This is a genomic window from Lysinibacillus sp. A1, from assembly GCF_000801965.1.
In the GTDB taxonomy this organism is placed as follows: Bacteria; Bacillota; Bacilli; order Bacillales_A; family Planococcaceae; genus Lysinibacillus; species Lysinibacillus fusiformis.
In genome coordinates this window covers 230686-655813 of record NZ_JSZM01000012.1, presented here as the reverse complement: position 1 = coordinate 655813, position 425128 = coordinate 230686, and the positions used below count along the sequence as shown (strand labels likewise).

Sequence of the window (425128 nt, the reverse complement as noted above, 5' to 3'; positions counted from 1 at the left end):
AATTTGTGTGCAGTTCAAAAAAAGAGTGCCTTTTTCTATCTTCCAGCGTCTGTCAAAGCTTTAAAAATGTAGGCTGAGCCATCCATTCACCTCTAACCACTTTCTATTATTATTCGTTTTTTTATAGACTTAATAGTTTAAATAGCCTATAATAATCCGTGTTATTATCAATAAACGAACATTAAGGTGGTTTTTATGGCTGAATATACGCAAATTTTCAAAGGAACAGCTTTTACTAGTAAATCTGCTACTGAAGTTCAGATTTTAAAAGATTATTTATTTTTCATTAATGCAGATGGCATGATTGAAAAAACAGTCTCTCCTGAACATGCTGATTACCAACAACTATTAACTACATACCAACACCATAAACATTTTCATCCATTAGATGAAGGTCAATATTTCTTACCAGGATTTGTCGACTTGCATGTACATGCACCACAATGGGCGCAATCTGGTACAGCTTTAGACATACCACTTTATGATTGGCTGAACACATATACCTTCCCTATCGAATCAAAATTTTCGGATTTAGTATTTGCTCAAGAAGTTTACGAAGATTTAGTGAGCACACTCCTTGCTAACGGCACTACAACATCCTTATATTTCGCGACGGTTCATAAAGAGGCTAGTATTCTTTTAGCAAAAATTTGTGCTGAAAAAGGGCAACGAGGATTAGTCGGAAAAGTGGTGATGGATGATCCTGAACAAAACCCTCATTTTTACCGAGATGCTACTACACAAACAGCTCTTGCTGATACAGAAGAATTCATTTTAGCTGTTAAGGATTTAGCAAAGACAACTAAGCAAGGTGTATATCCTGTTGTCACTCCTCGCTTCATTCCAAGTTGTACCGACAATGCTTTAAAGGGCTTAGGGGAATTAGCAGCAAAATACAATACACATATCCAATCTCACTGTAGCGAAAGCGACTGGGAACATGGCTACGTCAAGGAAAGATTCCAGAAAAATGATGCTGAGGCTCTCTATGATTTTGGTTTATTAGGTGAAAAATCTGTTATGGCCCATTGTAATTTCCTGAGCGATGATGATGCACGTCTATTTGCTGAGACAGGCACAGCTATCGGTCATTGCCCAATATCTAATGCCTATTTTGCAAATAGCGTTATTCCCATTGCCCGTTTCCATGCACTCGGCGTTGATATTGGATTAGGTTCAGATATATCAGGCGGATTTTCCCCTAGCCTTTTCGATAATGCAAGACAAGCTGTCATGTCTTCGAGAATGCTTGAGGATGGTGTTGATACAGCAATCACAGCCAATAAACGCGGTGTTCCAAATTCACGTATTACGATTAATGAAGCCTTTTATCTAACGACAGCTGGCGGCGGCGAAAGCTTAAGCCTTCCAATTGGTCGGTTACAGGAAAACTATACATGGGATGTACAAATCATTGATACAAAGACACATTCTGCAAAGCTTCCGATTTTCGATAGCCAAGAAGCATTACACGATATTTTCCAAAAAATGATGTATCTTGTCCGCCCTGAAAATATCCGTGAGGTTTGGGTCCAAGGGAATAAAGTTCATTCAAGGGACTAATGGTTCACCAACTGTCTTTTAAAAATTTATCAATACGAGGTGCACATTTTCGTGGAAACGCAACAAAGTAAACTAACTAAAACAACGAGAAAAACAACCAAATTAACCGTACTACCAGATGAAAAAGTTTCAATTGGTCAATCAGCGTTACTAGGTTTACAGCATGTCATGGCAATGGACGTTTACGTTGTCCCATTTTTAATCGCCATGCTAATTGGCTTACAAACTGGTCAAGCCAGTGCATTAATCCAATCAACCTTTATTGCTGCAGGGCTTGCAACTATAATTCAAACACATTTCTGCATGAAATTACCAATGGCACAGGGCCCTTCCTATGTCCCGCTAGGAGCCATCGTTGGTATTTACGCAGCCAGTGGCAGTGGGGATTTAGGTTGGAGCACAATATTAGGCGCAAGCTTAGTTGGTGCCATTTTAGTAATTATTTTAGGCTACACAGGTATCTTCAATAAAATTGTACAAACATTTATTCCGCCAATTGTAGGGGGAACAATCATTTTTGTTGTTGGTCTATCGTTAATGCCTGTCGGTTTAAGCGATAATATTTTTAATGGAGCAGGTGCATCCATTCAACAAAATATTTATTTAGCGTTGATTTCAGCAGTAGTCCTAATGATTTGTGTGATGTTAGGTACAGTCTTCCATCAAAAGGGGCGCCTATTCCGTATTGGCTCCGTTATTATTGCTTTAATAGTCGGTAGTATTGCTGCAAATATAATGGGCGTTTTAGATCTATCAGCTGTATCACAAGCAAAATGGTTTAGTATGCCTCAAATTCCATTCGCTGATTTCAGCTTTAGCTTTAATATTTCTGCTATTATGACAATGGTCATTATATATATTGTCTTAATGGCGGAAACAACTGGAACATGGTTTGCTATTAGTAATGTCATCGACAAACCTTTAACGGATAAGCAAATTAATCGAGGTGTTGTCGGTGAAGGGATCGGCTGTTTTATTGCTTCATTACTAGGTTCTACACCAGTAACTGGTTACTCCACAAATGCAGGGGTAATTTCCATTACAGGAATTGCTAGTCGTCGCGTATTTATCGCTGCGGGTATTTGGTTCATTGTTTTTGGCTTCTCTGGTAAATTAGCCGCTCTCATTTCAGCCATTCCCTCGGCTGTCATTGGAGGAGTATTTGTCATTGTATGCGGCATCATTGCTATTAGTGGTTTACAGGTCATGAAAAATGAACATATTGGCGAAAAGGAAATGTATGTAATTGCTATTCCAGTCATTTTAACGTTAGCACTGACATTATTGCCAGATGATTTCTTGTATTCATTACCGACAACTGTTCAATATTTATTCGGTTCACCTATTGCCACAGCTGCACTTGTAGCCATTATCCTCAATAAAATATTACCACGCTCAAAATAATTAACAATTTCATGCACAACCCACTTTCACAATAAGTGAGGGAGGGTTGTGCTTTTTTAATTTTTCAAATATTTCTGTTTCATTTTCTAGCAATCTGTTATACTTGAGCAAAAAAGTAGGGATTAGTATGGTATATGATGTCATTATAGTTGGGGCAGGCTCTATGGGGATGGCGGCAGGTTATTATTTAGCGAAGGCAGGCAAAAATGTTTTAATGCTGGATTCTTTTAATCCCCCACATGAGGAAGGTAGCCATCATGGAGAGACACGAATTATTCGATTTGCCTATGGAGAGGGAGCTAGCTATGTACCTTTCGTGAAAAGAGCTGGGGAGCTGTGGCAGGAGCTCGAATCTTTAGCAGATGAAAACTTATTTTTACAAACTGGGGTAGTAAATATCGGAGAACCAACCTGCAGTTTTATTCAAAATGTAAAAGCCAGTGCAACACTTCATGAATTAGCACTCGAACACTATTCAGCAGCTGAAGCGATGAACAAGTGGTCTGGATTATCTTTACCAGCTAATTTGGTGGCATGCTTGGAGCCGACAGCCGGTGTCCTTCGAGTTGAAGCATGTATTCGAGCCTATAAAAAGCTAGCTTTGGAAGCTGGGGCACGCTTACAAACAAATGAAAAAGTTGTTAGCATCCAAGCTGGAGAAATGGTGCAAGTGCAAACGGCCAATCAAGTCTATGAAACAAAGCAATTAATTGTCACTGCTGGGGCATGGGCAACTGAGCTACTGCAAACGTTGGACATCTCCCTTCCTGTTACACCAACGCGAAAAACCTTTGCATGGTTCGAAGCGGATGAAGAGCTTTATAGTGAAGGGGTCTTTCCAGCCTATTGCTTTGAATTTGCCGACTCCTCATACTATGGCTTCCCTAGCATTGATGGTGCAGGACTAAAGCTAGGTCGACATGATGGTGGCGAAGAAATAAATCCAAATAGGCCTCTTCATCCATTCGATGACAAGGATCGTGCAGATTTACAACATTTTATTCAGCAATTTATGCCTCGGCATGGCGCATTAAAATACGGGAAAACGTGCAAATATTCCATGACGCCAGATGAAGACTTCATCATTGATTTCCTACCTACTCATCAAAATATTATAATCGCGGCAGGTTTTTCAGGTCATGGCTTTAAATTTAGCAGTGCCGTTGGAGAAGCTCTCGCAGAATTAACGTTATATGGTGAATGTCAGCAGGATCTAACACGCTTCCACCTTAGTCGATTCCTTTAATTTGGGATACATGTGGGAAACGGCATTAATTGGATGCTTCATCATAAAAGCAGATAGGAATGTAAGGCGGCAATTTAATCTTGGAGATAAGCGACGTTACTTTAGTTCATTCTACATCAATCAACTATTTCATTTTTATAGACTAAAAAGAACCCCAAATTATAGTAACTTAATGAGTCACTATAATTTGGGGTTCATCCATATAGAAAATCTTACGCTTCAATAAGTGCTAAAAAATCCTGCCAATGATGCAATCTTGGTAACTCAACATGCTGATTATAGGATTGATTTTTTAAAACTACTTTTGTCTGTATATTTTGAAGTGTCTCCAGCACTGCTGGTTTATCATCTACATAAACATCTAAAGCAAGATCTTTTATAATCGCTACCTTCTCTGCATCTTGCATACCACAGAAAAAATGGCCCTCTTTTATCGGAAATCCTTGTGCACCCATCCATTCTTTTGTTTGCGCACAAAATTGCTTCGGACGAGAGGTAATGTAGTAAATATCATGGCCATGATCTGCTAAAGCTTGCAGCATTGTTAATGACCCTTCAAAAGAAGGACAGTTCGTAAAATAAATTTCCTCTAATGAACTGTTCCACATCGCTGCTCCCTCTTCATCTGATAAGCCAAATGGCTCATGAATTTCAACTCGTTTTAGCGTATGAAAAATATCAATTGGAATATCTTTCTCCATTTTTTTATTGTAAATGGCAAAGGCATGTGCCCGTAAATCTATTAGTGTATCATCAATGTCAAAACCAAATTTCATTAGGTGTTACTTCCTTTCATGATGCTCTATTGACAAAATGAGTAGAAAAAGTTTGTTCCCTCTCTATTTGTATTGCTAAAACATCCTCAATAGCTTGCTTTCGCATATGCTGAAAATCTTGTACATTAAAATGAGTTAATGATCCCTTATCTAATAGAGATGCCAAACAATCAGCATCTTTTAACGCACTGTTTAGGCCAAATGCTCCGGTCGGTGTCATCGTATGAACCGCATCGCCTAATAGCACAAGACCTTGCGTTCCCCAACAGTTACAGTGACAGCTGAAAACATCTAACAGCACAAAATCTTTCCAAGACTGAATATGTTCCTTTACTGGCTCAGATAATGCAGGAAATTGCATCGTAAGCTGTTGGATAAAAGGGGTAAACGATTGTTTTCGGAGCTGTGGATAGCTCCCCTGTTCAATATTCCACCCAATTTGAATAAAGCCACCAACTTGCGTGAACAATGATAGTTGCTTATCTCCGATTAATGCCATTTTAATAGAGGGCTCCCAGTCTGAAGGAGCTGGGATTTTAGCCCATAATAAGTCAAAGCCATGTTTTTGTTTTTGAACATCAATATGTGCTGCCTTACGAATCGTAGAGTATCGTCCATCAGCACCTATTATTAGTTGGCTATTGATCTTTATGGTTGTTCCATCTTTTATGGCGATTACGCCTTTATAATTACCTGATGCGTCCTGGATGAGCTCCGTTACCTTTGTATGTAGCAGGCAAGTAAAGTGAGAAAATAGCAGCGTTTTTTGTAAAATTCCTTTTAATAGATTTGCTTGAGGAACATGAATTCCTAGATGCCCAACAGAGTCATTAGGAAAAATTGTTTTAAAGGCATTACCATCTGCATAATATTCTAGCTTTTCCATACGTAATAAGCCGAGCGACTCGACTGCTTCGAAAAGTTGATGACTTTTTAAAACAGCCTCGCCTTCTTCATTTAAATGTTCGCCACGAAAAGACTTACCTAGGGCCGCATTTTGCTCTAGTAGAATGACCGATAGCCCTTTTTTGACTAGTAAATAAGATAAAAGTGCACCTGCTGGTCCAGCCCCTACTATACAAACATCCGCTTCATAGTTCAATTTCCTTCACCTTGCTTTGGATAAGCGATAATACGTAAATCCTCGCCTACCTTATCAAATGAGGCAAATTCAATATCCCATGCCTCATTCATGAAAGAGGGGTTATAGCCCGCAAATGGCGTTAAGGATAAATTTCCTCCTAAAACCTTTGGCGCTATATAAATTACATACTTATCAATGGCACCTTGCTGTAAAAATGAAGCATTCACTTTACTACCACCCTCTAGCAAAATATCTGTAATGCCGTGTTCATAAAGTCTTGCAAGCATTTCATCAATATTTAGCCCATGTTCGTTCTTCTCAATAGATAAAACTGTGAGGCCTTTATTGGTAAATAAATCGACCTTTTCTTGGCTTACCTCATTGCTACAAACAAGAATTGTTGGGGCTTCTTCCGAATTGATCACATTCGCATCAAGCGGTGTACGTAATAAACTATCCATAATGATGCGTGTTGGGTTTTTCCCATAGCCATCACTTAATCTTGTTGTTAAAGATGGATTGTCAGCGATGACTGTACCAACACCAACTAGAATGCCATCTACCTCATGGCGAATATGGTGGACATCCTCACGTGCAGCATCACCCGTTACCCATTTAGAGTGCCCTGTATGCGTAGCAATTTTCCCATCTACAGTCATAGCAAATTTTGAAATAACAAACGGTCTTTTAGTAAGCATGTTATGGATAAAGCGTTCATTTAAACGGCGTGCTTGTTGCTCCAAAACACCGACCTCCACTGCTATACCTGCATCGCGTAGCAGTTGAATGCCACGACCTGCAACAGTAGGATTAGGATCTTGCATGGCAACCACCACTCGACTAACGCCAGATTCCTTCACTAAATTCGCACAAGGAGGCGTTTTACCAAAATGTGAACAAGGTTCAAGCGTGACATATAGTGTAGCATTCTTTGCATGTTCGCCAGCCATACGAAAAGCATGAACTTCTGCATGTGGTTCGCCTGCTTTTCTGTGTAAACCAGTACCTACAATAATGTCATTTTTGACAATTACCGCCCCGACAAGTGGATTAGGGTTTGTATTACCTTTTGCACTAGCTGCTAGGTCTAGAGCTAGTTGCATGTATTTTTCGTCTTTATTAGTCATGGTCGCCACCTCCACTTATTGTTTTTCTCGTAAATGTCCAGATTTCTCAACCTTCGTTTCCAAATAAAAACGATTCGTTTCCGTTAAGCCACCCCATAAAGGAACATGCCCTTCTGCCGCTAAGCCTCGAGCCTGTAAAGCAGCCAATTTTTTAGGATTATTTGTAATAAGTGTCACAGGCTTTGAACGTAGAGTAGCTAAAACTGCGAGTGCTTCTTCATATGAACGTGTATCGTCAGGGAAGCCAAGTGCATGGTTTGCCTCTACTGTATCTAGCCCTTCTTCTTGTAATAAATAAGCGAGTGATTTAGAGAATAGTCCGATGCCTCGCCCTTCATGATCAGCTAAATAAAAAATAGCTCCACAGCCGTGCTCTACAATCATTTTCATAGATTCATGCAATTGATAGCCACAATCACAGCGCTGACTGCCAAATATGTCACCAGTGTGACAAATACTATGCATGCGGATTAAAGCATCTTCTGAATGGGTAAAATCACCATATACAAGAACTGATGATTGCTGTAAAAAAGCCAAATTGGCTGCAGCTAAGCCATCAATGATTTCTTCTTTTGATACATTCACATCTACTGTAAGCCAGTTATACCACTGAAATGTAGCAGAAAAGTCACCTTGTTGAACGGGCAAATTCACAGGACCAACTAGGCAAATATTTTCTGTATTCGTGTGCTTTATAACTGTCATTTTATCTTTCACTATGTCCATAATTTTAGTAGTAATTGTCATATTAATCTCCAACCTTCTATAGGAAACAGTTGGTTAAAAACACCAACTGAGCACATGTATTTTCACAACACTTACATAACGTAACTTAGTTTATAATAATAACTAAAAAGTGTCAAACAACGGCTACTATCCTATGATTTTTAATAGTATATACAAAAATTTTAGCATTACTTTTTCATCATATACTACTAGCTTATGGAGATGCTATTTTTTCTGTGCAGGCTAGTCTATAATAAGCTGTGGTACCTGTAATGACGAAAGGAAGTTTAAAATGAACTTAGAAAAAACTGTGCAACTGAAGCAGCCAAAATATCAACAAATCGCTATCGACCTTGCCTCCAAGATCGTAGAAAGAAAATACCGCATCGGCGATAAAATATATGCTAGATCTTCTCTTGCAAGTCAATATAATGTGTCTGCTGAGACTGCGAGAAGAGCAATCGCTGTTTTACAAGACTTAGAAATTGTAGAGGCTTCGAAAGGTAGCGGTGTAATTATTAAGTCGTATGAAAAAGCAGCGCATTTTGTCCGACAATTTCATGACGTTCAATCCATTCATGAAATACAAAATGAACTTCTGACAAGTATTCAAAAGCAACAGCATGAATTAATAAATTTACAAGACAAGGCAAAGCAGCTAATTAGTCGTACGGAGCATTTCCGTTCAGTAAATCCATTTATCCCTTATCAATTAGAAATGACTGCTGAAAGCCCAGGCATTCATCAAACTGTACAAGCCTTAAATTTTTGGCAAAATACATCAAGTACCATCGTCGGTATTCGTCGTGGTAATGAATTATTACTATCACCTGGTCCTTATGTATCATTCGAAGAAGGTGACATTATTTATTTTGTTGGAAATGATGAAAGCTTCGCTAGAGTACAAAGCTTTTTATACCCAAATTAAAAACCGTTTAAGCGCTGATATCACAGCGTTTAAGCGGTTTTTTTCTTATTGGTCGGTTTGACAAAAGTAACAACCCTTTGTTACAGTAAGGTTGTTACTTGTTTATTTTTGGGTATCACTATCCTCAAATAGTAATAATCTACGAAAGGAGTGCTTCTATGGAAAAATTAAAAGTAGAACACGTATCAAAAGTGTTTGGCAAACATATTCCCCAAGCACTAGAACTCGTCAAGCAACAAAAAAGTAAGACTGATATCTTAAAAGAAACAGGTGCAACTGTTGGTGTATACGATGCAAGCTTTACAGTGAATGAAGGAGAAATCTTCGTTATCATGGGATTGTCAGGAAGCGGTAAATCAACATTAATACGGCTCTTAAACCGCCTTATTGAACCAACGAGCGGAAATATATATATCGATGGTGAAAATATTTCTAAAATGGGTAAAGAAAGTTTACGGACTGTAAGAAGAAACAAAATGAGCATGGTTTTCCAAAACTTCGGTTTATTCCCTCATCGTACATTACTTCAAAACACCGAATACGGCCTTGAAATCCGAGGCATTTCAAAGGAAGAACGCCAAGCAAAAGCAGAGCAAGCTCTTGAAAATGCTGGATTACTCGCTTATAAAGATCAATACCCAAGTCAATTATCAGGTGGTATGCAGCAACGTGTTGGATTAGCGCGTGCTCTTGCCAATGATCCTGAAATTTTATTAATGGATGAAGCTTTTTCAGCATTAGACCCATTAATTCGTAAAGAAATGCAAGATGAGCTACTCGATCTGCAACAAAAGGTCAAAAAAACAATTTTATTTATCACTCATGATCTGAATGAAGCATTACGCATAGGGGATCGAATCGCTATTATGAAGGATGGCTCTATCATTCAGATTGGTACGGGAGAAGAAATATTAACCAACCCAGCGAATGATTATGTCAAAACATTCGTGGAAGATGTGGACCGCTCTAAAGTATTGACAGCTGAAAATGTTATGGTGCGACCTGTTTATGTCAACGTAGATTTAGACGGCCCTAAAGTAGCACTAAAACGTATGCGACAAGAAGCTGTTAGTTTATTAATGGCTGTCGACAAAAACCGACATTTAAAAGGCTTTATTACAGCAGACGATGCATTAGCTTCAGCTAAGAAGCAAGAGCAAACTGTCCATTCCATTGTGCAATCAGAGGTGTTAACAGTTCCACCAGACATGCTATTACAGGATATATTAGGGATGATTTATAATTCACCTACTCCTATTGCCGTCGTAAAAGATGGTCGCTTGCTTGGTGTGCTGATTAGAGGCGTTGTCATCCAAGCACTTTCAACGAGTGACGAGGAGGCTGATGTACATGAATAATTTTTTAGATAATATTCCAACAATACCACTAGCTCCATGGGTAGAATCAGCTATGGACTGGTTGACGAGTAATTTTTCAGCGTTCTTTAACTCGATTCAGCAATTTGGAAAACTACTCATGAATCAGGTCACTGATTTGTTAAATAGTATCCCAGCCATTATTTTAATATTACTTGTCGTTGTTTTTGCCTTTTATGCAACTGGTAAAAAATTCGGGCTTGCCTCATTTTCATTAATTGGCTTGTTGTTTATTTATAATCAAGGTCTTTGGACAAATCTGATGGAAACAACCACGCTCGTCATCTTTTCAAGTATTATTTCCATCATCATCGGTATTCCACTGGGGATTCTAATGTCGAAGTCTACTATCGCTGAAAGTATTATTAAACCAATACTCGATTTCATGCAAACAATGCCTGGCTTTGTCTACCTCATCCCCGCCGTTGCCTTTTTCGGCATAGGAATTGTACCTGGTGTCTTCGCATCCGTTATCTTTGCTCTGCCACCAACTGTACGTATGACTAATCTTGGTATCCGTCAGGTACCTAAAGAATTAGTGGAAGCCGCAGACTCTTATGGTAGTACAGCTAGTCAAAAATTATTTAAAGTAGAAATCCCACTTGCTAAATCAACGATTATGGCAGGTATTAACCAAACTGTAATGCTGTCCCTTTCTATGGTAGTAATCGCCTCGATGATTGGTGCTCCAGGTTTAGGACGTGAAGTCTTAACAGCCCTACAACGTACACAGGTTGGGAATGGTTTCGTTGCAGGTTTAGGTTTAGTTATTTTTGCCATTATAATTGACCGTTTAACACAAAGCTTTAATAAAAAGAAAGCCTTATAAAATTAGTTTATTTTCTTGCCATGAAGGCAGTTTAATAGATAGACATGATGTATAGAAAGGGAGATTAGATGAAACTGAAAACACTATCGAAATTAGGAATGGCTTTAGGTTTAGGCTTCATGCTCGCTGCATGTAGCGGAGGAGACTCTGGTTCTGGAAAAAATAGTGATTCTAAGGAGGTAAACTTAGCCTATGTAGAGTGGGATACTGAAATCGCCTCTACGAATGTAGTGGGGCAAGTCCTTGAAGATTTAGGCTATGATGTGACATTAACTCCTTTGGATAATGCCATTATGTGGGAAGCAGTTTCTAAAGGCGAGGCAGACGGTATGGTCGCTGCATGGTTACCACATACACATGAATCACAATATGAAAAATATAAAGATAAATTAGATGAGCTTGGCGAAAACCTTGCTGGCGCTAAAATCGGCTTAGTTGTACCAAGCTATATGAAAGTAAACTCTATTGAAGATTTAACAGATGAGGCTGATCGTACAATTACTGGTATTGAGCCTGGCGCTGGTATAACAGCCGCAACAGAGAAAGCACTAGATGAATATGATAGTTTAGCAGATTGGAATTTTGTTACGTCTTCGTCTGGTGCAATGACTACTTCTTTAGCTAAAGCTTTGAAAGAAAAAGAAGAAATTATTGTTACTGGTTGGTCACCACACTGGAAATTTGCTAAATATGATCTTAAATATTTAGAAGATCCAAAAGGTGTATACGGTGGCGAAGAAACAATCAATACTTTTGTTCGTAAAGGTTTAAAAGAGGATTCACCTGAAGTGTATTCCGTATTAGATAACTTTCACTGGACAGCTGAAGATTTAGAAAGCGTTATGCTAGAAGTAATGGATGGTAAGGATCCAAAAGACGCTGCTAAAGAATGGATTGAAGCAAATCCAGAAAAAGTAGCTGAATGGACAAAAGATGTAAAAAAATAATGTAAAAAAATGCACTTCCTTTTTTCAACTGGAAGTGCATTTTTTATAGTCTTCTTTTATGACAATATTTTCAACATGACGGCTGCTCCTAAAACTAGCACTATACAAACAACTCTTCTCCAATCCTTTGATTCATTAAAGAAGAACATTCCTAGCAAGGCTCCTCCAGCCGCACCAATTCCAGTCCAAATTGCATAAGCAGTGCCCATTGGTAAGGTTTCCATAGCATACGCAAGACCTGCAAAGCTTAATGTAAATGCAAATATCAATAATCCCAAGTTTTTTTTATTCTTTTCGTTATTATATTTACTAATCATATAAACACCCATCATCTCACATAGGCCTGCAATTATTAATGCCATCCATGCCATTATTCAGTCACCTCTTTTTCCTTCGGCTCTCCTGTCACAAGCTTTAAGCCCACAACCCCTGCCAATAAAACAACAATACATAGTATTTTTGCTAGCTTCCATGGCTCTCCAAACAGCAAGCTATCAGCGCATACTGTGCCAGCTGTCCCTAAGCCTACAAAAATCGCATATACCGTACCAACTGGTAAGTGCTCTCCCGCTTTAATAAGCAAATAAAAACTAACATAGATTGCAATTGCAGTGCCTATCCATTCCCATACAGTTGAAGCATGCTTTAAACCAATGACCCAGCCTACTTCAAAGCAAGCAGCGATAATGACACTTAACCAATGCTTATTCATAAAAAATCCCTCCATTTTATAGGACACGATGAATGACTACCTTGATGACTATCCTTTCTCAGCTTTCGCCAAATTACCTGATTTTAGCCAAACAAAAAAGCCTAGAAGAAACTGTCCATCGACAGTATCTCCCAGGCTTTTATCCCTCCGTGTCACAAAAAAATTGTGGTTTTCTCTCGGACCAGACTAGCATCGGCTACGGAACCCTAGAAAACTTTACAATATTTTATTAACCTTAGTATAGCAAACTATTTAATAATTTTCCACTGGGACATAGCCGACTTTTTCTACTAATGCTTGACCTTCATCGGTAAGTATCCAATCCATTAGCTTTTCAACATTTTCATTTTCTGCCCCTACAGTGACTGCATAAAATTCGGATACTAAAGGATATGTTCCATTTCGAATATTCTCTTTAGTTGGAGCTACTCCATCAATAGATAGTAATTTGATTTTTTTATTTTGAACCATTTCTGTCGAATAATATCTAAACGTATAGCCCATCGCATTTTTATAATTTCGATATTGTGATACTTCATGGATAATGCCACCCATTCCTGAGGCAATATTTTCAGAAGGTGCTTTCATAATCGGCATGTTGCCCATTAATTTTTCTAGTGCCGTTTGACTTCCACTATCCGCTGGACGCTGGAAAGCACGGATGGCTTCATCATCACCGCCTACATCACGCCAATTGGTTATTTCACCAGTATATATTTTCTTCACCTGTTCCAATGTTACATTATCTACACTGTTTTTATGATGGACAAAAAAAACAAATGCCTCTCGCCCTATTGGTGTCATATCAAACGTCAGTCCTTCTTTTTCTGCTTGCCATTCTTGCGAGGCAGAAGGTGCTGCCACAAAAATAAGATCCACATTTCCCGCTATTAAATTTTGATAGGCTTCTGGCGTACGGCTCACTTGGACCCTACTGTTATATGGCTGGTAGTCTCCTTCAGGATAAGTAGCCTCTACAAAAGCTGCATATAAAGGATACATAGCCGTGGCTCCATCTAAACGCGGTAATAACTCTGTCAATTGTAAGGAGGCTTTTTCGTCAGGCTTTACTACTTGATTGCCCCGCGTAAATGGTTGATAGGCAGATACATCAATTTCTGCATCTACCGTGGGAATACTCAGCTTATAATAATGTTGAATAGGAGGTATTAAAGCAATTACTATTGCTACACCTAATACACTCATTAACCATCTCCTTTTCTTTTTTGTATGTATCCAATTAAATATTCCACCAACAAACAACACAAATAAACAAACGGGAACTGTATAAACTAGTGGTAGAAAGTGTATATGACCATTCAGAATGACAATAAGTGCTACCATTACTGTCACTACTGATAAACCAATCATAATGCTCACGATTTGTAAAAATTTAATCAAGACGCAACCCTCCAGTGTAATTTTACACTTTCAAATTAATCGTACTAGAAAAAGCAGGCATTCGCAACATTATATTCTGAAAATTATGTTAAGATTAAATTTATCTTGATTCGACATCTGTTTGAAACAAGATCATGCCTATGGTGATGGAAAAATTGCCAAGGCGTAACTGGATGATTAGGAGGAATGTACATATGGCAATAGAAAAAGTACGCAGCCATTTAGCCCAATGGCATGTGGAACACAAAATACAAGAGTTAGAGGAGAGCTCTGCAACTGTTGAATTAGCAGCTCAGGCACTTGGCTGTGAGCCTGCCCGCATAGCAAAATCTTTATCCTTTCTTGTCAATGATGGCGCTATATTAATTGTGGCAGCCGGTGATGCAAAAATCGATAATGCCAAATATAAAGCAGTGTTTGGGACAAAAGCAAAGATGCTAGGCAAAGATGATGTGGAAGCTATGATTGGTCATGATGTCGGTGGAGTGTGTCCCTTTGGCGTGAATGAAGGTGTTGTTATTTATTTAGATGAATCCCTTAAACGGTTTACAACGGTTTTTCCTGCATGTGGCAGTAGTAATTCCGCGATAGAGGTTACTATTTCTGAGCTTGAAACCTATACGCCCTATGAAGAATGGATTGATGTCTGTAAGGGCTGGCATGATTAGACGAACAAAAATCGGTGAAACTTTTCAACAGTCTCACCGATTTTTGTTCGTTATTTCTCCTATTCTCTTTCATCATTGAAAAAAATCATAGAGCTTTTATGATTGCTTTGTCACATTCTTTTTACCATATGTCATATAGCGCCAAAGCTTTTCAAATGGACCAATGGAAAAGAATTTGAACCAAATCATGCTAAAGATAATTTGGATGATAAAAATAATGCTTGCGATTACGACAATATCTGATGGTGAAACGACTTCTAAGCCCATAATCGAGATGATGGCCATACCAATAAAGCTTTGGGCTAAATAGTTGGTAAATGCCATTTGTCCCACACGTCCAATTGGCTGAAAAATTTTCGCTATTTGACGATTCTCTAGGATAGTAAATAAACAAGCTAAATAAAAATATGTTGTCGGAACTACTCCTAAACCAATAATAGATTGTAACTGTTGGTCATCAGCTTGTGAGGCAAACCATATCCATAGTGAAAAACCAATAAAGAACGGGCCTGTAACAAGAAGCAGCCATTTTATTTGTTGGATATGAGCGCCAATATGACCAATCCAACCAGCTTTCGCTACTAAGAACCCACTTAAAAACATAATAAATATAGCGATAGCATCATTCCCTAAAAGACCTAAAATAGTGGCCATTATCGAACTAGTTGGTATATACATTTGACCTAATATAGCAAGAATATGAAGTGTAATGATTGTAAAAAGCCATTTACAAATTGTTGGAATTTTCGCAGAGTAAAATGGTAGCAATAAAAAACCAATAACTGCATAGATAGCTAAGATTGAACCCCAAAACAGGAAAATGTGAATGATACCAATAATCAATAGTGCAACTAAACGTCTGGCAAATCGTCGTTTCGGTTTATCCCCACGAGCTTCAGCCCGAGATGCAAAAATATAAAAACCAACACCAAAAAGGAATGAAAAGATTGAAAAGAATTTCTTTTCAATAAAGATATCAATAAGTGAATCGATCACTCCATTGATGCCACTATAATCAGGCATAGGGCCGCCCTCTATTATGACCTGATAGGCGCCTACATTAATAAATAAAATACCAAATAACGCTAACCCTCGAATAATGTCCAAGGAAAGAATTCGTTCTTTTTGTGTAACGGATGGATTCATGTTCAAATAACTCCTTATCTTTTATGCTATAGCTAAGCATAACTCTTCATCCTTACAACTATTTTTTTTTAAGCTTACAGGAACCTTACAAATCAAAAGATTAACTTTATAGTTTTTTATCCGATTCTCCCGAAAAAAATAACATACTTTATAGTAAGAACATAGTAGAAAAGAGGTTTCTCCGATGAAAAGAAATCGCAAATTTGGTTTCTGTTATCCGGGCTATCGATACTGTGGACCTGGTTGCTCGGGACCAGGACAGCCCACAAATGCTGTGGATAGTTGCTGTAAACAACATGATGAATGTTATGATCGTTACGGTAGCATAAGATATTGTGATGAACTATTTCAGAAATGCCTCAGACCTCACATGCAGGCACCCAATAAGATGGCGAGAGATGCAAGACTATTCAATCGGGTATTCGAACTACGTAATCGATTCTTTTAACAATGAAGCTCACGTTCTGTTGAAAACAGCGTGGGCTACTTTTTTGTATAAATCGCATATTTCTGTGGACCCGTAAAGCCAAGCTTTGCCCCTAAATAAATGGATGCTGTATTGGAGATATCACAATCCCAGCATGGCTTTAGCTCATTGGCCAAACAATGATTGATAAATGTTGTTGCGATCAAACTAGCCAATCCCTGACCTCTATACTTCGAATCTGTCATAATATCAATTTCCGCATAGTCATTTGATTTAAAAATAGAGACGGCTTCACTGACGATTTGCTCCTTATGTATGAGACAAAAGCCAAAACCATTTGTCAGGAAATTAGCCGTAGAATCCCAATATTCATCATAGTAAGCAGATGTAAACTCCATTGCGTTATTTATATGATGTTGAGTAATTGGCATGACCTCAAAATTGGATACTTCTTGCTTGTCCGTCCCACCATATAAGCTTTTATCAAATGTAAAGGTATAGCGTTCTAATTTTCTAAGCTGCCCATTTAAAAGTTGTTCAATTTTAGTATTCCATTGCTCTGAATAAGAAAATAAGGTAAAGCGTTTCCCTTTCTCTACAGATTGCTCGAGGCAAATGGCAAGCTGACGGTCAATCTCAGTTGTGGTTGAATCACCATATACAAAATGAATTCCTGATTTTGTGTGTATTAGGAGCGTTTGAAAAGTTGCTGTATCTGCATAGACTGTCCCTTCTATTAATTGATCAAGAATACTATAAACAAATGTTGGAGCCTTTAGAATGTATTGTTTAATAATTGGATAATGATTCGCTGTAACTTTTATCAAGACGTTTCCCCCTTTTATTGGCATTAAGTACCTTATATTTTATAATAATATATAGATCTAGTTGAAGGGACTGAATGATGCACAGATAGCAATATTTTTCATCCAACATCATTAAAATCTTGGAGGTAAAAGTATTGATTGAATGTATGGACACGGAAAGATTATTATTAAGAAAAGTGGCTAGTGCTGATGCTAAAAGTTTATGGGGTATTTGGTCAGATCCTGCTGTGACCAAATTTATGAATATCTCAAGCTTTACACACGAAGAACAGGCGCTAGAAATGATTGACTTACTCAATCATTTAGCTAATGAACATAGGGCCATTCGCTATTCGATCATTAAAAAGATAGGCAATTGTATCATTGGCTCCTGCGGATTTAATAACATAGATTTCGATAAAGCTACCGCAGAAATTGGCTATGACTTGGCGAAGACTCATTGGGGTAAGGGCTACGCCACAGAAGCTATTATCGCTTTAATCCATGTTGCTTTTACACATTTGGAGATCACGACAATTGTAGCAAAGGTCGATGCCGCGAATAGTAATTCCATCAAAGTCTTACAGAAATTGAATTTTATTTTACAGGGCTATGATAGCACTGAAGAACATTTACAAGTATACACACTATGTAAAGGGTAATATAAAAAGCTAAGAATGGTTAGATAACCAGTCTTAGCTTTTTGCTTAGTGATACATGCCGTGATTAATTTTCCCCGTCAGCTTTTCTATTTGTACCTCGAATAACTCTATTTTAGGCATAATTGGATAGCCCTCTTTTTCAAATGTCCATTCAGGATTACCATACTTCTCTAAAAGCGCATCAAAGAACCATTCCTTCCTTGACTCCTCTTCAATTCTTACAACTTGTCCAAATAGCACTACACTTTGGTAGACAAGTGCAGATTGACAAGCGTATTTTTTCCCTGGGTGTAAATCGCCCATTTCACTTACTTCTATACTGATTTTCGGGTTTTGTTTAATATTGGACCAAAAATGGCTTTCTCGGATATTACCGATATGCAAATAAAGTTTATCATTTCCCTCATACACATAAACAAATGGAATCACATAAGGGAATCCTTCCTCATCAACCGTCGCAACATGCGCTACTTTCCCCATCTTTAAAAATCGCTGTGCTTCATCATTAGAAATTTCTACCCGTTTGTTTTGAATCATACCTCTTATCATACTTTAACCCCCTCATCAAAATATGGAACGATTAAAATAAAATCGTTTAGTCTAAAACATATATATATTTCACATCTTTATGATACCTAAAAAAAGGATATTTTTTCTTTCGATAATAAGTAAAGCCAAGAATGCATTTGTTTAGCATTCTTGGCTTTATTTTATCGTTATTTAATTGGAATCCAAATTTCTGAGTATGAATCAGGACTATATGCATCTTCCTCAGGGTACACCTCAAGCTCCGCTGTTCCTGCTGGCTCATATGGATTGGATGGGAACCATTCAGAATATATTTGTTTCCACGTATTTTGCATAGCATCTGGCATAGGGCCATGTACCTCAAATACAACCCATTTTGATGCAGGCACTTCCATTGTTAATAGATTTTCTCCTACATCCCCTTCATGATTTGTAGCAATCCAGTAATCAATGAATCCCTGTTGTCCTTGGCTTGCATTTGGTACACAAACGCCCAGTACCCCATTGATATTGCCATTATTTAATTGATATAGCTGCTGATCGAAGGCACTCTCATTGATTTCCTGCCAGAATAATGGAATTTCTCGCGTATTCTCTCCATCTTGGCAATTGTACGTTCTTTTTACCCCAACAACTTGAAACTTGTCTTTTTCTACGATTTTATACTTCATTGGTTCTGCTCCCTTCAAGCTTACCTGAATAACCAGGCGATTGTATGATTGTAATGGTCCTTGCCTCTTTCTCGCTTCACTTGGCGTTACATAATGCTGTTTACGAAACGCCTTTGTAAAGGCTTCAGGAGTTTCATAGCCATATTTGTAGGCGAGATCGATTATTTTTTGATCTGTATTCATTAATTCCTGAGCTGCTAATGTTAATCTCCTCCGTCTTAAATAGTCTGCAATTGATATATCCGTTAAAATCGCAAACGTTCGCTGAAAATGAAAGACAGATGAATTAACCTCCAGTGCAATTTGTTCAATGGTTATGTTTTCTAATAAATGATCTTCCATAAAATTAATGGCTTTTTGAATCGACTCAATCCAACTCATTGCTCTCACTCCCTGATAACATCTTAAAATAGTTCATGCTTTCCAGCCTGTCTTTTTATGCTAACTTTGGACAGGTACATTTAGAAGCAGTTTTTCATCACGATCACAATTCTTCATTTCGTATTTTACATACGCTTTTACTCTTTCTCCTCTAAATTCCATTGTACTAAATATCAAAATATATTGAAAAATAACAATAATATATTTATAATAACGGACAAGACCTTTATTGTCCTTAAATAAAAGGAGGGTAATGCTGGGATCTTTCCAAAGGAGGAGAATTATGATGAATGTTTTACATACGCAAATGAGTGCTAGTAAACGTAATTTTATCTTTTCACTACTGTTTCTGGCATGGTTAGTCGATTCATTAACATTGTTCGGCATGAACGTGGCGATTATTCCAATCAGTAAAGAATTACATTTAACACAAACACAAAGCGGCATGGTCATCAGTAGCTTTTGGCTAAGCAGCGCACTAATGACATTGGTTGCTGGATGGGTATCTGACAAGTTCGGATCAAGGAAGATCATTGTCATTGCAGTGTTCATGATTTCCCTCTTCTCCCTACTGACTGGGATGATTGGCTCTTTTATGGCTATTTTAGTTATCCGCTTTATTCTTGGTCTAGGGGATGGCGGTTTACCAACAGGTAGCGGCGTGGCCATTACGGAGATATTTAAAAAAGATGTTCGGGCACGGGCAAAGTCGATGCTACTAGCAGCTCAATTAATCGGTGGTGTCCTTGCTTTATATTTAGCTGGTTTAATTGCAGATACTTGGGGATGGCGCACTATGTTTTACCTTATTGGTGGTGTGGGTTTAATCGTCACTCTTTTACTCTTTAAGTATTACAATCCACCAAAGCTTGACAAGCAACAGGACGCAGCTGTGGGTAATTCGCCTGATCGTCCAATAAAAGAACTTTATAAAAGTTCATTTTTATGGATTCTAGTCATCATGTATTTTTGCTCAAGTACTGTCCATTGGGGCTTCTCTTCTTGGTTACCTTCCTATTTGGAGCAAACTCGACATTTAAATTTACGAGAAGTAGGATCACTTGCCATGATTCCACAAGCCTGTGGATTAATAGCTGCAATTGTCACAGGGTTCTTAATCGATAAAGCTTTGGCTGGAAAAGAAAAAATAATCGTTTTAGTTGGTGCGATAGTGTCTGGCATTTGCTTATATTTGATGTTTAATGCATCTAGTATTCAAGTAGCTATTTCCTATCAGAGCCTTTTCTCCATTGGTGATTCAGCAATTTCAATGGCCATACTAGCCATTCCTCTTAAGTATGTTGCACAACGAATTATTGGTTCGTTTTTAGGAATGATGTATTTTGCTAGTGGTATGGCAGGCTTTATTGCACCAACAGCTATGGGTGCTCTAATTGATGGTTTCGGCGGATCATTCCAAGCCGCATTCTTCTTCCTTATTGGAGCCTTGGTGATCGTTATAATTTGTGCTGCATTATATAAAATTCCGTCTAAGAATAGTAGTTTAATTGATCAAGCTTAAAATATGGAAAATAGGAGTGAGTTTCTTTGACTAGTCAAAGTAGATTATCGCAAATTATTGAGGATAAACGAGAAAAGTTAATTGAAGTCAGTAATCAAATCTGGGAATATGCTGAAACAGGTTTTGAAGAATTCAAGTCGGCCAAGCTATTATGTCAAACATTAGCAGAGGAAGGATTTGAAGTGGAACAAGGTGTGGCCAATATTGAAACCGCCTTCATTGGTTCTTTTGGTAGTGGAAAACCCGTCATTGCATTTTTAGGCGAGTTTGATGCTCTTACTGGTTTAAGCCAAAATGGTGGAATAGCGCAGCCTAATCCACAACAAATTGGCGGCAATGGGCATGGCTGTGGTCATAATTTATTAGGTACTGGCTCTCTAGCGGCAGCCATTGCACTCCGTGATTATATGCAAGAAAATAATATAACTGGAACAGTGCGCTATTATGGATGTCCTGGTGAGGAAATTGGTGGTGGCAAAACATTTATGGCCAGAGAAGGCATTTTTAATGATGTAGATATTGCCCTATCTTGGCATCCAGGTACGACGAATAATATTATGTCTGTTGCGACCCTTGCCTGTTACGAAGTGTATTTTAAATTTAAAGGGAAAAGTGCTCACGCAGCTGCTAGTCCACACTTAGGTAGAAGTGCTCTTGATGCTGTAGAGCTAATGAATATTGGAGTTAATTATTTACGCGAACATATTATTCCAGAGGCACGTGTACATTACGCCATTACAAATACAGGTGGTTCTTCTCCAAATGTCGTACAAGCAGAGGCAGAAGTATTGTATTTTGTTCGAGCTCCAAGAGTATCTCAAACAGACGATATTTATCAACGTATTTGTGATATTGCTCGTGGTGCAGCCCTTATGACGGGAACAGAGGTAGACATTGATCTTGCCTCAGCTCTCTCGAATGTAATTCCTAATACAACATTGGAACAAGTTATGTATGATAACTTTGTAAAATTAGGCACACCATCCTATACAGATGCGGAACTTCATTTTGCGGAGGCTATTCGCGAAACATTATCTGAAGAGGAAAAGAAGATGGATGTTCAAAGAAATCAAAAGCTTGCTGGGAAAGCAATAGCTGATGTCATCGATCCGTTTATGTCCGATGCATTTATGGCTGGCTCTACAGATGTCGGAGATGTCAGCTGGATTGTCCCAACTGCTCAATGTATGACGGCATGTGAACCACTAGGAACACCGCTTCATACTTGGCAAATTGTAGCTACAGGGACAACTTCATTGGCACATAAAGGCATGCTTCACGCAGGAAAAATTTTGGCTGCCACCGCACTAGATATTCTTCAGCAGCCTGAGCTGATTGAACAAGCGCAAGCGGAATTGGTTGATCGCCGGGCTGGCGAGGTGTATACAAGCCCTCTTCCATCAGATGTCAAGCAATACAAAATTCGTTCTTAAAAATAAAGAGGGTCCCTGTTACAAGGACTCTCTTTTACAATGGAAAAATTTTATAAACTTTGCGTGGACGTCCTCTTGTATGAGGTTTTTCCTCAGCAACTACTTCAGCGAACCCCTTTTCCTCAAGTGTCGTTAATATTCTACGGGCACTTCTTGCAGGAATTTGCATATAAGTAGCGAGTTCATTGGCATTCAGTTCATCACTGGCTAATTTTTTCAACGAGGACTTCAGTTTATTTAAGGTCATGACACTAAGTGTAGTTTCTTGACTAAGTGTTTCTAATTGTTCTGACGTATAGGAATAGGTAAGCTGCTCCGGCTTGCCTAATGGTCCAGCTATTTTTTTATTATCAAAACAAACCATCCATGAACCCTTTCCACATTCCTTGGCACGAAGGAGGGCATTACCCGCATTTATCTCTGCATCATAAACCGTTTGTCCAATGCCAATTCCACAAGTCATCGCCTCTTGATCCAGCAATGTGAAATCTTCCATATCAGGCATTTGGCTAAAATTCCTCGTAATGTCTTCCATTAATCCTCTAGTCGTAAATATGATATACCGCCCAAAACTCGTGGACTTAATGGAGCCATGAATACTTTTTGTATAGGTCAGTAAATGCTCCATCATCTTTAGCTCGATTCTAAATAGCTCATTCGTTGAGAAGTTATCCTTAGCCATCTCTAAAAAAGGATCAATCTCAATAATTTGAACAGCAATTTGTGTAGCCTTATACCGAAGCATTTCATATGTCCGTAGCATATTTGTGATAACCGCTTCTACTGCCATAGAGGATGGAAATAAACGATAAGTTGGTACACCAAGACGTTGTAATTCATGATGTATAGGATGACCTGTAATGGCTGCCTTTGTTTGACCACTTTCCCACAGTTTAAAATGATATTGGACAAGTTCATTTAATGAAATCGTGTCTGACTCAACAAATTTTGGTTTTTCCTCGATACCCGCCTCTACTAAAGCTTGCTCCCATGTAACACTATTACCAGCATCGAAGCTAATTTCATTGACCTCAATTTTCCGTTCATATAGTACTCTTAATACCGTTTTGTATAAGGATGAGCCTTTATAAACAACATAAAAAATGGGTGTTTCTAGCTGACTCCAGCTTTGTACAATGTTATATGTAATTAGCCCTGTACATAACCACATATCCATTTCTTCCTTAAGTAGCGGAGTTATTTTCTCCTCTAAATGCTCTTCTGTTAGACATTCTATCGATGTACATATAAATTCTGGCCAATTTTTCAGGACAGATTCAACAAATTCAATTGAGTCTGAAGGACCTATAAGACCTAATCGTATTTTCAAGAATACCCCTCCTCTGTTCAATCCACATGAAAAATTTGATAATTATATTATATCAAAACCATATAGAATGCATATAAATTTCATATAAAAGCTATTACATGATTTACAACAATACCATTTTAAGTAAAAATAGAATTGACAAGGTAGTTGGGAGGTTATTCATTTGGTTAAATGGCAAGGCTCTGCCGCTATTTGTATGAACGCAGAAAATCGTTTATTAATGGTTTTGCAAGGATCAAAGGAGGAAGAAAAAACTTGGGCTGTACCTTCAGGTGGAAAGGAGGCATTGGAAATTTCCAGTCATGCTGTATTCGCGAAGTATACGAAGAAACAGGCTATACAGTTACTATCATCAAGGAAATTTATAGAAAAAATAATGCAGTTGTAGAAGTCCATTACTTTGAAACCGTCGTCATTGGTGGACAAATGACTATTCATGATCCTGACGAATTAATTTATGATATCGCATGGCAATCTAAAGATGATGTTGCACGACTAGCATTGACATTCCCAGAAGATCGATCATTTCTCTTATCTTTATTTCCATAAAAAAAGTCACGTCTTCTCGACATGACCATCCTTTTACATATAAAATTACTGGCTGTTCTCTTCTGGATGTTGATAAATAATTAAGGCAGAATGGATGACCGTTTGTTCTCCGATATAGAGGGTATTGTATTTGATATCAAGTATGAAAAAGTAACTTAAATCTAATAAAGCCCGATTAATATCATGTTCAAATTGCACAATATCATTGTTTTGAATTGTCACAACTTGAGTCGTTTGTGTCATTACCCACACCCCTTTTCCTTAATAAAGGGTATGAAAGTCAGTATAAAAATATTGGAGCTTTTTAGCTCCAATATTTTTTAGTACATCGTTAAATATTCCTCACGCTCCCAGTTATGGACCCGTGTGCGGTATTTATCCCATTCGATTTCTTTGGCAACATTAAACTTTTCATAAATATGATCACCTAGAGCATCTCGTACAACTGAATCCATTTCTAATTCAATTAACGCATGCTCTAATGAAGATGGTAAGCTATCAATGCCATTTAATTCACGCTCTGGACCTGTCATTTTATAAATATTGCGATCTACCGCTGCTGGAGGCGTTAAATCCTTGCGTATGCCATCAAGCCCCGAAGCCAAGATCACAGCCATTGCTAAATAAGGATTCGCCGCTGGATCAACTGAACGTAATTCAACACGAGTTGATAATCCTCGAGCTGCTGGTATACGAATAAGTGGTGAACGGTTTTGAGCAGACCACGCAACATAGCATGGAGCCTCATAGCCTGGGACTAATCGTTTATAAGAATTAACAAGTGGATTCGTAATCGCCGTAAATCCGTGTACATGCTGGATGATTCCTGCCATAAAGCTACGAGCTGTTGCACTTAATTGAAGTTCTGCGTGTTCATCATAAAATGCATTTTTATCCCCTTCAAATAACGAAAGATTAAAATGCATACCAGAGCCGTTAACTCCGAATAGTGGCTTCGGCATAAATGTTGCATGTAGCCCATGCTGTGCAGCAATTGTTTTTACGACTAATTTAAATGTTTGAATATTGTCGCATGCTTCAATGGCACTAGCATATTTAAAATCAATTTCATGCTGTCCAGGTGCTACTTCATGGTGAGAAGCCTCAATTTCAAAGCCCATCCCTTCTAGCTCTAAAACAATATCCCGACGACAATTCTCCCCTAAATCTGTCGGAGCTAAGTCAAAATAACCTCCGCTGTCATTTAGCTCAAGTGTCGGATGCCCCTTTTCATCCAGCTTAAAAAGGAAAAATTCTGGCTCTGGGCCCAAGTTAAAGGAAGTGAAACCCAACTCCTCCATTTCCTTTAAAACGCGCTTTAGATTAGAGCGTGGGTCTCCTTCAAATGGTGACCCATCTGGCCTTGCAATATCGCATATAAGACGCGCGACCTTACCTTTTTCAGCTGTCCAAGGAAAAATGACAAATGTATTAAAATCTGGTCTTAAATACATATCAGATTCCTCTATACGTACAAAGCCTTCAATCGAAGAGCCATCAAACATAACCTTATTGTCTAAAGCTTTTTCTAATTGACTCACAGGTATTTCTACATTTTTAATCGTTCCTAATATATCAGTAAATTGTAGGCGAATAAACTTCACATTTTCTTCCTTTACTCGGCGTATAATACCTTCTTTTGTATAATGTTTCATTTTCCACCACTCCAATGTAAATTTAATTAACACACTTTTTTTATAACTGCTTTTAAAATACATCATTTTTTTATTTTTAGCAATATGTATGTAAGGTTTTATAACATCTTTCTTTTAGAATATATTTATCTTGATTTTCGATACATAAAAAAGGCGTACCCATTGACTAAATGGATACACCTTATATATTTTTAAAATTGTAATAGCATATTAACGAACACTACGAGAATGACAGCTGGTACTATGATTACCATTAACATCCTGTAAATCGAATAATACCCCTGCCCCATCTGGCTTCCCATTAGCAGTTCTCTTTTCACAAATTCTTTATCTACTACATATGCAATAAAAATTGCAATGGACAAGTTCCCCAATGGCAGCATTAAGTTTGATACTAAAAAGTCAGTTGCATCAAAAATATTCTTTCCAAAAACCGATACATTCGCTAGCAGGCTAGAGGAAAGAGATGCTGGGATGGCCGCAAGAAAGACAACTACACCAAGACATGAAGTCCATACCAGACGAGACTTCTGACTATTTTCCATAAATGCCGCAACAATAATTTCGTATAAACTAAACGAGGACGTTAATGTGGCAAATAAGAATAATAATAAAAACATCGCTAAAAATACTTCCCCAAATGGCATTTGGCTAAATGCTGTCGGTAGCACCATAAATAACAAGCCCGGCCCAGCTGCCGGCTCTAAATCAAAAGCAAAAACGACCGGGAAAATAGCTAGTCCAGCTAAAAATGAAACAAGTACCGTTAGCATAACGACGGAGCCTGCTGAATTCGGTAGACTCACATCTTTTTTGAGGTAGGAACTATATGTAACAAGACAAGAAAATCCAACGGCTAACCCAAAGAAGGATTGCCCTAAAGCTTCTAATAAGGCTTTTCCGGTAATATTTGAGAAATCAGGCCATAAAAAGAATTTTACCCCTTCCATGGCGCCATCTAATGTGACAGCACGAATCACTAGGACAATGAACATAATAAAGAGCAATGGCATCATCCATTTATTCGCCTTTTCAATACCATTTTGGACACCTAATGAAATAACAAGTACGTTTGCTAATGTAAACAAAGCCAAACCTACAATTGTAATCCAAGGTGTCTCAATTATTTTTCCAAATAGTTCTCCAGGATCAATAGCCGGATCAATGACAGCACCCGCTACGCCTAGCCCACTATAAATAAAAATCCAGCCACCGACAACGCTATAAAATGTTAGTAATAAAAAACATCCGAGAACACCCATGCGGCCAATCCATGCCCATCCCTTTTTCATAGGAGCAATTTTTTTATAGGCAGTGATTGCCTCTGACTGTGTACCTCGTCCTAAAATATATTCAGATAATAGCATCGGGAGCCCAATTAATAATGTAAACAATACAAAGATTAAGAAAAACGCGCCTCCTCCACTTTGTCCGGTTACATACGGGAGCTTCCAAATCGCTCCTAGTCCAATTGCAGCACCTGCTGATGCTAAAATAAATCCTAACTTACTAGACCACTGTCCTTTTTTTCCACTCATCTCTTCAAACTCCTCTAACTTTCTAAACTCTTCTCTAATTTTACATGAAAATATAGCTTTCGACTAGGTATTACTAAAAAAGAACTAGTTATATTTTGACAACCCGTTACCTTTTTCTATTTTTCTTTCTATATTCCGCCATAAAAAAACCTCGAGTTCATCCCTCGAGGCTTAGTACATTTTATTTTGTTATATACATAGAACGCTGGCGGTCAATCCATTTACGCATTGTCGTAAATAATAACGCCATAATACCCGTTAATAAAATCCCTTTGACAATATTAAATGGTAAAATACCAGCGATAATCATTTTATAAAGTGAATCACCTACAACAGGCTCCATTCCTAAGAAGTAAGTGTACATTGGTAAAAATACAGCATAGTTTAAAACACTCATTCCTACTGCCATCACAATTGTTCCCATTGCTAAACCTCCAACAAGGCCAGCGATTGTTTTAAAGCGATTAAAAATAAAGCTTACTGGCAAGATGAATAAAATACCTGTTACAAAATTAGCCATATGCCCTACAGGAACGCCTGTTGGAGTGCCTGAGAAAATCCAATCCAACACATTTTTAAACAATTCTACTAAAATACCAGCTACAGGTCCCATTGTGATTGCCGCAAGTAAGGCAGGCATATCACTGAAGTCCACTTCCAAAAATGCTGGGAATGGCGGAATCGGGAAATTAAAAAGCATTAATAAAAATGAAATACTGCTCAGCATGCCAATCGTAATAAACGATTGAAGTTTGACATTTTTCTTCATAGAAAACTCTCTCCTCTTTGCTGATTCAATCTCGCAAGAAGAAAGGTGACGATCTTTCAATTGTTTCATGAAAAAACCCTTATGCGTTTAATAAAGCATAAGGGAGAAAGGCATAACGAATAAGCGTCCTCATCAACTAATTTTTGAGCACTGTTTAATAAACCATACAAAAAAAGCGCTCGGTCATAGTTCATTTCATGACAATGAATGACGATCGTACCTCCATCTTCTCCCATCCAGACTTTAACTGTCGGCCTTGGAATTTCACCAAGTCAGCCATGCGAAAATTCGCACAGGTCGCGGGCTGAAGAGTTTAACATAAATCAAGCGAGCTAATGAATATATTCATTAGCGATTTATGACTCTATTACCGCCGGTCGGGATTTTCACCCTGCCCCGAAGATGAATCATATTATTTTATTCTACAGCTTTACTATAATGAATTACGAAGTAAAAGTAAATAGTTCTGCTCAAAAAAATCCGATTAAATTGCTATGTTTTATAAATAGAAAAGGCACTCCCGCCATGCAGGAATGCCTCTCTTGTTTTTTCTTCCTTCGACTATGGTAAAAACTGTTTATTCGGTCCCACTGGCTTTGGTAAATAACCCTTTAAATCAAAGCCTTCCCAGCTTTCTTGCACAACATTATCTAAAAGGAGCTGTTGATTAAAGCTAGCAGCTGTTAACATCATGGCCTCAATTAATTGAGTAGCTCGTATTGGTTCCATAGATGTTAAATCAAGCGGAATATCAAAAGTCACAACTACACCTTCCGCTTGTTCAGTGACTGTGTATGTTACATTTTCAGGCACTACCGATGTATAGACATCATCATTTTTATTTTTCATCAGTGTAAGTGCCTCTGTGACTGTCTCAAAAGATTGACGGAAATCTGGTGATAAATATTCTGCACCATTGGAATCATGGTACAAGTAATAATTATAGTGCTTTGCATTCGTTAAGGACATTCCTTGACTTGGCTCACCTTCTTGAGAAAACTCATACGGGGTTCCATCTTCATTTTGGATTTCCACTTCGGTGTATTCAGAGTCTGAGAATGTGTCTTCCATTGTGCCTTTATATTCATTTACTGCAGCAGAGGCAACATCATAGTCATTCCCCTTTGGCAAGACATGGATAAGCTTATCATCCTTTTCCTTCAGCTCACCTTTATAAGGATGATACTCTGTAAACCCTTTAGCCTCCTCGTCAATTTGAGGAGCATACTTTTCATATATCCGTAAGGTAGAAGGCTTCTCTTCTCCAAAATCAGTAGCCACACGTTCATTTGGAATCACATACGTCATAGGAACACTTTCCGCATCACGCCCTGCCAAACCAATACGAAATACGACAGCATCTTTTACATCCTCCTCATAGACAGATGTACGTAAAGATAAAATGCGCTCATGTTCCGCAACAATACTTTTGGAATCCAGCATTTCATCCTGCGTGGCCGCTTCCTTTGCTGCTGAATCCTCTTGCATCGTCGAAAACTGAGCCGTTTCAGGCATACTCGCTTGATCTTTTTGCTCACCTTGATTGTTCTTCAATATTGTGCCAACTAGTATTGTTAGCACAAAGACTGCGGCTACACTCATATAAATCTGCATATTACGTACTTTTGATCTCGTCGTAGGCTTTTTAATGGTAGCATCTTCCTGTTGAGATGGTTCATCTTCTATAGGTTCTTGCATAGTTTCTTGAAGGTGTATATTATCTTGCAAGCGAGCATCTGCCATTAACCGATTTAATATATCTTCTTTCGAACGGTGGTCAGAAAGCTTAGGGGCATTGTTCAGTACATGTTCAAGCTGCTCATCATCAAATGGCTTATGTGTCATTGCCGTTTCGCCTCCTGTTCTCTGATCGGCTGTAGCTGTTGCCTTAAAAATTTAATGGCTCGATGCTGGGTTGTTTTTACCTTCGCTTCTGTCCAATCAAGTATTTGCGCCGTTTCTGCAATCGATAAATCCTGGAAATAGCGCATAATAATGACCATTTTTTGATCGCCAGTACAGTTTTCTAATGCTGACTCTACTTGCATAAATTCATCACTGGCCTGTAGCATTTCCTCCGGTGATGGTGTGTTTGAATGGAGTTGTTCCGTTTCCCAGTCAAAGAAATCAAGCGAATGCTTCTGACGCACTGCTTGCTTTCTAAAATGATCAATCGCAACATTTTTGGCTATTGCAAAAAGCCATGTTTTCTCACTACTATTGCCTGCAAATTGATCGTATGAGCGCAATACTCTTACATACACTTCATGCGCTAAATCTTCAGCAAGTGTACGGTTTTTTACTAGATAGATTAGAAACTGGAACACGTCTTGATGATAGGCATCGTATAGTCGATGGAACACGGAGTCATTCAATGCACTCCACCCCCGTTCTATATTATTTGTCGTCTTACATTCGCAGAAGTTACAGTCAATTAATAACAAACCACGTTATTAATCGAACGGTAAATAAAATGTGAAGGTAGTACCTTCCTTAAGCACACTATCTACCATAATATTTCCTGAGTGTGCTTTTATAATATTTCGTGCAATGGCTAAGCCAAGTCCCGTACCACCCTTAGATCGAGTACGTGCCTTATCTGCTTTATAAAAGCGTTCAAAGACATAAGGTAAATCATCTTGAGGAATACCATGTCCTGTATCTTGAACAGAAATTTTAGCGAATGTTGGCTCCTGCTCCACTTTTACTGTGACAGATCCCTCATCCGTATGTCTTAGTGCATTGTCGACTAAATTTGTGAGTACTTGCTCGATCCGATCCTCATCTATATTAATCAGTGCATCGTCATTAAATTCACTATCAAATAGTAGACGAATATGCTTTTCTTTTGCAACCTGTGCAAATTTTTGGGTAATACGCTCGAATGTAGAATTAATTGGTAATTCATCTTTATAGAGTGTCATATGCCCCGATTCCATGCGTGCTAAATCTAATAAATCCGTGACAAGGCGACCCATTCGTTTGGATTCATCATAAATAATTTTTGTTATTTCATTACGTTCTTCCTGATCTTGAATAAAATCATCATCCATCAAAGCTTCAGAATAGCCTTGTAGCATGGCGATTGGCGTCCGCAATTCATGAGAGACGTTCGCAATAAAATCGGATCGAAGTTTTTCTAGGCGGTGTTGTTCAGTCATATCACGAATAACAGCGACTGCACCACGAATGATTTCTCCACTATAAAGAGGACTAATTGTAAACGTATAGTAATTACCATCCATTTCAATTTCCTCTTCTAGCTTATCCTCAAACATGAGTACATGATCCAGCATATGATACAGCTCTGGCGGTATTGGCTTCGCACTTTGTGAGCCTTTGTTTACAAACCATTTTTGCATCAGACGTTCCGCTGGTGGATTACTTAATAATATTGTACGGTCGCGATTAAATGTGATCACTGCATCTGTCATAGATGTCAAAATATTGGATAGCTGTTCATTCTCTTGATTGATGACCTCTAAATTATGCTTTAATTGACGACCCATTTGATTGAAGGCAACTGCCAGCTGTCCAATTTCATCATTTTGAGTCGTAGGCATTTTCGCTTCAAAATTCCCTTTTGCAATTTCAAATGCCAGCTCACGCATTTTTCTTAGTGGAGATGTAATACGTGAAGACAAGAAGAACGCAAAAAATGTAGTCAAGACAAATGCTATGAAAGCTGCCAAAAAGACAATTTTCGTCGTTTCCTTGGACGTTTTATGTAGGGCATCGGGGCTTTGATAGATGAAAACTGCTCCATGTACAGCATTTTCTACATTTAATGGGAAACCAAGCACAACGTAAGATTCCATTTTCTCTTGATCAGTAGAGGAGGGCATCATCATTTCTTTAGTAATTGGTTCATCTGATTGAAAAACCTCACGGAAAGATTTATTTGCCAAAATAGTATCTTGAATTTCCTTTTTATTGAGTCCTTCTTGCATGGCAAAGGATACCTCTACATGGCTGATTGCGATGAGTGCATTGGTGCCTTTAGGTAAAATATCTTTTAATAATTCCGAAGTCGATTCAGCGGTTTCATTGTCATCCACTATACTTGCCACAGTGGCAGCAGTTTGACGTAAAGATATTTCTGCTTGCTGCATATGGTAGTTTTGAAGAAATTCAAGCATTAATACCGTGAAAACAAATAATACAAATGAAACGAGAAGCAATATGGTTACCCATAGCTTCCCGACAACACTATTCCATATTCTATTCATTGACAACCTCAAATTTGTAACCAACGCCCCAAACCGTCACGATCATTTTAGCAGCGTTTTCAGAAACACGGTTGAGCTTTTCACGTAAACGTTTTACGTGTGTGTCAACTGTACGTAAATCACCAAAGAAATCGTAATGCCAAACCTCTTTTAGTAGTTGTTCACGGTCAAATACTTTGTCTGGCGATTTCGCTAAGAAGTAAAGTAATTCATACTCTTTTGGTGTTAAATTCACCTCAATGCCCTCTGCTGTTACACGGTGTGCATCATGATCGATCATCAAATGCTGGAACACCACTAAATCTTTTGAAGAGGATGCATTGGTCGTTGGTGAGAATGCCTGTGAACGACGTAAAATGGCCTTCACACGTAACACTACCTCACGAGGACTAAATGGTTTTACAATATAATCATCTGCTCCTAGCTCGAAGCCTTGAACTCGATTAGCTTCCTCACCTTTAGCAGTTAATAAAATAATAGGAGTTGCAGCGCGTTCACGAATTTCTGCACACACTTCTAGCCCATCTTTTTCAGGCATCATAATATCAAGTAAAATACAGTGATATTCTTTTTCTAAAGATTTTTCGATCGCTTGTTCACCATTTTCTGCCTCGTCAACAAGGTATCCTTCTCGCTCCAGATACATTTTTAATAAGCGGCGAATTCGATCCTCGTCATCTACTACTAATACTGAAATATTTTCTGACACTTTCACGATCCCTCTCTTCCAATCTTTCTCTAACTTCTATTGTACATGGTGTGACACATATTGAAAAGAAAAGAAAGCCTCTTCGCTAGAGCGAAAAGGCTTGTTGTTTCACAGGTTATGCGTAGGAGTGTAAACCTGCAAGAATTAAGTTAACAGCAATTAGGTTAAATAATATAATACCGAAACCAATTAATGCTAACCAAGCAGATTTTTGACCTTCCCAGCCTTTTGATAAACGTAAATGTAGGAATGCCGCATAGAATAACCATGTAATAAGAGCCCATACTTCCTTAGGATCCCATCCCCAGAAGCGACTCCAAGCAATTTGCGCCCAAATCATCGCAAAGATTAAAGCACCTAGGGAGAATACAGGGAAACCAATTAGCACTGAACGATAGCCAATTTCATCAAGTAATTGTAAATTAACACGCTTCACAAGTGGCTGGAAAATAGCGCTTATTCGACGACGTGCAATTAAGCGAATTAATAAATACAATACTGACCCTACTAATAATGACCAAAAGACAGTTGTTAGTTTCTTCGCATTAATTAATGCTGGCATTTCTACAATTGGTGACATGCCATGCTCTTCAACTGCCTCATACTCATTCATACCGAAAACTGGTGGTAAATTGTAAATAATTTTACGCGTAGTTCCTTCTTTGTCCACATAATTGTAGCTAGATTCATAATCCATTGCACTGAATGTAGAAGTCACAGCAACAAACCCTACAACTACTACAAGACAGTACATAACGGCTTCTAACCAAAATCGTTGTTTAGAAGGCTTCGTTAAATCTACAACCTTTAATAAGTAAATAAGTCCAGCCACAGCACTGATCGCTAAAATAGATTGCCCTAATGCCGCTGTAATCACGTGAATTGTTAACCAATGGCTTTGTAATGAGGGCACTAATGGACTTACTTCTTTCGGGAACATTGAAGCATAAGCGATAATTAAAAGTGCTACTGGTAATGCTACTAATCCAAGTGCAGATAAACGATAAATAAAGTAAATTAAAATAAACGCACCAACAATGAACATACCAAAGGCAGTTGTAAATTCAAACATATTACTTACTGGCGCATGTCCAGTATAAATCCATCGTGTAATAAAGTAGGCAAGCTGTGATACAAATCCAATAATTGTTACCACAATGGCAAGCTTACCCCATTTACCAGTGTTTTTACCTGTAGCATTCGCTTGTTTAATGGAACCACCAAATAATAACGTCGCAACTAAATAAGCAATAAAAGCTACAAATAACAGGTTTCCACTTATGTCAATCAAACTCATAAGGTGTTGTCACCTTCCTTTTCTTTAATGCCACCATTCGTGGACTCTTCGCCAGCCTCTTCTTTCTCTAACTGATCTTTGTATGGAGGCAATGCTGCAAATGCTGTAACAGCATCTAAATCCTTTTTCATGCTGAACATATTTTTATTAACATGGGCCGCCATTAAAACACGGCCATCCGGCTCAACTTGAAGCCATAAACGACGGTGATTCCAGTAAGATCCAATTACGACACCAATCATAAAGATAACGCCACCAACAAATAAGATAGGAATTGTACTATCTTTACGAACCGTAATACCAGACATATCACGCATCTCTGCTGCAGCAAATTTCATTCTGTACTGATTTTCACCCAGCGGTTCTAGTGGTGGCTGCATAATTTCCACAAAACTTACTTCGCCTTCTGGTGTTTCTGGCGTAGTCATTTTAAATAAAAATGCTGGATTATTTGGAATCGATGTTTTTGTTTGAGGTTCCCCATTTTCAAAGCCATCAAAATCTGGTGTATAGACTAGAATTTGCACGGAAGAACCATTACCTAAATCATATTCTTTTTTAGGATTTGTTAAATCAATTTCCACTTTACCAAGTGATTTTTCACTCGCCTTATTAATTAATTCAAAATTCATTTGCTTTAATTCATTCAGACGATAATCCATTTGATAAAGAGCATAGCCATCTTCTTTTAATGGGTGATTGACACGAATCGAATAATCTTTAACTTTTTCCAGATTTTCCGTATCACCCGGGATTGCATCTTTAGGCTGTTTGTAAAGCGTAATGTCAGTTTGGAAGTTTTTTGCAACCACATTAACATTTTGCTTTACTTGCTCTCCTTGGGGTTCATTATCATGAGTTTCTAAAATAAAATCTCTGTTTTCAATGAAATAACCGTCCATGCCAGTAATAGCACGTGTTTCTCCCTCGCGGACCCATATCGACTCATCCACATAGAAGCCTGGTACAAGACGTAACATAACCCCACTTATGAAGATAATGAGCCCAACATGGTTTATGTACGGACCGTAACGAGAAAAGCGACCTTTTTCAGCTAAGAGAGCGCTACCATCTCGACGGACAGAATATCTCATTTCAGTCATCTTTTGAGCCACTTTATCAAGCGTTTCCTCAGCGTCAGCCGTTATTTGACCCTCACCAAAAATGCGTTGACGCTTCATAAAGCTTTCATGTCTTTTAACACGTTGATTCTTTAGAGATTTATAGAGCGGGATTCCTCGGTCCAGACTGGCTACAATAATTGACACAGCTAACATGCCAACCAAAATTTGGAACCACCATGAACTATATAAATCTGAGAGTCCTAGCGTGTAATAAATTTTACCGAACGTACCATATACGTCAGCGTAATAAGCTCCCTTCTCTATATCAGAGGCTTTTACGTAAAACTCTTGTGGTAGTAATGTTCCGATTGAAGCAGCAATTAATGTGATAATAATTAAAGATATACCAACTTTAACACTCGAGAAGAAATTCCAAATTTTGTCGATAACCGATTTATTATAAGTCTTAGAACGAATGGCAGTACCGTCATAGCGCATATCGACAACTTTATTTTGCTTCTCTTCTTCCGTTAAAGGACGACCACATTTCTCACAGAGCTTCGTGCCGTAAGGGTTACTATGACCACAAGCACAAATGATTTTTTCCATCGTCATTTACTCCTTATTTCGGCTTTACTAATTCCATGTACGAAGCAATATTTGCATCTGTCATTTCACCAGTAATAATTTTTGCCACTTTTCCTTCTGGATCAATTAACACTGTAGCAGGTAATTGACCTACGTTATAAGCAGTCATAACACTTTTTGTTTTATCAATGACAACTGGGAAAGACAATTTATATCGATCAACAAAATTCTGAACTTCAAAATCTGTTTGAGCGATATTGACCGCTAAAGTTTGTACACCTTGATCTTTAAATATTTGATACTGTCTGTCCATCGCAGGCATTTCCTTTTCACACGGCTTACACCAAGTTCCCCAGAAATTTAAAAATACCCCTTGTCCTTTATAATCCGACAATTTATGTTTTTCACCGTTTAAATCTACTAACGTGAAGTCAGGTGCTTCTGAGCCAACTGCTACTAACTCTACTTTTTCCTTTGTTGCTGTTCCATATACCGTGTACCCGATTGCCAATGCTAATACTGCTAAAATGACAGTCCGTAGTACGAGACGCTTTTTCTTTTTCTCCAAGTTAATAAACCCCCTATCATTTACGACTTTGCGTAAACATTGTAGACATGAAGCTTTTACATTATAAAGACTTTAGCTAGAACTTTTTCATTTTATAAACGTCTTTACGTATGTACAAACATCTATGAAAATTGTACGTTAACGATGTACGAAGTTCTTCTGGCTAAAATGTAACTAGGTGTACTATTCTCACCTATTATAGCAAAATGATACAAAAACACTTAGCTATTAATTATGAATGATTTATGAACGATTTCACCAAAAAGAAAGTGAAAATAGTTTTTATTACCTTTTAAGGTACTATCACTTTCTTCTGGCAAGTTATTTAATCCAGTTTCCCTGTCTCTGCTAACACACGTAATTGCTTGACTTCGTGCTTCGACAATTCACGGAACTCACCTGGTGCAAGGCCAAATAAATCTAAAAAGGCAAATCGTTCACGTTTTAATTTGACAACAGGTGTACCAATTGCTTCAAACATACGTCGAACTTGGCGATTACGGCCTTCATGAATTGTAATTTCGCAAATTGCCTTGCCCGCTTTTTCGTCAAAGGACGTCATACTTACTTTGGCAGGTGCAGTTTTGCCATCCTCTAATTTAATACCACGTTGAAGCTTTTTTAGACCTTCAATTGTTGGAATACCTTTGACACGAGCGATATACGTTTTGTCAATTTTAAATTTCGGATGCGTCAACATATAGGAAAATTCTCCATCATTTGTTAATAGCAATAATCCAGATGTATCGTAATCAAGACGACCAACTGGGAAAATACGTTGCGGAATATGATGAAATAAATCTGTGACAGTTTTGCGTCCTTTATCATCCGTCACGGCCGAAATTGTTCCGCGTGGTTTATACAGTAAGAAATAAACTTTATCTTCTTTTTCAAGCTTTACGCCTTCCACTTCAATTGTATCTGAGTTAGACACCTTTGTTCCTAATTCACGGATAACTTTACCGTTCACTTTAACTTTACCTTCTAGTATCAATTGCTCTGCTTTTCGCCTTGAAGCAATCCCCGCATAGGCAATGACTTTCTGTAATCTTTCCATTTCTTCACCTCTAGTTTTCTTTCACATTAACAATTTCGTCGAAAATTGATTTCTCGTTCAATTGAATAGGGTTAATTTTCCCGCTAATCTGTGAAAATTATGTCATACTTTAGCGTAATATTAAAGAAAAACAAATTTCACATTCATTGTTGGAGTATTCGTAATACTTTTTCATTAGCGCATTGATCACTATTAGGTATAGAATTTTCTTTGCACCATGCTAGTAGTATACTCTTTTTACCAAAAAGCAAATCGTTTTAAAAAAATGTTTATATTTCCTGTTTGCACTCCGATATAGAGGAGATTTTTGTAGAACAAAAAAATCAGCCAATCGTTTTTCAACGATCCGCTGATTCAACTTTTACTGGTATTGCATAAATACGTTCTTCGCCTAGAAAGATGGATAAGACAGCTTCCTGACGCTTTCTTGAAACATGTAAAACTTGCCGCACTTGCGCTTTTTCCTCTTTATTTAACTGCAGGCGAACTGGCTCCTCTAATCGAATAGCCAACTTTTTATTCACGTTGTATTTACCCTTCTTCACCACTGTTTCAAGATCATAATCTGTCCACACTTGATTGGAAAAGCTACGATGAACATTCCAATCATCCGATACATTTAACGTGACAACTATGCAGGTTTGCCCGTCCTTTTGAAAGGCTGTTGCAAGCGTACGACCAGCTACCTTTGTAAAACCTGTTTTACCTGCGTAAGCAACACCAGTAGCAGATTTTAACGAACTCACAGGTTGCTCTGTCTCATCATCAATTTCTGCTGCCATTCCTGAGCCTTCTCTTAATAGTCGATGCTTATTTTCCCATAGCATGCCGTTCGCCGTATTCGCTCGATAAAGAACCGTGGAAGCGATTTTTTCAAATGTTTTGTTTTGCAAGGCAACTCTTAGCATCTCGGCTGTATCCCTTGCAGAAGATAAGTGCTCTTCATGATGTAGGCCAGAGGGGTTCATAAAAACCGTATTGGTAAGACCCGCAATAACAGCTCTTTCATTCATTAATTTAACAAAGCCTTCTACAGAACCACCTACATGCTCTGCCAAAGCAGTCGCAGCATCATTGCCTGAACGCAGCATTAAACCATATAATAACGTTTCTACGGTCACCGTTTCGCCTGCCTGCAAATAAATGGAACTCCCTTCAGCCATGGCAGCCTTAGGTGAAATGACAACTTCCTCTTGCAAATCACTATTTTCGATGGCCACAAGGGCCGTCCAAATCTTCGTTAAGCTAGCAATTGGTAGCCGTTCATTACTATTTGAACCTATTAATACGCGACCTGTATCTCCATCTAAAACCGCGTAGCCACTTCCACCTCTCGCAAAGCTTGTTTGCGGAAGTATTACCATTAACACAATGATCATCAACATTATTAATCGAAATAACCGAAGCAACGAGCCACTCCTTATTCAATATGATAGGAAAGTATAGATTTATATTTATGTTGGTCGTTATGCTTTATTCCTATACATTACTTTGCACCATTAAACGCTTCTTGGAATTTAGTCATAAATAAATCGGTTTCTTGTTCATTTTCTGCAAACTCTTCCTCAGGAAGAGGTGGCATTTCCTCTACACTGTTTAAACCAAAATAATGTAAAAATTCTTTAGTTGTTCCATATAGGATAGCACGTCCAGTTCCCTCTGAACGTCCTACCTCTTTAATCAACCCTCTAGACACTAAAGTCTGAATAGGTCTTTCGCATTTAACACCTCGTAAATCTTCTATAGCTACCCTAGTAATTGGCTGTTTATACGCTACAATTGCTAATACCTCAAGAGAGGCTTGGGATAATGATTGTGCAGTAGGGTTTTCTACTAATCTTTGAATAGTATCTGCTAAATCGGATTTTGTAATAAGCTGAAAAACGCCTGCCATTTCTTTCACAGTTATTCCTCTAGCTAAATCTTCATCATAGACTTTTCGCAAGGCATCCATTGCCTGTATAATAATCTCATCTTGTTCACCTAACAGCTGAGAAAGTTGTTTAATCGTTAAGCCATCATCTCCGACAACGAACAATAAGGCTTCAATTCTACTCTGTAACATCAATGTTTTCGTCATCTTCCCATTCCTCCTTCTGTAGGGTAACCATTAATTCTTCAAAGTTACCATCTTGCTCTACGATGACGACTTGACGTTTCATCAATTCAAGAAGGGATACAAACGTCAAAATAAGTGTCGGCTTATCTTCATAGGGAAAAAGCTCGAAAAATGATGCACGTCCACCTGTTGATCGTAAAGTATCTACAACCGAACGCATTTGATCCTTCACTGACCGTTCTTGCCTCGTTACTGTCGTTTTTAGAGGCTTCTTTAATTTCTTTCGACGCATCAATTTTTGAAATGCTCCAAGCATATCATAAATATTTACATTCAAATCAAACAAAGCCATTTGTTCATCTGATGCTAAACCTGTTAAATCAGCTGGCGGCCTTGTAAATACTTGCGCTCGATCTGTTTCAAGTTCTTGCAGATTGCTAGCAGCTTCCTTGTATTTCTTATACTCGATTAATCGCTGCACCAGCTCTTCACGCGGGTCTGGGCCATCTACTTCCAATTCGGCATCATCCATTTCACCCTCATGAATAGGTAATAGCATACGGCTTTTAATCGCCAGCAGTGTTGCGGCCATTACTAAATATTCACTTGCTTCATTTAATTCCAATACTTGCATGGCATGTATATGGTCGATATATTGTTGTGTAATTTCAGCCATTGGGATATCATAGATATCAATTTCCAACCTGTGAATTAAATGCAATAATAGATCAAGAGGCCCTGAAAAGGCATCTAATTTTACTTCATAAGACATTATTTTACCACCCTGAGATTCTATGTTCTTATAGTATAGTGGAAAGGAGTTCAAAATGCATCCACAGCATCATACTTTATTTATCGAATACTGCGCTTATTTTAATGGCAATCAGGATTTTTTTGAATGCCATGAAGTGCTTGAGGAATATTGGAAGGAAATCGCGCCTGGTGATAAAATGCACCCATTAGTTGGCTATGTACAGCTCGCAACAGGCTTATACCATTGGCGGCGTGGTAATGATACTGGCGCTATACGAATTTTAGAAAAAGCACTTCATAATTTTCAACAAAATGAAGGTCATATATTTTTCCATGAAATTAGTTATTATCAACTCCTGACAGAATTAAAAAATTGTCTCGCCGCAATCCAAGCAGGCAAGTCCTTCCATGCATTCCAGCTTCCCCTTTCACCCGAGTTGCTGGAATTAGCACTAGCGCGTATAGAAATTATGCCACCTAGTAACTCAAACTATCTTCTTCATAAGCATATGCTAAGGGATCGCTCACATATACTTGCAGAGCGACAAGAAAGCAAACAAAGAAAAAGTAAACGTTAATTTCCACTATAGGCAGACGCTTTTGGCCTGTGGAAATGAGCTGGTATCATCGCTTCCCTAGCTCCACTCTGACCAGAATCTTAATTTCTTCGATTTTTCCCGCAGGTGTCGCCGGCCTTTGTTCCATTCAACTTAACTTTGGCGATGCTAACCAATAATAGCTGAGTAGTGAATGAACGTGGTCAATTAGTAATTGACCACATATAGAACGACAAAAACCATCGATAAGAGTTCACTCTCGATGGTTTTTGTCAACAGTATGTGCAGACGATGTTACTCGTCTGCTTTTTTATCGATGCAATTGATACATTTTTGAACTAATTGACGTGTTTCATCTGTCGCACGTACATTTTCATATTGGCCTAGCTCTCCTATTTCCTGAAGCATTTCCTTCGCAACACCCTCGCCTCTATAGGAAGGCACAACAGATACATGTTGGATCGTAGCAGTGTTATTCTCATCTGTTACAAGCCCAACAATGCCAACATATTCATCATTTTTTTTCCATAAGTATAAAACCCAATTATCATCATTTTCATAGGAGTGGATGGTCTCGGTAAGCTTTTTCACGTCTTTTTCGTTCGGCATAAACGAAAGTAGCCCCATTGCTATTTTCTCTAAAGCTTTTTTATATCGAATTAACATATTTGTCTATTCCCTCTTTTTCTAGCTGTACATAATCTTTGACTATCCTACACGATTTGTACTTTTACCGCAAGCCAATTTCTGTCTTACGAACCAGGTCCGAGAATTCCTTTAGACGCCAACACCCAATAGACAATGCCCCACAACACAATAAAAGTTGAAATGGATGCTAGTAATACCCATTTATTCTTTCTCAAATTTACTCACCCTTTTTTAAAGTTAGCGGGAGATCGTTTTGCACAATATCTTCATAACTTTCGCGGCGAATAGCTAATTGATGCTGTCCATTCTCTACAAATACAACAGCAGGTCTAGGAACACGGTTATAGTTACTTGCCATAGAATAACCATATGCCCCTGTACAGAAAATGGCTAAAATATCTCCTGAAGTTGCGTCTTGTAGTTTAGCATCAATAATTAATTTATCGCCAGATTCACATAATTTGCCAGCAACCGTATACATTTCATTTTTCGGCTCATTCGCTTTACTTGCAATGATTGCCTCATACTTAGCGTCGTATAATGCTGGGCGGATATTATCACTCATCCCACCATCTACAGCAATATACTTTCGCACATCTGGTACTGTTTTTTGTGATCCGATTGTATAAAGAGAAGTTCCTGCATCACCGACAAGTGATCGACCTGGTTCAATCCAAATTTCTGGCATTTTTAGTCCAAGTACAGTTGCTTTGTTTTTCACTACTGTAATCATGTCCTCTACATATACTTGTGGTTCAAGCGGTGCATCTTCTTCAGTATAACGAATACCAAAGCCCCCACCTAAGTTTAACACAGTACATGTAAATCCGTGAGCCTTGTTCCAGTCAGAAATTTTGTCAATCAATTTTTCTCCTGCTAACCCAAAGCCAGCAGTGTCAAAAATTTGTGAGCCAATGTGACAATGTAAGCCCAATAACTCTAAGAATTCATGGTTAAATGTTTGTTGGAATGCCTCATCCGCTTGACCATTGTTTAAGTCAAAACCAAATTTAGAATCAGCTTGACCTGTTGTAATGAAATCATGCGTATGCGCTTCAACCCCTGGTGTAACACGTAATAATATACGCATTTTTTGTTGACGACGTTCAGATATTTCTTTTAAAAGCTGAATCTCATAGAAATTATCTACAACAATACAACCGATTTTGGAGTCAAAAGCTAGCTCTAATTCTGAAATGCTTTTATTATTGCCATGGAAATGAATGCGCTCAGCTGGAAAACCTGCTTTTATAGCTGTAAATAATTCTCCACCTGATACAACATCCAAAGATAAGTTTTCTTCTGCTGCTAATTGATACACAGCTACACATGCAAATGCCTTTGAAGCATAAGCTACTTCTGCTTTTACGCCTAGTTTTTTAAACGTATCGATAAAGCTGCGAGCACGCTTACGAATAAGTGCAGTATCATACACAAAAAGTGGTGTACCGTACTCTTTGGCAAGCTCTAGTGTGTCTACCTGTCCAATTGTTAAATGACCATTTTCAGAAATCGCTTGTGTTCCATATAAATGCATGTGCATCTCTCCCTTTTCACTTCGTTCCATTCTGTCACTTTTACAGAAATATGATAGGATCTACCATTGGAAATAGAGATATCCCATCAAAAATTAATTTCATCCAGCTGCAAGAGGCGTATGTATAAAACCTCCCTTTTACTGAATGAAAATAATTTTTGCAAAAATCACAAAATACTATATGTGAACTTTATCACATGAAAAAAACGAGTGCAACGGCTCCTATGATCTTTTTCGCTGTTTGGAAGCGACTACATAAGGTCTTAATGCATCTGCCGTCATCGGGAAACGAATCAGAACACGTAGCATCGCCATGGGGAAGAATGGGACAAGCGGCCAAAAATAAGGTGCCTGCATTGGTCGTAATGAACATAAATACGTAAACACTAAGAATATACCAATGAATAAACCATTAACGCCCCAAATACCTACCATAAGCAATAAAAATAACCTAAAAATTTTTATGGAGATACTTAGCTCATAGGACGGGATAATAAAGATGAGAATAGCTGCAACCGCTGTATAGAGGACAACCTCTGCTGAAAACAGTCCCACATCGATCGCAATTTGACCAATAATTACCCCCGCAACCAAGCCCATCGCAGTAGACAGTGGTGTTGGAGTATGAATGGCGGCCATCCTCAAAAATTCAATACCAATATCTGCAATAAGTATCTGCAGTAATAAGGGTACATGCGATTTCTCCTGAGTCCCTAAAAAAGAAAGAGCATCGGGAAGCAATGATTCATTTGTTGCAAATACGTACCACAAAGGTAATAAAAGTAAACCCATAATGGCTCCGAAATACCGCATAAATCGTACAAATGTACCAACTAGTGGTGCCTGTCTATATTCCTCCGCATGCTGTAGTAAATGGAAAATCGTAATTGGCACAAGAATAACAGACGGTGAAGTATCTACCATTATGGCGATATGCCCTTCCAGTAAATGCGCTGCAGCAATATCTGGCCTTTCCGTGTAACGGACAAACGGAACTGGATGGAATTTTTGCTTAAACAGCCATTCTTCTAATGATTTATCAGCCATTGTCAAACCATCGTGGTTAATCTGGTCAAGGCGCTGTCGTAATTTTTCGAGCATATCTTCATTGGCAACATCCTTCATATACGCTATGGCGACGTCGGTTTGGCCGATTTTGGATATTTTATGTAGCTCGAAACGTAAATTACTATTGCGAATCCGCCTACGAATTAAAGCTGTATTTTGAGATATTCCTTCTGTAAAACCATCCCTTGAGCCACGTATAACCTTTTCATTGTCGGGCTCCTCAGGGGAACGTCCTGGATAGTTTCTAAGCTCGGCAACGTAGCAATAGCCACTTTTAGTAATAAAGGTCACTTGCCCGCTTAAAATGGCTAATAAATAAGCTTTTCGCTCAGTTTCCTCTGAACGTCCGTGAAAGTTAAAATAAGACTCGAAATACTCCTTCTCATCCTCCACATCAATTTCATAGTCCTCATCTGGGAGCATACTTGAAAGTAATTGTGTTAGGGCTTCTCCATCCACAAGTCCACTAATATAGGCGCAAAGAACCGGCAAATCTTTGACAAATAAATGCTTAATCCCAACGTCAAATGATTCGCCGTCACCAAATTGCTCCTTAAGAAAATCTTCGGCTGCTTCTAAGTTGCTAAATAATTTATTTGTCATGCTGTCACCATTTTCTTAGATGTCTTTTTTTATTGCTTCTTGCTCTACAGTTGCGCTTGTAGCCATCCAACTTTTTAATTGAGCAAGAATTTTTTTCTCCAAACGGGATACTTGCACCTGTGAAATGCCTAACCTATTTGCAATTTCAGTTTGCGTACAATCTGAAAAATAGCGTAAATAAATGATAGACTGTTCTCTCGGTTCAAGCCTTGTAAGCACTTCTTTAAGGGGGATATAATCAAATGGCTGCTCAGATTTTTCATCCTTCATTTGATCCATCAATGTGATGGAATCTCCTTCACTTTCATACAATTGCTCATGTAGAGATGCTGGATCTCTTAATGCATCCGATGCTGTCACAATTTCCTCGGTTGTCACACCAAGTACTTGAGCCAGCTCCTGTATCGTTGGCGGATGTTCATTCTTTTTAATAAATTCGTCTGTAGCATGTCGGATTTTAAAGTTCAGCTCACGGATAGAGCGACTCACCTTCACCATGCCATCATCCCTTAAAAATCGTTGAATCTCACCAATAATCATAGGTACTGCATAGGTTGAAAATTTAACATCATACGATAAATCGAACTTATCTACTGATTTCATGAGTCCTATGCAGCCTATCTGGAATAAATCCTCGAGCTCAACACCTCTCGTTGTAAAACGTTGAACAATGGACCACACAAGCCTCGTATTACCTTCTACCATTCGTTTACGAGCCTCATGATCGCCCTGCTGTGCGCGTGCTATTAAATCACGCATTTCCTCCTGAGACAAAAGCTTTTCGGACGACTGTTCTAACGGCTTCACGATGATACCCTCACATGACCGCTGTGCGAACTGTGTAAAATTTCTTCGTAAATGTTACAGTTGTTCCTTCACGCCACTTGGACATAACTGTTAGCTGATCAGAAAAGCTGTCCATAATCGTAAAGCCCATACCTGAGCGCTCCATTACACTTTTTGTTGTAAATAACGGCTCCATTGCTTGACTAACGTCTTCAATGCCTACCCCTTTATCCATCACAGACACCGTTACAATGTCATCTTCACGTTTAGCATGAACAGTAACAACACCTCTGCCATCCTCTTCATAGCCATGAATAATGGCATTGGAAACTGCTTCTGAGACGACTGTTTTAAATTCAGATAGCTCATCAATTGTTGGGTCTAATTGAGCAATAAAGCCAGTGACTGCTACACGGGCTAAGGCTTCATTTTCACTAAGTGCTAAAAAAGTTAATGTCATTTCGTTATCCATTTACAATCCCCCTTACGCGATCAATCGCTTGTTCCTCTGTTGCATCCATCATCCAAGGCCCTAAACCTGAAAATTGAAAAACTTTCCGCATGGTTGGCGATGGATTCAATAAAATAGTTCGCCCAGCAACTGCCTCTAACTCACGCATACGACCAAGCACTAAGCCTACTCCCGAACTATCCATAAAAGATAGCCCTTCTAAGTTCCATATGATGGTCGTCACAGTGCCTTGGAAAATTGCTGCAGAAATTTTCGCTCGAATTTGCTCTACTGCATGATGATCGAGCTCCCCAAATAAACGTATAACGACTGTCTCTCTTGTGACCATTTCTAATTGAAAATGCATGAACATCGCCTCCTCCTCGTGCAATTCCACATTTAATACGCTGATTCCTTGCGGCTGACAGAACTAGTGCAAAGTCTTCTGAAATAGTGTCAAATCGACATACTTATAGCTTTTTAGGTTTAAGTGCAGTATGGGATAAGTGAACGTGTTTTAAACAAGCTGCTGTTATCTCAATATGAAATTTCTACGAAAATGTAAACATTTCATAGGTTTAATGGTGGAACGATAAAAAAAGCGAGAACCCTCGTATGTGAGAGCTCTCGCAATTAAAACGTTATGCAATTGTATAAGCTTGCTGTATTTTATGAATCGTATCTTGATCGATTTGGTTATTGGAATATAAATAAGCAATTATATCCCCATTTTTTACACGATCACCCTTTTTAGCAATCAGCTGAATGCCTGCATCGTAATCCAGCGCGGATTCCTTCGTTAAACGTCCAGCACCTAGACTCACACTAGCTTCACCAACTAAAAGGGCATTAATTGTTTCCACAGTACCCTCTGTCACTGCCGTTACTGAAACTTTATGGGCTGTTTCATTTTGTACGATATCTGATACGTCCCCACCTTGAGCAACAATAAATTCCTCAAATTTAGCAGCGGCAGAACCATCTGCCAGTACGCGCTTAACAGCGGCAGTCGCTTCCGTTTCATCAACACCTGCGGCAACTTGATACATTAAAGAAGAAATAACTACACATTCATCTAGTAAATCCTCATGTGTTTCTTCCATACGACCACTTAATAATGCATAGGCTTCCAATACTTCAAGCTTGTTGCCAATCATTTTACCTAGTGGATTATCCATATCACTAATATGAGCAACAACTCTGCGCCCAAGTTTTTCCCCAATAGCTGTCATTGTATCAGCTAATCGCTGAGCTTCTTCTTGCGTTTTCATAAACGCACCTGACCCACATTTAACATCTAGTACAATACCATCCGCACCACTAGCGATTTTTTTACTCATAATGGATGCCGCAATTAATGGAATCGAATCGACCGTTCCTGTCACATCTCTTAATGCATACAACTTTTTGTCGGCTGGTACAAGATTGCCTGTTTGCCCAGCCACTGCAATTTTATGTCGATTGACATTGTCAATGAATTCCTGTGAGGAAAGCTCTGTTTTAAAGCCTTGGATTGACTCTAATTTATCGATTGTACCACCTGTAATACCTAGACCTTTACCACTAAACTTAGCCACTGGAATTCCTAGAGATGCAATAATAGGTGTGACCACAAGTGTTACTTTATCTCCAACGCCACCTGTTGAGTGTTTATCAATTTTAAAACCATCAATAGACGTTAAATCAATGACATCACCTGATTCAATCATTGCTTTTGTTAAATAAAACGTTTCATCATCAGACATTCCTAAAAGTCGAATCGCCATCAACAGTGAGCTTGCTTGATAATCAGGAATCGAACCTGTCGTATAGCCATCTACAAAATACTGAATGTCAGCCTGTGAGAGCTCTAATCCTTGTTTTTTCTTTTCAAACAATTGCACCATATTCATTCGAAAATCCCCCTTATTTCAATTCTCGTAAGAAACTCTTGCCGAATGCTGGGGCCTCTACTTGGAAGTTCTCAGCCACTGTAGCTGCAATATCTGCAAAAGTGTCACGAAGCTCTAATTCAGCTCCACCATTAAAACGTGGAGAATAGACAATTAACGGTACATATTCACGTGTATGATCTGTGCCATGGAAGGTCGGGTCATTCCCGTGGTCTGCTGTAATAATTAATAAATCATCCTCTGACATTGCACTCGTAATTTCTGGTAGTCGTGCATCGAATTCTTCTAGGGCTTGTCCGTAGCCTAGTGGATCACGGCGGTGTCCAAAATTAGCATCAAAGTCTACTAAGTTTAAGAAGCTCATTCCATGGAAATCACGGCGGACAACTTCAGCAAATTTGTCCATTCCATCCGTATTATTTTTAGTACGTACAGCATCTGTGACACCTTCACCGTTGAAAATATCAGAGATTTTACCAATTGCAATTACATCTAAGCCTGCATCTTTCAAAACATTCATCGTTGTACGACCGAATGGCTTTAACGCATAGTCATGTCGATTTGAAGTACGAGAGAAGTCCCCTGGAGTACCTATAAATGGACGTGCGATTACGCGACCCACTAAATATTCAGGCTGTAATGTTAATTCACGTGCAATTTCACAGATTTTATATAATTCATCTAAGGGTATGATTTCCTCGTGTGCAGCAATCTGTAAAACTGGATCAGCTGATGTATAGACAATAATTGCTCCTGTTTCCATATGCTCTTTACCGAAGTCTTCTATAACCTGCGTACCACTTGCCGGTTGATTGCAAAGTACTTTACGCCCCGTACGTTTTTCTAGCTCAGCAATCAACTCTGCAGGAAATCCATCCGGATACACTTTAAAAGGCTTATCAATATTCAATCCCATAATTTCCCAATGACCTGTCATCGTATCTTTTCCGACAGAAGCTTCTTGCATTTTTCCATAGTATGCTTTCGGCTCATTTGTCGCTTGCATACCTTGCAGCGGCTCAATATTTGCTAAACCCATTGACTCCATTACTGGCATTGTAAGCCCATTCATTTTTTCAGCGATGTGTCCTAATGTATGTGATCCTACATCGCCAAAATTTGCAGCATCTGGCGCTTCACCAATTCCTACAGAGTCCATCACAACTACATGGATTTTGTTAAACGGTTTATTCATTCTTATTGCCTCCAATCTCATGACTCTATTTTACCAAAAAAATGCGAAAAATAAAGGTCAGACATCCGACCCGAAAAAAATTTTCTGAAATTTTTAAGCGCGGGGATGAAATTGCTTATATACTTCCGATAATCTTGTTTTGCTAATATGTGTGTATATTTGCGTTGTTGAAATATCTGCATGACCTAGCATCTCTTGTACGGCGCGTAAGTCAGCCCCATTTTCGACTAAATGAGTAGCAAAAGAGTGACGCAATGTATGGGGTGTTAACTCATGTTGGATGCCAGCTTTTAAAGCATGCTCCTTCATTAATTTCCAACAACCTTGTCTTGTTAAACGTTTCCCTCTTTGATTAATAAAAAACGCATCAGTTTTTGGATATTTTCCCTCTAATTGACCACGAGCATTGTTTAAATAGGTGCTTATGGCTGATAACGCGCTTTTGCCAAGAGGAATGATTCTTTCTTTTCCACCCTTCCCAAACACCCGAACAAAGCCCATTGTTAAATGAATATCAGCTAAATCTAAAGCAATAAGCTCACTGATTCGCATACCTGAGCCATATAATAATTCAAGCATCGCTAAATCACGGATACCTTGTGGCTTACTTCGATTGGGCGCTGTCAATAAGGCTTCAATTTCTTCTATAGATAAAATATTCGGTAATTTTTGCTCAATTGTCGGCATTTCTAAGTGTACTGTTGGATCTGATTCAGCACGCTTTTCTCGGAGTAAAAATTGGTGGAAACTACGAATAGATGAAATATGGCGAGCAATCGTACGGCTTGTCTTCCCTTGTGCACGTAGTTGCTCTAAATGTCGTAGTATAGTCGTTCTTTCTACACGATTAAAATCAGCCATGCCTTCTGCATTTTGCAAAAAATTCACATAGCTTTCTAAATCTCGGCGATAGGATGCTAATGTATTAACAGATAACTGCCGTTCCACTTGGATAAAATGGATATAATCCTCTACTGCATATTGAAATTCATTCATCACAACGCCCCCTTACTGTCAATTATTTTCTATTTTAGCATGGCTATTAGAAATGTGCTAAAGCCTCCTCCATTCGACATAAACCAACGGAAATAAGGATTTATTATTTCATAAAAAAACAAAAAACTGCCCGATTTAATCTATAACAGAGATTAAAACAGACAGCTTTTCGTTAATTTTCTTCATTCGATTCGTCGTTTTTATCATGACAGCGCCAGCATATACCGTGGAAAGTTAGTCGGTGATCCTTTATGATAAAGTTCCAACGCTTTTCAACAACGGCTTCCACATCTTCAAGTAAATCTTCTTGAATCTCATCAACAGCTCCACATTCAATACAAACTAGATGATGGTGGAAATGGGCAGCTCCCTCTTGGCGTAGGTCATAGCGCGACACGCCATCGCCAAAGTTGATTTTGTCGACAATTTTGAGCTCAGTTAATAATTCTAACGTTCTATAAACAGTAGCTAGACCGATCTCTGGTGCTTTTTCTTTTACTAAAAGATATACATCCTCAGCACTTAGGTGGTCTTCTTCGTGCTCAAGCAAGACAGCAACTGTTGCTTCTCGCTGCGGCGTCAGCTTGTAACTAGCACTATGCAACTGTTTTTTTATACGATCAATTCGGCTCTCCATGTGACGCCCCCCTAAACTCTTTCCATTATACCAAAGGAGTAAATCCTATTACAAGATAGTGAATAGATTTCTAACATGTTCTACTTTTTTATCTGATCACAATGTCTGTCTATTAAACCCATCATTTTAACACATAAGAAACAACAATAAACTCAGCAACTATTATGATGAAAAATGCGATAAAATTCAACAAAATTGTCCGACCAGATACTTGTTTCCCGATTTTTCGCTTTGACCAAGCAGGTACAAGTAAATTGCATAGGACTAGCAACAATATACAATAGATAAGCTGAAATGGAAACCACCAAATCGTATAAAGCCAAAAAGCTTCAAGTTTTTGTAATAAAAAAACAGAACTAAAGCCAAAAAAAGTGGCACGCATCGCTACAGTTACACGTACTAAAACTTTTAAAACACTGTGAGTTGCTAGTAATAATACAAGACCTATGGAAATGGCGACAGGAAGCACTAAACGAAAAATCGAATGCCTGTCCCCATCGGCTAAACGAGGTTCTATAAATAAAATAAACGGTTCCGCTTTCGGTCCACCAAAAATATGAAAGAAAATAACGCCACAAACAAAGCTAACGGCAATGATGGAAGCGTGATAAAATATAGACACCGTACGAGACATAAACATGCTCCTTTTCTATCAAGGTTTGTACAGCTTATGCTCGTCCGTCTCTATTATGCTAAAGATTATTTTCTAAATGGGCAGCAAGCCAAAGTACAGCAAATGCAGTTTTAGCATCAAATATACGTTGATCTGCGACCATTGATTGTGCTACTTCCAACGAAACTTCTAAAAGTTCGACAAACTCATCCTCATCTAATGCTGCTTTATTGTCGATGATATACAAATCCTTCGCTACATATAGATGAATGACCTCGTCTGCAAATCCCGGCGACGTTGCAAATGTTTGTAAATATGTAAGGCTGTGCGCGCCGTAGCCTGTCTCTTCCTCTAATTCACGGCGAGCTGTCATTGCTGGTTCTTCACCAGGTTCAAGTTTCCCTGCTGGAATTTCAACAATAGAACGGTCAAGTGCCTTACGATATTGTTCCACTAACACTAATTTACCCTCATCTGTCACAGCAATTACCGCAACCGCTCCAGGATGCTTAATAATTTCGCGCTTTGCAACCTGACCATTTGGCAACATGACATCATCAACTTGTAGTTTTACAATTCTTCCGTCATAGATTGGTGTCGTTTTTGTCGTTTTTTCCTCAAACTTTTTCATAGACGATAACCTCGCTTGTCCTTCAGATATGTTCATTGTACCATTACAAGTAAAGAAATCGAAGGAGGTCGTTTCATGAAAAAGAGGAAGCTTGGCACTAGTGAATTATTCATTTCTGAAATTAGTTTAGGAGGCATGTCACTTTCGACAGATAAAAAGCAAGGAGCTACTATTGTCGATATGGCATTAGATGCGGGCATAAATTATATAGATACTGCCGATTTATATGATTTAGGGGCTAATGAGGAGATTATTGGCGCGGCATTAGGAAAGCGTCGTCAAGAGATTATACTTGCCACGAAGGTAGGTAATCGTTGGACTGAAGGTGTGCAAGGCTGGCAATGGGATGCTTCGCCATCTTATATAAAACAAGCTTTTCATGATAGTTTGAAACGGTTAGGAACGGACTACATCGATGTTTATCAGTTACACGGTGGTACAATCGAAGATGACTGGGATGGTATTATCGACACTTTTGAGAGCCTGAAAAAAGAAGGACTTATCCGTGAATATGGCATTTCCTCGATTCGTCCAAATGTGTTACAACGTTTTTTACCTACAAGCTCTGCTAAAAGTGTCATGATGAAATATAGTGCATTAGATCGTCGCCCCGAAGAGTGGTTTGACTTTATTGCGAACGAAGGTGCTTCTGTTGTAACTCGCGGCACAGTGGCAAAGGGCTTATTAACAAATAGCTGGCAGCAACGTCTTCAACGAGTAAACGGTTTTAACACCTATTCTTCAGAAGAGTTAACAACAACGTTAACAAACTTAGCTTCACAGTATAATGACTTACATGCATTGGCACTAGCCTTTAATTTAAAAGAGTCAGCAATCGCTTCTACAGTGATTGGAGCAAGCTCACAGGAGCAACTAGCACAGACCCTCTCTGCCTATGAAAATACGGCTGCTATAACCAATTTTGAAGCAGCAAATACGTTAACGAAAAATGAACAATATGTAGAACATCGATGAAAAAGTGGTTAATCTTCATCATCTGTCTTGTTGTGCTTATCATTTCCTCGAGCATGACTTACGAACAACAAAGTATTTTACCAAAGCTTAAAGATTTATTAGCTAATAAACCTTTTGAAAAACAACTATCCGTTTTAAAAATCCCTTATTGGGACACAGTCGTATCAGTTGAAGAACGTGGTTATTTTCCATTTGTTGAATTTTTAATTCGTAAACTAACACATTTTATCGGTTTTGGATGCATTGCGCTCGGTTTGTACTTTGCATGGGGAAAACGCCGTTTTGCAGCAACTATTGCTATTGCTGGAACGGCTTTAATTGCTATGCTTGATGAATTTCGTCAAAGCTTTACACCAGGTCGCACAATGAGCGGTCAAGATGTGCTTGTTGATACAGCTGGAGCCATTGTTTTTGTTGGTGTCGTTGTGGTCTTCAGGAAATTGTTGAAAAATAAAAGACAAAAGGCACTATACTAGCCTTTTGTCTTACATATATAATCCTTATAGAAATCTCCAATAATAAAGAGACTCCGTTTCTTTATATAAGGTAGCCCCTGCTTTTTCTAAAACTCGATGCGAAGCGAAATTATCTTTTTCTGTATCTGCAATAATATACTGAACATTTGGTTGATGATGTAGCCAGTTTATCATTGTTATAATGGTTTCTGTCATATAACCACGTCCTTGAAAACTAGGAAAGGTATAATAACCAATCACCACTTCCTGCCTCTCATTTGGCATCCCTTTTAGCATAATGCCCCCAATAGCACAATTCTGTTCTTTACATACAATCATCCAATTCGTATGCCAAATATAATTTTCTTCATCTTCCAAAACTTTGGAGCGTCTATAGTTCAATGCCTGTTTTAGCTCATCATCAATAATCCCCTCTAGCTTATGTAAAGAGAATTCAACTGCTAAATCATTCTTATGCTCTATTAGCAATTGTAAATACTTAGCATTTAAAGGAATTAATCTTAATCTTTTAGAATATAATTCAAACATCATTGTTCTCCTATCATAATTTAATCTATTTACTAAACTATAATAAGGTATATGTTATTGGCAGCGTCTCCCACATCATGATTTGTTACTTATAGAATATCGACTTTTTTGGTTATCCAAAAACAGTGAACCCACATGCGCGAATTCACTGTTTCCTTATTAATATTTCGTGCCTTTATCGCCATACTCGTTTAATAATTCTTCAAACGATTTATTTTTTTCTCGTTGCTTACGTTCAAAAGCTAGTTTTGCTTGGCGCTCTTCTTCTGCCGCCTGTTCTTTCACGGTTAAATCTTGCTTTGCCGCTTTTAATTTAGCTAACACATCGCCACCTAGCTGGTCTGCTAATGTGACTGCCTCCTGCTTTGGCAAGCTCGCTGTCATGCTATTGCTTGTCTGTTGTTGTTGTTTTCGTTTCTTTCCCATTTCATTCACCTTCTTATTGACATCAAGGACGCTTCACTACTGTAGCTACCCCTTGACCACCACCGATACATAACGTGGCTAAGCCCATTTTCGCATCACGCTTTTCCATCTCATGTAAGAGTGTGACCAAAATACGAGCACCACTTGCACCGATCGGATGACCAAGAGCAATCGCGCCCCCGTTGACATTTAGTTTATCATGATTAAAGCGTAATTCACGATCAACAGCAATCGATTGTGCTGCAAATGCTTCATTTGCTTCAATTACATCTATTTCATCTAATGTTGCTGCTGCCTTTGCCAGTGCTTTTTGTACTGCTATAACTGGACCAGTTCCCATAATTGCAGGATCTACTCCTGCGCTTGCATTGGCTGAAATAATCGCCATTGGTTGAATACCAAGCTCTTGTGCCTTTTTCTTCGACATCACAACAACTGCCGCTGCCCCATCGTTAATGCCTGAAGCATTCGCCGCTGTTACGGAGCCATCTTTTTTAAATGCGGGACGTAGCTTACCTAGAGATTCCTCTGTTACACCTGCACGTGGAAATTCATCCTTGGCGAATACAATAGGCTCTCCCTTACGCTGTGGAATCTCAACAGCGACGATTTCATTTTCAAATTTGCCTGCTGCAATTGCTGCCTCTGCGCGTTGCTGAGAACGAGCTGCAAAAGCATCCTGTTCTTCTCTTGAAATTTCATACTTATCACATAAATTTTCAGCTGTAATTCCCATATGATAATCATTAAAAGCACACCATAGACCATCATGAATCATAGTATCCACTACCTTTTGATCGCCCATTCGGAAGCCTTCACGCGCATTTTTTAAAACATAAGGTGCCTGGCTCATATTTTCAAAGCCACCAGCCACGACAATATCAGCATCACCTGCTAAAATAGCCTGCGTTGCTAAATGCACAGCCTTTAAACCTGATCCACATACTTTATTAATTGTTAATGCTGATACTTCATGTGGTAAACCAGCCTGTATCGCTGCCTGACGAGCTGGATTTTGTCCAAGACCAGCCGATAACACGTTCCCCATAATGACTTCATCGACTTGTTCCCCAGCTACTCCTGCACGCGCTAAAGCGTCCTTAATAACAATGCTACCTAAAGTTACAGCTGGTACGTCTTTTAATGTCCCCTGAAATGAGCCTATAGCTGTTCGTACAGCGCTCACGATTACTACCTCATTTATCATGTCCATTCTCCCCTTTTCCCCGTTCAAAAATCAACACTGCTGCATATGCTACTAGCAGATATGTATATTTTAACAAATATTTTGACGATTTTCGATAATAGAAATAATCGCAGTTTTGCCAAAGTTATTGTAAAATGTTGACGTGTTTTAAACAATCTCAGTTGGGAACATTACAAATAAGAAACAGCATGTGGAGGTGTTTTATGATGAAAAAGAAGATGCTTTTATTCTCTGGTATTACAACAACGCTTGCCGCAGCAGCTACTGGTCTGTTCGGCTTCGCGCTTTCCAATAAATTAATGTATATTCAACAAAAAGATCCTGAATTTGTTCGTGAACGAGAAACGACAGCCAAACGCTTTGATGAGGCTTGGTACAATAAAAACTTGAAATGCGAATTAAATATTGATTCTCCTAATGGTTATACGATTCGAGGAATTATGCTTCAGCCGTTGCAAACCAATAACACGATCATCATATGTCACGGTGTTACCGAAAATAAAATAAATTCCGTTAAATACGCTCGGCTATTTGAAAGGCTTGGCTATAATTCAGTCATCTTTGACCATCGCCGTCATGGCGAATCTGGTGGCAAAACAACTAGTTATGGCCACTATGAAAAAAATGATCTTGACGCAGTAGTCAATACAGTGAAAGCCATGATTGGTGAAGATGCAATACTAGGTATTCATGGAGAATCTATGGGTGCAGCAACAATGTTACTTTATGCAGGTACGGTTGAAGATGGTGCTGATTTTTATATTTCTGATTGTGCATTCTCCGATTTTTCCATGTTGCTCAAGCAAATTGCCAAAACTGAATTTAAATATGGCTCTATTATTCCCATTCGTTTTGCCGATTTCTTTGTCCGCCTCCGGGACGGCTACTCCTTCAAAAGTGTGACCCCCGCCGAAGCAGTGACCCATATTGAAAAACCTGTACTTTTTATCCATAGTATCCCTGATTCATTTATTCCAGCGTCCATGTCACTAGATCTTTACAATAAAAAAGTAGGTCCTAAAAAATTAAAGCTATTTGATACTGGGGCACATGCCCAATCCTTTAATGAAAATATGGATGAATACGAAGATTTAATTCATGATTTTTTAGAAAGTTTTATTTACCAAAAAATAAATCGGGATTCTTCCTCCTCCAATGTCATTCCATTCCATTTTTAACGCAAATAAAAACCTTGCTTATATTATTCCTGCAAGGTTTTTTTCCATATTTATTCTTCAAAAACGATATGCCATTCCTCTCGTTTCGCTAAAAATTCCTTCGCTAATGCTTGTGCTCCTTCTAAGCTATGACTCGCAGCCCAGCCACATTGTACCTCATTACATGCAGGCACTGCTGTCGCCTTTGTCACGTCAGTAAATGTTTTTTCTAAAATAGTTAATAGGTCCTCATAATCTTCATGATTAATAAGGGATACATAGAAGCCTGTCTGGCAACCCATTGGACTGAAATCAACGATATGGTCAGAATAATTACGAATGATATCCGCAGATAAATGCTCTAAGGAATGCAAAGCTGGCATTTCCATATGCTCTTTATTAGGTTGCTTCAAGCGAATATCATATTTGTACACTTCATCGCCATTTTTCCCTGCTTTAACTCCCGCTAACCGAACATACGGGGCTTTTACTTTTGTATGATCTAGATCAAAGCTTTCTACATTTGTCTTTTCGCGTTCCATATTTAACAGCTCCTTTTCTATGAATACTATTTATTATAGCTAGTTTTTCTAAAATTAGTGGGAATATTTTAAATTGCTAGTTTTTTTATGTTTTCACAGAATATTTCAAACGAATAGAGTTAAAAATTTTTTCATTCTTGTTTCTAAAAGACTGCTACACATCTTACTAACATAAGAAATTGCGTTGTAAAAAAATTTTTTACAGCCTTTTGTTAAAGAATTTCATAGTCAGTTTCAAATTTCTAAATCGCTGAAGCCAGTTGAGACAAGGAAATCAAATATTTACAGATCATTAGAAAATCCAAGGGGTGAATCCTTTTTAGGTAGGGCTACTCAAAGGTCCCAATCCGACAGCTAACCACGCAAGCGTTATATGAGAAGGAAAATGGAGCCATATTCATTTTTTGAATTGGAAAATTTCGGAATCCATTGAGGACGAGCATCTCGTTTGATGGATGGAACGTTATGAATTGGGTCGATGACATAGTCATTAATGAAAACGAATTCTTTCTGCCTAAGTGAGAGCTTCATTCTCAGTAATTAAAGTAGAAATCGGAGGGAAACAAACTATGAACAAGCAAAAAAATAAAGGGATCTTTTATGGCTGGTGGATCGTAGCTATTTAATCGCATTCCAGAAATTATTGATGCGAGGCACATATGACCTTCACACCATTTTAACACCTTCACTTTATAATAATATAGATCTTTGTACATTAGTCGCCCCTTTTGTCAAAGAAATTGTCGGTGAGGAAAACTTACAGATAGACGAAGAACCTTTAGCTGGTACAGAAGATTTCTCTTATATTAACCAGCGTGTACCAACGATGTTTATGTGGGCTGGATCAAACGGTTTAGGAAATCAAAACTATTCACTTCATAATCCCAATATTATTTTAGATAAGGGTGTTCTACCGTTAGGTGTAGCTGTTGTTGTACATAGTGCAATTAACTGGCTGAACGCTTCTCTTCATTAAAAACAAGGGGATGTCTCAACCATTTTGAGACATCCCCTTTTATGAGTCCATGTAAAAAGCAACCAGTTACCTTAACCAGCTGCTCCTTAAAAATTCCAATTATTTTTGGAATTTATTCATTTGTGCCATCATTTGACGTACTTGCTTTTCAGACGGCGTACGACCCATTTGTGCCATCATCATACGAATCATTTGCTCATTAATAGGTGGGTTTTCTTTTAAATATTTCATCATAGCTTGACGAGCGAAATAGAAACCAAGTGCCGCTCCCGCTGCTAATGCGATAATTACGATAATAATCCAGCCCCATGTAGGCATACAACCAACCTCCTCCACTACAATATACCGAGAAAAAACTCTCCACGCTCCATTATACACCAAATGATAGCATGTTACTATATATTGTAGTGAAATTTCCTAGTGCATTGTATACTTCATAGGTTTCAACCATCCACATTCATTATCTTGTTTATTGAAAGCAATAAATCGTTCACTCATTTTGGCAAGCATTTGAAATAAATCTAAATCTAGCATTCGTGAACCCTCACAATAAACACAAATCTTACGATCCACTAAATAAATAGCCATTTTGCCTTTTATCGGATGTTCTAAAAACAAAGCATTACGAGCTCTTTCTAAATGTGCATATTTGGAATCAAGTTGATGCTCCAACATTGCTGCTATTTCATCAAAACGAACGGATTCACATATATACGCAAGCTCTTTTAAGGATTTCTCATTGGCGTCTTCACAGCCTTGCATCATCTCTAACAACTTTCGCTCTCTGCCAAAAATAAACGTTAAATGCTCTTCTTTTATCTTATATATGGAATAGGTTCTCACCAGAAATCCTCCTTCGCTCAGTTTATTTTCCATAAGTATAGCTCATCCCATCTTGTTAATTTGTCAAACGGAGGAAGGTTTCATCTTCTATTTTTGTCGAAAAGCTTCTAGTTTAGGATCTAAAAATTACTTTATGGCAGATGATAATTAGCTCTTAAAATGAACTGCTATTTTTCAATGAAAACAAGCAAGATACACTCATTGTGTACATCAAAAACCCACTTTTATTGCAGCCTAGATAGTTCTCAGCCTCAAGACCTAGTAGAAAATCAATTTCGAGTCCGTTTTAGACAATCTTGTAAATAGGTAACATAAAGGTACAAACGAAAGGAGCTAAAACAAATGAGAAAATTTCTTTTATTAACTGGAGGCGTTATCGCAGCATGTGTTGCACTAGCCTTAATCGGACCATTGGCAGGCTTACTATTCTCCGGATTATTTGTAGCACTAGGGATGCATTTTTACATGGCGAGCAAGTCTAATTTCGGTAAAATCTTTTGGTTCGCGGTTGGTCTAATCGGTATCCTATCAGCAGTATCGAACATTCCTGCAATGATTGGTCTTGCAGCAATCGCAATTGTCTATGTCATTTATAAAAAATGGAATGGCGAAGATGTAAAAATCCCAACAATTGAAAGTAAAAAAGAAGAAGATCCATTTACAAACTTCGAAAAAGAATGGTCAAATTTAACAAAATAAAAGGAGAGAATGAATATGAATTTATTTCAACGTTTTAGATATACAGTAGAGGCAGACTTACATCAGTTATTTGATAAGAAGGAACAAAAAAATCCAATTGCTATGTTAAACCAGTACATCCGTGAAGCTGAAAAACAAACAGAAGAAACAGGTAAATTATTAGAACGTCAAGGACAATTAAAAGAAAAGCTTGAGCAAGAATATCAACAAAATGCAGATTTACTCGCTAAACGTGAATCTCAACTGACATTAGCACAAACTAGTGGCGAGCAAGATTTAATTGATTTTGCAACAGATGAAGTGACAGCTTACACTGCCCGTAATCATACATTACAGGCAAGTATCGAAGCAAGTACACGTGAATATTTCGAGCTAGAGCGTAAATTTGAAACAATGAAACATAAAATTAAAGACATGAAAGTTCGTCAATTACAGTTAATGGGCAAAGAAAATGTCACTCGTGCCCATCATCAAATGGATGGTATGATAGCCAAAAACAATAAAACAAATTTTGAAGATTTGGAAGCTTATATTGATAAATTGGCTTATCAAATTGACAAAGATCATGAAGTTACAACATTTGAAGCAAGATTGGCACAATTAGAAAAAAAAGCTTCAGAGGAAAGCTCTCCACTGCTAATTGAAAATAAATAACATGTTATAATGGAAGCAATGCGCCAACTCTAACCGGCGCATTCTTTCACGTTTTAAAACAGAGGGTCCCATTCCCTCTTTTATACTAATAGTAGAAAGAAGGGTGACCCTCTTGCAAAATTTCACTACAAATAAGCTCACATTTTGGGTACTATGCTTCTTTTTACTCGTTTTTATGGAGCTTACTATTTTTAATAATGGTGGCGCTTTTTGTTTATTGATTGGGGCCGTACTGCTTTATTTAAGCTTTGCTAAAAAAGTCCGCTTTTTTAAATGGACCGGCATATTCTTCATTGCGATTGCATTATTCACAATGTGGAGCCTCCGTCTATTCATTGTCATTATGCTCTTATATATGCTTTATCAATACTTACAACGAGAAAATGAACCAAAAATAGTTGGTGCTGAGCTTTTTGAAAAACTATCTACCTCGAAAAATGACTTAATTGGCACCATACCAGCACCAACAGAAGCATACAAATGGCAAGATGTGCAAATTCAACGTTTAGCAGGAGATATCACAGTTGATACGACTCAAACGATTTTGCCTGCTGGCACAAGTCTAATTACGATTCGTCAAGGGATTGGTAAAGTTCAAATCTATATCCCATATGAAATACCTTTTCGTATACACTATACGACCCTATTTGGTGAGCTTACTTGCTTACATGTGGGTCCACAACGTATTTTAAATGAAAGTGTTAGCTTTTCTGATGGAAATCCTGAGGATGCAAAACGCATTTTAATTATTCATGTTGCAACATGGCTTGGAGATTTGGAGGTGCTGCGTAAATGATTGCCTTTATCTCAAGATTATTTACCTTATTATTCATTTTAATGAGTGCTACATTCGGATTGCTTGTTGCAGTATGGGGAAATCCTGATGAGAAAACTTGGGAACCTTTATGGCGACAAAATTATGATAATTTTCCTCTCGGCGGAATTATTGTAGTCAGCCTATTTGCTCTTAGCTTCCTTTTTACCAGTTGGATTAGTATGACTGCTCGTGCCCGAGAAGCTCAAGCAACGAAAATTATAAAGCAGTTAATCGAACCTGATTTTGTGCTTTCTAAAAAGCAAGCCCTTCCGAAACCATTAAAAAAAGCACTTGTGCAAACAAGTGAATTAATAGATACACAGCGTAAAAGTCTACAGCGCTTATCCAATGAACGTGCAGAAGCTCATGACAAAATTATACAGGAACGTATCATTGCTGAACGTCAGCGTCTGGCTAGAGAATTACATGATTCTGTGTCGCAGCAATTATTTGCGGCCTCCATGTTGCTTTCTGCTTTAACGGAAAATGACGAAAATGCGACTAGCTTAAAGCAAGTGGAAAAAATAGTTCAGCAAGCACAGCTCGAAATGCGTGCATTATTATTACACTTGCGACCTGTTGCACTTCGCAATAAAACACTCGCCCAAGGCTTAGAGGAATTAATTATCGAGCTTCAGCAAAAGGTTTACTTCCATATTGAATATGAGCTAGAAGAAATGGCATTAACGAAAGCAGAAGAAGATCACCTATTCCGAATTGCCCAGGAAGCCCTCTCTAATACACTTCGACATGCCAAAGCAAGTGAGGTTGAATTGTTGCTTGTTGCACGAGATGACTTAGCCATTTTACGCATTCAAGATAATGGTTTAGGCTTTGATGTAGAGGCAGATAAATCCACTTCTTACGGCTTGCAAAATATTGCTGAACGAGCTGTTGAAATTGGCTGCACATATAAAATTGTGTCAGTCCCTGAAGAAGGAACGATTGTCGAAGTTAAAATTCCACTACATAAAGAGGAGGTCAATGACAATGATACAAGTGCTCATAGTGGATGATCATGAAATGGTGCGTATCGGCGTTTCGGCGTACTTATCCGCACAGCCAGATATTACAGTTGTGGGAGAGGCTGAAAACGGGCAAGAAGCAGTTGAGCGTGCCCTTGCCCTAAAGCCTGATATTATTTTAATGGATAATGTTATGCCCATTATGACTGGTGCTGAGGCAACAGCAGAAATTTTAGCCGCATGGCCCGAGGCAAAAATCATGATGGTGACTAGCTTTTTAGATGATGACAAAGTCTACCCTGCTTTAGAGGCAGGGGCAGTGAGTTATATATTAAAAACATCTAATGCTAAACAAATTGCAGAAGCCATTCGTAAAACAATGGGTGGCGAAACGGTATTAGAGCCAGAAGTTACATCTAAAATGATGCACCGTATGCGCCACGGCAATAATACACCCCTTTACGACCACCTTACTGACCGTGAAATGGAAGTTTTATTGCTGATGGCACAGGGTAAAGCCAATCAGGAAATTGCTGACGAGCTATATATTGCTTTAAAAACTGTGAAAACACATGTAAGCAATATTCTAGCAAAGCTTGAGGTTCAAGATCGCACACAAGCCGTTGTCTATGCCTTTCAGAACGGGCTTGCTAAATAATTTCTACATAAAAAACTGCATAACCATATGCAGTTTTTTTAATTAAACATATTTTAGAAGACTCTTGCTACGGGATGTATTTGTTCATTCCTTTAGTGATACGGCATCCAATTGCAAAAAAAATACCGCAACACCCTGCGAATTCATACGTACGCTGAGTGTTGCGGTATTTTATTAAAAATCTTATAGTGCTTTTACTTTTGCAACTACATTCTCTACAGTGAATCCGTATTTTTCCATTACAATTTCACCTGGAGCTGATGCGCCAAATTTATCGATTGCAAGCACATCACCTTCAAAGCCAGTATATTTATGCCAGCCGAATGATGCACCCATTTCAATCGCAAGACGTTTAGTGACAGCTTTTGGTAAAACAGATTCTTTGTAAGCAGCATCTTGTTTTTCAAAGCGGTCCATAGATGGCATTGAAACGACAGCTACATCCATGCCTTCAGCTTTTAATGCTTTTTGTGCCTCAACAGCAAGTGAAACCTCTGAGCCTGTTGCAATTAAAATCGCATCCGCTATTTCTTTAGTAGCAGGAGATACTGTGTAAGCACCCTTCGTTACACCTTCACGTACTGTTTCAATAGAAGCGTTAAGAACAGGTAAGTTTTGACGAGACAATACTAATACTGTTGGCGTATTTTCTGATGCAACGGCAAGTTCCCACGCAACAGCTGATTCATTTGCATCCGCAGGGCGAACAACAGATAAATTAGGCATTGCACGTAATGATGCAAGGTGTTCAATTGGTTCATGGGTTGGACCATCTTCTCCTACCGCAATCGAGTCATGTGTAAATACATACGTTACAGGAAGACCCATTAATGCTGAAAGACGAACTGCCGGACGAACATAATCTGAGAACACGAAGAATGTTCCACCAAATACATTTAAACCACCGTGAAGAGCCATACCGTTTAAAGCAGCGCCCATTGCAAATTCACGAACACCAAACCAGATGTTGCGACCAGCATAATCGTCTGCAGAGAAATCGCCTGCTCCCTTCATCGTTGTTTTATTTGAGCCAGCAAGGTCAGCAGAGCCACCAAAGAATGATGGTGTTTTCTTAGCGATAGCGTTAATCGCATCACCAGAAGAAGAACGTGTTGCAACAGATTTACCAGCTTCATACACTGGTAATTCAGAAGCGAAGTCTGCTGGTAATTCACCATTCATAGCATGTTCAAATTGAGTAGCTAACTCTGGGAATTCTTGTTTATAAGCAGTAAATTTCGTATTCCAAGCTTCTTCAGACTGAGCTCCCTGCACTTCAGCTGCAGCATTAAACGTATCATATACTTCAGCAGGAATTTGGAAAGGCTCGTGTGCCCACTCATAAGCAGCTTTTGTTAATACCACTTCATCTGTACCAAGTGGTGCACCATGTGAATCAGCTTTACCTGATTTATTTGGAGAACCAAAACCAATCACTGTTTTCACTTCAATCAATGTTGGTTTGCCAGTTGATTTTTTAGCTTCTTCAATAGTTGCGTTAATCGCATCAACATCTGTGCCATCTGCAACTTTTAAATAATTCCAACCATAAGATTCAAAACGTTTTTGTACATTTTCTGAGAATGACTTTTCTAAGTCACCATCTAAAGAAATATCATTAGAATCGTAAAGCACGATTAATTTTTCAAGTTTTAAGTGACCAGCTAATGAAATAGCCTCTGCTGCAACGCCTTCCATTAAGTCACCATCACCACATAATGCAAATGTATAGTGGTCAACGATGTCATGACCTGGTTTATTGTAAGTAGCTGCTAAATGACGCTCAGCCATTGCCATACCTACAGTCATGGCAATACCTTGTCCTAGAGGACCAGTTGTCGCTTCCACACCTACTGTATGACCATATTCAGGATGTCCTGGTGTTAATGAATCCCATTGGCGGAAGTTTTGAATTTCTTCCATTGGTAAACCATAGCCGCCTAGGTGAAGTAGGCTGTAAAGAAGCATGGAACCATGACCAGCTGATAATACAAAACGATCGCGATTATACCATTTTGGGTTCGCTGGATTATGGCGTAATTGTTTTGTCCATAGCGTATAAGCCATTGGCGCTGCCCCCATTGGTAAACCTGGGTGACCAGAATTTGCTTTTTCAATAGCATCGATTGACAAAGTTCGGATAGCATTAATTGCTAATAAATCCGCATGTTGAGTCATTATATTGTGACATCCTTTCTCGTCCTATAATTGTTCTTCTACAGTTTAGTCAACATTGCTTTAGAAAACAATGCTTTTGTAATACTATTTGTATTTTCATACATACTTTGTTGAATTGTGTCACATTAATTTAGAAATTTATTTTTTTTCGCTTGTCTTACCTTCTCAGGCGTGACATCATTTCCTTCTGCATCAACCACTTTTACGTTTTCAATCGTATCACGCATTGTTGCTCTAAATGTATCTAAGTATTCCTTACGAAGCGCTGTTCGCTCCTTTGCCTCTTCATCCGTTAGTTGACCACTTTTCGCTTTAGCAGAAAGTTCATTTATACGGTTAATTTTTTCTTTTGATAACATCGTTACACACCTTTCAGTACATACCTTATTGAACTCAGTATGCAAAGTATAGCACGGTTTCCCATTAAATGCAGTTATACCAGCCCTTATTCAAGCTGTTGAAATAAAAAATACATGACTTCCAGATGTTTGAAGTGTATAAATATTATATGGAAGGAAAAATTTAACTATATATTGGAGGATATACATGTGAACGTGACAACTAAGCGATTACTCATTCGAACATTTCAAGAGCAGGACTGGGAAGCTGTTTATAGCTATACTTCAGATGAAAAAGTGATGCACTATATGCCTGAGGGTGTTTTCAATGAAGAACAGGCAAAGAAATTTATTGCAGAAAATAGTAACGACAAAGCAAAACATTTTGCTATTGTTTCAAATAATTGCGAGCAAGTGATTGGTCATATCGTTTTCCATCCTTGTTTCGGCGATCATACTTATGAAATCGGTTGGGTACTAAATCCAGCTTATCAAAATCAAGGCTTTGCTTCTGAAGCTGCCCGTGCTGTATTAGACTATGGATTTAATGAAAAGAAACTTCATAGAATTATTGCAACCTGTCAGCCCGAAAATATCGCTTCCTATAAAGTTATGGAAAAGATCGGAATGCGGCGTGAAGGATATTTTAAAAAGTGTATACCATATGGGAAGGAATGGTGGGACGAATACTATTACGCAGTTTTACGTGAAGATTGGAACAATTTATTAGAAGGTTAGAAGAACGTTAAACACTTGTGAAAATGCGCGCCTATAAACATTGTTGGGCTCTGGTTAATGATGTATGATCCAACCATACAATTTAGCTTGACTAACTTTTGAAGAAGAGCTATTGAGGAGGTATGTTTCGATGGCAAAATTTCATCCTGATTACATGATTACTATGAAAGATTTTGTAAAAGAACACTCAGTCCTATTACGAAAACAAACGCAAGACGTTGCCATACCAGTTCCCTTAGAGGACCGATATATATTATTATCTATGCTTCAATATTTAAAAAACAGCCAAGACCCGATTTTAATAAAAAAGTATAAACTCCGTCCTGGTAGTGGCCTCTCTGCCAATCAAATTGGCGTTGATAAAAGAATGTTTGCTGTATTTTTTGAGGATCACGACCAAAAACACGAAATGATGTTCATAAACCCAAAAGTAATGAGCCATTCTATTAATATGATCTATTTGCCTGAGGGGGAAGGGTGTCTGTCTGTTAATCGACCTGTTCATGGTTTTGTACCAAGATATGAACGAATTAAAGTAAAAGCCTATAATATTGATGGACAGGAATTTATGATGTCTTTAAAAGGCTATGAATCTATCGTTGTACAGCATGAAATCGATCATTTAAACGGCATTATGTTTTATGATCGAATTAATAAAGATAACCCTTTTGAACTACCCAAAAATGTTATTATCGAAAGCTTGTATTAAAAAAATTAGCGGGCTATATTATTTGCCTGCTAATCTTTCTTGATGCTCTTGGAATCGGCGATGTACGGTTGCCTTACTTACCTCAAAGCCTAGTCCTCTAAGCGTAATGGAAATTTCCTCAAAGGTAAAACCACGATTACGTAGCTTCACAATTTCATCAACAGGCAGTTCTTTCCGCTCCTGACCATGTGGATTGCCACGATTGGATAGATTATTTTCAGGGCGATAGCCATTTTCCACAGCACGACGCATACCTCTGCGAATTTTTGCATTATGGATTCTACGTTGATATTCTTCTACAATTGCTAAAATCTCTAGTAGCATCGTATCCATTTCGTTTAATTGGACTGGTCCTGCATCACGCATCGAATAAACATCTGTTGCTGATTTTTGTAATAGATGCAATACTGCCATTCTTGCATTTCCACGACCTAAACGAGTTTCATCTTGTACAAAAAGAGCTTTTATTTCCTTCTCTTTTATAAAATCAAGCATTTCCAGTAAGCCTTCGCGTTCAACATCATAACCGCTATGCTTATCTTTAAAAACACCCTTTACTTCATAGCCTTGCTCTTTAGCATAGCGCACTAATTCTTCTTGTTGGCGCTCTAATGAGGAGCTTTGCGTTTCTTTTTCAGTACTTACTCGGCAATAGACAACAGCCGTCATTTGATTATTTTTCATTGTTCGTTTCTCGCAATTTCAATAGTTTTGATGGGACTGGCTTGATCACTCAAAACTGGAATGACTAGAGATTTACCTGCCACGATTTTAATGTCTGCTAACTCATTTTCTGATTTGACAAGCTTAATCCAATCTTCTTTACTCATTTTACCACGGTATTGTTCTGCTAACGACCACAAGCTATCCCCATGTTCGATTTGAATTTCAGCGTAATTAACATCCCCCGGATCAGTGATGTAAAGGTAACTTGCTAAGAGTAAGCAAGCACCTAATAATATAGTGATATGTGTATTTTTCTTTAACCATGTCATCATTATAACCTCATTTCTAGAATGTTTGTTCGGAATGTATGTTCTCATAATAAAGCGAACAAACGTTTTTGTCAAACACTTTTCGAACCTATGTTTGCATACGTGTTCGCATTCTGTTATACTATCAAATAAGAAGATTGATATTAGAAAAAAGAGGTGAGCAATCATGAAAAAAGTATCGAAAAGACAAGAGGACATATTAGCGTTCATTAAAGACGAGGTACGAGCTAAAGGGTATCCGCCATCAGTCCGTGAAATCGGGGAAGCTGTTGGACTTGCTTCAAGTTCAACTGTTCATGGTCATTTGGCTCGATTAGAACAAAAGGGTTTTATTCGTCGAGATCCAACAAAGCCACGTGCTATTGAAATTCTTGAGCCTGAGGAATCTATCCAAAAGCAACATGTCATCCATGTACCACTTGTAGGGAAGGTTACAGCAGGTTCTCCTATTACAGCTATCGAAAATATTGAAGAGTATTTCCCACTGCCAGATACATATGGCACGAGTGAGGATCAGTTATTCATGCTAGAAATTATGGGTGAATCGATGATTGAAGCGGGAATTTTAGATGGTGACTTAGTGATCGTAAAGCAAAAGTCAACAGCCATTAACGGAGACATTGTTGTAGCCATGACAGCTGAGGATGAAGCTACTGTAAAACGCTTCTTTAAGGAAAAAAACCATTTCCGCTTACAGCCTGAAAATTCTTCAATGGAACCGATTATCGTCGATCAAGTATCAATTTTGGGACAAGTTGTTGGTCTTTATCGCCGTGTACATTAATTAAATGAGGGTTTGAGGATTGTGTTCCTTCACTGAGCATATATCCTCTTTTTTACGCAAAAAAAGAATCCACAAACTATTGGATTCTTTTTACAATGACCTCTCTATGCCTCTTTTTTAAATTTCAAACTTGCTTCAACAAACGCTGCAAATAACTTTTGTGCATGCTGATCTCCCGCTATAGCCAATTCCTCTGGGTGCCACTGCACAGCCAAACAGAATGGTAAATCCTCGTGCACCACTGCTTCAATAATGCCATCACTTGATTTCGCCGCTACTTTTAAATTCTCCGCTAGTACATTCACTGACTGATGATGAAAAGAATTGACGGCAATTTTCTCTTGTTCCAGAATAGTAGCTAATAAATTCTCCGCAATAATTTGTACATAATGCGTTGCTACTGACCTACCAGCTTGTTGCATATGTTTGATTAGCTTCGTACTATAATGGTCACTATCAATGTCCTGATATAACGTCCCACCTAATGCAACATTTAATATTTGGATACCCCGACAAATGCCGAAAATAGGCATTTTCCGTACAAATGCAGCCTCAATTAATGCTAATTCCACGGCATCTCTAGCTGGATGAATTTTACCTAGCTTTGGTGAAGGCTCCGCTCCAAATAGGAAAGGATGTACATCATAGCCTCCAGAGAGCAATAAGCCATCTGTAAGGGCTAAAATTTGAGCAGCATCTTCCTCCACACCTAACGGAATAATAAGGGGGATACCGCCCGCCTCAATAACACTTTTGCTGTAAGCAGCATTTAAATGAGCTGATAAATCATCTTCTACAAAAGCTGTAATTCCAATAATCGGCTTCACTTGATTCCCCTCCACAGAATTGAAGATTAAACACTTACCAATAACCTAAATACCAATTGATGAACGAATCTCCGTAGAAATAAACAATCGTAGCGGCTAATGCAATAGATGGACCAAAGGGAATAGGTGTTTGTCTTCCTTGTTTACGCTTTAATAAGACAACTATTCCGATTATCATACCAATGAAAGCGGCAAAAAATAAAGTCAACAGCGTATGAATAGTGCCGAGAACGAGACCAATTAAAAAGAAGAATTTAATATCTCCCCCTCCCATTCCACCTTTCGATAAAACCGCAATACTGTATAATATGCCAAAACCAACGAGTGCACCCACTAGGCTGTCCCACCAAGGTGTTAAAGGTGACAGTACACGTCCTATGACCAAAAAAGGCAAAAAGAATAATAGAATCTTATCTGGAATTAACAGATAGGTAAAATCTGAAACAACTATAATGACTAACAATGAGATAAACGATAAAGCTACTATAAATTCTAAGCTCCAGTTTAGCTCCAAATAAGCAAAGGCAAATAATCCCCCAGTTAACAATTCTATCGCTGGATATAGCCAAGAAATTTTAAAACCACAGCCTCGACATGTTCCTCTTAAAAACAGATAAGACAATACTGGCACTATATCAAGAGCCGTCAATTGTCTCTGACAGCTCGTACAATGGGAGGAGGGATATACAAGAGACTCCTTCCGCGGCACACGTAAGCCAACTACATTATAAAAAGAGCCAAAGACTAGACCAACTAGAAAAATGATAATTGTATAAGCCATTTCCAAATTTATGTCCTCCTAAACCAATAGGCGCCCATACACAATAAGTATGATGCGCCTATTCATATAATTATTGTAGTCTTGCTCAGCAATCCACGTATCGAATGTTATTCAACAATGGACATTGATAATGAGAGATGTATTTGAAGAATATTTCATAAAAGGTTTGAAGTCATACGGTACAAAAAAAGAAGGAGTAGAGTAAGAGTAGTATCAGTTTAGCACAATATAAAAGAGATTCCAAAAATCATTGGAATCTCTTCAATTTATTTCCTCAGCAACCTACCTGACAACAGCATGCCAATGCCACCAATTGTTATAAATAGAACAGCTCTAATTAATAAATCAAGGGCTGATAAGTCAAAGAAAATAAGCTTGATAAACGCAATGACTAAAATAACAAAACCTGTAGTACGAAGCGTTTTTAAGTGTTGCGTGGAACTAATCCATAGCGAAATGCTCGCTGTGAGGAATAATGTAATCGTTGTAAGAGCTATACTTAGCTTCCAATCAAGTAGATGACTATACGTAAATTGATGAACTAGCCCCCAGATTGAGATCATTGTGAGTACGACACCTGAGCTAACAATAGTGTCTACATATTTCCCCATTCGCTCTTCATACAGCCGATATATACGACCCTTTACTAGAACGTCTACAATAATCGCCATAATTACCGCTATATAAACTAATCTGGTCATCATATTTAAGCTATCCATCATAGAAGGCTTTGTACTGATCATCAAAGATAATACTATAAAGAATGCTCCAAGGACAGGTGTTAATGCGCGCCCTTTGAATTTCTCTGACACGAGCAGAGATCCTGCAAACAAAGCAGCTAGTGCAATACACATCAAATACTGAATACCATTTGTTGCCGCAAAATAGGCTGAATCTAGTTTACTTATATAAGCTAAGAAGTAACCTGTGGCGATTACTGCTAAAATATCTATGGCATATAAATCCTTCATGACTTTCTCAAAAGGTGACAACGTTTCTTTTGGACGTCTAGCATACAAGTAAATGACTACTAGATAAATAATTGGCATGAACAGACTTAAATGCTCAAAGCTAATAAATGGTGTCGGTTCATGGAAAATGAAGTTTAGCAACAATGTAATCACAAGGAAAAATGATGTGACTACCTTCATCATACTGGCACGTAATCGTAAGCTCATCATTACACCTGCAAATGCGATCAATGGATATAGTAAATCATCCACTTTATCAGGTATATTCATAATAAGTATCGTATTACATACGGCAATAAATGCGAGTGTTATAGCACTATCAAATACTTCCTGCCATTTTTGACGATGACTATAAAACGCTAATGCTATTAATAAAGCAATGAAAATAAGTAGCACCGCTTCTCCATATTCGAGTGAACGTATGATCAGGTTCATCAGCAATAAACTAAATGACCCTAACGAAAATTGGAGACCAATATGAAGAGGTTTCCATTTAGATTGTGCATTATATAATCGACACCAGCTTACATAAAAGATTGCCAGTATAGCAAGTAAACCCAAAGCAAAGACAACTTGCTTGTCATGATTCATAAATGCTACAACACCTATTGCCAGCACTGAGAAAAAGGTTGAAATATAAAGAGCAAGCTTTTGCTTGTGCTGTTGGACAACCAATTGCAGCATGGCAAATAAAACGATAACAAATAGTAAAATAATGATGGCACTAAAGTCCATATATTCTAATAAATAAGGTAGTAATAACGAGGTAAAAGCAACAAAAATAGTTAATGCCTCATTTTTCTTTAAGTAACTTATGGCAATACCATAGCCAATATAAAGAACTGTAATACCAAGCGCTGGTGTAAGATGGATGATTTCATACAAAATGGCACTAGCTGCAGTCGTTAATATCCCAACAATGAATGCTCCACCATATAATGAGACCGTAATAGCAGGTGAGCCTACTTTTCTACGTTCCAGAATATAAGCGATAATCGCCAAACCTACCGATAATGAATAGGCAAGGATGATTTTCACGCCATTCGATAAATAACCATAGTCACTAACAAGTTTGAGACCCCAAAGTACCCCCATAACTAAAATAACCATGAATACTTTTGGAAGTGCCCACATAACACGTTCCTCCATCGATGGCTGTGGTTGCACCTCTTTTTGTGCTGTTTTGACTGGGGTAGACTTCGGCTCCACTGTCGGTTTTGGTGTTGGAGTTGGTGTTGGTTGTATTGGAACCGATTGCTCGATCATGGACTGTCTTGCATCAAGAGTATTTATTTTTTCATTGCTTTGAATTCGCCTTAATTCACTTAACTCCTGACGTAAATCTGCCATTTCCTCCTCAAGTTTAGCCACTCTTCGTTCCATTTCAAGGGACATTCAATCATCCTCCCCACTTTATCAATTTTCTAACATTATAACATATTTATCCTTATTGTAAAATTACACTTTTCGAATACTTTATCGTGGTCTCCTATACATTAATGCCTTTTCACTATCACTTGTACCTTTTGTCGTTGGGTCCACTATGACACCCATTAATACAAGAATAGATAGCACTGTATTTAAAATAGATGCAATTTGCTCACTCATTGCAGCTGTCAAATCAAAGCCGAAAATCGCCCCTACTTGTTGTGCGAGTAAGAGTAACAATGAAAATAGCCCTAGTAAAAATGGTATATGTTGAAGACGAACCTTCCAGTTAATTCTCATAAAAGCTCACCTCCCCCCCTCTTGACCCAGTATATGCAGGGAGGTTATGTGACACATATGCAAAAATGGAGCTTTTGACAAGTTTACTAGGTGTTTTTAATAATAATTTGCGAACTAAACTATTTTCGAGTGACAAGACAGGCCGGTTTTAACCATAATGCCAAATTCATATAGTTAGTTAGGTTGCATCCTGGCAGGAGATGCCCGCCAAATTACTGAAATTGAGGGTGATTGAGATCGTATACGAGTGGAACGCATTGAGAGCTATTGCTTGTTTAAGTATTGTGCTATTGCACGCAACGACAAATATTGAAATTATTAACGGCTTTATTGATCAACCATTCTATCAATTTTTTAGACTATTATTATGTGCCGCTACACCCATTTTCATTTTATTATCTATTTTAATATTATCTAATCGCTATCAGCATCAGCTACCTTCCCATTTTTTATGGCATCGATTTCAGTTTATTGTCATGCCGTTTGTAGCTGCTGGTATTTTATATGCGGCTAATGCAGCCTTTCATTATCACGAAAATTTTGGGGATGCCTTGTACCGTCACATTATTTTAGGGGATTTTTCTGGCTGGTTTGTCATGACCATTTTTCAGCTCTATATTCTCTTTTTTATTGTGAATAAATATCAGCTATCCAGTATATGGTTTGCTCCTATTATGTTCTTACTGGGGATTTTTTATATGACACTAGCAAAATTAAATCTAGATACCTTCGTAGAAAATGATCATTTTATGCGACTGCTCTTCATAGGTTGGCTTCCATATTTTGTATTTGCCTATTTTATTGGTCGTCATTATGAAAGATTCATGTATTATATCGTTAAATATAAGTTCTTTACCGTTTTATCGGTCATACTTGCAACAGTCATGATCTATATAAATTATTATTTAGGCGACCAGCAACTTACATCACGAAGAATCGATATGATGCTATTTGTGTTAGCGATGACGATTTTTATTTTAGCGTTTGCTCAAATTTTGCCTAAGCCGCCCTTCATCCATATCATCAGTCGTTATTCCTTTGGTATCTTTTTAATTCACTGGCTTATTCAAGAATATCTAGCACCCTATAGTGCATTACTCCCTACTACTTTTCTACAAGTTATTTCACTTTTTCTAGCTAGTTTAATGGTCTGTATGCTGCTCATAAAAATTATTTCCTTTCTTCCCTTTAGTGCTTATTTGATCGGCAAATCACACCAAAAAAAGCCAATTCAAAATTGAGGAAAAAATTTGATATAATGGATAATAGTTCATTAATTATGGCGAGTACATTTATTACGTGTTGTGGATTTTAACATCATTTTAGAATGTATTTCCCTATTTTTTTCGGAAGCACTCTCTTTTTAAGTGTCTTCCTATTAATTACTGCTAGCATGATTAGGAGGAAATGAACAGAATGAAACAAAAAGTGATTGCCAAAATAATTGGCTTAGAGTTTCTTATCATACTTTTCTATGTTGGTAACGGAGCTTTTGTTTCTATTAAAGAACCAACAAGCCCTTTGTTACAGTTTGCTATGTTAGTTCCACTAGCATTGGGACTCTTCATTTATATTGCCCTGAGAAAAAACTGGCAAATGTATTTCTTTCATCCCATTCAAAAGAATCATTTATTAATGATTTTACCGCTACTTTTTGTTTTAGGAATCATCCTTGTAAGTACTAAAGGATTAAATCTCACATCGATTAGCGATCTTATTTTTATGTTTTTAATGCAAGTGCTTATTGTGGCATTTATAGAAGAGACCATATTTAGGGGCCTTATGCTGCGAATGCTTCTTGCCAAGGGTGCTTTTACAGCGGTATTCATTTCTAGTTTATTGTTTGGGATTACACATGCTTTACAATTACTTGGTGGGCAATCGCTTGAAGATACTATTATTCAAATCATCTATGCCCTTTTAGTGGGCCTTGTTCTTTCTTTACTTATTTTAGATGGGCAATCGATTATTATTACTATTCTTTTCCATGGATTCAATAATTTCTTTAACTTTATGGGAAATGTAGAGAGCCCTACGCTTAGTGGTTATCTTATTATTTTAGTGCTATTTGTCTATATGCTAGTTTTATGGAAGCGAGTAAAGAAATCCTATGCTATTCATTTCATGAAAAATGCCAAGTCCATCTAGGACTTGGCATTTTGATTAGAATAAAAGGTGGCCCACTAATGCAGCAATTGGAAGTGAGATAAGTGTACGTAATAAAAATATCACCACTAAATCGAAAAATTTCAATGGAATTTTCGTACCTAAAATAAGTCCACCCACCTCAGACATATAAATTAACTGCGTGACAGAAACCACTGCTATAACGAATCTAGTAGTATCCGATTCAATACCCGCACCTAAAATAGAAGGCAGGAACATATCTGCAAAGCCAACCACCATTGTTTGTGCAGCTTCAGCTGCTTCTGGTAAGCCAAGTACTGTTAAAATAGGCTCGAAGGGTTTGCCTAAAATCACAAAGATACTAGTAAATTCAGCCAGCATCAAAGCAACCGTACCAAAAGCCATTACAATAGGTGCAACACCTATCCATAAATCAATGACATTTCTAGATCCATCTTTTATAAATTTGCGTGGATCACGATTGGCATGGGCAACAGCTAGTGCATTTTCTAAGCCATGTGAGACTGAATTATAGCCCTCTGGTAATTGCTCACGTGAATAGTCTACAGGCGTACCATCTATATAGGTATCTTCCTTTTGAGCAAGTGGATAGATACGAGGCATAATAATCGCTAATACAATTCCACAAAAGACCACTGTTAAATAGTAAGGAATAAAATAGCGTGCCAAATGAACCGTATCCAATACTACGATACAAAATGTAATAGATACTACAGAGAAGCTTGTTGCAATAATGGCTGCTTCTTTTTTGGTGTAGTTCCCCATCTCATATTGTTTACTTGTCATTAACACACCTATCGTTCCATCACCGACCCATGAAGTAAGGGCATCAATGGAAGAACGTCCTGGACTTTTAAATAGGGGGCGCATAATTCTCACCATCATTGTACCGAAAAATTCAAGAAGTCCAAAGTTAGTTAAAAAAGGCAGAAGGAAACCAGCAAACAAGAAGATGGTAAATAAAAATGTCACAAGACCACCATTAGGGTCCATCAGTAGTCCACCAGTATTTTCGTTATTGATGGCAAAAGGACCAAAGTTAAAGACAACCATTGAAGCAAAAACTAAGCCGATACAGCGGGTAATCGTCCAAAACCAATTAACATAAAACAATGTATCTAAAATACTTGGGTTTTTCACGTTTTTACGTGGTATAAATTTAGCCATAAGTGCGCCAATTGCTGAAATAGCAAACATAAGAATTGTAAAATAACTAATAATAGGAGCAACAATAGTTGCTAAAACATTTGCTAAAATCGCAATCGGTACCTTCCAGCCTTCTTCTGTTAAGACAGGTGTCATAAATAGAAAAATACCAATTAAAGAAGGGATAATAAAATAAACATATGTAGAAACAGCATACTTTTTCATTTTTTGATTAAAACCTCATTTCTATTAAGCATGAAATTGCAATTTGATCTATTTCCCAATCTACTATTCTATGAGCTCGACATGTTGTGTCCATTCAAAATCTCCCCTCACATCTTGTTATAAGACTATTACAAAAACAATTGAATTTTGAGCTTTAAACAGAAAAACATTTACATCATTCATGTTTTTATAACATTACTTTGTTATAAAACGAGTTAAAAGCTACAATTAAATTGGTTAAAAATTACATATGGTTGAATTTTTATACAGACAAACTACTGACACTTTAATCTAGTATAACAATATTTCAACATAACAAACAGAAATTTTTCAGGAAAAAAAGTGAATAAACATGACATTTATTCACTTTGGGGAATGATATACTTTATGAGGTTAAACGAGTCTTTTGATTTTAGGACAGGAGATACAATAGTCATTTATTTCGTCAGATGTATGATAATAAAAACAACATGTTTTTCTTAAGCGTATCGGGTGCTCGGATTCCTTTATCGTCACTTTCGGTCCACAATAATTCGTCAACGGATTCTTCTTCTCGCCAAAGAGAGCACCTGGTGCCTGATTTACAATGTAGTCATAGTCCTCTTGTAGGCGAATGATTTCTTGCTCATTGGCCCCTTCTCTTATTTTCGTTTCGTATAGCCAATTGACATAAATAGCGGTATTTTCCCATAAAATTGTTTTTGGGATTTTACTTATCTTCGTTAATGACTGCCACACTTTTGCTAGATTATCCGCAAAAATCCCTTTAAGCACCTCGTCACGCCATGCGTTACGATCTGTTGTTGGTACTGACACCGTATGATCAATAAACCGAACGTTAGGCAGCCATGGTTTCGCATGACCTTCTGCTTCTACCCAAATATTTTCGATAGCAACTTGTAGCCCTTTGTCATATCTCGACATGGCATAAAATGCTGAAGCCATCGTCAAAACACTATAGCGCTTTCCAAATAACGATGCCGTCACTATTAAAGATGGCGATTGAAAAAAAGGAGCGATTGTTTGTAAATAGACTAGAGCCTGTTCAGCGTCCAATAAATTTTCAGCACTTATAGAGTAAGTAGCATCTATTGCTGGCTCAAACGTCAATCGATAATCGCTTAATAATATTGGTTTTTCTTCAGCTGACAGTTTGTTGCTCAAGTGGCCGCTACCTCCTCAAATGCTTCCATCTGAACCGTTCGTCCCTTACCATGCGGAACACATAATGGCGTTCCAAATAGTGGGTCTCTCATTATGGTACAGTCCATCCGAAAGACAGCTTGTACCATCTCAGGTGTCACCACTTCCTCTGGCTTACCTTGTACGTACACCTGTTTATTTCGCACAGCTACAATATGATGAGCGTAACGACAGGCTAAGTTTAAATCGTGCAATACCATAACAACTGTACGGCCTTCATTTTCATTTAAATCAAATAGTAAATCTAAAATTTCTACTTGATGAGCCATATCTAAATAAGTTGTAGGTTCATCAAGTAAAATAAGATCTGTTTTTTGAGCTAATGTCATAGCAATCCACACACGCTGACGCTGACCTCCGGATAATGCATCTACTGGGCGATCTGCAAATTCGGTCATCTGTGTCACCTCAAGAGCATTGTTCACAATATTTTCATCCTCTGTAGACCATTGCTTTAACCAGCTTTGATGAGGATAACGACCTTGTTTAATCAATTGTTGAACAGTTAATCCTTCTGGCGCAACAGGTCCCTGTGGGAGAATGGCTAAACGTTTTGCCACCTCTTTAGTTGAAATCCCATCTAGTGGATGCTCTTCTAAAAAAATTTCACCCGACTTTGGTTTTTGCAGTCGGGCAAACGTTCTTAGGAGCGTAGATTTTCCACAACCATTGGCACCTACTAGTACCGTAATTTTCCCTTTTGGTATTTGAAGATTCAAATCTTCCAAAATAAGATTTTCACCATAGCTAACATCTAGATTTTGTACTTCTAAGACGCTTTTCATAATCCCTTCACCTTCTTCTCTCACGCTTTTAACTCATTTATCATTAGGCACTATTGATTGCGCGTTCTAAATAGTAAATAAATAAAAAATGGTGCTCCAATAGCAGCCGTAAAGACACCTGTTGGTAAATCCTTTGGTAAAAAGGCTGTTCGTGCAACAATGTCAGCTACAATGACAATAATGCCACCAATTATAGCAGTAACGGGTATTAATCCTGCAAAAGAACGCCCTACAAGCAGTCTACTCATATGAGGGGCTACTAATCCAACAAAGGCAATTCCACCTGCAAAAGCAACCGCAGAACCAGCTAGCATGACACTAATGAGTAAAAAAAGCAAACGGTACACTTGAACTTTTACGCCCAGCCCTGTCGCAATGTCATCTCCTAATTCCTTCACATTGACTGTTCTCGCTAAAACAAATGTTAAAGGTAATAAAAGAGCCACCCATGGTAAAAGCAAATAGACATCTGTCATATTCGCCCCATACAAGCTTCCAGTTAGCCATAGATAGGCCTTCGTAGTTGCAGCTACCTCGCTGAGGACTAGCAACATGGTTACAACTGCCTTTGCTAATGCGGAAATCCCAATTCCTATAAGCACCATGCGAATAGGTGTGACACCTTTTCTCCATGACAGCAAGTAAATGATAAAGGAGATAATGGCCGCACCTGAAATAGCCGCTAACGATAAAAATTGAATGCCGACTGATCCCATAAAGTACACGATAAAAATAATCGCACCCATGGACGCTCCACTCGTTACACCAATAATATCTGGAGCAGCTAGCGGATTGCGTATGATTCCTTGTAAAATTAAACCAGCAACACCTAGCGCAGCACCAACTAATAAAGCCATCAATATACGTGGGAGCCTTAATGTATGTAAGACAAAGTCATACTCTCCGTTCCCGTAGCCTAATAACTCCTTCACTACTATGAAAGGATGAATAAAATCGCTACCTGCAGATAAGCCAATAATCGTAATGCTGACTAATAATAAGCTTAAAAGTAGTATAATCCAACAAGTTCTTTTGGCGATTTGAAAAGATATGCGATCGGATTTCGTTCGAATCGTCGTATAATTAGACATTTTTTGCTAACCCCTTTCGTGCAATATAAATAAAGAAAGGAGCACCGATTAATGCAGTCATTACACCAATTGGCATTTCTAATGGCATAATTACGTATCTTGCTGCTATATCTGCAAGCAGCAGCAAGATAGCTCCTAATACCGCACTGTACGGTATAATCCAACGATAATCCATACCAACAAGATGAATCGCAATATGAGGGACAATTAAACCAATAAAGCCAATTGAACCTGCTACAGCAACTGAGCTACCTGCAAGAATAATAATGATGATACCGAGTGTGAGTTTCGTCAGCATCGTTCGTTGGCCTAAGCCTTTTGCAATATCATCACCTGATTGTAAAATATTTATTGAACGGCCCATACCTATTGCCACGACTGTGCCCCCTAAAATAAATGGTAGGACAGGTATGAGCATGTCAATGCTTCGACCGGATACTGACCCCGCTAACCAAAAGAGTACACTTTGTAAACCTTGCTCATCAATCACTAAAAGCCCCTGCGTAAACGAGACAAATAGAGCTGTAATCGCTGCACCAGCTAACACTATTTTAATCGGTGTTAAACCATCTCTCCCTAATGATCCAAGGAAAAACACCATAGCTCCCGCTGCACCAGCACCTAAAAAGGCAATCCACATATAACTCATTAAGGAATTAACAGAAAAAAGAGTAATGGCACTGACAATAAAAAATATTGCCCCTGCATTAATACCTAAAATATCAGGAGCTGCTAAAGGGTTTCTAGTTAATGCCCGCATTAATGCTCCCGAGATAGCTAGGCTTGCGCCAACTACTGTTGCGATCACAGCTCTTGTAAATCTAGATGTTCGAATAATGACATGCTCCTTATTAGCAGCATCATAATGAAAAATGGCATCATAGATTGACGAGAAGGGAATGGATGTTTGACCAATAGTTATGCTGAACATAAACGTCAGCAAAAGGATCAAACAACTGATGAACAACCCTATTTGTTTCATCGAGGTAGTAGAAAGAAAAATTCTCATTTTGCGCCAACTTTCTTGATCCACATTTTAACTTATGAGAAAAGTTGCAGGTTTTTATAGGTTAAACACTACAAGGAGAGGGCTGTCATTTAAACAGCCCTAATCACTTTCTCTATTTATCTAATTCAAATTTGTCATAAATATCATCTAGCATTAAATTAGCACTAATATATCCACCAGCTAGATTCCAATTGATTTCATCTACTTGATAAACTTGATTTGCTTTCACAGCATCAAGCTCTTTCCATAGCGGATGATTTGTCCATTCTTCATAATTCTTTTTCACTGCCTCATCATTTTCCATGAACATATAAATAACATCGGCATTCATTTGCGTAATACTTTCTTTATCCGTTAGCTTGACGATCTCCAATGAGTCATCAGTTAAATTTTTAGGACCTTGGAAGCCAAGCTCCGACAATATAGAACCTGCATATCCAGTTACATAAATACGTGCATGGTCTGCTCTGAAATTGACAACCGAAACATGGAATGGCCATTTATCGCCAAGCTTCTCTTTAATTTTTGTTTGGAAATCTGCAACCCGCGTATCCCATTCTCCAAATAACTCTTTTACCTTTTCTTCTTGATTCATTGCTTGACCCATCATTTCAGCTGTACCTTTGAAATCAAATACCGTTTCATGAGCAACAGTTGGTGCTATTTGTGATAGCTGATCATAAATTTCCTCATGACGAACTTTCGATGCAATGATTAGATCTGGTTTAAGCTTTGCAATTTCTTCAAGATTTGGTTGTGTTTCTTGTCCAACAACCGCAACACCATCTAAATCTTTCTTCAAATAATTATAAAAAGGTGCTTCAGCCCAAGATTCTACTGCCCCTACTGGCTTAATGCCCATTGCTACTGCTACATCAGTAGCCCCTTGGTATAGAGTAACAATTTTTGTAGGTGTTCCTTCAATTGTCGTAGTGCCCATAGCGTGGGTAATTTCACGGCTTGAAGACTCGGTATTACCTTCTTCAGCTTTATCCGTTTCTTGTGAACTACTACTAGTGTTTGTTGCTTTATCTCCACATCCAACCATTATGAGAGATACTATTGATAATAAAGCAAAAAGAATAAAAATATTTTTATTGCGTAGTGATAATTTCGACATACATTTCCTCCTAAGTTTTAATCAATAACGATAATCATTATCAATTAAAGAGTATACTGTATGACTGTTTTATTGACAATATCTATTTTTTCAAAAAATATACTTTTTTATTAATTTTTTATGCTCATTTAGCTTACAGCTCGATTATCTATAGTTTAGAAGCATTAGGTTTGTTGTTTACTTGTAAAAATTTCGACACAATTATTCCAAGATGTAGGGGAATATTATTTAAACATTAGGTCGATTCAACATTATGATGACAGCGGTAAAATGTGAAAAAGCTTTTGGTAGTTCATTCTTTCACCTAATTTGTAGGCAAATCAACATTAGATTTTCTACCATTTCAGCGACTTGTTAGATTTACCTATTCAATAATAGGCAAATAAATAGTCCCTATTGACGTCTATCTCATATCTTAATAATGAACGACAACTTATCAAAACAGGAGGTTATAACATGTTTCAACGAAGACGCCATCCGGCAAAAGGTCCACACTGCTGTCCGCCACAAACGATGCCAATGCAATTTGATCCACCACAATTTTTACCACCAGAGCAATATGTCCGTACAAATTATATCCATACAGTTGTTCCACATGTACAACCAGCACATGTCACAACAGTGAATAAACATATGATTGATCATCAATACTATTTCCCATGCACAGAATCAGTTGTTAATGAATGCTGTGAAACACATACAATGTGCGGTATGCCACCTAACCCTTGTCATATGCCGCATCATCCCCATAAACATATGGGCTATTAATAGTTATGGAGGGGGCGAGTAATGCCCCTCCATATTTCAAACAAAAAAAGCCGAGTAGCCTCTCTCAGAGGTACTCGGTTTCATGCATTATTAATACATTTTTAAATATTGATCGCGTTCCCATTGATGTACAGTTGTACGATACATATCGAACTCGATTTCTTTTGCTTCTTTAAAGTTGGCGTAAATATGCTCACCTAAAGCAGCTTGTGCTACTTGATCTTTAGCCAATAATGTTAAAGCATCATCAAGTGCCGCTGGTAGATTTTCAATGCCATTTGCTTGGCGCTCTTCTTCTGACATCACGTAGATGTTGCGGTTAATAGCTGCTGGTGGCGTCAAGTTTTGACGAATACCTTCTAGACCTGCCTCTAAAATAACAGCCATTGCTAAATATGGGTTTGCAGAAGGGTCCACTGAACGTACTTCTACACGAGTTGAAAGGCCACGTGCTGATGGAATACGAATTAGTGGTGAACGGTTTTGCGCTGACCATGCTACATAACATGGTGCTTCATAACCTGGAACTAGACGTTTATAAGAGTTAACTGTTGGATTTGTAACAGCTGTGAAACCTTGTACGTGTGCAAGGACACCAGCCATAAATTGCATAGCTGTATTGGATAGTCCTAATTCTGTAGATTCATCATAAAATGCATTTTCTTTACCTTTAAATAGTGACACGTTAAAGTGCATACCAGAACCTGCTTCACCAAATAATGGCTTTGGCATAAATGTAGCGTGTAAACCGTGTTTACGAGCAATTGTTTTCACTACTAATTTAAATGTTTGGATGTTATCACAAGCTGTAACAGCGTCCGCATATTTAAAGTCAATTTCATGTTGTCCAGGAGCAACCTCATGGTGAGAAGCTTCGATTTCAAAGCCCATTTCTTCTAGCTCTAATACGATATCACGACGGCAGTTTTCACCTAGATCTGTTGGAGCTAAGTCGAAGTAACCACCATGGTCATTTACTTCTAATGTTGGTTCGCCTTTTGCATCTAATTTGAATAAGAAGAATTCTGGCTCTGGCCCTAAATTAAAGCTTGAGAAGCCCATATCTTCCATTTTTTTAAGAATACGTTTTAGGTTGTTACGTGGGTCACCAGCAAACGGTTCGCCTTTCGCAGTGTATACATCACAGATAAGACGTGCTACTTTCCCTTTTTCAGAAGTCCAAGGGAATACTACGAAAGTATCAAGATCAGGATATAAATACATATCTGATTCTTCGATTCGAACGAAGCCTTCAATAGATGAGCCATCAAACATCATTTTATTTTCCAGTGCTTTGTCTAATTGGCTTACAGGAATCTCAACGTTTTTGATTGTGCCAAGAATATCTGTAAATTGTAAACGAATAAAGCTTACGTTCTTTTCTTCGATGAGACGTTTAATGTCCTCTTTTGTGTATTTACCCACAGTTTTCCACACTCCTATAATTTGTCTAGCTTTTATGTTTACCCTACCCTATTTTTAATAGAATCGAGATAAATCCCCTCGTCGGATGGATGATTTTTGCATGCGCTGTGCTTGACGCATTTCTTCGCGCATAATTTGACGTAATTCAGAATCACTTAAATCTTGTTCTTCAATTGTAGCAACAGGATCTTTCCTTTTAGCAAATATTTTTTTAATCTTCGCCATATTCATACCCTGTTCTAAGTAGTCTTTAATTTCAAGCAATATGTCGACGTCATTTAATGAAAACATTCGACGGTTGCCTTCTGTTCGGTGCGGCTCAATTAAATGGTGTTCTTCATAATAACGAATTTGTCGTGCCGAGAGCTCAGTTAATTGCATTACAATACTCATTGATAATAACGGCATAGTTCGTCTAATTTCACGACTCATTTAAGTCCTCCTCCAATACCCGCTTATCATATAACGAAATTTTTTCACTGTCAACCAACCATGTGAGGTTTCCTAACATGGTTGGCATTATTTTTTTCAATCCGAGAGAAAATTGTAAAAAACTATTCAAATTTACGGTTTGTCCATTTCCTTCTCTCTATTTTTGAATAGCTTGTACCGCACTACAAATTGCAAATTTTACATGCTCATATGTTAGTCCACCCTGTATAAAGGCTGTAAAAGGCGGACGTATCGGACCATCTGCTGTAAGCTCTATGCTGGAGCCTTGAATAAATGTTCCCGCTGCCATAATGACATCATCTTCATAACCAGGCATATAGGCTGGTTCTGGTGCGTAATGAGCATTAATTGGCGAGTTGGCTTGTATTTCCCGACAAAAGGCGATCATTTGCTGTGCGGTTTGGAAAGAAACCGATTGTATTAAATCTGTCCGATGTGCCTGATAACTTGGAGATGTATTCATCCCGATTTCCTCCAGCATAGCTGCCGTAAAAATGGCACCCTTTAATGCTTGTGATACAACATGTGGAGCTAGGAAAAATCCTTGATAAAAATCACCTAATGTATTTAATGTCGCTCCTGCTTCTGCCCCAATTCCTGGTGATGTCATCCGGTACGCACATTTCTCCACTAAATCTGCTCTGCCTGCAATATAGCCTCCAATTTTCGCTAATCCTCCACCAGGATTTTTAATGAGGGAGCCTGCCATTAAATCAGCACCAATCTCTATAGGCTCTTGCTTTTCTACAAATTCACCATAGCAATTATCAACAAAAATAATGGCCTCCGGTGCTAACTCACGAATGTTTGCACACATATCAGCAATTTCTGCGATAGAAAAGGATGGACGTGTTGCATAGCCTTTTGATCGTTGAATGGCAATCATTTTTGTCTTCGCTGTTATGGCCCCTTTCACACCTGACCAATCGATGGTTTGATTATCCAGTAAATCAACATGTGAATAACCGATTTGATAATCTTTTAGGGACCCTGTATCTTTGTCACCACCATCGACAATGGATTGTAACGTATCATATGGCTGACCAGAAATATAAAGCAGCTCATCACCAGGACGTAGCACACCGAATAGACTAAGCGTAATTGCATGTGTCCCTGAAATAATTTGCGGTCGAACAATGGCAGCCTCTGCACCAAACACCTCAGCATAGACACGCTCTAAATTATCGCGTCCCTCATCGTCATAGCCATAGCCATTGGATGGATGTAAATGATAATCACTAACTTGATGTTTTCGAAATGCCGCTAGCACTTTTTGCTGGTTATAAAACGCCATCTCTTCCACCTTAGCATGAAAAGGTCTCACTCTCTCTTCTATTGTTGCCGCTAAAGATAGCGTCGATGCTGATAAATTAGATGTAAACGTCATTCTTTTTCTTCTCCATTTCACAATTGTCATGCATATATTCCGTAAACTTGATTCCATATTTAAATGGACCTCAATTATCCTAGAATTCCCTAATCGTCTACTTGTAATGAACGCTTATGACAGATGTTTTTCTTTATTTCATTACCATCTTATCAATTTGTATAGGTCCCTGTAAAACTTGCCTATTGTTTCTCAGCGAAATTTACGCTAAGCTAATGTGCGGACTTATTTCAAGAAGAGTATTTAATGATGAATTTTGGCTATTAAATTCATAGATTTTGTTACTTACAGGATCTTTATGCTTTAGGAATGAGATTCATTTATTTATAGAAGGGGTGAAAGGGATGGCTTGGGATGTTTTTAGTATTATTGGTACAATTGCCTTTGCTATTTCTGGGGCAATTATTGCAATGGAAGAGGAATACGATTTATTCGGTGTTTATATACTCGGTATCGTCACTGCTTTTGGTGGAGGGGCTATTCGAAATTTACTTATCGGGCTACCTGTCACGACATTATGGGGACAGGATATGATGTTTCAAATTGCACTTGCTGCCATTACCATATTTTTTATTTTTCCTCATCATTTGATTCAACACTGGCATCGTTGGGGCAATTTCACAGATGCAATTGGCTTATCAGCATTTGCTATTCAAGGCGCACTCTACGCCGTAAAGCTGGATATGCCGATCAGCGCTGTCATTGTAGCTGCGGTCTTAACTGGTTCAGGTGGTGGTATCGTGCGTGACTTATTAGCTCGACGAAAACCACTTGTTCTTCGTGACGAAGTCTATGGTGTTTGGGCTGCTCTCGCAGGACTTGTTATTGGGTTTGAAGTTTTTACAGGAGATATCTTCCTTTATATTTTATTTGCGGTAATAACAGCCTTACGTATTCTTTCCTATATGATGAAATGGCGTTTACCTTTGCGAAGGTTGAATCGGGCATAGAGTCTATCATTGATTAAATAAGCACAAATGGTTCCTTAACTATTTGCGCTTATTTTTTTTTTCAGTAACTATTTAGTCAAAAGATTCATTGCTTCTTCCAGCGTCACCATATTTTTCATCATCGAGCAAGCAGCATCTAATAGGGGAAAGGCTAGGGCTGCACCGGAACCTTCTCCTAGCCGCATATTCATGTGCAGCATGGGCTCCACTCCTAGTAATTCAGCGGCAATTTTAGCCCCTGGCTCCTCCGATGCATGAGAAGGTATAATAAAATCCTTTACTTTTGGTTCAATTTGATAAGCAATAAGCGCAGCAATAGTTGAAATAAATCCATCAATCACAACAGGTTTTCGATGACTTGCGGCTGCAAGGATGATACCAGCCATAGCCCCAATCTCTAGCCCTCCAACTTTAGCTAGAACATCAATGATATCATTAGGATTGGGTTTGTTGAGCGTAATTGCTTTTTGAATGACCGCTGCTTTATGAGCAATTCCTCCTTGACCAACACCTGCTCCAAATCCTGTTATTTCAATTGGGTCATAGCCAGTCAAAACAGCTAAAATCGCAGTACTCGGCGTTGTATTACCGATGCCCATCTCACCTGTACCAAGTAGATTGGCTCCTTTTATGATTTCATCTGTTGCCACACGAATCCCCGCTTCAATAGATTGAATGGCCTCCTCTCTAGACATAGCAGGGCCTTGTGCCATGTTATCTGTACCATATTTTACTTTTTGAACGATTACGCCCGAATTGAGTGGAAGATCATCCTTTACTCCAACATCGACCGTTACAACCTTCGTATTCGTCACACTTGCAATCGCGCAAACACCTGTACCTCCTTTTGGGAAATTTAATGTTTGAAATAAAGTAACATCTTGTGGGTTCGTCGTCACACCTTCCTTACAAACTCCATGATCTGCTGCACAGACAATCATCACCTTTTGATCAATCACAGGATATAATTGTCCTGTAATCCCAGAAAGCTGCACAGCAATGGACTCTAATTTACCTAGGCTACCTGGCGGCTTACAAAGAATATCTATTCGCTTCCTTGCTTGCTCCCTACTATTTTTATTAGCGCCTTGAATGTTTTGAATTGTGTCATGTAATAATTGCATTGTCATTTCTCCTCTCGTTCTTCATGAAGACAAAATAAAAAGCCTGTAGTTTATTGTCATGACAAATAAACTACAGACTTTTCCATCATCTATATCCTCTTCAAGCAAATAGGCAGGTCTCCTGGCTTAAGTTCAACATTTCATAGTACCTTCCCAGCAATGAGCTAGTGGTCTTCACTATTAAACTCCCTTTTACAGTGGCGGGTCCGCTAAAGCTTTTCACTTTATTCCCTATTCTCCCTTAATGGGCACCTAATGCTTGTATTAAACTACTTTTAATCTACGACAGCATATTTCTTCTGTCAATATTTGAATGTGATACTTTGTATGCCTATTCTTTTTCTAGCTCGCTTAGCAATGTTGACCCTAATAATAGTACCGCTCCTATTATTTGTAGAAGCGTCATTTTTTCTCCAATAATCATCGTTGAAATGACTAATGATGTCAGTGGATCTATATAGCTAAGAATGGCTATACTTTGCCCTTTCAGCTTTGACATGCCCCAAAAGAACAATAAAAATCCAACCCCTGCATGGACAATACCTAATGTCATTAATAATAGGACTGACTTAAAATTGAGTGTCATAACCTGAAACCCTGTTGTTCCAAGTATATAAAAACAAAGGAAAAAAGCTGCTAAAGATAGTTGAATAATTGTATTTTCCGGTTCTTTTAAGCCACATATACATTTATTTGTAAATGTTAGAGCTGTATAAAAGCATGCAGCGATAAGACCGTAGACAATACCAATAAAATGTTTACTGTCTCCAGTGCCTTGACTTTGGACAATCAAAAATAGTCCGATAATAGCCACACAGACATACAGTATTTTTCTGCCAACTAGCTTCTCTTTTAAGATTATTGGAGATAAACAGATAACTAGTATTGGTGCAAAATAATAACTGAGTGCAGCATTAGCAATTGTTGTTTCTTTATAAGCCTGAAATAAGAAAATCCAATTCCCACATAAGGCAACACTAGAAAGAATTAATTTCCACTTATTTTTGAGAATACTTCTTTTCGTTAAACTTTTCTTTTTAAAAATAAAAATCACTATCAAAAAACAAGCACCAATTAAACTCATCCAAAAAGCGATTTCACTTGAAGACAAAGGGATATACTTGGCAAAAACACCAACTGCACCAAAAATAATCATGGATAATACAAACGCTAATTTTCCGCTCATTACAATTCCTACTTTCTACGTATAAGTATTAACCTACACAGTAGAATCTATTGAAAATGAGCAAACTGTTATTGTATGCCTTAACAGTAGATTCTACTGTAAAGACATTGTTGGGGGTGCTATTGAACGAAACATACAAAATCCCTCCTTCATCGATATAATTGTAACATATTTCTGAAAATTACAGAGTACGATTTATAGATAAAGGGAAAAGGAAACGCTAATTACTTCATAGGTAAGGATAAAATTTTCTTTTTAGGAGGAGTTAGAATGAATGCAAGAGAATTAAGAAACGCGATTGCGGAGACTTGTGAAAATTATGATAGTCATTACGCTCAGTTAGTGAAACCGATTAATCAGTTATTAATGAATGTTGATGCTTCCATCAGTGAAGAAACAGCGTATGTCATTATGGAAAATTTGAAATTATTTTATAGTGGAGATAAATACATGGCGGAATGTCATTTCGATGAGAGTGAAAATTTCTTAAAGGATGGCATTGAGCTTTTACAAAAGGGAGATCTTGCGAATGGCGCTTTACAAATATACGGTGCTGGTTTAAATTTTGCCAGCTATGCTTCAAAGGTTCGCGGCCAAAAAAATGTGAACCCGTACATGAACTTTGAAAAAAACTTTAGCCTCGTCATGGACTCACTCCAAAAATAAGCATATGAAAAAAGAAAGAGTATACACTCTTTCTTTTTTCATTATGTCATTATTTAAATTCTAATTCACCATCGTAAGCTAACATGCCGCCTTCAAGGTTTGTCACATCAAATCCTTGTGCCTCTAAATAAAAACAAGCATTAGCTGAACGGCCACCAGCCTTACAAACGATAATATATGGCTTAGTTTCATCTAATTCCTCAAGACGTTCTGGGATTGTCCCAAGAGCAATATGCTGAGCACCAGGAATCATGCCATGTGCAACTTCATCCTCTTCACGTACATCAATAATATATAGGTCTTCATTTGCATCTAATAGTTCTAATAATTGTGTTGTTTCCATTGATTTCATCAAACTCGTCCTCCAAATATCTATTTCCTCTATCATTATAGCCTGTAGCAAAAAAAACAGCCAGTGTGGAGAACACTAACTGTTTAACAATCTTTTTATGCTTCTGTCTCTAAAAATTCTATTTGTTTAGCTGGAACGAATGTAGAAATGGCGTGCTTGTAAATCAGGTGCTGCTTATTTTCAGCATCCAATAATAAAACTGTAAAATTATCATATGATTTCACAGTCCCTTTTAACTGAAATCCGTTTAATAGAAATACAGTTACAAAAACACTGTTTTTACGTAGTTGGTTCAAGAACGTATCTTGCAAGTTGATTGATTTCATCAAATAGCCTCCCTACTAACTTTCTACCTCTTCATTCCTATAGTAGCACGTTCTACCAATTTATCAATTAGTAATTTTTAGAAATTTTTCTTTAATTTTATAATTGCTCATCTGTCATCACAAAATGGACATCCATTTTATTGCGGAAATAAGTAAGTTGCCTTTTTGCATAGCGGCGAGAGTTTTGTTTTAAGCTGTCAAGAGCGCCTTCTAGCGAACATTTACCATCTAAATAATCATATAATTCCTTATAACCAATGGCTTGTATAGACTGCACACCTCGGATATTTTGTTGCCATAGCCCTCTGACCTCTTCTAAAAGACCATTCTCCATCATCAAATCGACACGGCGGTTAATACGGTCATAAAGCACGTCTCGTGACATATTTTGACCTAGCCCTAAGATCAAGTGATTATAGAGAGGCACTTCACCTCGATTTTGAGCTTCAGCTGCCTTCGACACACCGTTTAATTCTAGCATCTCTAATGCGCGAATGACACGACGTGTATTATTTGGATGAATGGCCTCTGCAGTTTGAGGGTCTAGTTGTTTTAATTTATCGTGCATGGCCTCAGGACCAAGCTTCGCTAATTCATCATAATAGGCTTGACGTGCTGCCTCATCCACTTTTTCATCAGTAAATTGAAAATCAAACAGAACAGCTTGTACATATAAGCCCGAGCCACCTACTATAATCGGTAATTTATGACGAGCTTGTATGTCAGCAATTTTCGCTCTTACTAGCTTTTGATAATCGGCCACTGAAAATGATTCTGTCGGCTCCAGAAAACTTAGTAAATGATGAGGGACTCCCTCCATCTCTTCTTCCGTAATTTTCGCCGTACCTATATCTAACCCTTTATAAACTTGCATGGAATCACCGTTAATGATCTCTCCATTATACTTTTTGGCAAGTTCAATACTTAATGCTGTTTTTCCAGAAGCAGTTGGTCCCACTATTGCTACAACCTCTGCCTGCTGTAATTTATTTTCTATCATATTTTTTTAACCACCGTAATAATACTTGAAAGACCGCTTCTTGATTGTCTTCATTTAAAATTTCATGTCTCTTATCTTCAAATAAATAAACAGTGACATCCGCCACACCAGCAGTTGCTAATTGTTCTGCCACTGCGTACACGCCTAGTCCCTGTTCACCGACAGGATCTTGACTGCCACTTATCAAAAGTATTGGAAGATCCTTTCTTACTTTGGCAATCTCTTTTTTGCGATTCAATATTGAAAAGCCTGTAGTCAAATCTACAAAAAATTGATTGGTCGGAATAAAGCCACAATATGGATCATCTATATACTTTTGAACTTCTCCCTGTACGGAGCATAGCCAATCATAGGCAGTCTTCGGATTTGGAAACTGCTTATTAAAACTACCAAAACTTAATTGATTGAGGAGCCTGCTTTCTGTCTCTTTACCAAGACCTTTTGCTAAAGCCCTGGATACAATATTACCAATTGCATGTAAGGCTGTAACATTGCCAGTTCCACAGAGCACAACATTGTCTACCTGTCCCCCATACCGTTGGATATAGCGTCTCGTAATGAATGAGCCCATACTATGACCAAAAATAATGAGCGGTTTGTCGACAACTGGTGCATGTAATTGAGTAATGACTTCATGTGCATCTTCTACAACACGTTCAAAGCCGTTATTTTCAGCGAAAAAGCCTAAAGTTCCATTATAAGCAGCTGTTTCACCATGTCCACGATGATCGTGCATCGTCACTACATAGCCAGCATTTTGAAGAGTGTGAGCAAATTTTAAATAACGACCACTATGCTCTGCCATGCCGTGTAAAATATGGATATGTCCAATACAAGGGCTTTTAGATTCTAGTGTTCGTGTGAATACAAAATGTCCATCCGACATTTGAATATAACGCTCCATCGCTTATTCCCCTTCTTTCACGAAAATAGTGGCATCCATGATGGCTTGATCTAATTCAGCCATATAAGCATTTCGTTGTTCCTCCGTATAATTCAAGTGTTGTTGCATCACTTGAAGCACTTGTTGCTTATAGAGCTTGACTGCTTCAATGTCAAAATATAGCATGCCAGTACGACGAATAAAGAAGTCACTTGGAGTATAGACCATTTCAGCTTCTAAGCCATATAATAGCATCGCATGTAAAGTAAGTGGCATTGTACTACCATGCTCATGTAAGTATTTTACACGATCGAATAAAGCATCCACATTCGTGCCATATTTTTGGACAAGTTGCTTGGCTTCATCATAATTTAAACCGTACTGAACACCCTCTCGAGCTTTATAGGCAATATAATCAGGAAAATTGATGGCGTTAATACCCTTTGCTCCTGACAGTGATAATTCTCGAGTGATGGATGCACTCGCATGCTTATAACGACGGGTTTTTACGATTTTATCTACAATCGTTTCTGCCATTTGGCGGTAGCCTGTTAGCTTGCCACCTGCTATCGTCATTAAACCACTTGGAGCCGTCCAAATTTCATCTTTCCTTGAAATTTCTGAAGGATTCTTTCCTTTTTCATAAATTAATGGACGAACGCCTGCCCACGATGATTCAATTGTAGCTCTTGTAATATTGGCGGTAGGAAAAACTTTCTTTGCCGCCTCAACTAAATAGTCCACATCTTGCTGTGTTGCAACAGGATGTACTGGATTGCCCTCAAAAACAGTATCCGTTGTACCTACATAGGTTTTACCATCACGCGGGATTGCAAATGCCATACGTCCATCAGCAATATCGAAATAAACTGCTTGCTTTAATGGAAAATCTTTTTGATTCAGGACAATATGAACACCCTTCGTCAATCTTAATTGCTTATTATCAGCTACTTTATCCCTTTGTCTTACATCATCCACCCAAGGACCTGTAGCATTGACAATTTGTGCAGCATGTACATTCAACATGCGTCCTGTTACATGATCTTCTACTTTAATGCCAACAAGCTTTTTCTTATCGTAGATAAACTCCTTCATCTCCGCATAATTAAGACAAAGTGCCCCATATTCAACAGCTTTTTTTAATACTTCAATTGTAAGACGTGCATCATCTGTACGATATTCAACATAATAGCCTCCACCCACAAGTCCTTCTTGATTGAGTAAAGGTTCTAATGCTAAGGTTTCTTGCACATTTAGCATCGTTCTACGTTCCTGTTTTTTGACACCTGCTAAACGGTCATAAACTTTTAAGGCTAGAGATGTTGTCATTGGGCTAAGGGAACCCTTTTTATATAAAGGCAAAAGCATTTTTTCTGGTGTTGTCACATGCACAGCATTGTCATAGACGATTTCACGTTCACGTCCCACCTCTGCTACAACTCCTACATCAAATTGCTTTAAATATCGTAGTCCACCATGGATAAGTTTAGTCGATCGACTCGATGTTCCAGCAGAGAAATCCTGCATGTCGATACATGCGACGGACAATCCCCTTGAGGCAGCATCCAGGGCAATACCTGCTCCCGTAATGCCTCCACCGATGACTAAAACATCAAAACTATAGTGCTCTAAATAATATAAAATTTTTGGACGATGCTCATATGAAAACATACCTTTTTCCCCCAATAGCTAAGATTTAAAAATTCGTGTTGCCTCTACAGCTCTTTGCCAGCCGGCATAAAGAGCTGTCGCTTGGTCTTTTTCCATTTTCGGCTGGTAGGTTTGACCATTTACCCACAGTGCTGATAAAACCTCTTGATTTGGCCAAAAATTTGTAGCAAGTCCTGCTAAATAAGCCGCACCTAGTGCTGTTGATTCATTGAGCTTTGCCAGTTCTACATGCAACTGTAAAACATCACTTTGGAATTGCATTAATAACTCATTTTTTACAGCACCACCATCTACACGGAGTACTTCAATAGGTGCACCGGCTGCTTCCTCCATCGCATCGAGTACATCCTTCGTTTGATAGGCTAATGATTCAAGTGTCGCACGGATGAAATGTTCTTTAGACGTGCCACGCGTTAAACCAAAAATGGCACCACGAGCATCTGTATCCCAATAAGGTGTACCTAGTCCAACGAAGGCAGGTACAACATAGACACCATCCGTATTGGCTACTTTTTTAGCATAGTTTTCTGAATCCTCAGCAGTCCGAATCATACGTAGTCCGTCTCGAAGCCATTGGATCGCTGAGCCTGCTACGAAAACACTTCCCTCTAATGCATAGGTCACCTTACCATCTATTCCCCAAGCAATTGTCGTTAATAACCCATTTTCTGACTTTACTGCCTCTTGCCCTGTATTCAATAACATAAAGCAGCCAGTACCAAAAGTGTTTTTAGCCATTCCTTTTGTAAAACAAGTTTGGCCAAAAAGTGCCGCCTGCTGATCACCGGCAATACCTGCAATCGGAATTTTTTCGCCAAAGAAAATACTTGCCGCCGTTTCAGTGTAAATTTCTGATGAATTTTTCACTTCAGGAAGCATCGACATCGGAATATCTAATAGCTGACAAAGTTCCGCATCCCATCGTAATTCATGAATATTGTATAGTAACGTTCGAGCCGCATTTGAATAATCGGTAACATGGGCCTTTCCCTTTGATAATCGCCAAACAATCCAAGAATCAATCGTGCCAAATAATAAATCTCCATTGTCAGCCATTTCACGGGCGCCCTCTACATGATCTAACATCCATTTAATTTTTGTGGCTGAAAAATAAGCATCTAGTCGTAATCCCGTTTTTTCCTGAAAAAGCTCCTCATGCCCTTGTTCTTTCAGGTCATTCACAATTTCCTGCGTTTGACGCGACTGCCAGACAATGGCGTTGTAAATAGGATTTCCGGTATGTTTATCCCACACTACGGTTGTTTCTCGCTGATTCGTTATTCCAATAGCATGGACATCACTAGCATCATGCCCGCTTTCTGTTAAGACGGTTGCAATTACTGAAAGGACCGAACCCCAAATTTCATTGGCATTATGTTCTACCCAGCCAGCCTTCGGAAAAATTTGCTGAAACTCTTTTTGTGCTACATGAACAATTTCACCTTTTTTATTGAATAGGATAGCTCTTGAGCTTGTTGTGCCTTGATCAATTGCTAAAATAAATTCGCCCATTATTTTCCCCCTTTTCACTACATGACCCGTTTGAACATTTTTTCTACTTCATACGATGTAAAATGAATGAGCACTGGACGTCCATGTGGACATGTAAATGGATTATCAGCTTTGCGTAAATCTCTCAGCAATATTTCCATTTGTTCTTTCGTTAAATAATAGTTGGCCTTAATAGATTTTTTACAGCTCATCATAATCGCAGCGGCTTCACGTAATTTTTTTACATCTGCCTTTTTAGTCGTCAGCACCTGTTCAATTAAATCTTCAATGATTTCCTGTTCCTCACCTTTAGGGAACCAGCTAGGGTGCTCGCGTACAACAAAAGAAGATTGTCCAAATTCTTCTAAAAATACGCCTACTGCTTCTAATTCATGTTTGTGTTCTCGTAATAAAAGTGCCTCATCGGCCGCATAGTGGAATGTTAGTGGAAGCAGTAATGCCTGACGCTCATGTGGATTAACTTGACCGACCTTTTCCCGGAAAAATTCATATTTAATGCGCTCTTGTGCAGCATGTTGATCAATTAAATAAAAACCATCTTCCATTTGGGCGACAATGTATGTGCCATGGATTTGCCCGACTACTTCTAGCTCAGGGAACGGTTCCTTAACCGTCTCATCTACTAATTCCGCATGTTGCTCCACAACAGTTACTTCTTCTATTTCTTCAGCCTGTAATGGTGGAGTAGGATGCGCGTAATCCTCCATAATAGTAGAAACAGGCTCTGGCTCTACTGTAGTTTCTCGATTGTTTTCTTGAACAGTTTGCACATCATATAACTTCTCTACAATTGCGTTCATTTTCTCCACATCTATCTTAGGTGCAGGCTTCCAAATATTTAATTGCTCTGTAGCTGGTTTTACAATTTTTTCTTTTTTCTCCATTTGTGGTACGCGAATAACGCTACGTATTCTTTCACGGATAGTTTCTTCGATTAATTTTAAAAGCTCTGGCTCCTTACTTAAACGAATTTGATGTTTCGCAGGATGCACATTAACATCTGTCAAAAATGGATCTCCCTCTATATAAAGAACCACAATAGGAAAACGTTCAATCGGTAAATACGTATGGTAGGCATCAACAATAGCTTTCTGTACTAAATAATGCTTAACCCAGCGACCATTGACGAATAGAGACATATAATTTTTTGAAGCACGCGTCACCTCTGGTAGGGTCACATAGCCAGAAATGCGATAATCGTGTGACTCCCCTTGGAATGACACCATTTTCTTAGCATTATGTACTCCATAAATGGCAGCAAGCACTTGTTGCACATCTCCTCGTCCATTTGTTTGGAGTAATAGTTGACCATTATGCAATAATCGAAAAGCAATTTGAGGGTTACTAAGCGCAAGACGATTCATTAAGTCTATAGTGTGCCCAAGTTCAGTTTGAATAGTTTTCATATATTTTAAGCGAGCAGGAGTGTTAAAGAATAATTGTGATACCGTCAGATCTGTCCCTTTACGTAAAGGGCCGGGCTTATGCGTCAACATATGACCACCCTCAAGCTCTAAATGTGTACCGGATTCACCGTTCGATGTAATTAAAGTCATTTTTGAAACAGAAGCTATAGATGCTAATGCCTCACCACGGAAGCCCAATGTCCGAATACGAAATAAATCATGCTCCTGATGGATTTTACTTGTTGCATGGCGAGAGAATGACATGATGGCATCCTCTTCATCCATACCGCTACCATTATCAATTACTTGAATGGAAGTGAGACCCGCTTCTAGTAAAAAAACATCAATGGACGTACTTCCCGCATCAATTGCATTTTCTACTAGCTCTTTGACAACTGAAGCTGGTCTTTCAACTACTTCTCCTGCTGCAATTTTATTGGAGAGCCATTCGTCCATAATTTGTATGTTTCCCACTAACGAATCACTCCTTTATTTTTTCATGTTTAATAACTCTTGCTGCAACTCATATAAAATATTCATTGCCTGCATCGGTGAAGTTCCTAAAATATTAACTTTCTCTAATTTTTTTAACACCTCTGCCCCAGCTGGTGCAATTGGCTCTTCTTCAGTAAATAAGGACATTTGCAGTGGCGGTTCTGCTATTTTCTGTGTTTCAGCCACTACTTCGTTCCCAGCCTCAAAGTTTTCCAATAGCACACGTGCTCTTGCCAAAATTTCTTCTGGTAATTGCGCTAATTGTGCCACATGAATACCATATGATTTATCAGCAGCACCTTTTTTCACCTTATGCAGGAACACAACCATGCCATTTTTTTCGGTCGCTGCAACATGTACATTTTGTAAGCGTGGTAAATCCTTTTCAAGAGCTGTTAATTCATGATAATGCGTAGAAAACAACGTATTGGCACCAATTTTATCATGAATATATTCCATCATGGATTGAGCTAAACTCATCCCATCATAAGTAGAGGTACCACGACCTATTTCATCAAATAACATTAAACTGTTTTTTGTAGCATGCATAATGGCGTGTTGAGATTCAAGCATTTCTACCATAAATGTAGATTGCCCTGCTGCTAAATCATCAGCTGCTCCGATGCGCGTGAAAATTTGGTCAGTAATAGGTAGCTTCGCCTTTTCAGCAGGTACATAGCAGCCCATTTGTGCCATGACAACAATTAATGCTACCTGACGCATATAGGTACTTTTACCAGACATATTCGGCCCAGTAATAAGCATCATATTATTCTGTTCTTCTAGCACACAATCGTTTGGTACATACATTTGCTTATTCAACATTTTTTCTACAACAGGATGGCGACCTTCAATGATTTCAAGCGCTCGTCCATTATGGAATTGAGGTTTTGTAAAACGATATTTTTCTGAGATACTCGCAAAGCTTAGCAAAACATCTAACTCACTTATGCTCGCTGCCAGTGCTTGTACACGTGGAATAAATTCCTTTAATGCATCCCGAATTTCTACAAATAGGTTGTACTCTAGTGTTAGGCTTTCTTCTTCAGCATTTAAAATCAATGCTTCTTTTTCTTTTAATTCCTGTGTAATATAGCGCTCTGCATTAGCTAGCGTCTGTTTGCGCTCATAACGAGTTAAATCCGCTAAATGGATATTAGATTTTGTAATTTCAATATAATAACCAAAGATGCGATTATAGCCAATTTTTAAGTTTTTAATGCCTGTTTTCAAACGCTCTTCTTGCTCGAGCTGAGCAATCCAATCCTTACCATTGCGAGCGGCATATCGAAGCTCGTCTAATCGTTCATGATAGCCGTCTCGAATCACATCCCCTTCTTTAATGGTAATTGGTGGATTATCCGTTATGGCATTTGCTAAAAGCTCCTCAACAGCTGTACATGTATCGAGAGCTACCCCTAATTGTTGGAGTGTCTCCTTACCCGCACCTATTAACTGCTGCTGAATAGCTGGCACTTGGCGCAACGAATCACGTAATTGCGCTAAATCACGGCCACCTACATTGCCGAAAGCAACGCGACCAGCTAGCCGCTCTAAATCATATACCTGTTTTAAAGCAGTTTGTAACTCTGTTCGAACAAAATATTCTTCTAATAAATCAGTCACAATCGCTAGTCTAGACTCAATAGCCGAGCGTGTGGCAAGCGGCTGATGTAGCCATTGTTTTAATTTACGGCCACCCATTGCTGTGACAGTATCATCGAGCAACCATAACAGTGTCCCTTTTTGATCTCCACCGCGAATGGATTGAATGAGCTCTAAATTTCGCTTTGAGCTAGAATCAATGCGTAAATAATGTTTCATTTCATTAAACGTAAATGCTTGAATATGTGATAACGAACGCATTTGTGTTTTATCTATATAGGCCAATAATCGAAGGCATGAAATTTGTAGGGCTGGTGGAACAGCTTCTACATAGCTAGCTGCTTTATCCACCGTCATTTCATCGGCTTCCACTGATAGTACAATGGCGGCATTTGCAGCATGTTCTGCTAACAATAACTGTAAACCATCCGTTACAATAAGTTCCCGAATACCATAAGCCTGCATTTGCATTAATAATGCTTTGCCATCACCTTCAATGGACGAAGCCACGGCTTCACCTGTTGATAAATCTAGATATGCATAGCCGAATGTTGTGTCATTCAGTTGTTCGGCTGCTCCAATAAAATGATTGGATTTCCCTTCAAGTGTCTTACCTTCCATAATTGTACCGGGTGTGATGAGTTGAACCACTTCACGTTTGACCACGCCTTTTGCTTGCTTTGGATCTTCTGTTTGTTCACAAATAGCCACTTTATAGCCTTTTTGCACAAGTGTTTCAATATAATTTTTAGCCGAATGATGCGGCACACCACACATTGGAATTCGTTCTTTTGCGCCAGCATCCCGGCTCGTTAACGTAATTTCTAGAATTTGTGAGGCATTAATGGCATCCTCAAAAAACATTTCATAAAAGTCACCTAATCTAAAAAATAAAAAGGCATCCTTGTAATCTTCTTTAACCTGTAGATACTGTTGCATCATTGGTGTATATGTTGTCATATAAATATTTACCTCGCTCTTACCTATAGATAGTTTTATTATAACAAAAGATACATGCGAAACGCTTCATTCACCTTTTTTAAGATGCTAGCGTTTCGCATGTATCGAAAAATGATGGTTTCTAAAATTATCTTGGTCGTTCATCAGGAAACGATGACGACTCTAATACATACCTACCTTCTCCATCAGAGCTTGACGATGAGCTTGAGCTTGAGCTAGATGAGGACGATGATGATGAACTCTCATCATTAAGGCTCCAGTCTTCTTCATAATCTAGCGGATGTACACTAATACAAATTGTTGTTTCACCCATTACTTCCACAACCACTTCACGTTCTACTACAATTTCAAATTTCGTCCCACATGAAGAAATTACTGCTTCAATACAATTCGGTTCTTGTATTACCCGTACACGAACATCATCACCAACGCTAATTTCCCCTTCTCGATAGTGAAGCTTCACTTTGTCTTTATAGTGAATTGTTTCCGAAAACACAGCTGTCTTTGAATGATTACTATAGGCATACCATACATTGACATCAAATTTCCCTGTTACTTCTACAAATTTCCCGACTCTTTTAGCAGAGCAAGTATGGTTAATTACCCAGCACCCTAAAATACTTGTCGGTTTATTTGTTGGTGATAATGTTACACGCTCTTCCGTTCTCTTCTTCCCTTTGGCAACTACTGCTTTCGTCACGATTTGTCGTAAACGTTTCAGCGCAATTCCTCCTTCGACTCTTTTCACTCCATCATATGCAGGTAGCGCCCATTGGGTGAACATATATTTTAGAGAATTAAATGATTCCTCCACAACTCTTTTCGAAAGATGACTGCTATAGCGTGAGCATTCCTCCATAGAAATAAACATAAAAAAAGCTCGAATGCTGTCATTCGAGCTTTACTTCTATCATCTGTTAAGAACAGCTACCTGGTTGAGAATTGTCTACATATGAACCCGTTTCACCACGTAGCACATCGCCACCTGTTGAGCGGATAATTTCATTCGTTACATTATTAGCGATCGTATTTGATACTAATTGCAATAAATCATTTACATCACCTTGTGATTCTTTAAATTGTTGCACAACTGGGATGTCATTAATTTCTTCTTCGATTTTAGCAATTTTATCTTCAATCATTTTTAGCGCTTTTTCTTTTCCCAAGTGTTGGAAATTAACCGCTTGTTTTTGTAAACTTTTTAGACTAGCGATTCGTTCACGCACTTGTTGATTTTCATTGATTTGAGCTTCTGCCTTTTTGAAAAATTCAACCTCTGGTGTATTTGCAATCATATGTGCAATTTCATGTGATTTTTTAATTAAATCTTCTTTTGTGAATAAGATTTGTGTCATTTACGCTTCCACCTTTTCATTTTTTACGACTTCCAAAAACTCACCAGTAAGTGAATAAGATGTAGTCTCTATAATTTTAACTTTTACTAATTGACCAATTACTTCTGTTGGTGCTTTAAAGTTAACCAGACGATTTTTTCGCGTATAGCCTGCTAGCACATCATCTCGTCGTTTACTTGTTCCTTCAACTAATACTTCGACAATCTCACCATTTAAACGCTCTAAGGCTTTGCGAGAATACTCACCTACTACTTCATTTAACCGTTGAAGTCGTTCCTTTTTCACTTCTTCAGGTACATTATCGACCATTTTTGCAGCCGGTGTCCCTTCACGAGGAGAATAGATATACGTAAATGCTGCCTCAAAGCCAACTTCACGGTATAAGGAAAGCGTTTCCTCAAATTGTTCCTCCGTTTCGTTTGGGTAGCCAACGATAATATCTGTCGTTAATGTTACTTCAGGAATTGCAGCTTTAATTTTTTCTACTAATGTCAGGAAATGCTCACGTGTATATTTACGAGCCATAATTTTCAAAATGTCATTAGAGCCAGATTGTACTGGCAAATGAATATGTTCTACTAAATTACCACGTTTTGCAAGTACTTCGATTAGTTGATCATCGAAATCTCGAGGGTGACTCGTTGTAAAACGAATACGTGGAATATCAATTTTTCTTAAAGCATCCATTAAATCCCCAAGACGATATTCGATATCCTCAAAGTCTTTCCCGTAAGCGTTGACATTTTGACCAAGCAACATAATCTCCTGATAGCCTGCAGCCGCTAGCTCTCGGACCTCAGAAATGATCTCCTCTGGACGACGACTCCGCTCTTTTCCACGTGTATAGGGTACGATACAATACGTACAGAATTTATCGCAACCATACATAATATTAACCCATGCTTTAATGGAACCAAGACGTTTCTTCGGCAGATTTTCAATCACATCGCCTTCTTTAGACCAAACCTCTACGACCATTTCTTTCGACATATAAGCTTCTTTAAGAATGTTTGGAAGGCGGTGAATATTATGCGTTCCAAAAACCATATCGACATGTGGATAGCTTCTTAAAATTTTATTTACAACCGACTCCTCTTGCGACATACAGCCACAAACCCCGATTAGCATCTCTGGGTTTTTTCGTTTATATTTCAACAGGAAACCAAGTTCTCCAAATACTTTGTTTTCTGCATTTTCTCGAATGGCACATGTATTCAGCAAGACGACGTCAGCTTCTTCAATTATTTCAGTTGGTGTGTAACCCAACTGCATAAAAATACCAGCCATTACTTCTGTGTCATGCTCATTCATTTGGCAGCCATAAGTACGAATGTAGAAAGTACGATCTTTACCCATTCCTGCAAATTGTTCGTCAATGGTAAAATCCTTATGGTATTTTACATCTTCTTTACCACGTTTTTTAGCATCTTTTAAGGAAGGTGCCGTAAAGACCTTCTCAAAATATTTACTGTAATCCTTTTCAGGCTTGTCTTCTTTTTTTGGTTGATTGACCTGTTGATTAGCTAAGCGTTGTTCCTCATTCATCGCAATCGGGTAACTCCTTTCAAACGAAATCCATGCACTTGAATTTCCATCTTACTATTATACTGAATAGTTGATACTTCCTACAAGGCTTGCGCTTCAAATGTCGTGGTTTCGACTTAATTACAAGTAGCTGAAAGGATACATCCGTCCAATTTCAAGTTTTATCTTATCTAATAAGAGAGCTAAACGTTACGATCAATAAAATACTTCCTATGCTTTATATATAAGTATCCATTGTATAATTTCAGCTTGACCCAACGCTTCATACTCATATCCTCTTTATAAAATAAAGCATTTGTATATTGGCCTTGTTTCACTAATCGTTTTGCTTCAATTTTTAATTTTTCATTCCCCATACATTTATATAAAGTTTTTGGAGGCAGTAGTGACCACAAATGCTTAGTTTGGACATATGTTCGTTCAAGCGGGATGTGGAATAGATGATCATTCACTACATATTGCATGAAGTTATGGCCGCTCGCTGTTACATAATAGCTGGAAGAACCGGCTCGTAAATTGAGCTCAAATAACTTATACTCCCCATCACGCGGATCATATTTCATATCAAAATTGGCAAAGCCCGTATAACCGATGTCCTCTAACAGATGCCGGATTGTATCCATCAATTGCTCATCATAATCGATCATGACAGCTAAAGAGATACCTTTGTTTAGCGGGGAGGGGTCCTCAAAAAGCTTATTGCTTAAACACATCAATTTCACTTTTTTATCTCTCCCTACATACACGTCTAATACGCGAATGAACGAATCATCACCGGGGATAAACTCTTGTAAAATTAAAGTATCTTGATAGCTTGAGCGATAAATACTGCGAACAATTTGTTGCATCTCGCTGTCATTATGGACTAGATAAATTTTTTTCTTCTCAGGAAAGAAGCAGCTAGAGTACGCCACAGAATTGGAAGGTTTAATAATGATTGGGTATTGGAATGGTATGAAGCAGTTTGTCTGTTGTTCCTTTGTTACAGTCACTGTTTGAGGGTATTTTAACTTATACAAGTCACAAAGTTGATAAAATTTTTCCTTCGTTTGAACCTTCTTGAGCAAAGCTTGATCGATATAGGGTAAAATAAAATATTTTTCTAGCTGCTCTTTATTTTGAATGATCAGCTCTGCGTAGAAGCAGTCGCAAACTAATAAAATTAATCGTTGATGCTGAAACTGCTTTGCCAGCGTCAACAGCGCTTGAACAAAATGATTAGGGTCATCTAAATTCTCTACATATTGAAAGTCAAGGATACCACTATTTTGCGTGGCGATTCCCCGCGTACCACTGGAGAAAAATGATGGGAAATTCCCCCGCTTTCTAGCTGGCTCGATGACAAGGCTCTTAATAGTATAGGCCTCATAAAATGAACGTGCTACCCCGTAGGCATGCTGTCCTGATTGTATAACAATAGGCAAAAATGGTTGTACATGTAGGTATGACAATTCGATCGCCTCTCTAGTAAAAATGAATTTATTCATTTGTATGCGAACTAGATTGGACATATGTAGCACAAATAAAAGACACTAATATAAATCTTTAGTGCCTTCTCCCGTATCTATATTTCTATAAATTTTTTAATGCGTTGTTCAAAAGAGACGATGGATTGAACCCCATGGCTCTTTAGCAAGTCTGTATTGGCAAATGTATACTTTCCTAAATCATCAGGAAAATGGGCATCTGAGGAAACTGTAAAAATAACCCCATAATCAAGTAAGGTTTGTAAAAAGCGAGGGCCAGGGCACATTTCTTTTACAGGATAACGATAATACAACCCTGCATTGATCTCCGTGGCGGTTTCAGTTGACGTTAAAGCTTGTGCGATACGTTCATACCACACTTTTAGAAATGCCTGATCCTCTACCTGATAATTAAATACTTTAAAGTTGTCCAGATGGGCCACAAAATCAAATAGTTCGGACTGTATCATGTTTTCAACAGTCATAAAAAAGCGCTCATAGTTTTCTTGTAATGCTTGTGGACTCATTTGCTTAAATAGATATTCTGTTTGGGGATTATCAAAGCCCCAGCCATCTACAAAATGAACTGAACCGATTACATAATCCCACGGATGTTCGTCTAATAATGAAGTTAGCTCCATTTTCCCACCTATAAAATAATCTGCCTCTATACCTAGCTTCAAGGCAATGCCTTCTCGGTGCCATTTTTCCTTCGCCTGCTGAATGGTAGAGACAAAAGTATCGATATTTTCCGTCATGACACGATCTAGCCAAAATCGCTGTAATTGACCAATCTCACTATCGTCCAATTTCATAAAGCGCTCGAAGTAAGCACGCGTCTCCTTAAAACGATATAAGTGGTCAACAATGCCAACCTCTCGTAAACCAAGCTGCTTTGCTTGTTGAAGATATAAATCCAACCATTCCTCACTATAGCAGCCATTTTGAACTCTCTTTGTTAACCTCTGTAATTGAAAGATCATCTGCTCCTTTGAACCTTGTGCAGTAGCATCCACATGTTGAAAGAACTCAAGCGCCTGTGATGTACGCTCTAGCCAGCGCGATGAATAAGGCCCCTCTTCTAAATGTACATGATAATCAATTGTCATTAACTTTTCCCTCCATTACACACCGTCCATTTTTCTTCATAAGCTTGCCATTCTAATGGACAGGTATTTTCACAAAAAATTTCCGTGCATTCTTCAAGATGACAGATTTGAAAAAATGATTTTCCATTAATTTTCGATGCATCCGCTAATAAATAATTGACCTTACTATGCTTTTGCATTTTTTTTGAAATGAGAGATTCATCTAAATCATAATCGTAAACAACACCATCACTAATGCCACCACATGAAATAAATGCTTTATCAAAATTCATATTATCTAACATTTCCAAAGTCATTGCTCCTGCGACAGAGGATTGTCGAGGATTCGCAGTACCGCCTAGTAAAATAACCTTCCCAGTCATGCGTCTTTCCTCTATCGCTAAATTAAACTGGACAGCTGCTGCAATTGAGTTTGTAACAACTGTTATATCATCAACAGCTAGTAGAAAATCTGCAATATGAACCGTTGTCGTCCCCGTATCAATTGCTATCGTATCTCCATCGCTAATCCGTTTTGCGGCCATACGAGCAATTTGACGCTTAGCCTCTTTCTGCATTTGTAGCTTACGCAAAAAGGCAGGCTCATTGCGTACGTTCGTATATTTAATAGCTCCTCCATGCACTCTTGTTAATAAACGCTGTTGCTCTAATTCATCAAAGTCTCTTCGTATTGTTTCAGGAGCTACTTGAAGTGCGTCAGCAATATTCGCTACAATTATTTTCCCTTCCCACTCTAATTGTTTTAATATGAATTCGAATCTTTCTAGTTTTGCGTAAGTCATGATAATGCAATCACATCTTCTTTTGCGACATAACACTTATAGGTTGCTCCCATTTCAATTGAATAGCCCTGTTGATGCAGCTGCTCCATTGTAAAAAAGACCTCCCCCTCAAACATTGTTCGAATGATATTGCCACTCATTAATGATTGTTTCGCTATCCCTGTTAAACACAGATCACCATTTCTTTTATCGAAATGCAAAGCTTCAGGACGAATCGCAAATTTACGGTATGGCTCTGGTAAAGATTCTCCGAGCATTTGCTGTAAAACCTGTCGGGAAAAAACATTATAATGCCCAATAAAATTAGCAATAAATTCATTATTAGGTCTTGTATAAATCTCAGTTGGTGTCCCACTTTGTGCAATACTGCCATTATTCATTACAAATATTCTATCTGAAACAGCCATGGCCTCTTCCTGATCATGCGTTACTAAAATCATCGTCATATTGAGCTTCCGTTGAATGGTCCGTAAATCTGCCTGAAGCTTCTTACGTATTTGAGCATCTAGCGCACTAAGTGGCTCGTCTAATAACAATACTTTAGGTCGGACAATTAACGCTCGCGCTAGTGCAACACGTTGCTGTTGCCCTCCTGATAGTTCTTTCGGATAAGCGTGCTTTTTTTCGCTTAAATGAACAAGCTCCAACATGTCTTGAACGCGCTGTTCTAGCTCAACTGAATTCTCTTTTTGCATGCGCAAACCAAAGGCGACATTTTCTTGCACGGTCATATTCGGGAAAAGTGCATAGGATTGAAAAACCATCCCTACTTGACGATCCTTCGGTTGTACACCATTCATATCTTTGCCTTCAATGGAAATTTTGCCTGCCGTTGCATCCGTTAAGCCTGCAACAATACGAAGAATCGTACTCTTTCCACAGCCACTTGGTCCTAATAAAGTAATAAATTCACCTTTGTCAATTTTCATATTAATATTCGATAAAACAGTTGATGACCCATAGTTTTTATGAAGCCCTTCAATAACAAGATAACTCATAGATTTGTAGCACCTTTCGATCGTTTCGTTACTATTGCAATGACAAATGTTAATAAACCCATCAGCACGATATAAATGAAAACTACTGCACTAGCAATATGTCCACTTGCACTAAGTTTTTTCATTAAATAAATTTGAACGGTTTCAAAGCGAGAGCCCACAACAAGATTAATTAAGACAAATTCGCCAAATAAAACAGAGAAAGATAACAGCGCACCTGCAAATAAGCCGGGATAAACTGTAGGCAGTAAAATTTTTATGAATGCTTGCCTTTTAGAGGCGCCAAGCAATTGAGCTGCATCAAGAAGTTGCCTTGCATCTATATTTCGCAAACTATTTCGTGTGCCCTGATAGATATAAGGTAGAATGCCAACAACATAGGCCCCTAAAACAACGAAAATCATCGGTATCCCTATTTGACTATAAACGCGGATAAGTCCTACCGCTAAAATGATTCCTGGAAAAGAATAAACCATGACAACGGCCATCTGTATCCACTTTTCATACGTAGGAAAATACAAGACAATAACGAAGATGGCTGGCACAATAACAAGGAGTGCAATACTAACAGCACCTCCTGCTAATAATACTGAACGTCCAAATGCTTGAATAAAATCACTATCCTGAAACAATGCGGCAAACCATTTTAGTGTAAATCCTTCAGGTAATATCGTTTTATTCCATTTTGATGCAAAAGCATAGAGCATTGTTGCTAGAACGGGCAATATAAGATACCCAACTAATAGGAGGAAAAATAAATCGGCCAAGCCCCTCTTCTTCATTTAAGTTTCCTCCTTGTTTTTGAGATGCTCCACTCACTAATTAACATAGCCGTTACCATTGATACGGCTAAAATGACCGCTATCGCACTTGCTAGCTCTGGTTGGGCAAAGATATCACCCTTTATTAATGAGCCAATACGAATCGCCACTAAGTTATAATTACTGCTCGTCAGCGCATAGGCAGAGGCATACGCCCCCATAGCATTAGCAAATAACACACTAAAAGTTCCGACAATCCCTGGTAGCATAACTGGTAAACCAATTTTCATCCAAAACTGCCAACTGGATGCCCCTAAAAGTGCAGCTGCCTCCTTCCACTGCTGCTGGATTCCATCATAAATCGGATATAACAGCATAAGCGATAGCGGAAGCTGAAAGTAAATATAAATTAATAAAAGGCCACCCCAACTATAAAGTGAAAATGATGACAGTGCATCAATATCCCATTTTTCAAATAACAGTGTAAATAAACCACTGTTGCCAAGTAACACGATAAAAGCAAATGCTAATGGAATACCCGAAAAATTAGATGTTAAATTTGTTAGTATTAAAATTTTCTCCCTTACTGGCTCAGAGAACTTCATCATGGCATAGACCGCGAACAATGTAACCATTAACGCGATAATAGCTGAAATGACGGATAAGGTAATACTATTTTTAAAGCCCTGTAGAATATAGCCGTTTGTAAAGACCGCCTTGTATTGTGCCAGCGTAAAGCCATCACTATTTTGAAAGCTAGTTATGAGCATATACAATAAAGGGACAAGGAAAAATAATAATAGTAATACTAGAAAAGGAGAAAGCCAGGCAATGGATTGCCGCTTCGATATCAACACAATCACTTCTTTCTATAATTACTGCTGCTCAAGGGGATAATAGTCGCTCCAGTCTAAAAGGAGCGACTATTATTAGTTAAACCTCTTTTGCTGCATACACACCTTCAAGCAAAAGTGGCACCATCTCATCAGTAAGCTCCATATTTAATAAATGACAGCATAGTGGTGCAATTTGTAATTGTGAAACAACACCCTCATTTATCCCTGCCTTGACAGAATCGGCTATTACAAATAGTGGAACATATCGATCCTCATCCGTTGTTCCTCCATGATTGCCATCACTCGTCATGCCATGATCCGCTGTAACAATGACCTCATACCCTTGCGCCATACATTTTGGGATGAATAATGATAATAAGGCATCCATCGCTAAAACACGATTGCGATATTGTGCGGAATCCGCAGTAAATTTATGACCATCATCATCAACATTCATCGGATGAATATAAAGGAAATCAGGCTGCTTTTCATCCATTAACCACGCTGCATCTGCAAATACATGACTATCCGGATAATGATCCTCAAAATAGAACAATCCATTGTCAATTGGTAAGGATGTATCCAATTGAATTCTGTCTGCCATATGGTTAAATGGTGCTCTGTTATAAAGTTCACTTACCCAATAATAGGCTGAGGCTGCAGTAGTCAACCCGTGTTTCTTCGCAACATGAAAGACGCTTTGTTGAGTCGATAAACGGACGGTCATATTGCTTGTGACACCATGAACGATGGGGGGTGTCCCTGTTAAAATGGTTTCATACAATGGTCTGGATAACGCTGGAACCTCCGAACAAATTTTATAGCGCGCTGCTACCTTTCGCTCTACTAAATGGTGTAAAAATCCCATATGGCTACAAGCAGTATCAAAGCGTAGTGCGTCAACGACAATAAGAACTAGTTTCTTATTTTGCATGAATTAACACCTGCTCCTGATATAATTGTGGAATTTGCTTCGTTGTTTCTTCCCATTTCTTTTGATCGTTTACTGGCTGAGCATTGTTATACATATCAGCTGGTAATAATAAATCTTTAACATCCTGTGGTAGGTCTAATTTGTCTCGAATTGGTCTTGCATAGCCTTTTGCTAAATTTTCTTGTCCTGCATCAGATAAAATATATTCACGTGCTAGCATGGCCGCATGTGGGTTTTTCGCATACTTGTTAATGATCGTTGCATAGCCTGAAGTAACAGATCCCTCATTTGGTATCACTACATCAAAACGGTCCTCATCTATTTGGTGACGATAGCCTAAGGCATTGAAATCCCACAGGATCGCGACATCAATTTCTCCTTTTTCTAAATTTGCGACCGATGGATCACCCTGTAATCTACCTTGCTTCGCTAACTCAGCAAAAAAATCAAACCCGGGTTGAATATTGGATTCATCCCCACCAAATGCCATAGCAGCTGCTAAAATAGCAAACTGTGCTTGGTTAGCTGTTAACGCATCCCCAATGCTGACTGTATAATCGCCATTTTTTAAATCCTCCCATGATTTAGGGGCATCTTTTACATTATTTTTATCTGTTAAAAATGAAATAGTTCCAGTATAGCCTACGATCCAATGGCCTTCATCGTCTTTTGCCCAATCAGGTATCTCATCCCAGTAAGAAGTTTTGTATGGTAATGTTAGACCCTTGTCCTTGGCAATTGGACCAAAAGCAATCCCTACATCACCAATATCTGCTGTAGCATCATCTTTCTCCGCTTCAAACTTCGCTAGCTCTTCAGCACTCGACATATCTGTATCTTTGTGTTTAATGCTATATTCAGTTCCTAGCTCCTCCCAAGTTTCCACCCAGTTCGCCCATGTATCAGGCATTCCAACAGAATTGACAGTTCCCTCTTCCTTTGCTTTTGTAGTAATTTCTTCAAGCGTTACATCTTCATTTACCTCATTTGCACCTGATGAACTGTCTGAACAAGCTGCCAACATGGAAATAGCTAATGCACCAATTAAGCCTTTTTTCCACAACTTTTGAATTGCCATGTGTTGGACCCTCCATTTGTTTTTGTTTATTTTTATTTGCTTACACCTGTAATGGTATAAAACAAACATTAAGCAAGTATGGAGGTCGTTAAAATATTTAGTAAAAATTATTGAGAAATTATAAATACCTATGAATGAATAGAATGATGGATAGAGAGTTAAAAATTAATTGAAGAACATAGGGGGTGTTGTATGTGTACGTGTGATTGACCAGACGTACACATACTTAGATTATTTGGAGAGACCTAAAAAATCAGCATATGTATGCGGCTCATTTTCCTTTAAAATTGTTAAAAATGTAAACGCTAGTTGAACAACAGACCACCATCTCATATTGTAAGACATTTCAAAACGAGGGGGTTCTAACGTAAAGACATCCTGAAATATAGTCATCGGCTCTATTTGCTCATCCTTTAAAATGGACAGAAAGCCCAGAAATAACGAGTGGTCTTTGACTTCTATCAGTTTGCCCTCAACGAGTGCATCAATATTTTCTGGTTGTTCAAAATTGCAGTGTGTCGCCACATAACGCTCTAAATCCTGCGCACGCTGCCTTTCTTCACGTTCTTTTTTCTTTGCAATAAAATCAATGACGTTATTCACGTGCATCGCCTCTTTTTTTCTTTTATTGTAGCATTTTCGGGGTGATTTTTACCTCTACTAGCCCCCTTGTATTTGTTTTAGTTTCACAACTTGAAAATGAATTCACATACTTTTCTATCATTACCGCTGTTTTCTAACTCTACATGCAATACATTCACAACAAAAAAAGCATTTGGACTATTACCAGTCCAAATGCTTTGACTCTATCATATTACATAAATTCTTTTACTAGCTCATTGAAATCATTTTCACTCATTTTAATATCGATATCTGTTAATGGTAACTCGGAGTAGCCAGGTACTTTCTCTTGATAAGATGTTGTTTCTGTATCATGATATATAATTCCTGTTACTAAGCCCTCATTTTCCATCACTGTACGCATCGCCATACCACGATCTGAGTGATCATAACCTTCAACATCCGCTAACTTTGTTAAGTTCTCTTTAAACCAATCGTATGTGTTCACTTTATTATATGTGACACAAGGTGAAAAGACATTGATGAATGAGAAGCCTTTATGGTTGATCCCTGCTTCAATTAAAGCCGTTAATTCTTTAATATCTGTTGAGAAGCCTTGTGCCACAAATGTAGCACCACTTGTTAATGCTACTTCTAAAGGTTTTAACGATGGCTCAATTGCTCCACCTGGTGTGGATTTAGTGATGAATCCAGCAGCAGAACGTGGAGATGTTTGGCCCTTTGTTAAGCCGTAAATTTGGTTATCCATGACAATATACGTAATATCAATATTTCGACGGATGGCATGAATCGTATGCCCCATACCGATCGCAAATCCATCACCGTCACCACCAGAAGCAATAACATGTAAATCACGATTGGCCATTTTTAATCCTTGTGCAATGGGAAGTGCACGACCATGAATACCATGGAATCCATAAGAATTGATATAGCCTGAAATACGACCTGAACAACCGATTCCAGAAATTACTGCAAGTTCATTTGGTTCAATTCCAACATTGGCAGCAGCACGTTGAATGGCTGCCTGTACAGAGAAGTCTCCACAACCTGGGCACCAGTTTGGCTTTACTGCATTACGAAAATCCTTAAATGTTGCCACTAGCGAGTCAACTCCTTCACACGATTTTCTAATTCACCTGGCAAGAATGGTGTACCGTTATATTTAGTGATTGTCGCGATTTTATCGTGACCACCTACGTTCATCTTCATAATATTTGCCAATTGACCCGTATAGTTATTTTCCACAACGACTACTTTTTTCGCTTTCGCTACAAGTGGTGCCATTTCCGCAGTTGGGAATGGATGAATTAAGCGAACATGTGCATGATTCACTTTCATTCCTTGCGCATTTAGTCGTTCTTGAACTTCTTCAATTGCACCCCTAGTTGAGTTAAAGCCTACTAATAAAATATCCGCCTCTTCATGTGGAGCATTCACAAACACAGGATTATCAAATTTCAAATTCTCTAACTTACGGAAACGTTTATCCATTTGAGTTTGACGATTACCCGTAGCTTCAGATGGCTTACCTGTTTCATCATGTTCAACTCCAGTAACGTGGTGAATACCATGTAATTTCCCTGGCAATACACGCGGTGAAATACCATCTTCAGTATCTTCATAGCGTTTGAAATAAGCTTTATCTGCCGCTTCTTCTAAATCGTCCATGACAATTTTACCGCGACGAATTTCTATTTTATTGTAATCGAATGGTTCAACAGACTGTTTCCCTAGCGATAATTGTAAATCTGTCATTAAGATAACTGGTAATTGCAATTCCTCTGCAATATTAAATGCTTGGATTGTATCGAAAAATGCTTCCTCCATTGTTGAAGGAGCAATGACTACTTTAGGGATTTCCCCATGTGTACCATAAAGCATAGCCATTAAGTCTGATTGTTCCTGTTTTGTTGGTAATCCAGTTGATGGGCCTCCACGTTGTGTATCAACGACCACTAATGGTTGCTCCGTCATACCTGAAAGACCGATTGCTTCCATCATCAATGAAAGACCAGGACCAGCTGATGCTGTAAAGGATCGAACACCACCAAAGTTAGCACCAATCGCCATTGTTGCTGCGGCAATCTCATCCTCTGTTTGGATAACTGTGCCACCGAATTTTGGAAGTTTCTTAATGAGATACTCCATAATTTCAGAAGCTGGTGTAATTGGGTAGGCTGCCATAAAGCGTGTCCCAGCAGCTAATGCACCAAGCGCCACAGCATCGTTACCAATCATAAACATACGGCGTTTGCCATCTGCTGGCGCAAGCGCCCATTCGCCAATACGATCACCTAAAAGCTCATTCATGATTTGACGTCCGCGAGTAATAGCTTCCATATTTTTTTGAACGACTTCTTCACCTTTTTTACCGAAGATATCATCGACAACATTTTGGAACACTGCGTCCTCTAAATTTAGTAACGATGCTGTTGCTCCAATTGCCACCATATTTTTCATTAATGAAGTGCCTAGCTCTGCTGCCACTTCTGTAAACGGAACTACAAATAATGGTGCCTTTGAATCTTCTGGTTTAACAGGATCAAATTTGGCATCCGCTAAAATAATACCGTTTTCTGTAAGCTCTTTATAATTGACATCGATTGTTTCTTGATCGAATGCTACTAGAATATCTAAATCATCCGCAATTGCACGTACTTCTGTTGGACGAACTGTAATCTTATTATTCGTATGGCCACCTTTAATTCGAGAAGAGAAATGACGGTAACCGTATAGGAAATACCCTAAACGATTCATTGCCATTGAGAAGATTTCACCTGTACTCTCAATCCCTTCACCCTGTTGCCCACCGACTTTCCATGAAAGCTGATGTAACATGTCAACAACTCCTTAAATCCAATGTGTACTATTATTTTTCCTTCATAAGTTTAACACGAAGAAACCTTCTGCACTATTGTTTCTCAACGATTTAGGCGAAAATCAGACCTTTGACTGAAAATCGTGTTCATAAAGTTGTAATTTTCAAATCCAAGCAAAATAACGCACCTATTTCAAGTGACATCTATCATATGTAAACAGGAAAACGAAAAAATGCCCGTCACTTTATTATGTGACAAGGCATTTTACTTATTACTTTTTATCGAATACGTTTTTCCACTAGCAGCTTCAAGGCTGTACGTTCTTCACCAGCAATTAAAATATCGGCAAACGCCGGCGCGCAAATTAAATCTGTGCCACTTGGCGCTACAAATCCGCGTGCGATGGCCACTGCTTTCACGGCTTGGTTAAGTGCACCTGCCCCAACTGCTTGCATTTCTGCTTGCCCTTTTTCTCTGATTACCGCGACTAATGCACCTGCAACTGAATTTGGATTAGAGCGTGATGATACTTTTAATGAATCCACAATTATTCCTCCCCGTTTCGCGAATAGTGTTTACGCTCAACAACTCATGTCCCCCTTTTTGGACCTCAAGTTATTGTCCGTAGCACATTTTATGCTCCGCAAGACGGAAATAGACTAGTTTCACAAAGAATCCTGTTTCCTCGGTAAAAGCGCTGTAAATCAACATTCTTCGACTTTTTTAACCTTGGAATGGATAATCCTCATTTATATAAATACGTTCACAGGATTTAGCCTTCCCTGTTTGATTATCAATTTCTACAAAGAAACCACTTAATACTTCTCGGCCTTTTTTCGGTACTTCAAAACGAGACGGCATATTTGTTTGGAATTTATAAATAACACTTTCCTTCGTCATCCCTAAAATCTCATCATATGGACCTGTCATACCTACATCTGTAATATAGGCTGTTCCATTAGGATAAATGCGTGCATCAGCTGTTTGTACATGTGTATGCGTCCCAACAACTGCAGAAGCCTTTCCATCTAAGTGCCAGCCCAGAGCGATCTTTTCACTAGTTGCCTCCGCATGGAAATCTACAAATACAAGCGGTGACGTTTGACGAGCTTCTTCAATCAATTTTTCTGCCATGGCAAATGGGTCCTCATGAGGTGGTAAAAACACACGACCATGTAAATTAATGACAGATAATGTCACACCATTTTTAGAAATTTGCACCATGCCTTTACCTGGCGCTTCTTCAGAAAAATTGGCTGGACGTATTAAATAATCAGCATCATCAATAAAATCAAATATATCTTTATTATCCCATGTATGATTACCCATCGTAATAACATCTACACCCATTTGTAGCAGGTCATTATAAATATTATGTGTAATTCCGCGTCCTGCAGCAGCATTTTCACCATTGGCAATGACAACATCAACATTATATTTCTTTTTTAAGCGAGGTAAATATTTCTCTACCGCATCCCGACCAATTGAACCAACAATATCGCCAATAAATAAAACTTTCATTTTTTCAACCACTCTTTCTTTCCATTACGTCTCTAAAAAAACAGACTTTACGTACCTTGAATAACATCATTAATTGTAACGCTAGGTGGAGGATTAAGCAAAATAAAATAAATATCTGGTCATTATATCACTTTGCTCTTTTCACCTTCATGTAAATTAATGTAGAGGATAAAGTAAGCCAATTCATTTTTATGAGCTTTAAAAAAATGAATTGTTGTAGTTTACGGTTCATTAATTTCACCTTCAATACTTCTGGATACGCTTGTAAAAAGGATTGAAGGGCATTTTTAATGGCCTGTGGTTTAGCTGGACATTGATGAAGAATAACAAGGAGCCCTTCAAATTGGTAATTTAAAAAGCTATTTTTTACTTTTTCATAAACCTCTCCACTCTGTAATTCCTCAAAAAGCTTTTTATACAACAAATCATAATTATTTCTTACATGGCACATCGCTCTACATGTGAGAGAATTTTGATTGCCTACATTATAGTAATAAAGCTGTTTTGGGACATAGCAGATGGATTGATTCTTTATAACAGCTCTCGTTAGAAACACTGTGTCTTCTGCAAAATTCATCGTTTCATCAAATTTTAGTTTATGCAAATCTATAAAGGATTTTTTATATAGTTTACAGCTGACAAAGCCAAAATGCTTTTCACCTTTTTCTGTAAATAATTTATTTAAACAAACGGTTGCGCTATAAGTAAAGTATGTCTTTGAAGGATAATATAGCTGCCTACTTCCTATTTCTTCCTGCCAAAATAAATCGCATTTAGCAATATTGCTACCTGTCAGCCTACAGGCGTGAAACAGTTCTTCCAGCATAGTAAGCTCTAGCCAATCATCCGCATCAACAAAAGTAATATATTGTCCCTTGGCTTGTTCCATCCCTAAATTTCTTGCCTTGCTAACACCACCATTGTCAATATCTAAAACAGTTATACGAGCATCCATCTGTGCGAAATTTTGTAATACCATTAATGATTGATCTTCGCTACCATCATTAATCGTAATAATTTCAATGTCCTTTAAACTTTGATGACAAATACTCGTAAGACATTTGTTCAAATAGTTCTCAGCATTATAAACAGGGACAATCACACTTACTAAGACCAAAATTTTGCCCCTCCTTTACGTAATAACTCTATCCACTTTCTTCTGTGCTCTTTTGTCATGCCAATAAAGAAAAGGCTCCCACCTGCCAGAACTGTATAATAAAAAATGTAAAGAATGATAGAGACCCAAGTAATGGGAGGTTTCGTTAAATCCCATAAAAGCTGACTACAGCAAATAGCCAATATAAATGCTAGAACGAGCCTACTAATTGTCCGCCAAAAACCTAAAATATCTAAACCAATTTTTTTATAGTAATAAATATTCATGATCACTACATTTCCAATAAATAAAGAACATGCCGTAATAATTGCTGTGCCTATTTTTCCATAAAAATAGATAGCCGGTATGGATACAATGATATTTGCGACTGCCACTATTATTAACAAAATGGTTCTAAATTTAAAAAGATTCTTCGCCTTCAACACATTAATACCTAAATTTTGTATGAGATCAATACTGAATGGCACCATAATAATAAGAACAATTGCATAGATGGCCATAAAATCCTTGCCTAACCACAGTAATAAAAATTCTTTTCCAAACAGACAAAATCCACCTAGTATATAGCCAACTACTAAAAATTGAATGACGCCCACTTTAATGAATAATTGGTTAATTTCTACTAAGCCATCTTCTTTTGTGACAAGCATAGAAATACGAGGTAGAAATAAACCACTTATGGCTAACGCAAGTGACATAAATATGAGCACTATTTGCATAGCTACCGCATAAATTGCCACATCCTCAGTCCCTTTGAATATGCCTAATAGCACTTGATCCGTTTGCCAATAGATTTTATCGACAATGACTGTAAAGAAAATGAAAAAAGAATAGATAAAAATTTCCTTTATAAGCTTTATGTTTTTTAAAGTAAAGGTAAATTGGATGGATAGGACTCTCATACAATAAATGGTATCCAACACTAAAAAGAGAATATTATAAATAGCAATAATATAGATTAATGTTACCGCATCGGTTCCCTGTAACAGAAAAAACAACATTGTCAAAGGCTGTACAATCACCTGTAGTAATGTTGTTAATTTGATAAAAATAAATTTTTCATATGCTTGTAAGATGGAAGTAAATACACCGAGTGGAAATTGCACCGCTACACTAATCGTCATGATATAGCCCATTACTTTGGCTTTGGCTAATTGGTCTCCAGATAAGCTTTGTCCAAAAATAATATGTACTTGTGAAAATAGGAAAAAGCCTATCAATAATGTAAGACAGCCAATACCCATAAATAATTTCAAAAAAAATCCGTTTAATGATGCTTCTAATGCCTTATCAGCTATTGCTCTATTTCTAGCAATATAGCGTACAATCGCATTGCCCAACCCCAAATCTAAAATAGAAAGATAGCCAACAAGGACAATCATTAAGGAATATAATCCAAATTCTTTCTGTCCAAGAAGCGAAATCATAAAGGGGGTAAAAAGAAGGGAAGAAATCATCGTGCAGCCGATTGTCAGATACGAAAGAATGGCTCCAATCTTAATTTCTTTCATGAGCACACCTTTCTGTTAGTAAGGATTGTCTTTCCTATCAATAATAGCTGGATATAGAGATTGATATTGCGCCACAACATGCTTAATTTCAAAGTTTGCTAAAACATGTGCACGACCAAGACTAGCTTTTTGTTCATATTGCTTTGAATCGTAATTTAATGCCCTATTAATGGCCTGCGATAAAGCTATTGCATCTTTGGCTGGTACAACCTCCCCGTAATCCCCAACTAAATATTCACAATCCCCAACATTTGTAGTCACACAGCAAGTGCCACTGGCAAGTGCCTCCACCAACACATTCGGTAACCCCTCCCCTGAGGAGGATAAAATGAATAGATCTGCTGCTGCCATTAATTGTGGAATATCGTCTCTACTACCTAATAGGAAAGTGAATGGCTCTAATTGCGCGTTCTCAATCATTTGGCGCAATACCTCATTGGAGCCATCTATTTCATAGCCTACTAAAAACATATAAAAATCTTGTCGTTCCTGCCTTAATCGCTTCAAACTTGCTAGCAAATTTTCATAATCCTTTAAAGGGTCCCATCTACCAACATGCAATAAAATAGGTTGGTTCAGAATGTTGAATCGTTCCATATAATATTCGCGCTTTTTACTAGGCTTATAAAAATCAGTATTTACGCCATTCACAATAATTCGGTGCTGCTTATTTTTGTACCCAATCGCTTCATGGATTTCTTTCACCTTTGGACCACAAGAAATAATAGCATCCACATGTTTAGACAATTTAGCACAAAGCTTTGCAATGAAAATTGTCCTTCGTTTATTGTCATGTTTATTTAAATTACTATGATGGATGCCCCAAATTAATTTCTTTTTTAGTAATTTTGAAAGAATGTATCCAAGAAAATTAGCATGATACATCCAAGTTTGAATAATATCACTCTCTCGACATCGTTTATAACATTGAATAAAGGCACTCCCCATACTCCTTCGCATATCACATATAGTTACGTTGATGTTTAATTGTTGTTCGATAAACTCACCATAAGTTCCCATCTCTGTTAGACAAATAACCTCTATCTCATACAAGTCCCTATCGACGTTTTGTAAGAGACGATACAGCATTGCTTCTGCTCCACCAAGACCTATCGTAGTGATGATATGAGTAATTTTAATTTTCTTTTGGATAGTCTCATCCTTTGAATTAGTTTGCTTGCTAAGTGTAAAGAGCACATAATCTAGTTGCTATTTCTTGTGCATCAAATCCTTTATTTTTAAGACTCTTTCTAATAATTTGCGGATCTATCTTTTCATTATTTTCCGAAATAGCTTGCAGCCAATGATCGATCTCTCCCTGTAGATCTATATATTGTAGCAATCCAACATTCAGATCGACCTCTTTTGGCAGTGTGGAAGAAACGATGGCTGGTGTACCACAAATTTGAGCTTCTAATAATACAATGCCAAAGCCCTCAAAATGAGACGGTAAAATAAACTTATCCATAAGCTGAAGGAGCTTAATAATATCCGCACGTTGGCCTAAAAATCGAACACAATCCTCTAGGTTTCGTTGCTTGACGAGATAACGAACTTCCTGCTCTAAAGGGCCATCCCCTATCAAAAGTAATTTGAATGGTATTCCTTTTTGCTTTAATGTAGCAGCAAGCTCAATTATAAACGGATGATTTTTCACAGGTACAAAACGACCAATATGCCCTATGACTAAATCTCCATCTTGAATCCCTAGACCTTCTGCTAAATTTTTTTTCTCCGCTGACGATAAACGCTCTATCTTCTGCATATCGATTGGATTAGCGACAACCTCATAGGATTTTTTATCAAAGCAAAACTCACCCGCTTTTTGACTACACGCTACCAGTCTCGTTGCATTTCCAACACTCAGTCTTTTCAACAAGGCTAACAGAGCTTTATTGTTCCATTCTTCAGCAACATTCGTATGGCTATGTAATACACGGCATGATACGCCAGCCAAACGAGCTGCTAGCATGGTAAAAACTGCTCGGTAACCTGTATGATCATGAACGGCATCATATTGATATTGCTTGATGATCCGATAAATGTTCCGCATATATGAAAGTGGGCCTTGCTCAGTAATATACGTTTCATAAAATATTTTCGAACCTTGCTGTAAGAGAATATCATGGTAAGGACCTTTATTAAATGACACAAAATCAAAATGATACAACGATTTATTAACATTCAACCAAGTATCTACGATCATGGTCGTTATACCACCAAAATCAGTAGTGGGGATAATATGCAAAATCTTTTTCACTGTCATTCTCCATTTTATTCCTTTCCATAATACTGCTCATACGTACTACCCTTCATTTTATAATTATTCAAGATGACACCTAATATATTGGCCTTGGAAATGGTTAAGATGGATTTTGATTTCACGACAGCTGCTTTTCCTACAGTCCCCGTATTAACAACTAAAAGAGTACCATCACATTTATTCGATAAAATTTGTGCATCCGATAAAAAAAGCAATGGTGGGGCATCAATCATCACAATATCGTATTGTTCTTTCACTTCATGTAGCAAGAAGCTCATTGTTTCTGAGGCTAATAATTCGGTTGGATTAGGAGGAATAGCACCACTCGAAATAATATCCACACCTTCTACAAAGGTTTCTTGAATCACCTCTTGTAAGGTTGCTTGACGTGATAACACAGATGATAAGCCAAATATATTATCAAGATAAAATGTATGATGAAGTGTAGGCTTACGCATATCAGCATCAATAATGAGGACACGTTTCCCCTCCTGTGAAAATACAACTCCGATATTCGCGGCATTTGTCGATTTTCCTTCACCAGCGATAGAGGACGTTACTAGAATAGTTTTGACATCTTGATTGGGTTGTGAAAATTTAATATTCGCGCGAATGGTACGATATTGCTCTGAGGGAATGGACATCATATCGGAAACGGTAATCAGCTTGCGAGCCATTGGGATTCGTTTTGTTTTTCTTTTGAACAGCATTAGGAGGACCCCCTACTGGATTTTTTACTATGGAGTAATTCTATATTACTGACTACCCCAATCACTGGTAATGATAATATTTCCTCGATATCCTGCTCTGTTTTAATAGTCCTATCAAGCGTTTCTAAAAAATAGGCGAGTACAACTGCTAAACTGAAACCACTAATAGCCGCTATTAGTAGGTTCAGCAATTTATTTGGTTTCACTGGTACTGGATGTTCGCTGGATTGGGCAATAAAGAGAATATTAATATTATCCACATGCATTAAAACAGGAATTTCCTCTTTAAAAATCTCTGCAATCGTATTGGCAATCTTCACCGCCCTTGCTTCATTCTCATCTTGTACACGAATATTAACTACTTGGGAATTATTAGCACTTGAAACCTCAATTTGCTTCATTAAAGTTTCTGGAGTTGTATCTAGTGCCAGAACATCGATGACTTTTGTTAAAATAACAGGACTTTTAATAATGACATTGTACGTATTTATTAAACGAAGGTCCGTATCCACATTCTGTGCTCCAATTAGTTGCTGATTCTCGTAGCTTTTTTGATTGACCAATAATTGAGTTTCTGCCTCATAAATAGGCGTTTGAAGAAAATAGCTAATGAACACGGCAATGCCGATCGACAGCATCATCAGTATTAGGATGAAGAACCAGCGCTTTTGTAATACTTTTACTAGACTTTGGATTGTCATTTCTTCATTCACAAAATGGATCCCTCCTAATATAGGCAGATAACGGCAATGCTAATAAAGTATATTACACAAGCCTAGCGCTTATTCGGTTAATATTGTCTTTTTGCCCGTATCTCTCAAGCTACCACTGACAACAAACACAAGAATATGGAGCACATTAAAATAAAGAATTTCAAATGTGGAAACCCCTAGCATCGCAACTATAATTAACGCCATCAAAATGGCAAACTGGTCATTCATGTGACGATAGCCTTTGGCAATGGCTAGCAAAAAGCAGCAATAGCTAATCAATGCCAGTAGACCTGCCTCCTGTAAAATATTAATAAATGTATTATGAGCATGAGATACACCTATAGACCATAATGACTCCACACCATGTCCCCAAAATTGAATATGCTCAAAAACATATTGCCAAATTTCAAGTCGACCATCTGTTATGTTCGTAGATTTTTTTTCCATTTTCAATACAATACTTTGTACGGCATCTTGCATCTTATCCATTTTCATAAAGGCTATTAATACAATTAAAACGGTGGCCGCAAAAAGAGCACTAAACTTTAGGAATGGCAGAAAGGTTTTATTTAAGTTTTTAATACTAGAAACAATCACTACAATTGTCACTAGTGCTGCGGTTAACAATGAAGTACGAGCATTTGAAAGTAGTATAATATACAAGCACATTAAATAAATGGTCGTATAAAAAACAAATAATAAAATTAATTTTGGCTGTTGTTGTTCATGTAAAAATTTCGTGGTTAGCTGATATAGCCTTAAAAGTACGGCAACCATTAATCCAATCATAGAAAACCCCATTGTATTGGGATTTTCAAATACACCTGCAAACCCCCCAAACATATAGCGTGCTTGTAGGAAACATAAATAAGTAAATGGGACGTAGGCTAGTAAAACACTATTCACAACAATCTCCATAACATGCTCTTTCACAAGATCATTAAAGAAAATAGAAACGGCTAAAAACATGCAAAATAATTGAAGACTATTTTTCAATAAAATCATATCTTGATTTACCCCAGCTGCAATGACACAAAAAAACGTATACATACTAAAAAAAACACTAGCTTGTACATTTTGAATACTAATTTTTTTATGCTGAAGTATAGAGATTATAATAATGAAAAGGCTAATAATTAAAGATATTTTATGGTAAATGCCATCAACGGGCTGCATAAGGCTCATAAAAATAAGTGCGCTAAACACTAATGTGATGAATAGTTTCATATTATACTCACACTCAATTCTACTAGGAGATTAAAATATAAGCCATCGCTTCTTCACGACAAGATCCTCTAGTTCAAATCGCATGATAGGCTTGTTAGCTAAAACATTTGCATTATTCATGAGGAGCCGCTCTACCATCTCTATTTCATTCTTTTTCTCTAGATATTGGAGTGCCTCTTGGTAGCAGAATTTTCTTGTACTTACATTATGGGCGTCAGAGCCTATCGTATGAATGTAATTTGCTCTTACTAAAGCTAATGATAAACGCTGTACCTCCTTACCAAACAAACCTGTTAAACTACCTGTCGTTATTTGTGTAAACGCACCTTCTTGGATAAGGACATCGAGTCTTTTTGGATTTTCTCTAATGGCAAAATTTCGTTCAGGGTGTGCCAAAATAGGTGTATATCCAGCACATTTTAAATGTCTAATCATCTCTTTCGTATAGGCAGGAATCGTATTGGAAGGAAGTTCTAATAGAATATAGTTAGTGTGGGCTAATGTATGGAGTTGCTTCTGCTGAAGATGTGCCAAAAGCTCATCATGTAAACGAACTTCGTGTCCTGTGTGGAGGGTGATTGGAATTTGGTGTTGTAGCAGTAGCTGTTGTAAATCATGTATTAGCGCTTGAACCATGCTATATTGGACATGATATTGTGGATGCATAGCATGTGAGGTACAGACAATTTCTGTTATCCCCTCCCGTGCAGCTTGCTCCAACATGTTTAAGGATTCTGTTTTGTCTTTAGGCCCATCATCCACATCAAATAATATATGGGCATGAAGATCTATCATTTTCATCACAACTTTCCTCTTTAATCCATCTGCAGAAAATCTAGCCTTTTTCTTTTTTATGATGAATGCTCCTCAAACATGACTCTGGCTAAATTAAAAAAGAGGCTCTCTAGATATGAATCTAGAGAAACCTCTAACTTTCAATATTATTTCGCGTACTCAACGGCACGAGTTTCGCGAATGACTGTTACCTTTATATGACCTGGATAATCTAATTCTTCCTCAATACGTTTGCGGATATCACGAGCAAGACGATGAGAAGCTAAATCATCAATTTTTTCAGGTTGTACGATTATTCGGATTTCACGTCCAGCTTGAATTGCATAAGATTTCTCTACGCCATCATAGCTTTCTGAAATTTCCTCTAATTTTTCAAGTCTGCGGATATAGTTTTCAAGTGTTTCACTTCGTGCACCTGGACGAGCTGCTGACAAAGCATCAGCTGCCGCGACTAATACCGCGATCACAGACGTTGCTTCTGTATCACCATGATGCGAAGCAATACTATTAATAACGACTGGATGTTCTTTGTATTTTGTTGCTAATTCCACGCCAATCTCAACATGGCTACCTTCTACTTCATGGTCAATGGCTTTACCAATATCATGTAATAAGCCTGCGCGACGAGCTAACGCCACATCTTCACCTAATTCAGCTGCCAGTAAACCTGCCAAATGCGCGACTTCAATTGAATGTTTTAGGACGTTTTGTCCATAGCTTGTACGATATTTCATGCGGCCTAAAATTTTCATTAAATCTGGATGTAAGTTATGAATGCCAATTTCAAATGTAGTTTGCTCACCAGTTTCGCGGATTTGTTCGTCCACTTCACGGCGAGATTTTTCCACCATTTCTTCAATACGTGCTGGGTGAATGCGGCCATCCTGTACAAGTTTTTCAAGTGCAAGTCGAGCCGTTTCACGACGGATTGGATCAAAGCCTGATAAAATAACCGCTTCTGGAGTATCATCAATAATTAAATCAATGCCTGTTAACGTTTCCAATGTACGAATATTACGGCCCTCACGACCAATGATTCGACCTTTCATTTCATCATTTGGCAAGTTTACAACAGATACGGTTGTTTCAGCTACATGATCTGCTGCAAATCGTTGTAGTGCCAATGATAAGATTTCACGCGCCTTTTTATCTGAGTCTTCTTTTGCACGTGTTTCAGCTTCCTTCGTCATCACAGCAATATCAGTTGCTAGCTCTTTTTCTACTTCATTTAAGATAATTGATTTTGCTTCTTCTCTAGTTAAAGCAGAAATACGTTCTAGCTCTGTTTTTTGTGATGCAACGAGCTCGTCCACTTTGCTCTCCATCTGTTCAATATGCTGTTGTCTTTCAGCTAGAGCTTGTTCTTTACGCTCTAAGCTTGCTTCTCTCTTATTTAGAGCATCATCCTTGCGATCAAGATTCTCTTCTCTTTGCAATAAACGGTTCTCTTGTTTTTGAAGTTCTAAACGACGTTCACGAATGTCATTTTCGGCTTCAGTACGAAATTTGTGAGTTTCATCTTTGGCTTCAAGTAGTGCTTCTTTCTTTAATGCCTCCGCTTCTCGTTTTCCTTCTTCAACGATTGTTTCAGCGACATGTTTAGCACCAGTGATTTTTGAGTCATTCACTTTTTTCATGTAGATATAGCTAACAGCGGCACCAACGATGAGTCCAAGCAAAGCGGAGATGATAGTAATTCCATCCATATGAACACCTCCTCTTGCTATTTGGGTATTACAGTTTCAGTCGGCGCATACATCTATGTCGCCTTGGCAAATTGCGCAATATTTTGTTAGCTTCACACAAAACTTGTTTAATTGGCCAAAGGTATTATCTGCATTCAGTAGGCGTTTTGACATCCTTCGAAAAGGACATGTAACTATAAAACTTTTGCTAAATGAAGATAAAATGTACTGCCTATTTAAAGTCATAATTCAGAAATTATACATATTTAATTGTATAGCTAGCCATCAGCTCTGTCAAGGATAGTCGGGCACCTGTTCGCCCTTTGAGAAGAAAAAAAGTAAGTCCTATCCATTCAGCGAATTTTTTTCCTGTTACTTTTACACTAGGAAAAAATTCTCCTTTTACACCTTTTACATTAACCCAGTACATAAGAAATAATTTCTGAGGCATATAGCTTCTATCTTATTATGTGTAAAAATTTTAGATTATAGACAAAAAAAGCATTGTTCCCGTAATAAATTGGGAACAATGCAATCGTTTGATTATTCTTCATCAAGAAGTGACATTAATTCTTCATCCATCTCGTCTTCTTCATGAGCAGCAATTGTATAAGAATTAGCAGCAATACCATAAGAAGATCGAATTTTGTTTGAGATTTCTTCCAAAACAGCAGTGTTTTCTTTTAAATATTGTTTTGCATTTTCTCGTCCTTGACCTAGACGCTCATCGCCATATGCATACCAAGATCCACTTTTTTGCACGATGTCTAATTCTACACCTAAATCAACTGTTTCGCCTTCTTTAGAAATACCTTCTCCATACATAATATCAACTTCAGCTGTACGGAAAGGCGGCGCTACTTTATTTTTCACAATTTTAATTTTCGTACGGTTACCAACAATATCATTACCTTGCTTAATAGCTTCTGCACGGCGAACTTCTAAACGTACAGAGCTGTAGAATTTAAGGGCACGACCACCTGGTGTTGTTTCCGGATTTCCGAACATTACCCCAATTTTTTCACGAATTTGGTTAATGAAAATAGCAATCGTTTTTGATTTATTAATAGAACCTGAAAGTTTACGTAATGCCTGTGACATTAAACGGGCTTGTAAACCGACATGAGAATCACCCATATCCCCTTCAATTTCAGCTTTTGGCACTAAAGCAGCAACGGAGTCAATAACAATGATATCAATTGCACCACTACGAACTAGTGCTTCTGCGATTTCAAGTGCTTGTTCCCCTGTATCTGGCTGTGATAATAATAACTCATCAATGTTGACACCCAATTTTTGAGCATAGATTGGGTCCAATGCATGTTCTGCATCGATAAATGCTGCTTGTCCACCTTTTGCTTGTACTTCAGCAATAGCATGTAAAGCAACTGTTGTTTTACCTGATGATTCAGGACCATATACTTCAATAATACGCCCACGCGGATAACCACCTACGCCTAATGCCGCGTCAAGTGCTAATGATCCACTTGAGGATGTCGCAATTTCTAAGTCGGTTTTTTCACCGAGTTTCATGATTGAACCTTTACCAAAATTCTTTTCAATTTGTTTTAAAGCCTGTTCTAAGGCTGCTTTACGATCACTCATTCATTTTCCTCCTTCGAAAACTGTTCACTGTTTTTGTCTATCTCTACTATACTTGTTTTTGAGAAAACACGCAAGAAAAAAGCGAACATTTATTCGTTTTTTCTACAAAATAAAAATTTGGATAGTTTTCCTCTACCCAAATTCCTATTTTTCACTCTATATTAATATCGTTTTGTATAGCCGCGTTCTTCCAAACGCTGCATTAAATAATGGCATGTAAATTTCACTGCACGGAGTCGATTTGTATTACGCATACCAGATAAATGAAGTAAGTATGTAAGTGGCTCCTCATCGTTGATGGCAATACCAATCCAAACCGTACCTACTGGCTGATGGTCATGTGCTGTAGGCCCTGCTTCTCCTGTTAACCCAATGCCGATATTTGTCCCAAATTGTTTTCGAATTGCACTTGCCATTGCAGCAGCACATTCACCGCTTACAACACCGTGTGTATCTATTAATTCTTGTGAAATACCAAGATGCTTTACTTTTGCTTCTGCCGCATAGGTCACTACGCCTCCAATGAGTGCGTTACCTACCCCTGGAATTTCCGCAAGCTCTGATTGAAACAACCCTGCCGTTAAACTTTCCGCAGCAGAAATAGTTAGATTATTGTCAACTAGCATTTCAACTGTCTTTGAAACAAGTGAGTCATCATCCACACCATATTGATAGTCACCAACAAGGGTTTGTATCTCTGCTACTTTGGCGGCAATAAGTTGTTGGGCTTGCTGTTCGGTTTCTGCTTTAGCTGTTACGCGTAATGTTACCTCACCATCCGACGCAAGTGGAGCGACAGTTGGATTTGTTTGGGCATCTAAAATATCCTGTACCTGGACTTCAAGTTCGGCCTCACCAATCCCATAAAAACGCATCACATGAGAGGCAATGATCCCTCCATCATTAAGCATCGCGGCAAGCTTAGGTTTCGCCTCAAATTGAAACATAGGCTCAAGCTCTTTTGGTGGCCCTGGGAGTAAAATATACGTACGATTATTGTTTTTAAAAATCATACCCGGCGCCATTCCGTGATGATTGGCTAATATTTCGCTTCCAGCTAGAATTAAAGCCTGTTTCCGGTTATTCTCCGTCATAGGACGTCCTCGGTTGGCAAAAAACTGCTCAATATATGTTAATGCAACTTCATCAAATTCTAGAGAAACACCGAGATGGCGAGCAATCGTTTCTTTTGTTAAATCATCTTTCGTAGGTCCTAGTCCTCCCGAAAATATAATTAAATCTGCACGAGATTCTGCCACTTCAATAGCTTGTTCTAAACGTTTTGCGTTATCACCAACTACTGTATGGTAAAAAACATTAATGCCTAGCTCGGATAACTGGTTCGAGATAAATCTCGCATTCGTATTCGTAATTTGACCTAATAATAGCTCTGAGCCAACCGCAAGAATTTCAGCATTCATGATTCACAAGACCTTTCTTATTTAGACTCAAGTAAAACACGTCGATTAAGGTAGAAGTAATCCCACCCAGACCATAGCGTAAAGAACAATGCTACATATAGCATAATCATATCAAAAGGAATACCAATAAGTGTAAAAATTGTGTTGTGTAAAAGAGCAGCAGCGATTGCTACAATTTGTGCCCAAGTTTTAATTTTGCCAAGCTGATTGGCGGCAACGACCTCTCCGCCACCTGCCAAAATAAGGCGTAAACCCGTAACAGCGAATTCACGGCTAATAATAATGATGATCACCCAGGCTGGTGCCATATCAAGCTCTACCATTAAAATGAAAGCTGCTGACACAAGTAATTTATCAGCTAAGGGATCTAAAAATTTCCCAAATGTAGTCACAAGATTATACTTACGTGCATAATAACCATCTACCCAATCAGTTGTCGAAGCTAAAATAAAAATAAGTGCACCTATAAAATGATGGATTGGCATCTCTGCCCCAAATAGAGTCAATGTTCCCCAGCCAAAATCAAACATCATAACAATGACAAAAAATGGAATAAGTAAGATTCGTGAGATGGTAATTTTATTTGGTATGTTCATTTTTCTAACACCTTTCATGATGAAAGAAAGTAGTCATCACATGATGACTACTGTTCTTTATTGAAATTGATGACGATATTTTGAGTTACAACTTGCTGTGCATACGTGAGAAGCTCGTCATTAATATAGATTTTAGCTTGCGTAGAATTACCAAGACGGATACGAACATAATTTTCAGTCGTCGCGTCGAATTCTACCACTTCACCAGCATTATAAACACGAGTATCCGTTAATAATTCTTGTTGCTGCTGATTACGAATACCAACAAATGTAGGACCTGAAACTTCGATTTTAAGTTTCAATGTATCTGCACCTGTTAACGTGTAAGAAGTTGTTGCTCCATCTGCTTCAACAGTACCTGCGGAAATGGTTTGCTTGATCTCTTCAGTTTGATCAGTTTGATCTTCATCAGTTGGTGTTTCTTCTTTAGAGTCTGTATCTTTTTGGTCATTTTTCAGAGCATCTTTTTCTTCTTTTTCTTTCTTATCTTTGGCACTATCGATAGGCTTGGCATTTGTATCATATTCAATTTCAGGGGATGTTGTGTTGCCTTCGCTTGTCCCTGGACTGTTTTTGGATTGCCATAGCACCCATATTACCACGATGATCACAACAATAAATAACCCAACAATGATTTTTGGCATTGCCTCCATCATTTTATTGGAAGGGCCTTTTGTGACCTTTCTTCTGCTTGGACTATTCGTGATGGATTGACTTACTTGATCATTTGGAGTACTCGGTAGTTCTTTTTTATAAGTCTCTAAAATTTCTTCCGCATTTAAACCAACAGCATCTGCATATTGTTTAATAAAAGCTCGTACATAAAACGAGCCAGGCATAATGGAATAATTGCCCTCTTCAATTCCTACTAAATAACGCTTTTGAATTTTCGTTATTTCTTGTAAATCGTCTAAGCTGTAGCCTTTAGACAGTCTCGCCTCTTTCAGTCGAGTCCCTAATTCTGCCACTAATAACACCTACTTTAACATCAAATTAAAAATTAAATCCACCAAATGAATCGGATTCGGACATATGATTTTTTTCCATTATTTCATAAGTAATTTCTTCATCTGTGTGATGACGTAATTCAATAATATAATCAAAATCCTCTATTTTATATTCGGAATGCTGAACAAACATATCAGGATGCTCTACAACCTTAATGCATGGCATATTCATCATTTCACGCACTAATTGTAGATGTCGCTCATCAGAAGAGCGACGAGTCACAATACCATCTAAAATAAAAATATTATTACGACTAAATTCATCCCCCACTAGTTTATTACGAACGGTTTGTTTTATCATTGTGGACGATAAAAAAATCCACTTTTTATTAGCACAAACACTTGCTGCTACTATAGACTCCGTTTTACCAACGCGTGGCATGCCACGAATACCAATCAGCTTATGTCCCTCTTTTTTAAAGAGTTCGGCCATAAAATCGACTAAAATACCAAGTTCATCTCTTACAAAGTGGAAAGTGTTTTTTTCATCTGCATCTCGAGGAATATAACGACCGTGTCTAATAGCTAAGCGGTCTCGAAGTTTCGGTTGTCGAAATTTGGTCACGTTAATATGTTCCATTGTCGAAACAATTGTACGAAAACGTTCAATTGCCTCATCATTGTCTGTATGCACTAACATACCACGTCGATCCTCATCGACACCATTAATTGAAATAATATTGACACGTAGCATCCCTAAAAGTGAAGCAATATCTCCTAATAATCCAGGGCGATTCACCTGAATCTCATATTCAAAGTACCAATCGCTCAACACACTCGTTCCCTTCCTATTAGTTAACGTAAAAAATCCTTTATAAGTTCCATCATAGCTGATTTTTTATGTAATGGAAAGTTAGAATACATGGAATTACGGCGTTATTTTTAAAAACTTACTAATTTTTTTGAATGCAAAGAAATAAGGCTTACATACGTTCCCGTTTTCACTAAAAAATAAATTTTTTATATAGAAAAAAGAGGAGATTAGCTCTCCTCTTTTTTTATTGCACATGCTTATTTTGGACAAGCTTAACGACACAATTCGCCAAAGCATGCTTTTCATCTTCAGAGGCAACGCCCCATAAATCTGATAGCACTCGCTCTTGCTCGTTTTTAGGATCTACATTTGAAGCTAAATATTCACCAATTTGGACAGCAGCTGCTTGAATCATTTTCTTAGGCATACCACTTGATTCAGCTTGCATAACGTTTTGTCCTAAAAACGATGTCCATTTTTGCCAGTTTTCTAAAATGGTCATATGTTTCTCCTCCTTTACACATGTAGTATGTGTAAAAAAGAATATTATATGTACCAGCCTCCATTTAATCGAATGATTTGTCCAGTTACATAATCCGCTTTCCCAGATAAATAAAAGCGAACCATCTCAGCTACGTCTATTGTTTGCCCAATTGACCCTAAAGGAATATCCTCCAAAATATAATTAAGCTCCTCTTTACTTAAATGACTGTTCATGGATGTATTAATGAAGCCTGGAGCAACGGCATTTACTCGAATACGAGATAATGCCGCTTCCTTTGCATAGGATTTAACAAATGCATGTTGTGCTCCTTTTACAGTTGCGTAGAGCGCCTCACCAGCTGACCCAGCTTCGCCCCATATAGAGCCTATAAATAAAACATAGCTGACATCATGCTGACGAAGCTTTTCAGATAGTAAAGCCGTCAATCTCATCGGATTTTGAACATGAACTCGCCATAGTGCGTCCATATCTTTTACTGTTGTATCCTCTAGCAGTGAATAATGCGCTTGTCCATTTGCGAAAATAATAGCCTGCACATTAAAAATCTGTGCGGCTACCATTTCTGCTCCTGTTTCAATTGAAAAATCCCCCTGTACAAGCATAAACTCTTGCGCAGGGAAAGTTTTAGAAAGCGTATCACATAAAGTTTCTGCAGCATCTTTATTAGTTGAATAATGTAAATAGATGGACCAGCCTTCTTCAGCTAGGCTATGACAAATAGCGTGACCAATCTCACCTGAAGCACCTAGTACAAGAGCAAACTTTTTCACTAGGCATCCTGCTTACTTGGTAAAATTTTAAACACGGTTTGTTGAGATTCACCTTGTATTGAGGCAAATGCTTTGTATAAATCATCAACTGTTAATTCCTCAAGAACCGGTACAACATCAAATAAATTCATGTCATTAAAGGAGTAACGAGTAAATTGATTGGCGATAAACTCAATAGAATTCAAAGCGCGTAAGAAGAAACCAATTTTTTTACGTTTAATACGTTCTAAATCAGCACTTTCAAAGTGTGAATTCCCTTCAAATTTAGCCAACTCTTCTTTTATTGCAGATGTTAATTTATCAGGCTCTGAAGAATCCGAACCGATCATAGCAAATCCAAAACCATTTTCTAATGTAAAATCAAATGCATACGTTTCATCAATTAAACCATCCTCGTAAACACGTTCATAAAAATTAGATGTACGTCCAAAAATAAGTTCTAGTGCGATTTGAACAGATAGCTCATGCTTTAACATTTCTCGCCCTGACAAATTGGTTTCTTTTGCCTTCAATCCAACATAAACTTTAGGCTTTTGTACATCCATGTTTAATGTCCGTTCGTTTATTGCTACCTCTGTTGGTTCTTCATCAAAGAAACGTTGAATGGATACCGGTTCTGAAAACTCTTTCTTCCCTTGATTATCACGAATAAAAGTCATCATTTCCTCAGGATCCACTGCACCAATCACAAATAATAGCATATTAGATGGGTGATAAAACGTATTGTAGCATGTATATAAATGATCGGCCGTAATGCCATCAATCGATTCAATTGTACCAGCAATATCAATTTTTACTGGGTGATGATGATACATATTTTCAATCGTACCAAAATATAGGCGCCAATCTGGTTGATCATCATACATGGTAATTTCTTGCCCAATAATTCCTTTTTCTTTGTTGACAGTCGCTTCCGTAAAGTAAGGCTCTTGCACAAAATTCAATAATGTTTCGGTACTTTTGTAAATATTATCAGTTGAAGAGAATAGGTATGCCGTACGCGTAAATGATGTAAAGGCGTTAGCAGAAGCTCCATATTCACTAAACTTTTGGAAGACATCGCCATCTTCTTTTTCGAACATTTTATGCTCTAAGAAGTGAGCGATTCCATCCGGCACCGTAATGCTTTCTGTTTGACCTATGGGTACAAAAGTGCGATCAATAGAACCGTACTTCGTTGTAAATGTAACAAATGTTTTAGAAAAACCTTTTTTCGGCAAGATATATACATCTAATCCATTTTCAAGCTTTTCATAATAAAGAGTTTCATCTAATTGCTTAAATTCAATTGTTTTCATTGTGCGGCTTGCTCCTTTCCACATAAGAAATAGACCGCTTCAAGCTGCACTTGCTTCGCCATATCCATAACATCTTCCTTCGTCACAGCTTTCCACTTATTAGCCCAAGATTCCACAGAGAATTCCTCTGGTAAATCTTTATATTGATCAAAAATTTCAATTTGTCCACGGGCAGAATCCAAGGACTCTTTTAATTGATTCGTGAGCATTGCTTTTGTTTGTTCTAGCTCTAAATCAGTAATGTTACCAGACTGCATTGTCGCAAGCTGTTCTTTAATTAGTGATAACGCCTTTTCCTCATTTTTAGCCTCGATACCAGAAACTACAAATACGAGACCATAATGAGAAGCATAGGAGCTAGAAGCATAATAAGCCAAACTCTCTTTTTCACGAACATTCATAAATAATTTAGCGTGTGGATAGCCGCCGAAAATACCATTAAAAATCTGCATTTTAGCAAAGTCCGGACTACCAAATCTTACTGGCGTACTAAAGCCAATGTGAAGCTTCCCTTGCTTCATCTCATGCTGTTCTCGAACATAATCGTTTTGAGGATGTTGTTGCGGAAGAACAGCTGGTACTTCTTCAGGTGAACGATCATTAAATGGTAGCGCTTTTTTTAATTTCGCTACAATTTCTTCTTCATTAATATCCCCAGCAACATAAATATCTATTTTATCGTTAGCTAGCATTGATTGATATGCCTCAAATAAGGAGGAAGGGGTTATTTTTTGAATTTCCTCAACACTACCATTTGCCGAAATAGATGCTGGTTCGTTTGGTCTTAGGATTTGTTGTAAGCGGAATTGTGCAAAGCGAGATTTATCATCAAAAATAGATTCAATACGTTGTATAACTGTCTTCTTTTCACGTTCCACAATGGATTCCTTGAAAACTCCATTTTCTAAATTTGGCTCAAAAATAGCCGTGTGCAATAAACCAAGCATGTCATTTAACACACTTGTATTTGCTAGATAATGATCATTTACCGTCTCCACATTCATGAGCACTGTATGTTCATTACCTCGTTTAGACGTATCAAAATATAAAACAGTGCCATATAGATCATCTAAGAAGCTTCTGAAAGCAGCAGTTGTTTTATATTTAGCATTACTATGCTGCAGTACATTGGTTAACACAGTACGTTCCGATGCACTCTTAGCTGTTAATGCTCTTCTCCATTTAATTGAAAAATTTACGGTTTTAAATTGGGTCGTTTGTCGGATATGCAAATTGACACCTTTGGCAAAAGGTATAGTTTTAAACATATGAAACCCTCCTATCCTTCTTAATATAACGATGTACTACACATACTATACATGTCTACTGTCTATAATTGCAAAAAGAATCCAAAGTATGTATGGGAAAAATTATAAATTATATGAAAACAACATGGAAAAAAAGACTGAGCATATTTCACTCAGTCTTTAATCATGACTTATTTTAACGCTTACCTTTAATATATGGTTGACCACTTGCCTTAGGAGCATTCGCTTTACCAATAAAGCCTGCTAAAGCAAGGATTGTTAATACATACGGTAAGATTTGCAGATAAACGGCTGGAACATTTTCGATGAGTGGAATTTGGTTCCCTGCAATACTTAATGTTTGTGCTAAACCGAAGAATAAGGCTGCACCTAGTGCACCAATTGGATGCCATTTCCCGAAAATCATAGCAGCAATCGCCATGAAACCTTGACCAGCAATTGTCGCATGTGAGAAGTCGTGCGTAATTGTTTGTGCATAGACAGCACCACCAAGTCCACCTAGAGCTCCAGAAATCATAACAGCAATATAACGCATTTTATTGACGTTAATCCCCATTGTATCTGCCGCCATTGGGTGTTCACCTACAGCGCGAAGGCGTAAGCCAAATGGTGTTTTATAAATAATAAACCAAGCACCAAATGCTACCACAAACGCCAGAATAGATGTACTGTAAACATCATGGAACAATAAACGGCCAAAGAATGGAATGTCCTCTAAATAAGGAATACCAAAACGGCGAATCGGTTGGTCAATCATATCTGTTTGACCTTTATCATAAATCATTTTTACTAAGAATACAGTAGCAGCTAAGCCTAATAAGTTAATAGCTACCCCTGATACTGTTTGATCGGCACGGAATGAAATAGAAGCAACGGCATGGAAAAGTGAGAAAATCGCACCAATTACAACAGCCGCTAGCATTGCTACCCAAACAGTTGCTGCACCTAATGATGAAGCAAATTCTAAATTGATAAATATACCAACAAAAGCACCAACAATCATTAAGCCCTCTAGCCCGATGTTGACAACACCAGAGCGTTCAGAGAATACCCCACCGATGGCTGTAAAAATCAAAGGTGTTGCATATAGAATCGCTGAAGGGATGATGAAATATAACATTTCTAAAAAGCTCATGTTATTGTCCCTCCTTTTTCTTGCTCAGCTTCTGTAAGCCTACTCGAATAATATAGCCTGATGCTACGAAGAAGATAATTAACGCAATGATAATCGATACAATTTCTTCCGGGATACCAGCAGCATTTGGCATATTTAAAGCCCCATATTTTAATGAACCAAAGAGTGATGCCCCGAATACTACGCCAAGTGGTGTATTTGCACCAAGTAAGGCTACGGCGATACCATCGAAACCAATTCCAGTGAAGCCAGGTTTAATGGATGCGTTTTGGAACGTACCTAGAGCTTCCATCGCTCCTCCAAGACCTGCAAACATACCTGAAATAGTCATCGCTAAAATAATGTTTTTGTTAACGCTCATACCAGCATAATCTGCAGCATTTTTGTTGAACCCTACAGCTTTCAGCTCATATCCACGAGTTGTTTTTTCTAAAATGAACCACATAACAACAACCATTAATAGTGCAACAATGATCCCATAGTGAAGACTTGAGTTGTCTGTAAGCTCTCTTAAAAACGGAGAACGTAATGAAGCTGATTCATGGATACGTTCTGTTTTAAAGCTACCATCTGACAATTTTTTAATGACCGCGTTTGCAATATATAACGCAGTATAGTTAAGCATAATTGTCGCAATTACTTCATGCACTTTAAATTTCGCTTTTAAGAAACCTGCAATAAAGGCCCAAAATGCACCTGCTGCTGCTGCTGCAAGTAATGCCAATGGTAAGTGTATAACTTTAGGTAGCTCAAATGCATAACCTACCCAAGCTGCTGCTAACCAACCTAAAATAAGCTGACCTTCAACACCAATATTAAACAGCCCTGTACGGAAGGCGAATGCTACTGCAAGACCTGCTAATATATATGGTGTAATTTGACGAATTGTGTTCCCTATTGAATATGAATCTCCAAAAATACCTGTCCAAAGAGCGATATAACCTTGTACTGGGTCATAGCCACTGACTACCATGACGATAGCCCCTACAATTAAACCGATAATGATAGAGATGATAGGAACGAGTATATTAATGACACGATTTGACATTAGTCGTTCCCCTCCTTCGCATCATGCTTGTTATTTTTTTTACTTTGACCTGCCATTAATAATCCAAGCTCTTGTTCTGTTGTTTCTTTCGGATTTAATTCGTCCACAATTTGACCATCATAAATAACTGCAATGCGATCCGAAACATTCATAACTTCATCTAATTCAAAGGAAATTAACAGAACAGCCTTCCCTTTATCACGTTGCTCAATAAGACGCGAGTGAATAAATTCAATCGCCCCTACGTCAAGACCTCGTGTTGGTAGAGCGGCAATTAATAAATCTGGATTACGATCAATTTCACGACCAATAATAGCCTTTTGTTGGTTACCACCGGATAATGCACGAGCAGGTGTCATTTCACCATTACCTGTACGTACGTCGTATTCTTTAATAATTTGATTGGCTTTCTCCGACACTTTTTTATAGTCCATGACAAAGCCTTTAGCTATAGGAGATTGATAATACGTTTGTAGCGCAATATTATGACCAATCGGGAAATCTAGTACTAAACCATGCTTATGACGGTCTTGCGGAATATGCCCAACGCCTTCTTCTGTTATACTACGAGGCTTCAAATTTGTAATATTTTTACCATTTAGTTCAACAGTACCACTTTTAATTTTACGAAGACCTGTAATCGCCTCGATCAATTCTGATTGACCGTTTCCATCAATACCTGCTATACCGACGATTTCACCCTTGCGAACCTTTAAGTTCAGACCTTTTACCTTATCAATATCACGGTAATCCGTTACGACTAAGTCATGGATAGCAAGTACTTCTTCAGTTGGATTCGCATCCGTTTTTTCTGTTTTAAATTCAACTTGTCGGCCAACCATCATTTCAGCTAGCTGATCAGGATTTGTGTCAGCGGTTACAACAGTGCCAATTCCTTCACCTTTACGGATAATCGTTACGCGATCGGACACTTCCATAATTTCTTTTAGCTTGTGGGTAATCAAAATAATAGATTTCCCCTCAGCAATAAGACGACGCATAATTTGAATTAATTCCGTAATCTCTTGTGGTGTTAAAGAGGCTGTTGGTTCATCAAAAATTAAAATATCAGCACCACGGTATAATGTTTTTAATATTTCAACACGTTGTTGCATACCAACAGTGATGTCTTCAATTTTGGCATTAGGATCAACATCCAAGCCATATTTCTCAGAAAGGGCTTGTACTTTTTTAGATGCATCTTTTATATTGACAATACCCATTTTAGTTGGCTCGGAGCCTAAAATAATATTTTCTGTTACTGTAAAATTTTCTACCAACATAAAGTGCTGATGCACCATACCAATCCCTAAATCATTGGCAACATTTGGGTTTGTAATTTTTACAGCATTCCCACGAACGCGAATTTCGCCACCCTCTGGTTGATACAAACCAAAAAGGACGTTCATCAAAGTCGATTTACCTGCACCATTCTCTCCAAGCAATGCATGGATTTCGCCTTGTTTCAGTTGGAGGGTGATATTATTATTCGCCACGAAATTACCGAATTCTTTACGGATTCCTAGCATTTCAATCACATATTCCAATATTGTCACTCCCTTAATAGGCACTTTTATAAAGTAATTCCGCCTTAGCGTTTAGTATCTGCCTCTACTATGACTGATGGCACAGATTAGCAATACATCCAGTATTCGAAATGTACATAAACTAGATGACCGTTAGAGCTTTTTTGCTACAGTTCTCTAATTCTTTAGACCGCTTTCGTTACCAAAGGCTATCTTTTATTTACTGATATAATCCCACCTATAGAGGTAGGTGTTTTGCTAAATTAATACAGGAAAGGTCATCGTTAGAAACCTTTCTTCTATTAACTTGTTACCATCATTATGAAAATCTTATTACTACCTCTAAAAGGTTCATATAAATCTAGTTAAATAGAGAATTGCGAATAATCTAAATATAACGATAGATTGAAAAATCATCATAAGGTCCTTCTTAAAAGTCCCTTATGATGATCAAAAGATGAATTATTTTTCCACTTTTTCTGGAACTTCGATTTCACCCTTAGCAATTTTTTCTTTATATTCATCGATTACTTTTTGTACATCTTCTGGAATTGCACCGCGAGAATCCGCAAGTTTAACCCCATCTTCAGCTAAACCATAAACAAGTGTTTCTCCACCAGGGAAGTCACCGTTTTTCGCTCTGTTTGAAATATCTACTACTGCTGTGTTAACACCTTTTAACATAGAAGTTAAAGTTACGTTTGTTTTATCGTCTACTTTACCTTCTTCGTATTGGTCAGCATCTACACCGATTACCCATACATCTGCATTTGGATCTTTTGCTTTACGTTCTTTTGCTTCAGAGAATACACCATTACCAGTTGCACCAGCAGCGTGGAAGATAACATCTACACCTGAAGAGTACATGCTGTTAGCAGTGATTTTTCCTAGATCTGCTTTATCAAATGCACCAGTGTATTTTACTTGGATGTCGATATCTGGATTTACTGCTTTAGCGCCTTCAACAAAACCAGCGTGGAAGCGGTTAATAACTGGAATATCTACGCCACCTACGAAGCCGATTTTACCTGATTTAGACATTTTAGCTGCAGCAACACCAGCTAAGAAAGCACCTTCTTGCTCTTTGAACAGTACGTTTACTACGTTGTCTGCTTTCACTTCAGCATCAATCAACGCAAAGTGATTGTCTGGATTTTCAGCTGCTACTGCATCGATTGCATCAGCCATCATGAAACCGATACCATAAACTAAGTTAAAGTCACGACGCACTAAGTTGTTTAAGTTTGTTTCATAGTCAGCATCTGAAGCTGATTGTAGGTAGTCGAAACCACCATCACCTTTTTTAAGACCGTGTTCTTTTCCGTAAGCTTGAACACCTTCCCATGCAGATTGGTTGAATGATTTGTCATCAACGCCACCTACGTCAGTAACCATTGCTACTGAAAATGATTCTTCTGATGTTTCTCCACCCGAAGCGTTATCATTTTCTTTTGCAGGCTTTTCGTCTTTTGTACCACAAGCACCTAAAATTGCACTTGCCGCTAATACTGATGTTAATACTAAACCAAATTTACGTTTTTTCATTTAATTAACCCCCCAAAGGTATTGTAATTAGCAGGAAAAAAATTTAGAAATGTTCTACACCCGTTTACGAACTACATGGAAGCTGAATTTATCAGCTCGGAAATAATTTTTTGAATAGAGCACTACTTGATCATGGTCATCGTAATGCAACTGCTTTAACACTAAAAGAGCTGTTTCACGTCCACAGTTTAAAATCGGTGAAGCTTGTTCATGATACCCAACTGGATCAATGTACGTAACCGCATAGGCCACATGAATTTTTCCAGATTGCTCAAGAGCAGAGAACAGTGAAACTTCTTTTTTTTCGACAAAGTCAGTAGGCAGGAAGCTTGCGGGTAGCTTGTCTATACAGTAAACTACGGGCTCACCGTCCGCTGTTCTGACACGTTCAATTGTGAGTATTTTATCGTCGCCATCACATTGGAAGCGTTTTAAATCTTCCTCAGAAGGGATGTGCTCGGCCGCTTTTAAAAAACGCGAACCAGGCTCCATACCCGCTGCCTCGATCATAGAAGAAATGCTCGATAAATGCTCGATGCCTGATGTAAACAACGGCTTAGGGTTGACAAAAGTCCCAACCCCGTGTCGGCGCACAATCACATTTTCCTCTTCCAACAGTCGAAGTGCTTCTCTAAGTGTTGCTCGACTGACTCCGAGTGATTTCGATAATTCAAATTCTGAAGGCAGCTTTTCATTTTCTTTAAAAATGCCAGCCTCAATGTCAGATTTTAAACGATCGATTACTTGAAGATAGAGATGACGATGATCTGCTTTAATAGTCACATATATCACCACCAAAATCAGAGATCAGACATCTGATGTACAACATTCCTACTAATCGTTCATAAATATAACATTTTTGCAGAATGAAATAAACAGTTTTAAATAAAATCTGTTATAGAATTCATTCTTTCTTCAAATCCGTTGCAAATAAATGGACAAATATACAAAAAGAACCATCCATTTAATGTTTAATTGTCGTATTGATGAATAAGCACCTGACGAGGTTTACTGCCCTCAGGAGGCCCGACAATACCGCGTTGTTCCATCTGATCAACAATACGTGCTGCCCTTGAATAGCCTATTCGGAAGCGACGCTGAAGCATGGAGACAGATGCTGTTTGCATACTGACCACTAATTGCACTGCTTCGTCATATAATTCATCGGTTTCCTCTAAAATCGTTTCTTCTTCAGTAGGAATCATCTCCTCTTGATACTGCGCCTTTTGCTGTTCTATAACAAAATTCACAACAGCCTCAACCTCTTGATCCGATAAAAAGGCTCCTTGTACCCGTTTTGGTTTCGATGCTCCGGCTGGTAAAAATAACATATCACCGCGACCAAGTAATCGTTCTGCTCCGCCCATATCTAAAATCGTTCTCGAATCAATAGCTGAAGAAACTGCAAAAGCAATTCGCGATGGAATATTAGCTTTAATGACACCTGTTAAAACATCTACACTTGGTCTTTGCGTTGCAATAATCAAATGGATTCCCGCTGCACGTGCCATTTGGGCTAAACGTGTAATTGAATCCTCCACATCACTAGATGCGACCATCATCAAATCTGCTAACTCATCTACAATGACTACAATATAAGGTAGCTTAGGTTGCTTTTCATCTGTCTGTTCATTGACCTTTTGTACATGATTATTATAGCCTTCAATATTTCGTGTTCCAGTATGTGAAAACAGGTCATATCGACGTTCCATTTCAGAAACAACTTTTTTCAAGGCTTGAGAAGCTTTTCGTGCATCGGTCACAACAGGCGCCAATAAATGGGGAATACCGTTATAAACATTTAACTCCACCATTTTCGGGTCAATCATCATAAGCTTTACTTCATGTGGTTTTGTACGCATTAGTATGGATACTACTATGCCATTTATACAGACACTTTTCCCACTACCTGTTGAACCCGCTACGAGTAAATGCGGCATTTTATTGAGCTCTGCTAGCACTGCTTGTCCCGTAATATCTCGTCCAAATGCTACCTGCAACAATGCCTCTGGCTTAGCTCCATCCTTCGATTCTAATACCTCTCGTAAAGTAACAATGGCTACCTCACTATTTGGCACTTCAATACCAATGGCAGATTTTCCAGGGATTGGTGCCTCCATACGAATATCCTTGGCAGCCAGCGCTAATGCTAGATCATCTTGCAGATTGACAATTTTACTTACCTTGACACCAATATCAGGTAAGATTTCATATTTCGTAACGGCTGGTCCTAAATGAACTTGTGTGACTTTTGCCTTTACGCCGAAGCTTTGCAATGTTTGTTCAAGCTTTTTGGCATTCGCCTGGATGACGGAATATTCTCCACTTTGGTCATGTTGTGGTGGTAATTGTAATAGATTGTAAGAAGGAAGCTGGTAGTCTGCATTTTCTACAGTATCTGTCCCTTGAATATGGACCTCATCCATAGCTTCATCGTGTTCATTTTCCACTATTTCTGCCTGATCAAATATAGTTCTTTCCTGAGATACATTTTGGGTAAATGCAGAAATAATGGGCTCATGATGTATTTCTTCTTCTTCTTGCTCAGGCATATCCGTGGTTTGATTCACCGCTGCAATCTCGTCCACACTTTCTGCCCTAGAACGACGATTACTTGGCTTTTTAGGTGCATTTTTTTTCTTATCTCGATGTTTCTTTTTCCATTTACCAAATAAATCTGGCATTTTCTCTGCCAAATATGGCACTAATGCTTTTCCAGTAACCAAAATCAAGCCTATAAAGAAAATAACCCAAGCAACGACTCGTGCCCCTGATGCTTCAAATAGAACATGAAGACCACTAAATAAAAGAGCACCGATCATTCCACCGCCTAGTGCATTACTGCGATGAATAATCCCCTCGGTATTGATGAGAATTCGCCATGATTCACGGAGAACCGAATCAGATAATAAGCCACCTGATTTTGATAATTGTTCAAATAATATGCCATGACTAAAGATGGTTAAGCTCATAATAATGAGGAGCATACCTAGAATTAAGCGGTCTTTCATACCGACTTTTTTTCGACCAATCATCATTAATAACGCAACAAATATTAGCATAAATGGAACGGCAAAATGTAAATTTCCTAATAGAAACATTGCGAATGTTTGTAGCGTACGCCCGATCATACCGTATTCAAAAATCATGATGACCGCAAGCGCAATTAAGAGCAGCCCTAGAATTTCATACATAAGTGGAGACATTTCTTTTTTTTCTGTTGTTGCTTTGCTTTTAGTAGACTTTTTTCTTTTACTAACCGCCATTTCTATCACCTTCTTCTGCAATCCATTTTATATATGTAGCGAATCATACCATGTAGAACTCGAACATTTCAAAAAAAGGATTTTCCACCGCAATTGGGAGAAAATCCTTTTCCATTTACTTTTCCTCAAAGCCTTGACGATGAGTCATTTGTATTAATATTCCATAATAATTGGGATAATCATTGGACGACGCTTTGTTTTCTGGAATAGGTACGTATTTAAAGTATCACGAATTTCTTGCTTAATATTCGTCCATTCAAATGTTTCTTTCCCTACATATTTTTCAATAACAGTCCTTGCGATGTCCGATGCCTCAACCATTAACTCTTCTGATTCACGAACATATACAAAGCCGCGTGATAAAATTTCTGGACCAGACGCAATTTTCTTTTGTGCACGATTTAATGTCACGACCACAATGAAAATACCATCCTGTGATAATAATTTACGATCACGAAGAACAATATTCCCCACATCGCCAACACCGATCCCATCAATTAAGACGTTACCAGCTTGTACACGTCCACTCATGCGCATCTTATTATTTTTATATTCAACAATATCCCCTTTATCAGCGATAAATATTTGGGATTTTTGCATGCCTAGCTGTTGAGCTAATTTAGAGTGAGCAATTAGCATACGATATTCCCCTTGAACAGGAATAAAATACTTTGGTTGCATTAAATTTAACATAAGCTTTAAATCTTCTTGACTACCATGACCTGATACGTGCACATTTTTGCTAGAAGTTAGAATTTCAGCCCCAGCTTTAGAAATGGAATTCATCGTATTAGCCATTTGCACTTCCATACCAGGAGAAGGTGTAAATGTAATTAAAACTGTATCACCCTGCTTAATTTTAATGTCACGGTGATGCTTACGTACGATTTTTTCGAGAGCATCTAAAGGCTCCCCTTTATTGCCTGTTGTAATAATGATAATTTCATCGTCTTGATATTTTTGCATTTCTGAAATTGGAATAATTGTATCTTCTTCGACTGTTAAATAGCCAAGCTGTACACCTAAATCTACAGCCTTCTCTAATGGCTTCCCGACAATCACTACTTTACGGAATGATTTTTGAGCTTGAGCAAATACTTGTTGAATTCGGATAAAATTCGATGCATAAACAGCTACTAAAATACGACCTGGTGCTGAATGGAATGTTTTTGATAATTGTTCTTCAATGACAATTTCCGATGTTGTATAACCTGGTCGTTCAGCTTCGCAAGACTCAGATAATAGAATAAAGACGCCATCTTCCCCTAACTGGGCCATTTTCGCTAAATCAGGTTTAAATTTACCTGTCGCTGATTGATCGAATTTGAACTCTCCTGTATGAACAATCGCGCCTTCAGATGTATGGAACACTACCCCTAACGAATCGGGAATACTATGTGTTGTGTGGAAGAATGTTACATACGTTGAGTTGAAATTCATACGACTACGGTTTGTTACTTCAAAAAACTTTACCTGATGTGGTGCAGGTAATTCTTTCAAATGTTCCTTAGCTAGAGCAATTGTTAATTTTGAGCCGTACACTGGTGCCTTTATTTTTTGCAATACATAGGCAATCGAGCCAATTGCATCTTCATGTCCGTGTGTTAAGAATATACCTTTCACACGCTCTTTATTTTCTTCTAAGTACGTAATGTCAGGGATCACGATATCGATGCCTAGCATCTCGTCCTCTGGGAACATTAAGCCGCTATCTACTACAAATAGCTCTTCATCAATTTCTACTACGTACATTGCTTTTCCAATTTCGCCCACACCCCCAAGAGGGATGATTCGAATCAGTTCATTTTTCTTTTTTGTCAATTTATTTCCTCCTAAAAAATATCCCGAACAGCAACCACTTAACATTTATTATACGGTTTGCTAAGCTTTTGCACAAATTAAAAATACATGTTTCACAGCAGAAATATATTTTCTTATCTTTTCCTTATTGCTAGTAGATGGAAAGACAGATATTGGAATCCTTATGGAAATAGAGTCATTAAAGTATTTTTGAGGATGAGAAGTTATGGATTTCTTAAATAAAAAGGAAGCTGCTTTGAATAATCAGCCTCACAGACTGTTGACAAAATCCATCGAGAAGTTCACTCTCTATGCTTTTCTTCCTCTTGCATTTTCAATTTTGGTAAATCACTCACTGCGGATCTCCACATACTCTCCGAGCAAATTTGCTCTCTAAGCTAATTACCATGTCCAAGTAGCCATTTTCTTTAAATCATGGCAGCCAAAGTAAGCATCGCCTGCATGGACAATTGTTTAGTGGATATCTAAATAAAAAATCTATAGTAGCTTCCAGTTTTCACACGAAATAATCTTTGGGAATTCATGGATCAATCGTTAACATATCAAATTGTTCACGCTCATTATAACTTTAAATGAATAAGGAGTTCTTTATGTTGAAGTTAGTGTAACAAATTGCGGGAAAGTCGAGATTCTGGACTGAAAGCAAAGCGGCAGCAACAAAGCGAGGGAAGCGGGTCGACCCAGTAAAGAAAAAAAAGACTGTAGCCAACTCAAAATTCATTGAGAGTTCGTCTACAGTCCGCGAGACTGATTTGAATGATCAGCCTCGTTTTTATTTATCTAAAACTTCTCGCTTTTTCTTGATACGTATCCCATATGTTATCAAAGTTAGCCTTCTCTTCATCCGTCATTTCCATCATTGGCAAACGAACATTGAGTGTATCAAAGCCTAGCTTTGTCATTGCATATTTAATAGGTGAAGGGTTCGGTTGAGCGAACAGCGCGCGTACAAGAGGTAATAATGCTCGGTGAATTTTAGCTGCTAGCTTATGATTTCCTTCTTCAAACGCTTTAATCATTAATTGCATATCATTGCCTACTACATGAGCCGCTACGGAAATAATGCCTGCCCCGCCAATCGCCATTAGTGGCAATGTTAGGCCATCATCTCCGCTATACACTAAGAAATCATCATCTGGATCAACATTTTCAATAACATCACCCATCTGATCCAAATTGCCGCTTGCTTCTTTAATCCAAGCGATGTTAGGAATCTTACTTAATGCAACAGAAGTTTCATAGGCCACATTCACACCAGTACGCCCAGGGACATTATAGAGCATAACTGGTAGACTCGTTTGTTTAGCAATCGTTTCAAAGTGAGCAAAGATCCCACGTTGATTTGGTTTATTGTAGTAAGGAGCTACAAGCATTATGCCATCTGCTCCATTTTCTTCTGCTTTATGGGTCATGGCTATAGAATATGCTGTTTCATTGTCCCCTGTGCCAGCAATAACTGGCACACGACCAGCTACCTTTTCTACTGTAAAACGAACAACCTCTATTTTTTCTTCCGTAGACATTGTAGGATTTTCAGAAGTCGTACCACAAGCAACAATACAATCTGTACCATTGTCGATCAAATGATTAATAATACGTTCTAATTCTGGATAATTTATCGTGCCATCATCTTTAAACGGCGTAATCATAGCCGTTCCAATTCGACCTAAATTCATCCTTACACCCCTCTTATAGTAAGTTATCCTCAAGCATTGCTTCTGCAATTTGGATAGAGTTTAAAGCAGCGCCTTTTAATAGATTGTCAGAAACGATCCATAGATGGAATCCTTTTTTGTTGTCTAAATCTTGACGGATACGTCCTACAAAAGTAGCGTCTTCCCCTTCTGCATAAATAGGCATTGGGTAAGTTTGTGTTGCAATATCATCTTGTAATACTATACCTGGTGCATTGCGTAATACGTCAAAAATCTCTTGGATTGATGTTTCTTTCTCTACCTCAATATAAACAGACTCTGAGTGACCTGAAACGACCGGCACACGAACGCAAGTAGCAGCAACTTTTAGCTCTGGTGCATGCATAATTTTTTTCGTCTCATTAATCATTTTCATTTCTTCGTATGTAAATCCGTTATCTGTGAATTTATCAATTTGTGGAATGACATTACGAGCGATTGGGTAATGGCGCTTATCACTACCAGATGGTAAAATATTTGCTTCTACATCCCTACCTGCTTCCCAGTTTGCGCTTTGTGTTTTTAATTCTTCAATAGCAGAAATACCTGCACCTGAAACCGCCTGATACGTTGAAACAAGCACTTTTGTTAATCCAAATGCTTTACGAATTGGCTCAAGTGCAGCTACCATTTGAATTGTCGAGCAGTTTGGATTTGCAATAATCCCTTTATGCTTCGCCAGATCGCCTCGATTCACTTCAGGTACAACAAGTGGTACCTCTGGATCCATTCGGAAATGGCTCGTATTATCAATAACTACCGCACCACGCTTTGCTGCTTCGGGTGCAAGCACAGCTGATACTGAACCACCAGCTGAGAATAAAGCGACATTGACGCCTTCAAAAGCTTCAGGTGTCGCTTCTTCAATTGTATATGTTTGACCATTAAACTCGATTGATTTTCCTGCTGAACGTGCAGATGCTAGAAATTTAATGTTCCCTATTGGAAATTTTCGTTTGATTAATTGCTCCATCATTTTTGATCCTACTGCTCCTGTTGCTCCAACAACCGCAACTGTTAACTGCTTTGTCATCTGTCATCTCTCCTTGAATACAAGTTCCATAATGTGTGCTATTGTATCACAAAAATACTGAAAATTGTGTGTAATCTATGATTTATTTGAAATATTGTATCAACAGCGGTTGTAATTGCTTTTTCTGCGTAATTGCTGCATGAACAGTATCTACCATTTGGTCAAAATCAGCAATTAGAGAATTTGGTTTGGAGTGAGGAGAGTCCTGACCAAATGGGATAAAGTAAATATTTTTGGCATTTAACAACTTCATTATATTTATTCCATTTAAGCCGAGTGCATCATTTGTTGAAATTCCTAACACTACAGGTGATCCATTACGTAAAGTTGCCTTTGCTGCCATAAGAACAGGGCTATCTGTAGCCGCATTGGCAAACTTACTAATACTATTACCTGTCATTGGAGCGATTACCATTGCATCCAGTGGATTGGATGGACCAAATGGCTCCGCTTCTTTTATAGAAGAAATAACTTTTTCTCCAGTTAAAGCTTCTATTTTTGCAATCCATTCCTCCCCTGTACCAAAGCGTGTAGCTGCATGTAAAACGGAATGGGTAATGATTGGTATAACCGTTGCACCAACATCCATAAAATTTTGAATTTTAGGTATGACATCTTCATACGTACAATGAGAGGCTGTAATACCTAGGCCAATTCGTTTCCCCGTTAACAATTTTCTTCCTCCTCTATGGCCTTGCACAGAATTTCAGCAGCATTATGTGCAAAGTATTTCCCAGGCAATGATGGCAACAGTACATATGTTTGAAGTTGCTCAGCATCTATATCCAAACAGCCTGGCTCTGAGGCTAAATCATATAAAACTGCTGGAACATGATCTTTAAACGATTCTGTAATCCATTTAGCTGGAATTGTATTAATAAATGTACCTTCATTAATTGACCATAAACGATCATCTAAGTCCGTAGCTTTATAGCCATATGCCTTAGCCTCACTCACTTGTACAACTGAACGTGCAACAATATGAACATTTGCCCCCATTTTAACTAGTAAAGAAGCGAGCATTTTTGCGATACGTCCGAAACCTGCGATTGTAAAATTTTGTCCGTAAATACATTTTTGCTCGAGTCCGTAAAACGTGGCGATAAACCCCTCTGCTGTTAATCTAGCATTTTGCCAAATAAACGATTCTTGTTGTAAATAGCAAAGGGATTCATTTTTTTCTAGCAGATGCTTCCAGTGCATAGTTAAACGACCTGTATAGAATTTAACCTGTGATATACCATATAGCTGTTCTACTTCTATTTTTAAAGGCAGGATAGGTAGAATAATTTTATTTGGTTGAAATTCTAAAACAAGTTTATTTAACTCCTCGTTCCAAACTGTCGTTCTTTTATAAAACACTGTTCTCGATGGACTTCTTAACATTGTAGCTAGTTCTTTTAATCTGGAGTCCTCACCGATAACGAGCCATTTTTCGTTTTCCAAAAGCTCACCTCACTGTAAATATTCTGACTGTACTGTAGATGTCTTGTTAAATAAAATTCGATCTTCACCAATTAATATAATTTCGTGCCAAGGTATCATTTCACTAACCTTCATTTTCTTTTTTTGGAAAGGTAATTTATCTTTGACAATCTCAAAACCATGTATTTTTCCTGTTTGCACATCTAATAGGCATTCTGTATGAGCCAGGATGCCAAAATGTACACCACCCTCAATTTGAATTAACTCTTTATCCACCATCTCAGATAGTAGCATTCCTCATCTCCCTCCTTGAGCCGTTACCTCAATATATGCCGAGTTTTTGTAAATCGTGCCCCCTACCAAAAGTAGGAATATATTGCATTTCTGCTCCAATCTGTGTATAGTGTGTATATACAGTTATAAGAGGTGAGGATTTTGCATATCCATTTAAGCAATGCCAGTGATAAGCCCATATATGAGCAAATCACCATCCAGCTCAAAGAAGCCATTCTAGCTAATAAATTGCAAGCAGGTGATGCCCTACCATCCATTCGTGCTTTAGCTAAAGATTTAAAAATAAGCGTAATGACTACTAAACGTGCCTATGCCGATTTAGAACGGGATGGCTTTATTGAAACAGTCGCTGGGAAGGGAAGCTTTGTAACGGAACGTAACCAGGATTTCCTGCGTGAGGAGCTCTTGCGACAAGTAGAGGAGCATGTGCTGAAAGCCGTAAAATTAGCGAAAACAGCTGGTCTTTCAAATGAAGAATTACAAGATTTAGTCACTTTAATGTTAGAGGGGGATCATTAAGATGAATGCCATTGAAATTCATGACTTACATAAAGGATTTGAAGGTTTTTCACTAAAAGATGTAAGTTTTTCAGTACCTCAAGGAACAGTAATGGGCTTTGTTGGAGAAAATGGTGCTGGAAAATCCACAACGATTAAGTGCATGCTTAATTTAGTAAAAAAAGAATACGGCGATATATTACTTTTTAACAAAGATCATGTCGAACATGAACAATCGATAAAAAATGACATTGGCGTGGTTTTTGACGAATTACACGTACCCGAAACGCTGACTGCGACTCAGCTTGACAAAATTATGAAAAAGGTATTTAAAACATGGGATACAAATTACTACTTTGAACGATTAGCTCAATTTAACGTGCCAAAGAAGAAAAAAATCAAGGAACTTTCGCGAGGCATGAGAATGAAGCTATCAATTGCTTTAGCATTGTCCCATCATCCGAAACTCTTAATTTTAGATGAACCAACAAGTGGTCTGGACCCCATTATTCGCGATGAAATTTTAGATTTATTTTTAGCATTTATGCAGGATGAAACACACAGTATTCTTTTTTCCTCCCATATTACAAGTGATTTAGAAAAAATAGCCGACCATATCACCCTTATTCATAATGGAGAAATTTTATTGAGTGAAAGTAAAGATGCCCTTTTATATGAGTATGGCATTTTCAAAGGAAGTCTTGAGGAGGTAAACGAATTACCTGAGCATGCGATTATAAGAAAGCGCAATGGCGTATTTGGAATCGAGGCATTAGTACTTAAAAAGGAAGTAAATGAGATTTTCAAACTTGAAAGACCCTCTATCGAAGATATTATGCTATTTTTCGTGAAAGGGTGTGTTTAATTATGATTGGTTTACTAGTAAAAGATTTTATGACCATTCAGCGTCAAATGAAGTCACAATTATTTGTCATACTTTTTCTCCTTATTATGGCTATTCTTATGCGAGAAACTTCTATGATTTTAGCTGTTATTGTTTTTATTGTTACCATTCAAGCCATCACTGCCCTTGCGTATGATGAACAATGCAACTGGGATAAATACGCTAATACCTTTCCAATTACAAAAGCTGATATTGTGCTTAGTAAATACTTACTAAGTGTGTTATTAATGCTACTCGGTCTTGTCATTGCTCTACCAATCATTTTTCTTATTCATCAATTGAGCAATCATGAGATGACTGCTCAATTTTTCCTCACGTTTATAATGATTGTAACATCGGCCCTTTGTCTGTTAGCCGTTTTTTTACCTATTTATATTAAATATGGCTCGCTCAAAGGAAGAATGGTTCTAATTGCACTTTGTTTTATCCCTGGCTTTTTAGTGGGGATGTTTAAAGGGGCTATACCTACAATGGTTATGACATTTTTAGATTTAAAGCAATTCATCTATTTTACACCTTTCGCTGGACTTCTGTTACTGTGGCTTTCCTCACTCATTTCTACAGAAATCTATAAACGAAAAGAATTCTAGGGGGGATTCCATGCGTGCCTTATTAGTACAAAGATTTATCGTACAAAGATGGACTATCCTTTTTGCAATCACTATCTGTTTCGTTCTTTATTTCATACGCTTGCCTTATTTAGATAGCCCATTCATTTGTCTATTTGTAGTAATTGTTTCCGCTAGCCTCGTTGAAAATTTATATAAAGGGGATCGTCAAGTAAAATGGGAAGTTTATGTTAATAGCTTGCCTCTCTCAAAGAAAGTCCAATTACAGTCGGATTTCCTTTTTTGCTATGCCTTTGTTGCAAGTCTATATATATTAATTGCACCTTTGTACTTTTCACAGACTGAAGCGTCTACAAATTTTATTAGCCATTTTGCCATGTATGTTGGTTTTATCAGTAGCTCTTTTTTTCTTCTTTCTAGTCAATTTTATATTCAACAGCTCGAGGAAACGGAGAAAATGCGATCTTTACAGATGCTTACAGCTACAGTACTAATTATAGCTCTTAATTCGGTTGTTCATTTTTATTTATCGCTAGTAGCAGGGAATCTCTTCATTTTGTTAATCCCAACGCTTATAAGTATCTTTAGTAGCTGGTTAGTTTTTCAAAAATGTCTTCATTTATTGATGACACGAGAAATATTTTAACATTCAAAAAAAATAGGCTGCCCTTAAGGCAACCTATTTTTTATCTACAACTACATGAATTAATGTATCATTAGCAATATCAATCGTAAAGGCTTTCCCAAATCCAACAACATAACGCCCCTCTATTGGCGTTAGTTCGAATAAAGAAAAATCAAGTGAGCGCAACAACTCCATCATTTTTGCATTAAACAGTTGATCGAATGTCGCAAATATATCCTCATGACCTTCATTCCCTAATTTTTTTGGTACACATTGCCAACGTGCTCGCTCTGGAGCAAATGGATTGGCTGTTACGGCCTCATCTGCTACACAAATTAAATCAACCACTTCCGATTGCTCCATGAGTTGGTAATGCTCTGCTACTTGGCTAATATAAACATAAAACTTTCCGTTGAGTCGCACAAAAGGCGTAGTACTACTAAAAGGCTTACCTTCCCCATTCACGAAGCTTAACACACAGTTTTTTTTACTTTGTATAAAGCTTTCATAATTTTGTTTTACTTGTTCAATATCAATTGCTTTAGGCATATTATTTCCCCCTATACTCTAACCGTATTTTTTAATTGAATTCTCGGAGAATTATCCCAAGATACATATTGAATTTCAGCTTCCATACGATATATTTGTTGGATCATTTGTTCAGTCATCACTTCATCCGGTGTCCCTATATGTGCTCGGTTACCATCCTTTACAACGACGATTTTATCGCTGTAACTAGAGGCTTGGTTCAAATCATGAAGCACCATTACAACTGTCATACCCATATCACGGTTAAGCTCCCGTACTAATTCTAGCACTTCATGCTGATGAGCAATATCTAAAAATGTCGTGGGCTCATCCAATAATAAGACTTGTGGCCGTTGTGCCAAAGCCATCGCAATCCATGCGCGCTGAGCCTCGCCACCAGACAAAGCGGCTATTGGTTTTTCTTTATAATGGGAAAGATAGGTTTTTTCTAATGCCCAATCAATAATTGCCTCATCCTCTGCATTCAGGCGTTCAAACCACTTTTTATGCGGATATCGACCATAGGCTACTAAACTTTTGACAGAAATATCGCTCGGAGCTTGGTTTTGCTGACTCAGCATACACATTTTGCGTGCGATTTCCTTTGAGGATAGTCGACGCATATTTTCTCCTTCAAACAGGATATTCCCACCACTGTACGGCTGCATCCGTGCAATCGCCTTTAATATCGTTGATTTACCAGAGCCATTCGGTCCAATAATCGATAGAATCTCGCCTTGTTCCACTTCAAAGGAAAAATTATGGACAACTTCCTTTTGTTCATAGCTGATGGATAGCTGTTCAATTTTTAACATTAAAACGCCCTCTTTCTCATTAAGTATAAGAAGTAAGGTCCACCGATTACCGCCATTAAAATGCCTGCCGGTATATCAAGTGGTGCAAATATTGTCCGTCCGCCCGTATCCGCAACCAATAAAACAATCGCCCCCAAGGCCATACTCATAGGCAACATGTATTTATAATCAGAACCAACTAATAATCTCGCCATATGAGGTACAATTAATCCAACAAAGCTGATCATTCCCACTGCAGCAACAGATATCGCTGCTAAAAAGACAGCTAAAATTGATAGCATAATACGAATCCGTGTTACACTTTCCCCTAAATTAGTAGCGACCTGATCGCCCAAACGGATAATGTTTGCTTTGCGAATTGCAAAAATGGATAGTATCCAGCCTATAATGGCGTACAAATAAATCATATGCAGCGATGCATTTCCTTTTGCAGCGAGACTACCATTCATCCATTGTACTGCCGATGGTAGACGATCACTATATAGTATCGACAAAAATCCAATGACGCCCCCACATAAAGCATTTACTGCAACCCCTGATAAAATAATGGTGATTGGGGTAATGCCTGTCCGTCTCCAGGCGAGTGCATAGACAATTGCTGCGGCAATTAAACCACCAACAAAGGCTGCGATAGGGATCAAATGGGTTAATTCTGGATTCGCTAAAAGGATAAGCAATACAAAAGCTGCAGCACCACTTGTTACCCCTGTTAAACCTGGATCTGCTAACGGATTTCCCATGACTGCCTGCAGTAACGCCCCAGATATAGCTATACTTGCGCCAATAATTAAAGCTAGTAACACGCGGGGAAGACGGATATCCCATATAATCGTTGTATACACACCCTCTTGACCACGACCATTGATAAGGGTTGATAATATATCAGGAATTGAAATATGGACACTACCTAATCCAATTGCTATTACTGCTGCTAAAATGGTTATCACAAAGGTCGTGATAATAATCATGCGACTTCTTGCTGTATGAATCATACCTCTACCTCACGAACTTATTTATAGAAATAATCTGCAATCGTTGTTAGTGCTGTCTCAGCATTTGTAATAGATGTGACACCAAAAATACTGTAATCAAGCATATAGATTTTGTCATTTTTGTATGCTGATAATTGTTGCCAAGCACTATTTTTTTCAATTTCTTGTTTAAATTTATCTTCATTCGCTCCGTGATCGCCAGACGCTAAGACAAAGACAATATCTGGATCTGCTACAACAATATCTTCTAAATTCATTGGTGAATAAGTTGACTCTGCTTTTAATACTGATTTCGCAATATTATCTGCACCCAATCTTTCTACTAAGCTTCCTAAGTAGGATTTGTCGTTCATTACCATAAAGGAATCAGATGTTCCGATAACGAGCATAACAGATGGTAATTCTTTTCCTTGTGCTTGCTCTTCCAGCTCTTTTTCTTTTGCTACAAGATTTTGTAAGATTTCATTTACTTTTTCTTCTTTACCAAAGTATGTACCTAGCACCTTAAAACTCAATTTTAAGTCATCATACGAATCTGTTGGTAAATAAGCTGTTGGGAGATTCATTCCCTGTAGTGCTTGATCTAATGAGCTTTGTAGAGAAGAAGCGCCAAGAATCAAATCGGTTTGTAAACTCGAAATAACTTCTAAATCTGGTGACATTGGTGAACCAATTTTTGTAATCGAATCAAAGTCTGATGGTATCGGGTTTGTCGATGTTGGTACCCCCACTGGTGTGATCTCCAAAAGATGTAGCATTTCTGTTAAAGGAACTGATGTCGTCACAATTTTTTCCGGCACTGTTGTAGGAAAGTTTGCTAATGCCTTCTGAAAGGCTTCTTCATCAACACCATCTTGAAATTCATCTTTTTTGACAGCCGAAGTATCAGCAGCTTCATCTTGCTTTGCTACTTCTTCCTTTTGAATTTCTTTATCTGCGCCTTTCTCTTCTTGTTCTGCACATCCAACAAGTGCTAATGATAATGCGAGTGTACTAACATATAGCCATTTTTTCATATCTACTATTTCCTCCGTGTAAATGAAAATGATTTTCAATATCAATCATACTATCAGAGTTAATTGATAATTACAATGCCTAATTGATAATACAAATAAAAAGTAGGTGTCTCAATAATCATTTGAGACACCTACTTTTAAGACTATACAATGAGGTAGGTATTTTATTCGCTTGGTCCAATAATTGAAATAGCCGGCTCTGCTTTCAAAATTTTAGCAATCAATCGATCCACTGAGTCCATGGATACAGCATCTATAGACGCTAATACCTCGTCTACTGTACGATGTTTACGATGAACAAGCTCACTCGTACCATTCCGATTCATACGTGCGCCAGTTCCCTCTAATCCTAGAACAAAGCTACCTTTCAGCTGCTCTTTTGCATTATCAAGCTCTTCTTCTGTGACACCACCTGCGACAATATCGAGTAAAGTAGCATCAATAGTATGTTGTAGCTGTGATAATTGCTGACGGCTAGTACTGCCATAAATGGTGAACGCCCCAACATCTGCATAACAGGATTGGTAGGAGAAAATAGAATAAGCTAGACCTCTTTCTTCACGCACCTCTTGAAACAATCGTGAGCTCATATTGCCACCAATAATATTATTTAACGCAATAAAGCTATACATATCAGGGTCCTTAACACCAATAGCTGGATAGGATATAGCTAAATGCGCTTGCTCTGTATCTCGGATTTTGGAAATTTCCCCAGGATGAAATGAAGGATTTGTCAGCACAGGCGCAATCGCAACTGCGGAAGGCTGATATTGTCCAAATAACCGTTCAATCGTAGCTATGAGTTGAGGCGTAATATTGCCCGCAATGGAAATCACCACTGACTCTGGACCATAATGTTTGGCCATATAATGGCGAATCGCCTCAGCAGTAAATGTCTTTAATGTAGCTGCACTGCCCAATATCGGACGGCCCAGTGCATCATTGGGATACATGACACTCCATAGCTTTTCATGCACATCATCGTCCGGGGCATCTTCGCTCATTAAAATTTCCTCTAATACGACTTGTCGTTCTTTTTCTAATTCTTCTTCTGCAAATGTAGAATTAAAAAACATATCAGCCAAAATGGAGACTGCTAGCTCTGCATGATGATCTAAAACTTTTGCATAATAACACGTATTTTCCTTAGATGTGAAAGCATTTAATTCTCCACCTATCCGATCAAATTCTTCCGCAATTTGACGAGCTGAACGAGTTGCTGTTCCTTTAAACAACATATGCTCTATAAAATGTGTAATACCGTTCTCTTCAGGTAGTTCATAGCGTGAACCCGCGTTAACAAAAATACCTAAAGCAACAGATCTTACATGGTTAATTTGTTCTGACACAATACGAACACCGTTCTGACATGTATGTACTTGAACCAAAAAATCTCCCCCAACTATATATTTCTTTATGATGATAAACTATTTAAAAAGGCTGCGCATTAGACGCAGCCTTTTATCTTTATTATTTTTGTTGTTCAGCGCGTTCTTTTTCCTCTTGTAGTACTACTTTACGAGATAAATTCACACGACCTTGTTTGTCAATTTCAATTACTTTTACTAGTAATTGATCGCCAAGTTTTAAGACGTCTTCCACTTGCTTTGTACGTTCCTCTTGAATTTCAGAAATGTGAAGCAAGCCATCTTTACCTGGGAAGATTTCACAAAACGCACCGAATTTTTCAATACGCTTCACTGTCGATAAGTAGTATTCCCCTACTTTAGCTTCACGTACGATATCTTCAATAATTTGTTTTGCGCGTGCATTCATTTCTTCATTAGCAGAAGAAATATAGATTGTACCATCTTGTTCTGTATCAATCTTAACGCCCGTTTCTTCAATAATTTTGTTAATTTGTTTTCCGCCAGGTCCAATAACATCGCGAATTTTATCTGGGTTGATTTTAACAATCACGATTTTTGGTGCAAATTCAGATAATTGTGTACGTGGCTCTGCAAGTGTCGCAAGCATTGATTCTAAAATATGCATACGACCTACTTTAGCTTGTGTCAATGCTTCTTCTAAAATATTTCGTGATAGGCCATCGATTTTAATGTCCATTTGTAGAGCTGTTACACCTTTAGCTGTACCAGCCACTTTAAAGTCCATATCCCCTAGATGATCTTCCATGCCTTGAATATCCGTTAAAATAGAATAATGTTCACCTTTTTTAATAAGGCCCATTGCAATACCTGCAACTGGTGCTTTTAAAGGAACACCAGCATCCATCATAGCTAATGTAGATGCACAAATAGACGCTTGAGATGTTGAACCATTTGATTCAAGTACTTCCGATACACAACGAATTGTATATGGGAAAACAGACTCATCAGGAATAACTGCTTCCAGTGCACGTTCTCCTAAAGCTCCATGACCAATTTCACGACGACCTGGTCCACGAATTGGTCCTGTCTCACCAACCGAGAATTGGGGGAAATTATAGTGGTGCATGAAGCGTTTTGATTCTTCGACACCTAAACCGTCAATAATTTGTACATCCCCAAGCGCACCTAACGTACAAATAGAAAGTGCTTGAGTTTGTCCACGTGTAAATAGACCTGAACCGTGTGTACGTTGTAATATTCCGGTTTCAGAAGAAAGTTGTCGAATCTCGTCTAGTTTACGACCATCTGGACGAATTTTATCTTCAGTGATTTGTCGACGTACTTCATCTTTTACCATCTTATCAAGTATTGTATAAACCTGCTTCATCGTATCATCATCTGCTTCTTGCTCTTCATAGGAAGCAATAATACGATCTTTTACAGCTTGAATCGCTTCGTCACGAGCATGTTTCTCAGCAGTTTGAATTGCATCATGCATATCCGTCTCACAAGCAGCCTTTATATCCGCTTGGATTGCTTCATCAATTTCAAATAATGTAACTGGTTTCTTTTCTTTTCCTACCTCAGCCACAATTTGCTCTTGGAATGCGATAATTTTTTTAATTTCCTCATGCCCAAACATAATCGCTTCTAACATCACTTCTTCTGGAACTTCAAGTGCGCCAGCTTCAACCATGTTGATAGCGTCCTTGTTCCCTGCTACAGATAAATGAATTGTCGATTGGTTCGATTGTTCCACTGTTGGATTAACAATGAACTCACCGTCAATATAACCAACTTGTACACCCGCTATTGGCCCATCAAATGGAATGTCAGAAATAGCTAAGGCTAATGAAGAACCAAGCATTGCTGCCATTTCAGACGTACAGTCAGAATCATTTGACATTACCATAGAGATTACTTGAACTTCGTTACGGAAACCATCTGGGAACATCGGACGGATTGGACGGTCGATTAAACGGCTCGCCAATATAGCTTTTTCTGATGGACGCCCTTCACGCTTAATAAAGCCGCCAGGAATTTTACCCGCAGCATATAGACGTTCTTCATAGTTTACTGTTAATGGGAAGAAATCAAGTGGTTTTGGTGATTTTGACATTGTGGCTGTAGATAATACGGAAGTATCGCCATAGCGTACTAATACAGCTCCGTTTGCTTGTTTTGCTAACTGTCCTACTTCAATTACAAGTGGACGGCCAGCCCATTCGTAGGAATAGACTTTCTTTTCGTTCATTCAATGAACCCCTCTCTATTATAAAAAACACTTACTTCGTCTGTATGTACTAATTGTAAGTGTACCAAAAATGCTTGTTCTATGCTAAAAAATATTTCTTGAAATAATCATACATTTAAATTCAGTTATTGCCAATTTATTTAAGATTTATTTCTATATTTTATTGAAAAAACATTTTTATACTTTTGTTATATGGAATTGACTTAAATTGATCCTTCCTGACGAAAAGTAATGTATGTAAATAGATATAAATGCTTCTTCACATTATTATTTCAAGTGCAGGCTATACACAATAGATTTATTATACCACGGTACTTGTCATACAACATCCTACTAGTATAAAGAAAGTTAAGTATGTAGTAAAGTTTAAGTGTGTCAAGGTGGAAAAATTAAAATAAATGCCCCGTCAAACTAGCATTCACGGGGCATTTCATGTCTCTTTTATTAAATTATGTAGTTTTAGACAGCGGTCTAGCTATTTTATCTTTGTTTTTTGCTGTTTGGATCTTATTGCTGATAGCTGGAATGACGAAACGATCCAATCCAAACTTACCGGCATTGAAACCAGCTGCTGCTATAAAGATAGCGAGTAAAATATCCCATGGGTTACTTGATATAGTACCTGCCATTAAAAATGCAAAGTTCATAACCATCCCAAAAAACGCAGCATACGTTGTTAAACATCCAAGTATTAATCCTAGGCCAACTAAAAACTCTCCCCAAGGAATAAGGAAATTAATAATTTCAGCATTGGGTAAAGCAAATGTTTCAATAAACTTTACATATAGTGGATATGCTAAATCCTCGCCGCTAGTTACTGGATTTGCTGTTGCATTTGCTAAAAAACCGGATGCATCAAATCCATTCATCAATTTTCCCCAACCGGCTGTTAGCCAATGCCAACCTAGATAGATACGAATAATTGTCAAAATCCCTGCAACAATATTATTCTCTCTTAATATTTTGTTAAACATCCAACTGCACCTTCTCACCATAAAATTTTGTTTTCACATTTCACAAGCTGAAGTAAGTTGTTATAGGCCATTCATGGCTAAATAAGAACAACTACTATTCAATTAGTTCTTGATCCAACTCGATTGGACAATAAAGCTAAATTCACATAGGACTGGTTGAATTTGGTTGCGAAATGTGATTAGAATATATCACCCTTTTATTGGCTAGAACATGTTTTTTCTAGCTCGTTCACCGGAGCGTAAAAAAGTTATGGCTTATTATCGAACAAAATAAAAACGGAGACGAGAAGTGAACTATCCTAGAAGGTCATTATTTTTTTGCAATAAAAAAAGACTGTAGACAAAACATAAGTTTGTCTACAGCCCGCTGTAATTAGCGACGTAAGCCTAAACGGTTGATTAGTTCACGGTAACGTTGTACGTCAGTTTCACGAAGATATTTTAATAAGTGACGACGACGACCTACCATTTTAAGAAGACCACGCTCAGAGTGGAAATCTTTTTTGTGTGTACGTAAGTGAGTATTTAGAGCATTGATTTCTGCTGTTAATACTGCAACTTGTACTTCTGGTGAACCAGTGTCACTTTCGTGAGTACGGTACTCAGCGATAATTTCGTTTTTACGTTCTTTTGTAATAGCCATTTGTATGGACCTCCTAAGAAAAATTATTTATCCCCATTAGCACAGTAAACGTTGGAGTCTTCGATATACCGAGCTAAGGTTGAGCATTATGCACTTATGAATGTTACCATAAATGATTGGGGCAAGCAAGTAAAAACCGTTACTTCGTTGACTCTATTGTAGATCGTTAAAATATTGTATAGCTTCTTGTTTATCTTTTTCGATTTGCGTTTTTAAAGCATCAATACCGTCAAATTTTCTTTCGCTTCGAATACGTTTATACCAAGCTACATGTACTTCTTCGCCATAAATATTCTTATCAAAATTTAAAATATGAACCTCAATGGACAATTGCTTATCGTTAGGATCTTTAAAGGTTGGTTTGTACCCTACATTGCAGACACCATCATACCAAGCATTTTGGACTAGTAGACGAACAGCATAGACCCCACTTGCCGGAATAAAGGTGCCTTCTAAAGCTTGGACATTTGCAGTTGGGAAGCCAATTGTTCGACCACGTTTATCACCATGTACAACCATTCCGTTAATTTCAAATGGCCGTCCTAATAATGTTCTCGCCGCTTCCATATCACCCTCTTGTAAAAGTTGGCGAATACGGGTTGAGCTGATTTTCTCCACATCATCCGTTCTCTTCTCAACAATTGTCACACCATAATCACCATTGCTTAATGCACGCATATCTTCCATTGTCCCTTTACCGAATGCCCCAAATGAATAATCGAAGCCAGCCGTCACATGTTGAATATTTAATCCACGAATAAATGTATCAATAAATGCGGCTGGAGATAGCTTAGCAAAATCAGATGTGAAATGGACAACGAATACTGTATCCACGCCTTGTTCTTCAAAAAGCTGTAATTTCTGCTGTAAGAGTGTAATATAAAAAACCTTTTCGTTACGCCCTCCAAGGACTAATGATGGATGCGGGTCAAATGTCATTACTGCACTTGGAATTTGACGCTTTTCTCCCTCTTCCTTTGCCGCCTTGATAACAGCCTGATGCCCTCTATGTACACCATCGAAAAAGCCAAGCGCTAATGAATAGGGCTGCATGCTTTCTCTTTGCTGTAATTGATGTGGGTATTTTAAATGAATGACCTCCATTGAAAAATCCTCCTACTCTATCGTCGGAAACATCTTGTGTGGTTTCATCAAACCTGCCTTTGTAGGGTGAGCTTGATAAACCGCAACTACCTTTCCATTGATTCCAAAGACAATTTTATCATGTATCTTTAACAATGTATCTGCTGGAAGCACTTGTCCATTGAAAATTTCTTTTTCATTGGCAGAAGTAATCTCAATATATGGATAGTCTGTTAATGCATACTCGACAGGTAAAATACAAGTAGTTACCTGCTCTGCATCCATAAGCTCCGCCACCTGTGCTAGCGTAAAACAGTTATCGCGCGTAAAGGTACCTGAAGCAGTACGTACGAGCTCTTTCATATGCGCTGGATAACCAAGAGCCTCTCCAATTTGGACAGCTAATGTACGGATATAAGTGCCTTTACTACAATCGATACGAACTGGGAATGTTATCTCCTGCCCCTCGTAGGATTCATTGTCATCGAGAAGCTCTAAAGCATAAATGGTAACTTGACGAGTAGGTCTTTCAACTGTTTCACCTTTTCGAGCATATTCATAGAGACGTTTACCATTTACCTTGACCGCTGAAAACATTGGTGGAGTTTGCTCAATAACACCTGTTAATGAAGCTAAAACCTCTTGCAACTGCTCACGAGAAACCTTCTTAACTGAAGGATCCTCTGCAACCGTTTCGCCCTCTGCATCCTCCGTTGTCGTTGTACGACCAATGGAAATAATAGCTTCATAGGTTTTCCCTGCATCTGTTAAATATTCTGCAATTCGAGTGGCTTGGCCAATACAAATTGGTAGTACTCCTTCCACACCTGGATCCAAAGTCCCTGTATGTCCAACCTTTTTTGTACGTAAAATTTTACGTAGCTTAAAGACACAATCATGGCTTGTCATGCCTCTTTCTTTCCAAAGCGGTAGAATACCGTTCATATACATCCTCCCAAATTGCCTTTAAAATAAAATTTACCTAGTATTATTACTAGATCAAAAATCTTCTTTATGAAGATAAAAAGCCTGCCTGCATAAACATGCAAGTGGCAGACTTTTCTAGCTTATTCTTTGTGTAAATCTCTCAGCAATGTATCAATACGGTTTCCGTACTCAATCGATGAATCGAATTCAAAGATTAATTCTGGTGTGCGTCGTAAACGAATACGTGAACCAATTTCTGATCGAATGAAACCAGAAGCTTTTACTAAAGCTTTAATCGTTTCCTCACGTTCACGTTCATTGCCTAAAGATGTAATATAAATAGTCGCTTGCTGTAAATCACCCGTTACCTCAACACCTGTAACAGTAACAAAACCAACACGCGGATCTTTAATTTTACGGCCAAGAATATCACCAAGCTCTTTTTTCATTTGCTCAGCAACACGGTTTGAACGTAGAGACATAATTTGTCACCTCTATTTCGATGTACAGATAGTTGGTCTTTTCATGCTACTTAGCTATCTCAACTACCTACTATTTCTTATAAATAGTCTCGCCACACATTAAGCTGTTCCCATGACGGATTTGACTCTAAATAGTGGAGCGCGTGATTAATTTCCCGTTCAGCTGCCTCTTTCGATGAAGAAACAGCTACAAGTGCTAATTTGGTGCGCTGCCATACGTTTTGATGGTCAATTTCCGCAATAGAAACATTAAACTTCTGCTTAGTGCGGGTAATCATACGCTGTAAGACAGCACGTTTTTCTTTTAACGAATGGGCAGTTTGAATGATAAATTCAACTTCTGCGTATACAATCATTATACTCGTTTAACTTCTTCCATAATGTAGGCTTCAATAATGTCGCCTTCTTTAATATCGTTGAAGTTTGTAATCGTAATACCACATTCGTATCCTCTTGCTACTTCTTTTACTTCGTCTTTGAAACGCTTAAGCGTATCTAACTCACCTTCAAAAATAACTACGTTATCGCGAATTACACGAACGCCTGAATCGCGTGTTACTTTTCCTTCAGTTATATACGAACCAGCAATTGTACCAACTTTTGATACTTTAATTGTTTGGCGAACTTCTGCTTGACCAATAATTTTTTCTTCAAATTCAGGATCAAGCATACCTTTCATTGCTTGCTCAATCTCTTCAATTACTTTGTAAATGATACGGTGTAAACGAATATCTACGCCTTCTTCTTCTGCAGCACGTTTTGCATTGACATCTGGACGTACATTAAAACCAATAACAATAGCATTGGAAGCGGCAGCAAGAGAAATATCAGATTCCGTAATGGCACCTGCACCAGTGTGAATAATTTTCACATTTACGCCTTCTACATCAATTTTCATTAATGATGCAGCCATTGCTTCTACAGTACCTTGTACGTCTGCCTTAACGATTAAGTTCAGCTCTTTCATTTCGCCTTGGCTCATTTGCTCAAATAAGTTATCAAGCGTTACACGTTGTTTTTCAGAACGTTGTGCTTGGATAGCTGACATCGCACGAGTTTCACCAACTTGACGAGCTGTTTTTTCGTCTTCAAAGACAACAAAACGGTCCCCTGCTTGAGGTACATCATTTAAACCTGTAATTTCTACTGGTGTTGATGGTCCAGCTTCTTTCACACGACGGCCTTTATCATTCACCATTGCACGAACTCGACCAAATGTATGACCGACAACGATTGGGTCACCCACTTTTAATGTACCATCTTGCACTAACAGCGTAGCTACTGAACCGCGCCCTTTGTCTAGCTGCGCTTCAATTACTGTTCCAAGAGCTAAACGGTCAGGATTTGCTTTTAGTTCTCCTACTTCTGCTACAAGTAAAATCATTTCTAGTAATGTGTCAATGCCTTCACCTTTTAATGCAGAAATTGGTACGAAAATTGTTTCGCCACCCCATGCTTCAGGAACTAAGCCGTGTTCAGTTAATTCTTGCATCACACGATCTGGATTTGCAGACGGTTTATCCATTTTATTCACAGCTACAATAATTGGTACTTCTGCAGCTTTAGCGTGATTGATTGCTTCTACTGTTTGTGGCATTACACCATCATCAGCAGCTACAACTAAAATAGTTAAATCCGTTACTTTTGCACCACGTGCACGCATTGTTGTGAAAGCAGCGTGTCCTGGTGTATCAAGGAAAGTGATTTTTTTGTCACCTTCTGTTACTTGGTAGGCACCGATATGTTGCGTAATGCCCCCAGCTTCCCCAGCAGTCACTTTAGTATTACGAATTGAATCTAATAATGTTGTTTTACCGTGGTCAACGTGACCCATGATTGTCACAACTGGCGGACGTTCTGATAATGTAGCTTCATTTACTTCTTCTGTTTGTTCGAAGTGTGTTTCTAAGTCCGTAATATCTACACGGATCTCTTCTTCCACTTCTACACCATAGTCTGCGCAAATTAATTCAATTGCATCCTTATCTAATTCTTGGTTAATTGTTGCCATTACCCCAAGCATGAATAATTTTTTAATAATTTCAGATGGCTCACGGTGTAATTTTTTTGCTAATTCTGCCACTGATAATGATTCAACAAAAGTAATTTTTTCTGGTAGTTCCTTTTGTTTAACTGGTATTGATGGTTGATGCGTTTTTGGATGGCGACGTTTGCCTCCATGAATCCCTGGTTTTGGACGTTGGTTGTAACCACCGCCACCTCTACGATTATTATTATTGTTATTATTATTATTTTGTGTCATATTTCTGTTTTGATTACCTTTTGTATTCTTAGATTTTTCGTTAGACGAATTTGAGTGTTGCTGAGTGTGTTGCTGATTATTTGCTTTAGGCTTAGAAGTAGCAGATTGCTGCCTTTGACCTTCTTGCTTTTTCACCGAATGGTTTTGTTGACCGTTCGATTGAGGTTTTTGTGATATGTTTTGAGTTGCTTGTTTTCCTACATTTTTCTCAGGTGTTGCTTTAAATGTATGGTTTAACTTTGACACGATGTCTTTCTCTAACATAGACATATGATTAGTTACACTCACATTTAATTTACTAAGTGCTTCAATAACCTCTTTACTCGTTTTATTCACTTGTTTCGCATATTCATGAACTCTGATTTTGGTCATCTGCTCACCCCCGATTATTTTTCGTTGAGTAGACTAGACAATTTACTTGCAAAACCTTTATCGGTAATCGCTAAAGCCACTCGGGCCTCCTTACCTGTAGCATGTCCTAGATCGTAACGATCTCCAATTACATGATACTCAACGTTGTAGTACGTGCACTTATCTTGAATCTTCTTACTTGAGTTTTTAGAAGCATCGTTTGCAAGCAGTACTAACTTAGCATTGCCATTGCGGACTTCCTTTACTACTAACTCTTCTCCTGAAATCACTTTACGGGCTCTCGCCGCAATTCCAAGCAAATTAAATATTGCTTGATTAATCATAAAATTGACTCCCTACGAATTAGCAAAATAAGCTCCTCGTAAATTTCTTCAGGAATTTTCACATCAAGTTGGTGCCCCAATACATTTTTCTTACGAGCGATATCAATTGCCTTCTCTGATTTAGAGACATAGGCACCACGCCCAGGTTTTTTCCCGGAGATATCTACACTTACTTCGCCCTCTTTTGAACGAACAACACGTATCATTTCTTTCTTTGGTAGCATTTCTCCAGTCGCTACGCATTTACGAAGAGGTATTTTTTTGTTAACAGCCATAAGAATCACCATTCCTCTCTGAAGCTTGTCGTAAGAGGTGGACAAGTCGTGCTCTACTTGACGCTCTGACAGTATTCAGTCGGCGTAGGGGGCCCACTGAATACTGTCAGGTAACTCGTCACACGGGCTTCCTTACTTATTCTTCGTCGTCTTGATATAAATCTACTGCCACTTCGTCAAAATCACTTTCTTCATCCTCAGCAGGTACGAAAGTGCTTGTAGCAGATGGATAGATACCTAATTCACGAGCATCTGTCTCACTCTTAATATCAATTTTCCAGCCAGTAAGTTTTGCAGCTAAACGTGCATTTTGTCCACGTTTACCAATAGCTAGCGATAATTGATAGTCTGGTACAACAACTGTTGTAGATTTTTCTTCTTCGTTTACTTGAACATCTAAAACTTTCGATGGGCTAAGTGCATTGGCAACAAATACCACAGGATCTTCCGACCATTCTACGATATCGATTTTTTCGCCGTTTAATTCGTTAACAATTGTTTGTACACGAGCACCCTTAGCTCCAACACAAGAACCTACTGGATCTACTTCTTCGTTATGTGCATAGACAGAAATTTTTGAGCGATCTCCTGCTTCACGAGCAATCGATTTAATCTCTACAATTCCTTCGTAAATTTCAGGTACTTCCATCTCAAATAATCGGCGTAATAAGCCAGGATGTGTTCGAGATACAATCACTTGTGGACCGCGTGTTGTACGTTCAACCTTTGTAATATACACTTTGATGCGATCATGTGGATGATAAGTTTCGCCTTGGATTTGCTCATTAACTGGCAATGCCGCTTCTACTTTCCCTAAACCTACATAAATATTTCGCGCATCTAAACGTTCCACAACACCTGTTACGATATCATCTTCACGATCGACATATTGCTCGTAGATTAAACCACGTTCCGCTTCACGTACGCGTTGTGTTACGACCTGTTTAGCTGTTTGAGCAGCAATACGGCCGAAGTTACGTGGCGTTACTTCTTGTTCCACGATATCTTCTAATTGATAAGCTGGGTTAATAACCTTTGCGTCCTCTAAAGAAATTTGTAGACGATCGTCTTCTACTTCTTCCACAACATCTTTACGTGAAAACACGCGAATAGAGCCCTTATCTAAATTTAAGTCCACTCGAACATTTTGTGCTTGGTTGAAGTTGCGTTTGTAAGCTGTGACTAATGCCGCCTCAATTGCTTCAATTAACACATCTCTTGAAATTCCTTTTTGTTCTTCTAGCGCATTCAGCGCATCTAACAAATCACTACTCATTTTGTTTTCACTCCTAAATATGCATTATGCTTAAAAATCGATGGCTAGTCGTGCCAATGCGATCTTTTCTTGTTCTATTGTTACTGTAATTTTACGCGTTTTAACGCGCACTTCCATCACTAATGTATGTTCATCGTAGGATGTTAAGTAGCCTTGGAATTCCTTCATGTCCTTAATGGGCTTATAGGTTTTTACATAAATAAACTTACCAATTGCCTTTTCAAAATCAGCATCCTTTTTTAATGGACGCTCCGCTCCAGGTGATGAAACTTCTAAATAATAGTTTTGTGTAATTGGATCTTTTTCATCCAATAACAAACTTAGTCGTTCGCTGACTTGAGCACATTGATCAATGTCGATGCCACCCTCTGGTGTATCAACATAGACGCGTAAAAACCAGTTACGCCCTTCTTTTACGAACTCAATATCCACTAACTCCAGATTTAACTCATCTACTATTGGTTTAGCGAGCTCTTCAATTAAAGATGGTACTTTGCTCATTATTTCCTCCTGTATCTATTCTAGCGTGTCAATCATTCATTACAGTATTGGTGGTGTAATGAACCATAATAAAACAGAAATTCCACCAGTTGCTTTGGTGAAATTTTACGGTCTTACCTGCTGTTAGTCAAAATTTGTTTTGCTACGGTATAACAACAGAAAAGAGCGGGTAAGCCCCACTCTTTTGCTGGAAAAATATCAACAAATTATTACCATTAGAATAGCATAGTTCTTGGTATAATGCAAATTTCCTTCATTCAAGATAACCATATTGTGACAGGATTTTGAAATAACAATGTTTTCAAAGATTATACTTTGAATGAATCAACATCTTAAAAGAGTGATAACTGATTGGCATCAGGCATACCTTCTAAACAGCCCAGCTGATCCATGTATTCGATTAGTGTCTTCGAAACACGGCCACGTTGCTGTAAATCCTCCTTCGATAAAAACTCCCCATCTTCTCGAGCAGCCACTATCGTTTTGGCCACGTTCGTACCAAGTCCTGGGATCGCATCAAAAGGTGGAATTAGTGTATTGCCTTCAATGACAAATTCACTTGCCTGCGAACGGTACAAATCAACTTTCTGGAAGCTCATGCCTCGTTCACACATTTCCAGTGCTAGCTCCATTACTGTTAATAAGTTCTTCTCTTTTGTAGAAGCATCTAGACCCTTTAAATTGATTTCGTCAATACGTGCACGAATCATTTGTGAACCTTGAACCATAGAAATTAAATCAAAGTCATCCGCACGTACCGTGAAATATGCTGCATAGTACAGGATTGGGAAATGGACCTTAAACCAAGCAATACGAACCGCCATTAATACGTATGCGGCAGCATGGGCTTTCGGGAACATGTATTTTATCTTTTTACATGACTCGATATACCAGCCTGGTACTTTATTGGCGAGCATCTCTGCTTCAAATTCCTCTGATAAGCCTTTTCCTTTACGTACAGACTCCATGATTTTAAATGCTAACGATGGCTCTAGACCTTGGTAAATTAAATACACCATAATATCGTCACGACAACCAATTACTTCTTTCAGGACACATGTCCCGTTATGAATTAATTCTTGTGCGTTACCTAGCCAGACGTCTGTTCCATGAGATAATCCGGAAATTTGCACAAGCTCTGAGAATGTAGAAGGCTTTGTATCCTCTAACATTTGCCGTACGAAGCGAGTACCGAATTCAGGAATACCTAATGTTCCGGTCTTACAGCCAATTTGTTTTTCAGTGACACCTAACGTTTCAGGTGAACTAAAAATTTGCATGACGACAGGATCATCAGTAGGAATCGTTTTCGGATCTATTCCTGATAAATCCTGTAGCATTCTAATAACCGTCGGATCATCGTGTCCAAGTATATCTAGTTTTAAAATATTATCATGAATCGAGTGGAAGTCGAAATGGGTTGTGCGCCATTCTGCATCCTGAGCATCTGCTGGGAACTGTACTGGCGAGAAATCATAAATATCCATATAATCAGGTACTACGATAATTCCCCCTGGGTGTTGCCCACTAGTTCGCTTGACCCCTGTACATCCTTGCACTAAACGATCCACCTCAGCTCCACGGAAATGTAAGTTGTGATCATTCGCATAGCCTTTGACATAACCATATGCTGTTTTCTCCGCCACCGTACCGATTGTTCCTGCACGGTACACATAATCCTCACCAAACAATACCTTGGTATAATTATGGGCTTTCGGCTGGTATTCACCAGAAAAGTTTAAATCGATATCGGGTACCTTATCCCCTTTAAAGCCAAGGAAGGTTTCGAATGGGATATCTTGTCCATCTTTTTTATAAGGTGTTCCACATTCTGAGCAGTCTTTATTCGGTAAGTCAAAGCCTGAGCTAACCGAACCATCATCAAAAAACTCCGAATGCTTGCAATTTGGACAAACATAATGCGGAGGCAATGGGTTAACCTCCGTAATTTCCATAAAGGTTGCCACTAATGAAGAGCCTACGGAACCACGAGAACCTACTAAATAACCGTCAGCTAAAGATTTCTTCACCAGCTTCGCAGAAATTAAATAAATTACACCAAAACCATGTCCTAAAATAGATTTTAGTTCTTTTTCAATGCGAGCTTTTACAATTTCGGGTAGCTCCTCACCGTAAATATGATGAGCCATTTCATATGTTAAATTGGTTACTTCATCATCAGAGCCTTCAATTTTGGGTGTATATAAATCATCCTTAATCGGCTTAACATCTCCAATGCTATCAGCTACTTTTTGTGCATTCGTCACAACAACTTCTTTAGCCAGATCTGGTCCTAAGAAATCAAATTCTTTTAGCATTTCATCAGTTGTTCTAAAATGCACCTCAGGTAGTTTGGATCGATTTAAGATGTTTGCACCACCTTGAGAGCCAACGAGTATTTGTCTAAACATAGCATCAGTGGGGTCTAAATAATGAACATTTCCCGTTGCGACAACTGGTTTATCGAGCTTCTTCCCTAACTTAACAAGCTTTCGAATGATATCCTCTAATGTCCATTCATCACGGACGACATTCCGTTCAATTAATGGTGCATATACCGCCTTCGGTTGTACCTCAATATAATCATAGAATTTTGCCACCTGTTCGGCTTCCTCAGGTGATTTATTCATCATCGTTTCAAATAATTCACCATTACTACAACCAGAACCGACTAGTAAACCTTCTCGATATTGCTCTAAAACAGCTCTTGTCACACGAGGAACTCGATAGAATGTTTTTGTATGGGCATGTGAAACAATTTTAAACAAATTCTTTAAGCCCGCATTATCAACAGCTAAAATAGTACAATGCATAGGTCGACCTTTTTTATAAGCGTCCCCACCACCAATATGCTTATTAAAATCATCATGGTATTTAATGACTAATTCATCGGCATCTTTTAATAATTGTAATAGTAAATAGCCTGTCGCCTCTGTATCGTATATCGCTCGGTGATGTTGTGTTAATTCAATATTGAATTTTTTACAAAGTGTATTTAAACGGTGATTTTTCATTGTTGGGTACAGCAATCTAGCTAGCTCTAATGTATCGATGACTGGATGTGTTGTTCCTTCAAGACCAAATTTTTTATAGCCTGTATACAAAAAACCAATATCAAATGACGCATTATGAGCGACAACAATCCCATCTCCAATAAATGCATGAAACTCTTTTATAACTTGCTCTACTTCCGGTGCATGACGTACCATATCATCTGTAATACCTGTTAATTCAATAGTCGTTGCTGAAAGCGGATGATGTGGGTTTGCAAAGCTTTCGTATTTATCAATGACTTGGCCATCTTTAATTTTTACTGCCGCCAGCTCAATAATTGTATCGTAAGCAGTTGATAACCCGGTCGTTTCCACGTCAAAGACAACATAAGTGGCTTCTTCTAATAAGCGGTGCTCTGGTGCATAAGCTATAGGGACACCATCATCAACTAAATTAGCCTCCAGGCCATAAATTACTTTAATACCATGCTTTTTCCCTGCTGCATATGCTTCAGGGAAGGATTGGACAACAGCATGATCTGTAATAGCTATTGCTGGATGACCCCATTTTGCTGCCTGTGCAACTAGTCGATCAACGGGCGTCACAGCGTCCATTTGGCTCATTGGTGTATGCAAATGTAGCTCTACTCGCTTTTCACCCTCTGGTGCTAGATCCTGACGTGTTTCTTTTTTTATTTCATTAATATCATTAGCCATGACGATTAAATCACGAATAAATGTATCTGTTTGGACGGAGCCTCGAACTTTAACCCACATTCCCTTTTTTAGGTGCTGCATCAATTCAGCATCGTCATTATCACGTGAGAACATTTTGACGATGATAGAGTCCGTATAGTCAGTAATTTTAATTTGTAATAAAGAACGTCCACTTTTCAGTACTTTAATTTCTGCATCAAAGACAAAGCCCTCAACAATCACACGGCGCTCCTCTTCAACAATCCGTTTAATTTCCATAATTTCATCGTCTTTAATAAGCATACCAAGCTGGAATGGACGATCACCAAGGTTCGCAATAGCTGGATTGTCCTTCTTCTCTTGCTCTCGTTTTTGGAAATCCTGCATCGCTTGCTGAGATAGAGCTGCTTCTTCCATGCGCTTTTGTTCCATAAACGCTTCCTGAGCAGCAATCATTTCTTCCGTTTGTTCTTGAAGCACAAAATCTATCGCCATTTTTGGAAAACCGAATTGACAATAGCTTTCTGCTAGCTTGTCGGCATACTTCGTTTTTAACATCATAAATTCCATTTCCTGCATACAGGCTAATGTGATTTTCTGACCATTCCACATCGGCACTTGAGAGATAAGGCAATTTTTCAATGTTGGTGCCATCTCATCAATTTGCTCAACAACATTTAGCCAATAAGCTTGGACAAGTTCCTCTGTCACAGTTTTCTCTTGTGTCTCAATGGTTGTATAAACCTGTGCGATTGCTGAAAATTTATCTGTTAAATGGGTACGGAAAAGCTGGTAAAGCGGAAATGGCAGTATATCACGTAATTGAATAGTAAAATGCCATAGTCTATCCTTTTTATGGACCGTTAGCCGTGATAACTCACCTTCTTCAAAAAATGACATGTACACATCATCTGTTAACTCTAGTTGCTGTAAAAGCATTCGAAATCTCGTTCTTGCCTCTTGTTGCTGTTCCAATCTATTGACACCTACTTTCAGAAGGAGGCATTCCATATAAGCCTCATTTTCTAATTCATCTTCAACATAGGACAAGAATGCCAGAAAAAAATTCGCTCCCTCACTGCGGGTGCTCTTCAAGCTTAACAGAGAGTCTAGACTATCTGTTTTTCTTTGCTTGGCTCACTGTCCCGCAGAATTGTCGCGAATTTATTTATTCCTATTTTATCAAAATTACATGAAAGCCTCTATTAGAAGCATTCACTACCATTTAAAACCAACCATAAGAGGTTATTAATTTTTACGGAAAAATTCATTTAAGCGGTCAATCACTTCTTCTTTTTTCCATTCAAATGTTTCCCCAGTTTGTCGGAACTTCACTTCCACAATACCTTCTGTTGCTTTTTTACCTACCGTTACGCGGACAGGTAAACCAATTAAATCAGCGTCCGCAAATTTAACGCCTGCACGCTCAGCACGGTCATCTAGTAGTACATCATAGCGATATGATTTTAATAAGCCGTAAAGCTCATCTGCTAAAGCTACTTGCGCTTCATCTTTCGTATTTACAGGAACAACATGGATATCGTACGGAGCTAATTGTGTTGGCCATGTAAAGCCATTTTCATCTTGGAAATGCTCAGCTACCGCAGCTAGAATACGAGAAACACCAATACCATAGCAACCCATGATAAATGGTTGAGATTTTCCTTGCTCATCTAGGAAAGTACCATTCATTTTAGCAGAATAAGTAGTACCTAGTTTGAAAATATGACCAACCTCAATGCCTTCCGCGAATTTAATCGTACCTTGTCCATCTGGAGAAGGATCACCCTCTTGAATAAAACGAATATCTAAGTAGTCATTCACAGCAAAATCACGCTCAGGATTAACATTTACTAGATGGAATCCATCTTCATTCGCACCTGCAATACCATTACGAATAGATTTAATCGCATGATCAGCTACTACTTTTACGTCTACTGGTAACTTCACTGGCCCAATGGAGCCAACACCACAACCTAATAGCTCACGAATCGCAGCTTCACTTGCAAGCTCTACAGAACCCGCTTCAAGAGCATTTTTCAATTTAATATCATTGATTTCATGATCTCCACGTGCAAGAACAACAACAAGTTCTCCATCTACATCAAAGACAAGAGACTTTATAACATTAGCAGGCATTACTTGTAAGAATGCTGAAACTTCCTCAATTGTTTTTTGATCTGGTGTTGCTACTTTTTCAACTTCTTTTAAAGCTTCATCAGATGTCTGGTAATCTGCAATGACTTCAGCCATTTCAATATTTGCTGCATAGTCAGATGTATCTGAATAGGCAATTGTATCTTCTCCAATTTCAGAAAGAACCATGAACTCATGTGTACCTTTTCCGCCGATAGAACCTGCATCAGCGATAACAGCACGATAGTTTAAGCCAAGACGTGAGAAAATATTAGAATAAGCACGATACATATCATCATATGTTTCATCTAAGCTTTCACGAGATGCATGGAAGGAATACGCATCTTTCATAATAAATTCTCTTCCTCGTAGTAAACCAAAGCGTGGACGTTTTTCATCACGGAATTTCGTTTGAATTTGATAAAGTGTTAACGGTAATTTTTTATAAGATTTAATTTCATCACGTACTAAAGTTGTAATTACTTCTTCATGTGTTGGCCCCAATGCAAAATCACGGTCATGACGGTCTTTTAAGCGCATTAATTCTGGACCGTATTTTTCCCAGCGACCTGACTCTTGCCAAAGCTCAGCAGATTGTAGAGATGGCATTAATAGCTCAATCGAATTGATGGCCTCCATCTCTTCTCGAATAATTGTTTCAATTTTTGATAACACACGTTTTGCAAGCGGTAAATACGAGTATACCCCACTTGTATTTTGACGAATAAACCCTGCACGTAGTAATTGCTTATGTGACTTTACCTCAGCATCAGCAGGTACTTCACGTAATGTTGGGATAAATGTTTTACTTTGCTTCATTCAGTGTTCCACCTTTTTTAATAGATAAGTTTATACTCTCAATAGCATAAACAAATTTAGCTTTGAGCGCAATGTTTCGTAGAAATTGCGCCCAAAGCTATAAATAAAATTCCTTTTAATTGTAAAGCTTGAATTTGCTAGTCATTGATTAAAAGAAAAATCTCTGTATATCATTCCATGTGACAACTACCATTAAAATCATAAGTAGAACAATACCTACAAAATGAACAATTCCTTCTTTTTGACGGTCAATTGGTTTCCCACGTAAAGCTTCAAAACCAAAGAATAATAAGCGACCACCATCTAAAGCAGGTAATGGAAGTAAGTTCATAATTCCTAGATTTATACTTAACATTGCAGCCCAATTCATTAGGTTCATAATACCGTATTGAGCTACTTGCTCGGTTGCTTTATAAATACCTACAGGACCCGATAAAGCGTCTATTGTAAACTTACCAGTAATCAGCATACCTAGAAGCTCAAATATTTTGACAGTCATATTATAGGTTTCTTGTGCCCCATAGACAACAGCCTTTAGTGGATTAAATTCTCTCGGGCTATCGTAAAGCACACCAATTTGACCATACTTTTCTCCATCCTGTTGGACTTCCTTCACTGTCATATTTAAGTTGATAGATTGTCCATCTCGATCTACGGTAACCATAATCTCTTCGTTTGGATGATCCTGAATAATTGCAGCTAAATCCTGCCACTTTTCAACAGCTTGTCCATCAATGGCTGTAACTCTATCCCCTGCAAGCATCCCTGCCTCCGCAGCCGGATTATTTTCTACTACTTCAGAGATTACTGGTTCATATGTTGGAACTCCGTGAATTAATCCAATAACTAAATAAATCACGAAAGCTAGAATAAAGTTAAAAAATGGTCCTGCAAAAATAGTCATCGCTCGTTGGCCAACCGTTTTAGAATTAAATTGACGATCATGAGGTGCAATGACAAGCTCTCGTCCATTTTCCACAAGGACACAATCCCTCGCTACTTGATAACGAACTAGTCTTTCTTCTTCATCATAGCCCTCTACAAACAAATCTTTTTCTAAATCAGCACGTTCAACTTCTAAAAATAATAAATCTGGTAATTGCTTATTATTTTGATTGAAAATGATTTTCTTAACAACATTATCTTCATTGACAACAAGCCCTATTCGATATCCTGGCTGTAATTCAGTGCCATCCATATCTTCGCCAGCCATTCGTACATATCCCCCGATAGGCAATAAACGAACAGTATACATTGTTTCTCCATGTGTTCTCCCATAAATTTTGGGTCCCATTCCAATGGCAAACTCACGTACTAGAATACCTGCTCGTTTGGCGAATAAGAAGTGTCCAAGTTCATGGAAGAAGACGAGCAAACCAAATATTAAAATAAATGCAATGGCTGTTTGCATAATACCCCACCTTTAAAAGCGATTAGTTAACGATATATAGCTCTCGTTATTTTACCATGTCTAACACTATTTTTCTTGTTTCACTGTCCACCTGTAAAATCGTTTGTAAATCTGGTATTGCAATGTTTTGGTGTGCTTGCATCACACGTTCAATTGTCTCATCAATTTGAAGGAATGTTATTTTCCCCTGTAAAAAAGCTGCAACTGCTGCTTCGTTCGCTGCATTCATGGCAGTTAAAATGGTACCACCAGTACGGCCAGCCTCATAGGCTAATCGCAATGCTGGGTAACGTTCAAAGTCCATTTCTTGAAAATGTAACTGACCAATTTGCGCTAAATTCAATCGCTGACCATTATGTAACGGGATTCGATCAGGGTAACTTAAGGCATATTGGATCGGAACGCGCATATCTGGTGTACCTAATTGAGCAATCACACTAGTATCATGATACTCAACTAGAGAGTGAATAATACTTTCTCTATGCAAAAGTACATCTATTTTTTCATATGGCATATCAAATAAAACATGCGCTTCAATAACTTCTAACCCTTTATTCATCATTGTGGCAGAATCTATTGTAATTTTTGCACCCATCGACCAATTCGGATGATTCAGTGCGTCAGCGACAGTGACATGTTTTAATTGGTCCCTTGTTTTATCACGGAAGCTACCACCTGAAGCAGTAATAATTAAACGTTCAATATTTTTTGGATTTTCACCATTCATCGATTGGAAGATGGCGGAATGCTCACTATCAACAGGTAAAATAGTTGCGTTGTATTTTTTCGCTTCAGCCATTACTAAATGTCCAGCTGTCACAAGTGTTTCTTTATTAGCAATAGCAATTGTTTTGCCCATTCGAATGGCTGCTAAAGTGGATTCCAGCCCAACACTTCCGAGTACAGCATTGACAAGAACCGTCGAATCTGGATGTGTAGCAACCTCCACTAAGCCTTTTGCGCCAAATGTAAAGTGGATTGTCGGATACTCCTTAGCAAGTAGCAGCGCATCTTCTTCTAGCTGCACAGAAACTAATTCAGGCTTTAAGTGATCAATCATTTCTCGCGTTTTCTCTATATTTTTCCCTGAAGAGAAAGCTACTAATTGAAAAGCTTCACGTTGTTCTTTTAAAATATCGTAGGTTTGCCAACCGATTGAACCAGTTGCACCTAATAAACTAATCTTTTTCACAACACATTGTCCCCTTTTTCTATCTAAGCAAATGTATGAATAGATGTCCTTAAAAGTTCGGATTAATTACCAAATAAATGTAAAAAATGAAGCAAAGGCACGACGAACAATAGACTATCGAAGCGATCTAATATCCCGCCATGCCCCGGTAAAATATTACCTGAGTCCTTTACATCAAAATGACGCTTAATAGCAGACTCTACCAAGTCGCCCATCTGACCAATAATGGAAGCGAAAATTGTTACGACTACAAGTGATATATAACCATTTGCGAATGGGTAAATGAGTTGCATACCAACAGCGAAAATAACGGCAATGACAATTCCACCGATGAAGCCTTCAATCGTTTTCTTTGGTGAGATTTCAGGCCATAACTTATTCTTACCAAATTTTCTTCCGACAAAATAGGCACCTGAATCCGTTGTCCAAACGACTAATAAACAATAGACAACGTACTCTAAGCCCACATTCCTTGTTTCAATTAAGTAATGGAATCCTAAGCCTACATAAAATGCGCATAATAAAATAAAACCAACTTCATCAAAAGTTATTTTATTTTTTACTAAAACGACGTAAATCAGGAGTAACATCATTAGACCATAGACTACCATTAGATTAGACGAATAGCCTATTAAATCTACAACCTTTTCACTCCAGTCCTTCGGTATGACAAGTAAAATTAAAGTGACCAACCCCAAGAAGCCAGGCACAGAAAAAATCGAAATACCTTTCATCTTTAGTATTTCATAAAAACCGACAATAGCCATTGCTAGCACAAGTATGGCAAAAGGTACTTTTCCATAAATAACGAATGGAATGAAAAGTGCTGCTGCAATTATTGCGGTAATAATTCGTTGTTTCAAGTTGTTTCTTCTCCCTTCAACCCACCATAACGGCGATTACGCTTTTGATAGTTTTCCACCGCTTCCAGTAAGGTTTCCTCACTAAAATCTGGCCACAATGTATCTGTAAACCAAAATTCTGTATAGGCAAGCTGCCAAAGCATAAAGTTACTTAAGCGTACTTCACCACTTGTACGAATTAATAAATCCGGTTCAGGCAAATGGGCCGTCATTAAATGAGACGTTAAGCATTCTTCTGTTAGGTCTTGCATTGTTAATTGACCGTCCTGCACTTTTTGAAGCATCATTTTCATGGCATTAACCATCTCAGAACGACTTCCATAATTCAGCGCAAAATTTAAAATAAGGCCTGTATTATGCTTCGTTTCTTCCATTGCCTCATACAACGCTTTTTGTGTATGGGCAGGTAATAAAGATGGATCTCCAATCATTTCGACACGTACATTGCGTTCCATCATCTCGGGTAAAAAAGAACCTAAAAACTCGACTGGTAGCCGCATGAGAAAATCTACTTCAGGTTTTGGGCGTTTCCAGTTTTCAGTGGAAAATGCATATACGGTTAATACCTTTATGCCTAAATCAGACGCAAATCTCGTGACCTTACGTACTGTCTTCATTCCCTCATGATGACCAGCAACACGTGGCATAGCTCGTTTTTTTGCCCAACGTCCATTTCCGTCCATAATAATCGCTACATGGGCAGGAATCGGCTCGCTTTTAGTTAGGGCCACACGCTCCTCCAATGATAGTGTATCCATATTTATTTGTTTACCTAATAGCTTTTTAAACATGCTAACTCCCCCACTACAACTAATCGGACGTATACTAACCTATCATAACAAACAAAAGCGCTTTTTGTCTTTTTTTTCCCCTCTAAATTGACTATGTATGTACTAGCGTATTTTAGAACTATACACATTCTTAAAGAATAAGTTTGTTAAAAAATGTATCAATATTTATGTGATGTATAATATTGTATATTTCATCTATGCTTTTCTCTATGATTCAGCTCATATTCGAACGGTAAAGAGAAAAGACGTCCTGTAAAGTATAGGACGCCTTCATCTCATCAAAAAGTTCCATCATAGACATGTAAAACGTTTGTTTTACACCTCTAAAATTTCTTTTTCTTTATCTTTCGTTACTTGATCCACTTTGACAATGAATTCATCTGTTAATTTTTGAATATCATCACCATATCCACGTAGATCGTCTTCTGTGATTTCGCCAGCTTTTTCAAGTTTTTTCAAATCATCATTCGCATCACGACGTACATTACGTACAGCAATTTTTGCGTCTTCTGCTTCTTTTTTCACTTGCTTCACTAAATCTTTACGACGCTCTTCAGTAAGAGCAGGGATCATTAAGCGAATGATAGAGCCATCATTTGTTGGTGTAATACCGATATCAGATTTCATAATTGCTTTTTCAATTTCACCTAAAATTGTTTTATCGTAAGGTGTAATCACTAATAAACGAGCTTCTGGTACAGAAACACCCGCAAGTTGATTGATTGGTGTTGGAGCTCCATAATAATCAACCATAATACGATCTAATAATGATGCGTTTGCACGGCCTGCACGAATTGAAGATAGTTCACGTGTGAAAGCTGCAATTGTTTTGTTCATTTTATCTTTTGCTTGTTCTAATACTTGTTTTGCCATTATGCATTCCTCCTAACAACTGTTCCGATTTTTTCGCCTAGTACAGCACGTTTAATGTTGCCTTGTTCCGTAATTGAGAAAACAATTAGTGGAATATCGTTATCCATACATAGGGTAGAAGCTGTTGAATCCATTACTTGTAAGCCTTGTTGGATAACGTCTAAGTATGTGAGTGTATCATATTTAACGGCTGTTTGATCCACTTTTGGATCTGCTGAATAAACGCCATCAACATTATTTTTAGCCATTAAAATCGCATCTGCATCAATTTCTGCTGCACGTAATGCCGCCGTCGTATCAGTTGAGAAGAACGGATTACCTGTCCCTGCTGCAAAGATAACGACACGCTTTTTCTCAAGATGTCTAACTGCTTTACGACGAATGTATGGCTCCGCTACTTGAGTCATCACGATAGAAGATTGAACACGTGTTTCAATGCCTAATTTTTCAAGAGCATCTTGTAACGCTAGGGAGTTCATGACTGTTGCAAGCATGCCCATATAGTCAGCTGCAGCACGATCCATCCCCATTTCACTACCTATTTTTCCACGCCATATATTACCGCCACCTACAACAACAGCAACTTCTACATCAAGATCCACTACTTCTTTTACTTCTTCTGCAACAGACTTGATTATTTTTGGTGATAAACCGAAGCCCGCTTCTCCAGCTAACGCTTCACCACTTAGTTTAATAACTACTCGTTTATATTGCGGTACACTCATTGTAAACCTCCGTAAGACTTTATTTAAAAAATCTCTATTCCCTTTTCCATTATAGTATATCTAACAATAATTGCTAGTTGTGAATAAGGCAGAATAGAAAATTCTATTGCTATTTTCGTTCATTTCGGAAAAATAGGGAACACGCTATGTTGTGTTCCCCATTTTTTGTCTAGAAAATCTAGATATTATTTGATTAGGATCAAATGCCCGCTAAATTAGTTACCTTTAACTTGGCTCATTACTTCTTCTGCAAAGTTATCTTCACGTTTTTCGATACCTTCACCAACAGCGTAACGTACAAAGCCGTTTACTGAACCACCAGTAGAAGCTACGAAATCACGTACTTTTTGATCAGAGTTTTTAACGAATGATTGATCAAGTAGGCAAACATCTTCGAAATATTTACCAAGACGACCTTCAACCATTTTAGCAACGATGTTTTCTGGTTTACCTTCGTTAAGAGCTTGCTCAGTTAATACTTTACGCTCACGTTCAACTTCTTCAGCAGAAACTTCATCGCGAGAAACATAAGTTGGGTTGATAGCAGCAATGTGCATTGCTACATCTTTAGCTGCTGATGCATCAGTAGAACCTTCTAAAGTTACTAATACCCCAATGCGGCCGCCCATGTGTAAGTAAGCGCCGAATGAATCTGCATCAGTTTTTGTTTTGATTTCAAAACGACGAAGTGTGATTTTTTCACCAATTGTTGCTACAGCTGTAGAAATTTGATCTTCAATTTTTACGCCATCAGCATTTGTAAGCTCTAGTGCAGCTTCAACTGATGCAGGTTTAGCAGTAAGTAATTGCTCTGCTAAAGATGAAACTAATACTTGGAATTTGTCGTTTTTTGCAACGAAGTCAGTTTCAGCGTTAACTTCAATAATGATTGCTTCGTTACCTTGTTCTAAAATGTAAGTTGTACCTTCTGCAGCGATACGGTCAGCTTTTTTAGCAGCTGAAGAAAGACCTTTTTCACGTAGGAAATCGATTGCAGCTTCTAGATTACCATCAGTTTGTACTAGTGCTTTTTTACAATCCATCATACCAGCGCCAGTTTTTTCACGTAATTCTTTTACTAATTGTGCAGTAATGTTTGCCATTTAGTGTTTCCTCCTCAAATTGTTTGAACATAGTTTTAATGATAGGTTCTAAAAAAGGTGATAAGGGTTTTGAGCCACTTATCACCTTTTTGTAAACGTGAATTACTCAGCAGCAGCTTCTACAGCTGGAGCTTCTTCTTCACCTTGTTTTGACTCGATTAAAGCGTCAGCCATTTTAGCAGTTAAAAGTTTAACAGCGCGAATAGCATCATCATTAGCAGGGATTACGTAGTCGATTTCATCTGGATCACAGTTTGTATCAACAATACCTACTAGAGGGATGTTTAATTTACGAGCTTCAGCAACCGCAATACGTTCTTTACGTGGGTCAACCACGAACATTACGTCTGGAAGATCGTGCATATCACGGATACCGCCTAAGAATTTGATTAGACGTTCGTGTTCTTTTTTAAGTTGGATTACTTCTTTTTTAGGAAGAACTTCGAAAGTACCTTCTTCTTCCATTTTTTCGATTTGTTTCATACGTGCAACACGTTTTTGAATTGTACCGAAGTTAGTAAGAGTACCACCTAACCAACGTTGGTTGATGTAGTAGTTGCCTGAACGTTCAGCTTCATCTTTGATCGCTTCTTGTGCTTGTTTTTTCGTACCAACGAAAAGAACTTTACCACCGTCTTGACCAACTTGACGCATGAAGTCATAAGCTTCCTCTAATTTTTTAACTGTTTTTTGTAAGTCGATGATGTAGATCCCGTTACGTTCTACGAAGATATATTTCTTCATTTTTGGGTTCCAACGACGAGTTTGGTGACCAAAATGTACACCAGCTTCAAGTAATTGTTTCATAGAAATTACTGACATGTGAATTTCCTCCTAGTATGTTTGGTTTTTATCCTCCGCATTTATCTTTTGCAACAAGCTACCCTAATCTTAGAGCACCACTTACTACATCAAAATGCGTGTGTAGTAATAACACCATTTGCAACTATATCATAGCTTTTGCCGCTTAGCAACAATTTAGTGATGAAATTTCAGTAAAAGCTCGATTTCTGTTTTTCCCTTTTGCAGCTGTTTCGCTATTTCTTCAATTGATTTACCCTGCTTTGCTAAATTTAATGCCTGTTGCTCGATTGTAAGCTCTTTAACCTGCTCCTTTTGCTCTACTTTCAAAGGCGTTGGTGAGGATACTGCTGTCGCCGTTGTCTGTTGCTGACGCGAATAGGCATTGGCTACTATATTTTTAGGTACATAGATACGAGCATCTTTATCTAAGCTTAATGGACTGTCATTTTTCAGCACTTGCTCTGCGGGCGAAGGAGCCTGCTCCTGTTGAGACTCATTGCTTACGGTTTGTTGAACGCGAGTCGCCGCTAAGTCTGATGATGAGACATTTTGTAGCTCCTTAATAAGACGGTCGTTTTCATCTTTCATTTCTGTTAAATAGACACTAATGGTATCGTCCATTTCGCTCATTAAGCGTTCTTGCTTCTTTTCTAAATCCTTAAATTTTGCTAACTTAGTATTTAAAATAATAAGGAAGTAAAATGTAAGTAGCTGTAAAAAGAATAGCGCCGCTATTAGTATGGTTGTCATTATAAGCTCCTATCCACTAAAATCCACAAAATTGCCTTTAAACGGATGTTGTGCCTGTTTTTCTTGTTGATCCTGTTGCTTTTTCTTCTTTTTGTAAGGATCCGTTACGTATTCGCCACCTGCATCTTCATCCTCACTTATTTCATCCATACCTTCTGATGTATTTACAATTTTTTGCTTGCGCTCTATTTCTTTTTTTAACGCTTCATTAGCATGTGCTTGTTGAGCTAAAGCTTGTTGCTGTACTTGATCAGCCATTTTCCCAGCTTCAAATGTTTTAGGAATCGCAATTTGCAATTCAACCCCTTTTAAACTCATCGGAATCTCTCCCTCAAGGATTTTTACGCATTCATCATTTCGCTAGATAATAATTTACGTAATTTTAAAAGCGCTTTGGAATGGATTTGAGAAATACGTGATGTCGATAATTCAAGCATTTCACCAATTTCAGTCAGCGTCAGTTCCTCCGTGTAGAATAAACTTAGAACCAACTGTTCCTTTTCATTTAGCTTCTGAATATTTTCTGCTAAATCATCTAGTAATTCAGATTTAACCACCGATTGTTCAGGAGTTTTTGTCGTATCATCTCGAATGACAAACGACTTTCCATCTACCTCTTCTTGGTCTTGTTGTTCATTAATGGAAAGAACATTGGAAAAAAAATGCTCTTGTACTGTCTGATAAACGTCTTCCACAGGTACTTCCATATGCTTCGCAAGTTCCTCAGGTGTCACATGACGCATATATTTTTGCTCTAATTGCTCAATCTGAGCATCTAATTTTTTGGCTTTTTCTCGCGCTGAGCGTGGTAGCCAATCTTCCTTACGAAGCCCATCTATAATGGCTCCCCTTACTCTAAATGAAGCATATGTATCGAATTTCAAATCTCTATTAATATCAAATTTATTTAATGCATCAAAAAGTCCTATCATACCTAAGCTCGTTAAATCGTCTCGCGATACACTTTTTGGTAATCCCGCACTAATACGTTGAACATGGTAAGATACTAAAGAAATATATTTTTTTATGAGTAAATCACCAGCATCTGGATCACGCTCATGTATCCAGCGATTCCACAGTTTTTGCTCATCGTTCAGAATTGGTTGTGTCATGAAATCCACCTCTCTAAAAAACGCCTTTACGCGCCCGTTTGCTACTGACTACTTGCGCTCATAAAACTTTTCTTTCATCAGGATTTCTCCATAGTTTTAAAAAAAATCTATATCCGGGTTACTCTTACTATTACCGAATAGAGTAAATAAATGGATAAACTATTGCCATCTTTCCTACTATTATAACAAAAATCGACTATAATTTCATTTGTTTCTGTTCGTCTCTCTTTATTTTGTACAAACAAATTAAAACTGTACCCTAGCTATACATTAACCTAGGATACAGTTTTAAAATATGTCTAAATTATTAAGCTTTTACTTTTTATTTTTACTAGGTTTTTTTGTAGGAATTATGAATCGTATATAGCGTGCTTTTGCTCTTTCTTCACCAAGGTTACTAGGTATAAATACACCTAACAAAGTAGCATTCTCACCATTTGTCCAAAGAAATTCACAACATCTTCTTTCAACCTAAATGATACTAGTTCAACTCTGGTCTTATTTTCTCCACCTTTTTTAGCATAAAAAAGGATGGCTATTTGACCGAAGTCAAACAATACCACCCTCTTGAAAATATCGCTTTAAAAGGAACTAAAAACCATTTTACCATTAAAGATGGTTGCCTTACGTTGACCTTTGCGGGCGATTGCTTCTGCAGCGCAAGAAGCATCCACTAAAACTAGATTGGCACTATCTCCAACCTTTGGCCAGATTTGTTCACCTGCTTGATTCAGCGGTGTTTTCCCACCTGTAATAAACTGCAAGGTTTGCGCTAATGAATATTCATCTCTCCACCCTGAACTATTAGCTAAACGACCTGCTCTTTCTAAAAGATCTCCGTTCCCAAATGGTGACCAAACATCAAAAATATTATCACAACCAATTGCAACCGGTACCCCTTTGCTATGTAATAATCCAACTGGAGGAAACTTTCTGCGAATAGGTACACTAGTCACTATCGTAATCCCTGAATCTCTTAATATGTCAGCCATTTCTTCTGCTTCAGCTCGTGAAACATCTCCAAGTCCGAATGCATGGCTTATCGCCACTTTACCTTGCAAACCAGCCTCCTTTGTTAATTGAGCCAATCTTTTCATTGTAAATGTACCTAATTGATCCGGGTCATGTAAATGCAAATCAATCCCAGCATTTCCCTCCACAGCGAGCTCCACCATTTGTTGTAAGGATGCCTCAATATCGCCATCCACAGTAGCTGGATCAACACCACCTACTAAGCCTACGCCCATACGAAGGGCTTCTCTGATAATATTTGTCGCCTTCGTTCGCAATAGTCCGTGCTGCGGAAAGGCTACGATTTCATATGACAACTTTCCTTCAAAAGTTTGTAAAGCCTTTTGAACTTCCTCTAAATTTTTTAAGCCCACCTCGGGATACAAATCCACATGGGTACGAACATGGGTAACCCCAGATTGTACATAACCTGAAAGCAACTCTTCTGCACGTTGTTGTGTAGTGGTATGTAAAGTAGGAAGTACCTTTTTTTCTATTTCAAGACGTTCAAAAATATTGTTCACAGGTGTGACAGCACGCCACTGATCGCCTAAAAGTGTTTTATCCAAATGACAATGTTTTTCGATGAAAGATGGTAGCGCTAATAGTTGCTTCATATCTTTTTTAGGAAAATGATCATTCAATTGCATTTCTGCTGAAACAATATCTGCAATTTTCCCATCCTTAATGAGGAGATGTGAGCAGGCCGTTCTTGTCTGTGCAACCATACCATTTTCAACATGATAGCCTGTTTCAAGTCGTACATTGGTTAACCAAAAAGTAGCATGCATTTTAAATGTATCCTTTCTATTTTCAATTTTAAAGTTCACCAGAAACAATTTTTCCTTTAAAGAGCACTGCCACTCTTTTCGCCCTTCTAGCCACTGCTTCTGCCGAACAAGTTGCTTCAACAAAAACAATATTTGCTTCATCTCCTACATTCGGCCATATTTGATGACCATCCTTATTTAGAGGTGTAATACCACCTGTAATGTATTTTAGGCTTTGAGCAAGTGAACGCTCATCACTTAAACCAAATCGTTCTGCAAGCGTTCCTGCTTTTTCTAGACTATCCCCTTGGCCGAATGGTGACCAGTGGTCGGTAATACTATCATCGCCAAGTGATATGTTTACCCCTTTATGATCTAAGAGAGGAATAGGGATAGTGTGCTCAATAGGCACAGTAGAAGTAATAGCTATGCCAAGATGTGCAAGTAGTTCTGCTACTTCACTCGCTTCACTAGTAGGAATATCTGCAAGAGCCATGGCATGACTAATTGTCACTCTTCCTTGCCAACCAGCTGCCTCTGTTAACGCTGCTAGTCGTTTATACGTAAAAATGCCGAGATGGCCAGGATCATGAATATGAAGATCTACATCTGCATTTGCTTCTACCGCTAATTCCATCACGGTTTGTAATGATTTCTCAATATTTTCATCAATTGTTGCTGGATCAACGCCTCCTACGAGAGAAGCCCCGTTACGCAATGCTTCTCTTACTAAAGAAACCGAATCACTACGTAATAGCCCATGCTGCGGGAATGCTACAATCTCCATAGCAACTTTATCTTTGTAAGCCTCTTTTGCTCTTAAGACTGCCTCTAAATTTTTCAAACCGATAAACGGGTCAATATTACAATGTGTACGAATATGTGTGGAGCCTGCATTTAATAGTAGGTCTATTAGTTTTTTTGCTCTTTCCTCTGTCACCGGTAATAAACTAGGAAGGAGTAATTCTTCCTCTTTTAATCTAGTTATAAGACCCTCTGTTGGAATGGTAGGTGCCTTCCATGGCCCACCAAAATATGTTTTATCAAGATGAATATGCATATCCCTAAAAGATGGTAGCATGAGGTAGCCTTGTGCATCCAATTGAGGTAAATCCGTCTCTAGTGGTTGATGTCCACGTTTAATTTGCTGTATTATCCCCTTTTCAATTTGTACATTAAAAAGCTCGGTTTGTGTTCCAATTACAGTAGTATGATTGTAATGAAAGCCTGTTTCTAGTCGTACGTTAATGAGCCAATATGCTAATGGTGTCATTATATGAACCTCCTTTATTTTTCTTCAAGCTGAACCATCTGAATATCCCTCTCTATATGTGGTAGGGACAGTTGATGATAAACATAGTCTTGGCTAGTATTGCTAGCATGAAAGTAATAGACTGTTGTTAATTTGGCATAATAGATGGCACTTAAACACATCGGACAAGGTTCTGTACTTGCATACATTTCACAGCCTTCGAGATGAGTTGTTTGCAAAGTATGGCAAGCTTGGCGAATTGCTTGAATTTCTGCGTGATTCGTCAAATCATTTGTTTTGGCTACCTCATTAACACCCGAACCAATAATTTGCCCATTTTTTACTACAAGCGCTCCGAATGGCGCACCATGTCCTGATCGTGCATTTTCATTTGCTAAATCAAGCGCTTTTCTCATAAATTCATGTTGATTCATATTCTATTCCTCCTAGTAAAAGCAGATATATCACGTTAATAGCTGTAATATAAACTGAATGATGTCCAGTAGCCAAATCCATTTTACCCAACGTATTCGGAGTTGTGACTATACTAACCTTGCTCTTATTGACTAGTTATTTCAGCAATCATTACGAGCCTTCTAGACTTAGCGTTGTGGCAACACTATATCACAAACAGAATATTCAGTCTTTTTAACTAATTCTATGAGACATTAATAATGTATCTAGGTTTCCCCCTGCAATTTCACATAAAAGAGTTCCTTCATTACTTTTCCTTTATACAAATATGCTAACATGAAGACTACTATATGAATAATATAAAAAAAGTAAATTTCACTTAAGTTTTCCCTATATTAAAGTTTCTTGAATGGCAAAATAAAAAAGAGCCGCTCTTAGCGACTCTTTGTTTTAAGCATTCACTTGTTGTTCTTCTTCTCGATTCATCATCGTTCGAACCACTTGTGCAATCTCCTCTGAGTTCTCATCTTGAAATTCAACGGTTGATTGAGCCGAAGCTGCTTCTTGATTCGTGCCTTCAGGAGTAGTTTGTTCATTTTCTGCTAGTTCACCTTCAACTGCTTCCTCATCTACCTCTGGCGTATACAAAATGTATGCTATTAAAAAACGTACAATATACATTACAAGGAATACAATGATTGCTGTAACAAAAGATCCGATAATGATTCGAAGGGGCGTGTAGGGCTTTAGAAATGTACTAAAAAAATAAATAGTAAAAGCCATTAATGCTCCCCATAGATTATAAAATACGGAACCAAACATTAGATTTCGCTCACTCCTTGGTTAACTGTTCGAATATGTAATGATGATGTGGCAGGATTAAATTCTATCGTTCTACCACTGTTTCCACCAGTATCCTCGGCTACTAAAGGAATTCCATGCCTTTTCAATTCATTTTTGACAGCTTCTACATTACGAGGACCGATGCGCATCGAATCTTTGTCCGAAGTAAATTGAAACATCTGTGCGCCCCCAGCAATTTTTGCCTTTAGTTTAAACTTTTGAACGCCCTCTAATTTTAATAGATCAATCATTGCTGCTATTCCAGAATCCGCAAATTTGGCTACATTGATTGACTCAGATCTTCCCAAGCTTGAATCTGGTAACATCACATGGATTAAACCAGCAATTTTTTTTGACTCATCATATAAAATAACGCCAACACAAGAACCCAGACCAGAAGTTCGAATCGTGTTAGGTAGCTTTACTACATCCATTTGTGCAATTCCTACTTTAACCACTTGCCCACTGCTACTACTTAGCATCATTAGGAAACCCCTAATGCTTTAAAAATAGCATCAAATGAGTCGGGATCTGGTAATAGGAAGAAATGACCTCTCACAGTTTCATGGTCTTCTACACCTTCTTCAAAAATGGATGTATTTATAACAATGACATTATCACTTACATGTGATAATTCTATTAAACCAATACTTATAATTGCACCAAACATATCGACGCTTAGCCCTGGTACAGTTGGATAAATTTTCAAATTAGTGAAGTCCGATAAGGCAGATAAATAGGAACCTGATAAGATATTTCCCATTTCTTGCATAGCAGATAATCCTAGTTCAGAAACAGGTCGTTTTTTAAAATCAAATGTTTCATCATAAATGAGACGACGGATAAAACGGTTTGCCTGTTCAATAGGTAGTATAAAGAACATACTTCCTTCTGCATCACCTTCAATGCGAAGGTAAATACCAACAACGACATTTTCTGATCCGCCAGCCAATTCCATCATATCGTTAAAGGACACCATTTCTACCTTTGGGACACGCATATCAATTTTTTTCCCAAGTAAATTGGAAAGTGCTGTCGCGGCATGCGCAGCACCAATATTGCCAATTTCCTTTAATACATCTAAATGTAGCGAGGTAATCTTTTGATTAAATGTCATGATCGATCCCTACTTTAGTGGATTTAATACTTTTTCTAAATGTAATAAGATTAATAATCGTTTTTCTACTTTAGCAACACCTGAAATAAATTCTTCCTCAAGGGAGCCAACAACTTCTGGTTGTGGTTCAATCGAACTTGCAGGAATATCAATTACATCGTTTGCTGAATCAACAACAAAGCCTACTTCCATATCTTCTAGTGAGATAATGATAATGCGAGTTGTTTCCTCATGTTCTGAAATAGGTAATTCAAAGCGTTCACGTAAATCCACAATCGGCGTTACGACACCACGAAGATTAATAACACCTTTTACATATTTCGCCGTTTTTGGTACGCGCGTAATATGCATTAGCTTTTCTATACCTTGAACATGGGACACCGGAATAGCATATTCCTTATTCGCTAGTTGAAATACAATTACTTTAATACTTTCTTGTTCCACTGCGTTTGTCATCTTTTACACCTCTCTTATTCATTCACCTTATTTTATTAATGCGTTACAATCTACAATTAAGGCTACTTTACCATTTCCTAAAATAGTTGCACCTGAAATAGCAAAAATATTTGTTAAGTAATTTCCTAAAGACTTCAAGACAATTTCTTGTTGTCCGATGAAGGAATCCACCACTAAACCAGCAAGTTTTTCACCTTTACGAACAATGACTACTGAATGGAATTCTTCATCTTGCGACTCTGTACGAGGTACTTCAAAGATTTCCTCTAAGAATACCAATGGTACAACCTTGCCACGGAAGTCGATTACTTTTTGATTATGCGCATTCATAATCTCCGATGAACGGATAATAGATGTTTCAATAATAGATGATAATGGAATTGCATAAATTTCCTTTTCAATTTCCACGAGCATGACAGAAATAATCGATAATGTCAGCGGTAATTGGATAGAAAAGATGGAACCAACATCTTGTGTGGATTCAATTGAAATATTACCACCAAGTGATTCAATTGTTGTTTTAACAACATCTAACCCTACTCCACGGCCAGATACATCCGAAATGACATCTGCAGTCGAGAAGCCTGAAGCTAAAATAAGCTCATTGATTTGATTATCAGACATTGAATAAGACTGTTCTTGTGTCACAATGCCTTTTGCAATAGCTTTCGCTAGTACTTTGTCACGATTAATTCCTGCACCATCGTCTTCAATTTCAATAAAGACATAGTTTCCACTATGGTAAGCACGTAGGACAACCGTTCCTTCCTCCGGTTTGCCTTTTGCACGACGAGATGTTGGATTTTCAATGCCATGGTCCACAGAATTTCGGATTAAGTGGACAAGTGGATCACCAATTTCATCGATAACTGTACGATCTAGTTCTGTTTCAGCACCAATGATTTCAAGATTAATTTTCTTATTTAAATCTCGGGATAGCTGACGAATCATTTTTGGAAAGCGGTTGAACACTGTTTCAACTGGCACCATGCGCATTGTTAAAATAATGGTTTGCAGGTCACCCATTACACGGCTCATTCGCTCCACAGTTTCGTTTAGCTCACCATGGTTTACTTCTGTAGCAATAGATTGTAAACGACCACGGTCAATAACAAGTTCTTCAAACAAGTTCATTAAAATATCAAGACGTTCAATATTGACACGAATCGTTTTATTTCCAACAGGCGCGTGATTTTTTTCAGCCTTTGCAGGTGCGGCTGTTTTTGCAGGCTGTGCGGCTGGTTCAGGTTTAGAAGGTACAGTAGCAGGTGTAGACTCTACTTCCGCTACAGCCGATGCAGTAGCAGCTACTTCTTGCTGTGATTCATACTCTCTTTCACTAAATTTCTTTTGGTCTATTGTTGTGACAACAACTTCTTCAACCTCAGAAACTTTCATGATCTTTTTCTGCATATCTTCTGCTGATTCTTTTGTCACATAGGCTACATAAAACTGTTGATCAAATTGTTCGTCTTCTAGCTTTTCAACAGATGGGCTCGATTTAATAACTTCGCCGTCTTTTTCTAAAATTTCGAAGACCATAAATACACGTGCAGCCTTTAAAAGACAATCTTCTCGTAATTTCACTGAAATTTCATAGGCATGGAAACCTTGTTCAGATGATTGTGCAATAACTGTTTGTTCAAAGCTATCATATTCTAAAACACTTTCCACGGCTGCTGGTCCTGCAACGGTTGCTGCCACCTCAGGTACTGCTTCCTCACCTAATTCTATGCGCTTAAGTTGAGCAACTGTTGCTGAAACATCACGCTTGCCATCTCCACCATTCGCAATATCCATGACCATTTCTTCCAGATGGTCAACAGATTCAAAGACCACATCTAAAATTTCTGGTGTTACGTGGATTTTTTCATTACGAATCGCATCTAACACATTTTCCATTTTATGAGTTAAATCGGCTAAATCTTCAAAACCCATTGTGGCAGACATACCTTTTAAAGTATGGGCAGATCGGAATATTTCCCCAACAATTGCCAAATCATCTGGATTTTTTTCTAATTCTAATAAATGTTCACTACATGCTTGTAAATGCTCTTTACTTTCTTCGATAAACATCTCTAAATATTGATTGACTTCCATAAGAGGACACCCCTTTTAAGGCAAATATTTCATTATTGTTAGTGCTATATCATCTACATCGGCAACTTCATCAATTAGTTGCGTTTCTACCGCTGCTTTTGGCATACCATATACAATGCAAGTTTCTGCTGACTCAGCTATGGCCATGACATTACCGGTCTTTTTTAGTGCTTTTAGTCCATTTGAACCATCATGCCCCATACCTGTCATAATCACAGCTACTTTATCAAAATCCTTATATTGACTAACATCTTCAAACATTACATCTACAGATGGTCTATGGCCTGACCTTGGTGCTTCTTGATTATCAAGAACAATACCAAAAGTTGTCCCTACTTTCCTAAGCTTTAAGTGATAGCCACCTGGGGCAATATAGGCAACCCCATTTTGTAAAATATCGCCTTGTTCAGCCTCCTTCACAACAATTTCACTGAGCTGATCGAGACGTGTAGCGAGTGATTTCGTAAATCCAGCAGGCATATGCTGAACAATGAGGATAGGAGCTTGAATAGACTTAGGAATTTTTGTAATGACCTCCTGAAGCGCACGAGGCCCTCCTGTAGATGTACCTATTAGCACAATCTTTTTACCTACTTTATTCCATTCAGTTTGCGCCTTTGTTACAGCTACTTTAGTAGCAGTAGCATTCACGGGAATAGGCATTTGACCATGTTGTTGTAAATCCTTTATTACGGTACTCACTTTTGTCACTGAATCTTGTTGTCGTTTACTACCAGAAGGTTTTTTCAATTTGGATATTGGCACCATTGCAGCTTGCTCTACTTTATGGACAAGCTCAGTTTGGATTTTATGTAAATCAAGAGATATTGTTCCGCTTGGCTTTGCGACAAAATCTACAGCGCCACTTTCAATAGCTGCTATAGCATTTTCTGTTCCACGCTGAGTGGTACTAGAGAGCATGATTACAGGAACTGGACATTGTATCATTATTTCTTTTAATGCATCTAGCCCATTCATTTCAGGCATCTCAATATCCATTGTCACAACTGATGGCTTCAATGATTGTATCTTTTTGATTGCATCTTTTCCATTTCGTGCAGTTCCAACTACTTCCACCTTCGAGTTGCCAACAAAAAAGTCACTAATTAGCTTTCTCATAAAAGCAGAATCATCCACAACTAATAGCTTGCTTTTATGTAAAAAGTCCAATTAATCACGCCCTTTCGAAAAAATACTTCTTAGTTTCGTTAAAAATTTCTTTGCTGTCTGATCATGTGCATGTACTTCCTCCACACGATGCTCCATAAAACGAATCACTATGAGTTGTAATGTTTTAGAAATCAGTGCGTCTGGATAAGCAAGTGAAAATGGGACTTGCTCACGCACAGCCTTCCGCACAATCGAATCTTCGGGTAATGAACCGAGTATCGTGACTTCTTTGTCTAAAAAACGTTTCATGGCTAACTTTAAACGCTCGTTTGTTTCGATGCCTTCTTCTTTACTAAATGCACGGTTACAAAGGACATAAAATTGCTTATCAGCATCCCGCATATGAATATATTTCATCATCGAATAGGCATCCGTAATTGCGGTCGGCTCTGCCGTTGAAATAACGATAATTTCGTCTATTGATGTGAGTAAATCTAGCGACCAATTTGTCGCACCCGCCCCCATATCAAATAAAATATAATCATAGTTTTTCTGAAGCTGTTCAAATGCATGTATAAGCTGTTCAAACATCGTCTCTGACCAATTAAAAATATTTGTCATACCCGACCCACCTGATATATACCTTAAACCATGGGGTCCCTCAAATATTACCTCATCTAGTAGTTTATTTCCTTCTAAGTAATCTTTCAAACTATTGGAAGCATTTTTCCCAATTAAAATATGGATATTTCCCATCCCAATATCCATATCTACAATGACAACTTTTTTTCCCTTTTGGGCCAAAGACAAGGCGAAATTCATCGTGAAGTTACTTTTTCCAACCCCGCCTTTGCCACTAACCACTGCAATTGCTCGACCTAAATCGCCTTGCTGCCTCATCATTTTCAAGCGTAATGTTTCAGCTTGGTCTCTCATTTCTCTTCACCTTGAAAAAACAAATTAAGCACTGCTTCTAAATCAGCTTCTTCAATATCTTCTGGTACTTCTTGACCATTCGTATAGTAAGCAAGTCCTTTATTATATTTAATCATTAAATTGAGCATTGTGCCAATAGAATTTGTTTCATCAATTTTCGTGAAGATAAATTTTTCAATTGGTAGCTGATTAAATTGGTCGATAATGTTCGCCATATCCTTTTCTTTTGTAGTCATCGCGAGTACTAAGTAGGATTCTGCTTGATCATCAAATTTTATGAGACGTTGGAGATCATCTACATACTTGACCTCTTTATAATTTCGACCAGCTGTATCGATAAACACTAAGTCTAAATGCGATAATCTTTGGATAGCTTGTTCGAAATCTGTTGCGTTGTAAGCAATTTCAACGGGTGCCTGTAAAAGACCCGCATACGTTTTTAGCTGTTCAATTGCTGCGATTCGGTACGTATCTGTCGTAATAAATCCGATTTTCTTCTTCTTTTCTAAAACTGCTCTAGCTGCCATTTTGGCGATCGTCGTTGTTTTACCCACACCTGTAGGACCTAATACGTTGATGTATTTTCTTTCATAGGACAATCCTCCGATAGGTAGGCTTTCTAATCTCTTACGAAGTAAATTTTTCGTGACCATTTTACATTGTGAGAAATTGATTTCTGATGCTTCTTTGAAATGCATAAAAAGCTCATCACCTATCGTTGTGATGAGCTCTTCATTTAGCTCTTGCTGTCTTAAGTATTCAATGAAGGGGAAGAGTTCATCGGGATATTGAGCTTGGGTAGTCTTTTTATGCATCGATTGCATTAAAGATTTTAAATCTGCAATTTCCTTCCTCAATTCTTCAGAAATGCCAGTGTCCTCGTGTTTAACTACATCATGCGATGATTGATCTTGATGAATTTTCTCTTGAATCGCATTTGTAATATCTTGTAGTCTCGCATTTTCCTTAGTTGCGATAGGTAATTCTACAGGCGTTGGTACTGGAGCCACTTGATTTGGCTCCACTCCATCCACTCCTGCAACTACCTCAAAACTTTTCTGTTTAATCATACCGAAAAATTTCTTCGTGATGACTACTTTAGAATTCAAAATAACAGCGTCCTCGCCTAGTTCTGCACGCACTTGCTTCATAGCCTCTGGTATGGAAGATGCATAATATTTTTTCATTTTCATTAAACATTCACCACCCCAACACTTTGAATTTCAATAGAAGCATCCAATTCATTATATGAGAGAACTGGAATCTGCGGGAAATAACGCTCCGTCAGTTGTCGTAAATACATGCGCACAGCCGGAGAACATAAAATAATAGCGGATTGTTCCATAAAGGACACACGCTCTATTTCTGCTGCAATCGTCTCTAGTACCGTTTGAGAATCTTGAGGATCCATTGCTAAATAATTTCCGTGATCTGTTTGCTGTATACTATCAGCAACCATTTTTTCTACTTTACCTGAAACTGTAATAACTTTTAATGCCGAACTATCTCCCACATATTGGGCAGTAATTTGACGAGCCAATGATTGACGAACATACTCAGTTAAAATATCTGTATCACTAGTTACCTTTGCATAGTCTGCTAACGTTTCAAAAATAATGGGTAAATTACGAACAGAAACATTTTCACGTAGTAATTTACCAAGTACCTTTTGGATTTCTCCAGTTGATAAAGGTGCCGGTGTCAGCTCTTCTACTAAAATAGGATGGGTTTCACGTAAGTGATCTATTAACTGCTTCGTCTCTTGACGACCTAATAATTCATGAGCATTCGCACGGATTATTTCAGTTAAATGCGTGGATACCACGCTTGGTGGGTCTACAACGGTGTAGCCATAAATTTCAGCATCCTCTTTCACTTGCTCAGTAATCCATTTAGCTGGTAATCCAAATGATGGCTCCACTGTATCAATTCCTTCAATAGAATCATCATCACCTGGGCTCATCGCTAAATAATGATCTAGTAAAAGTTCGCCTCTTGCCATTTCGTTCCCTTTTATTTTTATTCGATACTCATTTGGTTGAAGCTGAATATTATCTCGAATACGAACAACCGGGATGACAATTCCTAATTCTAGTGCTAACTGTCGACGAATCATAATGACACGATCTAATAAGTCCCCACCTTGAGCAGCATCTACTAACGGAATTAATCCATAACCAAATTCAAATTCGATTGGGTCCACATTTAATAAATTCACAACATTTTCAGGGCTCTTCATGCCATCTGTTGCCACTTCTTCTTCAATTTCAAGTAATTCCTCTTCATCCTCTGGTTTCTTACGTTCCATCATATAAGCCCCAGCAATTAGGGAAAGACCTATTGGAAGTGTTACCCAGTTAGGGATTGGTGTAAATAGCCCTAGTAATACTATGGTACCTCCAGCTACATAGAGTAACTTTGCTTGAGCAAATAATTGTCCTGTTATATCTTGACCAAGACTTCCTTTAGAAGAGGCGCGAGTTACCACAATCCCTGTTGCTGTTGAAATAAGCAAGGCAGGAATTTGCGAAACTATACCATCCCCAACGGTTAGCTTAGAAAAATGAGTTGCTGCTTCAGCAAATGGAAGTCCCATTTGTACTACCCCGATGATGATTCCGAATAATAAGTTGATAATAACCATGACCATTGAGGCAATGGCATCCCCTTTTACGAATTTCGTGGCACCATCCATCGCTCCGTAGAAGTCCGCTTCACCCGCTACTTTTTCACGTCGTTCGCGTGCTTCCTTTTCGGAAATTACTCCTGCATTTAAATCAGCATCAATACTCATTTGTTTACCTGGCATCGCATCAAGTGTGAAACGAGCTGCTACTTCAGCTACCCGCTCTGCACCCTTTGTAATAACAATAAACTGAATTAATACTAGAATTAAAAAGACAACTAAACCTACGAGAATATTTCCCCCGACTACGAAATCACCAAACGTTTCTACGACAGAGCCCGCGTCCCCAGTTGCTAAGATCGCACGGGTTGTGGAAACACTCAGTCCTAATCGGAATAAGGTTAACAGTAAAATAACAGAAGGAAAAATAGAAAAGTCTAATGCTTCCTTCATACTCATTGCTGTTAGCAGTACAATTAATCCTAAAGTAATATTAATGACAATTAAGAAACTTAACATCCACGGAGGAAGAGGGATGATGAGCATCGCAACGATTAAAATAACCGCACCTAAAACCCCAATATCGCGAACTTTCATTTGTGTCCCTCCTACTAAAAAGCTTTAAATTTTACGTTTAATACGGTAAACATAAGCGAGTATTTCTGCTACTGCTTTGAAAAATTCTTCTGGTACGGGATCACCAATTTCAACTTGATCGTACATGGCGCGAGCTAAAGGTCTATTTTCCACCATAATGACGTCATGCTCTTTGGCAATCAGCTTTATTTTTTGAGCGATAAAGTCTGTACCCTTTGCAATTACGCGAGGTGCATCCATATTTTCCTCGTCATATTTGAGCGCAATCGCATAGTGAGTAGGGTTGGTAATTACCACATCTGCACTTGGAATCTCTGACATCATACGACGCATCGCCATTTCGCGCTGACGTTGTTTGATTTTCGATTTAATGAGCGGGTCACCCTCACTATTTTTATATTCATCTTTAATATCTTGCTTAGACATTTTAAGATTTTTTTCATAATCAAATTTTTGATACATCCAATCCAAAATGGATACACAAAGTAAAACTAAAGATGCCGCTATGCCCATAATGCCGACTAGCTTTCCGACAGTAATGAGCGTCATCCATGGACTTTTAAAGGATAAAGCTAAAACTTCTGGCAAGTTTGTCCAGATAATAATTGTCGTTACACTACCGATAAAGCCAATCTTTAACACCGATTTCAGCAACTCAACAATTGCCTTAACCGAAAAAATCCTTTTCAACCCTTTGATAGGGTCCATCTTTTTCAAATCAAACTTCATTGGCTCCAGGGTAAATAAAAAGCCAAACTGCAAAAAGTTACCTGCAAGTGCTCCAACAACAGCTATCGCCATAATCGGTACAATAATGAAAGCCATTTGTATTAATGTTTCTATAAATAAGTGCATCACACTATCAATCGTTAGTGTTTCAATGCGTATGTTATGGATAAAGGTTTGTCTAAAAAACGCTAATAGCTCATCCCGTAAAGAACCTGCAAAGAAAATTAAGAAGATAAAGACCATCAGCATAACGATGGCACTAGTTACATCTTGACTCTTAATAACTTGTCCCTTTTTTCGAGCATCTTGACGTTTCTTTGGCGTCGCCTTCTCAGTCTTTTCACCTGAAAAAAACTGGATATCTAAATTCAGTAGTAGTTTCATATTATCCACCACCTAAAATGGCCATTAAATCACGCATGCCGTAAATCATAATAGTGATCAACTTTTGAATGACTTGAATCATTACAGCCATCATTGTAAATAACACTAAAAAACTAACGGCTATTTTAATAGGAAAACCAACAACAAATATATTTAATTGTGGTACTGTTTTCGCAGTTATTCCTAAAGCTAAATCGACTAAAAATAAGGTAGCCACAACAGGTGCAGCCATCTGAAATGCAATAGCAAAAACAGCTGTAAATGTTGTGATGATAAATTGGGGAAAGCCCTCATTTGTAAAACTAGGGAATTGATCCATAGGCAAAAACTGATAACTATAGTAAATTCCATCAAGAATCATATGATGGCCATTAATTGCTAACAGTAAAAGGAATGCTAACATATTAAAAAACTGACCGATTAATGGACTTTGAGCTCCTGTTTGCGGATCAATAATATTGGCAATGGCAAAACCCATTTGAAAATCAATAAAGCTCCCTGCAATTTGAATGGCAGACATGATTATATAACCTACTAGACCGAGTAACAGCCCAACAAGTGCTTCTTTCATCACTAATAATATGTATTCATCATTGAATGCAAATGGCTCAACATCAATTGTATAATACATCATCCAAGCTAAAACCAGTGCGAGAGTAATTTTGACTTGTGGTGGTATGGTTCTATAGGAAAAAAAAGGAACCGTAACAAAAAATGCTGAAACACGCACAAGCACCAATAAGAAAACCGTTAAATGCGGAATTAATTCATTCATGGACTCACCCTATATAACGTGTTAAATTCTCAAAAATGTCTCTCGCATAGCTAGTAACTTGAGATAACATCCATGGGCCAAAGAACACAATGGCCACAAAGACGGCGATAATTTTCGGTACAAATGCTAATGTTTGCTCTTGAATCGAAGTGGTAGCTTGAAAAATACTTACAGCCAAACCAGTGATTAAAGCTACTAATAATAACGGACCGCTTGTTAGAAGGATAATCATAATGGCACGTTCTGCAACGGAAATAACCAATTCACCTGTCATACTGTATCATCCCCTAAAAACTTTGTAGTAGCGATTTCATGACGAGATACCAGCCATCGACCAGAACAAACAATAAGATTTTGAATGGCAATGAAATCATTACTGGCGGTAACATCATCATCCCCATCGACATTAATGTACTCGCAACAATCATATCGATCACTAGGAATGGAATAAAAATCATAAAACCTATTTGAAATGCTGTTTTAATTTCACTTAAAGCAAATGCTGGCACAAGCATTGTCAGTGGGATTTCTTCCACTGATGCTGGTTTTTCTGCTTGATTGTACGATAAAAACAAGTCAAGATCTTTTTGTCTTGTATGCTTACTCATAAATTCTTTAAATGGCAAGCTTGCCCGATCATAAGCTTCATCTAAACCAATTTCTTCAGAAAATAGTGGTTGCAAAGCCTCTTTATTGACCTCTTGAAAGGTTGGGGCCATGATAAAGAACGTTAAAAATAAGGCTAAACCAACAATCACCTGATTAGGTGGCATTTGTTGTGTAGCCAGTGCTGTACGCACAAAGGATAAAACAATGACAATACGAGCAAAGGATGTCATTAAAATTAAAATACTTGGTGCCAGTGATAAAACGGTTAATAGTAGTAAGAGCTTAACGGATGTTGAGACGTTGGTTGGATCGCTATTGGAAAAAATATTGACTAAATCATTCATTTATCATCCTTCTCCTTTTGCTTCCATCGCTCAATCTCTTCACTGCGCTCCTGTTTAATTTCGGATATCTTTTTTTCAAAGAGTTTGCCAAATGTCTCTTGCTTTTGTTCATTTTGCATATTCACTCTATCTTTTTTCTTAAACTTAGAAAATACTTCTGCGATATACGGTGATGTTGCTGCAAGTTCTTGCCTTTCGTTATAAAGTGCTAACAGTGCTTCTATTTCTTCAGGATCAGTAATTTCACGTAATAGCTGAACGTCTTCACCGACACCCACTAAGTACATGGTTTTACCTACTTGTAAAAGCTGTACTGATTTTTGTGCACCCAACGATAAACCGCCTAAATTTTGTATCAGTTGATTACGTTGAAAGTTTAAATTTCGTTTATTTAAAAACTTCATTAAACCATAAAACAAAGCTACAACAAAAATAAGCGCTAAAACCATTTTTATGTATTCCCATGCAGATATATCTCCAGCTGCTGATACACTTGGTTCTTGTTTAGCAGCTGGATCGGTAGTATCTCCATAACAAGCTTCTGGGTCTTTAATGCAATCTGTCACACTATTCGTATCAGAGTCTGCATAGACCGAAGTTGGTGTCGGGTACAAAAACAGGAAGGATACAAGAAATGCAAAAATCATCGTGAAACGAAATGATTTTAACATTTTCATGCAATCATCCTAGCGCTTTTTGGATCGCTTCAATTACTCGATCTGCTTGGAAAGGCTTAACAATAAAGTCTTTCGCACCAGCTTGAATTGCATCGATTACCATTGCTTGTTGTCCCATTGCTGAACACATGATTACAGTTGCACTTGGATCTGACCCCTTAATTGCTTTAAGAGCCGCAATACCATCCATTTCTGGCATTGTGATATCCATTGTTACTAAATCTGGTTTTAATTCATTGTACTTTTCAACAGCTTGTAATCCATCTGCCGCTTCTCCAACAACCTCAAATCCATTTTTCGACAAAATATCCTTGATCATCATACGCATAAATGCAGCGTCGTCTACAATCAAAATTCTTTTAGACATGGTTAACTCCTCCAATTGAAACTATCTTAAATTATTTAAACGCTCTGCTTGACTTAAAACATCTGTAATACGTACACCAAAGTTTTCATCAATAACAACGACTTCACCTTTAGCGATTAAACGACTATTAACTAATATATCAACAGGCTCCCCAGCTAATTTATCTAACTCAATAATCGAACCACTTGATAGTTCTAAAATCTCTTTAACAGAACGTTTCGTACGTCCTAACTCTACAGTAACTTGCAATGGAATATCAAGTAGCATATTTAAATTTCTAGCTTCAGATTGAGAGATTACATTTGAATCAAAGCTAGCAAATTGTGCTTGTTGAACATTCACTGGCTGTGCAGGTCTCGCTGGTTGCGCAAACTGCTGTGGTTCCTGATAAACTGGTTGCTGCATAGTTGCTTCCGGCTGCTGATAAACAGGCTGTGCAGGCGGTGGCATAACTGGCGCTTGTTGTTGAACAGGTGGTGCTGCAATTGGCGGTGCCTCAGGCGCAATCGTTGCAGCCACAGGTTCTTCTATTGATTCAGTTTCACCTAGTAGAGATTTTACGATGTTTTGACTAAATTTAAGCGGTAATAATTGCATTAAATTCGAATCAATTAAATTACCAATTCTTAATCTAAACGATACTTTGACTAGTAAATCATCTTCAGGGATATTTTCTCGACCTTCATTTTGAGAAATATTCATTAAATCTATTGTCGGTGGCGAAATATCCACTTTTTTGTTGAATACTGTCGACATAGATGTAGCTGCTGAGCCCATCATTTGATTCATGGCCTCTTGAACAGCACTTAATTGAATTTCTCCTAAGTCAGGTTTCGGATTTAATCCATCGCCACCTAACATAAGGTCTGCAATAATTGCTGCATCCGATTGTTTAATAACAAGTAAATTCATACCTGTTAAGCCAATCGTATATTCCACTTGTACAGCTACATAAGGATGTGGAAACTCCTCTTCTAATTTATTTCGATTAATCATTGATATACTTGGGGTAGTAATATCTACTTTTTGTCCTAATAATGCCGAAAGTGCAGTGGCAGAGCTACCAAAGGAAATATTGCCTACCTCACCTAGTGCATCTTGTGCAAACGAATCAAGGTAATCCTCTACTCGTATATCATTTGTTTCATCAATTGAAGAAGCTTCAGTGCCGCTGTTTTTATCTTCCAACGTCTCGCCCCTTAATAGCGCTTCAATTTCTTCTTGGGAGAGCATTTCATCACTCATCTTCGTCTCCTCCTTTCAAAGGGTCGATAATCTGGATTGCTAATTTTTTGCCTTGCTTACCTGGTTGAACAGTGAATTTTGGTAACGTTCCTACCTTTAATAGAAGTGGATCATTAATTTTTTGCTCTAGCTGTATAACATCACCAATTTGCATTGTAAGGAAATCCTCGATTGTGATATCCGTTAGCCCTAATTCAACCGAAAGCGGTAATTTTGCTTGTTTTACGCGTGTTTCAAGCATTTTTGTTTGCTCTGGAGACATTTCTTTCGTATTTGTTTGCATCCAGTAGCGAACAGAAAGATTTGGAACAATCGGCTCCAATACAACATGCGGAATACAAATATTGATCATACCGCTTGTTTCACCAATGATCGTATTTAATGAAATAACAACTACTGTTTCATTAGGTGAGATCATTTGTAAAAATTGTGGATTAACTTCAAGCTCCACTAAAATCGGATCAATTTCCGCTACATTTTCCCACGCCTCGCGTAAATTGTCGAATGAGCGTTCAAAAAGGTTTGTCATAATTTTTGTTTCAATTTCTGTTAGATTATCTACATTACTATGACTCGCCCCACTACCGCCCATTAAACGATCTAGCATGGAATAGGCAATGTTCGGATTTATTTCCATCAATATATTACCATCTAATGGTGGCACTTCAAACACATTAATGAGCGTCATATTCGGAATCGAACGAACGAACTCTTCAAATGGTATTTGGTCTACTGATGCAACCGTAATTTGCACATAGCTTCTAAGTTGTGCAGAGAAAAAGGTTGTCAATAGTCGTGCAAAATTTTCGTGTATTCGGGTCAAACTTCGGATTTGATCTTTTGAGAATCGAAGCGCTCGTTTAAAGTCATAAACTTTAACCTTACGTCCCTCATCCTCCTTTTTTATGTCATCTGCTGACATTTCCCCAGTCGATATAGCGGAAAGCAGCGCATCTATCTCGGATTGAGATAACACATCTCCTGCCATTTGCCCACCTCCATTTCAAGCAGTTTCTATTTTATTGAGTGATGAAGGAGGTAAAATATACTTCCTGGACTTCTCCCTCTTGCATCAATTCATTTACTCTGGTTTTTAATGATTTTTGGAAAATTTGCTTCCCTTGCTTACCTTCTAAATCTTTTTGCTCCATTTCAGAAAGCTCTTGTATAGCAATGTTTTGCACTTGGAAAACACGCTTTGTTAATTCTGCAGCAGCATCTTTGCTTGTCGTTTGAACTTTTAATGACAAGCGTACTACTCTTTTATCTGCAAGATTCGTTGTGATTTCCGGAATCTCCACTGTTGCCTCTACAATTTCATCAATGGTTGGTTCAATAGCTCCTGTCGGTTTATTAAATTGTGTAAGCAATACAAACAAGATAACCCCGATCAGTATGACTGCTACTAGCAAAATAATAATCATTGTTAACATTTTATTATTCTTCATCTTTTTCACCTCGTAGATGCGGGTTGGATAGTATTTGTATATTGTTATAAAAGGCAGTTACCTTTTGTCGCACCTCATCTTCACTCTCTAAAACAATTAATTTTGTTCCAGTTGTTAAAGTAATAGTCGTATCTGGAAATGATTCGACTGTTTCTATGTATAAAGCATTTAATGTAAATGCTTTGCCATTAAGACGTGTTAGTTCAATCATTGAATTAGGGCCGGGTCTAGCATGAGAGCCGGCCCGACCCTCCCTCATATGAAAATATGTTTGTTAAAACGTCCGTTATGAATGAAAGGACTATTCAATCATTAACGTTTTAAGTTTACTAGCTCTTGTAACACTTCATCTGATGTTGTAATAATACGAGTATTCGCTTGGAAACCACGTTGAGCAACAATCATCTCTGTAAACTCTTCAGATAAGTCAACATTCGACATTTCTACAGCTCCAGGCACTACTTTCCCCATCCCTGCTACAGTTGCTACTTGTCCATATGCAGCACCAGAGTTCGCTGTTTGTTGATAGTAGTTCCCACCATTTTTAGCAAGACCACCAGCGTTCGGGAATTTAGCCATAATCAGCTGACCAGCCCATTTACGCTCACCATTTAGGTCTACATATTCAATCGTACCATTAGCCCCGATGCTAATCTCTTTAGCAGTCGTAGGGATACGAATTGGACCTACAGTTCCATCATCAGGTGTTAGTACACCATCCTCATCAAATAAGTTTGCTCCTTCATCCCCTGAAGCAATTGGTGCATCATCTGGATTGATACCATCATCATCCGCTTCCATTACGATATCCTCACCAGCAGATACACCTACTAAATATTTACCGTCAGCATTTACTAAATAGCCATTGCTATCCATATAGAAAACACCATTACGAGTAAATAGAGTATTGTTGAAGCCTTCTTCGTCGATGAAACCACTATCTGGATCAGGAGCACCATTTGCATCAGCTACCATGAAAAAGCCATCACCCTCAATTGCTAAGTCAAGACCACGTCCTGTACTTTGTAAGGAACCGCCTCCATGAATCGTATCAATGGCAGCTAATTGTGTACCCAAACCAACTTGTTGTGGATTCACACCACCTCGTGTAGCTGTTGCTGCAGATGCACCGGCTTGTGTTTGAGACATTAAATCTTTAAAAAGAACACGTCCTTTTTTAAAGCCAACAGTATTAACATTTGCAATATTGTTACCAATAACATCTAGCTTTGTTTGGAAGTTTTTAAGACCTGAAATACCTGAATACATAGAACGTAACATAAGTTTTCGTTCTCCCTTCATTTTTTATTTGTGTGCTTCTATCAATCAGCATCACGAAGGCTTCCTTTCATAAGAAGGTCCAGCCTTTAAAGCACGATTGTGCCATCAATATTTGTAAATAATTGTTGTTTTGCTTCCGTGCGATCCATTGCTGTAATGACAGTAGCGTTTTTAGCACTGACAATTAAAGCTGCTTGATCCATCAAGACTAATGGCTGTTTAACACCTTTTGAGTGAGCTTCAAATACCTTATCCGAGACAACCTGCCATTCTTGTTCAGAGATGTCAATTTTACGCTCCATAATACGTTCATGCGCATGTTTGCTCACCTTCAGCTCTTGCTTTGATGCTTCCTGTAAATGGGCTTTAAAGGATTGCTGTGAATGAATGGGCGTAGGTTGAGTTGCACGAATAGATGGATGCAAGGGTACACGATGAATTGAAAATTTATCCATCACTTTTCCCCACCTTTATTCGCTAATAACTGTAAAATCTTTATCCGTAAGTTTTTTATCATTATCTAATACGTAATAAATAACGCCATCTTTATTGGAAACAGAGACGATTCTTCCTTGTAATTCCTGCTCGCCATCTTGATATGTAACTTTTTTACCTATCAATTTACTCGCCTGAACAAGTGGCGTTTCTGGCACAGGATTATTCCCATTTGCTCCAGAGCCAAGGATTCCAGAAATATTACCAGGCGTTATTTCTTTTCCATCTGCTAATTTGAAGACAACACTACCATCTACAAATTTCAAGGATTCGATCACACCTGATCCTTCATTTACAACTGGATCTCCTTTTTCATCTGTTTTATCTGTAATTTCATGCCATTTGACTTCTTTACCAACAAAGGTTGCATAATTCATCATTTGCGTTTGTTGCTGTGATGCTAATAATGATTCTACTGCCTTTGTCATGTTCTGCATTTGTTCTAAAGAAGAAAACTGTGCCATTTGAGAAATGAATTCTCGGTCATTCATCGGATTTGTTGGGTCCTGATGCTGTAATTGGGTAATTAACAGTTGAAGAAAGGCATCTTTACCAAGTTCACTATTCCCAGTTTGTTTGGTTGGTTTTCTATAATTAGAATAGTAAAGATCGTCCGTTATGGATGTATTGGTTGCTTTAGACGTTGCATCCGCCATCAATTACACCTCCTCGTTTAATAAATAGTCACTAAATGACATCTCTTCATCGTCATCCTCAGCTTTTTGTTGCTGATCTTCATCCTGTTGCTGTCTAAAGAAATTATTAAAGAAGTTTTGATCACGTTGTTGGCGATCTGCATCCTGTAATGATTGGGCAATATCAAGACGGTCTACTTGAATGTTCTGCTGCATAAACGCCTGCTTTAGCTGATGTGCTTGACTATCAAGCATTTCACGTCCATGAGCTGTAGAAGCTAGTAGACGAGCTGTCAGTACACCATCATTTTGCACAAGCTCTATACGAATTGTTCCTAAATTTTCTGGATACAACTTAATCGTTAATCGTGTAATCCCCTGTGCATTAGATATTTGAGCTCTATTGATAATGGCTTGCATTTCTTTTAATAAAGCCTCTGACTGTGCAGGTTTAGCAGTCGGTAATGTTACTTGGAACGTATCCGGTTTGGTTTGCACCGTTTGTGGTGTTACCATTTCATTAGAACTTGTCTCACTTTGCTTCGTCATTTGGACTTGCTGGAAGCCTTGTAATGACAATGTACTTGTTGATTTGGTTGTTGTTACTTGTATTGTTTCTACTTGGGTTTGTAATGTCGTTAAAAGACTTTTAACGGTTGTTAACAAATTTTCTTGTGGAGCTGTTAAGTCCGATTTCTGTCCTACTAATTGTGCTAGCTTTAACACTTGCAGTAATTGCGTTGCTTCTTTTGGTGTTACTAGACCTTCTCCTTGTAATGCAGCACCTATTTGCGCTTGAAGTATTGGCGCTTGGGCATCTACTAAGGATAATAGCTCCCAAACATCACTAGCTTCTTTTTCTTCTCCTAATAGCTGCTGGACTATTTTTTGAAGCTGTTCATCATCAATACCTAATGCATTTAATATATTGTCCAGATCCAGCATTTCGTCCATAGATACCGCTTTACCATCTTCTCCCAGTTGTAGGATTAACAAACCATCATCGTGGGGGATTCCTAATAAATCGAGTACCTCTTCCAATGAATCAGCGTTTAAAACCTGCTGTAAATCAGCTAGCTCATTATTTGGCGTAGTTTGAGCAGATTGATTTGATTGAGTTGAGGAAGATAGGACTTGTCCAAAAACAGAGCCGAATTTCGATAAATTATCCTGCTTCGAAGTTCCGTTGATCTTCCCATCAGTGCTACTAGCTGCCGTTGTTGGCTTTGCTGCCGCATTTTTAGTTGGTACTGATTGAGTGATCATTTTCATCATTGCTATATCCACTCTTTTCACCTCCTTTCATGAACTTTATTGTTTAGCCATGAGTTCCGTATATTTCGCTGCATCTTTAGCATCCATTTTCTCTAAAATTGCTGCTAGTTTATCAGGTTTTAAATTAGTTAAAATGCGTAATGCTTCTGTATCACTCATATTGATTAATACAGGTGCTGCAGATTTCGGAGACATTTTATCGAAAGTCGATAGAATATCGTTGAAATCGCGCTTCACATCATCTTGCTGTCGATTTAATTTTTCAATTTCAAATTGAAGCTGCTCTTTTTCTATCGTGAGCTTCTCTTTTTCAGTTGTTGTCGTATCTAGCTTTTTTTGCAGCTGTGTAATTTCTGCTTCTTTTTCTTGAATTTCTGCCTGTAAATTAACTATTTTCGAGTCATTGATTACGACAGCATCTTTTGCTTGCTGTTCTTCTGACGGAACAAAAGGTAAACTGCCAATTGCCTTTTTACCTAAGTCAAAAACATTTGTATTCATTAATGTAGCCACAACAAGTAAAACTGCTACGACAAACATAAGTGGCAGTACGATCCAAGTAAAAAACTTTAGAAAGCCTCCCTTTTTTTTCTTAGGCGGCTGTTCTACTAATTCCGCTTTCAATCGATTGTCTTTTCTCACCATGAAATCACCTGATTTCTCTCTTGTTATACGTTAATAATGAAATTTCATCTAAAAAAAGGCTTTCTATACGATCCTGCTCTTGTTGGAAAAGCTTAAAATCCTTTTCTCTCATTTTTTCAAATTTACGTACTTCCAAGTTTTTTTCTAATAATTTATCTTCGTGCCAATTCATTTTTGCACGAGCTTGTATCACTTTCTGCTGAACATCTGCAATTGTTTTTTCCAGACTATCAATAAAACGTGCGTAGTGATGAATTTCATCAATAGATGAACCAACCGTTAAACGGTCCTGCTGGAAGGCAATTAAATCTTCCTTCTTTTTAAGCAAGTCATATAACTTCGTAGCCACTTCCTCAAAAGATCGGACAGATTCTTTATAGGCCATTTCAGTTTCGTTTTTTTCTTGCTCACGAATTGTTAATACTTTTTCAAAACGATACACATAGCTGACCATCTAGTTCACACCACCGTTCGATAAGGATATCAGCTCATTTACACTTTCTTCCAAGGTCACTTTATCCAAATAGCCCTGTTTAAGATAAGTAGTAATAAGCGGTTCATAATGTATAGCTTCATCAATTTCTCTAGACGTCCCTCGTTTATAAGCACCTATATTGATTAAATCCTCAGATTTGTCGTATGTATAATAAAGTTCTCTTAATCGTTCTGCAGCTTTTTTATGCTCTGGCTCTGCTACATGGTTCATTAAACGACTAACACTTTTTAAGACGTTTATAGCAGGGTATTGACCTTTATTAGCTAAATTTCGATCAAGCACAATATGACCATCTAATATCCCTCGCACCGTATCAGCGATTGGTTCATTCATATCATCACCATCTACTAGGACCGTATAAAACGCAGTGATAGAGCCCTTTTCATTAGTACCTGTACGTTCTAATAATTTAGGTAAAATCGCAAATACAGATGGTGTATACCCCTTCTGTGCTGGTGGTTCACCTGTAGCAAGTCCAATTTCACGTTGAGCCATGGCAACACGTGTTACAGAGTCCATCATCAACATGACATTTAATCCACGATTTCTAAAATACTCGGCAATTGCTGTTGCAGTAAACGCCCCTTTTATCCTCATTAATGCTGGTTGGTCAGAGGTAGCAGCAACAACAATAGAGCGACTTAGACCCTCAGGACCTAAATCACGTTCAATAAATTCACGAACCTCACGCCCACGTTCTCCGATCAGCGCAATTACATTCAAATCTGCCTGCGTATTTCTCGCAATCATTCCAAGAAGCGTACTTTTTCCGACCCCTGAACCAGCGAAAATCCCGACGCGTTGGCCATTTCCAACCGTTAGCATTCCATCGATAGCTTTAACGCCGACCTCAAGTCTTTCATTAATTGGCGGACGTGTTAGTGGATTTGGCGGATCTTGCTCTGTCGGAACCGTCATTAGTCCTTTTGGTAATAAGGTGCCATCAATAGGATTTCCCATTGAATCCAACACTTTTCCTATTAGCTCTGGGCCCACTTTTACTTCTAGCGGAGCCCCCGTCCCTTCAACAAGACAGCCAATAGATATTTCTCTTAAAGAAGTGAAAGGCATTAAAACAACAATTTCATCTTTAAAGCCCACCACTTCAGCTAAAATGATTTGGTGACCATTGTTTACAGTTTCCACATGAATTTTACAAACATCACCTATGGAACTATCTGGACCTTGCGACTCAATCATCAAGCCGACAACTCTAGTGACTCTACCAAACTTTTTAAAAGTTGGCATATGAGGAATATGTTCGATTAATTGAGCCGTCTTCATCTAGATCATTCCCTACTTTCTAATATTTCATGAAGCTTTAATCTTAGTTCGTTCAATTGCTCATCGATACTCACTACTATACGTCCATGATTTGTTTCGATATAGCAATCTGTTTCATTGTTTAAATCTTCATTAACAAAAATCATAAATGGTACATCAACCGGGAACATTTCCGCTAATTCATCACGATTAGCAGTAATTAAAGCGTGGTAGGTTGGCGACACATAAATTTTAATTTCTTTCATCTCTCTAGCTTCTTTTAAGCCTCTACGAACAATCGACACAAATAGATCTGGATCACGTTCTAAAGAAATGCCCATTATTCGTTCTGCTGTCGTTAGGCCAAGCTCTAGCACCACAGCTTCTTGTTCATCAATATATTTTTTTGCGTTTTCTTTTGCTTGATTAATGACTTCATTCGCAGTTTGAAGTGACTCGGCCATTGCTTCAGTGGATTTATTCACACCGTCTTCATAGCCTTGTCCAAAGCCTTCATCATAGGCTTCTTGAACTCGATTCGGTCTTTCTTCTTCCCAACTTAACTTCAAATGCTCAATCTCTTGATAGTGCATGTGCTTTTCTTGCTCAAATGCTTCACGTTCTGCTTGTAAAGAAGCTCTAGCCTCTGCAAGCAAACGGTCTCGCTCAGCCATTATTTCTTCTATTGTTAATTGATGTTGGGATGAAGCATCATCACCATCTTCCAAATCAAATCCTTCAAACATATCGCGAATTTGTATCTCTTTTACATTATCGCTATCGGATTGAGTGTAAATTGAACGGATGATTCTAGACAATGACGTCATCTCCTCCACCACGTGCAATAATGATTTCACCAGCATCCTCTAGGCGACGAATAACAGCAACAATTCGAGATTGTGCCTCCTCTACGTCACGTAAACGTACAGGTCCCATAATTTCCATTTCTTCTTTAAATGTTTCAGCCATACGTTGAGACATATTGCGGAAAATAATATCTTTTACTTCTTCGCTTGACACTTTCATTGAAAGCAGTAAGTCTTCGTTTTCACAATCACGAATAACACGTTGAATGGAACGATTGTCGAGTGTAACGATATCTTCGAATACAAACATGCGTTTTTTGATTTCTTCTGCAAGCTCTGGATCTTGAATTTCAAGTGCATCAAGGATCGTTTTCTCAGTTTGTCGATCAACACCATTCAGTACTTCAACGACTGCATCAATACCACCAGTTTCAGTGTAATCTTGGGTAACCGTAGATGATAATTTACGCTCTAACACCGATTCAATTTCACTAATTACTTCTGGTGAAGTCGATTCCATAACAGCTATACGTTTTGCAATGTCAGCCTGTACTTCCTGTGGTAATGAAGATAAAATCACTCCCGCTTGCCCTGCTTCTAAATAAGAAAGAATGAGGGCAATTGTTTGTGGATGTTCATTTTGAATAAAGTTAAAAATTTGTGCCGGATCAGCTCTCCGTGCAAAATCAAACGGTCGCACTTGTAACGAAGATGTCAGACGATTAATGATCGTCTGAGCTTGTTCTACACCAAGCGCTTTTTCTAATACTGTTTTCGCATAACCAATACCACCTTGCGTGATATAGTCTTGAGCTAGCGCAATATTGTGGAATTCTTCTATAATCTCTTCCTTGACGTTTGATTCTACTTTTTTAACACTTGAAATTTCTAATGTTAAACGTTCTATTTCTTCCTCTGTTAAATGTTTATAGACTGAAGCTGAAACTTCAGGTCCTAATGAAATTAACAAGAGAGCGGCCTTTTGTTTTCCGGTTAATTCCTTATCTTTCTTGGACACAGCCGAACCTCCTAGTTAGTCTTCAGCAATCCAACTACGCAGTAACTTCGCAAAATCGTCTGGCTTATCTTTTGCCATTTTTTCTAGCTGCTTACGACGCATTGTAGCTTCCGTTTCAATTTCTTCATTAATATCGTCAATCATTAAATCTTCTTGTTCTTCTAGGATACTTAGCTCTTCTTCTTCCTGTGCACGTTTACGAGAACGGATAATGAAGAATGCTAACAATACAATAACAGCTAATAAGATACCGCCAATAACCCAAACCCACCAAGGGATCATTGGTTTTTCATCAGCAACCTGTGTGGCCTTACCATATAGAGGCTGTACAGATACGGCTACTTTCTCATCAATTTGCTCTTGAGTAAGCTCAGCTGCTACGTCTTTAGAAATCGTTGTACGAACGATCGTGCTTAAAATTTTCTCAATATCTTCGCGAACACCGTCTGGTAATGACGCTGCATCTGTTGCTGTTGGTGGTTCAACAATTACTTGAATTCCAATATCTTGCACCTTATAAGGAGCTTCTTGAATATCTTTACGTATACGATTCACGTCATTATTAATCGTTTCTTCTGTACGTTCATAATCACCGTTACCCGATGTACCTTCATTATAGGTAGTAAAGTTATCAGTAGTTGTTTCAGCTTCAGGTGTTCCAGTAGCTGCTGCCGCCCCTGTTCCAGAATATTGCTCAGTAATTCTTTGAGCACTAATGGCGATTCCTTCCATATTTTCTTCATCAACAGGTGTCACAAGATTTTCTTCACGATTTTCCTTCTTGAAGTCAATATCCGTAGTGACAGAAACCATTACTTTGTCTTGTCCCATCAACGTACCAAGCATATTTTGTACTTGACGTTGTAGATCACGTTCCACTAACTTTTTCATTTGTAATTGACCTTCAGCCGTTGCTGTAGATGTACCATCTGTTGTGGCTGCATTCAAGTCAAAGTACTCTGAGAATTGGTTAGAGATTACGATGTTCTCAGTTTTTAAATTCGGAATACTTTTTGACACCAAATTATACATAGTTGTAATTTGCTGCTCTGTAAATTTATATCCTGGATCTGTATTTAATACGATAGATGCAGTTGCATCCTCTTTTACATCTGTTACGAAGACCCCTTCTTCAGGGACAGTAATCATTACCTTTGCATCTTTAACGCCTTCAAGGTTTCTAAAAAGCTTAGCAATTTCAGTTTCAGTGGCTGCTTTTTTTAATAGATTAAATTCGTTATCTGTCATCCCAAACCCTGAACTGTTTGCAAATGAGTAATCAATCGTACCCGTTTGCGGATATCCTTCTGATGCTAATTGCACTAATAAGGAGTCAACTTGCTCCTCAGGCACTAAAATAGATGTTCCGCCTGGCGCAATTTGATATGTTACACCTTGTGAATCCAGTGCTTCCTTTACTTGTCCAATTTCTCTTGTTGATAAATCTTTATAAAGTGGAACATATGTAGTTTTTGAAGCGAAAAACGTTACAATTGCCGCAAGAGCGATGACGCCTACCAAGGAGCCAATCATAACTATTTTTTGCTTTTTACTTCGACTTTTCCAAAATTGACTGGTGTCGTTTTTTATTTTCGTCAATCGTTCATTCATTATGAATCCTCCGGTTATAGTGAATAACCTAGCCATCAATAATTTGCGAACTTCAAGAGCCTACCATTTAGGTAGTCATTAATCTGCATTGAGAGGGGCTCTCCCCCTCAATAAAAGATTAAACGCTCATTCGCATTATTTCTTGGTAAGCTTCAATCACCTTATTGCGAACTTCAATTGTTGCGTTTAATGTAATGCTCGCCTTTTGTGAAGCAATCATTACCTCATGCAATTCCACATTTTCACCTTTAATTAGCTTTTGAGTAAAATTATCGGATGTGATTTGCTGGTCATTAACTTTGGCTATTGCCTCTTTTAACGAGTTCGCGAAGCTTTGTTGGGCTTCATAAGGTGTCGTATTAAGTTTATTTGTTTCATTTACAACCTGAGTAGGTGTCATTAGCGAAACGGACGAAATTGTCATTATGTATCTTCCTTTCTTCTTATTTATTTACCAATCTCTAGTGCCTTTGTAAGCATAGATTTATTTGCGTTAAATACTGTTACGTTTGCCTCGTAAGAACGAGTGGCTGACATTAAATCTACCATTTCTTTTAATGGGTCGACATTCGGCAAATTGACATAACCATCTGCATTTGCATCTGGATGAGTTGGGTCATAAACAAGTTTGAAAGGTGTTTCTCGGTCTTCTGCAATACGAGTTACTTTCACACCATTACCAACACCGCTTTTGGCGTCTTTCCCAAGTGCTACATTCATAAACTTTGAAAATTGTCCTTCTTGTGCTGTAAACGTTACGGACTTCCGTCGATATGGCTCCCACTCCCCATTAACTTGACGAGCTCGAGTTGTATCCATGTTTGCCATATTAGAAGAAATAACATCCATGCGTAGGCGTTGTGCAGTTAAGGCTGAGGCAGTGGTATTCATCCCATGAAAAATAGACATCTATTACTTACCTCCTTTAATAACTGTATTTAATGTGTTTAATTTCCCGTTTACACGATCAATTAAAGCATTGTAATAAATTTGATTTTCTGCTAATTTTGCCTGTTCAGCATCCATATCTACTGCGTTGCCATTATTTCGGTATCGTAGATTTTCTATATTATTGACACCAGGTGTAGATTGTCGAATTGTGAAATCATAATGTCTATTGTCAGTTCGATAAGCAGAAATAGAGATATCCTTTTGTTCAGCCAACATATCCTTAAAACTAACATTTTTCGCCTTATAATTAGGTGTATCGACATTCGCAATATTGTTTGCGATTGTTTTATGATTCAAAGTCGCATAGGAAAGTCCATTTTCCAAGCTACTAATAGTTCCTCCAAATAAATTCAAAACTGTTCACCTCAATTTATTAAATTCTATGTACTTGTTAATATATTCAATAATACAATTGTAATTAAGATGCTACCTAGTGTCTATTGTCTTTTGTCACTTTTTAATAGTATATACGCCCTATTTTTTTAACGTCCCAACCGGGACAATACTTCCGCATCCCTTGTAGCTCTAGGCTTCATAAAAGGTTGGTTAACATCTAGTTATTTTACACTATTTCGACAGTGTTTACGATTTTAGTATTAAATTTGCCTTTTTATGAGCTTTATCGCCTTTTAAAATGAAATTAATTTAAGGTTCCATTTTACTAGTTCGACAAATGGCTGAATATTCTAATATAGACAATTAACAGTTTATTCACCATTATTCTAAAGTAACACACATTTCATTTTTATATGCTAATTGTAGTGACAATTTTATGAACGACATTAGGATAAAAGAAACAAAAAACATCAATATTCTCCAAATTTGTATTTATACAAAAAATAACAATCAATTACATCGCTAAATATCTAGTGAAATGCATACAAAAAGGCGCCTAGTTTTACGTAGACGCCTTCATTATCTTCTTTAAGAAGAATTATTTCATTTTAATTTCAGCTAATGCATTTAAGAACTTATCATTTAACACTTTAATATAAGTTCCTTTCATACCTAGAGAGCGAGACTCAATAACACCTGCTGACTCCAGTTTACGTAATGCATTGACGATCACTGAGCGTGTAATTCCCACTCGGTCTGCAATTTTAGAGGCAACAAGTAAACCTTCGTTACCATCAAGTTCTTCAAAGATATGCTCAATAGCTTCTAATTCACTGTAAGAAAGTGAGTTAATGGCCATTTGCACAACCGCTTTGCTACGAGCTTCCTCTTCGATTTCTTCAGATTTTTCACGTAAAATCTCCATGCCAACTACTGTTGCGCCATACTCTGCAAGAATCAAATCATCATCTTCAAATTGAGAAGATAGACGTGCAAGGATTAATGTTCCTAAACGTTCACCACCACCAACGATTGGTACAATTGTTGTTAATGCGTTTTGGAAAAGATCTTTGTTTTCCACAGGGAAAGCAGTATGTTCGTTATGGATATCTAAATTAGAAGATGTTTCTGAGATTGTAAATAAGCTATGTGTGTATTCTTCAGGGAATTGTCTCTCTTCAAACATTTTTTTCATACGCTCATTTTCAATTTGTTGGTGAATTGAAATACCTAATAACTTACCTTTACGGCTTAAAATATAGACATTACTATCAATAATATCTCCAAGTGTATCAGCCATTTCCTTAAAGTTTACAGGCTTACCAGCAGAAGCTTGTAGCATTGAGTTAATTTTACGTGTTTTTCCTAATAAATTCATTATATGTTCCTCCTATAAATAATCCGAAGAGTATTCACTTAATATTCTAAAGTTTTTTACTACTGAATGATACTGATCAGCTTTATCTTACAATATAAACTGTGACAAATCTTTGTTTTTTACAATCCCTGCGAGTTTTTGATCTACATAGGCTGCGTTGATCGGTATACTCGCTGGTGCAATTTCAGCTGCTTCAAACGACAGCTCTTCTAGTAACCGTTCTAAAATCGTGTGCAAACGGCGAGCTCCGATATTATCTGTTTCCTGATTAACCTCTGTGGCTATTTCCGCAATACGTTCAATGGCATCAGATGTGAAATTGATTTCCACACCTTCCGTTTCTAGCAATGCCTTATACTGCAAAATGAGCGATTGATCTGGTTCTTGTAAAATACGGACAAAATCTTGTTTTGTTAATTTTTCAAGCTCTACACGAATTGGGAAACGACCTTGCAATTCCGGAATCAAATCTGAAGGCTTCGACATATGGAACGCTCCTGCAGCTATAAATAGCATGTAATCCGTTTTCACAGCCCCATACTTCGTAGTTACAGTTGAACCTTCTACTATTGGTAAAATGTCTCGTTGTACACCCTCACGAGATACATTCGCAGAAGAATTCCCTTCTTTACTAGCTATTTTATCGATTTCATCAATAAAAATAATACCAGTTTGCTCCGCTCTAACAATTGACTCCTGTGCCACTTCATCTGCATCTATCAACTTATTTGCTTCTTCTATTGTTAAAATACGACGTGCATCCTTTACCTGCACACGGCGTTTTTTCTGTTTTTTAGGCATTAAGCTAGATAGCATATCTTGCATCCCATTATTAGCAGACATATCCATTCCCGTGCCTTGTAATGCATCAAAAATGGATGGAGTTTGTTCTGTTACCTCAACCGTAACCCATTCATTTTCCAATTTACCATTTCGTAAATCAATAGCAATTTGTGCACGTTTAGAGCGTACTTCTGTTTCCTCAGACGATGTATCATCCGTTGGAGTTTGTTCTTTCCCACCAAATAACATTTCGAATGGATTTTGCATGCTCTGTTTCTTACGCAATGACGGGACTAAAAGTTTCACAATCGCTTCATTTGCTAATTGCTCTGCTTGTTCCTTAACAGATTCCATCATTTCTTCTTTCACAAGACGGTGAGAAGCTTCTACTAAGTCACGTACCATTGATTCAACATCACGACCTACATAACCTACCTCAGTAAATTTTGTCGCTTCCACTTTTACAAAAGGTGCATTTGTAAGCTTCGCAATTCTTCTGGCAATTTCCGTTTTTCCGACACCAGTTGGCCCAATCATTAAGATATTTTTAGGAATAACCTCTGCCTTCATATCTTCATTTAACAATGAACGACGATAGCGGTTTCGCAACGCAATGGCTACAGCTCGCTTAGCTTCATTTTGCCCAACAATATAACGATCTAAATGCTCAGTAATTTGTCTTGGCGTTAAATTTTTTTGCGTCATTAGCTCAGCGCCTCCACGATAATATTATGATTCGTAAATACACAGATTTCAGCAGCTGTTTCTAATGCTGCTTCAGCAATTTCACGAGCAGTCATCGTTTCACCTGCATATTTTTTTAATGCTCTACCCGCTGATAAAGCATAATTTCCACCAGAACCAATGGCTAAAATTCCATCATCAGGTTCAATGACTTCACCAGTACCAGAAACAAGTAGTAAAGTTGTTTTATCCATGACTAATAGCATCGCTTCTAGTTGGCGTAGCATTTTATCTCCGCGCCATTGCTTGGCAACCTCTACTGCAGCACGTTGTAAATTACCGTTATATTCATTCAATTTGCCTTCGAACATCTCAAATAGTGTAAATGCATCTGCAACAGAGCCTGCAAAGCCTGCCAGAACCTGCCCATTAAACAGACGTCTGACCTTCTTCGCTGTACCTTTCATCACAACTGCATTTCCTAATGTTACTTGACCATCACCAGCCATGGCACAGCCTCCGTTATGATGAACTGCAAATATCGTAGTCGCATGAATTTGTCCCATCTGCTTTCCTCCTTAACTCTATTATGCCCTTGGATGAGCATTCATATATGTTTGACGTAGGTGCTCTTTTGTTACATGTGTGTAAACCTGTGTAGAAGATAAATGCGAGTGGCCTAATAACTCCTGCACCGTTCGCAAATCCGCGCCATTGTTTAATAAATGTGTGGCAAAAGTATGGCGAAGCATGTGTGGGTAAATTTTCGTATGGAGTGAGGCCTTGTCAATCATTTCGTTTAAAACATGACGTACCCCTCGTGGAGTAAGTTCCCCACCTCGCATATTGACAAACAATTGCTGATGATTAGTCTTTTTCATCAATCTAGGACGAGCCTGCTCTATGTAGTCCAGCATTGCTAAACTCGCAAATTGACCGAATGGGATAATTCGTTCTTTCCGACCTTTTCCCATAACTCGTATGATGGAATAATGAAAATCTACATCCTTAACTTGAATGGAAGTCAGCTCACTTACACGAATACCTGTCGCATATAACAGCTCTAATATAGCCATATTTCTCAATGATTTCAAATCATCCCCGGTATTCGCATCAAATAACTGCATCAATTCTTCTTCATAGAAGAAATTTGGTAAACGAGATTCTTTTTTTGGATGATAAAGAGAACGAAATGCCCCATCATCAAATCCATACTGTCTATTTAGAAAGCGGAAGAAGGAGCGTATTGAGGATATTTTTCTAGAAATAGAAGCCCTTGCTCTTTTTTCGTCGTACAACTTTGTTACATAAAGACGTGCATGTATATATTCAACACTCGCTAAATCATGAATTCCTTCCCCTTGTAAGAAGGCCAAAAAATCCAGCAGGTCTGATTCATATTCTCGCACTGTATGAACAGAGAAGTTCTTTTCAACTTGGATGTAAAGCATGAACTGTTCGAGTGCATCTTGGGACGAAACTAACATAGAAAGATTCACCACCAATAATTTATTAATAATTTTCTCAAATGACTGACACTTGTAATATAACGGATAAATAATTCTTTGTCATCTCTTACAAGTTTGTATCGTAAACCATCATTAATAAACATACATATTGACACTATACCTATCTTTGTAAGATAGCAAGTGTAATTAGTTATATTTCGAGAAAATCTCCATACAAAATAATAAAACATGTCTAAACAAGCATATTATCAACAAAAAGAAAAAGCCTCTAAGAGTATAACAACTTTTAGAGGCTTTTGGCAATCAAATTGTTTGTGAATTCACAAAATTATGAATTGTGCTTATTGCGCGTGTTGCATGCATTTCAGCGCGCTCTGGTTTTGAACGGCGACCTGGTGGTAATTCAGGGAAAATACCAAAGTTAACGTTCATTGGCTGGAAGTTTTTCGATTGCGCTTCTGTTATATAACGCGCCATACTTCCTAACGCCGTTTCGAATGGGAAAATAATTGGCTCTTGTCCCAATGCTAAACGAGCTGCATTTATTCCAGCTATTAATCCACTACCAGCTGATTCAACATACCCTTCAACACCTGTCATTTGACCGGCAAAGAAAATATTCTTTTGTTCACGAAGTTGGTATGTTTTTTCTAACACTTTTGGTGAATTAATAAAGGTATTTCGGTGCATAACACCATAACGTACAATTTCCACGTTCTCTAGTCCTGGAATTAGCTGCAATACTTCTTTTTGAGGACCCCATTTTAGATGCGTTTGGAAGCCAACAATATTATAAAGAGTACCAGCAGCGTCATCCTGGCGAAGTTGTACTACGGCATATGGACGTTTCCCTGTTTTCGGATCTTCAAGTCCGACTGGCTTCATTGGGCCAAATAGCATTGTTTTCTCTCCACGAGCTGCCATAACTTCGATTGGCATGCAGCCCTCAAAGTAGATTTCTTTCTCGAATTCTTTTAAAGGCACTACTTCTGCTTCGATTAATGCTTGACGGAAACGATCAAACTCCTCTTTCGTCATTGGGCAGTTTAAATAAGCTGCTTCTCCCTTATCATAACGAGATTTTAAATAAACCTTATCCATATCTATACTATCTTTTTCAATAATTGGTGCAGCAGCATCATAAAAGTATAAATAATCCAGACCTGTTAAACCTTGAATTTTTTCAGCCAAAGCTTTCGAAGTTAAAGGACCTGTAGCAATAACTGTTATACCTTCAGGAATTTCTGTCACTTCTCCGTGAATAACCTCCACCAATGGATGATTTTTCACTGCCTCTGTCACATAACCTGCAAACTCATGACGGTCTACTGCTAATGCTCCTCCAGCTGGAACAGAACATTGGTCTGCTGCCTTTAAAATGACAGAATCAAAAATACGCATTTCTTCCTTAATAACACCTACAGCATTTGTTAAGCCATTTGCACGTAGCGAGTTAGAACAAACAAGCTCTGCAAATTTATCTGTATGGTGTGCAGGCGTTTGCTTTACTGGACGCATTTCATACAGTCTTACTTTCACACCGCGTTTTGCTATTTGCCAAGCTGCTTCACTACCTGCCAGGCCCGCTCCTATTACATTTACTACTTGTTCAGTCATGATTTTACCATCTTCCTATCATTGTGTTGGTGCTTCTTCATAGTCACATTTTGTACATTGAATTTGGACACCTTTTTTAATCTTTTTCTCTACTAATAATGCACTACATTTCGGACATGGTCTACTAATTGGTTTGTCCCAAGACACAAATTCACATTCCGGATATTGATTACAACCGTAGAATAGACGCTTCGTTTTACTTTTACGCTCCACAATTTCGCCCGTTTCACATGATGGACATTTTACACCAATAGGTTTCATAATAGCTTTTGTATTTCTGCAATCTGGGAAATTCGAGCAAGCCATAAATTTACCATATCTACCTAGCTTATAGACCATTGGTGATCCACAAAGCTCACAATCTTCTCCAGCTGGCTCATCTTTTATTACTACTTTCTCCATTGCCTCATCTGCATGTTTAACATGGACTTCAAAGTCTTTATAAAACTCTTCCACAATATTCTTCCATTGACGACTACCTTCTTCAATATCATCTAAATCTTGTTCCATTTGTGCAGTGAATTCGATATTTATGATATCAGGGAAAAATTCTAGTACGAGTTGGTGTACGATTTCGCCTAGCTCTGTTGGCATAAAGCGTTTTGCATCTAACACAACATAGCCACGGCGCTGAATTGTATCGAGAGTCGGTGCATATGTGGATGGGCGACCTATACCTAATTCTTCCATCGTCTTAACAAGTCGCGCCTCTGAATAGCGTGGTGGTGGTTGTGTAAAATGCTGCTTAGGTTCAATTTCAAGCGATTTTACTTGATCACCAATTTCCATCTCAGGTAAAAGCTTTGTCGTTTCCTCTGTTTGATCGTCGGTACCTTCGATATAAAGCTTCATAAAACCTGCAAATTTAACTTGTGAGCCGTTCGCACGGAATAAAACATCACCATTTTGAAGATCTACCGCCACGGTATCAAGTATAGCCGGAGCCATTTGACTTGCAATAAAGCGCTCCCAAATCAAGCGATATAAACGCAACTGATCACGACTAAGGACTGCCTTTAATTCCTCTGGTGATCTCATCGTACTTGTTGGACGAATTGCCTCATGGGCGTCCTGCGCATTTGAAGCCTTTTTCGTCTGCTTTATTTCTGTTGCAATATACTCTTTTCCATACTTTGACTCGATGAAAGAAACCGCTTCTGTTTTTGCTGTTTCAGAAATACGTGTGGAATCGGTACGCATATAAGTGATTAACCCGACTGTTCCCTCTTTTTTACCAATATCAATACCTTCATATAATTGCTGTGCAAGCATCATCGTTTTCTTTGCTCGGAAATTTAATTTTCGCGCTGCTTCTTGTTGTAACGAAGAAGTTGTAAAGGCTGGTGCAGCATTTCGTTTACGCTCTTTTTTAGAAACATTAACAACATTAAAGTTTGTCCCTTTGACACCTTTTAAAACGGCCTTTACTTGTTCCTCATTTGTTAGCTTAATTTTTTCTTTGCCATTTCCATAGTAAAGTGCATCAAACGATTTTTTTCCTTTTTCAAAAGTACCTTCAATCGTCCAATATTCTTCTGGTTGGAAGTTTTTAATTTCATTTTCGCGATCAATAATCATGCGTAGCGCTACTGATTGTACACGGCCTGCTGATAAACCCTTCTTCACCTTTTTCCAAAGAATTGGGCTAATGTTATAGCCAACAAGTCTATCTAATATACGTCTTGTTTGCTGTGCATCTACTAAATCCATGTTAATAGGACGCGGGTTTTTAAAAGACTCAATAATCGCATCTTTCGTAATTTCGTTAAATACAACTCGACAATCCGAGTTAATATCGATATTTAATGCAGTCGCAAGGTGCCAAGCAATTGCTTCTCCCTCGCGGTCTGGATCGGCCGCTAGATAGACTTTCTTCACTTTTTTAGCCGCAGATTTTAATTCCTGTAAAACAGGTCCTTTACCACGAATCGTAATGTATTTAGGTTCAAAGTTATTTTCCGCACTCACACCCATTTGGCTACGTGGAAGATCTCGTACGTGTCCAACTGATGCTTTCACCTTATATTTTTTGCCTAAATAACGTTCAATTGTTTTTGCTTTTGCTGGTGATTCTACAATCACTAAATAATCCGCCATCTATGTCTCCCCCTTAGCGAGGTCTTTTACTAAATTTTTAAGTTACCTGTTGCAAAATGTATAACAGATTTTAAGATAATGCAACTTTTTTTCAATTTTTGTTAGAAAACAGGTCCAGTGTTTCAACGATTTGATGACCATTTATTACTGGAATTGCTCCATCCACAAGTAATTGGTTGGTCCCCTTGGACTGTGTCGCATCAATAGGTCCCGGTACTACAAATACATCCTTCCCTTGCTCTAATGCAAGTTCTGTTGTAATAAGCGTACCACTTTTTAACGCTGCTTCTGTCACAACTAAAGCTTGAGCTAAACCACTAATGATTCGATTACGCATCGGGAAATGCCATTTTTCGGGCTTCATATATGGAGGATACTCAGTTATTAATAACTGTTGAATAGCCATTTCATTCGCCAATATTTGGTTTTCGCTTGGATAGAGATAATTAAATCCATGCCCAAGAACTGCCATTGTGTGCCCCCCCATATCGATTGTTGCCCTATGTGCCATTGTATCAGCACCTCTAGCTAGCCCGCTTACGACCGTATACCCACATTGAACAAGTGATGGGACAATTAGGTCTAATGCTCTTTTAGAATACGCTGTAGCCTTCCTGGAGCCTATAATAGCTATCTGTTTCTTGTTTGTTAACAGGGAATGCTGACCTTTCACATACAATACAGTAGGAGGACTGGATATTTCAAATAATTGCGCCGGGAAATAAGGATGATAAAAAGGTATGGGGAAAATATTGGCCCGTGCATAGGCCTCTTCAAATGGGATTGTCATAATTTGTCGAAAGCTTTGAGAAATCTGCAATGCTTTATGTGCCGATATTTGTAAAACATTTGCGATTTCATCATAATGAGCTTCTTCAAAAGTGTTTAAAACGTTCACTGGGGACAATAATCGTTGAAGTTTTTGAAGAGGTAAAGGATATACATAATGCAAAGCTAGTAATCTCTGTGTATCAACTGCAAGGATCATTCTACAAACCTCCTTTATAATAGAAGAAAGTAAATGACCGCATGATGATTTGAACACAACTTTGTGATGTAATTTTCCATACAGTAAATAGGAAATTGTTTAATGAAGGAAGATAAACAGTGTATAAATAAGGAAAAAGATGTAGCCACTATGTGCTACATCTTCCATTTTAATGGGTTTTACACTTTTCGTATAGCCCTTTTTCTTTAATTACTTTAATCAGTGTTTCACCAATAACAGATGGTGTTTCTGCTACTTCAATGCCTGCCGCATTCATAGCTTTAATTTTCTCTGCAGCTGTTCCTTTACCACCAGAAATGATAGCACCTGCGTGCCCCATACGTTTGCCTGGAGGTGCAGTTTGTCCACCAATAAAGCCAACGACAGGTTTCGTCATATTCGCTTGAATCCATGCAGCTGCTTCTTCCTCAGCTGTACCACCGATTTCACCAATCATAACTACTGCATACGTTTCTGGGTCATTATTAAACGCTTCAAGAACATCGATGAAGTTAGTACCATTTACAGGGTCTCCACCGATCCCAACAGCTGTTGTTTGACCGATACCTGCTTGCGTTAATTGATGTACTGCTTCATAAGTTAATGTACCAGAACGAGATACAACTCCTACATGGCCTTTTGTATGGATATAACCAGGCATAATACCGATTTTACATTCATCAGCTGTAATAACACCAGGACAGTTTGGACCTACTAGGCGAGTCTTTTTGCCTTCCATGTAACGTTTAACCTTCACCATATCAAGAACAGGAATATGTTCTGTAATACAGATTGTTAATTCTAATTCTGCATCAACAGCTTCTAAGATTGCATCTGCTGCAAATGGAGCAGGAACGTAGATAACTGAAGTTGTCGCGCCTGTTGCAGCTACAGCTTCTGCCACTGTATTGAAAACAGGAACTCCTTCGATTTCAAGTCCACCTTTACCTGGTGTTACACCTGCTACGATTTTAGTACCATACTCAAGCATTTGCTTCGTATGGAAAAGAGCTGTTTCGCCCGTAATCCCTTGTACAATTACCTTTGTATCTTTGTTAATAAATACAGCCATTGTTCTCCCTGCCTTCCTTAGCCTACTAGTCCCACAATTTTTTGTGCACCGTCAGCCATTGAATCCGCTGCAACGATGTTTAAACCAGATGCATTTAAAATTTCTTTACCAAGTTCTACATTTGTACCTTCTAAACGTACAACTAATGGCACAGCTAAACCAATTTCTTTAGCAGCTGTCACAACGCCTTCAGCGATAATGTTACATTTCATAATTCCGCCAAAAATGTTTACAAAAATGCCTTTTACGTGTGGATCAGAAAGGATAATTTTGAAAGCTTCTGTTACTTTTTCAGCTGTTGCACCGCCCCCTACATCAAGGAAGTTGGCCGGGCTACCGCCGTAGTAGCTAATTGTGTCCATAGTCGCCATAGCAAGACCAGCACCATTAACCATACAGCCAATGTTACCTTCTAAAGATATATAGCTTAAATCATATTTTGACGCTTCAATTTCTTTTGGATCTTCTTCATCGAAATCGCGTAATTCGACAATATCTTTATGTCGGTATAATGCATTCGCATCAAAATTGAACTTAGCATCCAGTGCCACTACTTCGCCTTGTCCAGTTACAACAAGTGGATTAATTTCAACAATTGATGCATCTTTGTCGATAAATGCTTGATATAAACCTAACATTAATTTAACAGCTTTCCCTACAAGGTTTGCTGGAATATTCATATTAAACGCCATACGACGTGCTTGGAAACTTGTTAATCCAACAACTGGATCAACTACTTCTTTGAAGATTTTTTCCGGATTTGTTTCCGCTACTTCTTCAATATCCATACCGCCTTCTTCAGATCCCATCATTGTAACGCGAGAAGTTGCACGGTCTAAAACTAAACTTAAATAGTATTCTTTTTGGATATCAGAACCTTCTTCAATGTACAAGCGTTTTACTTCTTTTCCCTCAGGACCTGTTTGATGAGTCACTAAAATTTTCCCTAATAATTCTTTTGCGTACGTACGTACCTCGTCAAGGTTTTTAGCGATTTTTACACCACCTGCTTTACCGCGTCCACCTGCATGAATTTGCGCTTTGACTACAGTTACATTAGAGCCAAGTTCTTTCGCTACTTTCACTGCTTCATCAGGGGAAAAAGCAACTTTTCCGTTTGGTACAGCTACACCATATTTTCTCAGGATCTCTTTCCCTTGATATTCATGGATATTCATAATACATCCTCCCATCAAACATTTGCATAGAATTGTTTTACTAACATAGTCTATTCTAACGAAACATTCTGATAAAGTCTACACTTTGTCTTTTGTTCGAATTTTCTCTATTATTATGACGTATTCTTCTATTTTGTGTACTAAAACAGCTTGCAATAATAATCAGAATACTTCATTTTTTCTATATTTTCGCGCATGTTCTTGATCTAAACGATATATAAAAGCAAAGACCTCTGCCACAGCCTGATATAATTCCTCAGGGATGGACTCATTTAAATCTAATTGACCAAGCAGCTGCACAAGGTTAGGATCCTCATAAATCGGCACATTATGCTCATTTGCTCTTGCCAAAATGTTCTCGGCAATTTTCCCTTTTCCCTTTGCTACAACAGTGGGACTATCGAATTGACCGAGTTTATAAGTTAGCGCAATTGCCTCTTTACGGGTAAATTTTTCTTCGCTCATACGCGGATATCCACCCCACTCTGTTCCTCTTGCTGTTCTACTACAGGACCATTTTTGACTGCCAGGTCCTCGTCAAATTGTTTCATAAAAACGCCTGATAGTTGATAATTTTTTTCTGCCAACCCTTTTTTTAATGCTGCCTTTAATGGTTCTGCAAGGGATTGAATCTGTGAATTTTCATTAAAGACCGTTACTGTAACTACTCGATTTTGAACCTGCATATCAATGACCGTTTCTTGCATGGATGCCATTTGTAAATAAAATAATACCCTCGCATAGTTGGCATCAATTTTACCATCATCCTTCATGCGACCATTCCATTGCAATGTAGCATCCATTCTCTTACCGAAAAATTCAAGCGGAACTTGCATAATCAGTTGATGTTGGTGTCCATTTTCGCCTGATGATAGCTGCATCCCATTCATTCGTGTCATTAGCATTTCTGCCGCTTCCTTCAATTGCGGTGTCATATTAGTTTCCTGCAATAATGTATGAAGCTGCGGTTTTAATTGATGTGCAATCATTTGTAAATCCGCTGATTTGTTCCCTAGTGTCGCCTCGTAGCTAATCCCTAAATTTTTTAATACTGTTTTCATCGCATGCTCCATTGCCTTACTATCCATCGAATTTTGTACAAGAGCGTCTGCTTGTGTCACTATTTGTTGAATGAAGGGTTGTGAAGAAGCAATGCTATTTTTTACAAGATTACGCATTAAAGCTTCATTTTGTAAGGGAGAAGCAACCTCTTGCTTCAATAAGGACAATAAATGATCTTTTACTGACAGTCCTTTTATGTCCTGTGTAAATAAATGATTGGACGTATTTTGAGAAAAGGCTTTTAATAATTGATCTTGCATCTGTTTAGCAAAAATATCTACTGTTTGCTTTGTGACAGGTAACTGATTAAAACGATCAATTAGCTGATTAATCTGCTGCTTTTGATCATTTGTTAAAAATTGTTGATTTGTTGTCCACGATTTAAGCTGTTCGATCAATTGAGCGACATTTTCAGGCTTCGCTGTTAGGATAGTTTGAACGACTTGACCCGCTTGCTGCATTTGCTGAGAAGCTTTTCCCTCATTCATACTTGACCAATTTTGCAATGTCGCCTGATTCGGAATTATCCCTGACTCCTTTAAGATCGACAAGGCTTGGATTTTTTCACTAGTTGTAGCTGCATTATTTGTTAAATTTTCTAGAACTTTTGCAAGAACCACACTACCTGTTTCTACTTCAAATGGCTTTGCAATTGCTTGTACTTGTTGCATTAGATTTTGTTTAAGCTGTTCAGGCATTACTGTATCTTTTGCTAGAAGCTGTGCAAAGTTTTCCATAATAGTCGCCATACCAGAAGTCTTTTGTCCACTCATTAGCGCTTGAAACACTTCATTAGTCATGGGCATTTTAAGCTCTATCATTTTTTGAATCGTTTGCAAAGCATCTATTTTAGATATACCCTCTGGTAATGCCTTTAACCACATTTCAGCTTGTATAAGTTGTTCCTTTGAAATTGGTAGCTCTGCCTTCATAAAATGTCCTAATAATTGCTGCATCTCTGCTGACTTAGGTAAATTCATAGACTCTAATAGCTGATTAATTTGTTGACTTGGTGAAGCAGTTGGCGTCATCGGTCCTGACACCACTTTCAATTCTGCTTGTGGATCTGTTCCTGTTACCTGAAAAAAATGGGCATCTCCAGCTTTTAATGGAACTTCAAGTTTAGCGATAAATTTTTGATTTCCTACTTGTATCTCCGCCATTTGATCAGGGTATAATTTCTTAATCGTTCCATGAAATACTTGTCCCTGTTTTAAGGCCAGTGGCTGATTATTTGCAGTTATTGGGTTTTGTTGCATGTGGATCGGATTAAATGATGTGGCTGTCATATATATACTCCTTTCATCAATTACTCCTTCGGTAATTGGTGCTAACGTATTATTCAAACATGGATTTAATCGGCTCGAACGATTTACGATGGTGAATCGTTGGTCCGTATTCTTCTAGTGCTTTTAAATGCTGCTTTGTACCGTAGCCTGCATGTTGTGCAAAACCATACATAGGAAAATCTTTATCTAATTGTTCCATATAATCATCTCGGGCTGTTTTAGCTAGAATGGAGGCTGCTGCTATTGCTAAGCTTTTGGCATCTCCTTTAATGATGGAATCCTGAGGGATAGCCATAGATAATGTCATGGCATCTACTAAAACATAATCGGGTTTTCTTGATAACGATTCCACACTTGCCTTCATAGATTGTTTGGTCGCCTCATAAATATTAAGCTCGTCTATTTGTTGAGCCGGTTGGAAGTGAATAAAATAACTAATAGCATGTTCTTTAATTAATGCAGCAAAGGCATTTCGTTTATCCTTCGATAATTGCTTAGAATCATTCAAACCAACAAGAGCCTCACTATTTGTTGGCAAAATTACAGCCGCTGTAACGACTGGCCCCGCAAGAGGACCACGCCCCGCTTCATCGACACCTGCGATTAATGCATCTATTCCCCCATAGCTTAAATCAAATGCCACTTTTGCTTGATGTTCCTGAAGTAATTGGCGCCTTTTTTCTTGTTTCTTTTGCCAAGAAAACCAAGCCTTTTGAACACCTACTCGTTCATCTTCTGCAATTTCTGACATCCACTCTTGCCATTCTTCCGCATCTTTTAATGCTACTGTAATTTCTTTAATACTTCTCATTTCTTACTCCTTCTTGCCTCTACTTATTAAACCTATATCCATTTCAGTCATTATGTAGCTTCATATTTTTCCTCTATATAATTATTATCGGTAGGAAAATTCATTCCTAAAAGAAAAACTGTCACAAAGAGGGTGTGACAGTTTCCAATACTTTTTATTGTTCTGATTCTTTTTCTAGTTGTTCATCCACAAAATCAAATGTTAATTTGCCTAATTGCAAGCCTCGAATATCTCGAACGATTAGTTGAGCTACTTGATCATAATCAATTTCTCCACCTGCACCAAACACGCGACGAAGTTTCCCAATATGGTCAAAAGTTTCAACCAAATCTTCATGGACCAATTCAAAGCCATAACGCTCCTCCATACGCTTTGGATAATGAACGGATAAGAAACGTAAGCCGTATACTGCTAAGTCTTCCATGTTTGTGATGGTGTCTTTAATAGCTCCTGTTAAAGCTAATTTAAAGCCCACTTCTTGATCTTCAAATTTTGGCCATAATATCCCTGGCGTATCTAATAGCTCAAGTTCTTTCCCGACCTTAATCCATTGCTGTGCCTTTGTTACACCTGGGGTATTTCCCGTTTTAGCAATATTTTTTTTCGCCAAGCGATTAATCAATGTTGATTTCCCAACATTTGGAATACCAACAATCATTGCACGAATAGCTCGAGGCTTCATCCCTTTTGCTTTCATGCGATCAAACTTTTCTTTTAATATTTCCTGCGCTGCCTTTGTTACTTGCTGTAAGCCTTTACCCTCAAGGGAGTTAATGGCTACTGCTTTATGACCACGCTGTGCAAAATAATCTACCCATTTGCGTGTTTCTTGCTCGTCTGCCATATCTGCCTTATTCAAAATTAAAAGACGAGGTTTTTGATTGATGACTTCGTCGATCATTGGATTACGAGACGATAAAGGTAAACGGGCGTCTATTAACTCAAATATAATATCAACAAGCTTTAATTTTTCTGTTACTTCACGTCGGGCCTTTGCCATATGCCCGGGAAACCATTGAATTGTCACTGCTGTGCCTCCTAAATTAAAAGAAAAAGGGAGTTCATGAACGCTCCCTTTCTTGCATTACTTTACAATTTTTATGTCATTAAACGGCCAGAAAATCAAACTTGTATTGCCGATGATTTCCTTTTGATCTACAAGACCAATATGTCGACTGTCTTTACTATTTCGACGATTATCCCCCATGACAAAAACATACCCCTTTGGAATCTCATCTAATGAAACATCGATGTCTTTTAAGGTAAAGTCTTCAGTTAATGTTCCCCCTGCGATTTCAGCTTTATAAGCATCTAAATAGGGCTCATCTATTGGCTCACCGTTGATATATAATTGATCGTCTTTATATTCCAGTGAATCCCCTGGCAATCCAATTACACGTTTAATGTAATTTTTTTGTTCAGGCGCATGAAACACAACAATATCAAAGCGTTTTGGTTCACCTATTTTATAACCAATTTTATTCACTATCATGCGGTCGCCATCTTCAAGGGTTGGCATCATGGACTCACCATCAACTGCAATTGGTGTAAATAAAAAATATCGTATGATTGCAGCAATCGCAAATGCAATTAATAGCGCTTTTGTCCATTCCCATAATTCATTCTTTTCTTTCACCTGTTTTTCCATTGAGAAATGCCCCCTTGTCTAACACTATTTTAGTTGATAGGGAATTAAGATGACAAGCAAAAAGAAAAGGAGCTTGCGTACAAGCCCCTCACTTTTAAGTCATAATTATCGAATTTCTTTAATACGAGCAGCTTTACCACGTAGGTTACGTAGGTAGTAAAGTTTAGCACGACGTACTTTACCACGACGTACAACTTCTAAGTTAGCGATTTTTGGTGTGTGTACAGGGAATGTACGCTCAACACCTACACCGTAAGAAATTTTACGAACTGTGAAAGTTTCGCTAATACCGCCACCACGACGTTTAATTACTACACCTTCGAAAAGCTGGATACGTTCACGAGTACCCTCTACTACTTTCACGTGTACCTTAACAGTATCACCAGGACGGAAAGCAGGTAGATCAGTGCGAAGTTGAGATTTTGTAATTTCTGTAATAATGTTTGACATTGTTTTCTCTCCTTAGACAGATGCTCTTGCACGCAATCTATGCCACAGCGGAACACCGTAATTCAGTACTTCACATAGAAGTACATTTTAAATGTTATCATAAATATATTAGGCAATCAAGCATCTTGTTGATTGTTTTTAAGTTTTTCTAAATACAATTTTTGCTTGTCAGTTAAAGGATATTGATCGAGTAAATCAGGACGACGTTCAAAGGTTCTTTTCAACGATTGCTCCTCACGCCATTGCTCAATTTTTGCGTGATTGCCCGATAATAAAACATCTGGCACCTTCATTCCTCGAAATTCTGCTGGTCGAGTATAATGAGGATGCTCTAGGAGACCAGTTGAAAAGGAATCTTGTATATGTGAATCTTCTTGCCCTAATACACCTGGTAATAGGCGTACAACACTATCGATAACCGTCATTGCCCCTAGTTCTCCACCTGTTAAAACGAAATCTCCAATAGAAATTTCATCTGTTACAAGGTGCTGGCGTATACGTTCATCATAGCCTTCATAGTGACCACATAAAAAGACTAATTCCTTCTCCTGTGATAATTCTTCTGCTTTTTTTTGGGTAAATCTTTCTCCCTGAGGGCACATTAAAATGATGCGTGGTTGTTTTCCTGCACAAATTGCTTCTACAGCGCTAAACATCGGCTCAGGCTTTAAAACCATGCCTGCTCCACCACCATATGGATAGTCGTCAACTTGATTGTGCTTATTGCCCGAAAATGTACGGATGTCGGTTACCTCTAGCTTGACCGCATCTTTTTCTTGAGCTTTCTTTAAAATAGAAGCCCCGAAAACACCTGAGAACATATCGGGAAAAAGGCTCAGCACATGGATATTCATCATAATAAACCTTCCATTACGTGAATAACAATTTTCTTCTCAACCACATCAATATCTTTCACGATATCTTCTATATAAGGGATATAATGCTCTTTCTTTGAGCCTTTAACCACCCATACATCATTAGCACCTGTTTGTAGAATATCATTCACAACACCAATTGTTTCGCCTTCTTCAGAAACAATTGTACAACCTATAATCTCATGGAAAAAAAATTCATTTTCTTGAAGGAGATCGTCAGTCATTTGATCTTTTGTCACTTTTAACAAACCTTCTTTAAACGGCTCGACCAAATTGATGTTATTCATACCTTCAAATGTTAATAAAATAAAGTTTTTATGACGACGTACAGATTGAATCGTTACCCAAGTTGGCTTTTTATCGTCCTTTTTAAAGGCAGCAAGCTTATTCCCTACCGCAAAACGTTCTTTTTCAAAGTCTGTTGTCGATAATATACGCACCTCTCCTCGAATACCGTGTGTATTGACAATACGACCTACATTAAACCATTCCATTCAACTATCACCTCATTAAAAACGTACTACTCTCTCCCATTGCATTCATTCTCTTACTTAAATTCACTTTGGAAGAATGTAGGTTCAGCCTAGACAATCAATTGTCTCGTCCATATTAATATAATCAATTGTCTCTAGCTGTAATCTTTGTTCAAGCTATATGCCCTGTTTGTCCAAAATAAAAAGAACAACTCTAGGCGAAATAAAGAAAAAAAGGAAGGAACCTACAAGCTCCCTCCTTCTTAGTCCAGATATTACGCTTCATGCTAAAGGCCACTTCGAACTCCTAAGCGACATGTAAACACACCTATCAGGACTCAATTGTACTCATTGCAAGAGCGCGAAAATCTTTTCTATTAATCCAATATATCGACGTAGGTCTTCTTTTGATGGTGACTACCTGCCGCTGAATAAACAATTGTACGAATCGCTTTCGCTACTCGCCCTTGCTTGCCTATGACTTTCCCTCGATCCTCTGGATGAACAAAAAGTTTATAAACAATTCGATTTGCATTTTCATCCGTCTCAATACGAACTTCTTCTGGATAATCGACTAACGGTAAAACGATTGCTTCAATCAGCTGCTTCAAAGACGTCGCCCCCGATTATTTACTGAATTTTTGGTTATGGAATTTCTCCATGATACCTTGTTCTGAGAACAGGTTACGTACTGTATCTGATGGTTTTGCACCGTCAGCTAACCATTTAAGAGCTTTCTCTTCATCAATGTTTACAGTAGCTGGTTGAGTTAGTGGGTTGTAAGTACCAACTGTTTCGATTTGACGACCGTCACGTGGTGAACGAGCGTCTGCAACTACGATACGATAGAAAGGAGATTTTTTAGCTCCCATACGTTTTAAGCGAATTTTAACTGCCATTTTAATAGCACCTCCGAATAAGTTTCACACAAGATAGTATATTATCAATGTTTAGGTTGTTTGTAAAGTGTTTTTTCTTAACACCTAAAAATTATTATTTAAACAATGAATCAAAGCCTGGTAATTTCATTTTTTTCTTGCCCTTACCACTAGCCATCCCAGTCATTTGCTTCATCATTTTTTTCATTTCATCAAATTGCTTAATCAGACGATTCACCTCTTGAATAGAAGTCCCTGAACCTTTAGCAATACGCTTTTTACGGCTGCCATTAATCAATTCAGGATTCGTCTTTTCAGCAGGCGTCATCGAGTAAATAATCGCCTCTACACGCCCCATTTGCTTATCGTCAACTTTGACATTATCTAAGCCTTTGATTTTGTTTGCACCAGGGAGCATCTTTAAAATTTCATCTAGAGGTCCCATTTTTTTAACTTGCTGTAATTGCTCTACGAAATCATCAAATGTAAAGGTTTGAGTCTTGAATTTTTCTTCTAACTCTTTGGCTTTTGCTTCATCTACATTGGCTTGGGCCTTTTCGATCAGCGATAGAACGTCTCCCATACCTAAAATACGAGACGCCATACGCTCAGGATGGAAAGGTTCTAGCGCATCCATTTTCTCGCCCATACCGACAAACTTAATTGGTTTCTGCGTTACAGAACGAATAGATAAAGCCGCACCACCACGAGTATCACCATCAAGTTTCGTTAACACAACCCCTGTAATACCAATAGCCTCATTAAAGCTTTCTGCTACGTTTACAGCATCTTGACCTGTCATTGCATCGACAACAAGGAAGACCTCATCTGGCTCTTTTAATGCGCGAATATCTTTTAATTCTTGCATCAAATCCTCATCGATATGCAAACGACCAGCCGTATCGATAATTACGACATCATGATGCTCTTCTTTTGCCTTTTCAATTGCCTGACGTGCAATCTCTACAGGGGAAATATCAGTGCCTAACGAAAAAACTGGTAATGAAAGTTGTTTACCCAATGTTTCTAATTGTTGAACAGCTGCTGGACGATAAACGTCAGCTGCCACTAACAATGGTTTACGATTATATTTTTTCCGTAGTACATTTGCCAATTTACCTGTAGTTGTCGTTTTCCCTGCCCCTTGGAGGCCGACCATCATAATAACAGTTGGAGGCTTCGTATTAAATTTAATTGGGCTTTGCTCGCCACCCATTAATTCTGTTAATTCGTCTTGTACAATTTTAATAACTTGTTGACCTGGTGTTAAGCTTTGCATAACATCAACACCAACAGCGCGTTCACTAACCTTTTTTACAAATTCCTTGACTACTTTTAAGTTAACATCCGCCTCAATTAAAGCAAATCGGACTTCACGCATCATTTCTTTGACGTCTTGCTCCGATACTTTCCCTTTGCCCTTAATTTTCTGGATCGTTCCTTGGAGTCGTTCCGCTAATCCTTCAAAAGCCATTGCTTTCGCCTCCTAATCCCATTCTTTCAGCTGTTCGATAAGCGCTAACTGCTCTTCAGCTGTCATACTTTGTTCTGTTATCCCCATTGTTAGCTGTGAAAGCATTTGGGTACGTTGTTGAAATTTTTCAAGTAAACATAATTTTTCTTCATATTCCTCAAGCATTGCTTCTGTTCGACGAATATTATCGTAGACAGCTTGGCGTGATACACCATACGATTCAGCGATTTCACCTAGTGAGTGATCATCCAAATAGTATAGTTCCATATAACTTCTTTGCTTATCTGTTAATAATGCTTGATAAAAGTCGAAGAGAAAGTTCATGCGTGTTGTTTTTTCAAGTAGCATCGAATGTTTCTCCTCCCGCTATTTAGTCATTTGTATCATAACGAAAAGCGCCCGTCTGTGTCAAGGTAATCTCCTTGTCTAAAAGTCTAATTTACTTACTTTTGGGCATTTCTTTCCTGTAGCTAGTATGACTTTTTCCAACAAGTCAATTCAACTGATCACAGTCGAGCGTTTCTACTCCATTTCACTCAGTGGATTGGTATCACATTTCTTAATGTAAACATGGCAAGTCTAACCTAAAATGAAAAATCCATAAAAAACAAAACAAACATTCATCCCCTCCAATACATGAAGGAGATGAATGCTAAATCAAGATAAAATGACACTGCGCATTTCACTGTTATTCTTCATTATTTTGTAATTCTTTATCTAAACCATCAGCAAATAATCCATAGACGTATCGCTCTGCATCAAATGGCTGTAAATCGTCCATTTTCTCCCCAAGACCTACAAATTTAACAGGAATGTGTAATTTGTTACGGATTGCTAGCACAATACCGCCCTTAGCTGTACCGTCCAGCTTTGTTAAAACGATACCTGTCACATTTGTTGCCTCTTTAAATGTTTGTGCTTGAACAAGGGCATTTTGACCTGTTGTTGCATCTAACGCTAATAATACTTCATGTGGAGCACTCGGGATTTCACGGGAAATGACACGATGTACCTTTTCAAGCTCGTTCATTAAATTCACTTTATTTTGTAAGCGTCCAGCTGTATCACAAATTAACACATCTGCTTTTCTATTTTTCGCAGCACGAATTGCATCATACATAACTGCCGCTGGATCAGAGCCCTCAGATTGTTTAATAACCTCACAGCCTACACGATCTCCCCACACTTGTAATTGATCGATAGCACCTGCACGGAATGTATCACCCGCAGCTAAAACAACTGTTTTGCCTTGGGACTTGAGACGACGAGCGAGTTTACCTATTGTTGTTGTTTTCCCTACACCATTCACCCCAACAAATAGGATGACTGTCAGCTCACCATTAGGCTGCATATTTAATTCAATTAAATCTTCTTCACCTTGCTCATAAATTTCTACAAGCTTTTCAGAAATTAAAGTTTGGATTCCATTTGTATCTTTTATGTTTTTACGTTGTACCTCGAAACGTAATTTATCCATAAGTTCCATGACCGTTTCAAAACCAACATCGGCTTGTAATAAAAGATCCTCTAATTCCTCAAAGAAATCCTCATCCACTTTACGATAACGCGCAACAAGGTCGTTCACCTTCGATGTAAAGGAATTACGTGTTTTTTCAAGGCCCTCTTTAAATTTTTGCGTAATAGACCAAGCTGAAGGTTTTTTCTCCCCAGTTGGTTGTTCCTCAATAATTTGTACTTCTAGCTGTTCTTCTTCCTCTATTAGAGAAGGCGGCTCTAAATCCTGTGTACCTTCGATGTCCGACGTTTGTTCGGATTCTGTAGTATCTTCAATTGGTGAGAATTGCTCAGAAGATTCTTCAACAACAGTCTCAGTAGTGGCAGGTTCACCGCCTTCTTCTAATGCCTGTGGATGAGAATCTAAATCATGTTCAGTGACTTCTAGTTTTTCTTCGTCCGCTGGATTCCCCATCAATTTATCTTTTATACGTTTAAAAAAGCTCATCCTTATTTGCTCCTTTGCTCCGCAAGTACGGGTTCGTCTTCTAATTTTACTGATACAAGTTTCGATACGCCTGACTCCTGCATAGTTATACCATACAGGACATCTGCTCCCTCCATCGTTCCTTTACGATGTGTAATGACAATGAATTGTGTTTCACCACTAAATTTCTTCAAATATTGGCTGTAGCGCACAACATTTGCTTCATCTAAGGCAGCTTCCACTTCATCGAGAATACAGAATGGGACAGGTCTTATATTTAAGATGGAGAATAATAAAGCGATCGCCGTTAGCGCACGTTCACCACCAGAAAGCAAACTTAAGTTTTGTAATTTTTTCCCTGGAGGCTGAGCAACAATGTCAATACCTGTTTCTAGTAAATTTTCCGGATCAATTAATACTAAATCGGCTTGCCCTCCACCAAACAATTCACGGAATACTCGTCTAAATTGTTCGCGGATCGCATAGAATGTTTCGCTAAAGCGCATTGTCATTTCTTCATCCATTTCTTTAATGGCTTCATGCAATGTTTCTTGCGCTGCAAGTAAATCCTCACGCTGTTCAGTTAAGAAAGTGTGTCGTTCAAGTACTCTTTCATATTCTTCAATTGCGCCTAAATTAACAGGGCCTAGCTCTTCAATTGATTTTTTAAGCAATTTAACACGTCGACGTACAAATTCCTCATCTTCTATAGCCTGTGCTTCTTCTTCTGCCTCTTCAAATGTTAACTGATAATTTTCCTCTAGCTGAGCTGTGAAATTGTCCATTTCGAATTCGACACGATTTCTTTTCAACTCATTTGCACGAATCGCTTCAAGATACCCTTTATGGATACGTTGTAATTCCTTCAGCTGAGCCTCTAACGACGAAAGTTCATCCTGTTGCCCTACTTTTTCCTCTTTTTTCTGAGAAATCGTCTCTTGTAGCGCATCTCTTCTGGTCTTCCACGTCAACACCTGTTCATCGACCTCTTCATCACTTAAATAATTTGTCGATTCATCAGATTGGAGCCATGATATTTCCTGAGAAATATTTTCAACTTTTTGTTGAGCTTTGTTTAATTGTAGGGCTAAGTCAGCCGTAGCAATTTGAACTTGTGACATTTGTTCTTGCATAACAGCTAATTGTGAGCGTTTTTCTGCCAATTGCTCACGTAATACATCTTTTTCTGTCTCACTTTGTAGCTTAACCCTACTTAATTGCTCAACGGTTTCATTGATTTCGATTAATTCTCCTGCAAGCGCGCTTAAACGTTCCTCTGCTTCTTGCTTTTGAGCCAATAATGATTCTTCTCGTGTTTTAACATCCTGTGTTTCAGTCGAGGCAAAGGTTACTCTAGCCGATAAGCTTTTTTCAACAGCCTCTAGCTCACGTAAACGTCCTGCCTGCTGCATCTCATCTTTTCGTAATTGCTCCCCTTCAAGCTTCAATAGCTCTACTTGATCTCGAAGTGTTGCTAGCTTTTCTTTTTCCGTTGCAACAGCCTGTTCTGCACCATAAATGGAGGCTTGCAATGACTCTAGCTTAAGAATTAAACCATCTAATTCCGCTTTTCTTGTAAAGAGTGAAGATTGCTGTTTCAGGGCACCACCCGTCAATGAGCCCCCTGCATTAACAATATCTCCATCAAGTGTAACTACTCGATAACGGAACCCACATAATCTCGCAATTTGACTTGCCCCTTCAAGATTTGCTGCAACAATGACATTGCCTAGAAGATTTTCAACAATCGTTCGATTATCTTCATTAAAAGTCACTAACGCATCCGCCATCCGAATGAATGCTGGGTGCTCAGTTGCTAATTGGATAGTCGCTAAATTGATTTTACGTGATTTCATGACGGTTTTTGGTAAAAAAGTAGCACGCCCAGCTCGTTTTTGCTTTAGCCAATGAATAGCCTGTTGGGCATGGCGTTCATTAGTTGTAACAATATGCTGAGAGGCGGCTCCTAACGCCGTTTCTATCGCTTGTGAGTATTTCCCCTCAACCTGAATTAATTCAGCTACAGCACCCTCAATACCTTGTAATTCATCTTTATCTCGTGCAAGCAGCACTTCTTTAACTCCTTGGAAAAACCCTGAAAAGTCAGCTTCAAGCTCCGCTAACGTATCTTTTCTAGCTTTTAGTTGCTGCTGATGCTGATAAGCCTTATATAGCATATCTTGCTTTTCAGTAAAGGTAGAATTAACATTTTTTAACTGTATTTGTAAAGCTTCATATTGTTCTAGCTTTTCTTGTAGGTCATTTGTTGTTGAAGTATGTGCAGCTACTAGCTGTTCTTTTTCAGCAATAATTTGCATAAGCTCTTGCCCAATTTCATCAGTTTGGTCGGACATTCGTGTTGCCATAGCCTTTTGTTGAGCCAACTGCTGATCGATATTTTTCAACTCATTTTTGATAGTTGCTTCTTCATTCAACGAATCGATATATCGGTTTTTTTGCTCCTCAATTTCTTGTTCGATTTCTGTTACGGAGCGATTTAAAGATTGCTCTAACTGTTTAATGCTTTGTTTTAGCACCGACACAGCTTGTTGTTTTTCAGAGAATACGTCTTTTTTCTCCTGCTCCTGCATAAACAGTGCCTCTACTTCTGCTTTGGCCTCTTGTAATGACGTATTCAGCTGCTGTAATTGATTGGAGGCATTTTGACGCTTTTCAGCCATTAGCGCCTTTCGTCCATCCCAACGTTCTACCTCCATTGTGGCATTGACTAGGTCCGCTTGAGAAACATCCAAATATTCATCAAGTTCTTTTAATAACTTCCGAATATTTGTTGTCTGTTTATCGAAAGTAGCAATATCTTGAGCTTGCTTTTGCTCTATCTCAGATAGGTTTGTGTACTCTTCTTTAAGCGCACGCAAAGACTGTGCACAATTTTTAAAATCATGCACAAGTATGGCAATATCAAAATCTTTTAGCTCAGTAGACATTTGTACATAGTCTCTTGCACTAGATGCTTGCATTTCTAGCGGTCCAAGTCGACTGTCTAATTCATGGAGAATATCTAATACACGATACAAATTCTCATCTGTCTCAACAAGTTTATGCTCTGCTTTTTTCTTTCTTATTTTATACTTTAATACGCCAGCTGCCTCTTCAAAAATCGAACGACGGTCATCAGGTCGGCTATTTAAAATTTCATCGACACGACCTTGTGAAATGATAGAAAATGCCTCTTTTCCAAGCCCTGAATCCATAAACAAGTCCGTAATATCCTTCAGGCGACACTGCTGGTTATTTAATAAATATTCACTATCACCTGAACGGTATACGCGTCTTGTTACGCTTACTTCTGTATAGGAAAAAGCAAGTTGCTCGTCGGTATTATCTAGTATTAGTGTTACCTCTGCAAAGTTAAGTGGCTTCCGAGAGTCACTCCCTGCAAAAATTACATCTTCCATCTTTGATCCACGTAACGACTTTGCCGATTGCTCACCAAGTACCCACCGTATTGCATCTGTGACATTACTTTTTCCACTGCCATTTGGTCCCACAACTGCTGTAACACCGGGTACAAAATCAATACCAATGCGCTCCGCAAATGATTTAAAGCCAATCACTTCTAGTCGTTTTAGGAACATCTTTTAAGCCTCCTCTTTCGCAGCTTCTTCTCGCATCATTCGCATCGCACATTGTGCAGCTTGCTGCTCGGCTTCTTTTTTCGATTTTCCTCGACCTATACCAAGCTCTTGTCCGTTCAGTAAGACACTTGATACAAAGGTACGATTATGTGCAGGACCTTTTTCATCAATGATTTCATAATGAAGAAGTCCATTATTCGTTTGCTGTACCATTTCTTGCAATTGGCTTTTAAAATCCATCACATGCGAAAAAGCACCGACTTCTACTTTTGGGAACACGATACGTTCTAAAAATGACACGACCGTTTGTAAATCCTGATCTAAATATAGGGCACCTACAAATGACTCAAACACATCTGCAAGTAGTGCTGGGCGTTCCCGTCCACCTGTTAATTCTTCACCTTTTCCAAGTAAAACAAAGCGACCAAAGCCTAGTTCATTCGCAAAAATAACTAGAGATGGTTCACAAACAATGGATGCTCGTAACTTTGTTAACTCACCCTCGCTCATATTCGGGTATTTCTCAAAAAGATATTTAGAAACAGACAGTTCAAGTACTGCGTCTCCTAAAAATTCAAGACGCTCATTATCCGTAAATAACTTACGGCGATGCTCATTCACATAAGATGAATGCGTGAATGCTTGATACAATAAATTTTTATTAATAAATGTGATATTTAATTCATGCTGTAAAAGCTCGAATTGATTGCGTACTTTTTCAGGAAGTACGCCAGATTTCTGCATAGTTCCTTTTCTTTTCATAGCCATTGAACAAATCTGCCTTCCTAATAGTTTCTACCGTTTTAGTGTACCTTTTTCAAAGCGTTTATGCAAAAGTATTTCGGCATAAACACAATATTTTGGGAAATTTTTAGAAAATTCATTTCCAAATTCAATGAAGCCTTGGCACATTTGCGTCCGAATCGATCTTCGAGAGATAAATCCACTGTATAATTGACACAAAAAAGGGACGTCCATAGATCGTAAACCGATCTATTTCGCCCCCTTTGAATACATCTTGTCTATTAGATCTGCTTCACTGTAAAGAAAAGCAGTAAACTATTTCTCCTTTATTCAACCAATCATCCATACCATTTGTATAATTACGATAACCATTACACCTATAAGGGTGATAAATTTCTGCTAAATAAAGTATAAACGAAATTAGTTTATTTTACTTTCGATGTATGAAATTGCAGAACCTACTGTTGAGATTTTTTCAGCATCTTCATCAGAAATTTCCATATCGAATTCGTCTTCAAGCTCCATTACAAGCTCAACTACGTCTAATGAGTCAGCACCTAAATCATCACGGAAAGAAGCTTCAAGTGTTACTTCGCTTTCTTCAACACCTAAACGGTCCACGATTACTTTTGTTACGCGTTCTAATACTGTAGACAAATGATTCACCTCCCCTCAAATGATTATACAAAAAATTAGCGCCTATGCCTAATTCAAATTACATGACCATACCACCGTCTATATGAAGTGTTTGTCCTGTCATATAGTTAGCGTCTTCAGATGCAAGGAAAACGACTGCCTTAGCAATATCTTCCGGCTGCCCTAGTTTCGCAAGTGGGATTTGTGTTAACATCCCTTGTTTAATATCTTCTGGTAACTGATCAGTCATTTCAGTTTCAATAAAGCCAGGTGCAATAGCGTTGACTAAAATATTACGTGACGCTAATTCCTTCGCAGTTGTTTTTGTTAACCCAATAACACCTGCTTTAGCTGCAACATAGTTTGCTTGGCCCGCATTTCCGGCTACGCCAACAATCGATGAAATATTGATAATACGACCAGCACGTTGCTTCATCATTTGGCGCGTTACCGCTTTGGTACATAGGAAAACACCCTTAAGATTTGTATCTAATACATCATCCCATTCATCTTCCTTCATGCGCATAAGTAAATTATCTCTTGTAATACCAGCATTATTCACTAAAATATCAAGGGAGCCAAATGTTTTCACAGCAGTATCCATTAAGGCTGTCACTTCTTCTGTTTGAGAAACGCTAGCTTGTACAGCAATTGCCTCGCCACCGCCCTCTTGAATTATAGCAACCACTTCTTCAGCTTTTGCTTGCGAGCCGCTATAGTTCACGACAACTTTTGCACCCTCGTCAGCAAGTTTTAATGCTATAGCACGACCAATTCCTCGTGAAGCTCCTGTTACAACAACTACTTTTCCTTCAAGTTTACGCATTGATTGACCACTCCTTTGACGCTTCTAAAACCGCTTCTAGCGATGCCTCATCATAGACACAATAGGCAGTAACAGAGCGATCGATTTTTTTCAAGAGACCACTTAATACTTTACCTGGGCCACATTCAATAAAGACATCCACACCTTGTGCAATCATTTCGCGCATAGAGGCCTCCCATTGTACAGCACTATAAACCTGTTCAACAAGCTCTTGTTGAATGGCTGGAACATCCATTAACTCCTTCGCCATAACGTTCCCTACAACAGGAATTTGCGGAGCAGCTAAAGTAACATTCGCCAACGCCGCTTCCAACTTTTCTGAAGAAGGTCGCATTAGCTCAGAATGGAATGGACCACTTACAACTAATGGTATAGCACGCTTAGCCCCACCTTCTTTTGCCGCACTTGATGCCTTCTCTACACCCTCTTTTGTACCTGAAATAACAATTTGCCCCGGACAATTAACATTGGCTACCTGCACAGGTTCCCCTGCAGCTGACACTTGCTCAGTTACTTCATTTAACGCTTCTAATTCCATACCTAAAATGGCTGCCATAGCACCTTGTCCAGCAGGTACAGCTTCATTCATATATAGCCCACGTTTATGCACAGTCTTCACTGCATCTTCAAAGGACATGACACCCGCTATGACCAATGCGCCGTATTCTCCAAGAGAATGACCTGCTGCATAATGAGGTTGAATTCCTGCTGCACGTAGCTTCTCTGCTACCATTACCCCAGTAGTAAGTAGTGCTGGCTGAGCATGATATGTTAATGTTAATTCCTCTACTGGACCTTCTAACATAAGCTTAGATAGCTCCAATTCAAGAGCTTGATCTGCACGATTATAGAAGGCTCTACTTTCCGCAGCATTTTCAACAAACTCTTGCCCCATTCCTACTACTTGCGAACCTTGTCCTGGAAAAATAAATGCAATTTTCGTCATTTGAATAGTCCCCTTTGTCTAATCAATTTCTATGTGGCGTACTGTCTCTGTAATTGTCGAAATAACAGTATGTTCTACCATTGTGTTTGCTTGGCGGATAGCACTAAAAATCGCTTTCGCATTAGATGATCCATGCGCCTTTATAACGGGTGCTTGTAAGCCAAACAAGCCTGCACCACCATATTCTGTATAGTCCATTTTATGTTTTAAGTCACGTAAATTATTTTTCATAAGAACAGCTGAGATCTTCGTTTTTGTTGAAGACATAAACGCCTCTTTTAACATGGAAAATAAAGCACCTGCCGTACCTTCAATTGACTTCAGCACCATATTTCCTGTAAAGCCATCCGTAACAACAACATCAGCTACTCCTTCAAGTAAATCACGTGCCTCTACATTACCAATAAAATTCAAATCCGCTTCCTTTAATAAATCAAAGGCTGCTTTTGTTAATTCATTTCCTTTTTTATCTTCTGTACCGATATTTAATAGACCGATTCTAGGTTTTTGTAAGCCGCCAACTTTCTTCGCATAAATATCGCCCATAATAGCATATTGCACTAAATGTTCTGGTCGGGCATCTGCATTTGCACCTAAATCAAGCATTAAAAAGCCCTTCCCATCAAGTGTTGGTAATGTTGTAGCTAGAGCTGGTCGGGCAATTCCCTCAATACGACCTACTTTAAACAAACCACCTGCCATTAAAGCGCCAGTATTTCCTGCTGACAGACAAGCATCTGCTCTACCCTCATCCACTGCGTCCATCATGCGCGCCATGGAAGAATCCTTTTTTCTACGAACAGCACGTGCTGGATCGTCCGTTCCTTCAACGACTTCCTCACAATGTACGATCGTTAATCGATCATGTTGTTTTAAAAATGGCTCAAGCTTCTCTTGCTGTCCATATAATTGAATTTCTAAATTTGGAATTTGCTCTAATGCTAAAAGTGCACCTTCAATTACTGATTTTGGAGCATTGTCTCCACCCATTCCATCAAGCGCTAATTTCATTATTACTCACCTTTACCTTTCGTACGGTACATATCAAATTCACCAACAAAAACGGTTTCACCATTAACAGTAGATGTTACCTCGACTTTTGTCCGATGATTTTTATCATCTCGTCCGACAACAATCGCTTTTGTAATAACACGATTTCCAGCACGAACAGGTTTCACAAACGTAATAGTAGAATGGACTGTCAATGCTAGTTCATCGTTAATAACGGCTACCGCTAAGGAGTTTGCTTGCGCGAACAAATGATGTCCACGTGCGATGCCGTTGCGCTGGAAAACATGTTCTTCTTTCACATCAAAAATCGAAAGTGCTCGATTATCTAATTCAATATCAACAATTTCCCCGATGATTTCATCAATCGGTAGAGATTTCACTTCATTTTCATAGTTTTTTGAAGCGACGTCTTTAATACGCTCTCGTAATTCTGGTATGGATAATTCCATACGGTCTAAACGAATTGTTTGAACACTTACCTGAAACTGTGTTGCTAGCTGTTCATCTGTGACGAATGGATTTTCAGCTATCGTTTCAGATAGTAGTCGCTGTCGTTCTTTTTTTGTTCGTCTCAACATCATTCGCCACCTTTTGAGTTGTTATTAGCACTTGGTACTAATATCAGTATATAGAGGTTAAAAAAAGAATGCAAGACTTGTTTTGAAATCAAGTCCTGCATTCTCCGCATGAATCTTCGTACACTTATTAATCAAAGCGCTCCCCTTGCAAAACGCCAGAATCTTCTAACATTTCGCGCAAGTATCGATAGTCATCACCATACCAAAAGTCATCGGTTTCAAGCATCGTCGTAGCATCCTTTCGAGCGGTCTCAAGAATCCGGTAATCATGTACTAAATCAGCTACTTTGAAATCTGGTAGACCACTTTGCTTACGTCCAAAGAAATCCCCTGGTCCTCGCAACTCTAAGTCTTTCTCAGCTAAGCGGAAACCATCATTTGTTTCTGTCATAGACTGCATCCGCTCTTTCCCCTCGTCAGACTTAGGATCAGCCAGTAAAATACAATAGGATTGATGTTCACCTCGTCCTACACGTCCTCGTAGCTGGTGCAATTGTGCTAAACCAAAGCGTTCAGCGTCATAGACAATCATAAATGTAGCATTCGGTACATTCACCCCTACCTCAACGACTGTCGTAGAAACTAAAACCTGTATGGACCCATCACTAAAAGCACGCATAACAGCATCCTTCTCATCTGCGGATAAACGTCCGTGCATTAGACCAACTTGATAGCGTCCAGTAAAATATGTTGCTAGCTGCTCATAGATTTCAACTGCATTTTGAACATCCAGTTTATCTGATTCCTCAATAAGAGGGCAAATGGCATAGGCCTGCCTTCCAGCGGCTAGCTCTCCTTCTAGTTTTGATATAACCGAACCGAATTGTTCTTTTTTCATCCAATGGGTTTCAATCTGCTTACGTCCTGCCGGCATTTCATCAATCATCGACACATCCATTTCCCCAAACGCTGTAATGGCAAGTGTTCTCGGAATTGGAGTGGCTGTCATAAAGAGCACATCCGGGTTTTCCCCTTTATCTCTCAAGATGCGACGTTGTTCAACACCAAAACGATGTTGCTCATCGGTAATAACAAAACCTAGATTTTTAAAAATAACATCAGGCTGGATTAAGGCATGTGTACCGATCACAATATCGAGCTCTCCATTCGCCAAGTCTGCTAGTATAACACGGCGCTCCTTCGTTTTGGTTGAACCAGATAATAAAGCTACACGAACGCCAAATGGTTGGAACCATTCTAGCAAGTTCTCCAAGTGTTGCTCTGCTAAAATTTCTGTTGGTGCCATTAAAGCCCCTTGAAAACCTGCTGATACTGCAGCGTATAGACCTATAGCTGCCACCACTGTTTTCCCCGAACCTACATCACCTTGTAATAAGCGATTCATTCGATGTGGCTCCTTCAAATCTTTACAAATTTCATTGACAACACGTTTTTGAGCATTGGTTAATTCATACGGTAACGCTGCGATAAATTCACGTAGCAAATGCACATCATATTGAATGACAGTTCCTTGTTCATTTTCCTTCCGTACCTTACGTAACGCCTGCATACGTAATTGAAAATTTAATAGCTCTTCATAAGCAAAACGTCTTCTCGCTTGTTTAGCATGTTGTGCATCTAGCGGAAAATGAATACCCTCCAAGCCTTCCTGTATAGGCACAAGCTTATAGGAATCCTGCAAATATTGTGGAATAGCATCCGGCAAATTAGCGCCATAATCGTCCAATACTTGTCGCATATATTTCCGAAATCTTTTTTGTTGAATCAAACCTTTCAGGCTATAGACAGGTTCAAAGTCTACTTGATCGGTTTTAGGGCCAAATGTCACCGTTGTGCCATTGATGACCTGTCTCCCACGATCCCATTTCCCCGTCACAGTAATAATAGAGCCGGGTATAAGTTTTTGTTTTAAGTAGCCTTGATTAAAAAACACCACTTTCACTAAGTGGCGGCCAGCCAAAACGGTTACCTGTAAACGTGATTTATTGCGGCCTAAAAATAAGACGGTCGGCTCACGTTCTACTTTACATTCGACTGTAACACGCTCATTGTGCGGTGTTTGTGCTAAATCCTTCAAACGAAAATCTTCATGACGATGTGGAAACGTCCATAATAAATCAGCAATCGTGTCAATGCCTAGTGTTTCAAGATGCGTTGCTGTTTCTTTCCCAATACCTTTTAATTCGGTAACAGGATTATTTAAATCAGTCACTTATCTCTCAACTCCCTTCATTGATTCTTAACATTTTTTCTATGTAGCCTTCCTAGCTCTCTCTATCCAATGTATCATAAAATCCATTCGTTGCCGTAAATAAACAATCATTAGCAAAAACCCTACCACTAACTGATAGGGTTATGCATATGGACTGTTCATTACGCTTAATAATTCATAATAATTTCAATAAAAAGCTTAATCGCGTCCGGGAATACATCTTCATCTAAATCAAACCTCGGGTGATGATGTGGATATTTGCTTTTTTCTCCCCCCATGCCTACAAAGATAAACGCGCCAGGTTTATGTTTTAGATAGTAAGCAAAATCCTCTCCACCCATTACAGGATCAACAAGTTTAAATACATTCTCCCCAAAGTTTTCTCGAACAATAGATCCCACAAAGTGAGATTCCTTAGAATTATTAATAAGGGGAGGCGTCCCTAAAATAAAGTCGATTTTCCCTTGTGCACCGAAGGCACCACAAATTCCTTCTGTTAATTTCACCATCTTTGCTTGGATGGTATGGACTGTTTCAGGTGTCAATGCACGAATCGTCCCAATTAATTTTGCAGAGTCTGGAATGATGTTATAAGTCGTACCAGCTTGAATACTACCTACAGTAATAACGCCTGCCTCAATGGGATTTAAATTTCGACTGATAATACTTTGAAAAGATTGCATAACATGGCTCGCAATATAAATAGGATCCACAGTTTCATGCGGCATGGAGCCATGCCCACCATATCCTTGAATTTCTATTTCAAAATCATCGACAGAAGCCATCATAGGACCATATGTTAAGCCTATTTTCCCTTTTTCTAAGCCTTGCCATAAATGAATACCAAAAATTGCATCAACACCTTCTAGAACACCATTCTGAATTAAAAAATCTGCCCCGCTTGGTGTAATTTCCTCGGCTGATTGGAATATGAGTATGACATTCGGTTCTATCTTTTCCTTATTCATCGAAATCCACTCAGCAACTGCTAATAGGATAGCTGCATGGCCATCATGACCACACATATGTGCTATACCTGGTCGTTGAGAGATATAGGGCTTGTCACCTTCTTCTACTATTGGTAGAGCATCTATATCCGCTCGTAAGGCGATTGTTTTCCTACCTTTCGTCCCTTCAACCATAGCTACTACACTTGGAGGATTAAAATCCAAAATTTTTATTTGAAGTTGCTCTAATCTTTTGCGAATAAATTGACATGTTTCATATTCCTGGCCTGACAGCTCTGGATATTGATGAAGATAACGACGATCTTCTATTGCTTGTTCTGTCAAACATTTCAAATTAGTGATATCCATAAAAAAACTCCTTTAATATGCCCCTAAAACCCATCTAATGATTTGTATCTCGTACCCATTCATTATACTAAAAACACTCTTAATTGAACCAACGTAAAAACATGCTACCTGATAAGATAGCATGTTTTTCATGTTTTATTGGATAGCTTTAATACTTTGTAATCCACCATTTTCGAGAATGGCCTTGCTAATTGCTTTACCTGTTGGCGTTGCGGCTAAACCACCGCGTGCCGTCTCTTTCAGGTTTGGACTCATAGATTGTCCAATGCGATACATCGCTCCAATTACTTCATCACATGGAATTCGGCTTGTCACACCTGCAAGCGCCATATCTGCTGCTACAAGAGAGTTAGCAGCGCCCATAGCATTCCGTTTCACACATGGTACTTCCACTAAGCCTGCTACTGGATCACAAACAAGGCCAAGCATATTTTTTAACGTAATCGCAAATGCTTCTGAACATTGTTGCGGTGTTCCGCCAGCCATCTCAACGATAGCTGCCGCAGCCATACCTGCTGCTGAACCAACCTCTGCTTGGCAGCCACCTTCAGCACCTGAGATGGAAGCATTATTAGCCACAACAAAGCCAAATGCACCTGATGTAAATAAATAACGAATCATTTGCTCACGCGTTGGATTTAGTTTATTTTTTACCGCAAAAAGAGTTCCTGGTACAACCCCAGCTGAACCTGCTGTTGGCGTTGCACAAATTGTTCCCATTGCTGCATTGACTTCATTGGTTGCAACCGCTTTACTTACTGCATCTAATAATAAATCACCTGATAATGATTTTCCTTGTGCAATGTAATTTTGAAGTAATACGGCGTCCCCACCTGTTAAACCTGTAACAGATTGTACACCTTGTAAGCCGCGTTCTACCGCTTCTTCCATCACCGTTAGGTTTCGATCCATTTGTTGAATGATTTCTTCTCGTGTTCTGCCAGTTATCAACATTTCCTGTTCAATCATAATTTCTGATATTAATTTATCTTCCTGTTCTGCTCGTTCCACAAGCTCGCGAACATTATGAAATAAAACGTCCATCTTGGGACACCCCCTTAGTTATTAATCTTTGATACTTTTGTAATATATGGGATTAATGAAATCTGCTGTAGTACTTTGTCTTCTATATTTTGATCGACTTCAATAACCATTAAAGCCGTTAAACCTCGTTCTATACGTGATACTTCCATATGTCCAATATTAACTTCGTGCATCGCTAAGCAATTGGCTACGTTCGCTATGCAGCCAGCACGGTCATCATGTACCACAAGGATTGCTGGCATACCACCTGTTAAACGTAATTTAAAGCCATTTACTTCACTTACTTCTATTTTACCGCCACCAATAGAAATACCGACGACAGACATTTCACCTTCATCGTCTCCAATAACTAGACGTGCCGTATTTGGATGCTCCGTATTAGCTGTTTCTGGAATAAATTCATATTCCAACCCTGCATTTTCTGCCTCTTCAAATGCCGTTTTAATACGTTCATCAAATGTATCGTAGTTCAATAAGCCTCCAACGATTGCAACATCTGTCCCATGCCCTCTATACGTTTCTGCGAACGAACCATATAAATGAATTTTCGCCCACTTAGGTTGTCTACCAAATAAATCCCTTGCAACTCGTCCGATACGAGCTGCCCCTGCCGTATGAGAGGAGGAAGGCCCAATCATGACTGGCCCAATAATATCAAAAACCGAAGTAAATTTCATACAAACACCCCTCTATTCTATTCCTATAATAATATTTATATTTACTTATATCATGCTTGATAGTTACCACAAAAGTAAAGTATTTAATTTGTCAGCTTTCAGAAAATTACCACTACTATAATTTGTAGCCAATCGAGATATGTTATACATTGTCCATAACGTGTGCACACTTAATGAAAATCGTTGATATTCCAATATTTCCATTTTTTATATCCTCTACATACGTACATTTAACTATGAATAGTACGTATGTTTACGACTAAATATAGATAATACTCTCTTTGTAGCATAAACAAAAGCAGTACACATTTTGTGCACTGCTTTCTTTACGGAATAGCAAAGTAGCATGTAATTATTCTACCGAAATAATATATGGGTATAACCCTTGTTTTCCATTAAATAATTCTACTTCTACGTCTGGATAGTTCTTCTCAATGAATGCTACTAACTCTGTAGCATCTTGTTCAGTTGTATCCTCTCCATAAATGACTGTTACAATTTCAGCATCCTCATCAACTAAATCAACGACTACTTTTTCAGCTGCATCTTTTAAAGCTGGTGTAGAAAGGACAATTTTCCCTTCTGCTAACGCCATAAAATCATCTTTATGGATTTCAACACCATCAATAGATGTATCACGCACAGCATAAGTTACTTGACCCGTCTTTACATTGGCAAATGCATCCGTCATTGTCTTTTTATTTATGTCTACAGCCGCTTCAGGATTAAACGCTAAAATTGCAGCCATACCTTGCGGAATTGTCTTCGTTGGGACAACTGCTGCTTCAATTTCTAAAAGCTCAACAGCTTGCTCTGCAGCCATCACTATATTTTTATTATTAGGTAGAATTAAAACTTTTTCTGCACCAATTTCTTGTACTGCTTTAACGATATCTTCTGTTGAAGGGTTCATCGTTTGACCACCTTCAATGACATAAGATGCACCGATCGAACGCAATAATCCTGCAACACCCTCACCCATCGCAATTGTTACAATAGCATAGGGATGTTTTTCCAATTTTTTCGTTGTCGTAGGTGCCTTATGTTCTTCACCGACGATAGCTGAATGTTGTTCACGCATATTATCGACTTTTATTTTCATAAGACTACCATATTTTTGTCCAATTGATAAAACAGAGCCTGGTTGCTCAGAATGGATATGAACCTTGGCAATTTCTTCATCTGAAATAACAAGTAAAGAATCACCTAAAGGACTTAATTCTTGACGGAATTGTTCCTCATTAAATGGCTCTTTCCCATCTTCTAAACGCACCATTATTTCTGTACAATAGCCAAATTCAATATCTTCAGTATTCATAAAGTCTTGAGCTCTATGATGCTCCGCATTGATTAAATCATCTAAAGTCGCATCATTTTTCTCAGGAAGAGGCTCGCCTTTTAAAGAAGCTAAAAACCCTTCATATACAAACAATAATCCTTGGCCACCACTATCGACAACCCCTACCTCTTTTAAAACAGGTAATAAATCCGGTGTTCGATCTAGCGATGCCTTTGCCTCTACAGTAAAGGCTTCCATTATCGCAATGATATCGGTTTCAGTTTCTGCCACTTCTACGCCTTTTTTCGCCGCTTCTCGAGCAACCGTTAAAATAGTTCCTTCAACAGGTTTCATAACTGCTTTATATGCTGTATCTACCCCAGCTTGGAAGGCACCTGCAAAACCTTTCGCATCAATTGTTGCTTCTTTTTCAATGAATTTTCCAAATCCACGGAATAATTGTGATAGGATTACACCTGAATTTCCACGCGCACCCATTAATAAACCTTTTGATAAGGCCTGTGCCGTTTTACCAATATGCTCTGAAGCATAAAGCTCAGTTTCCTTTGCACCAGATGTCATCGATAAGTTCATATTTGTCCCTGTGTCACCATCCGGTACCGGGAAAACATTTAATGAATCTACATAATTTGCATTTTGGAATAGGTGATGCGCACCCATTTTTACCATTTCTGCAAACTTTATACCGTCTAAAGACTGCATTCGATTTAGTTCCTCCTCTTAATTCGCTACACGAACGCCCTGTACAAAGATATTGACAGATTTTACGCTCATACCCAATGTTTTATCTACTGTATATTTCACTTTCGACTGTACTTGGTAAGCAACTTCCGAAATTTTTGTCCCGTAACTAACAATAATGTACATATCAATATGTAAATCGTCGTCTTGTTGTCGAATCACAACACCTTTTGCGAAGTTTTCTTTACGTAAAATATCAGTTAGACCATCACGAATTTGATGTTTTGATGCCATGCCAACAATCCCGTAGCATTCTACAGCAGCACCACCAGCAATTTGTGCAAGTACATCTGTTGAAATATCAATTTGGCCGAATTCACTGTTTAATTCAATTGACATAGAAATGCCCCCTTGGCTCTTTTTGACTAAACTATATTGTAACACTTTCGTTGTAATTTAAGCAACCTAAGGGGGTAAAGAAAGGCTATGTAGCAACGTTTTGTGACTTTAAATCGACGTATTTACGAATTCATCAAAAATGGCGTTCTTACAATAAAATTTATTTCCTCCTAATTGTTTTATGACGTATAACGCTCGGTCAGCAAGCTTATAGCCTATTTATATATACCCTTACCTCAAAATCTTATTAGGACACATGCCAATATGGCTTCTCTATATTTATCTTAAACATCACAGTCCATTCTAGATATAAAAAAGTTGATACTATGAAAGCATCAACTTTATATTGCATTAAATTAAATTTTTTATAAGGGTATCGATCATAACTGGCATTTCTTTAAAGGCACTATCCACATGTAATCTTTCTGTTTTTTGGTGCGCATCCTTACCAAATGGTCCTACATTTAAGACCGGCCCTTGTAAAGCAGTCATTTCTTTAAATGGAATACTATACGTATCCCCCCATACAGGTGTATTGCGTTCGAAGGCTAACCATTCATCTGATTCATCTGTATAGTTCACATAGCTTAAATCACAAATTCCATTAAAATAATGGATTTGTTCCACCTCAACATCGAAAGTTTGCGCCGTTTTCTTCATTAACTCAATCGATTTTATAATAAGTGGATGAGTGGATGAATTAATAGCAGGGTAATAAGGTGGAGCATATAACAGGACAGTAGCTGGTGCTAATTCCTGACAACGTATCATAAGCTGATCAACGATGCGTATTGACTTTTCACGATCATCCCACGTACTATGCTGAAGCACTTGAGATTTGATAGAATCGACTTCGGCAGCTCCCAGTTTCCGGATGGCATGTTCTAAGAGAGCCTCATATCGCAATACTTTGATTGACCCAACACCTTGTACTTTTTCTCGTTTGCAAATTTGCATATACTGTTCGTTACAGGCCGTCATTGCTTCACATGCGACCTGTTCAAATATATCCATCACTTCTGCTGCTGTACGTTTTAATAAAAATACATTGTACAGAGCCGCAGCACGATATGGCGTTTGTGTAGAATATTCCATTTTCAAATCTTTTAGCTGTAAAGAGACTGGTAGTGGTGTACTCTCTCCTAAATCTGTTTCGCGGAAAAGAAGATTCCACTCCATATGCTGCGTCATATAAGATGCAATGAAATTTGCTGTCATTCCCTTTAAAGGCTCACCGACATGTGTTTCCTTCCCATAAAACAGTGCGGCGGGCATTATCTTACCAATGGTGCCTGAGTAAATATATTCATTCGTATCAGATGGTCCTTGTGAAAAAGACGGTTCACTATTTAAAAATAATTGATACGTTAAATCATACTGTTCTCGTATTCTTACAAGCTCCACTACAGCAGCTCTCATTCCTGCTGAATTTACTTCTTCATCGGGAACCGTCGTTAAAATCAGGTTGATTGGCCATTGCTCGAAGCTTGCCTTTTCAATTAGCTGCATGTGTAATGCCAATCCCATTTTCATATCCATTGTGCCACGACCAAACAAATAATTGCCTGATTCCAAATCCAATCTAGCAGTTTCTGGTAAATCCTTTTTGTACTTAGGCTCCATCAGCTTTTTAGTCAATTCCTCTGGGAAAACAGCTAGAGGCTCTAACTCTCCATATTCTTCCGTATGCACTGTATCAAAGTGACTAATTAGCACTACCGTGTCGGTTGCAGCGGGATGTTTATATAGTGCCGTTACAGCGTTTCTTCCTAAACCAGCCTCATGCAATTCAATCAACTCAGGATGCTTATTGAAATATGGAAGCGCCATCAATTTATTTTTCAATTTATAGGCAAATTCATTTTCACCCTCAGTCAATGTTCTACTGTCCCAGCTGACAATTTCGCAAAGTAGTGCTCGCAGTTTTTCTGGTGTATTCCACATATAATTATCCATAAAAATTCTCCTTTAAATCTCATTCGTTTAAGGTTCTTAACGAATATCTAATGACTCTTCATTTTCGGTATCTGTAGTAGCCATAGGTGCTTTCTTTAATTTCAATCGATAAAAAATCATACAAGCCATAAAGAAGCCAATGCCATACAATAGGCCGATTCTTTGCGTTGGATCAAATGCTAAAAAGATCAGAATAACTAAACAAAAGAAAATACAAAATATCGGTATTAATGGAAATAAAGGAGTCTTAAATTTTAAATCAGCTAAATTTCCACCCGACTTAATATAACGATAGCGGAACATTAATTGTGAAGCGCAAATCCCCATCCATGAAATCGTGACAGATATTCCTGCAATCGACATTAATAAAACAAATACCGCATCTGCTTCCATCACACTTGTTAGTAATGATAAGAGTGAGAAAACCATTGTAAAGATCAGTGCATTTAGTGGCACTTTATTTTTAGTAAGGCGACCAAATAATTTTGGTGCCATTCCCTCATGAGACATCGAGAACAATAAACGAGTTGACGCATATAAACATGAATTACCAACGGATAGAATCGCTGTTAAAATAACAAAATTCATGATACCAGCTGCATAGGGAACACCCGCCAAATTCATCAACGTGACAAATGGACTTTCCATTAGGCCAAGCTCTGATGATGGGAAAATGGCTGATAATACAATAATAGAAGCAATATAAAAAACAATAATTCTAAAAAGTATTGTCCGGATAGCTCTTGGAATATTTTTTTCGGGATTTTCGGTTTCACCAGCTGCAATTCCCACAAGCTCTGACCCTTGATATGAGAAAATAACATTCATCATCGTGACAAAAATAATGGTAATACCTGCTGGGAATAAGCCAGATGGTGCTAAATTTGTGAGATGAGGTGTTGGACGATCTGCTAACGGAATCAATCCAAAAATAGCCGCTCCACCGATTATGATAAAGGCAATAACTGCGACTACTTTAATACTCGCAAACCAAAATTCTGCTTCAGCAAACCCCTTTGTAGTTAAGGCATTTAAGACAAATAAAAGAACCATAAATACAGCACACCATATCCAAATAGGTATATCTGGAAACCAATGCTGCATTAAAATTCCGGCAGCTGTAAACTCCACTCCCGCTGTCGCTGCTGAACCGACAAAGTACATCCAGCCTAATGAAAATCCCGCTGAAGGGCTAATGAAACGAGTAGCATATGTTTGAAAGGAACCAGTAACAGGCATGTAAACAGCTAATTCCCCTAGACAGTTCATTACCATAAATAAAATTAACCCACCAAATAAATAACCAATCAGTGCTCCACCTGGACCTGCTTGATTAATGGTATAGCCTACATTTAAAAATAACCCTGTTCCGATAACCCCTCCAAGAGAAAGCATTAATAAGTGACGACTTTTCATTGAACGGTTTAATTGTTGATGGTGAACTTGATTATCCAACATTTATCCATCCCTCCCATATAATGTGAATTTATTGAATATTCTGATATATAAATAACAAAAGCACCCAACCAATTTATCATTTTTAAATTGATTGGGTTCAAGTAGTTTTACTTAAAAACGTAATGATAAGCAGCTTAAGCCACCATCATGTTTTCTAAATTCAGACATTTCAAGTTCAATCGTTTGATAACCTAGATCGAGTAATTTACGATTTGTGTCCGGGTATCCTGCTGGAATAATAATATAATCATTGACTTGAATACAGTTAGCAGAATATTCATCTTCCTTTGGAATAATAATTTTATCATAGGATTCAAATGCCGGATGATCTACGAACTCACCAGCTAGCACCATACGATTATCTCCTACATAAGCAATACCTGTTTTTAAATGGAAGAATTCTTTTAATGGGATAATCGTCGCCTCATACCCCTCTTGTTCAACGATTTCCTTAAATTGTTGTGCCCCTTCTTCATTTGTACGATCTGAAATTCCTACATAAAATTTCTTTTCAGCCTGTAATATGTCCCCTCCATCAAGCGTTCCAGATCCTTTTATATAATAAATTTTATCGTAAAATTGCTTTACAGCAGGTTCGATATCTTCAATTTCACGGTTACGGGCAGCAGCTCCTGGATTTGAGATGATAGCAAATTCTGGTGTTAAAACTGCTGTATCCTCCACAAATGTTGAGTCAGGAAATGCCTCATTCGCTGGTAATTGTGTTACTTCAACCCCACACTTTTTTAAAGCTTCTACATACTTGTCATGCTGCTCATATAATTTCTCTAAAATCGGTTTTCCTAAATCACTAGTTGTTAAACCGTTTACAAAACTATTTCCTGGATTTTTAACAATAACATTTTTAAACATATTCTTTTCTCTCCTTTTATGCTCTTATTACCGGACAAGTCAGACATGTAGGTCCGCCTGTTCCTAATACCGAAATTTGTTGACCTTTATATTCAAATACCCTTGCACCAGCTTCAATTAGTTGCTGTTTTGTGACCGTGTTTCCTTCAGGAATAACACAAACTCTAGGTGCAAGCGCTAACACATTACAGCCAAGTGTATCGTATTCATCCTTTGGTACTTCCACTAACTGAATACCTCTTTCCACCAGTAGTTGGCGGAAAAATACAGGCATTAAACGGGAATGTACAACTGCTAAATCTTTATCAACCATACTAATGAAAGACATAAGGTGTAAGCATTCAGCTTCACCTAAATCATGTGGTAGCTGTACCACTATAAATTCATCTACCATTTCAGCTGTCATTTCTTTTAGCTGACGAATGGCCTCATCATTTGTTCGATAACCTCTCCCAACAGCAAGTGTTCGATCATCTAACCAAACAATGTCTCCACCATCTGCCACTGCATCTCCAGTGAGTTCTCCGATTATGGAAATACCCTTGTCCTTTAAAAATTCTTTGTAGATGGAAGCTTCTGGCTGTCTTAATTTTTTTCCAGACTTTAATAATATGGCACCGTTCGGCGTAAATTTGACTGGATCATGGGCATAAAGCGAGTCCAACCCTACCTCATCTGAAAGTGGTAGATAATCAATTGTGTCCACGTACTTCTTAAGAATCTCAACAAATTCTGCATATTCCTTTAATGCTTCTTCAAAGTTGGGCTCAGATAGGTAGTTAAAAGTTTTCCATTCATCACTAAGATGCTTCTGACTTCGAAAGGCATCTTTTGGATGTTTTACTATTACGTGTTTTAAAGGTGTATACATCGACGAGCAATAATGCATTCCCTTCACTCCTTTTCCGTTTAGTGGAAAACGTTTCCGTTTAGAGGAAAGTTTATATGAAAAATATATGCGTTTTATGTTATACTGTCAATATATTTAGAAAACTTTTATTTTTCATATTCTTTTCAAACTACTCTCAGTAAGCCCTGTTGAATTATGTCTAAATTTTTTAAAAAGGATATTCTCTTACTTTTTGTATTTAATGAACTCATGTCTCAGTAAGATTGGAACTAGACGTAGATAGAGAATAAAAATAAAATAGGAGAAAAGGAGGTAGGACAAATGCAATTATTAGAGCGGGCTATGACTATTGCGAAGGTTTTAGCTTCTGAAGCAAATGACAGTAGCTTGTCCATTTCGGAGCTTTCAACAAAATGTGATTTACCTCTAAGTACTTTACATAGAATTTTAAAAGCGATGATTAATCAAGGAATGATTGAGCAAGATGAACAAACTAAACATTATCGACTCGGGACCATTTGGATGGAACTCGGTTTGCAAGTCTATGATACGATGGATTATATTAGCAAAATCCGACCAGAGCTAGAGCGATTAGCAAGAGATGTTGAGGAAAGTGTCTATTTAAGTAAGCCAGCAGGCTTAGACACGATTATTATTGAAAGAATAGATAGCGCTGCCAATCCAATTCGTATTTATGACCAGCTGGGTATTCGTATACCGCTACATATTGGAGCAGCCAATAAAGCCATTCTCGCCTCTATGTCTGACGCACAATCAAAAGAAATATTAGAACAACTAGTCATGCAAGATGAAATGCCTGAACTGGAGGAGCAACTTCGTCAAATTCGACAACAAGGTTATGCGATTAGTCACGGAGAACGAACGGCTGGTACTTCCTCCATTGCCGTTTCCGTTTTAGATGGTTTTGGTGAAGTATTAGGAGCAGTAAGCATCGGTTTTGTCAGCTTTAATGTTTCTCAAGAGCACATTCAAACACTCATTGAACGTTTGGTAAATACCGGAAAACACATCTCACTGAAACTTGGTTATCGAGGAAAAGATTAGAAGAACTGCTTCCTTCAAAGAAAATCTATTTTTGTTCATCAATTTTGCCTGTAAAGGTTTTTTTCTTGAAAGGTTACGTGAAAACTATTGCACTGAACGCCATCGTATGTTAAATTATTATGGTATGTGAAATACCGAACTGAAATATAATAATCTTTCAGCATCAACAGTAAGGAGGGAATACAACATGCCAAAACAATGTGTAATCACTGGACGTAAAGCTCGTACTGGTAACAACCGTTCCCACGCTATGAACGCTAACAAACGTACTTGGGGTGCTAACCTTCAAAAAGTTCGTATCTTAGTTGACGGTAAACCAAAACGTGTATGGGTTTCTGCTCGTGCATTAAAATCAGGTAAAATCGAGCGCGTTTAATCGACGCTTCTAAAAAATCGATTTCGCTTTGAGCGTAAATCGATTTTTTTCTTTGGTTATAGAATGATTACTGCAGTAAAAATCTACATATAGCAAAGAATGAAAAAATCCGACTACTATTAGTCGGATTTTTTTACTTTCTTATCTTTTTTAAATAGGTTAATACACGTGCGCGTAATACTACTAACGAATTTCGGCAATTGGAACGTATATACTTTCAGGACTCTCTCCCCCTTACGCTAATCTATGCTTCTTATCATTAAACATATGCCTCTTGAGAAAGATATAGACCCTGAAGTTCCTATTATTTCATTACTTGTAAATCGGGATGTGCCTAAAGAAATTTCTTCTTTCGTCGTTTCATATTTCACTTGCCTTAATGTCACATCTTTTATCGGCTCTTCATGAGCAAAGAAGGATAAGTAACGGTATCGTTTATCTGCATAAATAGCATGTGTACCTGGCAATAAAAATTGTAACATATTTGTATGATTAATAATCTTCAATACAATGTGTGGATGCTCTTTTTGTAAACGATATATAGAACGAACAGCTGCCTCATAATGATCTAGACGCCCTCCTGTAACACCTGTCAAAATAATTTCTTCTGGTGCATACGTAAATGCTTTAAGCAAGGCTAAATCCGTATCTGTTTCATTCTTCTCTTCTTGAAAACGTTGTTGATCATTTGTCCACGCCAACACCCGCTGATATTCTTCTTCTGACAAAGAATCAAAATCTCCAACAATTGCATGAGGCGTAATCCCCTGCTCAATTAAATATAAAGCACCACGATCTGCGCCAATAAACACTACGTCCTGTTGTTGTTGAAACGATGTGAATGAACACAGCTCTTGTTTTGGACCACCTGCACAAACAACGACTGTCGTCATCCGTTAATCGCTGCCTCACCAGCCGCTAAGATTTCTTGAAGCGCAGCTGTTCGATCCTCTTTACTATAGATGGCTGATCCTGCCACAAAAATTGTCGCCCCTGCCTGTGCACATGGAACAATCGTTTCAGCTGTAATGCCACCATCAATTTCAATGGCGATGTCCAACCCACGCTCTTTAATCAATGTAGATAAAGCCTCGATTTTAGGCACAACCGAATGAATGAATTTTTGTCCGCCGAACCCTGGATTGACAGTCATTAATAATACCATATCGATATCTTCAAGAACATGCTGGATAGATTCTATCGGTGTATGTGGATTTAAAACGACCCCCGCCTTTATACCATACGAACGGATTAATTGAATTGTACGATGTAGGTGACGACAAGCTTCAACATGTACGGTAATATAGTCTGCTCCAGCTTGAGCAAACTGTTCAATATACTGATCTGGATTTTCAATCATTAAATGCACATCTAATGGTAAATCTGTTAATGGACGGATAGCATCCAATACGATTGAGCCAAATGAAATATTCGGCACAAAATGACCATCCATCACATCTATATGAATTAGTTTTGCACCTGCTTGCTCTACTTCTTTTACTTCTTCTCCTAATTTTGCAAAATTCGCTGCTAAAATTGATGGTGCTATTTGTATCATCATTAATACCTCGGCTTTCGATCCATAATTTCTTGCATAAATTGTTCATAATGCTTGTAGCGGTAGTCACGAATTTCACCTGTCTCTACGGACGCCTTGACTGCACATTTGGGCTCTTTCATATGTAAACAGCCTCTGAACTTACAATGATCAGCCACTCTAATCATTTCAGGAAAACATGCGCCTAATTCTTCTTTCTCAATTTCGTCAAAATCAAAAGAACTGAAACCAGGCGTATCTGCCAATAAACCATCACAGACCTCAATTAACTCAACGTGACGCGTCGTATGTTTTCCACGTCCTAGGCTCTGTGAGATAATACCTGTTTTTAAATTCAATTCAGGAATTAATGTATTTAGTAATGTGGATTTTCCAACACCCGATTGGCCTGCTAGAACAGTTGTTTTTCCCTTTAAAATAGGCTGTAATCTTTCCACTAATTCTTCTTCATCTTTATAAGTTTGAAGAACGGTATAGCCTATATTTTCGTAATCAGCGATATAACGCTGTAATTCCTCATGTTCGTCATTTTCTAGTAAATCCATTTTTGTTAGACAAATAATAGGGTGTACATGGAATGATTCTAAAACAACTAAAAAGCGATCGAGTAATATCGTATTGAAATTAGGCTCTTTGACAGAAAAAACCAAGATACCCTGATCGATATTGGCAATTGGCGGCCTAACTAATTCATTTTGACGTTCTAAAATCTTTTGAATAGTGCCATCCGATCCTTCTGTTTCCAATGAATATTCTACCATATCACCGACAAGCGGGGATTCTCCACGATTGCGAAAGACCCCACGTCCTCGGCATTGAATAAGCTGATGACCATCATAAACATAATAATAACCGCTTAAAGCTTTTCTTATTTGGCCTTGCGCCATCCAATTCCTCCTTAATTGATATCGTTATAATTAACTTTTTCTTCTAAGATGATTTCTGAGTCACGGATAATTCTATAACTCGCATCTTTGCCTTCTTCAATAACAAGCTGTATATTGTAAGGCGTATCATTTAAAATTTCTAGCTCCGTAACTGGTTCTGAAAAAGTATGATTTTTATCTTGAATTTCAATGCGAACTTTTTGAGGTACACCCTCTTCTTTAGGTTTATACTCAATGACTACGGGCTTAAGCAGAAATTTCTCAGGCTTTTTAGCTGGTCCCTTACTAATTATAACCGATATAGCAGAACCTTCCTCCACCATAGTACCTGCTTTTGTCAATTGCGAAATTACACTACCAGCAGGGATCGATTCATGATAGTCTTCACGAGATACTCGCCAGCTGAGACCTACTCTATTCACATAGTTATCCATATCCGCTTTCGAATAATTCACAACATTTTCTACTCTGACCATACGAACACCTTGACTTACTTTAAAGGTAATCGTTTCCTCTTTCGCTACCACTTCCGTATCTGCCGGGATACTTTGCTCAATAATTCTACCTTCAGGTTCACGAGAAGGAACTTCCTCTTTCCTTACTTCTTTATACTTTCCTTTTATTAAAGCCTCTACTTGACTATAATTTTGACCGACATAATTATCAACGGTCGTCGTCTCCACACCTAAACTAACAATTAGGTCAATCTCTGAACCTTTTGCACGCATCGAGTTTTTCTCTGGATCGGTTTCTATAACATGACCCTTTTCAATGTCCTCATGATTTCGCTCCTGATGCTCCTCACCAACAACAAATCCCTCGGCTTCTAATTTTTTTGTAGCTTCCTCTACAGTCAAATTTATTACATCTGGGACTGCCACTTTTTTCGGGCTAAATAAATCTGCTGCAAATATGAAGAATAAGAAGATGATAATTACCGCTATTAATAATCCCGCCACAATCTTAGGCCATTTTTTCTTCTTTGCTTTAACAGGAGTAGGTTTTTTTACAGGTTTTTTAGGTAGTGCCTGAGCAGGAGATTTATATTCCACAATGGGTTCAATAACCCTTGTTTTAGTTAAATCTTCATCTTTCTTTAGAGCTTCCTCTTTAATAATTGGAATGGCCTTTGTCGCATCATTATCCACTGGAATAACAAACTTTGGTTCATTTATTCGGGAAGATGATAAGACGGTTTCCAAATCATCATACATTTCTTCCACTGTATTATAGCGATGAGATGCATCTTTTGCTGTAGCCTTGAGCACCACATTTTCCAAGCTTTGCGGAATAGTTCCATCAAAAGCGCGAACTGAAGGTGTTTCCGCTTGTAAATGCTTAAGGGCAATAGAAACAGCTGACTCCCCTGAAAAAGGTAATTCACCTGTTAATAATTCATACAATACAATACCCAGTGCATAAATGTCCGATTGACTTGTAGCCGTCCCACCCCGTGCCTGCTCTGGTGATAAGTAATGCACTGTCCCTAGCACAGAATTCGTTTGAGTAAAGGAAGTAGCGCTTAACGTCATGGCAATGCCAAAATCAGTTACTTTGACATTTCCCTCTGCATCCATCAAAATATTTTGTGGTTTAATATCACGGTGAATAATATGATTTTCATGGGCATTAGCAATAGCAGACGTTAATTGCTTCATAATATGCACACTTCTAGATGGAGAAATTGGTGCAAATTCTTGTATGTACTGCTTTAACGTTTTTCCTTGAACAAATTCCATCACAATATAGTGTAGATCCCCATCGTCACCTACATCATAAACACTAACAATATTAGGATGTGTAAGACTTGTGGCAGACAGTGCCTCACGTTGAAAACGTCGATGTAACTCATCCTCATTGGAAAAATCATAGCGTAATATTTTTATGGCTACATCACGATTTAATATCATATCATGAGCTAAATAAACATTGGACATACCTCCGCCACCAATGAGTTCTAAAATCTTATAACGGTCACTAATTCTTTTACCTACCAGCATTCTTACACCTCCTCATCCTTTTTAGTTAGTAGCACGAGGGAGATATTATCTTCTCCCCCGCTGGCATTTGCTAATTCTACAAGTTTACGTCCTTTTTCCAATATAGGATCAGGATACGTAATGATCGAAGCCATTTCATAGACAGTTAGTTTATTGCTTAATCCATCTGAACAAATGAGTAAATACGATTTTGGTGCCAACTCTACTTCATAAAAATCTGGTTCTATTGCTTCTTCTGTACCAACAGCTTTTAAGATGAAATTTTTCTTTGGATGCGTCAATGCTTCCTCTTCACTAATTTCTCCATTTTCAACCAGTACATTCACATAAGAATGATCTCTTGTGATTTGTTGTGCACCATCTTCAAAGAAATAATACACACGACTATCTCCAACATGTGCAATGAAACAATGATGTTCTTCTATTAACACTGCAATAAACGTCGTGCCCATTCCTTTACAGTCTTCGTGTGATAAAGAATAGTCATAAATATTTTTATTCAATTGCTTTACTGTTTGTAATAACCATTCTTTCTTTGATGTCGTTGATACAAAATGATGTGCGTCTGCCTGTAAAAAAAAGGTCTCCATCTGTTTTATTGCCATATCACTTGCCACATCTCCAGCATTATGACCACCCATGCCGTCCGCCACAAGTGCTAGCGCAAGCCCATCAGGACGTTTAAATAATGCAGCACGGTCTTCATTAATTGATCGTTTTAAACCAATATCACTTTCGACTGTGTATTCCAACACTGGTCACCTCGTTTCTTCAGATCTCTCTTGCGCACGTAATTGACCACACGCAGCCGCAATATCAGAACCTTGCTCTCGGCGGATCGTTACGTTTATCCCATTTTTCTTTAATGTTTTTTCAAACGCAAAAATTTGGCTACGAGACGTACGAACATAATCACGTTCTGGTACGTAGTTAACAGGAATTAAGTTAACGTGACATTTAATTCCTTTAATTAAAGCAGAAAGCTCTTCTGCAATCTCTACTGAATCATTTTCACCAGACATTAATCCATATTCAAAACTTACACGTCTGCCCGTCTTTTTAGTATAGTAACGAACGGCTTCCATTAACTCTTCTAATTTATAGGCACGCGCAATTGGCATCAGCTTTTGTCGAGCCTCTTGATTTGGTGCATGTAAAGATACCGCAAAGTTAATTTGTAGTTGTTCATCAGCAAATTGATAAATTTTTGGAACGATTCCTGATGTGGATACAGTAATGTGACGCGCTCCAATATTTAATCCTTTTTCATGATTAATCACTTTTAAGAAGTTCATCATTGCATCATAATTATCGAAAGGTTCTCCAATACCCATAATAACAATATGTGATACTCGCTCACTTACTTCATCTAACGTTTGCTGTACTTTTACCACTTGCTCTACAATTTCCCCAGCTAATAAATGTCGTTTCAAGCCACCTAAAGTTGAGGCACAAAATGTACATCCAATGCGGCAGCCCACCTGTGTTGTCACACAAACAGAGTTTCCATATTCATGGCGCATTAATACTGTTTCTATAGAGTAACCATCTTGCAATTGGAATAAAAACTTAATGGTACCGTCTTTAGACTCCTGCTTTATAATTGTTGACAAGGTAGATAATGCAAAATTTGCAGCTAACTTGTCCCGTAATCCCTTTGAAAGGTTTGACATTTCTTCAAACGTCTTCACACGTTTATTATATAACCAATCAAAAATCTGTGCTGCACGGAAAGGCTTTTCTCCGTTTTCCTTTAACCAATCTTCTAATTGATGTGGTTGGAAAGAATAAATCGATTCCTTTAAATTTGGTTTTTCCTTTTTCACACGTCGAACTGGCTTTTCTTCTGCCTCTTCAACTAAATCGTTAATACGCTCATTAAATTCCTTTTGATCCAGCATTAGTTGGATTCTCCTTTTTTACGAAAGGCGGCAACGAAGAAACCGTCACTACCAAAGTCTTGTGGAAAGACTTGAAGCATGCCATTGGCTTGCTTTTCCGCTAATTTTGTTGGTAAAGATTCTAGTTGTATTGCTTCCATTTCTGGATGCGTTGCTAAAAAGGCTTTTACTGTGCCTTCATTTTCTTGTATATCGACTGTACAAGTACTGTACACAAGCTTACCTTCTATCTTCAATACTTTTGTCGCTGCATCTAATAATGCTAGTTGGATTGTTTGAAGATTTTCTAAATCTTCTTCTCGCTTCGTATATTTAATATCCGGCTTACGTCTCATAACTCCTAGTCCACTACATGGTGCATCCACTAAAACGGCATCATAAGACTCTGCTTGTAAAAATTCAGGTGCTTTGCGACCGTCAATTGGGGCTGTTTCAATAATATCTAGCCCTAGACGTTCTGTATTATGGTCGATTAAATCTAATTTATGTGGATGAAGATCTGTTGCTAAAATAGAGCCTTCATTTTTCATGATTTCTGCTAAATGAGTTGTTTTACCACCTGGTGCTGCACACATATCCAAGACACGCATACCAGGAGATGGATTTAGAACATTGGCTGGTATCATTGAACTCTCGTCTTGAATAGTAATATGCCCCTCTTTAAATGCATGGGTGTGAGCGGGTTGACCATTTGTTAAATGTAGACATTCTGGGATGACGTCGCTTTGCTTCGCTGTTAAACCTTCCGCTTCGAGTTCCGCTATCGCTTGCTCAACAGTTACCTTTGTTGTATTGACACGAACAGTTTGCATAGGAGGTACATTATTTTCATGTAACATGCCTGTAGCGACTTCTAGACCATAATTATCAACAAAACGTTGTACTAGCCAAATCGGATGACTTGTTTCAATAGCAAGACGCTCTATTGGATTTTCGATATCAGTTATAGCAGGTACACCTTGACGCAAGACAGATCTTAAAATACCATTGACCGTCGAAGCAATACCACGATGCCCTCTGCGCTTCGCAATTTCTACTGCCTCATTAACGGCTGCATGCGCTGGGATACGCGTTAAATACTGCATTTGATACAAAGATATACGCAATAACCAACGAACCCAATGATCTATAGAACCACGGATAAAAGGCTCTAAATAATAATCAAGAGTCATTTTATGTTGTAATGTGCCATATGTTAATTCTGTTAATAAAGCACGGTCCTTCGCCTCTATTTTATGTCGTTTAATGGTTTCATTGAGAAGTAAATTGCTATAGGCTTGATTTTTATCAACTGCTAACAGAATAGACAATGCGGCATCTCGCACATTTCCATCCCAAATTACTACACTTTTTTTACTCATTTGAATTGGTCCCCAATCTGTAATTTAGAACCTGTACCACGTAAATATTCCTCAGCTGTCATGCGCTTTTTACCTGCAGGTTGTACATCAAATAATGCTAAGGTTGTCCCTTTGCCAGCCGCTACTTCAAAATGATCTTTTGCAATCGCTACAACAGTACCAGGAATCTTATCATGCTTGCTATTGCCAATAGTTGCCCACCATACTTTAAAATTACCATCCTCAAAAGTGGTATATGCTACAGGCCACGGATGAAGTCCGCGTACTTGATTGTAAAGAGTTGTCGCATCCTTTGTCCAATCAATACGTTCCTGCTCTCTCGAAATATTGCTCGCAAAAGTAACCTGCGTTTCATCTTGCACTGTACGGCTATTTGTTCCATTAATAATAGATGGAAGTGTGTCCTTTAATAAATCACGACCAACTATACTTAGCTTATCAAAAAATCCACCTGTATGATCATCTTGTTCAATTGGAATAGCTCTTTGAGAAATAATATCACCTGCATCAAGTTTTTCTGCCATATACATAATTGTGACGCCAGTTTCCTTTTCACCATCCATAATAGCTTGGTGAATAGGGGCGCCTCCACGATATTTTGGTAATAACGAAGCATGGACATTAATACAGCCGAGTGCAGGAGCATCCAATAGTTCTTTCGGTAATATTTGTCCAAATGCAGCGGTAATGACTATATCTGGTTGTAACGCAAGAATCTGTTGTAGCTCCTCTGATCCACGTAGCTTTTCTGGTTGGATAATAGGTAATCCTAGCTCTAATGCTGCTGCCTTGACAGGTGGTGGTGTCAATACACGTTTACGTCCTACTGGTCGATCAGGTTGTGTCACTACTGCTTTAATATCGTACCCTTCTTCATGTAGCATACGCAAAATGGGTGCAGAGAAGTCAGGTGTCCCCATAAAAATAATCGAAGTCATTTTATTCCTCCTCGTCTGCATACATTTCTTCAAGTTCTTCTGCAGTTATAACACGTTTAATTTTTGAATCAAATAGCACGCCATCTAAATGATCAATTTCATGTAAAATTGCTCTAGCATCAAAGCCCCCTGCTTCTAATTCATAAACACGTCCTTCACGGTCACATGCTTCAATTTTTACATAGCTAGGGCGTTCTACCTCACCATATAATCCTGGGAAACTCAAACAACCTTCAATATCTATTTCCGCCCCATCCGTTTCAATAACAGTTGGATTAACCATTTCTAAAATATCGCGTTCTTCACCTAGTTCTACAATCGCTACTCGTAAACCTATATCAATTTGTGGTGCTGCAATGCCAACACCATCATATTCCACCATTGTGTCATATAAATCATCCAGTAATGTAATGAGTTCATCGTTTATTTCTGTTACTTCAGCACATGGTGTTGAAAGTACTTGTGCTGGGTGTTCGATTACTTTTTTTATTGCCATTTTTATTTCCTCATTTCCGCTTTTAGCTTGAGCCATACCATTTTATTTATTTTATGGTCTTATGCTCGTAAAACTGTGTTTATATACTCTTATATAGTAGACGGATCTAAATCTACCGTCATTAATATTCCTTGTTTGATCCAATCTGCTCGATACATAGCGAGCAGACGCTGTAATACTGGAATAAGATTTGGTTCAATTTTATATTTTATCAAACATTGATAACGATATCTATTTTGGAGTCGAGCAATACTTGCCGTCGTTGGGCCAATAATAGCTACTTGATCCGATAAATTTCCACGGAGCCAATCCGCCATACGTCCTGCATATTCAGCAGCCATCATAACATCCTCATGAGAAATCTGAACAAGCGCTACATAATAATATGGAGGATAACTGGAACGACGGCGTAAAAACATCTCTCGCTCATAAAATGGCTCATAATCCTGCGTTTTAGCTAATTCAATAGCATAATGCTCGGGTGTATAGGTTTGAATAATTACCTCTCCGGGTTTATCATGCCTTCCTGCCCTCCCACTTACCTGTGTTAAAAGCTGAAATGTACGTTCTGCTGCACGATAATCTGGTAAATGTAAGGAAGTGTCGGCGCTCAGTACACCTACAAGTGTAATATTTGGAAAATCAAGCCCTTTTGCAATCATCTGCGTGCCCAATAAAATATCTGCATGCTCTTCACCAAAAGCAGCTAATATTTCTTCATGTGCACCTTTATGCTTTGTGGTATCTACATCCATACGTAATACCCTTGCTTCTGGGAACAGCTTATATATTTCTTCCTCGACCTTTTGTGTACCAGTACCAAAATAACGAATATGGTCACTTTGACATTGTGGACATATTTGAGGAACATGTTCCTCATAACCACAGTAATGACATTTCAATTTTTCAGTTGTACGATGATAGGTTAATGAAATATCACAGTTGGGACATTGTACAACGGTCCCACAATCCCGACAGAGCACAAAAGACGAGTAGCCACGTCGATTTAAAAACAACACCATTTGCTCTTTTTTCTCTAATCTAACACGGATTGCTTCTATAAGTGATTGAGAAAACATGGAACGATTTCCTTGTCGAAGCTCCTCACGCATATCTGAAATAAAAACGGTTGGTAATGACTGATGTAAGGCTCTCAGCTTTAATGAAAGTAAGGTATAAACACCTTTTTTTGCTCTTGCAAAAGATTCTAACCCAGGTGTAGCACTACCCAAAATAACAGGGCAGTTATAATATTCACTACGCCAGATAGCTACATCTCTTGCATGGTAACGTGGTGAGTCTTCTTGCTTATACGTTGACTCATGTTCTTCATCCAAAATAATAAGGCCAATATTTGTAAAGGGGGCAAATATTGCTGAACGAGCACCAACAACTACTCTCACTTTTCCTTGTTGGATTTTACGCCATTCATCATACTTCTCGCCAACCGACAATCCGCTATGCATAACTGCAACCATCTCTCCAAAACGACTACGGAATCGCTCCGTCATTTGAGGTGTTAAAGAGATTTCAGGTACAAGCATAATAGCTTCTTTGCCTTCGTTCAACACTTTTTGTATCGCCTGCAAATAGACCTCTGTCTTGCCACTCCCTGTTACACCATGCAATAAAAATGTTTGCGCTTGTTGCTTCTCCATAGCCACGGTAATGGCTTGTAAAGCAATTTGTTGCTCATCCGTTAATTGTAAGGCTTGCGTACGTGAAACTTCATTTGTAAACGGGTCACGGTATACTTCTTCTTGAATAAATTGCGCCGCACCTTTGTCAATAACGCTTTCTAAAACTGATGAAGAGACTCCTGCTTCCTCACAAATTTGCTGAGGTGACAAAACTTCTCCTAAATGCTGCCTCATCCATTCTAGTAATAGACGTTGCTTCACAGCTCTAGCTGATTGCTCTATCGCTTTTTCAATAATGCTTGGCTCTTCAATAATTTTCACCATTCGTATTTCTTTTACATGACCCTGTTGTTTCACAATATTATCAATAGTCACCATTTTTTGTGCAACTAATTGTTTTAATAAAGGCAGTAAACCTGCACGTTCAAATTCTTTAAAATTAGCTTTTTGTCGTTTACCAAAAATCACTTGTACTTCACTCGGGATATTGTGATCTTCATGTAGCTTTACAATTTTTTCATATTTTGCACGTAATGCTGAAGGTAACATTACTTGTAAAGCATCTATTTCATAGCAAATCGTTTGATTCTTCAACCACTTTGCCATTTGTAGCATTTCACCAGTTAGTACTGGCTCCATATCTAAAATTTGAGCAATTGATTTTAATTTATTGAGTGGCACTTCTGTTTCAGTTTTTATGCCCACGACAAAGCCTAAAACATTCCTAGGACCAAATGGCACTTTTACACGACAGCCCATTTCTATTACATTTACCCATTCAGGTGGTACTTGATAATCGAAGGGACGATCCACATGGTAGGTCGAGACATCTACAATGACTTCCGCTATTAAAAAGCTCATTGCTCCTCACCCTTTAGTATTTGAGCCCATAACGTTCGGGCAAAATGCTGTGGATTAGTTGTAGCAATGATCTGCCCATTTATTTGAGCTTCCTCACTGAAGTCAATCCAATGCTCCGATTGAATGCTTAGCAGAGGTTCGCCAAGCACTTCTTGTCCAAATGTGACAGCCTTGATACCCTCTACTGAAATAAGTGGTGTTTTCTCTATTGTCGGTACATTAGCTGCATGTATGAAGAGAACCTCTGGGTCCTGATTTTTATAGTTTTCCAGCTGTTGCATCAAATCATTCAAACTACTATCTTCTATTTGAATCACATGCGCTCCTAAGATCCTCGCCTCATTAGCCAAAGCCTGTCCAATGACACCATTTGCTTGTGGTTTAATCATATGCTTTTCATCAAACGGTACATGCAGGGCACCAACTGTCACTACTACCGTTTTATTTGTGAGAGGTTTTAGTGTCGCTGTCGTGGAAAAAAAATCCTGTACAATAGCTGTTATTTTTTCAGGTTCCTCTAAGCGCCCCTTCCCAACATAGCCACATGCTAAAAACCCTTCTGAAGGTTCGATAAATTGGTAGCCATCTGCTGCTAACCGATCTAAGTTACGCTTTACTGCTGGATGGTCATACATATGTACATTCATAGCTGGAGCTATCCACACAGGCGCAGTAGTAGCAAGTAAGGTTGTTGATACCATATCATCCGCAATTCCATTGGCCAATTTCCCAATCATATTGGCAGTTGCTGGTGCAACTAAAATCAAATCAGCCCAATCCGCTAAATCAATATGGGCAATCACATTTGAATCTTTTTCATCAAATGTGTCAAAATAAACATCATTTTTAGACATCACTTGAAAGCTTAATGGATTCACAAACTGTCTAGCAGAGGCAGTCATTATCACTTTTACGTTCGCCCCTGCTTGTGATAGCTTGCTAACTAGAGCAACAGCTTTATATACGGCAATCCCGCCTGAAACACATAGTAAAATATTTTTATTCATGCTAGGTGTCTTCCCTTCAAATGATAAGCTCCCAAAGGAGGATTCCCTGGGAGCTCTCGGCATTCTGTATAATCAAATCAACTGCTGACTAACTTGAAGTTAGATTTCGTCTTCGTACACAGTTGACTCATCCTGTGATACTTTCGTAAGTACACCTGCCGCTACTTCTTCAAGTGCTTTCCCTACGTATTTATGAGATACGTACTTGTGTAAACGTTCTGTGTTTTGCTCTTCCTGCATTTGACGAGCACGTTTTGAAGCAAGGCTCACTAGTGAATATTTTGAATCGATTTCTTTTTTTAAAGCATCTACTGATGGGTATAACATTGTTTATTCTCCTCTCAACATTGACAAATATCTTTTTTCAACACGTTCTCTACGGCAATGCTCTGCTTTAATAATCGCATTAATACGATCACAGGCATTTGTCACTTCATCATTCTCTACAACATAATCGTATAAGCTCATCATTTCAAGCTCTTCACTTGCTGTAGCAATACGTTTTGCTATGATGTCCTCTGTTTCCGTCCCACGTCCAACTAAACGATCTTTTAATTCAGTTAAACTTGGAGGGGCTAAGAAAATAAATAAGGCATCTGGGGCTTTTTTACGAATCTGCGCTGCACCCTGCACTTCGATTTCTAAAAACACATCGCGACCTGCATCCAGTGTTTCATTCACATAGGCTAATGGTGTACCATAGTAGTTTCCTACAAATTCAGCATGCTCTAATAAGCCACCCTGTTCAATTAACGTTTCAAAGTCTTCACGTTTCTTGAAAAAATAGTCTATACCATCGATTTCACCTTCGCGAGGATTTCGTGTCGTCATCGAGATGGAATACTCATAATTCGTATTCGGCTGAGAAAATAATTCTTTTCGCACTGTCCCTTTACCTACACCAGATGGGCCAGACAGAACAATTAATAATCCACGTTCTTTTATCATTTATTCTCTATATCTCCCTTAATTTATAACAGACACGTGCAAGTTATTCGATATTTTGAACTTGCTCACGCATCTTTTCTAAAATTGTTTTCGCCTGAACAACAGCAACCGCTGCTTCTGTAGATTGATTTTTCGAGCCAATCGTATTGATTTCACGATGAATTTCCTGCATTAAAAAGTCTAATTTCCGTCCAACTGAAATCGTTTCATGTAACGTTTCTTCCAATTGATTAAAATGACTATCCAATCTGTCTAATTCCTCAGAAATGTCAACGCGTTCTGCAAAAATCGCTACTTCTGCTAGTAAACGGTCATCTAACAAAGTTCCATCTGCAACCTCTGCAATCCGTTCTACTAATCGTGTACGATATTTTTCAACAGCAAGAGATGAACATGAACGTATTTGGTTCACTTGTTCTTTTAACTGTTCCTTATATTGTACAACAACTTCCTGCAATTCTTGCCCCTCACGCTCACGCATAAGTACGAGCTGTTTTAACGCCTGTGAAATCGCTTGTTCAACAGCACTAAGCAAATCCTCAGGTGTTAATTGTGGTTTTTGCTGTACGAGTGCTTGCTCTAACGATAAAAGCTCCTGCATCGTCCATTTTTCCTCTAGTGGTACTTTACTTGCTAATTGCTCTTTTGCCTTACGATACGCTTCAATTAATGACCAATTAATCTCGATAGCTTGCTCTACATTTTCTAAGTCCTTCACATATACCATCACATCAATTTTGCCGCGTGACAAAGCTTGAGAAATAAATTTCTTTGCAAAAATTTCAGCTTCAAGCCATTCTTTCGGAAATTTAGCGTTAATTTCTAAAAAGCGATGGTTGACCGAGCGCATTTCTACGGTTAATTGAAAGTCTCTAGTTGTTGTGACACCTCTGCCAAAACCAGTCATACTACGCACCAAGGTTCGTCACACCTTTCTTTGCATACTGGGAATATTATAACATAAGCTTTATCGAATATGACGAATCTCCAAAAAAAATTGGATCGAATAAGAGCTAATTCTACCACAATTGAAGCTATATTTTAATATTCGCCTAAAAAATGCTATGATAAACATACAATTAGTGCTCTGCTGAAGCTTGGAAATAGCGAATGCAAGTGCAACAAGAAAAAATACGAAAGTACCAAGATGCTTGCTATCATTGGAAAGAGGAATTCATATGGCATTTGACGGCTTATTTACTTATTCAATAACAGCCGACCTACAACAGCTTGTGACAGGTCGAATTACTAAAATACATCAACCTAACGCTCAAGAGGTTATTTTACATGTTCGTGCAAACGGGAAAAATCATAAATTGCTTTTTTCTATTCATTCTTCTTATGCACGAGTGCATCTTACGGAACAATCGATTGAAAATCCTGCAGAGCCTCCTATGTTTTGTATGCTGCTGCGCAAGCATTTAGAGGGTGGTTTTATTTCCTCCGTTAAACAGCTTGGATTTGACCGTATTATAATAGTAGAAATCGAAAGTAAAAATGAAATTGGCGATCCTATTGTTAGACAATTACATGCTGAAATTATGGGTAGACATAGTAATCTACTTTTAATTGATAAAGAGCAAGATAAAATTGTTGATAGTTTAAAGCACTTGCCTCCATCTGTAAACAGTTTTCGTACCGTATTACCTGGCCAGCCTTACTTGGCTCCACCAACACAAAATAAATGGAATCCTCTATTAGTTACAGAGGAAGAGCTGGCAACATTTTTTGTGGAAACTAAAAATGCCAAAGATATTGTGACACAATTTACTGGCTTTTCACCTCTTCATGCTGAGGAATTATTGTACCGTATGACATCAGCATCCAATCGAGTACAATGTTTTAAAGAATTTATAGCCAGCTTCGCAAATGGTGGAACGAGCCCTATGTATGTATTGGCTAATCATAAAACCTACTTCTCACCAATTGAATTAACTCACTTACATGGAGATATGACAACATATCCGAATGTTCACGAGCTTCTTGATCGAGTATTCTTTGCACGTGCCGAGCGGGACCGTGTCAAGCAGCAAGCGGGTGATTTAGAAAGATGGCTACAAAATGAAATTGATAAACTGGCTTTAAAAACGAAAAAGCTAACAAAGGACTATGAGCGTGCCTCAAAGCTCGATCAATTTCAGTTATATGGTGAATTGTTAATGGCTAATATTTACTCCTTTGAAAAGGGTGTCAAGGAAGTAACGGTCATTAATTACTACAGTGAAAATAGCGAAGAGATTACGATCCCCGTCAGTGAGCGTAAAACACCTATAGAAAATGCTCAAGGCTATTATACAAAATATACTAAGGCCAAAAATGCATTAATCATGGTGCAACAACAACTTGAAAAAACAAAAGAAGAAATTACTTACTTTGAAATGCTGGCACAACAAGTGCAGCAAGCAGCACCAGGAGATATTGAAGAAATTCGTGAAGAACTAGCCGAACAGGGCTACTTAAAGCTACGTCATTCTAAGAAAAAGAAAAAGCCTGTGAAACCTGAACCCGAGCGCTATATTTCTTCCACAGGTATAGCCATCTCTGTTGGCAAGAACAACAAGCAGAATGATATGCTGACATTTAAAATCGCAAAACGCACAGATATATGGTTACACACGAAGGATATTCCAGGCTCTCATGTTGTCATTCATTCTAGTGAACCCGATGAAACAACTCTACGGGAAGCAGCCACATTAGCTGCTTATTTTTCAAAGGCAAGAGAGTCTTCTTCTGTTCCAGTCGATTATACAGACATTCGTCAGGTCAAGAAACCAAATGGGGCTAAACCCGGTTTTGTGATTTACTTCGAACAAAAAACCTTGTATATCGATCCAGATGAGGCACTCATATTACAATTAAAAAAGCAGTCGTAAAGATAGAGACCGAGATAAATTTTCTCGGTTTTTTCTTTTTTTCAATTTATAGCACGTAATCCGTACTATAAATCAATGAAAACAGCCACATCTTGATTGATTCTTACAGACAATCTTCCTTATTATAATAACAATAAAAAAACATATGAATCATCTGAACTGTTTCTTACAACAGTTATTGACTTCTACCCTTTAGCAAAGCAAAATCAAAATATAAAAGATTGAATAGCATTTCGGAAAGGGCGTATCAATATGTCTGTAGGCAAAAAATTAAGTTTCGGTTTCTTTACCATTATTCTCACGTTAATCATTTCATTAATGATTATGTTCATGCTATTTTCAAATATAGAAAAGAAGATTGAAAATGCATTAGAAGTTCACGTAGCCCTTGTGGAATTAGCAGATGATATTCAATTTGAAATGGCCATGCAAGGTCTATTTATCCGCGCCATTATTATCGAAGACAATCCTGCGAATAAAGAAAGTTTTACAGAACATGCAAATTTACTCGATAAGCTAGTAGCTGAAATCAACGAAAAATCAAATTCCTCTGAAATGGATACATATGCAAACGAATTAAATACATTTAATGATGCTTTTAATAAATCAGCTACTGAGGCACTAGCACTTTTTGAAGCAGGCGACTTAGAAGGAGCTTTGCAAAAGGTTAATGGTGAAGTGCAGCAAGCTAATAAAGGCATCCAAGATATATCCAATAAAATTGCGAATTATCAAAAGGGTCAACTCGAAACGGTTACACAAGAATCTAAACAAGCTGTGTTCAACTCTCAAATCATTTCAATTATTGCCATTATTATTGGTGTTGTCCTTGGCATTATTCTGATGGTTTATATACAGCGAACTATTTCTCGCCCTTTAAAATCGGTAGTCCATTCGGCAAACCAAATTGCAAACGGAGAACTGTTCCATCAAGATGTCACTCACCATTCTAAAGATGAAATTGGTCAACTTTCAACGTCCTTTAATTCAATGAAAGGCAATCTAAAGAACTTATTAACCCATATTCAAGACAATGCTGAGCATTTAACAGCATCAGTAGAAGAACTTTCTGCTTCTACCGAGGAAATTACTTCCTCCGCTGATGAAATAACGGTGCGTATTAATGAAACAGCCAATGTTGCTAAAGCAGCCACAGTTGCTGCCAATGAAAGTGCTCATGCAATGGATGAAACAGCCGTAGGTGTTCAACGTATAGCAGAAGCAACGCAACAACTTCATCACAGTGCTGTAACAACGAACGAATTAGCTACAAACGGGAACAGTACCGTAGAGAATGCTCAACAACAAATGAATGTAATCCATGATTCAACACAAATCATTAATAATCTTGTTCAAAAATTAAGTAAACAATCAGAAGAGATTAGCCAAATCACTACAGTTATTACAGCCATTACCGATCAAACAAATTTATTAGCACTAAACGCTGCCATTGAAGCAGCCCGTGCTGGAGAGCATGGAAAAGGATTCGCAGTTGTCGCGGATGAGGTTCGGAAGTTAGCTGAGGAATCTAAACAATCGGCTAATCAAATTGTTGCCTTAACGCAGGAGATTCAAGAAGATACGCAAAATGTAGAGAAAGCTGTTTTAGATGGCCTCCATTCGGTTACAGACGGCGTCAAAATCATTGGACATGCAGGACAAGCATTTGAGGCAATCGTGAAAGCCATCAATGCAATGACAGATCAAATAGAAGATATATCAGCAACTTCTGAAGAAATTTCAGCTAGCGCAGAACAAGTAGCAGCTTCTGTCGCAGAAATTGCTCACGGCGCTTCAACTAGCTCAGATAGCACACAAATAGTGGCCGCCGCTAGCAAAGAACAAACAATCACGATGCAACAAATCAATCAGGTTGCCGCACATCTAAGTGAAAAGTCCTTAGATTTACAGCATCAAATTAATCAATTTAAGCTTTAATGAAGCAAATGGTGCATTCTATATACCGGAATGCACTATTTTTTTATTCATTTTATTATGTAAATTTCCCGAATCATAATGCACAACACCTCAAACAGGAGGTTTGGTAAAGGACTTGAACGTTAAAAAATCAGATTTTTAGTAATTATTTGCATAATCAATCCTTGCCAGTAAGACAATTGACATCCTCAAAAAAACACTACAAATAAAATGGATTAAATTAGCAAAGTGCGTACTGAATTCAAGGTATTTATATACTTCAACTTTAATGAATAAAACTTAACCTGATTGCATATATACATAGCTAACCTCATTCCAAGGAAATTATTTCAATAGAATATATTTAACATAATCAATCTTTCGTTAAATCCATTTTTTTCTTAGTATGGGTACATTTTTTCATAGATTAACTCTATTATTTCTTTTCACACTCCACAATTGGATAATCCTAGAAAATTACAAAATAAGTTTCTTATATATCATTAATAGATAGAAATATTCATATTTCGAGATCATAAATTACAAGAAATTACCTGCAAATGAATGTAATTCACTTAGTTTTGCTTAGATTTTCTACAAATCTATACAATATCCTCAAAGTATTACATCTATGACTTTTGTATCATTTTTCAAATATTGATATTATTATCGAAAAAATAGGAATTTTCTATATAGTAAATCATTTTTTTATTTTTATTCTATTTTTGATATTCAGAATAGGTAAATATCAAATTTTTATTACACAAGCACTCTATTTCATTAGCGTGGTAAATCGGAAAAATTTATTATTCTCTTAACTGTCAGATAATACTATATAAATTTGAATCTTTTTTATTTTGTGCACAATGATTTTTTTGGTATATTAAATAGGAGCTTCACAAAAGGCTTAAAAATTGTATAAGGGGGATTCACATGAATAAAAACAAAAAGTTTTTATTACTAACAGTTCTTGCAGTATTTTCTTTAGTACTTGCTGCATGTGGCTTCGGTGGAGATTCGTCTGAAAAATCAAAAGACGATGGAAAAGATTCTGGTTCATCAGAAACAGCTTCTTCAGGCGGCGAATTAAATGTAGTAGTAGCTTCTGAACCACCATCACTTCATCCTGCATTAGCAACAGATACAACTTCTGGAGTTATTCTTACAAATACTTTTGAAGGATTAACAACGCTTGATGCAGACGCTCGTCCAGTTGCAGCTGCGGCTGAAAGCTGGGAAGTTAGCGAAGATCTAAAAACATACACGTTCAAATTACGTGATGCGAAATGGTCAAACGGAGATCCAGTAGTTGCTGGTGACTTCGAATATGCTTGGAAATGGGCATTAAACCCAGACAATCTTTCAGAATATGCTTCAATCCTTTACTCTATTAAAGGTGCTGCAGCATACAACAATGGTGAAGGTTCTGCTGATGACGTAGGCGTTAAAGCTGAAGATGACAAAACATTAGTAGTAACTTTAGAAAACCCAACACCTTACTTCTTAGAATTAACAGCATTCAAAACATACGCACCATTAAACCAAAAAGTAGTTGAAGGTAATGATGAGTGGTACACAGATGCTGGTGAAAACTTTGTAACAAACGGTCCATTCACATTAGGTGAGTGGAGACACAACGATACAATCGTATTAAAGAAAAACCCAGAATACTGGGATGCTGATAAAGTGGCTTTAGATACTGTTAATATCGGTATGGTTGAATCTGAAGCAACAGCAGTAACAATGTTCAAAGGTGGCGAAATTGATTACCTTGGAGCACCTTTCCAATCTGTAGCACTTGATGCTATCGATGGATTTAAAGCTGACAAATCTTTAAATATCAATGACCAAGCTTCTGTATATTGGTACAAGCTAAATACAAAAGATAAAATCACTGGAAACGCTAACATCCGTAAAGCGTTAGCATTAGCAGTTGATCGACAAGGATTAATTGATAATGTTACTAAAGGTGAACAAAAACCTGCATTAGGTATGGTTCCTACTGCGGTTCACGGCTTTGAAGAAGATCGTGGTTACTACAAAGATAACGATATCGAAGGTGCAAAAGCTGCACTTGAAGCTGGTATGAAAGAACTTGGTATTACAAACCCAGCAGATGTAAAAATTAACCTTTCTTATAACACAAGTGAAGCACACGCTGCTATCGCACAATTCGTTCAAGAGAACTGGACTAAAAACCTTGGTATCACTGTAGGTCTTGATAACTCTGAATGGCAAGTTTATTTAGAAAAGCTTAACCAATTAGACTACCAAGTTGGCCGTATGGGCTGGGTTGGTGACTACAATGATGCTTATACTTTCTTAGAAATGTATGACACTGCTGCAAACGGTAACAATGATACAGGTTGGGAAAATGCAGAATACAAAAAATTATTAGATCAATCTAATACAGAAGCAGACCCAGCTAAACGTCTTGAGCTTTTAAAACAAGCTGAATCAATTGCTGTTTCTGAGTTCCCAGTTGTTCCAATTTACTACTACACGAACCTTTCTGTAGTACAAGATTATGTGAAAGACATGAAGGCAGACATCCTTGGTAACATCTCTCTTAAAGAGGTTAAAGTAGAGAAATAATCAACAACATTTCGCTTATTTAGCTCTACAGCGAAGAGCTGCCTCGTAGCCCCTACGGCGCGAGTCAGCTCTTTTTAAAATACGAAGGCATATATTTGTCAGACAATTGACAAATAGAAGGAGGAGTTTTATGTGATTAAATATATTTTGAAAAGGCTGATGTATATACTTCTCGCGCTTTTCGTCATCGTAACTGTTACGTTTTTCTTAATGCGTCTCGCTCCTGGTAGTCCTTTTGCGAGTGAACGTAATTTCCCACCTCAAATCGAGGAGAAGTTAAACGAAACGTATGGATTAAATAACCCTTGGTATATACAATATAAAGATTATTTAATCGATACGGCCACTTTCAATTTCGGTGAGTCAATGAAATATAAAGCGCGTTCTACAAATGATATGATTTCTGAAAGTTTCCCTGTTTCGTTAACATTAGGGATTGAAGCTATGCTATTAGCAATTGGATTCGGTGTTTTAATTGGCGTAGTTTCCGCGCTATATCATAATAAGTTCCCGGATTATTTGGCAACGTCCTTTGCGGTGCTCGGTATATCAGTACCTTCATTTATCTTAGCAGGTTTAATGCAGTATTTCTTAGCCTTTAAGCTAGGTTGGTTCCCAATTAGTGGATGGAAAGGCTTTGTTTATAGTATATTACCAGCCTTTGCAATCGCACTCTCTCACATGGGCTTTATTGCAAAGCTAACTCGTTCAAGTATGCTTGAACAAAACAATAGTGAATATGTAAAAATGGCTCGTGCGAAGGGGATTGGCAAATGGACAATCGTATTCCGCCATACATTACGAAATGCCCTACTACCGGTTGTAACGTACATTGGTCCTTTAACTGCTGGGGTTGTTACAGGTAGTTTCATCGTAGAGCAAATTTTCGCTATTCCTGGACTTGGTAAACACTTCGTTCAAAGTATTACAAACCGTGACTATACGGTTATTATGGGTACGACAGTGTTCTATTCCATCATCCTTTTATTTGCGGTATTAATCGTTGATATTCTATATAGCGTAATTGATCCGCGTATCAAGCTGAAAGGAGCGAAAAAATAATGACACAGCAACAAATTGAAAAAGATAAGTTTAAAATTGTTGGTGGTAATCATGAAGCAACGGAAAAATTAGCTGATAAATCAGTCTCCTTTTGGAAAGAAGTATTTCTCCGTTTCTCTCATAATAAAATGGCCATTATTGGGATAATTATTTTGATTATTGTTATTTTAATGGCTATATTCGCACCAATTTTATCTCAATATAAAGCAAGTGATCAGCTTGGTGTATACAATGCACCACCATCTGCACAATTTTGGTTTGGGACGGATGACCTTGGTCGTGACATTTTCGTTCGTATTTGGGAAGGAGCTCGTATTTCCCTATTTATCGGAATTGCAGCAGCGATTATAGATTTAATTATCGGTGTAATTTGGGGAAGTATTTCAGGTTTATCAGGCGGTCGTGTTGATAATATTATGATGCGTATTGCTGACGTTTTAACTGCTGTACCTTACCTTTTAGTAGTAATCGTACTGTTAGTTGTTATGCAACCAGGTCTATTCCCAATGATTATTGCCTTGTCTATCACTGGATGGATTAATATGGCACGTATCGTTCGTGGTGAAGTATTATCTATTAAAAATCAAGAATACGTTCTTGCTGCTCGTACATTAGGTGCAAGTACAGGACATTTAATTATTAAACACTTAGTTCCGAATGCTCTTGGTGCCATTTTAGTAACGATGACTTTAACAATTCCATCAGCTATCTTCACTGAGTCATTCCTAAGTTACCTTGGTCTTGGGGTTCCTGCTCCAACTGCTTCATGGGGTACAATGGCTTCTGACGGTAATAAGGCTATAGCTAATGCACCATGGCGCTTGATTTTCCCAGCAGTATTTATCTCACTAACAATCTTTGCGTTTAACGCTGTTGGTGACGGCTTACGTGATGCTCTAGATCCAAAACTACGTAAATAAGGAGGTGGCCGAAAATGAGTAAAACAATTCTTGAAGTAAAAGATTTAAAAATTAACTTTAAAACTTATGCAGGGCTTGTTCATGCTGTACGTGGTGTTAACTTTGATTTAAAGGAAGGTGAAACACTAGCTATAGTTGGTGAATCAGGTTCGGGTAAAAGTGTTACGAGTAATGCATTAATGAAATTAATTCCACAGCCACCTGGTATTTATGAGTCAGGACAAATTTTATTTAATGGCCGTGATTTAGTTCCGTTAACTGATAAAGAAATGTCTAAAGTACGCGGAAATGAAATTGCAATGATTTTCCAAGATCCAATGACAAGTTTGAATCCAACGATGAAGGTCGGACGTCAAATAACTGAAGTAATTTTGCAACATAGAAAAGTTTCTAAAGCAGATGCAAAAAAACGTGCGATTGAGCTTTTAACACAGGTGGGTATCCCCTTCCCTGAGAAACGTTATAATCAATATCCACATGAATTTTCAGGTGGTATGCGTCAACGTGTTGTTATTGCGATCGCGCTTGCAGCTGATCCTAAGCTACTGATTGCGGATGAGCCAACAACAGCTCTAGATGTTACCATTCAAGCACAAATTTTAGAGCTAATGAAGGAAATTCAAAAGAACTCGAAAACATCTATCATTTTCATTACACACGATTTAGGTGTTGTGGCGAACATTGCAGATCGTGTAGCCGTAATGTACGCTGGACAAATCGTGGAGTATGGTACTGTTAATGATATTTTCTATAATCCTAAGCACCCATACACATGGGGTCTACTAGGTTCTATGCCTGATCTAGATAATGATACGGATGAGTTATTGCGCACGATTCCTGGTTCACCACCAGATCTTACGAACCCACCTAAAGGGGATGCTTTTGCAGCACGTAACGAGTTCGCAATGGCCATTGATTACGAACAAGAACCACCAATGTTCCAAGTGAGTGAAACGCATTTTGCAAAAACGTGGTTATTGCATCCAGATGCACCAAAGATTCCTCTTCCTGAAGCAGTTGCTAAACGTATTGAAGGGTATTTAGCAAAGGAGGCACAAGAAAATGACTAAAACTGGTGCTAAAAAAATTCTTGAAATTAAAAACTTAAAGCAGCATTTTGGGTCACCAAGTAATCCAATCAAAGCTGTAGATGGTATTAGCTTCGATGTTTATGAAGGTGAAACACTTGGTCTTGTAGGCGAATCAGGTTGTGGAAAGTCAACAACGGGTCGTTCAATCATTCGTTTATATGATATTACAGGTGGTGAGATTGTTTTCGATGGTGAAAATGTTCATGGAAAAAAATCTAAAAATGAGTTAAAGAATTTTAACCGCCAAATGCAAATGATTTTCCAAGATCCATACGCTTCTTTAAATCCTCGTATGACAGCCGGTGAAATCATTGGTGAAGCCTTTGATATCCATGGTCTTTACAAGGATAAAAATGTACGTCGTGGGAAAATTCAAGAGTTACTTGAAGCTGTTGGTTTAAACAAAGAGCACGCGAATCGTTACGCACATGAATTCTCTGGTGGTCAACGCCAACGTATTGGGATTGCCCGTGCGCTAAGCTTAGATCCTAAGTTTATCATTGCCGATGAGCCAATCTCTGCGCTTGACGTATCGATCCAGGCTCAGGTTGTTAACTTATTAAAACAACTTCAAAAAGAACGTGGCTTAACATATCTTTTCATTGCCCATGACCTTTCGATGGTAAAATACATCAGTGACCGTATTGCTGTAATGTACCGCGGTAAAATCATGGAAATCGGTAAAGCAGATGATATTTACAATCACCCTGTCCACCCGTATACAAAATCTTTATTATCAGCAATCCCACTTCCTGATCCAATGTCAGAGAAACGTCGTCAACGTATTCCATACAAGCATACTGAAGTTGACGAAACTGCATCGTATCATGAAGTAGGCGACCAACATTATGTATATGGCACTGCTGATTTAGTTAAAGCTTGGGTTAATAATCGATAAAAACTAACTGTATATCCATCCATTGGAGCTTTCCAATGGATGGATTTTTAATTGGGATATTAATGTCTTTTCCCCTTTTAGCTTATTTTAAGCAAGATACACTTCTTTTTTTGAAAAAAACAGCCTTTCTTCTATCAAGAAAGACTGCTTCTTCGATACCAATTATTTTATTGGAGCATCTGCTGTTAATTCAATATCTTGCAGTTCTGTAGAATTTCCATATTCCACATTATAGTTTTTCACGCGTTTATTAACAGGTATAACTTCTGTACGGAAGAAAGTCGGTACTACCATTGCTTTTTCGCTCATATATTCTTGCCAAGCTCTAAATGCTTTTGTACGTGTATCTTGATCCATAGCCTCTTCTGAGTCAATAGCGTCTAATAATTTTGTTAATTCAGGAGATACATAGCGGCTAAAGTTAAACTCAGCACCTTCACCATATAAACCTTTTGGAGATGGATTTGTTCCAGTTCCCCATGCAGCTTGATACATATCGATTTCTGGATCATCTGCTTGAACTTTATCATAGAAAGCGTTGAACTCGATAAGACGACCAGTAGTTAATTGTACGTCTAAGCCTACTTCTTTCCAGTTTTGACGGAAGTATTCAACAATCGCTTCATCTGTTTCTGAACCAGCCATTGAAGCTAAGCGAATAGAGAATTTCTTCCCATCTTTATCTTCACGAATGCCATCACCGTCAACATCTTTAAAGCCAGCTTTATCTAATAATTCTTTTGCTTTTTCAGGATCATAATTATAGCCTTCTAATGTTGAATCGTAGAATGATGTAAATACTGGTGGGATTAAAGAATTTCCGCGCTCACGTAAGCCTTGATAGAATTTTTCTGCAACACCTTCAACATCCATTGCAAACGCAACAGCTTGACGTAATTCAATACTATTCATTTTTGACTTTTCATCAAATACGTTTACTTTATTTGTTGTATCATATTTTCCTAATTTAAAGCCGATATAAGAATATGATAATTCTGGTCGACCTAATATTGCTAAGTTTTGTAGATCCTTAATACTATCGTACTGATTAGTTGGATATGATGTTGCAAGATCATATTTCCCTGTTCTTAGTGCTTCACCAATTGAAGTTGGTGGAACAACCTCAAGTACAACTTTATCAACTTTCGGTTTACCTTTATAATAGTTTTCATTAGCAACAAACTGTACTGACTCACCATTAACGACTTTATCAATTTTAAATGCCCCAAGTGTTACAGGATTTTTACGCACTGCATCTGAAGCAAGTAAATCTTTCACTGGGATCGATTCTAATTGATGTTTAGGCTCTGCATACGCCCATAAACCATCACCAATAGAGTAAATAGCTGGTGATACTTTTTTAAGTTGGATTTTAATACTCTTGTCATCAACTTTTGTAATACCTGAAATTGTATCTGCTTGACCATTATGATACTCTTCTGCACCAACAATATTTTTAAAATCATCATCATAGCGAACACCTGTATAATCTGGATGACCAATTAGCTCGTATGGGAAAATTAAATCATCAGCAGTTAATGGTGTACCATCTGACCATTTATAATCACCTTGAATTGTAACTGTTGCTGTTTTTGCCTCAGCATCAACGTCTAATTTTGCAATACCTTTGTCTGTAACAAGGAAGTTCCCGTCTTGTTCAAAAAGTACATTTGAAGCGAATGCTAGAATTTCTGAATCATAAGCATCCTCGTATAGTTCCCAGTTAAAAATACCTTGGAATGGAGAGCTTGTTACAAGTCCTACGCGTAAAGTACCACCTTGGATTGCGTCTCCTTCATTTGTTACCTCCATTGGTAATAATGAATCTTTCGTTTCTTCTGATTCGCCTGCTTTTTCTGTTTCACCTGATTTTTCTGTGTTATCAGTTTCCGTGCCTTTTTCAGACCCATTGCCTCCACCACTGCAGGCTGCTAAAACTAGCATGAATGCAAATAGAATGGACAAAAATAACCAATTCTTCTTCATGTGTAAATCCTCCCCTTTATCCTAATCGTTGTTTTGCGTCAGCTGCACGTCTTAACGCTTGACCGACATAATTTATACCAAGCATCAATACTAAAATTAATAATGATGCGGGCAACCAAATCCACCATTTTGAAGATAATACTATTGGGTTTGTTGCATAGCTTACTAGCGTCCCTAAGCTAGGTGTAGATGGCGGTAAACCAAAGCCTAAGAATGATAGACCCGTTTCAATGCCCACATTTCCTGCAAAGTTTAACGTTAATTCTACTATTAGCAACGAACTTAAATTTGGTAGTATCCCTTTAAACATAATGGCAAAATCACTAGTCCCCATTGTTTTGGAGGCACTAACATAATCTCTACGTCCTTCAGATAAAGCTTTACTTCTGACGAGACGCGCAGTCCCTATCCATTGAAAGGCACTTAAAATCAAAATCAACTCAAAAACACCATATTTCGGAAGAATTGTAACTAACACAATAATAATCATTAATGTCGGTAATGTCATAAGGAAATCAATGATACGCATAAATAAATTATCGATGAAGCCGCCATAATAGCCCATTATAATACCTAGTGCGATCCCTAAGGCATTTGCAATAAGGGTAATAGCAACTGCAATTAATATAGAATTTTTCGCACCGATAATTAGCTGTCCATACATATCGCGACCAGCCTCATCAGCCCCAAGAATATATCCATTAACACCAGGCTCTGTAAAACGCTCTAATAATTTAATCCGTAATATTTCATCCTGATTCATAAAGGCGGACATAATCAATATTACAATTATAAGCAAAGTTATTCCAATAAATGACAATAACGCTAATTTATCTTTTCTGAATTCACGTATCACGACTTGAATTCCTGTTGGTGGCATACTTTCAACTTTCACTACATCATTTTTTTGCTCCATTTTATTCACCTCTCCTTATGCGTTCAATGTAACTGTTAGTCTATGCGGATACGTGGATCAACAATGCTCATAATGATATCTGACAATAGACTACCTAATAACGCTAAGAAGCCATAAAGCATAACAAGAGCTGTAATAACACTGTAATCACGACTTGTTACGGAATGGATGAATAATTGACCCATGCCCGGGAAGCCAAAAATTGTCTCTATGAAAATCGAGCCGCCTAATAAACCTGTAATTGTAAAGCCAAGGAAGGCCGCAATTGGTAATAAAGAGTTACGGAAAATATGTCTTCTATAGATTTTTTTCATCGGTACGCCTTTACTACGAGCTGTCTTAACATAATCCTGTGTTTTGGCATCAATAATTTCTGAACGTAAGTATTGAATAATCGTCGTTGTCGCTAAAATGGCATACGTCATTGCAGGTAGTATTAAGTGATACAAGCGATTCCAATAATACTCGAGCGTTCCAGGCTCTACACCTACATCGACTGTTCCACTCGTCGGAAACCACATTAAACGATAGCCAAAAATATATAAGAAAATTAAGCCCAATACAAAGGTTGGTATTGCATAGCTTATAAAGCTATACAGAGTAATCGACTTATCATACAAAGTATCCTGCTTACGTCCAGCTATCATTCCTAAAGGGATAGCTATTAAATAAACAAGGATGGTACTAAGTAGGGCAAGCCAAAATGTGTTTAATGCACGCTCGCCAATCAATGAGGACACTGCAAGTTTATATGTATAGCTTTGTCCAAAATCACCCTGAAAGGCATTGATCACCCAATGATAATATTGTACATACCATGGATCATAATAACCCGCTTGAATTCTAAGTTCTTCTATACGTGCAGGGTCTGTTTCTGGTGTAATTAACCCTGTAAAAGGATCACCAGGCATTTGTTTTGCTAAAATAAAAATAATTAAGCTTAGCACAAACATTTGAGGAATCATTAAAATTACTCTTCTAGCTATTGTTTTCCACATTTCACATTCCTCCTGACATTGCAACCATATGTGTGTCTGAAATGGATTTCAGTGGATAGACTTTTCCATGCTCATCATAGTATTTATGTTGCTCTTGTTGATAGTTTCCTTCTACTTGTTGTCGAACTAATTTACGTTCATTCCTAGTCTCTGGTTCGATATTTGGAATGGCTGATAAAAGTCGGTTCGTGTATATATGCTGCGGATTTTTATAAATATCATGTCTTGTACCAGTTTCCACAAAGCGTCCTTTATACATAATAGAAATGTGATCACACATATGTTTAACAACGCCTAAATCATGGGAAATGAATAAGTACGTAAGTCCATACTCATTTTGAATATCTTTCATAAAATTCAACACTTGTGCCTGTACAGATAAATCAAGCGCTGAAACAGGTTCATCCGCAATAATCATTTTAGGGTTACAAGCAACCGCTCGCGCAATGCCCAGACGTTGCTTTTGACCACCTGAAAATTCATGGGGATACTTTAGTAAAACATCTTCTGACATCCCAACAATAGCAAGCAACTCTCTAATGCGTTTGCGTTCCTCCTGGTCACTAAGCTTCATAAAATTACGAATAGGCTCGGCAAGAATATCGAGAACGCGTTTTCTAGGATTCATACTGGAATGAGAGTCTTGGAAAATCATTTGTATGTCTCTGTTATAAGCAGAATCCCTTTTTCTCTGCTGATTTGTCACATTTTCACCCTCATAATAAATTTGACCTGAGGTGATTTTTTCTAAGCCAATGATCGCTTTTCCTGTTGTTGATTTACCTGATCCTGATTCTCCGACTAGCCCATATGTCTTGCCCTTTTCGAACTCCATTGTTACGCCATCCACTGCATATACTCGATCAACAACGGTATTAAAAAATCCACCACGTATTGGATAGTGAACACTTAAATCTTTAATTTGCATAAAGCTCATACAGTCCCGCTCCCTTCTTCACCTTCGAAATGAAAGTGTTTCCAGCAGGTACATCTCACAAAATGTCCTGGTGCAATTTCATGTAATTGTGGTTTTGCTTCGTGTGAAGATGTATCAATCCACGGAATACGTCCTGAAAAACGACAACCTTCTCGAGGTAAATTAATTAAGGATGGTACCATTCCTTGAATAACCTCGAGTCTTTCATTTTCGCTATGTGTTTGTGGAATTGAATTTAATAGTGAACGAGTGTAAGGGTGCCTTGGATTATTGAATAACTCCTGAACGGGCGCCTCTTCTACGACTTCACCAGCGTACATAACTACAACTCGGTCAGCCATCTCTGCTACAACACCTAAATCATGCGTAATGAGAATAATGCCTGTCTCAGTCTCAGTCTGTAATGCTTTTAAAAGGTCCAGAATTTGGGCCTGTATTGTAACATCTAAAGCTGTTGTTGGTTCATCAGCAATTAAAATAGCAGGCTTACATGATAAGGCGATTGCAATCATGACACGTTGACGCATTCCCCCGGATAATTGATGAGGAAATTGTCTAGCTACACGTTCTGGGTTTGCAATCCCAACCTGATTTAGTAATTCTAATACTCTTTCACTTCGCTGTTGTTTTGAAAGCTTTGTATGATAGATTAACCCCTCTTCAATTTGTTCGCTAATTCTCATTAAAGGGTTAAGTGCTGAAAGTGGGTCCTGAAAAATAAATCCTATATCATTACCACGTAAGTTATTAAATTGTTGGTCATTCAATTTAGCTAGATTTTGATTATTATAAAAAATATCACCAGTAACCTTTGTATTTACTTCATTGTGCAAGCCTACAATAGTAGTCGCTAACGTACTTTTACCACAACCGGATTCTCCGACTATTGCTAATACCTCATTTTTTTGAAGTGAAAGCGAGACATCATCTACAGCAGCGTGGTATGTATCTTTTATGCGAAAACTTGTAGTCAAATTTGTTATTGTTAGTAAGTCTTTTGCTGTATTCAAACAATCTCTCCTCTATAATTCAATATTCTGAAAATACAAACGATACTTTATATCAGAATTATATTTAGTTTTTCTCTCTTCTCCTCTCGTTTTTATTTTGGCAAATGTGATTTTAATAAATTTTTCGCCTTCAACTCGTTATCCACTAATAGAATTATCTGAAAATTAAACTGTGCTATTATTTTAGCTAGAAAACATGTATAAACGCAAGTCCCTTTTTCAAATTTTTTCAATCCAGCTTATAAATTTCCACCAGACATCTCCCTTTTAAAAATAATTTTTATATATTTTGGTTGTAAGAAATATTTTACTTTACCTTTACAAAGTTATAATTTTCACAATTAAAAATTATTGAAATATAATAAAATAATTCATGTCATATATTTATATTTACAAAGAAAATGCTTTTAATCTCAAAGAAACAAGTAATTTAAAGCAAAAAATTAAAAGTTAACTTTTAGGGTAAAGTTATATTTCACACATTTTTACTTTCAATGAATAATTTTGGGCGTTGAAGTGCTAATATTTCAAATTACTTTGAGAAAACAATTTAAAGCTTTTTATTTTTGGCTATATACCATACTTCTTAATTATTCCGAATTGACAAATTTTTATATAATATTCAATATAAAAATACTATTTAGAATATTTTTAAAGGAAATTACATGTTTTTATGTTAAAATTTCCAATGACAAAGTTTTATTATATTATTTTTTAATTCAGCATAAGGAAAGGTTGTCTGTGATGGCAAAAATTAATGATGCATGGTTTACAGTAGAAGAAATCAATAATGAAACGTATGCTATAAGTGAATATGGTCATTGGGAAAAAGTGCATTCTTTTTTATTGCTTGGGGAAAAACGTGCTGTTCTCATTGATACAGGTCTTGGGATCGATAATATTCAAAGGATTAGTAAACAATTAACCTCTCTGCCTATTACTGTGATTACAACACATGTCCATTGGGATCATATTGGTAGTCATGGGGCGTTTGATGATATTTATGTTCATAAAGAGGAAGTTGATTGGCTAATCCATGGTATTCCTAAATTATCTATCGAACAGATTAGAACGGATGTTGGACGTAATATTACGTTACCCACACCCAAAACATTTAATCCATCTCACTACAAACCTTTTCAGGGACAGCCTTCAGGTGTATTAGAAGATGGCGATGTTATAAATATAGGGAACCGAAAATTATCTATTCTCCACACGCCAGGGCACTCTCCTGGCCATATTGCGCTTTTGGATCATAAATATGGTTATTTGTTTACAGGGGACTTACTATATGATCATGCTCCTATTTATGCATTCTTTCCAACTACTAGCCCTGAGGATTTAGTCCAATCTTTAGAGAAGATAGCTAACTTATCTTCTCTTACTAAAATTTTTGGTTCACATCATACATTAGGTCTTGACCCTTCTATCTTATTAGAGGTAAAAAAGGCAGTTATTACACTTCGAGAAAATAATCTAGTACACTTTGGGACAGGTATACATCGTTTTAATGGTTTTAGTATTCAATTTTAAATACCCTCTCCCTATTTAAATAGGAAGAAAAAAGCTGTTCTACAGGTCAAATAACCTGTAGAACAGCTTTTCATTATAGCTCTCCAGCCTTTAATTTTGCATGCCACTCTTTTAAGAATGGAATATCATCTTCTTTAATCGCACCTGATTCATTTGCTGCTTCAATCAGATAATCGAAATTAGTTAATGAGACATATTGGATGCCTGCTTCATCAAATGCTTGTTCAGCTCTTGGGAGATTATATGTGTAGACACAAACAACTCCTAGTACTTCACAACCTGCTGCACGTAATGCTTCAACTGCCGTGATCGAAGAACCACCTGTTGAGACGATATCCTCTACTACAACTACTTTTTGACCTGCTGCGTATTTTCCTTCAATTTGATTGCCACGGCCATGTTCTTTCGCTTTAGAGCGTACATAAACCATTGGTAATTCTAAAATATCACTTACCCACGCTGCATGTGGGATACCTGCTGTTGCTGTACCTGCTACTATTTCCGTCGCACCAAAATTTTCTTTAATTACAGTTGCTAAGCCGTTTGCAAGTTGTTTACGAATAATAGGGTCCGAGATTGTTAAACGTGTATCACAGTATATAGGTGATTTAATACCAGATGCCCATGTAAATAATTCAATTGGATTTAATTCTACAGCACCCACCTTTAGCATAGCGTGTGCAATTTCATTTTGTAATGTCATTATTTATGCCTCCCATAATTCACTTACGATTTTATATGCCGCTACTGGATCCTGTGCACCTGTTACAGCACGTCCAACAACGATGAGTGAAGAACCATCACGCTTTGCCCCATCCGGTGTAGCAATACGTTTTTGATCGTGTGCTGCGCCACCTGCTAAACGAATCCCAGGTGTTACACGAAGAAAATCATCACCACACACTTCAGCTATTGCCTTCGCCTCGTGTACTGAACAAACGACACCTTGTAAGCCAGCTTGTTTTGTGAGACGTGCATAATGTAGAACAGATTCCTGTAAGGATAAAGCAATTCTTTGCTCTGCCTGCATTTGCTCCTCTGTTGTGGAAGTTAATTGTGTTACGGCAATTAATGCTGGACATTCCTTGCCAGCAGATGTTCCGGCTTCTAGACCTTCTAGGGCAGCCTCCATCATTGGACGACCACCTGCCGCATGGACATTCACTAGATTTACTCCTAGTTTTGCTAAGCCCTTCATAGCAGAGCCTACTGTATTCGGGATATCATGCAGTTTTAAATCAAGAAAAATATCATGACCTAATTCTTTTACTTTTCGAACAATATCAGGTCCTTCTTGCATATATAATTCCATACCAATTTTCACGAAAAGAGGCTCATGGAAGTGCTTTAAGAAATCGAATACTTCTTTTTCTCCTGGAAAATCTAATGCTAGTATAGGTTTAGTATTCATTAACGATGGCTCCTTCCAATAATATCTGTTATATGTTCTACTCCAAGGGCATCAAGTTTTGCTGGTAATTCATCAATAATATTTGGGCAAACGAAGTGGTCTACAAAATTTGCTGTACCTACTGCTACAGCCGAAGCACCTGCGGACATAAAATCAATGACATCCTGTGCTTCTGTCACACCTCCCATGCCAATTATAGGAATATTGACTGCCTTGTATACTTCATAAACCATTCGGATAGCTACGGGCTTTACAGCAGGACCCGATAGACCACCTGTGCCATTCGCGATGACTGGTTTCCCTGTCCGCTCATCTAAACGCATACCTATTAATGTGTTAATCATTGTTATACCATCTGCGCCACCCGCTTCCACAGCTAAAGCAATGTCTACGATATTCGTTACATTCGGTGATAGCTTCACATAGACAGGAACAGTGGATACAGCTTTAACCGCTTTAACAAGCTCTCGTGCTGTGGCAGGGTCTGTCCCAAATTGAATGCCACCACACTTAACATTTGGACAAGAAATATTCAGCTCTAAAGCTTGGACATTAGATGCTGCCGAAATACGTCTTGCTACTTCTACATAATCCGCAGTCTCCGTCCCGGCCACATTGGCGATGATTGGCACATCATAGCCCTCTAAAAATTTTAATTCCTCATTCATCACTTTTTCAATGCCTGGATTTTGTAGGCCAATTGCATTTAACATCCCTGCTGCTGTTTCAGCTACACGCGGCGTTGGATTACCTGCACGAGTTTCAACTGTTGTTGCTTTAATCATGATTGCCCCTAGCTTAGATAGATCGTAAAGCTGTGCATATTCACGTCCAAAGCCAAAGCAGCCGGAAGCTGGCATAATAGGGTTTTTCAAATCTAAACCTGGTAATTGAATGTTTAAACGACTCATAATGCCACCGTACCTTTCGGGAAAACTGGACCATCAGAGCATACTTTGACATAATCTTTTGCTACTTGATCGGTTGTTTTGCAGACACATGCAAAACAAGCACCAATACCGCAGCCCATACGCTCTTCAAATGATAAAAATCCTTCTTTTTCTGGATAGAAGCCTTCAAGCGCTTTTAACATTGGTAGAGGACCACAAGAATAAAAGACATCGAATTCAGGTGCTCGGGACTCTAACACATTTGTCACAAAGCCTTTTGTCCCTTTAGAGCCGTCAACCGTTACATAGTGCGTTTCTCCAAGGGCACTGAATTCTTCCTCGTAGAAGCATACATCTTCCGTTTGAAAGCCGAGCACATGTATTGTTTTAACACCACGTGCGTTTAATTGCTTGGAAAGCTCGTGTAGTGGAGGCACTCCGATTCCTCCACCAACTAGCAGGGCTGTTCCTCCCTCTTTTACTGCGTCTACTGGGAAACCATTGCCAATTGGCCCAAGGACATTGACCTGTTGACCTTCACGATTTGTCGCTAACACTTTTGTACCACGACCCTCAGCACGGTAGATCATTGTAAATTCATTGTTGTCTTTATCTATATTTGCAATACTAATCGGTCGACGTAAAAGCGGCTCCAATGAATCCGACACCTTTACATGGACAAACTGGCCAGGAGTCATATCCTGAACCAGTTGACCATGAAGTGTCAGTTCGAAAATGTTTGTCGCAATTTGCTTTTGAGAGACGACCGTCATTTTCTCTTGACGTATCATATTAATGTACTACCTCCGCTTTTGGCATTTCCTCTGCTGTAAATGTCATAGATTCGATGACACGTACCATTGCTTCTGCTGTATCTAATGATGTGAGACAAGGTACGCCATTTTCTACTGACTCACGACGGATTCGGAAACCATCTCGAGCTGGTTGCTTACCTTTTGTTAATGTATTAACAACAAGCTGAGCTTCACCATTTTGGATCAAATCAATCAGAGTTTGTCCCTTCGCACCAATCTTGCCAACGACATCTGTGCGCACTCCAGCTTCTTCAAATGCTTTTGCTGTTCCTTCAGTCGCTACAATGCGATAGCCTACTGTTGAGAAACGTTTCGCTAATGCGATTGCTTCTTCTTTATCCTTATCAGATACTGTAAACAACACTGTTCCTTCTGTGCGAATTTCCATTCCTGCTGCAACTAAACCTTTATAAAGTGCTTTTTCTAAAGTTGCATCTTTGCCCATTACTTCCCCAGTAGATTTCATTTCAGGGCCTAATGTTATATCTACACGGCGTAATTTGGCAAATGAGAACACCGGAACTTTCACAAATACACCTTTTTGTTCAGGCGCTAACCCTGTTGGATAGCCCTGCTCGACAATTGATTTCCCTAAAATAGCTTTCGTTGCAATATTAGCCATTGGGATATTTGTAATTTTACTTAAGAATGGTACTGTACGTGATGAACGTGGATTCACCTCGATGACAAATACTTCACCTTGGGAAATTACATATTGAATGTTCATTAAACCAACGATTCCAAGACCTTGTGCAAGACGTGTTGTATAGTCTACTAATGTATCCTTTTGATGCTGTGTTAATTTCTGTGGGGGATAAACTGATATAGAGTCACCAGAGTGTACCCCTGCGCGCTCAATATGTTCCATAATACCTGGGATTAATACATTTTCTCCATCACAGATAGCATCTACTTCAATTTCCTGACCTGTTAGATAACGGTCCACTAAAACTGGGTGATCTGGAGATGCTTCCACTGCGTTCTCCATGTAGTGCTTTAACTCTTCTTGATTGTAAACAATCTCCATCGCACGTCCACCTAGCACATAGGAAGGACGAACAAGTACTGGGAAGCCTAGACGCTCACCAATGGCAAGTGCTTCCACTGTAGAAACCGCTGTTTCACCCTGTGGCTGTGGAATATCTAAGTCTCGTAAAGCTTGTTCGAATTTATCGCGGTTTTCTGCACGGTCGATATCCTCTAGAGAAGTTCCTAAGATTTTCACACCATTTGCAGCTAACTTATCAGCAAGATTAATCGCTGTTTGACCACCGAATTGAACAACAACTCCGATTGGCTGTTCTAAGTCGATAATATGCATAACATCCTCGATTGTTAATGGCTCAAAGTATAATTTATCAGAAATTGAGAAGTCCGTAGACACTGTTTCTGGATTTGAGTTGATAATGATCGCTTCATAGCCAGCCTCTTGAATGGCCCATACTGAATGGACAGTAGCATAGTCGAATTCTACCCCTTGCCCGATGCGGATTGGTCCTGAACCTAGTACTACTACAGACGGTTTTTCTGACTTAATCGATTCGTTTTCTTCCTCGTATGTGCCGTAGAAGTAAGGTGTTTCAGATTCAAACTCTGCTGCACATGTATCAACCATTTTATAGACAGGAATAATTCCATGTTCTTTACGATATGCGTAGATTGCTTCTTCTGTCGTGTTCCAAAGCTCAGCAATTTTCTTATCGGCAAAGCCTAAGCGTTTTGCAGTACGTAGCACTTCTTGATCATCTTTATGGTCAACTAGCGTTTGTTCCATATCTACAATGTTTTTAAATTTATTTAAGAAGAATAAGTCAATGGCTGACCATTCATGGATTTGTTCAATTGTCACACCACGGCGTAATGCTTCCCCGATGAAGAATAAACGCTCATCCCCAGCCTTACGGATACGTTTTTCGATCCAAGAATCAGAGTTGTCTTCAGCATGCTTTAGCTCTAAGTGAACTTGACCTGTTTCAAGTGAACGAACCGCTTTTAACATCGCTTCCTCGAATGTACGGCCTAGCGCCATCACTTCACCAGTAGCCTTCATTTGCGTGCCAAGGTTACGTTTAGCTGATTCGAATTTATCGAATGGCCAGCGTGGGATTTTAGCGACAATATAGTCTAGAGCAGGCTCAAAGCAAGCATATGTTGATCCTGTTACAGGATTTTTAATTTCATCTAATGTTAATCCAACTGCAATTTTTGCTGCTAGCTTGGCAATTGGATAGCCTGTTGCTTTAGAGGCTAAAGCAGAAGAACGTGATACACGTGGATTTACTTCAATTACATAGTAGTTGAAGCTATATGGATCTAGTGCTAGCTGTACGTTACAGCCACCTTCGATTTTTAACGCTCGGATAATATCTAATGAAATATTACGTAGCATTTGATTTTCACGATCTGATAGTGTTTGAGTCGGTGCTACTACAATCGAATCACCTGTGTGAATTCCTACTGGGTCAACATTTTCCATATTACATACCACAATGGCATTATCTACTGCATCTCGCATTACTTCATATTCGATCTCTTTATAGCCTGCAATTGATTTTTCTAGTAAGCATTGTGTTACGGGTGAATATTTAAGGCCCGATGTTACGATTTCCTCTAAATCCTGATCATTGTAGCAAATACCGCCGCCTGTACCACCTAGCGTGAAGGCTGGACGAACAATAACAGGATAACCAATTTTGACTACAAACTTTTTCGCTTCGTCTAAGGAATGGATAATATCAGACTCAGGTACTGGAGCACCCAATTCGTACATTAAGTTACGGAATAAATCTCGGTCCTCTGCTTTATGAATAGCATCTAGTTTTGTTCCAAGAATTTCTATACCAAGCTCATCTAAGATGCCCGATTGATCTAATTCAATCGCCATATTAAGACCAGTTTGACCACCAAGGGTTGGCAAAATAGCATCTGGGCGTTCTTTACGTAAAATGCGAGAGACAAAATCAAGAGAAATCGGTTCGATATAAACTTTATCCGCAATTTCTGTATCAGTCATAATTGTGGCAGGGTTTGAGTTGATTAAGATAACACGGTAGCCCTCTTCTTTTAATGACAAACAAGCTTGTGTTCCTGCATAGTCAAATTCTGCTGCTTGTCCGATGACGATAGGGCCTGAGCCGATTACTAAAATTGTTTCAATATCTGTACGTTTAGGCATGTTGTTTCCCCTTCCCTGCTTCTACTTCCATCATTTCGATAAATTCATCAAATAAGTGGTTTGAATCTTCTGGTCCCGGTGATGCTTCTGGGTGGTATTGTACTGTGAAAATCGGATATTTTTTATGACGTACACCCTCACATGTACCGTCATTTAAGGCGATATGCGTTAATTCTAAATCAGTATCTTGTAATGATTCGATATCGATAGCGTAACCGTGATTTTGAGATGTTAAATCTGTACGACCTGTGCGTAAATCTTTTACTGGATGATTACCACCACGGTGTCCAAATGGTAGTTTAAAGGCTTTCGCTCCACTCGCTAACGAAAAGATTTGATGACCTAAGCAAATACCGAACATTGGCACTTTTCCGATTAAGTTACGTACTGTTTCGATACCTTCTTGAACATCTTCTGGATTTCCTGGCCCGTTTGATAGCATGATGCCATCTGGATGCCAAGCTAAAATTTCTTCAGCTGACGTATTATAAGGAACGACTAGTACATCACAATCACGTTTATTTAATTCACGAAGAATGCCGTGTTTCATACCGTAGTCAATTAAGACCACTCGTTTACCTCGTCCAGGTGATGGATAGGCCGCTTTTGGCGATACTTCACGTACATGATGTGTTATAGCTGGTGTCGCTTGCAGTTGTGCGATAACCTCACTCACATTTACTTCTTCATTGGCTGCTGTCAAAATCGCCTTTACTGATCCTTTACTACGAATAATACGTGTTAATTTACGCGTATCAATTCCCTCAATACCAGGGATATCTTTCGATGTTAAATAGTCATCTAATGTTAAATCGCAACGGAAGTTAGAAGGCGTTTTAGCTAGTTCGCGTACGACAAATCCACGTATAGCTGGCGTAATGGATTCAAAATCATCTCGGTTAATGCCGTAGTTTCCTACCATTGGATACGTCAATGTAACGATTTGACCGTAGAATGAAGGGTCTGAAATTGTTTCTTGATACCCTGTCATACCTGTCGTAAATACAACCTCACCCTGTGAAGCACGATCACTCCCAAATGCTGTACCTGTAAATACTGTGCCATCCTCTAAAACTAGTAAACGTTTTTTCATTACTCTGCCTCCTGATATACGATATTTCCTTCAAAAATGGTTAGTACTGGCCAACCTTTTGCAACCCAACCGTTAAATGGTGTATTACGTCCTTTTGATACAAAGCCTTCCGCATCAATTGTTTGTTCTTTTTGAATATCTATTAAAATCATATCCGCTGAAGCACCAACTGCTAATGTGCCATATGGTAGATCAAAAATTTCAGCTGCTTTCACGGACATCCAGTCTATTAATTGTTTTAAAGTCCATTTCCCTGTTTCAACAAATTGTGTATAGAGTAGTGGGAAGGCTGTTTCGAAACCTACAATGCCAAACGGTGCCCCCACCATACCACAGCATTTTTCTTCCACTGTATGTGGCGCATGATCTGTCGCGATACAATCGATAGTCCCATCAAGTAGTGCGGCATGTAACGAATCTTTGTCATCAGCCCCACGCAATGGTGGATTCATTTTCCAGTTCGCATCATCGGATGGAATATCCATTTCTTCTAGTAATAAATGATGCGGACAAACCTCAGCAGTTACACGAATTCCGGCTGCCTTTGCATCTCTTACCGCACGAACAGATTCTTTTGTTGATACGTGACAAACATGGTAGCGTGCACCTGCAGCCTCAGCAAGCAGTACATCTCGTGCAATTTGAACGGATTCGCAAATGGAAGGAATCCCTGGAAGTTCAAGCTCCTTATTACGCTTTCCTTCATGCATAACCCCATCATAAATTAATGAATTGTCCTCGCAATGCGCTACAACTACCATATCGTGCTGGGCAGCATCCTTCATTTGCTCATACATAGTTGAAGCAAGCTGAATTCCTACGCCATCATCTGAGAACGCTACAGCTCCATGCGCCTTTAACTCCTCCACATTTGTTCGAACTTCCCCAGAAATATCCTTTGTTAGCGAACCGTATGGGAGTACACGAATAACAGCACTTTCTTTGATCAGCCCATTAATAAGCTGCATGTTTTCCACTGAATCTGGGACGGGCTTTGTATTTGGCATGGCGCAAATTGTCGTAAAACCACCTTTTGCTGCTGAGGCAGACCCTGTTGCGATTGTTTCTTTATGTTCAAAGCCTGGCTCTCGTAAATGTGTATGCACATCGACAAAACCTGGTGCTACAATAAAGCCTTTACCCTCAATGACCTCTGCACCTACGACCATTATATCTTGGCCAATTGCTGTAATTTTTCCTTCAGCCATGGCGATATTGACTGTTTGCAGCTCACCTTGTTCATTTAACATTTGCACATTTTGAAGTACTTTTGTCATGTTATTCTCTCCCCCTTAAAATGGTTTCCACAATGGCCATCCGTGTGTAGACTCCATTTCGTACCTGCTCGAAAATTCGAGAACGTCCACACTCTACAAGCTCAGTAGCAATTTCTACATCACGATTCACTGGTGCTGGATGCATAATTATGGCTGATTCTTTCATTTGCTTTTCTCGTTCAATTGTTAAGCCGTATTCTTGATGGTAGCCTTCTTTCGAAAAGCTTTTATTTACTTTATGACGTTCATGTTGCACACGTAATAGCATAATGACATCGCTAATTTCGATTAAATCATCCCAAGAATGATGAGCTTCAAATCCTCCTGACCATTCTTCTGGACAAAGGAAGTGAACATTTGCCCCTAAACGTTGCAATGCATGGGCATTTGATTTTGCTACTCGACTATGTGAGATATCCCCAACAATCGTAATATTCAGCCCTTCAAAATAACCAAACTCTTTTTTTATCGTATATAGATCCAATAATGATTGGGATGGATGCTGCCCTGCGCCGTCTCCTGCATTGATGATAGCTACATTAATACCATTTAGTAGCTCATTATAATATTCATCTTCTGATGCTCGAATAATGACTGCATCTAAACCAATCATTTCTAAAGTTTTGACCGTATCGTACAATGTCTCCCCTTTAGTCACACTCGAAAATCCAGCGTCGAAAGGAATGATATGACAGCCAATTTTATGCTCAGCCATTTCGAAGCTTGATTTTGTCCGTGTACTTGGTTCGAAAAATAAGTTGGCAACGTTGTAAGTCCGAGATAACGATGATGTTTCACCATTTTCAAACGCTTGCGCAAGATCTAGGATGTGGTTAATCTCTTCTGTTGTTAAATGTTCCATCGATAATAAGTTCTTCATCATGTGACCCCCATAAGGTTGTGTGTCATGAACGTCTATGTATGACGTTCTTTTCATAAAGTAAAAGCCCCGTTGATGTCATCAACGAGGCATAAGGAGGCGTGACAAACTACAGCAGGGAAACATCCTTACTTTAGTCTATCCACAACTTCCCTTTTTTTGCCTCTCTGGACAATTCATTAAAAGGTACTACTATGAATTTTTATTTTGATTGTATGGTACAGGTTTTTCGGCTTCTTTCTTACCTGGTAATATGGCATTCAATAGGACACCGATGATAGCGGCTAGTGCCATTCCTTCAATACTTAATGATTCTGAAATGACGAACTTCGCTCCGCCAATCCCGATGACTAAAATCACTGAGGCAATGACTAGATTACGACTATTCCCGAAATCAATATGATTATCTACTAGCATTCGTAAACCACTAGCTGCGATAATACCGAAGAGCAAGATGGACACCCCTCCTAATACTGCGGTTGGAATAGTTGCAATCACTGCCATTGCTTTCCCGAAGAATGATAGTAAAATGGCTACTATTGCAGCACCCGCGATAACGTACACACTATAGACACGAGTAATTGCTAGAACTCCAATATTTTCACCGTAAGTTGTTTTAGGTGGACCACCGATTAGTGCACTTACGAATGTGCCAAGTCCATCACCTAATAGGGAGCGGTGTAAACCAGGTTCCTTAATGTAATCACGGTTAACTACTTTCCCTAATACAAGCTGATGACCAATATGTTCAGAAATCGTTACAATCACGATTGGTACCATGACAAGTAGGATTTTTGTTGTGATTTCAAATTCATAATGCACACCGGGTAGCAAGAAGTCTGGCATAGCAAAGAATTTTGCGTTGGCAATCGGTGTATAATCTACAATATCGACAATCATGGAGTAAATATAGCCTACGATTAAGCCCATCAAAATTGGCATTGTACTTAAGATTCCTTTAAAGAAAATCGTGAAGATAATCGCTGTAAACACTGTGACTAAAGCTGCTGAGAAGTGTAAAAAGCTATACTCCCCATTGACGTTCATCGCCATATTCACGGCCGTACCCGATAGGCCTAGTCCAATAACCATAATTACTGGTCCAACTACAATCGGTGGTAAAATTTTCATTATCCACTTATAACCACTTTTCCAAATGATTAAAGATACGATTCCATACGTGATTCCGACAGCCATTGCGCCAATCATGGCATTTCCTGGGTTTACACTGGAGCCATCCTCGTTCAAACCGCCTGCCGCCAATAATATGGGAGCAATAAAGGCAAAGGAGGAGCCTAAGTAAGCAGGTACCTGAAATTTTGTAATTAATAGGAAGAATATTGTTGCAATCCCACTTGTTAAAAGGGCAATTGCAGGGCTAAGACCTACTAACTGTGGCACTAAGATTGTTGAACCAAACATTGCAAACATATGCTGGAAACTTAATGTCACTAGCTGAAGTGGGGTTGGTTTATCCTTAATATCTAATACTGCGTTTGACATTTTGTTTCCTCACTTTATTGTTCGTCTTCTTTATAAATAATAACGCAATCTTCTCCATCCACATCTTGTAAATTGACAATGATGCGCTCAGAGCCAGAAGTCGGAACATTTTTCCCAACGTAATCTGCTCTGATTGGTAACTCTCGATGACCCCTATCAACTAAAACAGCTAGTTGAATTTGTCCAGGTCTTCCTAAATCCATGACAGCGTCTAGTGCTGCGCGAACTGTTCGCCCTGTATAAAGAACATCATCGACTAAAATAATTTTTTGATTTTTCACTTCATGCTCAATGTCAACTTGCTCGACATGTGCTTGTTCATTTTCATGCTTCATTGTTAAATCATCGCGATAAAGTGTAATATCAAGCTCTCCAGTACGAATTGGTTTACCTTCGATCTTTTCAATTCGTTGTGCCAAGCGTTTGGCTAGAAAAGCACCTCGTGTTTTAATGCCAACTAAAATACATTCATCAATTCCTTTGTTACGTTCAATAATTTCATGGGCAATACGTGTTAATGCTCGTGCCATTGAAGGGCCATCTAACAATTCATTTTGAGCCAAGTTCGTTTCCTCCTCTCTACAATCTAATGTGGCCATATGTCCATAAAAAAACCTCTCGAGGCGAATAGCCTGAGAGGGTTGTATACGTGTTTAAAAAGCATGTTGAAAAATTTGCAGCACAAATTTTTTGCAACACTATCACATGACCCTTCTCAGCCTCTCTGGACTGCTATTAAAGGTGAATATTTAGTTAGGTTGTTCATTCACTGTCGTTAGTATAGACTTTCTTTGCGTATACGTCAATGCTTATTTCGTAATTCATTTAATAATTGCTCATAATCAGCAGGAAGTGGTGTTTCAAACTCTAAGTATTCACCTGAAGAAGGATGATTGAAGCCTAGCGTTGCTGCATGAAGAACTTGTCCACCAAAATCAATTGTCTTTTTCGGTCCATACTTTGGATCTCCAACAAGCGGGAAGCCGATATAATTCATATGCACACGAATTTGATGTGTTCGTCCTGTTTCTAGACGGCACTCTACAAGCGTATAATCACCAAAGCGCTCTACCACATGGAAATGAGTAACTGCATGTTTACCATTATCCACAATAGCCTGCTTCTGACGGTCCTTCTGATCACGACCGATTGGCGCATCAATAGTCCCTTTATCATGTGCAATATGCCCATGTACAAGAGCAATATATTTACGAGTAACCGTTTTATTGACTAGCTGATCCACTAATGATTCATGAGCTACATCATTTTTGGCAACCATTAATAAGCCGGATGTATCTTTATCAATACGATGGACTATACCTGGACGCATAATCCCATTGATACCCGATAAATCTTTACATTGATACATTAACCCATTTACTAGCGTGCCTGTCAAATGCCCTGGTGCTGGATGAACGACCATACCCTTTGGTTTGTTCACAACAAGAACATCAGCATCCTCATAAACAATATCAAGTGCTAGATTTTCTGCGATTACATCAAGCGGTTCAGCTTCTGGTACATCGATAGCAATAACGTCCCCCGCTTTTACCTTATATTTTGGTTTCACAGCATCACCATTTACTTTGATATTTCCGTCACTAACCCAGTTCCCAATCTGCGTGCGCGACCATTCAGATTGTAAGCTTGAAAGTGCTTTATCAATGCGCTCTCCTTGCTGTTGTTCTTCGATTGTATATGTTACTTGCGTCATTGTTTCACCTGTTTCTTCTCTTTTTTATCTTCCATAATTAAGCCAATCATTAGTATAACAACAGCAATTGTCAATGCAGCATCTGCCACATTAAAAATTGGGAAATCATACTTAATAATCGGAATTAAAACATCTACAAAATCGACCACTTCTCCTCTAAATATACGATCGATAAAGTTCCCTATTGCTCCACCAAGTAATAGCATTAAACCCACTTGAAAAATTGGCTTCCCTTTTGCTTCTTTATGATAAAAATAGACAATAGCACAGATAACGGCAACTGTCACGATACTAAACAACCACATCTGCCCTTCTAGCATCCCCCATGCTGCACCTCTGTTACGATGAGATAAAATACCAAACCATGGGTCTAATAAAGCAATACGTTCACCATACTCCATATTTTTCACAATCAACCACTTTGTCCATTGGTCCAATAATACGACAAAGGCAGCCAATCCATAATATTTATACACAAACATTCCTCCGTTCGCTCAACATCTAACCTATTCTACCATATCAGCACCATTCACAATAACTAATATCACATCAAAATATGGCGGATTCCAAATCTCTTGAAAATACAAAAAAGCTATCTCTATCACTTTTTGAGCAATAGAAATAGCCAAACTTCTTGTTCTATACTGTTTCAGATTCTTTTGAATGGACCCGCTTCATAAAATCATTGACATCAGCAGGTACCTTTCGATCTAATAGTGACACAATAATCACTGATAAGAAACCGACAGGAACCGTCACAATCCCTGGAATTTTAAACTGTAAGAAACTCGGTAAAGTTCCTGGTAAAAAAATCATCCACATGGACACACCAAGTCCAATAAGTAATCCTGCAATGGCTCCTTTTTCTGTCATGCCTCTCCACCAAATACCTAAAATGAATATTGGCGTAAATGTACTTGCTGCGACTGTAAAGGCGAGCGCCACTAAATGACCGATAGATGCATCCTTAACAAGAAGCCCAAGTGCTCCATACAAAATACCCAATAGGACGATAGCTACTTTTCCAGCAATGACACGCTGTTTTTGCGTAATGTCCTTCTTCATAATGTTAGCATATAAATCATGAGCGAGTGCCCCAGAGCTTGTAATAAAGAGCCCTGAAAGATTGGAGAATATAGCTGCAAATGCCCCCGCTATAACTAAGCCAAGCAACCATTTACCACCTAGAGCTAGCGCTGTAGTCGGTATCACCATGTTGTTTCCGCCCAGTACAAGATCGCGCATAACCTCTTCACTCGCTGTTCCCGAGATAAAAATTGAACGACCAACAACACCCAAATAAACCGCTAATAAAAAGAATGTACTAGCAATCCCAATAGCCATCAGCGCGGATTTTCGAGCTGCTTTAGCACTTGGATTCGTATAAAAACGCAATAAAATATGAGGAAGTCCAATCGTTCCTAAAGCTAAACCAATCGTCATGCTAATCGTTTGCCAAAATGTTGGGAAATAAAAGCCTGTCCCTGTCCATGCGGCACCATCAAAATTAACGTCATTGCCATCTAAAGCATAGGGGGATGTGCCTGTAATAGGACCGCTAAAGGAATTAATAGCTGCAAGAATTTTATCGTAATGTAAGCCACTGTATACCGCTGCTACTAACATCACAATAAATGCGCCAAGACGAATCCACAGCTCCAATGCTTGATTAATAGTTGTTCCTTTCATTCCACCTATACCTACATAAAAAATCATAACAACACATGTAAAGATAATACCAAATTCATAGGATGTGCCGAAAAACATACTTAAAATTTGAGCAGCACCTAATAGTTGCGGAGCTGCATAAAAGCCTGAAATTGCTAATACTACCGCAACCGCTACTAGTCGTGCTCGTTTACTATGAAAACGATAGCCCAAAAAATCTGCTACCGTAAATGCACCAAATCGTCTCAAAGGGCCTGCTACAAATATAGCTAATAAGGTTAAACCAATTGAGAAACAAAAAGCATAATAAGCCCCGTCATATCCTAGTTGAAATGTTAAACCCGCAATACCGAGGAATGTGGCTGCACTTAAATAATCCCCACCGATTGCAGAACCATTTGTAAACCAGCCAAAGCTTCTGCCTCCTACAAAGAAATCCGATGCTGTTGCATTTCTTTTTGTTAAATACGTAATGTATACAATCGTTCCCATTAATGCAATGGTCATTAACATCTTTGGTTCTAAAAGAGCTTCTATCATTCAACTCATCCCCCTTGTTTCAACTACTTATTGGCTAAATCATATTTTTTCAGGCGTTTTTCGTACATGGCAGTGTGCACATAAGCGATAATAAATGCCATCGCCATCATGACAACAGTTGTCACAAACCAGGTTACCGTCATGCCACCCCACATTTTCTTAAAGGCAAATGCTGGTGCAAACCAATTCATAACAGGGATACTAAAAATTAATATAAAATAAAATACCGATAAGCCTAAACCCGTTGTAAATTCATCTTTCATAATTTTATTGGTCTCCGCATCTAGAGGTGGAAGATCCTTTACATCAATGGTGCCTGCCTCCACATATTCATAATCATGACTCCCTACTTCTGCCATAGCCAACTCCCCCTTTATTTGTATCAGTAAATAATTATCTGAAATTTCAAATTATTATTCACTACAATTATTTTATTCTATTTCAACTTCAATATAGATATAAAATATTGCTGTATTAGTACAAAAAAATGCTATTTTAAGTTAAAATATTTCTATCATTTTTATTCTTGGGGGTTGGTAGCATTTTAAAGGTGGTATGGTTTATGGAAAGCTCATTGGATAAGCAACAAATGAAAGATTGGTTAGACGAAGTTTTACCAAACGCTTTAATGGAGTGTAAAGAGCCAAAACCAGAAGATGACACCCTTATTGTCTATGAAGTCAATCGGTTATTTGATTGGGTGAAGATTAAGCGATTAAAAAGAAATTATCCTAATAGTATAATTGTCCCAATTGTTACAGAACACCTCACCTACTCGACTGGTATAGCAATTGAATTAGTTTTACCTGCACTTCTCATCAAACCTTTACAAAAATCAAAATTTTTACGAATTGTAAAAAAGTTACACACTTCCTATCAGGAGAAAAAGGGTAGCACACTTACCATGCTCGACCTGACACAACAAATTTCCCAACATCAAACTTCTCCTTTCCGAGAAGCTTTTTTAAAACGTCTTATACGCGGTGAGATTGATAATGAACAGGAAATCATACAATCTGCATCCTTTTTATCGACTAACTGTATTCCTAATACGGTGTTCTTAATACAAGGCTATATTGATGTAAATGAAGAGAGAGCTCATCCACAAGATGCATGTAGCATTATCACAACTGTTATTCAGCAGAAATTTGCAGATAAAGCCCCGTTATCCTTTTTACATTTTGAACGCTATTTACTTCTTCTTTTGCGAATTCCTAAAGACTATAACTCATTCAAGCATTGGTCAGAGGGCAAAGCATCTTTATTAGAGGTCATCGAGACACTAAAAAAGGACCATTGTATCCACCTTTTTATGGGGATTGGGGGCGTATTTCAGGATGCTATGCAAGTAAAGGAGTCCTATACTCAGGCAAGAAAAGCTCGAAGAAAACCGCCTATTGATAACATTCATATACGGTATTACGAAGATTTAACCAAGCACCAACAGCTTCAAAAGGCCATTCAATTTATAGAAGAGCATTTTGACGAACAGCTTTCTATAAGTGAAGTTGCGAAATATATAAGCTTTAGCCCAACACATTTTAGCAGGCTATTTAAAAAAGAAACGGGTCGCAATTTTGTTGACTATGTTGCCTTTACACGTATTATCAAAACTTTACCCTTTTTACGAAAGTTTGATTATACAGTTGATAAAATTTCCTCTACCTGTGGGTTCAATACACCGAATTATTACAGTCTAACCTTTAAAAAATATGTTGGAATATCGCCAACAGACTACCGCAATACGAAAGAAATTTTGTTTAAATAGGATGTAGTTTTTCGAGAATCTGCAAAAACCACATGAAAAAAGCAAGCCCCCTAAAGGAGACTTGCTTATAAGCTACATAGAATGCAGATTCTTATTATTCACTGATTCCAATTACGCGTAATATTTTTCTACTACTTCTGCACAGCGAGCACAAACTGTCGGATGTGCCTCATTTGCACCAACTGTTTCCGAAATAGACCAGCAACGTTCACACTTCTCACCTGTAGCCTTTTCAACAACAATGGATACATGTTCAAGTACCAAAGCATCTGCTGGTGCTTCTTCAATTGTAGCTACCTCAAAAGCAGAAACGATAGATAGTTGTGCAAAATCAATGTTTGCATCGTTCAATAATGCTACAATATCTTCTTTTGCATATACTGTTACTTTTGCTTCAAGAGACTTACCAATCGTTTTAGCATTACGAGCTTCTTCCAATGCTTTTAAAATATCATCACGTACATCAATGATTTTTTCCCATTTTGCACGAAGATTTTCAAAATTAGCTTGTACATCTTCCACTGGGAAGTCCGTTAATTGAACAGAAGCTTCCTCTACGATACCTTGAGCATGTAAGTATGACCACATTTCATCTGTAGTATGAGGGATGATCGGTGTCATAATTTTAACTAAAGTCATTAATGTATCGTAAATAACTGTTTGCATTGCTCGTCGATCTTTGTTGTCTGAACCTTCGATGTAAACTACATCTTTTGCAATATCTAAATAGAATGAAGATAACTCTACTGCTACAAAATTATTCACAACATGATAAACAGCAGCGAAATCATAACGATCATATGCAGCACGTACAGTTTTTAGGACATCCTGTAAACGCATATACACATATTGATCCATTTCACGAAGCTCTGCGTAGGCTACACGATCTTTTGTTGGATCAAAATCAGCAATATTGCCGTGTAGGAAACGGAAAGTGTTACGAATTTTACGATATACTTCTGATACTTGCTTCAACATATCCATAGAAATTCGCACGTCAGCAGTATAGTCTACAGAAGCAACCCATAGACGAAGAATATCTGCTCCATATTGATCCATTACCTTTTGTGGAATGATGACATTCCCTAATGATTTACTCATTTTACGACCTTCACCATCAAGAACGAAACCATGCGTTAAAAGTCCTTTATATGGTGCAAAGCCGTTAATAGCTACTGATGTAATAAGAGAAGAGTTAAACCATCCACGGTGTTGGTCAGAGCCTTCTAAATATAGATCAGCAGGGTATTTCATGCCACGTTCTACAAGTACACCTTGGTGTGAAGAACCTGAGTCGAACCATACGTCCATAATATCATTTTCTTTTGTAAATTCACCGTTCGGGCTACCCGGATGTGTAAAGCCTTCTGGTAACAACTCTTTTGCTGTTTTTTGGAACCAAATATTTGAGCCATGTTCACGGAATAGTGCTGAGATATGACTAATTGTTTCAGGTGTAATAATTGGTTCACCATTTTCAGCGTAGAAAATTGGAATTGGTACACCCCAAGCACGCTGACGAGAAATTACCCAATCTCCACGGTCACGAATCATATTGTAAAGACGTGTTTCTCCCCAAGCTGGTGTAAATGCAGTTGCTTTAACAGCCTCTAATAGCTCACCACGGAACGCTTCAACAGACGCAAACCATTGCGGTGTGGCACGATAAATAACTGGTTTTTTTGTACGCCAATCATGTGGGTATGAGTGTGAAATGAAACCAAGACTTTCTAATGCATCTACTTCTTTTAGCTTTTCTGTCACTAGTTTATTGGCATCATTATAAAAGACTCCCTCAAACCCAGGTGCTTCATCCGTATAGCAGCCACTGTTATCAAGTGGGCTAAGAATGTCTAAGCCATATTGCTTACTAATATGATAATCGTCTTCCCCGTGTCCTGGAGCTGTGTGAACACAGCCAGTACCTGCGTCAGCAGTAACATGTTCCCCTACCATTACAAGTGAATCACGATCATAGAAAGGATGTTGAGCGACAATACGATCTAATGCTTCACCCTTCACTTCTTGAACAACTTCATATGCTTCCCATTCTAGAGCAGTTGCCACAGTTTCTAATAAATCTTTTGCAATGATGAATTTTTTATTTGCTACTGCAACGACAACATAAACGAACTCAGGATTTAAAGAAATCCCTAAGTTTGCTGGTAATGTCCAAGGAGTTGTTGTCCAAATAACAAATTTAGCATCTGCTGGTACAACACCTTTTGCATCTTTAATAGCAAAGCTTACATAAATGGAAGGCGATTTAATATCTTTATATTCAATTTCTGCTTCAGCAAGAGCAGATTCAGAAGACGGTGACCAATATACTGGTTTTAAACCTTTATAAATATATCCTTTTTCCGCCATCTTTCCGAATACTTCAATTTGACGAGCTTCAAACTCAGGTTTCAATGTAATATACGGATTTTCCCAATTACCACGGATCCCTAAACGACGGAATTGATTTCGTTGATTGTCAATTTGCTCATATGCATATTCTTCACAAAGTTGACGGAAAGCTGCTACTGACATTTCTTTACGTTTGACACCTTTATTTGTCAATGCTTGTTCGATAGGAAGACCATGCGTATCCCAGCCAGGAATATAATTAACATGGTAACCAGTCATTGAACGATGACGTGTAATCATATCCTTTAATACTTTATTCAATGCATGTCCAATATGAATATCACCATTTGCATACGGAGGGCCATCATGAAGTACATATTCAGGACGACCTTCTGTACGCTCCATCTGTAATTTGTTAATATCCATCTCATTCCATTTATCTTGCATTTTTGGTTCATTTGCTGGTAAATTTCCACGCATTGGGAAATCCGTTTTTGGCATTAATAAAGTATCTTTGTATTCCACCATAAAAAAATCCTCCTTTATTTAACATCAAGCATATCGACACTCTTCTCATACGACAGTTATGGGCTAACTTTTCTGAAACAATTCGCGGACAAATAAAAAAAGCCCTCATCCACTAAGGGACGAGAAGCTTCTACTCGCGGTACCACCCTACTTGTAGCACAATCCAATAGGTTGCACTACCTCTTTCAAGCACATTAACGTCGTGCATCACGAAATAACTTACTTTTTTCAGTTATTTAGCTCAGAAGTGATGTTCATTGTTAGTTGCTTGTTTGGGCTTCCACTATCCCCAAATCGCTTCACCACGCCTAACAAATACTGTCTTCGTCTCTGCTTCTATGCATATGTCTGTACAAAATAATTGCTATTACAAAGTATATGAAATTCAAACAATCGCGTCAAGTTTCATTTAAATTTGATCCTCTCCACGAAAAGGCGAGTTACATATCTTCTGCTTCTTGCGCTTCATCTACAGAAGCTTGAATTTCTGTTAAATCGATATCATACTGAAGCAAATGATCCCAATCGTCTGCATTTAATAAATCAAGCTGGGCTTCAACAAGCATTTTGAAACGATTACGGAACACCTTAGATTGTTTTTTAAGCTCATCAATTTCAATTGTAACCTTACGTGCTTTCGTTAAAGCATCATTAACGATTCGATCAGCATTTTTCTCTGCTTCTTTGACAATAAGCTTTGCCTCTTTTTGAGAATTTCTACGTACTTCATCTGCAGCTTCTTGTGCAACCACAATAGATTTTTGTAAAGTTTCTTCTAAAGTGCTAAAATGCCTCGCTTGTTCTAAGGCCATTTCTAGTTGCTTATCAACCTCTTTTTTTTCGCGCAGCAAAATTTCATAGTCTTTAATAATTTGATCTAAAAATTCATTTACTTCATCTTCAGCATATCCTCTGAAAGCTTTTGTAAACTCCTTATTATGTATATCAATAGGTGATAATGGCATACTATCCTTCTCTCCTTTTCGTGTACATTCGTATTTCCTATTATACAATTCTTCCGACAACTTAGCAGTATAAATTAATGAAATTTACTTTTCTTTTAGCTTTTTTGGGCCAATCGACCGACTTGTAGACGGATTTTATCTTTTTTTGTACGGCCTTCTGTCATAATTATTTTCATACGACCGCTCCCTCTTATCGATAAAATATCGCCTTCTTGTAATTCAAAAGCAACGGCATCACGCTCTGTCCAATTTACACGCACTTTTTTACCAGTAATTAAAGCCTGTGCTTTTTGACGAGACACTTTTAAAACGGTTGCCATAATAACATCTAATCGCATGGAGGTAACCGTGTGAGCTTCCTCCAGCCATTCATCTTCATTAATAAGAAGAGGCTCCTGTTCTTTAAGGGATTCGACATGTACCTTTACTTTACCAATGCCCGTTAAATGTAAACGGACATATTCTGCCACTTCTCGTGCAACGACAAATTGGATTTGATGCTCACTCACGCGAATATCACCGAATTTATTTCGATTTAACCCTAACGATAACAAGGCTCCTAAAACATCTGGATGGCGTAATTGTACAAATTTAACGGGATACTGAAGTGTAAAAGCTGTCAGTTGAAAGTCTTTATCAGTAGGCTCATAGTAGGCTGGATAAATGAGCATACGTTGTCTCTCCGCCTCATTAAATAGTCCCGCACATAATGTATTCATTGAGTCATCCTGTCCAATAATAGATGTCACTATAAAGCGCTGTCTTGGATCAAGAAAATCAGTCAGCTTAGGTGCATAGCGATCCTCTACCTCCCGCTGCCAGCTTATTACCTGTTCAATAAAAGGTTGCTCATCTTTCCGAAAATGCTGAATCAAGTGCTCCATCTCGTTGTCTCCTCTTTCATCGTTCCTATTTACTTCAATGATTGGATAAACATAGTATTCCCAATCATCGGTACTTTGACATCATGGCATTAAATTTTTTTCGAGTTCACTCGAATAGTCACTATAAAATTCGCGACGTCTGCTTTTCTTCTATTTTCTATATAAATAAAAAACCCCCACTAAAACGTGAGGATTTTATATTTATACGAACATAAGAAATAATTTCTGAATGACTATCACAAGTCCTCTTTCAATAAAATTCAGCATAAAGATTGCCACAATTGGTGAAATATCAATCATACCAAGCGGTGGGATAAACTTTCGGAATATCCCCAAATAAGGCTCACACACTTTTTCAAGCATTCGTCCAATGGCTGAATTTTGAGCGGCAGGCACCCAAGACATTAAGATATATGCAATTAGCATAAATGAATAAATCCTAAATGCTAATGATACATAACCAAGTATTATAAAAAAAGTCATATAAACTACAATCCTCGCTATTAATTATCGTCTAAAATAAAGTTTGTAATTTCACCAGTCACTTCTACATTGTCTGGAGTGCAAAGGAAAATATCTTTTCCGATACGTTGTATATCCCCTGCAAGGGCATAAACTGTGCCACTTAAAAAATCAATAATGCGTTTACCTTGCTCTCGCTCAATACGTTGTAAATTGACGATAGCTGCACGTTTATTTTTTAAATGTTCCGCGATATCTTGTGCTTCTGCATAGACTCTAGGCTCTATTAAGACAACTTTTGCACCTTTGGAACTCATCGCAGCTTGTAGGCTGACAATATTATTAGGAGTAGCTGTACTTTGTGGCACAATTTCATGGATCGATGCCTTACGTTCTTTAATTGTTTTTTTAGGCTTTACTGAATGAATCGGTTGCTGTTGTTGTACGGGTTGTTGCTGCTGAATAGGAGCTTGCGTGATTTCTTCTTCTAGTTCTTCTTCAAGGTAAAAGAAGTTTTTAATTTTATTTTTCATGCTCATCCTGTTCCCCTCTTTCATTTCCAACAAGAGCCGTTCCGACTCGAACAAAAGTAGCCCCTTCCTCTACCGCAATTTCAAAGTCATTAGACATGCCCATTGATAACTCGGTACAAGGTGCGTGTGCGAATCCTTGCTCGGCTATTTGCTGTTGACATTGTTTTAATTGCTTAAATACAGTACGAATAAGTGCTTCGTCTTCTGTGTTTGGTGCCATTGTCATCAAACCGACAACTTCGACTTTTGTAAAACTTTTCAATGATTCTACAAAAGGTAAAACTTCTTCCATGCTTAAACCATGTTTTGATTCTTCCCCTGAAACATTTACTTGTATAAAACATTTTACAGGTTTTACTGCTCTTTTTTCAATTTCTTCTGCTAAACTCAAACGATCTAATGAATGTAAATAATCAATGCTGTTAATCACTTGTTTTACTTTACGTGTTTGTAGGGACCCGATATAATGCCAATTGACATGAGCTTGAATCGCAGATAGTTTACGATTTAAACCTTCAGGTCGGTTTTCTCCTAAATGAGTCAATCCAGCTGCGATTGCTTCTTGGGTTCTTTCTACAGAAACCTCTTTCGTCACAGCTATTATTTGAACATTATTGGCTTCACGATTGACTCTTGTTTCTGCTGCTGCTATTAAATCATTTAGTTTGTTTAAATTTGCTAAAATTTTTGTCACTGTTTTTCCCAACTTTACAACATTAGTTTCTCTTATTGTAACAAGCAATGCTTGATTTATCAATGAATAGCCTGACCTATGTCAGCCTTTTAGGAAAGTGCCTTTACCAAAATGACATCCTTGCCAACGACAAGCACATCCTTCATATACACTTTTCTTACAGATTCTTCTCCTTTAAAAAAACCAAGATATTTTCGGGGCTCGGCAATTAAAAATGCTGTTACATAGCCCGTTTCTTTTGATACCTCAGCATCTACCACAAATCCTATAAATCGTCCATTTCCTGCTTCAATTACTTCTTTTTGTTGTAATAATGAGAACCGCAATGAAAAACCTCCTCTATCCATTACTCTTTCATCTAAATTATTTTTCTCTATCATCAAACTTTGCTGTCTCTTTATATTTATGTATCAATCGTTCATTGAATGAAGATAAAATGCGCACCGAATAATTCGATGCGCATTTTTTTATTTGTAATCTTTTTGCATTGTTTCAATTGCATTTTTTTCAAGACGTGAAATTTGTGCTTGTGAAATCCCTAATTCCTTAGCAATCTCAGTTTGTGTTTCACCATAATAAAAACGTTTTGCCACGATCATTTGCTGACGTTCATCTAGTTTTTGCAAGCTTTCCTTTACCGACACATAGGCAACCCATTGATCTTCTGATACATCATCATCACGTAATTGGTCCATCATATAGACAGCGTCCCCTCCATCTGAATATATAGGCTCTTGTAATGACATAGGGTCTTGAATGGCATCTAAAGCAAATAAAACATCTTCTTTTTTCATCTCGATCATGTCAGCAATTTCTTCAATCGTTGGTTCGCGCAAATTTTCGGTTATCCACTGTTCTTTTGCTTGCATTGCCTTATACGCAATATCTCTTAAAGAACGAGATACGCGTAATGCATGATGATCACGCAGATGGCGACGAATTTCACCAATGATCATTGGGACAGCATATGTTGAAAATCTTACATTATGCTTTAAATCAAAATGATCTATGGCTTTCATGAGGCCAATACAGCCTACTTGAAATAAATCATCTGCCTGTTCACCTCTATAGGCAAATCTACCAACAATACTTAGCACTAACCTTAAATTGCACATGACAAGCTCTTCTCTGATTTCAGTTTCACCAGCTTGTAAACGAATGAAGAGTTCCTTCATTTCCTCGTGCTTTAAAATTGGCAAAGTCGATGTATCTAAGCCGCAAAGATCTACTTTTGTTCGCATATTCGATTCCTCCGGATGTTATTCTCTGACTAAACCGTGACATCAGTTTGTCCGAGAGAAACAAGAATATGCACAAAAGCTATGACCAATTTTAGGTAGGTTAATTTTCCCTTTCTAAGAAATTGGTTGATTTAAATTTTCACGTAAATCTTGAATAATTTTCTTTTCTAAGCGGGAAATATAGGATTGTGATATCCCTAAATGATCTGCCACTTCTTTTTGCGTCATTTCCACTTTCCCATTGAGACCAAAACGGCATTCCATAATATATCGTTCACGTGCACCTAATAAATTAATGGCATGGAACATATGCTGACGTTCAATTTTTTTCTCCACATTATCAAGAATAATGTGCTCTTCTGTACCTAAAATATCTGATAGTAATAATTCATTTCCATCTGCATCAGAGTTTAATGGTTCATCTAATGACACTTCACCCTTCATACGACTAGTTTTTCGTAAGTGCATTAAAATTTCATTTTCAATGCATCGTGATGCGTAAGTTGCAAGCTTAATATTTTTATCTGTATTGAACGTTTCAATCGCCTTTATTAACCCGATAGAACCAATGCTGATTAAATCTTCAATTGGCGTCCCCGTATTGTCGAAACGTCTAGCAATATAAACAACAAGACGTAAATTACGTTCAATTAGTGTGTCTCTAGCACGTAAATCACCTTTCATAAAGGATGCAATGACTGTAACTTCTTCTTCTCGACTTAGTGGCACTGGCAATGAATCATTTCCCCCTATATAGTACGTTTCACGACTACGAAACTTACTCCAAAATTTTTTCAAGCTAGCAAGTAGCCTAAGAAGCAATAGTTCTCCCCCTCTATGAGTTATTTGAAAGCGCTGAAAAATGTAAAATTGCTGCTGTGCTATGTGGAAAATTTTTAGCTTTTTTTGTTAAAACGATATATTCATTCGATTTCACCTGTGAAGGCTCCCCCTTTATAAGCCATTCATCAAAGCGAAAACCTAATACAACAGTTTGTTGCTGTACAGTATTGATATGAATAAATCGTATATAACGCTGATAATCTTCTGAAAACATAGATACATTGTACGGATCTGTTTCTTGCCATTCTACTAATGATTTGCGGAAATCCGCAGGTAAATGTGGACTTAAAGCTGTATATGAGACGAAATGAACGGGCTTACCTGAAAGTGGCTCAATTGCTTGGTTGCCTGTATCCACAAAAGCTGAAAGTGGTATTAGAGAACCAAAGATTTTTAAAGTTGTTTCAAATACAAATTGTCCACTTAAACGCTCTAGCTTCACAAACCCCCATTGCTTATAGAATGCAACGAGATTTAAAACTGCGAGTACAAAACAAATCATTATAAAATGGGTGGCAGAAAGATTTTTAAAAAAAGGTTGTAGTGCTGTTAACAATCCGCCGATAACGATCGTTGCTGTTAAAACGATCGGTCCTTGCTTTTGGAAGCTCCGAATCTTAAAGCGAAAAGCTATACCTATGAGTAATATAAAACTAAGAACCGTTGTCCACAGCATTTGACCGCCAATTACAGCTACTAAACTACTACAAAACGAACTCATTAATAATCTTGAATTCTTGACCAAAACCCCTGTTACTCTTGCCGTAAACGTGAGTATCGCTAGATTGAAAAGCGTATTAATGAGCACCAGCCATTCTCCATACATAACAGCCGCCTCCTACTTACAAAGTTAGCACGTTACACCCACAAATATTGTCAAACAATCGCATCATTTCCTTAAAATGTTTTGACAAAATACATGGTTTCCTTACACAAATGAACATCTCGACAACAAATATAAAAAGCTCGTATTTTACATATGTAAAATACGAGCTTTTTAGAAGTTGTTTTATTTCAATTAACCACGATTTTTGCGATTACGTAAAAATGCTGGGACCTCAAGCATGTCATCCTGTGCATAATGTTGCTGATTTTGACGTGGCTGCTCTTGTTGAACATGCATTTCTTGTCGTTGTTCACGAATTGGTGCTTGTTGTTGTGGAGCAGATTGTCTATTCATATTAAGTGACGGTTTAACTGTATGACGTTGTTGTTGTAAAGCTTCTTCCGAGAAGCCTGTTGCGATAACTGTCACAATGATTTCATCTTTTAGGTTTTCATTAATGACAGAACCGAAAATCATATTTACTTCTTCATCAGATGCAGAAGCTACAATATCTGCTGCTTCTTGTACTTCAAATAAGCTAAGATTAGAGCCACCTGTAATATTCATAAGAACACCTTTAGCACCATCGATAGATGATTCTAGTAAAGGACTCGAAATGGCTTTCTTTGCTGCTTCTGAAGCACGGTTTTCACCAGTAGCAATACCGATACCCATTAATGCTGAGCCTTTGTTTGACATAATTGTTTTCACGTCTGCAAAGTCTAAGTTAATAAGACCAGGCGTTGCGATTAAATCAGAAATACCTTGGACACCTTGACGAAGTACGTTATCCGCTTCTCTGAAAGCTTCTAACATTGGTGTTGATTTATCGACAATTTGTAATAGCTTGTCGTTCGGGATAACAATTAGCGTATCCACGGCTTCTTTCATACCACCAATTCCGCCGATAGCCTGTGTTTGACGTTTACGTCCTTCAAACGTAAATGGACGTGTCACAACACCTACTGTTAGTGCTCCTAACTCACGAGCAATTTGTGCAATTACTGGCGCTGCACCAGTACCAGTTCCTCCACCCATACCGGCAGTGACGAATACCATGTCTGCGCCACGTAGAACTTCTTCTAATTGCTCACGACTTTCTTCAGCCGCTTTTTTTCCTACTTCTGGATTAGCACCTGCACCTAATCCACGCGTCAGTTTAGCACCAATTTGAAGCCTAACCTCCGCCTTTGATAAATTCAATGCTTGTGAATCTGTGTTAACTGCGATAAAGTCAACACCTTGTACACCATGTTCTATCATTCGATTGACAGCGTTGTTACCGCCGCCACCAACACCTATGACCTTTATTACTGCAAGTTCATCTACATTTGTATCAAATTCTAACATCTCTTTTTCCTCCCACGGTAACTCGACTCTGTATCAATCATTACGCATTCTAGTTAATCAAAAAACTTATCAAATAATTTTTTTGCTCTCCCGATTACGCTTTCTTTTGGTTCTGAAGGTGCAGAATACTCTTGCTTTTTAGGCATAGCTGCTTGAGCTCCTACAGCTGCATATTCAATAGGTTGCGTATTCGTACTTTTACCGTAAAAATCATCTTCTAAATAGGCGTAACGAATTAGTCCAACCGCCGTTGCAAATGAAGGCTCTCTAACGCCAATATAATCGGGTGTATAAATTCTTACACGCGTTTGTAGAATTTGACGTGCTAACTGGGCAATACCTTCAAGTTTAGCAACACCACCAGTTAAAACAACGCCACCAGGTAAATCTCTAACACCTAGACGTGCTAACTCGTCAATCACTAATTCTAGTAATTCTTCTAGGCGAGCGCCAATAATTTCTGAGATATAGCGTTGGCTATATTGATCAGTAGAATCTGTTCCTACAATCGGTACTTCAAAGATTTCATCGTCAGATGCATCATCATAAAAGGCATGTCCAAATTGGTGTTTGATATTTTCAGCCTGTTCTGTTGGTGTCTTTAAAACGATGGAAATATCTTTCGTTATATGATCACCACCAACTGGTAGGACGCCTGTATGCGTTAACAATCCCTCTTCAAATACCGCGATTGTAGTAGAGCCGCCTCCTATGTCTACAAAGGCAGTTCCTTGGTTTTTCTCATCTTCAGTTAATGCAAAGTAGCCTGATGCTAATGGTTGCAAATATATTTCTCGTATACTTAAACCTGCACGCTCAACACAGCGAAGAACATTGTGTAAAAGCGTTTTGGATGTCGTTATCATTGTTGCATCCATTTCTAAACGGATGCCAATCATACCACGAGGATCTTTAATTTCATCAAGATTGTCCACAATAAACTGTCTTGGAATGATGTTAACTAATTCACGTTCAGGAGGTATTGACATGACTTGTGCAGATTCTACCACTCTGTCTAAATCATCATCTGTAATTTCTCTGTTTTCACTATTTACAGCGACAACACCTTTAACTAGCTGTAACATCGTTTGGTTAGCAGGAACGCCTAGAACGACTTCGTGAATTTGATAACCTGTCATTCGTTCGGCTTGTTCTATTGCTTTTCGAATAGATTGAACTGTTGCATCAATGTCAACAATTGCTCCTTTTCGAACCCCATTCGATTTTACATTTCCGACGCCAATTACATGTAATTGTCCGTCACTCATTTCACCTATTAATACCTTGATAGAGGAGGAACCAATATCAAGTGAAATGTATAAATCTTGCTGATTCAATTCGCTGCACCTCCTTGAAAAATGCTCTTATTTTCATTCTATTGTAAATTTGGCATAATGTCTAAGCAAATCGAGTATTTTGGTCAATTTTTCTCTTAATCTATGGAAGTTTTTTCTTTCTTGTGACGTTTCTCATCCAAGCGAGTTAGTAATATACGCCTAATTATTGCAATATTTTGGAATAAACGTACTCCGAAAGCGAAAATGGCCGCTAAATACAAATCTATTCCTAAATTCACACCTATAAACGCTAACCCTGCTGCGAGAACTATATTAAAAAAGAATCCTGATACAAAAACTTTATCGTCGTACACTTGCTGTAATTGAGCACGGATACCACCAAATAATGTATCTAAAGCTGCTAAAACTGCTATTGACAGATAATTTTCATACATAGAGGGGATTTGTATATTTGTTAACAAGCCAAGGGCAAGTCCAAATATCAAACCTAAAAATGGTAGCCACATAAATTAATCTCCTTTTTTTACCTCTGCTAAGTAATCATTTGTCAATGGCTGATCAAATGCTGGAATTTGTAATTGATCTATTGGCTCTTCAATTACTAAATTATAATTATCTAAATAAAATGAATCTATAAACGTCGAGGCTTGAAGCGAATTATACATTTTTTGAGCTGCTTTATAATCGCTTGTCCCAACATATATATCAAATTTAGGTGACGACAATGGTACACTATTCACCGTTGTCTTCCCATTAATGTCCCGAATGGCTGTTGTTTGAACAACACGATTGCCATCTATTGAAACACTTGTTGCATCGTTTTTAAACAGCGTATTTAATAATTGAGTTAATAAATCGGGCGATATTTCTTTAATGTCATAGCCCATCTCCATTAATTCAGGTGCTGGTTCAATCCGAAGTATGACACCAGGCCCTATCACTTCTGTTAGTCCAGCCTGTTGCTTTAAACGATTCAATGTTTCATGTAAAGCTGCTTGCTGATTTACCTTTTCAGATTGCTCATAGCGATCCACTACTTCATGAAGTGAGCGAATTTCTGCCAGTAATGCGGAATGCCTTTGCTTTTCTTGTGCTAATTCCTCTCTTATTGCCCAAATATCTCGTGTATCTCGCTCTGCTGGTTTTTGTATGGTATTGTATTGTACCGCTATCATCAAACCGATAATAAATAGCACGATCGTTATTCGGGTGTACATATTTCTTCGCAAAATAGCCCCTCCTAGACGTATCGTATGCCCCTCAGAAGTCAATGTAAAACTTCTATGGAGGCTGAAATTAGACTTTAAACATGAACTAGGACTTGTCCTTAACTTTCTACTTTTACTCTTGGCATTGTAAGTTTTTGATGTTCTTCTAAAGACACCACAATATTGTCATTTAATAATTGATCAACGACACCGCCATTTAAATTTAAAGAAGCCATTAAAGTATCAGAATCTCCTACAGCTTCTATGACAAAAGGAGCGGGATGCTGTGTGCCATCAATAGTTATGACGGGACCATTACATCGGATATAGGAATTGGCCAAGACACGTTGCCCATTAATAGCGATGGCTTGGGCACCTGAAATTTTCAATTCATTCAACAATTTAAAAACATGGCTTTCATGAACGATATAATCATTCGGATTCAAAGATTTTGGATCATAATCACCATCTTGGAGAGTAATCCGTATTCCTTTTCCATCACTCTTCAACTCACCAAGTAAGAGCCGTAAATCCTCCGCTTGTTCAACAAGCTTCTTATAGTCCTTCTCATCAGAAGCAAATGATTTCTCATACTTCCGAATTTGTTCCTGTAGGCTATTTAACTCTTCCGTTAGCTCTTTATTGCGTTCTTGCTGAGTGATCAATTCCTCACGATAAGAATCTTCTTGCTCAAAAAGCTCTGAACTAATTGTACCTGCTTCGCGGTTATCTTTTGCCTGATTATATGAATAGCCGATGATAAACCCTGTTGTCACACAAACAATCAATAATTCAAATTGTTTTCTAGAAAAAAAACTCCCTTTGCTATTCTTCTTGTTGTTCATCTTCTGTCACTTCCTGGTCAACCATTTCCCCATCTTCATTAGCTTCCATGTCGATGCTTATTTTGTTGTACTCCTCGTTAAAAGGACGATAATAGGAACCGACCTCTAAATCAATCACACCTTTTTCTAAATTTGCAATTTGTGCAACAATAGAGGGGTAATAATTTAACTTATCCGCAAGCGTCTGAATAATAGCTCGTACCTCATAGCCATCATTCATATAAAGCTTTACCGCGTTCGGATTTGTATCATTACTATTCGTGTTAACCTGAGAAATTAAAGCTAATACTTCTGGTTTTAATTGTGCTAACTGTGCAACTAGTTTTTTAATTGTTTTTTCACCAGTAATACCAATAAAAACAGGTGCATCAATTGGAGTATCATTGCCCTTTTGCTCAAAACGTTCACCATTTTCAAGCAACGGATAATAGGTTCCGTCCCCAGCCAAATACGCAACTTTTTTCCATTCTTTCACATCTATCGTTACGCCTCGAAGCCAGTTACGTTTAACATGTGCTTCTTTTACCCATTTATCCTTTAACAGAAGATTCTCCACGTCTTCTATTTTAAACCCCCACATTGATTTACCTAGCGCAAGGGTACTTGTCTCCACATAATGTTCATTATCTACCAGCTTCGCACCATTGACTGTTATTTTATTGATGTTACTGTAAGGAGATTGAAAATAAAGGAGTACCGCTAACACAATAAAGAAAAGTAATATTAGCACGATAAATTTACGATTTGTACGCTTTTTTCGTCGCTTTTTTAGCGTAGGTATACGATCTTCTATATCAATTACTTTCTCCAAAAAGTACTCCTCCTTTATATTTATTTCGCTAATTGATAAATAATACCTATTATTAACCACATTGTGACTAAAGATGTTCCTCCATAGCTAATAAAAGGCAATGTAACACCGGTTACAGGTACTAAACCTATTACTACAGCTATATTAAGAAACGCTTGCACCATCAGCATTGTGACTAGCCCTATAATCGCATAATAGGATGTTCGGTTTTTAGCCTGTACAGCAAATCTATAGCCCGCATAAATTGTCAGTACGAATAGTGCTAAAATAAAGAGACCACCAATCAAGCCGACTTCTTCCAAAATAATAGCGTAAATAAAGTCATTTTGTGGCTCAGGCAAATATAGAAACTTTTGCCGACTTTGTCCAAAACCATGACCAAAAATTCCGGCAGGACCAATCGCCATTAGTGATTGCACAGCTTGGAACCCACTTACTAAGGGATCAGCCCATGGATCGAGGAATGCTTCTATTCGCTTTAGTCGATATGGTGCAGTTGCAATTAATCCTACTAGTCCCGCTATACCAACCAACATAATCATGGCATATAGTTTTAACGGGTACCCAGCGACAAAAAACAATAAAAATACAGCAACAACAAGAATAAATACTGAACCGAAGTCAGGCTGCAACATAATCAATGCAACAGGGATTAATAGGATTAAAGCATGGCGCCAATTAACAACGGGCGTCCCTGTTTTATGCTGCGCTAAAATATGACTCAGGTAAACAATGACAGTTATTTTCGTTAGCTCCGCTGGCTGGATTGTCAATGGACCAACCCCTATCCAGCTTTGCGAACCATTTCGCACTAGCCCAATACCAGGTATTAACACTAGGACAAGTAAAATTAACGAAAATATATAGGCCATTTTCCAAAAGGACTGCTCTCTCAAAATATTTAATCGAATCGTGATTAAAAATACAATTATAGCTACCACAAAGTATACGCTTTGCTTCATATAAAACGGCATTTTTCCACTATAATGAATGGCACTCCAATAAGTCCCCGCAGAATAGACGAAAATAATGCCGATTACTGATAGCATCAAAGTTGTGACGAGCAATAAGTAACTTTCTTTCCCTCTCAGTAATGCCATCCTTCCAAGTCAAGTATATTCTAAAATAGTTACAGGCTCATTACAGCTTCATTACAGCATCAATAAAAACATCTCCGCGTATTTCAAAGCTGTCATATTGATCCCAGCTTGCACATGCTGGAGATAATAAAATAATATCTCCCTCCGCTGACATCGGTGCTGCATAGTGTACAGCGTCTTCCACATTTTGAGCGATAACTGTTTGTTGGACACCACATGATTTTGCAAATTCAACAAAACGTAGTCCAGTTTCTCCGAATGCGACAACACCTTTCACATGATTCATACTTGATCGAAGCTCCTCAAAAGAGTGTCCTCGATCTAAACCACCTGCTAGCAAAATAACCGGCGCTTGGAATGCGTCTAAAGCACTTTTTGTTGCTAAACAGTTTGTTGCTTTGGAGTCATTATAAATCTTCCGACCATTCCATTCGCGTACGAATTGAGTACGGTGTCTCACACCACCAAATGTTGCTAAAACCTCTTCCATTTTCTCTTTGTCACAGCCAACTAAAATACAGGCTGCCACTGCTGCTAGGATGTTCTCTAAATTATGCTTACCAGGCAGCGCGATATTCGCCCGGTCCATATAAGGTTCCCCTTGCCAATATATCGTTGTATCATCTGCGCTGATTCCATTGACAGTACGTCCATTTGAACTAAAAGGGATTTTTTGCGCATTCGATTGCGCTGCATATCCAACTACAATTGGTTGATCAGCATTATAAATAAAGTAATCACTTTCATCTTGATTACGCGTCACAGCAAACTTCGCTTCCGCATAATTATCAAATGTTCCATGATAGTCAAGATGGGCATCATAAAGGTTTGTTAGAATAGAGATTTTAGGCTTAAATGTTTTAGTCCCCATCAATTGGAACGATGACAGCTCCGTTACAATAATGTCATCTTCATTAGCTTCTTTAGCGACCCCACAAGCAACTGTACCGATATTCCCTGCAATTAAAGGATTTTTACTTCCGTTGTTCAACATATCGAATATTAAAGTAGTCGTCGTTGTTTTACCATTCGAACCGGTAATACCTATAAAAGGTGCATCACTGATTAAATAAGCAAGTTCAATCTCCGTCCACACAGGAATATCGCGATGTAGAGCATCCGCTACAATGCGATTACTATAAGGAATACCTGGGTTTTTAACGACTAATTCAAAACCTTCATCCAGTAAATCCTCAGGATGACGGCCACAAATCACGGTAATCCCCTTTTGTAATAGGCCCTGAGCATCCGGGCTTTCATCAAATGGTTTGGAATCATTGACTGTGACAAAGGCGCCAAGCTCATGTAAAATTTCTGCAGCGGCCACACCACTTTTTGCTAGGCCTAACACAAGTACTTTTTTATGTTGTAAATCTGTATAGTTTTTCATTAAAACGCCTCCGATAAGACTGCAATCAATGCTACTGCTAGGGCAGTTGACCAGAAGACAAGCACTACTTTCCACTCTGACCAACCTGATAATTCAAAATGGTGATGGATTGGACTCATCTTAAAAATACGCTTTTTACGCAGTTTAAAGCTTCCTACCTGTAAAATAACGGATAATGTTTCGATGACAAATACCAAACCAACTAGTAAAAGTAAAAACTCTTCTTTTACTAATACCGATACCATAGCTAACGCCCCACCTAATGCTAATGAACCCGTATCACCCATAAATACTTTTGCTGGATTCGCATTAAATAATAAAAACCCTAATAATGCTCCTGTAACAGCAAAGGCAAATAAAGCAATATCAGCTTGGCTTTGGAAAAGTGCAATAACGCCAAATGCCGCAAAAGCAATCGATGCAGTTCCTGCCACTAGTCCATCTAAACCATCTGTTAAATTCACCGCATTGGAGAAGCCTACTAACCAAAAAATTAAAAAGGCAACATAGAAGACACCAAGATCAACTGTCCAATTTGTAAATGGAATAGCAAGTGTTGTATCAAACGATCCAACATGCAGTAGAAAATATGCAAGGATGGCGATAACTATTTGACCAATTAATTTTTGAAGAGAGGTTAACCCTAAATTCCTTTTAAATACAACCTTCAAACCATCATCCAGTAAACCTATTAAGCCAAATCCTGCTAATACTAGTAAAAGTACTACGGTCTGTGTCGTTAATAAATCTAAAAAGCTTCCTACACCAACAGTTGTTAGGACGATAGAAATTAAGAAAATTATACCGCCCATTGTTGGTGTACCAGCTTTTTTCATATGTGATTTTGGTCCCTCTTCACGAATACTTTGCCCAAACTTTAGGCGTCGAAGAAGTGGAATACTAATTGGTGCCAGGATAACTGTTACTATAAAAGCAAGAGCTAAAATGGTAAGTGTTGTTGCGAGTTTCATTGAAAAATCTCCTTTAAATCTTGTTTCACTTTCTTCGTTAGGAAAAAAGCATAAACTTTCATTTATTTATTACTACCCTTCATAATAATAGTGGTTCTTTCCCATTTTTTAAAGGTAAAGTTATTTCAGTTCTCCAAATATAAATGAATGGTACCATCTTGTTTGATAACACTATCCACTTCAGGTAACTGGTTACCAATTTTAGTCCCTTCTCCATGCCATTCTATACGGAATGGATAAAACTGCTTGGCAATATCATCCTTTGTTTGCCCGATAAAATTCGGTACCTTCACAGTAATTGGATCCCCATAACGATAATCCTTCTCGAGCTGTTCCTTCGATTTTTCAATACCTATAAACGGTGCAACATCCTCAATAATTTGCCCAACAATAGGAGCTGCTACAACGCCACCAAACTGCGTCGTCTTTTTAGGGTTGTCGACTGCTACATAGACGACAATTTGCGGATTGTCAGCTGGCGCAAAGCCAATAAATGAAACGATATATTCACCACTTTTGTAACGGCCGTTTTCAACCTTTTGTGCTGTTCCTGTTTTACCGCCAATTCGTAAACCATCCCGGAAGGCTTGTCGACCTGAACCATTCGCTACAACAGACTCCAATGCGCCTCGAACCTTTGCAGAAGTCTCCTCACGAATCACCTGATTTTTGACAACTGGTTTAGTTTCCTGTATGACTTCCCCTGTATTAGGATTAAATACTTTTTTCACAACATAAGGCGTATAAAGCTTGCCTCCATTTATTGCTGCTGCTACCGCTTGAACTTGCTGAATTGGAGTTACCGCTACCCCTTGCCCAAATGAGGTTGTTGCCTGTTCAACAGGTCCGAAGGCTTCCTTAGAAAATAATATTCCTGAAGCTTCACCAGCAATATTGGAACCAGTCTTTTGACCAAAGCCAAAATCTTTAATATATTGCAATAGTCGCTCATTACCTAACCGCTGCCCTAATTCAATAAAGCCTGGGTTACAGGAATTCTCCACAACTTCTAAGAAGGTTTCATGTCCATGCCCTTCACGCTTCCAACAACGAAGTCTTGCTCCAGCGACCATCGTATACCCTGGATCATAAAAAGTATCATGCTCTAAATCCACTAAATTTTCTTCCAATGCAGCGCTAAGAGTAATAATTTTAAAAGTAGAACCTGGCTCATATGTCATCCACACAGGTAAATTTCGATTATAAATCGCAGGCTCGACTAATTGATATTCAGCCGGATTAAAGGTTGGATAGGAGGCTAACGCTAATATTTCTCCATTATTTGGATTCATAGCAATAGCCAATGCTTGGTCCGCTTCATAGCGCTCCATAGCCTGTGACAATTCACGTTCAACGACCTGTTGGACATCGACATCGATCGTTAGCTCAATAGTTGCCCCATCCTCGCCAGCCTTCCAAGCACTCGCGACATTCGGTAAATTATTGCCCTTTGCATCGGTAAATAGGCGAATTGCAGATGAATTAGCCTGCAAAAACTTATCATATTCATATTCGATACCAGCTAAGCCTTGTGCATCATACCCTGTAAAGCCTAAAAATCGAGATAAAAGTGTCCCATATGGATAGTCTCTTGAGTAGTCGACACCACTATATAGTCCTTCAATTTGTAAGCCTTGTAATTCCACCGCTTTTTCATAGGGAATATTTTTCCCCTCAGGCGCTAGCTTTACTAAATAGGCTTTTTTCTTCATCTTCTCTAAAAGTTTCTCTTTATCCACTTCTAGAACTTGCGCAATTTTTTCAGCCGCCCCTTCAATATCTTTACTCTGGGAAGGCATAAAATATAATGTTGGTGCTAGCTTATTGGTTACAATACTCTCACCATCTCGATCAGTAATATGCCCTCGTTCATTAGCAAATGGTATTTCTCGGTCCCAGTTCTCTTCTGCCTTCGTTGTCAGTTCCTTTTGATCCAACACTTGCAAAAAGAAAAGCCTAATCACTATCGCCACTGCCGCACACATAAACAACACATATAAAATACGTAAACGCTTTTTAGAATGGATAGAAATCCACTTCATTCGACATCACACCTTGTTTTTTACAACGTATGAAATAAAGTGGACTTCTATTCAGTATTATTCATCTTCTACTTGTTCAATTTCACCCTCAGAAGCTGCCTCGACATCTTGTACAAAGCTTTCAGCAGGTGTTTTAAGCTTAACAACAATCGGTGAATTATCCGTTATAGTAGTCCCTGGAGACACACTTTGACTCGCTACAAAGCCTTCACCGAAAATCTCCATCTCTACCCCTGTCATAGATTTGAAAACAAGTAAATTTCTCAATGACCAATTCGTAAAGTCTGGCAATATGATATCTCCATCCGTCTTCAAAAATACATAACTACCTTTAACTAGTTGTTTTGTATCTTTCGGATATTGATCTATGATTTTACCCCCGCTTCCAACAATAACAGGCTTTAAGCCATCATTCCCTAGCTCTACCTCAATCGCCTCAGCACTTTGGCCTGTATAATCCTTAATATCTACCTTATCCACATACTGTACATCACCTGGATTAATATTAAGGTGCTTTAAGCTATTTAACATAACAGGATTAAACACTTTAGATACCGGTACTGATCCAAGCTCATTATTTAACTTAGGTTTTTTCACTGAGACATACATGATGAGCTGAGGATCATCGACAGGAGCCATTCCTAAAAATGAATAGAGGAATTGGTTAGCACCCCAAGCATACGTACCATCTGCTCTCGGAATTTGTGCTGTCCCTGTCTTCCCTGCAACCTCATAATCCTCCAAAATAAAATCCTTCGCAGTACCATATTTTGATGTCAGTGTAGAGGCAAGGATTTCTCGTACTTGTTTCGCTGTATCTGCTTTAATTGGTTGTCCTTTTTCAACAGGTTCATGGTTTTGAATAACCTTTCCTGTTGATGAATCAACGATACGGTCAATTACATAAGGCTGCATCATCTTACCATCATTCGCAATAGCAGTCATGGCTTGGATCATTTGGATAGGTGTTACAGTTGACCCTTGCCCATATGTTGTTGTCACTCGTTGGATTGGGTATTGAGATAATATTGTACCTGTCGCTTCGTTCGGTAAATCGATTCCTGTTTTATGACCGAAACCAAAACGGTCTAAATATTCCACAAAGACATCATCGCCAATCAACTTTAATAAATGGGCCATGGCTGTATTTGAAGAGCGTTGGAATCCCTGTAAATAGCTGATTTGTCCCCATCCAACCTGATTATGATCTCGAATTGTTCGATCATGTACGGTATAAGAGCCTGATTGGTATTCTGCATTCGGAGCCCAAGTATTTGTATCAATAGCCGAAGCAAGTGTAAATGTTTTCATCGTTGAACCAGGCTCAATCGTTTCTTCAATTACCTCGTTCAGCCATTTCATATTTTGACTATCACGTGTTTCTGGGTTAAATGTAGGACGCTGAGACATCGCTAATATTTTCCCAGTCTTCGGATCTGCTACAACTGCCGTCATGGACTCAGGATTATATTCCTGTTCAACCTTTGTCATTGCTTCCTCTAAAAAGCTTTGGATGGTTTTATCGAGCGTTAAATAAATGTCGTCCCCATCTTTAGCAGGTGTCACCATCTTCTCGCTGTTCGGTAATAAATAACTGAAAGCATCTGTTTCGTATTTAATTTTACCGTTAACACCTGTCAGTTCTTTATCATACGTATATTCTAGGCCCATTTCGCCTTTTGTAGTAACAGTTCCGTCCGCATTATCCTTTTTCAGTGCATAGCCAATTAAATGGGAGGCAAAGACACCATTTGGATAATAACGTTTTAAATCACTAACAAATAGAACCCCTGGTAATTTTTCTTCCTTTATTTTACTCATAACCTCGTGACTAATACCGCGTCCAGAACTCCCAAACTCCACTTGATATAATGGTTTACCATCGCTTCTATAGCGATTATTTAGCTTTTTAAGAACTTCATCTTCTTTTCCTTGCATTGCCGGAATATACTTTGCTAAAACTTGAGCCGTTTTTTCAGCATCTACAACATGTCTAGGTTTCTTTGGATCTGTTGTAGCTGCTTCACTTACGACAACAACTAGACGATAGCTTAACGTATCTTCTGCAATCACTTGACCGTTTTGGTCATAAATCTTTCCTCGGTTTGCTGTGATAACACTTTCCTTACCATACTTAGCAGCTGCTCTTGCTGCAAGCTCCTGTCCTTCTACTTGCCCTGTCGCCTGAATGTTCACCATTCTTGTGAATAATAGAAAAAAGAGCCCTCCATAAAAAATCATTAATAGAAAGGCTCCCCATTGGAATCGAAATCTCTTTTTTTTCATTCTCCCGGCACTACCTTTACATTTTTCTCATTTTGAGTTAAACCGAGTTCTTTCGCTTTTTTCCATATGTTATCGTATGTAGAAAGTTCACTTACACGAACCGTTAAGTCAACATTCTGTTTTGCAATCTCATCTGCTTCTGATTCGATCTTTTGAATGTCCATGCTTGTCGTTTGAATAGCTGCTTGTTTATTTAATACTAGGACTCCTAATACAGCAATAATGCTAACTAAAACAATTAGCATTGTCTTCTCAAACTTCTGGTTCGTTTTTTTACGACGTATGATAGTGGGTTGTGGACTGGGTGGTGTTATCGGTTGTTGCACTTGTTGATGTTGGTGCTGTTGCCTTACACGTACGGCTGCCATTTACTCACGCCCTTTGTCGTTAATTTTCTCCACCACTCTAAGCTTTGCTGAACGAGCCCGATTATTCACTTCTAATTCTTCATCTGAAGGAAGAATTGGCTTTCGTGAAATAAGCTTTAAAGTTGGCTTCATGTCATCTGGAATTACTGGTAAATTTGGTGGTAATTCCGGTAATGATGACGCTTCCTTAAAGATTGTCTTGCATAGGCGGTCCTCCAATGAATGGAACGTAATGACACTAATGCGTCCACCTACGTTTATCATATCAATCGCATCGACTAATGAATCCTCTGCCGCGCCTAACTCGTCATTGACAGCAATTCTTATTGCTTGGAAAATGCGCTTTGCTGGATGCCCACCTTTTCGGCGTGCCGCTGCTGGAATACCCTCTTTAATAAGCTCTACAAGTTGTCCAGTTGTTTCAATTGGTGCTGACTTACGCGCCTCTTCAATTTTACGAGCAACTTGCTTTGAAAACTTTTCTTCTCCATAACGGAAAAAAATACGTACTAAATCTTCATATGCCCATTGATTGACAACTTCAAAAGCTGTAAGTGTTGCCGTTTGATCCATGCGCATATCAAGTGGTGCATCATGGTGATAGCTAAAGCCTCGCTCAGGTGTATCTAACTGAGGTGAAGATACGCCTAAGTCATATAAAATACCATCCACTTGTTCAAAACCATGAGCTAATAATTCTTCTTTTAAATACCGGAAATTCGAATGAATAAACGTGACGCGCTCAATATAAGGCGCTAATCGAATTTTCGCATTTTCGATAGCCGTCATATCTTGATCGAAACAAATTAAACGGCCTTTATCAGATAATTGTTGCACTAAATATTCACTATGGCCTGCACCACCTAACGTACAGTCCACATATACACCATCAGGATCGATGTTCAACCCATCAACAGTTTCTTTTAATAACACGGTTGTATGATCGAACATACCACTCGCTCCTTTCAGGCCTTAACCTCATGTCATCTTTGAATGGACATGCTTATCAAAAGTTAAAAATCAAAGCCAATCATATTTTCTGCAATTTCATTAAAAGATTGTTCAGACTCGCTGAAGTAAGCTTCCCATGCATCTTTAGCCCAAATCTCAATTCGATTTGAAACCCCCAACACTACACATTCCTTTACAAGATGTGCATGTTGCATAAGAGTAGCTGGAATATTAATTCGCCCCTGCTTGTCTATTTCTACCTCTGTTGCGCCAGAAAAGAAAAACCTTGCAAATGCACGTGTATCCTTTTTGGTCATCGGTAAATCTTTTAACTTTTCTTCGAGTTTTCGCCATTCATTCATAGGATAGCCAAATAGACAGTTATCGAGACCTCTTGTGACAACAAACGCTTCGCCTAAAGCTTCACGAAATTTTGCCGGCACGATTAATCGCCCTTTCGCATCAACGGAGTGTTGATATTCTCCCATGAACATACTACTCACCCCACTTTATTAAATAATGTACCACATCCCCCCACTTTCCTCCACTTTTTTTAAAAAAAACTTGACATTTTATCTCTTAATGTGCAATTAGACCTTGATGGGAATTATTGATATATGCTAAATGACATAAAGAAAGAGCTACCCTTAGGAGGATAGCTCTCTAAATACTATTTTTATAGACAAAATTCATCAAATCCCTATTGTATCAAAAAAACACTTAGGTATAAAGAACCTGTCAGATAGGTTTATAAATAAAGTAAATAGTGGTGTTTGCCAATACTATAGTTTTGCTTTAACATTTCAGCAATCAACATAGGTCCAAACTCATTAAAATATTGATATGGATTATAAGTTCTTTCCTGGAAACCTTCGTTTGGATACAACTCATTTTGTAGCGTCGTAAATTTGCGGATAGTAGTTTCATGCTTGTCAAGTACAGTTTGCTCGATTTTTTGCTGAAGGTAGTCAAATTGTTTTGCATGATTTTCTTGATTTTTCACAAGGATTTTATCTAAAGTTAAATGCTGTTCCTCTAAATACGATGCAAGCTCACTGTACTTTTCTGCTAACAACTGCTCCATAGCCTGAATTTGACGTTTAGCCTCACTATCCTGCACATCATCAATAAAACGCTCTTTCATTTCTAAAGCTTTGCCATTCCAAACATCCGTAACAGTCAATTGATGTTCACACAATAATTGCTCTACATGACGTGTCACAATCGTCATATGAAGGCGAGGGGCAAAAATAGGCATTTGTAGGTCTAGTACAGAAAATGCACTTTTTAATGTTGCCCAATAAGCTAATTCACCAGGGCCACCGACGAATGCCAGTACAGGGAACGTCATCTCCTGCATTAATGGACGGGACACTACGTTATTACTCAAACGCTCTGGATATTTCTCGGCAATCTCTAATAGCTCTTCACGAGTAAACTTAAGGTTTGCTGCTAAATTAATAAATAGATCATTTTTTCTTTCCAAAAGATGACGTTCTCCGTCCTCTACATAGAATAGATTAGCTGCCTCTCTTGTCGCTAAAATAGGTTTACCGTAGCCCGTTTGCTCTAGCAGCTCTTCCTTTTCTGTTACAACTCTAGCAATTTCTTCACTATGCTGAATGATGTGTGCAAAATTGTTACTTTCATATTGACGGAAATTATAATCCGCCGCATCAATGAACAGTAACCCTTCATCTTTAAATAATTGATTCATTAACCGCGCAAAGAAATCAGTAAATGTCTCACTTTCGTTTAGCACATCTACTAATTGTTTAATAAGCGCCTCTGTATACTCGGTTTCCCCAATATCTCTAACAATGGTATTAATAAATTGTGTCATCGACTCTTTATTGAGCATCGTTGCCGAGGCCATTGTTTTACGTCTAGAGCGCTCACTGTATGCTCGTTTTTTTAATAACTCACCATGCACCGTATAGGTATGATTAATTTCTTCCAAATCATGATCTTCTCCAGCTATCCAAAAAACAGGTACGACAGATTTTTGAAGCTTCGCACTTTGCTCTTTTGCTAACACAATGACTGAAATCGCTTTATGAACGGAGTAAAGAGGGCCAGTTAAGATACCTGCTTGTTGGCCACCGATTATGACCATAGCTCCTTGTTCTAGTTGTTGTAAATGTTCATTCGCTTTTTGTGATAGCCCTAGTGGCTCCATAAATTGACGGATGATGGCTGTCAGCTCTTTTTGATCTCTGGCATGTTGTGCTAAATGCTTCGCTCTTTCCTCAAAAGCCTGATCATTAAAATCGTATTCAAAAAACTGATGAATGGCAGTATTTGGCGACCAGTAATCGGCTAGCACATTATTTTTTATAGGTACTTGGATAGACTCCAGTTTCATTTAACATAAGCTCCTCTACTCACTCAATCATTATTTTACTGATAACGAGAAATTGATTCCTCACATATTATGCACTTGATGCTGTAAATGTTTTTAGCCCATATTGCATTTCCCCCACCATGAACATAGCACTGCGCAATATTACGGAACTATTCTTCTAGCACTAGGCTTTATGACGTTTAATCAGTTTCCCATCCATAAAGAATGATTTTTTATATCTACTTTATAATGCTATTATTTTAACCCTTATAGCTCCAACATGAAAAGAAAATGCTTAGGCAACCTGTAAATAGTCTACAAGGGACTGAATGACACCGATTATGCAGATCACAACATACGCGGTGCTCAGTAATAAAAATAAAAAACGCCAAATTTTCTTTAATAAAGGCTTCACTTCTATTTCTTTTTTTGTCCGCCATTCAATATATGTAAAAATCATAGCCATCATTATTGCAAGGATGACTAAAAGTCCCCCTGCATTTACTTGCCACAGTACTCCAATACCTAAGGGGACTGAAAAGAACAAGCAGAAGGTTGTCACATCAGAGGCCGCACCAAATGCATGGGTACCACGTATTTTAACTTTCCGGCTAATTAAATAGACTATAATAAAAAGAACAATTGGGCAAAAAATAACGATACTAACAATAATATGTAAAAGGTCTTTCAACTTTGTTCACCGCTCTCCTCTATCGCAAGTACTTGGAGATATAAAGTACGCAAAGTAGGCAAATGATGACCATTTGTTAAAGCTTTATCCAAAATGGCACCAACAATTGTTTCAATCTCACTTTTTCTTCCCTGCATACGATCTGCAAGCATGGAAGATGTATTTTCGGCTGTTTGCCTACATAAGTCTACCACATCTCCAAAAGATATAGTGCGCTCAATATCTTCGAACGCAATCGTTAACTCCTGATAAATATTCTTCAAAAGGGCATACGCTCGTGTATTAGTCACTAGTTCCCCGTTCTTTATTTGTAATACATAAGTTAATGGATTGATTAAGCTATTAAATATTGCTTTTTCAAATAGCATCTTCTCCGCATTATCGACCATTTCAACAGGAAACAATGGTTTTTGTAATTGTAATAACTTTAGAAAAACAGGTGCTTCCCCTCGTTCAATAGCTATTTTACAAGGACCAATTCCTCTATGTTGAACCGTAGTTTGATTCCGCAATTGTGCACCAAAAGAAACGGAACAAAACGCGATGTTTTTTTGAGGTAAACTTCGTGCCTCCTCAAAATGAGCTAAGCCATTTTGCATAAAGAGCAAAGGTATTTCATTTGGTAGTGATGCTAATTGGTCATAGAGATTTTGTAAATGGACATATTTAACAGCGATCACAATTAAATCTTGAGGTGGTAATGCAATTAAATTTGTTGTAGAAGCAATTTTTTGTACAGTTTTAGTCCCATCAACATTCATTCGCGTTAATTGATTGGTAGTTAGCTCTTCTACCTGCTTCTGTTTTCTTGTCACTAATGATACTGACATTCCCGACTCTGCTAAAAAGCTTGCTGTTAATTGTCCAACCGCTCCAGCACCAATAACTGCTACCTTCATCATTTTATTTTACACCCTTTCCTCTCTACATTATTGAAACTATAAGAATAAGGTGCCTCAGAATAAATTCTAAGGCACCCCTAAGTAGGTTCTTCTATTATACAAGATTGGCTGATTATTGACGATATACAGAAAGGGTTTTATCTCTAGGAAAGATAAATATTGTATGCTCATCATAGTTACTGAAGTTTAATCTTTCATTAACGAATAACCTTGCTGCAGCCACTTCACTAATTTCTCATGTTCATTTTGCAACTCTCGATGTCTCATTTCAAGGGTTTGATAAGCATCTGTTAATTCGTCAAAACTTGTCAATGCCAATTTCAAGTGACTTCGCATAGATTGTTGGGGTTGATTTCGTACAGCTAATAATGACTGACTATATTGACCACGTAATGTTTTATTCCAACGGAAGCCACACGCCTGCTTTGTACGGCCCAGTTCCACAGCCGCCATTTCAAAAGCCTCCAACTGCGTTTTGCCATTTTGCACATTATGCAAGACAATTTCTGCTAGTCTTTCATCGTCTTCCTTTGTCCATTGATCTTTTCTTTTTTTCAATTCCATAATCTATCACCCTCGCATTTTTTACTACTATATGCAGTAGCGAGCAAAATAGAATCATTGCATGAAAAAAGACAGTGATTATGTTTTTCTTTCATCACTGCCTTTATACATCACTTATTATTCTTCTTTGTTAAGAAATTATTAACAGCCAGATGATGCGCTTCGCTTTCCCACAATTTTGCACACGTACGAACTTCCTCCATCACCCGCTCATACATATTTCGTTCTCGCCATTTCCGAAGCTCGATTTCCTTATAAGCTTTATGAACAGAAGGATGAATTTTTCGCATATGTTCAATAAAATCATTTAACGCCTCATCCTTTGAGCCTTCAAAAACTCGCATTGCCCACCCAATTTCATAGAGCAACTGCGCAGGATACGGCTTCGCATCCACAAGCATTTTTAATGCACGGTCATGACGTAATCCTCGTTCAAAAAGATATGTACCACCACCCCAACCACTCGTAATGGCTAAGGTTCCTTGAATAAAACCACATTTCGCATGATTTGCCACTAAACGAAAATCACAGGCTGTGGCAATCTCACAACCTCCACCAACTGCGGTACCATTTATAAGCGCTATAGTGGGTACGGGGAGTGTCGCAAGGTCATATAATATTTTCCCCATCTTACTTAACATACCAAATGCCTCATCCTCCGTCTCCAGTGAATGAAACTCAGATAAATCCCCTCCAGAGCAAAATGATTTTTCTCCAGCTCCTGTCACTACTAAAAAACGAACATCCTCATGTTTTCGAATATACGTAATGATTTCCTGAAGACCATTCATAACCTCATCATTGACAGCATTGCGCTTCTCTTCTCGATTAATCGTAAAAGTCATAACACCATCATAATTGTCGATCGTATAACTCACATTATTACCCCCTTTGTCTCCATGAACAAATTGTATCATACAATTATTTCACTATTATATTAAACTTCGCAATCAACGCAATATTCTGTTTTTAAGACATCGGAAAAAGGCTAGTAAAGAGCCATGGTCTCTCTACTAGCCTTTTAAGTGAGCAAACACTGTATTATTTGCTTACTACTTCTTTACCTTTGTATTGTCCGCAAGCTTTGCAAACACGGTGTGATAATTTAGCCTCACCACAGTTAGGGCAAGTTACCATACCAGGTACAGATAATTTGAAATGCGTACGACGCTTTCTTTTTGCAGTTTTAGAAGTTCTTCTAAATGGTACAGCCATTGATGGCACCTCCTTACAGATCGTCTATTCGTCTGTTTGATCAAAATACTTAGCTAAAGCAGCTAGTCTTGGATCCACTTTTTGTTCGTCAGCTTTTTTGTGTAGCTCTACGTCTTCATCTGTTGCATAAGACCAGCTTTTACCGCCTTGCACTTGTCCTTCGGTATTTTCCTTGAACACTTGCATAGGTACCTCGAGCAGCACTAGCTCCTCAAGAACTGGTTTCATGTCGATGACTTCACCGTCAATATAGTGAATGTCTCCGTCATCGTCTCCTCGTTGATCTTCGTCAATCCAGCTGAAAATTTCAACTGTCTCAACATCGATAGGAAACTCAACATCCTCCCACGTGCGAGCACATGGTAGCGTTAACGTCGCTGTCACAGTTAACTGACATGTCATTTGCGATGCACCAAAAGTACATAGCCCTTTTACATGAACGGGCGAAATTGCTCGAATATCCTGGTTTCGCTCCATCACTTCGTCCAGTTGGACAAAGGCATCGATTGGCATCCCGTTTTGGCGGTATTTAGATAATTGATGAATTGACCATTTCATTCGTTTAATCACCTCGAGACAACAATGTTGATTATATAATGTGTAAAAATAGATGTCAAGATAATTTCTTGTCACCTCTTTAAAACCTACCTATAATTATATACTATAAGAAGTATATTTGCTCTAAACAGCTTACCATAAAACATAAATGATCAGGAGGGAAAGCATGAAAGCAGTTGGAGTTGTTGTTGAATATAATCCTTTTCACAACGGGCATGCCTATCATTTAACACAGGCAAAAAAAGTAGCGAAAGCAGATATTGTCATCGCTGTTATGAGTGGAACATTTTTACAACGCGGTGAACCAGCTATGGTTGATAAATGGACACGTACAAAAATGGCACTCGCAGGTGGTGTAGACATTGTCATTGAGCTTCCTTATGTCTATAGTACAGCTCCTGCTACTGATTTCGCCAAGGGTGCGATTTCATTATTAACTGCTGTTGGCTGCGACTCGTTCGCTTTTGGTAGTGAGGATGGCTCTATCCAACCGTTCTTGAACACTTTTGAGCTGATCGACAATAATCGTACAGAGTATGACGCACTTATTAAAGACAGCCTTAAAACAGGCACTAGCTATCCTAAAAGCCTATATTACGCCTATGAACAGCTTACTCAGAAGTTCCCTGCTCCATACATTGATCTTGCACAACCCAATAATATTCTTGGCTTTCATTATCTAGAGGCTGCGAGAACGCTGAACAGTAACATCCAGCCACTTACCATCCCTCGTATTGCAGCAGGCTATCATGATGCACTTAAAGAGGACGCATCCATCGCAAGTGCTACGGGAATACGTAAGGCCCTAGCAACTACAAGTTCTTTACAGAGTATTCAAAAGGTTGTTCCGGAGGCATCTTTTGATTATTTGGCAGACTGGCATAGACACTATAAAAAATTTGCTAGCTGGGAATCATTTTGGCCACTATTACAGTTCACGATTATGAGACACACGCCTTCTGAGCTCACTCGTTATGCAGAAGTAACTGAGGGGATTGAGAATGCTATTATGAAAGCAGCCAAAAACAGCTCATCCTTTAATAGCTTTATGGAAAAAATAAAATCTAAACGTTATACCTGGACACGCCTTCAACGTATGATTACACATATTTATACAGGATTTACAAAGGAACAGCTACACAGCTTTGAAGCTCCATCATTTATCCGTTTACTAGGCATGAGCGAAACTGGCCAAGCTTATTTAGGAAAGCGGAAAAAAGATATCGAATTACCTTTAATAAGCCGTGTTGCAGCTGCAAAAGATGCTATGCTGGCCATCGATATTCATACTGCAGAGCTATACAATTTAAGTATAGAGCAAGGCGTTACAGCGCTAAGTCTTCCAAAAGATTATCAAACACCACCAATCCGTTATTAAAGGCATAAAAGGGATGCTAGATGGGTTCTAGCATCCCTTTATCGTCTTTTATTTTGGTTGTAGCTGCTTTAAATAATGGATGGCATCGTCCACGTTTTTCACAGGTACAATTTTCATCTTTGTCCCAATCTCCTTCGCTGTTTTTACAGCAGTCGTATAATTGGATTCTAACTCTGGATACTTTGCCTTCATCTCTGGTGAAATATCATCATCAGGGGCAAAAAAGATTTCCATATCATCACGATCAGCCGCTATTATCTTATAGTCAATTCCGCCAATTCGGCCAACAGATCCATCAACTAGCATTTCTCCGGTACCCGCGATGGCATAACCTTTCGTTAAATCCTCATCCAGAAGTTGATCTAATATTTCAAGTGTAAACATCAATCCTGCAGAAGGACCACCAATATCCTCTGTCTTCATTGTCACCTGTGGATTAGTTTCTATCGATTTGCTTTCTGTATAAGAAATCCCTAAACCGGCTTTATGCTCCTGTGCATTTGGTATTTCTTTCAATGTAATTGTTGCCTTCTGCTGTTCTTCATTACGTATAAATTGAATCGATACCTGATCCCCGAGCTGTTTAGGCTGTAAAAGCTCAACAAGCATTTGCTGATTAGTTATTTTTTGTCCATCTACTTCAATTATTTCATCCCCGGCTTTTAAGATGCCATCTGAAGCGCCACCATCCAATACATTTAAGATAAAGACACCATTAAAATGAACTTTTGTCTCTAATCCCGCTCTTTGGAAAGCTACATATTTAGCATTAAATTGGGAATCCGACATTAATTTTAACTGTCGAACATTATATTCCTCATCATCCTCTAATGGATTTCGGACTTGTTCAATATCCATGAGCTTTTGATACTTTTGAGTTTTAGCCCATAAATATGAAAACGGTGTAGCTTGCTGCATAGCGACCGTCATCAAACTCATAGACCCTAAACTATCTGCCTCCTTGCTATCGACCGTAACAAATTTACTGACATCATAGGCACTACCAGGTTTCATAATATACGCGTCTAGTCGGTATAACATCATAGAACAAATCACGACTATTAACACCGCATAAATGCCAATTTTTCTCTTCACTTGAATACACCTCCTAGGACGCTTGCAAAAACCATACGTTCATGTTTTTGCCTTTCACACATATATTAATTTTAGCATTTGCCTATGTGAATGACAAAAAGTTGAAACGAGATGATCATATGTTTGCTACAATTCAAATAGCGCTCTGCGTAATTCTAATTCTCTTACTCTTGTTATTCCCACAAACCGCTCATAGTGGTACTGATTTAGGCTTATCTCTTTTCATGGAGGCGCTATTTCCGTATTTACTACCGTATTTAGTGTTAACACAATGGCTCCTGCGTTTAACAGCCCCTATGCGTACCAAAACAAAAAGAGCTTCTTTATACGTACAAGCCTACATTATTAGCGCACTTGGAGGCTATCCTACTGGAGCGACCACTATTGTTTATTTAAAAAACAGTGGACAATTACATCCTAAGGAAGCAAATTTTCTACTAGCCGTTTGTCATGCACCAAGTCCATTATTCGTGTTAGGCTTTGTAAGCCTTGATTTACTACACAGTAATACGTTTGGATGGTTGTTTTTATGTTTACTACATATGTTTAATATTTGTTGCTTAGTAACTGGTTACTTTTTATACCGCAAAACGGATTCACCAACCATCACTGTACACAACACTACACTGTACACAGCTCCCTTTTCAGAAAGTATTAAAGAAACTGCCCCAACCATTTTATTAGTGGGTACAACCATTATCTTTTTCACAACCATTCAGACTATCGTGCAACAGGGCTTAGATCAATTAATACCGAAGCTACCTTATACTATTGAACTTTCCTTAGCCGCCATCCTAGAAGTGACAAATGGTCTTAAAATGACCGTTACGGCATTCCCTGATTTCCAGTATACCTCTTTACTAGTCGTCATTTTGTTAACGATGCAAAGTATAAGTATTCATTTACAAATTTTTGTGATTGCTAAATCCGCCAAACTTTCTGTGAGACCTTATCTAAAATTTCGCCTCCTTAGCATAATCATTGTACCAACTATTTATGCTCTATTTTTTCTGAAATAATTAGTTTTCACCGATAAAAAAGAGGATGTTCAGCGTATATTACCGACATCCTCTTCAACCACTATTGGGTAAAACCATATTTTTCTTTTAGAGCTTGTACAACACAATCTGGAACCAACTCATTGACATCACTTCCATATTTCGCAACCTCTTTTACAATGCTGGAACTTAGGAATGAGTATTGATTCTTCGTCATAATGAAGAATGTTTCGATTGTTTCATCTAGGAAACGGTTCATAGAAGTAATTTGCATTTCATATTCAAAATCTGAAACTGCTCGTAAGCCACGTACAATGGCCTTAGCTTTCTTTTCTTTAGCATAGTCTATAAGAAGACCTGAAGAACTTTCTATCCGAACATTAGGTATCGCTTTTGTTACTTCAGCCATTAAAGCCATACGCTCCTCTACAGAAAACAACGGATTTTTTGCTGAATTGTTTAATACGGCTACATAGACGATATCGAACACATCGGCTGCACGTTTAATAATATCTAAATGGCCAAATGTCACAGGGTCAAAACTTCCAGGAACTACAGCAATTTTCTCTGACAACTTATTCTCCCTCTTCCTCTGTACAGCGATAAACAGAAATAATTGTTCCGCCATATGTTTCTTGTCTTTTTAAAACAAACTCACCAAAACTTTGAGGTAATGTTATTTCTTTTGCATGTTCACATAAAATAATACCATTTTGTTGAATTTTTTCATTATCAACGAGTAATTGCACTAAGTCATAATATTCCTTTTGATGATAAGGCGGATCTAAAAAAACTAATGAAAACGTAATATCACGCTTTAATAGCGCTTTCACAGCACGCTTTGCATCAATGCGAAACAGCTCAGTATGTTCTTCGTAACGGCATTTTTTAATATTTTCTTGTAGCACCTGAAAGGCTTTTGCATCTTTTTCAATAAAAATAGCACGCTCTGCCCCACGACTTAGCGATTCAATACCTAAACCACCGCTTCCTGCAAACAAATCAAGTGCAGTACCTCCATCAAAAAAAGGACCAATAATATTAAAAATCGATTCCTTCACCTTATCAGTTGTAGGTCTCGTCGTATTCCCAGCTATCGCCTTTAGCGGCATTCCTTTACGCTCTCCTGCTACAACTCTCATATAAGCTATCACCGTACTTTCATCCATATAAAGTATTTTTGCAGCGAAAGGAAAGCCCTCCGCTGCAAAAGTTATTGTTGCTCTTGTGTTAATACTTGAATACGTTCCTCTTTCTTTTGTAATTCAACTAAGAATAAACGTTGTAACCAAGCCTCTTCCACATAATATTGATTAGCAATTTTAATAATTGGCTCTGAAATAGTTGAATATCTTCGCTGATTAAATACATAGAAACCAGGTTCTTTAGGGAATCGGAATGTGCGATGCTCGCTATTTACATAATAGCCGTTTTTCCCTTCTCCAACTGTATACCCAAGATAAGGTAATAACGTATCTGCCGTATATAACGCTTGTCCTTCATATAGAATAACATGAACGTCTTCCTTCAATACATCATTTACATACACATCACGAGAATCCTCAAATAATAATGGGTACGTTCCTTCTTTCTGGGCTGCATTTAACGTAAAGTAAGATGTTTGAGCATCTAACACTTGTGATAAATACTCATCCATTGTTTTTGGTGATAGAGGATCATCTCCAAGTTTTTTCAACTTATCCTGCCAAGCCTGCTGTTGACTATCTGTCATGTAATCATTTAATGTCTTTACAATTTTCTTTGCCTTGTCTCCACCAATTGGATCGTTTACTAAATAGGATGCCATAACTTCAAGCAACCATTCTGGGGAGTCTACAAATGTATATTGCGATTTTATTTGGGACAAAATGACTTCCTGTTCAACAGCTTGTGCTGTAAGTGTTGGTAAAAATAACAATCTTTCATCATGAATTGGGACAGGACTTTTCTCTTGAATAATTGCAATATGTTCATCATTTAAAAACTGTAAATTCTCTAATGATTTTAGGAAATCATTCGGAATAGCCTGTTGTGCATAAATCGATAATACAGGCGTTTGTTCTTGTACTTTGAGTTTTCCTGCTTGCCAATAAAGGTCATGAACAGTCCCGTTGCCTCTAAACATCGTATAGTTAACGAGTGATAGCTGTTGTTGACCTACTAATGGCAAACCTGTAATCCATTGTCCATTAATTTTACTATCTGTAGAAATATGAACAATTGAATAGGACGCTTCACCATTTATTAGTGTAGCAAAAACATCTTGAAGGAGCATCTTATTTTTCAAGCCACCCTCAATCGGAATTATGTATGACACAGATTGTGATTTTGTTTCCCCTTTTGCAAAATAAGAGACCTCATCTGATAATCGATCACAGCTTTTTTCATTCTCAATAAAGCAACTAGGGTTTGTTGCCTTTTCAGGCCATTTAATTTTTACCTTTTGATTGGGTAAATTTTTAAAATGCTGACGAATATCTAAGCTATTTTCACGATAAACAATCTCTATTTCCTGAGAGTAATGAAAATCCCCTATGCCGGTTTCTAAATCAGATGAGTATGCATGATACTGGAAAAATAACGTCCCTGAAATAATAAGTACTAAAATAGAAAAAAAGCTTAATGCAAATTTCATGTGCTTGACCTCCCGCAGCATGATACTATGAGTATTGGAAAGGATGTGCAGTTATTATGCCACAACAATTTATAGAATTAGGAGAAGGCTATGGTGATGTATACGAGCTACTTGAAATTATTAAAACCAATCAGGAACGCTTTCATCAGGCCTTTTTACTAACATCTACAAAAGGAGATAAAAAGGTAATCTCCTTAGCCGTTGCCTTCAAACCAGTTGGCGAAAGTAAATTCATGCCCATATATATTTGTCGTGAAGGCATCCCTTATCATGATGAGGAACCAACTAAGCGACAAAAAATGTTTGAAGCACAAATAGAACAACTAGACCGAAAAGCAGTTGTTGTAGAAATAAAGCACTCATCTATATTTTCGGAATCAAAACTATTTTATCAATACTTAATCGGCATATTAAGACTAAATAACTATATACCTGCATTAGCATAATATTATAGACCTACTTTATAGTCATATTCCTTTGCTTTATCCGGCTTTGCATTTTCATATTCAGTTTTGACAAATGGACGATAAGATTCCACAACGTCTTTCACAAAAGGAAGGCGTTGTAGTTTTGTTGTCAACATTTCAATATCCTCACGATTACAATATAGCACTACGTATTTTTGTCTTCTAGAAATATAAAGAACATGACCATATTTCCGAAGAGACTTCGCATGTTTTAATTGATGGACGTAAACGATTAGCCCTTGTCGTTCGTTCATATTGGATTCCCTCATTTCTTACCTAAAAGAATACCATAGACCAGAAAATGATAGCAACAGAGTTTAGCTGACAGAACACTCGATTTTCCGTTATAATGGAAAAGCATACTACGTTAAACATCGTAGGAATTCGAATCAGTTGTTTTAAATAGCTTACATGATTATTTTTCCACGGAATGAATGTACATTTTGCTGAAGGATGATAATGCCTCATACCTCCACCATAGGAAGCATGAAAGAATCATCATTCACTTAACCTAATTACTAGTTTTATAAAGCTCTCGGACGGAAGTGGGAGCTAGTCATTACACAATGAATTCACCATTTACTTTAATAGGTAAAAAATTGTTAAGGAGGACGAATATGGGGAAGAAAACTAAAATAGCAATTGCAATCGCAGCTGCAAGTGCGGCAGCTTGGGCAGGTAGTAAAGCTATTTCTAAACCACAGCAACGTGAAGGTAAACAAGCATTACAATTTGATCGCACAATCATTCTTGCACACCGAGGCGGAGCTCATTTAGCACCTGAACATACTATGATCGCCTTTGACAAAGCAGCGCAGCTAGGCGTTGATGGATTTGAAATAGACGTACGTTTAACAAAAGACGAAGAAATTATTGTTTTCCACGATGATACAGTTGAACGAACAACAGATGGCTATGGCCTTATAGCTGATATGACATTGGCAGAAATCAATGCCTTAAATCACGGCTATCATTTTGAAAATTTAGATGGGGCCTTCCCATACCGTGAGGATAAAATACAAGTTGTAACATTACGAGAGCTACTTGAGGCGTATCCACAAATGTTGATCAATATTGATATTAAAGATGCCCCTGAAACTTATGAAGGAAGTCTAATGCCTTCTAAGCTTTGGCGTTTAATTGAAGAACTAGGCGCAGAGGATCGTGTCGTTGTAACAAGCTTTTACGGGGAGCAAATAGATCGCTTTAACTTATATGCTCAAAATCAGGTAGCGCTTGGTGCAGGAGAATCAGATGTGAGAAAAGCATTTGCTTCCTTCTCCAGTCAATTCGGACATTTGTATCATCCAAAAGTAGATGTGTTCCAAATTCCTCCTAAATCAGGGGTTATCGCTTTAGATTCTCCAAAGTTTATTCAGTTTTTAAATAATCTCAACATTCCTGTCCATTATTGGACAATCAATGACTTAGACACAATGAAAAAATTAATTAATAACGGCGCTAAAGGAATTATCACGGATCGCCCAGATATAGCCGTAGAGCTATTTCAAACGCAAGAGTCTTAATAAGTAAGTCCATGGAAGGGTCAATGCTCTAAATAAGTACCTTCCCACCTACTTGAACTACCCCCTAAAAGTTAGACATCAATCTAACTTTTACGGGGGGTTTTTTTATGGGTGTTGAACAACGTATTCAAGCAGTTCAACGATATTTACATGGAAATGAACCTATGATCGAAATTGCGAAAGATATCGGTGTGACAGCTCAGGTTGTCAGTGAATGGGTTCGCCGTAATCAAAAAAATGGCGTAGAGACTTTCTTAAAGTTCTATACAAAATATTCAGCTGACTATAAATTGAATGTACTTAATTATATGAACGAGACAGGTACATCTTCGAGAGACACAGCTGCACTATTCATTATTTCATCTCCTGGCATGATTCGGAATTGGAAGTTAAAGTTTGAAGTTGGTGGTTATGATGCTCTTGTTTCTAAAAAAAAGGGGCATCCATCTATGAAAAAAGAGACAAAAAGAACAACGAAATCAACACCAGCTGAAGGATCTGTTGAGGCCCTATTCCATCCCCTGGTATGACTGCAATCCGATATGTTTTCATGTATGCTGCCTCCTTTAATAATTGTATAGAAAAAGACTGTAAACAAACTCAGTTTTACCTTTGAGTTGTGTACAGTCTCGTAGAGATGTGTTTAAACACATCTTAATTTACGCTGAGCAAGAGCATGAACCGCCCGAGCCACATCCTCCTCCGCAAGATGAGCCAGATGCAAAGAATGGATTGCTTACAGGGACTTTTACCGCTTCAGAGACTGTTTTCCCTACAAGTAGGCTAATCTCATCAAGCAAGTCCTGAAAATCGTTTTCAGCAATTTTTAAAGCTGAAACCTTTTCATTTAAGTCGAGCGCCCTTTTCTGTTGGCGAATCGACTTCATAATTGTATGGTAGTCCGGATGATATTTTCCGAAACGTTGTACATCTTCGTACTGTTCTTTCATGCGATTAAACGCGTAAATAGCTTCTACAATTTGTGTATCACTATAAACGGCATCATACGCTTGCTGAAGCGCCATCGCTGGTTCTGAGGAAAGAATCATCTCACAAAGCGCTTCCGCCTCATCTAAAATGAATACCCAGTCAGAGGTCATCATCATTTTTAATTCCCCCAATCTCTTACCCATCATAACAGATTTTATGGTAATTTTACATTATTGAGATTATTAATGAAAGAGGTTTTTCCAATTGATGACAACACCCAAAGAAAAAATCGAACTATTATTAGGGGCAATTTTACAAGATAGTACGGAGGAAGATGAAGAAGTTCTTTTACATCTTTTAACCGGGCTCCGAGAAAAACAGCAAGGTATTCACCGTCGCTATATTAACGCAGCCTTACATATGGTTGGCAAGTTTGAGCCTGAAGTCAGTGAGGTACGTATTCCAATTACACCAATAATTCACAACACAATTAAGGTGCCACACGGGGGCATCATTGCGACGATAGCCGATGCGGCAATGGGGGGACTTGCTTCCCGTTCTGTACCAGAAGGATTTAATGTAGTAACTACCAATATGAATGTCACGTACATTGCCACAACAACGAATAAAGAATTAATTGCGCGTGGTCGTTTTGTCCATAAAGGGCGGCAAACACTAGTAATGGAATGTGATATCGAAGATGAGACAGGGCGCAAGCTAGCCATTGCTACAGGATCATTTTTTGTTATTCAGCGTCGGTAAGTAGACCTGTAAAATAGTCCTTAATACATTGTTGATCGGAAAAAGGGAATTTTTGATTTTTAATTTGTTGTGTTTGTTCATGCCCTTTTCCGGCAACAAGGACAATGTCCCCTTTTTTCGCCTTCGCTAATGCTTGATGGATTGCAACTTTACGGTCTAAATAGATTTCATAGTATTGTTGCTCTGTAAAACCAGCAATAATACTTTCGTTTATAATGATCGGATCTTCATCTCGAGGATTATCCGTTGTTAAATAGATAACGTCTGCATATTTACTTGCTACAGCGCCCATAGCAAAACGTTTCGCTTTATCCCGATTTCCACCACAACTAAAGACAAGATAAATCGTTTTCGAGCGATCGAATGTTTGTAACACAGCTTGGAGGGCTTCAGCCGTATGGGCATAATCTACATACACATCAATTCCTACTGGGTTATCAATCTTCTCGAGCCTACCTTCAGGAAGCCTTAAGGACCACATATGTTCGGCTATATCATCCATTGGAATTCCTAAGCGCCATACTGCCATCAATGCTGCAACCGTATTTTGCACATGGTACTTCCCTACAAAAGGAATTTCTACAATATGCTCACTCGCGGATGTTTGTAAGCAGAGCACTGTTTTGCCAACTGTTTCACTGACAATTTGGATATGTAAATCATTGTGATTATCAAAGCCAAATGAGCAGGATTTTTTCTTATCATAAATTCCAACAGAACGGCAAAAGTTATCATCGCCATTTAATACTAGCTTTTTAGATAAATCAGCTAATCTTTTCTTCGCCCGTTTATAGGCTTCTAATCCTCCATGATCCTCTAAATGATCTTCAGATAGGTTTAAAAACACGCCGCAATCAATGTCACAATGATCGAGTCTATGTTGCTGTAACCCCATTGAAGATGCTTCTAATACTACATGTGACACACCTTTGCGTACACATTGTTTTAATATCGGGTGCAATTCCTTCGCCTGCAATGTGGTAAGTTCCTCGTAAGAAGTTTGTTGCTTTTCGCCATCAAGATAAAACCCAATTGTTCCTATAACCGCCGCTTTTTTATGTAGAGCGTTTAAAAGCTGACTGACAAAATGACTCACTGTCGTCTTTCCGTTTGTCCCCGTTATTGCAATAACACTTAATGCTTCTGCTGGAAAAGCTGCTAACTTCGCGCTTGCATACGATAGGAATAAGGCTGTATTAGGAACCCATACAAAAGGAATTTCTTTATCAATAATTGGTAAGGAAATACTTTCCTCCGAGACTATTGCTGCTGCTCCACGGGCCAATGCTTCTTTGACAAAACGACTTCCTGAAGTTTTTTTGCCTTTTCGTACAATAAATATGTCGCCAGGTTGTACGGCCTGTGCATAATCCTCTACGCCTGTAATTTCTGTTCGAATCGATCCTCCGGTTACGCTACATGGCCAGTCTTTCAATAACTCAGCTAATTGCAAGCCTCTTCCCCCTTTCAGTTCTCTATCATATGACGGCCTTTGTAACGGTGTGACGAAAAATGTAGAAGCCGCTTGGGGCAAGTGGAAGCACAAAAAAAATGAAGACAAGTCCATTCAGCGAATGCTTGTCTTCATGTAAATTTATTATGTTATGGCGATTGATCGGTTTTCTCTTGCTCTACAGGTTCTTCACTTTCAGACTCTTCATTATTTGAATCTTCATTATCCATCTTCAGTGAAGCAGGTTCTATATAAATTTGTGTATAATAATCGACGAAAACACCTGAACCAACTTGTGAATATTTATCATTTAATAGAACTTTCCGGTGTTCGGGAGAATTTGTCCAGCCATGCATTGCCTCAATCGCATCAAGATAGGCAGTTGCTAGATTTTCATTCGCATCGCTATAGTCAATGCTCTGCGCTTGTAACCTCTTTTTAAGATCTCCATATGTGGGAGATTCATGTGATAAAAAATTTTGCACCTTCATATCTTCGCTATGCATTCTCGCTGTATTTTCCAATGATTCATTCATCTCTACAGGCGGCAACCCATGATGCTCCCGCGTTACATTTAGTAAATCATCGAGCTGTTTGGCATTCGCCCTATCAATTTCCTGCTGTAAAAATGAAGAAGGCGGGGTACGTCTAACAAGCTCTCCTTGGTAACTCATTTCATATGGCTGATGAAGGACAAGTGTTTTACTGTTGGTATATCGTATCCCTTGTAATTCACTCGTTTCCCGGTCAATATAAAGCTGCGCGTATAGTCCATCAAATTTGATCAGTAATCTTGTTTGCATATCTTCTTCATTCATGGAGAATATGTAAATATTATCACCAACATTTGCGGCTACCTCATAATCAATAATCGTCATGCGATAAATTTCATCTCGTTTTTGCCCAACTTTAAAAGGAAATGCATTGATATTTTGCCCTGCTATGTAAACTTGCGTGACGACGTTATTTTCAACGCCAATCATAAAAAAGGTAGACACATCTTTATTATAGACCCACCAATCATACCCAAAAGAGGAGGGTTCCTTCCGTCCAGGTTCCCCATATTGCTCCAAAACGGTTTGTGTGCCTTTCCCTATTAATGTTGAAATACCCGTTTGTGGACGTGTCATTGCTCCTATATCGGGCTGTTTTAGCTCCGTTTGAGGGATTATATTAGAATTGGTATTTGGGCCTTCTAGTGGTTCATTTTCCTTAGGGGTATTAAAAAACATAAAGCCGATTAATGCGATTGCACCACAAATCATTAATATGCGGAATAAAGCTTTCATATAGGACTCCTTTCATCACCATTATTGTAAGTTATTATATCAATTGTAATTGGGTTGACACAATGTTGTCATTGCAACAATGTCGAATATGCTCTATTATAAAAATGAGCGTATACTTTGTACGAGAACCTAAAGGAGGATTATACATGTATTTTGAAAATACTAACCTTGAAAATTTAACCGCTGATCAAGAGCTAATTGTCAGCATTATGAAAAAACATGGTTTAGAATGTGATGGCGGTTGGGATTATGAACGTATGACATTCGATAAACGTTTCGATACTCGTGAAGGTCGTTATTACCTACGCGTTTTCGCATATGCCATTTCTGGTGATGTTGGTGCTCATGATGCCATCCTTACATTAATGAAACCAGCACTTGGTAAGTACTATTATCCACATGGTGTTGAATATGGAGAAGATGAAGTTTTCCCAGCACATATTGTGAAAAAATGTGAAGAAATCTTAAAAAAGGTTAAATTAGAATTAGATCAATTCTCAATCGAGCCTACAAATAAAAATAACTTTGAACCTGTTAACGCACGCTAATCTTTATTCATTAAAAAGTGATAGCAAGTATAGCATTAAATAGCTTCATTGTTACGAAAAGACTGGTAGTCCAGTCTTTTTTATTTTGAGTAAAAATTAGATTTCTTCTCATACTACCTATATCTAGAACAAGATGTAGGTGAGAAAATTGTTGTCATTTTTTAATCGTCCTTTTTTTCGTCATCCCATTATTGTTATCGCGATTGGGATTTTTCTCCTCTGGTTTATTTCAATATCATTGCCGATCTTACTTGCCTACTTAACTGCCTTACTTTTAGAACCTATTATAGTTCGGATGAGCAAACGTTTTCGAAAAAAGCGTAAAATAGTGGTTTCCATCTTTTTTTTATTCTTCCTAAGTATCTCTTTATTATTATGTACGCTTATTATTTATGTAAGCTGGAAACAATTTTCATCATTTATTATTGATATTCCAGATTATTTGAATCAACTTTCTGCACTATGGATTCAAATGCAATCTAAACTAAGTAACCACACCTATCATTTACCTGTAGAACTAGTTTCACAAATTCAATCCATGATTGCAAGGGCTTTAGCTTCCACTGAAAAATTTGCACATTCCTTAACAAACATCGATGTCTGGTCTGCCTTATTAACGTATATCCCTACACGATTATTTGATATTTTTGTCTATTGGATTGTCTTGTATATGTTGCTTTTGGAATTGCCAACCATCAATCAAAAAATTTTAATGCCCGTCCCTTTCCACTACCATCAGAAAATTGTGTTTATTGGTGAACGAGTTAAATTAGCCTTATTTGGATTTTTGAAAGCACAATTGCTTGTCGGATTAGGTATTTTTGCTTTAGCTATCGCAGCCTTTTATTTTCTCAAAACGCCATTTCCTCTATTATTAGCATTGTTGCTTGTCGTCTTAGACTTTATTCCTTTTCTTGACTCATTTATTTTATTAGTCCCATGGGCAATCTATCAAGTTTTTGCTGGGGATTATATTTACGCCGCTGTGTTAATTGTATTAACAGTAGGTCAATTTTTAGTTCGTCGTATGATTGAGCCAAAAATAATAGGTGATAAAATTGGGCTTTCTTCTCTTTCAACCTTTATTGCGATGTTTATCGGATTTAAAATTTTTGGATTTTCTGGTATTTTAATTGGCCCATTACTTTTTGTAGTAGTTCTCTCATTAATTCAGCCAACAACAAAAAACCTCCCACCTACTGAAAAATAAGGTGGGAGATTTTTGTTATATACCTAAAATGGCTTTAATAACCGATGTTGTTTCGCCCGGTTCAAATAAAATATACAATAATAAATAAACAAGGACACCTGTTATAGCGACGAAGAACCAAATAATACTTGTAATCGGTCCAATACGACGGTGTAATTTTAAATTCGTTTTAAGACCTGAAACTATACTAACTATCCCAAATACGGCCCCAGAAGTTGCCAAAATAATATGGAAAATCAAGAAGAACGTATAATAAGGTTTTAAATGTTCTCCACCACCAAAGGCAGTATTTCCAATAAACACTGTACGGGAAGCATAAATAATAAAGAAGATCAGTGCAGCAACACCTGCAGCAAGCATTACTTTTTTATGCCCTTCTACATTTCTTTTTATAATTAAGCCCCAACCTATTGCTACTAGTACAGCACTAATAACAATAAACGATGTACTAATAGTAGGCAAAATTTGTAATTCCATTATCAAAACCCCTTATACAAAGTAAATTTCTATTTTATAATTAATGTTGCTGTTGACTTTCCCATTTTTTTTGATGGGCTGCTAATGCATCAGCAGTAATTTTATCTGGATCTTTTTGTTCAGCACGATACCATTTGGTAAAGATTGCACCTAATAATATACCAAAAATCAGCTCTTGTATAATTTTCATAAGCACGCCGCCTAACTGCTGGTCAGCAACAGGTTTCATATCCGTAAATAGCTCAGGTCCTGATAATGATAGTCCCGACAACGTAGAGGCTGGAACACAAAGCTCCATTGCCTTTAACCAAGCATCACCATTCGTATACGTTTCATACATAGCATTAGGTGCAAAAATGATTAATCCACAAGCGGGAGTTATTAAAACGGCATTGGCAATAATATAGCCTAATTTATGCAAGGGCTTCATTTGTTCTTTACCTGGCATATTTTGAATTAAAGGCCAGTACATGAAAACAGCTGATAGAAATAAGACAAATGTATAGGTACCATGTAGTGTTTCATTTAACTTAATATAATCTAATACATCCGGTAAGTGATAGAAGGAAAATAGACCAATAAACACAAACACTGCAACTACTGGTAATGTTAGTACTTTAAATATCGTTCTAACAACTGGTGCTTCAATCGCAACCTTCCAAACCCACCAAGGTATTCCTTTAATTAAGAAAATCGGTACAAGCAATAATAAAATAGCCATTTGAACCATATGCATCGTAAACATAATATGAGCCATTAAATCAACTGGAGACCCTTTAATGATATAAATGGTAATCATCGCTAATACAAAATAAATTGCTTGTCCCTTTTTTAAAGGTTCGCTTTCTTTAAAATCCTGACGCCACTTTACTGTGACTAAAAAATAGACGATTGTTATAAAAACAAGAACCCCTATTAAATATGGGCTCCATAACGCTTGGAAACCAAATATACTAAGTGGCATATAGAACGCACTCCTTTAAACTTCAGTACTCCTATTATAAAACGCTTACAGCTATACTGCAATGAACGAAAGGTGAACAAATGTTAAGTTTGCCAGTGTTTGCTTCTTTTTGCAACCATCACTAAAATTTAAAATACAAAAAGCACGTTCGTACAAAGTGACGAACGTGCTTTTATTGGTGATTACCACCAAATAATTGTTAAGAATGCTAAGAAGAATGTAAATGCAATTAAAATCCCCATCCACATGAAGAATCCAATAACTCCACCGAAGTGTGTTTTTTTGTCTTCTAAGTGCATGAAAGAATACAGTTGAAGTACAACTTGAACACCCGCTAATAATAAAACGAATGGCATAATTAAGTATTTAGAAAAATCAGCTGCAACTACTGCGAAAGCGATAAAAGTAAAGAAAATCATAATCGCAAAGTTGAGTACTTGTTTACGCATATGAACGGCATTATGATGACGATCATACTCATATTGTGCCTGTGATTTAGCAACTATAGGTGTATCGTGTGAAGACATTATCCGATCACTCCCATCAAGTAAACTACTGTAAAGATGAATACCCAAACAACATCGATAAAGTGCCAATATAAAGCAGCTACGAAGAATTTAGGTGCATTGTACAAGTTTAAACCACGTTTAGCGTTACGAATCATTAAAGTTGCGATCCATACAAGTCCTAAAGTTACGTGGAAACCATGTGTACCAACTAAAGAATAGAATGCAGTTGCGAATGCAGATTGGTTAAATGTAAAACCAAGATGCACATAGTGTTGGAACTCATAAATTTCAAGTGCTAAGAAACCAAGACCTAAAGCTAAAGTAATGGCTAACCAAGTTTGCATCCCTTTAAAGTTAAAGTTACGCATATGGTAAATTGCATAAACAGATGTTAGTGAAGATGTTAAAAGTAACATCGTCATAGCAAATGCTAATGGTAATTCAAATAACCCTTGAGTTGTGAACTCCATGCCAGCTGGCCCTTTGTTCTTAAGCGCTAAGTAAGTAGCGAATAAACTTGCGAAAAGTACAACTTCACAGGCAAGGAAAATCCAGAAACCAACGACTTTGTTTTTACCTTCCAGCGTTGCTTGTTCAGGATGATCTGGCCAAGTATGAGGAGTAAATTTAGTATTGAAATCCATTATTTATTTCCTCCTTTGCCATAAAGTTGTTCTTCAATTTCAATAATTTCTTCTTTGTGTAAATGGAAGCCGTGATCATCTTTAACAGAACGGACAATCATTGCACCAAATGTAATTGCAAGACCAGCAATTAAAATATAGATTGACCAAGGTTTATCTGCATCAGGGTTGTAAAGCGCACCGAATGCTGCAATAAACATACCTAATGAAATAACGAATGGAATCGCTGAGTTATTTGGCATATGAATATCGCCTAGTGGCTCAGCAAATGTAACTTCTTTGTTGCCTTCTTGTTTCTCAATCCACCATGGATCTAAACCACGAACAAGAGGTGTTTGACGGAAGTTGTAGAATGGAATTGGTTGTGGAATTGACCATTCTAATGTACGTCCATCGCCCCATGGATCGCGACCTGCTGGTTTGCCTTTGATAGACATTAAGCAGTTGATTACCATTAAGATAACCCCTACACCCATCATTAATGCACCGATTGTAGAGATATAGTTGAATTGATCCCAACCTTGACCTTCCATGTAAGTGAATACACGACGTGGCATACCCATTAAACCAAGGAAGTGTTGAACGAAGAACGTTAAATGGAATCCGATAAAGAATACCCAGAACGTAATTTTACCAAGCGTTTCGTTTAACATACGGTTGAAGAAAATTGGCCAGTAGAAATGTGCTGAACCAAATAATGCAGTAACGATACCACCAACGATTACATAGTGGAAGTGAGCTACGATAAAGTAAGAATCATGTAATTGATAGTCAAGAGGTGCAGATGCTTGCATAACCCCTGTAACACCACCCGCAACGAATGACGGGATGAAACCAAGTGCATAAAGCATTGGCGTTGTAACTTTAATAGATCCGCCCCAAATTGTTAGGATCCAGTTAAATACCTTCATACCTGTTGGAACGGCAATTGCCATTGTAGCAACAGCGAAGATAGCGTTTGCTGTTGGCCCAAGACCAACTGTAAACATGTGATGGGCCCAAACCATGAACCCTAAGAAACCGATTAAAATTGTTGCGAATACCATTGAAGAGTATCCGAATAAACGTTTACGAGAGAACGCAGGGATAATCTCAGAGAATAATCCGAACGCAGGTAATACTAAGATATAAACTTCTGGGTGTCCGAAGATCCAGAATAAGTGTTCCCAAATAACTGTGTTACCACCCATTGTATGGTCAAAGAAGTTACCACCGAACATACGGTCAAATAACATCATTAATAAACCAATTGTTAATGGAGGGAATGCGAATAAAATTAATGCACTTGATACAAGAGCTGTCCATGTGAATAATGGCATACGCATGAATGTCATACCAGGAGCACGCATCGTGATAATCGTAACGATGAAGTTAAGTCCCGAAATTAAAGTACCTGCCCCTGAAATTTGTAAACCAAGAACATAGAAGTCGATACCATGTCCTGGAGAATATAAAGATAATGATGCATAAGAAGTCCAGCCCGCATCAGGAGCGCCACCCATAAAGAATGACAGGTGAAGGAATACTGCACCTAGGAAGAATAACCAGAACCCTAATGAGTTAAGGAACGGGAATGCAACGTCACGTGCACCAATTTGTAATGGTACAAGCATGTTCATAAATGCGAATAGTAATGGAGTAGCAGCTAGGAATAACATTGTTGTTCCGTGCATTGTTAATAATTCATTGAAAAAACCAGCTGACACGAAATCGTTATTTGGTTTCATTAACTGAATACGCATTAATAACGCTTCAAAACCAGCGATAGCGAAGAACAATGTACCGGCTAATAAATACATGACTGCTAACTTTTTATGGTCAACAGTAGTAATGTAATCCCAGACAGTTGCTCCAAAGCCCTTTTTCTGTGTGTATGAGCTCACAACTTTTACCTCCCTCAAAAATTTGTTACATAGAACGGAAATTATTTTTCAACTGATAAGCCCATGATGTAAGTTGCAAGAGCTTCAATTTCTTCGTCAGATAAATCGCCGTATATAGGTGCAGTACCCTCAGCATTCATCATTAAGTTACCTGGTTTAAATTCCTCAGGGTTTTTAATCCAAGCTTGTAAGTTTTCTTCATTGTGTTCTAAGAAACCAGCAACACGGTTACGGTCACCAAACGTAGTTAAGTTTGGACCTGGTGTACCGCCTGCTCCTGAACCAGAGATAGCATGACAGCCTAAGCAGCTGTTAGCAAAAGTTGCTTCGCCAAGATCCGTTGAAGCTTTGTCAGCAGTTTGACCTTCTGTCGCTTTCATTGCATCAACCCAAGCGTCAAATGCATCTGGGCTTAAAGCTTTTACTTTAAAGTCCATTAAAGCATGTGAAGGTCCACATAATTCAGCACATTTACCATAAAATACGCCATCTTTTAGATCTTTCGATTCTTTATCAAATACTAAGTAGAATTTATTTAAGTTTTCTACGTTTGTATCCATTTTACCGCCTACAGCAGGAATCCAGAATGAGTGCTTAACATCGGCAGCTTTTAAATTAAAGTAAACCTTTTCACCTGTTGGTACTACTAGCTCTTGAGCCGTTATAATACCTTGGTTAGGATATTCGAACTCCCACCAGTACAATTTAGCTGTTACATTGATTGTTAGGGCAGTTTTATTCCCCTCTTCATCTACCTCATCCATTGCAGCAACATCTGCAAATTTATAAGTAGTTGTAACAACTGGTACAGCAATAATTAATAATAAAATAATTGGTATAACTGTCCAAATCACTTCTAACGTATGACTACCCTCTACTTGCTTAGGGATAACGTTTTCACCAACGCGTGAACGACGGTATTTCAAGAATGCAAGTAAATAAATAACGGATACTATTACCACTACTAGCGTCATAATTACAGTAGTTAACAGTAATAAATTTAATTGTTGTTTACCTACTTCTCCAGATGGTTTTAGTGTAGAAAGATAATCTTCACCACAACCTGAAAGGAAAACCATCATCACTGCTAGAAGTGAAAAAAGACGCCATTTTTTAAGCCCTTTCATCATAGCTTAATTAAACCCCTCTTTCTTTGTTGTATTTTCATGTGTACATAGGACATTAGTTCTGTCTATATGAATTCTTTAGAAAAAGAAAGAATTCCTAAATTTAGCTAAACACCGCAAATATTATGATGGATACAAATAGTATGGTCATATGATTCAATGAATAAATAAACATTCTATTTGCCCATTTCATATCATCTTTTGCTGTAAAGCCTTTCAGAGCTAGTATTAACCAACCCAAGTTCAATGTAGTAGCAAGAGTTAAAAAGCCAATTCCAAGCTCCGGTAAAAGGAAAGGTAACGGTAATAATAAAAGAATCCAGAATAACATTGAGTACTTTGTACGTTTAAATCCCTTTACAACAGGTAGCATTGGTATTTTAGCCGCACGATATTCCTCCGTACGTTTCATAGCAAGCGCATAGAAATGTGGTGGTTGCCATGCAAACATAATTAGGAATAAGGCAAGTGCTCCTGGACCTAAAGCAGGCTCGACTGCTGCAAATCCAATAATAGGAGGAATAGCCCCTGAAATGCTTCCTACAACCGTGTTACTAACATGCTTTCTCTTTGACCACATTGAATACAGAACGACATAAGCAAATATTCCTGCTAGTCCCCACATGCCGGCTGCAAACGATGCCGCAAATAACAAAATTTCACCTACAATTAAAAATGAGAGGGCAATGGTCAATACAAAATTTGGCTTGAATCTGCCAGTCACTGTCGGTCTTGCCTTCGTTCTTTTCATGATCGGATCTATATCTTGATCAATAAAGTTATTCATTGCACCTGAGCCACCAATGATTAATGCCGCACCCAGCATGGTGAATAAGATGACATCTAGCTCTTGCAAGAAGTGTCTACTAGTAAATTGAAAAGCCAGCCACATCCCTGTAAACGTTGTGACAAGATTCGAGTTTACAATACCGATTTTTATTAGTGCTAAGAAATCTTTTACAACTGATGTTGTTTCTGGACCAGTATTTCTAGTAGCCGCCAGTGTACGACCGTTTGACATACTACCTCTCCTTTCATTTTTGTAAGCATATTCCGCTAACAATAACTATAGCGAAATTTGCGATTGATTTCTAGACATTAAGTGAAATTTAGATGAAGTTGTAAAAATTAGTTTTGTCTAGAAATATAATTAAAAACAACATATCTATAGTAAAACATTTTCTAAAATGAATTGTGAAGGTTAAAGCACGAAATTATGAACAATTTGTGAAATGGAATCGACATCTAGTACTCCCTTCCCTTTACAAGTTGTTTTTTAAACGTATTTTCGATATTATCTAGTAGCAGAAACATTACTTTCTTGTAATGTTGATAGATAAAGTAGGTGACTCATTTTATGCAACACAACAGATATTTGAAGTGGTTTGCTGTTGCCGCTACGCTAGGGATGCTCCTTATATTACTAGGTGGAGCTCTCGTTACGAAAACAGATAGTGGCTTAGGCTGTGGTCGAAACTGGCCTGATTGTAATGGATCTCTTATTCCAAAGGAGATTACACCGGAAGTCCTTATTGAATTCTCACATCGTCTTGTTACTGGAGTCGTATCAATTTCAATTCTTGTGCTAACAGTTTGGACATGGCGTAAGCTCGGACATATTCGCGAAGTAAAGCTTTTAGGTTTCTTAGCAATGTTTTTCTTAATTGCGCAGGCTCTTATTGGAGCTGCACAAGTACTATGGGGGCAAGGTGACTTCATCTTAGCACTTCATTTTGGTATTTCTCTTATTTCCTTTGCCGCGGTTCTGCTTCTCTCTATGATTGTATTTGAAGTCGATCGGAAATTTGATGCCGATAAAGTATTTATTGGTAAAAAGTTACGTTGGCATACAATTGCTGTCACAATTTATTCTTATTTGGTCGTTTATACTGGTGCGTTAGTTCGACATACAGATTCGAGCTTAATTTGTCCAGACTGGCCATTTTGCTATAACGAAACACCGTTAGCATCACCCAATAACATGTACGAATGGGTGCAAATGGGACATCGTTTAGCAGTTCTTATTATTTTCATTTGGATTGCATACATAACTTGGCACGCTGTGAAAGAATATAAGAACCAACGTGTGGTTTACTATGGTTGGATTATTGCTTTTACTATAGTATTTTTACAAGTGATTGCTGGTATGTTAGTAGTCCTAACGAAGCTGAACTTAACAGTCGCTTTAATGCATTCATTATTAATTTCTCTATTGTTCGGTCTATTATGTTACATGATCATGCTCGTTGCTCGTAGTAACTACAATGAAAAAATGAAATAATCTAATAAAAAAGATTCGTTACATGATTGTAACGAATCTTTTTTATGCTTATCGTTGTTTCTTCATGGATTCAGTACCTATAATTCCTACTATTAAAATAATCATAGATACTAGGGCGTAGTCTTTAAAGAATGTTGTAAATGGAATGTCAAAATATCGACAAATTGCCGTTACAAGACGGCCGCCTAATAATAGTAAACCAATGACAAACATCCAATTAAATAAAGCTTTAAGCATTGTTAGTTTCCTCTACTTTCATGGCTGACCAGATGATGTTGATGACCTCTGCACTATATTGTTCTACTTCTCTAGAAAGTGGTCCCCCAATCAACATGTACTCCCCAATAGCTCCTTGAATAACCTTTGCCATTACATGGACGGAAGTGATAGTAAATTTCCCTTGTTCCTTTCCCTTCGTTAATATGTTGCTCAAGGCTTTTAACAAAGGATCCTCTCCATCATCTGGCAATTTATAAAAAGGAATGTCATCTGCAGTACGAGCATTAAAAATAATTTCTAGTAGCGCTATATTTTCTTCTGGGTGTGTTGCTTGATAAGCAATACTCGCCTCAATAAATGTAGCTAATTGCGAAGCTGGTTCATCCTCAGCATATGTTTTCGTCAAAATATATGTAACGGATTGCTCAATCAGTGCTTGCAGACTTTGTTCAATTAAATCTTGTCGATCTGCGAAATGATACGAAATTAAAGCTGTGCTGATGGAAGCTCGTTTTGCAATTTGAGCTAAACTCGACTTCACATAGCCAATATCACTTAAAGTCCTAATGGTCGCATCAATTATTTGCTGTTTCCTTGCTTCCTGAATAAAGGTACTTTTATTAGTTTCCATAAACTCTCCCTTTGATTACTCAAACATTTTTTTGATCACCCAATCAAATTTTACGCATTTTTTCTCATTTCCACAATAAAAAAAGGCAGGTAGATGTTAAAAATACATCTACATACCTTTTTTTCACTACCAGTTATTCAATTTCAATCAGCAAATCACCTGTTGAAATAGCATCTCCTGCACTAGCATAAACCTCTTTTATAATACCATCCTTTGGCGCTTGAACAGTCGTTTCCATTTTCATTGCCTCTGTGATCAATAGGTGATCACCACGTTTGACAGGGCTTCCTTTGGACACAACGACCTTCAATACAGTACCAGGCATTGTAGCACCAATTTGATTTGGATTACTTGGATCTGTCTTTAATGATAGATTTCCATCTACCTCTACTGTCATATCTTGAATGACCAATTCACGGGATTGACCATTTAGCTCAAAGTACAGGACACGCGTTCCATTGTGTTGTGGTTCGCCGATAGAAACTAGTTTAATAATGAGCGTTTTTCCTTTTTCTATTTCGACTTCAATGATTTCGCCAAGCTTTAAGCCATAAAGGAATGTTGGCGTATCAAGAACTGAAATATTGCCAAAGGATTCTGCCGTTTTCGCATACTCTTCAAAAACTTTTGGATAAAGGGCATATGCCAATACATCCTTTTTCGACACCGGACGATTTAATTTTTCCTCTAGCACTGCCTCCAATTGTTCAAATTGAATAGGCTCTAATAACTCACCAGGTCGAACCGTAATAGCTTTACGGTCTTTCAGCACTACTTGTTGCAATGCCTCAGGGAACCCACCGTGTGGCTGTCCTAGATAGCCTTGGAATAATTCAATAACAGAGTCTGGGAAATCAATCGTTTGGCCCCTTGTTAATACAGTGTTTTCATCTAAATCATTTTGTACCATAAAGAGTGCCATATCCCCTACTACCTTTGAGGAAGGTGTTACTTTAACAATGTCCCCAAATAATAGGTTCACACGGGAATACATACGTTTGACTTCTTCCCAGCGATCACCAAGGCCTACAGCTTTTGCTTGTTGTTGTAGGTTACTATATTGTCCACCAGGCATTTCATGTACATAAATTTCAGAATGCGGGCTGATCATGCCACTTTCGAAATCCTTATAGTATTTACGCACATCTTCCCAATAATAAGACAATCTTTCCAATGCATCGATGTCTGCACGTAGCTCACGCTTACTACCCTTCATGGCATAGTAAAGTGAATTTGCACTTGGTTGAGATGTGAGACCCGCCATGGACCCTAATGCTGTATCAATGATATCAACACCTGCCTCAATGGCTTTCGCATATAAGTAAATTCCATTACCACTAGTGTCATGGGTATGCAAATGGATTGGCAGACTTGTCGTCTCTTTTAACTCGGAAATTAAACGATACGCTGCTTCAGGCTTCAATAAACCAGCCATATCTTTAATAGCTAGAATATGGGCACCAGAAGCCTCCAGTTCTTTGGCCATGTCTTTGTAATATTGCACAGAATATTTCGCACGAGTATCATCCAAAATGTCGCCTGTATAACAGATTGCCGCTTCCGCAATTTTTCCTGATTGACGGGCTGCATCTATAGCTACTTCCATTCCCTTAATCCAGTTCAGGCTATCGAAAATACGGAATACATCAATACCTGATGCAGCTGATTCTGCGATAAATTCACGGATTAAATTATCAGGATAGTTCGTGTAACCTACAGCATTAGCACCACGCAATAGCATTTGGAATAACACGTTTGGCACTTGCTCACGTAGCTTTGCTAAACGCTCCCATGGGTCCTCCTTTAAGAAGCGATACGCCACATCAAACGTAGCACCGCCCCACATTTCCAATGAGAATAATTGATGCATCATACGAGCTGTTGCATCTGCAATTTGATACATATCATGCGAGCGTACTCGAGTAGCGAGAAGTGATTGGTGAGCATCACGGAAAGTCGTATCTGTTAAAAGCACATCATCTTGGGCTAAGATCCATTGCACTAAGCCGTCTGCACCCTCTGTATCTAAAATTTGTTTTGTACCAGCTGGTGGCACAATTAACCGGTCTATTTTAGGAATATTTGGTTGAACAAAAATTGGCTTTGATTGCTTTTCCACACCAGGGAATCCGTTTAGCGTCACATTACCGATATAGCTTAACAGCTTTGTCCCTCGGTCCTGACGTACTGGGAAATGGAACAGCTCTGGTGTAGTGTCAATAAAGCTTGTATCAAAAGCACCAGATAAAAATTTCTCATGTGTCACAACATTATTTAAAAACGGAATATTCGTTTTGACACCGCGAATACGGAATTCTTTTAAATTTCGGTCCATTTTCGCAGCAGCTTCTTTAAAGTTCATGCCAGATGTAGAGATTTTTACGAGTAAGGAATCGTAGTATGGTGTAACAACAGCACCTTGGAAACCATTGCCGGCATCTAAACGGACTCCAAAGCCACCACTAGAGCGATAAACCATTAACTTTCCTGTATCCGGCATAAAGTCGTTAGCAGGGTCCTCTGTTGTTACACGTGCCTGAATCGCATAGCCAATCATTGGCATATCTTCTTGCTTCGGCATATGAATTTCTTCGCTAAACAGAGCATAACCTGCTGCTACCTTAATTTGGGTATGGACAATATCTACACCTGTAATCATTTCTGTAATCGTATGTTCTACTTGAATGCGAGGGTTTACCTCGATGAAATAAAAATCGTTCCCTGCGACTAAAAATTCCACTGTCCCTGCATTTATGTACGAGACATTCTTCATTATTTTCACAGCAGCAGTACAAATACGATTTCTTAACTCTTCGGAAATCGAATGAGAAGGAGCAATCTCAACTACCTTTTGGTGACGACGTTGGATTGAACAATCACGTTCATATAAATGCACAATATTGCCTTGCTGGTCACCAATAATTTGTACTTCAATATGCTTAGGTTTGATAATGGCCTTTTCTACATACACCTCATCAGAGCCGAAAGCAGCTTTTGCTTCTGATTTTGCGCGTTCATAGGCTGATGCAAGCTCCTCAGCTGCATGCACAAGACGCATACCACGACCACCGCCGCCAAGCGCTGCCTTAATCATAACTGGATAGCCAACAGTGCTAGCAAACGCTTCTACCTCTGCTAAATTGGCTACAGGGCCATCTGTACCAGGAATAACAGGAATGTCAGCCGCAATCGCCTGCGAACGTGCTTTAACCTTATCCCCAAACATATCTAAATGCTGAGAAGTTGGTCCGATGAAGATAATACCCTCTTCTTCACAGCGACGTGCAAATTCCACGTTTTCTGATAAAAAACCATACCCTGGGTGAATCGCATCAACATCTGCATCTTTTGCGATGGCAATAATACCTTCAATATCTAAGTAAGCATCAATTGGTTTCTTGCCCGCTCCCACTAAATAAGCTTCATCGGCTTTAAAGCGATGAAAAGCACCACTATCTTCTCTTGAATAGATAGCAACAGTTTGGATATTCAGCTCCGTACAAGCACGGAAAATACGAATTGCAATTTCTCCTCGATTGGCTACAAGGATTTTGTTGATTGATTCCATAGGTATCCCCCTTTATGATTCTGTTTTTTTCCTCTCTACCTTTTCAAACATAGAAACATTAATTAATATTCCCATCGCTAAAGATAGAATGATTATAGATGTACCGCCATAGCTTATAAAAGGTAACGTTACACCGGTTAACGGGATTAACCCGGTTACACCCCCAAGATTGATAAACGATTGCCAGCCTATCCAGCTCGCAATACCGGCCGCAATCATGCGTGCCATTGGATCCTTTGTTCGCAATGCAATAGAAAAGCCTTTATATACAATAAACCCTAAACCAGTCAGGACGATGATAACTCCCCATATACCTAATTCTTCCATAATTATAGCCATAATAAAGTCTGTTTGTGGTTCAGGTAAATATCCTAATTTTTGAATGGATTGACCAAGTCCTCTACCTTCTAAGCCGCCTCCGCCAATTGCATAATAACTATTGGCCACTTGGTGACCACTACCATTTTCATACTCGAACGGATTTAAATAAGATAAAATCCGCCCTTTTCGGTTCTCCGTTAATAGTTCTCCCTTGAATAACAAAAGTATACCAAGAATCGCTGCGCCGAATGCTGCCAACACACCGAAAAATTTCCAAAACGTCTTAAAAGGAATGCCACTGGAAGCAACGACAGATACGGCAATTCCACATAAAATGATTACTGCCCCTAAATCTGTTTCGAATGCAACACCAGCAACTACTAGGATCCATAGAAAAATGGGATAAAAAATTTCTGTCGGTTGAAGTTTTTCAAATGTATATTTCTGTGATTTTCGATAAAATGCAGCTGCAAAATATAAAATTATAAATAGCTTTGCATATTCAGATGGCTGAAAGTTCCCTAAACCAGGCACGTGTATCCAACTTTGTGACCCTACATCTTCTGCACCATGCCCTGCTATCTTTAGCCAAGTAAATAGAACAGCTAATACGATGGTTAGCAACATCATAATATTCTTATTCGCATAATGCTTATAAGGGAAAAATGCTGCCACAATAAAACCTAAAAAGGCCACTATTAAATTGGTTATTTGCTTTCGATAAAAATAATCAGGTGCTTCTCCTTCTCGTGCAATAGCGACCATCATACTTGAACTATAAATCATGATTAATCCAAATAAGCTCAATAATAGGACAGTAAAAAATAAAGGGTAATCAAAATTTTGTGCATATCGTTTTAAGTATTGTTTCATCTGAAAAACCTCGTTCTAGTAAAAAAACTCAAAGCGCAAAAAAGCGTTTGAGTTTTTCTTTTTATTTGTCTGTATACGCATCGTGTAGTACAGAAAGCTCTTTCTCGAGTGAATCGAGAATTTCCTTGCCTTTTTCACGTTCAATCAGACCTAGCTTCACAGCAAAGTCAATTTCACGAGACAGGCCGAACATTTGTGTATCTAATACTTCCTCATATAAAGGGCATTGTGGCATTGTTAAATGATCCATTTGTACTCGAATAAGGCGAGCAATCTTATCTGCATCAGCAACTAAAAGCTCCAAAGCCTTTTCTTGAAAAGAAGTTTGTGATTTCGTATCCATGAGGACGCCCCCATTATCTGATATTTCTTCGATTCTATCTTAATAAAGTTTATCTTCTAGTCGTTAAAATTGCAAGTGTCTTCATTGGAAAATACCGAATTCCAATTTTATTTCTTTATTATTTTTGGGCATTAGCGTTATACTATGTCATGGATATACAAGATTTGAGGAGGATTTCTATCATGGAAACAATAATTCCTATCAAGGGCGCAGTAACATATCAATTAACATTAGATCCCACTGTTTGGATTTTCGATGATCGTAAATTAGATTTAAAAACATATTTCACGACACAAGATGTTAAGGAAGATTCAGACATCAAATATATGCGTGAGGTTGGTGCTCACTGGTCTCGTGAGATTATGGAGGGAGCTACATTCCCGCCTACATTAAAATCAGAGCGTAAGTTTGACCGTAAAGGAATGGAAACAGGGACATTTGGTATCGAATTAGGTCATTTTTTGAAAAATGCTGAAATTAAACCTGAAGCAACAAAAATTATCTTTGAATGTGAAACTGGTCAGGAATATCCTTTTTCTATTGAAGAAGCATCTACACTTATTTTAAAATATAGCCAAGATGGCAAGCCACTCTTAGAGGACGGTCCCATTCATGTATTAATGAGAGATGGTTCAAATATTGATAATCCTATTAAAAACGTAATAGCCATTCGCGCTGAATAGGGGGGAATGCAATGCGCGTTAAATGCGTAATTTGCGATACGATTCAAAGTATAGACGATAATTTACCTTTAGCAAAAAAATTACGTAATCGTCCAATCCATACTTATATGTGTGAAAATTGCCATGATCGTATTAAAGAAAACACGGTTGCACGATTAGAAACAGGGAATTTCCGTTTTTATAGAACTTCACCACAAATGGATAAAGAATTTTAATATTTAATGAACACAAAAGAGGTGCCTCCATCGGGAGACACCTCTTTTATTTATTAGCCGTTATTTTTAATAACCGACTTTTCTATCAACTCAACCACCTGATACATGATTGTTGCAAAAAATGCAATGATGAGCAAGGACATGAGCACAAGGTTAAAATTAAACACTTGGAAGCCATAGATGATTAAATAGCCAAGACCTTTTGAGGCCACTAAAAACTCACCTACAATAACCCCAACCCACGATAATCCTACATTCACCTTTAATGTTGAAATGATAGTCGGAAAAGATGCAGGTAAGATGACTTCACGAAAGATTTGCCACCTAGATGCACCAAATGTTTGTAAGACCTTACTATAATTCGGATCGACACCTTTAAAAGCCGTATATACCACGATGGTCGTAATAATGATAGAAATTAAAGCTCCCATTGCAATAATGGAAAAATAACCTGGCCCTAGTGCAACAATAAGAATAGGCCCTAACGCAACTTTTGGCATCGCATTTAAAATAACTAAATAAGGGTCCAGTACCTTCGACAGAAATGGTGACCACCACAAAAGGATAGCGATGAACGTCCCTAGTAAAGTACCCGCAATAAAGCCAATCACCGTCTCCATTAATGTCACACCAACATGCAAAGTTAAAGTTCCATCAGTTACTTTTTCGATAAATGTATGCCAGACTTGTGTGGGTGAACTAAAAATTAAACGGTCTATCCATTCTAATCTAGAAAGCAGCTCCCATCCTCCAAAGAACAGAAGCAGAATAATAAGCTGATACAGCCTTACAAAGCGTTTTTCTTTTTTTAACATTTGCTGATATTGTTTAAATAATGTATTATCCAAGGCTCTCCAGCTCCTTCCAAATCATTTGGAATACATCTGCATAGGTAGGATGCTGTCTTACATCAAACGGTGATAATTCACGAAGTGCCTCAGGTATTTCAAACACTTTATGCAATGTCCCTGGATTAGCAGAAAATAAAAAGACACGCTCACTCATAGCTATTGCCTCTCCAATATCATGCGTCACAAGAACTGCTGTCTTTCTATAGGTCTTTAATGTTTCTACCACTAAATCCTCAAGCTTTAATTTCGATTGATAATCAAGAGCTGAAAATGGTTCATCTAACAATAAAATTTTAGGATTTACCGCTAAAGTACGAGCAAGTGCCACACGTTGTCTCATACCTCCTGATAATTCTCGTGGATAGTTGTTCCCTACATGTGGTAATCCTACTTCTTGCAAAAGAGCATTGGCCGTTACTTTATGTGAATTATTGCTCCGCTCCATAATTTTTAAACCAATCGTGACGTTTTCTTCAATGGTTTTCCATGGAAATAAATAGTCCTGCTGAAGCATATAGCCAATGCTTGATTGATTATGTGCTGCTAGTTCATCACCATCAATATAGACTTTGCCTTCAGTTGATGGAAACAAACCAGCGATTATTGATAATAAGGTCGTTTTCCCACAGCCACTAGGCCCGATAAACGACACGAATTCTCCTTCACGAATGGCTAAACTAATATCACGTAATACTTCCTTTGCCTGTGTGCTTGAAAAATAACTATGGTGAATATTTTCTAGCTGTAAAAATTCCATATTACTCAGCAGCCTTTTTAGCAAAGGTTGTGTTCACAAGTTTTTCATACTCCACGCGTTGAGAAAGTTCACCTGCTTCCTCCATAATTGTTTGCAAGTTATCCCACTCCCCCTCATCGAGGATAGGGTCTGATGCATAGGAGCCTTGTGCTTTATAACGCTCGATTACTGTTTCGATAACCGCAACATCTACATTCTCAAAATAAGGTTGAATAATTTTTGCCACTTCTGCGGCACTTTCATTCTGTACAAAATTTTGTGCCCGTTGTAAGGCATTTGTAAAGGCTTGAACTGTCTTCTCATCATCCTTTAAATAACTGCTTTTCGCCATATAGGATGTGTAAGGCAAATTACCAGACTCTGTACCGAAAGATGCTACAATATAGCCTTTCCCCTCTTTTTCAAATACACTAGCTGTTGGTTCAAATAACTGTACATAATCACCAGTACCTGAAGCAAAAGCAGTGGCTATATTTGCAAAATCAATATTTTGAATAAGGGTTAAATCATGAACAGGGTCTATGCCGTGCTTCTTCAGCACAAATTCACCTGCCATTTGCGGCATCCCACCTTTACGCTGCCCTAAAAATGTAGAGCCCTTCAATTGATCCCATGAAAAATTATCCATTTTTTCCCTTGCAACTAAAAAAGTACCGTCAGTTTGAGTTAACTGAGCAAAATTCTGAATGGGATCATTCGCCCCTTGTAGTGTGACGTAGATTGAAGTTTCCGAACCAACTAAAGCAATATCAATACCATCTGACAGCAATGCCGTCATGGTTTTATCGCCACCCGCTATCGTTTGTAGCTCTACAGAAAGACCTTCATCCTCGAAGAATCCTTTTTCAAGCGCTACATATTGAGGCGCATAAAATATCGAACGAGTTACTTCTCCAACTTTGACTTTTTCTAGCTCTGCTTTATTACATGCCGTCAAAGAAAGGAGTAACAAAGCAATGACACCTAATAGAAAACCTTTTGTAAGCCAACGCATTCCCTTTCCTCCTTGATGTGATGAAAATAAGCCTATCGACATTAACTTATTCACATCAGAAGAATTCGGTGCCAACCAATTTATGTTGATTTTACACTTGTGTAGGATCAGCTATGCCAAATAGGATTTTTGAAAAAGTTTTTTAGTTATATAAGAAAACAGCCTTAGCGACTATTGCGCTAAGGCTGTTTGATAAACGATAAAAGTTCTTATTATAAAATACGTACTACCTTTTATTGATTGGCAGCTTGTTGCTCTTCTCTTTTTTCACGCCATAATCTTGTTTTATAAACTATTAAAATTAAGGCGGCTACAATCAATCCTTCAATCATTGGCAAGAATAGAGCAAAGAATGTTAGCATGATACAACCTACAAAGAGGAACGCATAAATAATAATGTTTTGAGATAGTTTTAATTTCTTGGCAAAGCCTAGCTTATAGACAATGGCAGAAAGTGCAAATACAAGAAGAAATACAACATAGCCTGCAATTTCATAGCTTGGTAAATTTTCATATAAAAATCTCGTTATACCCGCCATTCTTCCAAAAACTCTTGTTGTTTCCTCGGAACTTGTCTGTGCAGCAACTTGAATAACATTTAGTTCACCCAATAAAGCGGACTTAATATCCAAGACTCCTCTTCCTTTCATGTCAGCGAAAATTATTGTTCTGCGTTACGTAATTTTTTCGCTGCTTTCTCACGTTCATTTTTATCTAGAATTTTTTTACGCAGACGAATAGATTCTGGTGTGATTTCTAAATACTCATCATCACCTAGGTATTCAAGTGCTTCTTCTAAAGATAAAATACGTGGTTTTTTAATAACATTCGTTTGGTCTTTATTTGCTGAACGAATGTTTGTTTTTTGTTTCATTTTTGTGATGTTTACAGTGATATCAGCGTCACGAGTATTTTCTCCAACGATCATACCTTCGTAAATATCTGTACCTGGCTCTAAGAACAGTGTACCACGATCTTCAATTTGCATCATACCATAAGTTGTTGATTTACCAGTTTCCATAGAAACTAGTACACCTTGGTGACGTCCACCAATTTTACCTGGTAGTAATGGTTGGTAGCAATCAAACGTATGGTTGATAATACCAAAACCTTTTGTCATCGACATGAATTCAGTCGTATAACCGATCAAACCACGAGCTGGTACTAAGAACGTTAAACGAACTTGGCCACTGCCGTTATTTACCATATCAAGCATTTCACCTTTACGTGTACCAATTGATTCAATAATTGAACCAACATTATCTTCCGGTACATCGATTTGAACGCGTTCGAATGGTTCACATTTTACGCCATCGATTTCACGCACGATTACTTGAGGTTTAGATACTTGTAATTCGAAACCTTCACGGCGCATATTTTCAATAAGGATTGAAAGGTGAAGCTCACCACGACCTGAAACTGTCCAAGCATCTGGAGAATCAGTATCTTCAACACGTAAAGATACGTCCGTTTGTAATTGAGCACGTAAACGCTCTTCTACTTTACGAGAAGTAACCCATTTCCCTTCACGACCAGCGAATGGAGAGTTGTTTACTAAGAACGTCATTTGTAAAGTTGGTTCATCGATACGTAATGGTGTAAGCGCTTCTTGGTGCTCAACAGGACAAACTGTTTCACCTACATTGATATCTTCCATACCTGAAACGGCGATTAAATCACCAGCTTTTGCTGTCTCTACTTCTTCACGTTTTAAACCGAAGAAACCAAAGATTTTTGTTACACGGAAGTTTTTCACTGTACCGTCTAACTTCATCAGTGCAACTTGTTGACCTACAGAAATTGTTCCACGGAATACGCGACCAATTCCGATACGTCCAACGAAGTCATTATAGTCAAGTAAAGCTACTTGGAATTGTAATGGGTCTTCTGAGTTATCAACTGGTGCTGGGATAGATTCAATAACTTTTTCAAATAGACATTTCATATTTTCTTCTTGTTTAGATGGATCAGCGTCCAAAGAAGCTGTACCATTTACACCTGAAGCATAAACAACAGGGAAGTCTAATTGATCGTCATCTGCACCTAACTCGATAAATAATTCAAGTACTTCATCTACTACTTCTAGCGGACGAGCTGAATCTTTGTCTACTTTATTTACGACTACGATTGGTGTTAGACGTTGTTCCAATGCTTTTTTCAATACGAAACGTGTTTGAGGCATACAACCTTCATACGCATCGACAACTAGTAAAACGCCGTCTACCATTTTTAAAATACGTTCTACCTCACCACCGAAGTCAGCGTGTCCAGGCGTATCAAGGATGTTGATACGAGTTCCTTCATAGTTTACTGCTGTATTTTTAGCTAAAATCGTAATACCACGTTCGCGTTCAATATCATTAGAGTCCATTGCACGTTCTTCAACACGTTCGTTTGAACGGAATGTACCTGATTGTTTTAGTAATTGGTCGACTAAGGTAGTTTTACCATGGTCAACGTGGGCGATTATTGCGATATTGCGAAGATCTTGACGTAAGTTTGTCATTATTCCACTCCATATTCTTTTTTCGAATGTTTAACTGTGATATTATAGCACAAGAAGGATAGAAATGTCCTTATTAGAATTTACATCATTCTAAAAAATATATATCATTTATAAATTTTTTATATAGGAGGCTAGGCTATGAATCGTGCAAAATTCGTAATGGCTATTTATGCATTAGCAGCTGTATTAGCAATGTGCTCAATTGGCTATTCTGTGGCGGCTAGTAGTGTATTTGGTGCAATAGCGGGTATTGTGGCTACTTGTGTCATTTTCATGACAGCCTTTAAAATGAAGCGTAAACTACGTATGCAAGGGTTACTGTAGTTAAAAAAAGGAGCTGTCTAGTAAATAGACGGCTCCTTTTTATTCATAAGGTACAATATATTTTTCCAATAATTCTTTATGAATGGAAGGATTGGCGATAATAAAAGTATCTTGATGTAAGAAGTCAAAGCCTTCTCCGTGCAAGTTTGTGGCAATGGCCCCGACCTCTTGAGCAATAATGGTACCACCTGCTATATCCCACGGTGATAGACGCATGGAAACATAGGCATCCAACTTACCACTAACAACAAATGCGATTTCCATGCAAGCCGAGCCATAGGAACGTGTGCCCCGAACTTTGCGGACCATCTCAATGACCTTTTCGTGATGAATATGTCGATTAGGAGCTACCCAATGTGCATTGATACCAATGACTGATTCCTCCATCGTAACAGATTGAAGCTTCCGCAGTGGAGAATCGTTATACCATGCGCCTTGGCCTTCAATCGCATAAAATAAATCCTCGCGCATGACATCAAATATGTACCCTAACTTACCTACCCCATTAATAAAAATACCAATAGAAATCATAAAGTGACGATGCTGTTTAACAAAATTCATCGTGCCGTCTATAGGGTCAATAATCCAAACTACACCATCTAATGACTCTACCTTTTCCCCCATTCCTTCTTCGCCTAAAATTTTGTGGGCTGGATTAAAAGCTTTAATTTGGTCGATAAAAAATAACTCGGTCTCTCGGTCAATATTTGTTACCAGGTCATTGGCACCTGATTTTGTCTCGATCACTAAATTATACGAAAAGGCTTCTCGAATACGCCTTCCAGCTTCAAAGATTATACTTTTCGCAAATTCATCCATTTGTTGTAAATCCAATTAAAACCCACCCTTCGAATATAAGAAAAAGCCTTTACTTTCCTCACGCTTTATTCATAAATTTTACCTTGTCCATTGTCTTTATTGCGATATACAACATGAACTTCAAGAAATACTGAAATTCTTTACGCTATGATATAGTATCTATTTTACCCTTTGTCACAATAAAAATCACCTGCTGTCGGAATATTCAGCAAGTGATTTTTTAAATGGGTATAAGATTTTGATTACGCATAGGCGTGGAAGCTTTCAAGTTCCATCTGGATTTCTCCAAGACGTTTTTTACTTTTTTCAATTTCAATATCATTTTTTTCATTCATCGCTGCAAAAAGCGAAGCTAATTCATAATCTAATTCTAATTGTAAAATGTGTTCATATTGCTTTTCAATGTCAACTTTACGTATAATTTTTACGATTGGTTTCATAAAAACACTTCCTTTTTTTATTTTTTTTACAAAAACTTCTCATATTCGATAAAGTTCTTGTTATAAGATTTTTTCCCAAAATCAGCGTAAAATAAACCTTATAAAACGAAAGGAGCAAAATAAAATTGCCAAAAATAAAGTGGACAAACAAAGATTTTAATGTTTTTAAAATAGACGGTTTAGAACAAAGAATGGATGCATTAAACGATCATGTACGCCCAAAATTCCATCAGCTTGGTGATGATTTTGCTGCCTATTTCTCAAGCCAGCTAGGTGAAGAATTCTTCCCTCATGTTGCCAAACACGCTAGAAGAACTGTCAACCCTCCAAAAGATAGTTGGGTTGCCTTTGCACCATATAAAAGAGGTTATAAATCATTGCCTCACTTTCAGATTGGTCTATGGCACTCACATTTATTCATCGTCTTAGCTATTATTTATGAAGCTCCTCAAAAAAATGTGATGGCTGAACGTTTACTCGCTCATCAATCCTTATTTGAGCAGCTATCTGGTGACTTTATTGTGTCAGGTGACCATATGTCCCCAGAGGCCATTTCACTTGAAGAATCGAAAGAAGACAAGCTTGAGGCACTACTTTTACGTCTGCGAGATGTAAAAAAAGGTGAGTTTTTAATTGGTCGTCATATCCCAAAAGAGCAAGCAATAAAATTATCAGCCAGTGAATTCCACCAGTTAACCGAGCAAACATTCAACAGCTTACTACCTTTTTACAACGTCATTGTTGGTAAAGATTTAAAATAAGCTTTAACCTCATGTTATTTGTTGAAGTAGTGTATGCAAAATGTCGTTTTTTAACACAACAAAATAAAAAGCGGATGTGAGTTGTTCTCACATCCACTTTTTTATCGATTTTTTTTAGGGGCTATTTTTATCATTGTACCATCTGCGGCTTCTTTTGTTTGTTTAACAACAGGATAGCTTATATAGCCACTCGCTTCTTCAAATTCACGAAATATTGTTTTTTCCTCTGCTTGTGAAGGAACAATTTCCTTAAAACGACGATATTTAGCCATCATGACCTCACGCTTGATGCCCTTTTCATGAGCTTGTTCAATTCCTTCAAAAAATTGAACAACATCCACAATCTCCTCTGTAGACCAATCTGTTGAAAACGGATAAGAATATTCCATTCGACAAAACCACCTTTACATTATTGCCCCCATTTTAACCGGATACTTTCCGCTTCTGCAACCATTCGATTGATTAATTCCTCAACAGTAGGAATATCATGAATCATCCCTGTCACTTGTCCAGCCCAACCAAAGCCTTGTTCTTGTTCACCATCATAAATAAAACGCTTATTCGCTGAACCACTTATATATTCCTTTAACGCTTCATAGGATGGCTCTTTTTCTTCAATTTCTAAAATTTTTGCCGTAAACTCATTACGTAAAGCTCGAGCTGGTGCACCGATAGAACGTTTTATGATCGTCGTATCAGCCTCTGTGCTTGCTATTAGTGCCTCTTTATAAGCTGCAGAAGCATCAACACATTCCTTTGTTGCAATAAAACGAGTACCCATTTCAATTCCTTCAGCTCCCAGTGCATGGGCAGCCATCCAGCCTCTGCCATCGCCAATTCCACCTGAAGCAATCACTGGGATTTTCACACTATCAACAACCTGTGGGACGAGCACCATCGTACCTACATCATCCCTACCAAGATGTCCGCCACCCTCTTGTCCAACAACCATTACAGCATCTGCTCCAAGCTGTTCAGCTTTTTGCGCTTGTCTACGTGCAGCTACAAGTACTAATTTTTTAATATCTGTGCCTGCTAATAAATCAAAAATGGGTGCAGGATTACCACCTGTCATCGTCACAACAGGTACCTCTTCTTCCACTGCAACGCGAACCATTTCCTCATAGCCTGTACCATGCATACCTATAGCAAAGTTTACGCCAAAAGGCTTATCTGTTAATGTTCGTACTTTATGAATCTCCGCTCGCAATAAGTCAGGGTTTCGTAAACTCATAGCTGTGATTTGACCTAACCCTCCAGCATTCGACACAGCCGCCGCTAAATCAGCATAGGCTAAATACGCTAAACCGCCTTGAATAATTGGGTATTTCACTTGTAAAAGCTCTGTCACCCGTGTATTCCAACTCATAATACCTCCCCTTTCATTCGGTATTAATTTCTCGATATCCTTAAAAAATCCTTTTATTTTTTATGAAAAGTCTATTTTTTCGTGTCGTTAGGTGCTATAATTCATTTGTTTTCTTAGATAATTTAAAGTGAGGTGGTACCTGCGTTGTCACAACTAGAGACTCCATTGTTCGACGTATTACTTAAACATCGGAACAGACATCCTATTCAGTTCCATATTCCAGGCCATAAGAAAGGGCAAGGGATGGACCCTGCTTTCCGAGAATTCGTCGGCGACAACGTTTTATCAATTGATTTAATTAATATTGCTCCACTAGACGATTTACATTCACCAAAGGGTGCTATTAAAGAAGCGCAAAATCTTGCAGCAGAAGCTTTTGGTGCTGATCATACATTCTTTTCCGTTCAAGGTACTAGTGGCGCCATCATGACGATGATTCTGACCGTCGTTGGTCCAGGTGATAAGATTCTAGTGCCGCGGAATGTCCATAAATCTATTATGTCGGCGATAGTTTTCGCTGGTGCAATTCCAATTTTTATTCATCCTGAAGTCGATAGTGAATACGGGATTTCTCATGGCATATCCCCTGAGGCTGTCGAAAAAGCATTAAATGCTTATCCTGATACAAAAGCTGTGCTAGTTATTAATCCGACTTATTATGGCTTCACAGCAGATTTAAAACGCATTGTCGAAATCACTCATAGCCGTGATATTCCTGTAGTAGTAGATGAAGCACATGGTGTACACATTAAATTCCATGATGACCTTCCCTATTCAGCAATGGAGGCAGGTGCCGACATGGCTGCTACAAGTGTTCATAAGCTTGGTGGTTCTATGACACAAACATCCATTTTAAATGTTCGTGAAGGACTTGTTTCAGCAAAACGTGTACAAGCTGTTTTTTCTATGCTAACAACGACATCTACATCTTATCCATTGCTCGCTTCCCTTGACACAGCTCGACGTCAATTAGCGATTCACGGATATGATTTAATTGACGATGCATTACGTTTAGCAAAGGATGCACGTAAACGAATCAACCAAATCCCACATTTAAAATGTGCAGGCAAGGAAAAACTACATTCATCCGCTACTTATGATATGGACCCTTTAAAACTTCTTATTAGCGTCAAGGATTTGGGTATTTCTGGGCATAGAGCTGAGGAATGGTTACGTTATAATGCCAATATCGAAGTAGAATTGTCTGACCTTTACAATATTTTATGTTTAGTGACATTAGGAGATACGAAAAAAGAAATTAATCTTTTAGTAAATGCATTATCTCGTATGTCAAAAGCGTTTGATTCGGAAGCGGCTATCACAGAAGCTGTCGTGAATGTCCCAGATATTCCAGCGCTAGCTATGTCACCCCGTGATGCATTTTATGCTGATACTGAGGTAGTTCCACTTGCTGAAGCAGATAACTGTATTTGTGCAGAATTTATTATGGTATATCCTCCTGGAATCCCAATTTTTATTCCCGGGGAAATAATTACTCAAGAAAATATTCATTATATTCAAATGAATATTGAGGCGGGTTTACCCGTTCAGGGACCAGAGGATTCAACATTAAAAACGATTCGTGTTATTAAAGAACGAAAACCTATTATTTAATCTTAAAAGCTAGCTCTTCTTGAAGAGCTAGCTTTTTCATTATTTATAAGAAGCAGAGGTTAATATCAATAAATTTGGAAAAGCTAACTACCCATATTGCCATAAAAAATCTCCAACTGTTTTAACGGAAACCGTAGCTACTTTAGAAAATTTCCCTTTCCCATTTAATAAAATTATCTATATCAGGATAACCTTTTCCTAATTCCCATTAAGACACAGCCTGTCGTTAAATATTTAAATACTCTACCACTTCATTCTGAGTATAGTGATGCTGTTCCCTTAATTTCTTTAAACGGTTTTCAAAATCATCCGTATTATTTATTACAAAATAGATCGCAATTAAATATGCAACGAGCATTTATTAGTTGATTTTATAAGCTAAAAGTTAGAATAACAAATGCACATTATCTACAATAGAGAAAAGGAGGAATGATTCATGAATACATGGAATCAACGTTTTCTAGAATCTGAATACGTTTATGGTGAACAACCAAATACCTTTATTAAAGAATATGTATCTTTTTTGAAAGAATGCCCTAATATCGCAGCCTATGCTGAAGGTGAAGGGCGCAATGCTGTTTTTTTAGCCTCTAGGGGCCATACTGTTACTGCCTATGACTATGCACAAAGTGGTCTTGCGAAAACAGAGCAATTAGCCCAGAAACAGCATGTAACAGTTCAAACTAGGCTAACCGATTTACTACTGGATGAGCTTCCTGTGGAGAAATATGATGCGGCTATTATGATTTTTGGTCATTTTCCATTGCAACAACAGCAGGCAGTCATCCAAAAGATTATCGATTCAGTGAAGCAAGGCGGACGGATTATGATGGAATTATATTCTATTTATCAGCTCCCCTATGCGTCTGGTGGTCCACAGCAGCTTGATTTTTTATATGATCCAAAAGATGTCCTGCAATGGTGTGAGTCACACAAAATTATCCATTTCTTTACAGGTGAGCAAATACGCCATGAAGGAGCGTTACACACTGGACTAGCCCATACCATTCAATTCATTATTGAAAAAAAATAAATGAGTTGTCTCTAACCAGTTGAGACAACTCCTAAAGTGAAAATTTTTATAAAAATAAATACACAAATAATGGGCAGAAAAATGCCCCTATTATAGCTGTTAATCCCATTGATAATGAACCAACTGATAATTCCTGTTCTCCGTATTCCCTTAATTTTACAAGTCCTACACCATGCGAGGCACTGCCCACTGCCACTCCTCTACTAACGGCCGAGTCGATTTTGCCATACTTAATAACTAAAGGACCAATAATAGCTCCTACAAACCCTGCTATCATGACAAAAACAGCTGTTAGTGGCGGAATACCCCCTATTGTTTCGCTGACCTGCATTCCAACAGGGGTCGTTAAAGATTTAGGCAAGGCTGTCAACATCCAACTAGATTTTACACCAATCCATTTTAACAGCACGAAAATGGTCACTAATCCTGTCACCATGCCGATGAATAGTCCTGATAAAATAGAATATTTATATTTGATAATAATAGCTCGTTGATTATAAAGAGGATAGGCAAGTGCGACTACAGCTGGCCCAAGCATTTTCTGAAGCCATTCTCCACCCACCATATATGTAGAATATGGAATATTAAATACTAGTAAAATCACTGCACTAACAACAGTAGTCGTGACTAAAGGAATCATAATAGGATGCGGAAATCGCTGATAAAGCTTCGTAAATAATATGAACATCATGATGGTGCTCAGGACAACAATTGCTTCAATCAACCGTTAACTCACCCTTTCCCTCTTCAACAATAGACTCCGTTTCTTCCTTTTTCTTTAATTCTTTCTTCTCAATTAGTTGCGTCAGTAAACCTGTGACATAAATAGAGATTAATGTACTAGCAATAACGGCTAGAATGATAAGCAAGCCAGTAATTGACATGAGTTCTGGGTAATCAATAACGCCCACTGTTGCTGGTATGAAAAACAACGTTAAAACGCCAATTAAAAAACTTGCTCCATCTTGAATATATTCAACCTTAATGATTCTAAAAATGAGTGAAAGTACTAGTAACAGTAATCCAATGACACTCCCTGGAAGCGGTATGTGTAAATAAGTAACAATTCCTACTCCCATATAATAAAAAATGGTCAGTATGCCAATTTGAACAATAATCCGAACAACTCGCAACAACAGTGCAGCAAAATTTTCGTTCAACATTTCGCTACTTTTCACCCCCTATATCGTTCATTCTACATCTGTAGGAATTTTCTGTCTATTGTAATTTTAGAAAAATAATAATCAGCATCAAAAAGAGCTAAGTTCCATATTCCCAAAAATCACATGTATACATATATAGTGTTTTCATCGATATTTAGGGTAATTTATCACTCGGACTATTCAAATAGCGTTCTTTCCCTAAAATGAATATCCACTACCTATCGCCTTTAAATTTTTCATCACTAGCTAGCAAATTTCAGAAATTTTATATATAATCTGAAATTACAAAAGATACTCATTTTTTCAAATAATACTATAATTTCCATAATACACAATAAGGTGGGATCTTCTATTATCCTTAAAACATTAAAACTCCAAACTCGCTTTGCTTATTACAGTAGCTTTTTAATTTTTCTTATCGTCACTTTAGCTGGTTTACTCTTTTACGTAACCATTTCTGATGCACTGCAAACACAAATTGGTAACCGAGCACTATACTTGGCGGAAACAACTGCTAGTAGGGGCGACGTTATAGAAGCCTTTCACACTGACAACCCATCAAAAAGTCTGCAAACAATTAGCGATGAGATTATGGACGCTGCAAAAGCCACGTATGTTGTAATCGGTGATAAAAATGGCATTCGCTACACCCACCCTCTCGCCGATCGTATTGGCAAATCGATGGTTGGTGATGATAACGACAAAGCATTGATCAACGGTGAATCTTATGTTTCAATTGCCGATGGTTCAATGGGACAATCTATTCGTGGGAAAGCGCCTATCTTTGATACGAATGGAGCCATTTTAGGCGTTGTGTCCATTGGTTATTTAACGAGTGAATTAGATAACTTATATTTTTTATATTTGGATAATATTTTTTATACGATCATTATTGCACTCACCATCGGTATTATCGGCTCCATTATTTTATCTCGGAATATTAAAAAGCAAATTTTTAATTTGGAGCCAAATGAAATTGCCAATCTATTAACAGAAAAAAATACTTTAATAGAATCAGTACGGGAAGCTATTATTACGGTCAATGATAAAGGTGAAATTACAACGCTAAACAACGCCGCCGCCAATATCTTAAATTTACCCGATGCTGCTTCTATTATTGGTGATAATATTAAGCAACATATCCCAAATACTCATCTACTGAATGTATTGATGAATGGTGAAAAACAGCTTGATAAATTGATGATTGTCAACGGTGATGAAATTATTGTCAACCGTGTTCCTATGAAGGTGAAGGGTAAAATTGTCGGTGCTGTAGCAAGTTTCCGGCTACAATCAGAAATTGAGCAAATGGCGATTGAATTATCACAAGTTAAACAATATACAGAAGCTTTACGTGCACAAACACATGAGTTTAATAATATCCTTTATACCATTTCTGGCCTTATTCAATTAAATGCATCCGATGAGGCTTTAACAATTATTCATAAAGAGGTACAAGGACATTCCTCTTTAACACAATTTATTACAAATCGTGTTAAAGACCCATTTTTAAATGGTTTAATTATCGGATTTTTTAATCGTGCGCGTGAATTAAAGGTTCAGCTGATATTTGATGAGGATAGTTATTTAGATATCTTTCCTGAAAATATAGAAAAAGGTCTTATTATTTCGATTATGGGTAATTTACTAACCAATGCTTTTGAGGAGGTCGAAAGAAATAAAGAGCAACGGCCTATAGTAAGGCTTTTTATATTTGATAATGGAGAAGAAATCATTTTTGAGGTCGAGGATTCTGGCAATGGCATCGCACAAGAAAAACTAGATGTATTGTTTTCAGAAAATATTTCTACAAAAGATAGGAAGCATCGAGGCTATGGGTTAAGGAAAGTAATTTCCAGCATCCAGGATTTAAATGGCACACTCGCTCTTGGGGAAGGCGATTTAGGAGGTGCCCTATTTATCGTATCTATTAGTAAAAGGGGGATTTTTAACAATGACTAATATTGAAGTACTAGTAATTGAAGACGATGTACGTGTAGCAGACGTACATCGTCGTTTTTTAGATAAAATTGAAGGATTTACAGTAATTGCTTGTGCAAACACTGGAGAAGAAGCTTTAGATTGGCTACAATCATTTTCACCACAGCTAATATTACTCGATGTATTTTTACCAGATATATTAGGCGTGGATTTAATTGATAAAATCAATACAATTAGTCCAATCAGTAGCATTATTTTGATTACCGCTGCCACAGAGGCTCACATTGTACAAAAAGCGTATCGGAAAAATGTTACAGACTATATTTTGAAGCCATTTACATTTGATCAATTAAAAGAAAGTATAGAAAAATTCCGTTACAAACATCTGCTACTCCAAAATAATGAGAAATTTACACAAGAAAAGCTTCAATACCTTTGGCCAAAAGCGACTTCATCCATCTCTGAAGATACACAGCTACTATTACCAAAAGGCATTGATTTAACAACGATGAATCATGTCATCAACTATTTAAGTACAATGAAAGGTGGTAGTACAGCTGAACTGTTAGGGAAAAATATTGGTGTAAGTCGTTCCACTGCTCGCCGTTATTTAGAATTTTTAGTCACACAAAAGCAGGCCTATATTGAGCTAACTTATGGCACAGTTGGTCGCCCTGAACGACGATACTTTATTTTCCCATAAACTTTATGAACAAAATGACGTTAATCCACAATATCACCACAATATTTTAACAATTCTGATATAAGTTATAGTTATGATAGCGCTCGATTGATAGCGCTATCATTTTATTTTTAAGGGGGATTTTTATGTGGAGGAAGATTTCAAAAGTTATGATAGCTGGCTTACTATTTACTAGTTTAGTTGGTTGTTCTTCATCAAATGGAGAAACAGCTGATGGAAAGCAAGCAAGTAATTATCCGAAAAGTAATATCACCATTGTTGCTCCTTCAGGTGCGGGCGGTGGTTGGGATTTAACAGCTCGTGCAATAGCAAAAACAATGAATGATACAGGTTTAATTAATAAATCGATTCAAGTTGAAAACAAGCCTGGTGGTGGTGGCGCTGCCTTTATGGCAACATTTGCTACAAAGGAAGCAAGCAATAATTATATGTTAATGGTTAAATCACCGCCAATTCTTATTAATCATGAAAAAGCTGAAGGAAATAGTAAATTTGGCTACAAGGATACTACGCCTTTAGCACAATTAACGCGTGACTATGGTGCAATCGTTGTTAAAATGGATTCGCCATTCCAAACGCTTGAAGATGTATTAATGGCCCTAAAAGATTCCCCAAAAGATGTTACGTTAGCAGGTGGCTCTGCACCGGGCTCTATGGATCATCTAGTAGGGATTATCCCCGCCTATAAAGCCGGTATAGACTTAAAAACAATTAAATACGTTTCTTACGATGGTGGTGGTGAAGCTGTAACCGCATTACTAGGCGGCAACGCTGATGTCATTGCAACAGATGCTTCCACAATCGCTACTTATGTTAAATCAGGAGATGTCCGCGTATTAGCCGTAAGTTCCTCTGAACGATTAGAAGGTGAGTTAGCAGAAGTTCCTACATTTAAAGAGGCTGGTATTGATGAAGAATTTACTATATGGCGTGGTATTTTTGGCCCAAAAAATATGAGTGAAGATGCGGTTACTTACTGGTCCGAAAAATTACAAGCAATGTCTGAATCAGAAGAATGGCAAGCTGAGGTGACACGTAATGGCTGGCAAGCTGAATACCGCAATGCAGAGGAATTTACAACATATCTAGACAATCAAAATAAAATCATCGTAGAACTACTGACAGCTCTTGGTATGCAAAAATAAAGAATTGACTGTGTTGAAAAAGAGCACAAGTATTTCCTTCCTATAAGATCTACTTGTGCAACCTACATTTATTATCAACGGAGGTGTAAACGATTGAATTACACATTTGATAAAACATTTAGCATTATCCTATTAGCTGTTAGCATTTTATTTATCTTTCAAGCAACGCAAATTTCTGATAGTGCTTATGGATCTACAGTCGGCCCTAAAATATTTCCACTAGGTTTAGGTATTATTTTAGGTTTATTAAGTCTTCAATTATTTTATGAATCATGGAAAAATGCTGTAAGGGAGCGAATCACAGGAGGACCCACTGCACCTTCTAAAACCTCCTCTACTGAGCTCAAAAAATTTTTAATCATTTTTGGTAGTGCGATTGCCTATGTATTCTTCTTAGAAAAAATAGGCTATGTGATCACAACGTTTTTATTTTTATGTATTAGCTTCCAAACGATGGAACGAGCAAAGCTTATTTATTCAATTATTATTGCCGCTGGATTTTCACTTGGTGTCTATTATTTATTTACAAGTTTACTAGGCGGTTCATTGCCTAGCTTCCCAACTTTTTAATGTAAAGGAGTGAACATATGTCGACATTGCAATTTTTAGCGGATGGATTTGCTATTGCTTTTCAATGGCAAAATCTATTATTCGCTCTTGTCGGTGTCATAATTGGAACAGCGGTTGGTGTCCTTCCTGGCATAGGTCCAATGAGCGGCGTTGCTTTATTAATCCCAGTAACAGCAACCATTACAGCGGGATTACCTACGGAGGCAGCCGCTACAAGCTCAATTATCTTACTTGCAGGCGTTTATTACGGAGCCATGTATGGCGGTTCAACAACTTCGATTCTATTAAATACACCTGGTGAATCCTCATCAGTTGTTACAACATTGGATGGCTACCAAATGGCTAAGCAAGGCCGTGCTGGAAGTGCCCTTTCCATTGCAGCCATTGGTTCATTTTGTGCTGGTGTTATAGCATTACTTGGACTAATACTATTAGCGAATCCATTATCAAAATTAGCACTTAAATTTGGACCAGCAGAATACTTTTCATTAATGCTACTAGGGCTTGCTGCAGTAAGTGGACTTGCAGGCCGTTCAATTACAAAAGCTTTAATTATGACAGTCTTAGGGCTGATGCTCGGGACAGTTGGTATCGATGCCGTATCTGGTATCGAACGCTTTACATTTGGTCAGCCTATGCTATTCTCGGGTATTGAATTTTTAACAATTGCTGTTGGTTTATTCGCGTTAGGGGAAGTATTTAAAACGATACTCGAAAGAGATGAAGAAGATGGTCAATTAGCAAAGATTAATCGTGTATTACCAACAAAGCAGGATTTAAAGGAAAGCGCTATTCCTATTGCTCGCGGTTCACTACTAGGATTTTTTATTGGCGTATTACCTGGTGCAGGCGCAACACTTGCCTCATTCTTTTCTTATATTACCGAAAAGAAATTCAGTAAAACACCTGAGAAATTTGGAAAAGGTCATATTGCAGGTGTTGCAGGACCTGAATCAGCGAACAATGCTGCATCAGGCGGTGCAATGATTCCCTTGCTAACATTAGGCATTCCCGGTTCAGGTACAACGGCTATTTTAATGGGTGCACTTATTATGTATAATATTCAGCCAGGTCCATTATTATTTGATGAGCATCCTCAAGTTGCTTGGGGATTAATTGCCAGTATGTTTATAGGAAATTTAATGTTATTAGCATTAAACATGCCTCTCGTTCGTATTTTTGCAAAAATCATAGAAACACCGAAAAAATATTTATTGCCCATTATTGTCGCAATTTCAATTTTTGGTGTGTATGCCGTACAATTCGCCACTTTTGATTTATTTTTATTATTAGCATGTGGTGTGCTCGGCTATCTGTTTGCCAAGAATGACTATCCAGTGGCCCCTTTAGTACTTGCACTTGTGCTAGGGCCAATGATTGAAAATAATATGCGCCGTGCATTAACTATATCCAATGGTGACTTTTCTATTTTTGTAGCAAAGCCATTATCATTACTATTTTTAGTAGCTGCTATTTCGTGGTTACTTATACCGCTGCTCATGAAAATGCGTGGTAAAAATGTTCTGATTAATGAAGAAGGATAATCATAAAATCCACTACACATTCTATCAATGGAAGTATAGTGGATTTTTCTCTATAATGCGTGACCAGAGCCACCATCAATATTCAATGAAGTCCCCGTAACATAACTTGCTGCATCAGATACTAAAAATGTAATAACGTTGGCCGCTTCTTGCGTATCACCTACACGACCAAGTGGAATAGCTTGCCCTACTTTACGAGAATAGTCTTCCCACGATAAACTTGGATCTTCCTTTTTCCATTTCTTTTCGATTTGATCACTTCGAATAAGCCCAATACATACGGAATTTACGCGGATATTATCCTTTCCTAAATCCTTGCTCATCGCTTTAGTCAAAGCAAGTCCCGCAGCACGGCTGACAGTCGTAGGAAGCGAGCTAGCAGGAGGCGTCTTAGCCATCACCGCAGTCACATTCACGATTGCACCCCCACCAGCCTTACGCATATATGGTGCTGCATATTTTGAGCAATGTATAGCGCCAAATACCTTTAAATCTAAATCTGCTTGCCACAGCTCACTACTCACCGATTCAAAAGGATTTGCTGATGCTGTCCCAGCATTATTAATGAGAATATCAACGTGTCCAAAATGTTCGACCGTACGCTCAATTAGATTCTTACAATCTTTTTCCTTAGTAATATCTGTTGGAACAATTAAAACATCTACACCTGTTTCGTTTTTAATACACCCAGCGGCCACCTGTAGCTGTTTTTCTCCACGTGCACAAAGTACAACCTGTGCGCCCTCTTTAACAAGTTGCATGGCCGTATAATAGCCAATGCCTTTACTCGATCCTGTTATAATTGCTACTTTCCCCTTTAAGCCTAGTTCCATTATGATCACCCCAAATATTTTCGAATATTCGTAACAATATATTTACTTTAACAAAATTATAGATAATATACAAAAAACGGCTACAAAGCATTTCGCTTTATAGCCGTTTAAACGGTTTTACATTATTTTTTTGCTACAATATGAATTGGGTTGCCAAGTAATACTTCAGCAGCTTCCATTGTAATTTCCCCTAATGTAGGGTGAGCATGAATTGTTAATGCGATGTCTTCAGCTGTCATTCCGCCTTCAATTGCTAAGCCCATTTCAGCGATCATATCAGATGCACCAGCACCTACAATTTGAGCACCGATTAGTAAGCCATCTTCTTTACGAGCAACAAGCTTCACGAAACCTTCTGATTGGTTTAATGCAAGAGCACGACCATTTGCTGCGAATGGGAATTTCGCTGCAGTGTACTCGATACCTTCTGCTTTTGCTTGTTCTTCGTTGTAACCAACTGTCGCCATTTCTGGATCTGTGAAACATACAGCAGGTACAGCAAGATAATCAACAACTGATTTTTCACCAGCAATTGCTTCAGCAGCAACTTTACCCTCGTAAGAAGCTTTATGTGCAAGCTGAGGACCAGCTACGATATCACCGATTGCATAGATATTTGAAATATTTGTACGACATTGTTTATCAACATTGATTAGACCGCGTTCACCGAATTCAACACCGATTTCAGCAAGGCCCATTTCATCAGTATTTGGACGACGACCCACAGTAACTAATACATAATCAGCTTCAACTTTTTTCTCTTCTCCGCCAACTTCATAAGTTACTACTACGCCGTTTTCTGTTTCTTCAACGCCTTTTGCAGATGCGTTTACTTCGATTTCAACGCCTTTCTTTTTAAGGCCTTTTTTCACGATTTGAGTCATTTGTTTTTCGAAGCCAGCTAAAATATCTTTTCCGCCTTCAATAATTGTTACTTGTGAGCCAAGGTTTGCATAAGCAGATCCTAACTCTGTACCAATGTAACCTCCACCAATTACTACTAATTTACCAGGTACTTCTTGTAAAGAAAGTGCACCAGTAGAATTTAGTACGCGCTCAGTGAATTTGAATGTAGGAATTTCAACTGGACGAGAACCTGTTGCAATAATGACATTGTTAAATGTGTAAGTTTGAGCAGATTCACCATTGATGATACGCACTGAATGAGCGTCAACGAAATAAGCTTCACCTTGTACAATTTCAACTTTGTTCCCTTTAAGTAAGCCTTCAACACCGCCAGTTAATTTTTTAACAACGCTGTCTTTAAATGCTTGTGCTTTTGAGAAGTCTAATTTCACATCAGAAGCGATGATTCCCATGTCATCTGAATGTTTAGCTTGCTCAAAACGGTGACCTACTGAAATTAATGCTTTTGATGGAATACAACCTACGTTTAAGCACACACCACCAAGTACATTTTTTTCAACGATTGTTACTTTTTGGCCAGTTTGAGCTGCACGAATTGCTGCTACATATCCTCCAGGACCTGAACCAATGACAAGAGTATCTGTTTCGATTGGGAAATCTCCTACTACCATTTTGTTACGCCTCCATTAATAATAATTCTGGCTCACTTAACAAACGCTTCAAGTGATTTAAAGCATTTTGCGCAGTGGCTCCATCGATCATACGATGATCAAAGCTCAATGATAATGCTAACACAGGTGCGGCTACAATTTCACCATTTTTTATTACAGGTTTTTCTGAAATTCGACCAATACCTAGAATTGCTACTTCAGGATGGTTAATTACTGGAGTAAACCATTGACCTCCTGCAGAACCAATATTCGTAATAGACATAGATGCACCTTTCATTTCATGTGGCGCAAGTTTACTTTCACGGGCTTTAGTCGCTAACTCATTGATTTCATTTGACACTGCAAATACAGACTTGCGATCTGCATGCTTGATAACTGGGACAAGTAAACCTTTTTCAGTATCCGCTGCAATACCAATATTGTAGTAATGCTTTTGGATAATTTCTTGTGTTGCATCATCTAATGAGCGATTAAATTCTGGGAATTCGCGTAATGTTGAGATAAGTGCTTTCACTACATAAGGTAAGTATGTTAATTTAACACCTTTTTCAGCTGCGATATCTTTGAATTTTTTACGATGCGCTACAAGAGCTGTTACATCGACTTCATCCATTAGTGTAACATGAGGAGCCGTTTGTTTCGAGTGTACCATTGCTTTCGCAATCGCTTTTCGAATACCAGACATTTTCTCACGAGTTTCTGGGAATTCCCCTTCAAGAACAACTGGTGCTGCTGATGTAGTAGTTTCTTGTTGAACCGCTTCTTCAACTGTCACTCCAGTTGCTGATTCAGTGTCAACAGTTCCTCCACCATTTAAGAAGTTTGTAATATCTTCTTTCAAAATACGACCATTTTTGCCTGAACCTTTTACTTCACGGATGTTTACGTCGTTATCGCGTGCAAATTTGCGGACAGAAGGCATCGCAATCACACGTTTTGTTTCATCAACAACTGTTTCAGCTTTTTCAGGTGCTTGCTCGGGCGCTTTCTCCTCTTTTACAGGAGCTTTTTCTACGCTCTGACCAGATTCAGCAGTTGCTTGAACTTGTGCTTCAGTTTTCTCTTCAGCGTGACTATCACCTTTTAGCTTTAAGTCTTCATAGCCAGGTGCATCCAATCGGATTAAAACATCGCCTACAACGGCAACTGTTCCTTCTCCTACTAAAACTTCCTCTACTGTTCCTTCAACTGGTGAAGGAATTTCTACTACTGCTTTATCATTTTGTACTTCACAAAGAATATCGTCTTCTTTTACTGTATCTCCAGCCTTGACGAACCATTTCACGATTTCGCCTTCGTGAATTCCCTCGCCAATATCCGGTAATCTGAATTCAAATGCCATGTGTACCCATCCTTTCTATTTACTGATGTTCAAGTTTAGAAGCTTCATTAGAATGTTAAAACTTTTTTCGCTGTTTCCATTACATCTTTGTAGTTTGGTAACCAAACACCTTCAGCTTGTGGGAATGGGTACACAGTATCTGGTGCAGCCACACGAAGTACAGGTGCTTCTAAGCTTAAAATTGCGCGCTCAGTAATTTCTGCTACTACATTTGCCGCGATACCTGCTTGTTTTTGTGCTTCTTGTACAACGATTGCACGACCTGTTTTTTCTACAGACGCAATAATTGTTTCGATATCAATTGGTTGAATTGTACGTAAATCAATTACTTCAACAGAGTGGCCTTCTTTTTCAAGTTCTTCTGCAGCCTTTAAGCTTTCATGAACCATTAAACCGTAAGCAACAATTGTTAAATCTTTACCTTCACGTTTTACATCTGCTTTTCCTAGTGGAATTTCGTATGCTTCTTCTGGTACTTCTTCACGGAACGAACGGTAAAGTTTTAAATGTTCTAAGAAAATAACTGGGTTGTCGTTGCGAATAGATGAAATTAGTAAACCTTTTGCATCGTAAGGTGTTGATGGTACAACTACCGTTAAACCTGGTTGTGCAGTCATTAGGCTTTCTAAGCTATCTGAGTGCATCTCAGGAGTATGCACTCCACCACCGAATGGTGAACGGATTGTTACTGGTGCATTGTATACACCGCCACTACGGTAGCTCATACGTGCTAATTGACCACTGATTGAATCCATTACTTCATAAACGAAGCCGAAGAATTGAATTTCAGGAACTGGACGGAATCCTTGTAGAGAAAGACCGATTGCTAAGCCACCAATACCTGATTCTGCTAACGGCGTATCAAAAACGCGGTCAACTCCGAATTCTTTTTGTAGGCCTTCTGTCGCGCGGAATACCCCACCGTTGACACCTACATCTTCCCCGAATACAAGAACGTTTTCATCATTCTTTAATTCTGTGCGAAGTGCATCTGTAATTGCTTGAATCATCGTCATTTGTGCCATAGGTTATTTCGACTCCTTCTCTTTATAGATTTCATACTGTTCTTTTAAATTAGATGGCATTTCGCCTTTATACATGTTTTCCATCAGCTCTGTTACTTTTTGTTTTGGAGCAGCATCAGCTTTTTTGATGGCTTCTTTAATTTCTTCTTTAGCACGCTCAATGACTGCTTCTTCTTTCTTCTCATCCCATAAGCCTTTTGCTTCTAGGTATTTACGGAAGCGAACAAGTGGGTCTTTTTGAGCCCATTCAGTATCTGTATCAGAAGTACGGTAACGCGTTGGGTCATCCCCAGCCATTGTATGTGGGCCATAACGGTAACACATTGTTTCAATTAACGTTGGACCTTCACCATTAACAGCTCGCTCACGTGCATCACGAGTTGCTACGTAAACTGCAAGCGCATCCATTCCATCTACTAAAATACTTGGTAAACCTGCTGCTACACCTTTTTGAGCGATTGTTTTTGCAGCAGTTTGTAGTTCACGCGGTGTAGAAATTGCATATTGGTTATTTTGTACAATGAAGATCGCTGGAGATTTAAATGCACCGGCAAAGTTAATACCTTCATAGAAGTCCCCTTGTGATGAACCACCATCACCTGTATAGGTTACTGCAACAGCTTTTTTCCCACGCTTTTGAATACCTAGTGCAACACCTGCTGCTTGGATATATTGAGCACCGATAATAATTTGTGGTGCTAGAACATTTACACCCTCAGGTACTTGATTCCCCATAAAATGTCCACGAGAGAATAAAAACGCTTTATCTAAAGGTAAGCCATGCCACACGATTTGTGGAACATCACGATACCCTGGTAAAATCCAATCCTCTTGTTCTAATGCAAAGTGTGAAGCAAGCTGAGAAGCTTCCTGACCTGCCGTTGGTGCATAGAAACCTAAACGGCCTTGACGGTTCAGTGAGATTGAACGTTGGTCTAAAATACGTGTATAAACCATACGTGTCATTAGTTCAACTAATTCTTCATCCGATAATTTAGGATCTGCCTCATTATTTATAATTTCGCCTTCTTCATTCAAAATTTGAAACATTTCAAACTTATCTTCGATTTCAGTTAGCGTTTGTTTAGCATCAAAAATATTATTGTTTTTCTTGCTCATTTGTCACATCTCCCTTTCAGCTGTATTAAAATAAATCACCTTTTTGACTAGTACAACTTATTCTTGACACTCAGTATACTGAATAAAATACTGTCGGTCAATCATATATTACGGCTATAAACAAAGATTTTTTCTAAAATAACATTTAATTATCTCTGTCCTATACTGTATTACCAATATCAAAAATCTGTATTAGAACACCATATTTACGCCTTGTAATTCTTAAGTTTTCCAACAGGTTTTCCAATAGTAGAATACCCCATTCTAGAAAATCTAATAGCATTCGAAAAATTTTTTGAGTATATTCAAATAAGGTCTTTTTTCATGTGATTGTTTTTAGACGTGATGTATACTTATAAATAGAGCACTACAAAGATGAAAGGAAGATTACTATATGATTCTAATGGATGATATTATCCGCGAAGGTCATCCGACTTTACGCACCAAAGCAGAGGAAGTTAAATTCCCTTTATCTGATGAAACAAGACAACTTGCTGAAGATATGCTTCAGTACTTAATTAACAGCCAAGATCCTGAAATGGCAGAAAAATATAATTTACGCAGCGGCATCGGCTTAGCTGCCAATCAAGTAAATAGTCTACAGCGTATGTTTGCACTTCATTTGCAAGATGATGCTGGTGAACAATTAAGCTTCGTAGCAATAAACCCCAAAATTGTCAGCCATTCAGTTGAAAACACATACCTTTCTGCTGGAGAAGGTTGTCTTTCCGTTGATCGTAATGTTCCTGGATACGTCCCACGTCATGCACGCATTACAGTAAAATTTAAAACTATAGATGGGGAAGAAAAGAAAATGCGCCTTAAAGGCTTGTCTGCCATCGCGTTTCAGCATGAATTAGATCATTTGAACGGTGTCATGTTTTATGACCGTATTAATGAAAAAAATCCATTTGCTGATATCCCGGAGTCCATCCCATATGAGCGTGACTAAAAGCGCATCAACAAAACAAACCTCAGCATTTACGCAGAGGTTTGTTTTTTCTATGTTCTCAATTTTTATTCGTTCATTTCATTTGCAAGCTCTTCATTTATCTTATTAATTAATATAGGTAGGTCTTTCATCGTTTCAATGGTATAGTGTGCACCAGTCTTCTCAAAAATACGTTTTGTTTTTTCAATGGCTTGTTGTTGTTCTTCAGCCGTTAAAGCTAAGAACTCTTCTTCAGCTAGTCCCATTTCTGAACTTCCAATAATAACACCAACAGCCCATACACCAGCATTCAAGGCTTCTTTTATATCTGAGGTTGTATCGCCAACCTTTACAACTTGTTTGGTTGATTTCGATCCTAATGCCTCCATATTTCTAAAAATCATATACGGATATGGCCGCCCCTTATCACTCACCTGTGTCGGAGTCACTAAAAAATCTGGTTGATAGCCCTTCATAGCAGCATGTTTTGTTACGACTTCCATCATAGAATCAGTGTAGCCTGTGGTAGAACCAAATCGAATACCGGCTTCTCTTAAGTGCTGTACGGTCGCTATCACATGTTGAATAGGATCTGTGTAGGTCGCCAAAGACTCCATTAACTTCGATTCAAATTGATTGTATAGAACATGTACATCTTCCTCTGAAAAATGCTGATGATGAACTCGTTTCCATTCTTCATTAATCCTTGGCATTTCAAGCATCGTACGAATATGATCAATCTTCAGCATGCCCATTGGTTTACGAGCTTCTTCAAGGGTTACTGTTACACCAGCATCTTCAAAAATCGTTAAAAAGACATTTACTGGGGCAAAGCAACCAAAATCAACTGCTGTACCTGCCCAATCCAAAATTACTGTTTCAATTCTCATTATTTTTCACCACCATATAATTTTCAATGACTTCACATAAGGCCTGCATATTTTCTTCATATATATCACCAATATTACCAATTCGGAATGTATCTACATCTGTCAGCTTACCAGGATAGATGACAAATCCTGCCTTTTTCATCTCCTGATAAAAATGTTCAAAAGAAAACTCTTTATGTGGGAACAAATAAGTTGTAATAATTGGTGATTGTAGCTCTTCAGAAATAAAGGCATCGAACCCTAGTACTGATAAACGAGAACGCAGTAATTGATTATTATCTGCATAACGTTGGTAACGTGCGTTAACTCCTCCTTCTTCCACTAGCTCTTCTAACGCCTTTGCAAAGGCCGCTACTACATGTGTCGGCGAAGTAAAGCGCCACTTTCCATCCTTTTTCATTACTTCCCATTGACTATATAAATCAAGTGCTACACTGCGTGCTTGTCCTTTGCATTTTTCTAACGCCTTTGTCTTAGCAATGACGAACCCAAAGCCAGGAACACCTTGAATGCATTTATTTGCACTACTAATACAAAAATCAATATGTGAGTTGGATAAATCCATTGGTACCCCACCAAAGCTACTCATAGCATCTACGATAAATGTTTTGTTGAAAGAGTAGACAACTTCTCCAATTTCTTCAATTGGATTTAAAATACCAGTAGTCGTTTCACAGTGTACAACCGCCACATGTGTGATACTTGCATCTTTTTCAAGTAAAGCTTGAACTTCTAATGATGATGGCTGTTCATCATAAGGGACACTATAGACGACATGCGCCAACCTCAACACTTGAGCCATTTCTGCAATTCTTTCACCATAAGCGCCATTCGTTATAATTAGCAATTTATCATCTTCACCAACAGCTGTTGTCAGCACCGACTCTACAACAAAACTGCCACTGCCTTGCATTAGTACTGCTGTATAATCAGACTCATCGACTTGCGCTAAATTTAGGAGTTGCTTCCGAATCACTTGTGTCACATTTTTATAGTCATCATCCCATGTACAGCGATCTTTTAACATTTCCTGTTTGACTGTCTTAGTAGTTGTTAATGGTCCTGGTGTTAATAATTTATAGTTGCTCATTTTCTATAGCTCCTTATTTTTGCGCTTCTTTAAAGAAAGCTTGGTGTTTTTCTAATAAATCTACTGTCAATGTTGTATCCCACTTTTTTAGATGCGCCGGGACATGCTCTGCCTGTACCTGCTCTCCTTCATAAAGTGCTACTGGATATTGCTCTAAAAAACCATTTCGAGCCTCTGTTGCAATTACCTTTGCCATTTCTTTGGCTAATGTTTCATCTCCCTCTTTATCTACAACAGCTACAGATTCCGTTAGCGTAAAGTTCCCCTCTGTTGGGTCAATATATTCTATTGGTAACCCTTCTTCCTTGGCATCAATAGCTTGAATACGTAAACCAAATCCAGCTGCTACTTCACCTGTTTTCACTTTTTTTATTGGTCCTGACCCAGAGCTTTCAATATGAGGTCCAGCATTGTTAATTAAATCTGCCAAAACCCTTTGCCCCTCTTGCTCACCATATTCTTTAATAATGGCTTGGACTAATAGCCAACCGGTTGAGGAGTCCATTATATTCGGGAATGAGACTAAATCCTTGAAGGCGGGGTCTGTCAAAGCTTTTATCGTTTTTGGGACTGGCAAGCCCTTTTGTTGCAAAACATCCGTATTTATAAAAATGGATCCTACATTTCCTAAAATCGGCAATGCATATGTAACACCGCTATCAAGAGGTTTTAAATCCGAAGAAATATCCGCAAACATGGATTTCGAAGTTTGTGCGCTTTCTATAAAATAAGAAGCCATCGTTACGATATCCGCTTCAATATCTGTACCTTCAGCCATCATTTTTCCACCCAATTCCGAAGTACCGAACGATTGAATTAAATATTTTCCTTTATAGCCTTTTTCATCTAATGTCGATTCCATTACTTCAATTGCCTCATCATCTGCATTAGAATAAATAATTACTTCATCCTTCGAACCTGCTTCTACCCCTCCACATGCAGTTAAAACTATCGCTGCTGCACTAACTGTCCCTAACATCATCACCGTTGATTTTTTCATTTTGAAATCTCCTCCACTTTTTCTTTATGTGCTGTTATATAATCACAACCTAATTTCACAATAAGGTTTGTACATAAAATGAATATTGATAGTACGAAAATATCGGTATATTTTGCGAAATGCTGAAGCTCTTTTATTCTTGTCGATACAAGCATAGTTTTTGTGCTAACAAGGAAAATAACACCACTGACCGTGACCATTGCATTTAAAAAATAGTAGCTAAACATTTGAAAAATGGTCGGTCTAATATTCGGCAAGATGACACGTATGACTGTTTTTAACCAAGAATCCTTTAATAGCTCCGCCGTCACTTCCCAGGTTGGGTCCATCTTTTGCAAAGAATTTTTAGCCATTAAATAAGGAGTTGTAAAGAAATGCACAATATTACAAGCGATAATGATGAGAAATGTACCCTTTAATGAACTTCCATTAAAGAAAAACAAATACGATAGACCAAGCACCATTCCCGGAACTGTGTTAGTGATCATTGAGGCAAGATCTAAGCTTTTTCTTCCTTTCAATGGCGTCCTCGCATTAAGAAGGGCAGACATAAATGTGATGCTTACACCTAAAACAGCTGTTAAAACCGCTACTATAAGTGAATTCACATAAACCTTTGTTAAATCTTTCTCCGCTATTACATTTTGAACATGTTCAAATGTAAAGCTGAAATCATAGGGATAACCCTTCGTAAATGGAACGATAAACATAGTTGAAAAAATGATAAATACGACTGCAACAGAGGCAAATGAATAGAGCGTAAACAGCGTGTCACGAAGACGATGTTTAACAAGTTCACTTCTACCCGCCTGTTTATAATGAAAATTATAGCGTTCTAATATCGTTAGCATGACGACGCCCAGTATAGCTGGGACAAGCATTAACACTGAAATAACTGCCCCACGCTCAAAATGCACGATAGAACCTAGCATAGCTTGATAAAGTTCAGTGGCAATCACCCTATAATTGCCGCCTACTGATGCAGGAATTCCGAAATCTGTAAAACTTAAAATAAATGTTAAAATAAACGCACCACCAATCGTCCCAAGCATCGGACGGAATACCGTATGATAAAAACGACGGAGTGGACGATCATGCATTAACATAGACACTAGCAAAAATCGTTTATCGATATATTGCATAGAGTTTTGCATGAGAATAAAAGCGACTGGCAATGTGTATAAGATGTAGCCTATCACCAGTCCGTTATATCCATAAATCGTGAAAAGTGGTTGCCCTGCTAATCTTGTTAGGATTCCTTGATTACCAAATGTATAAATCAACACGAAGCCATAGGTGATAGTTGGCAATAGCATAGGCAACGTAATACCTATCTGTACTAGCTTTTTTGTATGGCGATGCATCGTTGTAAAATGAACAGCGTAGGCCAAGAAAAAAGCTAAGATAGTCGTAATGACCGATGCCACAAAAGAAACTTTAAAGCTATTGAAGAAAGCATCACGAATTTCTATATTTTTTAAAGCATCTATATAATGTTGAATAGAAATCTCATTTCCTACTTTCAAAGACTGCCAAAACATATAAATCAATGGCACAACTAAAAAGAATAGGAGAAATAATAGAATTGGTAGAAAGATTAATTTCATCATTTTATTCGTTTTAAGCATATGTTTCTCCAAACAATTGATAGATGTTGTGGCGCTTAATATGAAGCTGTCTTAAAATAAAGTCCTCAATAAATGAATTTTTCGGTGCCTCTACGATTTCATGTGGTGTACCGAATTGAGCAACCGTTCCTTCATTTATGATTAAAACTTTATCCGATAAGGTTAGCGCTTCTTCTGGATCATGTGTCACAATAATCGTCGTCAAATTAAATTCACGAGCAATTGATTTAATACGTTCCTTGATAGATTCCTTAATGACTCCATCAAGTGCACTTAACGGCTCATCTAGCAAAAGTATTTTGGGTTGCATAACAAGCGTTCTAGCAATAGATACACGTTGCTTTTGGCCGCCTGATAATTCGTGAATCCTTTTATGCAGATGAGGAGTCAGTTCTAAAAAATCGATATATTCCTGTACCTCTTCTTTGGACATTTGACTATTTTTATTTTTCAATCCATATACAATGTTGTCGTAGGCATTTAAATGAGGGAATAACGCAAAATCCTGAAAAACAATATTGAATCCTCTTTCTTGCATGGATTGCTTCGATATATCTTGCCCATTGTAGATCAGCTGACCACCCGTTTGCTCTGCAAGCCCTAAGATGATATTAAGTAAAGTAGTTTTACCGCAACCACTCGGCCCTAATAAAGATATAATTTCACCCGATTGGATGGTTACATTGATATCTACTAAAACTTGCTTATTTTTATAGCTTTTTGAGATATTTTTTAGTTCTAACAAATTGGTCACCTCTCTCAGTTCTTACTTTTAGTATAGTGACCATTTGTAAAGGAAAATGCGCTTTTGTGTAAATGTTGAGTAAATTCCGACCAATTGTTGACAAAGTTGTGCATACTTTGAGTAAATATCTAATAGAGGTGATGAAATGTATATGATAGAAAGACAACAGCAAATATTGCAATTTGTAAGACAGCATAAGGTTGTAAAATTGGTAACACTAACAAAAGAATTTAATGTATCAATGGAAACAATACGTCGCGATATTCAACAGCTAATGCAAGACAAGAAAATTGAGAAGTTTTATGGGGGAATTAAATATATTGAACCTGTAGAGGGACTAATCGATCAACGATTACATGAACAGCTAACAGAAAAAATTGCCATCGCCAAAGCAAGTGCTTCTCTTGTTCAAGATGGAGAATGTATTTTTATCGATAGTGGAACAACTACATATCAAATGACACCATTTTTATTGGACAAGGAAAAATTAACAGTCGTGACAAACTCATTGCCGGTAGCTTTCGATCTAATCGGCTCTAATATTGAAGTTATCCTGCTCGGTGGAAAAGTGCGTCACTCCGAAAAATCGGTGACATCGAATGAATTTCTCTTCCACTTCGAACACCTAAATATTAATAAGGCTTTTATTTGCGCTAGTGGGGTATCTCTTAAAAAGGGGATTTCTGATTTTAATCTAGAAGAAGCTATTACTAGAAAAAAAATTATATCCATCTCTCAAACGGTCTATGTTGCTACTGATTCCTCAAAATTTAATAAGGATGTAGCCATACAAGTATGCCCCCTTGAAGAAGTAGATGTCATTATTACAGACAACGCACTGTCTAAAAAAACGATTCAACATTTTTCAGATAAAGGTATTGAAATAAAGCTAGTGAATACTTCTGAAGAACACCAGTAATTTAGCAAAAAAACAACTAGTTGCTATAATTGACAACTAGTTGTTTCTTTATTATATGATGGCAAGCTTGCGCATTATTTTAGCGAGACCATCTTCGTCTACATGATCGGCAATATGATGTGCAATAGCCTTCACTCGTTCATGACCATTTCCCATTGCAACACCTGTCCCAACCGCTTGCAGCATTTCTATATCATTAATGCCATCTCCAAAAGCAATTGCATCCTTTAGTGTGATTCCCATTTTATCCAATACTTTTTCTATTCCCACTGCCTTCGAGCCGCCCTTTGGCAAAATATCGCAAGAATACGGATGCCAACGGACAAATTGGACATTCGGAAACATTTCACAATATAAAGGTTCATCTTTTTCTTCCATAAATATAAGTGTTTGATATACATCGTTCTGCATATAATAGGATGAATCCAATTCTGGATAAGGATATCTAAGTGTATCCAAGCTTTCTGCTACCATCATATGATCACTAACAGATGCAATCATCCGTTTGTCATCTAAAAATACTACTGGTTCATTACGTGCGTCACCAAAAGCAATAATTTTAGCTAATTCTTCTTTTTCAATACCATTCGTGTAGACAACCTCACCCTTGTAAACAACATATTGCCCATTGAAAGTCACATACGTATTAATATCAAGTTCTTCTAGTAATGATTCAATCATAAAAGGTGCCCGACCTGTAGCAATCGCCAATTCATAGCCATTACGGCGTGCTTCCAAAAGAGCATTTTTTGCAGATTCAGGTAATTTTTTTTCGCTGTTATAGAGAGTGCCATCAACATCAAAAAACAAAATTTTATTCATTTTATAATCCCTTTCTATAAATATCACCCATCAAGGTGAATGACTTTACATAGACAATAATTTTTATTATAATGATCCTAAGGAGTGATGTGCCATGCTGAAGAAACTAAAACGAAAATTGTTGAAGCAACTTCGCGGCGTACTCGGAAAAAAATCAATTGCCTAACATTTGCCCTTCATTATTTGAAGGGCTTTTCTTTATTTTAGAGGAACTGCGTGATAATATAAAGGAAATGCATTTATTTGGCTATACGCAACCACTGTCTCACTACTTCCTATTCATTTTATAACATAGTGCACAACCGACGTATTGAGATACAAGGACTACAAACGTACATTTCTTCTTATAAGAAATTCGTTGTTTTCTTGTAGCACGTGTGTGGTAGTAGTCAAAGGTGCAATAAAATTGTACGCAATTAAAGGAGAGCAAACTATGATTTACAAAGTTTATTATCAAGAAAAAGCAAATGAGATTCCAGTTCGCGAAAACACTAAAAGTCTATACCTTGAAGCTGCTTCAGAGCGAGAAGTACGTCAAAAGTTAAAAGACCGTAACTACAATATCGAGTTCGTTCAGCTGCTTGAAGGTAACTACTTAGAGTACGAGCAAGCAAGCCCGAACTTCATCTTGGAGGAAATTTAACAAACATGAAGTTTGTTAAAAATGACCAAGCAGCTGTTTTCGCGCTCGGCGGACTGGGCGAAATCGGCAAAAATACTTATGGCGTTCAATTTCAAGATGAAATTATTTTAATTGACGCTGGCATTAAATTTCCAGAAGATGACTTACTCGGCATTGACTATGTTATTCCTGACTATACGTATTTAGTACGTAACGTCGATAAAATCAAGGGACTATTTATTACACATGGACATGAGGATCATATTGGCGGTATTCCTTACCTTTTACGTCAAGTGAATGTCCCAGTCTATGGTGGTAAGCTCGCACTTGGCTTATTACGTAATAAATTAGAAGAACATGGCTTGCTACGTACAACTAAACTCATCGAAATTAAAGAAGATGATGTCATTAAATTTAGAAAAACATCTGTTAGCTTCTTTAGAACAACTCATAGTATCCCTGATGCTTATGGAATTGTTGTTAAAACACCACCTGGTAATATCGTTCACACAGGTGACTTTAAATTCGACTTTACACCTGTTGGCGAACCGGCCAACCTAACAAAGATGGCCGAAATTGGACGAGATGGCGTACTTTGCTTACTATCAGATAGTACAAACGCTGAAAAGCCTAATTTTACAATGTCAGAGCGTACAGTCGGCAAAAGTATCGATGAAATTTTCCGTAAAGTGGATAGCCGAATTATTTTTGCTACATTTGCGTCAAATATTCACCGTTTACAACAAGCAACAGACGCAGCAATAAAATATGGAAGAAAAATTGCTGTCTTCGGTCGCTCAATGGATAATGCGATTACAATTGGGCGTGAGCTTGGTTATATTAATGCTCCAAAAGATACATTTATTGATGCTCAAAGCATTAATCGACTTCCAGCAAATGAAGTAATGATTTTATGTACAGGCTCACAGGGTGAACCAATGGCTGCATTATCACGTATTGCCAATGGGACTCATCGTCAAATCCAAATACAACCTGGTGATACAGTTATTTTCTCTTCTTCACCGGTTCCAGGTAATACTGTGAGTGTCAATAAAATCATCAATTTATTGTTCCGTGCAGGTGCAGAAGTTATTCATGGTGCATTAAACAATATCCATACTTCTGGTCACGGGTCACAAGAAGAACAAAAATTGATGCTACGTTTAATGAAACCTAAATTCTTTATGCCTATCCATGGTGAATACCGTATGTTAAAAATGCATACACACTTAGCGGAAGATTGCGATGTACCACTTGAAAATACATTTGTTATGGAAAATGGCGATGTATTAGCATTAAGTGCCAATGAGGCACATGTGGCTGGTCGTATCCCTTCTGGTGATGTTTATATCGATGGTAATGGTATTGGAGATATCGGCAATATTGTATTACGTGATCGTCGCATTCTTTCTGAAGAAGGCTTAGTTATCGTAGTCGTAAGTGTCGATATGGAAAATCAAAAAATTGTTTCAGGTCCTGATATCATTTCTCGTGGCTTTGTCTACATGCGCGAGTCAGGTACGATGATCAATGAAGCTCAAAAAATGCTTAATCGTCATCTGAATGAAACTATTCAAAGCAAAACTCCTCAATGGACAGAGCTTAAAAACGAAATTACAGACGTTTTAGGTCCTTACCTATTTGAAAAAACAAAACGTCGTCCAATGATTCTACCGATCATTATGGAGGTTTAGCCTCATGGAAAGAAGCTATGTACTATGTACATAGCTTCTTTCTTTTTGTTGGACAACAAAAAGGTGAATTGTAAATTTACTTATTTTTCATCTTTTTTTGAAACCTCTTTTTTTATTTTTGCGTATATAGTAATAACAACATCAAAAAGGAGCGTTTTTATGCTAGATAAAATTCTTCATTCCCTACTCAATGGTAAATCCAAACGTCATTATTCTTCATCAAGCAGTCGTCGCAAATATTCTAAACGCCATAATTATTATGGGCATAAGCATTATAAACGTAGTTCTCGCAAAAGCTCACGTAGTTTTTTTAGCTCTTTAAGTTTTTTCAGTAGCTAATGTGGTGGAAACGACTTTCAGAAAAAAACTTTGATCATGCCGTAGAGCTTTTCATAGCCGAGCATCCAGATTTCACGTTTAAAAAATTTCTTGGCTTTGGCTCTTATGGTCGTGCGTACTTAATTGAAAATTGCTCATCAAAAGGTCCGTTCGTCTTAAAATGCCTGCGTCCTAAGCATCGTCATCACCAAAAAACGATACATAAATTCAGGCAGGAAATTCAAATTCTACAACAATTATCATTGCCGAATTTACCTAAAGTCCATTCGACTGGAACTATTCAAAATGTGCCCTATTTTATAATGGACTATATAGACGGTCAAACCTTTGAACAGCTTATTTTTCAAGAAGGTATTAAATTTACGGTCGCTCAGTCACTTGAAATAACAAAACAGCTTTTAGAACAAATTATCCTACTACACTATCATGGTATTGTCCATCGGGATTTGCGTATACCTAATATCTTATTAGTTGATCAACAATTACACATTATTGATTTTGGTCTCGCAACGACATTACAAAAGGCAGTTGATCTTTCTTCCATACAAAACCCGAAGCGAGCTGAAAATCATATTAGTGATCTATATTTCGTTGGCCATTTTCTATTGTTCTTACTTTATTCAGATTTTAAACCAAGTAAAAAGAAAGAGGATGCTTGGCAGCAAGAATTGAATTTACCGATTGAAGTGAAGGATTTTCTCGAACGATTATTATGGATTCAAGACCCTTTTAGTAGTGCTTTAGAGGCGTGGCAATCAATGCACCATTTAATAACACCTTCCATGCATTCGAAAAAAAAATAAAAAATAGAATTGTTCACCCCTTAAAGTGAACAATTCTATCCTACCATTTAAATATTTAAGTACTTTGCACATACATAAGCAATCCAATGATACGCCGGATTAAGTCGTAAATTTTCTATTAGCCCCTTTACGATGGCTTTACTGTATGTTGGCTTTTCTATTTCGAGTTTTAACAGCTCCAATGATTCTTTTTCTATAGAATCCTCTATATTATCAATATTATGTTCAATTAATTGCAGTAACATTTCCTTTGAAATGTCTGGTTCGCAAGGCTTCGCAATAAAAGTAACAAGTTCCTCTGTAATAAATGGTATCGTCGTATGACGTGCAATAATATCTGTTTTCTCTGCTAAAGATTTCGCAAGTTGTTCTAAATCAAGAGGCATATCTGAAAAGATAAACAGTTCCGCATAGCTCTTCATAAAACCTTTTATACAATACATGACATCGTATTTTGTATTTTGTAATTTATCCTGATACAGTTGCTCCAGCATATAAATGATAGATTTAGACATCTCTGCTTCATACGCTGTTATTTTATAAAAAAGCTCTTTTTTTGTTAGAAAAACCTTTTCGTTAAAAAATACTCTAGCAGACGCAGAGTGTTCTTTGAATGCCTTGAAGATACTTTTATAAAATTCAACCAACATCGTTTCTTTGTTATACGTCCCTCTGACTACGCGGTCAACATCTGTAATGAAGTGTTGTAAATAGTAGTCAACCATAGAGATAACAAGCTCATCTTTTGTTTTGAAGGATAAGTAAAATGCACCCTTAGAAATCCCACAACGTTCTGTTATTTGCTGTACAGATGTAGCCTCAAAACCTTGTTCAGAAAACAACTCTAATGCTTTCTCCATAATTAATTGCTTTTTTAACATATTTTTAACTCTCTCCTAATGCATTTCGTTGACAAATGACCGATTAGTCATTAGTATAAATAATTGAATTTAGTTAGTCAATAAAGGGTAGGTGTGAAGGTGAAAGGTTTAGTTAATTTCGTATTGAAAAACAAATTGGCAGTTTGGTTATTAACAATTATCATCACTGTCTCTGGTATTTATTCCGGTACAAGAATGAAAATGGAATCTATACCTGATATCTCAATCCCATACTTAATTGTCATGGGCGTATATCCTGGTGCAACGCCTGAACAAGTCATGAATGATCTTTCCATCCCATTCGAGAAATCTATAGAAAGTTTAGAAGATGTGAAGGCAGTTTACTCAACATCCTCTTCCAACGTAGCACAAGTGCAAGTTGAATACGACTATGGCATTGATATGGATGAAAAAAAGCGTCAGTTAGAAGCAGCTTTAGATAATTTAAAATTACCGGAAGGTGCACAGGAGCCAACTATTATGGCCATCAGCATGAATATGATGCCAGTAGTAGCTCTATCCGTAAGTAGTTCTAAGGAAGATATTGTCGATCTTACGTCTACAGTAGAAGATGTTTTACTTCCTAAAATTGAAAAAATTGATGGTGTTGCCTCTGCAACCATTACAGGTCAGCATATTGAACAGGTATCATTTAAATATGATGAAGAAAAAATGGCCGCATTAGGTTTAACAGAGGAATCAGTCAAGCAAATGATTCAAGCAAGCGATATGTCATTGTCACTTGGATTATATCAATTTGCTGTTGGCGAACAAGCAGTTTCCGTAGACGGTAAAGTACAATCCGTAGATGAACTAAAAGATTTATTAATTCCAGTCACACCTTCAGCAACAAATCCTTCACCATTCGTTCGTCTAGGTGATATTGCAAAGATTGAAGTAGAAGGTAAAGTACAATCTGTGTCCCGCACAAACGGTCAAGATGCTATTGCAATTCAAATCGTTAAGGGTCAAGATGCTAACACTGTAACTGTTGTTAATGCCGTTAAAGATCTTATGAAAGATGAAGAAAAACGTTTAGATGGCCTAAACGTAGATATCTCTCTTGACCAAGGTGCCCCAATTGAAGATTCTGTCTTTACTATGATTGAAAAGGCAGTATTTGGTGGCGCAATTGCTGTATTAATCATCTTGTTATTCTTACGAGATTTCAAATCAACAATTATTTCGATTGTTTCAATCCCAGTTTCAGTTTTCATGGCATTACTACTGCTAAACTGGATGGATATTACATTAAATATTATGACCCTTGGTGCGATTACCGTTGCCATCGGACGTGTTATTGATGACTCGATTGTAGTTGTTGAAAATATTTATCGACGTATCCATTTAAAACAAGAAAAATTAACAGGTCGAGCATTAATCCGTGAAGCAACAATTGAAATGTTTAAACCGATTCTTTCGTCAACATTAGTGACAGTGGCTGTATTTGCTCCACTTATATTTGTAGGTGGTATGGTTGGTGAATTATTCATGCCATTTGCACTGACAATGACGTTTGCATTAGGTGCATCGTTATTAGTAGCAATTACAATTGTACCTGCATTATCTCATTTCTTATTCCGTAAAAAATTATACGGTGAGAAAAAAGAAAGCCAGCATAAAGAAGTTGGTAAACTAGCAACATGGTACAAAGGTGTGTTAGAAAAAGCTTTAAATCATAAAATTATTACATCTCTAATTGCGATTTTCTTACTTGTAGGTTCACTAGCGTTAACTCCTTTAATTGGGTTTAGCTTTATGGGATCACAGGAAGAAAAAGTTATGTACCTAACATATACCCCTTCTACTGGTGAGCTTGCAGATGAAACTGCGGCTAATGTTGAAAAAGTAGAAAAAGAATTAATGAAACGTAAAGACGTTGATATTTTACAAGTTTCCATTACAGATGCGAACAATGTCGATCCATCAGCAATGATGATGGGCGGAGGCGCTGGCGGTGCTTTAATGTACCTAATCTTTGATCCAGATATGAAAGACTTCCCTAAAGCACGTGAAGAAGTGGAAGACTATGTATTTAATATCGGTCAATCAGGAGAATGGAAATCTCAGAATTTCTCTTCAATGTCTATGTCTTCAAACGAAGTAAGCTACACACTATACAGTGATGACTTAGATAAACTACGAGATGCTGTCAATCAAGTTGAAGGTGCTTTAAAAGATGTGGATGGACTAGAAGATATTAAATCTGATAATGAAGATCCATATGTAGAAAATGTACTAAAAGTAGAACAGAAAAATGTCCTTCAATACGGTTTAACAACTGCTCAAATCGTGATGGCTTTAAATGCCAATACATCACAAGAAGTTTTAACAACAGTGAAAAATGATGGAAAAGATATAGATGTCATTGTTCAGCGTGATGCTAAAGCAGCCGCGACTTCGCTTGATGATGTTTTAGCAACTGAGATTAAAACAGCATTAGGCACAACGATGACTATTGGTGAGCTAGTAGATCTTGAAGAAGGTACGACTCTTAACTCATTATCTCGTTCAAAAGGTGAATACTTCGCAACTGTATCCGGTACGATTATCGGCGATGATATTTCAAAAGCAACTTCTGCTGCCGATAAGAAAATTGATAAATTAGATTTACCAAAAGGTGTAACAACAGGTGTTGCTGGTGTTGCAGCAGATATGCAAGAAACATTCACAAAGCTGGGTGTTGCTATGCTAGCGGCAATAGCGATTGTATACTTCATTTTAGTTGTTACGTTCGGTGAAGGTTTAGCTCCGTTCGCTATTCTCTTCTCACTTCCATTTGCCGTAATCGGTGCATTTGTTGGTTTATTCGTAACCGGTCAAACGATTTCAGTTTCTGTTATGATGGGTCTACTGATGTTAATCGGTATCGTCGTGACCAACGCCATCGTATTGGTTGACCGTATTATTCATATGGAACATGATGGTCTAGCCATGCGTGAAGCTATCCTAGAAGCCGGTGCTACACGTTTACGCCCGATTCTTATGACAGCCATTGCAACAATCGGTGCGATGGTTCCTATGGCACTTGGTTCTGGTGGTAGTGGATTAATATCAAAAGACTTAGCCATTACTGTAATTGGTGGTTTATTATCTTCCACTCTATTAACATTAGTTGTTGTACCAATTGTGTATGAAATGCTTTCAAAAATGTTAAAGAAAAATCGTAAAGATACGGAAGAAAACTAATAAAAAAAACAGCTACTCATGCGGTTCAATCGCTTGAGTAGCTGTTTTATTATTTATTGAACTTCTTTCACTACAAAAGCTTCCTTGCTTTCTACACCTGTAGCAGATACAGCCGTAATGCCGTATGTATAGCTTTGCTTAGCAAGAGCTGACTTGTCCTCAAATTGAGTGATGCCATCCTTATTATAAACAACATCCACTATATTTTGAGGGTCATAGTAAGAACCTTCTTTATTCCCTTTAAAACGATAAATAACATACTTACGTGGCTGTGTTTCATTATCGTCAATAATTTCAATCTTACGACCTGCCGCTTCCTTTGTCACTTCTACATAAGTCGGCTTGTTCGGCACTGTATTATCGTTCCAAGTGGTTTCTGGTGTCAATGCCGTATAATTATATAATTGTTGACTAACAATTGTTGCATAGCCTAATTTATTAGTTTGAAAGCTTCTTAACGAGAAATGCATTTGCCCATCGGCTGCTACCTTTTCTGAACGATTTTCTAGTATTTGACTTGGCAATTCCATTTTATTATTCCATGCAGCATCACTGTCATTACCAACTTTGTAATCAGCTAGTCCCATGTATAGATGAACAGGGTGCGTTTTAGCATATGTTTGTACTTCTTGGCTCCACCAATTTAGCAATGTCCCATATTTCGCAACAGACAATGTTCTGGACCAATAAATTTGTGGGGTAATATAATCAATCGTGCCATTTTGAATCCACGTTCTGACGTCTGCATACAAATCATCGTAATTATTGACACCAGCTCGTGTGTCACTTCCTGTGTTATCCAATGATTTATTACGCCATACTCCAAATGGTGAAATACCAAATTGTACATATGGCTTTGTTTCTTTTATGGCTGTATAAAGATTTTCTACAAGCTTGTTCACATTATCTCTTCGCCAATCCTCCACTTTTTTAAAGGAAGCACCATATTTTTTGTAAGCTGCTTGATCCGGGAAAACCTCATTAGCGATTTTGTATGGATAAAAATAATCATCCATATGAACGGCATCAACATCATAATTGGCTACTAGCTCACTTACTATTTCAACTAAATAGTCTTGCACCTCAGGTAAGCCAGGATTTAAGTAATATTGTTTGCCATATTTAACAACCCAGTTTGGATGTGTTCTAGCTACGTTATCGGCAGCAAGGTCAGTTAGCTTTTGTCCAGACATTGTGACACGATAAGGATTCATCCAAGCATGCAATTCCATCCCTCGTTTATGTGACTCCTCTACTATTATCTCAAGAGGATCGTAACCGGGATTTGTACCTTGCTTTTTCCCTGTTATGTAGGACGACCATGGAGCTAGCTCAGACGCATACATTGCATCATTTGTTGGCCTTACTTGATAAATAACAGTATTGAATTTGTTGGCTTTTAATTGATCCAAAGTTTGGCGTGCCCAAGCCGTGTACTGCTCCTTCGTCATACCTGCCTTCATATCAAGATTAAGAACCGTTGAAATCCAGACAGCCCGCATTTCTCTTTTCGGCTGTGTCGTGCTTGCCTTCACTGTATTAGCAGGGATTGCTGAAAGGCATAACACTAAAATCATAGCGACTAAAGCAATAAATTTCCATTTAAAATTTTTCTTTCTCATATTTCCTCCATTTGCTATTTTTCTATTTTAGTATATGATAAGTTCTCGCTATATGCACGTCCCCGAAGCAACTTCTTCACTCGATGTTTCAAGTCATGTAATTTTAATTACTCCCATTGATTTACAAGAAGCATGAAACAAATTAATTCTTTTCCGGAATCTCGTTTAATAAATGAACTTGATACCCCAAAAATATGTATAATTATAATCCCCTCAAAAAATAGATGACCTATAGTTATACATGATTATTCCAGGTTTATATAATCATTGTTACAATTTCCTTATTTTAAAATTCAAGCTAATTTTTGTTTGATTCTTTCTTTACCCGATCATGAACTTTATGCTACAATCAACACAGCTTATTTAGAACGGAGGGTATTCCAAATGACAGCTTCAATTAGACTACGATTTCACATTACTAATTAAATATGCGTACACTTTGCCTGCTGTGCAAGGAAAATGGAATTAGGTCTAGTCTGTTTTAGGAATACTGGAAAAGAGGGGACTTCTACTCCCCTCTTTTTTGTTGTCTTTTTACTTTCCACACAGGCACTACTGTTAGAAAGGGATGACGAATTTGGAACATTGGAAACGTAACACAATACTTTTTTTAAGTAGTCAAACGATTTCACTTTTTGGCTCTGCTCTTGTGCAATATGCCATTACATGGTATATCACGCTTACAACGCAATCAGGTAGCATGATGACAATTTCGATTATTTGTGGCTTTTTACCAACCTTCTTCTTAGCACCTATTGCTGGTGTCTGGGCAGATCGCTATAACCGAAAATGGCTTATTATCTTGGCAGATGGCCTGATCGCCTTATCCACGCTCATTTTAGCTATTTTATTTTTAATCGGCTATGATGAGCTCTGGCTACTATTTGTTATATCAGCAGTACGCGCAGTTGGTGCAGGTATTCAAACACCAGCTGTAGGCGCTATTTTACCGCAATTTGTGCCTGAAGAGCATTTAATGAAAGTTAATGGTGTAAATAGTAGTATTCAAGCTTTTATCATGATTCTTGCACCTATGGCAAGTGGAGCATTATTAACGATGGCTTCAATCGAGTCTATTTTCTTTATTGATGTTACGACGGCTGCTATTGCCATCGCTATCTTCTTAATATTTCTGCACATTCCTGCACATGCAAAAGCTAATCAGCCACAAACAACAGGCTATTTTAGTGATATGAAACAAGGCTTCATCTACATTAAAGAGCATGCTTTCTTAAAACATTTGTTCTTATTCTTTGCCTTTTTCATGCTGCTCGCTGCACCTGCTGCCTTTTTAACACCTTTACAAGTTACCCGTAGCTTTGGTAATGATGTCTGGCGTTTGACTGCCATCGAGATGGCCTTTGCCATTGGGATGTTAATTGGTGGGATTGCAATCGCAACATGGGGTGGCTTTAAAAATAAAGTGCATACGATGACATTATCTGCCTTATTATTTGGTCTTTGTACATTGGCTCTAGGAGTCATACCGGTTTTTTGGCTGTATCTTATGATCATGACCGTTACTGGAATAGCTATGCCAATCTTTAACACACCCGCAACGGTGTTATTACAAGAAAAAGTGGATAGTGATTATATGGGAAGAGTATTTGGCATTCTCAGTATGATATCTACCTCTATGATGCCTTTAGGTATGCTAATCTTCGGTCCAATTGCAGATATTATTGCTATCGAGTGGCTACTTATCGGTACAGGAATCCTCTTATTTATCCAAGGGTTTTTCCTTTTGGGCAGTAAAGTCTTATTAAAAGCTGGCAGACCTATTGCTGAGCCTATGGATGTTGAAACGCTAGAAAAAAAGTGAAGACTTCGTATAAGAGATGATTGCTTGATAAAAAATAATTAAAACTTAGCTTTTTTTAGACGCTAAAAAGCCCTGCTTTATGCAGGGCTCAGACTGTTGACAAAAGTCATCGAGAAGTTCAGTCTCGACGGCTTTTGTCATTTTTTCTTCTTTTTTTTATTTTCAATATTTGATAAATAATTGCCATTTTCAATATATTCTTCGAGCATAGTTGCTATTTTATGGCACCAAATGTAAGAATCGCCTGCATGGACAATTTTTTAGGACCTCTTAAGGTTGTCCATCGCATACCATGCTTTTCCTGAATATGGAGTTATTATGTAGAAGTTGATTGGAACGGAGGGCGGCGACTCCTGCGAGAAAAGCGGGAAAGTCGAGATCCTGGACTGAGCGCAGCGAGGGAAGCAGCTCGACCCCGCCCGCGGAAAGCGTCCGCCCGTAGTGGAAATCAAAGGTGTTACTTTATTTTATTGTAAAAGAAAAAAGACTGTAGGAAAACTCAAAAATTATTGAGTTTGTCTACAGTTGAAAGCCATGCTTTATCTCTTGCTTCAATACGTGAATGATACCTATTCGCGCTAAAAAAATGATAAAGTCTACATGATTTACTTCTTTTTCCTCTTTTGCCCGATTAACAATGTGATTTGTGCCATCGTGAAAGGTAATGAAGATTTTTTCCGATAGGCTACATATTTGGGTACCCAAAAATCTGCATATTTTAACTTGAAGTTTTTTAATCCTTTAAAATGATAAAAATGCTGTCCGTGTAGAAAGATTTGTGCAGCTATTTTTTCACTTAAAAAGGAATATCTAGACTGTCCGACATTGGATAAAGGCGACATCCCCATATTAAAGACACGATAGCCTTCCGATTTTGCCCATTCAAATAATGATAGGAAAATAAAATCCATTGTTCCAGATGGTGATCCTGGCTTAAAACGCATGAGATCTACTGACACCTTTTCGCCTTGATCATACATAGGCATAATACTAGCAAAACCGAACGTTCCTTGCTTTCCACGTAAAACAGCAATATTGGAAGTGCTTAAATAGTGTTCATCAAAAAAACCAAGTGAAAAACCTTTCTCTGCCCTTCCCTGCAACCATTTTGTTGAGACCTCTTTCAATTCCTTCATGACTTCCTGAGAATAAGGAGGACTCATTATTTCCACTATATAATTTTCCCGTTCAAACTTATTTCTTATCGCTCGACTGCCCTTCATTTCTTTACCCGTGAACGTAAATTTCTCTAAATCTACAAAGGCTTCTTCGCCAAGCTTAAAGAAACTATATCCATACTCGTGTAATGCAGAGAAAATTTTATTGTTAATTTCATAAAAGACAGGTGTATAGCCATGACGATCAGCCAATTCCAAAAATTCCTGGATAGCATATAAAAAATCAGATTCATTACCAACCGGATCTCCAAGAACGATAATCTTATCTGCATAAATTTGATAAGAGAATAAAACAGTTCCTTTTTCATTCCAATGTACAAATTTATCATGCAAAAAAATCAAATGTGAATACTCCGTTCCTTCATAGAACTTCAAATGATCTTTAATAGCTTCCTCCTGCTCTTTAGATAAAAGCTTTACCATTTTCTTAGGCGTACGTATAAAATAGCCTATATAAAAAATAACAATGGCAATCAGAATGCCGATAATCGCACTATTAAAGAGGTCCTTATAATCGGTTATCATATAGTCTTGTAGGGCACTAGGAAAATGAATTTTAGCCGAGGGTAAATTGACATAGCCAATTACCACATACATCGCTGTAATAATAGTTACTACAGCAAGATCTATGATGACAATCCCCCATGTCAAAACATAACTTTCTCGATAAAACTGCTTTTTGGACACCATTAATAGCACTGCGACAATGACTAAAAAAATGGCTTCCTCATAATCAAAACCCTTAAAAATTGAAAATAGCGCCGAACTACTTAGCACCACAATCGCGAGCTGGTATGCCCTTTTTACTTTGTATTTGATTCCCCTACATAATCCTAACAGTATAAAGCCAGCTGCCACGGTCAATTGATGGGATACATTCATAATGGGAGAGGATAAAAACTCCTGAGCAATTTTTAAACGACTTAGTACCCCTGGCAAAGCTGCAGATAGCAATAAAATAATGCCAGCTATAAACACCAATATGGTTAATAGCGTATGGCTTAGTTTCTGGAAAATAACAGTAGGCAAGTCATCCCAAGATTCATTCCAACGCATCCAATATTCTTTAATAAATAAGAGTACGGAAACTAAAAATGGTAGAACAAAATAGCCGACACGGTACAAAATTAATAGAAACAGCACCTTTTCATCAGCAATTCCTATACTTTGTGTTCCCCATAAAAAAACGAGATCAAAGGAGCCAACTCCTCCAGGTATCATACTGACTATTCCTGCACTAGAAGCAATTAAAAATATCGGAATTAAAGCTGATAAACCAATTGGAATCTTCAAAATGAGCGTTAAAGCCCAGATCACAAAAAATACAGCTAGCCACTCTGCTACTGAAGTGATCATTAATTGAAGTGATATTTTTGGTTTTAAAGAACTTTCCTTTTTATAGCGAATCAGATACGTCGCCCAAAAAGCTAGTACATATAGGCTGACAAGTATAACAGCAATCGATAACCATCGTTCTTCTTTGAGCAATGGAAAATCCCAAAAGAATATATACATAAACCACGTTAACAAAGAAATTCCAGTTAAATAAAACAGTGTTACCGAAGCAATACTTTTTATCATGCCTTCTTTATCTTCTTTATATTTTGAGTAAAAGTAATCACGTAAGAATATACCTACTAACCCGCCAAAGCCAATTAGATTTGAAAAGGTATTGACAATAAATGAATGATTAAGCAAATTACGTTTATTGATTTTAATACCTAATATATTTACTAAAATAACATCGTAAAATATCATTGGCGTGATTGCGATAAAGGTGATCAGAAAAATTAATAAAAGCTCCCATAGCTGCAGTTCATTCACTTCTTTTTGTAGTAAATGAACATCTATACCACTCACTGTTTGTTGAATTTCATAAATAGCTATCGCCAAAAGTATTACTGGGCATAAAATTTTCAAAAATTTCAACAGTGCCTCTTTTCGAACGTTAAACATATGCCTTACCTACTTCCCATAAGCTAACTTAAAAATTTGCTATTACCTAAACCATTTTACTTTTTAAGGAAACGGACCATTTCCATATTGTAACGTATTCTTTGCTATATGTATTGTCAAAGAAAGATACTACTATTCATACTAGTGCATAAACTATTGCTCAATGTTTCGCTCCTAAATTGCCAACATCAAAAAGGCCATTTTCATCCCTCTATATAGTAGAGAAATAAAAATGACTATATGGGCTATTTAGAGTCAAATACATGTAAAGGGAATTACTTTTCCACCTATAAATCTAGAAAACTAATGATTAAATATAATAACGATGAATAGGACGTCCTACACTTCCATATTGGATATCTACTTTTAATAGATTTTGCTTTTCTAAAAAATCAAGATAGCGTCTAGCTGTAACACGTGCTGTACCTATATAAGTAGATACCTCCTCGGCAGATACTGCCCCTCCACTTGTTTGAATATAGGCAAGTACCTTATCTAAAGTAGCTCGATTAAACCCTTTTGGTAGCTCTGCTATCATCATTGCTTCCGCTCCTGTCGTTGTAACGACAACTTGCTCCGGAAGACGTTGCTGCATGAGATGATCTACATCATGTTGGGTTAAATCCTGCATACCGCTTATTTTTTTCCTGTAGCTTTGATAATTTTTTAATGTTTGCTCAATCCGCTCAAATGTAAAAGGCTTCATAATATAATCATATACACCTAAGTGTAAAATACGTTGCACAGTGGGCATATCGTTCGCGGCAGTTACCGCGATCACATCGACAGGAAGATGCTCCTCTCTGATTTTCCCTAACGTAATAATGCCATCTTGCTCTGGCATAAAAATGTCCATAAAGACAAGCTCAGGGGTTAATTGTTTAATTTTTTGAATTCCCTCTATACCATTACTAGCATAGCCAACTAATGAAAAACCTTGGATTTGCTCAATAAATTGCCTGTTCACTTCACGTACCATTGGATCATCTTCAATTAATAAGACATTTATTACATCCATCTATACTTCTCCTAACTCAAATAAAATTAAGAAACTTGTTCCTTTCATAAATTCACTCACTACTTCAATATCTCCATTGCCTTTTCTTACAATTTCATAGACTAAATGCAAGCCTATGCCCCGATTTTCATTAGCCTTTGACGAAAATCCATTCTCAAACATACGATCCTGTACCTCTTTGGACATGCCAATTCCATTATCGGAAACTGCTATCGCTAAGACGCCATCATGCTCATCTACAGAGATGGCTACATACTTATCTTCCTTCGAAAGGACATTTAAAGCCTCAAAAGCATTTTCGATTAAATTGCCGAGTAACACAACAAAATCATGGTGATCTACTAGAGGAGGAAAGCGTTTAAAATGGCTTTTTCGATCAATCTCAACCTCGATACCAAGCTCTTTTCCATAGCTTACTTTACTTAATAGCAAACCTGAAATATTTTCATTATGAAAGCGTTCGTTTAAAAATTTCGTCAGGGATGCTTCATTTTCAGTAGTGACTGTAACATATTCAAGGGCTTGCTTTGTATGTCCCAATTGTAATAGCCCAGCAATTGTATGAATTTTATTTTTATGCTCATGGGTTTGCACACGTAATGCTTGAACAAAGGCCTTTACACCTGTTACTTCCTCCGCAAGCTTTTTCACAGTTGTTAAATCCTTAAACATAGCAACTGCACCGACTAACTCGCCATTTACAATAATGGGAACACGATTACTTAAGATACTATGATGATTAATGTACAGCTCTTGATTATAAACAGGTGTTGCCGTTTCAACAATTTCAGGCAAACGGGTATCGGGCAAAACATCATAAATTTTTTGTCCAATACAGTCCTCTATCTTCCTAGTAACGCCTAAAATAACAGCCGCTTTCTCATTAAAAATCGTTATATTCATTTCCTTATCAACGGCTATGATCCCTTCATGCATCGCATTAAACGTTTCTGTTCTTTCCACATACATTTTTGCAATTTCATGAGGTTCAAGACCAAACATTTGTTTTTTTATATGCCGTCCAAGTGTATATGCACCAAAAATACTGAAAATCAGTGAGATAACAATGGTGATCATAATTTCTCGCTCATAGCTTTGTAGCATTTCTAGCAAAGTTGGTAATGAATAGCCAACTACTACTATCCCTACTTGTTCCCTTTTGTCATTTATAATGGGCACAAAAGCGCGTATCATAACACCCGATTCTCCACGTGCCTTCGATACATAATAATGCTCACTAAATGCTGCATTTAAATCCTGCGACTCACTGCGCTCTCCTAATTCCTTACTAACTGGATGTGATAATTTAATACGTTCCATATTCATCACAACAATATACTCTGCCTTATTAATCACCCTAATGCCATCTACTATTTTATTAATATTTTTCGCGGATTCTTTTATATTGTCATTGTTCAAATGAACACTTAACTCTGGTACATTCGATACGGTTCGTGCTACAAGCATTGCCCGCTGACCATAATCTTTTTCCTGTTCAGATAATAAGTTACCGAGTACAAAAATACCACCTAGTAAAAAAGAGAGTGCAATGATTAAAAATGTCACTAACAGTATTTTGCCGTTCACAGGCATTTTCATCATTCAATAGTTCCTTCCTTTCAAATTCGCATTCTCATTAGTAGTGGCACACTTTTTATGATATGGTTTTAAGATTATCTGCAAAAAATTCTTTTGACAATACTTTAGTCTATATAAGTAGCAGAAAATATTGAATTTAATGAACAATATTATAATTTAATTATTTATAACGAACTTTATTATTACTTCATGTTTTTGTATTATAACAATAATATATTAACTATAGCGTACCATAACAGAGATTTTTATTGATATTACTATATTTATATGTGGATATACGGAAATGTACTTTATGAACGTTATGTTTCTTATTTTCTAAATCTCTTTTTTCAAGAAGTATTCGCTATGATAATTCTAGTGAAAGCGATATCAAAGAGAAAATTTAGAAAAGAGGTAGCAAAAAATGAAGTTACTGAAAAATTTGACTGTTCAGGTTATAGTGGCAATCATCCTTGGGATTATTGTCGGAGCCATTTTCCCCGAGTTCGGTGCTAGTTTAAAAATCTTAGCAGATCTATTCATTAAATTAATTAAAATGTTAATTGCTCCAATTATCTTCCTAACAGTGGTTATTGGAATTGGCAGTATGGGAGATATGAAAAAGGTCGGGAAAATCGGAGGTAAAGCATTACTTTACTTCGAAATCGTCTCTACAATTGCCTTAGCAATCGGCATTGCTGTTGCTTTAATTGTAAGTCCTGGTACAGGTTTAGATACATCAGGTGCATCTGATGCTGATATTTCGAAATATACAACTGCTGCAGCTGAGTCTGAGCAGGGCTTAGGTGCATTTATCTCTAGTATTATTCCCGAAAATGTAGTTGGCGCATTGGCAACTGGTCAACTATTACCCGTTCTATTTTCTGCTATTTTATTTGGCTTAGCAGCTGCCTCAATCGGTGCACCTGCAAAACCAGTCATCACATTCTTTGAGCAAGTAGCAGAAATTTTCTTCAAGATTGTCAGTATGGTTATGAAAATATCACCAATCGGAGCTTTTGGTGCAATGGCCTATACAATTGGGAATTTTGGATTAAAATCTTTAGGTAACCTAGGTCTATTAATGGCTGCCGTATATATTACGATGTTTTTATTTGTTGTCTTTATTTTAGGCGGCATTGCAAAGTTCTTTGGATTTAATATCTTTAAATTTATTGCTTACATTAAAGATGAGATTTTCTTAGTAATTGGGACGTCCTCTTCTGAATCAGCTCTACCATCTATGATGCGAAAACTTGAGAATTATGGTTGCTCGAAGCAGGTTGTAGGTTTAGTCGTTCCTACTGGGTACTCCTTCAATCTAGATGGGACTTCTATTTATCTATCAATGGCTGCCTTATTTATTGCACAAGCATACGGAATGGACCTAACTTGGATTCAAATCATTACACTACTCGGAATTTTAATGATTACTTCTAAAGGCGCAGCGGGTGTAACCGGGTCAGGATTTATTACATTAGCAGCAACTTTAGCTGCCTTCCCAATGATACCAGTGGAGGGAATAGCACTATTAATTGGTGTCGATCGTTTTATGTCTGAGGCCCGTGCTGTTACCAATTTAATTGGTAATGGTGTAGCATGTGTTGTAGTATCAAAATCCGAAAAAGAATTTGATGTAACGATGGAAGAACGTGCTCTTCAAGGGAAGGCCACTATAGTATCCTAAGAAAAAGGGTAGTGATGACAGCCATGGCTGTTTCACTGCCTTTATTATGTTTTTTATCCATGGGTAGACTATGAAAAACAATTATGTTTAAACTCTAGTAAAATGGTGAAAGTGTATAGTAAGAGGTGATCATAAATGTCTAATAAAAAACAATCAAAAACGCGCCATACAAACAATCCCGATGTGTTGGATACAGGGAAGGAAAGTATTTTTGATAAACATGAGGATATGAAAACCGTTGATCCTATACCTGTCGAAGAACTAAATGAAAAAGTCAAAGATGAACAGCATAAAACGAAAACAAAGGACTCCTCTGCAACCGATAAGCGCTATCCGTAAAGAGAAATTTTGCCTAGAGGATGTGTCCACGGATGATAAATATTCCCTCATCTGCCTGTTAGAAAAAGTTGACCCCATTCATTCTGAGGTCAGCTTTTTTGTATACACTAATGTTAAAGGAGGAAAACATATGCAATATACTATACCCATTTTGAAAACGGAAAGGCTACTTTTAAGACCTATTACCCAGCAGGATATAGAGGCTATGTTCGTTTATACCTCTCAAGAAAACGTAGCCCGTTATGTTACATGGCATGCCCATACAAGTATAGAGGATACTAAAGCTTTTTTGATGCTCATATTAAGTGGGTATGAACAAGGCAATCATCTACTTTGGGGTATTGAATATTCTGGGACTCTAATTGGCACAATCGACTTTGTAACGATTGATCACACACATAAATTGGGGGAAATCGGTTATGTTCTTTCAGAAGATTATTGGAATAAAGGATTAACAACGGAGGCCACAAAAAAGCTGATTGACTTTGGATTTAAAGAATTGAAACTCATACGTATTCAAGCGAGATGCTTGGAAGAAAACATTGGTTCTCAAAAAGTGATGGAGAAGTCCGGAATGCAGTTTGAAGGGCTGTTACGCAAAAGTATGTTCATTAAAGGACAATATAAAAATGTCAAAATGTACGCTATAACTGATGATGATGCAAGGAACCCATCATAAATAAAGCCTTGCCACATTAGCAAGGCTTCGTACTTATAACCATTGTTCGATACAGTATATCTTTTTAGCTGTAGCATCTAGCCTCACTCGTTTACCGATTGCTATCGGATGCATAGGCTGTGTGTGACAAATATCCACTTCCGCCAAAATAGGTATGTGTATACCGTCCAATTGTTCTAGTAAAATATCAGATGGCTTGCGTCCGGTTCCTAGATCATCGTAGCATTCATGCTTACCCAAAATTATTCCACTTATTTTGTCAAAAATTCCGTGCAATTTGAGCATCGCAAAATTCTTTTCCACGATCGCTGCATTTTTCATACAATCTTCCATTAATAAAATGTCACCTTCAGCAATGGCAGGGAAATAAGGTGTCCCAATAAAACCATACATGGCATTAACATTCCCCCCCATTAGCCTTCCCTCTATAACTCCCTCTCGAACGGTTTTCCATTCATTCTTGATTACCTTTTTCTCTACTGTTTTCTCCAGCCAATTGACTGGCTCATCTGACCAATAAGGAGGCTTCTGTATTTCATAAGGGAGTGTTTGAGGCTGCAAGAAATACTCCTCAAAAAATTTGTATGTATCGTTGACTAATGGCTCAAACTCGCCAAAGGATGGCACGAGCGCTGGACCATAAAATGTTGAAATACCAGTCTTCGCATAAAGTGCCAGTAGAATGGCTGATGCATCAGAGTAACCTATAATGATTTTAGGGTTTCGTTGAAAAGCCTCATAATCTATATAAGGCAGCATACTATTGGAATTGGTACCTCCAATCGTAGACATAATAATATCCACACTAGGATTGCGGAGTAATTCATTTAATTCCTCTGCTCGTTTTTGTGGTGAGCCTGATCGATAATAATCAAATTTGCCAGTAAGGGAACCTTCTACAATATGAAAATTCTTCTCTTCTAGAAATGCTTTTGCACGCTCAAAACGTTTCGACGCAGAAACCGTCGCTGGAGAGGAGGGTGAAAAAATACCGATAGTCGTCATCTTTTACTCCTTTTCTTATACAAGTTTTGACATGTAATATTCATTGATGTATTGTCCATCTACATACAAGGAATCCCGTTTCGTTCCCTCTATTTCAAAGCCCATTTTCTTATATAAAGCAACTCCAGCCTCATTGTTTTCCATAACCGTTAACTCGAGACGATGGATATTATTATCTTTAGCCCATTGTTCTACATGATTAAATAAGGCTGTTCCAATTTTTCTGCCTCTATAATGACTATGGATGCCAATGACAAGATAAGCACGATGAGCAATTCTTGTTGCTTCATTCCCTTGTGCAATTAAATAAGCCACCACCTTATCATCTATTTCTGCTACGAATAATGCTGAATGACGGCTATGATAAAGCTTTTCTAAATAATTTGCAAATGTCTCAGGCTCCATTTTTCGCTCGCCAGGACCAAATAACATCAGATTGGATGCCTCCGCATTTGTCATAACTGCTATAATTTGAACACTATCATTTCTTGTTGCTTCTCGTATTCGCATGTAAAGTACCTCACTTCCTATTTTTTGTCTTTATCCATTAGAAAAGTTTATCTAAAACCCCCAATCTCTTCTTTTAAAGCTTTAGCATGTTTGACCTGACCATAATTTTATTCCCTTTTACTAGCATTGGATTTTAGCAACTAATTTTTCATTGTTAAAATGAAGCATCTCTGCATCATTCAGCGTATATGCCTGCAATGTTGCATTATTTTTTAGCCAGCTATTAAATAACATGCTTCGTTCAGGATCATCATAATGTGGACAAAAAGTTCCTGATAATATCCCTAGCCCGTTGTATTCCTCATAATGATTGTGTTGATTTTCACTAAAGCATTTATCAAACCAACACATTGCCCCAGCACTCATGCCAGCTAAAATAACACCGCTTTTATAAGCTTCCTTCAATAGCTCCCCGAATTGATAGGCATGCCATTTATCTAAAAGAAGCTTGGTATTTCCTCCGCCTACATAAATAATATCCTGTGCCAATATTTTTTCTCGAATTTGTATGTCATTCATGTCCTCTTGCAAAATATGAGTAGCGTCACAATGTGTAAAAGCTGAATAAAATTTATCGATGTACCCCTGTGCATCATTACTTGCTGTTGGAATAAAACAAATTTTGATGCGTTCAGTTGTCTTAATTAGACTCAAAATATAATGGTCAATAAATGAAGGGATTTGCTGAGAAAATCCTCCGCCTGATATGGCAACGATTTGTCTAGTGACAGCACTCGTATTTTTTAATTCATAGACCGCTTGCTCCCGACCAAATCTTTCAAGTACCTGTACTTTTTTCATCCCTAGCTTTTCGAGTAGTCGACAAGATGCACGATTAGCTGTTTGTGTCTCTGCCACGATAGAGGAGATATTTAAATACGTCAAACCCTCCTTAACCACTTGCGTTAGAACTTCAAATGCTAACCCCCGCCCCCAATACTCCGGTAAAAATTGATAGGAAAGTTCATACATCTCATGCTCATGATACTCATCGATGGATACAAGGCCTATAAATTCCCCCGTTTTCTTTAATGAGATATAAAAATATGTATTAGGAAATGGTGCCTCTAGCATACCTCTAAAGGAAGCTTCGATATAATTTTTTTGTGGAATTCCTCCAAGATACTCTCTGACGCTTTCATTTGTGTAGAGCCCTTGAATATCCATGTAATGTTCTGGTTGTATACGTTCGATCACACATCGATTAGACATAAACTTCATGTATTTACCCCCTCTTTATGTCAAAGTTTAATCGAACTGCCATACTGAAATCAAACATTTTTTCCAAATATTACTTTCCTATAAACTAAAAAAATAGTGACCAGCCATACGTGCTGTGTCACTACCTTCATTAATGTTGATATTGCTCAAGTAAACGTTGAGTATTGGTTGATTGTTCTAAAACTTTTTTCTCTTGAGCCCAATAAATCATATATTGATCGTCACCGATTGGAAAAACCATTTGTTGCAATTCTTCGCTTAGCTCAGAGCTAATTGCTACCTTTAAAATGTCCACTTCATAAATCGGTTTGTCCTTTATTTTATAAACAATATGATAGGCGGGCTCTTCTTCAAAAATTGCTCGTTCTTTTTTAGAAAGCTTCTTTACATGACTTAAAGGGTATTTTTCAATAAAGTTCTTCGCCTCGCCGTCAGACCCTCGAAATACCGTTTTTTCCCCTTGGAATAATTCGATTGAATCAATATTTGTAGCTTCATCTAAAATAAAAGAAATCGCTTCCTTCTCATTTTTTTCACGAGATTGCATAACAAAAATTCCGATCAGTAAAATAGCTGCAAATATAATTAGTCTCCATCTTCGTTTTGTCATTGCCAATTACCCATTTAATGCCTTTTTTACGAAACGATTTATATCAACATCAGCACCAATTACAAGCATAATATCTCCCAATAAAATCTTATCACTTGCTTGAGGTGATACGATAATATCAGCACCACGCTTAATCCCTACGATGTTAATTCCATATTTAGCTCGAATATCTAAATCCATAATCGAATATCCAGCAATAGCATCATTCGCCTTTAATTCCATAATAGAGTGTTCATCTGAAAGCTCTAAATAATCTAGTACTGTATTCGATAGCATATTATTGGCAATACGAATACCCATATCTCTTTCAGGATGGACTACAAAGTCGGCACCAATTTTCCGCAATACCTTCTCATGGTAATCATTTTGAGCCTTTACTGTAATTTGCTCAACACCAATTTCTTTTAAAATGATGGTTGTTAAAATACTCGCTTGAATATCTTCCCCAATTGCTACAATCACATGTTCAAAATTACGAATACCTAATGAATTTAGAACCGATTCATCTGTTGAATCTGCAATGACGGCTTGTGTAGCAATAGAAGCAAATTCGTCTACACGCTCTGAAGAATGGTCGATTGCCATCACTTGAGCACCCTGACTCATTAATTCACGAACAATACTTCCCCCAAAACGTCCAAGCCCAATGACCGCAAACTCTTTTTTCATCATAAAAAATCCCTCCGAAAACTACTATACCATCATTGTAGCGTATTCTTAGCGATATGTATTGTCAAAACAAGACGCTATTCGTCATTGTTGGACAACGCTGCAAACATAAAAAAGACGAGGACCTAAATCCCCGTCATCACTTACTCTAATTATTCAGCGTTACGCATTTCGTCTAGTACGCGATTTACACGTTTTTCTAACATTTTCATACCGCTACCACCAGCTTGCATATGACGCAGCTGACCATCTTTATCGAACACAAAATAAGCAGGTACATATTGGTTTTCAAAAGCATCTGTTAACTTCATTTCGCTATCAACAAAGATTGGTTGCGCAATGTCATGCTCAGCCGCTACTGCCTTAATCGTCTCTAAATCAGTATCTGCTTCAGAACGTGGCATATGTACTGCTACAACATTTAGCTCATCTTTAAATTGATCACGGAAATTATTAACATCTGGCATAGCTTCTTTACATAAATGACAGCTCACTGACCAGAAATGGATTAATGTTGGTTTTTTGCCTACTAGTTCTGCTTTTGATACTTCACCATTTAACCAAGTTGTTGCGCCGACAAGTTCTGGCATTTGTTCACGAAGTTTCATGAAAAATCCTCCTCTATTAAATCGTTGTTCTTTAGATGCATTAAATGTTGGGTAAAACTCCTCCCAAAATATATTGCCATCTAAGATAAAGTAAATTAGCACTCGCCACTTACTTAAAAGTCCCCACAAGCATGTCGTGGGGACTCTTTATTTGTTACATCATGACGCAACTCTATTTTATTATAGAGTTGCTTGACCTGGACGCCAGTTTGCTGGGCAAAGACCGCCAGTTTGTAATGCTTGAAGTACACGTAACGTTTCATCAACATCACGGCCGATGTTATTATCGAATACTGTTTGGTATTTTAATTCACCTTCT

At 38.0% G+C, this 425128-nt stretch carries 416 protein-coding genes, 1 pseudogene, 4 riboswitches and 1 other annotated feature (1 of these 422 cut by a window edge); of the genes and pseudogenes, 76 read left to right on the top strand and 341 right to left on the bottom strand.

Annotation, left to right across the window (positions count from 1 at the left end):
• The first annotated feature begins 195 nt into the window (after positions 1 to 195).
• The 3 genes from guaD to solA all read left to right on the top strand — a co-directional run bounded on the left by guaD (position 196) and on the right by solA (position 4213).
• The gene (guaD, locus tag PI85_RS12695; protein WP_036124324.1) at positions 196 to 1563 is read left to right on the top strand and encodes a guanine deaminase; all 1368 of its coding nucleotides are present in this window, start codon (positions 196 to 198) and stop codon (positions 1561 to 1563) included.
• A 51-nt stretch (positions 1564 to 1614) separates the two neighbouring features.
• Complete coding sequence (locus PI85_RS12690) at positions 1615 to 2967, top strand: uracil-xanthine permease family protein (protein ID WP_036124321.1); 1353 nt, start codon at positions 1615 to 1617, stop codon at positions 2965 to 2967.
• Between the two features lie 127 nt (positions 2968 to 3094).
• The gene (gene solA, locus PI85_RS12685; RefSeq protein ID WP_036124320.1) at positions 3095 to 4213 is read left to right on the top strand and encodes an N-methyl-L-tryptophan oxidase; all 1119 of its coding nucleotides are present in this window, start codon (positions 3095 to 3097) and stop codon (positions 4211 to 4213) included.
• A 212-nt stretch (positions 4214 to 4425) separates the two neighbouring features.
• Here solA and PI85_RS12680 read toward each other — a convergent pair whose 3' ends face one another.
• From PI85_RS12680 to PI85_RS12665, 4 genes are read right to left on the bottom strand one after another with little or no spacing between them, the layout of a single operon-like run.
• Positions 4426 to 4989 (bottom strand): nucleotidase, encoded by a 564-nt coding sequence (locus tag PI85_RS12680; RefSeq protein ID WP_036124318.1) that lies wholly within the window; start codon positions 4987 to 4989, stop codon positions 4426 to 4428.
• A 16-nt stretch (positions 4990 to 5005) separates the two neighbouring features.
• The gene (locus PI85_RS12675; RefSeq protein ID WP_036124316.1) at positions 5006 to 6091 is read right to left on the bottom strand and encodes an FAD-dependent monooxygenase; all 1086 of its coding nucleotides are present in this window, start codon (positions 6089 to 6091) and stop codon (positions 5006 to 5008) included.
• Entirely contained in the window at positions 6088 to 7200 is a 1113-nt protein-coding gene (gene ribD / locus PI85_RS12670) for a bifunctional diaminohydroxyphosphoribosylaminopyrimidine deaminase/5-amino-6-(5-phosphoribosylamino)uracil reductase RibD (protein ID WP_036124315.1), read from the bottom strand. The genes PI85_RS12675 and ribD overlap by 4 nt, the downstream gene beginning before the upstream one ends.
• 15 nt (positions 7201 to 7215) lie before the next feature.
• Positions 7216 to 7947 carry a GTP cyclohydrolase II gene (locus PI85_RS12665; protein WP_036124313.1) on the bottom strand — a complete coding sequence of 244 codons (732 nt, stop codon included), beginning with the start codon at positions 7945 to 7947 and terminating at the stop codon, positions 7216 to 7218.
• Between the two features lie 271 nt (positions 7948 to 8218).
• Between PI85_RS12665 and PI85_RS12660 the strand changes: the two genes are divergently transcribed.
• The 4 genes from PI85_RS12660 to PI85_RS12645 all read left to right on the top strand — a co-directional run bounded on the left by PI85_RS12660 (position 8219) and on the right by PI85_RS12645 (position 12006).
• Positions 8219 to 8854, top strand: coding sequence for a TrkA C-terminal domain-containing protein (locus PI85_RS12660; RefSeq protein WP_036124312.1), 636 nt, complete (start codon positions 8219 to 8221; stop codon positions 8852 to 8854).
• A 158-nt stretch (positions 8855 to 9012) separates the two neighbouring features.
• Entirely contained in the window at positions 9013 to 10212 is a 1200-nt protein-coding gene (locus tag PI85_RS12655; RefSeq protein WP_036124310.1) for a glycine betaine/L-proline ABC transporter ATP-binding protein, read from the top strand.
• Positions 10205 to 11059 (top strand): proline/glycine betaine ABC transporter permease, encoded by an 855-nt coding sequence (locus PI85_RS12650; RefSeq protein WP_008174570.1) that lies wholly within the window; start codon positions 10205 to 10207, stop codon positions 11057 to 11059. The genes PI85_RS12655 and PI85_RS12650 overlap by 8 nt, the downstream gene beginning before the upstream one ends.
• A 68-nt stretch (positions 11060 to 11127) precedes the next feature.
• The gene (locus tag PI85_RS12645) at positions 11128 to 12006 is read left to right on the top strand and encodes a glycine betaine ABC transporter substrate-binding protein (RefSeq protein WP_036124309.1); all 879 of its coding nucleotides are present in this window, start codon (positions 11128 to 11130) and stop codon (positions 12004 to 12006) included.
• A gap of 56 nt (positions 12007 to 12062) precedes the next feature.
• On the opposite strand, the gene PI85_RS12640 is transcribed toward PI85_RS12645, so the two are convergent.
• The 3 genes from PI85_RS12640 to PI85_RS12630 all read right to left on the bottom strand — a co-directional run bounded on the left by PI85_RS12640 (position 12063) and on the right by PI85_RS12630 (position 14119).
• The gene (locus PI85_RS12640) at positions 12063 to 12377 is read right to left on the bottom strand and encodes a multidrug efflux SMR transporter (RefSeq protein WP_008174577.1); all 315 of its coding nucleotides are present in this window, start codon (positions 12375 to 12377) and stop codon (positions 12063 to 12065) included.
• Positions 12377 to 12718, bottom strand: a complete 342-nt coding sequence (locus PI85_RS12635; RefSeq protein WP_036124306.1) for a multidrug efflux SMR transporter — start codon at positions 12716 to 12718, stop codon at positions 12377 to 12379. The genes PI85_RS12640 and PI85_RS12635 overlap by 1 nt, the downstream gene beginning before the upstream one ends.
• 126 nt (positions 12719 to 12844) lie before the next feature.
• Positions 12845 to 12939: riboswitch (guanidine-I (ykkC/yxkD leader) on the bottom strand.
• A 31-nt stretch (positions 12940 to 12970) separates the two neighbouring features.
• Positions 12971 to 14119, bottom strand: coding sequence for a PstS family phosphate ABC transporter substrate-binding protein (locus PI85_RS12630; protein ID WP_036124305.1), 1149 nt, complete (start codon positions 14117 to 14119; stop codon positions 12971 to 12973).
• A gap of 194 nt (positions 14120 to 14313) precedes the next feature.
• Between PI85_RS12630 and PI85_RS12625 the strand changes: the two genes are divergently transcribed.
• The gene (locus PI85_RS12625) at positions 14314 to 14787 is read left to right on the top strand and encodes a YbaK/EbsC family protein (RefSeq protein ID WP_008174582.1); all 474 of its coding nucleotides are present in this window, start codon (positions 14314 to 14316) and stop codon (positions 14785 to 14787) included.
• 96 nt (positions 14788 to 14883) lie between these two features.
• Here the strand turns inward: PI85_RS12625 and PI85_RS12620 are convergent, their stop codons facing one another.
• Positions 14884 to 15933: a DUF418 domain-containing protein gene (locus tag PI85_RS12620; protein WP_036124304.1), complete on the bottom strand. Its 1050-nt coding sequence runs from the start codon at positions 15931 to 15933 to the stop codon at positions 14884 to 14886.
• A gap of 184 nt (positions 15934 to 16117) precedes the next feature.
• Here PI85_RS12620 and PI85_RS12615 point away from each other — a divergent pair, with 184 nt between their 5' ends.
• Positions 16118 to 16381 carry a coat protein gene (locus PI85_RS12615; RefSeq protein ID WP_036147556.1) on the top strand — a complete coding sequence of 88 codons (264 nt, stop codon included), beginning with the start codon at positions 16118 to 16120 and terminating at the stop codon, positions 16379 to 16381.
• A gap of 35 nt (positions 16382 to 16416) precedes the next feature.
• Here the strand turns inward: PI85_RS12615 and PI85_RS12610 are convergent, their stop codons facing one another.
• Positions 16417 to 17187 (bottom strand): GNAT family N-acetyltransferase, encoded by a 771-nt coding sequence (locus PI85_RS12610; RefSeq protein ID WP_036124302.1) that lies wholly within the window; start codon positions 17185 to 17187, stop codon positions 16417 to 16419.
• Between the two features lie 134 nt (positions 17188 to 17321).
• Here PI85_RS12610 and PI85_RS12605 point away from each other — a divergent pair, with 134 nt between their 5' ends.
• On the top strand, positions 17322 to 17828 hold the full coding sequence (locus PI85_RS12605) for a GNAT family N-acetyltransferase (protein WP_036124300.1): 507 nt from the start codon (positions 17322 to 17324) through the stop codon (positions 17826 to 17828).
• A gap of 45 nt (positions 17829 to 17873) precedes the next feature.
• On the opposite strand, the gene PI85_RS12600 is transcribed toward PI85_RS12605, so the two are convergent.
• Positions 17874 to 18377 carry a pyridoxamine 5'-phosphate oxidase family protein gene (locus PI85_RS12600; protein WP_200878331.1) on the bottom strand — a complete coding sequence of 168 codons (504 nt, stop codon included), beginning with the start codon at positions 18375 to 18377 and terminating at the stop codon, positions 17874 to 17876.
• Between the two features lie 167 nt (positions 18378 to 18544).
• Entirely contained in the window at positions 18545 to 19408 is an 864-nt protein-coding gene (locus PI85_RS12595; protein ID WP_036124298.1) for an AraC family transcriptional regulator, read from the bottom strand.
• Between the two features lie 283 nt (positions 19409 to 19691).
• Here PI85_RS12595 and PI85_RS12590 point away from each other — a divergent pair, with 283 nt between their 5' ends.
• Positions 19692 to 20930 (top strand): MFS transporter, encoded by a 1239-nt coding sequence (locus tag PI85_RS12590; protein ID WP_036124296.1) that lies wholly within the window; start codon positions 19692 to 19694, stop codon positions 20928 to 20930.
• Between the two features lie 26 nt (positions 20931 to 20956).
• Positions 20957 to 22363 carry a M20 family metallopeptidase gene (locus PI85_RS12585; protein ID WP_036124293.1) on the top strand — a complete coding sequence of 469 codons (1407 nt, stop codon included), beginning with the start codon at positions 20957 to 20959 and terminating at the stop codon, positions 22361 to 22363.
• 34 nt (positions 22364 to 22397) lie between these two features.
• Here the strand turns inward: PI85_RS12585 and PI85_RS12580 are convergent, their stop codons facing one another.
• A complete protein-coding gene (locus PI85_RS12580; RefSeq protein ID WP_036124292.1) occupies positions 22398 to 23693 on the bottom strand; it encodes a transcriptional regulator in 1296 nt (431 codons plus the stop codon).
• A 196-nt stretch (positions 23694 to 23889) separates the two neighbouring features.
• Here PI85_RS12580 and PI85_RS12575 point away from each other — a divergent pair.
• A pseudogene (locus PI85_RS12575) lies at positions 23890 to 24267 on the top strand (NUDIX hydrolase).
• A 20-nt stretch (positions 24268 to 24287) separates the two neighbouring features.
• Here PI85_RS12575 and PI85_RS12570 read toward each other — a convergent pair.
• From PI85_RS12570 to PI85_RS12500, 15 genes are all read right to left on the bottom strand, one after another.
• Positions 24288 to 24485, bottom strand: coding sequence for a hypothetical protein (locus PI85_RS12570; protein WP_036124290.1), 198 nt, complete (start codon positions 24483 to 24485; stop codon positions 24288 to 24290).
• Positions 24486 to 24562: 77 nt separating this feature from the next.
• Positions 24563 to 25897, bottom strand: a complete 1335-nt coding sequence (glnA, locus tag PI85_RS12565) for a type I glutamate--ammonia ligase (RefSeq protein ID WP_036124288.1) — start codon at positions 25895 to 25897, stop codon at positions 24563 to 24565.
• A gap of 191 nt (positions 25898 to 26088) precedes the next feature.
• A complete protein-coding gene (locus tag PI85_RS12560) occupies positions 26089 to 27435 on the bottom strand; it encodes a sodium-dependent transporter (RefSeq protein ID WP_036124286.1) in 1347 nt (448 codons plus the stop codon).
• Between the two features lie 181 nt (positions 27436 to 27616).
• Complete coding sequence (locus PI85_RS12555; RefSeq protein WP_036124285.1) at positions 27617 to 28204, bottom strand: ECF transporter S component; 588 nt, start codon at positions 28202 to 28204, stop codon at positions 27617 to 27619.
• A gap of 220 nt (positions 28205 to 28424) precedes the next feature.
• Positions 28425 to 28612: riboswitch (FMN riboswitch) on the bottom strand.
• 153 nt (positions 28613 to 28765) lie between these two features.
• Positions 28766 to 30049, bottom strand: a complete 1284-nt coding sequence (locus PI85_RS12550) for a hypothetical protein (protein WP_036124283.1) — start codon at positions 30047 to 30049, stop codon at positions 28766 to 28768.
• A complete protein-coding gene (gene sigX, locus PI85_RS12545; RefSeq protein WP_036124281.1) occupies positions 30046 to 30579 on the bottom strand; it encodes an RNA polymerase sigma factor SigX in 534 nt (177 codons plus the stop codon). The genes PI85_RS12550 and sigX overlap by 4 nt, the downstream gene beginning before the upstream one ends.
• A gap of 78 nt (positions 30580 to 30657) precedes the next feature.
• Positions 30658 to 32433: an ATP-binding protein gene (locus tag PI85_RS12540; protein WP_036124279.1), complete on the bottom strand. Its 1776-nt coding sequence runs from the start codon at positions 32431 to 32433 to the stop codon at positions 30658 to 30660.
• Positions 32426 to 33142 carry a response regulator transcription factor gene (locus PI85_RS12535; protein ID WP_004232215.1) on the bottom strand — a complete coding sequence of 239 codons (717 nt, stop codon included), beginning with the start codon at positions 33140 to 33142 and terminating at the stop codon, positions 32426 to 32428. Before PI85_RS12535 ends, PI85_RS12540 begins: the two co-directional genes overlap by 8 nt.
• Before the next feature lie 115 nt (positions 33143 to 33257).
• Positions 33258 to 34439, bottom strand: a complete 1182-nt coding sequence (gene ccsB, locus PI85_RS12530; protein WP_008174608.1) for a c-type cytochrome biogenesis protein CcsB — start codon at positions 34437 to 34439, stop codon at positions 33258 to 33260.
• Positions 34436 to 36112 (bottom strand): cytochrome c biogenesis protein ResB, encoded by a 1677-nt coding sequence (locus tag PI85_RS12525; protein ID WP_036124278.1) that lies wholly within the window; start codon positions 36110 to 36112, stop codon positions 34436 to 34438. Before PI85_RS12525 ends, ccsB begins: the two co-directional genes overlap by 4 nt.
• A gap of 13 nt (positions 36113 to 36125) precedes the next feature.
• Positions 36126 to 36659, bottom strand: coding sequence for a thiol-disulfide oxidoreductase ResA (resA, locus tag PI85_RS12520; protein ID WP_008174612.1), 534 nt, complete (start codon positions 36657 to 36659; stop codon positions 36126 to 36128).
• A gap of 325 nt (positions 36660 to 36984) precedes the next feature.
• Complete coding sequence (locus tag PI85_RS12515; RefSeq protein ID WP_008174614.1) at positions 36985 to 37716, bottom strand: pseudouridine synthase; 732 nt, start codon at positions 37714 to 37716, stop codon at positions 36985 to 36987.
• A 338-nt stretch (positions 37717 to 38054) separates the two neighbouring features.
• A complete protein-coding gene (locus PI85_RS12510; RefSeq protein WP_036124276.1) occupies positions 38055 to 39101 on the bottom strand; it encodes a D-alanyl-D-alanine carboxypeptidase family protein in 1047 nt (348 codons plus the stop codon).
• 101 nt (positions 39102 to 39202) lie between these two features.
• A complete protein-coding gene (gene scpB / locus PI85_RS12505) occupies positions 39203 to 39796 on the bottom strand; it encodes an SMC-Scp complex subunit ScpB (RefSeq protein ID WP_036124275.1) in 594 nt (197 codons plus the stop codon).
• Positions 39768 to 40547, bottom strand: coding sequence for a segregation/condensation protein A (locus PI85_RS12500; protein WP_036124274.1), 780 nt, complete (start codon positions 40545 to 40547; stop codon positions 39768 to 39770). Before PI85_RS12500 ends, scpB begins: the two co-directional genes overlap by 29 nt.
• Before the next feature lie 55 nt (positions 40548 to 40602).
• Here PI85_RS12500 and PI85_RS12495 point away from each other — a divergent pair, with 55 nt between their 5' ends.
• A complete protein-coding gene (locus tag PI85_RS12495; RefSeq protein ID WP_036124273.1) occupies positions 40603 to 41106 on the top strand; it encodes a DUF309 domain-containing protein in 504 nt (167 codons plus the stop codon).
• A gap of 273 nt (positions 41107 to 41379) precedes the next feature.
• On the opposite strand, the gene PI85_RS12490 is transcribed toward PI85_RS12495, so the two are convergent.
• From PI85_RS12490 to PI85_RS12435, 12 genes are all read right to left on the bottom strand, one after another.
• Entirely contained in the window at positions 41380 to 41751 is a 372-nt protein-coding gene (locus PI85_RS12490) for a GNAT family N-acetyltransferase (protein ID WP_008174622.1), read from the bottom strand.
• Between the two features lie 199 nt (positions 41752 to 41950).
• Positions 41951 to 43270 carry a diaminopimelate decarboxylase gene (gene lysA, locus PI85_RS12485; protein ID WP_036124272.1) on the bottom strand — a complete coding sequence of 440 codons (1320 nt, stop codon included), beginning with the start codon at positions 43268 to 43270 and terminating at the stop codon, positions 41951 to 41953.
• Positions 43271 to 43492: 222 nt separating this feature from the next.
• A complete protein-coding gene (locus PI85_RS12480; RefSeq protein ID WP_036124270.1) occupies positions 43493 to 44941 on the bottom strand; it encodes a spore germination protein in 1449 nt (482 codons plus the stop codon).
• 15 nt (positions 44942 to 44956) lie between these two features.
• Positions 44957 to 45748, bottom strand: coding sequence for an RNA polymerase sporulation sigma factor SigF (gene sigF, locus PI85_RS12475; RefSeq protein WP_025114067.1), 792 nt, complete (start codon positions 45746 to 45748; stop codon positions 44957 to 44959).
• 10 nt (positions 45749 to 45758) lie between these two features.
• On the bottom strand, positions 45759 to 46199 hold the full coding sequence (spoIIAB, locus tag PI85_RS12470) for an anti-sigma F factor (protein WP_008174630.1): 441 nt from the start codon (positions 46197 to 46199) through the stop codon (positions 45759 to 45761).
• Positions 46192 to 46545 (bottom strand): anti-sigma F factor antagonist, encoded by a 354-nt coding sequence (spoIIAA, locus tag PI85_RS12465; RefSeq protein WP_025114066.1) that lies wholly within the window; start codon positions 46543 to 46545, stop codon positions 46192 to 46194. Before spoIIAA ends, spoIIAB begins: the two co-directional genes overlap by 8 nt.
• A 274-nt stretch (positions 46546 to 46819) precedes the next feature.
• Entirely contained in the window at positions 46820 to 48070 is a 1251-nt protein-coding gene (locus tag PI85_RS12460) for a thymidine phosphorylase (protein ID WP_036124268.1), read from the bottom strand.
• A 13-nt stretch (positions 48071 to 48083) separates the two neighbouring features.
• Positions 48084 to 49265: a phosphopentomutase gene (gene deoB / locus PI85_RS12455; protein WP_036124267.1), complete on the bottom strand. Its 1182-nt coding sequence runs from the start codon at positions 49263 to 49265 to the stop codon at positions 48084 to 48086.
• Between the two features lie 93 nt (positions 49266 to 49358).
• Entirely contained in the window at positions 49359 to 50261 is a 903-nt protein-coding gene (xerD, locus tag PI85_RS12450; protein WP_036124264.1) for a site-specific tyrosine recombinase XerD, read from the bottom strand.
• Between the two features lie 172 nt (positions 50262 to 50433).
• A complete protein-coding gene (locus tag PI85_RS12445; protein WP_008174639.1) occupies positions 50434 to 50898 on the bottom strand; it encodes a Fur family transcriptional regulator in 465 nt (154 codons plus the stop codon).
• Positions 50899 to 51019: 121 nt separating this feature from the next.
• Positions 51020 to 51532, bottom strand: a complete 513-nt coding sequence (locus PI85_RS12440; protein WP_025114062.1) for a hypothetical protein — start codon at positions 51530 to 51532, stop codon at positions 51020 to 51022.
• 58 nt (positions 51533 to 51590) lie between these two features.
• The gene (locus PI85_RS12435; RefSeq protein ID WP_036124262.1) at positions 51591 to 52142 is read right to left on the bottom strand and encodes an NUDIX domain-containing protein; all 552 of its coding nucleotides are present in this window, start codon (positions 52140 to 52142) and stop codon (positions 51591 to 51593) included.
• Between the two features lie 75 nt (positions 52143 to 52217).
• Between PI85_RS12435 and PI85_RS12430 the strand changes: the two genes are divergently transcribed.
• Together PI85_RS12430 and PI85_RS12425 are read left to right on the top strand one after the other, a co-directional pair.
• On the top strand, positions 52218 to 53117 hold the full coding sequence (locus tag PI85_RS12430; protein ID WP_036124260.1) for an aldo/keto reductase: 900 nt from the start codon (positions 52218 to 52220) through the stop codon (positions 53115 to 53117).
• Positions 53114 to 53593 (top strand): VanZ family protein, encoded by a 480-nt coding sequence (locus tag PI85_RS12425; RefSeq protein WP_036124258.1) that lies wholly within the window; start codon positions 53114 to 53116, stop codon positions 53591 to 53593. Before PI85_RS12430 ends, PI85_RS12425 begins: the two co-directional genes overlap by 4 nt.
• A gap of 24 nt (positions 53594 to 53617) precedes the next feature.
• Here the strand turns inward: PI85_RS12425 and PI85_RS12420 are convergent, their stop codons facing one another.
• From PI85_RS12420 to PI85_RS12410, 3 genes are all read right to left on the bottom strand, one after another.
• Positions 53618 to 54121, bottom strand: a complete 504-nt coding sequence (locus PI85_RS12420; RefSeq protein ID WP_036124256.1) for a GNAT family N-acetyltransferase — start codon at positions 54119 to 54121, stop codon at positions 53618 to 53620.
• Between the two features lie 159 nt (positions 54122 to 54280).
• Positions 54281 to 54547, bottom strand: coding sequence for a YqkE family protein (locus tag PI85_RS12415; RefSeq protein WP_025114058.1), 267 nt, complete (start codon positions 54545 to 54547; stop codon positions 54281 to 54283).
• Positions 54548 to 54569: 22 nt separating this feature from the next.
• Positions 54570 to 55754: an acetyl-CoA C-acetyltransferase gene (locus PI85_RS12410; RefSeq protein ID WP_144422598.1), complete on the bottom strand. Its 1185-nt coding sequence runs from the start codon at positions 55752 to 55754 to the stop codon at positions 54570 to 54572.
• A gap of 206 nt (positions 55755 to 55960) precedes the next feature.
• Between PI85_RS12410 and PI85_RS12405 the strand changes: the two genes are divergently transcribed.
• On the top strand, positions 55961 to 56932 hold the full coding sequence (locus PI85_RS12405) for an alpha/beta hydrolase (RefSeq protein ID WP_036127701.1): 972 nt from the start codon (positions 55961 to 55963) through the stop codon (positions 56930 to 56932).
• A 50-nt stretch (positions 56933 to 56982) separates the two neighbouring features.
• Here the strand turns inward: PI85_RS12405 and PI85_RS12400 are convergent, their stop codons facing one another.
• Positions 56983 to 57453, bottom strand: a complete 471-nt coding sequence (locus PI85_RS12400) for an S-ribosylhomocysteine lyase (RefSeq protein ID WP_036124252.1) — start codon at positions 57451 to 57453, stop codon at positions 56983 to 56985.
• A gap of 238 nt (positions 57454 to 57691) precedes the next feature.
• Positions 57692 to 57838, top strand: a riboswitch (cyclic di-AMP (ydaO/yuaA leader).
• Between the two features lie 222 nt (positions 57839 to 58060).
• On the opposite strand from PI85_RS12400, the gene PI85_RS12395 reads away from it, so the two are divergent.
• A complete protein-coding gene (locus tag PI85_RS12395) occupies positions 58061 to 58429 on the top strand; it encodes a M20/M25/M40 family metallo-hydrolase (RefSeq protein ID WP_036124250.1) in 369 nt (122 codons plus the stop codon).
• A gap of 99 nt (positions 58430 to 58528) precedes the next feature.
• Here PI85_RS12395 and PI85_RS12390 read toward each other — a convergent pair whose 3' ends face one another.
• Positions 58529 to 58747: a YneF family protein gene (locus tag PI85_RS12390; RefSeq protein WP_004232154.1), complete on the bottom strand. Its 219-nt coding sequence runs from the start codon at positions 58745 to 58747 to the stop codon at positions 58529 to 58531.
• A 99-nt stretch (positions 58748 to 58846) separates the two neighbouring features.
• On the bottom strand, positions 58847 to 59272 hold the full coding sequence (sirA, locus tag PI85_RS12385; protein WP_025114054.1) for a sporulation inhibitor of replication protein SirA: 426 nt from the start codon (positions 59270 to 59272) through the stop codon (positions 58847 to 58849).
• A 342-nt stretch (positions 59273 to 59614) separates the two neighbouring features.
• Between sirA and PI85_RS12380 the strand changes: the two genes are divergently transcribed.
• From PI85_RS12380 to PI85_RS12360, 5 genes are all read left to right on the top strand, one after another.
• The gene (locus tag PI85_RS12380; RefSeq protein WP_036124249.1) at positions 59615 to 59971 is read left to right on the top strand and encodes a hypothetical protein; all 357 of its coding nucleotides are present in this window, start codon (positions 59615 to 59617) and stop codon (positions 59969 to 59971) included.
• Positions 59972 to 59986: 15 nt separating this feature from the next.
• Complete coding sequence (locus tag PI85_RS12375; RefSeq protein WP_036124247.1) at positions 59987 to 60625, top strand: PspA/IM30 family protein; 639 nt, start codon at positions 59987 to 59989, stop codon at positions 60623 to 60625.
• Between the two features lie 112 nt (positions 60626 to 60737).
• Complete coding sequence (gene liaF / locus PI85_RS12370) at positions 60738 to 61421, top strand: cell wall-active antibiotics response protein LiaF (protein ID WP_036124245.1); 684 nt, start codon at positions 60738 to 60740, stop codon at positions 61419 to 61421.
• Positions 61418 to 62458: a sensor histidine kinase gene (locus PI85_RS12365; protein WP_036124243.1), complete on the top strand. Its 1041-nt coding sequence runs from the start codon at positions 61418 to 61420 to the stop codon at positions 62456 to 62458. Before liaF ends, PI85_RS12365 begins: the two co-directional genes overlap by 4 nt.
• The gene (locus PI85_RS12360; RefSeq protein WP_008174684.1) at positions 62433 to 63065 is read left to right on the top strand and encodes a response regulator; all 633 of its coding nucleotides are present in this window, start codon (positions 62433 to 62435) and stop codon (positions 63063 to 63065) included. Before PI85_RS12365 ends, PI85_RS12360 begins: the two co-directional genes overlap by 26 nt.
• 183 nt (positions 63066 to 63248) lie before the next feature.
• On the opposite strand, the gene tkt is transcribed toward PI85_RS12360, so the two are convergent.
• A complete protein-coding gene (gene tkt / locus PI85_RS12355; protein ID WP_036124241.1) occupies positions 63249 to 65243 on the bottom strand; it encodes a transketolase in 1995 nt (664 codons plus the stop codon).
• A 125-nt stretch (positions 65244 to 65368) separates the two neighbouring features.
• The gene (locus PI85_RS12350) at positions 65369 to 65602 is read right to left on the bottom strand and encodes a DUF896 domain-containing protein (RefSeq protein WP_008174688.1); all 234 of its coding nucleotides are present in this window, start codon (positions 65600 to 65602) and stop codon (positions 65369 to 65371) included.
• Positions 65603 to 65791: 189 nt separating this feature from the next.
• On the opposite strand from PI85_RS12350, the gene PI85_RS12345 reads away from it, so the two are divergent.
• Both PI85_RS12345 and def (PI85_RS12340) read left to right on the top strand, forming a co-directional pair.
• Positions 65792 to 66319: a GNAT family N-acetyltransferase gene (locus PI85_RS12345; protein WP_036124238.1), complete on the top strand. Its 528-nt coding sequence runs from the start codon at positions 65792 to 65794 to the stop codon at positions 66317 to 66319.
• Between the two features lie 130 nt (positions 66320 to 66449).
• The gene (gene def / locus PI85_RS12340) at positions 66450 to 67028 is read left to right on the top strand and encodes a peptide deformylase (RefSeq protein ID WP_036124237.1); all 579 of its coding nucleotides are present in this window, start codon (positions 66450 to 66452) and stop codon (positions 67026 to 67028) included.
• Between the two features lie 18 nt (positions 67029 to 67046).
• Here def (PI85_RS12340) and PI85_RS12335 read toward each other — a convergent pair whose 3' ends face one another.
• The gene (locus PI85_RS12335; RefSeq protein WP_036124235.1) at positions 67047 to 67712 is read right to left on the bottom strand and encodes a recombinase family protein; all 666 of its coding nucleotides are present in this window, start codon (positions 67710 to 67712) and stop codon (positions 67047 to 67049) included.
• Positions 67709 to 68026, bottom strand: a complete 318-nt coding sequence (locus tag PI85_RS12330) for a LysM peptidoglycan-binding domain-containing protein (RefSeq protein WP_235318480.1) — start codon at positions 68024 to 68026, stop codon at positions 67709 to 67711. Before PI85_RS12330 ends, PI85_RS12335 begins: the two co-directional genes overlap by 4 nt.
• Before the next feature lie 163 nt (positions 68027 to 68189).
• Between PI85_RS12330 and lexA the strand changes: the two genes are divergently transcribed.
• Positions 68190 to 68807: a transcriptional repressor LexA gene (gene lexA, locus PI85_RS12325; protein ID WP_008174697.1), complete on the top strand. Its 618-nt coding sequence runs from the start codon at positions 68190 to 68192 to the stop codon at positions 68805 to 68807.
• 104 nt (positions 68808 to 68911) lie between these two features.
• On the opposite strand, the gene PI85_RS12320 is transcribed toward lexA, so the two are convergent.
• The 4 genes from PI85_RS12320 to PI85_RS12305 all read right to left on the bottom strand — a co-directional run bounded on the left by PI85_RS12320 (position 68912) and on the right by PI85_RS12305 (position 73114).
• A complete protein-coding gene (locus PI85_RS12320; protein WP_036124228.1) occupies positions 68912 to 69634 on the bottom strand; it encodes a gamma-glutamyl-gamma-aminobutyrate hydrolase family protein in 723 nt (240 codons plus the stop codon).
• Between the two features lie 34 nt (positions 69635 to 69668).
• Positions 69669 to 70421, bottom strand: coding sequence for an A24 family peptidase (locus tag PI85_RS12315; protein WP_036124226.1), 753 nt, complete (start codon positions 70419 to 70421; stop codon positions 69669 to 69671).
• 260 nt (positions 70422 to 70681) lie between these two features.
• A complete protein-coding gene (locus PI85_RS12310; RefSeq protein ID WP_036124224.1) occupies positions 70682 to 72781 on the bottom strand; it encodes a DUF2339 domain-containing protein in 2100 nt (699 codons plus the stop codon).
• A gap of 81 nt (positions 72782 to 72862) precedes the next feature.
• On the bottom strand, positions 72863 to 73114 hold the full coding sequence (locus tag PI85_RS12305; protein WP_025114039.1) for a phage holin: 252 nt from the start codon (positions 73112 to 73114) through the stop codon (positions 72863 to 72865).
• A gap of 227 nt (positions 73115 to 73341) precedes the next feature.
• On the opposite strand from PI85_RS12305, the gene PI85_RS12300 reads away from it, so the two are divergent.
• Together PI85_RS12300 and PI85_RS12295 are read left to right on the top strand one after the other, a co-directional pair.
• Positions 73342 to 74355 (top strand): acyltransferase family protein, encoded by a 1014-nt coding sequence (locus PI85_RS12300; RefSeq protein ID WP_235318479.1) that lies wholly within the window; start codon positions 73342 to 73344, stop codon positions 74353 to 74355.
• A 175-nt stretch (positions 74356 to 74530) separates the two neighbouring features.
• Complete coding sequence (locus tag PI85_RS12295; RefSeq protein ID WP_036124221.1) at positions 74531 to 75262, top strand: CPBP family intramembrane glutamic endopeptidase; 732 nt, start codon at positions 74531 to 74533, stop codon at positions 75260 to 75262.
• Positions 75263 to 75277: 15 nt separating this feature from the next.
• On the opposite strand, the gene PI85_RS12290 is transcribed toward PI85_RS12295, so the two are convergent.
• From PI85_RS12290 to PI85_RS12265, 6 genes are all read right to left on the bottom strand, one after another.
• Positions 75278 to 76633, bottom strand: coding sequence for a YjiH family protein (locus PI85_RS12290; protein ID WP_036124220.1), 1356 nt, complete (start codon positions 76631 to 76633; stop codon positions 75278 to 75280).
• Between the two features lie 393 nt (positions 76634 to 77026).
• Positions 77027 to 77797 carry an IucA/IucC family C-terminal-domain containing protein gene (locus PI85_RS12285; RefSeq protein WP_036124218.1) on the bottom strand — a complete coding sequence of 257 codons (771 nt, stop codon included), beginning with the start codon at positions 77795 to 77797 and terminating at the stop codon, positions 77027 to 77029.
• A complete protein-coding gene (locus tag PI85_RS12280) occupies positions 77794 to 78621 on the bottom strand; it encodes an ABC transporter ATP-binding protein (RefSeq protein WP_036127698.1) in 828 nt (275 codons plus the stop codon). Before PI85_RS12280 ends, PI85_RS12285 begins: the two co-directional genes overlap by 4 nt.
• 50 nt (positions 78622 to 78671) lie before the next feature.
• Entirely contained in the window at positions 78672 to 79712 is a 1041-nt protein-coding gene (locus tag PI85_RS12275; protein ID WP_036124214.1) for an iron ABC transporter permease, read from the bottom strand.
• Positions 79705 to 80721, bottom strand: a complete 1017-nt coding sequence (locus tag PI85_RS12270; protein ID WP_036124211.1) for an iron ABC transporter permease — start codon at positions 80719 to 80721, stop codon at positions 79705 to 79707. Before PI85_RS12270 ends, PI85_RS12275 begins: the two co-directional genes overlap by 8 nt.
• A gap of 112 nt (positions 80722 to 80833) precedes the next feature.
• A complete protein-coding gene (locus PI85_RS12265; RefSeq protein WP_036124208.1) occupies positions 80834 to 81841 on the bottom strand; it encodes an ABC transporter substrate-binding protein in 1008 nt (335 codons plus the stop codon).
• 456 nt (positions 81842 to 82297) lie between these two features.
• On the opposite strand from PI85_RS12265, the gene PI85_RS12260 reads away from it, so the two are divergent.
• Positions 82298 to 82609 carry a CotD family spore coat protein gene (locus PI85_RS12260; protein ID WP_025114030.1) on the top strand — a complete coding sequence of 104 codons (312 nt, stop codon included), beginning with the start codon at positions 82298 to 82300 and terminating at the stop codon, positions 82607 to 82609.
• A 90-nt stretch (positions 82610 to 82699) separates the two neighbouring features.
• On the opposite strand, the gene glnA (PI85_RS12255) is transcribed toward PI85_RS12260, so the two are convergent.
• The 3 genes from glnA (PI85_RS12255) to PI85_RS12245 all read right to left on the bottom strand — a co-directional run bounded on the left by glnA (PI85_RS12255) (position 82700) and on the right by PI85_RS12245 (position 85874).
• Entirely contained in the window at positions 82700 to 84034 is a 1335-nt protein-coding gene (glnA, locus tag PI85_RS12255) for a type I glutamate--ammonia ligase (protein WP_036124204.1), read from the bottom strand.
• Positions 84035 to 84088: 54 nt separating this feature from the next.
• Positions 84089 to 84466 carry a MerR family transcriptional regulator gene (locus PI85_RS12250; RefSeq protein ID WP_036124201.1) on the bottom strand — a complete coding sequence of 126 codons (378 nt, stop codon included), beginning with the start codon at positions 84464 to 84466 and terminating at the stop codon, positions 84089 to 84091.
• A 157-nt stretch (positions 84467 to 84623) separates the two neighbouring features.
• On the bottom strand, positions 84624 to 85874 hold the full coding sequence (locus PI85_RS12245) for a methionine gamma-lyase family protein (protein WP_036124198.1): 1251 nt from the start codon (positions 85872 to 85874) through the stop codon (positions 84624 to 84626).
• A 344-nt stretch (positions 85875 to 86218) separates the two neighbouring features.
• Between PI85_RS12245 and PI85_RS12240 the strand changes: the two genes are divergently transcribed.
• Positions 86219 to 86824, top strand: coding sequence for a trimeric intracellular cation channel family protein (locus PI85_RS12240; RefSeq protein WP_036124195.1), 606 nt, complete (start codon positions 86219 to 86221; stop codon positions 86822 to 86824).
• Between the two features lie 68 nt (positions 86825 to 86892).
• Here the strand turns inward: PI85_RS12240 and cobT are convergent, their stop codons facing one another.
• Together cobT and PI85_RS12230 are read right to left on the bottom strand one after the other, a co-directional pair.
• Positions 86893 to 87948 (bottom strand): nicotinate-nucleotide--dimethylbenzimidazole phosphoribosyltransferase, encoded by a 1056-nt coding sequence (gene cobT / locus PI85_RS12235; protein WP_036124192.1) that lies wholly within the window; start codon positions 87946 to 87948, stop codon positions 86893 to 86895.
• Positions 87949 to 88041: 93 nt separating this feature from the next.
• Positions 88042 to 88219: riboswitch (cobalamin riboswitch) on the bottom strand.
• Positions 88220 to 88279: 60 nt separating this feature from the next.
• Positions 88280 to 89134 carry a DMT family transporter gene (locus PI85_RS12230; protein WP_036124189.1) on the bottom strand — a complete coding sequence of 285 codons (855 nt, stop codon included), beginning with the start codon at positions 89132 to 89134 and terminating at the stop codon, positions 88280 to 88282.
• Between the two features lie 270 nt (positions 89135 to 89404).
• On the opposite strand from PI85_RS12230, the gene PI85_RS12225 reads away from it, so the two are divergent.
• On the top strand, positions 89405 to 89800 hold the full coding sequence (locus PI85_RS12225) for a hypothetical protein (RefSeq protein WP_036124186.1): 396 nt from the start codon (positions 89405 to 89407) through the stop codon (positions 89798 to 89800).
• Between the two features lie 49 nt (positions 89801 to 89849).
• On the opposite strand, the gene PI85_RS12220 is transcribed toward PI85_RS12225, so the two are convergent.
• The 54 genes from PI85_RS12220 to PI85_RS11950 all read right to left on the bottom strand — a co-directional run bounded on the left by PI85_RS12220 (position 89850) and on the right by PI85_RS11950 (position 149828).
• Positions 89850 to 90152 (bottom strand): rhodanese-like domain-containing protein, encoded by a 303-nt coding sequence (locus tag PI85_RS12220; protein WP_036124183.1) that lies wholly within the window; start codon positions 90150 to 90152, stop codon positions 89850 to 89852.
• Between the two features lie 95 nt (positions 90153 to 90247).
• Positions 90248 to 90478 (bottom strand): RNA chaperone Hfq, encoded by a 231-nt coding sequence (gene hfq / locus PI85_RS12215; RefSeq protein WP_025114023.1) that lies wholly within the window; start codon positions 90476 to 90478, stop codon positions 90248 to 90250.
• 97 nt (positions 90479 to 90575) lie between these two features.
• The gene (miaA, locus tag PI85_RS12210; RefSeq protein ID WP_036124179.1) at positions 90576 to 91478 is read right to left on the bottom strand and encodes a tRNA (adenosine(37)-N6)-dimethylallyltransferase MiaA; all 903 of its coding nucleotides are present in this window, start codon (positions 91476 to 91478) and stop codon (positions 90576 to 90578) included.
• Positions 91465 to 92382 (bottom strand): alpha/beta fold hydrolase, encoded by a 918-nt coding sequence (locus tag PI85_RS12205; protein WP_036124176.1) that lies wholly within the window; start codon positions 92380 to 92382, stop codon positions 91465 to 91467. Before PI85_RS12205 ends, miaA begins: the two co-directional genes overlap by 14 nt.
• Positions 92383 to 92385: 3 nt before the next feature.
• The gene (locus PI85_RS12200; RefSeq protein ID WP_036124173.1) at positions 92386 to 94032 is read right to left on the bottom strand and encodes a glycerol-3-phosphate dehydrogenase/oxidase; all 1647 of its coding nucleotides are present in this window, start codon (positions 94030 to 94032) and stop codon (positions 92386 to 92388) included.
• Between the two features lie 18 nt (positions 94033 to 94050).
• Complete coding sequence (glpK, locus tag PI85_RS12195; RefSeq protein ID WP_036124170.1) at positions 94051 to 95544, bottom strand: glycerol kinase GlpK; 1494 nt, start codon at positions 95542 to 95544, stop codon at positions 94051 to 94053.
• Positions 95545 to 95561: 17 nt separating this feature from the next.
• Positions 95562 to 97424 carry a DNA mismatch repair endonuclease MutL gene (mutL, locus tag PI85_RS12190; protein ID WP_036124168.1) on the bottom strand — a complete coding sequence of 621 codons (1863 nt, stop codon included), beginning with the start codon at positions 97422 to 97424 and terminating at the stop codon, positions 95562 to 95564.
• Between the two features lie 15 nt (positions 97425 to 97439).
• Positions 97440 to 100010: a DNA mismatch repair protein MutS gene (gene mutS / locus PI85_RS12185; protein ID WP_036124166.1), complete on the bottom strand. Its 2571-nt coding sequence runs from the start codon at positions 100008 to 100010 to the stop codon at positions 97440 to 97442.
• Between the two features lie 127 nt (positions 100011 to 100137).
• Positions 100138 to 100794, bottom strand: coding sequence for an outer spore coat protein CotE (gene cotE, locus PI85_RS12180; protein ID WP_225316246.1), 657 nt, complete (start codon positions 100792 to 100794; stop codon positions 100138 to 100140).
• A 133-nt stretch (positions 100795 to 100927) separates the two neighbouring features.
• Entirely contained in the window at positions 100928 to 101365 is a 438-nt protein-coding gene (locus tag PI85_RS12175) for a RicAFT regulatory complex protein RicA family protein (protein WP_008178888.1), read from the bottom strand.
• Complete coding sequence (miaB, locus tag PI85_RS12170; RefSeq protein WP_036124164.1) at positions 101366 to 102910, bottom strand: tRNA (N6-isopentenyl adenosine(37)-C2)-methylthiotransferase MiaB; 1545 nt, start codon at positions 102908 to 102910, stop codon at positions 101366 to 101368. It lies immediately after the preceding gene.
• 182 nt (positions 102911 to 103092) lie between these two features.
• A complete protein-coding gene (locus PI85_RS12165) occupies positions 103093 to 104397 on the bottom strand; it encodes a hypothetical protein (protein ID WP_042737542.1) in 1305 nt (434 codons plus the stop codon).
• A gap of 77 nt (positions 104398 to 104474) precedes the next feature.
• Positions 104475 to 105485: a histidinol phosphate phosphatase domain-containing protein gene (locus PI85_RS12160; RefSeq protein ID WP_036124158.1), complete on the bottom strand. Its 1011-nt coding sequence runs from the start codon at positions 105483 to 105485 to the stop codon at positions 104475 to 104477.
• Positions 105485 to 106267: a DeoR/GlpR family DNA-binding transcription regulator gene (locus PI85_RS12155; RefSeq protein ID WP_008178893.1), complete on the bottom strand. Its 783-nt coding sequence runs from the start codon at positions 106265 to 106267 to the stop codon at positions 105485 to 105487. The genes PI85_RS12160 and PI85_RS12155 overlap by 1 nt, the downstream gene beginning before the upstream one ends.
• Positions 106264 to 107265 (bottom strand): ABC transporter ATP-binding protein, encoded by a 1002-nt coding sequence (locus PI85_RS12150; protein WP_036124155.1) that lies wholly within the window; start codon positions 107263 to 107265, stop codon positions 106264 to 106266. Before PI85_RS12150 ends, PI85_RS12155 begins: the two co-directional genes overlap by 4 nt.
• Entirely contained in the window at positions 107262 to 108047 is a 786-nt protein-coding gene (locus PI85_RS12145; protein ID WP_036124153.1) for an ABC transporter permease, read from the bottom strand. The genes PI85_RS12150 and PI85_RS12145 overlap by 4 nt, the downstream gene beginning before the upstream one ends.
• Positions 108044 to 108889, bottom strand: a complete 846-nt coding sequence (locus tag PI85_RS12140) for an ABC transporter permease subunit (RefSeq protein ID WP_008178897.1) — start codon at positions 108887 to 108889, stop codon at positions 108044 to 108046. The genes PI85_RS12145 and PI85_RS12140 overlap by 4 nt, the downstream gene beginning before the upstream one ends.
• 70 nt (positions 108890 to 108959) lie before the next feature.
• A complete protein-coding gene (locus PI85_RS12135) occupies positions 108960 to 109796 on the bottom strand; it encodes an alkaline phosphatase family protein (protein WP_036124150.1) in 837 nt (278 codons plus the stop codon).
• On the bottom strand, positions 109786 to 110874 hold the full coding sequence (locus tag PI85_RS12130; RefSeq protein WP_036124147.1) for an ABC transporter substrate-binding protein: 1089 nt from the start codon (positions 110872 to 110874) through the stop codon (positions 109786 to 109788). The genes PI85_RS12135 and PI85_RS12130 overlap by 11 nt, the downstream gene beginning before the upstream one ends.
• Before the next feature lie 231 nt (positions 110875 to 111105).
• Positions 111106 to 111483, bottom strand: coding sequence for a 2-oxoglutarate ferredoxin oxidoreductase subunit beta (locus PI85_RS12125; RefSeq protein ID WP_225316247.1), 378 nt, complete (start codon positions 111481 to 111483; stop codon positions 111106 to 111108).
• Between the two features lie 205 nt (positions 111484 to 111688).
• A complete protein-coding gene (locus tag PI85_RS12120) occupies positions 111689 to 112555 on the bottom strand; it encodes a 2-oxoacid:ferredoxin oxidoreductase subunit beta (RefSeq protein WP_025114005.1) in 867 nt (288 codons plus the stop codon).
• Positions 112555 to 114294 carry a 2-oxoacid:acceptor oxidoreductase subunit alpha gene (locus PI85_RS12115; RefSeq protein WP_036124141.1) on the bottom strand — a complete coding sequence of 580 codons (1740 nt, stop codon included), beginning with the start codon at positions 114292 to 114294 and terminating at the stop codon, positions 112555 to 112557. Before PI85_RS12115 ends, PI85_RS12120 begins: the two co-directional genes overlap by 1 nt.
• A gap of 259 nt (positions 114295 to 114553) precedes the next feature.
• Entirely contained in the window at positions 114554 to 114820 is a 267-nt protein-coding gene (locus PI85_RS12110) for a stage V sporulation protein S (protein WP_004224903.1), read from the bottom strand.
• Positions 114821 to 114998: 178 nt separating this feature from the next.
• On the bottom strand, positions 114999 to 115796 hold the full coding sequence (locus tag PI85_RS12105; protein WP_036124138.1) for a TIGR00282 family metallophosphoesterase: 798 nt from the start codon (positions 115794 to 115796) through the stop codon (positions 114999 to 115001).
• A gap of 127 nt (positions 115797 to 115923) precedes the next feature.
• Positions 115924 to 116913: a glycosyltransferase gene (locus tag PI85_RS12100; RefSeq protein WP_036124136.1), complete on the bottom strand. Its 990-nt coding sequence runs from the start codon at positions 116911 to 116913 to the stop codon at positions 115924 to 115926.
• Positions 116904 to 118424, bottom strand: coding sequence for an oligosaccharide flippase family protein (locus PI85_RS12095; RefSeq protein ID WP_036124133.1), 1521 nt, complete (start codon positions 118422 to 118424; stop codon positions 116904 to 116906). The genes PI85_RS12100 and PI85_RS12095 overlap by 10 nt, the downstream gene beginning before the upstream one ends.
• Positions 118425 to 118439: 15 nt before the next feature.
• A complete protein-coding gene (locus tag PI85_RS12090; RefSeq protein WP_255350099.1) occupies positions 118440 to 119621 on the bottom strand; it encodes a glycosyltransferase in 1182 nt (393 codons plus the stop codon).
• Complete coding sequence (locus tag PI85_RS12085) at positions 119605 to 120690, bottom strand: glycosyltransferase (RefSeq protein ID WP_036124126.1); 1086 nt, start codon at positions 120688 to 120690, stop codon at positions 119605 to 119607. Before PI85_RS12085 ends, PI85_RS12090 begins: the two co-directional genes overlap by 17 nt.
• Positions 120691 to 120698: 8 nt before the next feature.
• Positions 120699 to 121397, bottom strand: a complete 699-nt coding sequence (locus PI85_RS12080) for a CpsD/CapB family tyrosine-protein kinase (RefSeq protein ID WP_036124124.1) — start codon at positions 121395 to 121397, stop codon at positions 120699 to 120701.
• Complete coding sequence (locus PI85_RS12075; RefSeq protein ID WP_036124122.1) at positions 121397 to 122110, bottom strand: YveK family protein; 714 nt, start codon at positions 122108 to 122110, stop codon at positions 121397 to 121399. The genes PI85_RS12080 and PI85_RS12075 overlap by 1 nt, the downstream gene beginning before the upstream one ends.
• Before the next feature lie 69 nt (positions 122111 to 122179).
• A complete protein-coding gene (locus PI85_RS12070; RefSeq protein WP_036124119.1) occupies positions 122180 to 123337 on the bottom strand; it encodes an O-antigen ligase in 1158 nt (385 codons plus the stop codon).
• A 30-nt stretch (positions 123338 to 123367) separates the two neighbouring features.
• Entirely contained in the window at positions 123368 to 124138 is a 771-nt protein-coding gene (locus tag PI85_RS12065; protein ID WP_235318481.1) for a tyrosine-protein phosphatase, read from the bottom strand.
• 140 nt (positions 124139 to 124278) lie between these two features.
• Positions 124279 to 125838 (bottom strand): ribonuclease Y, encoded by a 1560-nt coding sequence (rny, locus tag PI85_RS12060; RefSeq protein ID WP_008178918.1) that lies wholly within the window; start codon positions 125836 to 125838, stop codon positions 124279 to 124281.
• 522 nt (positions 125839 to 126360) lie between these two features.
• Entirely contained in the window at positions 126361 to 127422 is a 1062-nt protein-coding gene (gene recA / locus PI85_RS12050) for a recombinase RecA (RefSeq protein ID WP_036124113.1), read from the bottom strand.
• A 161-nt stretch (positions 127423 to 127583) separates the two neighbouring features.
• Positions 127584 to 128843 carry a competence/damage-inducible protein A gene (locus PI85_RS12045; RefSeq protein WP_036124110.1) on the bottom strand — a complete coding sequence of 420 codons (1260 nt, stop codon included), beginning with the start codon at positions 128841 to 128843 and terminating at the stop codon, positions 127584 to 127586.
• Positions 128844 to 128860: 17 nt separating this feature from the next.
• Positions 128861 to 129439 carry a CDP-diacylglycerol--glycerol-3-phosphate 3-phosphatidyltransferase gene (pgsA, locus tag PI85_RS12040; RefSeq protein ID WP_025113992.1) on the bottom strand — a complete coding sequence of 193 codons (579 nt, stop codon included), beginning with the start codon at positions 129437 to 129439 and terminating at the stop codon, positions 128861 to 128863.
• Between the two features lie 47 nt (positions 129440 to 129486).
• Entirely contained in the window at positions 129487 to 130416 is a 930-nt protein-coding gene (locus PI85_RS12035) for a RodZ family helix-turn-helix domain-containing protein (protein ID WP_200886567.1), read from the bottom strand.
• 16 nt (positions 130417 to 130432) lie between these two features.
• Positions 130433 to 131218, bottom strand: a complete 786-nt coding sequence (locus PI85_RS12030) for a DUF3388 domain-containing protein (protein WP_008178931.1) — start codon at positions 131216 to 131218, stop codon at positions 130433 to 130435.
• A 226-nt stretch (positions 131219 to 131444) separates the two neighbouring features.
• A complete protein-coding gene (locus tag PI85_RS12025; protein WP_008178933.1) occupies positions 131445 to 131702 on the bottom strand; it encodes a DUF3243 domain-containing protein in 258 nt (85 codons plus the stop codon).
• Between the two features lie 44 nt (positions 131703 to 131746).
• On the bottom strand, positions 131747 to 132475 hold the full coding sequence (gene ymfI, locus PI85_RS12020) for an elongation factor P 5-aminopentanone reductase (RefSeq protein ID WP_036124104.1): 729 nt from the start codon (positions 132473 to 132475) through the stop codon (positions 131747 to 131749).
• Entirely contained in the window at positions 132475 to 133773 is a 1299-nt protein-coding gene (yfmH, locus tag PI85_RS12015; protein ID WP_036124101.1) for an EF-P 5-aminopentanol modification-associated protein YfmH, read from the bottom strand. Before yfmH ends, ymfI begins: the two co-directional genes overlap by 1 nt.
• The gene (gene yfmF / locus PI85_RS12010) at positions 133770 to 135041 is read right to left on the bottom strand and encodes an EF-P 5-aminopentanol modification-associated protein YfmF (protein WP_036124098.1); all 1272 of its coding nucleotides are present in this window, start codon (positions 135039 to 135041) and stop codon (positions 133770 to 133772) included. Before yfmF ends, yfmH begins: the two co-directional genes overlap by 4 nt.
• 175 nt (positions 135042 to 135216) lie before the next feature.
• The gene (locus PI85_RS12005; protein WP_036124095.1) at positions 135217 to 136176 is read right to left on the bottom strand and encodes an ABC transporter permease; all 960 of its coding nucleotides are present in this window, start codon (positions 136174 to 136176) and stop codon (positions 135217 to 135219) included.
• A 1-nt stretch (position 136177) separates the two neighbouring features.
• Positions 136178 to 137224, bottom strand: a complete 1047-nt coding sequence (locus tag PI85_RS12000; RefSeq protein ID WP_012293322.1) for an ABC transporter permease — start codon at positions 137222 to 137224, stop codon at positions 136178 to 136180.
• Complete coding sequence (locus PI85_RS11995; RefSeq protein WP_036124093.1) at positions 137224 to 138771, bottom strand: ABC transporter ATP-binding protein; 1548 nt, start codon at positions 138769 to 138771, stop codon at positions 137224 to 137226. The genes PI85_RS12000 and PI85_RS11995 overlap by 1 nt, the downstream gene beginning before the upstream one ends.
• Before the next feature lie 441 nt (positions 138772 to 139212).
• Positions 139213 to 140295, bottom strand: a complete 1083-nt coding sequence (locus PI85_RS11990; RefSeq protein ID WP_036124090.1) for a BMP family protein — start codon at positions 140293 to 140295, stop codon at positions 139213 to 139215.
• A 54-nt stretch (positions 140296 to 140349) separates the two neighbouring features.
• Positions 140350 to 141078, bottom strand: coding sequence for a GntR family transcriptional regulator (locus tag PI85_RS11985; RefSeq protein WP_008178950.1), 729 nt, complete (start codon positions 141076 to 141078; stop codon positions 140350 to 140352).
• A 188-nt stretch (positions 141079 to 141266) separates the two neighbouring features.
• Positions 141267 to 143561, bottom strand: a complete 2295-nt coding sequence (locus PI85_RS11980; RefSeq protein WP_036124088.1) for a DNA translocase FtsK — start codon at positions 143559 to 143561, stop codon at positions 141267 to 141269.
• A 153-nt stretch (positions 143562 to 143714) separates the two neighbouring features.
• A complete protein-coding gene (locus PI85_RS11975) occupies positions 143715 to 145382 on the bottom strand; it encodes a ribonuclease J (RefSeq protein WP_036124084.1) in 1668 nt (555 codons plus the stop codon).
• A gap of 776 nt (positions 145383 to 146158) precedes the next feature.
• The gene (gene dapA, locus PI85_RS11970; RefSeq protein WP_008178954.1) at positions 146159 to 147058 is read right to left on the bottom strand and encodes a 4-hydroxy-tetrahydrodipicolinate synthase; all 900 of its coding nucleotides are present in this window, start codon (positions 147056 to 147058) and stop codon (positions 146159 to 146161) included.
• Positions 147059 to 147071: 13 nt separating this feature from the next.
• Positions 147072 to 148109 (bottom strand): aspartate-semialdehyde dehydrogenase, encoded by a 1038-nt coding sequence (locus tag PI85_RS11965; RefSeq protein ID WP_036124081.1) that lies wholly within the window; start codon positions 148107 to 148109, stop codon positions 147072 to 147074.
• An 82-nt stretch (positions 148110 to 148191) separates the two neighbouring features.
• Entirely contained in the window at positions 148192 to 148782 is a 591-nt protein-coding gene (locus tag PI85_RS11960) for a dipicolinate synthase subunit B (protein ID WP_008178956.1), read from the bottom strand.
• The gene (locus PI85_RS11955; RefSeq protein ID WP_012293314.1) at positions 148776 to 149555 is read right to left on the bottom strand and encodes an NAD(P)-dependent oxidoreductase; all 780 of its coding nucleotides are present in this window, start codon (positions 149553 to 149555) and stop codon (positions 148776 to 148778) included. The genes PI85_RS11960 and PI85_RS11955 overlap by 7 nt, the downstream gene beginning before the upstream one ends.
• Before the next feature lie 9 nt (positions 149556 to 149564).
• A complete protein-coding gene (locus tag PI85_RS11950; RefSeq protein ID WP_004224966.1) occupies positions 149565 to 149828 on the bottom strand; it encodes a hypothetical protein in 264 nt (87 codons plus the stop codon).
• Positions 149829 to 149969: 141 nt separating this feature from the next.
• On the opposite strand from PI85_RS11950, the gene PI85_RS11945 reads away from it, so the two are divergent.
• From PI85_RS11945 to PI85_RS11930, 4 genes are read left to right on the top strand one after another with little or no spacing between them, the layout of a single operon-like run.
• Positions 149970 to 150347, top strand: coding sequence for a GntR family transcriptional regulator (locus tag PI85_RS11945; RefSeq protein WP_008178959.1), 378 nt, complete (start codon positions 149970 to 149972; stop codon positions 150345 to 150347).
• 1 nt (position 150348) lies between these two features.
• On the top strand, positions 150349 to 151191 hold the full coding sequence (locus tag PI85_RS11940) for an ABC transporter ATP-binding protein (protein WP_036124078.1): 843 nt from the start codon (positions 150349 to 150351) through the stop codon (positions 151189 to 151191).
• Between the two features lie 2 nt (positions 151192 to 151193).
• Positions 151194 to 151820, top strand: a complete 627-nt coding sequence (locus tag PI85_RS11935; protein WP_036124074.1) for an ABC-2 transporter permease — start codon at positions 151194 to 151196, stop codon at positions 151818 to 151820.
• A 10-nt stretch (positions 151821 to 151830) separates the two neighbouring features.
• The gene (locus PI85_RS11930) at positions 151831 to 152445 is read left to right on the top strand and encodes an ABC-2 transporter permease (RefSeq protein ID WP_036124071.1); all 615 of its coding nucleotides are present in this window, start codon (positions 151831 to 151833) and stop codon (positions 152443 to 152445) included.
• A 33-nt stretch (positions 152446 to 152478) separates the two neighbouring features.
• Here the strand turns inward: PI85_RS11930 and PI85_RS11925 are convergent, their stop codons facing one another.
• The 104 genes from PI85_RS11925 to PI85_RS11410 all read right to left on the bottom strand — a co-directional run bounded on the left by PI85_RS11925 (position 152479) and on the right by PI85_RS11410 (position 258643).
• Positions 152479 to 152973 (bottom strand): pyridoxamine 5'-phosphate oxidase family protein, encoded by a 495-nt coding sequence (locus PI85_RS11925; RefSeq protein ID WP_036124068.1) that lies wholly within the window; start codon positions 152971 to 152973, stop codon positions 152479 to 152481.
• Between the two features lie 11 nt (positions 152974 to 152984).
• Complete coding sequence (locus PI85_RS11920; protein ID WP_036124065.1) at positions 152985 to 153767, bottom strand: ABC transporter ATP-binding protein; 783 nt, start codon at positions 153765 to 153767, stop codon at positions 152985 to 152987.
• A complete protein-coding gene (locus PI85_RS11915) occupies positions 153767 to 154759 on the bottom strand; it encodes an iron ABC transporter permease (RefSeq protein ID WP_036124061.1) in 993 nt (330 codons plus the stop codon). Before PI85_RS11915 ends, PI85_RS11920 begins: the two co-directional genes overlap by 1 nt.
• 17 nt (positions 154760 to 154776) lie before the next feature.
• A complete protein-coding gene (locus PI85_RS11910; protein ID WP_036124057.1) occupies positions 154777 to 155775 on the bottom strand; it encodes an ABC transporter substrate-binding protein in 999 nt (332 codons plus the stop codon).
• A 164-nt stretch (positions 155776 to 155939) separates the two neighbouring features.
• A complete protein-coding gene (locus tag PI85_RS11905; protein ID WP_036124055.1) occupies positions 155940 to 157163 on the bottom strand; it encodes a pitrilysin family protein in 1224 nt (407 codons plus the stop codon).
• A gap of 82 nt (positions 157164 to 157245) precedes the next feature.
• Positions 157246 to 159360 (bottom strand): polyribonucleotide nucleotidyltransferase, encoded by a 2115-nt coding sequence (pnp, locus tag PI85_RS11900; protein ID WP_036124052.1) that lies wholly within the window; start codon positions 159358 to 159360, stop codon positions 157246 to 157248.
• 449 nt (positions 159361 to 159809) lie between these two features.
• Entirely contained in the window at positions 159810 to 160334 is a 525-nt protein-coding gene (locus tag PI85_RS11895) for a DoxX family protein (RefSeq protein ID WP_036124050.1), read from the bottom strand.
• 373 nt (positions 160335 to 160707) lie between these two features.
• The gene (rpsO, locus tag PI85_RS11890) at positions 160708 to 160977 is read right to left on the bottom strand and encodes a 30S ribosomal protein S15 (RefSeq protein ID WP_008178982.1); all 270 of its coding nucleotides are present in this window, start codon (positions 160975 to 160977) and stop codon (positions 160708 to 160710) included.
• A gap of 153 nt (positions 160978 to 161130) precedes the next feature.
• Entirely contained in the window at positions 161131 to 162081 is a 951-nt protein-coding gene (gene ribF, locus PI85_RS11885; protein ID WP_008178983.1) for a riboflavin biosynthesis protein RibF, read from the bottom strand.
• Positions 162082 to 162093: 12 nt separating this feature from the next.
• Positions 162094 to 163005: a tRNA pseudouridine(55) synthase TruB gene (truB, locus tag PI85_RS11880; protein WP_036124047.1), complete on the bottom strand. Its 912-nt coding sequence runs from the start codon at positions 163003 to 163005 to the stop codon at positions 162094 to 162096.
• A 122-nt stretch (positions 163006 to 163127) separates the two neighbouring features.
• The gene (rbfA, locus tag PI85_RS11875) at positions 163128 to 163469 is read right to left on the bottom strand and encodes a 30S ribosome-binding factor RbfA (protein ID WP_025113968.1); all 342 of its coding nucleotides are present in this window, start codon (positions 163467 to 163469) and stop codon (positions 163128 to 163130) included.
• 77 nt (positions 163470 to 163546) lie between these two features.
• Entirely contained in the window at positions 163547 to 163825 is a 279-nt protein-coding gene (locus PI85_RS11870; protein ID WP_008178987.1) for a DUF503 domain-containing protein, read from the bottom strand.
• Positions 163825 to 166104 carry a translation initiation factor IF-2 gene (gene infB / locus PI85_RS11865; protein ID WP_036124044.1) on the bottom strand — a complete coding sequence of 760 codons (2280 nt, stop codon included), beginning with the start codon at positions 166102 to 166104 and terminating at the stop codon, positions 163825 to 163827. Before infB ends, PI85_RS11870 begins: the two co-directional genes overlap by 1 nt.
• A 14-nt stretch (positions 166105 to 166118) precedes the next feature.
• Positions 166119 to 166427, bottom strand: coding sequence for a YlxQ family RNA-binding protein (locus tag PI85_RS11860; RefSeq protein WP_008178997.1), 309 nt, complete (start codon positions 166425 to 166427; stop codon positions 166119 to 166121).
• Positions 166424 to 166702 carry an RNase P modulator RnpM gene (gene rnpM, locus PI85_RS11855; protein ID WP_036124041.1) on the bottom strand — a complete coding sequence of 93 codons (279 nt, stop codon included), beginning with the start codon at positions 166700 to 166702 and terminating at the stop codon, positions 166424 to 166426. The genes PI85_RS11860 and rnpM overlap by 4 nt, the downstream gene beginning before the upstream one ends.
• 136 nt (positions 166703 to 166838) lie before the next feature.
• On the bottom strand, positions 166839 to 167978 hold the full coding sequence (nusA, locus tag PI85_RS11850) for a transcription termination factor NusA (protein ID WP_036124039.1): 1140 nt from the start codon (positions 167976 to 167978) through the stop codon (positions 166839 to 166841).
• Between the two features lie 30 nt (positions 167979 to 168008).
• Positions 168009 to 168479, bottom strand: coding sequence for a ribosome maturation factor RimP (rimP, locus tag PI85_RS11845; RefSeq protein WP_036124036.1), 471 nt, complete (start codon positions 168477 to 168479; stop codon positions 168009 to 168011).
• Between the two features lie 332 nt (positions 168480 to 168811).
• Positions 168812 to 173143 (bottom strand): PolC-type DNA polymerase III, encoded by a 4332-nt coding sequence (locus PI85_RS11840; RefSeq protein WP_036127690.1) that lies wholly within the window; start codon positions 173141 to 173143, stop codon positions 168812 to 168814.
• 273 nt (positions 173144 to 173416) lie between these two features.
• Positions 173417 to 175123 (bottom strand): proline--tRNA ligase, encoded by a 1707-nt coding sequence (locus PI85_RS11835; protein WP_036124032.1) that lies wholly within the window; start codon positions 175121 to 175123, stop codon positions 173417 to 173419.
• Positions 175124 to 175271: 148 nt separating this feature from the next.
• Entirely contained in the window at positions 175272 to 176534 is a 1263-nt protein-coding gene (rseP, locus tag PI85_RS11830) for an RIP metalloprotease RseP (RefSeq protein ID WP_008181395.1), read from the bottom strand.
• Positions 176535 to 176580: 46 nt separating this feature from the next.
• On the bottom strand, positions 176581 to 177726 hold the full coding sequence (gene dxr, locus PI85_RS11825) for a 1-deoxy-D-xylulose-5-phosphate reductoisomerase (protein ID WP_036124030.1): 1146 nt from the start codon (positions 177724 to 177726) through the stop codon (positions 176581 to 176583).
• A gap of 62 nt (positions 177727 to 177788) precedes the next feature.
• A complete protein-coding gene (locus PI85_RS11820) occupies positions 177789 to 178589 on the bottom strand; it encodes a phosphatidate cytidylyltransferase (protein WP_036124028.1) in 801 nt (266 codons plus the stop codon).
• Entirely contained in the window at positions 178586 to 179380 is a 795-nt protein-coding gene (locus tag PI85_RS11815; protein ID WP_008181400.1) for an isoprenyl transferase, read from the bottom strand. The genes PI85_RS11820 and PI85_RS11815 overlap by 4 nt, the downstream gene beginning before the upstream one ends.
• A gap of 315 nt (positions 179381 to 179695) precedes the next feature.
• Positions 179696 to 180253, bottom strand: a complete 558-nt coding sequence (frr, locus tag PI85_RS11810) for a ribosome recycling factor (RefSeq protein ID WP_008181402.1) — start codon at positions 180251 to 180253, stop codon at positions 179696 to 179698.
• Positions 180253 to 180978, bottom strand: coding sequence for a UMP kinase (pyrH, locus tag PI85_RS11805; protein ID WP_008181404.1), 726 nt, complete (start codon positions 180976 to 180978; stop codon positions 180253 to 180255). The genes frr and pyrH overlap by 1 nt, the downstream gene beginning before the upstream one ends.
• Before the next feature lie 215 nt (positions 180979 to 181193).
• Positions 181194 to 182081, bottom strand: a complete 888-nt coding sequence (gene tsf / locus PI85_RS11800) for a translation elongation factor Ts (RefSeq protein ID WP_008181406.1) — start codon at positions 182079 to 182081, stop codon at positions 181194 to 181196.
• Positions 182082 to 182183: 102 nt separating this feature from the next.
• Complete coding sequence (gene rpsB, locus PI85_RS11795; protein WP_004269262.1) at positions 182184 to 182903, bottom strand: 30S ribosomal protein S2; 720 nt, start codon at positions 182901 to 182903, stop codon at positions 182184 to 182186.
• A gap of 156 nt (positions 182904 to 183059) precedes the next feature.
• Positions 183060 to 183635, bottom strand: coding sequence for a hypothetical protein (locus PI85_RS11790; RefSeq protein ID WP_036124024.1), 576 nt, complete (start codon positions 183633 to 183635; stop codon positions 183060 to 183062).
• A gap of 9 nt (positions 183636 to 183644) precedes the next feature.
• Entirely contained in the window at positions 183645 to 183953 is a 309-nt protein-coding gene (locus PI85_RS11785) for a hypothetical protein (RefSeq protein ID WP_036124022.1), read from the bottom strand.
• Positions 183954 to 183976: 23 nt separating this feature from the next.
• Entirely contained in the window at positions 183977 to 184747 is a 771-nt protein-coding gene (locus tag PI85_RS11780) for a FliA/WhiG family RNA polymerase sigma factor (RefSeq protein WP_008180720.1), read from the bottom strand.
• 581 nt (positions 184748 to 185328) lie between these two features.
• Entirely contained in the window at positions 185329 to 186549 is a 1221-nt protein-coding gene (locus tag PI85_RS11775; protein ID WP_036127688.1) for an amidohydrolase, read from the bottom strand.
• A gap of 28 nt (positions 186550 to 186577) precedes the next feature.
• Positions 186578 to 187801 carry an amidohydrolase gene (locus PI85_RS11770; RefSeq protein WP_036124020.1) on the bottom strand — a complete coding sequence of 408 codons (1224 nt, stop codon included), beginning with the start codon at positions 187799 to 187801 and terminating at the stop codon, positions 186578 to 186580.
• A 14-nt stretch (positions 187802 to 187815) separates the two neighbouring features.
• Positions 187816 to 188214 carry a nucleoside deaminase gene (locus tag PI85_RS11765; protein WP_036124017.1) on the bottom strand — a complete coding sequence of 133 codons (399 nt, stop codon included), beginning with the start codon at positions 188212 to 188214 and terminating at the stop codon, positions 187816 to 187818.
• A 430-nt stretch (positions 188215 to 188644) separates the two neighbouring features.
• Positions 188645 to 189016 (bottom strand): hypothetical protein, encoded by a 372-nt coding sequence (locus PI85_RS11760; RefSeq protein ID WP_036124014.1) that lies wholly within the window; start codon positions 189014 to 189016, stop codon positions 188645 to 188647.
• On the bottom strand, positions 189016 to 189522 hold the full coding sequence (locus PI85_RS11755) for a chemotaxis protein CheD (RefSeq protein ID WP_008180730.1): 507 nt from the start codon (positions 189520 to 189522) through the stop codon (positions 189016 to 189018). The genes PI85_RS11760 and PI85_RS11755 overlap by 1 nt, the downstream gene beginning before the upstream one ends.
• A complete protein-coding gene (locus PI85_RS11750; protein WP_008180732.1) occupies positions 189522 to 190154 on the bottom strand; it encodes a chemotaxis protein CheC in 633 nt (210 codons plus the stop codon). The genes PI85_RS11755 and PI85_RS11750 overlap by 1 nt, the downstream gene beginning before the upstream one ends.
• Before the next feature lie 9 nt (positions 190155 to 190163).
• Positions 190164 to 190610, bottom strand: a complete 447-nt coding sequence (locus tag PI85_RS11745) for a chemotaxis protein CheW (RefSeq protein ID WP_036124011.1) — start codon at positions 190608 to 190610, stop codon at positions 190164 to 190166.
• Between the two features lie 27 nt (positions 190611 to 190637).
• The gene (locus PI85_RS11740) at positions 190638 to 192710 is read right to left on the bottom strand and encodes a chemotaxis protein CheA (RefSeq protein ID WP_036124008.1); all 2073 of its coding nucleotides are present in this window, start codon (positions 192708 to 192710) and stop codon (positions 190638 to 190640) included.
• A 15-nt stretch (positions 192711 to 192725) separates the two neighbouring features.
• Positions 192726 to 193880, bottom strand: a complete 1155-nt coding sequence (locus PI85_RS11735; RefSeq protein WP_036124005.1) for a chemotaxis response regulator protein-glutamate methylesterase — start codon at positions 193878 to 193880, stop codon at positions 192726 to 192728.
• Positions 193881 to 194756: a MinD/ParA family protein gene (locus tag PI85_RS11730; protein ID WP_036124003.1), complete on the bottom strand. Its 876-nt coding sequence runs from the start codon at positions 194754 to 194756 to the stop codon at positions 193881 to 193883.
• Positions 194753 to 195949 carry a flagellar biosynthesis protein FlhF gene (gene flhF / locus PI85_RS11725; protein WP_036124001.1) on the bottom strand — a complete coding sequence of 399 codons (1197 nt, stop codon included), beginning with the start codon at positions 195947 to 195949 and terminating at the stop codon, positions 194753 to 194755. The genes PI85_RS11730 and flhF overlap by 4 nt, the downstream gene beginning before the upstream one ends.
• The gene (gene flhA / locus PI85_RS11720) at positions 195949 to 197979 is read right to left on the bottom strand and encodes a flagellar biosynthesis protein FlhA (RefSeq protein WP_036123998.1); all 2031 of its coding nucleotides are present in this window, start codon (positions 197977 to 197979) and stop codon (positions 195949 to 195951) included. The genes flhF and flhA overlap by 1 nt, the downstream gene beginning before the upstream one ends.
• 24 nt (positions 197980 to 198003) lie before the next feature.
• Complete coding sequence (flhB, locus tag PI85_RS11715; protein WP_036123995.1) at positions 198004 to 199092, bottom strand: flagellar biosynthesis protein FlhB; 1089 nt, start codon at positions 199090 to 199092, stop codon at positions 198004 to 198006.
• 1 nt (position 199093) lies between these two features.
• Positions 199094 to 199867, bottom strand: a complete 774-nt coding sequence (fliR, locus tag PI85_RS11710; RefSeq protein WP_008180748.1) for a flagellar biosynthetic protein FliR — start codon at positions 199865 to 199867, stop codon at positions 199094 to 199096.
• Positions 199868 to 199871: 4 nt separating this feature from the next.
• A complete protein-coding gene (gene fliQ, locus PI85_RS11705; RefSeq protein WP_008180750.1) occupies positions 199872 to 200141 on the bottom strand; it encodes a flagellar biosynthesis protein FliQ in 270 nt (89 codons plus the stop codon).
• 13 nt (positions 200142 to 200154) lie between these two features.
• Positions 200155 to 200820 carry a flagellar type III secretion system pore protein FliP gene (gene fliP / locus PI85_RS11700; RefSeq protein ID WP_008180752.1) on the bottom strand — a complete coding sequence of 222 codons (666 nt, stop codon included), beginning with the start codon at positions 200818 to 200820 and terminating at the stop codon, positions 200155 to 200157.
• Positions 200817 to 201491, bottom strand: coding sequence for a flagellar biosynthetic protein FliO (locus PI85_RS11695; RefSeq protein WP_235213797.1), 675 nt, complete (start codon positions 201489 to 201491; stop codon positions 200817 to 200819). The genes fliP and PI85_RS11695 overlap by 4 nt, the downstream gene beginning before the upstream one ends.
• Positions 201492 to 201501: 10 nt before the next feature.
• On the bottom strand, positions 201502 to 201864 hold the full coding sequence (locus PI85_RS11690) for a response regulator (RefSeq protein ID WP_008180756.1): 363 nt from the start codon (positions 201862 to 201864) through the stop codon (positions 201502 to 201504).
• A gap of 21 nt (positions 201865 to 201885) precedes the next feature.
• Positions 201886 to 203109 (bottom strand): flagellar motor switch phosphatase FliY, encoded by a 1224-nt coding sequence (gene fliY / locus PI85_RS11685; RefSeq protein ID WP_008180757.1) that lies wholly within the window; start codon positions 203107 to 203109, stop codon positions 201886 to 201888.
• Positions 203102 to 204097: a flagellar motor switch protein FliM gene (gene fliM, locus PI85_RS11680; RefSeq protein WP_036123990.1), complete on the bottom strand. Its 996-nt coding sequence runs from the start codon at positions 204095 to 204097 to the stop codon at positions 203102 to 203104. Before fliM ends, fliY begins: the two co-directional genes overlap by 8 nt.
• A gap of 31 nt (positions 204098 to 204128) precedes the next feature.
• Complete coding sequence (fliL, locus tag PI85_RS11675) at positions 204129 to 204557, bottom strand: flagellar basal body-associated protein FliL (RefSeq protein ID WP_008180761.1); 429 nt, start codon at positions 204555 to 204557, stop codon at positions 204129 to 204131.
• Positions 204547 to 204768, bottom strand: coding sequence for a flagellar FlbD family protein (locus PI85_RS11670; protein ID WP_008180764.1), 222 nt, complete (start codon positions 204766 to 204768; stop codon positions 204547 to 204549). The genes fliL and PI85_RS11670 overlap by 11 nt, the downstream gene beginning before the upstream one ends.
• Before the next feature lie 101 nt (positions 204769 to 204869).
• Positions 204870 to 205838, bottom strand: coding sequence for a flagellar hook-basal body complex protein (locus PI85_RS11665; RefSeq protein ID WP_036123987.1), 969 nt, complete (start codon positions 205836 to 205838; stop codon positions 204870 to 204872).
• Between the two features lie 86 nt (positions 205839 to 205924).
• Positions 205925 to 206293, bottom strand: coding sequence for a TIGR02530 family flagellar biosynthesis protein (locus PI85_RS11660; RefSeq protein WP_025113938.1), 369 nt, complete (start codon positions 206291 to 206293; stop codon positions 205925 to 205927).
• Between the two features lie 15 nt (positions 206294 to 206308).
• On the bottom strand, positions 206309 to 206989 hold the full coding sequence (gene flgD, locus PI85_RS11655) for a flagellar hook assembly protein FlgD (RefSeq protein WP_036123985.1): 681 nt from the start codon (positions 206987 to 206989) through the stop codon (positions 206309 to 206311).
• 3 nt (positions 206990 to 206992) lie between these two features.
• Complete coding sequence (locus PI85_RS11650; protein WP_036123983.1) at positions 206993 to 208255, bottom strand: flagellar hook-length control protein FliK; 1263 nt, start codon at positions 208253 to 208255, stop codon at positions 206993 to 206995.
• 24 nt (positions 208256 to 208279) lie between these two features.
• Entirely contained in the window at positions 208280 to 208888 is a 609-nt protein-coding gene (locus PI85_RS11645; protein ID WP_036123980.1) for a MotE family protein, read from the bottom strand.
• A gap of 4 nt (positions 208889 to 208892) precedes the next feature.
• A complete protein-coding gene (gene fliJ / locus PI85_RS11640; RefSeq protein WP_008180776.1) occupies positions 208893 to 209342 on the bottom strand; it encodes a flagellar export protein FliJ in 450 nt (149 codons plus the stop codon).
• Positions 209343 to 210668 (bottom strand): flagellar protein export ATPase FliI, encoded by a 1326-nt coding sequence (gene fliI / locus PI85_RS11635; protein WP_008180778.1) that lies wholly within the window; start codon positions 210666 to 210668, stop codon positions 209343 to 209345.
• A 5-nt stretch (positions 210669 to 210673) separates the two neighbouring features.
• Positions 210674 to 211465, bottom strand: a complete 792-nt coding sequence (gene fliH / locus PI85_RS11630) for a flagellar assembly protein FliH (protein WP_036123977.1) — start codon at positions 211463 to 211465, stop codon at positions 210674 to 210676.
• Positions 211458 to 212471, bottom strand: coding sequence for a flagellar motor switch protein FliG (gene fliG, locus PI85_RS11625; protein WP_008180783.1), 1014 nt, complete (start codon positions 212469 to 212471; stop codon positions 211458 to 211460). The genes fliH and fliG overlap by 8 nt, the downstream gene beginning before the upstream one ends.
• 15 nt (positions 212472 to 212486) lie before the next feature.
• Positions 212487 to 214082 carry a flagellar basal-body MS-ring/collar protein FliF gene (gene fliF / locus PI85_RS11620; protein WP_036123974.1) on the bottom strand — a complete coding sequence of 532 codons (1596 nt, stop codon included), beginning with the start codon at positions 214080 to 214082 and terminating at the stop codon, positions 212487 to 212489.
• Between the two features lie 118 nt (positions 214083 to 214200).
• Positions 214201 to 214506: a flagellar hook-basal body complex protein FliE gene (gene fliE, locus PI85_RS11615; RefSeq protein WP_025113930.1), complete on the bottom strand. Its 306-nt coding sequence runs from the start codon at positions 214504 to 214506 to the stop codon at positions 214201 to 214203.
• Between the two features lie 23 nt (positions 214507 to 214529).
• Positions 214530 to 214991: a flagellar basal body rod protein FlgC gene (gene flgC, locus PI85_RS11610; RefSeq protein ID WP_008180788.1), complete on the bottom strand. Its 462-nt coding sequence runs from the start codon at positions 214989 to 214991 to the stop codon at positions 214530 to 214532.
• Between the two features lie 3 nt (positions 214992 to 214994).
• The gene (gene flgB / locus PI85_RS11605) at positions 214995 to 215387 is read right to left on the bottom strand and encodes a flagellar basal body rod protein FlgB (protein WP_008180790.1); all 393 of its coding nucleotides are present in this window, start codon (positions 215385 to 215387) and stop codon (positions 214995 to 214997) included.
• 580 nt (positions 215388 to 215967) lie between these two features.
• Complete coding sequence (gene codY / locus PI85_RS11600; RefSeq protein ID WP_025113928.1) at positions 215968 to 216747, bottom strand: GTP-sensing pleiotropic transcriptional regulator CodY; 780 nt, start codon at positions 216745 to 216747, stop codon at positions 215968 to 215970.
• 87 nt (positions 216748 to 216834) lie between these two features.
• Positions 216835 to 218235, bottom strand: a complete 1401-nt coding sequence (gene hslU / locus PI85_RS11595; RefSeq protein ID WP_025113927.1) for an ATP-dependent protease ATPase subunit HslU — start codon at positions 218233 to 218235, stop codon at positions 216835 to 216837.
• Positions 218235 to 218780 (bottom strand): ATP-dependent protease subunit HslV, encoded by a 546-nt coding sequence (hslV, locus tag PI85_RS11590; RefSeq protein ID WP_008181271.1) that lies wholly within the window; start codon positions 218778 to 218780, stop codon positions 218235 to 218237. Before hslV ends, hslU begins: the two co-directional genes overlap by 1 nt.
• A gap of 21 nt (positions 218781 to 218801) precedes the next feature.
• Positions 218802 to 219701: a tyrosine recombinase XerC gene (gene xerC / locus PI85_RS11585; RefSeq protein WP_008181273.1), complete on the bottom strand. Its 900-nt coding sequence runs from the start codon at positions 219699 to 219701 to the stop codon at positions 218802 to 218804.
• 285 nt (positions 219702 to 219986) lie between these two features.
• The gene (trmFO, locus tag PI85_RS11580) at positions 219987 to 221300 is read right to left on the bottom strand and encodes an FADH(2)-oxidizing methylenetetrahydrofolate--tRNA-(uracil(54)-C(5))-methyltransferase TrmFO (protein ID WP_036123970.1); all 1314 of its coding nucleotides are present in this window, start codon (positions 221298 to 221300) and stop codon (positions 219987 to 219989) included.
• A gap of 18 nt (positions 221301 to 221318) precedes the next feature.
• Positions 221319 to 223397, bottom strand: a complete 2079-nt coding sequence (topA, locus tag PI85_RS11575; RefSeq protein ID WP_036123967.1) for a type I DNA topoisomerase — start codon at positions 223395 to 223397, stop codon at positions 221319 to 221321.
• Between the two features lie 91 nt (positions 223398 to 223488).
• Entirely contained in the window at positions 223489 to 224385 is an 897-nt protein-coding gene (gene dprA / locus PI85_RS11570) for a DNA-processing protein DprA (RefSeq protein ID WP_036123964.1), read from the bottom strand.
• 169 nt (positions 224386 to 224554) lie between these two features.
• Positions 224555 to 225457 carry a succinate--CoA ligase subunit alpha gene (gene sucD, locus PI85_RS11565; RefSeq protein WP_008181281.1) on the bottom strand — a complete coding sequence of 301 codons (903 nt, stop codon included), beginning with the start codon at positions 225455 to 225457 and terminating at the stop codon, positions 224555 to 224557.
• A gap of 17 nt (positions 225458 to 225474) precedes the next feature.
• A complete protein-coding gene (sucC, locus tag PI85_RS11560) occupies positions 225475 to 226635 on the bottom strand; it encodes an ADP-forming succinate--CoA ligase subunit beta (protein ID WP_036123960.1) in 1161 nt (386 codons plus the stop codon).
• Between the two features lie 162 nt (positions 226636 to 226797).
• Positions 226798 to 227100, bottom strand: coding sequence for an EscU/YscU/HrcU family type III secretion system export apparatus switch protein (locus PI85_RS11555; RefSeq protein WP_012293250.1), 303 nt, complete (start codon positions 227098 to 227100; stop codon positions 226798 to 226800).
• Positions 227097 to 228986: a hypothetical protein gene (locus PI85_RS11550; protein WP_036123958.1), complete on the bottom strand. Its 1890-nt coding sequence runs from the start codon at positions 228984 to 228986 to the stop codon at positions 227097 to 227099. The genes PI85_RS11555 and PI85_RS11550 overlap by 4 nt, the downstream gene beginning before the upstream one ends.
• A 49-nt stretch (positions 228987 to 229035) precedes the next feature.
• Positions 229036 to 229797, bottom strand: coding sequence for a ribonuclease HII (locus tag PI85_RS11545; RefSeq protein ID WP_036123955.1), 762 nt, complete (start codon positions 229795 to 229797; stop codon positions 229036 to 229038).
• A gap of 154 nt (positions 229798 to 229951) precedes the next feature.
• On the bottom strand, positions 229952 to 230824 hold the full coding sequence (gene ylqF / locus PI85_RS11540; protein ID WP_036123953.1) for a ribosome biogenesis GTPase YlqF: 873 nt from the start codon (positions 230822 to 230824) through the stop codon (positions 229952 to 229954).
• A gap of 57 nt (positions 230825 to 230881) precedes the next feature.
• Positions 230882 to 231445, bottom strand: coding sequence for a signal peptidase I (gene lepB, locus PI85_RS11535; protein WP_036123951.1), 564 nt, complete (start codon positions 231443 to 231445; stop codon positions 230882 to 230884).
• Positions 231446 to 231550: 105 nt separating this feature from the next.
• Positions 231551 to 231895 (bottom strand): 50S ribosomal protein L19, encoded by a 345-nt coding sequence (gene rplS / locus PI85_RS11530; protein ID WP_008181294.1) that lies wholly within the window; start codon positions 231893 to 231895, stop codon positions 231551 to 231553.
• A 116-nt stretch (positions 231896 to 232011) separates the two neighbouring features.
• Positions 232012 to 232749, bottom strand: a complete 738-nt coding sequence (gene trmD, locus PI85_RS11525; RefSeq protein WP_036127685.1) for a tRNA (guanosine(37)-N1)-methyltransferase TrmD — start codon at positions 232747 to 232749, stop codon at positions 232012 to 232014.
• Positions 232749 to 233264 carry a ribosome maturation factor RimM gene (rimM, locus tag PI85_RS11520; protein ID WP_036123948.1) on the bottom strand — a complete coding sequence of 172 codons (516 nt, stop codon included), beginning with the start codon at positions 233262 to 233264 and terminating at the stop codon, positions 232749 to 232751. The genes trmD and rimM overlap by 1 nt, the downstream gene beginning before the upstream one ends.
• 356 nt (positions 233265 to 233620) lie before the next feature.
• Complete coding sequence (locus PI85_RS11515; protein ID WP_004269410.1) at positions 233621 to 233854, bottom strand: KH domain-containing protein; 234 nt, start codon at positions 233852 to 233854, stop codon at positions 233621 to 233623.
• A gap of 15 nt (positions 233855 to 233869) precedes the next feature.
• Positions 233870 to 234142, bottom strand: a complete 273-nt coding sequence (gene rpsP, locus PI85_RS11510; protein ID WP_004269411.1) for a 30S ribosomal protein S16 — start codon at positions 234140 to 234142, stop codon at positions 233870 to 233872.
• Between the two features lie 94 nt (positions 234143 to 234236).
• Positions 234237 to 235595 (bottom strand): signal recognition particle protein, encoded by a 1359-nt coding sequence (ffh, locus tag PI85_RS11505; protein ID WP_036123945.1) that lies wholly within the window; start codon positions 235593 to 235595, stop codon positions 234237 to 234239.
• 12 nt (positions 235596 to 235607) lie between these two features.
• On the bottom strand, positions 235608 to 235943 hold the full coding sequence (locus PI85_RS11500; protein ID WP_012293242.1) for a putative DNA-binding protein: 336 nt from the start codon (positions 235941 to 235943) through the stop codon (positions 235608 to 235610).
• Between the two features lie 340 nt (positions 235944 to 236283).
• Positions 236284 to 237558, bottom strand: coding sequence for a signal recognition particle-docking protein FtsY (ftsY, locus tag PI85_RS11495; RefSeq protein WP_036123942.1), 1275 nt, complete (start codon positions 237556 to 237558; stop codon positions 236284 to 236286).
• A 2-nt stretch (positions 237559 to 237560) separates the two neighbouring features.
• Complete coding sequence (gene smc / locus PI85_RS11490; RefSeq protein ID WP_036123937.1) at positions 237561 to 241136, bottom strand: chromosome segregation protein SMC; 3576 nt, start codon at positions 241134 to 241136, stop codon at positions 237561 to 237563.
• 3 nt (positions 241137 to 241139) lie between these two features.
• Positions 241140 to 241904, bottom strand: coding sequence for a ribonuclease III (gene rnc / locus PI85_RS11485; protein ID WP_012293239.1), 765 nt, complete (start codon positions 241902 to 241904; stop codon positions 241140 to 241142).
• A gap of 396 nt (positions 241905 to 242300) precedes the next feature.
• The gene (acpP, locus tag PI85_RS11480) at positions 242301 to 242537 is read right to left on the bottom strand and encodes an acyl carrier protein (RefSeq protein ID WP_008181678.1); all 237 of its coding nucleotides are present in this window, start codon (positions 242535 to 242537) and stop codon (positions 242301 to 242303) included.
• A 58-nt stretch (positions 242538 to 242595) separates the two neighbouring features.
• The gene (fabG, locus tag PI85_RS11475; protein ID WP_036123934.1) at positions 242596 to 243342 is read right to left on the bottom strand and encodes a 3-oxoacyl-[acyl-carrier-protein] reductase; all 747 of its coding nucleotides are present in this window, start codon (positions 243340 to 243342) and stop codon (positions 242596 to 242598) included.
• A complete protein-coding gene (gene fabD / locus PI85_RS11470) occupies positions 243335 to 244288 on the bottom strand; it encodes an ACP S-malonyltransferase (RefSeq protein ID WP_036123931.1) in 954 nt (317 codons plus the stop codon). The genes fabG and fabD overlap by 8 nt, the downstream gene beginning before the upstream one ends.
• 18 nt (positions 244289 to 244306) lie before the next feature.
• Positions 244307 to 245299, bottom strand: coding sequence for a phosphate acyltransferase PlsX (plsX, locus tag PI85_RS11465; protein ID WP_036123928.1), 993 nt, complete (start codon positions 245297 to 245299; stop codon positions 244307 to 244309).
• Between the two features lie 2 nt (positions 245300 to 245301).
• Positions 245302 to 245874, bottom strand: coding sequence for a transcription factor FapR (gene fapR, locus PI85_RS11460; protein WP_025113910.1), 573 nt, complete (start codon positions 245872 to 245874; stop codon positions 245302 to 245304).
• A 130-nt stretch (positions 245875 to 246004) separates the two neighbouring features.
• Positions 246005 to 248050, bottom strand: coding sequence for an ATP-dependent DNA helicase RecG (gene recG / locus PI85_RS11455; protein WP_036123926.1), 2046 nt, complete (start codon positions 248048 to 248050; stop codon positions 246005 to 246007).
• 167 nt (positions 248051 to 248217) lie between these two features.
• On the bottom strand, positions 248218 to 249366 hold the full coding sequence (locus PI85_RS11450; RefSeq protein ID WP_036123924.1) for a M20 family metallopeptidase: 1149 nt from the start codon (positions 249364 to 249366) through the stop codon (positions 248218 to 248220).
• A gap of 135 nt (positions 249367 to 249501) precedes the next feature.
• Entirely contained in the window at positions 249502 to 250410 is a 909-nt protein-coding gene (gene sdaAA / locus PI85_RS11445) for an L-serine ammonia-lyase, iron-sulfur-dependent, subunit alpha (RefSeq protein WP_008173736.1), read from the bottom strand.
• Positions 250411 to 250424: 14 nt separating this feature from the next.
• Positions 250425 to 251087 (bottom strand): L-serine ammonia-lyase, iron-sulfur-dependent subunit beta, encoded by a 663-nt coding sequence (sdaAB, locus tag PI85_RS11440; protein WP_036123920.1) that lies wholly within the window; start codon positions 251085 to 251087, stop codon positions 250425 to 250427.
• Positions 251088 to 251439: 352 nt separating this feature from the next.
• Positions 251440 to 253089 carry a DAK2 domain-containing protein gene (locus tag PI85_RS11435; protein WP_036123916.1) on the bottom strand — a complete coding sequence of 550 codons (1650 nt, stop codon included), beginning with the start codon at positions 253087 to 253089 and terminating at the stop codon, positions 251440 to 251442.
• An 18-nt stretch (positions 253090 to 253107) separates the two neighbouring features.
• On the bottom strand, positions 253108 to 253467 hold the full coding sequence (locus PI85_RS11430; RefSeq protein WP_008173742.1) for an Asp23/Gls24 family envelope stress response protein: 360 nt from the start codon (positions 253465 to 253467) through the stop codon (positions 253108 to 253110).
• A gap of 351 nt (positions 253468 to 253818) precedes the next feature.
• Positions 253819 to 255423 (bottom strand): M20/M25/M40 family metallo-hydrolase, encoded by a 1605-nt coding sequence (locus PI85_RS11425; protein ID WP_039391750.1) that lies wholly within the window; start codon positions 255421 to 255423, stop codon positions 253819 to 253821.
• 36 nt (positions 255424 to 255459) lie between these two features.
• Complete coding sequence (locus PI85_RS11420; RefSeq protein WP_036123910.1) at positions 255460 to 256881, bottom strand: amino acid permease; 1422 nt, start codon at positions 256879 to 256881, stop codon at positions 255460 to 255462.
• A gap of 111 nt (positions 256882 to 256992) precedes the next feature.
• Positions 256993 to 257754 carry a dimethylarginine dimethylaminohydrolase family protein gene (locus PI85_RS11415; protein ID WP_036123908.1) on the bottom strand — a complete coding sequence of 254 codons (762 nt, stop codon included), beginning with the start codon at positions 257752 to 257754 and terminating at the stop codon, positions 256993 to 256995.
• 16 nt (positions 257755 to 257770) lie between these two features.
• Positions 257771 to 258643, bottom strand: a complete 873-nt coding sequence (locus PI85_RS11410; protein ID WP_036123906.1) for a dimethylarginine dimethylaminohydrolase family protein — start codon at positions 258641 to 258643, stop codon at positions 257771 to 257773.
• 282 nt (positions 258644 to 258925) lie between these two features.
• On the opposite strand from PI85_RS11410, the gene PI85_RS11405 reads away from it, so the two are divergent.
• On the top strand, positions 258926 to 259669 hold the full coding sequence (locus tag PI85_RS11405; RefSeq protein ID WP_036123904.1) for an IclR family transcriptional regulator: 744 nt from the start codon (positions 258926 to 258928) through the stop codon (positions 259667 to 259669).
• A 187-nt stretch (positions 259670 to 259856) separates the two neighbouring features.
• Positions 259857 to 260045 (top strand): 50S ribosomal protein L28, encoded by a 189-nt coding sequence (gene rpmB, locus PI85_RS11400; protein ID WP_004227417.1) that lies wholly within the window; start codon positions 259857 to 259859, stop codon positions 260043 to 260045.
• A 119-nt stretch (positions 260046 to 260164) separates the two neighbouring features.
• On the opposite strand, the gene spoVM is transcribed toward rpmB, so the two are convergent.
• The 15 genes from spoVM to PI85_RS11330 all read right to left on the bottom strand — a co-directional run bounded on the left by spoVM (position 260165) and on the right by PI85_RS11330 (position 274561).
• Complete coding sequence (gene spoVM, locus PI85_RS24250) at positions 260165 to 260266, bottom strand: stage V sporulation protein SpoVM (protein ID WP_099805045.1); 102 nt, start codon at positions 260264 to 260266, stop codon at positions 260165 to 260167.
• 18 nt (positions 260267 to 260284) lie between these two features.
• Complete coding sequence (locus PI85_RS11395; protein WP_036123901.1) at positions 260285 to 260938, bottom strand: thiamine diphosphokinase; 654 nt, start codon at positions 260936 to 260938, stop codon at positions 260285 to 260287.
• Positions 260935 to 261603, bottom strand: a complete 669-nt coding sequence (rpe, locus tag PI85_RS11390; RefSeq protein ID WP_036123898.1) for a ribulose-phosphate 3-epimerase — start codon at positions 261601 to 261603, stop codon at positions 260935 to 260937. Before rpe ends, PI85_RS11395 begins: the two co-directional genes overlap by 4 nt.
• A 2-nt stretch (positions 261604 to 261605) precedes the next feature.
• Entirely contained in the window at positions 261606 to 262490 is an 885-nt protein-coding gene (rsgA, locus tag PI85_RS11385; RefSeq protein WP_036123895.1) for a ribosome small subunit-dependent GTPase A, read from the bottom strand.
• 11 nt (positions 262491 to 262501) lie between these two features.
• Positions 262502 to 264490: a Stk1 family PASTA domain-containing Ser/Thr kinase gene (gene pknB, locus PI85_RS11380; RefSeq protein ID WP_036123892.1), complete on the bottom strand. Its 1989-nt coding sequence runs from the start codon at positions 264488 to 264490 to the stop codon at positions 262502 to 262504.
• 2 nt (positions 264491 to 264492) lie between these two features.
• Positions 264493 to 265242, bottom strand: a complete 750-nt coding sequence (locus PI85_RS11375; protein WP_036123889.1) for a Stp1/IreP family PP2C-type Ser/Thr phosphatase — start codon at positions 265240 to 265242, stop codon at positions 264493 to 264495.
• A gap of 6 nt (positions 265243 to 265248) precedes the next feature.
• Positions 265249 to 266391 (bottom strand): 23S rRNA (adenine(2503)-C(2))-methyltransferase RlmN, encoded by a 1143-nt coding sequence (gene rlmN, locus PI85_RS11370; RefSeq protein ID WP_042737477.1) that lies wholly within the window; start codon positions 266389 to 266391, stop codon positions 265249 to 265251.
• Positions 266391 to 267752 (bottom strand): 16S rRNA (cytosine(967)-C(5))-methyltransferase RsmB, encoded by a 1362-nt coding sequence (gene rsmB, locus PI85_RS11365; RefSeq protein WP_036123887.1) that lies wholly within the window; start codon positions 267750 to 267752, stop codon positions 266391 to 266393. The genes rlmN and rsmB overlap by 1 nt, the downstream gene beginning before the upstream one ends.
• Positions 267749 to 268690 (bottom strand): methionyl-tRNA formyltransferase, encoded by a 942-nt coding sequence (gene fmt / locus PI85_RS11360; RefSeq protein ID WP_036123884.1) that lies wholly within the window; start codon positions 268688 to 268690, stop codon positions 267749 to 267751. The genes rsmB and fmt overlap by 4 nt, the downstream gene beginning before the upstream one ends.
• A 1-nt stretch (position 268691) precedes the next feature.
• A complete protein-coding gene (def, locus tag PI85_RS11355) occupies positions 268692 to 269186 on the bottom strand; it encodes a peptide deformylase (RefSeq protein ID WP_025113892.1) in 495 nt (164 codons plus the stop codon).
• A gap of 89 nt (positions 269187 to 269275) precedes the next feature.
• Complete coding sequence (gene priA / locus PI85_RS11350; RefSeq protein ID WP_036123881.1) at positions 269276 to 271687, bottom strand: primosomal protein N'; 2412 nt, start codon at positions 271685 to 271687, stop codon at positions 269276 to 269278.
• Positions 271684 to 272694 (bottom strand): bifunctional phosphopantothenoylcysteine decarboxylase/phosphopantothenate--cysteine ligase CoaBC, encoded by a 1011-nt coding sequence (gene coaBC / locus PI85_RS11345; protein ID WP_036123878.1) that lies wholly within the window; start codon positions 272692 to 272694, stop codon positions 271684 to 271686. The genes priA and coaBC overlap by 4 nt, the downstream gene beginning before the upstream one ends.
• Positions 272695 to 272793: 99 nt before the next feature.
• A complete protein-coding gene (gene rpoZ / locus PI85_RS11340; RefSeq protein ID WP_008173785.1) occupies positions 272794 to 273021 on the bottom strand; it encodes a DNA-directed RNA polymerase subunit omega in 228 nt (75 codons plus the stop codon).
• A gap of 3 nt (positions 273022 to 273024) precedes the next feature.
• Positions 273025 to 273642 (bottom strand): guanylate kinase, encoded by a 618-nt coding sequence (gmk, locus tag PI85_RS11335; RefSeq protein ID WP_036123874.1) that lies wholly within the window; start codon positions 273640 to 273642, stop codon positions 273025 to 273027.
• A gap of 43 nt (positions 273643 to 273685) precedes the next feature.
• Complete coding sequence (locus tag PI85_RS11330; protein WP_036123871.1) at positions 273686 to 274561, bottom strand: YicC/YloC family endoribonuclease; 876 nt, start codon at positions 274559 to 274561, stop codon at positions 273686 to 273688.
• A 259-nt stretch (positions 274562 to 274820) separates the two neighbouring features.
• Here PI85_RS11330 and PI85_RS11325 point away from each other — a divergent pair, with 259 nt between their 5' ends.
• The 7 genes from PI85_RS11325 to PI85_RS11295 all read left to right on the top strand — a co-directional run bounded on the left by PI85_RS11325 (position 274821) and on the right by PI85_RS11295 (position 284998).
• The gene (locus PI85_RS11325; protein ID WP_036123867.1) at positions 274821 to 276515 is read left to right on the top strand and encodes an NFACT family protein; all 1695 of its coding nucleotides are present in this window, start codon (positions 274821 to 274823) and stop codon (positions 276513 to 276515) included.
• A gap of 252 nt (positions 276516 to 276767) precedes the next feature.
• Entirely contained in the window at positions 276768 to 278453 is a 1686-nt protein-coding gene (locus PI85_RS11320; RefSeq protein WP_036123864.1) for a methyl-accepting chemotaxis protein, read from the top strand.
• A gap of 912 nt (positions 278454 to 279365) precedes the next feature.
• Complete coding sequence (locus PI85_RS11315) at positions 279366 to 281027, top strand: peptide ABC transporter substrate-binding protein (protein WP_036123861.1); 1662 nt, start codon at positions 279366 to 279368, stop codon at positions 281025 to 281027.
• A 132-nt stretch (positions 281028 to 281159) separates the two neighbouring features.
• Positions 281160 to 282089: an ABC transporter permease gene (locus PI85_RS11310; RefSeq protein WP_031418948.1), complete on the top strand. Its 930-nt coding sequence runs from the start codon at positions 281160 to 281162 to the stop codon at positions 282087 to 282089.
• Positions 282089 to 283009, top strand: coding sequence for an ABC transporter permease (locus PI85_RS11305; protein ID WP_036123860.1), 921 nt, complete (start codon positions 282089 to 282091; stop codon positions 283007 to 283009). Before PI85_RS11310 ends, PI85_RS11305 begins: the two co-directional genes overlap by 1 nt.
• Before the next feature lie 14 nt (positions 283010 to 283023).
• Positions 283024 to 284079 carry an ABC transporter ATP-binding protein gene (locus PI85_RS11300; RefSeq protein WP_036123858.1) on the top strand — a complete coding sequence of 352 codons (1056 nt, stop codon included), beginning with the start codon at positions 283024 to 283026 and terminating at the stop codon, positions 284077 to 284079.
• Positions 284072 to 284998, top strand: coding sequence for an ABC transporter ATP-binding protein (locus PI85_RS11295; protein WP_036123846.1), 927 nt, complete (start codon positions 284072 to 284074; stop codon positions 284996 to 284998). The genes PI85_RS11300 and PI85_RS11295 overlap by 8 nt, the downstream gene beginning before the upstream one ends.
• A 162-nt stretch (positions 284999 to 285160) precedes the next feature.
• On the opposite strand, the gene PI85_RS11290 is transcribed toward PI85_RS11295, so the two are convergent.
• The 5 genes from PI85_RS11290 to PI85_RS11270 are packed head-to-tail and all read right to left on the bottom strand — an operon-like array spanning position 285161 to position 290845.
• Positions 285161 to 286984 carry an oligopeptide ABC transporter substrate-binding protein gene (locus PI85_RS11290; protein WP_036123843.1) on the bottom strand — a complete coding sequence of 608 codons (1824 nt, stop codon included), beginning with the start codon at positions 286982 to 286984 and terminating at the stop codon, positions 285161 to 285163.
• Positions 286985 to 287000: 16 nt separating this feature from the next.
• Positions 287001 to 287900 carry an ABC transporter permease gene (locus PI85_RS11285; RefSeq protein WP_036123841.1) on the bottom strand — a complete coding sequence of 300 codons (900 nt, stop codon included), beginning with the start codon at positions 287898 to 287900 and terminating at the stop codon, positions 287001 to 287003.
• 35 nt (positions 287901 to 287935) lie between these two features.
• Complete coding sequence (gene opp4B, locus PI85_RS11280; protein WP_008173810.1) at positions 287936 to 288898, bottom strand: oligopeptide ABC transporter permease; 963 nt, start codon at positions 288896 to 288898, stop codon at positions 287936 to 287938.
• A gap of 1 nt (position 288899) precedes the next feature.
• Complete coding sequence (locus tag PI85_RS11275; RefSeq protein WP_036123838.1) at positions 288900 to 289835, bottom strand: ATP-binding cassette domain-containing protein; 936 nt, start codon at positions 289833 to 289835, stop codon at positions 288900 to 288902.
• Positions 289832 to 290845 carry an ABC transporter ATP-binding protein gene (locus PI85_RS11270; protein WP_036123835.1) on the bottom strand — a complete coding sequence of 338 codons (1014 nt, stop codon included), beginning with the start codon at positions 290843 to 290845 and terminating at the stop codon, positions 289832 to 289834. Before PI85_RS11270 ends, PI85_RS11275 begins: the two co-directional genes overlap by 4 nt.
• 744 nt (positions 290846 to 291589) lie before the next feature.
• Here PI85_RS11270 and PI85_RS11265 point away from each other — a divergent pair.
• A complete protein-coding gene (locus tag PI85_RS11265; protein ID WP_036123831.1) occupies positions 291590 to 292378 on the top strand; it encodes an MBL fold metallo-hydrolase in 789 nt (262 codons plus the stop codon).
• 73 nt (positions 292379 to 292451) lie between these two features.
• Here PI85_RS11265 and pyrE read toward each other — a convergent pair whose 3' ends face one another.
• The 14 genes from pyrE to PI85_RS11195 all read right to left on the bottom strand — a co-directional run bounded on the left by pyrE (position 292452) and on the right by PI85_RS11195 (position 307703).
• Positions 292452 to 293081: an orotate phosphoribosyltransferase gene (pyrE, locus tag PI85_RS11260; RefSeq protein ID WP_036123829.1), complete on the bottom strand. Its 630-nt coding sequence runs from the start codon at positions 293079 to 293081 to the stop codon at positions 292452 to 292454.
• 3 nt (positions 293082 to 293084) lie between these two features.
• Positions 293085 to 293789 carry an orotidine-5'-phosphate decarboxylase gene (gene pyrF / locus PI85_RS11255; protein ID WP_036123826.1) on the bottom strand — a complete coding sequence of 235 codons (705 nt, stop codon included), beginning with the start codon at positions 293787 to 293789 and terminating at the stop codon, positions 293085 to 293087.
• Positions 293789 to 294700, bottom strand: coding sequence for a dihydroorotate dehydrogenase (locus tag PI85_RS11250; protein ID WP_036123823.1), 912 nt, complete (start codon positions 294698 to 294700; stop codon positions 293789 to 293791). Before PI85_RS11250 ends, pyrF begins: the two co-directional genes overlap by 1 nt.
• On the bottom strand, positions 294697 to 295470 hold the full coding sequence (locus PI85_RS11245) for a dihydroorotate dehydrogenase electron transfer subunit (RefSeq protein WP_036123821.1): 774 nt from the start codon (positions 295468 to 295470) through the stop codon (positions 294697 to 294699). The genes PI85_RS11250 and PI85_RS11245 overlap by 4 nt, the downstream gene beginning before the upstream one ends.
• A 1-nt stretch (position 295471) precedes the next feature.
• Positions 295472 to 298669: a carbamoyl-phosphate synthase large subunit gene (gene carB, locus PI85_RS11240; protein ID WP_036123818.1), complete on the bottom strand. Its 3198-nt coding sequence runs from the start codon at positions 298667 to 298669 to the stop codon at positions 295472 to 295474.
• Complete coding sequence (locus PI85_RS11235) at positions 298662 to 299762, bottom strand: carbamoyl phosphate synthase small subunit (RefSeq protein WP_025113869.1); 1101 nt, start codon at positions 299760 to 299762, stop codon at positions 298662 to 298664. The genes carB and PI85_RS11235 overlap by 8 nt, the downstream gene beginning before the upstream one ends.
• Entirely contained in the window at positions 299762 to 301039 is a 1278-nt protein-coding gene (locus PI85_RS11230; RefSeq protein ID WP_036123815.1) for a dihydroorotase, read from the bottom strand. Before PI85_RS11230 ends, PI85_RS11235 begins: the two co-directional genes overlap by 1 nt.
• 1 nt (position 301040) lies before the next feature.
• Positions 301041 to 301919, bottom strand: a complete 879-nt coding sequence (locus PI85_RS11225; protein WP_036123812.1) for an aspartate carbamoyltransferase catalytic subunit — start codon at positions 301917 to 301919, stop codon at positions 301041 to 301043.
• A gap of 192 nt (positions 301920 to 302111) precedes the next feature.
• Complete coding sequence (locus tag PI85_RS11220; RefSeq protein ID WP_031418932.1) at positions 302112 to 303422, bottom strand: uracil-xanthine permease family protein; 1311 nt, start codon at positions 303420 to 303422, stop codon at positions 302112 to 302114.
• 14 nt (positions 303423 to 303436) lie between these two features.
• Entirely contained in the window at positions 303437 to 303985 is a 549-nt protein-coding gene (gene pyrR, locus PI85_RS11215; protein ID WP_025113865.1) for a bifunctional pyr operon transcriptional regulator/uracil phosphoribosyltransferase PyrR, read from the bottom strand.
• A gap of 239 nt (positions 303986 to 304224) precedes the next feature.
• Positions 304225 to 305136, bottom strand: coding sequence for an RluA family pseudouridine synthase (locus PI85_RS11210; protein WP_008173836.1), 912 nt, complete (start codon positions 305134 to 305136; stop codon positions 304225 to 304227).
• On the bottom strand, positions 305133 to 305612 hold the full coding sequence (gene lspA, locus PI85_RS11205) for a signal peptidase II (RefSeq protein WP_036123809.1): 480 nt from the start codon (positions 305610 to 305612) through the stop codon (positions 305133 to 305135). Before lspA ends, PI85_RS11210 begins: the two co-directional genes overlap by 4 nt.
• A gap of 163 nt (positions 305613 to 305775) precedes the next feature.
• Positions 305776 to 307344 (bottom strand): cation acetate symporter, encoded by a 1569-nt coding sequence (locus PI85_RS11200; RefSeq protein WP_036123808.1) that lies wholly within the window; start codon positions 307342 to 307344, stop codon positions 305776 to 305778.
• A gap of 23 nt (positions 307345 to 307367) precedes the next feature.
• Complete coding sequence (locus PI85_RS11195) at positions 307368 to 307703, bottom strand: hypothetical protein (protein WP_036123805.1); 336 nt, start codon at positions 307701 to 307703, stop codon at positions 307368 to 307370.
• Between the two features lie 203 nt (positions 307704 to 307906).
• Between PI85_RS11195 and PI85_RS11190 the strand changes: the two genes are divergently transcribed.
• Positions 307907 to 309112: an AraC family transcriptional regulator gene (locus PI85_RS11190; protein ID WP_036123802.1), complete on the top strand. Its 1206-nt coding sequence runs from the start codon at positions 307907 to 307909 to the stop codon at positions 309110 to 309112.
• 111 nt (positions 309113 to 309223) lie between these two features.
• On the opposite strand, the gene ileS is transcribed toward PI85_RS11190, so the two are convergent.
• The 31 genes from ileS to PI85_RS11035 all read right to left on the bottom strand — a co-directional run bounded on the left by ileS (position 309224) and on the right by PI85_RS11035 (position 339334).
• Positions 309224 to 311992, bottom strand: coding sequence for an isoleucine--tRNA ligase (gene ileS / locus PI85_RS11185; protein WP_036123800.1), 2769 nt, complete (start codon positions 311990 to 311992; stop codon positions 309224 to 309226).
• 112 nt (positions 311993 to 312104) lie between these two features.
• Positions 312105 to 312332: a binding site (T-box leader), on the bottom strand.
• 100 nt (positions 312333 to 312432) lie between these two features.
• A complete protein-coding gene (locus PI85_RS11180) occupies positions 312433 to 312957 on the bottom strand; it encodes a DivIVA domain-containing protein (RefSeq protein WP_036123797.1) in 525 nt (174 codons plus the stop codon).
• A 95-nt stretch (positions 312958 to 313052) separates the two neighbouring features.
• Positions 313053 to 313841 (bottom strand): RNA-binding protein, encoded by a 789-nt coding sequence (locus PI85_RS11175; protein WP_036123794.1) that lies wholly within the window; start codon positions 313839 to 313841, stop codon positions 313053 to 313055.
• A gap of 201 nt (positions 313842 to 314042) precedes the next feature.
• Positions 314043 to 314324 carry a YggT family protein gene (locus PI85_RS11170; protein ID WP_008173852.1) on the bottom strand — a complete coding sequence of 94 codons (282 nt, stop codon included), beginning with the start codon at positions 314322 to 314324 and terminating at the stop codon, positions 314043 to 314045.
• A 20-nt stretch (positions 314325 to 314344) separates the two neighbouring features.
• Complete coding sequence (locus tag PI85_RS11165; protein WP_031418927.1) at positions 314345 to 314842, bottom strand: cell division protein SepF; 498 nt, start codon at positions 314840 to 314842, stop codon at positions 314345 to 314347.
• Positions 314826 to 315530, bottom strand: coding sequence for a YggS family pyridoxal phosphate-dependent enzyme (locus tag PI85_RS11160; protein WP_036127677.1), 705 nt, complete (start codon positions 315528 to 315530; stop codon positions 314826 to 314828). The genes PI85_RS11165 and PI85_RS11160 overlap by 17 nt, the downstream gene beginning before the upstream one ends.
• A gap of 89 nt (positions 315531 to 315619) precedes the next feature.
• On the bottom strand, positions 315620 to 315856 hold the full coding sequence (locus tag PI85_RS11155) for a PRC-barrel domain-containing protein (RefSeq protein ID WP_025113853.1): 237 nt from the start codon (positions 315854 to 315856) through the stop codon (positions 315620 to 315622).
• Positions 315857 to 315997: 141 nt separating this feature from the next.
• Entirely contained in the window at positions 315998 to 316771 is a 774-nt protein-coding gene (sigG, locus tag PI85_RS11150; RefSeq protein ID WP_025113852.1) for an RNA polymerase sporulation sigma factor SigG, read from the bottom strand.
• A 114-nt stretch (positions 316772 to 316885) separates the two neighbouring features.
• Positions 316886 to 317593: an RNA polymerase sporulation sigma factor SigE gene (gene sigE, locus PI85_RS11145; protein WP_025113851.1), complete on the bottom strand. Its 708-nt coding sequence runs from the start codon at positions 317591 to 317593 to the stop codon at positions 316886 to 316888.
• Between the two features lie 13 nt (positions 317594 to 317606).
• Entirely contained in the window at positions 317607 to 318440 is an 834-nt protein-coding gene (locus PI85_RS11140) for a sigma-E processing peptidase SpoIIGA (RefSeq protein ID WP_036123791.1), read from the bottom strand.
• 192 nt (positions 318441 to 318632) lie between these two features.
• Complete coding sequence (gene ftsZ, locus PI85_RS11135; RefSeq protein WP_025113849.1) at positions 318633 to 319790, bottom strand: cell division protein FtsZ; 1158 nt, start codon at positions 319788 to 319790, stop codon at positions 318633 to 318635.
• A 53-nt stretch (positions 319791 to 319843) separates the two neighbouring features.
• Positions 319844 to 321127: a cell division protein FtsA gene (gene ftsA / locus PI85_RS11130; protein WP_036123788.1), complete on the bottom strand. Its 1284-nt coding sequence runs from the start codon at positions 321125 to 321127 to the stop codon at positions 319844 to 319846.
• Positions 321128 to 321222: 95 nt separating this feature from the next.
• Positions 321223 to 321594, bottom strand: coding sequence for a small basic family protein (locus PI85_RS11125; RefSeq protein ID WP_008173872.1), 372 nt, complete (start codon positions 321592 to 321594; stop codon positions 321223 to 321225).
• 3 nt (positions 321595 to 321597) lie between these two features.
• The gene (locus PI85_RS11120; RefSeq protein ID WP_036123785.1) at positions 321598 to 322317 is read right to left on the bottom strand and encodes a DUF881 domain-containing protein; all 720 of its coding nucleotides are present in this window, start codon (positions 322315 to 322317) and stop codon (positions 321598 to 321600) included.
• Between the two features lie 98 nt (positions 322318 to 322415).
• Positions 322416 to 323141, bottom strand: coding sequence for a DUF881 domain-containing protein (locus tag PI85_RS11115; protein WP_036123782.1), 726 nt, complete (start codon positions 323139 to 323141; stop codon positions 322416 to 322418).
• A complete protein-coding gene (locus PI85_RS11110; protein WP_008173878.1) occupies positions 323122 to 323952 on the bottom strand; it encodes a cell division protein FtsQ/DivIB in 831 nt (276 codons plus the stop codon). The genes PI85_RS11115 and PI85_RS11110 overlap by 20 nt, the downstream gene beginning before the upstream one ends.
• Positions 323953 to 323972: 20 nt before the next feature.
• Complete coding sequence (gene ftsW / locus PI85_RS11105; protein WP_008173880.1) at positions 323973 to 325052, bottom strand: putative lipid II flippase FtsW; 1080 nt, start codon at positions 325050 to 325052, stop codon at positions 323973 to 323975.
• 40 nt (positions 325053 to 325092) lie between these two features.
• Complete coding sequence (murD, locus tag PI85_RS11100) at positions 325093 to 326442, bottom strand: UDP-N-acetylmuramoyl-L-alanine--D-glutamate ligase (RefSeq protein WP_036123779.1); 1350 nt, start codon at positions 326440 to 326442, stop codon at positions 325093 to 325095.
• A complete protein-coding gene (gene mraY / locus PI85_RS11095) occupies positions 326442 to 327413 on the bottom strand; it encodes a phospho-N-acetylmuramoyl-pentapeptide-transferase (protein ID WP_036123778.1) in 972 nt (323 codons plus the stop codon). The genes murD and mraY overlap by 1 nt, the downstream gene beginning before the upstream one ends.
• Before the next feature lie 125 nt (positions 327414 to 327538).
• Positions 327539 to 329455 (bottom strand): stage V sporulation protein D, encoded by a 1917-nt coding sequence (locus PI85_RS11090; protein ID WP_008173886.1) that lies wholly within the window; start codon positions 329453 to 329455, stop codon positions 327539 to 327541.
• Positions 329456 to 329512: 57 nt separating this feature from the next.
• Positions 329513 to 331741: a penicillin-binding protein gene (locus PI85_RS11085; RefSeq protein ID WP_036123775.1), complete on the bottom strand. Its 2229-nt coding sequence runs from the start codon at positions 331739 to 331741 to the stop codon at positions 329513 to 329515.
• Entirely contained in the window at positions 331738 to 332109 is a 372-nt protein-coding gene (locus tag PI85_RS11080; RefSeq protein WP_008173890.1) for a cell division protein FtsL, read from the bottom strand. The genes PI85_RS11085 and PI85_RS11080 overlap by 4 nt, the downstream gene beginning before the upstream one ends.
• Complete coding sequence (gene rsmH / locus PI85_RS11075) at positions 332110 to 333060, bottom strand: 16S rRNA (cytosine(1402)-N(4))-methyltransferase RsmH (RefSeq protein WP_036123772.1); 951 nt, start codon at positions 333058 to 333060, stop codon at positions 332110 to 332112.
• A 62-nt stretch (positions 333061 to 333122) separates the two neighbouring features.
• The gene (gene mraZ, locus PI85_RS11070; protein ID WP_008173894.1) at positions 333123 to 333554 is read right to left on the bottom strand and encodes a division/cell wall cluster transcriptional repressor MraZ; all 432 of its coding nucleotides are present in this window, start codon (positions 333552 to 333554) and stop codon (positions 333123 to 333125) included.
• A 254-nt stretch (positions 333555 to 333808) separates the two neighbouring features.
• Entirely contained in the window at positions 333809 to 335425 is a 1617-nt protein-coding gene (gene bshC / locus PI85_RS11065) for a bacillithiol biosynthesis cysteine-adding enzyme BshC (RefSeq protein ID WP_036123770.1), read from the bottom strand.
• A 274-nt stretch (positions 335426 to 335699) separates the two neighbouring features.
• Positions 335700 to 336095, bottom strand: coding sequence for a DUF3397 domain-containing protein (locus tag PI85_RS11060; RefSeq protein ID WP_036123768.1), 396 nt, complete (start codon positions 336093 to 336095; stop codon positions 335700 to 335702).
• Positions 336092 to 336997 (bottom strand): ketopantoate reductase family protein, encoded by a 906-nt coding sequence (locus PI85_RS11055; RefSeq protein ID WP_082011569.1) that lies wholly within the window; start codon positions 336995 to 336997, stop codon positions 336092 to 336094. The genes PI85_RS11060 and PI85_RS11055 overlap by 4 nt, the downstream gene beginning before the upstream one ends.
• Positions 336998 to 337183: 186 nt before the next feature.
• Positions 337184 to 337561: a transcriptional regulator gene (locus PI85_RS11050; RefSeq protein WP_036123766.1), complete on the bottom strand. Its 378-nt coding sequence runs from the start codon at positions 337559 to 337561 to the stop codon at positions 337184 to 337186.
• 110 nt (positions 337562 to 337671) lie between these two features.
• The gene (locus PI85_RS11045; protein ID WP_036123765.1) at positions 337672 to 338439 is read right to left on the bottom strand and encodes an enoyl-CoA hydratase/isomerase family protein; all 768 of its coding nucleotides are present in this window, start codon (positions 338437 to 338439) and stop codon (positions 337672 to 337674) included.
• Between the two features lie 163 nt (positions 338440 to 338602).
• A complete protein-coding gene (gene rpmF, locus PI85_RS11040; RefSeq protein WP_004224819.1) occupies positions 338603 to 338776 on the bottom strand; it encodes a 50S ribosomal protein L32 in 174 nt (57 codons plus the stop codon).
• A 24-nt stretch (positions 338777 to 338800) separates the two neighbouring features.
• Entirely contained in the window at positions 338801 to 339334 is a 534-nt protein-coding gene (locus PI85_RS11035; RefSeq protein ID WP_008173911.1) for a DUF177 domain-containing protein, read from the bottom strand.
• Positions 339335 to 339500: 166 nt separating this feature from the next.
• On the opposite strand from PI85_RS11035, the gene PI85_RS11030 reads away from it, so the two are divergent.
• A complete protein-coding gene (locus PI85_RS11030) occupies positions 339501 to 340712 on the top strand; it encodes a nucleotidyltransferase (RefSeq protein ID WP_036123763.1) in 1212 nt (403 codons plus the stop codon).
• Positions 340713 to 340760: 48 nt separating this feature from the next.
• On the opposite strand, the gene PI85_RS11025 is transcribed toward PI85_RS11030, so the two are convergent.
• Positions 340761 to 341807 carry a SepM family pheromone-processing serine protease gene (locus PI85_RS11025; protein WP_036123761.1) on the bottom strand — a complete coding sequence of 349 codons (1047 nt, stop codon included), beginning with the start codon at positions 341805 to 341807 and terminating at the stop codon, positions 340761 to 340763.
• 119 nt (positions 341808 to 341926) lie between these two features.
• On the opposite strand from PI85_RS11025, the gene PI85_RS11020 reads away from it, so the two are divergent.
• The gene (locus PI85_RS11020) at positions 341927 to 342826 is read left to right on the top strand and encodes a hypothetical protein (RefSeq protein WP_235318478.1); all 900 of its coding nucleotides are present in this window, start codon (positions 341927 to 341929) and stop codon (positions 342824 to 342826) included.
• 61 nt (positions 342827 to 342887) lie between these two features.
• Here PI85_RS11020 and coaD read toward each other — a convergent pair whose 3' ends face one another.
• The 3 genes from coaD to PI85_RS11005 form a co-directional block, all read right to left on the bottom strand.
• On the bottom strand, positions 342888 to 343379 hold the full coding sequence (coaD, locus tag PI85_RS11015) for a pantetheine-phosphate adenylyltransferase (RefSeq protein WP_036123757.1): 492 nt from the start codon (positions 343377 to 343379) through the stop codon (positions 342888 to 342890).
• Between the two features lies 1 nt (position 343380).
• Positions 343381 to 343947: a 16S rRNA (guanine(966)-N(2))-methyltransferase RsmD gene (gene rsmD, locus PI85_RS11010; protein ID WP_036127671.1), complete on the bottom strand. Its 567-nt coding sequence runs from the start codon at positions 343945 to 343947 to the stop codon at positions 343381 to 343383.
• Positions 343948 to 344018: 71 nt separating this feature from the next.
• Positions 344019 to 345440 carry a hypothetical protein gene (locus PI85_RS11005; RefSeq protein WP_036123754.1) on the bottom strand — a complete coding sequence of 474 codons (1422 nt, stop codon included), beginning with the start codon at positions 345438 to 345440 and terminating at the stop codon, positions 344019 to 344021.
• Positions 345441 to 345496: 56 nt separating this feature from the next.
• Here PI85_RS11005 and PI85_RS11000 point away from each other — a divergent pair, with 56 nt between their 5' ends.
• Positions 345497 to 345886 (top strand): hypothetical protein, encoded by a 390-nt coding sequence (locus PI85_RS11000; RefSeq protein ID WP_036123752.1) that lies wholly within the window; start codon positions 345497 to 345499, stop codon positions 345884 to 345886.
• A 2-nt stretch (positions 345887 to 345888) separates the two neighbouring features.
• On the opposite strand, the gene PI85_RS10995 is transcribed toward PI85_RS11000, so the two are convergent.
• Positions 345889 to 346161 carry a YlbG family protein gene (locus PI85_RS10995; RefSeq protein ID WP_036123750.1) on the bottom strand — a complete coding sequence of 91 codons (273 nt, stop codon included), beginning with the start codon at positions 346159 to 346161 and terminating at the stop codon, positions 345889 to 345891.
• Between the two features lie 363 nt (positions 346162 to 346524).
• Between PI85_RS10995 and PI85_RS10990 the strand changes: the two genes are divergently transcribed.
• Together PI85_RS10990 and PI85_RS10985 are read left to right on the top strand one after the other, a co-directional pair.
• Complete coding sequence (locus PI85_RS10990) at positions 346525 to 347433, top strand: glycerophosphodiester phosphodiesterase (RefSeq protein ID WP_036123748.1); 909 nt, start codon at positions 346525 to 346527, stop codon at positions 347431 to 347433.
• 107 nt (positions 347434 to 347540) lie between these two features.
• The gene (locus PI85_RS10985; protein WP_042737479.1) at positions 347541 to 347963 is read left to right on the top strand and encodes a helix-turn-helix domain-containing protein; all 423 of its coding nucleotides are present in this window, start codon (positions 347541 to 347543) and stop codon (positions 347961 to 347963) included.
• Positions 347964 to 348092: 129 nt separating this feature from the next.
• Here the strand turns inward: PI85_RS10985 and PI85_RS10980 are convergent, their stop codons facing one another.
• Complete coding sequence (locus PI85_RS10980; RefSeq protein ID WP_025113823.1) at positions 348093 to 348539, bottom strand: YlbF family regulator; 447 nt, start codon at positions 348537 to 348539, stop codon at positions 348093 to 348095.
• Between the two features lie 91 nt (positions 348540 to 348630).
• Here PI85_RS10980 and PI85_RS10975 point away from each other — a divergent pair, with 91 nt between their 5' ends.
• On the top strand, positions 348631 to 349125 hold the full coding sequence (locus PI85_RS10975) for a PaaI family thioesterase (protein ID WP_191967770.1): 495 nt from the start codon (positions 348631 to 348633) through the stop codon (positions 349123 to 349125).
• On the opposite strand, the gene PI85_RS10970 is transcribed toward PI85_RS10975, so the two are convergent.
• Positions 349109 to 350578, bottom strand: coding sequence for a UDP-N-acetylmuramoyl-L-alanyl-D-glutamate--2,6-diaminopimelate ligase (locus tag PI85_RS10970; RefSeq protein WP_036123739.1), 1470 nt, complete (start codon positions 350576 to 350578; stop codon positions 349109 to 349111). The genes PI85_RS10975 and PI85_RS10970 overlap by 17 nt on opposite strands.
• 149 nt (positions 350579 to 350727) lie before the next feature.
• A complete protein-coding gene (locus tag PI85_RS10965) occupies positions 350728 to 351867 on the bottom strand; it encodes a CAP domain-containing protein (protein WP_036123736.1) in 1140 nt (379 codons plus the stop codon).
• 146 nt (positions 351868 to 352013) lie between these two features.
• Between PI85_RS10965 and PI85_RS10960 the strand changes: the two genes are divergently transcribed.
• Together PI85_RS10960 and ytvI are read left to right on the top strand one after the other, a co-directional pair.
• Entirely contained in the window at positions 352014 to 352415 is a 402-nt protein-coding gene (locus PI85_RS10960; RefSeq protein WP_042737480.1) for a YugN family protein, read from the top strand.
• Between the two features lie 151 nt (positions 352416 to 352566).
• The gene (gene ytvI, locus PI85_RS10955) at positions 352567 to 353625 is read left to right on the top strand and encodes a sporulation integral membrane protein YtvI (RefSeq protein WP_225316250.1); all 1059 of its coding nucleotides are present in this window, start codon (positions 352567 to 352569) and stop codon (positions 353623 to 353625) included.
• Positions 353626 to 353640: 15 nt separating this feature from the next.
• Here the strand turns inward: ytvI and PI85_RS10950 are convergent, their stop codons facing one another.
• The 7 genes from PI85_RS10950 to cyoE form a co-directional block, all read right to left on the bottom strand.
• On the bottom strand, positions 353641 to 354102 hold the full coding sequence (locus PI85_RS10950; protein WP_008173945.1) for a DUF420 domain-containing protein: 462 nt from the start codon (positions 354100 to 354102) through the stop codon (positions 353641 to 353643).
• Between the two features lie 40 nt (positions 354103 to 354142).
• Positions 354143 to 355066 carry a cytochrome c oxidase assembly factor CtaG gene (gene ctaG, locus PI85_RS10945; protein ID WP_036123734.1) on the bottom strand — a complete coding sequence of 308 codons (924 nt, stop codon included), beginning with the start codon at positions 355064 to 355066 and terminating at the stop codon, positions 354143 to 354145.
• Between the two features lie 182 nt (positions 355067 to 355248).
• On the bottom strand, positions 355249 to 355593 hold the full coding sequence (locus tag PI85_RS10940; RefSeq protein ID WP_012293127.1) for a cytochrome C oxidase subunit IV family protein: 345 nt from the start codon (positions 355591 to 355593) through the stop codon (positions 355249 to 355251).
• Positions 355593 to 356219 (bottom strand): cytochrome c oxidase subunit 3, encoded by a 627-nt coding sequence (locus PI85_RS10935; RefSeq protein WP_008173951.1) that lies wholly within the window; start codon positions 356217 to 356219, stop codon positions 355593 to 355595. The genes PI85_RS10940 and PI85_RS10935 overlap by 1 nt, the downstream gene beginning before the upstream one ends.
• Positions 356219 to 358102: a cytochrome c oxidase subunit I gene (gene ctaD, locus PI85_RS10930; RefSeq protein WP_008173953.1), complete on the bottom strand. Its 1884-nt coding sequence runs from the start codon at positions 358100 to 358102 to the stop codon at positions 356219 to 356221. The genes PI85_RS10935 and ctaD overlap by 1 nt, the downstream gene beginning before the upstream one ends.
• A 41-nt stretch (positions 358103 to 358143) precedes the next feature.
• A complete protein-coding gene (gene coxB, locus PI85_RS10925; RefSeq protein ID WP_036123730.1) occupies positions 358144 to 359232 on the bottom strand; it encodes a cytochrome c oxidase subunit II in 1089 nt (362 codons plus the stop codon).
• A gap of 100 nt (positions 359233 to 359332) precedes the next feature.
• A complete protein-coding gene (cyoE, locus tag PI85_RS10920; protein ID WP_008173957.1) occupies positions 359333 to 360250 on the bottom strand; it encodes a heme o synthase in 918 nt (305 codons plus the stop codon).
• 336 nt (positions 360251 to 360586) lie between these two features.
• Here cyoE and PI85_RS10915 point away from each other — a divergent pair, with 336 nt between their 5' ends.
• A complete protein-coding gene (locus PI85_RS10915; protein ID WP_036123727.1) occupies positions 360587 to 361510 on the top strand; it encodes a heme A synthase in 924 nt (307 codons plus the stop codon).
• Between the two features lie 48 nt (positions 361511 to 361558).
• Here the strand turns inward: PI85_RS10915 and PI85_RS10910 are convergent, their stop codons facing one another.
• The 5 genes from PI85_RS10910 to PI85_RS10890 all read right to left on the bottom strand — a co-directional run bounded on the left by PI85_RS10910 (position 361559) and on the right by PI85_RS10890 (position 367465).
• Positions 361559 to 361747 carry a hypothetical protein gene (locus PI85_RS10910; protein ID WP_036123725.1) on the bottom strand — a complete coding sequence of 63 codons (189 nt, stop codon included), beginning with the start codon at positions 361745 to 361747 and terminating at the stop codon, positions 361559 to 361561.
• A complete protein-coding gene (locus tag PI85_RS10905; protein ID WP_036123722.1) occupies positions 361740 to 362360 on the bottom strand; it encodes a TetR/AcrR family transcriptional regulator in 621 nt (206 codons plus the stop codon). The genes PI85_RS10910 and PI85_RS10905 overlap by 8 nt, the downstream gene beginning before the upstream one ends.
• Before the next feature lie 133 nt (positions 362361 to 362493).
• Positions 362494 to 365928, bottom strand: coding sequence for a pyruvate carboxylase (pyc, locus tag PI85_RS10900; protein ID WP_036123719.1), 3435 nt, complete (start codon positions 365926 to 365928; stop codon positions 362494 to 362496).
• A gap of 12 nt (positions 365929 to 365940) precedes the next feature.
• Positions 365941 to 367122, bottom strand: coding sequence for an FtsW/RodA/SpoVE family cell cycle protein (locus tag PI85_RS10895; protein WP_008173966.1), 1182 nt, complete (start codon positions 367120 to 367122; stop codon positions 365941 to 365943).
• A 61-nt stretch (positions 367123 to 367183) separates the two neighbouring features.
• The gene (locus tag PI85_RS10890) at positions 367184 to 367465 is read right to left on the bottom strand and encodes a YlaN family protein (RefSeq protein ID WP_004224778.1); all 282 of its coding nucleotides are present in this window, start codon (positions 367463 to 367465) and stop codon (positions 367184 to 367186) included.
• 182 nt (positions 367466 to 367647) lie between these two features.
• Between PI85_RS10890 and PI85_RS10885 the strand changes: the two genes are divergently transcribed.
• Together PI85_RS10885 and PI85_RS10880 are read left to right on the top strand one after the other, a co-directional pair.
• Positions 367648 to 368148 (top strand): hypothetical protein, encoded by a 501-nt coding sequence (locus PI85_RS10885; protein WP_008173970.1) that lies wholly within the window; start codon positions 367648 to 367650, stop codon positions 368146 to 368148.
• A gap of 11 nt (positions 368149 to 368159) precedes the next feature.
• Entirely contained in the window at positions 368160 to 368363 is a 204-nt protein-coding gene (locus tag PI85_RS10880; protein ID WP_008173973.1) for a YlaI family protein, read from the top strand.
• 53 nt (positions 368364 to 368416) lie between these two features.
• Here PI85_RS10880 and PI85_RS10875 read toward each other — a convergent pair whose 3' ends face one another.
• The 5 genes from PI85_RS10875 to typA all read right to left on the bottom strand — a co-directional run bounded on the left by PI85_RS10875 (position 368417) and on the right by typA (position 373471).
• Positions 368417 to 369211, bottom strand: a complete 795-nt coding sequence (locus PI85_RS10875) for an ABC transporter permease (protein ID WP_036123716.1) — start codon at positions 369209 to 369211, stop codon at positions 368417 to 368419.
• A complete protein-coding gene (locus PI85_RS10870; RefSeq protein WP_036123714.1) occupies positions 369204 to 369971 on the bottom strand; it encodes an ABC transporter ATP-binding protein in 768 nt (255 codons plus the stop codon). The genes PI85_RS10875 and PI85_RS10870 overlap by 8 nt, the downstream gene beginning before the upstream one ends.
• A 1-nt stretch (position 369972) precedes the next feature.
• On the bottom strand, positions 369973 to 370965 hold the full coding sequence (locus tag PI85_RS10865) for an ABC transporter substrate-binding protein (protein ID WP_036123712.1): 993 nt from the start codon (positions 370963 to 370965) through the stop codon (positions 369973 to 369975).
• Between the two features lie 233 nt (positions 370966 to 371198).
• A complete protein-coding gene (locus tag PI85_RS10860; RefSeq protein ID WP_025113802.1) occupies positions 371199 to 371597 on the bottom strand; it encodes a YlaH-like family protein in 399 nt (132 codons plus the stop codon).
• 29 nt (positions 371598 to 371626) lie between these two features.
• Positions 371627 to 373471 carry a translational GTPase TypA gene (gene typA / locus PI85_RS10855; protein WP_036123708.1) on the bottom strand — a complete coding sequence of 615 codons (1845 nt, stop codon included), beginning with the start codon at positions 373469 to 373471 and terminating at the stop codon, positions 371627 to 371629.
• 138 nt (positions 373472 to 373609) lie between these two features.
• Here typA and PI85_RS10850 point away from each other — a divergent pair, with 138 nt between their 5' ends.
• Entirely contained in the window at positions 373610 to 373795 is a 186-nt protein-coding gene (locus tag PI85_RS10850) for a DUF5325 family protein (RefSeq protein ID WP_008173985.1), read from the top strand.
• 39 nt (positions 373796 to 373834) lie between these two features.
• Here PI85_RS10850 and PI85_RS10845 read toward each other — a convergent pair whose 3' ends face one another.
• Together PI85_RS10845 and PI85_RS10840 are read right to left on the bottom strand one after the other, a co-directional pair.
• A complete protein-coding gene (locus PI85_RS10845) occupies positions 373835 to 374629 on the bottom strand; it encodes an inositol monophosphatase family protein (protein ID WP_008173986.1) in 795 nt (264 codons plus the stop codon).
• Between the two features lie 227 nt (positions 374630 to 374856).
• Complete coding sequence (locus PI85_RS10840; protein WP_008173987.1) at positions 374857 to 375054, bottom strand: hypothetical protein; 198 nt, start codon at positions 375052 to 375054, stop codon at positions 374857 to 374859.
• 125 nt (positions 375055 to 375179) lie between these two features.
• On the opposite strand from PI85_RS10840, the gene PI85_RS10835 reads away from it, so the two are divergent.
• The gene (locus PI85_RS10835; protein ID WP_036123703.1) at positions 375180 to 375815 is read left to right on the top strand and encodes a YktB family protein; all 636 of its coding nucleotides are present in this window, start codon (positions 375180 to 375182) and stop codon (positions 375813 to 375815) included.
• Positions 375816 to 375916: 101 nt separating this feature from the next.
• On the opposite strand, the gene PI85_RS10830 is transcribed toward PI85_RS10835, so the two are convergent.
• The gene (locus tag PI85_RS10830; protein ID WP_036123700.1) at positions 375917 to 376204 is read right to left on the bottom strand and encodes a UPF0223 family protein; all 288 of its coding nucleotides are present in this window, start codon (positions 376202 to 376204) and stop codon (positions 375917 to 375919) included.
• A gap of 20 nt (positions 376205 to 376224) precedes the next feature.
• Positions 376225 to 377184: a nitronate monooxygenase family protein gene (locus PI85_RS10825; RefSeq protein ID WP_036123697.1), complete on the bottom strand. Its 960-nt coding sequence runs from the start codon at positions 377182 to 377184 to the stop codon at positions 376225 to 376227.
• A 144-nt stretch (positions 377185 to 377328) separates the two neighbouring features.
• Here PI85_RS10825 and PI85_RS10820 point away from each other — a divergent pair, with 144 nt between their 5' ends.
• Positions 377329 to 378798 carry an aminotransferase class I/II-fold pyridoxal phosphate-dependent enzyme gene (locus PI85_RS10820; RefSeq protein WP_036123694.1) on the top strand — a complete coding sequence of 490 codons (1470 nt, stop codon included), beginning with the start codon at positions 377329 to 377331 and terminating at the stop codon, positions 378796 to 378798.
• Positions 378799 to 379234: 436 nt separating this feature from the next.
• On the top strand, positions 379235 to 379831 hold the full coding sequence (locus PI85_RS10815; RefSeq protein WP_036123685.1) for a class I SAM-dependent methyltransferase: 597 nt from the start codon (positions 379235 to 379237) through the stop codon (positions 379829 to 379831).
• A 46-nt stretch (positions 379832 to 379877) separates the two neighbouring features.
• Here PI85_RS10815 and PI85_RS10810 read toward each other — a convergent pair whose 3' ends face one another.
• Both PI85_RS10810 and PI85_RS10805 read right to left on the bottom strand, forming a co-directional pair.
• Positions 379878 to 380555 (bottom strand): LrgB family protein, encoded by a 678-nt coding sequence (locus PI85_RS10810; protein ID WP_036123681.1) that lies wholly within the window; start codon positions 380553 to 380555, stop codon positions 379878 to 379880.
• Complete coding sequence (locus PI85_RS10805; protein ID WP_052059810.1) at positions 380548 to 380994, bottom strand: CidA/LrgA family protein; 447 nt, start codon at positions 380992 to 380994, stop codon at positions 380548 to 380550. The genes PI85_RS10810 and PI85_RS10805 overlap by 8 nt, the downstream gene beginning before the upstream one ends.
• A 339-nt stretch (positions 380995 to 381333) precedes the next feature.
• Here PI85_RS10805 and PI85_RS10800 point away from each other — a divergent pair, with 339 nt between their 5' ends.
• From PI85_RS10800 to PI85_RS10780, 5 genes are all read left to right on the top strand, one after another.
• Complete coding sequence (locus PI85_RS10800; protein ID WP_200886566.1) at positions 381334 to 382956, top strand: sensor histidine kinase; 1623 nt, start codon at positions 381334 to 381336, stop codon at positions 382954 to 382956.
• Positions 382949 to 383638, top strand: a complete 690-nt coding sequence (locus PI85_RS10795; protein WP_036123678.1) for a response regulator — start codon at positions 382949 to 382951, stop codon at positions 383636 to 383638. Before PI85_RS10800 ends, PI85_RS10795 begins: the two co-directional genes overlap by 8 nt.
• A 125-nt stretch (positions 383639 to 383763) precedes the next feature.
• Positions 383764 to 384783 (top strand): tripartite tricarboxylate transporter substrate binding protein, encoded by a 1020-nt coding sequence (locus PI85_RS10790; protein ID WP_036123675.1) that lies wholly within the window; start codon positions 383764 to 383766, stop codon positions 384781 to 384783.
• 93 nt (positions 384784 to 384876) lie between these two features.
• Positions 384877 to 385353 (top strand): tripartite tricarboxylate transporter TctB family protein, encoded by a 477-nt coding sequence (locus PI85_RS10785; RefSeq protein ID WP_036123673.1) that lies wholly within the window; start codon positions 384877 to 384879, stop codon positions 385351 to 385353.
• A 17-nt stretch (positions 385354 to 385370) separates the two neighbouring features.
• On the top strand, positions 385371 to 386897 hold the full coding sequence (locus PI85_RS10780) for a tripartite tricarboxylate transporter permease (protein ID WP_036123671.1): 1527 nt from the start codon (positions 385371 to 385373) through the stop codon (positions 386895 to 386897).
• 50 nt (positions 386898 to 386947) lie between these two features.
• Here the strand turns inward: PI85_RS10780 and PI85_RS10775 are convergent, their stop codons facing one another.
• From PI85_RS10775 to pdhA, 5 genes are all read right to left on the bottom strand, one after another.
• Complete coding sequence (locus PI85_RS10775) at positions 386948 to 387730, bottom strand: SDR family NAD(P)-dependent oxidoreductase (RefSeq protein ID WP_036123669.1); 783 nt, start codon at positions 387728 to 387730, stop codon at positions 386948 to 386950.
• Between the two features lie 122 nt (positions 387731 to 387852).
• Positions 387853 to 389268 carry a dihydrolipoyl dehydrogenase gene (gene lpdA, locus PI85_RS10770; RefSeq protein WP_036123668.1) on the bottom strand — a complete coding sequence of 472 codons (1416 nt, stop codon included), beginning with the start codon at positions 389266 to 389268 and terminating at the stop codon, positions 387853 to 387855.
• Between the two features lie 4 nt (positions 389269 to 389272).
• On the bottom strand, positions 389273 to 390610 hold the full coding sequence (locus PI85_RS10765; RefSeq protein ID WP_036123666.1) for a dihydrolipoamide acetyltransferase family protein: 1338 nt from the start codon (positions 390608 to 390610) through the stop codon (positions 389273 to 389275).
• Between the two features lie 47 nt (positions 390611 to 390657).
• Positions 390658 to 391635: an alpha-ketoacid dehydrogenase subunit beta gene (locus PI85_RS10760; protein ID WP_008174017.1), complete on the bottom strand. Its 978-nt coding sequence runs from the start codon at positions 391633 to 391635 to the stop codon at positions 390658 to 390660.
• A 3-nt stretch (positions 391636 to 391638) separates the two neighbouring features.
• On the bottom strand, positions 391639 to 392754 hold the full coding sequence (gene pdhA, locus PI85_RS10755; protein ID WP_036123664.1) for a pyruvate dehydrogenase (acetyl-transferring) E1 component subunit alpha: 1116 nt from the start codon (positions 392752 to 392754) through the stop codon (positions 391639 to 391641).
• 394 nt (positions 392755 to 393148) lie between these two features.
• Between pdhA and def (PI85_RS10750) the strand changes: the two genes are divergently transcribed.
• Positions 393149 to 393706, top strand: coding sequence for a peptide deformylase (gene def / locus PI85_RS10750; protein ID WP_036123661.1), 558 nt, complete (start codon positions 393149 to 393151; stop codon positions 393704 to 393706).
• A 65-nt stretch (positions 393707 to 393771) separates the two neighbouring features.
• On the opposite strand, the gene phnX is transcribed toward def (PI85_RS10750), so the two are convergent.
• From phnX to PI85_RS10725, 5 genes are read right to left on the bottom strand one after another with little or no spacing between them, the layout of a single operon-like run.
• Entirely contained in the window at positions 393772 to 394575 is an 804-nt protein-coding gene (gene phnX / locus PI85_RS10745) for a phosphonoacetaldehyde hydrolase (RefSeq protein ID WP_080709371.1), read from the bottom strand.
• Positions 394565 to 395665: a 2-aminoethylphosphonate--pyruvate transaminase gene (phnW, locus tag PI85_RS10740; protein ID WP_036123657.1), complete on the bottom strand. Its 1101-nt coding sequence runs from the start codon at positions 395663 to 395665 to the stop codon at positions 394565 to 394567. Before phnW ends, phnX begins: the two co-directional genes overlap by 11 nt.
• A 13-nt stretch (positions 395666 to 395678) precedes the next feature.
• Positions 395679 to 396665 carry an extracellular solute-binding protein gene (locus PI85_RS10735; RefSeq protein WP_036123656.1) on the bottom strand — a complete coding sequence of 329 codons (987 nt, stop codon included), beginning with the start codon at positions 396663 to 396665 and terminating at the stop codon, positions 395679 to 395681.
• Positions 396662 to 398293 carry an ABC transporter permease subunit gene (locus tag PI85_RS10730; protein ID WP_036123654.1) on the bottom strand — a complete coding sequence of 544 codons (1632 nt, stop codon included), beginning with the start codon at positions 398291 to 398293 and terminating at the stop codon, positions 396662 to 396664. Before PI85_RS10730 ends, PI85_RS10735 begins: the two co-directional genes overlap by 4 nt.
• A complete protein-coding gene (locus tag PI85_RS10725) occupies positions 398286 to 399038 on the bottom strand; it encodes an ABC transporter ATP-binding protein (RefSeq protein WP_036123652.1) in 753 nt (250 codons plus the stop codon). The genes PI85_RS10730 and PI85_RS10725 overlap by 8 nt, the downstream gene beginning before the upstream one ends.
• 151 nt (positions 399039 to 399189) lie before the next feature.
• Here PI85_RS10725 and PI85_RS10720 point away from each other — a divergent pair, with 151 nt between their 5' ends.
• Positions 399190 to 399957 (top strand): DeoR/GlpR family DNA-binding transcription regulator, encoded by a 768-nt coding sequence (locus tag PI85_RS10720; protein WP_051998244.1) that lies wholly within the window; start codon positions 399190 to 399192, stop codon positions 399955 to 399957.
• 51 nt (positions 399958 to 400008) lie between these two features.
• On the opposite strand, the gene PI85_RS10715 is transcribed toward PI85_RS10720, so the two are convergent.
• A complete protein-coding gene (locus PI85_RS10715; RefSeq protein WP_036123646.1) occupies positions 400009 to 400779 on the bottom strand; it encodes a Cof-type HAD-IIB family hydrolase in 771 nt (256 codons plus the stop codon).
• 433 nt (positions 400780 to 401212) lie between these two features.
• Between PI85_RS10715 and PI85_RS10710 the strand changes: the two genes are divergently transcribed.
• The 3 genes from PI85_RS10710 (at position 401213) to PI85_RS10700 (ending at position 404237) form a co-directional block, all read left to right on the top strand.
• Positions 401213 to 401422, top strand: a complete 210-nt coding sequence (locus PI85_RS10710) for a DNA-dependent RNA polymerase subunit epsilon (protein ID WP_008174035.1) — start codon at positions 401213 to 401215, stop codon at positions 401420 to 401422.
• Positions 401423 to 401427: 5 nt separating this feature from the next.
• The gene (gene rnjA, locus PI85_RS10705; protein ID WP_036123644.1) at positions 401428 to 403095 is read left to right on the top strand and encodes a ribonuclease J1; all 1668 of its coding nucleotides are present in this window, start codon (positions 401428 to 401430) and stop codon (positions 403093 to 403095) included.
• A gap of 338 nt (positions 403096 to 403433) precedes the next feature.
• Entirely contained in the window at positions 403434 to 404237 is an 804-nt protein-coding gene (locus tag PI85_RS10700; RefSeq protein ID WP_036123641.1) for a protein kinase, read from the top strand.
• Between the two features lie 47 nt (positions 404238 to 404284).
• On the opposite strand, the gene PI85_RS10695 is transcribed toward PI85_RS10700, so the two are convergent.
• Positions 404285 to 405118, bottom strand: a complete 834-nt coding sequence (locus tag PI85_RS10695; protein ID WP_036123638.1) for a TetR/AcrR family transcriptional regulator — start codon at positions 405116 to 405118, stop codon at positions 404285 to 404287.
• 99 nt (positions 405119 to 405217) lie between these two features.
• Here PI85_RS10695 and PI85_RS10690 point away from each other — a divergent pair, with 99 nt between their 5' ends.
• Positions 405218 to 408307 (top strand): efflux RND transporter permease subunit, encoded by a 3090-nt coding sequence (locus PI85_RS10690; protein WP_036123635.1) that lies wholly within the window; start codon positions 405218 to 405220, stop codon positions 408305 to 408307.
• 53 nt (positions 408308 to 408360) lie between these two features.
• On the opposite strand, the gene PI85_RS10685 is transcribed toward PI85_RS10690, so the two are convergent.
• A complete protein-coding gene (locus PI85_RS10685; RefSeq protein ID WP_036123630.1) occupies positions 408361 to 409929 on the bottom strand; it encodes a glycoside hydrolase family 10 protein in 1569 nt (522 codons plus the stop codon).
• A gap of 568 nt (positions 409930 to 410497) precedes the next feature.
• Between PI85_RS10685 and PI85_RS10680 the strand changes: the two genes are divergently transcribed.
• On the top strand, positions 410498 to 411751 hold the full coding sequence (locus tag PI85_RS10680) for an MFS transporter (RefSeq protein WP_036123627.1): 1254 nt from the start codon (positions 410498 to 410500) through the stop codon (positions 411749 to 411751).
• A 605-nt stretch (positions 411752 to 412356) separates the two neighbouring features.
• Here PI85_RS10680 and mprF read toward each other — a convergent pair.
• From mprF to PI85_RS10665, 3 genes are all read right to left on the bottom strand, one after another.
• Positions 412357 to 414885 carry a bifunctional lysylphosphatidylglycerol flippase/synthetase MprF gene (gene mprF, locus PI85_RS10675; protein WP_036123624.1) on the bottom strand — a complete coding sequence of 843 codons (2529 nt, stop codon included), beginning with the start codon at positions 414883 to 414885 and terminating at the stop codon, positions 412357 to 412359.
• Positions 414886 to 415195: 310 nt separating this feature from the next.
• Entirely contained in the window at positions 415196 to 415903 is a 708-nt protein-coding gene (locus PI85_RS10670) for a response regulator (protein ID WP_036123621.1), read from the bottom strand.
• Positions 415904 to 417505 (bottom strand): sensor histidine kinase, encoded by a 1602-nt coding sequence (locus tag PI85_RS10665; RefSeq protein ID WP_036123618.1) that lies wholly within the window; start codon positions 417503 to 417505, stop codon positions 415904 to 415906. It lies immediately after the preceding gene.
• Between the two features lie 400 nt (positions 417506 to 417905).
• Between PI85_RS10665 and PI85_RS10660 the strand changes: the two genes are divergently transcribed.
• From PI85_RS10660 to PI85_RS10650, 3 genes are all read left to right on the top strand, one after another.
• Entirely contained in the window at positions 417906 to 419168 is a 1263-nt protein-coding gene (locus tag PI85_RS10660) for a dicarboxylate/amino acid:cation symporter (protein WP_036123616.1), read from the top strand.
• A 135-nt stretch (positions 419169 to 419303) separates the two neighbouring features.
• The gene (locus PI85_RS10655; RefSeq protein WP_036123613.1) at positions 419304 to 419507 is read left to right on the top strand and encodes a hypothetical protein; all 204 of its coding nucleotides are present in this window, start codon (positions 419304 to 419306) and stop codon (positions 419505 to 419507) included.
• Between the two features lie 130 nt (positions 419508 to 419637).
• A complete protein-coding gene (locus PI85_RS10650) occupies positions 419638 to 420186 on the top strand; it encodes a GNAT family N-acetyltransferase (RefSeq protein ID WP_036123610.1) in 549 nt (182 codons plus the stop codon).
• A 33-nt stretch (positions 420187 to 420219) separates the two neighbouring features.
• Here the strand turns inward: PI85_RS10650 and PI85_RS10645 are convergent, their stop codons facing one another.
• The 7 genes from PI85_RS10645 to PI85_RS10615 form a co-directional block, all read right to left on the bottom strand.
• Positions 420220 to 421191, bottom strand: a complete 972-nt coding sequence (locus tag PI85_RS10645; RefSeq protein WP_036123607.1) for a S66 peptidase family protein — start codon at positions 421189 to 421191, stop codon at positions 420220 to 420222.
• Between the two features lie 15 nt (positions 421192 to 421206).
• Positions 421207 to 421701, bottom strand: a complete 495-nt coding sequence (locus PI85_RS10640; RefSeq protein ID WP_036123604.1) for a GNAT family N-acetyltransferase — start codon at positions 421699 to 421701, stop codon at positions 421207 to 421209.
• 120 nt (positions 421702 to 421821) lie between these two features.
• On the bottom strand, positions 421822 to 422922 hold the full coding sequence (locus tag PI85_RS10635; protein ID WP_036123601.1) for a GNAT family N-acetyltransferase: 1101 nt from the start codon (positions 422920 to 422922) through the stop codon (positions 421822 to 421824).
• Positions 422923 to 423052: 130 nt separating this feature from the next.
• Positions 423053 to 423532, bottom strand: a complete 480-nt coding sequence (locus PI85_RS10630; protein ID WP_036123598.1) for a hypothetical protein — start codon at positions 423530 to 423532, stop codon at positions 423053 to 423055.
• Between the two features lie 6 nt (positions 423533 to 423538).
• On the bottom strand, positions 423539 to 424201 hold the full coding sequence (locus tag PI85_RS10625) for a TrkA family potassium uptake protein (protein ID WP_004224679.1): 663 nt from the start codon (positions 424199 to 424201) through the stop codon (positions 423539 to 423541).
• A gap of 152 nt (positions 424202 to 424353) precedes the next feature.
• Positions 424354 to 424809: a TlpA disulfide reductase family protein gene (locus PI85_RS10620; RefSeq protein WP_036123597.1), complete on the bottom strand. Its 456-nt coding sequence runs from the start codon at positions 424807 to 424809 to the stop codon at positions 424354 to 424356.
• 180 nt (positions 424810 to 424989) lie between these two features.
• Positions 424990 to 425128: the final stretch of a peroxiredoxin gene (locus PI85_RS10615; protein ID WP_008174083.1), read on the bottom strand. It continues 404 nt past the right edge of the window; only the last 139 of its 543 coding nucleotides appear in the window; its start codon lies beyond the right edge, outside the window — the gene reads right to left on this strand; it ends in the stop codon at positions 424990 to 424992.

Excerpts from the sequence above, each read along its gene's own strand:
- guaD (WP_036124324.1), top strand. The coding sequence starts at position 196 with ATGGCTGAATATACGCAAATTTTCAAAGGAACAGCTTTTACTAGTAAA.
- solA (WP_036124320.1), top strand. The coding sequence starts at position 3,095 with ATGGTATATGATGTCATTATAGTTGGGGCAGGCTCTATGGGGATGGCG.
- PI85_RS12680 (WP_036124318.1), bottom strand. The coding sequence starts at position 4,989 with ATGAAATTTGGTTTTGACATTGATGATACACTAATAGATTTACGGGCA.
- ribD (WP_036124315.1), bottom strand. The coding sequence starts at position 7,200 with ATGACTAATAAAGACGAAAAATACATGCAACTAGCTCTAGACCTAGCA.
- PI85_RS12665 (WP_036124313.1), bottom strand. The coding sequence starts at position 7,947 with ATGACAATTACTACTAAAATTATGGACATAGTGAAAGATAAAATGACA.
- PI85_RS12660 (WP_036124312.1), top strand. The coding sequence starts at position 8,219 with ATGAACTTAGAAAAAACTGTGCAACTGAAGCAGCCAAAATATCAACAA.
- PI85_RS12655 (WP_036124310.1), top strand. The coding sequence starts at position 9,013 with ATGGAAAAATTAAAAGTAGAACACGTATCAAAAGTGTTTGGCAAACAT.
- PI85_RS12650 (WP_008174570.1), top strand. The coding sequence starts at position 10,205 with ATGAATAATTTTTTAGATAATATTCCAACAATACCACTAGCTCCATGG.
- PI85_RS12645 (WP_036124309.1), top strand. The coding sequence starts at position 11,128 with ATGAAACTGAAAACACTATCGAAATTAGGAATGGCTTTAGGTTTAGGC.
- PI85_RS12640 (WP_008174577.1), bottom strand. The coding sequence starts at position 12,377 with ATGGCATGGATGGCATTAATAATTGCAGGCCTATGTGAGATGATGGGT.
- PI85_RS12635 (WP_036124306.1), bottom strand. The coding sequence starts at position 12,718 with ATGAATAAGCATTGGTTAAGTGTCATTATCGCTGCTTGCTTTGAAGTA.
- PI85_RS12625 (WP_008174582.1), top strand. The coding sequence starts at position 14,314 with ATGGCAATAGAAAAAGTACGCAGCCATTTAGCCCAATGGCATGTGGAA.
- PI85_RS12620 (WP_036124304.1), bottom strand. The coding sequence starts at position 15,933 with ATGAATCCATCCGTTACACAAAAAGAACGAATTCTTTCCTTGGACATT.
- PI85_RS12615 (WP_036147556.1), top strand. The coding sequence starts at position 16,118 with ATGAAAAGAAATCGCAAATTTGGTTTCTGTTATCCGGGCTATCGATAC.
- PI85_RS12600 (WP_200878331.1), bottom strand. The coding sequence starts at position 18,377 with ATGATAAGAGGTATGATTCAAAACAAACGGGTAGAAATTTCTAATGAT.
- PI85_RS12595 (WP_036124298.1), bottom strand. The coding sequence starts at position 19,408 with ATGAGTTGGATTGAGTCGATTCAAAAAGCCATTAATTTTATGGAAGAT.
- PI85_RS12590 (WP_036124296.1), top strand. The coding sequence starts at position 19,692 with ATGATGAATGTTTTACATACGCAAATGAGTGCTAGTAAACGTAATTTT.
- PI85_RS12570 (WP_036124290.1), bottom strand. The coding sequence starts at position 24,485 with ATGACACAAACGACTCAAGTTGTGACAATTCAAAACAATGATATTGTG.
- glnA (WP_036124288.1), bottom strand. The coding sequence starts at position 25,897 with ATGAAACATTATACAAAAGAAGGTATTATACGCCGAGTAAAGGAAGAA.
- PI85_RS12560 (WP_036124286.1), bottom strand. The coding sequence starts at position 27,435 with ATGAGTGGAAAAAAAGGACAGTGGTCTAGTAAGTTAGGATTTATTTTA.
- PI85_RS12555 (WP_036124285.1), bottom strand. The coding sequence starts at position 28,204 with ATGAAGAAAAATGTCAAACTTCAATCGTTTATTACGATTGGCATGCTG.
- PI85_RS12550 (WP_036124283.1), bottom strand. The coding sequence starts at position 30,049 with ATGACACATAAGCCATTTGATGATGAGCAGCTTGAACATGTACTGAAC.
- PI85_RS12540 (WP_036124279.1), bottom strand. The coding sequence starts at position 32,433 with ATGAATAGAATATGGAATAGTGTTGTCGGGAAGCTATGGGTAACCATA.
- ccsB (WP_008174608.1), bottom strand. The coding sequence starts at position 34,439 with ATGAGTTTGATTGACATAAGTGGAAACCTGTTATTTGTAGCTTTTATT.
- PI85_RS12525 (WP_036124278.1), bottom strand. The coding sequence starts at position 36,112 with ATGGAAAAAATCATTTGTGCTTGTGGTCATAGTAACCCTTACGGCACG.
- PI85_RS12515 (WP_008174614.1), bottom strand. The coding sequence starts at position 37,716 with ATGGAAAGATTACAGAAAGTCATTGCCTATGCGGGGATTGCTTCAAGG.
- PI85_RS12510 (WP_036124276.1), bottom strand. The coding sequence starts at position 39,101 with ATGTTGATGATCATTGTGTTAATGGTAATACTTCCGCAAACAAGCTTT.
- scpB (WP_036124275.1), bottom strand. The coding sequence starts at position 39,796 with ATGACGAAAACATTGATGTTACAGAGTAGAATTGAAGCCTTATTGTTC.
- PI85_RS12500 (WP_036124274.1), bottom strand. The coding sequence starts at position 40,547 with ATGTCTTATGAAGTAAAATTAGATGCCTTTTCAGGGCCTCTTGATCTA.
- PI85_RS12495 (WP_036124273.1), top strand. The coding sequence starts at position 40,603 with ATGCATCCACAGCATCATACTTTATTTATCGAATACTGCGCTTATTTT.
- PI85_RS12490 (WP_008174622.1), bottom strand. The coding sequence starts at position 41,751 with ATGTTAATTCGATATAAAAAAGCTTTAGAGAAAATAGCAATGGGGCTA.
- lysA (WP_036124272.1), bottom strand. The coding sequence starts at position 43,270 with ATGCATTTATATGGAACACAAGCGATTTCTGAAAATGGTCATTTAACA.
- PI85_RS12480 (WP_036124270.1), bottom strand. The coding sequence starts at position 44,941 with ATGACAAATAAATTATTTAGCAACTTAGAAGCAGCCGAAGATTTTCTT.
- spoIIAB (WP_008174630.1), bottom strand. The coding sequence starts at position 46,199 with ATGGATAACGAAATGACATTAACTTTTTTAGCACTTAGTGAAAATGAA.
- spoIIAA (WP_025114066.1), bottom strand. The coding sequence starts at position 46,545 with ATGCATTTTCAATTAGAAATGGTCACAAGAGAGACAGTCGTTATACGT.
- PI85_RS12460 (WP_036124268.1), bottom strand. The coding sequence starts at position 48,070 with ATGAATATGGTGCAATTGTTTGAAAAGAAAAAACAAGGATTAGAGCTC.
- deoB (WP_036124267.1), bottom strand. The coding sequence starts at position 49,265 with ATGAATAAACCGTTTAACAAAATCCATGTAGTTGTGATGGACTCTGTA.
- xerD (WP_036124264.1), bottom strand. The coding sequence starts at position 50,261 with ATGAATGAATTTCAATATGCAGTAGAGGATTATATCCATTTTATCCAA.
- PI85_RS12445 (WP_008174639.1), bottom strand. The coding sequence starts at position 50,898 with ATGGAGAGCCGAATTGATCGTATAAAAAAACAGTTGCATAGTGCTAGT.
- PI85_RS12440 (WP_025114062.1), bottom strand. The coding sequence starts at position 51,532 with ATGTCTCGTACGGTGTCTATATTTTATCACGCTTCCATCATTGCCGTT.
- PI85_RS12435 (WP_036124262.1), bottom strand. The coding sequence starts at position 52,142 with ATGAAAAAGTTTGAGGAAAAAACGACAAAAACGACACCAATCTATGAC.
- PI85_RS12430 (WP_036124260.1), top strand. The coding sequence starts at position 52,218 with ATGAAAAAGAGGAAGCTTGGCACTAGTGAATTATTCATTTCTGAAATT.
- PI85_RS12425 (WP_036124258.1), top strand. The coding sequence starts at position 53,114 with ATGAAAAAGTGGTTAATCTTCATCATCTGTCTTGTTGTGCTTATCATT.
- PI85_RS12420 (WP_036124256.1), bottom strand. The coding sequence starts at position 54,121 with ATGTTTGAATTATATTCTAAAAGATTAAGATTAATTCCTTTAAATGCT.
- PI85_RS12415 (WP_025114058.1), bottom strand. The coding sequence starts at position 54,547 with ATGGGAAAGAAACGAAAACAACAACAACAGACAAGCAATAGCATGACA.
- PI85_RS12410 (WP_144422598.1), bottom strand. The coding sequence starts at position 55,754 with ATGATAAATGAGGTAGTAATCGTGAGCGCTGTACGAACAGCTATAGGC.
- PI85_RS12405 (WP_036127701.1), top strand. The coding sequence starts at position 55,961 with ATGAAAAAGAAGATGCTTTTATTCTCTGGTATTACAACAACGCTTGCC.
- PI85_RS12400 (WP_036124252.1), bottom strand. The coding sequence starts at position 57,453 with ATGGAACGCGAAAAGACAAATGTAGAAAGCTTTGATCTAGATCATACA.
- PI85_RS12390 (WP_004232154.1), bottom strand. The coding sequence starts at position 58,747 with ATGCCTACATGGGGCTGGATTATTATCGTAATTATCGCATTAGCAGCG.
- PI85_RS12380 (WP_036124249.1), top strand. The coding sequence starts at position 59,615 with ATGAGAAAATTTCTTTTATTAACTGGAGGCGTTATCGCAGCATGTGTT.
- PI85_RS12375 (WP_036124247.1), top strand. The coding sequence starts at position 59,987 with ATGAATTTATTTCAACGTTTTAGATATACAGTAGAGGCAGACTTACAT.
- PI85_RS12365 (WP_036124243.1), top strand. The coding sequence starts at position 61,418 with ATGATTGCCTTTATCTCAAGATTATTTACCTTATTATTCATTTTAATG.
- PI85_RS12360 (WP_008174684.1), top strand. The coding sequence starts at position 62,433 with ATGATACAAGTGCTCATAGTGGATGATCATGAAATGGTGCGTATCGGC.
- tkt (WP_036124241.1), bottom strand. The coding sequence starts at position 65,243 with ATGACTCAACATGCGGATTTATTAGCAATTAATGCTATCCGAACTTTG.
- PI85_RS12350 (WP_008174688.1), bottom strand. The coding sequence starts at position 65,602 with ATGTTATCAAAAGAAAAAATTAACCGTATAAATGAACTTTCTGCTAAA.
- def (WP_036124237.1), top strand. The coding sequence starts at position 66,450 with ATGGCAAAATTTCATCCTGATTACATGATTACTATGAAAGATTTTGTA.
- PI85_RS12335 (WP_036124235.1), bottom strand. The coding sequence starts at position 67,712 with ATGAAAAATAATCAAATGACGGCTGTTGTCTATTGCCGAGTAAGTACT.
- PI85_RS12330 (WP_235318480.1), bottom strand. The coding sequence starts at position 68,026 with ATGATGACATGGTTAAAGAAAAATACACATATCACTATATTATTAGGT.
- lexA (WP_008174697.1), top strand. The coding sequence starts at position 68,190 with ATGAAAAAAGTATCGAAAAGACAAGAGGACATATTAGCGTTCATTAAA.
- PI85_RS12310 (WP_036124224.1), bottom strand. The coding sequence starts at position 72,781 with ATGTCCCTTGAAATGGAACGAAGAGTGGCTAAACTTGAGGAGGAAATG.
- PI85_RS12305 (WP_025114039.1), bottom strand. The coding sequence starts at position 73,114 with ATGAGAATTAACTGGAAGGTTCGTCTTCAACATATACCATTTTTACTA.
- PI85_RS12295 (WP_036124221.1), top strand. The coding sequence starts at position 74,531 with ATGAAACAAAAAGTGATTGCCAAAATAATTGGCTTAGAGTTTCTTATC.
- PI85_RS12290 (WP_036124220.1), bottom strand. The coding sequence starts at position 76,633 with ATGAAAAAGTATGCTGTTTCTACATATGTTTATTTTATTATCCCTTCT.
- PI85_RS12280 (WP_036127698.1), bottom strand. The coding sequence starts at position 78,621 with ATGAAAAGCGTCTTAGAAGTACAAAATCTAGATGTTAGCTATGGTGAA.
- PI85_RS12275 (WP_036124214.1), bottom strand. The coding sequence starts at position 79,712 with ATGTCTAATTATACGACGATTCGAACGAAATCCGATCGCATATCTTTT.
- PI85_RS12270 (WP_036124211.1), bottom strand. The coding sequence starts at position 80,721 with ATGAGAATTTTTCTTTCTACTACCTCGATGAAACAAATAGGGTTGTTC.
- PI85_RS12265 (WP_036124208.1), bottom strand. The coding sequence starts at position 81,841 with ATGTCGAAATTATCACTACGCAATAAAAATATTTTTATTCTTTTTGCT.
- PI85_RS12260 (WP_025114030.1), top strand. The coding sequence starts at position 82,298 with ATGTTTCAACGAAGACGCCATCCGGCAAAAGGTCCACACTGCTGTCCG.
- PI85_RS12250 (WP_036124201.1), bottom strand. The coding sequence starts at position 84,466 with ATGAGTCGTGAAATTAGACGAACTATGCCGTTATTATCAATGAGTATT.
- PI85_RS12245 (WP_036124198.1), bottom strand. The coding sequence starts at position 85,874 with ATGACGTTTACATCTAATTTATCAGCATCGACGCTATCTTTAGCGGCA.
- PI85_RS12240 (WP_036124195.1), top strand. The coding sequence starts at position 86,219 with ATGGCTTGGGATGTTTTTAGTATTATTGGTACAATTGCCTTTGCTATT.
- cobT (WP_036124192.1), bottom strand. The coding sequence starts at position 87,948 with ATGCAATTATTACATGACACAATTCAAAACATTCAAGGCGCTAATAAA.
- PI85_RS12230 (WP_036124189.1), bottom strand. The coding sequence starts at position 89,134 with ATGAGCGGAAAATTAGCGTTTGTATTATCCATGATTATTTTTGGTGCA.
- PI85_RS12225 (WP_036124186.1), top strand. The coding sequence starts at position 89,405 with ATGAATGCAAGAGAATTAAGAAACGCGATTGCGGAGACTTGTGAAAAT.
- PI85_RS12220 (WP_036124183.1), bottom strand. The coding sequence starts at position 90,152 with ATGAAATCAATGGAAACAACACAATTATTAGAACTATTAGATGCAAAT.
- hfq (WP_025114023.1), bottom strand. The coding sequence starts at position 90,478 with ATGAAATCAATCAACTTGCAAGATACGTTCTTGAACCAACTACGTAAA.
- miaA (WP_036124179.1), bottom strand. The coding sequence starts at position 91,478 with ATGATAGAAAATAAATTACAGCAGGCAGAGGTTGTAGCAATAGTGGGA.
- PI85_RS12205 (WP_036124176.1), bottom strand. The coding sequence starts at position 92,382 with ATGGAGCGTTATATTCAAATGTCGGATGGACATTTTGTATTCACACGA.
- PI85_RS12200 (WP_036124173.1), bottom strand. The coding sequence starts at position 94,032 with ATGTTTTCATATGAGCATCGTCCAAAAATTTTATATTATTTAGAGCAC.
- glpK (WP_036124170.1), bottom strand. The coding sequence starts at position 95,544 with ATGGGCGAATTTATTTTAGCAATTGATCAAGGCACAACAAGCTCAAGA.
- mutS (WP_036124166.1), bottom strand. The coding sequence starts at position 100,010 with ATGACAACATATACACCAATGATGCAACAGTATCTACAGGTTAAAGAA.
- cotE (WP_225316246.1), bottom strand. The coding sequence starts at position 100,794 with ATGTTCACCCAATGGGCGCTACCTGCATATGATGGAGTGAAAAGAGTC.
- PI85_RS12175 (WP_008178888.1), bottom strand. The coding sequence starts at position 101,365 with ATGACACAAATCTTATTCACAAAAGAAGATTTAATTAAAAAATCACAT.
- miaB (WP_036124164.1), bottom strand. The coding sequence starts at position 102,910 with ATGAATGAGGAACAACGCTTAGCTAATCAACAGGTCAATCAACCAAAA.
- PI85_RS12165 (WP_042737542.1), bottom strand. The coding sequence starts at position 104,397 with ATGAATAAATTCATTTTTACTAGAGAGGCGATCGAATTGTCATACCTA.
- PI85_RS12160 (WP_036124158.1), bottom strand. The coding sequence starts at position 105,485 with ATGACAATTGATTATCATGTACATTTAGAAGAGGGGCCTTATTCATCG.
- PI85_RS12155 (WP_008178893.1), bottom strand. The coding sequence starts at position 106,267 with ATGACTTACGCAAAACTAGAAAGATTCGAATTCATATTAAAACAATTA.
- PI85_RS12150 (WP_036124155.1), bottom strand. The coding sequence starts at position 107,265 with ATGAGTTATCTTGTTATTGAAGGGCTTCATAAAAACTATGGGTCATCA.
- PI85_RS12145 (WP_036124153.1), bottom strand. The coding sequence starts at position 108,047 with ATGAAGAAGAGGGGCTTGGCCGATTTATTTTTCCTCCTATTAGTTGGG.
- PI85_RS12135 (WP_036124150.1), bottom strand. The coding sequence starts at position 109,796 with ATGCAAAATAAGAAACTAGTTCTTATTGTCGTTGACGCACTACGCTTT.
- PI85_RS12130 (WP_036124147.1), bottom strand. The coding sequence starts at position 110,874 with ATGGCAATTCAAAAGTTGTGGAAAAAAGGCTTAATTGGTGCATTAGCT.
- PI85_RS12125 (WP_225316247.1), bottom strand. The coding sequence starts at position 111,483 with ATGCACGTGAATAACGTCATTGATTTTATTGCAAAGAAAAAAGAACGT.
- PI85_RS12115 (WP_036124141.1), bottom strand. The coding sequence starts at position 114,294 with ATGTTACATCAGCTTTCATGGAAAGTCGGTGGGCAACAGGGTGAAGGG.
- PI85_RS12105 (WP_036124138.1), bottom strand. The coding sequence starts at position 115,796 with ATGAAAGTTTTATTTATTGGCGATATTGTTGGTTCAATTGGTCGGGAT.
- PI85_RS12095 (WP_036124133.1), bottom strand. The coding sequence starts at position 118,424 with ATGAAAGAAATTAAGATTGGAGCCATTCTTTCGTATCTGACAATCGGC.
- PI85_RS12085 (WP_036124126.1), bottom strand. The coding sequence starts at position 120,690 with ATGACAGTGAAAAAGATTTTGCATATTATCCCCACTACTGATTTTGGT.
- PI85_RS12080 (WP_036124124.1), bottom strand. The coding sequence starts at position 121,397 with ATGCTGTTCAAAAGAAAAACAAAACGAATCCCAATGGCTCGCAAGCTG.
- PI85_RS12070 (WP_036124119.1), bottom strand. The coding sequence starts at position 123,337 with ATGAAACTATTCATCACATTAGTGTTTAGCGCACTTATTTTTATGAGC.
- PI85_RS12065 (WP_235318481.1), bottom strand. The coding sequence starts at position 124,138 with ATGAAAATGATAGATCTTCATGCCCATATATTATTTGATGTGGATGAT.
- rny (WP_008178918.1), bottom strand. The coding sequence starts at position 125,838 with ATGGATGGAATTACTATCATCTCCGCTTTGCTTGGACTCATCGTTGGT.
- recA (WP_036124113.1), bottom strand. The coding sequence starts at position 127,422 with ATGAGTGATCGTAAAGCAGCCTTAGAACAGGCTTTAAAACAAATTGAA.
- PI85_RS12045 (WP_036124110.1), bottom strand. The coding sequence starts at position 128,843 with ATGAATGCTGAAATTCTTGCGGTTGGCTCAGAGCTATTATTAGGTCAA.
- pgsA (WP_025113992.1), bottom strand. The coding sequence starts at position 129,439 with ATGAACATACCAAATAAAATTACCATCTCACGAATCTTACTTATTCCA.
- PI85_RS12025 (WP_008178933.1), bottom strand. The coding sequence starts at position 131,702 with ATGACCATTTTAGAAAACTGGCAAAAATGGACATCGTTTTTAGGACAA.
- yfmH (WP_036124101.1), bottom strand. The coding sequence starts at position 133,773 with ATGAAAACAATTGAATTTAAGCAATTAGATGAAACTCTTTATTATGAA.
- yfmF (WP_036124098.1), bottom strand. The coding sequence starts at position 135,041 with ATGTTTAAAACTATACCTTTTGCCAAAGGTGTCAATTTGCATATCCGA.
- PI85_RS12005 (WP_036124095.1), bottom strand. The coding sequence starts at position 136,176 with ATGAGCTTTTTAGAAATGTTATATTTCATCATCCCTTCAGCGATTCTA.
- PI85_RS12000 (WP_012293322.1), bottom strand. The coding sequence starts at position 137,224 with ATGTCAAATCGTGTCATTAATATACTCGTTCCTATCATCTCTATCATT.
- PI85_RS11990 (WP_036124090.1), bottom strand. The coding sequence starts at position 140,295 with ATGAAAAAACGTAAATTTGGTTTAGTATTAACATCAGTATTAGCGGCA.
- PI85_RS11980 (WP_036124088.1), bottom strand. The coding sequence starts at position 143,561 with ATGGCGGTTAGTAAAAGAAAAAAGTCTACTAAAAGCAAAGCAACAACA.
- dapA (WP_008178954.1), bottom strand. The coding sequence starts at position 147,058 with ATGAATTTAGGTCGAATTGGAACGGCTATGATTACGCCGTTTAAAGAT.
- PI85_RS11965 (WP_036124081.1), bottom strand. The coding sequence starts at position 148,109 with ATGACAAAGCAGTTAACAGTTGCGGTTGTTGGAGCAACAGGAGCAGTA.
- PI85_RS11950 (WP_004224966.1), bottom strand. The coding sequence starts at position 149,828 with ATGCTACTATCTGAGATGGTGGATAAAGAGTTAATTCAAATTGAGGGT.
- PI85_RS11940 (WP_036124078.1), top strand. The coding sequence starts at position 150,349 with ATGAATGCCATTGAAATTCATGACTTACATAAAGGATTTGAAGGTTTT.
- PI85_RS11935 (WP_036124074.1), top strand. The coding sequence starts at position 151,194 with ATGATTGGTTTACTAGTAAAAGATTTTATGACCATTCAGCGTCAAATG.
- PI85_RS11930 (WP_036124071.1), top strand. The coding sequence starts at position 151,831 with ATGCGTGCCTTATTAGTACAAAGATTTATCGTACAAAGATGGACTATC.
- PI85_RS11925 (WP_036124068.1), bottom strand. The coding sequence starts at position 152,973 with ATGCCTAAAGCAATTGATATTGAACAAGTAAAACAAAATTATGAAAGC.
- PI85_RS11920 (WP_036124065.1), bottom strand. The coding sequence starts at position 153,767 with ATGTTAAAAATTGAACAGCTATCCATCAGCTATGAACAAAAGGAAGTT.
- PI85_RS11915 (WP_036124061.1), bottom strand. The coding sequence starts at position 154,759 with ATGATTCATACAGCAAGAAGTCGCATGATTATTATCACGACCTTTGTG.
- PI85_RS11910 (WP_036124057.1), bottom strand. The coding sequence starts at position 155,775 with ATGAAAAAATGGCTATATGTTAGTACACTCGCATTATCATTAGCACTT.
- pnp (WP_036124052.1), bottom strand. The coding sequence starts at position 159,360 with ATGAACGAAAAGAAAGTCTATTCCTACGAATGGGCTGGCCGTCCACTT.
- PI85_RS11895 (WP_036124050.1), bottom strand. The coding sequence starts at position 160,334 with ATGTTTAACAAAATATTAAGAGAGAATAATATTGTTGCAGGGATTTTG.
- rpsO (WP_008178982.1), bottom strand. The coding sequence starts at position 160,977 with ATGGCTATTACAAAAGAACGTAAAAACGAAATTATCGCTGAGTACCGT.
- ribF (WP_008178983.1), bottom strand. The coding sequence starts at position 162,081 with ATGGAGGTCATTCATTTAAAATACCCACATCAATTACAGCAAAGAGAA.
- truB (WP_036124047.1), bottom strand. The coding sequence starts at position 163,005 with ATGAACGGTATTCTACCGCTTTGGAAAGAAAGAGGCATGACAAGCCAT.
- rbfA (WP_025113968.1), bottom strand. The coding sequence starts at position 163,469 with ATGTCTCTACGTTCAAACCGTGTTGCTGAGCAAATGAAAAAAGAGCTT.
- PI85_RS11870 (WP_008178987.1), bottom strand. The coding sequence starts at position 163,825 with ATGATTGTATACGCAGAAGTTGAATTTATCATTCAAACTGCCCATTCG.
- infB (WP_036124044.1), bottom strand. The coding sequence starts at position 166,104 with ATGACCAAAATCAGAGTTCATGAATATGCGAAACAAGTGAATAAAACG.
- PI85_RS11860 (WP_008178997.1), bottom strand. The coding sequence starts at position 166,427 with ATGATTAATCAAGCAATATTTAATTTGCTTGGAATTGCGGCGAGAGCC.
- rnpM (WP_036124041.1), bottom strand. The coding sequence starts at position 166,702 with ATGGCTGTTAACAAAAAAATACCTCTTCGTAAATGCGTAGCGACTGGA.
- nusA (WP_036124039.1), bottom strand. The coding sequence starts at position 167,978 with ATGAGTAGTGATTTGTTAGATGCGCTGAATGCGCTAGAAGAACAAAAA.
- rimP (WP_036124036.1), bottom strand. The coding sequence starts at position 168,479 with ATGAGCAAAGTACCATCTTTAATTGAAGAGCTCGCTAAACCAATAGTA.
- PI85_RS11835 (WP_036124032.1), bottom strand. The coding sequence starts at position 175,123 with ATGAAGCAAAGTAAAACATTTATCCCAACATTACGTGAAGTACCTGCT.
- rseP (WP_008181395.1), bottom strand. The coding sequence starts at position 176,534 with ATGCAAACAGCCATTGCATTTATTTTAATATTTGGTTTGCTCGTCTTC.
- PI85_RS11815 (WP_008181400.1), bottom strand. The coding sequence starts at position 179,380 with ATGTTTAAAAAGCTATTAGGTAAACAAATAAATATGGATACACTATCA.
- frr (WP_008181402.1), bottom strand. The coding sequence starts at position 180,253 with ATGGCAAAACAAGTATTAGAACAAGCAAAAGATAAAATGAACAAAACA.
- pyrH (WP_008181404.1), bottom strand. The coding sequence starts at position 180,978 with ATGAGTGTACCGCAATATAAACGAGTAGTTATTAAACTAAGTGGTGAA.
- tsf (WP_008181406.1), bottom strand. The coding sequence starts at position 182,081 with ATGGCAAACATTACTGCACAATTAGTAAAAGAATTACGTGAAAAAACT.
- rpsB (WP_004269262.1), bottom strand. The coding sequence starts at position 182,903 with ATGTCAGTAATTTCTATGAAACAATTACTTGAAGCTGGTGTACATTTT.
- PI85_RS11790 (WP_036124024.1), bottom strand. The coding sequence starts at position 183,635 with ATGACAACCATACTAATAGCGGCGCTATTCTTTTTACAGCTACTTACA.
- PI85_RS11785 (WP_036124022.1), bottom strand. The coding sequence starts at position 183,953 with ATGAGTTTAAAAGGGGTTGAATTGCAAATTGCGATTCCTAAAACATTT.
- PI85_RS11780 (WP_008180720.1), bottom strand. The coding sequence starts at position 184,747 with ATGACACAACCAATTCTGAACGATGAGCAAAAACTGTGGAATCGCTGG.
- PI85_RS11775 (WP_036127688.1), bottom strand. The coding sequence starts at position 186,549 with ATGCATGCTACTTTTTGGTTAACCAATGTACGACTTGAAACAGGCTAT.
- PI85_RS11770 (WP_036124020.1), bottom strand. The coding sequence starts at position 187,801 with ATGACACCATTAGCATATTGGCTCATTAACGTACGACTAGAAACAGGC.
- PI85_RS11765 (WP_036124017.1), bottom strand. The coding sequence starts at position 188,214 with ATGAATCAACATGAATTTATGAGAAAAGCGCTTGATTTAGCAAATGAA.
- PI85_RS11760 (WP_036124014.1), bottom strand. The coding sequence starts at position 189,016 with ATGTTTGGTTCCGTATTTTATAATCTATGGGGAGCATTAATGGCTTTT.
- PI85_RS11755 (WP_008180730.1), bottom strand. The coding sequence starts at position 189,522 with ATGATGCTAAGTAGTAGCAGTGGGCAAGTGGTTAAAGTAGGAATTGCA.
- PI85_RS11750 (WP_008180732.1), bottom strand. The coding sequence starts at position 190,154 with ATGACATTTAATCAAAAGATTACCTCGCTACATTTAGATGTATTAAAG.
- PI85_RS11745 (WP_036124011.1), bottom strand. The coding sequence starts at position 190,610 with ATGACAAACGCAGTGGAACAAGAAAGTATTAAAGTAATTGTATTTCAA.
- PI85_RS11740 (WP_036124008.1), bottom strand. The coding sequence starts at position 192,710 with ATGGAAGTCAATCAATATTTAGAGATGTTTATCGAAGAAAGTAAAGAG.
- PI85_RS11730 (WP_036124003.1), bottom strand. The coding sequence starts at position 194,756 with ATGAGAGACCAAGCTGAAACATTACGCTTGAAAATGATGAGGCAGCAA.
- flhF (WP_036124001.1), bottom strand. The coding sequence starts at position 195,949 with ATGAAAATGAAAAAATATTATGCATCTTCCATACCAGAGGCTATGAAG.
- flhA (WP_036123998.1), bottom strand. The coding sequence starts at position 197,979 with ATGAAAGTTCGCGATATTGGGGTTTTAGGTGCGGTTATTTTAATCGTT.
- flhB (WP_036123995.1), bottom strand. The coding sequence starts at position 199,092 with ATGAAACTACTACTGAATTTAGATATCCAGTTTTTTTCAGGTGAAAAG.
- fliR (WP_008180748.1), bottom strand. The coding sequence starts at position 199,867 with ATGAATGAATTAATTCCGCATTTAACGGTTTTCTTATTGGTGCTTGTG.
- fliQ (WP_008180750.1), bottom strand. The coding sequence starts at position 200,141 with ATGACAGGTGAATTGGTTATTTCCGTTGCAGAACGTGCCATTATGATT.
- fliP (WP_008180752.1), bottom strand. The coding sequence starts at position 200,820 with ATGAATGATTTAGTCAATATTTTTTCCAATAGCGATCCAACCAACGTC.
- PI85_RS11695 (WP_235213797.1), bottom strand. The coding sequence starts at position 201,491 with ATGTTAAAATCATTTCGTTTCACGATGATTTTTGCATTTCTTGTATCC.
- PI85_RS11690 (WP_008180756.1), bottom strand. The coding sequence starts at position 201,864 with ATGTCTAAAAGAATTTTGATTGTAGACGACGCTGCATTTATGCGTATG.
- fliY (WP_008180757.1), bottom strand. The coding sequence starts at position 203,109 with ATGAGTGATGAAATGCTCTCCCAAGAAGAAATTGAAGCGCTATTAAGG.
- fliM (WP_036123990.1), bottom strand. The coding sequence starts at position 204,097 with ATGGCAGGAGATGTGTTATCTCAATCCGAGATAGATGCGCTGCTTTCC.
- fliL (WP_008180761.1), bottom strand. The coding sequence starts at position 204,557 with ATGAAGAATAATAAAATGTTAACAATGATTATTATTTTGCTAGTAGCA.
- PI85_RS11670 (WP_008180764.1), bottom strand. The coding sequence starts at position 204,768 with ATGATTGAACTAACACGTCTTAATGGCAAAGCATTTACATTAAATGCT.
- PI85_RS11665 (WP_036123987.1), bottom strand. The coding sequence starts at position 205,838 with ATGTTACGTTCTATGTATTCAGGTATTTCAGGTCTTAAAAACTTCCAA.
- PI85_RS11660 (WP_025113938.1), bottom strand. The coding sequence starts at position 206,293 with ATGGATAAATTTTCAATTCATCGTGTACCCTTGCATCCATCTATTCGT.
- flgD (WP_036123985.1), bottom strand. The coding sequence starts at position 206,989 with ATGGCGGATGCAACGTCTAAAGCAACCAATACATCCATAACGGACGAT.
- PI85_RS11645 (WP_036123980.1), bottom strand. The coding sequence starts at position 208,888 with ATGGTGAGAAAAGACAATCGATTGAAAGCGGAATTAGTAGAACAGCCG.
- fliJ (WP_008180776.1), bottom strand. The coding sequence starts at position 209,342 with ATGGTCAGCTATGTGTATCGTTTTGAAAAAGTATTAACAATTCGTGAG.
- fliI (WP_008180778.1), bottom strand. The coding sequence starts at position 210,668 with ATGAAGACGGCTCAATTAATCGAACATATTCCTCATATGCCAACTTTT.
- fliF (WP_036123974.1), bottom strand. The coding sequence starts at position 214,082 with ATGAATGAACGATTGACGAAAATAAAAAACGACACCAGTCAATTTTGG.
- fliE (WP_025113930.1), bottom strand. The coding sequence starts at position 214,506 with ATGACAATTTCGTCCGTTTCGCTAATGACACCTACTCAGGTTGTAAAT.
- flgC (WP_008180788.1), bottom strand. The coding sequence starts at position 214,991 with ATGTCTATTTTTCATGGGATGAATACCACTGCCTCAGCCTTAACTGCA.
- codY (WP_025113928.1), bottom strand. The coding sequence starts at position 216,747 with ATGAATTTATTAGGAAAAACACGTAAAATTAACTCAATGCTACAAGCT.
- hslU (WP_025113927.1), bottom strand. The coding sequence starts at position 218,235 with ATGACGCAAAAAAATTTAACGCCAAGACAAATTACTGAGCATTTAGAT.
- hslV (WP_008181271.1), bottom strand. The coding sequence starts at position 218,780 with ATGGGACAAATTCATGCGACTACGATATTTGCAGTTCATCATAACGGA.
- xerC (WP_008181273.1), bottom strand. The coding sequence starts at position 219,701 with ATGTTAGTTTCGTCCCAAGATGCACTCGAACAGTTCATGCTTTACATC.
- trmFO (WP_036123970.1), bottom strand. The coding sequence starts at position 221,300 with ATGACTGAACAAGTAGTAAATGTAATAGGAGCGGGCCTGGCAGGTAGT.
- topA (WP_036123967.1), bottom strand. The coding sequence starts at position 223,397 with ATGGCGGATTATTTAGTGATTGTAGAATCACCAGCAAAAGCAAAAACA.
- dprA (WP_036123964.1), bottom strand. The coding sequence starts at position 224,385 with ATGATCCTTGCAGTTGATACACAGAGATTACTAGCTTTGCATTATGTA.
- sucD (WP_008181281.1), bottom strand. The coding sequence starts at position 225,457 with ATGGCTGTATTTATTAACAAAGATACAAAGGTAATTGTACAAGGGATT.
- sucC (WP_036123960.1), bottom strand. The coding sequence starts at position 226,635 with ATGAATATCCATGAATATCAAGGGAAAGAGATCCTGAGAAAATATGGT.
- PI85_RS11555 (WP_012293250.1), bottom strand. The coding sequence starts at position 227,100 with ATGAGCGAAGAAAAATTTACCCGTAAAGAGGCAATTGCGCTAACTTAT.
- PI85_RS11550 (WP_036123958.1), bottom strand. The coding sequence starts at position 228,986 with ATGACAGCCACATCATTTAATCCGATCCACATGCAACAAAACCCAATA.
- PI85_RS11545 (WP_036123955.1), bottom strand. The coding sequence starts at position 229,797 with ATGAGAAGTATTAAAGAAATTACAGTAGCATTAAAAGATGCGGAAGAA.
- lepB (WP_036123951.1), bottom strand. The coding sequence starts at position 231,445 with ATGGAAAAACAGGTGAAAGAAAAGAATGAATTATGGGAATGGACAAAA.
- rplS (WP_008181294.1), bottom strand. The coding sequence starts at position 231,895 with ATGTCAAACATTATTACAGAAATTACAAAATCTCAACTTCGCACTGAT.
- trmD (WP_036127685.1), bottom strand. The coding sequence starts at position 232,749 with ATGAATATCCATGTGCTGAGCCTTTTTCCCGATATGTTCTCAGGTGTT.
- rimM (WP_036123948.1), bottom strand. The coding sequence starts at position 233,264 with ATGGAATGGTTTAATGTAGGTCGTATTGTCAATACACACGGTATTCGA.
- rpsP (WP_004269411.1), bottom strand. The coding sequence starts at position 234,142 with ATGGCAGTTAAAATTCGCTTAAAACGTATGGGAGCTAAAAAATCTCCT.
- ffh (WP_036123945.1), bottom strand. The coding sequence starts at position 235,595 with ATGGCTTTTGAAGGATTAGCGGAACGACTCCAAGGAACGATCCAGAAA.
- PI85_RS11500 (WP_012293242.1), bottom strand. The coding sequence starts at position 235,943 with ATGCTACTTGAAAAAACAACACGCATGAACTTTCTCTTCGACTTTTAT.
- ftsY (WP_036123942.1), bottom strand. The coding sequence starts at position 237,558 with ATGAGCTTTTTTAAACGTATAAAAGATAAATTGATGGGGAATCCAGCG.
- smc (WP_036123937.1), bottom strand. The coding sequence starts at position 241,136 with ATGTTCCTAAAACGACTAGAAGTGATTGGCTTTAAATCATTTGCGGAG.
- rnc (WP_012293239.1), bottom strand. The coding sequence starts at position 241,904 with ATGGCTATGAAAAGAAAAGGAACTATGCAGAAATCTGGCGTACTTCCT.
- fabG (WP_036123934.1), bottom strand. The coding sequence starts at position 243,342 with ATGCGTAAACTTGAAGGAAAAGTAGTTGTTGTAACAGGAGCTTCACGA.
- fabD (WP_036123931.1), bottom strand. The coding sequence starts at position 244,288 with ATGACGAAAATTGCATTTATTTTTCCAGGACAAGGTTCGCAAGTAGTA.
- plsX (WP_036123928.1), bottom strand. The coding sequence starts at position 245,299 with ATGAAATTAGCGCTTGATGGAATGGGTGGAGACAATGCTCCAAAATCA.
- PI85_RS11450 (WP_036123924.1), bottom strand. The coding sequence starts at position 249,366 with ATGGATATCACTAATTTGAAATGTTTGACAGAACAAGCAATAGAAGAT.
- sdaAA (WP_008173736.1), bottom strand. The coding sequence starts at position 250,410 with ATGGACGTTTTATTTCATAATGTTCGCGAGCTTGTGGAACGAGCAGAA.
- sdaAB (WP_036123920.1), bottom strand. The coding sequence starts at position 251,087 with ATGAAATTTACTTCGGTTTTTGATATTATTGGGCCAGTCATGATTGGG.
- PI85_RS11435 (WP_036123916.1), bottom strand. The coding sequence starts at position 253,089 with ATGCAGTCTTTAGACGGTATAAAGTTTGCAGAAATGGTAAAAATGGGT.
- PI85_RS11430 (WP_008173742.1), bottom strand. The coding sequence starts at position 253,467 with ATGTCAATTGAATTAAACAGTGAATTCGGCCAAATTGATATTTCAACA.
- PI85_RS11425 (WP_039391750.1), bottom strand. The coding sequence starts at position 255,423 with ATGGATAATTATATGTGGAATACACCAGAAAAACTGCGAGCACTACTT.
- PI85_RS11420 (WP_036123910.1), bottom strand. The coding sequence starts at position 256,881 with ATGTTGGATAATCAAGTTCACCATCAACAATTAAACCGTTCAATGAAA.
- PI85_RS11415 (WP_036123908.1), bottom strand. The coding sequence starts at position 257,754 with ATGTTTAAAAATGTTATTGTTAAAAATCCAGGAAATAGTTTTGTAAAC.
- PI85_RS11410 (WP_036123906.1), bottom strand. The coding sequence starts at position 258,643 with ATGCATTATTGCTCGTCGATGTATACACCTTTAAAACACGTAATAGTA.
- PI85_RS11405 (WP_036123904.1), top strand. The coding sequence starts at position 258,926 with ATGCAATTATTAGAGCGGGCTATGACTATTGCGAAGGTTTTAGCTTCT.
- rpmB (WP_004227417.1), top strand. The coding sequence starts at position 259,857 with ATGCCAAAACAATGTGTAATCACTGGACGTAAAGCTCGTACTGGTAAC.
- PI85_RS11395 (WP_036123901.1), bottom strand. The coding sequence starts at position 260,938 with ATGACGACAGTCGTTGTTTGTGCAGGTGGTCCAAAACAAGAGCTGTGT.
- rpe (WP_036123898.1), bottom strand. The coding sequence starts at position 261,603 with ATGATACAAATAGCACCATCAATTTTAGCAGCGAATTTTGCAAAATTA.
- rsgA (WP_036123895.1), bottom strand. The coding sequence starts at position 262,490 with ATGGCGCAAGGCCAAATAAGAAAAGCTTTAAGCGGTTATTATTATGTT.
- pknB (WP_036123892.1), bottom strand. The coding sequence starts at position 264,490 with ATGCTGGTAGGTAAAAGAATTAGTGACCGTTATAAGATTTTAGAACTC.
- rlmN (WP_042737477.1), bottom strand. The coding sequence starts at position 266,391 with ATGCTGGATCAAAAGGAATTTAATGAGCGTATTAACGATTTAGTTGAA.
- rsmB (WP_036123887.1), bottom strand. The coding sequence starts at position 267,752 with ATGAGTAAAAAAAGTGTAGTAATTTGGGATGGAAATGTGCGAGATGCC.
- fmt (WP_036123884.1), bottom strand. The coding sequence starts at position 268,690 with ATGACTTCGATTATTTTTATGGGGACACCTGACTTCTCTGCACCCATT.
- def (WP_025113892.1), bottom strand. The coding sequence starts at position 269,186 with ATGGCAATAAAAAAAGTAATCGAACACCCAGCACAAGTACTTTCAACA.
- priA (WP_036123881.1), bottom strand. The coding sequence starts at position 271,687 with ATGAGCTTTTTAATAGCGGAAGTCATTGTAGATGTCTCGACCTACCAT.
- coaBC (WP_036123878.1), bottom strand. The coding sequence starts at position 272,694 with ATGAATAAAAATATTTTACTATGTGTTTCAGGCGGGATTGCCGTATAT.
- rpoZ (WP_008173785.1), bottom strand. The coding sequence starts at position 273,021 with ATGTTATACCCATCAGTAGATGCTTTAAAAAAAGAAATCGATTCAAAA.
- gmk (WP_036123874.1), bottom strand. The coding sequence starts at position 273,642 with ATGATAAAAGAACGTGGATTATTAATTGTTCTGTCTGGCCCATCTGGT.
- PI85_RS11325 (WP_036123867.1), top strand. The coding sequence starts at position 274,821 with ATGGCATTTGACGGCTTATTTACTTATTCAATAACAGCCGACCTACAA.
- PI85_RS11320 (WP_036123864.1), top strand. The coding sequence starts at position 276,768 with ATGTCTGTAGGCAAAAAATTAAGTTTCGGTTTCTTTACCATTATTCTC.
- PI85_RS11315 (WP_036123861.1), top strand. The coding sequence starts at position 279,366 with ATGAATAAAAACAAAAAGTTTTTATTACTAACAGTTCTTGCAGTATTT.
- PI85_RS11305 (WP_036123860.1), top strand. The coding sequence starts at position 282,089 with ATGACACAGCAACAAATTGAAAAAGATAAGTTTAAAATTGTTGGTGGT.
- PI85_RS11300 (WP_036123858.1), top strand. The coding sequence starts at position 283,024 with ATGAGTAAAACAATTCTTGAAGTAAAAGATTTAAAAATTAACTTTAAA.
- PI85_RS11295 (WP_036123846.1), top strand. The coding sequence starts at position 284,072 with ATGACTAAAACTGGTGCTAAAAAAATTCTTGAAATTAAAAACTTAAAG.
- PI85_RS11290 (WP_036123843.1), bottom strand. The coding sequence starts at position 286,984 with ATGAAGAAGAATTGGTTATTTTTGTCCATTCTATTTGCATTCATGCTA.
- PI85_RS11285 (WP_036123841.1), bottom strand. The coding sequence starts at position 287,900 with ATGGAGCAAAAAAATGATGTAGTGAAAGTTGAAAGTATGCCACCAACA.
- opp4B (WP_008173810.1), bottom strand. The coding sequence starts at position 288,898 with ATGTGGAAAACAATAGCTAGAAGAGTAATTTTAATGATTCCTCAAATG.
- PI85_RS11275 (WP_036123838.1), bottom strand. The coding sequence starts at position 289,835 with ATGAGCTTTATGCAAATTAAAGATTTAAGTGTTCACTATCCAATACGT.
- PI85_RS11265 (WP_036123831.1), top strand. The coding sequence starts at position 291,590 with ATGGCAAAAATTAATGATGCATGGTTTACAGTAGAAGAAATCAATAAT.
- pyrE (WP_036123829.1), bottom strand. The coding sequence starts at position 293,081 with ATGACATTACAAAATGAAATTGCACACGCTATGCTAAAGGTGGGTGCT.
- pyrF (WP_036123826.1), bottom strand. The coding sequence starts at position 293,789 with ATGAATACTAAACCTATACTAGCATTAGATTTTCCAGGAGAAAAAGAA.
- PI85_RS11250 (WP_036123823.1), bottom strand. The coding sequence starts at position 294,700 with ATGAGTCGTTTAAACATTCAATTACCAGGTTTAGATTTGAAAAACCCT.
- PI85_RS11245 (WP_036123821.1), bottom strand. The coding sequence starts at position 295,470 with ATGATACGTCAAGAGAAAATGACGGTCGTCTCTCAAAAGCAAATTGCG.
- carB (WP_036123818.1), bottom strand. The coding sequence starts at position 298,669 with ATGCCTAAACGTACAGATATTGAAACAATTTTAGTAATCGGCTCAGGC.
- PI85_RS11235 (WP_025113869.1), bottom strand. The coding sequence starts at position 299,762 with ATGAAAAAACGTTTACTAGTTTTAGAGGATGGCACAGTATTTACAGGT.
- PI85_RS11230 (WP_036123815.1), bottom strand. The coding sequence starts at position 301,039 with ATGACAAAAGTACTTCAAAATGTGCAAATGTTAAATGAACAAGGTGAG.
- PI85_RS11225 (WP_036123812.1), bottom strand. The coding sequence starts at position 301,919 with ATGAAGAACTTATTATCGATGGAACATTTAACAACAGAAGAGATTAAC.
- PI85_RS11220 (WP_031418932.1), bottom strand. The coding sequence starts at position 303,422 with ATGTCAAACGCAGTATTAGATATTAAGGATAAACCAACCCCACTTCAG.
- PI85_RS11210 (WP_008173836.1), bottom strand. The coding sequence starts at position 305,136 with ATGACGCAAGTAACATATACAATCGAAGAACAACAGCAAGGAGAGCGC.
- PI85_RS11200 (WP_036123808.1), bottom strand. The coding sequence starts at position 307,344 with ATGATAGAAGCTCTTTTAGAACCAAAGATGTTAATGACCATTGCATTA.
- PI85_RS11195 (WP_036123805.1), bottom strand. The coding sequence starts at position 307,703 with ATGGCAGAAGTAGGGAGTCATGATTATGAATATGTGGAGGCAGGCACC.
- PI85_RS11190 (WP_036123802.1), top strand. The coding sequence starts at position 307,907 with ATGGAAAGCTCATTGGATAAGCAACAAATGAAAGATTGGTTAGACGAA.
- ileS (WP_036123800.1), bottom strand. The coding sequence starts at position 311,992 with ATGGTGGAATACAAAGATACTTTATTAATGCCAAAAACGGATTTCCCA.
- PI85_RS11180 (WP_036123797.1), bottom strand. The coding sequence starts at position 312,957 with ATGCCATTATCACCTATTGATATACATAATAAGGAGTTTACAAAAGCT.
- PI85_RS11175 (WP_036123794.1), bottom strand. The coding sequence starts at position 313,841 with ATGGAGCACTTGATTCAGCATTTTCGGAAAGATGAGCAACCTTTTATT.
- PI85_RS11170 (WP_008173852.1), bottom strand. The coding sequence starts at position 314,324 with ATGACTTTTTTTATAATACTTGGTTATGTATCATTAGCATTTAGGATT.
- PI85_RS11165 (WP_031418927.1), bottom strand. The coding sequence starts at position 314,842 with ATGAGCATGAAAAATAAAATTAAAAACTTCTTTTACCTTGAAGAAGAA.
- sigG (WP_025113852.1), bottom strand. The coding sequence starts at position 316,771 with ATGCGAACAAAAGTAGATCTTTGCGGCTTAGATACATCGACTTTGCCA.
- PI85_RS11140 (WP_036123791.1), bottom strand. The coding sequence starts at position 318,440 with ATGTATGGAGAATGGCTGGTGCTCATTAATACGCTTTTCAATCTAGCG.
- ftsZ (WP_025113849.1), bottom strand. The coding sequence starts at position 319,790 with ATGTTAGAATTTGATACAAATGTAGATGAACTTGCAGTAATAAAGGTC.
- PI85_RS11125 (WP_008173872.1), bottom strand. The coding sequence starts at position 321,594 with ATGTGGCTACCATTTTTAGGTTTGATATTTGGACTTGCCCTTGGCTTG.
- PI85_RS11115 (WP_036123782.1), bottom strand. The coding sequence starts at position 323,141 with ATGAACAACAAGAAGAATAGCAAAGGGAGTTTTTTTTCTAGAAAACAA.
- ftsW (WP_008173880.1), bottom strand. The coding sequence starts at position 325,052 with ATGGCATTACTGAGAGGGAAAGAAAGTTACTTATTGCTCGTCACAACT.
- murD (WP_036123779.1), bottom strand. The coding sequence starts at position 326,442 with ATGAAAAACTATACAGATTTACAACATAAAAAAGTACTTGTGTTAGGC.
- mraY (WP_036123778.1), bottom strand. The coding sequence starts at position 327,413 with ATGAAACTCGCAACAACACTTACCATTTTAGCTCTTGCTTTTATAGTA.
- PI85_RS11090 (WP_008173886.1), bottom strand. The coding sequence starts at position 329,455 with ATGAAGTGGATTTCTATCCATTCTAAAAAGCGTTTACGTATTTTATAT.
- PI85_RS11085 (WP_036123775.1), bottom strand. The coding sequence starts at position 331,741 with ATGAAAAAAAAGAGATTTCGATTCCAATGGGGAGCCTTTCTATTAATG.
- PI85_RS11080 (WP_008173890.1), bottom strand. The coding sequence starts at position 332,109 with ATGGCAGCCGTACGTGTAAGGCAACAGCACCAACATCAACAAGTGCAA.
- rsmH (WP_036123772.1), bottom strand. The coding sequence starts at position 333,060 with ATGTTCGATCATACAACCGTGTTATTAAAAGAAACTGTTGATGGGTTG.
- mraZ (WP_008173894.1), bottom strand. The coding sequence starts at position 333,554 with ATGTTCATGGGAGAATATCAACACTCCGTTGATGCGAAAGGGCGATTA.
- bshC (WP_036123770.1), bottom strand. The coding sequence starts at position 335,425 with ATGAAACTGGAGTCTATCCAAGTACCTATAAAAAATAATGTGCTAGCC.
- PI85_RS11055 (WP_082011569.1), bottom strand. The coding sequence starts at position 336,997 with ATGATGAAGGTAGCAGTTATTGGTGCTGGAGCGGTTGGACAATTAACA.
- PI85_RS11050 (WP_036123766.1), bottom strand. The coding sequence starts at position 337,561 with ATGGAATTGAAAAAAAGAAAAGATCAATGGACAAAGGAAGACGATGAA.
- rpmF (WP_004224819.1), bottom strand. The coding sequence starts at position 338,776 with ATGGCTGTACCATTTAGAAGAACTTCTAAAACTGCAAAAAGAAAGCGT.
- PI85_RS11035 (WP_008173911.1), bottom strand. The coding sequence starts at position 339,334 with ATGAAATGGTCAATTCATCAATTATCTAAATACCGCCAAAACGGGATG.
- PI85_RS11030 (WP_036123763.1), top strand. The coding sequence starts at position 339,501 with ATGAAAGCAGTTGGAGTTGTTGTTGAATATAATCCTTTTCACAACGGG.
- PI85_RS11020 (WP_235318478.1), top strand. The coding sequence starts at position 341,927 with ATGTTTGCTACAATTCAAATAGCGCTCTGCGTAATTCTAATTCTCTTA.
- rsmD (WP_036127671.1), bottom strand. The coding sequence starts at position 343,947 with ATGAGAGTTGTAGCAGGAGAGCGTAAAGGAATGCCGCTAAAGGCGATA.
- PI85_RS11005 (WP_036123754.1), bottom strand. The coding sequence starts at position 345,440 with ATGAAATTTGCATTAAGCTTTTTTTCTATTTTAGTACTTATTATTTCA.
- PI85_RS11000 (WP_036123752.1), top strand. The coding sequence starts at position 345,497 with ATGCCACAACAATTTATAGAATTAGGAGAAGGCTATGGTGATGTATAC.
- PI85_RS10995 (WP_036123750.1), bottom strand. The coding sequence starts at position 346,161 with ATGAACGAACGACAAGGGCTAATCGTTTACGTCCATCAATTAAAACAT.
- PI85_RS10990 (WP_036123748.1), top strand. The coding sequence starts at position 346,525 with ATGGGGAAGAAAACTAAAATAGCAATTGCAATCGCAGCTGCAAGTGCG.
- PI85_RS10985 (WP_042737479.1), top strand. The coding sequence starts at position 347,541 with ATGGGTGTTGAACAACGTATTCAAGCAGTTCAACGATATTTACATGGA.
- PI85_RS10980 (WP_025113823.1), bottom strand. The coding sequence starts at position 348,539 with ATGATGATGACCTCTGACTGGGTATTCATTTTAGATGAGGCGGAAGCG.
- PI85_RS10975 (WP_191967770.1), top strand. The coding sequence starts at position 348,631 with ATGACAACACCCAAAGAAAAAATCGAACTATTATTAGGGGCAATTTTA.
- PI85_RS10965 (WP_036123736.1), bottom strand. The coding sequence starts at position 351,867 with ATGAAAGCTTTATTCCGCATATTAATGATTTGTGGTGCAATCGCATTA.
- PI85_RS10960 (WP_042737480.1), top strand. The coding sequence starts at position 352,014 with ATGTATTTTGAAAATACTAACCTTGAAAATTTAACCGCTGATCAAGAG.
- PI85_RS10950 (WP_008173945.1), bottom strand. The coding sequence starts at position 354,102 with ATGGAATTACAAATTTTGCCTACTATTAGTACATCGTTTATTGTTATT.
- ctaG (WP_036123734.1), bottom strand. The coding sequence starts at position 355,066 with ATGCCACTTAGTATATTTGGTTTCCAAGCGTTATGGAGCCCATATTTA.
- PI85_RS10940 (WP_012293127.1), bottom strand. The coding sequence starts at position 355,593 with ATGTCTTCACACGATACACCTATAGTTGCTAAATCACAGGCACAATAT.
- PI85_RS10935 (WP_008173951.1), bottom strand. The coding sequence starts at position 356,219 with ATGGATTTCAATACTAAATTTACTCCTCATACTTGGCCAGATCATCCT.
- coxB (WP_036123730.1), bottom strand. The coding sequence starts at position 359,232 with ATGATGAAAGGGCTTAAAAAATGGCGTCTTTTTTCACTTCTAGCAGTG.
- cyoE (WP_008173957.1), bottom strand. The coding sequence starts at position 360,250 with ATGTCAAACGGTCGTACACTGGCGGCTACTAGAAATACTGGTCCAGAA.
- PI85_RS10915 (WP_036123727.1), top strand. The coding sequence starts at position 360,587 with ATGCAACACAACAGATATTTGAAGTGGTTTGCTGTTGCCGCTACGCTA.
- PI85_RS10910 (WP_036123725.1), bottom strand. The coding sequence starts at position 361,747 with ATGCTTAAAGCTTTATTTAATTGGATGTTTGTCATTGGTTTACTATTA.
- PI85_RS10905 (WP_036123722.1), bottom strand. The coding sequence starts at position 362,360 with ATGGAAACTAATAAAAGTACCTTTATTCAGGAAGCAAGGAAACAGCAA.
- pyc (WP_036123719.1), bottom strand. The coding sequence starts at position 365,928 with ATGGAATCAATCAACAAAATCCTTGTAGCCAATCGAGGAGAAATTGCA.
- PI85_RS10895 (WP_008173966.1), bottom strand. The coding sequence starts at position 367,122 with ATGAAACAATACTTAAAACGATATGCACAAAATTTTGATTACCCTTTA.
- PI85_RS10890 (WP_004224778.1), bottom strand. The coding sequence starts at position 367,465 with ATGGATACGAAATCACAAACTTCTTTTCAAGAAAAGGCTTTGGAGCTT.
- PI85_RS10885 (WP_008173970.1), top strand. The coding sequence starts at position 367,648 with ATGGAAACAATAATTCCTATCAAGGGCGCAGTAACATATCAATTAACA.
- PI85_RS10880 (WP_008173973.1), top strand. The coding sequence starts at position 368,160 with ATGCGCGTTAAATGCGTAATTTGCGATACGATTCAAAGTATAGACGAT.
- PI85_RS10870 (WP_036123714.1), bottom strand. The coding sequence starts at position 369,971 with ATGGAATTTTTACAGCTAGAAAATATTCACCATAGTTATTTTTCAAGC.
- PI85_RS10865 (WP_036123712.1), bottom strand. The coding sequence starts at position 370,965 with ATGCGTTGGCTTACAAAAGGTTTTCTATTAGGTGTCATTGCTTTGTTA.
- typA (WP_036123708.1), bottom strand. The coding sequence starts at position 373,471 with ATGACAAACTTACGTCAAGATCTTCGCAATATCGCAATAATCGCCCAC.
- PI85_RS10850 (WP_008173985.1), top strand. The coding sequence starts at position 373,610 with ATGAATCGTGCAAAATTCGTAATGGCTATTTATGCATTAGCAGCTGTA.
- PI85_RS10840 (WP_008173987.1), bottom strand. The coding sequence starts at position 375,054 with ATGAAACCAATCGTAAAAATTATACGTAAAGTTGACATTGAAAAGCAA.
- PI85_RS10830 (WP_036123700.1), bottom strand. The coding sequence starts at position 376,204 with ATGGAATATTCTTATCCGTTTTCAACAGATTGGTCTACAGAGGAGATT.
- PI85_RS10825 (WP_036123697.1), bottom strand. The coding sequence starts at position 377,184 with ATGAGTTGGAATACACGGGTGACAGAGCTTTTACAAGTGAAATACCCA.
- PI85_RS10815 (WP_036123685.1), top strand. The coding sequence starts at position 379,235 with ATGAATACATGGAATCAACGTTTTCTAGAATCTGAATACGTTTATGGT.
- PI85_RS10805 (WP_052059810.1), bottom strand. The coding sequence starts at position 380,994 with ATGTTGAACGAAAATTTTGCTGCACTGTTGTTGCGAGTTGTTCGGATT.
- PI85_RS10795 (WP_036123678.1), top strand. The coding sequence starts at position 382,949 with ATGACTAATATTGAAGTACTAGTAATTGAAGACGATGTACGTGTAGCA.
- PI85_RS10790 (WP_036123675.1), top strand. The coding sequence starts at position 383,764 with ATGTGGAGGAAGATTTCAAAAGTTATGATAGCTGGCTTACTATTTACT.
- PI85_RS10780 (WP_036123671.1), top strand. The coding sequence starts at position 385,371 with ATGTCGACATTGCAATTTTTAGCGGATGGATTTGCTATTGCTTTTCAA.
- PI85_RS10775 (WP_036123669.1), bottom strand. The coding sequence starts at position 387,730 with ATGGAACTAGGCTTAAAGGGGAAAGTAGCAATTATAACAGGATCGAGT.
- lpdA (WP_036123668.1), bottom strand. The coding sequence starts at position 389,268 with ATGGTAGTAGGAGATTTCCCAATCGAAACAGATACTCTTGTCATTGGT.
- PI85_RS10765 (WP_036123666.1), bottom strand. The coding sequence starts at position 390,610 with ATGGCATTTGAATTCAGATTACCGGATATTGGCGAGGGAATTCACGAA.
- PI85_RS10760 (WP_008174017.1), bottom strand. The coding sequence starts at position 391,635 with ATGGCACAAATGACGATGATTCAAGCAATTACAGATGCACTTCGCACA.
- pdhA (WP_036123664.1), bottom strand. The coding sequence starts at position 392,754 with ATGAGCAAGAAAAACAATAATATTTTTGATGCTAAACAAACGCTAACT.
- def (WP_036123661.1), top strand. The coding sequence starts at position 393,149 with ATGATTCTAATGGATGATATTATCCGCGAAGGTCATCCGACTTTACGC.
- phnX (WP_080709371.1), bottom strand. The coding sequence starts at position 394,575 with ATGAGAATTGAAACAGTAATTTTGGATTGGGCAGGTACAGCAGTTGAT.
- phnW (WP_036123657.1), bottom strand. The coding sequence starts at position 395,665 with ATGAGCAACTATAAATTATTAACACCAGGACCATTAACAACTACTAAG.
- PI85_RS10735 (WP_036123656.1), bottom strand. The coding sequence starts at position 396,665 with ATGAAAAAATCAACGGTGATGATGTTAGGGACAGTTAGTGCAGCAGCG.
- PI85_RS10730 (WP_036123654.1), bottom strand. The coding sequence starts at position 398,293 with ATGCTTAAAACGAATAAAATGATGAAATTAATCTTTCTACCAATTCTA.
- PI85_RS10720 (WP_051998244.1), top strand. The coding sequence starts at position 399,190 with ATGATAGAAAGACAACAGCAAATATTGCAATTTGTAAGACAGCATAAG.
- PI85_RS10715 (WP_036123646.1), bottom strand. The coding sequence starts at position 400,779 with ATGAATAAAATTTTGTTTTTTGATGTTGATGGCACTCTCTATAACAGC.
- PI85_RS10710 (WP_008174035.1), top strand. The coding sequence starts at position 401,213 with ATGATTTACAAAGTTTATTATCAAGAAAAAGCAAATGAGATTCCAGTT.
- rnjA (WP_036123644.1), top strand. The coding sequence starts at position 401,428 with ATGAAGTTTGTTAAAAATGACCAAGCAGCTGTTTTCGCGCTCGGCGGA.
- PI85_RS10700 (WP_036123641.1), top strand. The coding sequence starts at position 403,434 with ATGTGGTGGAAACGACTTTCAGAAAAAAACTTTGATCATGCCGTAGAG.
- PI85_RS10695 (WP_036123638.1), bottom strand. The coding sequence starts at position 405,118 with ATGTTAAAAAAGCAATTAATTATGGAGAAAGCATTAGAGTTGTTTTCT.
- PI85_RS10685 (WP_036123630.1), bottom strand. The coding sequence starts at position 409,929 with ATGAGAAAGAAAAATTTTAAATGGAAATTTATTGCTTTAGTCGCTATG.
- PI85_RS10680 (WP_036123627.1), top strand. The coding sequence starts at position 410,498 with ATGACGAATTTGGAACATTGGAAACGTAACACAATACTTTTTTTAAGT.
- mprF (WP_036123624.1), bottom strand. The coding sequence starts at position 414,885 with ATGTTTAACGTTCGAAAAGAGGCACTGTTGAAATTTTTGAAAATTTTA.
- PI85_RS10670 (WP_036123621.1), bottom strand. The coding sequence starts at position 415,903 with ATGGATGTAATAAATGTCTTATTAATTGAAGATGATCCAATGGTACGT.
- PI85_RS10665 (WP_036123618.1), bottom strand. The coding sequence starts at position 417,505 with ATGATGAAAATGCCTGTGAACGGCAAAATACTGTTAGTGACATTTTTA.
- PI85_RS10660 (WP_036123616.1), top strand. The coding sequence starts at position 417,906 with ATGAAGTTACTGAAAAATTTGACTGTTCAGGTTATAGTGGCAATCATC.
- PI85_RS10655 (WP_036123613.1), top strand. The coding sequence starts at position 419,304 with ATGTCTAATAAAAAACAATCAAAAACGCGCCATACAAACAATCCCGAT.
- PI85_RS10650 (WP_036123610.1), top strand. The coding sequence starts at position 419,638 with ATGCAATATACTATACCCATTTTGAAAACGGAAAGGCTACTTTTAAGA.
- PI85_RS10645 (WP_036123607.1), bottom strand. The coding sequence starts at position 421,191 with ATGACGACTATCGGTATTTTTTCACCCTCCTCTCCAGCGACGGTTTCT.
- PI85_RS10640 (WP_036123604.1), bottom strand. The coding sequence starts at position 421,701 with ATGCGAATACGAGAAGCAACAAGAAATGATAGTGTTCAAATTATAGCA.
- PI85_RS10635 (WP_036123601.1), bottom strand. The coding sequence starts at position 422,922 with ATGAAGTTTATGTCTAATCGATGTGTGATCGAACGTATACAACCAGAA.
- PI85_RS10630 (WP_036123598.1), bottom strand. The coding sequence starts at position 423,532 with ATGACAAAACGAAGATGGAGACTAATTATATTTGCAGCTATTTTACTG.
- PI85_RS10625 (WP_004224679.1), bottom strand. The coding sequence starts at position 424,201 with ATGAAAAAAGAGTTTGCGGTCATTGGGCTTGGACGTTTTGGGGGAAGT.
- PI85_RS10620 (WP_036123597.1), bottom strand. The coding sequence starts at position 424,809 with ATGAAACTTCGTGAACAAATGCCAGAACTTGTCGGCGCAACAACTTGG.